Origin of the sequence: Alteromonas sp. RKMC-009 (assembly GCF_003584565.2) — a bacterium.
GTDB lineage: Bacteria > Pseudomonadota > Gammaproteobacteria > Enterobacterales > Alteromonadaceae > Alteromonas.
Genome location: NZ_CP031010.1, coordinates 4,208,876 through 4,670,248 on the forward strand (window position 1 = coordinate 4,208,876; position 461,373 = coordinate 4,670,248).

A 461,373-nucleotide genomic window follows, 5' to 3' on the forward strand; every position below is an offset into this window, starting at 1 on the left:
AGGAGCTAACCCGCTCCATGGACTACACCGCACGGCAGCTCGACAGCTTTTTTGCTCTGGAAGGCAGTGACGCTTACCGTGATGCCAGGGCCGAAGGCCGGGTGAGTCTGGGCTGGGAACCCAGAACGCGGGACCTCAGTGAAATGGATTTACGTTTCCGGATCCGGGTAAAACTACCGGCGCTGGAAGACCGTGTAGACCTGGTGCTCAGCGATAACGAAGATAACGACAATCAAAATACCATTAAAGCGGCAAGAGACCCGGTAGCCCGGAACCGTGATAACACAACCATCGCCCTGCGTTACCGTGCCAGTGACAATGCCAGAATGTCGTACCGTATCGGTACCGGCCGGCGGGGGCAAATTTATGCGAAAGCCCGTTTTCAGGATATGGCCCCGCTCTCCGATACAATCGCCCTGTTTTACGACGCTGAAACTTATTATTACAACCGCGACGGACTGGGTGCTGAAGTAGGAGCAACGTTTCAATACCTCAGCCACGATGACCACGTATTCCGCTTCAACAACCGTTATTACTACCGCGATGAACACGAAGACTGGTTGTGGCGGCACGAACTGCAATATCTGCAACCGCTGACTTCACATTCCGCTGCTATCTATACCCTGTTTACAGAAGGACTGACAAAACCGTCAAACGAGCTGAGTGAGGTGTACACCAGCTTCCGCTACCGGATGAATCCCACCCGTGACTGGCTGTTTTACGAAATTGAGCCGTTTGTTTTATGGCTGAAGGAAGAAGATTTTAAACCCTCGTACGGGCTGGCTTTACGGGTAGAAGTGTATTACGGCAAAGGGGCATAAAAAAACCGGTATCACAGGGCGATACCGGTTTTGTCGTTCATTTTACTACCGCTGATTTATGGTCTCAGCGCACGTTCACCGCGGGCTAATCCGCATACGCCGGTGCGGGATGATTCGATAATTTCTGCACATTCACCCATTGCAGATGCGAATGCATCCAGCTTGTCTGATGTACCTGTGATTTCAATGGTGTAATTGCTGCCGTTTACATCAACAATACTGCCACGGAAGATATCACTGGTGCGCTTCACTTCAGCGCGGATCTCTTCAGTCCGTGTAGCCACTTTAATCAACATCAGTTCACGTTCTACGTGGGTGCCGTCGGTTAAATCGACCACTTTAAGCACATCGATGAGTTTGTTCACCTGTTTGGTGATTTGCTCAATCACTTTATCATCACCGTGAGTGGTAATGGTCAGGCGAGACAAACTGGGGTCGTCTGTTGCGGCAACACACAGTGAATCAACGTTATATCCACGTTGTGAAAATACGCCCACGATACGTGACAGTGCGCCCGGCGCGTTTTCCATTAATACTGAAATAATTCTTCTCATCAGGTTCGCTCCGTTTTGCTCAGGCGCATGTCATCCATTGCACCGAATTTCACTTGCATTGGATAAACGTGTTCGTTCTGGTCTACAGCAATGTCCATGAATACCAGTCTGTCGGTATAGCTGAAACATTTTTCCATCGCGGCGTCGAGCTCATCGAGACGATCCACTTTGATACCTACATGGCCATAGGCCTCTGCCAGCTTCACAAAGTCAGGCATGGAGTCCATGTAAGAATGAGAGTGACGACCTTTATAAATCATATCCTGCCACTGACGTACCATGCCCAGCGCACGGTTGTTCAGAGAAATAATCTTCACCGGTAAGTTGTACTGCAAACAGGTAGACAGTTCCTGAATATTCATCTGAATACTGCCGTCACCGGTTACAACCACCGAGGTCGCTTCAGGGTGTGCGAACTGTACGCCCATCGCTGCCGGTAAACCAAAGCCCATGGTGCCCAGACCACCGGAATTGATCCACTGACGGGGCTTTTTATATGGATAGTACAAAGCAGCAAACATCTGGTGCTGCCCCACGTCAGAACTGACGTACGCATCACCGTTGGTGTGCTTGTACAAGGCTTCGATGACACGCTGAGGCTTAATTACCGTATCGCCCTGTTCGTACTTCAGACACTCACGGCCGCGCCACTGGGTGATTTGTTGCCACCAGTCGCTGAGCTTTTCTTTCTGGCCGGAGAAATCCACATCAGCCAGTTGCTCAAGGATCTGATCAAGCACTTTATCCACACTGCCAACAACCGGAATGTGCGCATTAATGGTTTTTGAAATCGATGCAGGGTCAATATCCACATGAATGATTTCAGCATGAGGACAAAACTTTGATACGTTGTTGGTAACGCGGTCATCAAAACGGGCACCCAGTGCAATAATGCAGTCTGAATTGTGCATGGTTTTGTTGGCTTCCAGCGTACCGTGCATACCCAGCATACCGACGAACTGTTCATGGGTACCCGGCATAGCGCCCAGCCCCATCAGCGTACAGGTTACCGGCGCATTCAGCTTCTCAGCCAGCTCAATAACTTTACCGGATGCCTCACAGGCAACGGCACCACCGCCCACGTACATCACCGGACGTTCTGCTTTAAGCATAGAAGCAACGGCTTTTTTGATTTGCTTCATATGACCCTTTTCAGTGGGGTTATACGAGCGCATAGCCACTGACTCAGGGAATACGTACGGATGGGAATCCTGAACGTTTACAATATCTTTTGGCAAATCAACCACTACCGGGCCCGGACGGCCGGAGTTGGCAATATAAAAGGCTTTGGCAATGGCTTCAGGAATATCAACAGCCCGTTTTACCAGAAAGCTGTGCTTAACAATGGGGCGGGAACAACCCACCATATCCGTTTCCTGGAATGCATCCTCACCAATGAGTGATGACATTACCTGACCGGACAATACCACCATAGGAATAGAGTCCATGTACGCAGTAGCAATACCGGTAATGGTATTGGTTGCGCCCGGACCAGAGGTGACGAGGACTGTGCCGGTTTTGCCAGTTGAACGTGCATAACCATCCGCCATATGGGCGGCCGCCTGTTCGTGACGTACGAGGACATGTTTGACATCATCCTGCGCAAACAGCGCATCGTAAATGTCTAAAACGGCACCACCGGGGTAACCGAACACATGTGTGACTCCCACATCTTTTAGCGCTTCAACCACCATGGCAGCGCCTGACATCATTTTCACAGTCAAATCTCCTGTATTATGGATTTGTTTCTCGTAACCTTATTAAAAATATATGCGGAATATACCGTAGCGCGGACTATAACGAAGGCATTAGAAAGATAAAACAAAAAAATGGCTAAAAGTGAGACATGTATCCCAATATATAGAATAAATAGGATGAATATCCCCATTTAGCTTATTTTACAGCCAAATATAGGATGGCAGTTACAACTGATTTACAAGTTAATCGTCATCTAACACGATATCGGTGTCGTCCGCAGTGTCACCGTCGTCGTCAGATTCTGTCAGTGCAACTTTTTTGGAGCCATAGATTGAGGCGGCTTTAGGTCGGTTAATACGTTTCTGGTACTTTAGCCACACTTTTTCTTCTGGTGAAGCCGGTTCGGTCTCACCATGAGCAACAGCAATGAAGCGCATATCCTGATCCGTTTCAGGTGTCAGCTTTCCATCTACCAGTGCTGCAATCACACTACCATTTTCTGCGAGAATTTTCGCTTCTTTTATCGAAAAATCGCCGGAACGTGCAAATCCGTAGGGATAATGCTTTTTATCCATAAACGGGCGCTTTATCAGACTATCACGAGTACTATTCGTCATACTAAAACCTGTTTGCTGCAATACTATTTGAGAACGGTTTCAGGCCATGCCACTCAGGCAACAGAGCCACTAACAAAACTTGTGCTTTTCGCAACACAACAAATAGTTTTTATGACGTTGGATGTCAAACAAAAAAAGCGGCACCAGCCGCTTTTTACACAGATCTTAATATTACTGTCATTTTTTCTTTGGCACCCAGGCCCAGCACATTTCACAAATCACCGGTTCGATGTGGTTTGCATCAGTCACTTTAACCTGAACAAGCACCTCACCTTTTTCTTCCGTCTGCATAAGAGCTATTTGTTCCGTTGTCAGCACCGCTTCCGCTTTCATATCGCCTTCAGCCCGCTTTACGTACTTCAGGTTCATGTATTTGATCAGCGGAAGTTTGTCTCCCGGCAGATTTACCCCGACGATAAAACCCGTGGCAGATTCCGCCAGCAAGCCCATGGCTGCAGCATGCACACTGCCAATGTGATTCTGAACCCGCTTACGGTTTTTAATCTGAAACGTGACCGATGTGAGATCTGAAGCAAGAATATCCAGTTTAGCCGTGCCCGCGAGTTTAACCGTATGGCGGAACATAGCAGTCATCAACCGGCGGCTGATAAAGGAGGGGTATTTATTTGCTTTTAAAGCAAACTGTCTCAGTGGATTCGGTTTTGCCATCTTGCTTCTCTTATTCTGGTTAGACCAGTGAGAGTAGCCGCTGGTCAGATGAAAATCAAGTCATCCGACCAGCCTATGTGGCATGTACCAGCGCTCTCAGACTTCAGTAAGGTACACCGTTTTTCTCAAACTGAGCGGCGAGGTCTGCAAGATACGCTTCGTATCTGCGCCAGTTTCCTACAGACTTTGCATTGATGGCTTCTCTTACCTGTACTTTACTGGCCGTAGATACCGGTTTGTCGTTTTGCTCCACGTGCAAACACTTTTCCTCCCAGGGCAAACCGCAAAACCCGAGCAGCTTTTTAATTTCTCCCGCAGGGTCTGTGACCAGCGCTTCATAGGATTGCAGGTATATCTGGTCAGGTGCCTGTTTTGCCCACCGCTGCATCAGATGGTAAAACCGGGTATACACCCGCCCGATCGTATCAATGTCATAGGCATAGCTATAGTAAGGGCTGTTTATTGAAAACAACTGACGAAAGTTGCCGGTACAGGTATCCATGGGATGACGGAGCATACACACAATGCGTGCCTGCGGCAGTGCTTTGCGGATAAGCGGTATATAAAAGAAATTAAATGGCAGTTTATCAACCAGATATGGCTTGCCGCCGGTAAGATGAGCGGTACGCTCAAGGTAACGCTTCCCCATGGCCGGGCTGTCTGCCTGCATCCCTTTTGTCAGCGTTTCAGCATCAAGGACCACTTGTGAGGGCGTGCGCACGATTTCCTTCACACTGACACCGAAGTCCTGTAACTCACCGCCTGAAGCCACTCGGGTATGGTTCGACAAAATACGCTCTGCCAGCGTAGTGCCCGAACGGGGCATGCCGGTGACGAATAACGGGGTGTGCCGGCCTGTGACCGGTTGCGTGTTTACCGGCGGCTCAAGGTCAATGCGCTCCAGCATATCGAATACCGCTGAAAAGTCGCTGTCATGACGCGGCAGTGTTGCCAGTTTTTCTGATTTCGCCCGTTTAAGAAGCGTAAACGCCTCGCCGTATTCCTTTTTCGCTTCCCATTCTTTCGCCAATGCGTGGGCCACATGCAATCTGCCATCAATATCAGGGGGTTGACGCTCAGCCAGCCTGGCATCCAGTGCTTCCAGTGCGGCTATCCTGCGAGGATTATCCGGGCTGGTTTCTAAGTCTGATAAAGCGAAATGTGCCTGACTGTATGCGGGCGCAAGGCGGATTGCCGTTTCAAATGCTTCCTTAGCCCGGCCAAAATCACCGGCGAACTTGGCAGAAACACCGGTATTGTAATAAAAAGCAGGATTATCCGGTGCCAGCTGAAGCGCTTTTTCAAAATAGTTAAGCGCAGTATGGTGATCACCCGCACGGCTTAATGCCACACCGGCTGTGTCCAGAGATAAAGCATCGTCAAGTGCAGAAACCGGCGCGTTTGCCGCAGCGGCTTTCGCCTCTGTCATATTGCCCTGAAGGGCATAGCACTTCGCCAGATAAACATAAGTTTTTGCCGTTCCGCCAAGGCTCACGGCTTTTTCCAGCAGGGCTGCTGCCTTACTGATTTGCATCATTTCAATGTGAATAATACCCAGCAGGAAATAGGCTTCTTCAAAGTCACCGGTTTGCCTGATGGCCTGCACAAGCGCCTGGTGTGCCTGCGGGTATTGTTTGTTGTTAATTGCCTGCTTCGCAGTCAGTAAACAGTGTTCTCTTATTTCCATCATAAAAAATAAAGGCACCTTAGCGGTGCCTTTAGCCTAACATAAACCATCCGTTACAGTTCGAACTGATAGTTGAATTTCAACCCGACGGTGCGTGGTGTTAACACGTAGTGGCCGTAGTTACGTAATAGTTCGGTACCGTTAGGTGTCATGGAGGCAAACGTCGCCAGTCCCATATCACCGCGGTCACGACGTACGGAAGTATAGGCATACTTGTCGAACAGGTTATCAATGTAGAAAGTGACACTCCATACTTCGTCAGACAACTTCGCGTTAAAGTTACTGACTGCATAACCCGGCAGTGCCTCACCATTCTGGCGCAGGCCAACCGTCGAGAATACATCATCCTGAGCGGTTAAGCCGTAGTTAAGATCCAGCATCTTGCCGTCCAGGACTTCAGTGGCGTAGTTCACACCGAATGAGAACTGTTGTTCAGGAGAACCCGGCAGGCGGTCGCCATCTTTACCGTCGTAGTAATCCTGCAATGCACTGCCCTGCTCTCCGAATACACCGAACAGGAACGGCACATCAGCAGTCAGCTTGGCAATGGTTTTTGAATAGGTGGCGTAAAGGGTGATGTTATCGGTTGCCAGTGCACGCACTGAGATTTCAGCACCCCTGGAGTTAGCCCCTTCGGCATTCGTGGTAATGGGTTGCTGACCGTTAATGGTCGCACCGCCTACCTGTGCATCATCCCAGTCCACGTTAAACAGGGCAAGATTCAGCTGCAAACGGTTCTTAAAGTAGCTGCTCTTCAGGCCGAGTTCGTAGTTGGTAGTGGTATCCGGCTCGTAATTTTGCTCATCAGGCAAAGCACAAACAATCTGCGTGGCGATATCATCAATATCAGACGGGCAGGCACCAACACCGTTAGCACCACCAATACGGAAACCTTCACTTATGGTCACATAACCCATTGTGTTGTCATCGAACTGATAGCTGGCATTGAATTTAAACAATGTACCTGAATCATCCGCCGGTGCAGAACTGTAATCCAGTTCAATGGAGTCTTCACCGCGACCTTCAAACACTGAGTAGTACAACGGTAAGTCAATAGCAGAGGCTGACTCGATGTCGTACTGATATGCACGCATACCCAGTGTCACATTGAGCTTTTCATTCACTTCGTAGCTGACTTCACCGTAAAACGCTGACTCGGTAGTTTCTGTGTTGCTGACTGAGTAGTATTCCAGCGAATCAGGACGGTAGTTTCCGCCAACTTCCCAGACATCAATGGCATATTCATCAAAGCCCGGGGTAAATTCTTTACTGTAGCCGTCGTATTCCGTTTTATTGTAGTAGAAGCCTGCAATCCAGCTTAACGGACCTTCCGCCTGTGAAACCAGACGCAATTCCTGAGTCAGAATTTTACGCTCGTCCACTTCTTCGGTGTAGGCAGAAAACGCAGGAAACTCTTCATAACTGTAGTCCAGACGGATGAGCAGATCGGTTTGATCCCGCTGACCAATTGCATCGAATTGTGAATAGCCGGTAGCAGATACCAGCTCAGCAAAGCCCAGATCCGCTTTCAACTCAAGGCTGAGTAATTCATCTTCTTTCTCACGGGGCTCTTCGTAGCGGTAAGCCGACTCATAGGGACCAATCACATCGCTCAGCGGATTATTAGCGGCCAGCGCATCAAATTGCGTGATTGAGCGTCCTTCAACTTCCTGCTTCTGATAGAAGTAGCTTAATGTACCGTCCAGCCAGTCGTTCGGTACCCAGCGCAGCGCTATGCGGGCAGTTAACGTGTCTTCTCCGTTGGCATCTTCAACGCGGCGTAGATTTTCTGATACTGCCGCATCGTCGTTCCAATCCGGATCAGGCAGAGATACACCGCCTTCCCGCACTACGTAGTTGTAATCCAGAAAGCCCGGATTATTGAAATAGTTAAGCGACATGCGCACACCCATTTCACCGTCGATCAGCGGCGCGTTGAAAATAAAGCCGCCTTCACCGCCTAAAGAATCACTTTCGCTGACACTGTATGCATCACCGAATACCTCTCCTGAGGTGAAATCCAGATCCACCGCTTTAGGAATATAACGGATAGCCCCGCCCAGTGTACCGGCCCCGTATAAGGTTCCCTGCGGACCAATCAGTACTTCAACACGGTCAACGTCAATAAGACGCATGTTCAGAAATAAAGGAATTTCACCGAAATAGGTAGCAACCGTGCCACCATCAGAACTTGGACCGGAAGAATTGGTGTTCAAACCACGCACAATAACAGGAGAGTCAGAGCGACCGCCCTGATCGGTTACTGTCAGGCCGGGCACCCAGCGGGCAACGTCATCGAGATCCTCAATATCCTGCTGAGCCATAACGTCTGAAGTCAGTGCAGAGATATTAATCGGCACTTCCTGCAATGAACCGCTGCGGCGGGTTGCAGTAACTTCAACCTTCTCGATTTGCTTTTCTGTGGCCTGAGCTTCCTGTGCCAGAACCTGCGGCGATGCCAGTGCGCCGGCAATAGCACCGGCTATAGCGGAATATACAAATCCGCTACGGGGAAATGATTTCATGTTTGTGTGTTCTCCTGAAACCGGATACGTCGTCCGGCCTGATGAATCTTGCGCTTGCAGACTTCACTTTGTTCACTCCGGACAGTGCGGAGTGAAACATCAAAAGTGTCGCCGGACGTGGCAACCGTATTGGCATACCGTTGCATATCACCCGGAGCGCACGTTTTGTGCCGTCTGGTTGTTTAATTTTACTGGAAAAGCTACGCCACAAACACTTAAAAATGAATAAAAATGCATATAAATGGAAAGATAATCTTCCAACACTATCTGTTCCGGCTGACCGCACCACACCGGCACGCCGTATAAGACATAGTAAGCAAGACTTTCGTGCAACTTCAGCGGTTATTGCACCAGCATCGCGCGCCAAAAATTGAATAGAAATTCATTAATAAAATGTTAACGTGAATAAATCCCCGAATGTTTAATTTGTTTACCTGCCTTTTTACGTTGAGTGACAGCGACAAGCAGAGTCCGCCAGTGTGTTTACTGCTTTCCCGGTAGTGCCAGAAATTCCGGACTCATTTAAATCATGACTTCCTGCTAAGTCTGACCCGGTCAGGCTCAGTTTTTGCTGAGTTTTTGCTGACTATAAAACAGAACAGTTTTTTCCTGTTCATTATCAGACGGCGGTATTTATGGAATTAAGACCCTTTTTAGAGAAGTTGCCCAAGGCAGAACTTCACGTGCATATTGAAGGCACACTGGAGCCGGAATTAAGTTTCGCTCTGGCGCAGAAAAATAATGTGTCGTTACAGGCTAAGACACCGCAGGAAATGATTGCAGCTTATAACTTCCATGACCTGCCCTCTTTTCTGGATATCTATTATGCAGGCATGAGTGTACTGAAAGATGAATCTGACTTTTATCAGCTCACCATGCATTACCTGCGCAAAGCCGCCACACAAAACATTGTATATGTTGAGCTGTTTTTCGACCCGCAGGCACATACCAGCCGTGGTGTGAGTTTTGATACTGTGATAAACGGTATTCACCGCGCTCGCAGTGATGCCGCTGCTGAACTGGGTGTGCAGACCAATCTCATTTTATGTTTCCTGCGGGACATGTCTGCTGAATCCGCTATGGAACACCTGATGATGGTGCAACCCCACCTGGATAAAATCATTGGCGTGGGGCTGGATTCTGACGAAAAAAATAACCCGCCGGCTAAATTCAGCGCTGTTTTTGAAAAAGCCCGTAGTATGGGCCTGAAACTCACCATGCACTGCGATGTAAACCAGGATAATACCGTAGAGCACATCCGCCAGGTGATAGAAGATATTGGCGTTGACCGCATAGACCATGGCGTCAACATTCTGGAATCTGAGGAATTATGTAACCTTGCCAGAGAGAAAAAACTGGGCCTGACCGTATGTCCGGTGTCCAATCGCTTTGTAGTGCAGTCACTGACCTCTGCTGAAATCAAAAAGATGCTGCAATACGGACTGATGCCGTGCATCAATTCTGACGATCCGTCTTACTTTCGTGCTTATTTGAATGAGAATTTTATTGCCCTTCAGGAAGAAGGTGACTTTACCGTTAAAGAGCTGGTGACACTGGCAGAAAACAGTTTCAAAGCGAGCTGGTTACCGGATGCACAGAAACAGGCATACCTTGCAGATTTGCAGGATTATGTGTCGGAAAATCAAGAAATATAGATGAAGAATTGGAGCGGGAAACGAGATTCGAACTCGCGACCCCGACCTTGGCAAGGTCGTGCTCTACCAACTGAGCTATTCCCGCAACAAAAGACTTGGTGATGACTGAAGAATTGGAGCGGGAAACGAGATTCGAACTCGCGACCCCGACCTTGGCAAGGTCGTGCTCTACCAACTGAGCTATTCCCGCATACCGGTTCAGTCGTTTTGCGAAAGTGGCCCTTCGCAAAAGTGGAGCGCATTTTACAAAAATCCCGGCGATGCGCAACACTTAATTTGAATTTTTTTCGAAATACCGGTTCGTTCGCTTAAATCGTAAACACTTTTTCCCGGTAATACTGCAATTCCGCTATAGACTCGCGAATATCGTCCAGTGCCAGATGCACACCTTTCTTCGTGAAACCGTCGAGAATTTCCGGCTGCCAGCGCTTAACCAGTTCCTTAATCGTGCTCACATCTATACTGCGGTAGTGAAAATACGCTTCCAGTTCCGGCATATACTTCACCATAAAACGGCGATCCTGTCCGATAGTATTGCCACACAGGGGCGATTTTCCGGCATCTACGTAATCACTCAAAAATGCGATGGTTTGTTTAGCAGCTTCGGCTTCATCAATTTGACTCTCGCGGCATCTGGCAGTGAGCCCGCTGTTACCGTGCACACGGGTGCACCACTCATCCATACCATCTAAAATCGCATCCGGCTGGTGTACAGCTATGACCGGCCCTTCTGCCAGTACATTGAGCTGCGGGTCAGTGACGATAGTGGCAATTTCCAGCACCTTACAGGTTTCAGGGTCCAGCCCTGTCATTTCCATATCAATCCAGACTAAATTGCCATCGTGTTTTGTCATTCTAGTTTCCTCGTCTTTAACATGGCACACGGGCCTGACAAACGGTATCATTGGTCAAGTATACGTTAACTTTGCAGGAAATCGTGGCAAAAAAACCAAAACTGACACACCGCCAGAAGCGCCAGGTTGCAGCAAACCGGGCCCGCCGGCTGAAAGATAAAGCATCTGATCCTGAAAAGCAGATTGATGCCGCCAACCTGATCCCCGGCCGGGTTGTCGGTCGTTTCGGCAAGCACGCAGACGTTGAAGATCAGCAGGGTACGGTGTACCGCTGTCACATCCGCCGGACTATCGAATCGGTGGTTTGCGGTGATGATGTCCTGTTCGACACTGGTAATGAAAACGAGTCCGGTGTCAGTGGCGTGATTGAAATCGTCCGCGATCGCCGTTCCGTGCTTACCCGGCCGGACTATTACGACGGCGTGAAACCCATCGCCGCGAATATCGACCAGATCATTGTTGTCAGTGCGGTAAAGCCCGATTTATCTCTGAATATCATCGACCGCTATCTGGTTGCCTGCGAAGATACCGGCATTGCCCCCGTTCTCATCCTCAACAAAACCGAGTTACTGAGCAACGAAGAATTCGACACGGTAAAACAGCAACTGGCGGTGTATGAATCTCTGGGTTACAGATTAATTTATACCAGTTGCAAGCGCGGTGACGGCCTGGACGAACTGAAAACCTGTCTGAATGACAAAGTCAGTGTTTTTGTAGGCCAGTCCGGTGTGGGCAAATCCAGTATCATTAATCAGGTGCTGCCGGATGCCGATGAACTGGTCGGTGAAATATCAGATAACTCCGGTCTTGGTCAGCACACCACCACCGCAGCAAAATTACTTCATTTCCCTGATGGTGGCGATCTTATCGATTCCCCGGGCGTAAGGGAATTCAGCTTATGGCATATGCCGGTAGAGCAAATCACCCGCGGCTTCATCGAGTTTCGTGATTATCTGGGCGGTTGTAAATTCCGCGACTGCAAACACATGAACGATCCCGGCTGTCTCATCCGTGAAGCAGTAGAAGAAGGAAAAATCAGCAGCGCCCGCTTCGACAGCTACCACCGCATTCTGGCGACCATGGACGAACAGCGCCCGAGCTATACCAATCCGTTTTAAAAAAGCTGATACATGCACAGCGCTGAAGAGCCGGATTTGGATAACAGAACCGTAAGCCCTTCCCGCCACGGAGACGGAATTGCCTGCGTGAACTATCTGGCGCAAAGATTGTAAAAGAATGGATGCCCGAAACGAGAAGCCCACAGGGATGTGTTTACGGCGTGTTCACGAAGACAGCGCCGCTCCCTGACAGAAGGGCTAACCGCTTTTAATCCTTTTTCCCCTTCCGCTTATATCAAACACTGATGGCCCATAACGGTAAAGTGCATCCGTTTGTTTACAACTTGTTGTACAATCATCCGCGACAGAAACTAGATAACTATTATTTTTCGGAGTGCCCGTGCTGGACTGGTTCAAGGTTAACCTTCAATATATTTTGCCCAAGCATCTTTTATCCCGCCTGGTTGGTAAGTTTGCGGCTGCTGAAGCCGGCGGCGTGACCACAGCGTTTATCAAATTTTTCATCAAGAAATACAATGTGGATATGAGCGAAGCGCTGTATCCCCATCCGGAGCACTACAAAACCTTCAATGAATTCTTCACCCGTCAGCTGAAACCTGAAGTCCGTCAAATTGCAGAAGGTGATGATGTGCTGATCCAGGCAGTTGACGGTGCAGTCAGCCAGTTTGGTGACATTCATCAGGACAGTATTTTTCAGGCGAAAGGCCACAATTACAGCCTTACCACCTTACTGGGTGGCAAACCTGAACTGGCAAAGCCTTTCAAAAACGGTAAGTTCGCGACCATTTATCTGTCGCCGAAAGACTATCACCGCATTCACATGCCCGTTGAAGGCACACTGACGGACATGGTGTATGTGCCCGGTGAGCTGTTCTCCGTTAACCCGCTGACTGCTGAAAATGTGCCGGGATTATTTGCCCGCAATGAGCGGGTAATCGCATTTTTCGACACCCCGGTTGGAAAAATGGCTATGGTACTGGTTGGTGCAACCATTGTAGCCAGTATCGAAACCGTCTGGTCTGGCACAGTGACACCGCCTGCTGGTAAAAACGTGCAACACTGGCAATACGAAAGCGATGATGAAGCAGCCGTTAAGCTGGAAAAAGGCGATGAAATGGGCCGCTTTAAACTTGGCTCTACCATTGTGGTTTGCTTTGAAAAAGACCAGATTGAGTTTGAGGATATGGAAGCAGGCATGACTACCCGCCTCGGGGAAGTGTTTGCCCTTGCGAAGGCAAATAAAACTGCCTGATTGTGGATCCTGTTAAACGAAGCCTGATAACACTTCATATCACCGTTATCTTACTGGGCGGCACAGGCCTTTTTTCAAATATTATTCCCTTGAGCGCAACGGATATTACTTTCGGGCGCTCGGTATTTGCCTGTCTGTGCCTTGCCGTATTCATGCGTCTGGCCGGTGAAACCTTCAGACTGAACAACAAACGTGATTACGGTATTGCACTGTTGCTGGGTGGTCTGATGGCCGTGCATTGGGTAACTTACTTCGCGGCGATGCAATACGCCGGTGTTGCCGTGGGTATGATTGCCCTGTTTACCTTCCCGGTCATAACCGTTCTTATTGAACCCTTCTTCGAGAAAATCCGGCTTGTCTGGCAGGACTTCTTCAGTGCATTAATTGTTTTTGTGGGCGTGGCGCTGCTGGTGCCGGAAATATCGCTGGAAAACGAGGTGACATTGGGTGTGCTGACCGGTATTTTTTCTGCCGTGCTTTATGCCCTGAGAAACCTGCTTCACCGCCAGCACTTTTCTCACTATTCAGGTGCGAAGGCCATGGCCTGGCAAATCCTGGTGGTGATAGCCTGCCTGCTGCCTTTTGCCAGTGAACACCTCAGTGATGCCACCTTTGATACATGGTTGCTGCTGGCCGTTCTCGGCTCCATGTTTACCGCAGTACCCCACGCGCTTATAGCAACCGCGCTCATCCACTTGCGGGCAAAAACTTTTTCTCTGATTGCCTGCATGCAGCCACTGTACGGCGTAATCCTGGCTATGCTAATTTTACATGAGTCTCCGGGCTGGAAAGCGTTAATAGGTGGCATACTGGTGACATCAGCCTCCATTTACGAAACCATGAACGCGCAAAAGCTCCATAACCAGGACAAGTAAATGATAGTACTCGCTCATCGCGGAGCAAGTAAGGCGGCACCGGAGAACACGTTGCTGGCCTTCAGGCTCGGATTCGCCATGGGAGCACACGGTGTTGAGTTCGATACTTATCAGATCGGCGATGACATCATGGTGTTTCATGACCGCTGGTTACACAGAACCACGAATGGCCGGGGGCGGGTTGCCGATCAAACAACAGACTATCTGCGCTCACTGGATGCCGGTCAGGGTGAGCGTATTCCGTTTCTTGCAGAAACCCTGGCTACCCTGCCTGAAGATGCGTTATGCAATGTTGAAATCAAAGGGCTGACAGACACCGCCCGCTGGCTCAGCGCCTTTGACCGCGCATGTGAAGAAAGCGGCGCCAGCACAGACTCAATGGTGATATCGTCTTTTAATCATCAATGGCTTGCAGAGATCAGCCTCGCCAGACCGGACCTTAAAACCGGTGCACTTACCGCCAGTATTCATACCGGTTTACTGCAGTTCGCAGACTCACTAAAGCCCTGGTCATTACACATTGCACTGGATATTGTTGAAGAACGTTATGTCAGCCGGGCAAAGGCTGAGGGCTATAAGGTGTTCGTTTACACTGTGGATAACCCTGAGGATATGCTGTTACTTCAGCAATGGGGTGTGGACGGGATTTTCAGCAATGTGCCGGACGTAGCATGCGAAACGCTGAATGCTACGCGACGGATGTGTTAACCGTGTTACTTTGCGAGATGCTGGGATAGTACCGTATTGCGGCAACAGCGGCACTGGCGGCACAAACGCATGTTTATCCAGTGGCCGGCAACAATAAGCAGCGCGCCGGTGGCAATGGTGAAGGGTTCGTAGTCGTGCCCGAATATATCTTTGAACCAGTAAATAACCCCGCCTGAAAATAACAGAACCAGCGGATAATATTGCCCGTGATAACGCACCGCGCCGTTAATCAGTGCTACAGCACCTATCAGCATGGAAATAGTAAGAATGGTGCGCTCAAACCAAAGTTGCGCGAAGAACGTTGAGCCGATAAGCGGGATCAGCGGCAGCAACAAAGGCAAAGCAAGACAATGCAACGCACACAAGCTGGATATCCATATACCCAGCCTGTCTAATTTAGTCGGATTGTCAGCATCCTGAATTCGGGACATTTCTCGCCTCGCCAGCAAAAGGGACGTTATAATATAACAGTCTTGGCGAAATTCAAAATTACAATCCCAAAAAAAGGATTAATTCGGCGCGACCATCTGTGGCCTCATCGTGTCCTCTGACTTTTGCTGTGCCATCATCGCCGGTTCAGGCTCGAATAAATCGCTGACCGTCGACAGTCTGATCCCCATTTCTTCCAGCTCAGGCAAACGCTTTTGCAGGATTTTCATGGTCAGCCTGTGCGGATGAGCAATGGCAACAGCGGTCCCCGTTTCACGGGCAAGCAGCAACATACGATCGAACTCTTTCTCAATGGCCGCTTCGTCGATGACATGGTCGAGAAACACATGCCTTCGTGCTACCGGGATCCCGGCGTGCAATGCGGCTTCCTCCGCCACAGTTTTCACGGATGTACGGCTGTCAACGAAGAATAAATTTCGTTGCTTCAGCAAATCCATAAAAGAGCGCATCGGATTGAACATGCTGGTCAGCCTGCTTCCCATGTGATTGTTCACGCCAATCGCATAAGGCACACTTTCCATTGCACGGGCAAATTGAAGTTCCATCTGAGTTTCAAACATACCTACACTCAATCCGTCAGGCCCCATTTCCTGGCCATCAAAGGATTCCATCGGCATGTGTAACATTATATCCCGCCCCTGGGCATGAGCCAGTTCGGACATTTCAGTAGTCATGGGAGCATCAGGAAGAATCGAGAACGTCACTTCTCTTGGCAGGTCAAGCGCCCTGCGGTCAGAGAAACGATGTCCGATATCGTCGATAATAACGACGACTTTTGGTTGGACACTTGCAGCCGCGACTGGTAGACAGAAGAGTGCAAACAACACACCCCAAAACAACGCAAACCAATCAACCAACTGACGGTCAGTTCTTTTGAGTAAACAAATTTTTAGCAAGCGCACGCCTATTATTTTAATAGTGTAATTATAAGGTTCTTATGACCTTTGTTACCCTGCGTCCATACGGGTTATTTATTTAGTATTGCATTCCATACATATTGAGCATAACAGTGATCTTCGAAATATGAAATTTCAAATGCGCTTTTTTTGACATTTTTTGAACAATTTTTCAGGTGGCCGCTCAGTTCGCCGGAATATCAGAGATCCAGCCAGCTTGAGGGATTAAGAGCCTTGCCCTTGTGCCGGATTTCAAAGTATAGATTAGGATAGTTCTGTCCGCCACTTTGTCCGACCAAAGCAATCGTTTCACCGTCGCCCACCGTATCTCCGGCTTGCTTCAGCAATGCCTGATTGTGACCATACACACTCATATAGCCCTGCCCGTGATCAACAATAGTTACCAGCCCGAAACCACGCAGCCAGTCAGAATAAAGGACACGGCCATGAGACACTACTCTCACCGGTGTACCTTCTGCACCTTCAATGATAATGCCTTTCCAGCGCACCTGCCCCTGACGACGGGTTCCGAACAGCTTGCGTACTCGTCCGGAAGCCGGTTTCAACAACTTCCCTTTGTAGCCGGATAAGCCCGCCAGTTCTGATTTCGCCGATTCCGCACGACGGCGCGCCTCATCAATGGCACGCACAAGCGCTTCTTCGTTCTGCTTGAGTTCATTCACTCTGGCGGCATCACTCTCGATTTTCTGATTTAGTTTTTTCAGCGTTTCAGAACGATCTGCCTGACGGGCCAGTAACACTGCTTGCTGAGACTTCTGATCCGCCAGCAGGCTGTTCAGCGCTCTGGCTTTCTCCGAAAGTGCCTCATTAACCTGAACCAGCTGTTCCACATTGGAGCGGAAAGTGGTGATCTCCTTTGAGCGGGCTTTACTCAGATACTGATAATAAGTCAGCACACGTTCAAAGGTACTGGCTTCGTCCTGATAAAACAGCATCTTTGCATAGTCATAGTTGCCGGCCATGAAAGCACTGCGTAACTGATTCGCAAGCATGGTTTGTTGCTGCAGAATGGCCTTTCTCAGCGCTTCCTGTTCTGCTTCCAGCTTTTTTTGCTGTTCACGGTTATCAGCCAGTTGTGTAGAGGTATCATTGAGAGATTTGGCCGTGGAGGCGATTTCAAGTTCAGATTGCTTCAGCGCTGCCTGCAATTCACCGGCATTCGCCTTATTGGCTGCCAGTGTCGCTTGTCTGGCTTTAAGTTCAGCTTGTAACTCAGCGAGTTTTGCCTGTTGTTGTTCCTGAGCGTAAGCCTGAGGTAGCAGCACGGTGAACAGGCATAGCCAGCAAAAGACACTGAGAAGAGGCCCGCGAACGGACTTTCCGGACGGACCGGCCTGATTGAAATTTTGTACACTCACCCGTTGCTTTGCCTCTGACAGCACCTGACTCTGATTCAAAGTCCATACTATATCAACGGGATAGAGGATTCATCTGCAATCGACTAATTCAATGATGCGCTGTCAGGCTGGTTTCTGTGCGGTTTTTCTATATACTTTGCAATCGATTTTTAGTCTTCCATGTAAAGTAAGGGTTTTAGGAATGGAACAGCTCGTAGAGTTTGCCGGTAATAATATGCTGTTAGCCGGTGCGTGGGTCGCCTTAGTTGCAATGCTTATTTTCAGCTATGTCACAGGTTTCACTTCATCAGTAAAAGAAGTAAACACCCACGAAATGACCATGCTGGTAAATAAAGAAGACGCCGTTGTTTTTGATACCCGCGCGCCTAACGAGTTTAAAACCGGTCACATTCTCGGTGCCCGCCAGCTGAAACCTGAGGAAGTCAGAGCAAAAGATTTCAAAAAGCTTGAAAACGTAAAAGACAAACCCATTATTGTTGTATGTGCAATGGGTAACAGCGCACGCGGTATTGCAGCGGCCATGAACAAAGCCGGCTTCGCAAACGTGAAAGTGCTGAAAGGCGGCATGAACGCGTGGAACTCTGCCGGACTTCCGGTTGCCAAATAACGGGCCGGAACACAGGAGCAGATTGTGAGTAAAGTAGAAATTTATACCAAGGGGCATTGCCCTTACTGTCATCGTGCTAAAGCATTATTAGCGCAAAAAGGCGTAGCATTCGAGGAAATCGCAATTGATGTGAACCCTGAACTTCGCGATGTGATGATAGAAAGAGCTAACGGCGGTTGGACAGTACCGCAGATATTTATCAACGATACCCATGTGGGCGGATGTGATGATTTATTTGCTCTTGAATCACAACAAAAACTCGATGCGCTGTTAGCGCAATAATTTTAAGTTAAGAACGTATTTACTAATTCAGGAATTATCATGGCTGAAGAAAATCAGAACACCAATGGCGCAGAGGCAGGCCAGCAAGCCCAGGGTCCTCAATTCAATATTCAACGCATCTACACAAAAGACATTTCTTTTGAATCTCCGAATGCACCGGCAATCTTCCAGAAAGAATGGAAGCCGGAAATCAAATTAGACATTGATACGTCTACAAATAAAATGGCTGAAAATGCATTTGAAGTTGTTTTATCTGTAACCGTTACTGCGACCGTTGGTGAAGAAACCGCGTTCCTGTGCGAAGTAGAACAGGCGGGTATTTTTGCGATTGCACCGGAAATGCCGGACCAGGCTAAAGCTCCTCTGTTAGGTTCTTACTGCCCTAACCTGTTATTCCCTTATGCCCGTGAAGCTATTTCAAATCTGGTTAACCGTGGCACATTCCCGGCTCTGAACCTGGCTCCGGTTAACTTCGACGCTATCTTCGCCGCTTACATGCAGAAACGTGCACAGCAAGCGCAGGAAGGTGGCCAGAAGCTAGACGCTTAAGTCACTCTTTTATGAATACCGGTTCAGTAACCGTATTGGGGGCGGGGTCTTATGGCACCGCCCTTGCTTTTTGTCTGGCCAGAAATAGCAACCCCACGTTGTTATGGGGCCGCGACGAAGCTCACATGCAGGCACTGGCAGACAGCAGGGAAAACGCCCGTTATCTGCCCGGCGCCAAATTCCCCGATGCTTTGACAGTAGAAGCCGATCTTTCCAAAGCGGTAGCTGCCAGCCGCGACATTCTGATTGTCGTTCCCAGCCATGCCTTTAAAGATTTACTGAATACGATCAAGCCGATGCTAAAAGTCGATCACCGGTTAATCTGGGCAACTAAAGGCCTGGAACCGGGTACCGGCAGACTGTTGCGTGACGTGGCACTGGATGTATTGGGTGATACCTATCCGCTGGCTGTACTTTCCGGCCCTACGTTCGCAAAAGAAATGGCTGCAGGTCTGCCAACTGCCATTTCACTGTCGTCCACCTGTGAATCGCTGGTCGATGATTTTGCCCGCAAGCTGCATTGCAGCCGTTCATTCAGGGTTTACAAAAATCCTGATTTCATCGGCGTGCAACTCGGCGGCGCAGTGAAAAACGTTATCGCCATCGGTGCAGGTCTGGCTGATGGCCTTGGCTTTGGTGCCAATGCCCGTACGGCGTTAATCACCCGTGGACTGGCTGAACTGACCCGTCTTGGTGTTAAAGTAGGTGCTCAACCGGAAACCTTCATGGGAATGGCCGGTCTGGGTGACCTGGTATTAACCTGTACTGACAATCAGTCCAGAAACCGCCGTTTTGGTCTTGCACTGGGGCAAGGGAAAGACGTGGACACCGCCATGCGTGACATCGGCCAGGTTGTCGAGGGTTACCGCAATACCGAAGAGGTGCATGCACTGGCGAAGCAATATGGCGTGGAAATGCCTATTTGTGAGCAAATATATGCAGTGCTTTATCACGGTAAGCCACCGAAAGAAGCCGCTCTGGCATTACTGGCAAGAGATTTAAAAAGCGAGTAGCACCAGCTACCCGCTTTTCTTACCTTTTCATAAAACGACTACAAGGTAACCAGTTCAGGCTTACCACCCGCTTCCTGATAAATCGTCGCGGCAGCCGATAAGGTCTGCTGATAACTGGTTATAACCGACAATTGTGCCGAGAACCAGCTTCGTTGTGCACTCAGCAAATTCAGAAAATCGATATCACCGGCTTTGTAGCGAATTTCAGCTAACCGGTATAACCGTGCGTTGTTTTCCATTGAAGCGACATCAAGTTCATAAGCTGCTTTCAGGTACGCATAGTTGTCCAGCGAATCCAGCAGCGATTGAGACGCGCTTAACGTGGTGGCGCGGTAGTTATTCCATGCCAGAGCCAAATCCACATCGGCAATCTTCTTACCGGCATCGATACGGCCACCGTCGAACAGTGTAGCGGCGCTGCTTATTGCGGCACTCACACTCCAGCCGGAAGCCAGATCCAGCAAATCACTGACAGATAAGCTCCCGCTCAGGCTTAATCCCGGCAGCCCCTGAATACCTGCCAGATACACATCGATATCAGCCTGCTTCAAAGCAATATCCGCAATCTGCACGTCAGGGCGTTGCTTTAACACCGCAGCCGGTTGATACAATTCAATATCGGGCAGAACAAATGACAGCAGCTTTTCTTCACCACTGATGGCGGTTAAGGTTTCATCCCCCAACAGAACCGCAATGGCGCGGCGGCTCAAGGTAGCCTGATAATTCAGCCGTAACAGTTCGCCACGGGCACTGATCATGGTGTTCTGTTGCTGGCTCACCTCAATACCCGACGCATCCCCTTCCTGAAAGCGAATGTCCACCAGCTTATACAGTTGATCAGCCGCTTCGTAGTTTTGTTTTGCGATGACAAGGCGTTGCTCAAGTGACAATAAAGTAAAATACTCACTGGTCAGCAAACCCTGCACCTGCAATGCTGCACTACGGCGGGAAAACTGCTGACTGTCGATACTCAGCTTATTGCCAAGCTGAGTGGCTTCACGACTGCCCCATACATCAAAGGTGTAACTCACGCCCACACTGCCGGAAGTGCTGTTTGATTCCGTGCCGGTATCAAAGGTCTTTCCGCTGCGGCCGCTTGCACTGGCAGTAATATCCGGAATATTGTCAGCCTGACTCTGACGTAAAATCAGCTCAGCCCGTTGCAGCCGCAGTGCAGCTTCTTCCAGTGTCAGGTTGCTGTCCGCCAGGCGGACCATAAGTGCATTTAGCCCCTCAGAATTAAACACGCTCCACCAGTTTTCCGCAATGTCCACGCCGGCGCCGTCCTGTGTATAAATATCAAAAACATCCGGCTGTGTTTTTGACTTTTGTCCGTCCAGGTCTGACGGGGTATAAGCACAACCTGTCATTAATGCTGCTATCAGCAAACATCCTGATTTTTTCAAAACTCAATCCTCTGATAACGCATCAATGGGGCTAAGGCGGGACGCCTTGAGTGCAGGAGCATAACCGAACAGTACGCCCACCAGCAGCGATGTAATAAATGCCAGTACAGGCGGTAGCAGTGTATAAGCCACTGAAATGGAAAACTGAGACACGATCAGGATCACCAGATATCCGAGCAGAATGCCCACACAGCCGCCGAGAATACACACTACCCAGGCTTCAATATTGAACTGCTTGAGAATATCGGCCGGCTTTGCACCGGTGGCCATCCGCAGACCAATTTCCCGTTTACGTTCAGACACATTCACCAGCATGATATTCATCACGCCAATACCGCCAACAAACAGGGAAATAGCAGCAACAGATGCCAGTAGCCAGGTCAAAGTATTTTGTGTCTCGGTAACCGCCTCAACAAGTGAGTCGGTAGTAAATACCATCACATCTTCTGTACCATGACGTTCGGTGAGTACAGCAAGGACTGCATCCTTCACATCTGATGCGACTTCTGAACTGGCAGCTTTAATTGTGATGCCGCTCAGGTATTCACGGCCAAATACCTTTAGCCGTCCGGTTGTAATGGGGATAAGCACTTCGTCATCCTGATCACTGCCACCGGCAGTCGCCCCCTTAGATTTTAATACACCAATCACTTGGTACAGGCTGTTTGACATAAGTATGTACTTACCAACTGCCTGCATCTTATCGGTAAATAAGGTTTCAGCAACCGTATCACCTATCACCACAACCGGTGCATAATTGTTCACGTCTTCGGTGGTGAAAAATACGCCCTGCGCCATTTCCCAGTCTTTCACATGAAGGTAATCCGGCGTGGAGCCTTTAATCCGGCCGGAGAAGTCATTCTCGCCATAGCGCATGGTATTGCGGGAAGAACGTTCCGGCGCAACGTAAGTCACGCCGGGAATATCGCGTAATGCGTCAGCATCTGCCAGAGTCAGCGTCGCTACATCACCGGAATTGCGCATATTCCTGCCGCCCGGCCGCACTGAAATCAGATTGGTACCGATAGCTTCAATACGCTTCAGTACGTCCTGTTTTCCTCCTTCCCCGATAGCCATCATGGTGACCACCGCTGCTACACCAATGATGATCCCCAGCAGGGTAAGTAAGGTGCGGAACCAGTTAAGCCGCAGTGATGAAAAAGCCATGCCCAGTGCCGCAACGCCGGAAATACTCTTAAACGGTTTTATCGACGATGTCTGTGCAGCAGATGTCGTCACCGGCTGAGCCACTTCCCCCGAATCAGACACGATTTTTCCGTCCAGCAGATGCACCTGACGCTGAGCATGTTCTGCCACAGCCGGATCGTGAGTAATAAGAATGATGGTAACCCCTTCCCCGTGCAGTTCTTTCAGCAGATTAAGCAGTTGCTCTCCGCTGGCAGAGTCCAGTGCGCCGGTGGGTTCATCAGCCAGAATAACCTCAGCACCGTTTATTAGTGCACGGGCAACAGATACCCGCTGTTGCTGACCACCGGACAACTCACCGGGGCGGTGATCCTGCCGGTCGCCCAGCCCGAGCTTGGTCAGTAACGCTGATGCCCGCTCCTCACGGACGCTCTTATCGGTGTTACTGTATATTGCCGGCAGCGCAACGTTTTCCGTCGCGGTGAGGCTGGCGAGTAACTGATAACGCTGAAAGACGAAGCCGAAGGTTTTCAGGCGCAGCGCTGACAACTGTTCCTGTGACAGCTTGTTCACATCGTGGCCGTGAATGGTATAACTGCCCGACGTGGGCGTGTCCAGACAGCCGAGGATATTCATCAGGGTCGATTTTCCGGACCCGGACTGCCCCATGATGGCAACAAACTCACCTTTTTGGATCCGCAGTGAGACACCGTCCAGCGCCCTGACTTCTGTACCTTCAGTTTGATAACTGCGGGTTACATTCGCCAGTTCAATTAAAGGTACGTCAGCCACGTGGCCCCCTCATAGGCGGACCCCCCATGGGACCGCCGAAACCACGGTCGTTGTTATCTTTAGTGCCTGCAGCCGCAGATGCCTGGCCGGTAACAATTTCGTCGCCTTCATTCAGACCGGATAAAATCTGAATTTCAGTGCGGGTGCTGACCCCGGTCTTTACCGGCTTTCGTACCAGTTCGCCGTGCTCACGGACCATGACAAATTTATCACGGGGAGGTCCTTTAACCGCTGCCAGCGGGACTACCAGGGTATTTTCTTCCTTCTCTTCAACAAAGAAAACCTGGGTGGTCATAGAATCCATCAGCGTACCTTCGGTGTTCTCCACATCCACCAGCACCTGATACAGTACTACGTCGTTAATGATTGTGGGTGTTGGTAATACCTGACGTACTACAGAGTGATATTTCTTACGGGTATTACCAATAGTAGAGAAGTACACCGGCATACCACGTTTAATACTTTCCACATCCGCTTCTGAGACTTCTGCCCGTAATGTCATGGTAGTAAGGTCAGAGATCTGCAGCAGCTCCGGTGCGTTCTGGTTTGCATTTAATGTTTGTCCTTCACGCACAGCAATAGACGCTACCGTGCCGCTGATAGGGGCATAAATTTTGGCAAAACCCAGTGTCGCTTTATCACCGGCGAGAGATGCTTCGTCAGCTTTAATTTGCGCGATACTGGCTTTAATTTTTGAATCCAGTACTTTAACGTCGATACGGCTGCTGATAGCGGTATCAGCGCTCACTGCATCCTGATCAAACAGATTGTTGTTCCGTTTCTCACGCAGCAAAGCCAGTTCCCGCTCAGCTTTAAGCTGGGCAAGGTTCGCGTTCTTCACATCCAGCGCAAATTCTGCGTTCTGTACCTGTGTTTCAAAGACTGTTGCATCAATTTCCACCAGCAAATCGCCGGCTTCCACCACATCACCTTCTTCCACATGGATTCTCTCAACCTGACCGGACACCTGTGCACCAACGACAACATAACGTTTGGGTTCAAGCTGGCCCGTTGCAATGATGTTCTTTTCGATGGTACCGCGGCCAACCTGCGAAAATAAAAATGCGCTGGTGTCACGGGCGGGTGCTGCGAACATGTTCCATGCAGCGTAGGCGGGTACAGTAATGACTACCAGTAACAGCAGCCATTTTACCCATCGGTGGGATCCTGGTGATAACACAGTCTTTCCTTAAGTGAAAATACCTAAAATACAAAAGCCCGCATCTTTACACTACGGGCTTTACACAACTTAACATTACTTCACAGTGGTCCACAGACAAGGCTGGACGGGGGCATGACAGTCAGATTAGTTTTATCTTGCGCCTTCATATCCCGTTTGCCGCCAACTTTCGTAAACGAAAACTGACACGGCATTGGACAGATTCATGCTGCGGCTGTCTGGCAACATGGGGATGCGTACACGTTGCTCCGGAGGCAGGGACTGAATAAACTCGTCGGGCAGACCACGGGTTTCAGGGCCGAAGATTAACGCATCACCTTTCTGGTATTTCACATCACTGTGAAACGCTTTACCTTTCGTGGTACAGGCAAAAATGCGCGCCGGTTGTTCACTTTCGAGATAAGCATCCAGACTGGCGTGGCGCTTTACGTCGGCAAATTCATGGTAGTCGAGACCAGCACGTCTGACACGCTTATCGTCCCAGTCGAAGCCCAGAGGCTCTATCAGATGCAGGGAAAAGCCTGTGTTTGCACACAAACGGATAATGTTGCCGGTATTGGGCGGAATTTCCGGCTGGTATAAAACGATATCAAACATGGTCACATCACGAATTTTGCTGTGGAGCAAGGATACGGTGTGACAGGACATGAGACAAGCCCACAGCGGAGGAATGGCGGTTGCTGTGGGCAGTTTTGGTGCAATGGACCGTTACAGTGCGTTAAGCACCCTGTTAGTTTGCGCCTGAGCAGCCCAGCGACGTGCACGACGTTGCGCTACGGAATTTCCGACAAACTCAACCACTTTATCTGACAAAGGGGTGAAAGTGCTGATTGCATGCCCGTAAACAGAAGATAAATCTGTATTTTTGGGCGCTTGTAAACGCATTGTTCTTAATGAAGTATATTTTTGCATGATTTTCTGGCCTCGCATTGCTTTATAGGGCAACTTTTCTGTCGTTAAGTTTTATTTTGTTACGGTTCACTCTGATGAGTCTTCCCGTGTCTTATACGAAAGTATTGCATTAGCCATACCGCAATTTTCAGTGTCATTAAAATTTAATAAAAAACGGTGTCAGGTCAGTTATTTACAGAAGCTCGACCGGTCGGCAGAATACATTGCCGGCGACTCTGTCCCCCGTCAGTGTGTGTAAAATAGAGACACTTTTGTAAATCAGGCGAGAAAATCGAGGATCTTGTTCATAGCAGGTTCACGGATCCGGTCTGCTTCAATGAGAATTTCGTGATACGCCCCCTCGCAGGAATGCAGAACGGCATCCGGCATGAGTCCGGCCACCCTTCGCTGCCTGCGGTTATCCACCACCGTATCGTCGCCGGCACTGAGAATTAACACAGGTTGCTTAATATCACCGGCATTATTCTCAATAAAATCCATGGCTTTCATGGCCGCTCTCAGCCAGTGAACGGTTACACCGCCAAGCTGGACCTCTGGCGTGTTTGCGTAAGTATCACGGAACAAACGGTATCGCAGTTCGCTGTGTGTGAGATGATTGGCATCGAAGGTAACCGGCGAGTAGTCTTTTTGCCCGATAAAATAGCCTTCCTGTTGCCCGGCTTTCTGATACCGGCGCTCCACCATATTGAGCAACGAATTGGCAATCCAGCCCGGTAACGCGGGACGTATACCGAACATGGGAGAACAAAAAACAAGTTTCTGAAACAATGACGGATGGGCCAGAGTCGTGAGTGCTCCAATCGCACACCCCATGCTGTGGGCAAGCAGGTAACGTTCTCCGTCAGGTTGTCTGGCCGATACCACCTCTGTAATGAAGAGGTGAAGGTCACTGACATAATCTGCAAAATCCCGGACGAAGCCCTGATGCGGATTAGCGGTCATTCTGTCCGACAGCCCCTGCCCCCGGTGATCCATAGTGAAAACAGCAAAGCCCTGATTGTACAGATCAAACATCACTTCCTGATACTTCAGGTACGCTTCAATACGGCCGCTGCTGATAACAATGGTAGCGGCAGGCTGTGCAGGGATACAAAGCGCATAAGCCAGCTTCACACCATCTCTGGCAGTCAGCACACCTGAGGTGACATGCTGCTGCCAGAATGCAGGAATGGCATCGCTGTTATGAATTAATGAGTGTTCTGTGGAGATTGTCCGGACCATGTATCACGCCCGTCCAGTGGCAGAGAAATGGTGACAGCCAGTCCACCGGACGCATTTCGGGTTGCTTTAATGTCGCCATGATGCATTTCCACTGCGGCTTTTGCAATGGCAAGTCCCAAACCAACCCCGCCGGACTCACGATCTCTGGCGAGACTTGCACGGTAGAACGGTGCAAATACAGAGCTGCATTCCTCTTCAGATAACCCCGGGCCGTCATCCTTAACTACAACAAACCACTGCGACTCTTTCACAGAAACGGTTACCGATACGGAAGACTCCGCGTAGCGAATGGCATTTCTCACTACGTTTTCAACGGCGCTGCATAACAGCATACTGTTCACGTTAACGGTTTGCTGTGGCAATGCTGCAACCTCAAACCGGATGTTCCGGTTAGACGCCTCAAATCTGGCGTCGGCAAAGGTACGGTCAAACAGCACACTGATCATCACCGGAGAGATTTCCGGTTTGCCGGACTCTGCCCGTGTTAATGTGAGCAACTGTCCGATCATCGAGTCCATCCGTTCGGCTTCCCGCTCTATCCGGGCAAGGGCCGCCGGATCTACGTTCTGCTGATGCGCCAGACCTACGGCCATTTGCAAACGGGCAAGGGGAGAACGTAATTCGTGGGAGATATCCGCCAGTAGCCGCTGCTGTCCTAACCACATTTGTTCGAGCTGCGATGCCATGGCGTTAAAATCGCGGGATAAACTTCCTAATTCATCACGGCGGCCATCGGCTTCCTTCACCCTGGCTTTCCAGTTCCCCCCCGCCAGTTCACGACTGGTTTCCTGCAAAATAGTGATCGGACGTACCAGAGACCGGGCAAACAGATAGGATAAGACAATGGTAATCACCAGCGCGATACAAAGAAAATACATGAGAGGCTGCTGACTGTCGGGAGGCCCGTTCATCAGCGAAACATAAATGGCAAAATCTTTACCGTTAATAGCGACTCTGGCAGGCCCGATTGTCTCAAAATTTTCCCGAACCAGTGACAACGGTGAGGCCTGCTTAGCCAGCCTGACCAGATCATCCTCTTCACTGCGCCTGACTGGTGGCCCTCCTCCCTGCACCATCGCCCCGTCATCAATGCCTACAGCGATAAGTCTGTGCCGGTTTATCCGGTCAGCTTCTTCCAGAATGCGGCGGGCAGGTTTAGCGCCGTCTTCCTGACTTACGCGGTCAATAACTGCAACAGCCCGGTTCAGGGCTTCCAGCTCACGCGCATCCGGTGCCCGGATTTCTGCGTGTTCATTGAAAAAACCAACCGCATAAAAAGTCACAACTGCGGTAAAAATAAAGGTTACCCAGAACCATAAAAACAAACGCCCGACTAAACGCCGGGCCGGATTGAAACGTGCAAGTGAATTCATGAAGCCAGTCTTAGTAAATATCCCGACCCGCGAATGGTTTTTATCTTTTCATCATTCGTGGTTTCAGCAATCTTCTTTCGCAGATTACTGACATGCATATCAATACTGCGGTCAAAGGCCTGTAACTTCTTACCCAGTACTTTCTGGCTGATGTCATCTTTCGTGACCAGCTGACCGGCATTGATCATTAGTAAATGCAGTATAGCAAATTCGGTGTTGGTGAGTGTCAGCGCCACATTATGGCTTGCCACTGTCTGCCGGCTCATGCTCAATGATATATGGTTTACTGACAAATCCTGTTGCTGCCTGGACTGGGTAGACATTTCCAGACGGCGGAAAATGGCCTTCACCCGCGCCACCAGTTCACGGTGATTAAATGGCTTGGGTAAATAATCATCAGCCCCGAGCTCAAGTCCAAGGATGCGATCATAATCATCGCCCCGGGCGGTTAGCATCAGTACCGGGGTTAAATGGCTGATACGCAATTTTTTCAACACTTCAAAGCCATCCAGTTGGGGCATCATGACGTCCAGCAGGATCAGGTCAACAGACTCACCGGAAGTTGCCGCCGCCAGACCACTGTATCCGTCATTGGCCACGGTGACACTGTAACCGGTTGCCTCAAGATAAGTTTTCAGCATGTCCGTCAGTTCACGGTCATCATCAATGATCAAAATAGACTGCTTTGTCGCTGTGGCGACCATCTCATTGCCTCCAAAATTCTGCGGCTTAAAAAAACGTTGGGTGTGCGTTGATGACATTGAACGTAATACTGACATGGAGAAAACGGTCTGTGTCATGGCATGGCTCCTGTCCTGCTGATAGTAAGTTTACCTGACTCCGACCACCGTAAAGACGCGATGTCACCAACTTTACAGAAGCTTTACAGTACCACTGAACAACTTTGCAGAAATCCCGCCTACACTGACTTAACAATAAGCACGAGTCCACCGACGTTGGCACACACTTCAATGCCAACCGCCGGACCGGCGTAAACCGGTCCGGCTTTTTTCTTAATACTGCGGTTTCAGCGGCAAGTAATCTTCAGCGAAAAATAACGGCGATGTGATAATAAGGTCAGCAGTCGCCGAAGAACACGCCACCGGCACATTCCATACCGAACACAGGCGCAGCAGCGCTTTTACATCAGGATCATGAGGGGCCGGATTAAGTGGATCCCAGAAGAAAATCAGTGCATCCAGTTTTCCTTCGGCAATGAGCGCTCCAATTTGCTGGTCGCCCCCGAGCGGGCCACTCTTAAAACGTTTGATACTCAGTCCGGTATCGTCTGCAATCAGACCACCGGTGGTACCCGTTGCCACCAGTTCGCATTTTTGCATACTGTCTAAATGTTTATTCACCCACGCAAGGAGTTCTGCTTTTTTATGGTCATGGGCAACCAGTGCGACGGCTTTTTTGTTCATTCTTGTGTCCTTTCTTTCTTACCACAGGCAGTAAATATGTGCGTATCGTGACAAAACGGTGGGCCACCGGACTGTCAAATAATCTTCATAGATACCGTTTATATTACGAAATTCACCGCGCCCGGCACAGAGAAATATTTATACATATTTATTGCATATTTATTCGCAATGAGTATCATAGGCGACGGTTTAGTAATCTCTGCAGCATTCGATAGGCGCTCAAAGTCAGCCATGGCAACGTTTTATCGTGAAGACAGAGAAAATGACAGGACAATCTCATGATTCAACCAACCAGCAGGCCCGACCAGCAGGTTGACAAGGTAAAACAGTTTAGCTCTCCCCTGGCTGGCTACACATTGCATTATGTACACCGACGATCCGGTGTGAATTTGCTTTTGCGGTAGCGCACTTTTTACCTTTGTACGCGGGCGAATGAAAACAGTATCCCTTTCATTCGCGTACAAAGGTAGAAAGTGATTTTTTATCCCTCTACAGAATTAATTAAACCTATTATGTTAAAAGTATCAGTTATCGGAGCCAGTGGTTACACTGGCGCACAACTCGTTGATTTAGTTCATCGTCACCCTGCTATGGATTTACTGGGCACCTATGTTTCTGAAAACAGTGCCGACGGCAATAAATCCATTGCTGCGATCCACGGTCAGTATGCACACCTGAGCCAGTACATGCTTACGCCGATGAATGACAGCACATTAGACACACTCGCAGATACCATGGATCTGGTATTTCTGGCCACACCTCATGAAGCCAGTCACGACTGGATGGCTGCACTGAGTAAAGGCAAAGCCAAAGTGCTGGATTTATCCGGCGCATTCCGCATTAAGAATACAGAAGTATTTGAACAGTTCTACGGTTTTAAACACACCTCGGAGGCGTGTCTGGATAAAGCGGTGTATGGCCTGGCTGAATGGTATGCCAAGGATATTGCGGCAGCGAAAATCGTTGCCGTGCCGGGGTGTTATCCCACAGCTTCACTGACAGCGTTAAAACCTCTGCTGGAGAATGGCCTGTTAGACAGTGCCGTGCGCCCGGTCATAAACGCGGTGTCAGGCGTCAGTGGTGCAGGCCGTAAAGCCGCATTAAACAACAGCTTCTGCGAAGTAAGCCTGCAGGCATACGGCGTGCTGGGTCACAGACACACCCCGGAAATCGAGGCATGGCTTGGCACCGGAGTGATTTTCACCCCGCATCTGGGTAACTTTAAGCGGGGCATTCTGGCCACGATTACTGTGAAATTGAAGCCGGGCGTCAGCGCTGAGCAACTGTCATCTGCCTATCACACCGCTTATGAGGGCAAACCTGTTGTCCGCATTCGCGATACCTTCCCGAAAATTGATGATGTAGTGAATACGCCGTTTGTTGATTTGCACTGGAAACTGGATGCCCAGTCAGGCTACGCCGTTATTACCAGCGCCATCGACAATACAATGAAAGGTGCAGCCTCGCAGGCAATGCAATGTGCAAACCTGGTCAGTGGCCTGCCCGACGCTCAGGGACTGATTGCATAATGAAGTTGTCTCCTATTGTTATTAAGGTGGGCGGTGCGCTGCTTGAAGATGAAAATGCGGCGTTGTCATTACTGACTTCTGTCGGTGAAGCCATGAAGACCCGTCCTGTGGTCATCGTACATGGTGGCGGTCCGCTGGTTGAAACACTGATGGCCGCACTGAATTTGCCCAGCCAGAAAATTGATGGTCTGCGGGTAACACCGGACGAACATATGCCGTACATCTGCGGCACACTGGCCGGTAGTGCGAACAAAGCACTGTGTGCTCTGGCAATTCGTAGCGGATTAACACCTGTCGGTTTGTCTTTGTTAGACGGCAACATGGTAAGCTGCGAGCCGCTGGATGAAAAATACGGTGCCGTTGGCGTGCCTTCGGCAAACAGCCCGGAACTGCTTAAAGCATTAACCGGCAAAGATCTGTTACCGGTAGTCAGCTCCATCGGCGCCAGTGCGCAGGGCCGTTTGCTGAACATTAATGCCGACCAGGCAGCCACCGTAATCGCCCAGTTGCTTGACGGCGAGTTACTGCTATTGTCTAACGTCAAAGGCGTGCTTGATGCCGATAAAGCGCTGTTAAGCTCATTAAACCAACAACAAATAGACAGCCTGGTTGCCGGCGGTGTGATCACTGACGGCATGAAGGTAAAAACAGATGCGGCTCTGCTGGCAGCTTCGTCCCTGGGACGTCCGGTCACCATCGCCAGTTGGGATGCCAGCATCAGTGACATTTTAAATAAGGATACCGGTACGCGCATCGCGCCATAGCCGTATTGAGGATATTGACCATGAAACAGGATTTATTGTCCTTTGCTAACTGGACACCCGAAGACACGAAGGCGCTGTTAGATTTAGCCGTAACCATCAAACAAAACCCGGCGAAGTACAGCCAGGTGCTGGCAGGTAAATCTGTTGCAGCACTGTTTGAAAAGCCTTCTCTGCGTACCCGCGTAAGTTTCGATATCGGCATTAATAAACTGGGTGGCCATATGGTTTACCTGGACGTACAGGGCGGCAAACTGGCCGGCCGTGAAGATAATGTGGATACCGCTGCCAATCTGGCGTGCTGGGCAGACGCCATTGTTGCCCGTGTGTTCTCTCACAGCACTCTGGAAGACTACGCGAAAGCGGCAAAAGTACCGGTGATTAATGCGCTTTGCGATAAGTATCACCCGTGTCAGGGTCTGGCTGATTACCTCACCATGTTTGAAGCGTTCGGAAAAACCGAAGGCCTGACTATGGCTTATATCGGTGACGGCAACAACGTAACCCATTCATTGTTAATTGTTGGCGCACTGCTGGGCTGCAACCAGGTAGTGGTTACACCGCCAGGACACGAAGCCGATCCGGAAATTGTTGCGCAAGCACAAGACATTGCCGCTAAAACCGGCGTTAAAATAGTACAAAGCAACGATATTGATGCCGCTATCGGCGCAGATGTGCTTTATGCTGATACCTGGTTATCAATGGGCGATGATACGCCGCTTGAAGCCATTAAAGATAAATTTATGCCTTATCAGGTCAACGAAGCCCTGATGGAAAAAACCGGTGCACAATATGTCATGCATTGTCAGCCTGCTCACCGCGACCTGGAAATTACCGGTTCGCTTATCGACAGTGACAAATCACTGCTGATGCAGGAAGCAGAAAACAGAATGCATGCCCAAAACGCAATACTGACCAAACTACTAGGTTCCTGAGAGGACAGGTTTAATGAAAAAGAACGTGAATAAAGTCGTACTCGCATATTCCGGCGGGTTAGATACCTCAGCCATCATTCCATGGCTGAAAGAAAACTATGACTGTGAAGTTGTGGCATTTGCCGCTGATGTCGGTCAGGGTGATGAAGAACTGGTTGGCCTGAAAGAAAAAGCTATCGCTTCAGGTGCCAGTGAATGTCATATCGTTGATCTGAAAGAAGAGTTCGTCAGCGAATACATTTATCCGACTATCACTACCGGTGCTATTTACGAAGGTGAATACCTGCTGGGTACTTCTATGGCCCGCCCTGTAATTGCAAAAGCACAGGTAGAAATTGCCCGTAAAGTTGGCGCAGATGCGCTGTGTCACGGTTGTACCGGTAAAGGTAACGACCAGGTGCGTTTCGAAGGCACCTTTGCTTCTCTGGCACCTGATCTGCACGTTATCGCGCCATGGCGTGAGTGGGACATGGTTTCCCGTGAAGATCTGCTGGCATACCTGGCAGAGCGTAATATCAAAACGACAGCGTCTGCGACTAAAATCTACAGCCGTGATGCAAACGCATGGCACATCTCCCACGAAGGCGGTGAGCTGGAAGATCCATGGCAGGAGCCTACCAAACAAATCTGGACAATGACGGTTGATCCGGAAGATGCACCTGATGAAGCAGAGCGCGTTATGCTGTCTTTCGAAGAAGGTCGTCTGACTAAAGTTAACGATGAAGCCCTGTCGCCTTACCAGGCACTGGTTAAGCTGAACACCATTGCTGCTGCACATGGCGTTGGCCGCATCGACATCGTAGAGAACCGTCTGGTAGGTATGAAATCCCGCGGTTGTTATGAAACGCCGGGAGGCACAGTAATGGTAGCGGCATATAAAGCGCTGGAAACCATGGTGCTGGATAAAGCCTCGCTTAAATACCGTGAACAGATTGGTCTGGAATACTCCCACGTGATGTATGACGGCCGCTGGTTCACTCCGCTGAATGATGCCCTTCTGGCCGGCGCTGCGTCTTTCGCTAAGCGCGTAACCGGTGACATCGTTGTGAAGCTTTACAAAGGTCAGGCAACCGTGACGCAACGTCGCTCACCAAACAGCCTGTACTCTGAAGATTTCGCAACCTTCGGTGCTGATGACGTATACGACCAGAGTCATGCTGAAGGCTTTATCCGCCTGTTCAGCCTGTCCAGCCGTATCGAAGCACTGAAAAAGCAGCAGTAACAGGAGAATATCATGGCATTGTGGGGCGGCCGTTTTGCGGCAGGCAGTAGCAACATGTTCCGGCAGGTGAATGATTCCCTGCCGTTCGACAGAGTGATGGCAGCACAGGATATCCAGGGCTCCATTATCTGGTCACGCGGTCTTAAGAAAGCCGGTGTACTGACTGAAGACGAACAGGCGCAGTTAGAGTCTGCCCTGTCTGAACTGAAAGTACTGGCGGAAAAAGGCGAGTTGGATTTCGACGCCAGTCCGGAAGAAGACATTCACAGCTTCGTGGAAGCGGCACTTATCGATAAGCTGGGTGACATTGGTCGTAAACTGCACACAGGTCGCAGCCGTAACGATCAGGTCGCGACAGATTTTCGTTTGTGGGTCCGTGAACACGTCGACTCGTTGAAAGCTGACTTAAAAACGCTGATCCGCTCATTGCTGAATACCGCGAGCCGCCACCAGCAGGCCATTATTCCGGGTTACACCCACTTACAACGTGCCCAGCCGATTCATTTTGCCCACTGGTGTTTAGCCTATGTGGAAATGTTCAAGCGTGACCTGGCCCGGATGAAAGATCTGAAAAAGCGCATGAATCAGTGCCCGCTGGGCTCCGGTGCGCTTGCAGGTACCACCTACCCGGTTGACCGTTATGAACTGGCGGAAGAACTGGGCTTTGATTCACCCTGCCTGAACAGCCTGGATGCAGTATCAGACCGTGACTTCGTACTGGAACTGCTGTTCTGTGCGTCCACCAGCATGATGCATATTTCCCGTATGGCTGAAGATCTGATTTTCTACAATTCAGGTGAAGCAGGCTTCCTGCAACTGGGTGATGCGGTAACTTCCGGCTCGTCACTGATGCCGCAGAAGAAAAACCCTGATGCGCTGGAACTGATGCGTGGCAAATGCGGACGTGTTTTCGGCAGCCTGCAAGGCCTGCTGGTTACCATGAAAGGTTTGCCACTGGCATACAATAAAGACATGCAGGAAGACAAAGAAGGTGCCATTGATACCGTAAACCAGTGGCATATTTGTCTGTGTATTGCTGTTGAAGTACTCGACTCACTGTCGCTGAATGAAGAGCGTTGCCGTGAAGCCGCCCAGCAGGGCTATGCTAACGCCACCGAACTGGCCGATTATCTGGTAGGTAAGGGCATTCCGTTCCGTACCGGCCATGATATTGCAGGTAAAGTGGTGCTGGCTGCCATCGACAAAGGCTGTGCAATCGAAGATTTGCCGCTGGCTGATTTGCAGGCCATCTGCGATAAAATCGAAGACGATGTCTATCCGGAACTGCAACTGGAATACGGCGTTAACCAACGCAATATTCTGGGCGGCACCAGCCAGGAAACAGTGACCAAAGCACTGTATCAGGAGCTGGAAAATCTGGATAAGCTGGGGTAACACGAAAAATGGTGTTAGCTCATCATGATGGCATAAAACTCTTTCGCAGCTCGCTGCCGTACATCAACGCGCACAGAGGAAAAACCTTTGTGCTGATGTTCGGTGGTGAGGCCATCGAACAGAGTAACTTTGCCAACATTATTCACGATATCGCCCTGCTCGCCAGTCTAGGTGTACGTCTGGTGCTGGTGCATGGTGCCCGTCCGCAAATAGACGAGCGGGTTAACATGCGGGGCATCGAGGGGCGTTTTCTTGACGGTGTCCGCATTACCGACAAGCAAACCCTGGAATGTGTCAAAGATGCCGCCGGTTCAGTGCGTAGTCACGTAGAAGCATTGCTGACCATGGGACTGCCCAACTCGCCTATGCACGGCGCGCAAATTCGCGTGTGTACCGGTAATCTTGTCGTCGCTAAACCTATGGGTGTACGTGGTGGTGTTGATTACGAAAATACCGGCCTTGTGCGCCGGATTGATACCACAGGTATTAACGATCATCTGAATGACGGCTCGATTGTTCTGCTTTCTCCCATGGGGTATTCCACCACCGGTGAAGTATTCAATCTGTCTCACGAAGACGTGGCGACGCAGGCTGCAATTGCGCTGAAGGCCGATAAAATTATCGTTTTCTCCAAAGACGACGGTATTCGTCATAACGACGGCAAATTACTGCGCACCATTGAACGTCCGCAACTGGAAGAGCTCATTTTTGAAGAGCAAATTCAGACTGAGCAAACGGTGTTAAGTGCACTGACCACCAGTGTGGCAGCCGGCATCCCCCGTGCTCACTGTATCAGCTATGAGACTGACGGTGCATTGTTGCAGGAATTGTTCACCCGTGACGGTGCCGGTTCGCTGGTGATGGAGCACCATTACGAGCAGTTACGTGGTGCCACCATTGAAGATGTGGGCGGCATCATTAACCTCATCAAACCGCTGGAAGAAAGTGGCGCGCTGGTGAAACGTTCCCGTGAACGCCTTGAGAATGAAATCAATCAGTTCATTATCATTGTGCGTGACGGCATGATCATCGCCTGTGCGGCGCTGTATCTTTATCCGGAAGAAGGCAAAGCGGAGCTGGCTTGTGTGGCAACACACCCGGACTACCGTGGCAAAAACCGGGCAGAGCGCATTCTGGAAGAGGTGAAACGTCGTGCACTGGATTCAGGCATTCACACCTTGTTTGTTCTGACTACGCTGACAGCACACTGGTTTCTGGAGCACGGTTTCCGTCCTTCAGATCTCAGCGAGTTGCCACAGGCGAAAAAGGAACTGTATAACTTCCAACGTAACTCGAAGATTTTCACCCTCGGGCTGTAACTTACCGTATATCACAACCTGCCATCCGGCAGGTTGTTTTTCATGACACTGCCCTCTTCCTCTGAACACACCAAATAGCAAAAGATAATCATTCGCATTAATGGTAAAGTAGGTCGTTGCATTTACCTGATTCGTTTTCAGGCATCAATTTGCAGTCGCATTCACGTTTTCCGTTATTCAGGCTATCAATATGTTTATCAGAGTTTTGATTTTTTCACTTTTCAGTTTGTCTCTTAGTCACGTTTCACCAGCAAACGCTCAACCGGATCTCACCATAACAACCGGTAAAACCGTGGCTGATACCGGCGCCCCGGGCTACCGCTTCACCCGTTTACAATTCACCAGACACGACGCAAAACACGATACGCAGAAGGCGTACCGGGTGAACCTGGCGATACCGGAAGCACCGGCGCCGGAGGAGGGCTATCCTTTACTCATCATGCTCGATGGTAATGCTGCACTTATGGAAGTGTCTGCAGACTTACTAAGTGAGCTGTCGCAAAGCGCAGCCCCGCCGGTACTGGCATTCCTCGCTCATGACAACGATCTGCGCATAGACGGCGATGCCCGCGCCTATGACTACACTCCGGCCGTCAATGAATCTGCATTTAGTGCTAAAGAACAACGCCCCGGCAGAGAGTATGGTGGCGCAGACGGATACTTGTCTTTTATCACCGGTAAGGTCATTCCTGCCATTTCAGACAATACCCCGGTTAACCCTGAGAAGACGGGATTATGGGGTCATTCCTATGGCGGTATCTTCGTTTTACACGCCCTGTTTACCCGGCCAGACAGCTTCGCGTTCTATGCCCCTGTCGATCCGTCACTGTGGTGGGGAGAAGGTTATATTTTATCTGAGGAGCATGACCTGCTAACAGAAAGCCCCGCTGACATTAAAGACAAAAGCCTGTTAGTACTCACGGGTTTTGGCGGTGAGGCAAAACGCCGCCCGCGGGGAGATCGGGATGCCGCAACACTGGCTGCCGTGTACAAAGCCAGAGAATCGGTTCCTGCCGGTGAAACCGCCAGAATGGTTGAACGTTTAAAAGCAGCCGGTGTTGATGCTGAAATGACTACGCTTCAGGGCCTCTCTCACGGAGAAACGCTGGGAGCGTCGCTACCCTACGTGTTCAGACAGTTCGCCAGATAAACACTGCCCCCTGACAGATATGTAATCTGCCGCTGTCCGGCTTCAGGAACAGCGGCATCAGCGGATGCGCTTAATCTCAGCTTCATCCAGCTTGATGACATAGGCATTCCCACCAATACCATTGAACTCCTCATCGGTCAGTACAATGGTATTGCTGTTATAAAACGCCACCGCTTCCTTTTGGGTCACGATACCTAAATCAATCCGTGAGACATCGCCGGAAAAGAAATTATCTCCTTCAAAGTTCTCGAACAACCATAAGCTGGTGGAGTCCAGCAGAACCAGCATATCCCTTTCAGGGTTTAAGGCCGCCGACGTGATCCAACAGAGTTTTTCAAGCGTGGTACAGGTTTGGAATGAGCCCAGCAATTCAGCTTCGAAGTTCGCGGCATAATCGCCGATGCGGTACAGGTTGGTCAGACCGTCGAAAGGAATAGTACGGTTTTTGGTAAACAGATACAGATTGTGGTCAAATTCCACGAATGCTTCCAAATCAAAATTACGGTGTTCCGGCGGGATTGGAGAACCGTCCATTTCCGGATAAGTAAATTTGATGATTTCAGCTTCCGTCGTATCGGTTTTAATATCGATTGGATTTTCTATTTTGTATACCGTCAGCCATTTTCTGGACTGATCGTTATTGCCGAAATCCCCTAAGAAAAAATGCCCGAAGGCATCCTGCGTCATATCTTCCCAATCGATATTTTTGGCGTTGGTCACATGTATTTTGCGAACAATACTGCCGTCGTCATCCAGTTGATAGAGCACCGGGTCATCGCCACCATCATTAATCGCCCATAACCGGTCTTTCTTGTCGAACTCGATACCGGAAATCTCCCGCAGATGAGGATCAAGATTAACGCGCTTTTTACTGTAAAGATCGTGCACAGCAGTGAGCGTAATAATGCCTGCCACGGACGCAGCAAGGCCAATAAAAGCAAACAGGATTTTTACCATGATGGATTATGGGGGAATTTTGTTACGCCAGAGATGGAAATGGATAATAACAGATTAAAGTCAGGGGCCGGAAATTATTCCCCGGTCCCCAATTGCCGTGATTTCATGTAGTTCGCCAGCGCCTGTGCGTCTGTATCTTGTGATTGCTGCAAAGCCCGGTAAACGCCTTGCTGATCAGCCTGTGACTTGTGCTGATTCAGTTTCTCTTTGCCTTCCAGCGTGTCCACCTGAATACGAAATCCGGTGGTTGCACCGGATAACTTATTTACATAGTCGTCAGACATAATACTTTTATCCCCGGTGAGTCCCGGATCGTAGGTTTCAACCAGTGCCATCATAGCGGCAAGGTTTGCCTCATCTTCAACAAGTTCCAGCGTCCCGTAAGCGTGTACAGCAGCATAGTTCCATGTGGGGACGTTTGGCTTACTGGCATACCAGCGGGGAGAAATATAGCTGTGAGGGCCGGAAAAAATTACCAGCACCCGCTGACCATCTGCATCCCGCCACTGAGGATTTGCTTTCGCCATATGACCCAGCAGTTGCCCTTCCTGTTCACGAACCACAAAAGGTAAATGTGTGGCGGTGAGATCAGGTGTAATCATCACACCGAAGCTGTGCGCTTTAATGAACGACCAGGTTTGTCCGCCCGCAGGCATGCGCATATTTTTAGGAATAAACATCAGGTTCCTGCCTCATGGACATCTTCATTAAGTTTTTTATGCAGCCAGAGCCGGCGGATGGTATTTAAATTCACCGCAATCAGGGTAAGTTCCAGCAGCGTGGTGCCTATAGACCCCACCAGTATATTATTAGTCAGCCAGCACAATGCACCAATTATGAAGCCAATGCGCATAGAAATGCCGGTGAGACAAAAAACCGCATAAGTGCCTACGCAACTGCCGAGAATGGGGAACAAGTCTTTCCAGCTGTCTGCCAGCCAGATCCCCCACCCCATCGTAAAAGCAATGAACCAGAAAGCCACCACCGGCGAACTGGTTTTCAGCGATAATCCGGTTCGCAAAACGGCCAGCAGTGCGCTTACGGCTGCCGTAATGGCATTCAGAAGGAAAAAGTGGAAGGCATGATTAAGGTTCATCACTACCATCATCAATTTCAGATGCCGGTCGTCTTTTTGGTAAAAGCACAGTATGCCAAGCACAAAGCTAAGCAGCCCCACTGCCTGGGCAAAGTCTATCTCAGGGAGAGTCATGTAAGATGAAGGTAAACGCGTTGATACCGTTAAAGTATCAACTAAGCAGCCACCACGCAATGATTGTCCGGAGTCGGCTGGCTGGCCGGCTCAAATGTAAACCTCTGGTGTGAAATCTCAGATAACTCTGAGATGCTTTCACACCAGACAAGAATAAAAGAGCGGACAGTCCATTGCCCGCAAACAGGCTCAATTGTCAAAGTTGGCTATTGTTACTTCGTTAGCAGCAACCGTGACTTCTTTGACAGTTAAAAAAGAAAATTCGTTATCATCGTCGGTTTCAGGCTCGTCCAGATGACCCAGACAGGTCAGTGCCAGCGTGTAATCGCCGGCTTCCAGATAGCCCAGTCCGTAAGATGATTGATCGAAACTGGTCTCGGTATTAACCGTTGCAATAGCGACCGGACGAAACTCAGTATCCGTGGCACTGGTGTCTGCATCATCCCCTAAGGAGGCCACATCCAGACCCGTGCCTTCAAATACGTAAACAGCATTACCGTAGGTAAAGTCAGACTTCACAGAACAAGCTGCCTGAGTCAGCAAAGACTCCCCGACACGGCCTTCAATGCCGCCGGCTTCGCTGTTATCGACCAGGCGTATTCCCCGGGGTTTCAGGAACACCTCATCCTGACCTTGCGGATCCACCAGGCTTTTACGTAAATCAAATTCGACGGTAAATGTCTGCTCCTCTCCGGCCAGCGCAGTAAAACCGTCTAACTTCACTTCACCGGAAGGTACGGACAAAGGCCAGGTGCCATCACCCATGACCACGTAAGACGCTTCAGACACCGGAATGCGAATTTGCGTGTATTCACCGGCGGGCAATTCAAAATCTTCTATCAACGATGCAAATGCATTTCCCTGAAGGGTAAGCAAATCTATCTCGCGGGGATCGCCGTTACTGTCTGTGACATCGATAGTGATGGCATCACCATTCCCGCGTAACTCAACGGTGCTGAAAAATACGACCACTTCACTGGCGTTATCCACCGGCGCATCTGAGATATTGAATGTGAAATTAGAGAAAAACGTTTCTGTATCTTCGGCCTGAGTCACTTCACTACCACTGCCACCACCACAGGCAGTCAGTACCGAAACAGAAGAAATAATGAGAGCCGCAGGACCTGCCTGCTTCAGAACACGACTAATTTTCTTTGCATAGCGCTTCATTACTGCACCAGCTCCCGTTTTCATTATTATTCTCCGTTTTTTCTGCATTGCTGTTTAAATATCACTAAAATTCTATATAGGCGTTAACCAGAATTTGTTTCTGTGCCATGGTCATATCAAGCAATGTGCCAAAGAATACAAAACCATATAAAACAAAAGCTTAACCAACAATGGAGTGAGTAACGTAGTCATTTGTGAAGTGAAAACGTAGCGATGTACCGACACTTTAAGGCCCGTGCAGGCGGTTTTTTAGTTTACGTATGCGTTCGTTTACTTTTTACCCGCAGAGCGTACAGTTTTTCTTCAACGTGGGGGTTAAGCCATTCACGCACAACTACAGATCAATGAGTTAGGAGCATGTGCCGTAACATAAATTCCTGTTCATCCTGTCAGGTATTGTTGCTTATCCCATACGGCGATCATTTTTTGATCAATTATCTTGTCCCATCTGGCCTGCAGTGCTATTTTGAATTTGTTGAGTCGTCAAAAGGGAAGTGCGACCATCCCCGAAGCTTATGGATAAGTTCGCGCAGTCAACTCCGCCATCTTTTGTTCAACACCGGAATCGGGTGTTGTTTCTATTATCGTCATAAATCCAGCCTGATCCGGTTTACTTATTACACCTATCAGAGGAATTGATTGTGAAAAGGAATAATCCAGGCTCAGGTTGTGCATCCCAGGTACAATCCCTCGCCAAACCCGTTATAACCGTTATCAGCGCTTTGTTTTTTGCGACCGCCTGTATGTCTACCAGTCCTAAAATGGGCGGCAGTGATTCTGGCGCTGTAAGTGGTGGAGCCGGCGGGGCATCTGCAGCTAATAACAATACCCAGTTGGAAAACTGCGACGAAACCCTCGGTACACTCAGTGTATTTGAAGACACCTCTTTACCCTGGTGGTCCGAATACCGCAGGACCTATCCCAAATTAGGCAGCACGATTCCGGTGATCCGCCTGATGATTCAGCAATCCAACTGTTTTGTTATTGTTGAGCGGGGCCGCGCAATGAATGCCATGAATACTGAGCGGCAGTTGATGCAATCCGGTCAGTTGCGTTCAGGCTCAAACATTGGTGGCGGTCAGATGGTTGCCGCAGACTATACTCTCAGCCCTTCCGTGTTGTTTGCAGAAAAAACACAGGGCGGTAAAGCCATAGGCGGTGCATTATTTGGCGCGCTGGGCTCTATCGTGGGCGGCGGCTTCAGTAAAAACGAAGCGGCAACCTCGTTACTGCTCATTGATAATAGCTCCGGTGTTCAGGTTTCATCATCCACAGGCAGCGCAGCGAATCACGACTTCAGCCTGTTTGGGGGCATGTTTGCCGGGGCGGCAGCCGGTGGCGCCGGGGGTTTCTCGAAAACACCGGAAGGTAAAATGCTGGTAACTGCATTTGCCGATTCATATAACCAAATGGTAATGGCCCTGCGCACATATAAGGCTCAGGAAGTAAAAGGCGGCTTAGGTAAAGGCGGATTGTTAACGGTAGGCGGCGCAGATGACCCGATGCCTGAAGCGACGGATGCAGGCCCTATCGTCACCACGGCTACAACCACCACTGCCGTTTATGTAGACCCTACACCTACACGGGTGACCGTATCTGAACGTGAGTCGTACAACTTTGCTGTTGATGAGTATGATGAGCAGGCTTTCAACAAATATTACGACTGGTTAAAAACCTATGGACCGATGATGACTACTTTCGTGTCCATAGATCCTGACAAAACAGATTCAAGCATATTCGGAGGTATGACTATTGCTTCTGTTGCATCCATGTTGCTAACACAACTGGATTCACAACGCATCGAGTTGGAAGCCTGGCCTTATCAGGCAAGGGCTCAGGCCTGGAGTAAAATGGGTAAACGCATTGAACAACATACAGAGCTATTTGAACGTAACCGGATGCTCGCCCTTAAAAATGAAAAATTAGATCCGGATGTCCGCAGTATCATCGAAAGCATTCAGGTAGTAACCAAAGAATCGCTCTTCCCTGAAGGGATTTAAGCGGAAGGATAACCGAAGGAACTCATCTCAAAAGGATTGAGTCTGCATAAACGAAAAGACCGTACAACTTGCGTTGCACGGTCTTTTTTTATTCGCAGTCAATGCGGCCGGCGCTGAATAATACCGGTATGCTTTATACCGGTATTAGCGGCTCCGGCTTTACTGTACTTAAATACTTACCCGCTTATACGGGCGGTATTCAGCCTGCCAGAAGTTTTTCTCGATACTCGCTTTCAGGGCCTCGTCTGTCATTTCCAGCGCCAGATCCTGCTCCATAGCCACTTTCGCCACGGCAAAGGCGATGTCTTTGCTCAGAGTTGCAATTTCAGTAAGTGGCGGCAATAAGCAGCCTTCACCGGTATTTGCCATGGGTGAGGCCGAGGCCAGCGCATTACTGGCTGCCATCAACATTTCATCACTGATGAGTTTTGCCTTACCCGCAATAACACCCAGGCCAATCCCCGGGAAGATATAACTGTTGTTACACTGGGCAACAGGATACACCTTACCGTTGTACTCAACAGGCTTGAACGGGCTGCCGGTAGCAATGACAACTTCACCGTCTGTCCACTCAATAACCTGCTCAGGCCGGGCTTCAACCTGACGTGACGGATTACTCAACGGGAAGATAATAGGCAGTTCGCAATGACTCTTCATTGCGCGGATAACCTGCTCAGTGAACAGACCCGGCTGACCGGATACGCCTATCAGCACATCAGGCTGAGCGCAATGCATCACATCCAGCAACGACGGGAATTTACCGGAGAACGTCCAGTCTGCAATGTCTTCCTGACTGTGCTGCAGTTTCGCCTGGAAGTCTCGTAAGCCTTCCATACCTTCAGTCAGCAAGCCAAAACGGTCAATCATAAAGACCTGCTTGCGCGCCTGCGCATCACTCAGTCCTTCTGACACCATTTGCTGGATCAGCATCTCTGCAATACCGCAACCTGCTGAGCCGGCACCGACAAAGACCACTTTCATCTCAGACAATTTGCGCTGAGTGGTCCGGCAGGCTGCCAGAATGGTACCCAGAGTCACCGCTGCGGTGCCCTGAATGTCATCATTGAAACAGCAGATTTCGTTGCGGTAACGCTGCAACAAAGGCATCGCATTAGGCTGAGCAAAATCTTCGAACTGAATCATTACTTCCGGCCAGCGGCGTTTAACCGCTTTAATGAACATGTCGACAAATTCGTCATATTCTTCCTGACCGATACGCGGATGGCGCGCGCCCATGTACATTGGGTCATTCAACAGTTTTTCGTTGTTGGTACCCACATCCAGCATAACAGGTAACGTGTATGCCGGGCTGATACCACCACAAGCGGTATACAGCGACAGTTTACCGATTGGAATACCCATGCCGCCGATCCCCTGGTCACCCAGACCCAGGATCCGCTCACCGTCGGTCACAACAATCACTTTTACTTTACGTTTTGTTGCGTTCCTGACGATGTCATCCAGTTGATGACGCTCTTCCCAGGAAACAAAAAGTCCGCGGGAACTGCGATAGATGTCAGAAAACTGCTCACAGGCATCACCTACTGTAGGGGTGTAGATGATGGGCATCATTTCTTCAATATGTGACTGGATAAGGCGATAGAACAGGGTTTCGTTATTATCCTGAATGGCCCGCAGATAGATGTGCTTATTCAGAGCATCATCAAAAGAACTGTATTGCATGAACGCACGTTCAACCTGTTCTTCAATTGACTCATACCTTGGCGGAAGTAATCCGGTCAGGTTGAATGAGGCCCGTTCACGGGCCGTAAAAGCACTGCCCTTGTTCAACAAGGGCGTTTCTAACAGTGAGGGTCCAGCGTGGGGTATATATAAATATCGGTTTGACTCGTCTGACATTGTTTATCCGATTTATTGTTGGGAATGTAGCCCGGCCAAAACCTTCTCGCCTAAAAGATTTCCTCTGGCTCGGGCGCTGCGTTTTCGTCACCTTGTGCAGGATCGACGATTTCATCGTCAAGCACGAACACCTTCGGTTCGGTGCCTTGCGCAAAGTATTCAAATAGTGTCGTATGGTCTGTTCGTCTGGTCAACTTTCCTGTGCCCCTGTCAATACGAACTCGTACCACTCCTTCAGGAATGGCCATCGGTTCTTCCGGCACCCCATCGAGTATTTTCTGCATAAACCGGATCCAGGCAGGTTGTGCCGCTTTCGCGCCATCTTCACCACCAATCATGGCATTACCCAGCCAGTTAAACTTCTCAGGATTACGGTTAATCAGATTCTGATTACGGGTGGAGCGGCCAAGATTACGGTTCATATCGTCAAATCCAACCCAGGCTGTTGCGATAATATCCCGATGAAATCCGCTGAACCACGTATCCCGCGCATCATTGGTTGTACCCGTTTTGCCCGACAGGTCATCCCGCTGGAGAATATTTCTCGCCCGCCAGCCGGTGCCCATCCAGTAGGTTTTCTTGCTCCAGCTACCATTGGCACGTACACCGGTTCGCATCATATCAGCTACCAGGAAGGCATTTTGTGCACTGATCACTCTTGGCGCTGAGCGCTTTTCTGTTGAATCATCAGTTGTAACCGGCAAGCCTTTGCCCAGGCCGCCCTCAGCGTTCAGTTGGGCTTCCAGCATAGCCTCTACATTGTCTTCACTGTAGTCCTGAGCAGTCGCGCCCGCTATTTGCTCACCGCTTTCAGAGCACGGGTTGCACGCCCACGCCGGAGAGGCTTGCCACAATTGCTCTCCCTGCTCGTTGAGCACACGGTCTATAAAGTATGGTGTAATCAGGTAACCGCCGTTGGCGATAACAGACATGGCCCTTACGACTTCCAGCGGCGTGTGCGCGCCGGAACCCAGTGACACTGTTTCATCGTTAGGCACTTCGTCTTTATCGAAGCCGAATTTTGCCAGATGCTCTCTGGCTTTTTGTAATCCCACACCCCGCAGCAAACGCACTGAGACCACGTTCTTCGATTTACCTAGTGCCACCCGCATACGGATTGGTCCGTCGTATTCCGGAGGTGAGTTCTGCGGACGCCAGGCCACACCGGTGGTAGCATCCCACTGATTGATCGGCGCATCATTAATGACGGATGCCAGGGTATAACCATTTTCCAGCGCAGCGGAATAGATAAAGGGTTTAATATTTGAACCTACCTGACGCTTGGCCTGGGTAGCACGGTTAAACTGGCTCTGATAGAAGCTGTAGCCGCCAACCACAGCCTCAGCCGCACCGTTATGAGGATTCAGTGCAATGAGAGCACCGCTGACCGCCGGAATTTGTGCCAGCCGCCACTGCTCGTCCTGCATGCGGATATAAATCACAGCACCGGGAGAAACAATATCCGATGCGGTTTCAGGTTCATCCCCCTGGCGGGAATCGGTAATGTAAGGGCGGGCCCAGTCGAGACCTTCCCAGTTAATCACACGCTCCACGCCATTCAGGTCGGTCACTGTTATCGACGGCTCTTCTTCCGGCGTGGCAGGATCAAAGACCTGCGTGACCACCGCTGGCACCAGCGGGTGGAAATGCGGCACCGCATCCAGCGCAGCCCGCACTTCATCCGGCGTCCATTGTTTGTTTTGATCGGTCAGGGCCAGAGAATTTTCTTCCGGCTCATCATCTTCATCTTTCGCAGGCTTGTTCCACAACCAGGTCACCGGGCCTCTGTAACCATGACGTTCATCATAGTCGTGCAAGTTACGTACTACTGCGTCCTGTGCTGCTTGCTGAATATCAGACGGCGCAGTGGCGTATACCTGATATCCCCCGGTTTCAGCCTCTTCCTTCCCGTAGATTTCAACCATCTCGTTATAGATCAAATCAGCAAGGTACGGGGCGTCGAGATCTATTTCAGCGCCGTGTTTACGTGCCGTTACCGGCGCACCGGCGGCTTCATTAAACTCAGCCTTCGTGATAAAGCCCTCATCCAGCATACGTAATAACACAATACGCCGGCGCTCAACCGAACGTTCCGGCCGGCTTACAGGATTCAGCACCGATGGCGCCTGTGGTAAACCGGCAATCGTAGCGAGTTGGGCAAGGTTCAGTTCTTTTAAATTCTTCCCGTAATACACCTGGGCAGCGGCACCGAAGCCAAATGCACGGTGACCAAGTTCAACCTTGTTCAGGTATAGCTCGAGGATTTCCTGCTTACTCAGCACCTGCTCCATGTGAATAGCAATGAAAATTTCTTTGATCTTACGGATGAAGGTTTTGTCCCGGGTCAGGAAGAATCCGCGGGCGAGCTGCATGGTGAGCGTACTGGCGCCCTGCTGCTTTTCACCGGTGATAATTAAATTGAAAGCCGCCCGTGCCACACCGATAGGATCGATACCATAGTGTTCATAAAAACGGCTGTCTTCGGTAGCAATTACCGCCTGAATCAATTTTTCAGGTACGTCCTCAAGTTTTACCGGGATCCGCCGTTTAACTCCATATTGAGAAATTAATTTTCCATCATAGGTATAAATTCTCATGGGTGTTTGTAAGCGTACATCCTTCAGGACAGTAACACTCGGCAGGTCTGGTTTGATATAAAAATAAATACCGGCAAGTGCCGCTACGCCTAGCGTGCCGCCAATAATTGCAATCAGAAAAAGGGATTTTATGTACTTCACGAAGTTTTCATTACCAAGAGTGTTACGCCGGTTAGTGTCAGAAATTTATACCTATGTACCTGTATCATAACCATACAGTTTAAATATTTTGCGTTACATTCTACCTTAGAGTATTAATTCTGAAATTCCGGACGCCAGCAAATGAAATCGCTGTTTAAGAAAAAGCTGCCACCTATTGTGGGCCTTGACATAGGCACTCGTCAAATAAAAGCAGTGTTGATTGAACGCAATGCCAAAGGCTTTGTGCTGCAGGCGTTCGCATGCGAGCCTATCTCGAAACGGGCGTTTTCCGAACGTGAAATCAAAGATTTCGACGCCATCAGTATTACGCTGAAGAAAATTAAGAAAGTACTGAAAACCAAGGTTAAAGCGGTCAATATTGCCGTAGCGGGCTCGTCTGTGATCAGTAAAGTGGTACACATGGACCCGGAACAGTCTGATTTCGAGCTGGAAGGTCAGATTGAAATCGAAGCAGACAGCCTGATCCCCTATCCTCTCGAGGAAGTGTATCTGGACTTCGAAGTACTCGGTCCCAGTAAAACCTACCCCGGCAAAGACAATGTGCTCCTTTCTGCTGCCCACAAAGACCTGGTCGACAGCCGTATCACCCTGGTAAGAGAAGTTCCCTTCGAACCTAAAGTGGTTGATATGGAAGGTTATGCGCTGGGTAATGCCCTGTTTTACTTCCATCCTCTGGAAAACGAGGACGAGAAAATTTGCTGTATCAACCTGGGTGCTTCACTGCTGCAAATCTGTGTATGGCAAAACGGTGAAGTGATTTACACCAAAGAGCATGCTTTTGGCATGAACATGCTGATTCAGGATCTTGCGGCCATCAATATGATGGAGCCCGACGAGGTAGAAAAACAAATTCTGCTGGGCACGCTGCCGGGTAACTGGCAACAGGACACCCTGCCCATTTTTGCTGCCAACCTGCAGCAACAGATCCAGCGGGCCATACAAATGTACGTGTCTACACTGCACGGCGATCGCCCGGAGAAAATTGTCTTCGCCGGCGGCGGTGCCACCATACCGGAACTTGTCGAGTCGTTGAGACAGGACCTGGGTATGGAAATAGAAGTATTTAATCCTTTTGAAGGTATGACCGTTAATCCCAAACTCGATCAGGAAAAACTGGCGGCGCTGGCCCCCCAGCTTGCCCTTGCCGCGGGTCTGGCCAGCCGGAGCTTTAGCGAATGGCACATGTAAACCTGCTTCCGTGGCGGGAAAAGCAACGCCAGCAACAAAAACAACAGTATCTGATCCTTATTCTCGGCATCGCCATTTTTGTCGGTGCAATTTTCTGGGCAGTGGGTCAGGTCATCGATGCACAAATCCGTAATCAGAATTCCCGCAATAATTACCTCAAACAAGAAATTGCTGTTCTGAATAAGCAAATCGCGGAAATCCAGAAAATTAAAGAAGCGAAGAAAGCGATTGAACAGCGCATGGCACTGATTGAACAGCTTCAGGTCAGCCGGAACGTTGCTCCCTCGGTGTTTGATGAGCTGGCCAGGATCCTGCCAGCCGGTGTGTCTTTTACTTCTATGAGAAGATTGGGTAACAGTATTGAAATACAGGGGCTGAGTGACTCCAACAACCGCCTGTCAGATTTTATGCGCCGGCTTGATAACTCTCCGGTATTTTCGGGCGGTGAATTGTCATCGATTAAAGCAGACACATCGGCCAGTGACGCAGTAAGCGACTTCACACTTAAATTTAATATCAGCCCGGAAGTTGCACCACGCATTGAACAACCTTCTGCGGGAGGTAATAAAAAATGAGTTTTGATTTTAGTAAGCTGAAAGAACTCAACGAACTGGATTTTGAACAGGTTGCCATCTGGTCGAAGGAAGTCAAACTGGTGGTAATGCTGTTCGTGATTATCGTGGTCGGTGCATTGAGCTACTGGTTCATTGTAAAACCTAAGCTCCCGGTGCTTGAACAGGCAGAAATTGAAGAACAGGAACTGAAAATGCAGTTCCAGGCCAAATACCGTATAGCGGTGAACCTCAATGCTTACATGGAACAGTTAAAGCAAATTGAGGCCGATTTCTCTACCATGCTACGTTCACTGCCCACCAGTAACGAAACGCCGGGACTTCTGGACGACATTACCTACGTAGGTACCACGTCTGGTCTGACTTTTAAGTTACTGAACTGGCAGCAGGAAGTGCCGAAAGAATTCTATACTGAATTACCTATCGAAATTGAGGTATCAGGCGGCTATCACAACTTTGGTGAATTTGTGTCTGAAATAGCTGATTTACCAAGGATCGTTACTCTGCACGATTTTGAGATTGTGCACGAAGCGGACCGTCTGAATCTGCAGATGCAAGCGAAAACCTACCGTACTTCCATGAATTCTCAACAGGGAGCAAAACAGCCATGATGTTAAAATCGTCACGTTTTGTTCTGCTAGCAGCACTGGTTTCTGTACTTTCCGCCTGTGGCGCACGGGTCGACGACCTGGTGTCGTACATCCAGCAGGTGAAAGCTACAACGCAGGTACAGGTTGACCCGTACCCTGAGTTCAAATCCCAACCGGCTTTTGAATATGAAGCCTCTTCTTTCAGAAGCCCTTTCGCCCGTCCGGTGGATCGCACCTCTCCGGTGGTCGTCGCCACAAACAACAATTGTTTACAGCCTGATTTTGACCGCAGAAAAGAAGAACTTGAGAAGTATGGTCTTGATTCTCTGACGTTATCTGGCACATTTAGCACGCAGGGTGTACGCTGGGTATTGTTCAAGACCAACGAGGGCAGCCTGTTAAAAGCCCGTGAAGGAAGTCATGTCGGTTTGTTTTACGGAAAAATTAAGTCAATTGGCACCGAATCCATTATTATTGAACAATTGCTACCCGACGGAGCGGGATGCTGGCAACGGGAACAAACCACGCTGTCGATGAATGCAGCGGCAGGAGATAATAACAATGTCTGAGCGATACCTTTTCAATAAAAAGCTGCACAACCGGAGCCGCAGATGGCTTTGGGTGGGTGGCTCTGTGGCTGCGCTGGTGATTTTTAATGTCCTGGCTGCGCCGGCTATTGCCCAGGAACAGGAAACCGTACTGCTGGATCCTTACGCTGAAGTCGATAAGATCTTCAACTCAACCCTGACCAATATCGATTTTTCCCGTGAAGCCGACAATATGGCTGTCACCGTTATCGAATTTGATAACGACAACTTTTCACCGCAACTCATTGAGGCACAGGGAAAACTCACCATCACTCTGCCAAAAACTGAACTCGGAGATGACCAGCTGGTTGAACTCGATGTGGTTCAGTTCGGCACAGAGGTGCAGTCTATTGAGACTTTCCAGGACGAAGAAAGTGCCAGCCTTGTTATTAATTACAAAGGCACTGTGCTGGCCCGCCACCGCAAGCAGGGCAATACGCTGCGTATTGAAATACAGCCAATGAGTAAAGAAGAACTGGCTGAACTTGATAAAGATCCGGAATACTCAGGCAAGCCTATTTCACTGGACTTCCAGGACGTACCGGTTCGTCAGGTGCTGCAGATCATTGCTCAAACCAATGGCTTCAACCTGGTGACCACAGACACGGTTACCGGCAACGTAACTATTCGCCTTGAAGGGGTGCCCTGGGATCAGGCACTGGCGATGATTCTTAAAATCAAAGGGCTGGATAAGCGTATGGAAGGCAATATTCTGCTGGTTGCTCCTGCAGAAGAGCTGACCGCGCGGGAAACTGCCCAGTTACAATCGAAAAAGCAGGTGTCAGATCTGGCACCGCTGACTACATCGAATATCACGGTGAATTACGCAAAGGCGGATGCCATTGCGCAAATTTTGAAATCGCAGGATGGCGGCATTTTATCCGACCGTGGTTCAGTTACAGTTGATGAACGTACCAACACGCTGTTGCTGAAAGATACTCAGGAGTCTATCGATGAAGCCCGCGCTGTTATTAATGCGCTGGATATTCCGGTCAAGCAGGTACTTATAGAATCCCGTATGGTCACAGTACGTGACAATGTTGATGAAGAACTCGGCGTACGCTGGGGTATCACAGATACCCAAAGCAACGGTGCGATTTCAGGTTCACTGGAAGGTGCTGATTCTGCCTCATCTGGCAGCGTACCGGACATTTCTGACAGGCTGAATGTGAACCTGCCGGTAACCACCACAGGTGTCGCCCGCATTGGTTTTCAGATTGCCGATTTAATAGACGGTAACATCCTGGATTTGGAGTTGTCAGCACTGGAGTCGGAGAATAAAGGAGAAATCATTGCCAGTCCCCGTATTACAGTCGCCAACCAGCATGAAGCTTATATTGAGCAGGGTACAGAAATTCCTTATGTACAGGCGACGTCCAGCGGCGCTACGTCAGTAGAGTTTAAGAAAGCGGTACTGAGCCTGAAAGTGACACCACACATTACCCCTGATAACCGGATCATTCTTGATTTGGTAGTTACTCAGGATACCCGTGGTGAAACGGTTGATACATCTACCGGCCCTGCGGTTGCCATTGATACGCAGGAGATCCAGACACAAGTGCTGGTAGACAACGGCGAAACTGTGGTTCTGGGTGGTATTTTCCAGCAAACCAGTACCTCAGATGTATCCAAAGTGCCGTTATTCGGCGATTTACCTGTAGTTGGAAATTTATTTAAAAGAAACGCCTCTGTGTATCAGAAACGGGAGCTGCTCATTTTCGTCACACCGAAGATCGTAGCAGAATCTTTGTAAGACTTTTCACAACGTAACGTAAAAATAACCCTGAACGGCAGACCAGTTAACCGGTCTGTCGTTGTTATTTATAGCGCTAACGTGCTGATTTCAAAGTCTATCGATTAAAAGTACAACAAAACTTGCATCGCTGCCCGTGAAACTGAGATAATCCCGCTCTCGAAAATAAAGCGAGGTTTTAAGCGTTGTGCCTGTTGTTGAAGTGAACGGGCGCAAGTGAATGGGTAGTCCCGAAGGCAAGACCACTACCCCTAACAGAATAAAAGTTGTGATATAAGCAAATATGGCTGAAAAACGTAATATCTTTTTAATTGGCCCCATGGGTGCTGGCAAAAGCACCATCGGCAGACACCTTGCAGACGAACTTCACCTAGATTTTTTTGATTCCGACCAGGAAATTGAGCGCCGTACCGGTGCTGATATTACATGGATTTTTGACCTGGAAGGTGAAGAAGGTTTCCGCAAGCGCGAAGAAAACGTCATAAACGATCTTACGGACAAGCAAGGTATCGTGTTGGCGACAGGTGGCGGTTCAGTAACCAATAAAGCTGTGCGTAACCGTTTATCTGCCCGGGGTATCGTTGTATACCTGCAAACTACTATCGACAAGCAAGTCGCCCGTACTCAACGTGACAAGCGTCGTCCTCTGCTGCAAAAAGGTGAACCGGAGCAAATCCTGCGTAACCTTGCTGAGGAACGTAACCCGCTTTACGAAGAAGTGGCGGATTACATTGTTGATACTGATGATCAGTCTGCCCGTGCGGTAGCTAACCAAATCATCAGCAAAATCGGATTATAAGTAACATTCAGGAATAGGGGCGCTGCGTGATGTCGATGTTAACTGTAGAACTCGGAGATCGTAGCTACCCGATTCACATAGAAGCGGGCTTACTCTCAAAGCCTGCGGTTCTCTCTCCTTATATCAAAGGCCCGCTGGCTGTCATTATTACTAATGATGTAGTGGCACCGCTTTATCTCGAAAAAGCGAAAGCTGCCTGTGGCGATGTGCATATTGAAACCATCATTATCCCCGATGGTGAGCAACATAAATCTCTGGAACAATTCGGTGTTATCATGACACGTCTGCTGGAGATGAATGCTGCCAGAGATACCACCCTCATTGCGTTGGGCGGTGGAGTAATCGGTGATTTATGCGGATTTGCTGCCGCCTCTTACCAGCGTGGCGTTCCGTTTATACAGGTTCCCACCACCCTGCTCTCTCAGGTTGATTCATCCGTTGGCGGTAAAACCGCGGTTAATCATCCCCTTGGGAAAAACATGATTGGCGCGTTCTACCAGCCGGTTTTTGTCGCCATCGATACAGATACCCAATCCACCCTTCCGGCCAGAGAATTTGCGGCCGGCATGGCAGAAGTTATTAAGTACGGCATAATTTATGACAAAAATTTCTTCAAGTGGTTGGAAGATCATGCCGATAAGCTTAAAACACTGGAAACTAAAACACTGGCAGACGCCATCTACCGTTGCTGTGAGATAAAAGCAGACGTGGTAGCCAAGGATGAGCGGGAAGGCGGATTACGTGCCATACTTAACCTCGGTCACACATTTGGTCATGCTATCGAAGCAGAACAGGGATATGGAAATTGGTTACACGGTGAAGCCGTAGCAGCTGGTACAGTAATTGCGTGTCAGGCTGCAGAAGCACTGAATTGGATGGATGCGTCAGAAAGTCGTCGGGTTATTGCCCTGATGGCAGCGTTCGACCTTCCGGTAGCGGGTCCCGACAGCATGAACAAAGATGCCTATATGAAGCATATGCGCCGGGATAAAAAAGTCGAAGCGGGTAATATCCGTTTTGTTATTCCGCAAGGTATCGGACATGCGGTTGTGACTAAAGACGTCAGTGACGAAATTTTAACGCAACTTCTTCGCTGACCGGCAACCTGCGCATCAGTATCGCCAGACATTCAATGGTAAGTGCGTAACACCAGTAATCAGCTGAGGGTAATCAGGTGCAATCTGAATTGCATGAAAGACTGGAATATCTGGTCAACTATTCTTCACAACTAATTTTTGTAAGCGGGGATTCCGCTGCTCAGCAAAAAAAGACGCTGGAATCGTTTGTGTTCCAGCAACACGACGAGACAGAAATCGCCTACGTGACAGCCGATCCTACTATGGAGCTGTCAGATTATCGTCGTCAACTTTGCAGACAATTACTGGGTACACTGGTTGGCAGCTATATACGGCCGCTGAATGAGTTGCTTGCAGGGCTTAACGAGCATGTTGGTCCCATTCTCATAACCATTACCCAGGCGGAGCATGTACCGGACGAACTGCTTCAGGAGCTGTGGGATCTGGTACTGCAAAGCCGTTTTGCAGGCAATAAGCAACATTTGAATGTATTACTGTTCGGTGAGTCAACCTGGGCGGAGAGAGCCCGGAAATGGCTACCGGCGAAAAACACCGATACGCCTCTGCTTATAAGCAGTCAGTCAGTGGCGACTCAACAACCTGGCTCAGAGTTAGATACTATGATTGAGAACCGACGTAAGGCTTTTCACGAGCACCTGGCTAAACGCAATGGCCAGGAGGAACATCTGCAAACAAGAAGTACCAGTGTACTGGCTTCCCCTCTCTTCATTTCACTCGTCGCAGTGATGTTTGTTGCCGTTTTCGGTGGCCTGATTTACATGCAGTATGGCGATGATATCAAGGCCCTGTTTGGCCCTATTGATGACCAGTTCCCGCCAGTATCCTCCGTTGAACCGGGCTCGGCCTTTGATGAACTGAAAGATCCTGCACAAAAAGCCGTGCAGGAAGATAAACCCGTGGTTTCCTGGGACAGGGCTGTTGCCGCTATCGATGAAAAAGACCAGTATCAACCAACTGCTGAAGACAATGCCCAGCCGGAAGACTTACTCAGCTTTATCGAAGATGTGACGGCTGAGAAAGTGGAAGTACCGGTATCGCAGGATCCCCCGGCAGAACCGGAGACTGATACTGGATCTGAAGCCTCATCATTCAGTACCGAAAGCGATTTCTCCGATACAACCGCTGAAAATGCATCCGCAGACGAATTAATCGCATCTATTACTGATACCAGTGAAGAGATTGAAGAAGCGCCGGCACAAGTGCAGGAAGTGACACCAGTCAGAACAAGCATTCCCCGTGAGCCTATGGCATCAGCAGGTTTTGATGAATTTGTATCTGGCCGCAAGGTGCAGCCAGTTCAGCCAGAACCTCAAAGACGTTCTGAACCGGAGAAGCCGCTGATCACCGAGGCTAAAGTGGGTCGCAAACCTATGGTGCTGGAGAGCCGTCCTAAAGGACAAATCCGTGATATTCCGGAAGAACCGGCTCAGGTATCACCGCCCACGGCTGACGAACCAGCCCGCATTGCTACCCGTACGCAAGTACCTGCAACTGAAACGGCACAGCCTCTCCGCGAGGTCGCAAGAGTGACACCTCCTGCCACACCTTCTGTAAGCCCCCGTGCGGCTGAGGTCACCGAATCCCGTACCAGTCCGGCGCCGTCTGTACCTGAGACACCGGCCAGAGCAGAACCGGTATTCAGTGGCAGTGGCAACTATGACAATGAACAACTGTTTAACAGTATTCAGGCAGACGATTACATCGTTCAGCTTGCCGGTCTCAAAGATGAAACCCTGATGAAAGAGTTCATCAAAGACAACAACATGGAAAGCTTCATCTGGATTTACCGCACTCAGCGTTACGGCGGTGACTGGTTTGTTATTTTATACAATGACAAATTCGACGCTTTTTCGGAAGCTAATAATGCTGTGGCCACCATCCCGCCCTTTCAGGGCCGTGAAAAAATCTTCATCAAGCGGGGCCGCAATGTTCTGGAAGAAATTGAAAAGGTAAGCCAATAATGGCTGTGAGCATCTGGGTAGACGCCGATGCCTGCCCGGTTGCCATTAAAGAAATCCTGTTCAAAGCCGGGCCGCGCACTAAAACCATGGTGACCTTCGTGGCAAACCATGGGATCAGGGTTCCGCCTTCCCCGTGGCTTACACGCCTGCAGGTGGAGAAAGGATTCGATATTGCCGATAACGAAATCGTACAGCGGGTATCAGCGGGCGACCTGGTCGTTACTTCAGACATCCCCCTGGCAGACGAAGTCATCAGTAAACAGGCTTGTGTCGTCACACCAAGGGGTGAAGAACTTACCCGCGAGAATATCCGCTCACGACTGAATATCCGTGATTTTATGGACACCATGCGGGCAAGTGGCGTGCAAACCTCCGGCCCACCGCCATTGTCTCAGCGGGAAAGGCAGGCCTTTGCTAATGTGCTCGACCGCTTTTTAGCATCTGCCCGCTAACCTTCAACGTATTTGTCGTTATCACCTGCAACTTTGCTGCAAATCTGATCGTTCCCGCTTTAATTCGCCGTTAAATGCACCGGTTATTCGATTGCAGGTTGTGGGGATCACCGATGACAGATACAATCGATTATGGCTTTGATAGTCACTGAATATCCGGCTGGCCCGGGACAAATAGCAAATAACATCCTATAACACGTTAAAAACGTGATGTGCGCGTGGGTAACATTCAAAAAGCATGATGCAGAAGAAGAACCGGGCCTTCCTGAAGTGGGCTGGCGGTAAGTACAGCCTGGTAGAAAACATCAATGCCAAACTTCCTTCGGGCAATCGGTTGATTGAGCCTTTTGTTGGTGCTGGCTCTGTATTTTTAAATACTGACTTCAAGCGTTATTTGCTAAACGACATTAACCCCGATCTCATTAATCTGTACAACTTTCTGAAAGCCCAACCGGATGCCGTTGTACATGATGCGTCCCGCTTTTTCTCAGACAAACATAACGTTGAAGCCACTTACTACGCGCTGCGGGAAGAGTTTAATCACACAGCAGATGAATATTACCGCGCTATCCTGTTTCTGTACCTGAACCGTCATGGCTACAATGGCCTTTGCCGCTACAGCCTTGCCGGCAAATTTAACGTTCCTTTCGGCCGTTACAAAAAGCCTTACTTCCCTGAAGAAGAAATGATGGTATTTGCCGAGCGCTCCCAAAAGGCAGTGTTCACCTGCTTACCGTTTGAGAAGGTGTTCAGTCGTGCCAGACGGGGCAATGTAATTTATTGTGATCCTCCTTATGCTCCCCTGAGCAAAACAGCGGCTTTCACCAGTTATGCATCCAAAAGTTTTGGCCTGGATTCACAGCACAAGCTGGCAGAGCTGGCAATTCGCGCCTCAAAGAAACGGGGCATACCGGTATTGATATCCAATCATGATCTTCCGCTGACCAGGAAGCTGTATGCCGGCGCGGAAATTTCGGAATTGTCGGTAAAGCGCTCTATCAGTCAGAAGGGTGAAAACCGCAAACCTGCGGCTGAGTTGCTGGCATATTTTGCTCCGGCGACAGATTTACCGCCCCCTAAACCCCGCAAACGCAGAAAGAGGCCGTTAAAACCGGTGCTGAAGCACACAGGTTTAAAGTAATACTCAGTTAATGATGGCGTTTACCAGACTCGCCAGCCCCAACACCAGTAATGCAACGAATATCACACCGGTTACAATGTATCCGGCCAGCTTACCCTGATTAAAATCCCGCTCGTAATTTTGCTGGCTCTGCACACCAAATGCACTGGCGAGTACGCTCAGAATCATGGCGAAAAAGCCGGGAGATTTAGGTTTACCGCTGATAAGCATTATTTACCTGCGGGTTGGAAATCTCTGTCTGAATTGCCATAGAGCAGTTCTAACAGGTCGAAGAAATGAAACTGATACGATGTAGACTTACCGGACGCCCATTCCAGCCAGCTGACTTCAGTCATCATCAGCGCTGAACACTCACGGGGCAAGGCTGCTGCCTGAGTTACCGTTTGCGCTTCATCCTGAAAGTCGCATACAGCTTTTGTAACGGTAGCCGGATCGCAAAATGCAGCAGACAGCATGACTGCTATCGCAACGAGAGCACCTGCTGGTTTTTTCACGCAAAAGCGTGATTTACGAAAGAAACTTATCTTTTCCATGATTGTCTTCGCCGGCTAAAAAGTAACCTTATTATAGCGACAATAAGAATTCTAACAAGCTGAAGTTAGTACAGGAAAAGTGGCATTTTTTTCATCTTCGGATAACCGCGGGAGGCGAAGTTACCTTATGGCTGTATTTAAAATAAAAAACCCGGAGACAGATGCTCCGGGCTTTTACTCTCAACGTTATAAAAGAGGTATGTAGATCTTACAGTTCGAAATCTACACCGTAAGAAATAACATACTTGATTGAATCGTTATCCAGAGCGTCTCCCGGATATTCATCATCTAAATCTGTACCGGTAATGGCGAAAGTAAAACCGTCTTTCGCGATAGATACTGCCCAGTCTGCATAACCTTCAACACCGTTGAAAGCTTCTGCAAAGTCACCCTGATGATAACCAACGTGCAGACCCAGCTCTGCACCGGAAGCTACCGGCATGCCGTAGTCCAGAGACACGTAAGAAGCCTGAGCAAAACCGAAGTCCTGGCCTTCGCCTTCATCAGCTTCAGTGTTAGCCAGTAAGTAAAGGGTTGCACTGAAACCGCCGTAACCTACAGTACCGTAGATTTCACCGAAATCGAATTCAGCTTCTTCATCGTAGTTGTAGTACAGGTAACCGACATCATAAGTGAAGTCACCAGACTCACCTGAGAAACCGAAGTACAGATCATGCTCGTATGAGTACACGTCATCTGACGCATACTGAACATTAGATACCCATGTACCGGCATAGAAACCGCTTTCGTCAGCGTAGTCGATACCACCCTGAACAGCAGGTTCGTTAGTAGTCTGAGTCAGACCACGCCAGATGTAGTTGTTTGTGACACTTACGTTCGCACTCAATTCTGCAAAAGAAGGCGCAGAAGTCAGTAAAGCTGCAGATGATACGGCAACAGCCAGCAACGTTTTTTGAATGGAAGTTTTCATGTGTTCTCCGTTGGATTTTATTTATGTACGTATTGAACGATTTCTGTCTTATTGTTTTTATTCAGCTTTCTCGTATAAGGCAAAACTAATGCCCATCTGATTAAAATCATAAAATGATGAATAACCAACTGATTACAATGAATTTTTATTCACAAATTTTAAATCTATCATTAAATAAAACCGAACAGCACCATTATGGTTCGCACTAAATATGAACAACATCACCATTTTGGTGCAGTTATTCATCCTATTTCATGACATTTAGTGAGAAATATCATTGCGACACTATAATTCGCACTTATTTGCGGTATCCGGCCCTGCTTATGCTGGCCGCAAACAAGACAAACGCGGTCTGCCGCGCTATTATCCGGTGCGTTCTTAAGAACATATAAGGTATGAAGCTATGAAAGAGTTTTTAATCGCCCCTTCTATATTGTCTGCCGATTTCGCCAGGTTAGGGGAAGACGTGGAGGCAGTGCTGGCAGCAGGAGCTGATGTGGTTCACTTTGATGTGATGGACAACCACTATGTCCCCAACCTTTCATTTGGTCCGATGATTTGCGAAGCATTGCGGAAATATGGCATTACCGCTCCCATCGACGTGCATCTGATGGTGTCACCGGTGGACGACCTTATCGAACAATTTGCCAAAGCCGGCGCCAGCTATATCAGTTTTCATCCTGAGGCGAGTCAGCACGTCGACCGTTCGCTGCAATTGATCATTGATAACGGCTGCCAGCCCGGACTGGTTTTTAATCCGGCCACCCCGCTTCATTACCTTGACCATGTCATCGACAAACTGCATCACATATTGATCATGTCGGTGAACCCGGGTTTCGGAGGCCAGTCATTTATCCCTTCAACCCTTGATAAACTCCGTGCAGTTAACCAGCGGGTAGAAGAAAGTGGTAAAAATATCCGTATTGAAATTGACGGAGGGGTAAAAACCGATAACATTCGTGCCATCGCAGAAGCCGGCGCAGATATGTTCGTTGCCGGCTCGGCAATTTTTAATGCCCCCGACTATAAAAATGTAATTGACGACATGCGACGGGAATTAGCCGCCGCAAACAACGTCTGAATTCAGCAGGTACAGGTAATCAGGAAATGAGTAACAAACCCATTGTATTAAGTGGCTGTCAGCCCTCAGGACAACTTACTATCGGTAATTACATGGGAGCCCTCAAACAGTGGGTTGCCATGCAGGATGATCACGATTGCCTGTATATGCTGGTAGATTTACATGCCATTACGGTGCGCCAAGAGCCCGCGGCGTTACGTGAAGCCTGCCTTGACGGTCTGGCCTTATACCTGGCCTGCGGCATTGACCCCGAAAAGAGCACCTTGTTCGTGCAGTCCCATGTACCCGAACATGCCCAGCTGGCTTGGATCCTGAACTGCTATACCCAGATGGGTGAGCTGAACCGCATGACTCAGTTTAAAGATAAGTCTGCGAAGAATGTAACCAATATCAATGCCGGCCTTTTCACTTATCCGGCACTGATGGCCGCAGATATTCTGTTATATCAGGCAAATCAGGTACCGGTAGGTGACGACCAGAAACAACACCTGGAACTGGCCCGTGATGTTGCCACACGTATGAACAACATCTACGGCGATATGTTTGCCATCCCGGACCCGTTCATTCCTGAATTCGGCGCACGCATTATGAGCCTGCAGGATCCCGGCAAGAAGATGTCTAAATCTGACGACAATCCGAAAAACTTCATCGGCTTGCTCGAAGATCCGAAAAAGCTCACTAAGAAAATCAAAAGCGCGGTAACTGATTCTGACGAGCAGGCACGCATTTATTTCGACACTGAAGAAAAGCCGGGTGTATCTAACCTGCTGACATTATTGTCTCTGTCTACAGGCCGTTCCATTGATGAACTGGTTCCTGAATACGAGGATAAAATGTATGGTCACCTTAAAGGCGATGTGGCTGCTGCTGTCGTAGCACTGCTTGAGCCAGTACAAACACGCTTCAAAGCGTTACGGGAAGATCGTGCCTATCTTGATGAAGTCATGAAAAAAGGGGCAGAAAAAGCCTCTGCCCGTGCGGCTAACACACTGGATAAGGTTTACGACACTCTGGGCTTCATTCCCCGTCCACGCTAAGCCGGCACAATTTACGGAGTCAGTTTGTGTTGTTATTAATTGATAACTTCGATTCCTTTACCCATAACCTGGCCCGCTACTTCACTGAGCTGGGCCAGCAGGTAAAAGTGGTGCGCAACGACGAAATCTCCCTTGAGCAAATCGCCGCGTTGGCACCGCAATACCTGGTGTTATCACCGGGTCCCTGCACGCCGGATGAAGCCGGTATTACGCTCAGCGCCATTGAACACTTTGCCGGAAAAATTCCCATGCTGGGAGTTTGCCTGGGGCATCAGTCTATTGGTCAGGTGTTCGGCGGTAAAGTCACGCGTGCAGATAAAGTCAGGCACGGCAAAACCTCTGTCCTCTACCACAATAATACGGGAATGTTCAGCGACTTGCCCGACGGATACACCGTTACCCGGTATCACTCACTGGTACTTGAACCTGAAACCTTGCCGGACAGTTTGTCAGTGGAAGCCTGGTGTATTAACGAAAGTGGTCAGCGGGAAATTATGGCGATAGCCCACAGAACGCTGCCTCTGTGGGGGGTCCAATTTCATCCGGAGTCACTGCTGACAGAGCATGGCCATGCTATTTTGCAGCGGTTTATTACGCTGGCAGATGCATAATATTCAGAAAGTATTCAAAAAAAGTCATACTCCGGCCGATAACAGGTTACTATGATTTTTCCGGTAGCCCGATATGCTTTCGTTTTCTGTATCCGACAGCACCCCGAATAAAAATGACGTACGCAGGAGCCGCCCGGTAGTGGAGCATACCCCTGACAAATTACCCCCAATCAATGAGAGGTTTGATAACCTGCTCATTGCGCCTGCGCGGGTGTCTCAGATGATGGGACGCCGCAGTCCGGGGGAAGTGGCGTTTGCCCAGTCGGAACAGGGCGATGCTCGTCGCCGTTTGCTGCATGTTGAAAAAGTCGCCATTAAAAACAAACAGCTTCAGGCACAGTCAGAAGCCAGTCTGTTAGACCGTGTTAACGCCGAACTTCATCAGTATGTTTTTGAGTTGCTGAAAGATGAAATAGACAATACAGAGGTGGTCCTTACCTCTGTACTTAACCTGAGTCATGACGTTGCACCGCTGCTGGATATTCTGTCAGTCAGGGCCACATCTATTTCCCGCATTGAACCTCATGCTGCGGCACTACCATGGCTCTACGATGACCTCATGACCGTGGTAAATGCACCTAAGTTTCGTCGTAAGGACTCTAAGGGAAAAGTGATTCCGGTGGAAACCTTACGCACGGCGCTGAGCTTTATCGGTATTGAAAACCTCCGTTTATTGCTGCCGGCCATGATTCTGCGCCGGGCTCTGCCGAAAATTACCGATCCCTATCCGGACATTAAAAATCGTATCTTGCAGTTCGCTCAGTCAACGGGTCTGACTATGCGCGCACTGGCTGATGATTATGATTTACCGCCCCATGAAGCCTTCACCGCAGGGATCCTGTCCCAGCTGGGGCGGTGTGCGGTGTCACGGTTATATTTTAAAGCCTTTGAGCAGGCGCAGATTGCGTTGTTAAGAGAAGCGGAAATTGCAAAGGACACTGAACAGCACGGAGCGATGGCGAAAGTACAACCATCGGCAAATTACCTCATTGCTATGCAGCAGGAATTTTCTGAGCCGCTCACAGCAAGGCTGTTGGAGATACTGCAATTTAAACGTCTGCGCCTGGCGCTGCCGTTTATTGAAATCACAGAGAATGATCAACACCCTCACGATCTCACAGAGCTTTACAAGAAAGCCAAAGCTTATGCCGCTGTACGTATGTTGCACCAGGGTAAATTTCTGAACAAAGACGAAATCCCGCTGGCACTGCATAAAACGGGCTTTGTCAGAAGCGAACGTGACATTTTGAAATCCACCGACATCTTTCAGCTCCCTCTGATTGAGAATCCGCCTCTGGATTAACGTCTTTTGTGCACGAAATCGTCGTTTTTCGTGCACTTCCACAAAATTTAATCAAAAATTTTTACTGGATAATCATTCATACTGCTAAAAATCACGGTACGTCCTTCGCCCCGCCGCCACTTGCCCTGACTGAACTTATTAACAAATTGCATAAGCTTAGACAAATAAGCTGAATGCTTATGCACTTTTTATGCAAAACAAGCTAAAACCCTCTAAAAACAAGGCCTGCAGCGGGATTGCCAAGGTTACAATGTGGCGATTAACTGGCATACTGTATAGCTAATTCGTACTTTTCGCATCCAACATCATCTGCACAATTTCACATTTGCACAGCGGATGCCCGATAAAAGAGGTAACTATAATGAACGTAACTCGCGCAACCTTTGATGAGGTCATGGTCCCTAACTACAATCCGGCCAATATGGTACCGGTACGTGGTGAAGGTTCCCGCGTTTGGGATCAGGATGGTGCTGAATACATCGATTTCGCAGGTGGTATTGCCGTAAACGTACTGGGTCACAGCCACCCTGCACTGGTTAAAGCATTAACCGAACAGGGCAGTAAGTTGTGGCACTTAAGTAACGTTTTCACCAACGAACCTGCACTGCGTCTGGCAAAGAAGCTGACTGAAGCCACATTTGCCGAGCGCGTTTACTTTGCTAACTCAGGTGCTGAATCTAATGAAGCGGCACTGAAACTGGCACGTCGCTATGCACTGGAAAAATTCGGTGAAGAGAAAAATGAAATCATCGCCTTTAACAAAGGTTTCCACGGTCGTACTTTCTTTACTGTAACCGTAGGCGGACAAGCCGCGTATTCTGATGGTTTTGGCCCTAAGCCGGGCGCTGTTGTTCACTGTGACTACAACGATCTTGCAGCATTTGAAAAGCTGATTTCAGACAAAACCTGTGCGGTTATGATGGAGCCTCTGCAAGGTGAAGGCGGCATTATCTCTCCTGATCCTGACTTCGTAAAAGGCGTGCGTGAACTGTGTGATAAGCACAATGCACTGCTGATCTTTGATGAAGTGCAATCGGGTGTTGGCCGTACCGGCAAACTGTACGCATACATGGGTCTGGGCGTGACGCCGGATATTCTGACCACAGCGAAATCATTAGGCGGCGGCTTCCCGATTGGTGCCATGCTGACTACCGCTGAAATTGCCGCTCACCTGAAAGCCGGTACTCACGGCAGCACTTACGGCGGTAACCCGCTGGCATGCGCAGTAGCTGAGGCCGCCCTTGACGTAGTGAATACGCCGGAAGTGTTAAACGGCGTAATCGAAAAAGAAAACCTGTTCCGTGAACTGCTGGGTGAGATCAACGCCAAGTACAATGTGTTCGAAGAAATCCGTGGACAGGGTCTGTTGCTGGGCGCTGCCCTGAACAAAGATTACGAAGGCCGCGCCCGTGACTTCCTGGTTGCTTCAGCTAACGAAAAACTGATGTGTCTGGTGGCCGGTGCCAATGTAGTGCGCTTCGCTCCTTCTCTGATCATTTCAGAAGAAGAAATCCGCGATGGTATGGCACGCTTTGAACGCGCTGTAGCCAGCGTAGTTAACGCCTGATAAACAACGGCTCCGGAAACGCGGTTATGTATATTATTCGCCCAATTAACACTGGTGACTACGACGCGCTGAACAACATCGCAGTGGAGTCCGGTATTGGCTTTACGTCATTACCGGTAAATGAAACGCTGCTGCGCAAAAAAATCAGTCGTGCAGAAAGCGCTTTTTCCGAACAGGTGGTTCAACCGGGCAATCAGTCTTACCTTTTTGTTATGGAAGATACCACCACAGGCACTGTGGTGGGCACCACTGGTATTGAGGCCGCTGTAGGTCTGGATGATGCGTTTTACCATTATCACATGGGTAAAGTTGTTCATGCCTCCCGTGAGCTGAATATTCACAATACTGTGGATATTCTCTCTGTGTGTAACGACTACACCGGTGTCACCGAAATCTGCACGCTGTTTCTGCGTGAACAGGCTAGAGGCGGTGTTAACGGCCGCTTCCTGTCTAAAGTGCGATTTTTGTTTATGATGGAGCATCGTGAACGGTTCTCGGAAACCATCATTGCCGAAATGCGCGGTGTCAGTGACGAAGAAGGTAAATCACCGTTCTGGGCCTGGCTGGAAGAGCATTTCTTTTCGCTGGACTTCCCCACTGCGGACTACCTTACCGGGATTGGCAATAAACGCTTTATCGCGGAATTGATGCCCAAATACCCCATTTACGTCAATTTATTGAGTAAAGAAGCACAAGCGGTGATTGGTCAGGTTCATGATAAAACCCGCCCCGCCCTGCTTCTGCTTCAGGAAGAAGGCTTCAGCTGCCGTGGCTACGTAGATATTTTCGACGCAGGCCCGACAGTAGAAGCGAATCTGAGCCATATCCGCACAGCACAGGCAAGCCGCAAGCTTCCGGTGGTCATTGACGATCAGACGGCAGCGCAAGGCGGACAGACCTGTTACATCATTAATACTTCTGTAGCGGATTTTCGCGCCGTTGCCACTGATTTGGCGGTCAGCGAAGAAAACAATGTTGCTGCCATTTCCCGCCAGGCTGCAACGGCACTAAATATAAACGAAGGCGACATGGTACGTTTTGCACCAGTCAGCTTTCGGGACTAACGACAGGATTGATTCATGCAAACTACACACTTTATCAATGGTGAGTGGGTCGCTGGACAAGGACACACTATTCAGTCGGTTGATCCGGCAAAAGACCAGGTTATCTGGGAAGGACAAGCTGCCACCGCAGCACAGGTTGGCGAGGCCATCGCTGCCGCGCGTAATGCGTTAACAGACTGGTCATTCAAAAGCTTTGACGAGCGCCTGACTGTCATCAAAAAATACGGTGAACTGCTGGCAGACAGCAAGCCTGAACTGGCTAAAATCATTGCCCGTGAAACGGGTAAACCTGAATGGGAAACGGCAACAGAAGTAGGCGCCATGACGGGTAAAATCGGTATTTCCGAAAAAGCCTATCATGAACGTACCGGTACCGTTGAAAACCCTATGCCCACGGGCCAGGCGTTCATCCGCCATAAGCCCCATGGTGTGGTAGCCGTATTTGGTCCGTATAATTTCCCGGGCCACTTACCAAATGGCCACATTGTCCCTGCGCTGATGGCGGGCAACACCATTGTGTTTAAACCCAGCGATTTAACCCCGGCTGTGGCTGAGTTCATGGTGAAGCTGTGGGAAAAAGCCGGTCTGCCGGCTGGTGTACTCAATCTGGTACAGGGCGAAGTAGAAACAGGCAAAGCACTGGCAACGCATGCTGGTATTGACGGCCTTTTCTTCACTGGTAGTTCCCGTACCGGTAAAATTCTCCACGAGCAGTTTGCAGGGCATCCCGGCAAAATTCTGGCTCTGGAAATGGGTGGAAACAACCCGCTGATCGTAAAAGACGTTGCCGACACTGATGCCGCCGTTCATGACATCGTGCAATCAGCCTTTGTGACCTCTGGTCAACGTTGTACCTGCTCCCGCCGTTTATTCCTGCCATCAGGTGCAGCAGGAGATGCCATCCTGAACCGCCTGGTAGAAGTCACCAAAAACATTAAAGTTGGCGACTACGACGCGCAGGAGCAGCCGTTCATGGGTGCGATGATTTCTGCCAAAGCGGCCAGAATGATGGTCGATGCTCAGGCAGAGCTGGTCTCTCTTGGCGGCAAAGTGATTGTGGAACTGACCCAGCCGGAAGCAAACAAGGGCTTTGCGACACCCGGCATTATTGACGTGACAGACATGCTTGATGCCTTGCCGGACGAAGAACACTTCGGACCGTTACTGAAAGTCATCCGTTACACCGATTTTGATGCAGCAATCAAAGAAGCAAACAATACCCGTTACGGTTTATCTGCAGGTTTCCTGGGCGACAGCGAAGAAGACTACCGTTATTTCTTCCAGCGTATCCGTGCCGGTATTGTTAACTGGAACCGCCCGATCACCGGAGCCAGCAGTGCAGCCCCCTTTGGTGGCGTAGGCGAAAGTGGTAACCACCGCGCCAGCGCGTACTACGCAGCCGACTATTGTGCATACCCTGTTGCATCTGTTGAGCTGGAAAAAGTCACCCTGCCGGGTACATTAAGCCCGGGTTTAACGCTGTAGCAAAAGGACGCAGTTAACATGCATACAAATGTAGATACCTTATTTGACCGCCTGTGGGACAAATATGTGGCTATCACACCTTCAGCCCATAAAATTCATGCGCTGCTGGTGGGTGAGGAAAACAGTGACAGTATCGTGAACGATCATGTGGCGTTCCGCACTTTTAATCTCGACAAATGCCGGTTAGATAAACTCGCTGCGCACTTTCTGGCGCTGGGCTATGAGGCGAAAGGCGATTACGACTTTGAAGCCAAAAAGCTGACCGCAAAGCATTTCGAACACGCCGACCTGACAAAACCTAAAGTGTTTATCAGTGAGCTCCGTGTAGAAGAGCTGTCAGAAGCCTCTCAGGCGATCATCCATAAGCTGGTAGAGCAAATGGATGAAAGCATCACCACCAGCGAAACGTTTCTTTATTCAGGGCCTCAGTGGTCACTGTCTAAAGAAGACTACGATACGCTGCTGAATGAATCTGAATATGCAGCCTGGATGGCGGCATGGGGCTTTCAGGCTAACCACTTCACCGTGAGTGTTAACCATCTCAGCCAGACACAGTCTCTGGTTGACGTGAACAAGCTGCTTAAGGAAGCAGGTTTTGTTCTTAACACCTCAGGTGGCGAAATCAAAGGTGGCGAAGACGTATTTTTAGCTCAGTCATCGACAATGGCCGACAAAGCCGGTGTTGAAATGAACGAAGAAACGGTTCAGATCCCATCCTGCTTTTATGAGTTCGCACAACGTTACGAACTGCCTGACGGCAAACTGTACCAGGGCTTTGTTGCGGCGTCTGCTGACAAGATTTTCGAAAGCACAAACGCTAAGTAATTACACAGCAGATATCTGCCGTACTTTCATTGGCAAAAGGCTGCTTCACCAAAGGTGAAGCAGCCTTTTTTATTTACGCCAGCCATCTTTGCAAAGGTCAGCCTGTTACCGCACTCTGTTCCGGTAATCTTGCAAGGAATTCACTGAACCGGGATGGCTTATCAAAATAGAAGCCCTGCAATAAATCCACCTGGGCTTCACGAAGTAACGGCAGGTATTCAGACAACTCCACCCCTTCCACTACAGTATGAATTTCTAACCGTTGCAACATAACAATAATGCCCTGAAACAACGCCAGTGCTTTCGCGTCATGATGGATGTCTTTTAACAGGCTGCGATCAAGCTTTACCGTACTGAACTCAAACATTCTGAGATAACTTAACGCAGAGAATCCGCTGCCGAAATCATCCAGCGCCAGGTCAAAGCCGGCGTCCCTTAACGCCTGAAGTGCACCAATTGCCCGCTGCTCATCCTGCATAAAAATAGACTCGGTCAGTTCTATTTCAATTAATGACTCCGATACCTTTTTTTCCGCACAAATGGCTTTCGCCTGAGCGGGAAAGTGAGGATCTAATAACTGGTTTGCACTGATATTTACGGCAAGAGGGACAACCTGATGCTGCTGTGCCATAACGGTGAGGTAGTCACAGGCGCGGGACAAAGCCTGCAAGCCGATTTGTAAATCCAGCTGATTCGCCTCAGCCAGCGGAATGAAAATGCCCGGAGAGACGTTACCGTGCATAGCAGACTGCCACCGGCACAATACCTCGCCGGATTTCAGCACACCCTCAACATCGTATTTACCCTGAATGTAGAAATCCAGGCTATCCTGCTCGATGGTTTTACGTAAATCAGACAGCATGCTGACCTGCGCCTTCATACTCTCCCATAACCCCTGCTGGTAAACACTCACCCGCCCTTTACCGCCAATCTTCGCCTGATACATGGCTGCGTCGGCATTCTGAATTAAGCGTTCAACGCTGCCGCCATCAAACGGATGACAGGCAATGCCGATACTTGCGGACAGATGTAACTCGGTACTCTGCGCCTCAATTTTGAGGTTTTCTATTCCCTTAATGACAGATTCACCGATAGCGCTGGCACGATCTTCATCACAATCCGGCAATACCACCACAAACTCATCGCCCCCCCAGCGGGTGACAGTTTTACTGTTGTGATGTATGCGGGAAAGGACGCGGGCCACTTCCTGTAAACAGCGGTCACCGGTTTCATGACCGGCACCGTCATTGATTTGTTTAAACCCGTCCAGGTCGATAAACAAGAGCTTAAAGTTCTGACCGGATTCCAGTGCGTTTTCCAAAGCTTCATTCAGCCCGTTGCGGTTACTCAAACCGGTCAGATCATCATGCATGGCCATCTGACGTAAGCGGGTTTCATTAAATTTGCGCTCTGAAATGTCCCGGACAGTGGCAATCAGATAGGGCTTTTTCTGATACTGGCTTTCAAACCGCGCCAGCGATATATCTACCGGCAATTCCCGCTCATCAAGTGTTACCAGCACCGTTTCAAACCGTATTTGCTGATGTCCGTGCTTTGACAAATGTTTGTCTGCATCAACGATCAAATCCTTTAACGACCAGCCGAGGGTCATGTTTTTATCCTGCACTTTGATAAGAGAAACGAATGCCTCGTTACACTCAGTGATGGAATAGTCGTCTGACAACACCAGCATTGCTTCGCGGGAGCTTGCGAAGGCGGATGCCATCAGATGAAAGGTCTGCTCTGCTTCACGTTCGTAAGTGATGTCGCGGGTGGTGCCCACAATCCGCACTGCAGAACCAAATTCATCCCGTTCCAGCACTCTGCCCCGTAAACGCATCCAGAGAAACATTTCGCGGAAACGGTAACGGAATGAAACCTCCAGCCGGTCTTCGCCGCCATGCAGTACGATGGACCACTGAAACTCCAGATTGGAAATGTCTTCTTCGTGTATGTTTCGCAGCAAATCAATCGGACTACTTTCCCGCAGAGACTCTTTAGCGGAATGGAGTGAAAATGAACGGATGGTAATTCTGTCGTCACTGGCACGCCATTCCCAGTAAGACTCCTGAGCAGCCCACATGGCAAGGCGCAACCGGGTTTCCGTTGCCTGACTCTGTTGCAGAGCCTCATACAAGGCCACGCTGCGTTCAGTCAGCAAAGCTTCCGCCTGCACCCGGGCACGCTTTTCCCTGGCTAAACGGCGCTCAAGCGCTGCAATCGCCTTGCTGTCTTTGTCCATGTCCGCATCAGCTTTCAACGGTGATATTGAATTCATAGGTATGGGGCTTGTCTGATCTGACTGTTGTACGTTGAATAGTTTGCCCGAAGTGATCGGCAGCTGCGTCCATCAGACCTTCAGCCAGAGAATGCAGTTCGCGGGTTGAGTAATATTCTAACAGCATGGTGTTATCCGTTTTGGACAACACTTTAAAAGTCGGTAAATCAGCATCAGGATAGAGTTTGCGCACCTGAACGTGAATATCGTTGTCCAGCACACTGAGGGCATCCAGAATGCCGCTACGCCCTGCCATCACCTGGCCATGGGCGGAAGCAAGACGACCAAACAAATAGTAGCCAAAGTCGTGCAGCAGTTCCTCTGCAGGCTTGCCGGTCTTTTCCACCAGCACACCAACCAGTTTCTGCATTTCAGAGAAGGGGTAGTAACCTACTGATGTGTAGGCACCATCATTTTCAAGGTTCGCCGCGACAATCACCTCATCAGCAAATTCCGGTGAGACCTTTTCTTCCAGCATTTCAACCAGCGTTGTGAACACAATCCCCAACATACGGACATTCCTGTTTTATCCAATCTTATTAAGTGTAGCCCGGTAATACCGGGCCACAACTCAATAATTGGTCTAAACCGCAGCAGGTAAGCTGATTGCAGTCAGAGACTTAGGCGTCGTCGTTGCCTTCGCTGTCTGTTTCAGGCGCAGCAGCTTTGGGGAGTTCAACAATGAGGTCGTCTACCCGCTGAAGACCACGGGGAAGTTTGTTGCCCCGGCGTCCCCGCTCACCCTGGTAATGTTCAAGGTCTGCCGGTGACAGTGTCATGCTGCGCTTGCCAGCAACCACTTTCACCGATGCGCCGTCAGGTACTACGGCTAAACAGCACACAAACTCTTCACGGGTTTGTGCTTTCGCTGACGGGATATTAATGATTTTATTGCCTTTTCCTTTCGCAAGGCTGGGTAAATCCCGTAACGGGAACAGCAACATACGCCCTTCATTAGAAATGGCTAAACACCAGTCAGATTCAATATCATTTACCCGTTGCGGCGTAATCACTTTGGCTGCGGAGGGTAAACTTAAGAAAGCCTTACCGGCTTTATTTTTACTGATCATATCTGCAAATTTACCGACGAACCCGTAACCGGCATCAGATGCAATGAGATATCGCTGCTCATCATCACCCATGAGTACATCAGTAAACTGTTCGCCTCCCACTACACTGAAGCGCCCGGTCAGCGGTTCCCCTTGACTTCGGGCAGAAGGCAGACCATGGGCGTCACAGGAGAACGCGCGGCCGGAGGTATCTAAAAACACCGCAGGCTGATTGCTCCGGCCTTTCGCGCTCGCGAGGAAACCGTCACCGGCTTTGTAGCTTAATCCTTCTGCGTCTACGTCATGGCCTTTGGCGCATCGTGCCCAGCCTTTTTCCGACAGTACCACGGTTACCGCTTCGGACGGGATAAGCTCTTTTTCAGACAGGGCTTTGGCTTCGCCACGCTCTACCAGCGGCGAACGGCGATCATCACCGTACTTCTCAGCATCAGCCAGAATTTCCTTCTTAATCAGCGTCTTTAAGCGGCGATCAGAGCCCAGTAAGGTTTCCAGTTTCTTGCGCTCCTCTTCCAGCTCATCCTGCTCACCTTTAATTTTCATCTCTTCTAACTTCGCAAGGTGACGTAATTTCAGTTCCAGAATGGCTTCTGCCTGCTTATCAGACAGTGAGAACCGGCGCATAAGCTCTGCTTTCGGCTCATCAAAAGTGCGGATGATCTCAATCACTTCATCGATATTTAAGAAGGCAATCATTAAACCTTCTAAAATATGCAAACGCGCCAGCACTTTATCCAGGCGGTACTGAAGACGGCGGGTTACGGTGTCTTTACGGTAAACCAGCCATTCCGCCAGAATAGTGCGCAAATCTTTCACCTGAGGACGGCCATCAAGACCAATCATATTCAGGTTTACGCGGTAACTTTTCTCTAAATCTGTAGTCGCGAACAAATGCTGCATAAGTTGTTCACTGTCCACACGGTTAGAACGCGGCGTGATAACAAGACGGGTTGGATTTTCGTGATCAGATTCGTCACGTAAATCACTTACCATAGGCAGCTTTTTCGCCTGCATTTGCGCAGCAATTTGCTCTAACACTTTGCCGCCGGAGGCCTGATGAGGCAGTGCGGTAATAACGATGTCGCCACTTTCTTCAGTGTACACAGCGCGCATTTTTATTGAACCACGTCCGGTTTCGTAAATTTTCCGGATGTCAGCCCGCGGGGTAATAATTTCTGCATCGGTCGGGAAATCCGGTCCCTGTACATGCTCCAGTACGTCAGCTAATTCGGCTTTGCTGTCATCCAGCAGCATGGCACAGGCATTGGCGACTTCACGCACGTTGTGAGGAGGAATGTCTGTGGCCATCCCTACCGCAATTCCTGTCACGCCATTTAGCAAAATATGCGGCAAACGGGCGGGTAAAACTTTAGGCTCTTTCAGCGTACCGTCAAAGTTAGGCATCCAGTCTACGGTGCCCTGCCCCAGCTCGTTCAGCAGCACTTCACTGAAACGGGATAAACGGGCTTCTGTATAACGCATGGCAGCAAAGGATTTAGGGTCATCCGGCGCCCCCCAGTTTCCTTGTCCGTCTACCAGTGGATAGCGGTATGAAAACGGCTGGGCCATCAATACCATGGCTTCGTAACAGGCAGAATCACCGTGAGGGTGGAATTTACCTAATACGTCACCCACGGTTCTGGCCGACTTCTTATATTTTGCCGTTGCACTTAAACCAAGATCAGACATCGCATATATGATGCGGCGTTGAACGGGCTTTAAGCCATCTGCGATATGAGGTAATGCCCGGTCCATGATTACGTACATGGAGTAATTTAAATAGGCATCTTCGGTAAACCGGCGTAGAGGAAGTTGCTCAACCCCATCCCGGTTGATAATGATTTCGTCGCTCATGCGTTATTTTCGTTATGATGTGGTTCACTGCTTTTTAGCCATTGTGAGCCAATCCCCGCCGATACGCAATAAGCTGGCAAACCGGGCGGTAATTTCATTATTGGAACAAAATGTTAAACCCGCCTGTTCAGCCTTGCCTGCGGAACACCGCCCGCTCTACACTCCCTTCACTCAGTGACGACTTATTAACGTGGACAGGGATGAAGCCTGAAGCAATTATTCTATGCCTTGCTGTTTCTTTGATGACAGCTTGTGCCGGTGTCAGAAGCGTATCAGAAACACAGTCTGTGCATGGTAAGGCAGCCCCGAAACCACTTTACCGTGACCCCGTTTATGACGGCGCCGCCGATCCCACAGTTATGTGGAATCCTCAAACTTCCAGCTGGTTCATGTTCTACACAAACCGGCGCGCCAATATGCCAGACCCCGAAGGTGTTGAATGGGTTCATGGAACGCCCATCAGTATCGCAGAATCAACGGATGGTGGTGTGACATGGCGCTATAAGCGCAATGCTGTTATCAACTATCCCCACTCCGGTGATAACAGTATTACCTACTGGGCACCGGATGTGTTTTTTCATGAAGAAACCTGGCACATGTATCTCACCATTGTGCCCGGCGTATTTACAGACTGGGCTCATCCCCGCACCATCGCGCATTTCACCAGTACTGACATGCTGTCATGGCATTATGAGTCAACATTGAAGCTGGCCAATGAGAAAGTCATTGATGCCGATGTCATCGCCCTGCCGGATGGTGGCTGGCGCATGTTTTACAACAATGAGCCTGACGGGAAGTCTGTATACTATGCTGACAGCGACGATTTGTATCACTGGCAGGACAAAGGCAAAGCTCAGCTGGCCAGTCGCGGGGAAGGTCCGGTTGCTTTTAAGTGGCAAGGTTACTGGTGGCTGATTGTTGACGCATGGCGAGGGCTGGCGGTTTACCGCTCGAATGATTTAACCCGCTGGGAACAACAAACCGGCTATTTACTGGCGGACCCCGGAACAGGAAAAGACGACGGTATTAACGGCGGCCATCCCGACGTAGTGGTTGAAAATGACCGCGCCTGGCTTTTCTATTTCACCCATGGCGGCAGAGTGGGAGAGAATGCAGGGAAAGAAAATGCAGAGTCCAGACGCAGTGTCATTCAGGTCACTGAGTTGCAGTTTGAAGGTAACTGGCTGACTACTGACAGGAATGCGCCTGCGCTTATATCCTTACCGGCAAAATAATTTTTGAACCCGCCGGTTCAAATGTGAAATTATTTTTACATACCTGTTTACGCATTGTGAATCCTTGTGATTGAATTTGACTGTACTTTTCAGGATGAATCACAGTGAAACTAACCAATCCATTTACAGGAATGCTTGCCGGCCGCACCGCTCTTTTTGCAAGCATCATTACCTTCACGGCCTTTTTCCTGGCAAGCTGTGCCAAATCCCCTCTTCTCCAATCCGAACCTGACTATACCGCTTACCTGTTTGCGTCGTTCAGAGGCAACGGCGAAGACGGCTTGCATCTGGCATACAGCAGAGACGGTTTAAACTGGAGAGCGTTGAATAAGGACAAGGCCGTGTTGACGCCAAACATCGGCACGAAACTGATGCGGGATCCCACCTTAATAAGAGGACCGGAATCTTTTCACATGGTGTGGACTACCGGCTGGGAAGACAAAGGTATTGGTATAGCTCACAGTGATGATTTGGTCACCTGGAGCGAACAGCAGTTTGTCCCTGTGATGTCATCCTATCCAGCCGCTAAAAATGCCTGGGCGCCGGAAATTTATTATGACGAAACTGAGCAGGAGTTTGTCATCTTCTGGGCATCTACCCTGGCCGGAAAATATCCTCAAACAGAGGCTCAGGCAGACAAAGGCTGGGATCATCGCATCTATGCAACACGCACGAAAGATTTCACCGGATTTACCCCGACCAAGCTTTTCTATCAGCCCGACTTCAATGTCATTGATGCCAACATTACGGCGCTGGATTCAGGATACGTGATGCTGGTAAAAGACGAGACCCGTTATCCTGCCGCCAAACGCTTACATACAGCATTCAGTGACAATATCAATGGGCCATGGAGGTTAACTGAATCGTCTTTTTCTCCGGATAAGTTATGGGTAGAAGGCCCGACGACGCTTAAGGTAAAAGACGGCTTTCTGGTGTATTACGATGCCTACATGACACACCGGTTTGGTGCTATGTTCACCAAAGACTTTATTCACTTTGAAGACAGAACACCTCTGCTGAATCTGCCCGCCGGCACCCGTCATGGCAGTGCTATTCCCATTACTGAAGAAGAACTGCAGACACTGCTTAACGCCTATGGTGATGACACAACGCACTGGTCAGCAGATCCACTGAAATCAGTGTGCAGTGGTGTACCGTTAACCTGCAAACTGGGGGGCGGCACAGGCAATTACCAGGTCGCAGTTACCGGCACCCTGTCGTCAGATATCTACGCAGAGAGCCGCAGAAAAATGTTCACTCCGGCGGTCGCCAGCGATATGTCTGCTAACCCCGGGTCCTCCACTGCTTACTTCGCGGTTAATGTGCGCGACCCGGAAGGCCAGCCCATTCAGGATGTCAGCGAGCCGTCAACGGATGGACTGAACCTTACCTTTATGCAGCCCCTTCATACCATCAGCAGTATTGAAGTTACACCAATGAGGAACGGTCGCTCTTTGTTTATCATCGGTGATTCAACGGTGTGCGATCAAACGCCGCAATGGTCAAAGGCCAGCGAAGATCGCTATACCGGTTGGGGGCAGTTGCTGCCAGCCTGGTTTGCGCCGTCAATGACTGTCATTAACTATGCAGACAGCGGAGAAGGCACAGAAGCATTCGCAGTGCCCGATGGTGTGCTCTGGCAGAAAATGGCGGGACAAATCCAGCCTGATGACTGGGTATTAATCCAACTCGGGCACAACGATAAGAAAACCCCAAAGTCCGTTTACGTGTCACGATTGACTGGGTTACTTGAAACCATTCAGGGTAAGGGAGCACATCCTGTTGTGATTTCCCCCATGATCCGCAATCACAATATTCCTCTCACGCAACAGCACATATACGGCGATCTGGTTTTGCGGGACGTGCTGCCTGAAATCACCGCCTCCGCAAATGTCCCCTACATTGATTTAATGTCGATCTCCCATGACTGGGCCACCCGGTTGGGACAGGCTGAAGTACAAACCTATTTTGTGGATGACGATCAGACTCATTCAAACGAGCACGGCGCAGGGATATTCGCGCAATTTATAGTGGATGAAATCAGCCGTCAGCAATCAGACCTGGCCAGTTACCTACGTGTATCGCAACATGACAAAGCAGAGAAATAATATGCCTTATCTACCACGCTTCTTACGCCCCGTTTTCGCGTTCTTCGTTACCAGTGTTTGTGCGGTGTTTTCCCTTACCGCACTGGCAGATGATGAAAAGCATCTGGCACCAGCCACCATTTTTATCGCCGGCGATTCCACTGCGGCCACTTATAACAATGCTGATCACCAGGGCTGGGGAGCGGTTTTTCAACAATACTTCGACGACAAACAAGTCACCGTTGATAACCGTGCCAAAGGAGGCCGCAGCACGCGAACCTTTATTGCTGAAGGCTGGTGGGACAAATTACTTAACGATGTGAAGCCGGGTGATATCGTGCTTATCCAGTTCGGTCACAATGATGCCAGCCCCGTCAATGACGACTCCCGGGCCAGAGGGACATTAAAGTCTCTGACTGAAGAATATCGCGACATACACAATTTACTGACCGGCAAAGACGAGCGGGTATTTTCTTTCGGCCACTATATTCGCCAGATGGTGGCAGATGTCCGCCAGAAAAAGGCCACCCCTGTTTTACTGTCGCTGACCGCCAGAAACATCTGGCATGGCGATCGTATCGAACGGGGCTCCGGTGAGTATGGTGGCTGGATGCACAGTCTGGCCATGGAACTGCATACACCATTTATTGATGTAACCAATGCCGCGGCTGATCAATTAGAAGCACTGGGCAAGGAAGAAACCGCTGCGCTATATCCTAAGGATCATACTCACTTTCATACGCAGGGGGCAAAGCTTCACGCTGAAGTCGTTGTCGCTGCCCTAAAAGGCATGCGCCCGTCTCTTTCACCGGCACTGTATTCAGAAGCCGGTAATGCGGTTACTGCGAACAACTGGACATTCGTTAATTTACCCGTGGTGCAAAATCAGGGACTGCGCAGTGTGTTTATGGTGGGCGATTCTACTGTCAGAAACGGTCGTGGGGATGGTGCCGGCGGTCAGTGGGGTTGGGGGGATTTTATTGCCGCCGCGTTACCTGATGCCAATGTGAACTTTGTTAACCGCGCCGTGGGTGGCCTGAGCAGCCGGACATTTGTCACCGGCGGACACTGGCAACGGGCGCTGAATATGATGAAGCGCGGCGATATTGTGTTGTTACAGTTTGGCCACAATGATGCCGGCGCGCTTAACGATGACTCCAGAGCCCGCGGTACCATTAAGGGCACAGGCATGGAGCAAAAGCGTATTGAGAACATGCTTACCGGCGAACCTGAAGTCGTTCACACCTATGGCTGGTATTTGCGTAAGATGATTGGAGAGGCTAAAGCTCAGGGCATCATCCCGGTGATCTGCTCTCCGGTCCCCCGTAAAAAATGGGAAGACAACGACTTTCGTATTGCCCGCGCCCGTGACAGTTATCCCCAATGGGCAGAGGCGGTGGCCCGCGCCGGCAACACGCCTTTTATCGATTTACACGAATTGGTTGCAAGCGCTTACGATGGTAAACCCCATGAGTTAATAGATAGCTATTTTGGTGATGCTCATACCCACACCAGCAAAGAAGGCGCAGAAATAACCGCAGCAATAGTCGCTGAGCGCTTAAAACCTATGCTGGGTCTGTAAACATGAATGCATTGAATATCGGCGTACGCGCCCATGATTTTGGTCAGGGCAGCATTGAGGAAGTCAGCAACCGCATTGGCCAGTATGATGTGTCCTGCGTGCAACTGGCTTTGCCCAAGTCATTTCCTTTTATGGGACCGGACGCCGGGCGTATCACGCCGGGCTTTGCCAGCAAAGTGAAAAACGCCTTCGCTGCACACAATATCGATATTGCTGTGCTGGGTTGCTACATCAACCCCGTGCATCCTGATAAGCAAATCCGTGAAGTATCGCTGCAATGGTTTGAAGAACATTTGCAGTTTGCCAGCGACTTCGGTTGCAAAATCGTGGGAACGGAAACCGGCAGTATTAATGCAGATTGCCTCTGGCATCCCGATAATCATTCAGAGAAGGCGTTTGATGAACTGGTTACCTCTGTGAAAAGGCTTGCCCTGACCGCAGAGAAGTTCGGGGTAATCATCGGTATCGAGGGTGTGGCCCATCACCACATTATTAATACACCGGAACGTTTGTGTCAGTTGCTGGAGGCGGTGGACTCCTCCAATGTAAAAGTGATCTATGACCCGGTGAATTTCTTTCCGGTAAACATGCCTGTCTCTCAGGAGGCTGCCATGGGTGAGATGTTTGCGAAGCTTGGACAGCAAATCGTCGCAGTGCATTGCAAAGACTTCATCACAAAAGACCACAAAAAATTCGGGGATTTACCTTCCGGCACAGGAGAGATGAATCACCGCTATCTTTTTGCCTGGCTGGCCAGATTTAAACCGGATATTCAGATCATTCTTGAAAATACATCTGCCGGCAACATCGACAAGGTACTTACCTTTCTGGATAATCAATTGTAGTTCAACCCTTTTCAAGCGTGTTTGCTCAATCCTCTGTACCCAACCCTCCGGGCAAACACGCAATTTATCCTGTTATTTTTACACCGGCAATTCCCGCGAAACAATTGTAAACCAGCCGTCAAAACAGATTTAAAAACCTGTTAGTTTCATATATTGAATTTTTTGTACTTTTCCGAAAATAGTTTTGGCCACTATTGACCGGTAATTTTGCCCCCGAAAAGCACGATGACTGACCTGACACACCGGTAAACGGCATCAAATCTGCTTATTTTATTACCTTAAAAACCATTATTAATCATAACCTTAAACAAACACCAACAGCTCTCATTTCAATTATGGAACTTTATAGTTAAAAGCTTATTTATCCCTTGACGGCTGATTGTGGATGAAAACGCTTGATTGGAAATGATTGGGCTGTGTTGACGGCTTTTTGGGCCGGGATTACCATCATTTTCGATGTAAACAAAATATTAAAAACATGTACGGAAGACTTACATCGAACTTGGCCGATAACAGCAAATCGAGGTTAAAATGAAAAACTTCAAGGACAACAGAAGAAACACAGGGCAAAACCCTACCCTTGCCCGCAAGCCACTTGCCACACTTATTTCAAACATACTGATTGCAGGATCCTGTGCGTCTCTTTCACTGGCAGCAGTGCCGGCATTAGCACAGCAGAATACCGCTACGCAGCAGGAAGACGCCATTAAAGTGTCCGCTACTGCTAATGCTAATAACGCTGAAACTGCAGAAGCAGAAAATGCAGATGACGAAACAGAAGTTATTGAAGTCAAAGGTATCCGTTTCAGTCAGCGTGGCGCTATCGACCGTAAGAAGATGGCAGGCACCATTATGGACTCCCTTGTAGCTGAAGATGTCGGCCAGTTCCCTGACAAAAACGTGGGTGAAGCCCTGCAACGTATTCCCGGCGTTCAACTTGACCGTGATTTTGGTGAAGGTGCGTCAATCAGTATACGGGGTGTTGAGCCCAGTCTACTCAGGGTCGAAGTCAACAATGTATCAGCCCAGGGCTTCGGCGGCGACCGTGGTGTCGACTTCCGCGCCATGGCGTCAGAACTCATCCGCTCACTGGATGTGATTAAAGGCTCAGAAGCCCGGCTAACTGAAGGGGGTATCGGTGGTACCGTGCAGGTTAACACCCGTAAGCCCAATGAGTTCGATGACAACTTTTTATCGGTCAATGCCGAAGGCCAGTACAACGACCTCACCGGCGAGCCCAATAATCGTTTTAATTTTGTTGGCGTATATAAATTTAATGAAGACTTCGGTGTACTGGCAAACGTAACCAGTGAAAAAAAGAACACCATGATCCACGCTATCCGGAATACGGGATGGCGCAGACTCGCCGATTACGACGACAGCCCGGAAAAGACATTTATAGATGAAGATTTTGCAGATATAACGAACCAGGCAGACTGCGCAACTTCCAGCGACCCGGATTTATGTGAAGCACAATGGTATGACTTTTCGCCACAGCTTCCACGTTACGGTATCTGGGGTCGGGAAGAAGATCGAATCAGCGCAAATATCATGGCGCAATATCGTATAAATGAACGCTTCCAAGCTCATGTGGGCTATACATACAATGACCGCGATAAGACCGCAACTGACCTGAACCTGCACCTGGAATCAGGTTCCGCCGCCCGTGTCGATCCGGCATCTGTAGTGGTTGATGACCAGCACAATGTGACCTATTTTGAGACCATTGCCGCCGGTGTAACCAACCGTACGCTGAATTTCGCCTGGGATCAGACAACGTCTATCTTCGAAACAGGTTTTGAATATGATGCTGATGTATGGAGTTTAGAGGGCTTAGTATCTCGATCTGACTCGAAACAAGACATAGACTCTCGTGATACACATATCACTGCTGAAGGCTTGGCAGGTATTGCTGTAACATTAAACAATGAAGGTATGCCCTCCTGGGATTTCAACGAGGGCTACTTCTATAATGTAGATGACCCAAATGACACGTCTGATACTTTTGATGTCAATGATCCGGCCAGCTATCGCTCCCGCTCACGCTATAAGTACGCCCCAAGCACCGATGAATCTGAAGAAACAATGGCAAAACTGGATTTTACCTACATTCCTGATTCCAACTTCGTCACGAAAATTCGCTCAGGTGTGCAGTACTCGAAACAAGAGCAAATTAATGCAAACTATGAGTACAACATCATCCGTGACGTAGGCCAGACATATAATGGTGAGGAATGGACAGTTGATGATCAAATAGCCCTCATAACTGGCAACACATTTCTTTCCGATGAATTATTCGATGGTTATGACCTACCGGTAAGCACAGTGGGCTCGTACCAAGCTGTAAACACCCAACCATTTATAGATGCCATTCAGGCTATTTCAAACGACAACACCACTCGCCAAGACCTGGATGTAAAGACTGGTAATTATGATGTATCAGTCGAAACACGCGCAATTTACCTACAGGGTGACTTTGAAACATACCTTGGCGAGATGCGCGTTTGGGGTAATCTGGGTGTGCGTTACGTGGAAACAGAAACGGACGCAAACGGTGATGTACGCGAAATTATTATCGTGGACCAGGTGGATGAAAATGGTGACGTATTAACGGATCCGGTAACAGGTGAAGACTTAGCTGGCGTGGAAGATCCAGATGATCCGGATTGGTTTGAAGGTCGCAAGACGGTCAGTGGTGAATACAGCGACACACTGCCGAGCATTAACGTCAACTTTGGCATTATCCCCAATGAGTTGGTGTTGTATGTGGGTGCAGCAAAGGTAATGTCTCGCCCTAAAACTGCAGATCTCAACGTTAATGCAACTTGTACTATCTATAAAACACGTCGTTCTGTAGAAGACGATATTAATGATGTATGCTCCGCGGGTAACCCGGCGCTGAACCCCTATCGGGCCAACCAGTTTGATATTTCGCTTAACTGGTATCCTGATGAGAACACAGTACTATCTGGTGCATACTTCATCAAAGATATTACCAGTTGGATCCTAGACGCGGAAACCAGATATGACGTGGACTTTTTTAGTGACGGTCGCTCGTTTGATGTACGCCAGAAAATTAACGGCTCAGGTGTCACAACAAAAGGTATCGAGCTACAAGCTTCCACCGTGTTCACCTGGTTGCCAGCGCCATTTGATGGCTTCGGCGGTAGCGTGAACTACACCCGCATGTCTGCTGATGATGTAGGCCTATACAACCAGCTTACTGGCGCAGAACTGCCCTTTCCGTCACAATCTGAAGATAGCTACAACATCACGGCGTTCTATGAAACAGACATCTGGAGTATTCGTTTAGCCTACAACTACCGTGATGAATACCTGGCATCGCCGGCAGATCTTTCAGGCAATCCGGTCTTCGTAGAAGACTCAGGATACTTAGATGCCAAAATTGTGTATAACATCACAGAGAACCTGCGTGTCTATGCAGATGGTCGTAACTTAACCGGAGAAGTTAAGTCCTACACGGCTGGTCCACATCGCTTATCAGATTTACAATGGTCTGGCCGCGAGTACGCTGTAGGTGTGACTTACCAATTCTGATACCGACATAGTTAACTTTGCTATATAAGGCTTCCTGACAGGAAGCCTTTCTTTGTTTACTTACCAGGAGCAACCTGTGGAAACCATCGCATTTGTTATGCAATTACGCCCCGGTTTTGAAGCGGAATATGAAAAACGCCATGATGAAATATGGCCGGAGTTGGTGACGCTGTTGAAAGAGGCCGGAATAGAAGACTATTCCATTTTCCTGCATCCGCAGACGCTGCAACTCTTCGCCACACTTAAGCGCCCGGAAAATCACAAAATGGATACCCTGCCGGAGCAGGCAATAATGCAAAAATGGTGGGCATATATGGGCGACATCATGGACCACAATCCCGATAACAGCCCCGTCAGCGCGCCACTGAAGCCGGTTTTTTATCTCAAATAGAGCAACACTTGAGATTTCGGTTAGCCTCACACCATTTTATTTAAAAATTATTCTTTACGCGGACTCATTTACAGAGTAAAAATGCGCCAAATTCGGGTAAGCCGGATCCTACTCTGCCAGCCTGTCTTGCAGCTTACTTTTTTGTCATTGCCGGAGAACTCAATGGCATTTCAATATCCGCCTGTGAAGAGCTATTTCGACGCTGCATCATGCGATGCTGAGGTTAAGTTTGCCTTCGAAAAAGGGCTGCGTTATGCAGGCCACACTCTTATGGTACCCGAAAAGTTCAGCTACTTTACCCTGCCTCACCTGCATGAGCGCTATGTGCTTTTTAATCAGGGTGATGGTTACGACATCGTGTCGAATGTTTGTCTGCACAGACAGGCAAAACTGCTTGAAGGCGCAGGGCGCACACGAAACATCATCTGTAAGTTGCATTGTTGGGGATATGACAACCAGGGCACGCTGCGTGGCACACCGCAATTTGGCGAAAAGCAAACCGGTGCACTGAAAAAAGAGTCACTGGTGAACTGGCACGGCTTACTCTTCCGCGACCGCGCGCCGGACATGGACTTAGAAGCATTGGGTCTTAGCAGCTACATTAACTTCGATGATTATTTTTTCGCTGATCTGGAAACGGCCCGCTATAACTTTAACTGGAAGACATTCATCGAGATTTACCTGGAAAATTACCACGTATTCTCCATGCACCCGGGTTTAAAACAGTACGTGAAAGCCGATGACCTGGAATGGGAATTTGGCAATGACTTCTCAGTTCAGAAAGTGGGACTGGGCCAGGATTTACTGAAAGCGACAACACCTCACTACCGCCATTTCCAGGATGCGCTGGCTGAGCGCTTCGCCGGCAACCTCCCCCGGTACGGTGCGATTTGGTGTTTTATCTATCCCAACATCATGATTGAGTGGTATCCCGAAGTACTGGTTGTCAGCACTGTATATCCGGACGGCCCTCGACACTGTACCAACCACGTAGAGTTTTATTATCCGAAAGCATTCCACGCAAAATCGCCGGAATACTTCACGGCAGAGAAAAACGCCTACATGGAAACCGCTGAAGAAGATGAAGTGGCCTGCACACTGCTGGAAAAAGGCCGTGAAGCGCTTTACCTTTCAGGCGAAGAAGAATTCGGCCCGGTAGACAGTTTTCTTGAAGCCGGTGTTGCCGGTTTTTATGAGTTTTTGACGCCGGCTGAGTAGACAGGGTGGCAGTAGTTATCCTGCCACCATTGCTGATAATTTATGCGTTATACCACTCAAAACCACCAACATTAACGTTCTGAACCGCCTCTTCGCGGGTGTTTTCTGCAACCACATTGCTGAGTGTGACGTTGCTGACCGGCATTTCTGCCTGGCCTTCTATCTTACACAGATACCCGGCTTTGCCCACCCGGACGTTCTGCAAATGAATGCCGGAGATAGTCGTCAGTTTGCGCTCGTAAGTGGGTACAAGATCCTTCCATTGATACAGTACATCTGTTGCTATGGTCAGAGCGCCGCCGTTGATGGCAGGTGCGGTGATATTCTGTAACACTATATTTCGTACATAACCGCCTCTGCGCTCATTGGTTTTGATCAGCATCAGATTGCCCGTGCCTTCATACTCAAACGCTGCGCCGCCTTCAAAATGGCAATCATCAACATACACATTTTCAATGCCACCGGATAATTCACTGCCTATGGCGATTAGCTGATGAGCCCGCTTTATCCGGCAATGCCGGATGACCACATTTTTGCACGGCATGTTTAAGCGCCAGGCGTCCTGATTTCTGCCAGCCTTAATGGCTATTGCATCATCCCCCTGGTCAAACTCACAATGTTCAATCAGCAGACTCTGTGTCATTTCAGGGTCAACGCCGTCATTATTGTGCCCGTACGCTTTTACTGAAACGCCGCGGATAACAACATGCTCACACATGTAAGGATGCAGTACCCAGAACGGGCTGTTTTCGATATCAATATCTTCTATCAGCACGTGTTTACAGCGATTGAAATGCACGAAGTGGGGACGCAGGTTGGCACCTTCATAATCCATTTTACGGGCTTCCACCGGATCGCCTTTCGCTGCCATATGATAAAGATTCGCCAGCGCCTGCATATGTTCAGGCGGACGCTTATACCAAATTTTCCAGGTATCCAGGTTGGCAAAAAGCTTGCCTTCACCGCTGAGCGCAATGTACTCGCATCCGTAAGCGTAAATAAGCGGCGAGTAGTTATAACACTCCATGCCTTCCCAGGATGTTTTTACAGCGGGTAAGTAATCTTTCGGATCCCCTGAAAAAGTAAGCTTAGCACCTTTCCGGACGTGCAAATTCACAAAGCTTTTTAAATGGATTTTACCGCACACCCACTCACCCTGAGGAATAATCACCCGCCCGCGATGGCACCAAAGGCGCGGATATCAAACTCCGGCGTATGAGCAAAGTCGGGAACAATGATATCCGGCATAGCAAAAGGCGTATTGGTCTTAAACGACTGCGTATTCATACCGGCCTGTGATGAGGTGATAACTGAAGATTGCTGACATGCAGCCAGCAAGGCTGCGGACGATGATGCGAGCAGGAAATCCCGCCGGGAAAGACATTGTCTATTGTTATTCCCCATGGCCAGCTCCTTTAAGCGCCCAAATTTTCAAATCGCGGTACTGAAACTTTGTCCACTGCATTTGCCGGAAGCCGAGTTTCCCGTCCTGTAACGGCGGGCCGGTGTCGATGCCGTCTACCACGGGCATATCATCGGTGTAATCGATAACGGTGCGCCCGTTGATTGAAAGTTGAATATGATTCTTATGTTTCACTAAGCGAATATGATTGATGCGGGTATCTGTTGCCGCGATGCCGGGCTCACCTTGTTGCAGTAACGAGAATGTGTTGTTTTTGCGCAGATTAGCGTGTCCCCTTGCCGGATTGTGCGCAGCGTTCGCGTAATATGAAATATGGTAACTGCGAATATCCCCGTTGGTATATTGGGTGAATGTGCCATCCCTTGGAGCAAGGCTTGCATCAAAAATGTCTTCACCATGTATACCTTTTGCGGCAAAAAACACGATAACCAGTCCCGCATCGGTCTTCAGCGCCTGCGCATCCCACTCTGCAATGAAACTGTCAGGCAACGTCTCAGGCATCCAGAACACATGGTGACCCGCTTCGTCGGGCGACCACATTTGCATCCAACCATTCTGAAAGGCTGTCTGGCCCGGGCCTTCCATACGCCAGCCCGCCATATCCGTCTCTGGGGATAAGGGGTTTTGATAAATAATGTCGCCTTTTGTCCATTTTTCTTCAACCACCTGCGCACTGGCAGTCATCCCCGGTGATGCATTACCACTGCAGCCACAGGCCAGTAAAAATAAAGCACCTGCAGCAAAATACGTTCTGACTGAAACCATACTCCCTCCTTGTGCCATAACACTATTTTTCAAATGTGAAACTCTTTGACGATTCACTGGCAATCACAACCGGTCAAATAGTGTTATTTTCGTTCTCGTATGATAGAAGTTAAACAAAGATTAACAAGCGGTTAATATTTTTAGTTTCAGATTTGGTATTAAAGGAATCTCATGGACAGACGGCAATTCATCGTTAACAGCAGTATGGCGGCGTCCGTACCGTTTGCATTGTCAGCAACAGGTTGTGCTTCATCGGTAGCGGGGCAGGCAGCAGGGCAACAGGCAATAAAGCCGGTAACTCGACTGCCCGGTGCACTGAGCTGGCTGGAGGGTGAGCAACCCGCTTATCAACCGGGCACAACGTTCGGCTATCCCTGGCCCCGCGGCGAATTACAAGCTGAAACGCCATTGTCTCTGGTTCATGAATCAGGCACGCAGATCCCATTGCAATCATGGCCCACCGCTTACTGGCCCGATGGCTCGGTTAAGTGGACTGCCCATGCTATTCCGGCAGACGCCCGATGCGGTGATGCGTGTAAAATAGTGAAAGGTAAACCCGCCACGCCAGCTAAGGCGGTATCTGTTGATGAATCAAATCAGCACATCAATGTAGATACCGGTGTCATACAGTTTTCTGTCCCCAAAAAAGGCTCTTCGTTAATCAGCACGCTCACCCGCGATGGCAAGGTAACGGGGAAAGACGCCAAACTGGTGGGAATGCGAAAAGCTTCGCCTGATAGCGACGCCACCAATGAGCATTTTGAATCTCAAATTCAACAGGTCGTTGTGGAACAAAGCGGTCCGGTGCGGGCGGTAATTAAAGTAACCGGCATAAACCGCACCGCATCTCAGCGTGACTGGCTACCTTTCACGTTACGCATGTACGCTTATGCAGGCGGTGAAACCGTACAACTCACCCATTCATTTATCTTCGACGGAGATGCAGAATCCGACTTTATCAGTGGTTTAGGTCTCAGGTTTAACGTGGTGCAAAGAGACGAGCTCTACAACCGCCACGTTCGCTTAGTGGGCGCAGACAACGGTTTATGGGGCGAAGCGGTAAGAGGTATCACCGGGCTGCGCCGTGACCCGGGTGAAGCGGTCCGGAAAGCACAAATTGAGGGTATAGCTCTGCCACCTGAGTCAGAGTGGGATGAACGGGTAACCAGTCGTTTGCATTACATTCCCGTGTGGAACGATGTCACCCTCACCCAGACAACGGCAAACGGTTTCGAAATCCGCAAACGTACGAAAGCCGGTCATGGCTGGATTGGTTCAGATCAGGGACATCGCGCCAGCGGCGCTGGCTACCTCGGAGGCGTGTCCGGCGGGATCCTGTTTGGTATGCGGGATTTCTGGCAATTACACCCGGTGCAAATTGATTTGCGGGACACCGGTCAGGATGAATCCTCTGCCACTATCTGGTTCTACTCTCCTGAAGCCCCCGCGATGGATTTACGTTTTTACCATGACGGCATGGGTCAGGATACCTACGACAAACAACTCGATGCACTGAATATTATTTATGAAGACTACGAGCCCGGATTCGGCGACGCTCATGGTATTGCGCGCACCACAGAATTTACTCTGGCCGTAACCGGCAGTACACCATCCCGCCAGCAAACTATTGATATGGCAGCGGCAATCCGCGAACCGGCCAGACTGATTGCCGCACCGCAGGACTACCTGGCAGCCAACGTATTCGGCGGCTGCTGGAGCTTACCGGACTCATCAACCCCTGCCATGAAGAAGATTGAAGATCGCCTGGCCTGGCAAGTGGAATATTATGCCGGGCAAGTGGAGCAACGTCACTGGTACGGATTCTGGAACTATGGCGACATTATGCATACCTACGACAGCGACCGGCATGTGTGGCGCTATGACATAGGCGGATATGCCTGGGATAATTCTGAGCTCTCGCCGGACCTGTGGCTCTGGTACTCCTTCCTGCGTACCGGCGATCCCACCACCTTCCATCTGGCTGAACGAATGACCCGCCACAACCGCGATGTGGACATTTATCACGCTGGCCGGTTTAAAGGATTAGGTACCCGTCACAATGTGCAGCACTGGGGATGCAGTGCCAAGCAAATGCGGATAAGCACCGCGTCCTATCGCCGTTTTCATTATTTCATTACCGGCGATGACCGCACAGGTGATGTGCTGAGCGAAGTGACAGATGCGGATAAAGCGCTGGCCGTGCTCAACCCTACCCGCAAGGTAGAAAGAGCCAATCCGATCCCCGGCCTGGCGAAAATGGGAGCCGGCACAGACTGGGGCTCTGCCGCCGCAAACTGGCTGACCGCCTGGGAACGTACCGGCGATGATAAGTACAGAGCACGTCTTGCGGATGCCATGACAGTCATCGGCAATCACCCTCAGGGCTTTTTCGCCGGTGCATTTGGGTATGATCCTGAGAAACAGGCGTTAGTACCTTACCCTGAAGCTGACCCAACCCTGTCTCATTTAAGTTCAGTGTTCGGCCTCATCGAAATGTCCACAGAACTAAATCAGCTCATCGATATTCCGGCTTACCGGGAAGCCTGGCTTAAATACGGCCGGCTTTACAGCGCACCAGATGAAGAGCAGGAAGCAGCGCTGGGGAAAGTGATGCGCGGCAACAGTCTTACCGTGGCCCACTCGCGGTTAACCGCCTATGTGGCTGCGCAGGAAAATGATCCTGAACTGGCCAGACGCGCCTGGAAAGAATTCAGGCAGGAATGGGGTGGAGAGAAATCCATTGGCACAACCCGGGTAGCGGGTCCTGATGTGCTAAACCCCGTTGATGAAGCCGCCTGGGTATCGACAAATGATGCCGCCCAGTGGGGCCTGGCCGCTATTCAGAATCTGGCGCTGGTGAAGTCAGCGCTTTTATAGAATGACGCGCTTTCACCGGTAAAGCGCAACAGTGTGTGGAAAAGGTTTGTGTCAGTCAAACCTACCCTTCGGGCGGCAGTTTTGCCGCCCTTTTTTCAACGTCCTTCCTTTTCTGATTTCACTTCGCTGAACCCTCTGTTTCAAATGTGAAATTAATGTCACATATTTTAACATTTCGATGTTAAGCCAATGTAAATCGAGGTAACGTGATTGAAATTGATTATTTCGGTAACGCCGTTACCCGTTTTGGTTTTAAAGAAGGACTTATCATGCCTGCATCAGTTAACGACATCGCGTATTCCACCGTCCGGCAGAACATAGACAAACTCATCGACAACTTGGTGAACATCACCGATGAAACCGGAGAATTCTTACTAAAGCTGGAAGACGGCAGAGTGATAGACACCAAAGGCTGGAATGACTGGGAATGGACCCACGGCATTGGTTTATATGGATTGCTGAAATATTGGGATATCACCGGGGACGATAAGGCCCGTGAAATTATAGAAGACTGGTTTGCTAACCGCTTTGCAGAAGGCACTCCCACGAAAAACGTTAACACCATGTCGCCGTTCCTGACACTGGCATACATGCAGGAACGTACAGGCAACCGCAGCTACCTGCCGTATCTGGATGTGTGGGCCGAATGGATCATGGATGGTATTCCACGCACTGAAGAAAACGGTATTCAGCATATTGTTTTCAACTCGGTAAACTACCAGCAAATGTGGGATGACACGCTGATGATGAGTGTTATGCCGCTGGCAAAAATCGGCTTGCTACTCGACCGTCCTCACTATGTTGAAGAAGCTAAGCGCCAGTTTATGGTACACACCAAATATCTGGCTGATCGTAAGACAGGATTATGGTTCCACGGCTGGACATTCGACGGCCGTCACAACTTTGCTGACGCACTGTGGGCCCGTGGTAATTGCTGGGTCACCATTGCCATTCCTGAGTTTATAGAGCTGCTGGATCTCCCTGAAACCGACGCACTGCGATTGTTTTTGATTGAAACCCTGGAGGCTCAGGTTAAAGCACTGGTCGAAACACAGCATGAAAGCGGTTTGTGGCACACACTGCTGGATGACCCTACTTCTTACCTTGAAGCATCTGCCGCAGCCGGTTTCGCATACGGCATCTTAAAAGCGGTACGCAAAGGCTACATCAGCGATGAATACCGTCCCTGTGCAGAAAAAGCCATTAAAGCTGTGCTTGAAAACATCGATGAAACCGGCGAATTACAGCAGGTCTCGTTTGGTACGCCGGTGTTTGACACCTTACAGGGCTACAAGGATATTCCGCTGACGTCGATGCCTTACGGCCAGTCCATGGCGATTCTGGCACTCGTTGAGTACATGAACGCATACATCTGATTGATTTAATCAAGGAGGAGCGCACCATGGCACGACGCGAACTCAAACCGGTAAACTACGTAGCATACGGCCTCAATGATATTCTCGGGGCCGGCTCCATGGCCGTGATCAGTGGCTGGATATTATTTTTCTATACCACATTCTGCGGCTTGTCAGCCGTTCAGGCCGCCAGTATTTTCGCCATCGCCCGTATACTTGATGCAGTGGCGAGCCCGCTTATTGGTCATATTTCTGATGGATTAGGCAATACCAGACTAGGGCGTCGTTTCGGACGACGCCGGGTATTTCTTATCTTCTCTATTCCTCTGTTACCCAGCTTTGCATTGATGTGGGTGAGCGGTCAGCATTATCTGTATTACCTCGTGACGTATGTCTTTTTCGAGCTGGTCTACGCGGCGGTTATCATTCCTTATGAAACCCTTGCAGCAGAAATGACAGATGACTATAAGAAAAAGGCTAAACTGGCCGGGGCACGCATTCTGACGGGTCAGGTGTCAGCCATCCTGGCCGGCATTTTGCCAAGCTGGATAGTCAGCGCAGTGGGTGGCAAAGAGTCAGCCTCCACCTTCTTAATCATGGGTATCATTTTCTCCGTGCTGTTTATGGTGGTTGTGTTCACCGTATGGCTTTTCACCTGGGAACGGGACGTCAAGGAAGTCGGGGAACAGGAGCTGACCAAAGGCAAAGGCTGGACGGTTTCCGGCACGCTCAAAGCGCTGTATACCAACCTGACCTCTACCATGAAAATCCGTGCCTTCAGGCTGCACCTCGGCATGTATCTGGGTGGTTACATCAGTCAGGACGTATTTAATGCCGTGTTCACGTATTTCGTGGTGTTTGCTATAGGCGGCTCTGTGGTCATTGCATCAGAAATGATGGCCGTAACCTATGTTGCACAGCTCTTTGCCGTCGCAGTCGCAATCCCCATGGTGATGAAATTTGGTCCCGCCCCCAGTTACCGGGTTGCCATTTTGCTTTACATCATTGCCATTGTGTCTCTGGTTGCCATGTATATCACCACCGATAACTTCAACTTCATGTGGCTGATGCTGGGCGTCATTGTTGCAGGATTAGGCCGGGGAGCACTGAACTACATTCCCTGGAACACATACAATTACATGGCTGATGTAGACCAGATTGTGACCGCTCGACGCCGTGAAGGCAGCTTTGCCGGCGTGATGACCTTTATCCGTAAAGCAACCCAGGCCATTGCAGTCATGTCTGTGGGTATTATTCTGGAAGCCGGCGGCTTTATTTCCGGTGCTGAAACCCAAAGCAGCCAGGCCATTTCCACCATCGTCCTGATGCTCGCCATTGGCCCGGTGTTGGTACTCATTTTCGGCTTTTGGGTCTCGACTAAATTTAAGTTATCCAAAGAAACCCACGAAGTGCTGATGAACGAAATTGAGCACTTAAAGCGCGGAGCAACCACACCGACAAGCGAAGAAAATAAAGCCATTGTCGAAGACTTATCAGGCTTCGCTTACCGCGACTTGTGGGGTAATAACACGGTTGGTATTGCACAGGACAACGGTTCATCAGCGGGGAGTCGTCATGAAAATGCCAATGTGTAAAGTATTGCTCACCGCAGCGGTTGCCCTGATGGCCGGGGCTTTGTCTCCGGCAGTCAATGCTGAAGATATTCCCAAATCATGGATTGATAAAGACACCGGCCACCGGGTAATACGCCTGTCAGAAGAACCCGGCTCCCGCTCGCTGTACTTTCATCAAAATGCCTACAGCGCAGATGGCAACAGCATGGTTATTTCGGTGGATAACCCCAGAGGAATCGCCGTGGTTAATCTGAAAGACGGGACTGTTAAGCGGCTGTTTGAAGACCCTGACGCGGGCATATTGTTCATGGGCCCTGCCAGCCGTGATGTATATGTGACCCGTATAGAAGGTGCCGGAAGTGGTGAAGTCGTTGCCAAAAATGAGCTGCAACAGCCCACAGAAGTTCTGGCTATCAATATAGACAATGGCCGGGTCCGGCATGTTGCCACCGTACCGCGGGGAAAAATTCATTCCATCAACAAGGATGAAAGCCTGCTTATTGGTGCATTTGCAGAGCGCGAATACAGCATTGAATCCGGTCCCCGCCACGCCCGTTTCGAAGCACGCTATGAAGCGACCGGTAAAGATGGGAAACCGCTGACCTTTGCAGAAGCCAAAGAAGTGCGCATTAACGAGCGGCTGGAAGCACGTATTCCCATGGAAATGTTTGTAGTGGATACCCAAACCGGCGAACAACGAACCATACATAAAGCCACTGACTGGCTGAATCACATTCAGTTCTCCCCCGCTGACCCGGACAAAATCATGTTTTGCCATGAAGGCCCCTGGCACAAAGTGGATCGCATCTGGACGATGAATGTGGATGGCAGCCATATTCAAAAAATGCACACCCGCAGTATGAACATGGAAATTGCCGGTCATGAGTTCTTTGACCACAGCGGCAGCCGTATTTTCTACGACTTACAAACGCCCCGCGGGGAAGTGTTCTGGTTAGCCAGTGTCGATCTTTCCTCAGGAGAGCGTATCTGGCGGCATATGCCCAGGGACTACTGGTCAGTGCATTTCAACATTTCCCCCGACGGCAAGCTGTTTGCCGGTGACGGTGGCGATGAAGAAATGGTTGCCAGAGCCAAAGACGGCAAATGGATTTATCTGTTCAGAGATGAACCAATAAACGATGTGGCCGGGATCAGTGCCCCTGATGCAGCGTCATTGATTAAACCGGCAACCTTGCAGGCAGAGCGTCTGGTCAATATGGCTGACCACGACTACCGCCTTGAACCTAACGTTACCTTTACCCCTGATAACAAGTGGGTGGTCTTCCGTTCTAATATGCATGGCCCGGTGCACGTTTACGCCGTAGAAGTGGCCAGAGCACAACAACCTTAAGGAAACCGGTTATGTCTGTTTCATTTGATCTAACGAACAAAACAGCCCTGGTGACAGGCGCGAGCCGTGGAATAGGCCAGGCCCTCGCCACCGGACTTGCCAGTGCAGGCGCCAGAGTGATCTGTGCCAGCAGCCGCGCCGGCGGATGTGACGATACTGTTGCCCAAATCCGCGATAACGGTGGCGAAGCCACCGCATTGTCAGCCAATTTAAGTGACGCTGATGCAACACTGGCCCTCGCTGAAGAAGCGTTATCTGTGTATGGCGGCGTGGATATTCTGCTCAATAACGGCGGAACGATTTTCCGGGCACCGGCGACAGATTTTCCGCTGGATAAGTGGCAGGAAGTGATGCGGGTGAATATTGATTCTGCATTTATTTTGTCGCAAGCCATCGGCAAAACCATGGTAGAGCGCCAGTCGGGGAAAATTATCAATATAGCATCGATGCTGAGCTACAGCGGAGGTATAACGGTTCCTGCCTATACCGCCAGCAAGCATGCGATTGCCGGTTTAACCAAAGCGCTGGCCAATGAATGGGGCGCGCATAATGTGCAGGTTAATGCCATCGCACCGGGCTACATCCGTACCGACAATACTCAGGCCCTGCAGGATGATGAAAACCGCAGCACTGAAATTCTCAAGCGTATTCCTGCTAACCGCTGGGGCGAGGCGCAGGACTTACAGGGGGCAGCCGTTTTTCTTGCCAGCGCAGCAAGCAATTACATCAACGGACACATTCTGGCCGTGGATGGCGGATTTTTAGCCCGGTAACCCGTACCGGGCGGGATTGGCAGTTCCCTTCCGGCAGCGGATAAAGGTTAGCTACATAGCAAAAAAGGACACAGTTATGACAGAACGATATTTGATACCCAGTGTGGTGCATGCCTGCGAAGTTTTCCGCTTGCTGGCCAGCAGAGATCGCGGCATGACCATGCAGGAACTGGAAGCTGCACTGGATCTGCCGCGAACCACGGTTTTCCGTTTACTTCGTACGCTGGTCGCCGAAGAGATGCTGGAAAAGCGCGGCAAAATTTACTTCTGTGGTGCCAATCTGATGCAGTTGGGTCTGCAAATCATTCACTCAGATCGCATGCAGCAAATGGCCATACCCCATATTCAGCGTCTGGCTCTGCGTACCGGTCATACTGCGCATCTGGCTGTACCGAATCACGGTAAAGCGCTGATCGTCGAAGTGTTCGACAGCCCGAATCCGTTAATGGTATCCAAACGACCTGGTGTAGAAGCCCAAATGCACTGCTCTTCAACAGGGAAGGTGTTTCTGGCGTTTTTGTATTACGACAATCTGGAACTGTTGCTGGCCGAACATCCTATGGAACAGCATACGCCGTTTACCATCACTAACATCGCCGATTTACGCAAAGAGCTTAACCGGGTACGGGCATTAGGTTATGCCGTTGACGAAAGAGAATATAACAAGGACGTACGGTGTGTTGCCGTTCCTGTGCGCAATAGCCTCGGCACCGTAGTGGCATCGGTAGGTATCACCGCACCGGCCGCTGTATTCCCTAAAACAGCCGTGCCTAAAGTGGCTGAAATGGTTAAAGAAGCAGCCAGAGGCATCTATAAAGATGCCTATCAGCTTGAACGGGTAAGTAATTAGGTCGGTGCCTGTGACAGCAGATTCGCTTTTGAATACAACCATGCCACGCTGCCTGCTTGCCGGCGAAGTGATGGTGGAATTATCCCGCGCGGAACCCGGATTGTTCAGGCAGAGTTTTGCCGGCGATGTTTACAATACGGCGGTATATCTCAAGCGCTGCCTGCCCGCCTGCGAGGTGAGCATGCTAACCGCTGTGGGACGGGATCCCTTTAGTGTAGCTATGAAACAAGCCATGGTTGAGGAGGGTATCAACACCGGCTTCATACTCACCCATCCCGGAAAGGGGCCGGGACTCTACGCCATTCATACCGACGCCAGCGGAGAAAGAAGCTTTCAGTACTGGCGCAATGACGCGGCAGCAAGGGAGTGGGTAACGCTGTGGCAGCAAACCCTCACCGGCTCAGAACCATCACCTTTACCGCAGGCAGATTTAATTTATCTGAGCGGAATTACACTGGCGGTGCTGGATGAAACCCAACGGGCTTTATTGTTCGACTGGCTGCATCAGGCAAGAGAAAGCGGCACCAGAGTAGCATTCGATCCTAACTACCGGCCGCAACTGTGGGCATCTGTTGATGAAGCCGCAGTATGGACCCGACGGGCTTACCGTATTGCTGATATCGCCTTTCCCGGCATGGATGAACACAAACTGCTTTTCGGTCACAAAGACTGTTTTGATGTGATGGATATTGTAGCTGGCTGGGGCGTGAAAGAAGTTGTTGCGAAGAACGGAACCGACCAGATACGCGTGCTGTTTAATGAAACTATGGTGACCATTCCCGTGACACCGGTAGCCCATGTTGTCGATACCACCTCGGCGGGTGACGGATTTACCGGCGGCTATCTGGCAGCACGCCTCGACGGAAAAAGCGTACGTCAGGCCGCGCAGCAGGGGGCTGACGTGGCGGCCACCATTATCCGGTTTCCGGGAGCCATAGTGCCGGAACCCGCTTTCACAGAGGCTTTAAACCGGCTCCGCGACACAGAAACTACTGCCCGTCCGGAAACGGCAGGATAAACCGGGGTTCGTAGCCCCTTCGTTATTTACGGAAAAATAAGAAGACCGCACATGCTTGAAAAACAACGGCATCAACTGATCATCAGTGCCCTGGATGAAACCGAATTTCTCAGTGTGAAAGATCTCTGCTCACAGTTAAAATCGTCAGAAGCCACCATCCGCAGGGATTTAGTCAAGCTGGCGGCACTGGATAAAATTCGCAAAATTCGTGGCGGTGCGCAGGTAAAAGAGAATGCGGTACGGGATAGCAAACCCGGGCTATCTGCCAGCATTTTTGCGCAGGACAGAAGCCGTAATGCGAACACTAAGCGTATGATTGCCAAAGCGGCCACCCAGCTCGTTCAGGACGGTGAGGCTATCATTATAAACGGTGGTACATCGACGTTCATGATGGCAGAGTTCCTTGCAGACAGAAAACTGAACATCCTGACTAACTCATTCATTCTTGCCCACGAACTGCTGGAAAGCAGCCAGAATCAGGTTGCCCTGCCCGGCGGACAGGTTTACCGCCACCAGAGCATTATTCTCAGCTCGTTTGAAAACGATACGACGCAAAAATACCGGGGCAGCATGATGTTCATGGGGTCACCGGGCGTCAGCGAATTTGGCATCATGGAAACCGACCCGCTGCTTATTCTCGCAGAACAGAAGCTTCGCAAACGGGCTGACAAACTGGTGGTACTGGCTGACAGCACCAAAATCGGTGTGAAAGGCAACCTGCTTTTCTGTGGTCTGGAGGAAGTAGACATTGTAATCACCGACAGCCAGGCCAACCCTGAAGCTGTGCAACGTATCAGGCAGCATGGCGTGGATGTCATGATTGTTGAGGCGTGTGGTTAGTACCGCGCCTCCGTGTTTCCCGCCGCAAGCCCCTCCGCCCAACATTAGTGCAATTTGCACTCTCCACGCTCAACATTCAGCTAAATAGCATATTTATTCACCAGAAATTATCTTGTATATATCTATAAAAACTGAAAACCTCGCTGCACTTTAACTGAAATATTAGTAAAGCCATCCTCATAAATACGAAATTCAACGCGATAAATAGGATACTCACACTATACAAAAGTATCAAAGGCAGACTTATTGCACCCGCAATCCTTAAATGTATATACCTATTAAAATACTACCTGCATAAGGATGCGATAATGAAAGCCACACACACTGCTTCTCTTTCTCCGCTTTTCAAACGTTCCGCACTGTGCTTTTTCGTCACTGCGGCGATGTCTTCCGGTGCTGCTTTTGCTCAGGAACCGGCAAATGCCACAACACCGGCCAGTCAGTCAGATTCTGACCTGCTGGAGCGTATAGAAGTTACCGCCACCCGCCGCACCACCACACTGCAGGAAACGCCGGTGGCGATATCCGCATTGTCAGGCAAAACGTTGAAGCGAACGGGGATCACCAGTGTGAGCGAGTTCACGAAGATGGTGCCGGGAATGCGTATTGAGGAAAGCAGCCCCGGGAATCAGCGGATTAGTTTACGTGGCGTGACAGCACCGGGCGAAGGAACGGTGGGTATTTACTATGATGAAACGCCGCTGAGTGGCTCAGTGGGGGTTAGCAGCAATGCCGGAGGCCGCCCTCCGATGGCGTCATTATTCGACGTAAACCGTGTTGAAGTGGTTCGCGGACCACAAGGCACATTGTACGGCGCAGGCTCAATGGGTGGTGCTATCCGTACTATCTTTAACAAGCCCATTGATGATTTCGAAGGCGCGGTAGAGTTATCAACCGGTACCATTGAGCATGGTGGCACAACGTCATCAGTTGATGCCATGGTAAACGTTCCGCTGATTGAAGGTGTACTGGATGCCCGTGTGGTCGGTTTCAAAAAATCCAGTGACGGTTATGTTGATAACACGTTTCTTGGCATCGAAGACACCAACGATTACGACAAAGAAGGGGGGCGCATTATGCTGCGGTACACCCCAAGTGAAGATATCACGCTGGACGCCATGTACCTGATGGACTCCACAGAAGCCGGTAACGGCCAGTGGCATCCCACAGTTGGCGAATTGGAGTCGGTATCACAAATCAACCAGCCCTTTGAAGATACAACCAAGTTATACAGCGCAACGCTGAACTGGGAGATGGATTTTGCCACGCTTACTGCCACTACCGGCTATTTTAAGCGCTGGACCGAGTTCAACATGGATGACAGTTATTACATCGACACCTACCTCACAGAAGACCGTTGTCAGTCGCGCTGGAACGACGGTACGGCCTGTGATGAAGCGACCCTGACGGAATACTACGATTACGTCAACGGGCTGACGCCGGCAGTGTTGCAGCATAAAGGTTATATGACCAACAAGACCCACGAAATCCGGCTGACTTCAAATATGGAAACCGCCATTGACTGGACCGTCGGTGCCTTCTATCAGAAACGGAATGACTACGTACAATCTCAGGATGGCGCAGCTGACGCTGCAACCGGCGAGCTGATCGAGCCGATGGAGCTATTCTACCGCCGGTATATTCTGGATGATCTTGAGCAAAAAGCGGTGTTTGGCGAAGTTACCTGGCATACGACAGACAAGCTGGCACTGACCGTGGGTACCCGCTGGTTTGATTACGACAAAGTCGTCACCGGTGAAACCACTGATGCATGGGAACTGATCAACGCGTTTAAGAAGCCCCGCACGTCGCAGGAATTTTCCGAAAGTGACTTTATGTTCAAATTTAACGCGGCGTGGGAAGTTGATGCTGACATGATGGTCTATGCCACTGCAGCAGAAGGGTTTCGTCCCGGCGGTGCGAATAACGTAATCGGACTGGAAGAAATGCTTACCGGCTATCAGTCAGATTCTTTGTGGAACTATGAAGCCGGTTTCAAAAGCTCCTGGCTAGACCGCGATGTGCAATTTAATGCTGCGGCTTACCTGATTGACTGGGAAAACATGCAGGTGCGCGGGCGGACGACAGACGGCGCATTCTCCTTCTTATCCAATGCCGGGACAGCACAAATCACCGGCCTCGAGCTGGAAAGTGGCTGGCGCGTAACAGATGACTTCCTGCTTACCGGAAATATGAATTTCCTGAATGCTGAGTTAACCGCCGATCAGGTCAGTGATGTGATTTTAGCGCCTGGTCAGGATGGTGACCGCATTCCTTACATACCTGAAGTAACCGCCATGATTGCGGCCACCTGGACACTGCCGGCCCTGATTGACGGCTTCGACGGTTCGGTCCGTGCCGATGCCAATTATGTGGGCTCTTCCTACTCTGAACTGCGACCCGACGACACCTATTATCTGAAGCTCGACAGCTACACCTTGGCAAATGTCCGCTTCAATCTGGATAACTACGACAACGGCTGGGGTTTATCGCTGTACGTGAACAACCTGTTCGACAAGAACGCCATAACCTATATCAGCGGCAGTTCATCATATCCCAATGTGTTTGCCAGTAGCGCTCAACCCAGAACAGTTGGTATAACCGTACGTAAAGACTTCTTCTGACGGACACTCAGGCAATGGCACTACAGTGCGGTTGCCGGATAACAACATTAAAAAAGGAACAAATATGACTATTTCCAACGGGGCGTTTTTAACAGCAAAGCCCGTTAAATCCTTTAGAAAGCTGGCTCTGGGTTTGATGATCAGTGGCTTGCTTGGCACCTCTGCGCCGGTACTGGCACAAAACGATGCCATACCTGCTCCGGTTGATGTACTGGGGCACGCCCCGGGTGATGATTTTTATCTGGCGAATTACGAAGATTCACTGAAGTATTTTCATGCGCTGGCAGACAGCACGGATAAAATGCAGATGTTCACGGCGGGTAAAACCACGCAAGGTAAAACCTTCGAATACGCCATCATCTCCACACCGGAAAACCTGGCGAAGTGGGAAGAGTATAAAGCCATTTCCCGCAGGCTGGCTGACTCCAGAGATTTGACGGATGAGGAAGCCCGGAAACTGGCTGCCACCTCAAAAATTATCGTTCATATTGATGGCGGTATGCACGCCTCTGAAGTGGCTGACCATCAGCTCCCTATCAAACTGGCTCATACCATGGTGACCTCAGACGACCCGAAAATCAGCCGCATCCTTGACGATGTGATTCTGGTTTTATGGCCAACCCTGAACCCGGACGGACAGGACATGGTGGTTGACTGGTATCGTCAGAACACCGGAACAGAGCACGAAACCAGCCCCATGCCGTGGCTGTATCAGGAGTACGTCGGCCACGACAACAACCGTGACGGCTACATGCTGAATATGACAGAAAGCCGCTCTGTCACCGCTCAGGTTCAGGAGAATGCGCCTGCGATTTTCTATTCCCAGCACCAGAAAGCGCCTTTCCCTGCCCGGATTTGGGTACCGCCGTTTTCAGATCCTATTTCAGAAAATATCGACCCGCTGGTACGACACTGGACCAGCCTGATTGGCATGCACATGATTGGCGAGTTCGAGCACCAGCAGTTACCGGGAGCTATCGCGCAGGCCCGGTTTGACAACTGGTTCCCGGGCTTTCTGGATTACACCCACGCCTTCCGCCACACTATTTCCTATTTCACGGAAACGGCTCTTCACCTTTACGCCACGCCCTGGGAATACGATGCCAAAGACTTTCCGGATAACCGCAAAGATCTGAAGCCTCAGGTGATGTATCCGTCTCCGTGGAAAGGCGGCAAATGGACGCTGGGTGATGCCGTACACTATATGGAAGTGGCTTCGATCTCTACGCTGGATACTGCATCACGCTACCGCGAGCAAATCTTGTATGACCGCTATCAGTCAGGTCGCGATACCGTCGCCCGTTTTAAAGAAGAAGGGCCTTTTGCCTGGATAATTCCGGCTCAGCAACACGATTTATCAGAGGCCGGTGAACTGGTTGAAGTCATGCTGCGCCAGCAGATTGAAGTGTATCAGGTAAGTAAATCCGCTACATTTGGCGACACCAAAGTCGCTGCAGGCAGCTGGGTTATCCCCATGGATCAGCCGTTCGCCGGACTGGTACAGGAGTTGTTTGAACGTCAAACGTATCCTGCTACCTTTGTTGATAAAGACGGCCTTCCGGAAAATCTGCCCTACGATGCCACAGGCTGGACTTTACCCCTGCAAATGGGTGTGGATACAGTAGCGCTGACATCCAAATTGTCTGAGCGCGACAAGAAGAAACTGAAAGCTGTTACAACAGTAGATCTGCCCTCCGGTATTGAAGGCCGCGGTAATGTATTTGTTGCTCCTCAGAATCAGAATGCCAGCTTCGCCCTGATTAATGCAGCCCTTGCAAAGGGTGCTTCGGTAAACCGCGGAATGCATGACGAGCAACCCGCATTCTTTATTTCAGGGATAGACAAAGACAGCGCTGAAGCGCTGGCCACAGCCCACGATGTTACTCTGCAAGGCACTTCCCGCGCACCTGAAAATGCGCAGGCAGTAGAAACAGCGAGAGTTGGACTCTACCGTCCGTGGAAACCGTCTATGGATGAAGGCTGGACCCGCTGGATATTTGAGCAGTACGGTTACAACCCGGTTACCCTGTACAACGACGATATGAAAGCCGGAGATTTACTGTCGAAAATTGATGTCCTGGTACTGCCGGACATCGATTTAAGCTGGATCACCGAAGGCTTCAGTGCACCTAAGAGCGACAGCTGGTATAACCGTACAGGTGGTGCCACAGAAGATCCTGTACCGGCAAAATATGCCGGAGGCATTGGTTCAGAAGGTGCACAGGCATTACGGGATTTTGTTGCCCGTGGCGGTAAACTCATTGCCTTCAACCAGGCGTCTGATGCCGCTATCAGCTTACTGGGACTGCCGGTAAAAAATGTCCTCGCCGGTGTGGGCAGTGACGTTTTCTACTGTGCCGGTGCGCTGGTACAAACCGAACTGAATAAAGAAGCTGACAGTGCCGCCACACAGGGCCTGCCGGACGACCCGGTAGTGATGTTCTCTCACGGTCCTGCCTTTGATACATTACCCGGCTTTGACGGCACCATATTGTCTTCCTATCCTGAAGAAGGTGACGTATTGCTGAGCGGTGTGTTGCTGCATCCCGAAGCTATCAATGGCAAAGCGGCTGCTATGGAAGTGAATTACGGTGACGGCGAGGTGTACCTGCTGGGCTTCCAGCCTCAATGGCGCGCCCAGTCACACGGCACGTACAAGTTTATCTTCAACAACCTGTACAAGTAACGCCACAACGCATAACTATGCAACCGGCTCTGTCAACGACTGAGCCGGTATTTTTGTTCCCTTTCTCAAATTATGTCTATACAATAAATTTATCATCCCCCGAATGGTAGCTACCATGACATCACACACTGCATCGCTTTCTGACTATACCCTTTTCGCCCGTCATGTTTTGCTCCCTGACGGCTGGCATCAGGATCAGCGCATCAGTATTGCCGGCGGGAAAATAAGTCATATCACACCGGCAAGCCCTGAACCTTCAGATCTTGTGATTGATGTGCTGCTTCCCGGCATGCCAAATCTGCACAGTCACGCGTTTCAAAGAGGGATGGCCGGGCTTGCAGAAGTGAAAGGACCGGGCGCAGATTCGTTCTGGACCTGGCGGCAGGTCATGTACCGCTTTTTAGAAAAACTCACACCGGACGATCTTACTGCGATTGCCACCCTTGCATACATCGAAATGCTGGAGAGCGGGTTTACCCGTGTAGGCGAATTTCATTACCTTCACCATGCGCCTGATGGTAAACCTTACAGCCAGCCCGCAGCTATGAGTGATGCCATCATCGATGCTGCCATCAGTACCGGCATCAACCTCACAATGCTTCCGGTTTTCTATGCACACAGTGGTTTCGGCGGTCAGGCGCCTGAAGCCGCACAGCAACGCTTCATTCACAGCACTGACGACTTCGGTAAACTCTATGAACATATTGAACGTCGGCTGCTGACTACAGACGGTGCCGTAACCGGCGTAGCCCCTCACAGTTTACGGGCGGTGACTGCAGAAGAGCTGCAGTTTTTAACATCGCTGGGGAACGGACCGGTTCACATTCACATTGCTGAGCAAATGAAAGAGGTGAACAGTTGTCTGGCCCATTACGGCGCCCGTCCCGTTCAGTGGTTGCTGGACAATCAGCCCGTGAATGCGCGCTGGTGTCTGGTGCATGCTACTCACCTGGATGAGGCCGAAATTTCTGCCCTTGCCCGTTCACAAGCTGTCGCCGGGTTGTGCCCTGTTACCGAAGCCAATCTGGGTGACGGCCTGTTTCCGCTTACCCCGTTCCTGGAGGCCGGCGGCCGCATTGGTGTGGGTTCAGACTCCAACGTGAAAATTGATGCGCCGGAAGAGTTGCGCCTGCTTGAATATGGTCAGCGTCTGCAACTGCAAAACAGGAATGTGAGCCAGCGTCATACAGGCGAACGCTGTGGTCAGTCTTTGTGGCAACAAAGCGTTGCCGGCGGCGCTCAGGCACTGGGCACGGCTCCCGGATTGCAACCCGGCGCCTGTGCCGATATGGTTTCTTTGAAAATCAGCGGGTTACCCGATATGCTAAGGTCTCACGATAATATTATCGAGCAACTGGTTTTCTGTCACAATAAAGACCTGATTGACTGTGTGTGGGTAAATGGCCTGCTTACAGTAAAAGAAGGCCGTCATGCCGGCAGAGAACACGCGCAACGCGCCTTCATTAAGACCATTAACAGAGTATTTCAGTAATGCCGCCAGAACCGCAGGAAAAAGGGGTCAAAGATACGCTGCACCAGACAATCTGCAACGATATTCGTCAGCAGATCTTGTCGGGCACCTGGCCTCCGGGTTACAAAATCCCTTTTGAGCATGAGCTTGTTGAGAACTACGGGTGCTCCCGTATGACGGTAAACAAAGCCATTACCTCTCTGGTAGATGAAGGATTGATTCACCGCCGCCGTCGCGCCGGCTCTTTTGTGGCGCGTCCGAAAATTCAGTCTGTCATTGTGGATATTCCTGATATACAAACTGAAATCGCTAACCGGGGGCAGCCATACGGCTTCTCTCTGTTATCACGGCGCAAACGCACCGCGCAGAAGCGGAAAACGGAAGAACTGGAACTGGGTGCTGACAATCCGTTATTGGAATTACGCTGTCTGCACCTGGCAAGTAACCGGCCCTTTGCACTGGAAATGCGTCTCATCAACCTGAATGCCGTTCCGGAGGCTGAAGGCATCACGTTTGAGGATGTGTCGCCGGGTCACTGGCTGCTTGAACATGTAGCCTGGAGTAAAGCCCAGCACCGTATCTCTGCCATTTCAGCCAATGCAGAACAGGCTGAAGCGCTGGGTATTGAAGAAGGTACAGCATGCCTGTTGCTGGAGCGTCAGACATGGCGTGGCGGCGAAGGGATCACCTACGTAAGGCAATTGTTTCCGGGCGATGCCTATAATCTTCTCGCCCGTTTCTCACCCGCTTTCGGTTAACCGCAGCCACCCTTTTTTAATGGTTGCGGCTTCCTGCTATAACAACATGGCAGCAACCCAACCGCCTGCCAATAAGGGTAAATTGTAGTGTAAGAAGGTAGGTACAACCGTGTCCCAGATATGGTTGTGCTGACCGTCTGCATTGAGTCCGGCAGTGGGCCCCAAAGTGGAATCTGAAGCCGGAGATCCCGCATCGCCCAGTGCACCTGCCGTACCCACCAGCGTGACAATAGCCAGCGGACTAAAACCCAGTTGCAATGCCAGCGGCACAAAAATCGCGGCGATAATCGGGACAGTGGAAAAAGAAGAGCCTACGCCAAGGGTGATCACCAGACCCACCAGTAACATCATCAGCGCGCCTAAGGCCTTGCTGTTATCAATCAACGTCGCACTGGTATCGACCAGAGACTGAATATCTCCGGTTGCACGCATCACTGCCGCGAATCCTGATGCTGTGATCATGATAAAGCCCACGTTGGCCATCATCTTCATGCCTTCAACAAAAACATCGTCGGCCTGCTTCCAGCGGATAACCCCGCTGATACTGAAGATCACAAAGCCCACCAGCGCACCCAGCACCATAGAGTCAAACATCAGTTGCACCACAAATGCAGTAATCACAGCAACGCCTGACACCGCCAGTGAACGGCCACTGTATTTCACCTCTGTATGCTCAGCCCGTTTCAGCTTTTTGTCACTGTATTCCCGCGGTTTGCGGTAGCTGATAAACACAGCAATCAGTAAACCGGCCAGCATGCCAAGGGCAGGCAAAGCCATGGCACGGATGACAGATACACCGGACACATCAGCGCCGCTTTCCTGTAGATTTACCAGCAGAATGTCATTCAGATAAATGGAACCGAACCCCACCGGCAGAAACATGTACGGGGTGATCAAACCAAACGTCAGCACGCAGGCAATGGCCCGGCGGTCCAGCTTCAGCTTTTGCGTGACCAGCAGCAGAGGCGGTACCAGCAAAGGAATAAAGGCAATATGAATAGGAATGAGGTTTTGCGAGCATACCGCCATCACTAACAAAGCAGCCATTACGCCATAACAGATAGTCCGTGCCAGCGCGGGATTTTCACCCTGCTTCTTATCAAGTTTTTTCAGTACCTGCCCGGCCAGCAGATCAGGAATACCAGAGCGGGAAATTGCCACCGCAAAGGCCCCCAGAAAGGCATACGACAGTGCCACCGTTGCGCCTGCACCCAGTCCGCTGTTGAAGTTATTCAGCGTGCCTAAGGTACCCAGACCACTGAGCAAGCCACCTGCAAACGTCGCGATAATAAGCGCTATAACTACGTGCACCCGCGCCAGACTTAGCGCCAGCATTATGCACACCGCAATCAACACTGAATTCATGCTTACCTCTTATGTCTATACTTATACTAATGGTGACAGGCAATTTTATTTTTATTGTTCTGTTATATCGGGGGCTGGCAATAAATACAAGACGCAACATAGATATTGCGATGAAATGGATAAATATTTGGATTTATATGACTATACATATTAAAAATTGTTGGCTATATTAAATTGAAATAGCGTCCACAGAGACAAGCGCATGAAGCAACAAGCTGAAAAGATTTGGGTGAATGCAAGGCTGGTAACCATGGCCGATCCCGCCGCCCCTCTGGCGATAACAGAAGACGGCGCCGTCGCGATGGCTGATGGCAAAATTCTGGCCGCCGGTCCTGCTGCCGCCGTCACTGCGCAGTATCAGTCTGACCAGGTTATTGACTTACAGGGCCTGCTGGTAACACCCGGCCTCATCGACTGTCATACCCATCTGGTGTATGCAGGCAGCCGTGCCAATGAATTTGAAGCCAGGCTGGAAGGGACCAGTTACGCTGAAATCGCCGCACAAGGTGGCGGCATTATGTCTACGCTCACCTCAACCCGCGCCGCATCAGAACAAACCCTGCTGGATGAAACCCTGCCCCGGCTCGACAGTCTGCTTGCACAGGGTGTGACGACGGTAGAAATAAAATCCGGTTACGGACAGGATATTGCGTCTGAACTTAAGCAGTTACGGGTTGCACGGTCACTGGCGCAGCACCGGGCAGTGTCAGTCTCCCCCACACTGCTGGCCGCGCATGTGGTACCGCCGGAATTTAAAGGCCGCGCTGACGACTATGTATCGTATGTGTGTGAACAGTTGATCCCGGCTGCACTGGCAGATGGCAACATTGATGCAGTAGACGCATTTTGTGAGCACATTGCCTTTACGCCACAGCAAACCAGCCGGATTTTCGACACTGCCAGACAAGCCGGACTTAAGGTAAAACTTCATGCCGGACAACTGTCAGATAATGGCAGCGTGTCGCTGGCAGCAAACTATCAGGCACTGTCTGCCGATCACATTGAATTTGCCACTGCGAAAGACGTGGAAGCCATGGCCGCTTCCGGCACCGTAGCAGTACTGCTGCCGGGCGCCTTTTACTGTTTGAGAGAAACGCAGAAGCCACCGGTTGAATTACTCAGACAACATAATGTCCCGATGGCTGTTGCTACAGATGCTAATCCCGGAACATCGCCGGTAACGTCACCACTACTTATCATGAACATGGCCTGTACCCTTTTCGGACTTACCGTTGCTGAAGCGTTCAGTGGTATGACAGTTCATGCCGCCGCTGCGTTGGGTCAGCAATCTCACACCGGCAGTCTGGAAGCCGGAAAGTACTGCGACCTTGCCTGCTGGGACGCACCGTCACCGGCACACCTTATTTATCAAATCGGACTTAATCCCTTACGTCGCCGAATCTTCAGAGGACTGGAAAAATGACAACAATAATAATGCAACCTGGTCAGGTATCACTTAAAGACTGGCGTACGATTTACGAAGGTGCACCTGCTGTTCTGCACGAAGATGCTTTACCCCGGGTGATTGCTTCAGAGCAGGCAGTACAGCGCATTATCGCCCGCAACAAACCGGTATACGGTATTAATACCGGCTTCGGAAAACTGGCGAATGTGCGTATTCCTGATGATCAGCTGGCACAACTGCAGCACAACATCGTCATTTCTCATGCTGCCGGTGTGGGTGAGCCGGCTCCGGTTAACGTTATCCGTTTGATGATGGCGCTTAAACTGGCCAGCCTGGGACACGGCGCATCCGGTGTGAAGCTGGAAACGGTTAAACTGCTGGAAGCTTTCCTGAATAAGGGCATCACGCCGGTTGTGCCGGAAAAAGGCTCAGTCGGGGCATCCGGCGATCTTGCGCCTTTATCTCATATGACTATGGCGCTCATCGGACTGGGCGATGTGCTGGTTGACGGCAAACAAATGCCTGCCGCTGACGCCATGGCTAAAGCTTCACTCACTCCGCTCAACCTCGGGCCGAAAGAAGGCCTGGCGCTACTTAACGGTACTCAATATTCTACAGCTCAGGCCCTGGCCGGGCTGTTTGCAGCACAACATGGCTTCGCCAGCGCACTCATTACCGGTGCCATGTCTACCGATGCAGCCAAAGGCTCAACTGCCCCGATGGATCCACGCATTCACGCCTTGCGCGGTCATCAGGGTCAAATCACCGTAGCCGCAGCACTGCGTGAGCTGCTGGAAGGCAGTACAATCCGCGACTCGCATCTGCAATGCGAGAAAGTGCAGGACCCTTACTGCCTGCGCTGTCAGCCACAGGTCATGGGTGCCGCTTTTGACTTACTTAATCAGGCCGCCACCACCCTGCTTACTGAAGCTAATGGTGTGTCAGATAATCCCCTTATTTTCAGTGATACGGATGAAGCCCTGTCAGGAGGAAATTTTCACGCCGAACCGGTTGCCTTTGCAGCCGATATGATTGCCATGGCCGTGTGCGAAATCGGTTCACTGAGCGAGCGGCGCATTGCCATGCTGGTTGATCCTGCGTTATCAGGCTTGCCGGCATTTTTGACGCCCCGTCCGGGCCTGAATTCCGGCTTTATGATCCCGCAGGTTACGGCAGCAGCCCTGGTATCTGAAAACAAACAACAGGCATTCCCGGCCAGTGTAGACTCCATCCCCACCAGCGCGAATCAGGAAGACCACGTTTCAATGGCCGCACACGGTGCACGCAGACTGGCTGGTATGAACACCAATCTGCAGCATATTCTGGCCATAGAATTGTTGATCGCCGTGCAGGGCATCGATTTGCATGGTGACATGAAAACCAGTCCTCATCTGGAAACCGTCAGACAAACCCTGCGCAGTGAAGTCCCTATGTTGCAGGATGACCGCTACATGGCAAAAGACATGGCTGCCGCCTTTGCGCTTATATCAGGTCCAGGCCTTACGGGACCGGTCGCAGAGATTTTTAACCCGGCGCAGTCCGGCGGAGCGTCAGCATGAGTACTGACTGGCTGGAGATCAGCGAGGGCAATACGCCCCTTGTGCTGAGTATCCCTCATACCGGGCTGACCATACCGGATGAAATAGCACAACAGCTGCAATGCGATAAAGAAACGGCACTGGCTGATACCGACTGGTGGGTAGACAAGCTATACAGTTTCGCGCCTGAACTCGGTATTACCGTGGTGCGCAGCCATATTTCCCGCACGGTCATCGATTTAAACCGGGACCCGTCCGGCGTATCGCTTTATCCGGGCCAGACCACCACACAACTTTGCCCGCAGGAACGTTTTGACGGCGTACCGTTTTATACCGCTCCGCTTTCTGAAGAAGAAACGGAATACCGTAAAGCCACGTGGTTTATGCCCTATCACAACGCACTGTCCCACCAGCTGAACCGGCTTAAGCGTCAGCACGGGCAGGTCGTCCTGTTTGATGCCCATTCCATCCGCTCGCTGTGCCCCCGTTTATTTGAAGGCGAATTACCGGGCCTGAATCTGGGGACAAACACAGATAAAAGTTGCCACAGCGACTACGCCACCATTGCATTTTCTGCGCTGCAAAGCAGCGTTCATTCTGCGGTAAGCAATGGTCGCTTCAAAGGCGGCTGGATCACACGTCACTATGGTAATCCGGGGCAAGGTATTCATGCATTGCAACTGGAAATTGCCCAGCGCTGCTACCTGCGTGAGCCGGCAGAACCCGGCCGGCCGGAATACGATGCGGCTTATGCTGCTCCGCTTCAAAACGAATTAAAACAGTTACTCTCCCGGCTGATTGACCGGGCAAAATCCTGAGGAAAGATCATGACAACATCCCGAGTAATCCGTGCCCCGAGAGGCAGTGAACTGAACGCTAAAAGCTGGCTGACCGAAGCGCCCCTGCGTATGTTGATGAACAACCTGGACCCGGAAGTGGCAGAGCGTCCCGAAGATCTGGTGGTTTACGGCGGTATCGGTAAAGCAGCCAGAAACTGGGAATGCTTCGACAAGATTGTCGATACGCTTAAAAACCTGAATGACGATGAAACCCTGCTGGTGCAGTCAGGGAAGCCGGTGGGAGTGTTCCCCACCCACGAAAATGCGCCGCGGGTACTGATTGCTAATTCCAATCTTGTTCCTCACTGGGCGAACTGGGACACGTTTAACGAGCTCGATAAAAAAGGCCTCATGATGTACGGCCAGATGACTGCCGGCTCATGGATTTACATCGGCTCTCAGGGCATTGTTCAGGGCACCTATGAAACCTTCGTCGAAGCCGGCCGCCAGCATTTCAACGGTAACCTGGCAGGACGCTGGATCCTGACTGCCGGACTGGGCGGTATGGGCGGAGCACAGCCTTTAGCGGCCACCATGGCCGGCGCCTCCATGCTTGCTATTGAGTGCGATGCTACCCGCATTGATATGCGCCTGCGCACCCGCTATCTGGACGAAAAGGCAGAGACACTGGATGAAGCTCTGGCCATCCTTGAGCGGGCAAAAGAAAACGGAAAACCGGTATCAGTGGGCCTGTTGGGAAATGCAGCGGAAATACTGCCGGAAATGGTTAAGCGTGGCATTAAGCCGGATATGGTTACCGACCAGACATCAGCCCACGACCCGGTTAACGGCTACCTGCCTGCGGGATGGACGCTGGAAGAATGGCGTGAGAAACGGGTAAGCGACCCGGCAGCAGTGACTGCAGCAGCGAAAGTGTCTATGGCGGAACATGTAAAAGCGATGCTGGCTTTTGCTGAGATGGGCATCCCCACCTTTGATTATGGGAATAACATTCGTCAGGTGGCTTTGCAGGAAGGTGTAACCAATGCCTTTAACTTCCCGGGGTTTGTACCCGCTTATATTCGTCCGCGCTTTTGTGAAGGTGTAGGACCATTCCGCTGGGTTGCCCTGTCAGGCGACCCGGAAGATATTTACAAAACCGATGCCAAAGTAAAGGAGTTGCTGCCTGATGACGCTTCATTGCACAACTGGCTGGACATGGCGCAGGAGCGGATCAGCTTCCAGGGGTTACCTGCACGCATTTGCTGGGTGGGTCTTGGCGACCGTCACCGTCTCGGACTGGCGTTCAACGAAATGTACCGTAACGGCGAACTGAAAGCGCCGGTGGTTATTGGCCGTGATCACCTGGACAGCGGATCTGTGTCGAGCCCGAACCGTGAAACCGAAGCCATGATGGACGGTTCGGATGCGGTTTCCGACTGGCCGCTGCTCAATGCCATGCTGAATACAGCGGGCGGTGCCACCTGGGTATCACTGCACCATGGTGGTGGTGTGGGCATGGGCTTCAGCCAGCATTCAGGTGTTGTGATTGTGTGTGACGGTACTGAAGAAGCTGACAAGCGCATTGGCCGTGTACTCTGGAATGACCCGGCTACCGGCGTGATGCGTCATGCTGATGCAGGTTACGAACTGGCACAGAAATGTGCGCAGAAACACGACCTGAATCTGCCCATGCTTAAATAACCGGCAAGCCTTCCGTAGTGCGGAAGGCTAATTTTACAGATAGCAGCAATTTACACCCTGTTTTTTGTACAAACGCGCCTGTTGGTGGTTTAATAGGCGCACGTTTTTCTAACCAGCTTATCAAAAATGCGCGCAGTACTGTGGTCCTGGTTCAGCATCTTGATGTTTTTTGGGGTGTGCGCTGCGCCGGCTCAGGCTCAGACTACCCATCAGCTCATCAATGAAAATATTGAAACCAGCCTGACGGACAATTTTGAATTTTACTTCGAGACAGACACGCAGCTGACTATCAGTGAAGCAATCAAGCGTCGTCCAGATTTCCGTTTTTATACCGACCCGAATCCTAACTTCGGTTTTCAGTCCCGCGCATTGTGGCTGGTTACTAAATTCAACAACACCAGTAATACCCGTGACTGGGTATTCAATATCGATTTCAGCCAGTTAGATAAAGTCGATTTTTATCTGGTCAGAGGCGATGAAGTCTTAAAGCAAAGTCATCAGGGTAAGCTGCAAACCGAGCAGATATTCCGCGTACCGACCATGCGGGCTGAGCTGCCGGTGGACGCCCCGCTGGAGTTATACCTGCGGGTTGAAAGTTCCTCTTCCAGCCTGATTGTACCGTTATCTGTGGAGCCGGAAACCCGCCATAGTTTCGGCGTACAACTGGACAGTCTGTTGTGGGGATTGTTCTACGGCGGTCTGATCATTCTGGCAATATACAACTTCGCGCTGTTCTTCGGTTCCAGAGAGCCAAGCCTGGTCGCCTACGTGGGCTACATTGTGGCGGTATTGCTATGGCAATTTGTCTGGGGCGGCCATCTTCACCTGATATTCCGCGACGGCTTTGATCCTTGGTTTGCTGCACATACGGAGATGATTTTCGTCATCATCGGTATTAGCTCCGGCCTGTTCGCGGTTACCTTTCTGGAAACCAGAAAACATGCCCCGAATGCCCATCCGGTGATCATGTCCCTGCTGGTTTTGCAGGGCGTTATCGGCGCAGGCTGCCTCATCGATTTGCTGCCTCACATCTGGAAGAATAACCTGGTGTATGGCGTGGGTATGATTGCGATTTGCAGCTATATCTATGCCGGTTTTGAGGCTTACCTTAATAAGTTCAAACCCGCCCTCTATTTCATCTTCGCCTGGGGCATGCTGGCCAGCGGTGCAATCGTGGGCATTCTGAGCTTACTGAATATTTTACCTTCCAATGACTACACCACGTACTGCTTTCAGGTGGGCGTGTTCATCGAAGCCGGGTTGTTCTCTTTCGCCCTCATGGAAAAGAGTCGCAACCAGCTGGCCTCTGAGGTCAGTCAGGCAACCAATGAGCTTCGCAATAATATGGAACTCATTGAAGAGCAGAATGCCCGTCTGGACATTGCCCGCAAAGACGCTATTAAAGCCAGTAACGTAAAATCTCAGTTCCTGGCCAATATGAGCCATGAAATCCGTACACCTCTCAATGCCATTCTCGGATTCAGTAAAGAGCTCACCCATGTTGCCCTGCCGGTGGAACAACAGGAGCAGGTGCGTATCATCAACACGGCGGCGGATAACCTGCTGGGTATCGTCAATGACGTACTCGACTTCTCTAAAATTGAGGCCGGTAAGCTGCAAATTAACAATCAGCCATTCTCACCGAACCAGTTGCTGGAAGACATGGTGACGCTGATGTCTAAGTCTGCCCACTCTAAACGACTGGAATTTGTTTTTGATACCGGCCCGTTACCGGAAAAACTCATCGGCGACGTATTCAGAATCAAGCAGGTACTGAACAACCTTCTCAGTAACGCACTGAAGTTCACCTCTTCCGGCACCATCACCCTCACAGTGAGAGGCACATCCCTGCCCCACGGCATCCATGAATTACACTTCCGGATTGAAGATACCGGCATTGGTATCAGCCGTCAGGATAAGAAAAAACTGTTTAATGCTTTCTCCCAGATTGATGATGCGTTGAACCGTAGTTATCAGGGCACAGGGCTTGGCCTGGTTATCTGCCGGGAGCTGATAAAACTGATGCGCGGCACACTGGATTTAAACAGTGTTCCCGGGCTTGGCAGTGTCTTTGACATCCGTCTGCGGGCGAATCAGCTTAGTCAGAAATACAGTCTGACACCGAACGCCGAATGGATTGGAAAACGGGTTGTGGTATTCGACCCTGTGCCGGACACCCGCAGAGCCACAGCCTCCATGCTCACCGCGCTGGGAGCCAGGGTGACATCAGCAGATTCCGTAGCCTTTCTGAACATGCTGGATATACATCCTGATTTGCTGTTTGCTACTGTACCGGTTTCCCATCTGGAGAAGCGGAACACGTACCTCAGTGAACTGGTGGAGTTTCCGGCGAAGAAACGCATCCTGTGGTATTCCGGCCCGGAACCGTTCAACCAGTACCCCAGCCTGACCCAGCACTTCCATGAACAGGTAAGAATGCCTGTCACACTCACCAAACTGGAAAGCCTGCTGCATCAGAAAACAGCCCGTCGCCGCAATCCGATGCAGGATAAGATGAATAACCTGCCTAAGGCACGTATTCTGGCTGTTGATGACATGGAAATGAACCTTAAGCTGCTGCATACCTGGCTGGATCACTCGCCGGTCAGTCTGACCACGTCCATGAGCGGGCAGGATGCCGTTAACCGTTGTCAGAGCACGGAATACGATCTCATCCTGATGGATGTTCAGATGCCGGGCATGGACGGTTTGCAGGCATCAAGACTGATCCGCAAAACGGCTCTGAATATGGGTACCCCCATCATTGCAGTCACCGCCCATGCTTTCAAAGAGGAACAGGAAAGGTTGCTGGCATCAGGTATGGACGATTATCTGCCCAAGCCTATCGAAATGGGCGCGCTTCTCGATTTGATTAAGCGCTGGTGTCAGAACGCCACCCCGACAGCCATGGCTTTACCTACTCTGGACTGGCAACTGGCGGTTAAACGCACCCACCAGAACCCGGAAGCTGCACGCTCGTTACTGGGGGATTTTGTGGTGTTGCTGCCGCCCACCATTTCCACATTAAAATCGATGTGGAAAGAAAAAGACTTCGACGGTCTGAAAGCGGAAGTGCACAAACTCCACGGAGCCTGCTGTTACACCGGTGTACCGAAGTTACAGGAACTGGCTTCAGAACTGGAAATCGCGCTGAAGCTTGAGCAAAACTTCCTGATTGCAGAGCATCTGCCTGCTCTGCTGAATGAGTGCGAAATATTAATGACAGAAGCCAGACGCTTCCTGGAAGAAATGAATTACACCTTCCCCTGAGCCGGAGATTGAGGGGAAGGTGCAGGCGTCAACCTGCCTGAGTATCCATCAGCCTGTCCTGACGGGCTTGCTGGCACTGGCGCATAAAGCGGGCAAAGTCAGCGGGCTCACGGTCAATATCAGAAGCGGCAATAAACACGTCATACCCCAGCGACTGACGAAGCTGAGACATTCTGTTCGCCAGCATGGCTTTAACGCCGGTAAAGGTTTGATTGTCTGCCGTGGTGTAATGTTTATCATCAAACATTTCCTGCTCAAAACAGGCACCGGTTTTACAGTTTTGTTCATCTCTGTGAAGCAGCAACGGACGTTGCTCCATCAGTAAATGGGTGGCCAGCCGGGGCGAAACATGATTTAAGAACGCACCGTAGTCTTTAATCCGGAAACCTACCGCTTCAAGCTCCACCTGTTCTAAACCCTGCTGCACCCGCGGGCAGTCTATACGCTGCACGTTATCCCACTGTAACAGCCAGTTGCCCAACCGGTGATGATAACGGATTTCCTGCGGAGAAATTTCGATACTGAACTGAGGCTCTCTTACTTTGAACCAGCCGATGAGCAGCGATACAATCGACGCACTGGTCAGGAAAATAGCAGCCAGAAACAGCCAGTCCGGCAGAAACTTCATCCATATTGCCGACATTATCAGTCCGGCCACACCCAGCACCAATGCAGTGATGCCGTTACCCTTTGACGTTGCCCTGACATAAATAGGGTCAGAATCAGTTCCAGACATAAAAATACACCACAAATACGATAACCGCCCAGATGAATATCATACGCAGACGCCGGCATTGCGGACAGTCAGTCCGCCACCATGAACGGGATGGTTTGTTTGCCTGCGGTCGCTTTGTCACATTCATCCGGTGATTATCTGAAGAAAGTTTGATTTTACCCCGGTCTGCGCAGAAAAACTCATAAACCTATTTAAGGTTCTTATCTCTACACATCGCCGGCTTTTTGATAAACTGTTCAGGTTTATTTTGTTTGTTGAGAGCACTATGTCACAGTTTACCGGCAACCATATCCTTTCGGTCAATCAATTCGATCGTGATGCCATCGAGAAAGTCTTTTCTGTGGCCCATTCCATGGAGCCTTATGCAAAGCGTCAAAAGCGCACTACGGTGCTGGACGGCGCCATCCTGGGCAACTTATTTTTCGAACCCAGCACACGTACACGGGTAAGTTTCGGGACTGCCTTTAATCTGCTTGGCGGGGAAGTGCGGGAAACCACCGGCATGAGTAACTCTGCGCTGGCGAAAGGTGAATCGCTTTACGACACGGCCCGTGTATTAAGTGGCTATTCCGATATTATTGCCATGCGTCATCCGCAGGCGGGTTCAGTAAGCGAATTTGCTGATGGCAGCCGTGTACCGGTTATCAACGGCGGTGACGGCGCAAACGAACACCCGACTCAGGCATTACTGGACTTATTCACCATTAAGCGTGAGCTGGAATACAACGGTAAAGGCATTGACGGACTCCACATCGCCATGATTGGTGATCTCCGTTATGGCCGTACCGTACACTCCTTGTCGAAACTTCTGTGTTTGTATAAGGATATCCACTTTACACTTATCGCACCTGCAGAGCTGGCCATGCCGGACTACATTGTCTCTGCCATTGAAGATGCCGGTCACAAACTGACTGTCTCTGAGCATATCGACGGCACGGTAGATGCGGACATCTGTTATCAGACACGCATTCAGGAAGAACGCTTCCCTTCTCAGGAAGAAGCCAATAAATACCGTGGCCGCTTCCGCCTCAACCAGTCTATTTACACTAAACATTTCCAGTCAAAAACGGTGATCATGCATCCACTTCCGCGGGATTCCCGTATGGAAGCTAATGAGCTGGATAACGATTTGAATACCAACCCGAACCTGGCCATCTTCCGGCAGACCGATAACGGCGTGCTGGTAAGAATGGCACTCTTCGCGCTGACACTGGGCGTTGAAGATCTGGTCGCGAAATATGAACGCGACGTGGTTTGGTACACTAACAAGAGCCAATAAGCATTATGTCAAAATCTGAAGTCCTCTTTGCCCGCGCGCAAAAAACGATTCCCGGTGGCGTAAACTCCCCGGTCCGTGCCTTTAAAGCGGTAGGCGGCACACCCCGTTTCATCACTAAAGCTGACGGCGCTTACATCTGGGATGCTGACGACAATCAGTACATTGATTACGTGCAGTCCTGGGGCCCCATGGTACTGGGTCATAACAACGATAAAATCCGTGAAGCCGTTATCAGCGCTGCACAAAACGGATTAAGTTTTGGTGCGCCTACAGAATCAGAAATTATCATGGCCGAGATGGTCAGCAGCATGGTGCCGTCAATGGAAATGGTACGCATGGTAAATTCAGGGACCGAAGCAACCATGTCGGCAATCCGGCTGGCCCGTGGCTATACCGGCCGCAACAAGCTGGTTAAATTTGAAGGCTGTTACCACGGTCATGCTGATTCACTGCTGGTTAAAGCCGGTTCCGGCGCACTGACACTGGGTGTACCGAGTTCACCGGGTGTGCCTGCGGATGTGGCGCAGCATACGCTGACGGTGGAATACAACAACCTTGAAAGCGTTGAAGAAGTCTTCCGTGAACACGGCGATGACATCGCCTGCATCATCGTTGAACCGGTTGCCGGCAACATGAACTGTATTCCGCCTGTAGAAGGATTCCTTGAAGGCTTACGTAAGATCTGTGATGACCACGGCAGTGTACTGATTTTCGATGAAGTGATGACTGGCTTCCGTGTCGCCAAAGGCGGTGCACAGGCAAGATACAACATCAAGCCGGACCTTACATGTCTGGGTAAAGTGATTGGTGGCGGTATGCCGGTGGGCGCATTCGGTGGCCGCCGGGACATAATTGAACATATCGCCCCTACCGGCCCGGTTTACCAGGCAGGGACTTTATCAGGTAATCCGGTAGCCATGGCAGCTGGCCTTGCTGCACTGGCTCAACTTGATGATGACGCCATGTATGAAGGGATTTTCGCACAAACTCAGGCACTGGCAGACGGTTTTCAGGCTCTGGCGGATAAACACGGCATCCCTATGACCACCAACGTTGCCGGCAGCATGTTCGGCTTGTTCTTCACCGGTATAGACCGCGTGACGAACTACCAGCAGGCCATCAACTGCAACCAGGAACAATTCCGGGTGTTCTATCACGGCATGCTGGACAACGGTGTTTACCTGGCACCGGCATCTTATGAAGCAGGGTTTGTGTCAAAAATGCATACTGCAGACGTAGTTGATAAAACACTCAGCATTGCTGATAAAGTGTTAGGCTCTCTGTAGTGTTGGATATGTGGTGACACCATGACGTTAAGCTGGCTACTCATTTATGGTCTTATCGCTGTGGGCGGTGTTGCTGCATATTTCCTGTTCAGACAGTCTGCACAAATCCGCGAACTGAAGGCTGAACTCGACAGAACACACCCGAAGAAAACGCCGGTTTCTGATACCCCTGACGGCCGCGAAGCCAGTTACATCGAAAAAGCCAATGAAGCGATGCAACTGAGTAAAACCTTCCAGAAATTCGTCCCCCGTCAGTTCGTTGAACACTTTGCCAAACATGGCAGCGGAGCCACACTGGAACTGGGACATGCAGACGAGGATGAAGTGGCTATCCTGTTTTGTGATATCCGCGGCTTCACCGGCTTGTCAGAGCATCTCAGCCCGCAGGAACTCATGGGCTTCCTGAATTCCTATTTCCTGCGCATGAATGATCCTATTCACCAGAATCGTGGATTTATCGACAAGTTTATTGGCGACGCCATTATGGCGCTGTTCGACCACCCGGGCGGCACCGCCAAAGATAAAGCCCGCGACGCCCTTCAGGCTGCTATCGATTTACGTAAAGCACTGGTGATGTACAACTCTCACAGGGATAACTGTGAATATCTGCCCATTAATATCGGGATCGGTATTCATTTCGGGCCGGTGATCATTGGTACTATCGGTTCAGATGACCGTATGGACACCACGGTACTCGGCGACAGTGTGAATATTGCTTACAGACTTGAGTCTCTGACCAAAAAATACAATGCAGACATTATTGTCAGCGCACAAACCCTGGAAACGGTAGGCGCGGGCTATCCGGTTAAAACCCGTTTACTTGACTGGGTTAAAGTGAAAGGCCGGCAAAGTGCCATTGAAGTGTATGAAGTGCTCGACCATCTGAGTGAGGAAGAACAGAAAGCCAGGCTCTCTGTACAAACACAAATCACCGCCGGACTGGCCTGTCGTATGCGCAGGGAGTGGGACGACGCCATTGCTCACTTCATGAAAGCCAGAGATATCAATCCACAGGACCAACTGCCTCAGCATCACATTGATGTGTGCCTGCAATACCGCAATCTAACGCTCAGTGAAGACTGGGACGGTGCGTTGAAGCTGCACCACTAGCTGTTATTTTTTTGCGTGCTCGCGGATAAAGTTAACCGGCGGCGCAAAGAAAGATGCCCCGGTTTCCGCACTGGTGTAATCCAGCCAGCGGTCATAATCACCGTCTCCGGTTCCGAAAACCTGGCTGTGCAACATAGACTTGAAAGGCCGTGCACTGGCTGAACAGCTTACAAAGAAAAGTCCCTGAGTTGTCAGATCTCCGTAAGGCATTCCCTGTTTGATTAACCCCGGTAAATCATCATCAGGCCCTTTCGCCGACGCGCGGATACAATGAGACATGGGGTTTTGCTCCTGACTCACCAGGTTGTGTTCCCGGGTCAGACCGATAATTTGTTCCTGCTGACGGGCAGTAAGACTTTCCCAGCGTCGCAAATCGTGACGGTAACGTTGCACATGCACGTAACTGCCGCCGTTAAAAGCCAGTTCGTCGTTATCGATAATACCGGTTTTGCGTCGCTGCATTCCCCGCGGATTATCCGGCGCATAGATAAAACCATTCAGATCACGGCCATCGAGATAACGGAAGCCTCTTACCTGTTCCACCAGCTCAACATGCAGTCTGAGCAATTCCATCACTTCCATACCTACCGCATGACAGATATCAGCACGGTCAGCACGTATTTGAATAAACAGGTCGCAGGGCGTGGAAGGGGCAGTGCGATCTTCACACTGCATATCCGGAAACGGAGCCAGTTCAGTAGGAATAAAGCCCGGATACAATTCAGACCAGAAACCGGCACCGATGGCAATCATGCCGGTGAGCATGGCTTCATAGTGCTCGTTTTCGTAAAAATCGAATATATCCAACACGCGGGCAAGCTTTCCCCTCACCGTTTCTGCATCGTCATCCACGACATTCAGCAATAAATATTGCGCATGCAGATTCGGTTCGGCGCACACCCCTTTTTGAGGTTGACTCATGACATCCTTCCGTTTGCCCGCTGATTATTGATTTATGGGCATTTTCCCGGGCCAGTAACTAATAGTGTGGCTCAATACCCCGCGGCTTGTCCATCTTTTCGGCTTTCAGAGGCACCGAAATACACACCCCGCTGACTATCCAGCATAATTGCCTGATAACCGCCGTAGATCCCGACGGCTGGTTGCAGAGTGTGACCTCTCTCCATCAGTTCACGTTTAACCGTTTCACTGAAGCCTGATTCAAGATGTACCTGACCGCCATCCAGCATGAGATGTCCGGTAGGGCTGCTGGAACCGGAATGTAATATACGGGGCGCGTCACCGGCTTCCTGTAAGTTCATGCCAAAATCAATCAGGTCGACAATGATTTGTGCATGCATTTGTGGCTGGGTGGCACCGCCCATTACACCAAAGCTTAACCACGGCTTACCATTGCGGGTAACGAAGGCAGGAATAATCGTGTGGAAAGGACGCTTGCCCAGTGCATACTCATTCGCGTGTCCTTCCTGCATGGTGAACAGCTCCCCCCGGTTCTGCAGCACAAAGCCCAGTTCCGGCGGCGTCATGCCTGAGCCCATACCACGGTAGTTACTCTGGATCAGAGACACCATGTTGCCGTCTTTATCGGCGACAGTCAGATACACGGTATCACCTTCGTACACACCGGCATCATAGCGTTTGGCCGCTTTTTCCGGATTGATAAGTTGCTGCCGCTCTGCGGCGTAGTCTTTAGACACCAGCCAGTCTACGGGCACTGAAGTAAATGCCATATCTGCATAGAATTTTGCGCGGTCTTCAAATGCCAGCTTTTTCGCTTCAACAAAAGTGTGAATGTAGTCTGCTGAGCCGAATCCCATCCCTTCAATATCGTAACGCTCAAGAATATTCAGGATTTGCAGAGCAGCAATGCCCTGTCCGTTAGGGGGTAATTCCCATACATCGTAACCCCGGTAATTCGCGGATACCGGTTCGACCCACTCTGACGTATGGCTGGCCAGATCATCTAAGGTAAGGTAACCGCCCTGCTCTTTCATGTAGGCAGCGATTGTCCGCGCAATATCGCCTTTATAAAAGGCATCTCTGCCGCCGGTGGCGATTTTTTCGTAGGTGGCAGCCAGTCCGGGATTTTTAAACACATCCCCTTTTTTCGGTACTTTACCGCCTGGCATAAAGGTTTCAGCAAATCCGTCATATTGACCAATCCGGTCGGCATTCATTTGCAGGTAATACGCAATGAGTTCAGAAACCGGAAAACCATTACGGGCATATTCAATAGACGGGGTTAAAATGGCAGTAACAGGCAGAGAGCCGAACTTGCTGTGCAGCTCAAACCAGCCATCCACAGCACCGGGAACCGATACCGGCAACGGCCCAAATGAGGGCACTTTATTGAGCCCTTTTTCTGCAAACACGGCTTTGGTCAGGGTACGGGGTGAGCGGCCGGACGCATTCAGACCATACAGTTTCTTCTCTTCTGCACTCCACACGATAGCAAACAGATCACCGCCGATACCGCTTCCGGTGGGCTCAACCAGACCGAGCATAGCATTTGCTGCAATCGCTGCGTCGATGGCATTGCCACCCTGCTTAAGAATATCCAGCCCCACCTGGGTCGCCAGAGGCTGACTGGTGGCTACCATCCCGTGCTGTGCAATGACCTCGGAACGGCTGGCAAACATTTCACCGGTGATCCGGTCGTAAGAAGAAACATTTGTACTGAAAACTATCACTGCAATCAGAACATATTTTACCAACACTTTTTTCATACGTGATTCCCTATTGCCTGTTTCTCCTGAATCTGAATGTAAATATTACTTACACCGTGTAATGCTAATCGTCGATAAATGCACCGCCACCATTAACTATATGTAATTTATGTAAAAATTAAAAGGAACTAATCTTGCTGTGAATGATTTCAATCTTAAAAACGTGTATGTGAAATTTTGCGGTTTTCACCATACCCCCAACAGGGATTAATTATGGCTGAGTCATTTAAATATTCTGGAAATAAAGGTCGTGGTGGAGAGTTACACCAAAAAGCAGATGGTAAATATCCCGCTATGACTACCGCTCAAGGTTGTCCGGTGCATGATGATCAGAACTCTTTACGTGCAGGTGCGAGAGGTCCGACCCTCATGGAAGACCACATCATGAGAGAGAAAATTTTTCATTTTGATCATGAGAGAATTCCTGAACGTGTAGTACATGCTCGCGGATACGGAGCACATGGGTATTTCGAAACTTATGATGCTATTCCTGAACTTACATGTGCGGATCTGTTCCAGCGCAAGGGTGAAAAAACACCATTGTTCGCCAGATTTTCTACGGTTGCCGGCAATAAAGGGTCACCAGATTTAGCGAGGGATGTGAGAGGGTTTGCTGTAAAGTTTTACACTCAGGAAGGCAATTGGGATTTAGTCGGAAATAATATTCCGGTCTTTTTCATTCAGGATGCGATTAAATTTCCTGATCTGGTCCACTCAGCTAAGCAGGAGCCTGACAGAGGCTTCCCTCAGGCCCAGACTGCTCATGATAATTTTTGGGATTTTGCAAGCTTAACTCCTGAAGCCACGCACATGTTGATGTGGGCCATGTCCGACCGTGCCATCCCCCGATCACTGCGTTTTATGGAAGGTTTTGGCGTCCATACCTTCAAATTCATAAACGATAAAGGTGAGATGAAATTTGTTAAATTTCACTGGAAACCGTTGGCGGGTATGCAATCAGTAGTTTGGAATGAAGCATTGAAAATCAATGGCGCAGACCCAGATTTCCACCGTCGCGATCTGTGGAATGCTATTCAAAACGGTGACTATCCGGAATGGGAATTAGGTGTCCAGGTCTTTGACGAGGAATTCGCTGAAAAGTTTGAATTCGACGTGCTCGATGCCACTAAGCTGATTCCTGAAGAACAGGTGCCTGTAAAAATTATAGGTAAGATGGTTCTAGACAGGGTTGTAGATAATTTTTTTGCAGAAACTGAACAAGTAGCATTTTGTACTCAAAATATTGTTCCGGGCATTGATTTTACGAACGATCCACTGTTGCAGGGCCGCAACTTTTCCTATCTTGACACTCAGTTGAAGCGTCTGGGCTCAACCAACTTCACGCATTTACCCATCAACGCCCCCAAATGCCCTTTCAGACATTTCCAACAAGATGGTCACATGGCCATGCATAACCCGAAAGGGAGGGTTAATTACGAACCAAATTCGTGGGAGGCGAGTGATTCTAATCCGAGGGAGTGTCCCGCTCATGGATTTAAATCTCACAGCGAACCTGTTAGCGGCGAAAAGCTGCGCTATCGCTCTGAAACTTTTGCTGACCATTACAGTCAGGCAAGGCAGTTTTTTATCAGCCAGTCCGAAACAGAACAAGAGCATATGCGCGATGCTTTTGTATTTGAACTTTCAAAAGTAGAACACTTACCTATCAGAGAAAGGGTCGTCAGTCATCTCCTGAATGTAGATAAGGATTTTGCTCGACAAGTCGCTGACGGCTTAGGATTCCATGAAATGCCTGCTCCGGCAGAGGCTGCCATGCCAACCAGGGAAGATTTACCAGCCTCCGATGCCCTTAGTATCCTGAAAAATGCTCCGGGCACATTCAAGGGCAGAAAACTAGGCATCCTTGTGACTGACGGCTTTGATGAAGATATTTTGAAAGGCATTTCGAAAGCACTGAAAAAAGAGGGTGCTATGCACGAAATAATAGCAATGAAAGTCGGTGGTGCAAAAAGTAGTGCGGGAAACTGGATAGAAGCCCAACAAAAAATAGATGGCGGCCCATCGGTGATTTACGATGCCGTTGCAATTCTTACATCAAAAGATTCGGTTGAGATGCTGGTGAATAAGCCTGAAGCCCGCGATTTCCTTTCCGACGCCCATGCACACATGAAATTTATTGCATATACAGGCGCTGCTGATCCTTTAATTGAAGCTTGTGGTCTGAAAAATGCAACGGATGACGGGTGGATCGATCTTGGTAAGGAAAAGCCTGCTAATTTTGTTAAGACGCTGGGTGCGTTGAGATTCTGGGAAAGGTAAGGCGATGGCGGTAACGTTCGCATTCAGGAACGTTACCTCAATTTTTATTTCGATTAACAGTAAGAGACAGCGATATGAAAACTCCATTTAGTGTTGTGACTATTGTTAAAGGCCGCAAGGAACAGTTAAGTAACTTAATTAAAAGTATTGAAAGAGCTTCATATTTACCTCAGGAAATGGTAATCGTCTGGATGGCCCCTCCCAGCGATGACTCTCTCATCTGCAGTGACTTTTTTCCAATAATTCACCGGTTTGCAGCCAGCGAACCTTTGCCTATACCGAAAGCCCGTAATCGCGGTTTTGAAAGTTGTAAGACAGACAAATTTATTTATCTCGACGTAGATTGTATATGTCCTGAGACGTTACTGGAAGAAATGACCGGAATGCTCTCCACAGGCAAAGTTGTTACTGCAAATGTAACTCATTTATCTGAGCAGGTAAGTGATATTGAAGAGGTTTACCTACAGCAACAGGTAACACCCAAAATTACTGCGCCGGAGAGAGTCCCTTTCGTCAGTTTTGATACTACCATCTTCGGCATTACCCGCCGCGATTTTGAACGCGTTGGTGGTTTTGATCTTGATTATAACGGCTTTGGAATTGGTGACATGGACTTCGCTACCCGTTGCAGCCAGGCGGGCCTCTACCTGTTAAACACTGGTCGGCACGTTTATAAGCAATTTCATGTTCACTACAATCCGCCAGTCAATCACTTATGTGACATCGTCGCGAATGCCGAAGTATTTCGCCAAAAGTGGGGGGCATATCCCTCCAGTGAGATTTTCACTCAGTTTGTGAAGCTAGGGCTTATTAACGAGGATTTCGAAAAAGTCGGCATGCGGGTAATTAAACTTCTGTCGGACGAAGAATTGTCAACTTATCTGGTGAACGAACCAAAGAGTCCTGAACACGCAAATACTTACCGACAATCAGCTTAGATAAGTAATTATATTCAACAGGGAGCCAACATACTGTTGCCTCCCTATTGATGAAAAAACCTCAATGATTTATGGAATATTCAACTACGGAATAGAATAAATTATTCATCCGTCAGAGGAGTATCTTCTGTAATCGGTACAGCGTTGACGTCGGTATCCAGCGCTTCCACTGCTTTTCGGACACCTGCAGCATAGTCAGGATGTACTTTTTCAAGAACAGCGTACCAGCGCTCTTTTACGCCGTTTGAACATGGCCCTATCGCGGCAGCATAGTTCTTGTACAACCTTTCTTTCTGCTCGTCAGAGAACATGTTATAAAGGGCTCGTGGCTGCACGTAATCAATGTCCGATTCTTCCTGATAGTAGCGGTCAGCATCGCCATCGATGCGCAGCGGTGGTTCCGGGTTCTTAATTTGAGCCACCGGACCGTTGTGCTGGTTTGGCTCGTAATAGGCGTCAGGATTACCAAAATCATTGGTAAAGAAGCGCATCGCACCGTCTTTATGATAATGGTTCAACTCCGCTTTCTTCGGCGCATTAGCCGGTAAGGCTTCATAGTGAGTTCCCAAACGATAACGGTGAGCATCTGCATATGAGAACACCCGGGCCTGCAGCATCTTGTCAGGACTGAAGCCGATACCGGGCACCACGTTTGACGGGCTGTAGGCTGCATTCTCAATCATCTGGAAGTAGTTTTCAGGCACGGTGTGCATTTCCAGTTCGCCCACTTCAATCAGAGGGAAATCACCATGAGGCCACACTTTGGTGAGGTCGAAAGGATTATAAGCCTGCTTCCCTGCCTCTTCTTCAGGCATGACCTGAATGTACAGAGTCCATTTAGGATATTTGCCGTCTTCGATGGCATTGATTAAGTCTTCCTGATAAGACTCGCGGGTTTTACCTATGATCTCTTCAGCCTCATCATTGGTGTAATGTTCATGCCCCTGCTGTGTTTTAAAGTGGAATTTCACCCAGAAACGCTCGCCTTTGGCATTCCACATACTGAAAGTGTGTGAGCCGTAGCCGTTCATGTACATAGGGTTCTTAGGAATACCACGATCAGACATCAGAATGGTGACCTGATGCACAGACTCAGGTTGTCCGGCCCAGAAATCAAACATCGCTTCCGGGCTGCGAAGATTTGTTTTCGGATGGCGCTTTTGAGTACGGATAAAATCCGGAAACTTAAACGCGTCGCGGATAAAGAAGATAGGGGTATTGTTACCCACCATATCCCAGTTACCTTCTTCGGTGTAAAATTTAAGACTGAAACCGCGTACATCACGCTCGGTGTCAGCAGCGCCTGATTCCCCCGCAACGGTAGACCAGCGACTCAGCACGTCGGTCTTTTTGCCAATCTCAGAGAACAGGTCGGCACAGGTATACCGGGTAATGTCGTGGGTCACTGTAAATGTACCCTGCAAACCCCAGCCTTTGGCATGCACCGTACGCTCAGGAATACGCTCCCTGTTCTGGTGTGCCAGCTTTTCAACAAGCTGATAATCTGTCAGCAGAACCGGACCTCTTGCGCCCGCTGTTTTGCTGGTTTCGTTAGATTCGACGGGCGCGCCCGCGCTGGTGGTGAGAGTTGTTTTTTTGCTCATAACGGTCTCCTTAGCTTTACTGAGTATCCACTATAACTACACCCGTCATGTAAAAAGTGCTTAATCTATTTTTTAAAAGATGTTAATTATTTATTTCTATCAAACAGAAAAAACCCCGCAGATGCGGGGTTCAAATTTTGGTGAGTTGAGCATTATGCTTTTGTTATAGGTTGCCCAATCAAGTCTCCGTGTTGAAGATTAACGACCTGAAGTAAAGTCAGGATATGCTTCCAGACCACATTCAGCAACGTCAACACCTTCAAATTCTTCTTCTTCAGAAACCCGGATGCCCATTACAGCTTTCAGGATTACCCAAACAATCAGACTGGTTACGAATACCCATACAAAGATTGTAGCAGCACCTAACAGCTGACCACCGAAAGTAGAACCTTCGTTAGTTACCGGCACCAGTAACAGACCTAACAGACCGACTACACCGTGAACAGAGATAGCACCTACAGGATCATCGATTTTCAGTTTGTCCAGGAACACGATGCTCAGAACAACCAGCAGACCACCTAAAGCACCGAACAGTGTTGCCATCAGAGGCGTTGGCGTTGAAGGTTCAGCAGTAATAGCTACCAGACCAGCCAGTGCACCGTTAAGAACCATAGTCAGGTCAGCTTTACCGAACATTACGCGAGCCAGCAGCAGAGCAGCAATTGCACCACCGGCAGCGGCGGCATTGGTGTTCATGAATACAACCGCAACAGAGTTAGCACTTTCTACAGTCGCTGTTGCCAGAACAGAACCACCGTTGAAGCCGAACCAACCCATCCACAGAATGAATGTACCTAAAGTCGCCAGAGGCAGGTTAGCACCAGGGATAGCATTTACTTTGCCATCTGCAGTGTATTTACCTTTACGGGCACCAAGTACCAGCACACCGGCTAACGCAGCAGCAGCACCTGCCATGTGAACAATACCGGAACCTGCAAAGTCAGAGAAACCGTTGTCGCCCAGTACGTACATACCGAATACAGACTCACCGCCCCATGTCCATGCACCTTCCATTGGATAGATGAAACCAGTCATCACAACTGCGAATGCCAGGAAGGCCCACAGTTTCATACGCTCAGCAACCGCACCGGATACGATAGACATTGCAGTGGCAACGAATACGACCTGGAAGAAGAAATCAGCTGAAGGCGCGTAGGTAGCCGGTTCTTCTGCAACACCTGTTGCACCGTCACCAACAATACCGGAAAGGAATAATGTGAAGTCACCACCGCCGTACATGATGCTGTAACCGCAGATCATATACATGGTACAGGCAATGGCATACAGCGCCACGTTCTTGGTCAGAATTTCAGTGGTGTTTTTAGCACGAACCAGACCCGCCTCAAGCATGGCAAAGCCGGCAGCCATCCACATGACTAACGCACCGCAAATAAGGAAATAGAAGGTATCTAATGCATACCCGAGTTCAAATGTGATTTCCATTGTTTTCTCCGCAATTTCTTATTGTGTTGTTTTACAGCGCGTCTGCGTCAGCTTCGCCGGTACGAATACGAACAGCATGTTCAAGGTCGTAGACGAACACTTTACCGTCACCGATCTTGCCAGTTTTTGCTGCGCCAACGATGGCTTCTACCAGACGATCAACCTGGTCTGCCTGAACAGCAACTTCCAGTTTTACTTTTGGTAAGAAATCCACCTGATATTCGGCGCCGCGATATAATTCAGTGTGTCCTTTTTGACGTCCAAACCCTTTCACTTCGGTAACGGTAAGACCGTCAATACCGATCTCTGAAATGGCTTCACGAACATCATCCAGCTTGAATGGCTTGATGATAGCTGTGACTAGTTTCATGTGTTGCTCCCAAATAATGGTTGTTTGTTTTCGCTTTTAGCGGGGGTTGCTGAAGTAAACCAAGTCCTATGCCACAAATTTTAATCTATAAAAAACAGATATTTATGCATTAAAACGAATGAAGAGCTCAAAAATTACGCACCATGATCGTGCGAAGGTGAAATAACGCACCACAATTGGGCAACCAAAATCGTGCTTGTGTAAAGACCGGGAACTTCATCTTATTTCAGCGGTCTTCTGTCGCGTATGGAAACCACGGACACCGCTTTCTTTGCCCCTCAAAGGCCAACATTTGATCCACCCCGCCCGGGAAAAAAAAGCGGGGTCTTTGTCGTGTCTGTTATTATTCACCTTATATTGCTTGCCGCGCTGGCGCTGATGGAAAGTAAGCGCAATATTCCGGAGCCCGTGGTCAGTAAGCCCATCACGGCGACGTTAATCCGTCTGCCACAACCTCAGGCCGTCCGGCAACCGGACACACTACCGGAAACCATTCCGGAAGCATCAGTGCCCGACAAGACTGAACCTGAACCGGCCGCACCGGAGTCCAAACCAACTGCGGAACAGGCAGCCCCGCCTGACATCAAAACACCGCCGGCAGTAAAAGAACCGCTGCCGCAACAAACTGTGCAGCCTGAAGCGTCAGAGCCGGTTCAACCGCCTGTCTCTTCTGTTATTGCGCAGCCGGCTGCGCCAACAGATTCAGGCACGGTTTCAACCAGACCGTCATTAACATCGCGCCGTGCTCTGGATGCTTTTTTCAGCCGGCAACAGGCTGCCAGTACACAGCAGGATGCTGAGCAGGTAGCCAAAGAACTCAGGCGGGCAAAAACGTCACCGGATATCAGCGATCCCCGCAAAGGCGCAGAAAAAGAAGATCCTCTTGCCCCGCCCCCTGCCGTTGAAGTGGATTGCAGTAGTAAAACCACCCAAACCCTGGCATTTATTTCACGTTTTACCGGTGGACGGGCGACCTGTTCAGACAGGGGCAAAGGGTTTGAGAAATTCATTGATGCGCGGATAAATAAAGGGGTCAAAGAAGAAGAGAATCAAAATTAGTCTGTATTGCGTATAAGGGCTTCTACAGATAATCTATGCCCCGATTCTTATTGAGGAAAACCTATGGCAGCCGCTAACCTACTCGCCCTGATTGATGATATCGCTACTTTGCTGGATGACATTTCCGCCATGTCTAAAGTGGCTGCGCAGAAAACTGCCGGGGTACTGGGTGATGATCTTGCATTAAATGCCAACCAGGTTCAGGGAGTGCGTGCCGAAAGAGAACTGCCTGTGGTCTGGGCTGTGGCAAAAGGCTCGCTGCTCAACAAAGTGTTCCTGGTACCTGCAGCGCTGCTTATTTCTGCTTTTATTCCGGTTCTGATCACCGTCATGCTGGTCATTGGTGGTCTGTACCTATGTTTCGAAGGGGCTGAAAAAGTATTGCACCGGCTTTTCCATAAAGAAGATGAAGCAGAGCGTGAAGCCAGAATTGAAAAACTCTCGCAGGAAAATATTGATCTTGTGGCGCTTGAGAAAGACAAGATTAAAGGCGCCATCCGGACTGACTTTATTTTGTCCGCAGAGATTATCGTCATTGCACTGGGTAGCGTGCAGCAGGCTGATTTTGTTACTCAGGTAGGTGTGTTGTGCGCCTTGAGTGTTGGGATCACTGCCGGTGTGTATGGTCTGGTTGCCGGCATTGTGAAAATGGACGACGTCGGTCTGTATCTGCTCAGAAAGTCACTCACCGGCGGCTACAACGGTTTTCAGCGTGTCACTGGCCGTGCCCTGCTCGTTGCTGCGCCTCTGTTGATGAAAACCCTCGCTTTTGTCGGCACCATTGCTATGTTCCTCGTTGGCGGCGGCATCCTTACTCACAATATTCCGTTTATGCACCATTTCGCTGAATCCATTAATCACAGTGTGGAGCAACTCAGCTTTGTCATCTCCCTTATCACTGATGGTGTGGCTGGTTTGATTGCCGGTTCGGTAATTGTGGGTATTGTTTCACTGTTTTCTAAAAAGAAAGACGCCCATTGAGCTGTTCTGATGTTGTCTGGGCGGCAAACTACGCCCCGGCCATAACCAAAATCATCGCGGGCTGACTCACCTGTCAGCCCCTTACATCATACCTGGTCAAATTCGCCAAATAGAGTTTTCAAAATTGCTAATTCTTAGTGTTTATACTATTTACACTTATCTAAGCTTTTCTACACCCAAACAATAAATCATTCAAAATCAACGCGTTAAAATTTTTATTCGTGTTGGCACAACTATCGCTAAAGTTAATGCGACTTAACAATTAACTGCCGGGAAGTCAGTAAGAGTGCAGTTTATTAACCTTAACTTTGGAGAAATTATGTTTACTTTACGTCGTCAATTCACTGCACTTGCACTTGTTGCTACTTCTGTTCTGTCTGTACCGGCAATGGCTGAAACATCATTGCAAAGCCAGCTTCAGGGCTATTTATCTGAGATGGTTGAGCAACAAATCGATAACGTGCGCACAGAAATCCTGTCTGAAGTGACTCAGCTAGTGGCCAACACCACGTATCAGGCCGAACCTGAAGAAGCTGAAGAAACACTGGTTGCTGACATCAAGATCCGTGATCTTAAACAGGAAGATGCGATGTCTTCTGAAGACATCAAAGGAGAGTAATGATGATGACATCAGGTGCGTTGTTGTTGCTTGCGCTGGGACCGGTTGTCGCGTATCTCGCCAGCGCAGTGTTATTCAGCGGTGTGCAACACATTGCAGACCGCTTTCACTAATCCCAACGAGCTCCCGTAGGGCCTTCCCTGAGTCAGAACTGGTAGCGGGACAGATTTTTACTGAGCCGTATGTCGCTGCCAGTTCTGACTACAGGGCTTTTTCGCTAAGAAAAAGCCTTAATTTCCAAACAAACGTTCCCACCAGCTTTTCTTTTCTTTGTCCGGAGGCGCTACAGGCTTACCGTAGCAATCCTGCGCCGGCGGCGGCAGTACATCAAGAATAGCCGGCACACTCATTGAGTCAGGACACCCGGCAATGGTTAGTGCACCCGTCTGACTGTCGAAATGTGCAATACCTAACCCTTCCGGAAAACGTCGTGACAGTGACTTGGGCGACTGACTTTTCTGATAGTTTACAAACACAGGTAAGGCCCCGCCGGCACCGGTTAACAGCACTGGCTGGTTATCATCATTCCCTACCCATACAGTTGCCACATTATTCCGGTCAAAGCCGGTAAACCAGCTGTCGCGGTAATCATCTGTGGTGCCGGTTTTACCGCCCATATTGATATTCGGGAAATTACTGCCCACACGTTTAGCTGTACCTTCAGTGGTCACTTTATACAACGCGTAGTTCAGCAGGTATGTCGCGGCCTCATCTACCCGCTGGGAATAGTAATCGGCATTCTGCCATACCAGCCGGTTATTCGAAGAAACAACCGATGTCACAGTATGCAGCGGAATATAACGGCCATTGTTCGAAATGGTCTGATACATCTGGTTAGTTTCCAACGGCGATAACGACATGGCCCCGAGTGTCATAGCCGGCACCTCGCGGAAGTCACTCTCTACTCCCAGCCGGTGAATGGTTTCTGCCACATTGTCGAGCCCCACTTGCATACCGAGATTCACTGTAGGCACATTTAACGATTCTGTCAGACCTTCAATCAGAGGCACTTGTCCACGGAATTTCTTATCCGCGTTCAGGGGTGACCAGGTTTGTCCGTTGCCATTTTCAAGGGTAATGGGTTCGTCCTGTAAAGGAGTCGCCAGATTAAACATTACCGGGTCTTCCAGAGCAGTGAGATATACTGCCGGCTTAATGAGTGAGCCCACCTGACGTTTGGCATCCAACGCACGGTTAAACCCTTTGAAGCTGGTATCTTTACTGCCCACAATGGCACGAATTTCTCCACTGGCGATATCAGTCACAATCATCGCGGCCTGTAACTCAGCTTTGCGATCTGACTGCAGGCCCTTCAGTGTGTTTTCAACCGCTTTTTCAGCCCTGCGCTGGGCATATATATCCAGCGTGGTAAATACCTTCACCCCGGAGTCACGCAGGGAAGGATCGGCAAGAATGGTGTTCAGTTCACGGCGCACTTTATCCATAAAAGCAGGATGTTTCCCGCTGGCTAAGCTCGCGCCGGACGCCAGACCTACAGGAGAGTTAACAGCAAATTCGTATTGCTTACGGTCGAGTTCATTGGCTTCAAATAAAATGCGCAATACCAGATTACGCCGCTCAATAACCCGTTCTTCGTAGCGTCTCGGATTGTAATAGGATGGCCCTTTTATCATGGCCACCAGCGTGGCGATTTCAGGTACGCTGAGTTCATTGGCCGGCCGGTCGAAATAGAAATAACTGGCAAGGCCAAACCCGTGCACAGCCATGTCTCCGTTCTGACCCAGAAAAACTTCGTTCAGATAGGCCTGTAAAATTTCATCTTTGCTGTAACGGGCATCGATGATGAGTGCCATCAATGCTTCTTTTATTTTCCTCGTCAGCGCTTTTTCTCTGGTGAGGTACAGGTTTTTCACCAGCTGCTGCGTTAAAGTACTGCCACCCTGCACGGTTCTCCCTGCCTGAATGTTAGCAACCAGCGCGCGGAGAATAGAAAGTGGTGCGACCCCGTGGTGCTTGTAGAAATCTTTATCCTCGACAAGGATCAGGGCTTTCGGTAATAAAGGCGGAATTTCATTCAGCTTCACCAGCATACGGTCTTCGCGGCTGCCACTTACCATTCTTGTGACAAGCCAGGGCTCCAGACGAATTTTCGGCAGTGAAATACCGGCACTGTCATCCCGGATACTGCTGATACGACTGCCCTGCCAGGTAATGGTGATCTGGCGTAAAGGCTCATCGCCATCAGGAAAACTGAAAGCCCGTCGCTGAACCACCAGCTTATTGCCGGTATAACGATATTCTCCGCTACTATCGGGATTGGTGACCTTCCGGTAACCAAGCAGTTTCAGTTCATCAAGCACTTCTTTTGGCGTGATTTCCAGCGCTTCAGATAAAACCAGCGGCCGGGCAAATATTTGCGCCGGGACTTCCCATTTATTGCCTGTAAAGGTGTGCTTAATCTGGGCATCCAGATACACCATGTACCCTGTCAGCACCACGAACCCGACAATACATAACTTGAACAACAGCCCGGGCCAGCGACGGCGGGGTTTGCTGCCAATTTTCTTTGGTTTATTAACTTTCGTCTGTTTTTTAGCCACTTATCATGCCAATATAGAAAACGTCAAAGGGGATTTTGCGGTTTTCGCGGCTGAATTTCCAGCCTGAAACTAACCGTGCAAATCATTGTCATCTTGCAGTAATCTTATGATTACGCCAGAACAATCAATCCGGATGGCCCGGAAGGCGCCAGAAAGGAGTGAAACATGAAAATTTCCATCGATATCGACCTTTCACCCAAGGAAGCAAGAGAACTCATGGGATGGCCGGATATGAGCAAACTCCATGAGGCCACCATCTCACAACTCAGCGAGCAAATCAAAAGCGGAAATCAGGAAGCCATGATGTCCATGCTGAAGCCCTACCTGGACGGCAGTCAGCAAGCATTCTCATTCTATCAAAAGATGCTGGAAAGCATGGCAACCACAGGAACCAGCAAAAAATAAGCACGGAGGTTTTTTGTGCACGAGCAGGACAAAGATCATATTCTGGACACATTGAATCAATACGCACAGCAGTTTAACGCCATGGTTCATAACATTCTGACGAAGAAAAATAGCAGTGAGGAGACATCCGCTATGTTCGACCCGGAAAAGTTAGGTTCGCTGCTGTCAAACGACACGGTAGAGGTAGATTCGGCAAAGCTTATCCAGACGCAAATGGATTTCATGCGTCAACAAACTGAATTGTGGCAGCAGGCGACTAAGGCCATGTTGGGAGAGAATGCCCATCCTGTTATGCAGGAAGAGAAAGGCGACCGTCGTTTTTCTCATACAGACTGGCAGGACAATCCCATATTCAGTTACATGAAGCAGGCTTACCTGATTAATTCCAAGATGTTGCAGGGCATGATTTCATCCATGCATTTCAAAGATCCCAAGTCGGAAGAACAGGTAAAATTCTACACCCGTCAATATATCAACTCGGTATCACCGACCAATTACTTACTGTCAAACCCGGAAGTGTGCGAAGAAATTCTGAAAACCAAAGGCCAGAACATGGTGAAAGGCATTGAGAATTTCATGCGGGATCTGGAAAAGAGTCCTCTTGAAGCGTTCAAAATCACACAGACCGATATGGATGCCTTCGAGTTAGGTGTCAACCTGGCTACCACCGAAGGCCAGATCGTTTATCAGAACGATTTGATGCAGTTAATTCATTACACGCCGAAGCATGAGAAAACCTTTTCGACGCCAATACTGTTTGTGCCTCCTTTCATAAATAAATACTACATTCTTGATCTCGACGAACGAAAGTCCGTGGTAAAAGGCCTGCTTGATGCCGGTTTTTCGGTGTTTATGATTTCCTGGGTCAACCCGGATGCAAAACTGGCGGACCAGGATTTCTTCGATTACATGAAGAAAGGTCCGGTGGAAGCCCTTGATGTGGTTTGTGATATCACCGGTAAGAAGAAAGTGAATATGGTGGGCTTTTGTGTGGGCGGCACTTTGCTTAGCACAGCAACGGCTTATCTGCGTGCGAAAAAAGACACCCGCATTGAGTCACTCACTTTACTGACCACCTTACTGGACTTCAGTGAACCCGGCGAAATTGGTAATTACCTTACCGAAGATGCATTACCTGTGATGGAGCAGAACGCAGACATCAAAGGTATTTACGACGGCCGCATTCTGGGCCTGAGCTTTAGTTTGCTGCGGGAAAACAACCTTTTCTGGTCGTATTTTATTAATAACTACCTCAAGGGCAAAGACCCTGCCGCCTTTGATATTTTATTCTGGAACAGCGACGCCACCAACATCACTGCGGCCTGTTTTAAGCAATACATCCGCACCATGTACTGGGAAGATAAACTGAAAGTGCCGGGGGCAGTAGAAATTGACGGCATTCCCATCGACCTTGGAAATATTGATGTGCCGGTGTATTTCCTGACTACTCTGGCAGACCACATTGTGCTATGGCAGGGCGCCTACAAAGGGACACAGCTGGTATCAGGCGATACACGCTTTGTACTCGCCGGGTCGGGGCACCTTGCAGGGGTAATTAACCCGCCAGATCCCGGGAAATATCCGCACTGGATTAACGACAATCTGCCGGCAAGTGCCAGCGAATGGTTTGATGGTGCTGTGAAGCAGGAAGGCTCATGGTGGCCAGACTGGCATGCATGGTTGCAGAGTCACCGAAAAACAAAAGTGAATGCCCCGCAGCCCGGTGAAAGTGAAAAATATCCGGCCATCGAAGCAGCCCCGGGCAGTTACGTGAAAAAACAGCTGGGATAAACCGGCAGACAAAAAAAGGGGGCGTTCAACGCCCCGCTTTGCTTCTGTCTACATGAGGATTCAGTATTACGATTCGCTGTTTTGTGTTTTAGCGATGTCCAGTACGCGGGATCTTAGTTTTTCATCCGTTTGTACCAGTTGTGCAATGGTCGTGTAGGTTTGCACCTCAAGACCGGTTTTTTCAATTTCTGTTACCATTTCAGTTTGTGCAGCCTGCTGAATTTGCTGCATCTTCTCAGGTGTTTCATCACCTTTCAGTTCAGACTGATATTTATCTGCAACATCACTGACCGCATTCATCGCGACAGTAAATTTCTCAAGAGTTGCATCATCGAAATCCTTCGACTGTGTCATCGGCGCACTTGACGGGGCAGCCTCTTTGGTTTCCTGAGCTGCCTGTGCAGCGAAATTTAACGTGCAAGCAACAGCGAGGCTCATCACAAGTGATTTGACAAGTTTAGTCATAATAATCTCCGGTTTCATTTGAATTGCCTGAAATGCGTTATCTTCAAATGAATGTGATTAAAAGAAAGATAATCCGGCTATTCAGGCTCTCAACAGTGATACAGCGATAACTATGCCAATCACGATTTAACCAGTAATTTCAGCAGGTTAACAAAATTCAGATTTTACTATCAGTGAAAAAGGTGGTCAGAGTGTCGCTTATTTTCACACCTTTTAGGTTGCCGCAGCGGCATTTTGTGCGTTACTCTCAATTCAGCACCGCCGGAGGTAACATTATGATCATCATTAAAAAATATCCTAATCGCAGATTGTACGACACATCTCAGAGTCAGTACGTTAACCTCGATTATATAAAGGCGTTAATCAATGAACGTCAGGAATTTAAGGTGATTGACTCCAAAAGCGAAGATGACATTACCAAGTCATTATTGCTACAAATCATCAGTGAATCCGAAGCCAACGAAAACCAGTCTTTGTTAACGAATTCGTTACTCAAACAACTAATCCGTTATTACGACACTGACATGCAGGACTTTCTGCGACAGTACCTTGAACAATCTCTTGTTACCTTCATAGAGCAACAGGATCAGGTACAGGGTATGATGAAAAATATGATGGATAACACGCCGTTCGGTATGTTTAACAAAATCATCGAACAAAATATGGATGCCTGGAAGAAGAACCAGAAGTAAGTATCACATACTGGCAGGAGAGCAATACACCTGCCCCGAAACAGACAGACCTGCCACATTTCCTCTTCAATGCTGCAGAGCAGCATAAAAAGCTATTTGCTTATTAAATAATCGTCTAAACATTCTTGCTGCACCGCAACATTTTTGTTGATCTCTTCAAATGCCCTGGTTAATATCTAATCAAATCTTGCTGCAACGCAGCAGAAGGACTTCATCAACTGGTCGGGAGAAGAGTATGTTTGGCAAGTTTTCAGAACAGCTGAAAAGTACCACTAAACCGGTACATACGCTGTTTGCTGTGAATACAAAAACGCTGGAAAGTCTGTCTCAACACCAAACCACGTTATTTACGGGTTTGCTGAGCGACAGTGTTCGTTACATTGAAGCGGTAACGAAACAAACAGAGTTTAGAGGTGTAATGACAGCGAATTCTGAACTGGCTGAGTCAGTGCGTGAACGCATGACCAGTGCGTCGAAAGACACCTACTCCACCCTTAACGCCATGCGTGAAGAAATGACCGAAGTGATGGCGGCTAGTCTGGCCACCGCCACAGAAGAAACCAAAGAAACCGTTGAAAAAGCGACAGCAGCCGTGAAGAAAACCACGAAAGCTGCCGCACCGAAAAAAGCTGCGCCTGAAGCCGCGAAAGCGCCGGTAAAGGCAGCAGAAAAAGTGGCTGAAGCAACAAAGGAAACTGTTGAGAAGGCCGCTGAAGAGACAAAAGCCGTTGCTGAAGAAGCAAAGGAAGCGACTGCTGAGGCAAAACCTGCCGCAGCAGCAAAGAAACCAGCAACACGTACCCGTCGCACGACTGCTAAGAAGACTGCGACAACGACTAAATCAACTAGCTAACTTACCCCGGAAACTGGAGACAAGTAATGTTTGAGCAAATGAACGAGCAAATGAAAAGCGCAATGAAGCCGATGACTGACCTTGCGACATTGAACATGAGTACAATGCAGGATCTGGCAGAAAAACAGAACGCCCTGTATTCATCTCTGTTATCTGAAAATATGTCTTATTTTGAAAAAGCTTCTCAGCAGAAAGATCTGTCTGGTCTGGCTGAAATGAACAAGGCATATGTTGAAACTATTCAGGAAACTGTTACTGATGCAGCGAAAAGCTCATATGCAGTAATTTCTGATGCACAACAGAAAGCTGGCGAGATGTTCAAAGGTTTAAGCGACGAAATGACTGCGAAATTCCAAAGCGCAGCAAAAGCATAAGTCCCTCCTGAGCGGCCTTCAGAGGCCGCTCAGGTTACCCCACATCAAGTGAACCTTTTCATCCCCCAAAAGGTCTTAGCCCCAGCCAGTATTTGAGGAGAGACGTAATGAATTATCAGGCTTACGATTATTTGACGCGCGGCGCATACATTATGCACGAGGGTTTCAGTCTGCTTAATGATATTGCGAACCATCCTTCCAATCTTTTCGCACATACCTTACCCGGCCGCATAACCCGCGCTTCGCTGGAAACTGCCATGCGGCTGACACAACGCTACGAGAAGCTGGGGTTTAATATCGACGAAATCAAAATCGACGATAAACGCCACAAGGTGAAAGAAGAAATCGTAATGAGCAAGCCGTTTTGTGATCTCATTCATTTCAACCGGATCGGTGTGAAAGATGATCATAAGGTCTTGCTTGTTGCGCCTTTATCCGGCCATTTTGCTACCTTGTTGAAAGGCACGGTGGAAGCGCTGCTTCCGGATCACGAGATTTATGTGACTGACTGGGCTGATGCCAGAGAAGTACCGCTGGAAGACGGTCCGTTCAGTTTTGATTGCTATGTGGGTTACCTTATCGAGTTTCTTGAGTTCTTAGGGCCGGGCACGCACTTAATGGCGATATGTCAGCCTACTGTTCAGGCTTTAATCGCCACAGCAGTGATGGCCGGACAGAAAAATGCCTGTGTGCCCAAGTCGCTCACTCTCATGGCGGGCCCCATTGATTGCTCTAAGAATCCTACACGGGTGAACGAGTTCGCTCAGGAACATCCGATGAACTGGTTCCGTAATGTGGCGATTATGTCGGTACCTTATGGTTATCCGGGCGAAGGTCGTCAGGTGTATCCCGGTTTCATGCAGCTGGGCGGTTTTATCAGTATGAACCAGCAAACTCACATGAAAAAATATCAGAGCTTCTTCCAAAATCTGGTATTTGGTGAAGAAGAAGATGCTGATCGTTTCCGCGCCTTTTACGATGAATATCTGGCGGTACTGGATATGCCCGCCGAGTTTTATCTTGAAACCATTGAACGGGTATTCAAGAATAACGAGATTGCCCGCGGTGCGATTACTTATCAGGGTAACCCTGTAGATTTTGAAACCATCGACAATACTGCCCTGCTTACTGTAGAGGGTGCAGATGACGATATTTGCGGCTTAGGACAAACAGAAGCTGCACAGGATATTTGTAAAAATATTCCGAAAAATATGCGTAAACATCACGTACAACAGGGAGCCGGTCATTACGGTATCTTCAGTGGATCTAAGTTCCGTAAATCGGTACGCCCGGTTATCACTGATTTCATCCACAAGTACGCATAAGCCCTCCCGGACAAATAACTCTTTCCTGCAGCGCTCCTGATCTCACCGGCGGAGCGCGCCGTATTTTCCCCCATGTTTCCCTCGCCCCCGGGGGCTCAGATAAGGTAGCATGAACGCCTCATCAACAAAGGTAATATGCAATGTCTAAATGGATGCCGCGTAAGCTTGGTTTTTCAATACTGTCACTGCTGACAGCGACTTCTTCAGCTTATGCCAATACAGATTTTGAACAGTGTAAAACACAGTTATCTCAGCAAGCCGTAGAACAAGGCGTGAAAGAAGAAACGGCAAAGGCCGTGTTCGCCAACATTCAGTATCAGCCCCGCGTGATCTCGCTGGACCGCAGCCAGCCTGAATTTGTACAAACCTTTCCGGGCTACTACAGCAAACGCGTTACGGCATGGCGCATCGGCAAAGGCCGGGAAATGTACGCTAAACATAAAGAACTGTTAAATAGCTTAAGCCATAAATACGGTGTGCCTGCCCATTATCTGGTGGCATTTTGGGGGCTGGAAACCAATTTTGGTGGTTACAAAGGTAAGATGAATGTACTGAATTCACTGGCGACTCTTGCCTGTGATGAAAGACGTAGCAGCTATTTTTCCAAAGAATTAGTCACTGCGGTTAAGCTTCTTGAAAGAGAATCTTTAGATCAGACCAAAATGGTAGGTTCCTGGGCAGGCGCTATGGGCCATACGCAATTTATGCCCTCAGCGTATATGAACTATGCGATTGACGGCGACGGCGATGGCCAGATCAATCTGTGGGACAGTGAAGAAGATGCCCTCGCTTCAGCGGCTAACTTTTTGTCTCAATTAGGCTGGCAACCCGGATTCCGTTGGGGAAGGGAAATTCAGTTACCGGATAATTTCGATTATCGCGAAACGGGATATAAAAACCGGCGCAGTATTACTGAGTGGAACGAAAGCGGGATTAAAAAAGCAGACGGCAGTGCGCTGGGTAACAGTGATGAAAAAGGCTATGTCGTAGTACCAGCCGGTCATAACGGTCCGGCGTTCATTGCCTACCATAACTTCCGTATTATCATGCGCTGGAACAATTCCGAATTCTACGCCATCGCCGTAGGTAAGCTGGCTGACCAGATTTCCGGTGAAGCCGGTATTGATAAAGCGTTACCGGAATTACCGGCTTATACCAGGGATGACATTTTGAGACTGCAAACAGCGCTGAATGCTTCCGGTTACGATGTAGGTAAACCCGACGGTATTATCGGGCCGGCAACCCGCGCAGGGATCCGCGAATATCAGCTGGCCAGCAATCTGATTGCTGATGGTTTTCCGGGACTGGATGTGATGAAAGCGATTGGTGTGTTGCCGGATGAACCCAAAGAGAGCGACGGCAATAAAGAAAGCGAGTAGCTGGATCCGGATACGGTCAGTTCACAGAGCACGGGCGTGCTCTGTGAACATTGTAACCGAACAGCTTAGTACATGTGCTGTCCGCCGTTAATGGACAATGTAGAACCGGTAATAAATCCGGCTTCATCGCCTATTAAGAACATAACACTACGGGCGATGTCTTCAGGTTTCCCCAAACGGCCCACCGGAATCGTTGCAATGATCTTCTTCAATACTTCTTCCGGTACAGCACGTACCATGTCAGTATCGACATAACCCGGCGCAATAGCGTTTACGGTTACACCTTTACCTGCACCTTCAAGTGCCAGCGCTTTAGTAAAACCATGAATACCGGACTTAGCTGCCGCATAGTTAACCTGGCCATACTGACCAGCCTGACCGTTAACCGAACCGATATTAACAATGCGACCAAAACCACGGGTGCGCATTGAATCAATCACTGAGCGACACGTGTTAAAACAGGAAGCGAGGTTAGTTTGAATAACGGCATCCCATTGCTCAAAATTCATTCTGTGCATGGTGCCGTCCCGGGTGATCCCGGCATTGTTGATTAGAATATCCACCGGACCATAATCTGTCGCGATTTGGTCAATTGCTTCTTTCGTTTTCTCAAAATTCGAGACATCGAACTTAAATGAAGGTATGCCAGTGCGTTCAGTAAACGCCTTAGCCGCTTCATCGTTACCACCATAATTTGCCACAACAGTGTAACCCGCATCTTTCAACGCTACACAAATTGCTTCACCTATTCCCCGGGTGCCACCTGTGACCAGTGCAACTTTGCTCATTTCGTCTCCCTCAAATGTTGACTCATATTTGTACAACAATTCTATATAAGCATGCTTGATGAGACGTTGACAACGGAAACCTGAAGACTTTTTGCGCCGGGTCAATGCCCGTGTCTAGATGAATGACTATAGTGAATAAGAAACTTCTTACTTATCATGCAGTTGAAAAAATGAACAAGTATTTAGCGATCAACTGGTCAGAGGATCTCTTTTAATAACAGATACTTGCATAATATTTGCAGAACGTAAATTAGTTGTATACACCATTCAAACATGATTAAAGTTGTAAGACGGGTACAATAGTTCAGGAGCAACCACCCGTTTATTTTCGTGGCTTCATTGAACGTCCGGCTTCAGCTTCCATGGGATTATCAGGCCACCGGTGTTTCGGATATCGTCCTTTCATTTCTTTCTGCACAGCAAGATAACTACCCTGCCAGAAGCCGGCCAAATCCGATGTCGTTTGTACTGGTCTGCCCGCCGGAGAAAGCAACTCCAGCGTGATGACCTTTGCGCCGTCTGCAACAGTGAACGTATCCGCACAGCCGAACATTTCCTGCAGTCTGACCGGAAGCACGACTTCGCCGTTTGACCGGTAGACCAGTTTCCTTTTTTCACCGGAAGGCACGGTGATGTTCAGTGGCAAAGCATTGTCCATGGCGTGTTGCTGGCTCCAGGGGAGTGACTGATGTAGCAGCGTCGCCCAGGACAGGCCGGCAAGTTGCTCCCAACTTTTAAACGAAGATAATCGTGCGGAGATATCACTACGGTCAAGAAGCGACAATGGTGACTCAGGGTTTTTCCATACCGGCGGGCTGTCGAAAGCTTGCGGTTGGTGTAAGTCACACCCGCAGGCCATTTGATACCGGTACCACCATTGCCAGTCTTTCTCACTGAAAGGCCACGCGGATAAAGGCAATCCTTCCAGCAACGATACCCAGGCCTCACCGCGAATGCGGGCCGGCACGTTAGCTGCCGGTTCACTGCTTAACACTATCTCATGGAAACCTTCAGTTTTGCGCGCTTCCATTTGCTTCTTCTGACTGTTATACGTCACCGTGTCTTTAAGTTTGAAAGCCTGCGGATATAACTGTCTCAATAAGAATTCATTAACAGGTTCGGCCTGACGAATGATCACGTCAGAGCCGTTAACCTGCCCTTCCTTAACTACCAGCCAGTCAGACTTTTCAATCATGCCTTCAGGCAAAGCAGCACCCCGGCCACTGGCCAGCTTATAATCACTGCCCTGCTTACGTCTCGCAACCCGCTCAGGAAAAGCCAGCGCAAGACACACTGCAACAGCTTCACCGTTTAACTTTCGAATCTCTGCTTTCAGTGAGATGCCAAGTGCAGATGCAAACCGCGAGGCCCTGGCTTTCAAACCGGACAACTGAGGTTCTGCCAGTTGTTCAAGCCAGGCTGATACATGAAATTGGCGTTCTGATGCCGTATGTTCTTCACAGGCAGCCGCCACATAGCAGGCAACGTCCTCCAGTTCAGGCAGATGCGTCTGCGCTCCGGCTTCTTTTGCCTTCACTAACATATTTGCCAGAGCCGGATGCACCGATAATTTGTTAAGTCCGCGACCATGCGCTGTTAATGTACCATCGCGATCTACGGCACCGGCTTGTTGCAGGCGGTGTAATGCTGCAGCAGACTGCGCCTGAGAAGGAGGCGTCAACATGCGCATATTATGTAATTCAGTTCCCCAGGCCAGTGCATCCAGAGTGAGCGGGGAGATATCTTCACGTAAAATTTGTGGCAGCGGGTATTTCGCCAGTCTGTCATGCTGCTCTTTCGGCCACATGCGATACACTTTCCCGGGCCCCAGACGCCCTGCCCGTCCCTTACGCTGAATAGCCGATGCCTGTGAAATCATCTGTGTATTCAGGCGGGTAAACCCGGTGGGAGGATGGTAATTAGCGACATTTTCAAGACCGGCATCTATGACCACTTTAATGCCTTCAATCGTCAGGCTGGTTTCGGCAATATTAGTAGCAAGAATGATTTTTCTCATTCCCCGGCTATCCGGTAAAATAGCAGCAGTTTGCCGTTGTTTACTTAACGCGCCATACAGAGGATGCACCACATATTCAGATGCATTCAGCCGCTGTTCCAGCAAGGTGGCAACTTTGTTAATCGCGCCGGCGCCCGGTAAGAAAACAAGAATATCGCCGTCATCCTGTGCAAGGCTGAATTGAATATGCCTGGTAACCTGCTCATGCAAAGTATGGCTTTGTACCTGACCGGTATAGACTTCCTCTACTTCAAACTGCCTGCCGGCAGATTTCAGCACAGTGGCACCGGGCATCAGCGTCAGTAATTCATCCACATCGAGGGTGGCAGACATCACCACCAGAGATAAATCTTCCCGCAACCCTTCCTGTACTTCCAGCGCCAGCGCAAGACCAAAATCACTGTGAATACTGCGTTCGTGAAATTCGTCAAAGATGATTAAGTCAACACCTGCTAATTCCGGGTCCCTCTGGATACGGGCAGACAACACACCTTCTGTGACAATCTCCAGACGTGTTTGCTTACTGACCTTACTTTCACCGCGGATACGGTAACCCACAGTTTGTCCGGTTTCCTCTCCGAGCAATGAAGCAAGGTAGGCTGCCAGATTGCGTACCACAACCCGCCGCGGTTGCAACATGACAATGCGCCCCGGAACATGCTCCAGCAGTGCCAGTGGCAGTACGGTAGATTTCCCCGCCCCGGGCGGTGCACCGACAATGACATTGCCGGCGGCAACAGCAGTTATCAGTTCGGGGATCAGGCCTGCGGCAGGTAATTTACTTTGCATAACAAGAAAACAGGTTCAACAGATAATCTGGCAAGTATATACCTGTGCCCCGGAAGAAATACATAAAGTCATTGATAAGTCAGCCACTTCCGTTTAGATTTTAGACTGTAAGCGAACTATTTTTATTTTCCGCATACAGTTTTGCTTTTATATATTCAAATTACGTATCAGATAAATGAAGTGAGTAAATGGATTTACAGACCATCATTATTTGTACGGCCATTGCCAGTATGACATTGTGTTTTACTATGGGCATGGCCTGGCAAAGTCACAAGGCATCAAACTATATCTTCCACTGGATGTGTGCCGGCGCCTGCTTTCTCGTCTCCAACCTTACCGCTTTTGTCTGCATTAAATTCGACGTACAAGGCCTGCTGCACCCGGGAATAGCGAATGTGTTATACATGGCAGGCCATGCTTTTATCACCTCTGGTATTGCCCTGTACATATACGGTAAAGCACCGCCTTATCTGGCAACCGGTGTGGCGCTTTTCACCCTTCTGCTCCATCTGAGTCCGGATTTCAGAGGGTCGGTTGATGCCAGATTTATTATCCTGACTCCCGTTGTAGTGATGCTCAGTGGCGCATCCATTACCATGTTGTGGCACACCGCCATGCGTAAAAAGGGGAGATTCCTGTGGCCACTGCTTATCACAATTACCATTTTCGCCCTGCAGATGTTAATACGCACGGTGGCGTTACTTACTTCTCACGACGCACTGGCATTTACCGGTAACGACATATTTCAGATTGCAGGATCGCTGGCCGTTATTACTTTTATTTCAATGCTGGCAGTAACATTAAATTATGTCATCAACGGCGAACATCAGCAGATGCTGAAAAAACTCTCGGACACGGATTTCCTCACCGGCTGGCTGAACAGAAAAGCACTTGAACCCTGCGCACTTTCATGCCGGGAAACAGCGCAGCGGACAGGACACACTTTCGGCATCATCATATTTGACGTTGATCACTTTAAAGCGATTAACGATAAATGGGGTCACCATGCCGGTGATGTTGCTCTGCAGCAAATTACATCGCGGGCAAAAGACATTGTCAGAGATGAAGACAACTGCTTCAGGATCGGCGGCGAAGAATTTCTGATTATTCTGACACGTTGTGATGCAGAACAATTGCAGCGGGTGAGTGAACGTTTGCGGCAGTCTGTGGCAAGCCGGCCGGTGATGATGAACGATAAGCCAATGAATATCACAATCAGCATAGGTAGTGCGTTAAGTCGTCACGACGATTCAGGCTGGCAAGCGCTGTTTGACCGTGCTGACAAAGCACTTTACCAGTCAAAAGCAGAAGGCAGGAATACGGTCAGCATTTCCGAACCGGAGCATGCGGCTGAAGTATGGCAGTAAATTAACCCGGTTTACTTTGAATCCCCTGTAAGCCTGGTTTACTGTACGCTCTTCACAGAAAAACACGGGTTACTGCGATGCGTTCATTTATCGGTCTTGATCTTTCTTTGCAGGAGAAGCTCGCGCTTTCCGGCTGGCGGGAACGGGCACTTCCGGCTGTAGCGCTCAGGAAAACCAGTGCCATTGTCGCTCCCGGCCAGAAAGCACCGCCTGCTGCGGTGCCACCGGAGAACTATCATCTCACACTGGCATTTCTTGGCGACATCAACCAGAGACAGCATGAAGCACTGTTACACGCACTGGACGACATCACTGCAGAACCTTTTTCTGTGACCCTCAACACCACCGGCGTGTGGGACGGACCTAAAATTTTATATGCGGGCCCTGATGAGCCGTGCCCGCCATTGATGCAGTTAGCTAAGTGTGTGCGTAAGGCCGCCCGTGAAGCGGGAATACCGCTGGAAAACCGTGAATACAAACCTCATGTCACGGTTGTCAGGAAGGCCGGCAGCGACCAGCCTCCTCCTCTGTTGTCTCCGGATATCAAACTGCAATTCCGTGACTTTCACTTTTTTGAGTCTGTCTCTACGCCATCAGGTGTCCGCTACCCCGTGCGGCACTCCTGGTCTCTGGAGCCTGATATCTCCGTTCGCGAGCGATTGCGGCGGGGTCTGGTATGAGATATATCAATTGAGGCTTTACAGATGCCAATTGCATGGGTAAAACAACACACTGAATTCAACAACCTATTTGTCAGAGCCTTTACATCTCATGCAACAAACTTTTCGTCTTGTAATCGATTGTCCGGACCAGATTGGCCTTGTCGCCAGAGTTTCCCAGTTCCTTGCCGGTCACGGGGCCACTATCGTCGAGGCTAATCACCATACCGACCTGCAAACCGGCCGCTTTTTTATGCGCCATGAAATCGGGGCTGACTCAATCAAACTGGACTATGACGGGTTTGTAAAAGCGTTTACACCGGTTGCAGATGAATTCCGGATGAACTGGAAACTGACCGACTCCCGCGTAAAACAGCGTGTTGCTCTGCTGGCCAGCCTTGAATCCCACTGCCTGGTAGATTTGCTGCACCGCTGGCACACCGGCGAACTGCACTGCGACATTCCGGTGATCATCGGTAATCACCCGCAGATGAAACAGTTTGCTGACTGGTACAAAGTACCGTTCCATTGGGTGGATTTTAAAGCTCTGGGTAAAGAACAGGCGTTCTCGCAGATAGAAACGCTGATCAGCGAATACAAAATTGACCTCACAGTACTTGCCCGATTCATGCAAATTCTGCCGGATACGTTGTGCACGAAGTTACAAGGTAAAGCGATTAATATTCATCACAGCTTCCTGCCGTCTTTTGCCGGTGCAAGACCTTATCAACAGGCCTATGATCGCGGTGTTAAGCTGATTGGAGCCACGTGTCACTACGTGACGAAGGATCTCGATGAAGGCCCTATCATCGAGCAGAGCGTAAAGCGCATCAGTCACAGCGACTCAGCCGCAGACATGGTCCGCAAAGGAAAAGATTGCGAAGTGACAGCGCTGGCCCACGGTGTGCGTTATCACCTGGAAGACCGGGTCATTATTCACCGCAACAAAACTGTGGTCTTCGCGTAAAGACCACAGTCCACCGTACCTGTCCCGGAACCCGTCGTCGTTATATGGCCCTCAGCGCCGCATTCTTATACACTGAACCGCTGATAATAACGACGATGGAACTCTATAATGAAAAAATTTACCACCTCGCTGACAGCGCTGGCTGTTGCGCTTACCCTCGGCGCATGTTCTGACCAGGCAGCCAACCAGGCTGCAACGACCTCACCGGATGCAAGTGCACAAACGCAGCAACAGTCTCCGGAATTTGACAATGTGTTACTGCAACCCTTCCCCGGGCCTTACGGCGGCGTTCCCCAGTTCGACAAAATGAAGGTTGAAGATGTTAAGCCAGCCCTGAGAAAAGGAATGGCACTTAACCTGGAAGAAATAGACGCCATTGCAAATAACCCTGAACCGCCTACGTTCGACAATACGATTGTCGCCATGGAACGTGCCGGCAGTGCACTGGACCGTGTATTCCGTTACTACGGTATTTTCAGCTCGAACAAATCCAGCCCTGAATTTCGGGATGTGCGGGCAGAAATGTCTCCGGAACTTTCCGCATTCTCAACAAAAATTACCCAAAATGAAGCGCTGTTTAAGCGCATTAAAGCGGTTTACGAAAGTGAAGAACTGAAATCGCTGACGCCCGAAGAACAACGTATTACATGGATCGCCTACAACAGCTTCGCCCGTAACGGCGCTACCCTGGATGGTGACGCAAAAGCACGCTATGCCGAAATCAACAAAGAGCTGGCTACGCTGTACAATCAGTTTTCAACGAATGTGCTGGCCGACGAAGAAAACTACGTGACTTACATCACCGCAGAGCAGCTGGGCGGTCTGCCGGATTCATTTGTAAAAGGTGCAGCCGCTGCTGCAAAAGAACACGGGCAGGAAGGTAAGTATGCAATTACTAACAGCCGTTCATCTATGGATCCTTTCCTCACCTACAGCACAGACCGGGCGCTTCGTGAACAGGTGTGGAACACCTACTACAACCGTGGTGATAACGGCGATGAATATGATAACAATGACATCATCAAACAAATCCTGACGTTACGTGATGAACGGGTCGAATTGTTGGGGTATGACAACTACGCCCAGTGGCGTTTAGAAGATCGTATGGCAAAAACACCTGAGAATGCCATGGATCTGATGATGAAAGTCTGGCCGGCAGCCATTGCCAGAGTAGACGAAGAAGTGGCTGACATGCAGGCTATTGCTGATGAAGAAGGCGCAGACATTACTATCAAGCCCTGGGATTACCGTTTTTATGCCGAAAAAGTACGTAAAGCTAAATACGACCTGGACTCAAACGAAGTAAAACAATATCTGCAACTGGATAAACTCCGTGAAGCGATGTTCTATGTCGCCGGCCGTCTGTTTAACTTTGACTTCACACCGGTTCCTGAAGGTTCGGTACCAGTTTTCCACCCTGATGTGAAGGTATGGGAAGTAAAAGACAAGGATAGCGGTAAGCTGATTGGCCTCTGGTATCTCGACCCATTCGCACGCCAGGGCAAACGCTCAGGAGCATGGGCGACCACATACCGCAGTTACACCACCTTTGACGGTGAAACCACTGTGCTGGCTTCTAACAACTCTAACTTCGTTAAAGGTCCTGAGGGCGAACCCACGCTAATTTCCTGGGATGACGCCAATACCTATTTCCACGAATTTGGTCATGCCCTGCATTTCCTGTCTTCAGATGTGGAATATCCTACTTCCCACTCCGGTGTACGTGACTATACCGAGTTCCAGTCACAATTGCTGGAGCGCTGGCTTACCACTGATGAAGTCATCAATAACTACCTGGTGCATTACAAAACCGGCGAGCCGATTCCCGCTGAACTGGTAGAAAAAATTAAGAATGCATCCACCTTCAATTCCGGTTTCGGTACAACTGAATACATGGCTTCTGCAATCATGGATTTGCTGTATCACACCACCGATCCTGAGAAGATTGAGCCTGATGCCTTTGAACGGGATCAACTGAAGGCGCTGGATATGCCTGAAGAGATTGTGATGCGTCACCGCAGCACACAGTTCGGCCATGTATTCTCCGGTGAAGGTTATGCTGCAGCATACTATGGCTACATGTGGGCTGACGTTCTCTCTGCGGATGCAGCGGAAGCATTCGCAGAAGCGCCGGGCGGCTTTTACGATAAAGAATTATCGGCAAAGCTGGTGAAATATCTTTTTGCTGTCCGCAATGCAATGGATCCGGCAGAAGCTTACCGTCTGTTCCGTGGCCGCGATGCGCAAACAGATGCCCTGATGCGTGCCCGTGGTTTCCCGGTACCTGAGTAAACCGCTTAATAACGAAAAAGGGGCGATGATGATAATCGCCCCTTTTTTATCAGCCTCTCAACACTGAATTAAAAGCTTACGCGGTAACCCAACTGCACCTGATTATCGTAACTCTTGTCCTGAGACAAAGTGATATCTGATGTATCGCCGTGCCAGGTTTCTCTTCGAACAGCAAACGACATGGTGTGGTTTTCTTCGGCACCTTCCGTTTCCAGATACACTGATACGGTGTTGCTGTCAGGCAGGGCAAAAGAGCCGCTTACCGGTAAATCAATATCATGAGCAGGACGCACGCCGGACGCTACCCCAACCCGGTAAGCTGGTTGCTCCCACCAGGTAATCAGTTCATACGCTCTCGATGTCACCCGTTGACCGAACACACCAAAGTCCATTACAGCGCGACCGTAAGACGCTACCGCTTCAAGATTAACTGTATCGCTGATTCTGGTTGCCAGACTCAGTTTGTAATCTTTCTGGCGGCAGCCATTGAATCTGATTTTATTTTTCGACAGGGAAACGGAGATATCACCGGAGTAATCAAGTTTTTCTTCCAGCCAGGCTTCAGCCTGATCACCAATAGAAGAACTGGCCAGACATACCTGAGGTGTCAGCAGGGCACAAAGTGCTAATGTGGTTACCTGTTTCAACATGGTTCTGCTCCGCTTTATTATCATTCTGCAAAGGGCATACCTCAGCGAGTGATTAAAGTATAAGCAAACGGGCAGCTTTTTGGGTATATAAAACCATCCTCAATTAGTCTAACTATACCCAAAAAATATCAGTGTGTTGATTTTATAGCCATTAATGAAATTTAAGCTTTGCGAGTTTTGCAGAGGTATAAGGCGTGCTTTCTTGTGAGATCCATACGTTACCGTCGGGACCGTAGCAAACACCTTCGACCTGGGCGAATTGTGAGAGAAAGTCGACAGTTTTCAGCTGATAGTCACCACTGACAGTGGCGATGAAAGGTTTAAACATGCCCAGGGCATTGCTTCGGTAACCGACCAGAACAAATTCCTGTGTATCACTGTTCCAGTCTGCGCCAGTGACAACGCCGGGAAGCCCGTCTACTGACGTGAATGGAGTAAGTACTTGCTTAGCTTTTATATCCTGTAAAACGTATACGTGTGACTGCTCCGTAGCCCAGCTTTTTGAAAACAGGATCAGTTTTCCATCCCGCATTGTCATGGCTTCACCATCATAATCGTGAGCATAGGGAGCATTTTCCTGCGGCGTATTACCTGCGTAGGTAAAACGGCGCTTTACTGCTTCCTGCACGGGGTCTGCACGGTTAATCTTATAGACGGTGAGTGATTTATGCTTACCGGCATTATTTCCGATGTCACCAATATAGAAATAGTCATCGTCACCGGTAATGGCTTCCCAGTCACGGTTTTTTGCATCCAGCGTCACCCTTGCGGTCAGCGATCCGTCCTGTCCAAGGGTAAACAATTCCGGCTCATTGCCAGAGTCATTGATGGTGTAAATACTGTTGCTGTCGCAAAACAGACCCGATGTTTCCTTCAGCGCGTTATCCAGCGTATAGGTGGACAGCACCTCAACACCATGTTGTGGATCTGCTGACACACTGCAACCTGCCAGTAACAATAACGGGCTTAAAATGAAAACAATACGGTTCACTGATATTCTCTTTCTGCTGTAAATAAGGTTAATCTAAATAAAACAATGTGATATGCACAAGTTCAGACTACTATACCATTGTGACGATTATTTTTTGCAATGGCTAACGATAAATCCGCTTTGACCTGAGGTCAGTATAAAAGCCGGAAAATAATAAATATGCCGGGCATCAGCGGCATAGCTTCAACTTTAAGAAGGAACACCACGTGTCAGACCCGTTATTAAGCCTGGTCAGTGTCGGCCTGCTGTCTATATTCTGTCAGTTTCTGGCTTATAAAATACGCCTGCCAGCCATTTTACCTTTGCTGATAACCGGTATTATCGTTGGTCCGGTATTTGGCGTGCTCGACGCAGACGCACTGTTCGGGGATCTTCTGTTTCCAGTTGTATCCCTGTCGGTGGCCATCATCCTGTTTGAAGGTTCACTGACACTAAAATTCAGTGATATTGCGGGTCACGGCAATATGGTGAGAAACCTGTGCAGCGTTGGCGTGCTGGTCACCTGGGTGGTGGCAACCATCGCTGCCCACCTGAGCCTGGATTTATCCTGGCAGCTTGCAGCCCTGTTTGGTGCCATCGTAACCGTAACAGGCCCGACGGTCATTGTGCCGATGATCAGAACTGTAAGACCGAAAAGTAACATCGCTAACATTCTGCGCTGGGAAGGCATTGTCATTGACCCTATCGGTGCGCTTTTGGCGGTGCTGGTTTACGAGTACATTGTGGCCTCTCAGGACACGGCACTGGTACATACTCTGGTGGCGTTTGGTAAGACGGTAGGTATGGGCACCGCCCTGGGTCTGGCCGCCGGCTACCTGCTTGGTCTGTCGCTACGTAAAGAACTGATCCCCCACTATCTGCAAAACACCGCCGTTCTCACCCTGATACTGGGTGTTTTTGCCATCTCTAATCATGTAGCCCATGAGTCAGGCCTGCTGGCGGTGACTATTGCCGGTATGGTACTGGCAAATATGAAAAATGTGGACGTGGAAGACATCCTGGAGTTTAAAGAAACCTTAAGTGTTCTTCTGATTTCCGGCCTGTTTATTATTCTTGCGTCACGGTTAAATCTCGACTCTGTGTTCGAGGTCGGTTCCGGCGTCATTGTGGTTCTGGTGGCCATTATGTTTATCGCCAGACCCCTTTCCGTACTGGCTTCCTCTGTGGGCACAGGACTAAACTGGCGTGAACTGGCACTGATCAGCTGGATAGCGCCCAGAGGTATTGTAGCAGCAGCCGTATCTGCACTGTTTTCTCTGAAGTTGGAGGAAATTGGCTATGAGGGTGCAGGGGTTATCGTTCCCATCGTCTTTGTGGTCATTATTACCACCGTCGTTGTACAGAGTCTGTCATCCAAATCTGTGGCCAAACTTCTGAAAGTTCGCTCCCCTGCGCCAAACGGCTTTTTAATTTTCGGCGGCAGTAAGTTCAGCCGGATGCTGGCAAAAGAACTGAAAGCACATGATTTGCCGGTTTGTATTGCCGATACCAACTGGGATGCCATTAAAGAAACCAGAATGATGGATATTCCGGCCTATTTCGGTAACCCCATGTCGGATCACGCAGCGCGAAGCCTGGATTTAGGTTTATTCGGTACTGTACTGATCATGTCTCCCTACAAACAACTTAACCCTATGATTGCTTATCATTTTGAGTACACCATGGGCAAAGATAAAGTGTGGGGCTTAACCAACAATGAACAAAGTGCACGGCCATCGCATCAGGTCAGCACCCAGTATGCGCAGAAACTGACACTGTTTGCTGAGGGAGTCACATACGGATACCTGGCCTCTGCTGTCTCTCATGATGCATCCGTGAAAACCACACGCCTGAGCGAAGAATTTACTTTCGAAGATTATTCAGCAAGATACGGCGACAGAGCCATTCCGCTTATTGCACTGGACGAGAACGGACGTTCTCATGCATTTTTGAATGGTAAAGATATTGCACCAAAAGCAGGATGGAAATTAATCAGCTTGATTATACCGGAGAGTGAGCCGGTGTGAGGCCAGAACGGCACCCTACCCTTGGGGCAGGGTGCCTCTCCCTGGAAATAACGTGTATTCAAGCGCTCCCCTCTATTATTATTATTGGATGCGTTGTTGTTTATTTTTTACTTGAGCTACACCGTCGGCGCTTAAGAAAGCAATAGACAGACCAAATTTTAAAAAGCCATAATTATCAGTTATTTATGCTTTTTACAGGGCATTTACCAACCATTACCTACTGTTGACGCACCAACAGAACGCACCAATTCAACTCACATGCACCAAAAAGGCTCAAATGGATGAACGAATGACTTCCAGTGTCTTCCCGGTCGCGCCCCGGTTTGCACTGATCACAGCAAATCCGGCCTCGCCCGCCACACGGGCAGCATCGGGAGAATCAAACAACGTTTTACAACAGGCGGCGAGTTGCGTCGCATCTTCCACTATGCTGAGCGCACCACATTCTTGCAGGTACTGGCAAATAAGCGGATTGTTATAAACGTTGGGCCCCATGATCACCGGTAACTTCTGTGCAGCCGGCTCCAGGGCGTTGTGACCACCTTTATCCGCAAGACTGCCACCGACAAAGGCAATGGTGCCGAATGTATAGACGGTATTAAGCTTGCCCATTTCATCTACCAGCATGACGTCAGTCTCACTGCTCACCTGTGCGCCCGGCGAAGCTGTACGCAGGTAGTGCAACCCTGTTTGTTCCAGCAGATCCGCTACGCGGGCAAACCGCTCCGGATGCCTGGGCACAAGAATGAGTAATAAATCCGGAAAGCCGGGCTTCAGGCTCTGATAAGCATCAAGTAAGGCACTTTCCTCACCTTCATGAGTACTACCACCAACCAGTACCCGGCGGGCCTTTTTGTCAAGACCGTAAAATGAATCACCGGCATCCGGTGCAGACATTGCCTGGTCGAACTTTATATTGTTAGTAAGTGTTAACTTTTCTTGTTTGATACCGAGAAACTGATAATTTTTAAAGTCTCTCAAACCCTGGGCGCATACATGGGAAAGCTTGTGAAGCATGGGCTCAAACAGTATTTTCAGTTTCTTATATCGTCTGGCGGAGCGATCTGTCATGCGGGCGTTAATCACTACAACCGGAATGTCACGACGCCAGCAGCTGTGGATCAGGTTAGGCCACAGCTCCACCTCAGTGATCAGTACCATTTTGGGCTTCACCCGCCGCAGCATACCCGCCATAGCCATGTGTAAATCGTAGGGTAAATAGAAGTGGTGAACAGTATCTTTGAATATGGATCTGACCCGCGCCGAACCGGTGGGCGTGGTGGTGGTTATCGTCACCGGTGTTTCCGGTTCTTCTTTCATTAACTGCTTTATCAGCACAGACGCCGCGACCACCTCACCTACTGAGACACAGTGAAAAAGATACCCCCCCGGCGCGGCTGGCGGACGAACAAAGCCAAATCGCTCAAAACGGCGGTGGTTATATTCTTTATTTCTTCTCTGCCCGCGAATGATGAGATTCAGAAAAGCGAACGGAACGATAAGCGCCAGCAATAATGAATAAAACCAGCGAAACAATGTCTCACTGAGGCCGGGCCGGTATTGGTTTTTGCGGGCAGTCATACGTACTCTGCGTCCTTTCGTCATTAAACTGTCGTGAAGCTTTGTTTAACTAAAAATCAGTTTTCAATTATTGTGTTTGTTATGCCGGACAAGAGTCACAAGCCTGCTGTACTTCTGGTTAAACTAAGCGCCATCGGTGACATTGTAATGGCCTCCGGTTTGCCATCCAACATAAAATCCTCACTAAATGCTTCACGCCTTGTGTGGCTTACCGAAGCGCCCTATGCCAGTTTCATTGAGGCTCATCCTGATGTTGACGAGGTTATTCCATGGCCGAAGAAAGAATGGTCAGCACTGGTCAAAAAAAGGCGCTGGCTGAGCCTCTGTCGCGCTGTGAGAGCATTTAAGGCAGAGCTGTTATCACATCACTTCGATATCGCTATAGATGCACAGGGACTGCTTAAAAGCGCATTTCTTTGCTGGTTATCCGGCGCAGGCCACCGCATAGGGTTTAAAAGCAAAGAGTACAGTCACTGGCTACTGACAGAATCACTGAAAAAACCGGACTCTGATGACATCAGTTCGGAGTACAAAGCACTGGGGCGCTATCTTGGTGCAAATGACTTCACCATGACACTGCCTGCCTCTGGGCCGGCTGTGCGCCAGGCGAAGGATGCCCTTGCTGCCAGCGGTATCAGTGACGACTACATCGTTCTGTGTCCCTTTACCACCCGTCCTCAGAAACACTGGCCATTGCAGCACTGGAAAGATGTCATAGCGTGGTTAAATATTCATGACAGTCTTCCGGTGATTATTGCCGGGGGGCCTGGCGATGCGGATACAGCATCAGAACTGGCTTCAGGCAAAGAACATATATTCTCTTTCGCAGGAAAACTGTCTCTTGCAGCCAGCGGTGCCATACTGGCAAATGCACGTGCTGTAGTTGGTGTGGATACGGGTTTGACTCACCTGGCGATTTGTCATCAGCGACCTGTTCTGGCCCTGTTCGGTTCCACCTGTCCGTATACGAAAACAGATAATCCGGATGCCACAGTATTGTACGAAAACTTACCCTGCGCCCCCTGTAAGCGTAAGCCGGTTTGTAACGGAGCCCACGACTGCATGCGGGCTATCACGCCACAAAAAGTCACCGCGTGGCTGGAGAAGTGGCTATGACGATAAAGGTGATGCATGTGGAACTTGGCAGACAGTTGTATGGCGGTGCCAAACAGGTTGAATATCTTATCAATGCATTGCCCGAAGACACCATTACCAGCCACCTGGTGTGCGCATCAGACAGTGCGATTTCTCACATCCCGGCCCCCGGCTGTATCAAGCATCCGGTACCTTACTCCGGCGATACGGATCTAAGGTTCCCTTTCCGCCTCTACCGGCTTGTTAAAAGGCTTAAACCGGATATTCTGCACATTCACAGCCGCCGGGGTGCTGATGTGTGGGGCGGCCTGGTGAGTTCACTGTGCGGTATTCCGGCTGTATGTACCCGCAGGGTAGATAATAAAGAGTCTGCACTGGCTGCAGTGAAGTACCGGCACTACAAAGCTGTCGTCAGTATTTCACGGGGTGTACATGATGTGGTGTCACGGCATTGCAAACTGATCCCACAGCCTGTGATCCACTCGGCAGTCGATCTCAATGACTTCTGCTACGGCAGAGACGCTGAGTGGTTTCGGGAAAAGTATGACATCCCTGCTAACCATAAGGTCATCGCAAACTTCGCCCAGCTTATTCCGAGGAAAGGTCAGAAAGATCTCATCATGGCCATGCAGGCAATAATGGCCCGCAGGCAGGATGTGACCTGCTTACTGTTCGGTAAAGGTAAACAACAGGCTGCGTATCAGCAACTGGCAGATGACTCCGGAGCCGGTAAAAATATCAGGCTGTGCGGGTTCACATCAGATGTGCCGCGTATTTTGCCAAATATTGATGTGATGGTTCACCCTGCTTATGCAGAGGGCCTTGGCATAATCCTGCTTCAGGCCGGGGCCTGTAAAGTCCCCATGATAAGCTGCCCTGTTGGCGGCATTCCGGAAATTATTCACAACGAAAAAACCGGCTTACTGGTCGAGCCGGGAGACCCGGCCGCACTGGCGAGGGAAATTCTTCGTCTGCTGGATGACCCGGCAGAAGCCCGCGCTCTGGGTGAAAACGCGCTTCATCATGTGCATCAGCATTTCAGTATCGCCGCCATGGCAGATGCTTACACGCGCCTTTATAAAAGTCTCCTATAGAGGACTCTCTTACAAACTACATCATTTCCCCTTGTCACATTACCCGTTGAGATCTAATATACGTAACTAGTTACGTATATTGTGGAGTTTGGGAAATGGGTGATGTTTTACAACTGGCAGGTGCAGCTGCACTGGGCAGCCGGTTCAGAAGATTGTCTGAAAAGCTGGTTGCACAGGCCAGTGAAGTCTATAAAGCGTATAACGTTCCCATGGAACCAAGCTGGTTTCCTGTTATGTATAGTCTGATGCAGGAGTCGCCATTAAGTGTGAGTACCATTGCAGAAATTACCGGCCAGTCTCACCCGTTTGTCAGTAAAACCACCGCTCAGATGAAAAGCGCAGGATTACTTGTTACCCGCCCCTCTGAGCAGGATAAGCGGGTGCAATTGCTTTCACTGTCAGATAAAGCACTGACGATGCAGCCGGTGCTTGAAAAGCAAATAGCCGACATCGGCAGTGCCCTTAATTCAGCACTGAACGACGTGGCGCCGGACTTCCTTGAAAAGCTGGGTGCCGTAGAAACCCTGCTGTCACAAACGTCTTTGCTGGGCCTGATAAAACAAAAGGCAACACGGGGATTCCGCGTAATTGACTATTCCCCTGAGCATCGTGATGCGTTTTACCAGCTCAATAAGCACTGGATAGAACGCTATTTCACCATGGAAAGCTCAGATCATGCCTCGCTGGGGGACCCCGAAAATTACATTCTGAAAAAAGGGGGCCATGTTTTGTTGGTGCAAAATCCTGCCGGTGATATTTGCGGAACGGTAGCACTGATAGCCATGGATGATGACTGCTATGAACTGGCTAAAATGGCTGTGGCAGACAGCGAACAGGGCAAAGGTTTGGGAGCACTCCTCGGGGAAGCTGCCATACAAAAGGCCCGTGATGCCGGAGCGAAGAAGCTTTACCTGGAAAGTAACAGGAAACTGGCACCGGCCATCAGCCTTTACCGCAAACTGGGGTTCAAAGAAGTGGATAAACCCACACCTTCACCCTACGCGCGGTGCGATATACAAATGCAGCTAATGCTGTAAGTTGATACGGGAAACATTTTAACGGGCATAAAAAAACCGCTGCAAGTGCAGCGGTTTTCAGTATTACTTAATCAACTGGCAATTAAGCTTCTGCAACAATAACAACCTTAACAGATGTCATTACTTCAGAGTGTAACTGCAGGTCGATGTCGTATTCGCCAGTTTCACGCAGTGTACCGGTAGGCAGTTTAACTTCTGCTTTAGATACTTCAACGCCGGCAGCAGTGATTGCTTCAGCGATGTCACGTGTACCGATTGAACCGAACAGTTTGCCTTCGTCACCAGCAGGAGCAGCGATAGTCACTTCACCCAGTTCAGCAACTTTAGCAGCACGAGCTTCAGCAGCAGACAACTGGTCAGCGATTTTCGCTTCCAGCTCTGCGCGGCGAGCTTCAAACTTCTCAACGTTAGCTTTAGTTGCAGGAACTGCTTTACCCTGTGGGAACAGGAAGTTACGCGCAAAACCAGCTTTAACGTTAACTGTATCGCCCAGACCACCAAGGTTAGCGATTTTGTCTAATAAGATGATTTCCATCTAAGTTACTCCTTCGCCAATTACTTGTTGTGTGAATCTGTGTACGGCAGCAGTGCTAAGAAACGCGCACGTTTAATAGCAGTAGACAGCTGACGCTGATACTTTGCACTGGTACCAGTGATACGGCTAGGAACGATTTTACCGCTCTCAGTGATGTAGTTTTTCAGTGTAGCAATATCTTTATAATCGATTTGCTCAACACCTTCTGCAGAAAAACGGCAGAACTTACGACGTCTGAAAAAACGAGCCATGATAGATCTCCTTACGCGTTGTCTTCAGTGGTTTCAGTTTTCTTTTCCGCGCGCTCACCGCGTGGAGCAGAATCGTCACGACGCTCACGACGTTCTTCCTTCATCATTGGAGAAGGTTCAGTCACAGCGTTCTTCGTGCGCATAACCAGGTTACGCAGGATCACATCGTTAAAGCGGAAAGCATTTTCCAGCTCGTCAACAGCTTCTGCAGTTGCTTCAGCGTTGATCAAAACGTAGTGTGCTTTGTGAAGCTTTTCGATTGGGTAAGCCAGTTGACGACGGCCCCAGTCTTCCAGACGATGGATTTGACCACCTTCTTGCTTCAGGATAGTGGTATAACGCTCGATCATACCAGGTACTTGTTCACTCTGATCAGGGTGAACCATAAATACGATTTCGTAATGACGCATTACACGCTCCTTACGGTTGTAGCCTCGACAGTACAGCCAAACTGTATAGAGACAAGGAACTAGATAGGTTTGATGGCTGTAAGGGCGCGCATTATATAGATCAATTGTTCACCAGACAAGCAAATTAACCATATGCCGTGTATTGTCTCAGAACACGGCACATGCCGCCTGTGCGTTAACACAAACTGTGCAATCCGGTAAGCACGGCTTTACAGGGCGATATCTGCCACTTCAGACTTTTCAACCACTGGTACACCCGCTTCCGGTACTGGTGCTTTCCCGGTTGCAGCAACCGGCTTTTTCAGATGCAGGGTCTCGCTGGTCGCATTGAGCTCATCCAGTGTTGCGTTCACATTGCCATTCAGTTTAGTGCCGTAGGACGGGATAATCGCTTTCAGTTGCGGCAGCCATTCACCGGACACTTTGTCAGGAAATGCCTGCTCCATCAGATTAAGCATAATCGGCGCAGCGGTAGACGCGCCGGGCGATGCCCCCAGCAGTGCTGTCAGAGACTTATCCTTCGACACAACCACTTCGGTACCAAACTGAAGACGACCACCGGTTTGCGGATCTTTCTTGATGATCTGTACACGCTGACCGGCGGTAATCAATTTCCAGTCTTCTGCTTTCGCTTCAGGGTAATACTTCCGTAACTCTTCCAGTCTGTCTTCGTCATCCAGCATTACCTGACTTATCAGATACTGCACCAGATTGAAGTTGTCCAGACCCACTTCTGTCATGGGGATAAGATTAGACGTCGTGGTTGAATGAATCAGATCCCACAGCGAACCATTCTTCAGGAATTTGGTTGAGAATGTGGCAAAGGGGCCGAACAACACGATCTCTTTGCCATCGATGCGGCGGGCGTCCAGATGGGGAACCGACATAGGCGGAGCACCTACTTCAGCCTGACCATAAGCTTTCACTTTATGATTTGCGACAATTTCCGGGTTATCGGTATACAGGAACTGTCCACCCACCGGGAAGCCGCCATAACTTTCAGCTTCCGGAATACCCGAAGCCTGTAAAAGCGGTAAAGCGGCGCCACCGGCACCAATAAAGACGAAATTTGCATCAACGGTATATTCTTTATCTGCCACTAAGTCGGCAATCAGCACATGCCAGGAGCCGTCTTCGTTCTGGCTCAGCCCGCGCACTTCAGAGCGCAGGCGCAGCTCAAAGTTATCCTGAGATTTTAGCCCGTTCACCAGCTGACGAGTGATCTCTCCGTAATTGACATCGGTACCGATGACGGAACGGGTGGCTGCAATTTTTTGCTGCGGATCACGCCCGGCAATTAAAAGAGGCGCCCATTTGCCAATCTGAACCGGATCTTCGCTGTAATCCATGCTGTTGAATAAACTGTGCTTCTGCAACTCAGCATAGCGGGCGCGGAGGAAGTTCACGTTAGTATCGCCCCAGACGAAACTCATGTGGTCGACGCTGCGGATAAACGACTCAGGATCATGCATGTGACCATTTTCAACCTGAGACGCCCAGAACTGCCGGCTTATCTGAAAAGCTTCATTGACCTTCACAGCTTTATCGATATTAACCGAACCGTCTTCCTGTTGCGGTGTGTAGTTAAGTTCCATCAAAGCAGAGTGGCCGGTTCCGGCGTTATTCCAGCCGTTTGAACTTTCCTCGCCGGGACCATCCAGACGCTCGGCCATCAACATGGACCACGACGGCTCAAGTTCCTGCAGATAAGTCCCCAGGGTTGCACTCATAATACCGCCACCGATTAGCAGTACATCAACTTTGGTACTGGCTTTAATGTCTCTGCCAGAATCATCTTTTACCGATGAATAGATGAACGAAGCGGCAACCACCGCCACTAATGAGCAACCGGTAATTGCTCTTTTTGAAAATCGCATAGGAACTCCTGGTACACGAAAGGGAGAATGCTGGAAACACGCAGGCTGCGGCACTCAGATCAATGCCAGCTTGAATAGCATAATTTGGTAAACAGGAGCGGTTTTATCGCCGACTGGCACAAATGAAAAGTTAATATACGGGCCGGAAAAACTCACTTTCCTTTTATTAACAAGCCATTTATCTGCCCATCACTTTTTTCACTTTTACGATCAGGGCTTATAAAAGTCTCGTTACGGGGCTGGCAACTACGCATAAAAAAGCCGCGATAATTCGCGGCTTTGAAGGTTTATCACTGTAAAGCTTAACGGAAGTCCGTCAGAGTATTCTGGCCGATTTCACGTACCCAGATATTACGGAAGCTCACAGGGTTACTGTGGTCCTGTAACTGGATAGGTGCACAACCATGCGCTTCATAAGAAGGTCCGCCAATCCATTCGGTCTTACCTAAGATTTCAGTGTGGTTTTGTACCAGCACACCGTTAATTAAAACGGTCAGGTAACCCGGTTTCACCAGTTCATCACCATCAAACTCAGGCGCATTAAAAATGATGTCGTAACTCTGCCACTCACCCGGCGGATTCACCGGGTTAACCAACGGGATAGCCTGCTTGTAGATACTGCCTGCCTGACCATTGGGGTAAGTTTTATTGTTATAAGAGTCCAGAACCTGAACTTCATAACGCTGCTGCAGGAAAATACCTGAGTTGTTGCGCTGCTGGCTTTCCAGCCCTTCAACATCCTCAGGCGTTTTCCACTCAGCATGCAGTTGTACGCTGCAGAAAGACTGCTTGCTGACAATATCACCGGTACCCGGTTTTACAGTTAGCGTGCCGTCTTCTACCGTCCACTTCGCTTCACCACCTTTCAGTGATTCAAAAGCGGATAGGTCAGTACCGTCAAACAGTACCACCGCATCAGAAGGTGCTTTGCCCGGCGCGGTTTCAACCATAGCAGGAACAGGTTCCCACACTTCGGATTTAGCAGCCTGCTCTTCCGGACTCAGTTCCTTCGCCATTGACGCTGTTGACGCCAGTGACAGTGCTAAGCCGGATAGCAATGTTGTTTTTGTCATCTTTTTCATTATGTGCCCTTAATATTGAAATGATGGTGTTGGTGAAAAGGCTACCTCAGGTAGCCCAGGCTCTGTCACCTTTCTTATAAGGGATATCTTCGTATTTAGTCGGAATGGCAACGTAACGCAGTACTTTCGTCGAGCCAACTTCTGACGTGAAGAACGAGAACAACACCAGTTGCTTAATCAGCGAGAAGTAGTGAGGAGCAACCAGCTCTTCATCCCATGGCGCTCCCGCATTAGGATTGCTCATGGCTACATCACCCCAAATGCCTTTCTTAGCATTATAGGCTTTAGCTTCTTCGTCGAGCGCAGACAGCAATTCCATCTTCTGCTCAGCAGAAAGTAACAGGAAGTCTTTGCCATACTCTTTTTCAGCACGCTTCTTCAGGGTTACCAGGCCTTCTTTGAAGGTTTTCTGCATAGTCGGGTGATAGCAGTCTGCTACCAGTACGGCCATACAGCTACCTACGTCGGCGTCTTTTGCTCCCGGTGTGTCGGTACGGGGAAGGATGACTTCGCCCAGTTCGTTGAAGAAGGCTACGTCTTCCTTGCTGAAACCGGTGTCGGACAGCGGCACCACTGGCAGATTTTCATAAGCCAGCGCTTTGCCACCTACAAATGCAACACCTGTGGCAGCGGTGATGAATTTCAATAAATCACGACGATTCATGGCTACAGGTTTCCTTTTTTCAGTTCGTCTACTGCAAAGTCTGCTGCACGGGCAGTCATTGCCATGTAGGTCAGAGACGGGTTAACACACGATGCTGAAGTCATTGCCGCACCATCGGTCACGAACACGTTTGGTGCATCCCAAACCTGATTGTGCTTGTTAAGTACTGAACTCTTCGGATCGCGGCCCATACGCGCCGTACCCATTTCGTGAATACCCATACCCGGTGCGTAATCAGCATCATAACCCTGAACATTCTTAAGGCCAGCAGCCTCAAACATGTCAATGGCGTCCTGCTTCATATCTTTACGCATTTTGTATTCGTTTTCACGGATCTTAACGTCCATGGCAAGTACCGGCAGACCCCATTTATCTTTCTTCTTGCTATCAAGATAGATACGGTTGTCATGATGCGGCAGCATTTCACCGAACGCTGTCATACCAATAGTCCAGTCACCCGGCTCAGACATCGCATCTTTCAGGTTAGACCCCAGACCAAGTTCGGCGATGTCTTTACGCCAGCCACCACGGCTTGCAGAACCCTGATAACCGAAGCCACGTACGTAATCACGCTTGTCGCCATCCCAGTTACGGAAACGGGGCACATAGAAACCAGCCGGACGACGGCCGAAGTAATAGCTGTCTTCGTACCCTTCAACACTGGCGCTTGCGCCTACGCGGAAGTGGTGGTCCATGACGTTATGACCCAGCTCGCCAGAACTGCTGCCCAGACCGCCTTCCCAGACATCAGTTGCCGAGTTCATCAGCAGCCATGCAGAGTTAAAGGCAGAGGCGTTTACGAATACAATTTTACTGTTGAACTCGTAAGTCTCGTTAGTTTCAGCATCAATGATTTCAACACCGGTTGCACGCTTCTTATCTTTATCGTATTTGATTTCTTTTACGATGGAGAAAGGACGCACTGTCAGGTTGCCGGTTGCCATTGCTGCCGGCAGCGTAGAAGACTGAGTTGAGAAATAGCCGCCAAACGGACAGCCTAACCAGCACTTGTTACGGAACTGACAACCCACACGGATATCATTAATCCCCTGGGTAATGTTTGCTGAACGTGAGTGGATGAAATGACGTGAACCACCAAACGCTTTCTTAACGCGGGCAGCAACGTCTTTTTCAACCGCATTCAGCGGAATAGGAGGCATGAAGTGACCGTCAGGCAGAACGCTCAAGCCTTCACGGGTACCACTGATACCAGCATATTTTTCAACGTAGTCATACCATGGCGACAGGTCTTCATAACGAATTGGCCAGTCAACGGCGATACCTTCTTTGCCGTTAGCCATGAAATCTTCCGGATTCAGACGGTAGCTCTGACGTCCCCATAACAGTGAACGTCCGCCCATTTGGTAGGCGCGGTACCAGTCAAAACGTTCTTTTTCAATGTATGGCGCTTCCTGCTCATTAGCCCACATGCCAAGCGTCATTTCATTCAGCGGGTAATCGCGGGAAAGTGCAGGATAAACTTCTTTCATGTCCTGCGTAGCCAGGCCCCGGTGAGGATAGTCCCAGCTTTCTTTATGCGCATTAATATAATCTTTAACGTGCTCAATATTTCGGCCACGTTCCAGCATGAGTACTTTCAGGCCTTTCTCGGTCAGTTCTTTGGCAGCCCAGCCGCCACTGATCCCCGATCCGACAACGATCGCATCATAGTTATTACTTGCCATGTTTTGTCCCCTTAAACACGTCCGGCAAAAGCGTTTCTACTGATCAGACATCACAAATGCGGATCGCCTGGTTAAGCGACTTCAGTTTGCCTGCCTTACTGTCTGGAGTTGGAATAAATTCCTGGGCCAGATACCCGTCAAACGGTAAATCCTTAATCGCTTTCGCAATGGCCGGATAATACAGTTCCTGAGAGTCATCAATCTCGTGACGCCCCGGCACACCCGCTGTGTGGTAATGCCCGAAATACTGATGGTTGTCACGTATGGTGCGAATGATGTCACCCTCGCTTATCTGCATATGGTAGATATCGTACAGCAATTTAAAATGCGCTGATCCCAGCCGGCGACACAGCTCGATACCCCAGGCTGAATTGTCGGCCATGTAATCAGGATGATTGACCTTGCTGTTAAACAGTTCCATTTGCAGCACTACCCCGTGCTTTTCAGCATGAGGCAGAATTTGTGATAGCCCTTTAACGGCATTTTTCAGTCCGGTTTCGTTGTCCATACCCCGTTTGTTACCACTAAAACAAATGAGGTTGGTGTAACCGGCTGCTGCCACTTTCTCTATATGCGGAATGTAACGTTCGATGAGCGCTTCATGAAAACGGTCGTCACACCAACCGTCTTCAAGGTTCAGTTCAGCACCATTACACATAGAGCAATGCACGCCATGTTTCTTAAGGATATGCCACTCATCAGGACCCACTAAGTCGATCGCTGAAAAGCCCATATCTTTAATGGCAAGGCAAAGCTCCTCTAAAGAAAGATCCGGAAATGTCCAACGCGCCACTGCGTGTTTGATATTTCCTTTGAGGGCGGCATGCTGGCTTGTGCCAGCATGCGCGTGAAGAGATAAAGCACTGGTCGCTGTCAGCCCAACCCCTGACAGCGCCAGCCCTTTAAGCACCGCTCTACGCGAATTACGCATCGGTGGAAACCTTCTCGTCTTTGAACAGGATGAAGAAAAGTACCAGTACTACAGCCGCGAACCCTGCAGGGAACAACCAGATGCTGCTCCAGTCCGCTCCGGCTTCTGATGTGTAAGTGTCGGTGATCTTACCTGCAACCCAGAAACCAATCAGCATACCCACACCATAGGTGGCTAATGTGATAAGGCCCTGCGCCGCACTTTTGATTTTTTCACCGGCTTTAGCATCGGTATAAATCTGTCCGGATACGAAGAAGAAATCGTAACAAATACCGTGCAGTGCAATACCGATTAATAATAAGAACATACCGCCGTCAGCATCACCGTAGGCGAACATCACATAACGCAGTACCCACGCCAGCATACCCAGCAATAACGTTGCCTTGATGCCGAAACGGTTCAGGAATACCGGCAGTGCCAGAATGAACAATGCTTCTGAAACCTGACCCAGCGCCATTTTACCCGTCGGATTTTCCACGCCGATGCCGGCCAGGAACGGGTTCGCATTCTGATAATAGAACGCCAGCGGAATACAAATCAGTACCGAAGACAGGAAGAACACCAGGAAGCTGCGGCTTTTAAGCAGTGTCAGTGCATCCAGACCCAGCATTTCACCCAGACTTGCCGAAGCTGTACCTTTCGCTTTAGGTGGTGTTGCAGGTAACGTGAAGCTGAAGATACCCAGAATTAATGAGCCAATGGCAGAAAGTGCAAAGGTGTTACGCAGTGCGCCTTCAGAAATGCCGCTGGCAGAATCCCATGAGAACACATAGCTGATCACCAGACCGGCTAAAATCCAACCTATGGTTCCCCAAACACGTACTTTACCGAATTGTTTTGACGGGTCAGTCATCTGGCCGAATGATACCGAGTTAACCAGCGCCAGTGTCGGCATGTAAGCAATCATGTAACCCAGTACATAGGGATAAAATGATGCAAAGTCAGTCGAGACGTACATCATGTACATCAGTGCTGCGCCAATCAGGTGAAGTACACCCAGAATACGTTCTGCATTGAAGAAACGGTCAGCGATTAAGCCAACGATGAAAGGCGCAATAATCGCACCCCAGGACTGGGTAGAAAACGCCATACCGATTTCACTACCGGAAGCGCCCAGTGTTTGCCCCATGAAGGTACCTAAGGTCACAAACCAGCCACCCCAGATAAAAAACTGGAGAAACATCATAATGCTCAGGCGGGTCATTATCATTGTTATATCCTCTTACTACTTCGGGGCCTTTTGGCCCCGGGCATTATTATTATTTGTCCAGACCCAGGATCCGGCGGTTTCTTTCTGTGCTGCTGCCAGCACCGGCAAAGTCATCGAACGCAACTTTAGTTGGCTCAATAATATGAGATGCGATAAACGGTGCACCTTCAGCAGCACCCTGCGCAGAATCTTTCAGACAGCATTCCCACTCAAGCACTGCCCAGCCTTCAAAACCGTACTGGGTAAGCTTAGTAAAGATGCTCTTGAAATCTACCTGACCATCGCCCAGTGAACGGAAGCGTCCCGGACGGTCTACCCAACCCTGATAACCACCGTATACGCCGCTTCTGCCATTTGGCAGGAACTCAGCATCTTTCACATGGAACATTTTGATGCGGTCGTGGTAACGGTCGATAAAGTCCAGGTAATCCAGTTGTTGCAGCACGAAGTGGCTGGGATCGAACAGAATGTTTGCGCGGGGGTGATCGTCAACTTCCTGCAGGAAACGCTCAAATGTTGCACCGTCGTGTAAGTCTTCACCCGGGTGGATTTCGTAGCACAAATCAACACCGGCTTCTTCGAATGCATCCAGAATAGGTCTCCAGCGGTTACCCAGTTCTTTGAAGCCTTCGTCAACAAGACCGGCAGGACGTTGCGGCCACGGATAAACAAGATGCCACATCAATGCACCGGAGAAAGTCACGTGTGCTTTCAGGCCAAGACGTTTACTGGCTTTTGCCGCCAGCATCAGCTGATTGATTGCCCATTCAGTACGCTCTTTCGGCTTACCGTGTAAATGCTCAGGCGCGAAGTTATCAAATAACTCATCGTAAGCAGGGTGAACAGCCACCAGCTGTCCCTGCAAATGTGTAGACAGCTCGGTAATTTCAACACCGGCTTCAGCACACATGGCTTTTACTTTGTCGCAGTATTCCTGACTTTCCGCGGCAATTTCTAAATCAAATAATTTGGGGTCTGTAGGCACCTGAATGCCCTTGTAACCCAGTGAAGCTGCCCACTTTGCCATCCCTTCCAGGGTATCGAACGGCGCTTTGTCACCTGCAAATTGTGCTAAAAAAATCGCAGGGCCTTTAATTGCTGCCATGGTAATCTCCTAAATTCTGTAAACGGGTCTGTTACTCGGTATCCGGGATTGGATGCCACTTCACGTCGCTGGCGCCGGAGGCAACCATTGCTTCAATAAATGCCATTCCGCGTAAACCGGACTTCAGACCGGGCACGCCTTCAGCTTTACCTGTCTGACCTTCGCGTACAGCGATGGCAAAGTAACGGTAGAGGTTAGCAAAAGCTTCAAGATAGCCTTCAGGGTGACCTGACGGAGTACGGCAGCGATCGGACGCTTCAGGGTACAAACCCGGCTGGCCGGAACCGGCACGGTATACACAGTAAGGTGCATCCAGTGTGCGGAAAATAACGGAGTTAGGCTCCATCTGATGCCATTCCAGTCCGCCTTTATCACCGTACAATTTAATTTTCAGCGCGTTCTCTTCACCGGCACACACCTGGCTGGCGATAAGCACGCCCTTAGCGCCTTCAGCAGTGCGGAAGAATGCTGCACCGTCATCGTCTAAACGGCGGTTCGGTACAATGATATTCATGTCTGCACACAGTTCAGTTACCGTGTGGCCGCTGATAAATTCGGCCAGACCAAAGGCATGGGTACCGATATCGCCCATACAGCCTGCACCGCCGGACAATGCCGGATCTGTGCGCCATGCAGCCTGCTTGTTATCGGGGTCGTCTTCGCCGCTTAACCAGCCCTGCGGGTACTCAACGAGAATTTTACGGATGTTGCCCAGCTTGCCATCTTCAACCATGGCTTTAGCCTGCCACACCATGGGATACCCCAGGTAGGTGTGCGCCAGACCATACAGACGGTCAGAACTGTTAACGACTTTCGCCAGTTCTTTGGTTTCTGCCAGATTCAGACCGGCAGGCTTTTCGCAGAATACATGATAGCCAGCTTCCAGCGCGGCTATGGTGACCGGCACGTGAAGATGGTTTGGCGTAACAACCACAACCACTTCCATACGCTCGTCAGCAGGTAATTTATTTTCTGCTTCCAGCATTTCCTGCCACGAGGCATAAACGCGGTCGCTGCTTAAACCCAAACTGTCACCGGTACGTTGATTATTACCAGTATCGCGGCTGAATGCCCCGCAAACTAAATCGTACTGACCGTCCAGGCCTGCTGCGTGACGATGTACGGCGCCGATAAAAGCACCTTCACCACCACCGACCATACCCATGCGAACCCGCTGCAACTTCGCCATGTATTCCCCCAATTGTGCGCATCGTTGTTACAAATATGTAATTACTGTAAAAATGTAACGGATTACATAAATTGATGTCAACGAATTTTCTACCATCGTCGTAGTCCGGACGACCAAATGTAATCAACACACGGAAATTTTGTATATTTTTTGTTTATACTTCACATTTAAAACTGGATTTATGCTTACATTTGGGTAATCCTGTCGCGACAAAATGTAATCCGTTACATATGCACAGAAGTGAATACCTCACTTAGCACTGCAAAGAATAAAAAAGTGGTTTGAGAAAAAGGTAATGCCAAATATCCGAGATGTCGCTGATTTAGCCGGAGTTTCCGTGGCAACTGTGTCGCGTGCTTTGCAACAGCCTGAACGTGTTTCTCCGAAAACACGGGCGAAGGTCATGTCAGCAGTGAGTGAAGTAGGGTATAAGCCAAATCTGATGGCGGTAAAATTCCGCTCCGGTAAAACCCACAGTCTGGTAGTACTGGTTCCTACGGTGGCAAACGTATTTTTTGCCAGGGTGATTAGTGGCATGCAGGAAGCCGCAGCCGAATCCGGCTATTCACTGTTACTGGGCAATACGCTTGGCAATGCAGACATCGAGGCGAATTACGCCAAGATGGTACAAACATCTCAAGCTGACGGACTTATTCAGCTTCGCGCACACAACCCGTTTTCTGAAGATACCGGCAAGAACGACAGCATGCTGCCCATGGTGAATGCCTGTGAGGTGCTGAGTTCGAATATTTGCCCGACCGTGACACTGGATAACCGCGCCGCGGCCAGAGCCATGACCGAGCATCTGCTCTCTCTCGGTCACAAACGTATTGCGCTTTTTAAGGGCCCTGCAGACAGTCCACTCACACAGCAGCGGCTTGCCGGTTACCGTGACGCATTGCAAGCCGCCGATATTCCTTACGATCAGTCTTTACTTTTCGCCGGCGATTTTACGTTGCAGGCGGGATATGAAGCTGCCGGCCGGATGCTGGCACTGGATAACCGCCCTACTGCGGTATTCTGTGAGAACGATGAAACCGCTCTGGGTGCACTTCAGGGCTTTAAAAACGCAGGTTTGCGGGTACCTCAGGATATCTCGGTTGCCGGCTTTGATAATATCGACTTTGCCGCCTATTGCGATCCCCCTCTGACCACCATTGCACAGCCGGCAGAAGCCTTCGGCCGCACTGCTGTAAACTTGTTAGTGGACGTACTGGAAGGCAAACTGACAACGGCACCTAAAGTAATTATGCCGTTCGAACTCATTTTACGGGGCAGCACCGGGAAGGCTCCGGATTAAACAGAACGATGACTTTTACTTGCTGCGTACGCTGTAACTTCGTGAGCAAGTGCAAATGACGAAGGAGAATAACATGTCAGGCAGAAACATTAAGGCAAGTCATATTGCCAGCAAGATCGGCCAGTCCTCACTGGACCGTCGTCAATTCGTAAAACTGGGCGCAGCCGGAGCAGGCCTGCTGATGGCACCGGGATTTGCATTTGGTCAGGCTAAAGCGGAAACCCGCGTAGGATTACAGCTGTATACACTGCGCGATATGATGGCCGTCAGTGTACCCGCCGTGCTGAAACTGGTTTCAGCGGTTGGCTACAAAGAACTGGAATTCGCCGGTTATTTTGGTCACAGCCCGAAAGAAATCCGCAAAATTGTTGATGGTGAAGGCCTGTCAGCACCTTCTGCACATATTCCTCTGGATATGTTCCGCAAAGAAGGCATTAATAAAGTTATCGAAACCGCCCTCGAAGTAGGCCACAAATATGTGGTTATCCCTTATCTGACTGAAGAACAGCGCGGTACAACCATCGATGTGTACAAAAAGCTGGCAGAAGAATGCAATAAGTGGGGCGATGCCTGTAACCGTCAGGGACTGAAACTGGCCTACCACAATCATGACTTCGAATTCCACGTTACTGACGGTGTCGAGCCGTACGATGTGTTACTGAACGAAGTGGACGCTGACAAAATGGCGATGGAAATGGATTTGTTCTGGATGTTCAAAGCCAATAAAGATCCGCTGGCTTACTTTGCCAAACATCCCGGCCGCTTCAAGCTGTGGCACGTCAAAGACATGGACAAGCAGGGCCAGTTCGCTGACGTAGGTACCGGTACAATTAACTTTGCCAAAATCTTTGCCGCATCGAAGCAGGCGGGCGTAGAGCACCGTTTCGTTGAACGCGACCAGACACCGGATAAACTGCAAACTATTCAGCAAGGTTACAAAGCCGTATCCAAATTGCTGGCCGGCTAATACCTGAGTGGTCAGGTACATACGCTGAACTTTAATTCAGACGTAGGTTTTCTTTGCCGCAAAACGTAAAATGCCCGCTTTCAGAGCGGGCATTTTTGCAGTGAATATATGACAGAACTATTTGGCCAGTTAAGCCAGTGGCTATCTCCCTATTACACCCAACTGAGTATCATGCTGATGGCCACCATTCTGGTGGTGTACGGCGACATCATCAATAAACATATCAAACGGATGCTGGCGCCATATCATTTTCTTATCCGCACCACACTGTTCGTGTTGCTGTGTGCTTTCGGATACGGGCTGCTCACTATTCACGGTGCGCCGTTCCTGCTCTACCTGATAAAATACCTGCCCTGGTATTTACAGGGCGCGGGCTTTATCAGTGCATTCATCATTCTGGGCGTACTTGCCGAAAGACGGCGCTATATTTAAGCGCCTTTCTTCAGATACTCCCGGATAACATAGTGGAGGATGCCGCCGTTCTCGAAGTAGGTAAACTCATTGGCGGTATCAATCCGTACGTCCATCATAAATTGACGGGCCTCACCATCGTCAGACGTGACAGTTACCTGCACTTCCTTCTGGCCACGTTCAACAGGCGCAATGCTGTAGGTTTCGTCACCACGCAATGACAGTGATGACGCGCTGTCGCCCTCCTTAAACTGCAACGGCAGAATACCCATACCGATGAGGTTAGAACGGTGAATACGCTCATAACTCTCTACCATTACGGCTTTGACACCTAATAATGACGGCCCTTTGGCTGCCCAGTCCCGGCTTGAGCCTGTACCGTACTCTTTGCCTCCGATAACCACAGCCGGCACACCGTCTTCACGGTAGCGCATGGCCGCATGGAAAATAGACATGGCATCACCGCTGGGATAATGGGTGGTTGCGCTGCCGGTGGTGCCGGGTGCTAACTGATTTTTCAGTCTCACATTGGCAAACGTACCCCGCATCATCACCTCGTGGTTACCACGGCGAGATCCCAGAGAGTTAAAGTCTTCCGGCTTCATACCCTGCTCCTGCAGATATTGTCCTGCGGGGCTGTCCGGGGCAATGGCGCCGGCAGGAGAAATATGGTCGGTGGTAATGGAATCACCCACCTTCACCAGACAACGTGCACCTTCGATGGCACTCAGTGCCGCAGGTTCACTGCCCATGTCAGCAAAGAAAGGCGGATGTTTGATGTAAGAGGAGTCCGGCCAGTCATACACAGAGCTTGAAGACACATCCAGTTTGTTCCAGATGTCATTGCCTTTAAATACATCCGCGTATTTCTGCTTAAACAGATCGCCCGATACATAGTCGTTAATTTTCGCCTGAATTTCCTGTTCTGATGGCCACAGATCTTTCAGATAAACCGGTTTTCCGTTCTTATCTGTACCGATTGGCTCACGGGTAATATCCACTTTCATATTACCAGCCAGCGCGTATGCCACCACAAGCGGTGGAGAAGCCAGGTAGTTAGCCGCTACATCCGGATGGATGCGACCTTCAAAGTTACGGTTACCGGACAATACTGAGGTAACGGTGATTTTCGCATCGTTAATTGCACGGGAAATTTCCTCGGGCAACGGACCTGAGTTTCCGATACAGGTAGTACAGCCGTATCCCACAAGGTTAAACCCAAGTTGCTCAAGGGGCTCCATGAGTCCTGCATCTTCCAGATACTGTGTGACCACCTGTGAACCAGGCGCCAGTGAAGTTTTCACCCAGGGCTTACGGGTCAGACCCAGTTCCACCGCTTTCTTCGCCAGCAGGCCGGCACCGATAAGCACTGACGGGTTAGACGTATTCGTACAACTGGTGATGGCGGCAATAACTATTGCACCGTCTTCCAGATTAAATTTCTCACCGTTGAAGTTGACGAAAGAATCCTGCTCTTCATCCACTTCTGCCATATCGCCGCCTTCAGCAACAAATTTAGCTTCTTCACCTTCGACTTTTATATCAATCTGAGACTGATACCAGTCAGTGAAGGCACTGGCGGCAGTATCAAGAGCAATACGGTCCTGCGGACGTTTGGGTCCTGCAATAGAAGGCACCACATCGGCCAGGTCCAATTCCAGCGTTTCGTGATAAATGGCATCTTTGGTGTGATCGTCGTGCCACAGACCGGCTGATTTTGCGTAGGCTTCGACCAGTTCAATCTGTTCGTCAGGACGACCGGTCAGCTTCAGGTAATCCAGTGCCACGCTGTCTACCGGGAAGATACCGCAGGTGGCTCCGTATTCAGGCGCCATGTTTGCAATGGTCGCGCGGTCTGCAGTGGTAAGGTATTTAATGCCAGGCCCGTAGAATTCAACGAACTTGCCCACCACACCATGCTCTCGCAGTTGCTCAGTGATCGTCAGAACCATGTCAGTAGCAGTTACGCCGGGATTCAACTTTCCGGTTAAACGGAAGCCCACCACGTCCGGGCGCAGCATGGTAACGGGTTGTCCCAGCATGGCCGCTTCGGCTTCAATACCACCTACGCCCCAGCCAAGCACACCAAGACCGTTAATCATCGTGGTATGAGAATCTGTGCCTACCAGCGTATCCGGATACACCAGTGTGTCGTCTCCTTCCTGTTTGGTAAATGCACAACGTGCGAGATATTCCAGGTTCACCTGGTGCACGATACCCCGGCCCGGCGGCACCACTTTGAAGTTGTCAAAAGAAGACTGTCCCCATTTCAGAAACTGATAGCGCTCACGGTTTCGCTGAACTTCCACACCGGTGTTTTTCTCGAAGGCATCCTCTGAGGCAAAATAATCCACCATAACAGAGTGGTCGATAACCAGTTCTACAGGGTTCAGAGGGTTAATGGTTTGTGCATCTCCCCCTAAATTATTTACCGCATCACGCATGGCGGCGAGGTCAACAATGGCGGGCACGCCGGTAAAGTCCTGCAGGATTACCCTGGCCGGTACGAAGGAAATTTCATGCTGACTGTCATCTTTAATATCCCACTTCGCCACTTTCTCAATATCTTCGCTGCTTACGAATTCCTTGTCTTCGTGGCGGATTAAGTTTTCCAGCAGGATCTTTATGCAGAAAGGCAGACGGTCGAGGTCGAATTGCTGCCCAATGGAATCGAAACTGATTGCTTTGAATGCATTATCGCCAACATTAACGGTCGTAAACTTCTGATATTTCACGTTTTCACCTTTCAAATTGAATGAGTGCGCGGTTCTGTATGGCCTGAACAGACAAAAAAGCGCCGGAGAATTTCTCATTCATACGGTAATGTTGTGAAAAAAAGTTCACCCGTTCACCACATCGGATTTGTTTAGAATTGGTTAATAAAGATGGTGTTTTCGATTAACGGGCACGGTATGCTATTTGTACAGGGTAAACTCACAAAAGAAGAATTATAAAAACATGGGCAAAACGCGACATCACGAATTAATCGATCAACTGCAACTGGAACCACACCCGGAAGGCGGATTTTACAGGCAGATATTCAAGTCTGATAAACAGGTTAATTCACCTGCACACGGTCTGGGCCGCCCCGCCATGACGCATATCTACTTTTTGTTGCTTGAAGGCCAGGTAAGCCGCTTCCACCGCGTTTTACACGATGAAGTCTGGAACCATTACGAGGGAGCGCCGTTGCGTCTGTACCACATTCATCAGCAACAGCTGAGAGAACAGCGGATTGGTGGCAGGGAACATGGCTATGCAGCTGTCATTCCGGCCGGCAACTTTCAGGCCGCTGAAACCACCGGAGAATACACTCTCGTGGGCTGCAGCGTAGCGCCGGGCTTTGACTTCGCAGACTTCAGTTTCATTGAGGAACCGTCACTGAAACAATGGATTGAGATCGCCCACCCGGATATGTCACGTTTTATCTGAATCAACAGACCGGCGTGACATCACGCCCGTCTTCACTATGCCTGTGCAGTCCGCAATCTTAAAACCGGGCGCTCATCAATGAAAATGTGGATCAGCGCAGTGATACCGGCAATCACACAGGCACTCCACCAGACTACATCGTAAGAACCGGTGGTATCGTACAGATAACCACCCAGCCAGACTCCGCTGAATGAACCCAGCTGATGGCTTAAAAACACAATGCCATACAGCAGCCCCATGTGCGGCAAACCGAATAACTGCGCCACCAGCCCGGATGTAGGCGGCACCGTGGCCAGCCACAACAAACCAGTCACAATAGAGAATATGTAAACCGATGTTGATGACATAGGAAAATACATGAAGCCGGCAATGGCGACAGCCCGCAATGCGTAAATGAGGGTGAGCAGATTTTTCTTGGAATATTTACCCGCCCATGAGCCGGACAACAGGCAGCCAAAGATGTTAAACAACCCGATAAGTGCCAGGCTCATGACCGCGATGTCAGCAGTAAAGCCCCTGTCAGCAAGAAATGCAGGCATATGCACGGTAATGAATGCCAGCTGGAAACCGCACACATAAAACCCCACCACAATCAGCCAGTAATGGGGGTAAGTACAAGCCTCTTTCAGCGCTTCTTTCACGGTCTGACGCACCTGTGTGTTGCCCTGCGCCGCCTGTTGCCCGCCGCTGCCGGTTAATGAACCGGCCATCAGGCTCATCATCAGCGCACTTCCCGCCATCAGTAACAACGCATTGCTCCAGCCATAAGCGGCAATAAAATGCTGTGCAACGGGTACTACCAGCAACTGTCCGGCGGAGCCGGCAGCACTGCCAAGACCTAAGGCAAATGAGCGTTTTTCCGGAGACACCATTCTCGCCATCGCAGGCAATACCACACCCAAACCGGAGGCGGCGATGCCCATCCCCATCAGCAAGCCGGCTCCCACATTCAGGCTGCCGGCGCTGTCACTGAAGGCAGTAACCGCTAAACCACCGGCATACAGGAAGGCGCCCAGAATAACGGTTTTTACGGTACCGAAACGGTCTGCCATCGCCCCGGCAACAGGCTGAAAGAGTCCCCACCATAAATTTTGCATCGCCAGCGCAAAAGCAAACACCTCCCGGCCGTAGCCAAACTCTGAGGAAACAGGCTCCATGAAGAAACCCATGGAAGAACGCAATCCAAAATTGAGCGATAACAATATGCAGGCAAAAGCGATGGAGAAACTGAGGAGTCTGACCGGCTGTGACATGAGGCATCCTTGTGATGCAGCCCTTTCCACTCCGGTATCTGCTTGCGGTAAAAGGCTGAAACGTAAAAAGGCATACTACCGCTTTTCGTATGCCTTTAATACTCAGTGGATGTAAGGTTTTTCCCGCCGGCTCAGCCTTTCATATCTTCCAGTTCACGACCGCGGGTTTCATACACGTACTTGCTGACAAAAATCACTGACAGCACAGCACATAATGCATAGAAGCCGTATGCGCCTGCCAGACCAATACCGGCCAGCATCATCGGGAAAGTCCATGTGATAGCGAAGTTTGTCAGCCACTGGATCAATCCGCTCACCGCCAGACCGGAGCCACGGATTTGATTGGGGAACATTTCTCCCAGCATCACCCACATGACCGGTCCCCATGAGAAGTTGAAGCAGAACACATACAGATTGGCAGCAATCAGTGCAACAGGTCCCCAGGCACCCATTATCAGTTTTCCGTCCATCCCCTGCTCTGCGTTGCCAAACGCGACAACCAGCGCGATAAGCGTGACAGACATACCGGCAGAACCCCACTTCAACAGCGGTTTACGGCCCACTTTATCGATGATTGCCAGGGTAACCAGACAGGCAGCAATACTGATGGCTCCGCTTATCACGTTGATCAGAAGGGCGTCACTTTCTGAGAAGCCGACGGCCTGCCATAACACCGCGCCGTAATAGAACACCACGTTAATACCCACCAGTTGCTGCAAGGTGGCAAGGCCCAGACCAATCCACACGATGGGTCTGACCTTTCCGGTATCCGGTTGTTTCAGGTCGCTCAGGCGAGGCTGATGATCATTTGCCAGTGTGGATTCAATTTCAGTCAGCTTGCCCGCTCCTGCATCACCGTAAAGCTTGCCCAAAACCTGCTGCGCCTTGACTTTATCTCCTTTAACGACAAGGAAACGGGGACTTTCAGGTATAAATAGCAGCATCAGTAAGAACAACGACGCCGGGATAAGCTCCATCCAGAACATCCAGCGCCAGGCTGCATAATCCATCCACAGAGCCTGCGTAGAACCCGAGGCGAAATCAGCAAGAATATAGTTACTGAGAAAAGCGGCAAATAACCCGCTGATAATCGCGATTTGCTGAATCGACGTGAGCATGCCACGGTATCTGGCAGGCGAAACTTCGACAATATAAGCCGGTGCCATGACAGAGGCAGCGCCTACCGCAAGCCCACCCAGGATACGATAGAAAACAAACTCACCACCACTGGTTGAAACGCCGGAGCCCCAGGCACTGATAATAAAGAACACTGCCGCCACCAGCAGCAATGCCCTTCTGCCGTACTTATCTGCCAGCCGCCCGGCAAAAAAAGCACCGACGGCACACCCTAAAAGCATACTGGAAACATTAAATCCCGTACCCACACTTTCTGACTGAAAGGCGGCCTGCAAACCGTCAACAGTGCCGTTAATAACGCCACTGTCGAACCCGAATAAGAAACCACCAATGGTGGCAACAACACTGATGAAGAGTATAAAACTCCTGTTTTCAGAGGGCTTGTCTGTACTTGCTGATAACACGGTTTCCATAGGGTACTGATTCTCCGTTATTAATAATTCTGCGTCATTTAAGTTTCATTGCTCTCTAGATGGCGGCAAACTTTGATAAACCTTCCACGGGCAAGTCATCCAGACTTTGGGGCCGGTGTGCCTGACGGTACTCCACCGGAGTCTGGTTAAAATGCTTGCGGAATATGGCATACATGTATTGAATCGACGGGTAGCCACAAATTTCTGCGATTTCAACTGCGGCTTCATCAGTTTCCTTCAGCATTTTGCAGGCACGGCTGAGTTTTTCGTTATGAATTTCGGTGTGAATACTGTGTCCCCGCTCCTCTTTGAAACGGCCCTCCAGGTTTGAGCGGGATATACCTACGTAGTCCAGCACCTGGTCAACCTTAATACCCCGACATGCGTTATGCCGTATGAAATGCATAGCCTGCATTACCAGCGGGTCTTTAATCGCTTTGTAATCGGTAGACTGCCGTTCAGCTACACGCTCGGGTGGTACGAGTACCGGCGCTTTGCTGACTGGTAAACCCTGCAATTGCCGGTGCAGCATTCTTGCAGCCTGAAACCCCATGTCAAAACAGCCCTGCTTCACTGATGTCAGACTGACACGACTCAGGTACCGGGCCAGCTCGTCATCATCTATACCTATCACTGAATACCTTTCAGGAATGAGTAAGCCAAGATGATCACAGGCTTGCAGCAGGTGACGGGCCCGCGCATCGGTAACTGCCACGATTCCGGTCGGTTCCGGTAAACTATTCAGCCAGTCGGTGAGTCGTTTTAAAGAATACTGCCAGGTTTCCGGGCGTACGGCATGACCACGATAAACGAAACACTCATAGCCTTCCCGCCGAGTCAATTCCAGCATGGCGCGTTCACGCTCATGTGCCCACCGGTTCTGAGAGTCAAGAGGCGCACCGTAAAAGGCGAATTGTTCTATGCCTTTTTGTTTTAAATGTTCAAATGCAGCTTCAACCAATGCAAAGTTATCGGTAGCGACGTAGGGCACTTGGGGATAATCAGCCTTATTTTGATAAGAACCGCCTACTGCCACTACCGGCACTCTGGCTTTAGTCAGCGCTTTTTCAATAGCAGGATTATCAAAATCCGCAATAATTCCGTTTCCGCTCCACTCGTCCAGATGCTCCAGCCGGGTCATAAAGTCCTCTTCAAGATACAAGTCCCAGTCGGCTTTCGACGTTTGCAAATATCGGCCTATACCTTCGATAATCTGACGGTCATAAACCTTACTGGCATTAAACAGCAGCGTGATACTGTGTGACTTTTCGAACATAGCTGGCCCCGACTAATAAGATTCCGTAAAGCAATTTATGAATATTGTTTTTACGCATCCTAAACCACTGCAAAGCAATTAACAAAAAGATTACAAAATTTCATAATTGCTCTGATCGCTTTTGATAATCAACATAGAGGAATAGCGGATTACCAGAAGTGAAAACAACATGTACATAGGCATTGATTTAGGCACCTCAGGGGTAAAAGTGGTGTTAACAGACGAACAGGGCGCGGTGTTAAGAACCACCCATGCGTCTCTGGATGTGTCGATGCCAAGGGCTTTATGGTCAGAGCAGGATCCGGCAGACTGGTGGGAAGCGACCTGTCAGTGTCTGGATGCGCTGAAAGCATCGCAGGACTTAAGTACCGTGAAGGCTATCGGACTGAGCGGACAAATGCACGGGGCAACCTTGCTGGATGAAAACGGTGACGTGTTGCGCCCTGCCATTTTGTGGAACGACGGCCGGTGCGACGATGAATGTCATGAAATAGAAGCGGCCGTGAGCGACGCACGTCAGCGCAGCGGTAATATCGTGATGGCAGGCTTCACCGCGCCTAAAATCCTGTGGATTAAGCACCATGAACCTGATGTCTACAGACGCATTCACAAAGTATTGTTGCCCAAAGATTACCTGCGTTACAAACTGACCGGTGAATTTGCCAGCGAAATGTCAGATGCAGCCGGCACTATCTGGCTGAATACGGAATCCCGTAAATGGGACAGCACATTGCTGGCTGCCACAGGGCTGAATGAATCTCATATGCCGGCACTTTTCGAAGGGAATGCGGTTACCGGAGAGCTGACGGCCAGCCTTGCCGAACGCTGGGGCATGAAATCCGTCCCTGTTGCCGGCGGCGGTGGCGATAACGCTGCCGGCGCTATTGGCTGCGGTATTGTTGATCCGGGTCAGGCCATGCTGTCACTGGGCACATCCGGGGTTTACTTTGCCGTCACCGATACCTTTCGCATTAACACAGAGCAGGCTGTACACAGCTTCTGTCATGCTCTGCCTTCCCGCTGGCATATGATGTCGGTAATGCTGAGTGCTGCGAGCTGTTTACAATGGTACGCAGCTCAAAGTGGTTACGAGGATGTAGGGGCGATGCTTGATGATGTTGAGCAGTCAGTCTCTTATTCTGATGAAGCTACGCCGTTGTTTTTGCCTTACCTGACCGGTGAGCGGACACCGCATAATAATCCTTATGCGAAAGCAGCCTTTTTCGGGGTCACAGCCAGCACTACCCGCGCACACTTGGCCAGAGCTGTTATTGAAGGTGTTTCCATGGCGCTGGCAGACGGCATGGACGCAGTGCATCAAAGTGGCGTCAGTGTATCGTCAATCAGTCTGATAGGCGGCGGAGCGAAAAGTCCTTTCTGGCGACAATTGCTCAGCGATATCAGCGGTCAGACCTTAACTTACCGCAAAGGCGGCGATGTTGGCCCTGCGCTCGGAGCGGCAAGGCTTGCGCAACTGGCGGTGAATCCCGACAAATCCTTATCTGATATTTGTTTCCAGCCCGAAGCAGAAGCGGAATATAAACCAGACCCCAAAGTTAACGAAGCCTATTTAGCAAAACGTCAGCAGTTCCGTGAGCTTTACTACGCCATAGAACCTTTCTGGTCGTCACCGAAAAAACAGAAAACTTTCACGAATTAACATAATTGTTGAACTGCGCAGGGTCTTTCACACTGTCTTCACCATAACCCTGCCTGAACAGGAAAAAGAATATGAGCAACTATTTCGACGCAATTCCAAAGATCAAATACGAAGGCGCGGACTCGACCAATCCGCTGGCATTTAAACACTACAACCCGGAAGAAGTGATCATGGGTAAAACCATGGAAGCGCACCTTCGATTTGCTGCCTGCTATTGGCACAACTTCTGCTGGGACGGAGCTGATGTATTCGGTGGCGGCACATTTAATCGTCCCTGGCTGACTCAGGGTGATGCCATGACGCAAGCTAAAGCGAAGGCGGATGCGGCTTTCTCATTTCTGGAAAAGCTCGGCGCGCCTTACTACTGCTTTCACGATGTTGATGTGGCACCGGAAGGTCAGTTTCTGAAAGAATACGTGCACAACTTTTCCACCATGACTGAAGTGCTGGCGCACAAGCAGGAAGAAACCGGCATGAAACTGCTCTGGGGCACGGCGAATGTATTCAGCCACCCCCGTTACATGTCAGGCGCAGCAACCAACCCGGATCCGGCCGTGTTTGCCCGCGCAGCCACTCAGGTATTTCATGCGATGAACGCCACCAAACAACTGGGCGGTGAAAACTACGTGTTGTGGGGCGGCCGTGAAGGTTACGAAACCCTGCTGAACACCGATTTAAAACGTGAACGTCAGCAACTGGGGCGCTTCATGAATATGGTGGTAGAACACAAACACAAAATCGGCTTTGACGGCCTGCTGCTGATAGAACCTAAGCCACAGGAACCGACGAAACATCAGTACGACTACGACACAGCAACCGTACACGGCTTCCTGTCTGAATTTGGTTTAGAGAAAGAGTTTGCCGTAAACATTGAAGCCAACCACGCCACCTTGTCCGGCCACTCTTTCCATCACGAAATTGCCACTGCATTTGCACTGGGTATCTTTGGCTCTATTGATGCCAACCGCGGCGACCCGCAATTAGGCTGGGATACTGACCAGTTCCCTAATTCAGTAGAAGAAATGACACTGATTTGTTACGAAATTCTGAAAAATGGTGGCTACACCTCAGGCGGCTTTAACTTTGACACCAAATTACGCCGTCAAAGCACCGAACCGGAGGACTTATTCCTGGGCCACATTGGGGGCATGGATACCTGTGCGCTGGGCCTGAAGAAAGCCGCTGCACTGCTGGAGTCAGAAGCACTGGGTAACGCCGTTGAGAAACGCTATGCTGGCTGGTCAGAAGATTTCGGCCAGCAGGTATTAAACGGTAAAATGTCGCTGGAAGACGTAGCTAAGTTCGCCAGCGATAACGCACTGGATCCCAAGCCGGTATCCGGCAAACAGGAAGGCCTGGAAAACATCGTAAACCAGGTGATCTACAAGTAAGCTGGCTGGCGCTGACCGGTTTGCTGTATCATGGCTCCTCGTTTTTACGGGGAGCCTGTTTTGTTGAAGTTTTCAGATCGTGCCAACGCCATTACACCCTTCTATGCCATGGCTTTTTCAGAGAAAGCCAGTGCCCTTGAAGCAAAAGGGCATCATGTCGTCAGACTCAATATTGGCGAACCGGATTTCGGTGCTCCGGGTCCGGTCGTGCAGGCCATGCAGGACGTCATGGAAAAGGCAGAACTGCCCTACACGTCAGCCTTAGGTTTACCGGCCCTGCGGGAAGCCATTGCCGGTTTCTATCTTCAGCGACATGGTGTTGCTGTCAATCCAAACAATGTTGTGGTGACTGCAGGAGCATCCGCCGCGCTGCTTCTGGTGAGTGCCGCACTGGTTAACCACGGCGACAAAGTGATGCTGGCCGACCCGGCCTACCCGTGCAACCGTCAGTTTATCCGAAGCTTTGGCGGGCAGTTGCAAAGCATTCCCGCAGGCGCTGAACAGCGCTTTCAGCTGACACCACAAAGCGTGCAGGCAAACTGGCAGAGCGATACCAAAGGTGTGATGCTGGCATCACCGTCTAATCCCACGGGCACATCAGTGCCTGAAAGTGATCTGGCGGCAGTATGCGATTTTGTAAAATCCCGTGATGGCTGGCGCATTGTTGACGAAATTTACCTGAATCTCAGCCATCATGGTCACGCTCAGACCGTACTGGCTTTTGACCCCGACGCCATTGTGATCAACAGCTTTTCAAAGTACTTCGGTATGACCGGCTGGCGTTTAGGCTGGTGTGTAGTGCCGGATGACATGGTGCCGGTGATGGAGCGTCTGGCGCAGAACTTATACATTTGCCCGTCGACCCCCGCGCAATATGCGGCGCTGGCCTGTTTCACCCCGGAAACCCTGAACGTTTGCGAAGGACGCAGAGATATTCTGCTGCACCGGCGTCAGCGGGTTCTTGATGGCTTAAAGCAGGCTGGATTGTCCGTGGATGTGGAGCCGGACGGCGCGTTTTATGTATATATCAACGTCACCTCTACCGGTCTGAACGCCATGACATTCTGTGAGCGGTTACTGGAAGAACAGCACGTTGCCCTGACACCGGGTAATGATTTTGGCGAGGCCACCGGTGATGACTATGTGCGTTTGTCCTTCGCAGCTTCAGAAACTGCACTGGATGAAGGTATAAAGCGTATCGGTACTTTCCTGGCGTCACTGTGATTTATCAGGACTGGTTGCGGCTTAAATATAGAAAAGCCGGTCAGCGGCTCCTGAAAGCAGCGGAACCGGCTTTGTGAGTACATTTATTTAAAACTGATATTTCACACTGGCAGTGTAATTCACCGGCGAGCCCGGCATTACCCAAAGCTTGTGGTATGAGTTTTCAAAGTACACTTCATCAAACAGGTTATTGACGTCGAACTTCACACTCAGCTTCTCATTTAATGCCAGCGAAGCCGACAGGTTCACCAGCGTATAGGACGGCAGTATAAATCCGGCGTCAGTGGTTTCCCCCAGGCGGTCGCCCACATAACGCACCGTTGCACCGAAGAACGCCTCTTTTTCCATCAGTTTCGTGTAGTGATTCAGCGAGATATAACCTGCATGTTTTGCCACATTGATCAGGCGGGAACCTTTCGGAATGGTCACGCCCCAATCGAGGTTGTTCACTTCATTGGCGGTTTGCGCATCCGTGTAAGCATACGAGAAATCCAGACGGGTATTGGCTGTTAAGTCTGTGGTCAACTGAAACTCAATGCCCTGACTCTCCACTGTACCTAATGTCGCCGACAACCCGGTGTTGGGCTCTGCTGTCAGCATATTGGTTTTTTCAGCGTCAAAGATAGCAATGCTACCGGAGAACCGCTCAGCCAGATTTTCCCACTTAGCACCCACTTCAAACGAGGTTGTTTCTTCCGGGTCAAACGCGTTGCGGTCGGAATCAAGCCCGGGGTTGGGTCTGAATCCTTCGGCATAGCTGGTATACAGGCTGACCTTTTCGTTTACAGCATAAGTCAGGCCGAGACGGGGCGTGACCACTGTTTGATCCTGGCTCTGACCGGCACCTGCCAGATGGTCATAAATTTCCTGCTCAAATTTGTCTACACGGAAACCCAGCAGAAGTTTAGTGGCTTCATTCAACTCGATGAGATCCTGCGCATAAAAACCCAGACCCTGTTGCTTTTCTGCAGTAAGGGTAACAGGCGATACATCAGGACGGGCTATGGTGTAATCAGGATTGGCCGGATCGATACTGTAAGTGGTGTCACCGGCACCCCAGGCTGTACGCCAGCGACGATAGTCTGTATCGATATGATAATTATAGTAATCAAGACCAATCAGCAGGTTATTGGTTAAACCGGCAACCTCTGCTTCGCCGCTCAATTCTGCACGTAAGGATAAATCCTGCGCTTCATAATCACGGGTTCTTCGCTGGCGCGACAGAATATCCGGATCAGTCAGTAATAACTGACGACCAGCCGACAATTCTGTATCTGAAGATTGTCCTTTCATGGATGAATCGCGGTACGCCATACCTGTAAGCAGGTGCCAGCTGTGAGTCAGTTCGTGGTTCAGCACCAGTTGATGACCGAAGGTTTTCACTTCATGTGCACCGTCCCGGATATCACCGTAAAAGTCTTCAGGGTTCACCGCATCAAAATCGTTGTCCAGCACATAGACACCACGGTCCAGCGGTTTCTCCTGATCAAGGATTTCCATCTGATAACTCAAACTGGTTACGTCGGACAGGTTCCAGATAAACGAAGGATTGATATTGAGGTTTTTAAAGAAAACGGTATCCCTGTATGTGTCAGAGTCTTCATATGAACCATTGAGCCGGTAAGCCATGTCTTCATTCAGACCATTCGTGTAATCGAATTCAACCTCTTTCTTACTGTAATTACCCAGTGTGCCCTGAACGTAGCCCTGTTCATCAAACTGTGGCTTTTTAGTAACGATATTGATGGTACCGCCGGGTTCTCCCTGACCATACAAGGCCGAGCCGGGGCCCTTCATCACTTCAACTGACTGAATATTTACGGTGCCGCGGTTCCCGCTGTAACCGCGAACATTGAAGCCGTTAATGAGATAGCCGGTGGCGTTGTTTTCATCGCCTGAGAAACCACGAATAGCAAAGCTGTCGAACATGCCTCCGGAGTTATTCTGTCTGACTACAGCAGGAGAAAAGTCCAGCGCATCGATAAACCGGGTAATGCCTTCATTGGCTAACTGATCTGCACTGATACGATCAACTGCCTGAGGCGTTTGAATTAACGGAACATTGCCACGGTAAGGCTGGAAGTGTCGCTTCACTTCAATGTGTTCCACGTCATCCTTCTTTTCCTGCGCGGCAATAACACTCTCTTGTGCTGCTGCGCTGGTGGATAGTGCGAGTAATGAATATAAAAACTGCTTTTTCATAAAATCTTCTGTGCCGGGAATTTACCGGCACAAAATGTTATAACATCACAAAAGCTACCGCAAACAGATTTTTAAAAAACTTTCATGACACACGGAATACGTTTCAGGAATCGATTTTAATGACTTACAGTCCTTTTCCGGCTTAATTTCCAAACATATCAATGGAACCGGTCGCTTTTGTTTCCTCGTTAACACGCATGGCGAGTTCCGCCTCACGGTCATGAATAGTGTTGTTGTTCATGTCGTAAATGCGCTTCATCAGCACCGAACCGGTAGATGGCGTGAAGTAAATTTTGCGGGCGTAATTAGCCATCAAATCGCTGGCCAGGATGGGAATATTCTCGGTTCTTAAGAAGTCGATGGCAAATTCAGAATTGGTTGCGCCGATATCATTTTGCACATAACCGGGCAACACTCTGGCACCGCCGAATACCTTAGCAACCAGACGTTTCTTTTCTCCGCCCAGATGCAGGCAATCATTTAACAGCACTTCCATGGCATGCACACCGTAGCGGTTTGCTTCAAAAGACATTTTGTCGATTTGCTTATTATTTGGCAGCATGAAATGGTTCATGCCGCCAACTTCAGTGATGGGATCATACAAGCAGACTGCCACGCAGGAGCCGAGTACCGTCACAATGAGTTTGTCTTCCGCAGTGACATAGTATTGGCCGGGTAAAATTTTTACCGCATCACGGCCAAAACGACTGTCGTAATAGGTGGGAGGCTGACTAAAATCATGGGCGGTCACGTTATGTGTAACTACCTGACTGGCGCGTAAATTGTTTTACCGACCGGTCTGAGAATATCCGACGCATCAGCAAAATGCTCAGAGTGTCCGGCGATGTACAAGCTGTCATGCTTGAGATGCCCAACCAGCCTGTTCAGGATCTGATATTGAGTTGGTTTATCAAAATAAATCATTACGTTACGGCAAAAAATGACGTCCATTTTCTCTTTGAAGCCATAATCTTTATGTAACAGATTGATTTGCCTGAATTCCACCATCTCCCGCACTTCATCGACCACCCGCACCATGCCGGATTTCGAGCCTTTGCCACGGTAGAAAAACTGCTTTTGTCTTTCCGGTGACATTTTCTCGATGGACGACGCTTTGTATACACCATTTTTTGCGGTTGCCAGCACCTTGCTGTCAATGTCCGATGCGTAGATTTTGATACCCGGCCGGAATGAGCCAAAGGTTTCAGCAACAGTCATAGCAATAGAGTAAGGTTCTTCTCCTGTACTGCTCGCCGCGCACCAAATCGCGGTCACATTGGAATGATTACGAAGGTACTTTTCCAACGCGGTGAAATGATGAGGCTCACGGAAAAATGACGTTAAGTTAGTAGTCAGCGCATTAACAAATTCCTGTTGCTCAATGTCACTGCGCTCTACCACTTTTAAATAGTCACTAAAGGTTTTCAGCCCCAGCGCCCTGAGGCGCCGGGATAACCGGCTGTACACCATGGTAACTTTAGAGTCTGCCAGACGAATGCCTGCAATTTTAAACACAGTGGCGCGCACCCGTTCGAAGTCGTCCTGACTATAAGCATATTCTCTGTCGACTTGTTCAGCGGTTGCGGCGGTCATTTAGAATGTCTCCCACTCACTCTCGCTTGGCGAGCCTGGCTTCAGAGCTTTAGGCGCACTCACGGCTGTCATACGTGCGGCCGGCTTTGCAGAGCCGTTCATTCTTTTAGCTGGCGGTGGCGCAAGCAAACTGCCGCCATCCAGTTTGAACATCGCAACCCGTTCTGTCAGGCCAATGGCTTGTTGTTGCAAGCTGTCAGCCGCAGCAGCAGCCTCTTCAACCAGTGCCGCGTTTTGTTGCGTCATTTCGTCCATGCTGTTCACGGCTTTGCCCACTTCTTCGATGCTGGTAGCCTGCTCAGAAGACGCTGCAGAGATTTCAGACATGATGTCGTTCACGCGTTGAATCGCATTAACCACTTCAGCCATGGTATCGCCGGATTTGTTAACCAACTGGTTACCGCCGTTGATTTTGCCCACAGAGTCAGAAATTAACTCTTTAATTTCCTTCGCGGCTTCCGCTGAACGTTGTGCCAGCGTACGCACTTCCGATGCTACCACGGCAAAGCCGCGGCCCTGCTCACCGGCTCTGGCTGCCTCTACAGCCGCATTCAGTGCAAGGATGTTAGTCTGGAAGGCAATACCGTCAATGACGCCGATGATGTCTGAGATTTCCTGAGCTGATGCATTGATATCGCCCATGGTATTTACCACCTGACGAATAAGATCCCCGCCTTCATTAGCAACTTTTGAAGCCTGAGAAGCCAGCATGTTTGCCTGCTCTGCGTTCTCGGCATTCAGACGCACGGTACCTGTCAGTTCTTCCATCGCGGAGGCCGTTTCTTCCAAGCTGGACGCCTGCTGCTCAGTCCGGCTGGATAAGTCAGCGTTACCTGTGGCAATTTCCGACGAAGCCGTATTAATGGTGTCTACCGCTTCGTTAATCGAACGGATAGTCCCTGAGATTTCTTCGGCAAACGAGTTGATGGCGTTGGCCAGCACCTGGAATTCACCCTGAAAGTCATCATCGACCCGCTGTGTTAAGTCACCGGCTGACATTGAAGACATAACATCGCTGATAGTACCGATGATGCGTTTATTATCCTGAACGAACCGGTTAATTGAGTTACCCAGTTCAGCGAAGTCACCATCAAGTTGTAACGGGTCGGTATCCAGATCGCCCACCACCAAACGTTGCATAGTGGCACGGATAGCCTGAACTGCCTTAACCCGCGCGGTAATATCTACAGCGTATTTAACCACGCGGTAGGGTTTACCATTCTGGTCGAAAATCGGGTTGTAGGAAGCCTGGATCCACACATCGTCACCGGCTTTATTGATGCGTTTAAACTCATCGGCGAAGTAGATACCTTTACCCAGTTGCTCCCAAAAAGACCGGTATTCCGGGCTTTTCTTATATTCCGCATCCACAAACATGCTGTGATGTTTGCCCTGAATTTCTTCCAGAGAATAGCCCATGGCACCAAGGAAGTTCTCATTGGCGTTGATAATTGTACCGTCCAGGTTAAATTCGATAACCGCCTGAGCACGGTTCAATGCCTCAATCTGACCTCCGTAATAAGCATTTTTGATTTTCTCGTCAGTGATGTCTGTTGCAAATTTAACAACCCGGATCACTTTACCGTTTTCATCGTATACCGGGTTGTAAGATGCATTGATCCAAATCTCACTGCCGTCTTTGCGAATCCGGCAGAACTCACCTGAGGACACCTGACCACGGGCCAGATTGCGCCAAAAGTCTTTATATTCCTGGCTTGACGTATAATCGCTTTTGCAAAAGATACGGTGGTGTTGACCCTGAATTTCTTCCAGGTCATAACCCACTGCACCGCAAAAATTTTCATTAGCGGTAATAATCGTGCCGTCCGGATAGAACTGAATAACCGCCTGAACGCGATTCAGTGCGTCAGTAATAGCATTGGTTAAAATGGCATCCTGATTATCAATCAGTTCAACGCTGTAGGCGGTTGTCTCGCCACGCACGTTTTTCAGCCCGGCCACCGTGACCTTAATATTCCGGTCCTTCAGTTCCAGTAATACTTCGCCACCGCCCGGCGACTGGGCCGCGGCCTGCTGAAGACTGCTGGCCTGTAAGCCCAGGGCACTGATATTACTGCCAATAAGGGTCATGACTGAAAAGCCGCCATTGCGGGCTTTAATACTACTTTCCAGTTGCCCCAGCAGCGCTTTTGCCGCTTTGTTTGCGACCACTATGTTGCACTGGCCATCCAGAATCAGCAGACATGCAGACGATGCTTCAAGGGCCTGGATGCTTTCCAGCGATCCTACTACGGCATTGTCCTCACCACTTAACCATTTAAAAACACCCATCGATTACTCTCCTACACTCGCCTGACCGACTTCCACCAGCCCAAGTTCATTGCTGTTAATTAAACTTTCAATATTGACAAGAATGACCATGGTTTCGTCCACATCCGCCAAGCCATGTAAATACCGACTATCAAACGCCACGCCAAACTCCGGAGGTGGCAACATTTCTTCTTCAGTTAAACGGATAACATCAGATACACCGTCAACCACAATACCCACTATGCGCTCATCCACATTCAACATAATGACAATGGTGAATTCGTTGTAAGTGGCTTCGCCCACATTGAACTTAATGCGCAGGTCAACCACAGGCACAATATCGCCCCGCAGGTTCATGACCCCTTTTATAAAGTCAGGAGCATTGGCGATTTTCGTTACCTGCTCGTAACCTCTGATTTCCTTCACGGTGGTGATGTCCAGCGCGTAGTGCTCCTCACCTAAAACAAAACTGAGAAATTCACGATCATCTCCGGCCATCACCGACTGTTGTACGGCGGCTTCGCTCATACACATAACTCCTCTTCTGCGGGCAGTTGACAGTGTTCTGCCACGGCGTCTGCATCCAGTATCATAGCCACGGTGCCATCACCCATAATTGTTGCTCCTGCCAGACCGGGGATTTTCCGGTAATGGCGCTCCAGACTCTTAATCACCACCTGCTGCTGACCTAAAATGGAGTCAACCTGAATGCCGTAGCGTTTTTTGCTACTTTCCACCAGTACAACGATGCCTTGAGTAGCCGACGTGACGGCATCATCGATATCCATCATTTGGTGCAGTGCCACCATCGGCCAGTACTGTTCTCTGATCCACAGCAGTTTTTCATTCCGGATATTTTTCAGTTCGTTAGGTTTTGGTTGGAATGACTCAATTATATTTAGTAGAGGAATCACAAAAATGCGACTTCCAACTTTCACACACATGCCATCAAGAATGGCTAAAGTGAGAGGCAACTGGATGTAAAACCCTGATCCTTCTCCAGTTTTTGAAACTATCTCAATTCTTCCGCCAATCGACTCAATATTTCGTCTGACCACGTCCATGCCAACTCCCCTGCCACTGACGTCAGTCACTTCCGCAGCAGTGGAAAAGCCGGGTTCGAAAATCAGATTCCACACATCACTGTCTGGCATGTCGTCACTGAAAGACAGACCATTTTGTCGTGCTTTATCCAGAATGCGCTCACGGTTAAGACCGGCACCGTCATCTGTAATACCGATGACGATATTGCCGCCTTTTTGCTCCGCACTCAGTGTCACCGTACCCGCCTCTGGTTTACCGGCAGCCTTGCGGACTTCAGGGGATTCCACACCGTGATCAATACTGTTGCGCACCAGGTGGGTAAGTGGATCCACCAGCTTTTCAATCAAACTCTTGTCAATTTCGGTGTGCTCACCTTCCATCACCAGATTGACCTGCTTACCTAACTTTTTAGACAAGTCACGGACAACCCGGGGGAAACGGCTGAAGGTCATATTTACAGGCAACATCCGCATGGACATCACCGATTCCTGAATTTCCCGTGTATTGCGTTGCAACTCGGTGATTGCATGTTGCAACCGGTCGCTTGCCTGTCCGTCTACTTCACTGCCCACCATTGAGAGCATTGACTGGGTGATCACAAGCTCTCCCACCAGATTCACCAACCCGTCGATCTTGGTAGTATCTACGCGGATAGAGGCGTTCTCTTTGGACGGTGAGGCTTTCGCCGGTACTTTTGGTTTTACGGTAACGGCCGCAGGAGCAGGCTCAGGCTGTCCGGCCGCTTTGGCATCTGCCGCAACGTCTGTGGTGTTAGCAGAAGAGGTTTCATCTGCGCTTTCTGCGACAACAGGTAATGCTTCTTCATCATCAAAAAAGCCGAAATCGAACCCTTCACCGTTATCACCGGATTCAGAGGATGCCGCCGGCTGGCTGGCCTGACTGCTATTTTCTCCCTGACTCCCGCTCCCAAGGACGGTTTCCAGTTCAGCAATACGGGCAGAAATATTGTCGTCGGGAGTATCAGTTCCCGCTTTGTAAGCTTCGAGGGTTTCCTTCAGCACATCTGTGGAGGAAAGCAGTAAGTCCACGGATTCCGTGGTGAGTGGCATAAGGTGTTTGCGGGCCTGGTCGAGCAGGTTTTCCATGACATGGGTCAGACGGGTAAGTGCGTCGAAACCAAAAATACCGCTGCCGCCTTTAATGGAGTGGGCGGCGCGAAATATGCTGTTTAGTTCCTCATCATCAGGGGCAGACACATCAATTTCCAATAAGATGCGTTCCATTTCCTGCAAATGTTCGTCGCTTTCGTCGAAAAAGACAGTATGAAACTGCCCAACATCAATGGACATTTTACGCTCCCGTGAAGCATAGAATCAGCTGGCCAACTTATTGATAACTGTCACAAGTTTATTGGGGTCAAAAGGCTTAACCATCCAGCCGGTGGCACCGGCCGCACGCCCTTTTGCTTTCATGTCATCACCTGCTTCGGTAGTTAACATGACGATAGGAACGCGTTGGAATGCCGGTTTGCCTCTGAGCGCTTTAATCAGTGTCAGTCCGTCCATGCGTGGCATGTTCTGGTCTGTAAGCACAACATCAAATGCTGAACCGGAACACATATCCAGTGCATGCTGACCGTCTTCGGCTAATGTCACTTCGAAGTTAGCCGCACGCAATGTCATTTCCACCATTTGTCTGATTGAAACGGAATCATCTACAACTAAAACCCGTGTACTCACCTGATTACTCCTCACTATTCGGTGTTGGCATTAAACCGGACAGAAAGTGATCGGTGATGCCAATAAACGTAGTACACAGTATGAACAAGATCCAAATTCGCGAAATTATACTTTTGGTTATTTGGCGACAATAGTGAATTTTAACGACATTTGCGACACAGATAGTGTAAGCATTAAATTTTGACTATAAATTAGTCGCTTAACATTGGAATAAGAATGAGTCGCATGAAAGAAGATGCTGAAATTGTCAGTGAAATCAGCGACAAACATACATGGTTATACATTTATATAACTGAAAGTAAGTAGATGCCACTGAATATTGAAGGCGTATACAACCAGCTGATGTCTCGCTCGTATATTCAACTGCGTCCTGAGTAGAGGACGCAGCGCGTTGTACGGGCGTAGGTACGTTAAAAAATACGCATTTCCATGCTGTACACCTGCTCTTTGCCGTTTATTTCTGACATATAGACTTTATACAGATAATCAGGCGCTTCTACTTCGATAACATCATACATAACGAAGCTGTTTTCACCGGCGGCGGACAGAGCGTCAGCTTTCGGTTGCCCTTTGTAAAATTGTGCGAAATGCCAGTTGTGAGAGTCTGTATATTCACTTTGAATGAAATCAGGGCTGACGTTGACCTTGCTGACATTCCGTCCTACAACTTCCACCAGCGTCCACGGGTTTATCAGCACATATCCTTTTCCGGATTGCCGGCTCGTCCAGCCAATCTTCTCGCCGGGCAGTGCAGAAATATCTAAACTCCCGGTTTCTCTGTCCTGCGCTATGTATTCATTCAGATATTCAACGGCCTCATTACTTTTCTGCCAGGTAAACTCAGGTAACGATGCCATCAGTTCTTCATCGCTCAATACAAAACCGGTAGCTTCCTGCTCTTCATCCTGTTGATTGTTCACCAGATAAGTTTCGCCGGTGAGCGTAAGCGTTATACTTCCCTGCCTGAAAATCTGTTGTTTTTTGCCGGTATAAATGTCTCCTTTCCCGATGCCATTAATTGACCACTTACGGTAGTCGAAGCGATCATCAAAGAAGAAAAAGTTGGTTAATTCATTGCCAAAGAATGGTGAGCCGAAACGGGCTTCTGCCACGATGCCGTCTTTCAGGGTAATCCAGTGTGAGCGGCCATAGGCAAGCATTGTCCAGTGCTCATCCTGTCTGAACGTAAAAGAAGGGGTACCAAAAATGTCTTCCACCTTTTCTGACGAGTCACCGGGCTTTATGCCGTACATGCCCTCAGCAATACTCACGACGGTATTTTCTGGCAGTGCAGGCGTTATTACTTCGCCGGCACCGAACGCATCGAGGGTAATGGTTCGTTCAGAGCGTATAACATTCATGCTGAACTGTTTATGTCCGTTCGGTGTGAGTGGAGTCACATCACCTTCATCATAATCGCTGCCGTCCTTGCATCCGGATAACAGCTCTGCGGTCACCCTCATTTTGCCACGATTATTATTGATTTGATTAAATTTGGCTTTTAGTAACACGATCCCCCGGGCATCGACCTCCAGCGCCTTGTTAAACAAATCATCACGGGCATCCGCCATCATGTCGTTGTGCGCAGCCTCGCTGACCACATTACCATGCACAAATGACATAACAACAGCCACACCGGTATCAATAATTTCGTAATCACACGTCGGGTAATACTTGAGGAATTCCGGCTCCTGGCCGGTAGCATTGACAGACAAACTCCCTGTCAGTAAGGCCAGAAATGTTGCTACGAAAGTCTTTATTTTCATGACACACTCCATGTTTTTACGACAGATATAACAACACTAACTGGCCAAAAAGCAAACTAAAATATGAACCTGACGTGGCTCCGTTACGGCCTGATATCATGCGCCGGCGTGCGGACATCCGGCAGTGTCTCCCCTTCCAGCGGGTTTACCGGATTCAGTTTTATCTGCTCTTTTAAATAGCGGATTGCAGCTTCGAGCTGGGCGTCTTTTCCATTGAATGTTGCATAAGGAAGATTATCGACTTCCCTGTCCGGACTGATCCCCCGCCCTTCAGTTATCCAGCGTCCGTCTGCAGCAAATACAGGAAACTCAGCCACCCGCGCCATACCATTATCGGCAACGCGGTTGCGTCCGGTAAGCCACACACCGGCACCTGCGGTCTGCTTGCCGATAACCGGAGCCAGGCGCATTGCTTTTACTCCGGCAGTGAACGTTTCGCCATCTGAATAGGTAAACTGATCGGCCAGTACCACAAGGTGACCACGGAAGGTTTGCTGCATGTTTGTGCCCACGCTACCGGTAGGATACTGCCAGAACATCCATACCCGCCGGAGCAGTTTCTCCAGGATCATGCTGTCTACGTTGCCACCGCGATTACGCCTGACATCAATGATTAAGCCATCCTTTTTATACTGGGCATAGAACTCCCGCGCAAACGACGCCACATCATTACCCCCCATTGCATAGAGGTGCAGATAGCCGATGTCAGCATCTTCCTGATTCACTTTTTCGCTGTTCGCCATTACCCAGTCACGGTAGCGCTGTGCAAAATCTGTATTCACATCTGTCGGGGTAACAACGGTTTTCACTACTTTCTCACCCCGTTTCAGTGTCAGCAACACCTGCTTGCCGGCGGTGTTCATGAGCGCCCGTACTACGTCTGCGCGGGTTTGTGTTTCACGGCCATTTACCGCAAGGACTATATCGCCTTCTTTCGCATCGGTACCCGGCTTTGCCAGAGGTGGAGCTTCTGCCGGAATTTCACTGTCGTAACGGTAAATGTGGGAAAGCAGTACACCATCAGCGGTGTCTTCAATAATTCCGCCCAGCATGGCCGCTTTGGCTGCATTTTTATCAGCCGGCATTTCACCGCCCCGCACCTGACTGTGTAACGCATTGAGCTCTCCCATCATCTGGGCAAAAACGTCATTCAGTTCACTCCGGTGTGTTACACGTGCAAGCAGCGGAGCGTATTTCTTTTCTACCTGTTTCCAGTCGAGCCCCCGCATCGCCGGATCGAACAGTGACTCCCTGTGCATCAGCCAGGCATCATGGAACATCTGCGCCCATTCCTGTTGCGGCGTAATGCGCATTTGCCAGCCTGCTGTATCGAGTTGCTTACCTGACAAGTCTTTCGGAAAACTGGTACTGGCAGGCACGATATACATGTGCTTATTGCCCTTACCCTGTTTGTGTACAAACAGGGACTTTCCGTCTGCGGATAAGGCATAACCGGCCACACCGGAGGTCACCGCCTTCAGCTTACCGTCGTGCTTAATTGCCATCCCTTTCAGCACGGCTGCACTGCCACTTTGTTCCGTTACAAATAAGGTTGAGTCAGTCATAGTCAGATGACCGTAGTTAGCCGGACTGACTGGCACCTGCCAGAGTCTCGAAGTCAGGCCATCCCATGTCACAACGGAACCTTCCTGCTCACCTTCCTGCTCTGACCCCGTTTCATCTTTTTCTGAGCCTTTAATTTTACGGTTCAGCTCGGTTGGCGCGGCAAAACTGAAATCACCGTTACCGGTAAGATCAAGAGCAAAAATTTGTGTCGGTTTGTCAAAGGCGGTCCCCATGGCACGGTCGCCCCAGGGATTCGACGGTGAAGCAACAAAATGCCGGTCAGACAGAAAATAAAGCCACTGACTGTCTGCACTGAACGCCGGAGAGTAAGACTGGTATTTATCCGATGTGACTTCCATCCCCCGCTGTTCAGCCATGGCATACAGATAAATACTATTGCGCTCGTTGCCTAAAATATTACGGCTTACAGCCAGCAGTTTGCTGTCCGCAGACCACACCAGGTCCGGGGTGGCAAACAATCCGTCACTGTCGTCCAGTACCGTGGACACCGTGCTATCGGAAGTATTGAGAACCTGAACCTTTCCCTCATTGTCGTCGAAGGCAAGCCACTTACCGTCAGGTGAAAGGGATAACTGCCAGCGGAAGGCATCGCCATTTTTTGTGAGTTGCTCAGCCTGGTCAGAACCATCTGCTGCAAAACGCCAGATCTCCGTTTCACCGCTGGCGTCATTTAATGCATAAACCCACTTCCCGTCATGACTGAGCAGGGCTTTCCGGCTGCGTGAATCTTCCGGCGTATCCACTTCAACCAGTCTTGAACCATCTGTTCTGGCAATAGCAATGCGGCCCCTGGCGGTCAACACAACGGCATCACCGGATTGCGCGAAGGCCGTATTGGTAAGAAACTCAAGAGGCGCATTGTCCCAGTGTTCCCGCAGGTAGGGGAAATCTGAAATTAGCTGAACCGGCACAATATCGCTGCTGCCTGATGACAAGTCTTTCAACACTAAATCCGCACCCTGCTGGTACACAATCCGGTTGCTGTCTGCACTGGCACCGCGTACCGTCCAGTCTGCCGTTGCGGATTCTTTTCGCAGAGATTTTCCGTCGGGAGTCATCGACCAGAGGCTGTCCGGGCCATCCTGGTTACTGATAAAATAAACACGGTTGTCTGCCAGCATTGGGGTGCGTACAGAACCGTTATGGTCTGCTGTTAATCGCTCAGCCTCCTGCCCGGAATGCAGTTTCCAGCGCCAGAGTTCGCCTTTTGCGCCCCCCTGGTAATAGTTTGCATTGTCGCCGGATACCTGTAAGCCAAAGCGAACAAAGTAGAGCCACTCACCTTTGTCATCAATGACCCCCTCGACTGCATCAGCGAGAGGTAAAGTAGTGACCTTGCCTGAATCCGGCTCCAGCAGTTTAAGAACATAACTATTGGCAGGTCCCGTATGGCTGTTCGTGCTGTAAAGAAGTGCGCCGGATGTCGTCCACTGGTGAAGTTTAACTGCCGCATTTTCGAAGGTGGCACGCTTTGCCACACCACCACTCACAGGTTTCATGTAAACTTCTGTCGTGCCTCCATAGTTAGCAACAAATGCCAGTTGTGTACCATCAGGAGAAATAACCGGCTGCGTTTCTTCTGCCCGTTGGGTAGTTAACCGTGTCGCTCCGAACTGACCGCCATTCTTAGTGTTCAAATCTACAGACCAGAGATCGCCTTCAGCGTTGAATATCAGCTGGTCATTATGCAAAACCGGTTCACGGTAATACCCCGGAGCCGCCATGGCCTGCGATACAGAGAGGGCAAGCAGCACTGCTATGCTGCGCGCGAGTCGTTTGCTCTTCATTCGTTTCATGGTTTGTTCCCTGTTGTAAGTGCTTTATAATTTATTTTTTCATCCCCGCCTCAACGCTGACGCTTTTTTATTCTTCGTCAGAGAAGTCAATCTGAGGAGCTTCTTTTTGTTTATCGAACAACTTTCATTTACAGACATCAGTATCGTGCTGGCAATTGGCTTTATGGTCGGTCTGGCCAAGGCCGGCATCCATGGTACATCTCTGCTGTCAGTTCCCTTACTTGCCATACTGTTCGGCGGAAAAGGTTCTTCCGGCATCATGCTGCCAATGCTGATTGCCGCTGATGTTTTTGCAGTCTATCACTATCACAGACACGCAAACTGGCAGTTTCTGATGAAACTGTTTCCTCCTGCGATTGCCGGAGTATTGCTTGGCACGTGGCTGGGCGACCACATCGACGACGGTATGTTCATGCGGGTCATGGCGGTGATTATTTTCGCCAGTGTGGCGTTAATGCTATGGCTGGAAAAGCGAAAAGCCGACGTACCTGATAATACGACGTTTGCTCTGCTGACCGGTGTCATGGGGGGATTCACCACTATGGTGGGCAATCTGGCCGGCTCTGTGATGGCTGTTTACCTGCTGAGTATGCGGTTACCTAAAAATGTATTTATTGGTACTGCTGCCTGGTTTTTCCTTGTCATCAACCTGTTTAAAGTCCCTTTTCATGTTTTTGTGTGGGAGACCATCAGTTGGGAAAGCCTGAAATTGAATTTGCTCGCACTGCCACTCATCATTGCAGGGGTATATTGCGGGATCTGGCTGGTAAAACGTATCAGTGAAGCTCACTACCGCTGGCTGGTTATCATCATGACCTTACTCGCAGCACTGGCGTTACTGCCGGGTTAACCCTTCACCTCTGCGCAGCCACCTCTGTTGCCACAAGGCGCATAACGATGCGCTTGACTACCGGCGACACCACCATAATCACAGGAAAAGCGATGGCAAACGTCAGTGGCCAGGAATTCAGCCAGCTAACAATCAGCACGTCTGTAAAACCGATATTAATTGTTGTTACTACCAGCGACATAATGCCGGACATAAAGAAAGCCATGAATAATGCAAAAACCACCGGTGCATAACGGGGATGAATCATAGAAGAACCTTTGAAATAAAAAATGAAGAGATGCGTGATGCGATGCACACTATAGCACAGAGGCTGTCGCGATATTACTTTGTGATTAAAAAGTATGCTAACTTAAAAGTAATGACACCACCGGAGACGGAAATGAAAACCTGGGAAGAGCATAAAAAGCAAATGGCAGCTGATGAAAGACGGGAGTGGATTCTGGCTCTGGCAGTCACAGCAGTTATTTTTCCGTTCATTGCCGTGCTTTTCATTTTTTAGGTAAGGCGCCGGAACGGATAGTATTTTCAGGTTCCGGAATCAAAAAAGCCCCGCTTACGCGAGGCTTCTAAGAATGGTGCCCAGAGGCGGGATCGAACCACCGACACGCGGATTTTCAATCCGCTGCTCTACCAACTGAGCTATCTGGGCGAAACTTAGTAGCGAGGAGACTTTTTAAAGCCTGTCTTGCTGTGGGTGCGTATTAAACGGATTTCCGTGCTTCAAGTCAACCGTTTTTCTGCATATTTTTTTCAACTGCGCATTAGTTGCGCAATTCAGAGAAAAAAACAGCAACCCGTGCATTTTTCAGCCGTTTAACACTACTTCTTCGGGGGGACGTAGCCTTCGATGGTCGGCTCAATCCCTTCGAACAAAAAGGCCTCCATTTTTTCTTCCAGGAACTTTCTGTCTGTGGGTTCCATCATATTCAGCTTTTGCTCGTTGATCAGCATGGTTTGCTTTTTCTGCCATGCGGCAAAGGCTTCTTTAGAAATATTGTCAAAAATGCGCTTTCCCAGTTCGCCGGGATAAAGCTGAAAATCCAGTCCGTCTGCGTCTTTATTCAGATGCTGGCAAAATACTTGTCTGCTCATGGTGTCTCCTTAAGCCGGGCTGACAAACCCGCGATTGTGGGCATAGTCTAAAGGAATTGTTTTATTTGCGAGATAATTTTTTGCGTGGGTGCTGCCGTACCCACGCCCAGAGGCTCATCAAGATTAAACCAGCGCTGATTATTTTCCTCAACCCGCTGCTGCTCAATGCCGTCAGCCAGAATCAACCAGGGCTGAATATCCAGATGAAAATGACTGAAGGTATGCCTGAAAGGCTCAAGCGCTTTCATTTCGCCCACACTCACCGGTAACTCATCTGTCATTTCTGTGACCGGCTTATCTGTTTCTATAAATCCGTACAATCCGCCCCAAAGACCGGCCGGAGGACGCTGCGCCATTAACACACTGCCGTGATAAAGCACTGCCACCATAGACGTGGTACGCACAGGCAAGACTTTCTTTGGCTTTTTACCGGGAAACTCCCCTTGCCGTCCCTGCGCATAGGCCAGGCAATCTGTTTGCAACGGACATGCATCGCAGCGGGGCTTTGAACGGGTACATATCATGGCTCCTAAGTCCATCATGGCCTGAGTGTAGTGATTACAACGTTGCTCAGGGGTATTCGCAGCGGCATATTCCCATAGCTGATTCTCCACCGGCTTTTGTCCCGGCCAACCTTCCACGGCATTGAACCGGGCCAGTACCCGTTTAACATTGCCATCAAGGATTGGATGGTTCTGACCACAGGCGATAGACAGTACAGCGCCGGCAGTAGAACGGCCGATGCCGGGTAAAGCGACAACCTCATCAAGGGTAGCCGGAAACTGGCCATGATATTGCCCGGCGATAATGCCTGCCGCTTTATGAAGATTGCGGGCTCTGGCGTAATAACCCAATCCCGTCCAGTGATCCAGTACGGCATCCTGCGATGCATCTGCCAGGTCATTTACCGTAGGAAAACTGTTCATAAAGCGCTGGTAATAAGGGATGACTGTTGAAACCTGCGTTTGCTGAAGCATGATTTCCGACACCCAAACCCCGTAGGGCGTGATATTCTGCTGCCAGGGAAGATGTTTACGGCCATGCACATCGAACCAGTCCAGTACACGTTCTGAGAATTGCTTTGTCATTTAGGCTATTTATTCACTCTTTCTGCTACCCCGCTATGATAACATGCCGCGCTGAATACCAAAGTTAAGCAGGTGTAAGCGTGTCACTTCCTACATTATTCCTTCCGGGCACATTGTGTGATGAAAGAGTGTGGTTGCCGGTATGGCAGAAACTGCAGGTTCATCAGCGTCGCTACGTACCTTTGCAGTGGGCTTCTTCCATGGATGAGATGCTGGCTTTGACCACCGACCGTGTTCTGGCAGGTGAAAAAGTACACCTTGCCGGCTTTTCCATGGGCGGTTATATCGCTGCACGCTGGGCGATTGATAATCCTGACAGCGTTGCATCACTGACGATGATCGCCAGCTCTCCTTACGGTTTAACTGCAGAAGAAGAAAAACGCCGTGCCCAACTGCTCACTATGTTAAAAAAAGGCAGTTTCAAACCTGACAGCCCGGCCTACATTACCCGCTTTGTTCACCCTGACCACCAGAACAACCCCGATGTAGCCGGTGTTGTGCAGGACATGGGGAAAGATCTCGGTGCCGCCACCTTACTGGCTCACACACAAGCGACCACGCCAAGACCAGCGCTGACAGACAAACTGAAAGCCTGCTCCTTCCCTGTTCATATCATTGCTGCCGCTGACGACCAGGTAGTCACAGCCGGTGTACTTAAAGACGCCGCAGAAACCATTCCTTCAGACTCATATACGTCGGTTCCGTGCGCCGGCCACATGTGTCTTTTAGAGCAACCGGACACTGTGAGCCGTATTTTACAGTCGATTGTGGACTAATCCGGCGGATTTCACAGCAGTACCACAGTAATTGCAGTAAAATTAACCACTCTATATTGCAATCACCCGGGCAGCGGGCATAATGCCGCCCCTGTTTAACCGGTAATAGTGCGGACACGAAAAAATGGGTCAATACAAAAATCAGGAAGAGGCGGAAGCCGCCGGCGTTTACATCAGCAAGGTACGCAGCTTTGTTAAACGTGAAGGCAGATTAACCAAAGGACAGGCTAAAGCGCTGGAATCTTTCTGGCCAACCATGGGCATTGAGTTTAAAGATGAAATGCTGTCTTTACAGGATCTTTACGGTCGCGATGCGCCGGTGGTGCTGGAAATAGGTTTCGGAATGGGCAAATCTCTGGTAGAAATGGCAGAGAACGACCCGCAATCAAACTTTTTTGGTATTGAAGTACATCGTCCCGGAGTAGGCGCATGTTTATCGGAAGCCGGTGAACGGGGCCTGACGAACTTACGTGTCATGGAATACGACGCGGTAGAAGTGTTTAAGAAAATGATCCCTGACGGCAGCCTTGCCCGGGTTCAACTCTACTTTCCTGATCCATGGCATAAAAAGCGTCACCATAAACGTCGTATCGTACAACCTGAATTTGTACAAATGGTGCGTGAGAAGCTTGCTGTCGGCGGTAAATTCCACATGGCGACAGACTGGGAACCTTACGCTGAGTATATGGCGGAAGTGATGAATGCGGCTCCCGGCTATGAGAATACTGCGACAGACGGAGACTATGTGCCCCGTCCGGACTACCGGCCAATAACGAAGTTTGAAGTCCGCGGACAAAAGCTTGGCCACGGTGTGTGGGATCTCATATACCAACGTACAGAATAATAAAATAACCGGAAAACACACATGCTCAGCCCGCAAAGCCAGTTAATGGAAAGAAACCTGGCACTTTTTGAAGAAGGTAACTGGTTGATTATCAACCCTGCCGACGCGTATTTTGCCGATCAGATAGATCACCGACCTGTGACCTTTCTTCACCAGTACTTCGACATTTTCAGTGAAAGTGTGCGGGTGATCCCCTGCTGTGAGTTCGACAGCCGCGATGTCAGTCATTCTGAGGCCGGCTTTTGCATTGAACAAAAGACCGGCGCTCACCGCCATCTGTTCGCCCCGTTCATTCCGGCGGAAACCTGTTTTTCTGACATTCTGATTTATATGCCTAAATCAAAAGCGCATATGCAGATGTTGCTGGCCATGGCTGTCTCTGCGTTGCAGGAAGGCGGCCGCATTCACATTGTGGGTGAAAATAAAGGTGGCATTAAGAGTATCGGCAAGCTGATTGAAAAGACCGGTCCGTCACAGAAAGTAGACTCTGCAAGGCATTGTAGTCTGGTTACGGTGATGCCTGAGAAAGCGGGAACAGCGTTTAAGCCGGGGGACTGGATTGACGAATCGGAATACGAGGTTCAGGGGATCCAGTGGGAAGTAGTTTCCATGCCCGGCGTGTTCAGTCACGGTGAACTGGATGACGGTACCCGTATGCTGCTGGACAAAGGATCTGACCGTTTACGGGGTAAAGTACTGGATTTTGCCTGTGGTGCCGGTGTTATCGGTGCACATTTGCTCCGTCGCTTTCCCCATCTGGATATGACATTGCTGGATGTCAGTGCCCTTGCCATTTATTGCAGTGCCAGAACGCTGGCCGCAAATCAGCAGTCAGCAACACTGGTTGCATCAGACGGCTTGCACGGCGTGAACAAATCCTTCTCTCACATTGTCACCAACCCGCCGTTTCATACCGGAGTAAAAACAGATTACACAGTGACCCGCCGGTTTATTGAAGACAGCCGCCGCTGCCTGAACTCAAAAGGCACATTACAAATGGTTGCCAACCGGTTCTTACCCTACCCCGGACTGCTTGGTGATATTTTTCCGCAAACCCACACGGTGGCGCAGGATTCCCGCTTTTCATTGTATTTGAGTATTTGCGGATAGGCAGATTTTGAACTGTGTGGTAACGTTTACCATCACATAACCGGTGTTGATTTAACTGTTTGGTAAACAAAGCAGCGCCATTGCTTTGAGGTTGTCGGGAGTCTTGTTGTGAATATTGTTTTCGCCATTTCAGAAGTGGAAGATTTAGTCAAAACAGGAGGACTTGCCGACGTAGGAAAGGCATTGCCTCTGGCTTTACTGGATGCCGGTGAACAAATCAGCATCATCATGCCCTATTACAAGGCGATTGCGGACGAATATAAACTCGCCGATGCCTGTGCACAACAGACATTATTTGCCGAAGGTAAGGTATACCACTACAACATCAAACAGTTGTCCTGGCAGGGACTCAATATCTACTTTATTGACTATCCTGAATATTTCGCCCGCGACGGTTTGTACAGCAGCACCTATGAAGCCTACCAGGACAATGCTGAACGCTTCAGCTTCTTTTGCGGAGCAGCGTTGAATGCATTGCAGGCTCTGAGTATTCAGCCTGATATTATCCACTGCCACGACTGGCACACGGCCATGCTGCCATTTCTGTTGCGCTTTGATCAGTCCGGCTACTTCAATCAGACGAAGACGGTTTTTACTATTCACAATGCAGCCTTTCAGGGCGTGCACAAACTGGACGACATTCCTTATCTTCGCCATCACCCTGCGATTTTGTCTCAGATCCATGGTGGCTACATCAATATGTTGCAGTCGGGCATCGAATTCGCCACCAAGGTAACAACAGTCAGTCCGAATTACGCAAAAGAGCTGCTTACAGACTTAGGATCACACGGCCTGCACGACCGCCTGGTCATGCGCCAGCAAGATTTGTCGGGTATTCTGAACGGTTGTGATTACGGGCAATGGAATCCGCAGGACGACGCCTATCTGCCGCAAAATTATTCCGTCGACACCTTACACGATAAGAAAACCTGCAAACTCGCGTTACAGGAACTCAGCCATTTACCTCAGAATCCCGATGTGCCGCTGTTGGGCATGGTGTGCCGTTTAACAGAACAGAAAGGCTTCGGTTACCTTGTCCCTATTTTGCAGGATTTGATGAACCATAACGTGCAGATGGTCATTGTTGGCACCGGTGATCCCACAGTTTGTATGGATTTGGATGAGTTTGCCCAGAACCATCCTCAACAGTTTGCCTTCATTAACGGTTTCAGTACCCACCACGCCCACCTTGTGGAAGCCGGCGCGGATTTCTTTCTTATGCCGTCGCAATTTGAGCCTTGCGGCCTGAATCAGATGTACAGCCTTGCCTACGGAACATTACCCATCGTGCGTTCAGTGGGTGGCCTGAAAGACACTGTCATTGATCAGTGTCAGGATAAAGAAAACGCAACAGGCTTTGTTTTTGATGCCCCGACACCGGAGGCGCTGCTGGCGTGTATCCGCCGTGCCCTGCTTTTCTATTATGAACACCCGGTGCAGTTCAGAGAAATGCAAATCCGTGGCATGCAAACCCGTTTCACCTGGGAAGCGTCAGCAGAATCTTACCTCGCACTCTACAGAACGATGATTTAAAGGAATAAATCACGGATGTTGCTTTATTTTTACGCAACTATAAGCCACTATTGAGTGAAGGGACGCGCTTAGAATAAGACACTGTTTAATGAGTCAGCACGCTGTGCAGCTATCAATACGTAGTTTGTTTTTGTGGATGGTTATGGCCATCGCCACAGCGTCTTTGCTTGTATCTGCGGGTCTGTCCGGCTACAACCAGGTGAATCATTACCGCGAAGCACAGCGCGAAGATGTCACTATCTTTATTGACTTACTCGCCGCCCTGTTTAAAGACGACCTTCTTAAAGTACAATCAGACAGAGATAAACGGTTACTGGGTAATAAACTTAAAAACCTGGCGGTTTCTCCTGATTTGCTCAACGTGCATATTTACCAGCAGGATATATCCGGTCAGCTCAGAATGGTGGCAAACTACACCAAAGAAGGCGAAACCCGTACCAGTTCGAAAGAGTCCTCTGTCAGTAATTATTTTCGTCCGGTTTACTCAAACGAAATCGTTGAAATTGCACGTGCCATCGAGAATGAAGATGCCTCAACGGCGGGGTACATCTATATTCAGGTGTCCACACATCGTCTGAATGAAAAAATCCAGCAGTCCATTTTGACGTCTGTCACCGTCATTATTCTGATGCTGGTGATCTGCTTTATTGTTTCTCTCAAAATGCAAAAGCTCATTACTGCGCCCATCCAGCGTCTGGGAGATTTTCTCAGTAAAACGTCCCGGCAAAGGGATTACTCCGCCCGTGCTGAACCCGGCAATATCAGAGAGCTGGCGTATTTATCTGAATCGATTAACGTAATGCTGAGCCGCATTCAGGAATACATGCAGAAACAGAAAATGGCGGAAGAGCAGCACCGTAAACTGAATGCCAGCCTGGAAGATATGGTGAGTCAGCGCACGAACGCGCTGAAAGATGCCAACCAGGAGTTAATCCAGACACTGGAGAAGTTACACCAGTTTCAACGACAAATCGTTCAGAACGAAAAAATGGCGTCACTTGGAGATATGGTTGCCGGTGTTGCCCACGAAGTTAACACGCCAATCGGTCTTGGAGTCACGGCTTCCACTATGATGCTGGACAGATTGCACATCATTCAAAAAGAATTCGAGAGTAAAACACTAAAAGCCAGTACAATGGCGAGGTTCTTAAATGAGAGTCAGGAAAACCTGAATATCATCTACCGGAACCTTAACCGTGCAGCAGAGCTGATTTCCAGCTTTAAACAGGTTGCGGTAGACCAGTCTTCAGAAAGTAACCGCAGATTTTGCTTTGCACAGCTGGTTAATGAGATACTGTTATCCTTACGTCCCAGATTAAAAAAGCTCCATCATGATATTCGCGTAGACTGCGATCCGACGTTATCAGTGGAGACCAAAGCCGGCCCTATCAATCAGATAATAATAAATCTGATCATGAATTCTGTCATACACGGCTTTGAGCATATAGAACACGGTGAAATAGACATCATTGCGGAGATGATGACACCAACAAAAATGAAATTAATTTACAAAGATAACGGAAAAGGCATATCGAATGATATCCGCAAACGTATCTTTGACCCGTTTGTTACAACTAAGCGGGGGCAAGGTGGCTCCGGACTGGGTATGCATCTGGTCTACAACCTGGTAACACAGGCACTGAACGGCACCATCTCAATTACCAGTGAAGAAGGAAACGGCGTGGAATTTATTATCATTTTCCCTGTCGAAAGCTCTGAAACCGGAAATTTACCGTTAAAAGGTGAATAAGCCCTTGTAAATTTTGTACAAATCCTTATACCGTTGACAAGTTATCCGATAAACGCTTTTAAAATAGTCACCCGGATATTAGAATTGTCAGAAGCTAGCTTAATCGATTGTAGAAGAGTGTAAAACACCATGCAGACGCCAAATATATTAATTGTTGAAGACGAAGTGGTAACGCGTACCACACTAAAGAGCTTATTCGAAGCTGAAGGCTACAATGTGTTTGAGGCCGAGAATGGCGATCAGATGCATGATTTCTTCGAAAATCACTCTATTAACCTGGTTATCATGGATATTAACCTGCCGGGCAAAAATGGTCTGATTCTGGCGCGTGAAGTACGCGACCGTAAGAATGTAGGTCTGATTTTCCTGACTGGCCGTGACAACGATGTAGACCGCATTCTGGGTCTGGAAATCGGTGCAGATGATTATCTGACTAAACCTTTCAATCCACGTGAACTGACTATCCGTGCCCGCAACCTGCTTGCACGTACTACCAGTTCTGCTGAAGACGACGATTTACCAAGCCGTGTCAGCTTCAACGGCTGGATTCTGGATGGCGACAGCCGCTCACTGATTTCACCAAGCAGCACGGAATTCCGTCTGCCACGCTCTGAATTCCGTGCACTGCACCTGTTCCTGAGCAACCCTGGTAAAATCCTTACCCGCGAACAGTTAATTATGGAAATGACAGGCCGTGAACTGCGCCCGAATGACCGTACTGTTGACGTAACCATCCGCCGGATCCGTAAGCACTTCGAATCCGAGCCGAGCGATGAAGAATTGATTGTAACCATCCACGGTGAAGGTTACCGTTTCTGCGGTTCTGTAGACAGCTGATAGCCCGCCGGACATTAGCTTTCACATTCCACAGATGAAAAAAATGCAGCCTCTGGCTGCATTTTTTGTGTCTGATGTTTCTGATACGGCTATTTGATTGAAGCCGGCATCAGCTGCCGGCTATACGCATTTCACCAATCAACACTGAACCGGTTTGAACACCGCCGCGAAGCTCGCGTTCAGCGCCGATGGCAGCAATGTTCATAAACATATCTTTCAGATTACCGGCAATGGTCACTTCGTGAACCGGATACTGGATTACACCGTTTTCAACCCAGAAGCCGGCAGCACCACGGGAATAATCGCCTGTTACGGTGTTTACGCCCTGCCCCATTAACTCTGTAACCAGCAGACCGGTGCCCATTTCTTTAAACATCTCAGCATCTGACTGCCCGGTGTCTCCCACAATCCAGTTGTGGATACCGCCAGCGTGACCGTTTGAAATAACACCCAGTTTGCGTGCTGAATAGGTCGTGTAGAGATAGTGAGATAAACAACCGTTCTCTACAATCGTCATATCGTGTGTTGCCACCCCTTCAGCATCAAAGCTGGAACTGGCCAGCCCTGATTTCAAATGAGGCTTCTCTTCAATGTTCAGCCATTGAGGGAAAACCTGTTCGCCCAGCTTATCCAGCAGGAAGGAAGAACGGCGGTACAGGCTACCACCGCTGATAGCACTGACATAATGGCCGAACAATGAACTGGCAACGTCCTTATGCAACATAACCGGTACTTTGCCTGTGGCAATCTTGCGGGCTCCCAGACGGGCGACTGTTGCCTCGGCGGCTTCACGGCCCACTTCTGCAGCAGGTTTAAGCAAATGCGCCTGACGGTTCACCGTATAGGCATAATCCCGCTGCATATCACCATTTTCAGAGCCAATCATCATGCAGCTCACGCTGTAACGACTGCTCGGATAGCCGGCGTTGATACCATGGGTGTTACCATACACCCGCATCCCCAGGTTTGCGTTATAAGATGCACCGTCTGAGTTGGTAATGCGTTTATCGTATGCCATGGCGGCCCGCTCAGCTTCAATGGCAATCTCAATGCCTTTTTGCGGGTCCAGCTCAATGGGGTGATACAATTCTAAATCAGGAAATTCTGTGGCAATCAGTTCTTTGTCTGCCAGGCCGGTGCACGGGTCTTCACTGGTATAACGGGCGATATCCACCGCTTTTTCTACCGTCAGTGCCAGCGCTTCCTTACTCAGATCCGCTGTAGACGCACTGCCCTTATGCTTACCGACATAAACGCTGATCCCCAGACCACCGTCGTTATTAAATTCCACATTTTCTACATCGCACATGCGGGATGACACTGCAATCCCCTGCACTTTCGACATACTGGCCTCGGCCTGCGTCGCGCCTTTTTTCAGCGCCATTTTAAGAACGTCGTCTACGACATTCTGAATTTCCGCAATTTGCTTTTCAATTTGCATAGTGAGTTTCGCTATTTCCGTCTGTATGTCACAATAACCGAATACTGCAGTGTAACATTTATGAGTGCCAAATGAGCGATAACAACCACCATTCTGATGAAGAAAACTTATTTAATGAAATTGATCAGGATGATGAGAGTGAATTAATCAGTAAATCCGAACTGAAGCGTCTGTCTGCTGAACGTCAGAAGCTCGGAGAAGACCTGGTTAACTTAACGCCGGCCCACCTTGCCACCATTCCTATGGACGAAGAGCTGGAAGACGCAGTGATGCTGGCGCGGAATATTAACCGCAAAAAAGATGGTTTCAGACGTCAGCTCCAGTTTATCGGTAAATTAATGCGCAGCCGGGATACCAGCGATATTGAAGCCGCGCTGGCAAAATTGACGCACGCTCACCAGGCCAGCAATGCGGCGTTTCACGCGCTGGAAAAAGCCAGAGAAGCGGTAATTAATGAGGGTGATGACGCCATACAACGCCTGATGGAAGAGCATCCAGCCCTGGATCGCCAGAAACTGCGGCAGTTCCACCGTCAAATCAGGAAAGAGCGGGAGAACAACGCACCGCCAAAAGCATTCCGCGAGTTATTTCAGTACTTAAAAGAAGTGATTCACGAAGGGTAACAGTCATGCTGTTACGGCACCGTTTAGGGCCTGTAACAGCACTCAATTTATTGAGCGGAAGTGTTGTGAGACGGGATCAGCAACAGATTCACCAGCGTTTGCTGATCAGGAAAACCGGATTGGGTTAGCCCCTTGCTTTTCTGATATGACAAAATAGCCTTAACCAGTTTTTCATCAAAATTTGTTTCGCCCACATCCACATCATACCCCTGACCGTGCAAAGCCTCCCGCACTGCTAACAGTGTTTCAGCGTAGAAATAACTCTTGCTGTTCTTCAGGTTAACTTCAACTAAGTCTGACTCTTTGGTTAATCGTGTTGCGGCGAATGAACTTAGCATCGTATTCACAGCGGTCAATATGCGGGTTTCCGGCTGTTTTTCACAATGTTTTGAAATAAAAAACATCATCAGCTCGGTAGTTTGCCAGGGCGTAATATCGTAAGTTTCTTTCTGGAAACTGTTGAAAGCCGACACGTATCCTTCAATCCAACCACCGTAAAGATAGTATTCGTTATTCTTTGCCTGATATGCCTGATTAAAAGCTTCGCATGATTTTCTGCCTGCGCCTTTGGCAGCAAATTTTCCTTCACCATCGGCTGCTGATACACCGAAAGACAATAAAACTGCCGGCAAGATGGCGGGTACAAATCGAATTCCCATGATAATTCCGTTTACTGAAAATTAAACGGGCGGTAAAACCGCCCGTGAACTTTAAAACAATATCAGATTTTCAGATTACTTTCTTCTGAACTGGCGGAAACCGAACAGGCTCATCGCCAGCATGGCCAGAGTCGCTGGTTCTGGTACGTTTATACCACCGCCGACAGTGGTTGTAACAGGGGTTTGAACCACACCGTAACTCCCTCCGGCACTGAAGGAAACACCCGTTACGAATGCAGTAGGATCTGTGGGGTCCAGCATCAGGTTTTCATCGATTCCCTGAATTGTGAAGCTGCTTACCGGAAAGTCGAATGTGAATGTTTGTCCGGCAAGCAATGCCACCGTTTCTTCAAGGCCGAACTCATTGATGAACACGACTTCGTAACCGTCACCATCATTAACGCTGAGTAAGGTAGGTGCAGTTACACTGGCAAACAAACCGCCGCCTGTTGCCGTGTAGGTGTAGCCGGTTGATACATCAGGATCGATCCAGATTGTTTCGTTCGCTTCAACTTCTGGCAGCACAAAAACAAATCCGCCATTAGCGTCTGTAGGGTTGCTGGGATCAGGCATTAACGGAGTGAATTCAGAGCTGCCACTTTCACTTTCAAAATTACCGAAGCTACTCAGGTAAATTGTTGTATCGTAAGCACTGTCACTGGCATCTGCCAGCAGCATCGTAAAGGTATTTCCAGTACTCCCCGGTGTTACCGGGATATCGAAGCGAAGTAAAGGGATACCATTTGGCGCCAGCATACCATCCAGCTCAGTACCGCTGATGTTCGCAAAATCAGGGTGGTTGATAGTGATAGGATAGAGCGGGTCACCGGCAACCGCGCCGGAAAGCTGTGCACCGGCTACGTTTTCATCGTTCAGTAACAATGCAAAACCGTCAACGAATGATGAGCTCACATACTCAGGATATTCTTCAGAACCAAAAGCAGCAACAAAGGAAATGGTATCAACATTACTGTCTACATCGAACGTGATATTCAATTCTACAGGATCACGATGCACCGACTGCCCTGTGATTTCACTTAAAATCGCGTTTTGTGCGCTGCTGGCACTCGTTCCCCATCCGGTGGAAAAGTTATTTCTGGTATTCGGACCGGATTCATAATCAGCTACGTTACCGGTACTGAACACCAGGCCACCCTCACCGGCCAGTCCGTATGTCCCATCTGAGTTGGTAAATGTACCTGACTGACCAGATACGCCGGTTAAGCTGGAGCTGGTTACTGTCAAACCTGAATTTGGAATGATAAGCGCGTCTGTAAGTACAGATGCATCGTTTTCTACAGAGATTGCAATTGCATTAGCCGCAGAAGATAAGAGTGCAGTGCTAACTGCTAAAGCAAGTACGCTTGTTTTGATGAATTTTGAAGAGTCCATAATCTGGCCTTAAGTTGTTCCATAACACACTGAATCGTCAGCAATTCGAAAATCAATTCAGTTTTAGCAAAATAAATACCATTTCATAACCCTATGAAATTACTGAGCTTAATGAATTAAGTGAAAATTAATGTAAAGAATACAAACAGTAAAAAAGTACTAGTTATCACTGTAGTCAATCCGTTACTTAAAATCTTGCTCGTATGAAATGCAGGCTATTGCAGAGAGGCCGTATATCAGAACAGTTAGTCAGCTAACATGGAAGAGTTGGGGAAAAGAGGAAAACGGGCAAAGCTCACGGCTTTACCCGCATCAATGTGGATTCTGAGGTTATGCAGTACCACCTACGGTGAGTTCATCCACCTTCAGCGTTGGCTGACCAACGCCAACCGGCACGGACTGGCCGTCTTTACCGCACACACCGACACCGCGATCCAGCGCCACATCATTGCCGATCATGGAAATTTTCTGCATGACTTCCGGGCCATTGCCAATAAGGGTAGCGCCTTTTACCGGCGCAGTAATTTTTCCGTTCTCGATCAGATAAGCCTCTGCGCTGGAAAACACAAACTTACCGGATGTAATATCTACCTGACCACCGGCGAAGTTCGGTGCGTAAATACCTTTGTCGATTGACGCGATAATCTCCTGCGGATCGTGCTCACCGGCCATCATGTACGTATTGGTCATACGTGGCATGGGCAGGTGCGCGAAGGACTCACGGCGTCCGTTTCCGGTTGGGCTCACACCCATCAGACGGGCATTCATTTTATCCTGCATGTAACCTTTCAGGATGCCGTCTTCAATCAGTACATTATGTGCTGACGGCGTGCCCTCATCATCTACAGACAGAGAGCCACGGCGGTCAGCCATTGTGCCGTCATCTACCACTGTGACCCCTTTAGCAGCTACACGCTCGCCTATACGGCCGCTGAAAGTAGATGCACCTTTACGGTTGAAGTCACCTTCCAGACCATGGCCTACCGCTTCATGAAGCAGCACACCCGGCCAGCCGTTACCTAACACCACCGGCATGGTCCCGGCAGGGCTGGCGATCGCCTCCATATTCACCCGCGCCATGTGCAGTGCTTCATCGGCCAGAGTCTCGTAATAAGGCCGGCCGTCTTTATCTGTGGTGAAGAAGTCATATGAGTGGCGTCCACCGGCGCCGGCACTGCCACGCTCCCTGCGGTCGCCTTTTTCCATCAGTACCGAGCAGTTCAGACGCACCAGGGGACGAATATCTGCCGCCAGGGTGCCATCAGTCGCAGCCACCAGTACTTCTTCATACACGCCGCTTAAGCTCACTACCACCTGATTAATACCGGGCTCTTTTTGACGGATGTAAGCGTCCACCGATTTTAACAGCGCAATTTTTTCAGCGTCCTGCATGGCAAGCAACGGATTGTTGTCTTTGTAACGGCTGATATAGCTGCCGGTTTCCAGTGACTGAACATGATGTTTACCACCGGAAGGTGCAATCGTACGCGCTGCGCGGCAGGCGTCCAGCAGAGCCGTTTCATTGATGTCGTCAGAATATGCAAAACCTGTTTTTTCACCACTGACTGCACGCACACCCACACCACGCTCGATGTTGTAACTGCCGTCTTTGATGATGCCGTCTTCCAGCACCCAGCTTTCATGCTGGCTGGACTGAAAATACAGGTCAGCATAGTCATTGTCATGGTGATAAATTTCACCCAGCGCTTTTTCCAGCGATGACAAATCAAGGCCTGAATCTGTAAGCAGATGCGTTTTTACGTTATTAAACAAGTTGGCTCCTGAACCGGTTATGTTGGCTGACAGGCATATTCGCCTTCAACTTCACCCGATCGTTAATGTCTATTTTAGCACTTACCAGCCCGGTCTGTTCAGGCTCGCAGTCCAGAACATCACCCCAGGGAGAAATCACCATACTGTGACCGTAGGTTTCGCGCTGGTTGGCATGAATGCCGGTTTGATTTGCGCCAGCCACAAAACACTGTTTTTCAATTGCCCGGCTACGCAAAAGCACTTCCCAGTGAGCTTCGCCGGTACGCTGCGTAAAAGCAGCAGGCAACACCAGAATATCGATGTCTCCCATTGCCGTAAATAAGCCGGGAAAGCGCACATCATAGCATACTGCCAGGCCAATACGCCCGACCTCAGTATCTGCCACCACCACCCGGCCGCCGGGTTTCGTGTATTTAGATTCCAGATAGGTACCGGTGCGGTCATTTACCGCCACATCGAAAAGGTGAATCTTCTGGTATTCGGTTATCAGTTCGCCATCCGGCGAATAAAACAGGCAGGAAGCTGTAAACAGGCTTTCCTCAGAGGTTTTGAGCGGAATAGTGCCACCAGCCAGATAGCACCGGTATTTTGCCGCCATAGCACTGAGTGCCTGTTGAATTGTGCCTTCACCTTTCGCTTCTGCGATAGTCAGTAATGTACCGTCACGGGTGCCGAAACAGGCGAAACACTCAGGCAGTACAACCAGACTGGTCACTTCGTCCGGGTCTGGCAGTAACGCAAGCTGAGATTCAACAAACTGTAAGTTCGCTTCGACATCCGGTCCGGATGTCATCTGTATTGCGACTACATTAACCATTGTTTACCTCCAGTTTGATGCGCTCCATGTCCTGGTCTGTGATGGGATCATCCGGTGATGTTGCCGGCCGGGTTTTCGCCGGCAGTGCAACTTCTTTGCTGTCCCTGCCCACCTCTTCAAATACCGGTTCACTTAAGCTGCCGGTAACATGGTAGTTCACATTTGATATGACTTTCGCTGATGTTAACACCTGGTCCAGTGCCAGTGCAGCCAGTGCGGTTGGCGGTGTGGCAAGGAAGTACACCAGGATAGGCAGGTTGCCGGTGACGTTAGGCGAAAACACCACGTTGTAATTCAGCTGGTTTTCCACCAGATCCGTATAACCTTTGATGTTGATCTCACCGGCACCGCCATCAATTACGGTATCGCCGGTATACGCCTTGCCGTCAGCGATGGACAAGGTACCGCTCATATCATCATAAAAGAAGCCCTTCGCGAACACATCACGGAAATCCAGGCTCAGTTTACGCACCAGTGAATTCAGGCTGAATAGGGTAAAAATACGGGAGCCTTTATCACTGACTTCGCTGAGGTAACCGTCCGACAGAGACCACTCTACATCGCCTGTCAGGCTCTCCGCACTAAAATCCATGGGGGATTTTGCCCAGCTTAAATCAAAGTTCATTCTGGCGCCTGAGTCTTTAATGCCGCTGTCGACGCCCCAGTTTTTCAGCATCAAGCCCACATCATCACTTTCCAGCGAACCACCCAGCAATGTGTTGTTGTCGTCGCCGTCAAAGACCCATTTTCCTTTTGCCGAAAACTTGCCATGCTTACTCACTGCACTGAGTTGCCGGATATCCAGACCAGACGTCGCTTTCGCCACATCCAGTGTTACCTCGCCTAAATCTTTGTCGAGGAATATGCATTGTTTACAATGGAAGTAGACCGGCGGTAACGTATTCGCATCCCAGTTATGGGCCACGCCTTCATCTTCTGATTCCCAACTTTCAAAACGGATATAGTCAGCTTCAACGGCAACGCCCCGCGACAGCCAGTCATCATACAAATTCACCGTCGCTCTGGCTTCCGTGGCGTTAATATCCAGCATCCAGTTATTGTTTTGCTGCTTGGTGGTAATTTTAGCGTTGTGCAGATTCTGACCGGCAATTACCAGGTTACCGGCATTAACAAAAATACGTTCCGGCACAGAAAATAACGCGTTTTTCTGCGTACCGGATTCGCCGCCACTGCCCATGCCGCTTACCAGTAACTCGATGGTTTTGTACCAGTCCGTCACATTCACGACATCCATGGCGGCAGAAATACTGAAACCTATGCCCATGCCTACAAAGTCGCTGTCACCCAAAGCCAGGTGGGCGCGGGAAAACTGCATTTCCTGATGAGGCAGTACACCTTCAAAGCGCACATCATCCCCCAAGCTGGCTTTCACCGTTGAGGCTTGCTCATTCCCTTCACTGATCACATTGAACAGTAAATCACTGTCTGCGGTTTTAGCAAAAGGAGCTGGTAACTTTGAACTAAGGCCGGTTAATGGCGTAGTGATATTCGCACGGTAGCTGAATCCTTCCGGCGGAATACGCAGTGCCACAACGGCCTGCCAGTGGGCATCACCGGATAAATAAGTGTCGAAGTCCGGGTTGAACTCAGCCAGCAGAGGATTAATATTCCAGGTACCATCCAGCGACAGGTCCACCAGATAATCTTCATCTTCCTGCTTGCCGTCAAAAGATAACCTCACCGGCTGCCCGAGCAATGATGCCTCTAAATCAGTGAACTGCACCTTTTCGTTTTCAAAGCTGACTTTACCGGTAGCGCCGGCAAAATCCATTTTTACGCTGCTCACGTGAACATCGTTCCCGGGCAGGGTCACTTCTCCCCGGGCAATAACCTGGTTACTGTCGAAAGGAATTTCAAGATGTAAGCCGGCAGACAGGTCTCCCTTTATCTGCACATCTTTTTCCAGTAATCGTCCCAGCGAACCGGATAAACTGCTCTGCAGCATAAGTGAAGTGACATCCGCCCCTGTTGCTTTACCTGTGGCATCGATAATCACTTTTGAGTCGCCCCGTAAGGCAGGGATCACAGCAGTCATATCACTTACAGCAACACCACCAAGTGTGCCGCCCGGACTGTGCATAGTCAGGCTGTCGTTCTCGAACAATAAAGTAAGGTCCAGCCCTTCCAGTGGCAGCCAGTCATCAGAGAAGCGGAAGGTGCTGCCGTTTACCTGTACTTTTGCCTGAAAAACCCCTTCATTGCCGCTGAAAGGAAACTCTGCCGGCTTACCCTGCCAGAGTATAGTGGCCCCTTCTATTTGCCCCGGCCCGACGAAAGCGCGGTTGAGAAAAGCCGTTGTGTTCTTGCCAATTACCGGACCGGGCAACAGGTGCTGTATATCTTTTACCGGACGGGACGCGATGTCAGCACTTACCGACAACTCCCGTGATGTGGTATCAAAGCGGAATGCCGGTTGAAACGATAGTTTATCCGACTGCACATCCAGTTTGTGGCTCTGGACAACCCAGTGATTGCCGTCATCAAGGGACTGCCGGTAAACAAACACTTTCCCTCTCAGCTTGCTTACCTTCACTGATTCCGGTAGCAAATTATCGATGTCCAGGGTGCTGTCATCTGCAGATAACAACACCACACCTTGTTTCTTATGCCAGAAAATATCCATGTCGAGGTGAGAAAGCCCGGGTACATAGCCATCCTGATCCCAACTCACGTCAATGAGTTTTGCTGCCAGGTCGAACCCTTTCGGCTGCAGTTTTACCTGTAGTGTAGCCAATTGCCCACCCGGGTTGATATCGCGGATATTGTCATCGGCGGTATCGTCTGTGAACAGGGGTAATAACACCAGAAAAGGGTTCACCGGTGCCGGCTTCACCGTATTCACCAGTAATTCATTATCCGATACGGTCCCTACCAGATCTGTGACCAGGCTCTGATCGTTGGCATCAAAAATGAGCTGATCAACACGGAAATGCCATTTGTCTTTAACCGGTTGCGCCTGAATGCTGCCGCCGCGGATCCCCGAGTTAAACACCAGCGCATCGTCGCCACCCCACGCCAGCTTACTTTCGTGGAATTCGGTATAAAACGCACTGAAGTGACTTTCTTTTACTTCCGCCCAGACTTCAAAATTCGCCCGGCTTTCACGCAACGGACGACGTGTTGCCAGCAAGCCGCTAACCCAGGGAGAAATATCCAAATCTTCTGCACGGGCATACATCACGCCATCCAGTGAATCAGGGGTACCGGTGAGATCGAGAATAAAAGAAGCCGAGTTATTTGCCAGTTCTTGTACCCGCACAGCGCCGGTGCCCTGGTGACGCCGGTCTTTGTTGATCCAGCTCAGTGATTCCAGTTGCAGTACTTCCCGCTCATTATTGCGGGTAATCGCAACCTCACCGTCAGTAAGTGAGAAGCGCTGTAATTGCTCAAGGAAAAGGCTTTTGAGGGCATCGACGACAGGAAAATCACTCTCGCCGGCACCGTCAAGACGGTCGGCATCGATTTCGAGTGTCAGTGCGTCCAGAGTAAAGGCATTGGAAGACAACATCCGTAAGCGCAGGCTTTCCCAGAAGTCGATTTCCATGTGGACTTGTTTAATGCCCAGCGCCACCGGAGAAGAGTCGCCGTTGGCGAGCACCACATCATTCAATACGATGCTGGGGCCTGATTTTTCCCAGTCAGCCTGAACGCTGCCGATTTTTAGTTCGACACCGTATTTTTCACTGACATAGTCTTCGAGCAGGTATTTTTTATGGTCGATATGAGGCAATGCGTAGCGCATAACGCTCAGCATGACAGCAAACAACACTAAAAAGACTGCCAGCAGCATCCACAGCTTTTTTACCAGCCAGATGGCTACCTTACCTGCTTTACTCACTTAACGGGCACCGCCTTACATCATGACTACGTCGTATTTATCCTGGTTGTAAAGCGGCTCTGTCTGCACTTTAATCTGCTTAGACACAAACACTTCCAGCTCAGCCAGAACATGGGATTCTTCACCCAGCAGCGCATCGGCCACATTTGGCGAAGCATAAATAACAAATAATTCTGCGTCATAGGCACGGTTAACACGCACCACTTCACGCATAATTTCAAAGCAAATCGTCTCGATAGTTTTTACTGAGCCCCGGCCTTTACATACCGGGCACAGTCCGCACAGGGTATGCTCAAGACTTTCGCGGGTGCGCTTACGGGTCATTTCAATCAGGCCCAGCGAGGTAAACCCGTGAATATTAATCTTCGCCCGGTCTTTCACCGTTGCCGCTTCCAGACTATTTAAGACACGCCGTTTATGATCCGGTTCCGACATATCAATAAAGTCGATGAGGATCATACCACCCAGATTGCGCAGCCTGAGTTGCCTTGCGATAGCCAGCGTGGCTTCAATGTTAGTATTGAAGATGGTCTCTTCCAGATTGCGGTGACCGACAAACGCACCGGTATTAATATCGATGGTGGTCATTGCTTCTGTCTGATCGATAATGAGATAACCGCCGGATTTAAGATCGACCCTGCGATCTAACGCCCGCTGTATTTCATTTTCAACATCATACAGGTCAAAAATGGGCCGGTCGCCACGGTAGTACTCCAGTTTGCTTTGCAGTTCGGGAACATATTCGGCGGTAAATTCCCCTAATTCCCTGAAAGATAAATTGGAGTCAATACGGATACGGTCCAGCTCAGTGCCAACAAAGTCCCGCAGCACCCGGCGGGCCAGGGGTAAATCCTCATACATGATGTGCTGCTTCTTGCGGCCCATCCGTTGTTTGATTTTATTCCACAACCGGCGCAGAAAAGCCGCGTCGGAAGAGAGTTCCTGCTGTGACACACCCTCTGCGGCGGTTCGCAAGATAAAGCCGCCTTCATCGTCACAGTATTCTTGCACGAGGTTCTTCAGTCGCTCACGCTCAGCTTCGTCTTCAATGCGCTGGCTCACGCCAACATGGGTGACGCTGGGCATGAAGACCAGATAGCGTGACGGGATTGTGATGTCGGTAGTCAGCCGCGCGCCTTTCGTACCGATGGGATCTTTCACCACCTGCACAATAATGTCCTGACCGTCACGCACCAGCTCGCGGATATCCCGCTTTTGCAGCTGACTGCTGGATACCTCATCAACAATTTCATTGTGGACAACGATGTCTGATGCATGCAAAAAAGCGGCTTTATCCAGACCGATATCCACAAACGCTGCCTGCATGCCAGGTAGCACACGGCTCACTTTCCCGCGGTAAATATTCCCCACCAGCCCTTTCTTGGTGTGCCGCTCTACGTGCACTTCCTGAAGGATACCGTTTTCGATTAATGCGACCCTGGATTCAGAGGGCGTTACGTTGATTAGCAGTTCTGCACTCACGATGAAATTCCAAATTCTTTCAACAAACAACGGGTCTCGTACAATGGCAGACCAATCACTGAACTCACACTGCCGGATACCGATCTGACAAACTGACCGCCAATGCCCTGAATGGCATAACTTCCGGCTTTATCTGCAGGTTCTCCTGTCTCCCAGTATGCGGCAATATCGTCGTCGGTGACAGGGGCGAAAAGTACCTTTGTGCATACGCACAGTGTTTTTGATTTACCACCGCAATAAATACTCACGGCAGTCAGCACTTCGTGTTCCTTGTCAGACAAAGCTCTGAGTGTAGCAAAACAATCATCACGGTCTGCCGGCTTACCTAACGGCCGGCCCTGAAAAGCAATGAGCGTATCTGAAGCCAGCACCACATAAGACGAATCCGCATCTGCGTTCAGGCGCTCACTGGCAACCCTTGCCTTCTCAGCCGCCAACCGCGTCACCATGGTTTCGGGAGATTCTCCGTCGAGGGGAGACTCATCGATATCGACGGGAAACTGGCGATGGGCAAACCCCATCTGGTCAAGTAATGCAGTGCGGCGGGGAGAAGCTGATGCCAGAATAAGTTGCGCTGACATAACGCCTCCTAATTAATGTTAAGTTGTCTGCGTGCTTTACGGAGCAGCCAGAATATCCATGGCCATAAAATCATCGTACTGAGGACTGGCCATAAATAGCTGAGCTGAAAAGGAATGCCGGTGAGAAGGTGCTGAAGCCAGAATAAAACGGTGTGATAGAGCGCACTGATAAGGCCAATGATAATAGCCTGTTGCCACACCGAGTAGTTGCGTAAACGCTGATAATTAGCCGCCAGTGTAAATACTGATAAACTCAGGGAAAAACTGTGAATCCCCAGCGAGGTCCCCAGCAGAATATCCATGGCAATTCCTGCCATGAAGGCCACACCTACATTCACGCGGTGAGGCAATGCCATGGTCCAGTAAGCCAGCACAATGAGCACCCAGTCCGGCCGGTAAATATCGACCTGGATAGGCAGAGGCACAATTTGTAAAACCAGTGCAATGAGTAAAGTGGCAATAATGGCAGAGTGGCGGGTCTTAATCATTCTCAACCTCCGGACTTTCATCACCGGCGGTACTGACACCATCAAATTCCGCTTCCCCGTCATGACGTTCCGGCCACAACAACAGTAAATACTTCAGCCTGTCGAGCCGTGCAAGAGGCGTAGCGGCGACAATGGCAAACGGGCGGCTTTCGTCACGGGTCACCCGGCTGACCTGTGCCACCGGATAACCCTCCGGAAAGACCTGTCCTAAACCTGATGTCACCAGAATATCCCCGACTTCCACGTCCACACTATGGGGGACATGCTCCAGCAGCAGCTCATCGAGAGAGCCGGTGCCGCTGGCAATAAAGCGGATATTATTGCGTACTGAGCGTACCGGCACAGCATGAGTCACATCAGTGATCAGCACCACCCGGCTGTTCGTCGTACCCACTTCCATCACCTGGCCCACTACGCCACGGTCATCCAGCACCGATTGCGACAGGAAAACATCGTCCAGAGCTCCTTTATTAATCACAATTTGCTGGCTGAAAGGACTGTTTTCAACGGCCATCAGCTCTGCCACCTTTTTACGCACGTCCGGTTTTGCCGGCGTATCCAGTAAGGCACGGAGTTGATCGTTTTCTGACTGTAAAACATCAAATCGTTGTAAGCGTTCGCTCATCAACAAAACCTGATTGGTCAACCGCTGGTTTTCTTCAACGAGGTCTTCATGGGAAGTGAGACGTTGCGCGCTGGCGCTGAGCAGTACGCTGGGGAGGTTCGCAAGATATTGCAATGGACTCATCAGTGAGTTCATGTACACGCGCGAAGACTGAAACGCATCAAATTTCGAATCTGCGATTATCAGCGCCACCGACATTACCAGCGCAAGAATGAGGCGGCTAATCAGTGAAGGTCCGCGTGTGAAAATCGTATCCATATTACCCGTGATACGCAGTAAGGCTACCTTGCGGTAGCCTTTCTGGTTTGATTATTCGTAGCTGAACAGGTCGCCGCCATGTATATCAATCATGTCGAACGCTTTACCGCCACCGCGGGCTACACAGGTAAGCGGATCATCTGCCACCACTACCGGAATTCCGGTTTCTTCCATCAGTAAGCGGTCCAGATCTTTCAGTAACGCACCACCACCGGTAAGTACCATTCCGCGTTCAGAAATGTCTGAAGCCAGTTCCGGCGGAGACTGCTCGAGGGCAACCATGACCGCAGACACGATACCGGTTAACGGTTCCTGTAAGGCTTCTAAAATTTCATTGGAATTCAGTACGAAGCCACGAGGCACACCTTCAGCCAGATTACGGCCGCGCACTTCAATTTCACGTACTTCATCACCCGGGTAAGCAGCACCGATTTCGTGCTTAATACGCTCTGCAGTAGCTTCACCGATGAGTGAACCGAAGTTACGACGCACATAGTTAATGATAGCTTCGTCAAACTTATCACCACCAATGCGAACAGAAGAGGAATACACCACACCGTTCAGTGAAATAATTGCGACTTCTGTGGTACCACCACCGATATCCACCACCATGGAACCGGTAGCTTCTGATACCGGTAAACCCGCACCAATAGCAGCCGCCATCGGCTCGTCAATCAGATACACTTCGCGGGCACCTGCACCCAGTGCAGATTCTTTAATGGCACGGCGTTCTACCTGAGTAGAACCACAAGGTACGCATACCAGCACTCGCGGGCTGGGACGCAGGAAATTATTATCGTGAACCTGTTTAATAAAATGCTGCAGCATTTTTTCAGTCACGTAGAAGTCAGCGATAACGCCGTCTTTCATTGGACGGATAGCACGGATATTACCCGGCGTACGGCCAAGCATACGCTTAGCTTCAGAACCCACAGCTGCGACACTTTTTGGTCCTGATGCCCGTTCCTGACGGATTGCTACCACTGATGGTTCGTTAAGTACGATGCCCTGATCTTTTACATAGATGAGCGTGTTAGCCGTTCCGAGGTCGATGGACAAATCGTTGGAAAACATGCCTCGAAGCTTTTTAAACATGAAATGCCAGTTCCTGTTATTGCGCCTGCATACCTTTCTTCGGGCATGGCTTGCGGCGTGACTGCGAAATGAAGATATATATCCGCACACTTTAACAACGGGTACTACTTTGGGCAAGCAAATAGCCCCCTAAGGCGCACAAAATACCGCTTCGCTGGTCAGCTTAAATGATTGAGCAGAATTTTAGTTCAAAAATCAGCCAGCAGGGGAATTGTTTCGTCATGTAAAAGTGTGCAAAAAGAGTGACAATCACCACTCTGAACAGTCGTTAGACTGAGAAGACGGCATTCCGTTCAGGAAAAGTTCAGGAAAATCCGGAGGCAAAGATAAACATACCAGGCAAGACTAATAGTTGAAGGGTTTAGTCATGTTGTATGTGTTGGATTTCGTCGCCACCATATCACCGGCAGCGCAGGTGCCGGTGGATTTAATTTCATAATGGTACTCTGTCTGGTTTCCGCTGACAGGGATTGAACGGGTGGTACACCGCACCACGATTGTACAGCCTTCAAACCCTTGAGTATTCACCACCAGACTGTCCAGATTGAAAGACGTCTCGCAAATATGCAGACCGCCGTTAACCGGTTTAATCGCGTGCGCCAGTATTTCGATCCCCACCAGCGATGCCTGCTCAGCCCGCTCTCCCATCACTTCATACACAATGGTTTTCTCTGATGACTGCACCATTGAAGCCATTGAAATACCAATGAGTGACAGCACAACGATAGCAAACATCGCCAGTACCAGCATGCTGCCGCGTTGTGATGCGGGTAAAGCGCAAGTAGTTTCAGGGTTTGAACGCAACGTGCACCTCCTGAAAATGATTAACCTGCTCACCATTATCATTAAACTGAAGGTTTATCCTGACGAAATTGCTTTTTCCGGCAGGGCCGGCAAATACCATTAACGGATCGTTAGCGGCATAGGAAGACGCCGGATTACCTGACAACTGGTTTGTAACATGCTCAGCCACAATTACGGCACCAGACAACGACAAAGATTGCGAAGTATTCATATTTTCTTCTTTGCGATATACGTTGCCATTCGCCACACAGTAGCTGATTGTCCGGTTAACAAAATAGGCATAGTGATGGGGTGATGCCTGCTGAAAGGCGCGATCTACCTGCACCTGAATGACATCATCACTGTCATCTCGGGTGAGGCAATGCCCGTCTCCGTCATCTGAGCATCCCGTTACCCGCGCTTTTCTGTTACGAGACTGATCGTACACGTCAGCAGGTTGCAGGGGATAAATGACGATGTGCTGATCATTAGCGACAATATGATAATTACCATCCGGGTCGTGTGGCCAGAACATATTAATCGTGCGGTTGGACGTTGAACCAAAAGGTGCGGTGGCATAGCTGGCAGGCCAGACGACCGGGGTAAATTCAACGCAGTGCACACCACTGTTTCCGGCTATGCGAAAACTGTTTGGCACAGCACGGGCCATTTCCCGCTGCATCCGCGTTACGGCGAAGCGGCCCTCGTTCATCAGTTGCTCTCTCTCAACACTGCCGGCAAACAGCAAAATGGTATTCCCCATAAAGCTGCTTATTCCCAACCCCACAATACCCAGAATTACAATCACTGTAACAAGTTCAATCAGGGTGAAGCCTTTCTGTACACTGAACTTCGCCATCAGATATTCCACTTATAAGCAGAGAACACAACCGTATCGCCACCCGGTGTGGTAATAAAGACGACAATGCGTTTTATATTCCCGGTATAGGTACCGGTATCGTATACGCCATCCTGATTGGTATCGTCATCGTCTATGCCATCGGTATTATCATCGTAGTGCACCCGGACAAACAGCGAAAACCCCTGATAAAGTGGTGAGCCGTCAGGCGCGATAAGTGCAACGCCACGGCTGTCAGTAATACCGGCCCCGGATTGGCTTAGCAGGTGATAATCATCCACATCATCCCAGTTTGCTCTGACTTCACCGCTACCCGGTCCGAATTCACTGGTATAAGAACAGCGATTACCCTCATTACACCGGGGGTCGTCGGGATTGGAACTTGAACGCACATCAAATTTTTTACTGTTAATTTCCGATAACAATGCCCGCCCGAGTTCCGCTGCACGGGTTTGCCAGATGGGTTCAAGGCTTTTCTTTGATTGTTCAGCAATGAGCTGCACAGACGTGGCCAGCACAATGGCAAATATCACCATCCCTATAACCGTTTCCAGTAATGTAAACCCCCGGTTAGCATTCATAGATGAAGCCCTGGCTGTTTACGCACACACTGGCGGTTGATTTGCCGGCAAATGAAATACGGCAACCGGAACCTGAAGCGCACAGAGCGCCGGGGGTCAATGGTTTACCTACATTGTTAAAACCGATATAGACCGGCGCGGAAGCATTGCCATCGTAACCCGACATAGTAACTTCCATGGCACTTATTTCACCGTTATCCGTACGGAGGTGGCTGGCTGCGCTGAAATCAATGCCGCTCTGACAGGACGCGGATGCACTGGCAGATGCCAGAGTGGCCACTGGCGGGCCGAAATTGAGCGATGACGGGGAATAATTGAAGTTCAGCCGGTGACAATATCCGTCACGGGTGTCCTGCATGGCCTGCATCTGAACATGCCTTAGTGCGCTAAGCAGGCGCTTTTGCAGCAGGAACTCGTTGTACCCCTTGCCATCATCGAAGCGTGAAATCGCTACCACCGATAACACACCCAGTAAAACTATGATGATGACAAGTTCAACAAGGGTAAAGCCCGACTGAACTCTCAAGGTTGCAGGACACAGATGCCCTACGCGCTTTCTCATTGATACTTCCGGTTAGCAGCCCTGATCCTGTACGACAATAACAGGTGCCGTATTGGCATTCGCTGCCTCAGTGTAAATAATCTGACAAGCATCAGCTTCTGTCGCGTTATATGCTGTACCTTCCGGCGTAATTGTAAACTGGCCGGCTGCCGGAGAACCCACAGTGATTGTCCAGTCAGCGTCGCTGAATTCTACCCAGTAGTTCAGGTTAGTGATGGAAGCCACTTCGGCATCCGGATAGCCAAAATCCGTATCTACTGTATTGCCGTTGATAGTTATCTGAGTGGTTGCATCACCGGCATAGGCCGTGCGCTGTTCACCGGCAATGGCAGATTTTGCATAAACCAGTTGCATACCGCTGGTCAGTGCCGCTTTAGCACCTTGCAGGGTAGATGCACGGGCATCGCCTTGTAAATCAATGAAACGGGGCGCTGCCGTCACGGCAAGAATACCTAAAATCACGATCACAATGACCAGTTCGATAAGTGTAAAACCACGTTGTTGCATGTTCAGTACCTCTAAATAGGAAATTAACTATATATATTATGGCTCAAAATCTTGCTCAGTTAGTTATGGATTGATCGCTATTGTTAGTGAACACAATAACCTGACCTATCCTTGAGTCGTATATGAATCCATTTCCCTGTGTGTTATCGACTGGCGCAGTATTTAAGTTCTTGATGGTTTGACTTAAATAATAGTAGCACTGGTCATTTCCGCCAGATCCCGTACCACTGCTTACAGCGGTATAGTAACGAAATCGTTCTGTGGGAATATTTTGCCAGTTAGCAGTAATGGTCGGTGCACTCTGCATGATAAGACTGAAAATGCTCTGGCAATCTGCATTACTCATACTGGTATCTTCCGAGCTGCCATCATTCGCCAGTTGCCCGGTAGGGTAGCCGGTGTCACTGTCGACCCCTACACGCACGCCATCCAATGTGACAAAGGTTTGATTCGTGCTGTCGTTGTCCTGCGGACGGGCCTCAAGTTCCCATTGCGCCCGTACCAGCCCGACGCCGGTGGCAAAGCCGCCTGCCACACCTTCAACGGTGGCATTTTCTGCATCTTCGGTCACGTCCAGAAACCGGGGAATGGCCACTGCAGCCAGCAGACCAAGCAATACCACAACAATGGTCAGTTCAATCAGCGTAAAGCCGGCCTGACTCTGTGTTGCCCGATAACGCTGTATATCCATGTTTCTGTTCTCCCGTTGTTCTGCATGCTGGCGATGTACCGGATCACTCATCTTCATAGGTCACATCTCCGCGATAAATTGCATAATCAAAATAGTCACCGCTGCTCAGTCCGAACCGGCAATAAGCATTAACCGGCTCACCCGACTCTGTATCTGTATCACCTTCGTAAAAATCCCCGCGGACTCTGAAACCATCCACTTCCATAGGCTGATTCAGTAACATCTGCCACAGCTTCCGGCAGCCGTCATCTGTATGTTTAACGCCGGGCCAGCCCGTTACTCCCATCACCACCGGACGGCGATCAGTCTCTTTACCTTCACTATTATAGTGCACCAGCAAAATACGCTCCGGACGGCCCTCAGCCTGCCACTGCCAGTGTGCGCTGACAGCACTGTCTTCGAGTTTATCGCCGAAGCGGAACAGGATCTGGCCTTTCAAATTCGGCTCCGATTCGTAGAAGTAGACGATAAAACTGCCCATTAAAATAGCAAACACCAGGGTTGAAATGATGCCAAGGAACATCTTGCGCTGTTCATTCACTGCGGCGGCGTTACTTTTCCTCACCGGCCCCCCTTTATCGCACTCATCATGTCCCACATCGGGGAGAAAATACCCAGAGCTAAAATCAGCACCATGCCGGCTACAATCACAATCAGGAACGGTTCAATTTTCGCAGTCAGGCTTTTCAGGTCGTAGTCCACTTCACGCTCATAGAAACCGGCAACCTCGGCAAGCAGCTCATCTACACGCCCCGTTTCTTCCCCCACGTTAATCATTTGCATGATCATCGGGGTGAAGAGTCCGCTGGCACGGCTGACCCGGGTTAAATTCTCACCCTTTTCGATGCGCTGGCGCATTTCAATAACAGAAGCTGACACATAAGCGTTATCGACCGCATCCGCCACAAGGTTAAGGGCATTGGTAAGGGGCACACCGGAATGGAGCATCATAGAAAAACTGCGGCTGAAACGGGCCAGCAGTGAACGGCGGATGATGTCTCCCACCACGGGAAGACGAAGCTTGAGACGATCCCATTTGTAACGGCCGCTTTCGGTACTTACATAGCGGTAAATGCCATAGCTGATTAACGCGATAATGCCGATAAGAATATAACTGCGGTTAAGCATGAAATCAGAAATGGCCAGCAGCACTTTGGTCATGGTGGGCAGTTCTGCACCGAATTTGGCAAACATGGTGGCAAATTTAGGGATAACGAATACGTTGAGCACCACAAAGGCCACTGCCAGAGCGATCAGCACGAAAACAGGATACCGTGTGGCGGCTTTAATTTGCTTACGGGTTTCCTGCTCCCGTTCAAGGTACTCAGCCAGCTGTAAAAACGCATCATCCAGACGACCGGTATTCTCGCCTACGTGAATAATGCTCACAAAAAGCTGGTTGAAAATGTCGCTGTGTAAATGCAGCGCCGAGGACAAACTGCGCCCCCTTTCTAACTGAGCGATAACATCAAGCAGAGCAACACGCATTCGCACAGAATTACTGGACTCAGCCAAACCGCTGACGGCCCGCAATATAGGAATACCGGCACGGGTCAGTGAAAACATCTGACGACAAAAGATAACCAGCTCGTCCAGCGACACATTGGGCGTGTACCAGTGCACGTCCATGGATTTTTCAGCACCGGAAGCCGGCTCATCTTTGCTCGCAACAATTTTGATAGGGATGACATTGCGGGCCAGCAGCAGCTTTGCCACGGCGCTCTCGTCAGTAGCTTCCATAGTTCCTTCGGTTAACTCACCCGTTCTTTCACGGGCAGTATAACTAAACCTGGCCATCACCCGTGTCCTCTGCTTTTTCCACGTCTGTATCTGAGGTATCGGCGACCATTTCAGACAACTTGAGCACTTCCTCAACGGTGGTCATGCCCATTTTCGCGTAGGTTAATGCGGCGTAAGCCAGCGGCCGGTAACGGTTGCTTTCTCTGGCATGTTGCGCGAAGCCCACGGTATCCCCAACCTTCAGCGCATCCATCATGGCGTCATTCAGTTCCAGCAGTTCGAACACACCAATCCGGCCTTTGTAGCCGGTCTGATTACATTTCTGGCAACCGCGACCTTTTTTAAATACCACCTCTCCCAAAGATTCATCCACGTGTTTGAGCCAGAACACCTCTTCCGGGGTGGGGGTGTAAACACTTTCGCAACTGTCACAAATTTTACGGACCAGACGCTGGGCAACAACGCCACGTAACGCACTGGCGGCCAGGTAGCCCGGCGCTCCCATATCAAGCAGGCGGATAGCACTGGAAACAGCGTCGTTGGTGTGTAACGTTGACAATACCAGGTGACCGGTTAATGCTCCCCGCAGACCAATTTCCACTGTTTCCTGGTCCCGCATTTCCCCCACCATGATAATGTCCGGATCCTGACGCAATGTGGTACGCAGTACACTGGAGAAAGTCAGGTCGATTTTGCTGTTCACCTGCACCTGGTTTACCCTGGGCAAACGGTATTCCACAGGATCTTCAACAGTGATGATTTTTCTTTCCGGTTTATTCAGTTCACTCAGCGCGCCGTAAAGTGTCGTTGTCTTTCCTGAGCCGGTAGGACCGGTAACCAGAATCATGCCGTGCGGCCGTTGTAACAGCGTGCGGAAACGTTTCAACAGCGGCGCGGGCATTCCGGTCTGTTCCAGTGTTAATACTCCGGCTGACTGATCCAGCAAACGCATTACCACCGCTTCGCCGGACTGAACCGGCATGGTTGATAAACGCACGTCAATGCGGTGTCCCCGTACTTTTACCTGGGTACGGCCATCCTGAGGTAACCGCTTTTCAGAGATATCCAGACCGGCCATCAGCTTCAGGCGTAATACCAGTGCTGCAGCAATGTTTCCCTGCGGAATAACAGTTTCCTGCAACACACCGTCGACACGCTGACGGATGCGCAGCTTGCTTTCATCCGGCTCAATGTGAATATCTGAGGCTTTGGCAATGACCGCATCATCGAAGATTGACTGAAGTAACCGGGAAACAGCGGTGTCCTGCTCTTCTTCCACACCGGCACTTAACGAAAAGTCATCTGTTTCCTGATACTCCTCTGCCAGCTCATGGGCGAAAGAGGCAATTTCATCGGTTTTACGATAATGGGTATCGTAGGCGTTATACAGTTGCGCTTCGCTGACCACAGCCATATCGAATGGTTTGGGCAGCAGATCTGACAGGTTATCCTGAGCGTTGAGATCAGCCGGGTCGCTCATCGCCACCAGCAACCGGTCACCTTTGTCTTCAATAACCAGCGCTCTGTACCGGCGGGCCTGAATTTCCGGTAATAGCTTTACGGCACTGGCATTAACCTGATACTGGTCGAGGTCGATAAGTGCGACCTTAAGGTGGCGGGAGAGTAACGTTAATAACTCCTGCTCTGTCACCAGCCCCATGGAAATAAGTGTGGCACCCAGCTTACGGCCAGTTTTACGCTGTTCCCCCAGCGCCTGTACCAGCTGCTCATCGGTAATTAAACCATCCTGTACCAGCAGATCTCCTAAACGGATTTTCGTCTGACTCATAATTACTCCGAGAGATCCTTAATCCGTTTCCGGACGAATATTTCAACATCGTCTTCCAGCCCTTGTCTGTTAAGAGCCTTCTGGTATGCCTGCACCGCCAGATGTCGTTGATCAAGCTTGTCTGCAGCAATACCTAAACCTAACCACCAGCGCGCTGTGGCAGGCTGCAGTTCTGTCAGCGCCCGGTAATCATTGATCGCTGTGTCGTATTTTTGCTGCTGATTGGCGTAACCTGCGCGAAATCCCAAAAAGTCCGTGTCGGTAGTGACGACCGGCTGACTGATCACTTCCCAGGCCAGTTCGCCCATGTTCTGCTGAGTGTAAAGACGCCCCAGCATCAACCGGATACTGGTATTCGCCGGTGCTTTCACGAGTGCCTGTTCCAGTATTTGCTGCGCCTGCTCTACTTGTCCTTCTGCGAAATACACTGATGCCAGTTTCTTGCGGACATCAAGGTTATCCGGCTCCCGTTGCGATAAAAGTATCAGCAGACGGGTGGCTTCACGCATATTGCCTTTTTTCATCTCACCGGCAATCTGATCGCGCAGTGTTGCTTCCACAGCGGCAGGCTGCGACTTAGTGACTTTCATCACCCCTGTATCAGCGGTTTTACTATGTGCTTTTTCCGGTTTTGTTACCGGCACACGGTTGCCTGCAGATTCCGGAGCCGTTATTTGTACAGCCTCTTCCTGCCGGGATTGTGGCTCTGTTTGAACTTGATTAAAAACAATGACCGGACCATTATCACCGGCTTGTGACGCTGTCCGGCCTCCGGCCTGCGGTATATTCTCCGGCGTTACCGGTGCTGGCTCTGAGCTATTTGTAACAGCAAATGATGTATTATCAGGCGGTGCAATTGCAGTAAGGCTGCTATCTCCTGATGCGGTAAGGCGCGGCTCCGGCTCAGATTCATCAGAGACCGGAGATGACGAGGAATTCAACGATAACGGCGCAGGTCCGGCTTGGTTATCCGGTGAAGTTACGACTTTGACCGGTGGGGCGGTTCTGTCTCCGCTGTCTTTGGCATCTACCAGAAAAGTAAACGCACTCCATGCAATTGCGGCAAGCAGCAACACGCCGAGAATAATCAACCGGCTCTTTCTGCCATCGTCTTCCGATGAGGACGGTTTATAGTTTTTTGTGTTGCCGCCCTGATTATTCTGTCCTTCAAGGTCGCGGAGCATTTTATTAATGACACTCATGCCGCGCCTCCGCTGAACCACATACCAGCGATGACAGTAACCGCGATAACTACTCCCGCCGCAGCGAGGCCAACAGCTTGAAGAGACATACCGGCTATCCGCCGTTGTGTGGCTTCGGTATCTTTCACGGCATATTTAATATGCTCCAGTGTCACTTCATGTTTTCCTTCACCATAGGCCAGCATTAATGCCTTATGAGAGACCACATTAATCAGCCTTGCGGTTCCGCGGCAGGCAGACACCATCATCTGACAGGCGCGGTGGCCGAACACCGGCGCTCCTTTGTATCCGGCGACCTGCAATCGATGCTGCACATACTGCTCAACCTGATCCACATTCATCAATGCCAGCCGGTAGCTGAAAGTAATGCGCTGCTTCAGCTGCCGCAATCTGGGTGTAGCCAGCTTCTGATCCAGCTCCGGCTGACCAAACAGCACCACCTGAAGTAACTTTTTGGATTCTGTTTCCAGATTGGTCATAAGTCTGAGCGCTTCCAGCGTTTCCTCAGGCATGGCCTGGGCTTCATCGACGATCAGCACCACCGACAACCCTTCTTTAGCCTTTTCAATCAGTTTGGCTTCAATCTGACGGGTAAATTGCTGCTGATCGCCTCCCACATCCAGCACCACACCAATTTCAGCGGCTACCGCACGACGAAACTCTTCCGGCGACAACATGGGGTTAGGAATATAGGCGGAGGGAAAGTTATCCGGCAATTCGTTGAGCAATTTCCGGCACAGCAGGGTTTTGCCCGTGCCCACCTCGCCGGTCACTTTGATAAAGCCTTCACCTGCGTCCAGCGCCGTTTTCAGTACTTCCATTGCCTCATTATGGCTGGGCAATCCGAAGTAGAACTGGGTATTTGGCGTCAACGTGAAGGGCGGCTCCTGAAGGCCAAAGTGACTCAGATACATGACTTATTCCACGTACAGCCAGTCAGCCATTTGCGAACGGCTCATTTCGATTTGCTTACTCCACGTGCCGGGCTCAACCACGGTGGGCTTAAGCAGTATGATCAGTTCTTTTTTGGTTTCCTGCTGACGTTTATTTCTGAACAGGTTCCCCACCACCGGAATATCCCCCAGCAACGGCGTTTTACTTTCATTATCGGTAATGGTGGTTTGCATCAGGCCGCCAATAACAACAATTTCTCCCGAAGACGCGCGGATGACCGTGTCAGATTCCCGGATAGTGCTTTGTGCAAGCGGCAGCACAATTTCTTCTTCGTTGAGGGTAACAACTTTAGTCTGCTCTTCGGTTTCAATAACAGAAGGATGCACATGCAACAGCACACTGCCTTTATCGTCAATCTGGGGCGTAACGTCGAGCGCAATACCTGAGAAGAATGGCGTCAGTTCAATATCCGGGACCACTGAAGTTGATGTGGCTGTAATCGTATTCTGGCTGGATACGTCGGTAACAAAATACTCATCGTCACCCACTTTAATCACCGCCTTCTGATTATTTGTTGCAGTAACACGGGGGCTGGACAGCACCTGAACATTCCCCTGCGTGGACAACAGATTTAACACTCCTGAGAAATCCTGATTCAGGAAAGACAAACTGGTGATGCCGCCCAAATCCGGGGTCAGTGCGTTGCCAAACGTACCGGCGGTGGTAGCGAATGAGAAATTCGTGCTGCCCACATTGGCAATAATTTCATTCCAGTTGATCCCTTGCTGATAGCCGTCACTCAGCACCACTTCAAGAATACGGGCTTCCAGCACCACCTGACGTTGCAGATGGGTTTCAGATACCTGCAAAAAGCGTTTTATGGCACGGATTTCAGACGGTAAAGCACGGACGGTAACCAGACCGGCCTGAGGCGTAACAAACACCGCACGCCCCCCTTCTGTGCCAAGCATAGACGCCAGGCTGGTTTGCAAATCTTCCCAGAAGTTAGTTTCTGTGCGGGTGCTGATCATTGTGCCATTATTGTTACCGGACATACTGCTGTACTGGCCATTGCCGCCCATTTCACTACCGGTAAAATTACTGAAGTTACCGCTGCCGGACTGACTGCCGTTTCCGCCATTGGCATTTTGCGATACCCCGCCGGAAATGATACTGGTTTGAGTCGCCCCGTTACGCTTCATCAGCAGGTAGTTCACGGCGAAAGTTTCGGTACGCATACCCGCGGGTAACACGCGAAATACGTTGCCCTGTCTCTGGATATCGAATCCGTATAAATCAGAGAGTAATGACATGACCCCGTCCAGTGACACCTGCTTCAAATCGAGGGTAACCGAACCGGTCACATCCGGGTGCACGGCTACACTGTATGGCGTGTCATAAACCAGCCCGGACAAAAACTGGCGCACATCCACGCTTTGGGCATTAATGTCGTATTTTTCAGGGCCAAGCAGTGCCGCCGGCGTAGCCGCAGGACCTGGCGCGGTCATCAGTGCAGAATTCACGGCATCCGGTACTTCATCCAATTTTTCAGAAGTGGCCTTATTCGCCTTTTCAGCATCCAGCTGTGCCTGCAACTCGTCTTTCAACGAGCGCTCAACAACAGATTCTTTTGGCGCTGACTGACAGGCGCTCAAAACGAAAGCTGCAAGTAAGGTGATGGTGGCTTTACGCATTGCCTGATCCCTAATATGAGTCCGCAGTGCGGATACTAAACTTATCTGATGATGCCGGATTCACTGACAGCGTCACCGGTTGCCAGCGGCCGTCGCGCTGCTGACTGATAATCACTTTATCTTTTAAAATTGTTTTCACGGTTGCGTCACTGAACTGATATCCCTCAGCCACCAGCTTGCCGTTAATGATGGCCTGAGGACGCATGCCATGATTAAAAATCGCTGTTACCTGATAACCGGTCTGCGTTTTTACCGCAGAAGACTGACCTTTGTAGCCCCGTCCCGGTCTGGTCGGGTCGCCGGCATGCACAAGCTGGCTCATCATGAGCAGAATGCCGGTAAACACCAAATATTTGCCGTATCTGTTAAACACCGATGAACGCCTTATCTGTACTGAGGGTATACACTTCCACGGTGACATCTGCCGCCGGCCATGCCGTCACCTCATAATCAATTGACCGCCAGTAGAGCTGCCTTGAGCGGGTTTCCAGCACTTCGATGAAATTCTTAACGTCGAAATAATTGCCCCTGAATGTCATTGTCACGCCATGCTGATAAAGCTCTACATCCTGCATGGATTCGTTATCTGCAAAAACAGAGACGGGCTCCGCCGACGACATTTCAGTCAACGTCAGTGCGTGGGTATGGGAAAACACTTCTTCCACCAGCAACACCATTTCATCCGGCGAAACCAGCTCGTCGAGTTGTGTTGAAAAGCTGACGGACAAATCATTCTTTTTAGCCACCAGCTCATCATATTCAGCATGCTTTTCTGCATCAGGGTCTACCGACAGCGCTTCCACGAACAGGGCCTGTTGCGCCTGTAACGTCTGCTTTTTCATTTCTTCGGCAGCCAGTTCTTTTCTGTACTCGCTTAAGTCATTCATGGCAGGCTCAATAAAGAAGGTGAAGCCTGTAAGCAGCACCAGTGCGATACCGGATACCAGTGTCATCACCTTTTCCCGCCGGGATAACGCTTCAAATCTAACGTGTAATGAAGGCTTACTCATTGAGCACCTCCCGGCAGCGTTAAACCCGGCGCACTTTGCTGTGCCGGCGCAGCAGCCGTTGCTGATGCCGTTCTGCGGGTGGACAGCTCGAATTTCAGGGCGTCATCTTCGTCCATATACACCCGCGCAGCGGCAAAACTGCGTCCTCTGAAACTGCTTGTTTCACTCAACCGCTGTAACCAGCGGGGGAAAGCCTGGGGTGAAGACACCTGCCCGTTAAAGGTCATGTTCGTTTCAGACACCGCCATAGACTCGATCCAAAGATCAGACTCATGTTTGTCAGCCAGGTCGTCCAGCAGAATACTGAAACCTTTGAACCGCAGCGGGGCGCGGGCAGCGAGCTCTTCCAGTACACGACGTTGCTTACTGAGATCCAGTTTGATGTCTTCTACCTTTTTGATCAGCGCAGGGTCTGCTTTCCAGTTTGTTACCTCGGCCTGTAATTCATCAATCTGGCTCTGATGGGTCCGGTTACGTTCCAGCAGCTTCACATATTCAGCTTCTGCACTACTGGCCAGATAATGATAAATACTGCCTGTTATCAGTACGATGAGAGCAACTACTCCAATGGCAAGACTGACGCTGGCCAATGACAGATAATCAATGCGTGGTTCAAAGCGGGACTGATAGAGGTTGATATTACTTTTCATCAGCCACCACCGGTTTTGCAGACAGCGTTTTATTCCGTGCCGGCGTCAGCGCCATGCCCAGACTGCTCAGATTAGAGATAACTTCCGACGGGTCGTTGACCACCCCGCCAAGATCCAGCTCAGTCACCTCAGCAGAAACTGCCTGTGATATCTGTTCTAAAATAATTGCGGTTTGTGCTGCGTTGATGCGAATCATCACCTTACGTACCGGAGCCTGACGCAGCTGGCTTTCGAAAAAGTCCATGGAACGCTGAATTTGAATACATAATGAATCCAGCACGCCCATTCTCAGTTCTTCTGCGGAAAAACTCCCCAGGTTCTCGAAGCCTTTCAGTCTGCGGCTGAGATACAAGTGACCGTCTTTGACGACGTTCAGAATAATTTCTTCTCCGGCTTCCTGCGTCAGCGTGATAACCGGTTCCTGCAGAACCGGCAACAACGCGCAGTGTGCCAGCTCTTCAACAGAAATACTTTCCAGCCGTACATTCGCTTCAATACAACCGGCGACAATCTCTTTTATGGTGTCTTCAGGCATAGCAACGACATTGACTTTTTTATTGCCGGCCAGTGGCACAGGCAGGTCGAAATAGTCCAGCACCATGGGTTTGTCGAACCCCATAAGTTCTTTCACCGGCCACACCAGAGAATCATTGATTTCGTCATCTTTAACGTCGGGCCGGTCAATCTGCAGTAATTGATACCAATTTTGCGCCAGCGCAACATGGCACTCTGCACCGGACAGCTTTTGCTTTGCTACCCATTTACTGAGTTGCGCCTGCCACTGGGAATAAAGCACAGACACTTCAGAGACAACAAAGGATTCACCGCCTTTACTACGCAAAGCCGTGAAGGTAGCAGTTTCGGCAGACAACGACACACCGACAGCCATGCCGGCACGCTTCGACTGAAAACGTTGTTTGAGATAAGTTGTCCAACCAATGTACATAGTGATTAATTCGCTTAGTTATTATTCAGCGCCGGCAGAAAAAAGTGTCAGCGTACTGTCAGCCGTTTAAGTGTAGACGATTAACGCCCCAATAGCCGTTATCCTTCTCTGCAACTGTCCAGCCCCGCTGTTGCAACCTTTTGCGAATTTCCCTGTTCATCATTCCATGGCCAAACATGACTATTTTTTTATGGGTCTTTGCCCGCACTTCCAATAAGTTAACGGCCATTTCTGCCCGGGCTTTAGCGTCTTTATAGCTTTCAAACCTGCCACCCGCCCCGGCCATCCACAGGGCGCGACTAAAATAAACCCAGGTCCACGCTCTGAGCCGGAACGGAAACCGGTAATAAGGGATATCCATCTCTCTGAATAAACTGCTGTATTCACAGGCACCATGGCCGCAGTAATATCGGGCCGTTAAACGGGCCCGGTGCAAATCGCTGCTCATGACAAAGTAGTTGTTAAGACTCAGTAATTTAGCGGGTTTACTTCGGGGGTCAAGGTCGGCAGCATTATACTTTCGAATCCAGTTCGCGTAACCTGACGCTGTACAACGGATATTATCTGCTGAGCGGGGTCTGCCATGCCGGATCAATATAATTTCAGTCTTCACACCTGTGCTCGTACGTGCAATTTAAATCCGGAATCCGATAATAAACAAACCCTTATGAAAGAGAAAGTACTTTGACCCCGTTACCGTTTTCAGACCGGAGCCTGCCTTCGTTACGCGCGGCACTTCCCCGCTGCGATGTAAAAGGGCCTTACGTCGATGCACTGAACAAAGCAGACGCGCCGGCTAAAAGCAAAAAACAGGCAATGAAAGCCCTCTTTACATGCCACGGTCCCTGCTGGATTGAGCCGGTATTTTGTTTGTCAGGTAATGCCTTCGTGGAACTGGGCCGGTTCGTTTTTCTCAATCACAACGTGACATTTATTACTGAACAAAATATCCGTCTTGGCGAAGGGGTATTTGTCGGGCCGGGCGCCATCATCAGTACCGTGCCATTAGACACAGGAGAAATTCATTCCCCCCTCAATATGAATAATGCGCCGGTGACAATTGGCGACAATGTGTGGATTGGTGCTAATGCGGTTATTCAACCCGGCGTCAATATTGGCAATCAGGCCATTGTCGGTGCGGGGGCAGTGGTGTTTGAAGATGTTCCGGCGAACACCACAGTCGCGGGTTCGCCGGCCACCATCCGGAAAAAATGATAATGCCTCATCATCTTTTCAGACGGGCTAGACCCGTCTTAAAATGACCAGGTCACGCCCAGGGTTGCTGTCGTACCCAGACCTTTAATATTGTAGCCACCGTAGGTGTATGACTGAGCCCGCGCCGGGTAATAATCACTGTTAAACAGGTTCTCGATTCCCATAAACGCATTCCAGTTGTCTGCAAACTGATATTTCCCGCTCACATTGAAAATGTTGTAGCTGGAGACCGGACCCTGATCGCCCACATATTCCCCGTCCGCATTGGGCGCAAAGCGCTTACGGTCGCCAACGTGCAAATAGCTTACTGTCAATGACATACTATCAAGGGGACGCCAGTTTACATTTACCGTGGCCTTCGGCGGACTGATTTGGCGCGAGCCTAAATAGATATCGGCTTCAGTATTCTTACCTTCAACGTAACTGTATGTCGCAACGACACCCAGAGTTTCAGAAATACGGTAGTCAACCAATCCTTCATATCCCCAGATTTCCTGCGGTGCACGCACCGGCTCATACACACCGGTAACGGCATTAAACTGGTTTGTGGTGCCCAGTTCAGAAGTGCTGCGGTAAGCAGCCACTTCAATACGAACATTATCAAACAGGGAGGTGAAACCCGCTTCATAGTTATCGATAATGGACGCTTCTGTCTGAATCAGACCGATATCGTCTACCGTTGCAGCACGGAGTAAACGGCCAATATCGGCTATATCTGAACCCTGGGAATAGTTAATAAACGGACTGAATACATCCTTCCAGTTGTACTTGATAGCTATGTTGTACGTCGTGGCATCATAATCAATGGTATCTCCCTTTACCTGTAACGGTACAGAGCATTGTGTTGCAGTACGGCAAAGCTTGAGCGTTTCATAATCATCGACAGTTAAGTCAATGCTTTCTCTTCTGACGCCCGCTTTCACAATAATATCGTCCTGAATTACCCACTTGGTCTGCAGGAAGCCGGCAATGCTGTCCATGTCCATTTCAGGTACCCACACCCGGCCATCCACCAGAGGCTGTGAAGTGGTGTCCTGCAAGGCATCAACACCATAAATAAACGTTGCTTCCACGCCATCGAAGTCGGCAATGGTGTTGAATGTGGCTCTGGCACCACGTTTCTCAGAACGGATAATCGACTGGCCCCCGTCGTAACCTTCGTCAGGATTTGCAAGGTTCGGCGAAAAGAAGAACACATTTTCTATGTCCTGCGAATACACATCGAGGGTCATTTCGGTGTTGGTGAAGAGATTGCTGTCGGTGTATTTAGCGGTAATATTTTCATTTCCGTCAGGCCCCTGGGGCTTACCCTGTTTCTGAAGGGCTTCCGGAACGTGAATAGCGTAGGTTTTCTCACCCTGATTAATATCGCCGGCCACATCCCCTAAATCTGTTTTTTGCTGAGAGCTGAAATAGTTGTAACTGAATTGCAGACGCTTTTCGTCATCAAATTCATAACCCAGTTTAGTGAAGTAGTTCTGCGTTTCGGCGTCTGAAAGCCCGTACTGCAAGCCAAGAATATCGCCCTCAGCATCCCGCTGCACGCCGTTTTCTTCGTAACTGGCAGTCAGCAGGTAATCAAAGTTACCGGCTTTTCCGTTAACCGCTGCGGATACCCTGGCGCCGGCGGACTCTTCTGTTTTTACCGCACTGAACCGTGATGACAGACTGATCTGCCCTTTATGGCTGTCCTGAGTTGTGGCTTGCTTCGTAATGTAGTTAATGATACCGCCTGATGCGCCGTTTCCGTATACTGACGTGGCACCTTTAATCACCTCGATACGTGCAAGAGCACTGGGATCGATAGTTTTAATCCCCAGTGAACCATTCCTCAGCGGCGTTGACTGCGGCACACCGTCAATCATGACCAGAGGCGCCCGGCCCCGCAACGACTGACCGGTATTGCTTGAGCTGCCTGTATCAGGAGCAAGTCCCGGCACCATTTGCGCCAGCAAGCTCTGAAGCTCGGGATTAACCTTCAGATGTTCTTCAATCTGGCGCTGAGAGATGACGGTAATGGACGCCGGCACTTCATCAATACTTTCGATAACACGGCTTCCGGAAACAATAATACGTTCAATATCGTCTGTTTGCGTTTCGACAGCCATTGAAGAGGTGCTGACAGCCAACGCCACGAGAGAAAGGGAAAATTTATACATGAAAACTCTTTTAAGAAATATAACAAGAAGAAAGGCGCGTTATACTAAAGGTGTAGGGAGGCAATGTAAAGATAATGAAAACTATTCTCATTATCTTGTCAAAGTATGACTTATTTGTAGTGTCGCTTGTACCAGAACCAGATCCCTGAACCGGTAAAAAAAGCAGGCAACAGAGCAACAAAGAACCATAAGAACTGAACCACAGGGCCGGCAAAATCGCCGGTATGGAACTTATATTTGAAATTCCAGACCTGCGTGGCGACGTTTGCCGAAGAAGCATCGTAGCGTCCGGTTTCCTGCCCCGTCACGGGATGAGCCCATACCCAGCTGTAAGCATGGGACTCGCCGGGATTTTGCATTCTGAAACCAATATGTTCACCGGCTTTCAGAGGGAAATAGATGCGGAATAACCGGGCATCAGGGAATATTGTTGTTGCACGGTCATAAGCGATATCGATGGCGGCAGGCAATAACGATTCAGACGCCGTAAGCCGCGCGGGTACGGGCCGGGTTTCCACCTCTGAAAAAGTGATGGTTTCGACGACCTGCTGCGTTGGCTTTTTCCAGTTGAAGGCCATGCCGGTAAACGCAATTAAGAGCAGTGGTACTAATAAGTAGACACCCAGCACCGTATGAAGCTGATACATCAGGATACGTAATTTTGCGCGGCGTTTGATAACCAGCCGCTTTAACCTGTTTTTCGGTTTCACCCACAGGTAAAAACCCAGTAATAGCTCGAAGATAAGTACCAGTGCGCTTATCGAGACCCAGTTACGTAACGGCTTGCCCTTCTCTCCGTCCTCATACAATAGCCAGCGATGCAAAGCCATCGTGAAGCCGTAGATAGTGGTGTTGTAGTCATACCGGTACACAACGTCACCGGTATAAGGATTGACACTGACATGCTCATCGTTCGCCAGCTTTCCCTGCCAGGCAAGCTGTGGATCCGTTTCCGGCATCAACATGGCAAAGGGCTGCCCGGTTTCCCTTTCAACGGCAGACATCAGGCGTGAAAGAGGAAGTACTTCATCCTGTGATGACACCTGCCATTTATCAGGTTGTGAAAGAATCTGGATATCTTTGGCGTAAACCAGCAGCGCTCCGGTCACACTCAGACAGGTAATAAACAGTCCTGAAATCAGCGCCAGCACAAGGTGTAGTCTTCTAAGCCAAAGTTTCAAATGAGCAATCCCGGGTGTCCGTTCAACGGTGAAGTTCCGGTGCCGGCTATTTCTTCCGGCACGGTAAGCCGGCAATACTAACAGGAAAAACCCTTCCCGGAACACTCTCTTTCAGGCTACAACCTGAAAGCTTCCCGGATCCATCCGTGCACGGGGCTGTGGTGGGTGCGCCCGTGCCATACAAGATACTTGGCAAAACCGGGCACATCCACTGGTAGCGGCAGCACTTTGAGATCCGGTACCTGACGGGCAATTCTGGCAGGAACCACGGCAAAAAGATCGCTGGTCCTGACCATATCCAGAAGTACAAAGAAGCCGGGAACCGACAGTACAACGTTGCGGGAAAGTCCAAGTTCACGCAGTTTTTCATCCGTGATACCGGAAAACGCACCACCGTTGTACGACACGATGGCATGACCGGCCTGACAAAAGGTCGTCACGTCCGGTGCTGCTTCTGCAAGCGGATGTGCTTGTCTCATCACCCACACGTAGTGTTCTTCAAAAAGCAGGCGGGATTTCAAATCCAGCGGCGTGGTTTCAGGTGTCACCAGGGCTAAATCTAATTCTCCGCGCTCCATCTTTTCTGCCAGCGTGGATTCATTTAACCAGTGACAGGCAATTTTCAGTTCAGGCGCCAGCTCTCTGAAGCGCGGTAGCAAAGGCGTTATCACGGTGTTCAACGAGTAATCCGTCACCGCTACGTTCAATGTCATTGACACCTTTTGGGGATCAAAATCATCCGGTTGCAGTGCGGTATCCAGTTCGTCCAGGATACGTCGTACAGGACCGGCTAACGCCTGCGCCCTGACCGTGGGAACGATGCCTCTCTGGCTGCGGACAAAAAGCGGGTCATTCAGGTTCTGACGCAAACGGTTCAGCATGCCACTGACTGCCGGCTGACTCACCGACAAGGCCTCTGCGGCCCGCGACACGTTCTGTTCTTCCATCAGGGTGAGAAACACCTTGAGCAGATTCAAATCGATATTTTTAAGCCCTGACATGCAGAATCCGTTTATCTGTAGTTAACATTACTGGCGGGCAGCAGACACCAGCCCGTCCAGCCATTCCTGATGACCATTGATCATAGGATTAGGTTTGGCAACCGCCAGCGCTTTGGCGGGCTCACCAACCTGAGTTTCCTGCGTCAGAATGCGCAGTCTGTCACCGGGTAATTCTTCAATTAGCCAGGCATGATGTACATCCAGCCTGTCTTCACCTTCTCCGCTCCAGCCGTGCCATGCTATACGACCGGGCTGTTCATTCTCCGGAGCCTGATATTCCACCACTTCACATTCAACGGGAAAACCGAAGGTTTCGAAGTAAAAGGTATCGCCGGCTTTGAGCGTCTCACTGTTGCTGTTATGAATTACCGGATTGGCAGAATTGGCATAGTACTGTGGCCAGTATGAAGGCTGCGCCAGCAGGGACCACACTTTGTGAATATCCAGTGCCTTAACGATTACCTCATTGGAACAAAAATTATCGGTATACCCCGGCAGATATTGCTGTGGCCATTTGATTGCGTGCATAAAAACTCCTGAAATAGTAAGTCGTCAGTTGACGTACTACATCATTGAGCTTAGCCAGATATAAATCCAATCGCCATTTACCATTACAGCTATCAGATATAATTATAACTGGAATTTTCCGGTGAACAAAAACAACAAACCCTGCAAAAAGCAGGGTTCGTGAGTATGAAGAGTTTTGCGTTCTTTATCAGAACGATGACTTTCCTAGAACGGAATATCGTCATCAAAGTCAAAATCAGGCTCGGCCATAGGCGGCTTGTTACCACCTTGCTGGTTTCCACCCTGATTGCCGCCGCCGTAGCCGCCACCCTGATTGTTACCCTGTGGACGTTGCTGATAACCGCCGCCCTGGTTGTTGCTGTAACCACCCTGGTTGCCGCCCTGATTTCCACCTTGTGGACGTTGCTGGTAGCCACCGCCACCTTGTCCGCCCTGACCACCACCTTCGCGGCCGCCCAGCATTTGCATCTGGTCGACAATGATTTCTGTGGTGTAGCGATCCTGGCCTTGTTGATCCTGCCATTTACGGGTTTGCAGTTTACCTTCCACGTAAATTTGTGAGCCTTTCTTCAGGTACTCACCAGCAATTTCTGCCAGTCGACGGTACATGGTTAACCGATGCCACTCTGTACGCTCCTGCATCTGACCTTGCTGATCCTTCCAGCTTTCACTGGTCGCCAGACTCAGGTTTGCCACGGCGTTTCCATTTGGCATGTAACGTACTTCAGGATCGTTCCCGAGGTTTCCTACCAAAATGACTTTGTTGACGCCTCTCGTTGCCATCGATGTCTCCTGTTAACTCTGTCTTTGTCTGTGACTTATGAATTCACAGCCACCCGCCCCGCACGCTTTTTGCGGATTTCTGGCGGATTTAACGTTGCTGCTCAACGTTGTTCCCTGCCCGTGCAGTCGCTGTAAATTTTGTGATAGTGGGCCAGTATACCTGATTTTTTTCTCTGGCTAAGGGAATATTTTCGTTAAATAAAAGCTGAGGCAGTCAGTTAATTGTCGCACAAGGTTTTTTCCGGATTTATACACCCGCAGCCCCAACCTGTTTCTATGCTGAGTCAAAATTTATCACACGCGGAGATGCTGTCGAGCTGTACTGACGGTCCGTTTTGTTTACCTGACCGGACAGATGTCCGCGAATTAAGTTATTAACATCTAAAGTTAATAATTTTCGCTTTAATGTAATCGTTTTCTCTCCAATAACGGGTATTTTACAGGCAAAAATGGCTTTTTTAGAAAAATTTCACAAGATCTATGGTAAACGTTTACCCATTCATGTTATAAAGTTGTTATTGTGAAATGACAGCAGTCTGTGCCCTACAGTGTCTCGCCTGATTTATCACAGTACCTACGTGCTCCAACGCATTATTAGGACACGATGAGTAAACGTTTACCCTGAGAGTTACGTATGAATAATAAATTTAAATTAAGCCTGACTGCAGCGGCACTCGCACAATGCCTTACGCTGACTACTGCTGTTGCACAGGAAAACACTGACACAAATACAGCCGTTCCTGCAGACGAAACCGAAGTTATTACGGTTCGTGGTTTCGGAAGCACGCTGACAAAATCCCTTCAGCACAAAAAACTTGCTGATTCGACGGTAGAAATTATTTCTACTGACGATCTGGGACAACTTCCTGACGTTACTATTACCGATGCACTGGCCCGTTTACCCGGGATCGCCGCTGATCGTGACCGCGGTAATGCCAGCATCATCTCTATTCGTGGTTTGGGCCCGCGCCTGAACCTGGCAACCATGAACGGTCGTGAAATCGTTAGCGGCGAGCCAAGCCGCAGCGTGCGTTACGAGCAGTTCCCTGCCGAATTAATCAGCTCTGTAGAAGTATTCAAAAGCCCGATGGCGAACCAGACAGAAGGGGGTATCTCGGGTCTGGTGAACATGAACTTCGTTGAGCCACTGTCGAAAGACGAGCGTCAACTGACCATCTCAGGCCATCTGATGGACTACCCGCTAGCCGACGACATTCCTACTGCAGATGCACAGGGCAAGCGCGGCAGTTTCAGCATTGTTGAACCTGTGTCTGACACCCTGGGTTTCGCTTTTGGTATTGCCTATCAGGATCAGCCTTCCGTTCAACGTGAAACCACCTCTTATTCCTACAACAAAGTTGCCGCAGAACAAGGCGACGTGAATGACAATGGTATTACTGAAGCCGCTCCCTGGGGTGGTAAGTCAGGCACTAAAGGCGGAAACACTGAGCGTGTAGGCACCATGGGTGTTGTACAGTGGATCCCCACTGACTCTCTGGAAGTGAAATATAACCTGTTCTATTCAAAATTTGATATTGAAGAGCGTGAAGACCAGTTATGGTTTGATGGTTGGGGTAACTGGGCAAACGGCAGCGTATGGAACTACCAGAACTCTGCTACCACACCGGAAGTCATCACTAAAGCAGACGGTACCGAGCAACTGGTTGCCGGTGGCATGCTGTGGGGCGCACATTCGGTCAATAACGCTACATGGTTCCAGGAAAATGAGCTTATCAGTACAGGTCTGAATCTGGACTGGCAAGGTGACGTGTGGACAGTGAATGCCGATATCGGTTTCTCAACAGCATCAATTACTTCACGTTGGGTAAACCTGACGTCTGACTATACAGGCCCCACGCCTGTTGATATTGGCTGGGATGTTACCGGCGACAGTCTGGCCATCACCTCCGATGTAGATATCAGCAACCCTGACTACTACACCTTAAATGGTATGACGGTAGATAAAGATCGTGAGCTTGAAGATGACATGCTGACGATCAAACTGGACTTCTCCCGTTATATTGACTGGGGCCATGCGACGAAGTTCAGCTACGGCGTACGCTGGTCAGATCGGGAAAAAGACAACAGTGTAATCAGCTGGTGGCAAGGTGTCACCGGAACGGCTGACTCAGGCTACGCCAGCAGCTATGCATTAGGTGGCGGTCTGGTCTCCCCTGACATTTATACTATCAACGACTGGCAAGGCACAGTCGATCAGGCCTTCGGTGGCATTGACGACCGTAGTAATCACGAGCCCACAAACGACGATTTATTTGCCAGCTGGAACCTGCAGGAAACCAATAAAGCCGCTTACTTCATGTTTAACCTCGAAGGCGAAATGTTTGGTGTGCCTTATACGGGTAACGCAGGTGTACGCTACGTACATACGAGTTCTACATCGGCGGGTGTTCAGCAAAATGAAGAAGGCTTTGCTCCGGTATCGGTAGATCACAGTTATACTGAAATCCTGCCATCTCTGAACCTGCGGGTGAGTATCACCGAAGATTCGCAAATCCGTGTGGGCCTTGCCCGTACCATGTCCCGTCCGCCATTGATTGAAATGCGTACCGGCTTCCAGTTAAACACGCAGTCTGAAGTGAAAACAGCTTCAGGCGGTAATCCTTCACTGGACCCCTTCGTGGCTGACCAGATTGACTTAGGCTACGAGCATTTCTTCTCTGAAGATACGGCTTTCACATTCTCAGTGTTCTTCAAAGATCTGAAGACCCATGTGGGCACATCGACTGATGTACTGACACTGGATGGCGTGGACTATCAGTTCAGCGGCCCGGTAAATGGCGACGGTGGTCAAATCCGCGGTTTCGAAGTGATGTATCAGCAGGCATTCTCAATGCTGCCGTCTCCTTTCGATGGCCTGGGTATTTATACCAACTACAGCTTCACCGACAGCAACGTGACAGAATTTACCCCTGCGGAAAATCCGTTACCAATGGGCGGTTTATCTGAACACGTGGGCAGCCTGACATTGTGGTATTACAAAGCCGGTGTTGATGCGAAAGTATCGTACAACTACCGCAGTGAATATACCCGTGTAGGCAGCTGGGAACCCACTGAAATCTACACCATTGACGACGAAGCGACCGTTGATGCCAGCATTTCCTATGAAGTGACAGAAAACTTCAAGCTGATGCTGCAAGGTCAGAACCTGACAAATCAGGTTTCACACACATACTTCGATAACGATCCAAGTCGTGTGGGTAGCTATGTCGAGTGGGGCCGTCGCTACTTAGTCGGCTTCCAGTACTCAATGTAAGGTAAAAACTCGCCGGACCGTCTCAAAGGGGTCCGGCGACATTTCCTTTTCCATCTTTCACACAAATCCGTATACCTAACCACCCGTCAGAGGCTAATTAACGTGATCAACGCTATTCGTCTTACCTGTATTTTAGGGGGGTTGTGGACGCTCACAGCCTGCCAACCTGCTGAACAACCTGAGTCATCATCTTCAACGGCTGTGCTGCCGATTACTGAAAAGCAGCAACCTGTAAGCCAGACTATTGGTTTTAACAAAGCCTGGCAGTTTAAAAAATCAAAAGATGACGTATTACCCGAAGACATTAAAGGTGACTGGGAAAATGTGAGTCTGCCTCACACACCTCAACTTGAACCTGAGGTGGTCAACGATCAATGGCAGGGCACGGCGTGGTACCAGAAGTCTTTCACCATGCCGGAGGACTGGACTGACAAAGAAGTCCTCATTCGCTTTGAAGCAGCCATGAACAGTGCACAAATTTGGCTGAACAACGAAAAAGTGGGAGAACATCTTGGTGGCTATTTGCCTTTTACCCTTGATTTGACCCCATTTTTAACACGCGGTGAAAACCTGCTCCGGGTAAAACTGGATAACCGCGATAACCCGGTTACCGGTCCTAAACCGCTTAACCTGCTGGACTTCAATACATACGGCGGCCTTTACCGCGATGTTAACCTGCTGGTGAAAGACAAGTTGATGATTACCGATGAAATGCTGGCACAGGAAGTGGCTGGCGGCGGCGTATTTGTCACCTATCCAAAGGTAAGCGAAGGCGAAGCACTGGTAAACGTTAAGACACAAATTGCGAATCACTATAATGAAGCAAAGTCTTTCCGGCTCACTCAGTCTTTATCTTTCAATGGTAAAACACTGGCTACAGAAACAGAGAGTTACCAGTTATCCGCCGGCAGTGATAAGCACTTTGAGCAGACGCTCAGCGTTAACGCGCCTGCACTGTGGTCACCGGACTCGCCAAGCTTATATACCTTAACGACAACCCTTTCCCGTGAAGGGCAAGTAACAGAAACCCAAACCCGTAAAATCGGCATCAGGGAATTTGCCTTTAACGATAAGCATGAGTTACTGATTAACGGCAAAAAAACTTTCCTCCGTGGCGTTAACCGGCACCAGGAATACCCGTTTACGGGCTACGCAACTTCTGCACAGGCTGACTACCGCGATGCGGTGAAAATTAAGTCAGCCGGTTTCGACTATGTCAGGTTATCCCATTACCCTCACTCACAGGCCTTCATGGAAGCAGCCGACGAGCTTGGACTGGTACTTTTAGACGCGGTGCTGGGCTGGCAGTACTACAACAGCGATCCTGCGTTTGAGGCGCACATTGTGCAGTCTTGCGAAGATTTAATCCGCCGGGACCGTAATTACGCCAGTGTTATCGCCTGGGAATGTTCGCTGAATGAATCGGACATGCCGGACGCATTCATTGCCACCTTGTCAGACACTGTGCATCAGCACTTTCCCGGGGCTTTCTCCGCAGGCTGGGAATATGGTTATGATATTTTTGTTCAGGCCCGCCAGCACCGGTTACAGCATTATGAAACACCCAGGCAACCGTATATCGTGTCGGAATACGGCGACTGGGAATACTATGCGCAAAACGCCGGGTTAAACCAGGACTCCTGGCAGAACCTGAAAGAAGACGAACGGACCAGCCGGCAGTTACTGAACAGCGGAGAACAACGTTTGCTGCAGCAAGCATTAAACCTGCAGGAAGCCCATAACGACAACTTTACTGTGCCCGCGTTTGCCGACGGATACTGGGTCATGTTCGACTACAACCGGGGTTACTCTGACGACATAGAATCCTCGGGCATCATGAGTATCTACCGCCAGCCTAAGTACAGCTATTACTTTTACCGTAGCCAGCGGGACGCCGACCAGCTGGACGCCCGGTACGACAGTGGCCCGATGGTTTATATCGCCAGTGACTGGCAACCTGACTCAAGTACACAGGTACGCGTATTTTCTAACGCTCAGGAAGTCGCGTTGTACCTGAACGACGAGTTAGTAGCAAAACAACAGCCGGACAATAATCCGCTCACAGCGCACCTGGCTCACCCGCCATTCACTTTTGATGTTAGTCAGTTTGAAGCCGGCACCCTGCGCGCAGAAGCCATCATCGATAATGCCGTCGTTGCGGATCACAGTGTCACAACCGCATTAAACGCGACTGGCATCAGGTTAAACATCGACGAGTCAGGCGTTGCGCCGGCAACCGGAGTGAATGACAAGGTGTTTATTTATGCGCAACTCGTGGACGATAAGGGTAATCCCGTATTTGCAAATAACATCACCCTGTCAGCAACGGTTGAAGGCGACATCAGACTGCTCAACCAAAGCCCTGTTGTTACAGCAAGGGGCGAAGGTGCGTTATTACTGGAAATCCGAGATACGCTTAAAGGCGCTACAGTCACGGTTTCAGGTAAAAATCTGAAGCCGGCAACGCTGACTTTCTAACAGAACAGGACTCTACAGAATGCATATTCTTGTTACAGGCGGCGCAGGTTATATTGGTACACATACCTGCATCGCACTTATTGAAGCGGGCCACTCTGTGGTGGTGTTAGACAATTTCTCAAACAGTCACCCTGAAGCGCTGAAGCGTGTTGAACAAATTTGCCAGCGTCCCGTCCCTTTCTATGAAGGTGATGCGGGTGACGCAGACACGTTGAAGCACATTTTCAGCCAGCACCACATTGACGGCGTTATTCATTTCGCGGGCTCAAAAGCAGTGGGCGAGTCGGTAGAAAAGCCCATGCTGTATTATCGCAACAACGTGACAGCCAGCCAGACCCTCATTGAAACGATGAACGATGCGGGCATACACACGCTGGTATTCAGTTCATCTGCCACGGTTTACGGCGATCCGCACTCAGTGCCGATTTTTGAAGATTTTCCATTAGGGCCAACAAATCCTTATGGCAGAAGTAAGCTGATGGTGGAACAAATCATTCAGGACTTCTGTCAGGCCAGCGGCGCATTCAGTGGCATTATCCTGCGCTACTTTAATCCTGTCGGCGCCCACGATAGCGGCAAAATTGGCGAAGATCCTAACGGGATCCCCAATAATCTCATGCCTTTTATCGCCCAGGTCGCCGTTGGAAAGCGTGAGACTCTGTCAGTATTTGGCAGCGATTACCCCACTGCTGACGGTACCGGTGTCCGCGACTATATTCATGTATGTGATTTAGCTGACGGTCACGTGAAAGCCCTTGAAACCCTGCACGGCCAGCCCGGTAGTCACATATTCAATTTGGGGACGGGCAACGGTATTTCAGTGCTGGAAATGGTGAATGCTTATGCCAGCGCCAGTGAACAGCCTGTCCCTTACCAGCTTGTTGCCCGCCGTCCCGGGGATATTGCCTGCTGCTACGCCAACTCAGACCATGCTAAGAAGGTGCTGGGATGGGAAGCAAAACACGATTTGCACAGCATGGTATCAAGCAGCTGGCACTGGCAGTCCGGCAACCCTGACGGATACCAGAACGGAAAATAAAACAGACTGTTATGTCTGTTGAACCGTCGACTATTTGTAACAAATTCAGAGAAAGAGTGATGATGTTTTCACGATTGATATCTAAACAGCGATTTTCTACCACGTTTCTGGCTACCACGCTGTTAGCCGCTATGGTTTCTCAACCTGCTGCCGCTTCAGAGGAGGTGAAACACCCTACCCCGGTTACTGTATCAGACGGCAAACTGCTCTGGGCCAGTGGTGAGCCTGTGTATCTGTTCGGCGTTAACTACAGCGCGCCGTTTGCCTACGGCTATCGCGCCATTTCCCGCCGTGGCATTGACCATAAAGCGGCTATCGATATGGATGTGGACCATATTGCCCGTCTGAAACTGGATGCATACCGGATCCACGTCTGGGACAAACTTATCACAGATAAACAGGGCAACATGCTTGATAACGAATATGTGGAACTGTTCGATTATCTGATGATGCGCTTGCAGGAAAGGGGTATCAAAGCCATTTTGACGCCAATCGCCTGGTGGGGAGCCGGTTATCCGGAACCCGATCCTTCCGAGCCGGGATTTGCGGTGGGTTTCAGCAAAAACGATATGAACGAAAAGCCTGAGCTGATAGAAGCCCAGCAACGCTACCTGACTCAGTTTATGGCTCACAAAAACCGTTTTACCGGTAAAGTAATTGGCAGTGACCCTGATATCATCGCTTTTGAGCTTTTCAATGAGCCGAAGCACCGCCAGGCCCCTGAAAAAAGCGCTGCTTACGTTAATACCCTGTTGGCGACTGTCAGAGATACCGGTGTCACCAAGCCACTTTTCTATAACCTGTCAGAACAGGGAAATCAGCCGGATTTTGCTGAAGCGATTTGTAACAGCAATGTGGATGGTGTTGCATTTCAGTGGTATCCCACAGGCCTGCTGAAATACAGTGCACTGAATACCAATGTACTGCCTTCAGTGGCGACTTACACCAATCCTTTTGTAGATATTGATGCCTGTGCATCCAAAGCGAAAATGATTTACGAGTTTGATGCCGCTGATGTGACCCGCAGTGTCATGTACCCGGCAATGGCCCGTAGCTTCCGTGATGGCGGATTCCAGTGGGCGACCCAGTTTGCTTACGACCCTGCTGCAATAGCCGATACAAACTCCGACTACAACACCCACTTTTTGAACTTGCTGTACACGCCCTCCAAGGCCATCAGTCTGATGATAGCCGGTGAAGCATTCCGTTCATTGCCGGACGATTATCAGGCGCCTGCCTATCCTGAAAGCAACCAGTTTGGTGATGTCACACTGTCATACGACCAGGACCTGAGTCAGTACGACGACGGACAGCAATATTATTATTCTAACTCTACCACGCAGGCTCCTGAAGACGCTGAACGTCTTACTCATGTTGCCGGTGTGGGCAGCTCGCCGGTGGTGAGCTACAACGGTTCGGGGGCGTATTTCCTCGATAAACTGAGCAACGACCAGTGGCGACTGGAGGTGTATCCTGATGTCCTCACATTGCAAGATCCCCATCAAAATTCAAGCTTACAACGTGAAGTAGCCCGACTTTACTCCCATTCGCGTGAGTTTGATGTGTCCCTGGAGGGCCTTGGGAGCACCTTCTTCGTCCACGGTCAAAACAAAGATAATACTGTCAGTATTCAGGCTGAAGATGGCAAATTCGCCGTTTCACCCGGCATCTATTTGCTGTCGGCAAACAAAGATGCGCAACCGGTTAAAGATACGCAGTTCCTGTTACCCGCGCTCACCACGAAGACAGCTATGGTTGTGCACCAACCTCAACGTAAGCGCAACGTAAACGAACCACTGATCATTACCGCCAGCGTAGAGGCTATCAGTGCATCACCATCGGTTACCCTTCAGCTTCGCTACGAGGGCTATAACGCCTGGGAATCTATCCCGATGACATCAACGGACGGCGTTACCTGGCAAGCCAGTTTGCCTGATGACAAAGCATGGCAAAAACCCGGTAAACTTGAATACGCCATTACTGTGGAAGACAGCGGCGAAGTGTGGACATTCCCCGGCAAGCAAAAAGGCAAACCGCAGAACTGGGATTTTCTGAATACCGCGTTTTATCACACCTTACTGCAACCGGAGAATACGCCGGTCACACTGTTAGACCCGGCCAGAGACCGCTCAACATTTATCGCACCTCAGGACACCGTCAGCTGGCCTGCCAGTTCGGCAACACAAGAGGGCGCTACGGTGGTCCTCAACGTGTTTGATGAAATGATTCAGCAGGGCGGTCCGCTACTGCGTACCGATCTGGCTGTGGGCAACCGGCTGACTGACAGGAAGCTGGATGACTACGATGCCGTTGCACTTCGCGTACGTGCTTCAGGCGGAAGTGACCGCTTGCAACTTGGCTTTATCGCCAACGATGGTCTGGCTTACGGCACAGACTTCCCGGTCAGCAAAGAATGGAAAACACTGGTGATACCGCTGTCTGCCTTTAAACCGGTTCCGCTGTTATTCACCCGTGCCTATCCCACGTTTATGCCTGTCACAACTGGCCCGTTCGACCAGGCACCGCTGTCCCTGAATGCCATAACCGGTCTGCAGTTCTCGTTGCCGCCTTTAAAGCGGGCGCCAAAATCCGGTTACCGTGGTATTGAGTTGGGAGAGGTTGCCCTGATTAACACGAACAACTAACAGGACATGACCCGGCAGTCGCCGGGTCATATTTCATCCCCGCCCTGTATCAGCGCTATGTGTCTGAAGTGGATTTTACCGGCTTGCGGCGTGGCGTCATTATCGAGAATAAATGTCAGGTATTGATAATTACCTGCTTTGAGATACTCACCTACCGGTATAACCAACCGTTGCCAGCCGTCCTGTTCGCTCAGATCATCAACAAGATGACCGTATGATTGCGAACCACCGAAGCTTAATATCACGCCGGGTCCCTGCTTTAAATTGGTATCCAGGCCTAACGCGGCAATTTCCGCCGGACCTTCAATTTTAATTGTCGCGACCAGCCGGCTGCCAGCGTCGACAATGAACTGCCCTGCGATTTGTTTCCATGCGTTACCGGATAACGTTAATGTTGAACCATCATCGCTTATAGTCATTCCGCCATTGACGGTGTCATCCTGTTTCGCATCGTAGCTTGCCGGTGCAAACTTATTAAAATTGAGCATTTCCTCAAGTAACACATGGCTGAAAGACAGGTAAGGAGCCGCGCCGGTCACCGGGCCGGTTTTTCCGGTGATCAGTCCGCCTGCGAACTTCGAAAAATTAGCAACGGTGAGACCATCAGCTATGTTCAGGGTTTTCGGCGCTGCCTGTTCAGCCAGTGACCGGGCAAAGGCGGTGTTTAGCTTAGTTGAGTCGGCAAAAGGCACAGTTATGTCAGCCTGAAACCGCTCGCTGGCGGTATCCAGATTAAACAGGTAATTACCTGTGAAGACACTGCGGACATCGAACTTTTTATCAAGAATGCTGAAGCCGGATACGTCTGTCGCCGGACCGGTGATAATCACATTGTTCACCGCGTTTACCCAGAACCCGTCATCACCCTGGACATAAGATGCGGTGATACCGTTTCCTGAAGAATAAACGTAGTTGTTGAACAGGTTAACCTGTCCTTCAGGATTAGATGACACGCCGCCGGCCTTGATAGCTGCCCACATCATACCGCGCTCGTCGCCCATGCTGTGAACGGTGTTATGAAAAATATAAGACGGTCCGCGACGCACCGGCGCAATACTTATTCCGCCATAACCGTGGGAAAAATCATTGTTGTAAACCAGTACGTTGTGCTGACCACCATCCAGTTCGATAATGTCGTCGTTGGCGTAAGCAAACGTGTTGTTATATATCGCCGAGTCCCGGATGAAACCGCCATCGCTGTTGAGATTAAACCGGCTTTCCACCACATCATTAAAGCGCACCTCATCAGTACCGGTGAAGGTATTGTTGCGTATTATGATTTGCCCCTGAAAGGCTTCCTCCGGATGGTTGGCGAAAGCAAGGAAAGCATTGGTGCCCTTGGGATGGCCGTTACCCCAGTGGTTTGCGCCAAATACCGGGTCATGCACATAGCAGTTTTCTACGGTGATCACGCCACTGCGACGCATGAAGAAGGCGGAATCGTAGTTAATCTGCCGGCCCCGGTCGTCATAAGCGATGCCTTTGCGGTACTCTGCCGGGCGTCTTCCCCACTGAGAAATGTCGCATCCGTTGACCCAGATATGATGTGCTTCTTCTGCAAAGAAACCGAGCTGACCGCCCTGCGCAATGGTGATGTCTTCGAAATACACATAACTTTGCGCACCGATGCGGATGGCCGAAAGAGCATCCTCCGGGGCTACGATGGGTGTATTAAGATCGCCTTTAATCATGGCCCATGCACCGGGCGCACCTTCGATACCCAGCGCTTCTACATCCAGCGTACCGCCCTGATAAATATCTTTCAGATGATATATCTTCTGAGGGTCCACCGGCGGCTTGTCAGCCCGGGTATAGAAGGAATCTGTATACAAACGGGTTCCGGTATCATCTGTCACACTCAGCTCAATGTCATAGTGTGAAGACGGCTTCAGGTACACTACGGCACCGGATAACGAGCCATTAACAGGGTCAAAGTAAAGCGGGTTAGCATCCTGCCACTGCGTAGTACCAGCTTCACGGAAACGAAGTGTATTGTCAGCACCTGCGGACTGTCCGGGCAATTCTATCCCTGCAGATTCTATTAATGGCGTAATTGTGAGTTGTTCAGGCAGTGGCTCATCAGCACCGGCGCGGGCACTCAGTACAAAGCCGGTCAGAAAACATAACGTCAGGATACGACACATAATTGCCTCGCAAGTAAGAATAGTCAGGGGAAAACAGAACGTACGAACAGTACCGGTGACTATGCTACCAGCGGAAAGAGTTATTTACACATTAAATTGTTTGATAAATACACAATAAAGAGAAGAAGAGGCTGGCTAAAGCCAGCCTCTCTGCCTGATTGACCGGATATCAGAAACTGGTTCTGACACCGAGAGTGTAGCGGGCTCCATCATCGATTAACTGTACAAACTGCTCTTCATAGCGGCCATGACGGGACAAGGTCTCCCCGGTCACGTTGATGCCTTCAAAGAACACCGTGAACGACTCGTTGATGTCGTAGCTGGCTGACACGTCAACCTGTCCGTAGGTTTTAGTGAACCGGGGCTCGGTTCCACCCAGCGGGCTTACCAGATCCTGCATGAACGCTTCACGGTTGTTATACGCCACACGCGCCTGCAACGGCCCCTGCTCATAAAACAGGATCAGGTTCTGGGAGTCGCCCAGACCTTCAAGGGCAAATACCTGGGTGGTGTCGCTGGCATCCAGAGATGCATCGCTGTTTACAACCGTGGCATTCGCCTGAATACCAAACCCGTTTTCAAACGTATGGAGCCACGCCAGTTCCAGCCCGTTTACGTCAGCAGTTTCGCCGTTTCCGGGTAAGCGCACGTTGAAGTCATACTGACCGCTTTGCAGGTTCAGCGTTTGTGTTTCCACTGTCGCAACAATGAAATCTTCCACTTCCTTAGTGAATGCTGCCACTGCCAGATAGCTGGTATCGGCGTAGTACCACTCCAGAGAGAGATCCATGTTGGTGGATAAAAAGGGCTTAAGACGGGCATTTCCTGATTCTGCCTGAAGGTTACCCGGACGGGTTACGGTGACATTAAACGCCGGCACCATGTCGCTCATGGTGGGCCGTGTAAGGGTTTCAGAAAAGCCGACCCGCAACATCAGGTCGTCTGTCAGCTCCATGCGCGCATTGATATTCGGCAGAATGTTCGAGTAGCTGTTCGACTCGCTGATGGGGACACCTTCGTCAGTCGCGTATACATCGCTGTAGTCTGACGGATCATTAGGAATGGGCAATACATCCAGTAATTCACGGCCATAACCGCCCACCGACGTATCTGTCTGACTGAACCGTAAACCGAAGTTGATATCCACCGGCATATCTGAAATCAACATGCTGAAATAGAGCTGGGAATACACACTCAGTACTTCTTCCTGCACACTGAAGGAGTTACTGCCTATGGCAGGATTATTGATACTCTCGGCATCAATGAGTGCCCGCACTTCTTCCGGCGTTTGTCCCGACGCTTCCGATATCTGCTGTACCGCTTCGTCAGAAATAGCGTACTCGAAATAGGCCTCCGGATCGTAAGTTATCCACTGCTGACTGGCCTGCGGGAAAAAATTCTCTGCGGTAAAAATGCTCAGCAAAGAATCCGGAATATCATACTGGTAGCCGCAATAGATGCTGCACAAACTGGATGAAACACTGTTATTTTGCTTCTGCCGGTCCTGGTAGTACACGCCAAATTCCATTTTTGCGAATGCATTGTTGGAGTCCGGCAGCCAGGTAAAATCAGCCCGCATTTCATCAATGGTATCTTCTACGTCAAAACCTTCGCGGTTGGCAACGTGCAGACGTCCCGCAGCGAAGTCCTGCAAAGCGGCATCGCCGCCGTCAATAGTGATCACAGGTACGCTGCCGGAGTAGTCAATGCTGTAAGCGTTGTTGTAACCCACCACGTTAAAGTTATTGGCACCACCGCTGGCATTTTCGGCTTTTGACGTCGAAATGTCGAAATTTGCCGTAAGGTAATCGGTTACATTCCAGTCCAGATTAATGCCGTATGCTTTGATTTCAACATTTCTCGAGAAGCTGCTGCTGATAAAATCTGTGGCACCACCAACACCGTCAACCAGGGTGCTGTCGAGAGAAACCACACTGCCATTTTCATTAAATACCAGGTTGTCCAGGTTACTGTCAGACAACCAGTGCCCTACACTCGTGGCGCTGGAATCCACTTCAAATTTGGAATACAGGCCGTCAACTTTCAGGATCATATTGTCCTGCAGCGCGTACTGCATCACCAGGTTTCCGCTGGTACGCTGACGGTGAGCAAAGTCCACCCGCTGATCATAATTCTGCGGAATATAGACACCATTAAATTGTGCTGAATCTGCATAGGCCGGATTATCCCGTTCCGAACGGTTGGTCAGACTCACATTGGGACGCCAGTAATTAGACTGCAATGTATTGTTCTGTGCTTTACGTTCCTGATAAGAAGCAGCAAATAAAAGTCCGAGGCGGTCATCGAGGAAACGGTTAGTCAACAGTCCGGATACCTGCGGCGTGATCTCCTCAGACAATTCTTCATACATACCCTTGGCGCTGGCGGCACCGGCAAAGCCTTCGAAGTCAAACGGCTTCGCGGTTGTTACATTCACAGTAGCTCCAATACCGCCTTCCTGCATGGAAGCGACAGGGCTTTTATACACATCAGCTCCGCTGATCAATTCGGCAGGCAGGGTGTCAAAGCTGAATTCCCTGCCCTGATTTTCTGTCGCGATCTGACGGCCATTCACCAGGACGGTATTAAATTGCGGACCAAAACCCCGGACCGTGATGAACTGGCCTTCACCGCCGCTACGGTCAATAGCCACACCGGTAATACGTTGCAAAGATTCCGCCACGTTCTGGTCAGGAAACTTACCCAGGTCTTCTGCTGAAATACCATCAGAAACCACATCTGCGGCTTTCTTATTCAGCATGGATTCTTTCAGTGAGTTTTTAAAACCTCTCACTTCAATCACCTCAACCCCTTCTGCCTCTTGAGCGAATGATGGTGTGAGGTGCAGAGCAGCAAAGACCGCGAGCCCGGTTCTAGATAACTGTCGTAAAGGATTTAAATAAAATGTGTGTGAATTCGATGGTGAAGATGTGCGCGTCAAAATTCGCTCTCCTTATAGTATTACCCTCGTAAAACCGAATCACGAATACAAAAAGCAACAGGAGAAGCCTGAACATCTATGCGAAACCACTTTTGAAACATCGCAACATCCATACTGCGGACGACCAGCCTTTCCTCCCCTCTTCGTGATACTACGTACAATTTCAGCGGGCGGAATCTGTCACATCGGGTGCCCGGTAATTGCCGCACCGCGCTGTGACTTTCTGAATCAATTTTCAAAAAGCAAAAAAAGGTAAAACGTTAACCAGAAAGCCGTGTTCTCTGCACCTCAGCATGGTTTACCTGTTGATATACCAACCGGAATACAGGAATAACGTTCACCCTGTCTCGCTGGGATCCACTTATACGGGAAAGCAAGTTCAGTGTAAATAAATTGTAAAACTTAATTATTTAAGTTTCACTTATGAAACTTAAATTAACTTTAAATAAACATTAAATTTAAGTGGCTTTTGGCCCTAATAATTTCTGATAGCACAAAAATGTATGGTCCGCCTCGTTATTGCAACAGTAAATGTCGATAACGGGGTTGGTTATGCGCTAATGTATTCGGAGTCTGATTAGGCGCTTTCGCAACCCGCTCCACGATGAGATCCGCGCTGGATTATCCTCAAAAAACCGAAAGCTTCTGTGAGCTGTTTTTTGTGTCAGGTTTTAATCCAGTGGTTCTACCGTTTTCGTCATCATATTTATCATTGCAAACCTGGTGCTAACGCTTTGCTATTGAATGCTTGTTTAGTTTTCATTACTGCCCATGCTATTCGTACCAGCTTGTTGGCCAGAGCGACGGTTACAACATTGAATGGCTTTGTGGCGCGTAAATTAATTAGCCACTCGCCATAAATTTTACCGGTCTTATCTGGTCGGGACATGACCGCCCTGGCTGCATGGATAAACAAGGTCCGGAGCTCTTTGTTACCCCGTTTGCTTATCCCCAGTAATTTGGGTTTACCGCCAGTCGAATACTGCGCCGGAACCAGTCCTAACCATGCCGCCATGTTTCTCCCACTTTTAAAGTCAGTGGCGCTACTGATGTTGGCAATACAAAGACTCGCTGTCATGTCTCCAATACCTGGAATGGTTTTAAGAAGCTGGCCTATCGCGTTTGTTTCAACCAGTTGCTTTAGCTTTTTGTCTTGTTTCTCAATGCTCTCATTGAGAAACAGATAGTAATCGTGAAGCTCCGCAAGCTCTTGCATGAGCAGGCCCGGCAATTCCTGTCGTTGCTGAGCAAGCCAGTTAAATAACTGCTTCATCACGCTATGGCCTGTTGGCAGCGCAATGCCAAATTCGAGAAGCAATGCGCCTATGCGGGACATACATGCTGTCCGGTCTTTAATATAACCGTGCCTGGCTTTATGAATAGCGGAAATGACCTGTGCTTCTTCCGACTTTACGCTGACAAAGCGCATATTGGGTCTTGTCGATGCTTCGCATATTGCTTCTGCATCTATGAAATCATTTTTATTGCTTTTAACGAAGGGATTTACATATTGCGGAGGGATCAGTCTGACTTTGTGCCCCATCGACTCACACTGCCTGCCGAGCCAGTGCGCACCGCCACAAGCCTCGAAAGCAATTGTGCATGGCGTTAACTGATGAAGAAAATGAATGAGTGCAGTGCGGGAAAACTTTTTGCGGATGATTTGGTTATCTGAATAATCACGGCCTATCACATGAAAGGATGATTTGCCTAAATCGATACCAAGAACTTTAATAGTAGACATGATGGTTCGCCTCTTTGATTGCCTAACTCTAAGACTAGCTTAGAGGTGAGGCGGACCATCTAATTAAACCGCCCGGAGGCGGTTTTCAATTCATACTCACCGGCGATTTATTACCACCAGGTAATGTAGAACGCTGCAGTCACCAGTGTGATTGCAATGGCTGCGATATTGAAGCCGGAGGACGTAGCAAAGCTGACTTCACCCAGTTCAATAGCATTGTCGTGATTGCCCTTTTTCTCAGACAGAGAAATCAGCACGGCCAGACCCACACACATCAAAAATACAATACCTACACGGTCAATGAAGGGAACGTCAGGAAAGAACATACGACCCGCAAGGCTGAAGAAGAACGACCCCAGCGCAGCAACCAGACCCCCATTTGCTGTGGTTTTCTTCCAGAACATACCCAGTGCAAACAGGGCAACTATGCCCGGCGTGAAGAAGCCGGTGAATTCCTGAATATACTGGAATGCCTGATCAAAGTTACCCAGTAGCGGTTTAGCCACCAGCATAGCAATGATTAACGACACCAGACTGACAATACGGCCCACTTTCACATAGTGATTTTGTGGTTTATCCGGATTTTTAGGCTTGTAGAAATCCATGGTGAAGATGGTAGAAACACTGTTGGTCATTGATGCCAGTGAAGACACGATAGCCGCTACCAGTGCGGCGAAGATCAAACCTTTCAGACCAACCGGCATTAATGTCATCAGAGACGGGTAAGCCTCATCAGCACGATTCAGATCCGGCACCAGTATGACCGCAGCAATACCCGGTAACACCACAATCAAAGGCATCAGCAGTTTAAGGAATGCCGCAAACGCGATCCCTTTCTGCGCTTCTTTAACGCTTTTAGCAGCCAGAGTACGCTGAATGATGTACTGGTTAAAGCCCCAGTAAGACAGGTTCATGATCCACATACCGCCAATCAGTACAGAGATACCCGGCAAGCTCTTATAGTGCGGATTATCTTCAGAAAGAATCATATCGAATTTTTCCGGCAGACGGTTTGTGATATCAACAAATCCCTGAATCACACCGTTACCGTCACTGATCAGGTTCAGCGCCGTGTATGACAGGAACAGACCGCCCAGCACTAACAACACTACCTGGATGATATCGGTCATGGCCACAGCCTTCAGGCCGCCGTACAGTGAATAGGCCAGTGAAAACACGCCAAGGAACAACATACCGTACATCATGTCTACGCCGGCGATGGTATTAATAGCCAGCGCACCCAGCCACAATACAGCCGTGAGGTTCACGAATACGTATACTGCCAGCCAGAATACCGCCATAACGACACGCACACGGTGGTCATAGCGCTGTTCCAGGAACTGGGGCATGGTGTAAATTTTATGCTTCAGGAAGATTGGCAGGAAGAACTTACCTACAATCAGCAACGTTATGGCTGCCATCCACTCATAAGAAGCTATGGCTAAACCGATGGTATAACCAGAGCCGGACATTCCGATGATTTGTTCAGCGGAAATGTTAGCAGCGATCAATGATGCCCCAATCGCCCACCAGGGCAGGCTTGAGCCAGCAAGGAAGTAATCATTGGTATCCTTCTCATGGCCTTTCTCCTCGCGGGAGACCCACCATGCGATCCCAATAAGCGCGATGACATATATCACAAAGACTGTGATATCCAACGTCTCAATGTTCATATTATTTCCCAACAGAATGTTATTTTTATCAGAATGTCTTATGACAGTCAGGCAAACGCCCCCTGTTCAGCCGAGCAAATGTAAATGTTTTGTTTATACCCGGTCCGCGCATAATAATGTTTATTAACGGCTTCTTCTACCTGACTCAGCAGATTTTTTGGCACCAGTGCCACAACACAACCACCGAAGCCGCCGCCGGTCATCCGCACACCACCCTGCTGTCCGATAACGTCACTGACAATTTCTACCAGTGTGTCGATAGGTTTTACCGTGATCTCAAAGTCATCCCGCATGGAGGCATGTGAGGCAGCCATCAACTCACTGACGTCAGCAGTGCGATCTTCATTGAGCGCATCAAACATAGCCAGAGTACGGATATTTTCTGTGATGATATGCCGTGCACGGCGGTATACCACGTCTGTCATTTTATCTTTCGCGGCGTCCAGCATGGCCATACCGGCTTCCCGCAGGCTTTTCACACCCAGTGCTTCTGCAGCCGCTTCACACTGCTGACGACGCACATTGTATTCGCTGTCTACCAGCCCGCGTTTCACATTAGAGTTAATGATGACAATGCTGTATTTGTCGGGGATAGGCGTATGTTGAATAGCCAGAGAACGGCAATCCAGCAACATGGCAGAATCTTTCTTGCCCATGGCTGAAATTAACTGGTCCATGATGCCGCATGAGCAACCGACAAAGGTATTTTCCGCCTTCTGGCCGAGTAACGCAGCTTCGACCCCGTTTACGTCGAGGTTGTAAAGTGCCTTGAACATTTTCACAATCGCGACTTCAAATGACGCCGACGAACTTAATCCGGCGCCTTGTGGCACGTTGCCTGTCACCACCACATCAGCCCCTTTTAAATCAGGATAACGGGTCAGCAGCACCTTACATACACCGCGAATATAGTTCGACCAGGTCGCCTCTTTGACATGCTCAATGTTATCCAGAGAGAAAGTATTACGCTGACCGTCATAATCCAGCGCTACCACATCAATAACACGGTCATTTCTGGGCGACGCCGTGATCCAGGTACCAAAGTTAATTGCTGCCGGAAATACAAAGCCTTCATTGTAGTCAGTATGTTCGCCTATCAGGTTTACCCGGCCGGGAGCCTGTACAGTGACCGCAGGGGTGCTGCCGAAAGCCGCTTCAAAAGCGGAAATAAGTTGTGCGTTATCAGTCATGGCTTCGTGCCTTTTTATAGTGAACTTCCGGTAAATCTTTTAATCGTTGCGCTGCCTGCTCCGGGGTCAGATCCCGTTGGGCTTCAGCCATCATTTCATAACCCACCATGAATTTGCGTACCGATGCAGAACGCAGTAGCGGCGGGAAGAAATGCGCATGCAGTCCCCATTCGCCATGGGCTTTATTATCGAATGGCGCACTGTGCCAGCCCATAGAGTAAGGAAAAGAAGTCTCGAACAGGTTGTCGTAACGGGTGGTAATGTTGCCAATGATTTCAGCCAGGCTCTGTTGCTGGCCGGCGGTTAAAGCAAGCAGTGAATTGGCTTCAAAACGGGGTAACAGCAGTGTTTCAAACGGCCACGCTGCCCAGTACGGTACTACAACAGCCCAGTCATCATTTTTACAGACAACCCGTTCATCAGCCTCTGTTTCACGCTTCACGTAATCAAGCAATAAACTGGTGCCGTATTTTTCGGTATACGCCGTAAAGCGGGCTTGTTTCTTTTCCGCCAGCGTAGGTAAATGATGCTGTGCCCACACCTGACCATGGGGATGGGGGTTTGAACAACCCATCAGGGCACCTTTGTTTTCAAACACCTGGACCCAGGTGTAATCTGCACCCAGTTCTTCAGTTTGTTTAACCCAGCATTTCACCACGTCAAGACGCTCTGCGTCGCTGAGCTCAGGCAGGGTTTTACTGTGGTCGGGTGAGAAACAAATAACCCGGCTGCAGCCCTGTTCAGCCTGAAAAGTGAAAAGGGGATCATCGGATGACGCATCCGGCGTATCCTGTTGCAGGGCAGCAAAATCGTTCGTGAATACATAAGTACCGGTATACGCCGGGTTCAATTCACCGTTCACGCGGGTATTGCCGGGACACAGATAGCAGGTTTCGTCGTATTGCGGACGCTCTTCATTTGAAGGCGGTTCATTCTGGCCCTGCCACGGACGCTTTGCACGGTGGGGAGACACTAACACCCACTCTCCTGTCAGCGGATTAAACCGGCGGTGAGGATGGTCGGTCGGGTCAAATGCTGTTGTCATTGCTTCTCTCATTACTCTGCTACCTTCTTGTGCCTTAAGACCGCACAAATCAGGTAAACGTTTAACCTTTTAAAATAAATCTTTCCTGTGTAATCACAGGAAAGTGGGTAATTATTGCGTTGAAAAACCGTATTTTATGCGCGTTACATGGGCTTCCCCCGGCTCAACCCAGCCCAGAGGAAACGACGGCTGATTAGGCGTATCAGGAAATGCCTGCGGTTCCAGACACAGTGCACCGTCATCGGTAAACGTTGCAGTATCACCGGATGCGCCACTCAATCCGTTGGCGCTGTAAAACTGAATGCCCGGCGTGTTAGTCCATACCGTCATCACACGGCCGCTGGTTTCATCGACAACCTGCGCTGCAGGCTCATCTTCATCCGCAGGAAAAGTATCGAGCACAAAATTATGGTCGTACCCGCTGCCCGCACGTATTTGCGCATCATCTGCGCCGATATCCTGACCAACAGGTTTTAATTTCCTGAAATCAAAAGGTGTACCGCTGACTTCCTGTAATTCTCCGGTTGGCACAAATTCAGGTCCCACCGGGGTAAATCTGCCGGCATTAATCATCACTTTATGGGCAAGCACATCACCGCTTCCGGCCAGATTGAAGTAGCTGTGACTGGTAAGACTTAACGGCGATTTCGCCGTACTGTTAACTGTCATCGTCAGCAGCACTTCGTTGTCGTTATTCAGCGCATAGACAGCTTCAATGTGCCGTGTGCCCGGAAAACCACCTTCCCCGTCAGCGCAATCCAGCGACAGGGTTAACGTAGCAACCGTATCATTACTGTCAGTGACCACCTGCCAGCACTTTTTGTTAATACCGGCGCTGGCGCTGTGTAAATTATTTGTGCCTGAATTCTGCTCCAGTTCGTACACCGTGTCGCCAATAGCAAAACGTCCGTTTGCAATGCGGTTAGCGTAAGGCCCGACGAGTGCCCCTAAAAAAGCGCCATCTTTAACGTAGTCGTCAATGCTTTCAAAACCGGCGACAACATTTGCGAAGTTACCGTCTCTGTCTGGCGCCAGAATAGCCGTGACAATGCCGCCATAGTTGGTGATCTTCACGGTCATTCCGTTGTCATTTGTCAGGGTAAACAAGCTGACGGGTTTGTCATTTACTTGTCCGAACGGGGCTTGAGTTATCTTTGGCAAAATCACATTCTCTGAAAATTGTTTCTGTAAGCCCTACTGTGCCTGAAATCCGGTCATTCACACAACGCTTACGTTAAACATTAACACATACGCAACAAATAGGGTATACGTTTTCCCTCTTTTTGAAAAGGCTCTGTTAAAGGATTTTTGCCTTTGTGAAAGCATTCGTCAGGATTTTTTTAATGCAATCGGTTGAAATATTCATAAGATAGACGGCAAATAAATGAAAACATTTACCCTTAATCCGGTGAGCTAAGCGTGATTTGGTAGAACAATTCCGCTGAGCAAACCTGTACAAGGGCCGCACTGGCTACACAATGGCAACTATAAAAGATATCGCTACCGCCGCGGGCGTGTCGCTGGCAACTGTGTCACGGGTTATCAATAACGGCCCCAAAGTAGGCGACGCCACACGGGAACGTGTGAAAAAAATCATGGAAGAAATGGGCTACCGGCCGAATGCCAATGCCCGCGCACTGGTAACAAAGCGCAGTGCATCTTTGGGCGTTGTGATCCCCGAATTTCATGATCCCTTCTTCGCCACCCTGGCTCATGGTATTGAAACCGTTACCCGTAAACAGGAAGTCCAGATCCTGCTCAGTGCCGGTTCCATTGAGCAGTCGACAGAACGCAGGGCAATTGAAACTTTGCTGGAACACCGGGTTGAAGCCATGGTGGTGCACAGCAAAGCGTTACCGGACGAAGAGATTATTCAGTTTGCGTCTCAGATCCCGGGGTTCATGCTGATAAACCGGTATATTCCTGAAATCGCCAACCGCTGCGTCTGGCTGGATAACGAAGCCGGCGGGCAGATCATGGCTGAACACATGATAAAACAGGGTCATAGCAAACTGGCAGTAATTTCAAGCCGTTATCAAATTGCTGATCCCGCCATGCGCTTACAGGGAATACGCAATGCGATGGCAGAATTCGGCCTTTCTGTTCCCGACAGTCATATTGAATATGGTACGCCGGATCAGGAAGGAGGCGAGCAGGCTGTGCAGAATTTGCTGGCAAGGGGGATCGAGTTTACCGGCATAATGGCCTACAACGACGCCATGGCTTCCGGCGCGATGTCTATGTTGCAGGATCACAACCTGGAGATTCCCGGGCAGGTGTCTGTGATCGGATATGATGACGTTCTGCTGGCAAAATACTGTCGCCCGAAACTTACCACTCTGCGCTACCCGATAGAAATGATGGCAGCCCGCGCCGCCGAACTGGCTTTGAGCTATGCCAGCGGGAATACAAAAACATCAGAAGACACTTATAAGTACACCCCGACTATTGTTAAACGGGAATCAGTGGGACGCCCGCCTTCAAGGTAAAGATCAGTCAAGATAGGTAAAGTCGCTCGAAAGCTGCCGAAAAGGGTGAAATGATAACTCCGACAGTCACCGGATTGTGGCTGTCAGGGAAAACCTGAAGCCCTGTAACCCCATTACCAGCGTTTTCATGGTTTCCTGCTCTCTTTTGCGAGAATACCTCGGGCGCTTCATGCGCCCTTTTTTGTGGGCTTTTTGTTTTTTCTCCGATTCCCTGACATTATGTGCTCCTGGCATCACGCGGGAAAACATCAGGAGCATTCATGGCAGAATTTGAGGAAGTCACACAGGCAGCAACAGAAGAACGTCTGGCATCACGGGGAGAAAGGTTTGCTGCGGCTGTCATTGATATAGTGATTTCGATACTCGCATCCCTTCCGTTTTTCTTCTACACAGGCCTTGAAGCCCTCGAAAACCCCGATATGACATTAGTGGTCACCGGCCTTGTTTACAGCATTCTGATTTATATCGTGATTAACGGATATCTGTTGTTTCATTTCGGTCAAACGGTAGGAAAGCGTTTTTTGAATATCCGGATAGAAGATTTACAGGACCGTCAGGCTGGTTTAGGCCGTATTCTGCTGATGCGGTTCCTGCCGGTTCAGGTTGTCACCAACATACCTTTTATTGGCGGCATACTTGGCCTTATCAACATTGCATTTATCTTCAGGAAAGACCATCGCTGTGTTCATGATCATATTGCCGGCACCCGTGTATGCCGTGTACCGGATGAACTCAGGGTTTAATTGATCCTGCGCATATCAGGGTCTGTTCAGACAGGCACAGGCAGAGTAAGCTGAGAATTCTTTCATTCTCACACGGAATAAGCCTGTGTTTGCACTGGACGCATCCCTTCATGCCTGGTTTGTATTCGGACTGATAGCCCTGGCTGCAGCAGCCATGCTCAGCAATAAAGTGCGCTACGATTTTATTGCCATCGGAGTCATTTCAGCCCTTACCCTCAGTGGCATCATGTCTGCCCGCGAGGCGGTATCCGGCTTTGGCAACAGCGTGGTTGTACTGATTGCCGGTCTGCTGGTCATCGGTGAAATGCTGGATAAAACCGGCGTAGCCAGTATCACTGGCGACATCATTCAGTCTGCCGGCAAGAAGAGCAAACACGGCCTGCTGGCCATTATTATGCTTGCCAGCGCCTTTCTGAGTGCCATCATGAGCTCTACTGCGGTGGTGGCGATTTTCATCCCTGTCATTCTCGGTATCGCAAAACGCAATCAGCTGCCTGCGTCGTCACTGTTGCTTCCCATGTCATTCGCCGCACTGGTGTCTGGAATGCTCACACTGATTGCCACGCCGCCAAATCTGGTGATCAGCGCGAGACTCAGTGAGTCCGGCTACGCGCCCTTAGGTTTCTTTTCATTCTCGTTACCCGGCCTGCTCATTCTTGCTGCCACCATTTTTTTTGTTGTCTTTGCAGGCCGTAAATTACTGCCACAGAACGATGCTGCGCAGGTTCCGGATATCTATCACCGGAAACTGGCGCATCTGATGGAAGATTACTGCAGCGACCGCGAGATCACTGATGTGATGATAAGCGCCAAAAGCGCACTGAACGGCGTGACTGTCGGGATGAGCGGACTCTATACCGGTTACGGCATCCGCATTATCGGCATTGCCCGCCATCAAAACGGACAACATCAGTATTTCACAGCGCCCCACGCCGGTTTTGTGCTATCGGAAAAAGATATTCTTCATCTTTCAGGCGCTCCTGAGCAACTTCACATGGCCTGTACTTCACTTCAGCTACAACCGGTAACACTGTCGGCAACGCAGAAACAACAGGAAAACTGGGAGCTTGGTGCAACAGCAGTGCTTATTCACCCGAATTCCCGGCTGGCAGGGAAAACAATTAAGGATGTGCGGTTCCGCGACCGCTATCATCTGGATGTCATTGGCCTTCGCCGCAATCAGCAAGCCATACCTGCTGCAGAAGATGTGCGGCTGGTCCCGTCTGACAGCCTGCTGGTGACCGGCGCCTGGAAAAACATTAAAGCGTTGGAAGATCAGAACCACGACTTCGTTGTCCTTGAACGGGCATCAGAAGGAGATGACGTTGCACCCGCTTATAAAAAAATGCCGCTGGCACTCACTATTGTTGCCGCGATGGTGTTGATTTCGCTGTTCGATGTCATGCCACTGGTCATCGCCGTTCTGATGCTGGTAGCGGTGGCAGTAACAGGGCGGTGCTTATCTGCTGAAGAGGCTTACAGGGCGATACACTGGCAGTCTCTGGTGCTGATTGCCGGCATGCTTCCCCTTGCCACAGCCCTGGATACCAGCGGCGGAACGAAAATGATTGTCGATATGTTGATGACACTGGCGGGAGGAAAAGATCCGCAAGTACTGCTGGTGATGCTATTTTTTATCACCGTGGTACTTACCAACTTTCTTTCTAATACCGCATCAGCGGTACTGATGGCCCCGATTGCCATTACTGCTGCAGAACAGGCAGGAGTATCTCCCTATCCGCTGGCAGTGACGGTATTGTTTGCTGCCTCTGCGGCATTTCTAACCCCTGTGGCCTCCCCGGTGGTCACGCTTGTGGTTGAGCCGGGCCGTTACCGTTTTATCGATTTCATTAAGCTGGGCACACCGCTTCTTCTGATAGTTTTCGCAGTCACATACTGGTTTGTCCCTCTGGTGTTTCCCTGGCAGGGTAACTGAGCCCTTTAATCCTTTGCATTGCCGTAACGGTCGTAAATGCCGTGAATTGCGAACACAACAGGCGTTAAAGTAGGGTTCTCAACCCGCTTCCGCTAAACAGGAACAACAATGAAAAATAAAACCCTGCTGGCACTGCTAACCGGTGCCTGTTTCGCGCTTCCTCTGCAAAGTCAGGCAGTCACTGACGATCAGAAAGTCATTCTGGATTTATTACAAACCAATGCAAGACAGGACAATCTGTCTTATCAGATCATCGAATCTCTGACCACAGAAGTCGGCCCCAGACTGGCCGGGACACCCGGTTCTGAAAAGGCTGTCGTGTGGGCTCAGGACACCATGAAGCGCCTGGGTTTCGATAAAGTATGGATTGAAGAAAGCAAGGTTCCCCTGTGGACCCGCGGCGATTTAACCGCGTCAATTTCAGCCCCCTACCCCCATAAAGTCACAGCGCTGGCACTTGGCGGCAGTGTGGGAACAGACGGTAAACCCCTTGAAGCTGAAGTTGTCCGGTTTGCTACGCTGGACGCACTGAAAGCCGCCAAGCCCGGTTCTCTTGACGGCAAAATAGCCTATGTAGCTTACCGCATGGAACGCCACAAAGACGGACACGGCTACGGTAAAGCCGTTGGTGCCAGAGTAGCCGGTGCATCTATTGCAGCTGAAAAAGGCGCTGTAGCATTTCTGTTACGCTCGGTGGGCACCGATGACAACCGACTGGCTCACACCGGGGTGATGCAATACGAAGAAAACATTAAACGCATTCCTGCTGTGGCGATTTCAAATCCCGACGCAGATTTACTGGATAATATGCTGACCCGTGATGAGCCGGTCATGTTTTCCCTCAATACGTCTGCCAGCGGGCCTACGGGCCGCGTAGCGACCATCGCCAATGTTATCGGCGATGTGACCGGCAGTGAACACCCTGAAGAAGTTGTCACGCTGGGTGCGCACCTGGACAGCTGGGATGTGGGCACCGGCGCCATTGATGACGGTATCGGCATTGGCATTACGCTGGCGACAGGCCATTACATTGCTGAATTACCACAGCGTCCGGCCCGCACTGTACGGGTAATTCTGTTTGCTGCTGAAGAAATCGGACTCTACGGAGCTAAAGATTATGTTGTGCAGCATAAGAATGATATGGATAAGCACGTCATTGGCGCAGAGTGGGATTTTGGTAACGGCGCTATTTACGAACTGACTCCGGGCGTGGGCACACAGGCACTGTCTGAAGTGCGTGACTTTGCTGAATACCTTGCACCTTACGGTGTGGGAATGTCAGACAAAAACGACGCTAAGGGCCAGTCGGACATGAGCGCACTGGGCGAAGCCGGTCAGCCGGCGATTAACTTCTCTCCGGACGGCAGTGATTATTTCGACTACCACCACACTGAGAACGATACGCTGGATAAAGTTGAGCCGGAAGCACTGAAGGTAAATACCGGGATCTTCAGCGCCTTCGCATTCTGGGCTGCAACCTCAGAAACCAACTTCAGAAAATAGCCTGAAACGAAAAAGAGCGGCCATGCCGCTCTTTTGCCTGTTGCGCCGCGTAGTCTTTATCTGCCGGACTTCAGCGAGCGCACGAACATCCGGTACTGCCCTTTCACATCGGGATATGTCATAGACTTGTTGTGCTTACCGCCCGGTACAACGTAAATCCACTTATCCATGCTGGGTGACACTTCATACAACTCCCGGCTGAACGTGATCGGCGTAGTACGGTCTTTGTCTCCTACCACCAGGAAAAGCGGCTTATCAAACTGACGGATAAAATCATCGTTTTCGATAATCGCCAGTTCCGGAGACACTTTCAGAAAGGTGAATGTTTTAGTCCAGTCCGGCACCATGTTCTGCACAACATCATTCACTTTGTTAATTGCACTATCGAGCACCAGACCGTCGATGTCCCGCTTCACCGCTACATAGCTGGCGAAAATGGTCCCCATGGAAATGCCGTGTACCACCGTGGGTAAATCATTGGCGAACACTTCTTTAGCGTAATCGTAAACCAGCAGAGAATCCCGTTTGAGATTGTACATTCTTGCTCTTTTGGCCTTATCGCTGGCCCCCGTGCCCTGATAATCTACCCACAACACATTCGCCGGCAGCTTTCCAAACTCGTGCAACAGCGCTGAATTTTTACTGATGGTCATGCCATTGTCAGCAAACAATACAACGTTGACGATAGGGTCCGGATACGCCACAGCCACACCTTTAAGTGTCAACTCTTCACCATTCACGATTTCTACCGTAGTAATGGTCATCGCCGCTTCATCTTTATTCACAGCCTGACTCAGTGCAGTGGTATCAAGGCCGGACGCGGACGCATCCTGATGCAGGAAACTGGAGGAACTGACATCAATAGCACAGCCCGAAAGCTGAAAAACACATGCCAGCAAAAGAAAATTACGAACCAATCTGAACACTTAACTCTACGCTCATTTAACTATCAGGGACATTACAGCAGAATACATTACAGTAATCCGTTGCCGCCGCATAGTAATCAGGATACGGCAGCAACGGAAATCAGGATGAATACCGGAACACCTGAAACATCAGGCGTATTTTGCCAGCAGCGCCCGCGCGGCCGACGTATCAAATGCTTTGGTGATTTTCAGATAAACTGCACTTTCCTCACGGGAAGCCACCACTTCATGGACACCTTCCAGTTTATGCAGTTCAGTTTCCAGTACCGCAGGATCAACTTTATCGAATGATACCTGCATGGAAAGCCGCTTCAGCTTCATCACTTCTTTCAGGCCAAACAATATGACCATCCAGACACATGCACCAATAGCGCCTGCGAGGTAGGCGGTTTTAGGTGTCCAGATGTCAGTCACAACGCCGGACAAGACACCGCCCAGAAACGCCCCGAAGAACTGAAAGCTGGCATAAATGCCCATTGCACTGCCCTTTTGACCGGCCGGAGCAATAGTAGAGACCAGTGCCGGCAGGCTGGCTTCCAGATAATTAAACCCGGTAAAAAACAGGATGACTGCGGCAAACACGACCCACATGTGGTGGTCCTGCATATTCAGCATCAGAAAAGCGGTCATCATCAACGCTGCAGCGGTAATCACCACGGATTTCGGCGTTTGTCCCCGGCTGATCCCCATCAGCACTATCAGACCGATAATCGACACGGCTAATACCGGTAAATAAATCGTCCAGTGGCTCTCCAGTGTCATATCAAACTGAGTCAGAGTAATGGGCAATTGAACAAACAACAGGGTTATCATCATATGTAACGCCATCACGCTGATATTCAGTCGCCAGAGCTGGGGTGAAACAAACAGAGATTTGATTTCAGACACATGCGGAAGGGTATCTCCGCTGGCGCTGATACTGACATCAGGCACCACCCATTTGACCAGCGGCATACAACAAATAGCAAGCACACCGGTGACACCAAATACGCCGGACAGTCCCCAGTTCTGGGCAATTAAGGGACCGACCAGTACCGCGAGATAGAATGAGAAGCCAATGGCAATGCCAATGACAGCCATGACTTTGGCACGCTGGGTTTCCCGGCTCACGTCAGTGGCCAGCGCCATAATTGCACCGGCAATAGCACCCGCCCCCTGCAAGATGCGTCCTGCAATCATCATCACCATGCTGTCGGCTGATGCGGCAATAAAAGAGCCGGCAGCAAAAATACACAGTCCGAGCAGAATAACCGGTTTGCGGCCCCAACGGTCTGACATCATGCCCATGGGAATTTGCAGCGCTGCCTGAGTCAGTCCGTAACCACCTATCGCCAGACCCACCAGCAAAGGTGAATAATCAGGGTAATCCATCGCCGCCACGGCCAGCACGGGCATGACCATAAACAGCCCCATCATGCGCAATACATATACCAGCGCCAGTGCTAATGCGGCGCGAACTTCAAGTGCGTTCAAGTGTGTTCCCGTGCTTCTCTTTCTCAGGCCGCGAAGTGTAACACAAATCCAACATTCGCCCAGTGTCTGATAATGCTCCGGGTGTGATCCCACTAATAACTTAAACGTAGTTAATGATTAATTTTCGTGCCCGTTGTGGCATACTTTCTCTTTTGGCAATTCTCAGGCTTCAATGGATAAAATCGAAATTCGCGGTGCCCGCACCCACAACCTTAAAAACATCGATTTAACCCTTCCCAGAGACAAACTTGTTGTGATTACGGGTCTGTCTGGCTCCGGTAAATCCTCATTAGCATTCGACACACTGTACGCTGAAGGTCAGCGACGTTATGTTGAATCATTGTCGGCGTATGCCCGTCAATTTTTATCAATGATGGAAAAACCGGACGTGGATCATATCGAAGGGTTGTCACCGGCCATTTCCATTGAACAGAAGTCGACATCGCATAACCCCCGCTCAACCGTTGGTACCATTACAGAAATTTATGATTACTTACGTTTAATGTTTGCGCGGGTCGGTACACCACGTTGTCCTGATCACGATGTACCGCTGGACGCCCAGACTATCAGTCAGATGGTAGATAAAGTGCTGTCTATGCCTGAAGGTACCAAGCTGATGCTGCTGGCACCGGTGATTCAGGAACGGAAAGGTGAGCACGTCAAAACATTGCAGAATCTTGCTGCGCAAGGCTTTATCCGGGCCCGCATCGACGGCGAAGTGTGTGATTTATCCGATCCACCCGAACTGGATTTGCGCAAGAAGCACACCATTGAAGTGGTGGTCGACCGGTTTAAAGTGCGGGACGATCTGCAACTTCGTCTGGCAGAGTCCTTTGAGACAGCACTGGAACTGGCTGGCGGAAATGCCAAAGTCGCTTATATGGATGAACCGGACGCGGACGAAATCATGTTCTCCGCAAATTTTGCCTGTCCCCACTGTGGTTACAGTTTAAGTGAACTGGAGCCACGGTTGTTCTCATTTAACAATCCTGCCGGTGCGTGCCCCACTTGTGACGGACTGGGAACAAGACAGTTCTTCGATCCGGTTCTGGTGGTCTCGAATGACGAGCTGAGTTTGTCCGGCGGCGCAATCCGTGGCTGGGATAAACGAAGCTACTACTACTTTCAGATGCTGCAAGCTGTAGCCGATGCCTACAAATTCAGCCTTACAGCGCCTTTCAGCGAGCTCTCTGATGAGGCCCGCGATGTGGTGCTGTACGGTTCAAAGGGTAAGTCTCTGAACTTCAAGTACATCAACGAGCGCGGCGATGTGATGGAGCGCAAGCATCCGTTCGAAGGCATCATTCCGAATATGGAACGTCGCTACCGCGAAACTGAGTCCAATGCAGTCAGGGAAGAACTGGCTAAAAACCTGAGTCAGCAACCCTGTAACAGCTGCGGCGGAACACGACTGCGAACGGAAGCGCGAAACGTATTTATTGAAGGCACCAATCTGCCGAAAATCGCAGATATGTCTATCGCCGACGCCTTTAATTTCTTCGAAACACTGAGCCTGAGCGGTCAGAAAGCGCAGATTGCCGAGAAGATTTTAAAAGAAATTCTCGACCGCCTGGGGTTCCTGGTAAACGTAGGTCTGAATTATCTGTCTATGTCCCGCAGTGCCGACACCCTTTCAGGCGGTGAAGCGCAACGTATCCGTCTGGCCAGCCAGATTGGTGCCGGACTTGTCGGCGTTATGTATGTCCTCGATGAACCTTCTATCGGTCTGCACCAACGTGATAACGAACGCCTGCTGAAGACGCTCACGCACCTGCGGGATTTAGGTAACACCGTATTAGTGGTCGAGCACGATGAAGATGCTATCCGCGAGGCGGATTACATTGTTGATATCGGCCCCGGTGCCGGTGTTCATGGCGGTCAGGTCATTGCTGCCGGCACCATGCAAGACATTCTTGACAGTGAAGACTCACTTACCGGCAAATATCTGTCTGGTCGTGAGAAAATTGAAGTACCGGAAAAGCGCAACAGTGCGAAAGATGATAAATGGTTAACACTGACAGGTGCCTCAGGCAACAACCTGAAAGATGTAACCCTGAAGATCCCGGTTGGCGTAATGACCTGTGTTACCGGCGTATCGGGCTCAGGCAAATCGACGCTGATTAACGATACCTTCTTTAAAATTGCGCACCGCGAACTGAATAAAGCCACCACATCTGAGCCGGCTCCTTACAAAACCATGGAAGGGCTGGAAATGATGGATAAAGTGGTCGACATCGATCAGAGCCCGATTGGCCGTACGCCCCGTTCGAATCCGGCCACTTACGCAGGCATTTTTACGTCCATCCGTGAATTGTTTGCCGGCACACAGGAAGCCCGTTCACGGGGTTACAAAGTGGGCCGCTTCAGCTTTAACGTAAAAGGTGGCCGCTGTGAAGCCTGTCAGGGCGACGGTGTCATTAAGGTAGAAATGCACTTCCTGCCAGACGTATATGTGCCATGTGATGTGTGTAAAGGTAAACGGTACAACCGTGAAACGCTGGAAATTCAGTACAAAGCAAAGAACATCCACGAAGTGCTGGAAATGACGGTGGAAGAGGCCAGAGAGTTCTTTGACGCCATTCCTGCCATTGCCCGTAAGCTGCAAACACTGATTGATGTAGGCTTGTCATACGTGCGTTTAGGCCAGGCTGCAACAACGCTGTCCGGTGGTGAAGCGCAACGGGTTAAGCTGGCAAAAGAATTGTCGAAGCGGGACACCGGCCAGACACTTTACATTCTGGATGAACCGACTACCGGTCTGCATTTCCATGATATTAAACAGTTGCTGGCTGTACTGCACCGCCTGAGAGATCATGGCAACACTGTCGTGGTCATTGAGCACAATCTGGATGTTATCAAAACCGCTGACTGGCTTGTCGATCTTGGCCCCGAAGGCGGTTCAGGGGGCGGTCAGATCATCGCCGAAGGTACACCGGAAGACATTGCTAAAGCGAAGCAGTCTCATACCGGCCGGTTCCTGAAGCCGATGCTGTAAAAAACAGCTTCTCTGAAAAGCGGCGTGATCCGTTAAGGACACGCCGCTTTTTAGTATCTTTCGTCTATCAGGCATCAGCCATCGCTGAACGGCACTTTCCCCTTGAGGGATCCATGCGATAATAGTATCTGTATCCTGAAATGCTGCCTCCGGCGACACAGTAATAACGACAAGAGTGAACTATGGCTTTATCACACAAAATCACCACAATGCTAACCCTGATCATCTCAGTCATGGCAATGCCAGCACTGGCAAACGAACCTGAAGAGGTTTACTGGGAAGATTTGGTCCCGCCGGGCTTTAACGAACTCGCTCCGCCGCCGGTTGCCAGCCACGAAAGTACCATGGCGCAATTGCAGCCCGATGCCCCTGTGGTTGAAAAGTACAATGACAAGCTGGTAAAAATACCGGGGTTTGTGGTGCCGCTGGAAGGTACTGACGAACTGACCACAGAATTTTTACTGGTTCCCTATTTCGGCGCATGTATTCACGTTCCACCACCGGCATCCAACCAAATCGTGCATGTGACCTTTGAAAAAGGCGTCGCCATCGAAGATTTATACGACGCCATCTGGGTAACCGGCACGTTATCTACTGAAGGCTGGAAAGGCGATATCGCCTCAGTGGGCTACCGTATAACCGGTGTTTCTGTCGCCGCGTACTGATCTGCCAGCACAATACGCAGAAATCACTGTGTATAAATTTGTTCAGCGCGGTTGAACAGCATCCATGAAGTGAGGATGTATTTATCATTACTCACCGGAATATTGCCCCGGTGAGTATGGGTAAAGTGAGCGGGTGCAATCACCATTCTTCCCGCTTTCGGCTTGATACTTTTTCCCTGATAGTAAAAATCCGTTTCCCCGCCTTCTTCTACATCATTTAAGTAAAACATAAACAGCATAACGCGGTGCAAGGCATCATTGTGTTGAAGTTGCGGATAGACTTCTGAATGCCAGTACGGGTAACCCCCTTCTGCGGCTTTATAACGCTGGGTATTGATATCTCCGATCCTGAACAAATAATTCACCATATTAGCCAGATTCGGGCGCCCCACTTCCGCATAGTTGTCGCCGGTAAGCTTCACCGGTTGCCCGGTTTGCGGATGTCTCACTGTCAGGCCAATGGGCCCTACCAGCGCAAAGAAATACTCATCAATATACTTTAACAGTTCATTTCCCGTCTTCGTCATCACCTCTTTGTGAAAGGGTTGGAATACAGGATCCTGAGTAAAGGAAACATCTGTGCTGCGCTTTTTGTCAGTATCAATTCCTCCGCCGGTTTTGCCGGGAGCAAGGTTAGCGCTGCCATCAAATGCGGCGATGATATCTTTACATAGCTCCGGTGACAGGACGTCGTCTGTTACCGTAATAAAATCTGTGTCTTTTCCGTACATCGACTAGTCCTTCAACCAATTCTGCATCTTTTCCCTTACTGCATCAGGAACAGGTTCGGCTTTTTGCGTGTTGTAATTGAAATGCACCATAGTGGTCGTTCCCGTTGCGCAGTGCTCACCCTCCTGCCAGATCTCCTGATACACATCAAAAGAACTGCTCCCCAGGCGCCCTACCCATGTTTTCACGGTGACGGATTTTCCGTAATAAATTTGCTTCAGAAAGTCGACCTTGTAGCTGGCCAGAATCAGTGGCCAGGCGGTTAAGTCCAGGTCTGGTACAAACAGCCGGAATAGAGGATCTCTTGCGGCTTCCAGCCATCCCACATGCACGGTGTTACCCACGTGACCAAGCCCGTCTGTTTCATAAAAGCGCACGTCAAACGTCGTTTCCATAGGTTCGGTTTTTGTCATCGTTATTCGTCCTGTCGTTGTATTGAGGAAACATACTCAGCATACCTGTTCGTCACTGCCGGCTAAAGAGCACACTGAAAACTAATATCAGCAAGCTATCCGTTTCTGTACATCACAGCAGACACAAGCACCGTTAGTTTCTGTAAATGAAAAGCACCCAAATTGCGGATTTATCACGCGGATAAAGATCAATGAATCATTAAACTTTCGCCTATTAGTTCTCTTCATCAATCGCTAACAAATTGATTTTAATAAACTAAAATAATGAGAGCAGGTCTATCCCGTCCTTTCCATCCGCACGGGTTGATCTCAGCCATACACCGTCCCCGTAGGCATGTGGACCGTTACAGTGAAAGTTTATGCATCAGTTCACCATTCCACACTGAGTTTTTCTTGTGAATTTCACTGGCATTTATGCACCACCCTCACCACAGACCGAACAGGAGTGATCCATGGCACAAGATAAGTTGAAGCCATATCAGAAAAACGGAGAAGTTTTTAAAAGCAGCACGGCGTCCCGCTCACGCCGGAACTTTCTTAAGGGCGTTGGCATATCCGGCGTTGCCGTAGCGGCCAGTGGTTGCGCTGCAAGAAGTGCCTCAGCACCGGAATCAGCTATTGAAGAAAATGACCCGGAGGCGCTGTCGAAAGTAGCCATCACCCTCAAGGTCAATGGTGAAGCCAGGAAAATGAAAGTCCAACCCAATGCAGTGTTGCTTGATGTACTTCGTGACGACCTGCAACTGACCGGTACCAAGAAAGGCTGTGACCACGGTCAGTGCGGTGCCTGCAACCTGCATGTGAACGGCAAAGTCATTAACAGCTGTTTGAGTCTGGCGGTGATGCACGATGGCGATGACATCACAACCATCGAAGGATTATCAGAAAATGGTGAGATGAGTGCGGTGCAAAAAGCCTTTCACGAAAATGATGCCTTTCAGTGCGGCTACTGTACTTCCGGACAGATGATGACCGCAGATTATGTGATTCGCAGTGATGATATTCCGGCCAGTCCTGAAGCCTGGCGGGAAGCCATGAGTGGCAACATCTGCCGGTGTGGTGCGTACAAGAATATTCTTTCTGCTATGCAGCAAGCCAGCAAACACGTGTAAGGAGGCATCATGCGACAATTTTCCTACGTAAGAGCAGAAAATGCCACACAGGCAGTGAAGGCAAAGGCGACACAAGCCAATGCGTTTCTGGCCGGCGGCTCGACCCTTATTGATCTGGTGAAGCTGGATGTAATGCAGCCTGATACCCTGGTGGATATCAACAGCCTGCCCCTGTACGACATTGAAAAATTAAAAGACGGGCGGCTTAAAATTGGCGCGCTGGTCACCAATAACGACCTTGCCTGGCATCCTGAAGTGAAGGCCCGTTACGCTGTTTTATCAGAAGCCTTGCTCTCCGGTGCTTCAACTTCTTTACGGAACAAAGCCACTACCGGCGGCAATGTTATGCAGAAAGTACGCTGCCCGTACTACCGCGACGGCGTATCGCCCTGTAACAAACGGGCACCGGGTAGCGGTTGCTCTGCCATAGAAGGCAATAACCGTTCTGTTCACGCAGTGCTGGGCACCAGCGAACACTGCATTGCCAGCCATCCGTCAGACATGTGTGTGGCGATGGCTGCCATTGGTGCCACGATTTTAGTATCCGGCCCTGAAGGAGAGAGGGAAATTCCTTTTACCGACTTTCATTTGCTGCCGGGCAGCAGTCCGGACAAAGAGCACAATCTGGCCCCGGGCGAACTCATCACCCACGTAATTTTAGACAAGCCCTTGCCCGGCAACCGGTCACACTACCTGAAACTCAGAGACAGAGCGTCTTATCAGTTTGCGCTGGCATCCAGTGCCGTAATTGTGTCCCTCTCGGGCTCAACCATCAGCGACGCCCGCATTGCGATGGGCGGAGTAGGTACAAAGCCCTGGCGTGCCTTTGAGGCAGAGCAATCGTTGAAGGGTAAAACACCGTCTCAGGCAGCATTTGAAAAGGCAGCAGCTATCGCCTTTGCGGCAGCCAAGCCCCAGTCTCAGAACGGGTTTAAAATTCCACTGGGACAACAAGCGATTGTCCGCAGCCTAAAAACCATCACCGCGTAGGAGGACACCATGACTATTGACTTAAATGCCAGCGACATCATGGGCGCCGCCCTTCCCCGCGTTGACGGACCGGATAAGCTGACCGGAAGGGCAAAATATTCTGCCGATAACCATCTGACCGGCATGCTTTACGGCTACGGTGTGTACAGTACTATCGCTAAGGGAAAAATCACATCCCTCGATACCTCGGCGGCCAGACAAATGCCGGGAGTCGTAGATGTGTTTCACCACAACCACTTTACAGACAAGCTTTACCATGTGCCTGCGAACATGGCCAAGGGGCTTAAAGTCGATGAGAGCCGTCTGCCCTTTGAAGACGACACCATCTATTATGCCGGTCAGCTTGTCGCTTATGTTGTGGCGAACAGCTTTGCGAAAGCCCGCGAAGCCGCATTGAAGGTGAAAGTCACCTATTCAGAAGCTCAATCTGTGACCTCTATAAAACAGGCCAGAGCGGCAGGTGTGTCTCCCATAGAGCAGAAACCTTCAGAGAAAAGCCGTGGAGACGCAGAGGCAGCCTACACCCAATCAGCGTACAAGCATGAAGCGGTTTACACCACACCTTTTGAAACCCACAACCCTATGGAAATGCATGCCACAGCGGCGCAGTGGGAAGACGGCAAGCTGGTGGTTTATGAAGCCACACAAGGCGTGACATTCAGCCGTAACACCCTCGCAAGGGTATTTGGTCTGGTTCCTGAGAATGTCGTGGTGCGTACGCCGTTTTTAGGTTCAGGATTCGGTGGTAAGTTGTTCACCTGGCCCCATTGTATTGCCACGGCGGCGATTTCACGGGAAGTGGGTAAGCCGGTGCATTTCATGGTCCCCAGAGCGCAGATGTTTACCACCACAGGCCACCGTTCGGCCACAGAGCAAACCTTTAAAATCAGTGCTGATGCTGAGGGTAATCTGACGTCTATGACACAGCATACGCTTAACAGCACATCAGAAATTGATATACGGGTGGAAACCGCCGGCCGTACCGCGCCGATTTTTTATAAGTGTCCCAATGTGGATATTGCCAACAGCGTAATTCAGATGAACACCGGTAGCCCTGCCGCCATGAGGGCGCCGGGTGCCGCGCCGGGTATCTTTGCGCTGGAATCAGCCATGGATGAACTGGCTGTGGCGATGAATATGGATCCGCTGGCCTTACGCCGGAAAAACTTCACTGACCGTAATCAGGTAGAAGATTTACCCTGGTCTGATACCAACATCTTAGAAGCCTACGACAAAGGCGCGGCTAAATTTGGCTGGGATAAACGCAATCCGGAACCGGGTTCTATGCGCGATGGTAAAGACATCCTTGGCTGGGGTGTAGCAGCATGTGCCTGGGATGCGATGAAGTCATCCAGCAAAGCCAGGGTTTCCTTTTTAGCTAATGGTAAGGTACGTGTGTCATGTGCGGTGCAGGACATTGGTACCGGCACGTACAATGTCATGGCTCAAACCGTATCTGCCGCCACAGGCATACCGGTGGAAAAAGTAGAGGTTAAAATCGGTGATTCTGACTTAGTGGCCGGCCCGCTTTCCGGTGGCTCATGGGCAACAGCCAGTTTGCTTCCTGCAGTGAAGCAAGCCTGTGAGAATGCCATATCCGAACTGAAAACCTATGCGGTGATGGACAAGTCTCCTTTTGCCGGTGAAAGTGAAGAAGACCTTACATTTAAAAACGGGCAACTTTCTTCGCAATCAGGCACCGCGCGGGCGTTCAGCGACATCCTCAAGGCCATTAAGGCAGGAAGCGCGGAAGGCGAAGGCAGTACCGATGGCGCGATGAAAGAAGGGTATTCCAGCCGCGTATTTGGCGCTCACTTTGTGGAAATTCGCTGGGATCCTGAAATCGCCGACTTACGGGTATCCCGTGTGGTCAGTGCCATTGACGTGGGCAAAATTGTTAACCACAAAACAGCAGCTAACCAGGTTGAAGGTGCCATTGTGATGGGTATCGGCATGGCGATGTTTGAACACACCGAATATGACGAGCGGACCGGCCGCCCAATTAATAACAATATCGCGGAGTACCTGATGCCTGTTCACGGTGATATGCCTGATGAGCTGGAGGTAATATTTCTCGATAAGCCCGACTATAACTTCAGTGAAGTGGGTGCAAAGGGTCTTGGAGAAATAGGCATCACCGGCCTCGCTGCCGCAATAGCCAACGCGGTTTATCATGCAACAGGTAAACGGGTCAGGGAATTGCCCATCACCCTTGAGAAGCTGATGTAATTACAGAACCAACAAAGGCGCTAACCAGCGCCTTTTCTTTGTTTAAATTCCGGTTATAGCGAAATCTATAGCACTTGTCAGTGCGTATCGGGCGGATTCCAGAGTACCAACGGGATCCCGCAGTAATTTAGAAGATACGGATGCCATTAACGGGGTCATAAAGAGATATGATGTCCCTTCAATAACAATTTCAGGTGTCACTCTTTTCATGTGCATACCAGGCTTAGTGTTCAGCGCAGTTAAAGGAACCACAAGCCGGGTAGCGATGTCTGAGAGCACACTATGCTGAACGTCAACGAGGAAGGGATAAGCCTGTCTGGTAGCGTGATTCCGGTTCACGTACACATCAAACTGAGCCACTAAAACACTCTGAATTCGTCGCTAAAGTTACCGTTTTCATCAACAAATTCATTATAGCTCTCCATAGCCATTTTATTTTCCTGCTTCCATTTTTCAGACTCATCCTGCGACAGCTTTTCAGCCAGTGCCGTTTCCAGTGTTGCAGACAGATTGATATTCATTCCCCTGGCCTTTCTCAATAAATCGCTGTTAATACTCAGATTCGTCGCTTTTTTGGGTGCGCTTTGATTGTACAGCGTAGCCATCGTTCGTCTCCCGTCTACAAGATCAGAAAAATACTATACGCATAATTATGCGCATTGGATACCAGCTTTTTCTTTGCTTTATTTCCGCAAATCAACCTTTATGGTCATGGTCATGGTCATGGTCATGGTCATGGTCATGGTCATGGTCATGGTCATGGTCATGGTCATGGTCATCAGTATCGCGGCAGACCTCGCCGGGCATTTCAAGTTCGATGGTGGTATGTGCCAGATTAAATCCGGAGAGCTTGTTGTCTATTTGCTTTTTAAGGGCCCGGGCTGTGGCGGCATCCACGTCGCAGGCCAGCTCAATGTGAGCAGTCAGCACATGCTGTTCGCCGTCAAGAGACCAAAAATGGACATGGTGAAGGTTGCTGACGTGTTCAACAGATAACAATGCGGAGTGAATTTCCTGCTGTTGTTTCGCATCCGGACTGCCCTGTAAAAATAAGCGTACCGTCTGATAAACGTAGCGGCCTACATTGAATAAAATAAACAGAGTAAATAGCACCGAGAGCAGAGGGTCGAGCACCGGCCAATTTACGAATTGAAGCACAATTCCCACAATCAGTACGGCGACCCACCCGAGTACATCTTCCAGTAAGTGCCAGTTCAGTACCTTTTCATTAAGCGTGTTTCCGCCAGACAGCTTGTAAGCGGCTACGCCATTGACCACGATCCCTAAAATCGCCAGCGCAATCATGCCTTCAGTCACGGGCATTTCAGGTGCCCACAAACGGGGAATGGCTTCCGATAACACCCAAACGGAACCCACAATCAAAATCAGCCCATTGATCATCGCGCCCAGCAAACTCAGGCGCTTGTAACCATAAGTGTATTGTTTGTTGGCTTTTTTGTGCCCTACTTTGCTGAGATACCAGGCCAGGCCTATGGATAGCGAATCCCCTAAGTCGTGAACGGCATCAGCCATAATTGCCACGGAGTTAGTGAGCCAGCCGCCGATAAATTCGATGATCGTGAAGATAAAGTTAAGCCAGAACGCCCAGCCGATGCGCTGCCCGTCGCTGACATGATGATGCCCGTGGTGGTGTCCGTGATGATGATCGTGGGAATGCAAAAGCGTCTCCGGCAGTTTTATTAAAAGCTGCCCCCAGTTTGCTGGCAAACCTGTTACATTTCAATCCATTGGTCTGCAGAACGCCGGATATCTTCCGGTGTGACATGGGTAGCGATAATCACCAGCGCATTTTCTGCCGCCGCAGTCAGCCCGGCGGCGACATATTGCTGATTGCCGGTATCCAGCCCTTCAAACGGCTCATCAACCAGCCAGACCTTTGGCGAAGCGAGCAAAGTCCGGCTTAACGATACACGTCTTGCCTCGCCACCGGAGAGTACTCTGCCTCCCTGTCCCAGCCACTCGTCCAGTTGTGAGAAGTGCCCCAGACCGAATTGAGAAAGCGCATTATTCAGTGCCCGGTCGCTTTGCACAGACTCATCCGGCACCAGGTTCATTCTTAATGTGGCCTCCAGCAATACCGGCGACTGCTCAGCATACACCCAACCCTTGCGTCTGCCGGCCGGCACAATATCACCATCAAAACGCAAATCACCTTTCGCCTGTACCAGACCGGCCAGTGCTTTAAGTAACGATGACTTACCGCAGCCGGAGGGCCCGGATAACACAACCAGACCGTTAACAGGCAAAGTTGCATCGATACCTGACAAGACATTTACAGCCTGAAAGCTTTCCAGTTGAATTTGCCCCATGGGTTGGGTGTCGTGAATGGCCGGCAAGGCTATGGCTCCTGATTGAGCCAACGCACTTTTCGCCTGGCGGTAGCGCCCTAGGTGTGCGGCAGTCGTCACTGACCGTCCGAGCCAGTCGGTAATACTCAGTAGCAACATGGGAACCATCAGTGATGCCGGGTCGCCAAACCCCTTATCCTGATTGAAAGCAAACAAAGCCACCAACGCCAGGATAGCACAGCCATGCAGCAACCATAATGCCCATTGTCCGGCTACGTCCGTGGCAAACTGATGACGCCACACTTTGTCCAGCCCGGGAGCAGAGGCAAAATGAGGGTTGCGACGACTAACAGACAAATGCCACAAACTGCTGCTGTTAAAGAAATGCTCTGAACCGAACCGGAAACGCTTTTCTTCAGCGGTTTGTTTCGCTGACTGATTAAGTCCGTACACTACAAGCCACAATGTTAGCACGAGCCAGAGGCCCGCCATGACCCACATTGCCAACGTGCCGGGCAGCGCCAGTTGCGTAACAATACCCGTTGCCAGAATAACCAGCACAACCGCACTTGCCTGATGGGCAACCCATCCTACCCAAACCGACGATAACAGTTCGGTTTGCGCGGCAAGCTTTTCCACATCGCCTGCTTTTTCATGTAAAACATGGTCTTTCAGCTTGCTGAACAGTTCACTGCGGAGCACCGTGGTACGTCCCAGCAAATCGTGATGTGCCAGCCACATGTGTCCGTAGCCTGCACCAATTCGTACCAGCGCCAGAGCGCGGATGATGACTGCCGGCAGCATGTAATTGAAGTTAACCGGCATCAGTGCGCAGGCCGCAATGAACCAGCTTGAGAATATAAGAATAAGCAGTCCGGCACTGGTGTGAGCAATGGCAAGCAATAAGCTGACTACAGGGACTTGCTTCATTCGTCTGCTCCTGTTGTTTTACCCTCTGTTCCGGATAATTCTGCGCTTGCGGTATCGCAGACATGGCCATCTTTTATCAGCCAGTGCGCGCTGAACCAGTCAGACGGCAGTGGCTTGTGCGATGCCCAGACGACAGTTGCATGCTGACAGTTACGATGGATAATCTGACAAATCGCTTCATGCTGAGACTGGGGCAGATGGGCGGTAGGTTCATCCAGAAACCACACCGGTGCTTGCCGGAGTAACAACCGGGCAATGGCCAGCCGCTGCGCCTGACCACCGGATAAAGGCGGATGCTCCCCCATTGGCGTATCCAGTCCCGCAGGTAACATAGAAAGCCAGGCCCCCAGTTCCACACTGTCCAGTACCGCAACTAACTGCGTGTCGGAACAGGTCATAGCCAGACACAGGTTCTCTCTTACCGTGCCCGGCAGAATAACCGGCGTTTGCGTAAGCAGAACGTAATCAGATACGGGCTTTGCTAATCCCGGGCGCTGACCGCTCAGTAACTCCATCAGTACGGTTTTTCCTGCACCGGATGCACCATTTAACCGGACCCAGTCACCCGGGTTAATGGTAAGCGTACCTGTGCTTAACGCAGGTGACCGTGTGAGCTCTCCGGTTAGTGTGATTGGTGCCACTTCGTCCCTCGTTGCCGGCACTTCGCCATGGCGTGCGGGCGCTTCGTCCGGCGGGGAATCCTGTAATAAATTTTGAATCGCCTCCATGGCAGACTCAGCCTGCGCTTTTTGATGATAAAACTGGCCCAGCTTCTTCATCTCAGAAAGCAGTAAGGGGGCCGTTAATAAGAGCCACAAACCTTGTTGAAGGTCTATTGTCTCTCCTAAATTAAACTCACCAAGCAAGGTAAACCCGATATACACAGCAATTAACGCTACGGCGAGGGTGGAAAAAAAATCCAGTACGGTACCAGACAAAAACGCCACCGACACCACTTTCATGGTGCGTTCTCTTAAGCTCTGGCCCGCAGTGTCTAAACGTCTGGCCTGTGCGTCATGGGCGTTAAACATGGCTAACAGCGGCAACGCGGATATCCGGTCTGTAAAAAGGCGCCCAAGCCGCTCAAGAGCAATAAAATGCTTGCGGTGCAATGCCGCGGCACCCTTACCAACCAGGATCATAAACAGCGGCACAATGGGTAAAGTGATTAACAAACTCCCGCCCACAACTATGCTGACACTAAAAATGACCGCAAGAGCAAAAAGCGGCACTAATACGGCCACCAGTTGCTGAACACGGTAATCAAAATGCCAGTTCACTACAGCAGGGATGTGCATTTGCCACAAGGTTTGCCAGTGAAAGGTTGAATGCTGTCGCACTAAAGCATGTTGCTGATGGCCAAATGTGCGCAATAGCTGTTGCTGTAAGCGAAAGAGCAGTTTTAGCCTGCCATGATGATTCAACCAGATGCTGCAACCCTGACTCAGCCACACGCCGGTAAGACAAATTGCAGTAAACCATAACAGTGAGGACGAAGCGGCAACGCCGTCAATGATCCACTGCGATACCATGGCAGCAAAACCCCAGTATGCCGCAATGAGCGCAGCATCACGTAAAACGTGAAGGACGGTAAGCGCCACCAGAGCCCTGCGGGGAGCAGGGTTTCCGGTGGCGACAGATTGCTGAAACCAGCGGGTAAGTGAGAGGGAACGACTCAAATTATCCCTTATTCTTCAGTATCAGGGCGGTCCATGTTCTCGGTAGACTCCAGCCACATGGCGTTGATAATGCCAAATGAACAAGCCAGTAAAATGCCAAGGATCCAGGTGAAATACCACATAATGCCTCCTAGTAAATCGCGTGAGATTTATCTAAATCAGATTGTTTAACTCTTCCACGCATCACGTAGAACCCGTAGATGGTGTAAGACAGTACAATGGGTACAAATACACAGGCTACGAAGAACATCACACGTAATGTCATTTCACTGGATGTAGCATCCCACATTGTCAGACTTGCATCCGGCATTGTGCTGCTTGGCATCAGGAACGGGAACATTGAGAACCCCGCCGTTAAAATAACGCCGGCTATCATGGCAGAACTGGACACAAATGCCCATCCCGCACGGCCTGCTTTTGAAAAGGCTGCGCAAGCCAGGCCACCAGCAATACCCAGTGCAGGTGCAATGATCATCCAGGGGTAAGTCCCATAGTTGTTCATCCACGCGCCGGTTTCAGTGACAACGGTTTTGTGCAACGGATTTGAGACGGCATAAGTGTCTGCTACAGAGCTCATCACATAACCATCTATGCCGAAGGCTACAACCACGCCGGCCAGAATAAATAACGCCACAGTCACCAAAGACAGGATCACTGAGGTGGCACGGGCACGCACTTCAACAAAACCGTCTGTTTTCATTTGCAACCAGGTGGCACCGTGATTAAGCAGTAATGCAACGGATACCAGACCGGTCAGGATGGCAAAGGGATTCAATAACCCGAAGAAAGAACCGGTGTAGGTGGATTTCAACGTGTTATCAAATTCATAGGGTACGCCCTGCAACAGGTTTCCGAACGCAACACCAAAGATAAGTGCCGGAACAAATCCGCCGGCAAACAACGCCCAGTCCCAACGCTGACGCCACTTTGCTCCGGGCAGTTTACTACGGTAATCGAAGCCGATGGGGCGCATCCATAACGCAGCAAGCGTAAGAAATAACGCGATGTAAAAGCCGGAAAACGCAGTAGCATAAATCATTGGCCAGGCAGCAAAAATAGCGCCACCGGCCGTGATGAACCACACCTGGTTGCCGTCCCAGTGCGGGCCGATGGTATTAATCATCACCCGTCGCTCTTCGTCGGTACGCCCGATAATAGTAAGCAGCGAACCTACACCTAAATCAAAGCCGTCGGTAATGGCAAAGCCAATCAGTAACACACCGACAAGCACCCACCAGATCACCCGCAACACTTCATAATCGATCATGCGTTTGCTCCTTTTTCAGTTAAACCAATTACGCTTGCTCCATCCTGTTCGTCGCCGGGAGGAACCGGTCCTTTTTTGGCGAATTTCTTCATCAGGTAGAAGCTGATAATGAACATCACGGTGTAGAACAAGGTGTAGCCCACCATGGTGAATACCACATCACCCACACTCAGATTGGAAACAGACACGTGGACCGGCAGTACTTCTGCAATAGACCATGGCTGACGACCAAACTCGGCGACGAACCAGCCTGCTTCACAGGCAATCCAGGGCAGAGGTAAGCCGTAGAGGGCTGATTTCAGTAGCCAGCGGGGCTGAGTAATGCGATGTTTAGTGCTGTACCAGAACGCTGCCGCGAACAGAGCCAGCATTAAAAAGCCTGCCAGTACCATTAAGCGGAAGGAATAAAACAGCGGTGCAACAGGCGGAATACTGTAATCCACGGCACGCTCAAGCGCTTCAGGTGTAGGCCGTGTAATGTCCTGCGTAAAGGGTTGCAGCAGCATGGCGTAACCCAAATTTTCTTTATTCGCATCAAACAGCGCCTGCTCTGCCGGCGTGGCTGAACCGTCACGCACTGCATCCATGTGCTTGTATGCCTGCACACCGGATAAAATGCGAACACGGTGCTGCTCTTTCAAATCTTTAATGCCGGTAACTTCCTCATCAAAGCTGCGGGTGGCGATGATACCCATGGCGTAGGGGATTTGAATGGCGTAGTCCATACGCTCTTCTTCGTCATTCGGAATACCAAAGATGGTGAATGGCGCAGGCGCAGGATGGGTTTCGTACTCTGCTTCTACAGCGGCGAGTTTCACTTTCTGCACATCACCGATTTCATATCCGCTTTCATCGCCCAGAATAATCACTGATAACACAGACGCCAGACCGAAGCTTGCAGCGATGGCAAAAGAGCGGCGGGCAAACGCAACATGCTTGTGTTTCAGTAAGTAATAACTGGAGATAGCCAGCACGAACATTGCGCCTGTGGTATAGCCTGCAGAGACAGTGTGTACAAACTTCACTTGTGCCACCGGATTAAAAATAACGTCAGCGAAGCTGGTCATTTCCATCCGCATAGATTCAACATTGAAGTCGGCGCCCACAGGGTTTTGCATCCAGCCATTGGCGATAAGGATCCAAAGCGCCGAAAAGTTAGAACCGATAGCCACCAGCCAGGTAGCCATAAGGTGCTTCACTTTTGACATGCGGTCCCAGCCAAAGAAGAACAGTCCGACGAAGGTTGATTCAAGGAAAAACGCCATCAGGCCTTCAATAGCCAATGGTGCGCCAAAAATGTCACCCACGTAATGTGAATAATAAGACCAGTTCATACCGAACTGGAACTCCATGGTGAGGCCGGTAGCCACACCAATCGCAAAGTTTATCCCGAACAACTTACCCCAGAATTTGGTCATCTGTTTGTAGATTTCCTTGCCGGTCATCACGTAAACCGATTCCATGATGGCAAGCAGGAAAGTCATACCTAAGGTAAGGGGTACAAAGATAAAGTGGAACATAGCAGTCAATGCAAACTGCCAGCGCGATAACTCCAGTAATGTATCGCTCATTAGGAACATCTCCCGATTAATTAGTAATTTGGCGAAATGTCGACGATGTAGCCGAATTTAATATCACTGGCAGAGCAGAAGTCGTGCCACAGAGTAACGTTGGCAATCACAGAAGCGTGAGATAAATCAAAAACCGCAATTATTGTGCGCAGAAAGCGTGAATAACGAACACAACAGGGATGTTTGAGCCACCGGACGACTTCGGATACATCGCAAATTTCATAGCCGCTACCTTACACCCTTCGAACAGGCCGCTATTTGATCCAACGCAAGCTTTCTCACCGGAAAAATAAAGTCATTTTTGACATACCTTGTGACATAATTGTCACAATTCACCAGGGGGGATGAACGTGAACATTTCTATTATTCAGTCGATGATCAATGCGATTGATAAACCGGCGATTTTTATCACGCCGGATTATGTGGTGCATGCGGTTAATCAGCTCTACCGCGACACCTACGAAGAGCACATCATCACCGGTAAAAGCACCTGCTTCAGCGTGTCTCACAACAATGCTGTACCCTGTGATCAAGCCGGAGAAGACTGCCCCCTTGCTGAATGCAAAAGCACACAAAGACCAAGCTCAGTGGTACACAATCACAAAACCCGCACAGGCGATTCTCATTGCCAGATCACAATGAAGCCGGTGGAGGACGAAGATGGCATGGTGCTTGGCTACCTGGAGGTGCTGGAGCAGATCACCTTTGCTTCTCCCGGGGCCGGTAATGCGAAACTCATTGGCAGTGCGCCGTCTTTCAGGAATATGCTGCATCAAATCAGCCGCGCTGCACCGGCAGACATTGCCGTGTTATTGCAGGGAGAAACAGGCACCGGAAAAGAACTTGTCGCCCACGCTATTCACGAAAGCAGCTCACGGAAAGACAAACCGTTTGTGGTCATTGAATGCACCGGACTGACTGAGTCATTATTTGAATCAGAGCTGTTCGGTCACGAGAAAGGAGCATTTACCGGCGCATCATCGTCAAAAAAAGGGCTCATTGATGTGGCCAGTGGCGGTACGGTGTTTTTCGATGAAATTGGCGATGTGCCAATGAGTATGCAGGTCAAGCTGCTGCGATTGCTGGAGTCAGGAACTTACCGTCCTGTCGGCAGCCTGAAGCTGAAGCATTCTGATTTCAGGCTGGTCTGCGCCACGCACAAAAACCTTAAACAGCTGGTTGAGAAGGGCGAATTCAGACAAGATCTCTATTACCGGATTGCCGGCTTTCCCATCGCCCTGCCTTCTCTACGCCAGCGCAGGGAAGACATTCCTGCGCTATGCGGGCAATTCCTTACGCAAGCCGGGCACACGAAGAAGACCTTTAACAAAGATGCCCTGTCCGTACTCAGCCGTTATGCATTTCCCGGCAATATCAGAGAATTGCGCAACGTCACCGAACAAGCCGCCCTCTTATCGGTAGATGAACACATTACGCCGGCGGACTTACCGTCACATCTGACTGTACCGGAAAGCGAACAGGAGTCCGGCCCGCTCAGATTAAAAACACTGGAAGAAGCAGAGGAAGCGTACCTGTCTGAAATCATCTCTGCCTTCGACGGTACGCCGGAAGCGCTGGCAGACGTGCTTGGCATAAGCACCAGAACACTTTACAGAAAACTCCGGCGATACGGCCTGACGCTCAGCAGGCGTTAGAGCGACATCACTGCCTGCCAGATAAGGCGCAGGGCCAGTATGGTAACGATAACTTTAAACAGCAGGGCAAAGCGCTCGTCAGACACTTTTTTCAGCACTTTCAACCCCAGCCAGGTGCCGGTAAAGCCGCTGACTACCATAGCAACTACCAGTGGCAACCACTGAAAAAAAGCAAATCCGGCAAAGCTGAAAACAAAGGCTTTAAGCAGATGCTGAAATGTCATACAGGTTGCGAACGTACTGGTGAGGGTCATCTTGTTGTCGGTATTCCGGTGCACAAACCCGGCGACCAGCGGCCCTGTCGCGCCCACAAACATAGTCGCAACCGTCGTCAGCGCACCGGCAATGCAACGGCCGGTTTTGCTCAGCTCCCTTTTCGCCGGTTTTGGTCCCCACACTAAAAATAAGATAAAACCCGCTACAGTAAACTGAATGGTGATTAGCGGCAGTTGCACCACAATGAAAGACGCAGCAACAGCCCCGGCCAGCGCACCGCCACTAAACCACTTCACCATGGCCCAGTCGATGTGCGAACGGGTCAGCCACGAACGGCTCCCGTTAGAACCCAGCTGTACAAGTCCGTGCACAGGGATCAACGCGGCTACCGGCACAACCGTTGCCATGGTCGCCAGCAACATAACACCGCCCCCGACACCGAATGAAGCTGTTATCATTGACGTAAGGCCTGCAAGAATAATCAGTCCCAGCGCTACAGCAGCTGACACTGCCCCGCCTCCGGTGAATAAATCTGTAAAGCTTACTACTTCCAAGGTTGCTGCTTTCCTTCAATAAATTATCACTGCATCATACATTTCGCGTAATCGCGAATCGATTTAAAAAACCATCCAGCAGCCATGCCAGGCTCATAAGAAGTGACAGTGCGACGACGACAGAGGAAAAGCGGTACATACTGCTGTACAGCATGTCTGAATTGGGCTGAAGATACTGCCCGAACAAAATGCCGATAGTGGTTAAGGCACCAAAGCCCATACCTGAACCGGTGCGTTCAATCAAATGCAGCCGGGCCGTGAGCATGACGGTGATAAACATCGCAATCACGACCAGGGGAAGATAGCGGATCAGATCGTACATCAATAATTGCACTGTAATACCCAGCGCGCATCCTAGGGCAACGCCTTTTGCCCGCTTCATGGAGTTTTCCAGCGAGCCGCGGAAGGTCATAGGAAACAGCACGAGTACGGTTGCTACCTGTGCAGACAGGGAATCTTTCAAATCGAAAATTTGAAAGACAACGAATGACAGCGTAGCCAGAATCGCACCCATCAGCGTGCGGTGATTAATCTGTGCAAACGTCACGTTATGCTGTGGTGGCGGTGCGATAGGATCAGTCTCCGGAATCAGCCAGTAAAGCACCGCTGCGGAAATAACGGATATCAGCGTGGCGAGGAATGCCGCCATAGTCATATCGGTTAGTGATGCATCCGGATAGCTTGAAAAATGGAGCAACACTGAGAGAGTGACTATCCCGGAGGCCCATAGCAGGAAGTGCGAACCTTTGGCCATCAACCTGAAATGAACAAAAAATACCGCAAACACACCCATAATCATTAAAGCCGGATGATGTTTGAAAAACACATTCAGCAGATAGATTTCCACCACATTCACCGCCACACCTACCATAAACTGCCAGGCAATCAGGCGGTCGAACTTAGGCAACATACCCAGCAATAACATGGGATAGACAGCGAAAAAGACGCCGTAAGGCCAGTTCATGTATTTACTGATGAGAAATCCGGCACAGCTGCCAAGGGCTATGCGCAACACCCGACGCTGATCCTGCGGGGAATAATCCCCGGCCGAATTAATAAAGTGATGGTCACGCTGCTTTTTCAGTATAAGACCGGACAACTTACTGATACCCATCTTAATAAATATAGTGCAACAGACTGACAACCTTCATCTGCGCTGCGCCCATCCAGTTAAAGATGCCGTCCTCATGACGTTGCAGCAACACCGTCGCCCGTGCGCCGCTCACCATATCTGCGGGCAGAGCCTGGTCGGTTAATGCAACATAAACACGGACACGCTGGGCATCACGTACCCAACGGTCGGATACGTCCGGTTCGGCCAGCTTCCCGTCCGGTAAAAGTTGTCCTGTAGCCACACCCAAATCTTTACTGACTACTGAAGCGTGAAAGACTTCCCCCGGAAGGGCATCAAATACCACCAGAGCATCTGCGCTATTACCAATTTTACTCAGGCTCTTTTCGCGAAAATCGGCAACGACACGTTCTTCACCGGTAACCACCAGCGAGAGCAAAGATTGATTTGCCTGAGCCTGAATGCCCGGCGAAAGTTGCAGATTCGAAATGACACCATCTTCAGGTGCTACGACAGTTGTTCGCGCCAGATCCAGTTCAGCCTGTTTAAGCGTATTTGAAGCAATACGAAGGCGCAGGTTATCTTCTCCTTCCTCACCAAGCTCAACCTCTAGCGCTTTTTTGCGCTCCTGTGCAGCCTGCAGTCTCGCCCCGGCGGCTTCAACTTCAGCCATTTTTTGATCAACAAGTTGGGTACTGACCAGATTCTTAGCAGCTAATGAGGCTAAACGCTTATGTTCACGTTTGTCTTCAGCAAGGGTAACTTGTGTTTCGATAATACTTGCCTGTGCTTCGGCCAGCTGGGCGTGCAAATTGTCGTTAGTCTGCTGCGCTTCCCGCAGTGCCAGGCGGGCTTTTTCCACCGCCAGTTCGTAGTCAGTGCCGTCAATTTTAAACAGTACGTCGCCTTTACGGACCTGCTGGTTATTTTGCACGGCAACGCTGATCACTTCACCCGACACTCTGGGTGCCACAGTCACAACAGGACGCTGCACCATGGAATGAGGTGTCATGGGAATATTGAAATCGGCAATAAAAATGTAAGCACAAATGGCAATGAACAGCACTAATGCGCCGCGCATCCATCGGTTAAATTGTGCATCTGCGGTCATGAATTCTCCGGAGTAGAAATATGGTTTGCGTTATCGATGACTTTACTCAGCAGAACGTAAAAGACTGACCGTTCTTCATCAGACAGGCCACGCAGCATCTGCTGGCGGCCCTCAAATGCTCTGGCCTCAACGGCCTGCATGAGTTCTCTGCCCTTTTCGGTAAACCAGAGGGTTTTTCGTCTGGCGTCATCGGGACAAGGCTTTCTTAGTATCAGCCCGGCCTCTTCTAACAAATTCAGCGTGCGTAGCAGCGAAGGTTGTTCAATGCCTATATCACCGGCCAGCTCCTTCTGGCTGCATCCTTCACCGGTGCGGTCGAGATGGAGCATGGCGATCCAGCGGGACTGAGTCAGGCCAAGATCCGCCATGTAGTGGTCTACGGCGTGCCGCCAGGCAAACGCCGCACGACTCAGTAACCATCCGATATTGTTTTCCATTTGCACTGCACACCCAATTAGTTAGCATGCTAATCATTTAAACATATAGTTAGCATGCTAAGCAATATCACGATGGGTAATTTTCGTCAGACAGGGGATTAACAGAGACAGGAGGGCGGATAATTCAAAAAACACCATGCAAAGGCATGGTGCTTTAAAGCTGCGGGAAATCAGTGCCGGCTATTTGCTATGACCGCAAGAAAATGCGAGCTCTTTCTCCGTTTTGAAACCGAAGAATTTTCTTAACACAATAGTTGCAGGGCAAAAGCCGGTGAAGCTCTGCTGAAACAGGTTTGCACCGATAAAAACCGTAAACCACACAAAATAGCTGCTGACGAAGTACGTGAGTGCAACACTTAACAACACCATAAAGCCTGCGAAAGCCGTAATAGCACGTTCTGCTGACATAATTATTCTCCGAAATAGTAGCGAAATGAGACATAGACGTTAGAGGCATCTCTGAACTGACTGTAAAACGTATGTGGTTCGTCACCATAAAACAGGTTCAGCCCGCCGCCCAGTTGCCAGGTATCTACCGGTGACCAGGTTGCTTTCAGACGCAGGTAGCCATCTCCATCAGTGGGTGAATAGAAGTTGAAAGCCTGCAACGATAAAGTTTGCCGCCAGGCCTGATAGCGTAATTGGGTGGTGAACACATGACGCCTTTGTGACGGTTCATATTGTGGCCAGAGCGAATTGGTCATCAGTGCTTCATGGTCATGAGTCAGCTCTGTGTACCACTGAATCCCCCCGGTCAGATTCGCTATCAGCTCCTGCTCATACCCCACCAGAAAGCGGCTTTGATCATTGGGCAAACGGGGATCATTACCCGATGTATCTTCACCATCGTGAAAAGCGTATTCCAGTTTACCCAGCCCCGGTCCGACGGCACGTACTGCACTGAAACCGGTCACTGACAGTTCGCTGTAACGGGGCATGCCATTCACATCAGCAGCTTGCGGCAATTTACTGAAACCTTTGTATCCGTATACCGCAAGTTCAGTACCGGCGAGGGTCCGGTAAAGGCGCAGTGCATATTCCGGCTTATCCGGTGTATTTTCATTACTGACTGAAAGTCTGTCTGATGTGTTTCCACCGGTTTGCGGATTAAAGTAAGAAAAAATATCACCGTTGATGCCATTGTCAGGTTTAAACTCAGGCGTTATCACCACATCTACATTCAGAATATTGAAGTAACCACTCACTTTCATCGAGAGCGACGGATACTTCAAATAGTCGTCGTCACGCCCGGAAAAGAAGGACTGGTAATCTTTCGGGAATAAATCATTGAGAAATAAATAGTCGCCGGTTCCCCAGGTAAGGATCTGCTGACCAGCTTTTACGTCGACAGATTTGCCGGCTTCTCCCAAAAATCCTAAGTTACCCTGCCAGTACAATTCCCTGATTTGAGACTGCCAGATATCTTCCGCACCGTTGTACAACGCATCGCCGCGAAAACTGATTTTTGATTCAGAAAACGTGTACGCCCCCTGCAACTGCATTCTCACATCGGCCAGCGTTGTATTGTCCGGATGGTAAGGATCGCTCTGCAACCGGGTACCGCCGGCAACATCGAGAAAGCCGGACCAGTTGAATGGCGATACTGTTTCATCCCAATCCCCCATGTCTTCCCACAGATCATCCTGACCGTTTTGCTCTTCCACGAACTGCCGGGCGTAACCCGTTGTGGTTAACCCGGACATCAGGCACAGTGCCAGTGCTACGGTAGCTTGCCTGTTCATACTATTTCAGCCACTGAACAGGAGGTGTACGAAGACTCCGTTCACTGAAAATATTATCATCCAGTCCCAGGTCATAACTCACATTTCTGAATTCCATCAGGGTGTAACCGCCTGATGCCAGATCCGTTACCTTAGAGCGGGTAACGGTGGGCTTTCCCTGTATTGTCTCCACAGACACAGCTTCAACGCGGCGATAATTCTCACCGTTTTCACGATAAAAATTAATCAACACAGGTAACGTGGTTTGTTTATCAATTTCAACGACGTAATAGCTGAATTCCACAGAATCAGGTGTTTTCGGACTTGCCTTTAAGATATAACGCTCAGTGGTTTCGCTTTGCAGTGTGAAGTTATCTTCACTGACTGCCCGTCCGGATACATCTTCATAGAAGAAATGGGAACCAGTGAAAGAGGTTCGCTTGTCTCCGGCGGAAATCCGCTTGACCAGATCCAGGGCCGGCAGATATAACCACCGGTCATCTTCCTGCTGCAGGCTGGCATGTTTCTCAACACGAAAAACCGTGTCTTTGACATCTGCCGGGCGACTGAAGAACACCATCATTTTCTGATCGCCATTGTCGGCAACATCTTTTCGCAAAATAGTGAACTGACGCATTTGCTTCCGTCCCTGCCCGTCCACAATCAGCATTCTGGCGTCTGACCGTCCGTCATCTCCCGCATAATAGGCTGCTTTTTCCGATGCCGTTATTAAGGCGGTGACATCCACAGACTCAGCGGTGGCAAAAGCAGCCGGCAAGGTGAACATAATAGCGAACGATAACACCCTGACGTGTTTAAAATACTGTTGACCAATAAACATAATATCTCTCCGTTATCCGGGGAACACAAAACGACGCAGCAGGCTCATGGCGGACGGCAGCACCAGTAAAGTGACCAGTGCTGAAATTGCCATAATAGCCGCCAGGAAAATACCTACCGTGATGTAGGGCACAAGTGGTGCAAACAGAAGCGGGGTAAATCCAAGTGCAATTACCAGCGCATTGCGGGTGATTGCGCTGGCGGGTTCGCCAAACATTGCCTGTAAGGTGGTATCGACGTTCCCGGTTTCGTCATAAATTGCCCGGGCACGTTCCAGAAAGTGAATAGCGAAATCAACAGACAACCCCAGTGTCAGCGCTGATAAAACAGCGATTGGCATATCGTAGTCTTTTCCAATAAAGCCAATCATGCCGTAAATCAATGAAATGGTGATGGTAAGCGGCAGCATGGCAAGCATGCCGAATACCAGAGAGCGGAACAATACCACCATCATAATGAACACCATTACAAACGCACCGGTCAGGCTTTCTGTCATGCCTTTTACCATATTGTCCTGCCAGACTACATTCAGATAAGCTTTGCCCGCCCAGTGGTATTCAATGCCCTCAGGCAACGGGTTGTCTGCAAACCAGGCTGCAACTTTCTCTGTTACTGCTGTCATTGCCTGATTATCACCACTGGTGAGTTGCAACCAAAGCAGGGATTGCCTGAAATCAGGGGTCACAAAATGCCAGAGATCACCGGGCCGGTGTGACGACTGATATTGCAACAATGTTTGCGCCACAGCCTGTTCAGAATCAGGCAGAGTGTAGTCTGTGTCTTCACCGCTTCTCAGTTCACGGTTCACCACTTTCACCACATCAGCGAGTGAATTTGATTTACCGGTCAAACCGGTTTGACTCAGGTACCCTTGCAGTTCACTGATTTGATTTAATAAGTCAGGAGACTGAAACGTCTTGCTGGCAGACAGAGCCAGTTCAGTTTTACTCATTGCCCCCTCAAGCCATTCAATGGCCTCATCGTCTTCTGCGGCAAACAACGCATCATCAATGGCAAAGACCAGCGCTTCAAGAGCAGCGGCGCTATCAGAAGAAGCGACCTTTTTCAGCGTGTCTTCGCGCCAGGTGCTCAATGACACCGGTACAGGAGTACTCAGCAGGGAATCGGCGTCCGGTACCGGACGGTTATCTGTCAATACAAGGTAAGCATTATAGGTACCGGCAAACTGTTCGTTCAGTACGCGATCTGCCACACGAATTTCATGATCTTCTTTAAACCAGCGTACCGGATTATCGTTTATCTGAATGGTTGTCATTCCCCAAACAGAAAAAACGAACAGAACTGCAAATAAGAGAATCCAGCCACGACGCCATGCCATAGCCGCCCGTCCGATATTTGCAGCAAACCGGGCGACTCCGGTCTGAGACTGACCATCACCGTGGAGAGCCTGCTGAAGCCTGGCTAAAGATGATTCACTCATCCGCGACACGTAAGCCGGCATAAAAATAAGTGTCAGCAGAAACGCCAGCAGGATACCGCTGCCTACAAAGGCGCCAAAAATCTGTACCGGCGGGATTGGCGTTAACATCAGCGAAAAGAAGCCGGCAGATGAGGTCACAGAGGTATATAGCATCGGCGTAAACAAATGGGACACAACCCGGCTAATGACATCGCCTGCATCCTCGCCGGGCTTATAACGGTCAGAAAACTCCGACAAAATATGAACTGAATCCACCACAGCAATGGGCATGAGAAAAATAGCAATCATTGACGACATGATATGAACAGTAAATCCCATACCAATCATCACGCCCATGGTCACAATGACCGTGACCATGGCAACAATCATTGGCGCAATGATTAGTGGCAGGTTGCGGAAGAAAAGGAATAGCAGGAAGAATATTGTGGCGCCTGCCAGCGGCGCAGAAATCCCCATCTGCACAAACATTTCGACACCGAACTGGTCCTCAGCAACAGGTAAGCCGGTGATATACCATGACTGCTCCGACCCCGTTTTATCAATTTCAGTACGGATAGCCGTTGCGATGCGGTAGCTTTCATTTTTATCTGCGATGGGTACGTAAATCGCCGCAGCCTTGCCAGTTTCAGCCACCAGCGTGTCGTAAAGTAACGGCAACCTTTCGATATGTTCCTTAATTCGCTCAGCACCGGCTGTATCTTCAGGTGCCTTATCCATCAACCATTCAAACCGGATTGTCCCGGGCCCGGCCTGAGTGATGTTATCCACGGTGGATAAGGACATAAGATCCGCATCAATGACCCCGTCAATAGCCAGTATTGCACCGGTAACCTGTTTAATTTCTGCCAGTGTTTTCGGTGTGTAAATACTCTCTCCATTTTGCGGAACTACGCCCACCACGATGGCATCATGCATTGCGAAATCTTGCTTTACCTGATTGTGAAAAGCTCTTTGAGGATGACTGGCAGGCAGCATATTTTCAGGATCGGTATCGACCTGAAGGTACGGGATCATGGCAGCAGCCGCTAATGTGATCAGCCCGACAAGCGCATAAACCCACAGAGCATGGTTGACAGAAAAATTAAGAAAACGTGCTGACAGCTTTTTCACAGGATCACCAAAACAAACATAAGAATTTCATTATATAAATATTTTCTTATATTGCAACTATTGCTTGCGCGGGGAAGTGGCCACTCAGATATGAAAGCTGGCTGAAGGGTGCACCGGACGTCCGGAACAGGACGGGATAAAACGGGACAAGACAGGAGAATGAGGCAGCGGATTTACAACGCTGCCGGTTATGCAGGGACAAAAAAACGCAGCCGGCTAAAGTGCGGGCTGCGCTCTTAGTAAAACAAACAGATATGAGATTATTTTGTCAAGTGATTGGCAAACTGACCGACGGCATCAACAACGGCACGGGCACCTTCCTGTATCTCGTCAATGACCGCACCGGCCTCTTCTGCGAAAGCCAGTCCGGTTTGTGCCCGTTCATCACCTTTATTCACCAGTTCTACGGCGTCTGCGGCCAGTGTCTGGTTGTGTTTCACCACGTTCACAATTTCTTCTGTGGCTTCAGACGTACGGGAAGCCAACTGACGCACTTCATCAGCAACAACGGCGAAGCCACGTCCCTGATCACCCGCACGGGCCGCCTCAATAGCAGCGTTCAGTGCCAGCAGGTTAGTTTGATCCGCAATAGCACTGATACTGCTGATAATAGTCGCGATTTGCTGGGACTGAGAGTCCAGTGCGTGGATCCCCTCTTTCGCCTTGTCCATTTGCTCTGACAGTGTAGACATTTCTTCCAGCACTTTATTGATCACATCTTTACCTTTGCGGGCAACAGCATCGGTATTGTTAGAGGTGTGATAGGCAATATCAGCAGCATTCGCTACTGCTTGTTCCTGCTGGACCTGAGCGGTTATTTCTGTGGCAAACTTCACCACTTTATACAAACGGCCGTGGGTATCGTGAATGGGGTTATACGTTGCTTCCAACCACAACGCATTCCCTTGAGCATCTACACGTTGGAAACGTCCGGCCACGAACTCGCCGCGATCTAGCTTGCTCCAGAATTGTTTGTATTTCTCTGAACTTGCTTCTTCATCAGTACAAAACATGCGGTGATGCTTACCCTTGATATCTTTAAGACTGTATTTTACTGCCCCAAGAAAAGCGGCATTTGCATCCAAAATATGACCATTCAGGTCAAATTCGATTACCGCCGTGGATTTATGTAATGCCTCGACTAAGTCTTCATGCTCTTTCGACATGGTAATCGTTCTGGTGAGATCGTTCAGGTTAACGGAGAAGTGATGCACTCTGCCGTTATTATCTAAAATGGGCTGCATCACGCCGCGAAGCCAGGCTTCCTCACCATTTTTACGGGTAAACTCAATGGCCCCGCTGTAATGATGATTACTTTCCATCGCCTGATGCAGTTTCTTGTAATAATCTGTGCCTTTCGCAATAGACGGAACAAAATCGAGAAAATGTTTACCTTCCACTTCTGACCCGCGGTAGCCTAACTCTTCCTCGAACAGGCGGTTCACTTTTTCAATGCGACCTGCGTGATCAAGTTTCACGAAAATCATCTCATCACGAAGACTTTCACGAACCTGTTTAAGCATGTTCAGTTCTTCCCGAAGCGCTTCGTTTTCTTTGACGAGGTGACGATTAAACATAAAATTTATTTCCAGTCGTTAATGAGTTTATGACTGCCGCACGTGTCTTTGATCCCGTGGTTAGCAGTAAATATAAATTTACGTGATCTTTATCGGCAGAGTGGTCTAATTTCTTGATTTATAAAATTAACCATTTTTATATGTCAGTTTCAGGACATTGAAAAAGCACCTAATAATAGCTAGGCTAAAAACGGGCAAAAATCAAACAACAGGGCAATTATGTCTACACTTCACCGACGCCAGTTCGTCAAGCTCGCCAGTTCCGGTTTGCTCATCGCATCAGCAGTACCGGTTTCTTCTGCGCTTGCTCTTCCCCGCCCTTCGAAAGACAAAGTGGGTGTAGCCCTGCTGGGATTGGGTAACTACAGCACACGTCTGCTTGCCCCGGCGCTGCAGGCCACCCGCCACTGTGAACTACGGGGTATTATTACCGGCAGTCCGGAGAAAATACCAGAGTGGCAGTCAAAGTATGGTATCCCTGATAAAAATACGTACACCTACGGGACAATGAACGACATTGCCAATAACGATAACATCGACGTGATTTATGTGGTCACCCCCACGGGTACGCATAAAGATTTCTCCGTTATGGCTGCCAACACTGGCAAGCATGTGTGGTGTGAAAAGCCTTTTGCTATGGATGAGGCCGAATGTCAGGCTGTGATTGATGCCTGCAGCCGCAACAAAGTGATGCTTTCTATCGGTTATCGCATGCAGCATGAGCCGAATACCCGTCATTTTGCGGAGTATCATTTACGACAGCCCTTTGGTGCTTTCACCGGTTTTGAAAGTTATGCAGGCTATGCCGGTTCCGGCCGTGAAGCAAGCAACTGGCGAATGCAGAAAGCGATGGGTGGTGGTGCGTTATACGATATGGGAGTGTATGCCATTAATGGCACCCGCTTCATCAGCGGCAAAGAACCTGTAGCTGTGAGCGGGTATCACGAAAAGTCTCATCCTGACATATTCAAAGAAGTGGACGAAACCACCATTTTCACTATGGAATTTGCCGATGGTAGCCGTGCTGACTGTGGTGCCAGTGTTGTGCGGGGCTTCAATTATTTCAAAGCTAACTGCAAGGAGGGCTGGTATCAGCTTAAACCTATGCAAAGTTACTCAGGCGTTACGGGTACGGCCAGTAACGGCGAAACCTTACCTGCGATCAGTGCCATGCAACAAACGCTGCAAATGGACAATGATGCCAAAGCAATTCTGGGCACCGGCCCCGCACTGGTTACGGCCGGGGATGCATTGCGTGACGTGAAGATCATCAACGCCATCTTTAAGTCCGCTGAGACCGGGGAGCAAGTGCTTCTGGACTAATGTTTGCGCAGAGCGTCTATAAGTTCTGCTTTACTCATCCGGGAGCGGCCACTGATTCCAATTTTTTTAGCCTGCCCGTACAGGTCTTTCTTCGTCCGGTCTTCATATTTTTTACTTGTGCCACCTTTCTCAGACGGATGCAGGCTGTCATTGGCCTGTGCATTAGAAATTCTTGCAGCCTTTTCTTTGCTGAAGCCTTTATCCCTAAGCGCTTCGTACTGTTCGTCGTCTTTAATCTGGCTACCGTGATTTTTTGTCATCGATTTATCCTCAACATATAAGTTTCCGGCACACATACCTCATTTGCGTACATCACTCGTTGATACCCGAAGACTTGCTCACTGGTTTAATCCCGGACTGACAAGACCTGTCACGCATCTTTACGGATCAAAATACGGTGATGCTGCGTAGCAATACTGAATCCTGACCGGATCGCCTATTGAAAACTGCTTATTGAACAAGGGAGGAAACATGGCAAAAGTTGCACAGCTCTATCGCATGGTTACAGATGAACATATTTGTCCCTTCGGCCTGCGCTCAAAAGATTTACTTGAGCGGGAAGGGTTTCACATTGAAGACCACAAACTGACCTCGCGGGAAGAAACCGATAAATTTAAGCAGAAGCATGATGTAAAAACCACGCCGCAAACCTTCATCGATGGTCAGCGTATTGGCGGCTATGATGATTTGCAGGCATACTTCGGCAAAGGCGACACACCGCAATCCGGTACAACCTACACACCGGTTCTGGTGATTTTTGCTGTTGCATTATTACTGGCTTTCGCCGTACAGAGCCTGCTGATGACACACTTTTTCAGCGTTCGTACACTTATGCTGTTTATTGCCTTTTCCATGACCTTACTGGCGGTACAGAAGTTACGGGACCTCTTCAGCTTTACTAACTCATTTATCACCTATGATTTACTGGCGATGAAGCACTTACGCTACGCCTACCTCTACCCCTTTCTGGAAGCTTTCGCCGGCATAGGCATGATTGCGATGTTGCCCGTGTGGCTGATTGCCCCCATCTCACTTTTCATAGGGTCGGTTGGCGCGGTTTCAGTTTATAAAGCCGTTTACGTGGACAAGCGTGAATTGAAATGCGCTTGTGTTGGCGGTGACAGCAATGTGCCCTTAGGCTTTGTATCCTTGTCTGAAAATCTGTTCATGATTTTCGGTGCACTGTTGATGATTTTACTCTGACGCAGAGGGCGGGTCTGACTCTGTGCGACAAGGTTGATACGAGGGGTCAGCAGATTTATCGGCGGCCTCTTTTATCAGGGCAGAAATAGCGTCTTCTTCACTGGATTGCTGCAATGCATTAAGCCAGGTGTAGAAAAGTGCATGGTCATGCATCATCAAATCCAGAGCATCCGCAAGACGAGGATGCTCCGGTGTTACATCAGCTTCCATTTCTTCTCTGACAGCATCAACCATCGCCATGTTGCCCTGCTTCGTATGAATATCGAGCTCTATATCATGACCAATTAATTTTTCTAACTCTAGTGGCGCTCTTGCCACCATATCTTTTGCAGCCGCAATGCATGCACTGGCGACAGCAGGCTCGTCAGCCCTGCGCCCGCACCATGTTTTGAGCAGATTATATTTGTACGTACCGGCGGCCCATTTACCCATCGCATAAATCACAGCACCTTCAAGAGAAGCCACCTGCTCAGCTACCACGGAATCCAGCGCCAGGGAAACAAACCGGGCATAATGATTAGAATAGTTCTTAGCCTGCACCATATTTTCAAGAGAGGCCAGTACGGCCTCATGATCATTCTGCTCTATATGAAATAACACCAGGTTCAGCCAGGTTTCACCATCATCACGGGCAGCCTCTTCTGCCTGACGCACCAGTTGATGGTTACACACGGAGTGGGAACCGTTCACACTGCAAAGTCGTAATGTTTCCCGGACAGCATCTGTATTACGGGGATATTCAGACAAAAATGATTGCCACGCATTCATCGCTGCTTCACCCTCAGAACTGGTCATCATGAGTGCGGTCAGGCGTGATTGCTCATTCTCTGAACTGAGGTTTTCTGCATAAAAGGCTTTTATTTTCTTTTCAATCAGCGTGTAGTCGTCGGGACTCAACCGCGGACAGGAAGGAAAACGATCAAATACAGGTTCAGGCTTTTCAGTGCTTTCATTTTGTTCAGCGGTGACCGGAGGTTGCGGCTCTTCCGCAGGCATGTTTACAACTTTTGTTTGTGGAAGCCGGGCCGTGCTATTAGCCGGTTTATCAGTTTTTTGAAAGAAGACAACACCGGCAAGAATGGCTAAAGCAAGTGTCAGTATTAATATTCCGTATTTTTTCACCAACCGGTTCCGTGGCAGCAAACTGTTTAACACAGCTTACTGAATGACAGGAAAGGGATAAAGCAAAAACAGTAACAGCAAGACGGGCGGGCCGTTTTTGACCCGCCACCTTTTATTCACCTTCAGGTTTATACATTTCCAGTACGGTCAGCAGCTCTTCTGCATCCACAGGTTTAGAGACATAATTTGAAAATCCGGCTTTCAGCGCTTTAACTCTGTCTGCGGTGTAAGCATAAGCGGTAAGCGCAACGGCGTTGAACTCTCTGATTTCCTTATGCTCACTGCCCCGGATTTTGGTGATATAACCAATACCATCCAGCTCCGGCATGCCAATATCTGACAACAGCAAATTAAACGCCCGTGGTGTTTCGTTGAGAATGCGCCAGGCAACCAGACCATTTTTGGCCAGCGTGATTTGTGCACCATGACTTTCGAGGAACAGACGCAGGAATTTTCTGGCGTCTTCTTCATCCTCAGCCACCAGAATTCGCAGTCCGCTGAGCCTGTCACTGTGCGCCGCACTGCCTTCTACTACATCAGTTGATTGGGTTTTCGGCAGCGGACTGGCAACCGGCGCGATTGGAATAGTGACATAAAACGTAGTCCCCATACCTTCGCCGTCGCTACTGACCCATATATCACCACCGTGCATTTCTACGATGCTTTTCACTATGGACAAACCGAGGCCCAGGCCTTGCTTATTGTGAGATGCTCTGCCCTGGTAGAACCGCTCGAAAACGTGCGCTTGCTGTTCCTCAGACAATCCTTTCCCCGTATCGCGGACGAAAAGCTTGTAATTGGAATGCTCTCTGGCACCGCTGATAGTGACACATCCCCCCTTGGGCGTGAATTTCAGGGCATTAGATAACAGATTATGCACCACCTGCTTTATGCGCACTTTATCCGCCAGAATGGTAGTGTGTTCGTCCTGATAATAACCGCTCAGCTTAATATTCTTGGCTGCAAAACCGGCTTCGAACTGTTTCGCCACGTCCTGTACCGCTTCACTCACTGAAACGGACTGCACACTCAGCTTCATCGTGCCGGATATAATCCGCGACATATCCAGAATATCGTTGATCAAGTCTGCCTGTGTACTGGATGCCCGCTTTACAACATTAAGTGCTTCCACCAGCCTTTCATGATTGGATGTGTCCATCAGGGCTAAATCTGTCCAGCCCATTATCGAATTAAGCGGCGTACGCAGTTCATGGGAAATACTGGCCAGGAACTGGTCTTTGGCTTTATCCAGTTCTTCCAGTTTTGCTACCTGGCTGTCGAGTGAACTTTTCATGCCCAGTGCATAAGGGATAAAGAGTTGCTCAAAGCTCTCAATGAGTAATGTGTCATCCGTCGACCAGTCTTTAGATTGGTCCACGACTGACTCAATATAGGTATCGAATGAGTCCCTCGGAGTGAGTGACTTGTTCACATCAGACTCGCTGGCAGCTTTGCCCGCCCAGCGGATTGTGGTATCCACCGGTTCCCTGAACCACATGGTGTAATACCCGTGACGACTGGACACGGGAGAAATGAACAGGCCTCTGACCCCGTTTAATTTAAAGTTGGCAATGATGTCATCGCTGATACGGGTCAGTGCAGTGGTTTTGGACTCACCGTTGCTGTCTTTGGCATAATTGTGAAACAGGTGAGACACCGTTTCAAAGCTTGGTGTTCTGCCAATCAGATAGTGTGAATTGGGCGTTACAACGGCAACACCACATACCCGCATGGTATTTAGCAGTGCCGTCTGCACCTCTTTTATGCCATCCAGAGGGTTACTCTTATTTGTCAGCGTATTGATGATACGGTTAAGGTGCTGCTGGCGGGTCTGATAAGAGTTTCGTTTCACCTCAATACTCTTGCCGTGCATTTGATAGGTAAATACCTGACTTAAGCTTTCACAAATTAACCGCCGGCGTTGCTCAACATACTTGGGTTCACGATGGTGGCAGGCAATCATGCCCCATAATTTGTTTTCGTAGATAAGGGACACTGAGAACGAAGCGCGGATCCCCATATTGCGCATATACTGCAAGTGCACCGTCGACACACCCCGAATCATGGATAGCGATAAATCCAAAGGGCTGCGTTCACTTTCACTCAGTGACGGGATCAGCTTAACGGGCGTCTCATCGGTATCATAGACGCAGCGCACCATGTTTTTTACGTAAAGGGCGCGAGCCTGAGAAGGAATATCTGATGCGGGAAACTTCAGCCCCTTGAACGGCACTAAATCTTCATGGCAGTCCTCACCGATAACTTCACCGGCATAGTCTTTATCGAACTTGTACACCACCACCCGATCGAAGCCGATGAATTCTCTCATCGCCGATGCGATCTTGTCTGCCACCGCTTCAACCGTTGGCAAATCAAATAAGCTGGGCAATAACGGCCGGATATCCGTATCTGTAGGCGTCCACTTAGATGATACACTGCCTGCCAGAACCGGTGACGGCTCTAACTCCACGACCAGCAGTTCACCGCTTGCGTAGATGACACTGTTTACCAGTTGATGCCATTCCCCGTCTTTGTAGATTTTATTTTTAAAGGTCCACTCATAACTGTGACGCCGGTCTGTGCTTCTGGCCTGCTCATACAGGGAAGACAAGATTTCCTGACCGTTGTCCGGCATTTCTACTATTTCTGTGAAGCATGACTGACCCGGCAAAACCGGAGTCGCGAGAATGTCAGATAAATTCTCACTGGTCACTTTCACCTGACAGGAGACAGGGTCAACTGCTAGCAGGTATCCAAAGGATTGAACAGATTCAATAAGGTGAATCTTTTCATCTTCACATTTATTAATATTCATGGCGGTATCAGAGACTGGTGGTCGACTTGCCCATTATGCATACATTTAAGACGACTGGTCGACCACGGAAAGTAAATTTCAACTAAAGTATAAATCCGGTATAGAGTAATGACTCGTTTCCCCCTCTATCCATAGTCAGTTATCTAAGTTTGTGTATGAAAATATAGACACACTGGCAGGTAAAATTTTCCCACACGGATTCTCCTCTTTTTTATCACACCGGATTAAACATCATAAAAAAATCTTTAAAAACAGCGTAATAACATCATATTTAGTACAAAAGTATAATCTGGCACGCCACTGGCATTATTGTTTGCAACAGACAACGAACAGGAGAACAGAGTATGAAACGGATAATTCCCGCTTTGACAATGACAGTCATGACTGTGTTCTCAACGCCACTTCTTGCTGAAGGGATTTCAGCCTCGCCAACGCAATCTGCGACGGATGATGCAATTGCAGGCAAGGTAGAAGCGGCACTCTTGTTTAGTGGTCAATTCGATACGATGGATATTCGCACGGATGTGAGCAAGGGACAGGTTATTTTAACCGGCAAAGTTAACAGTGAAGTTAACAGGGAACTCGCACAGGAAGTTGCGGCGTCACTGGATGGCGTAGTATCAGTTGAAAACAAGTTGGATGTTGTAAAGCCTGCATTACTGGAGGGAGACCTTGTCACCTTGCTCCATGGAGTCAGGGATGCGCAAATGGTGTCGTTGATACGCACACAACTTTTGCTGGAATCCGGACTGTCAGGCGACGACATTGATGTCCATGCTTTACGAGGGATTGTAACCCTTACCGGCAAGGTTGAATCGCTCACAGAGCGCGATTTGATCATAGCCATTGCAAAGAACACTGATGACGTTGTTGACGTTAAAAGTGAACTGTCTGTTGACAGTTAATCTCCCCTCCAGGCCTTTCCCGGCCTAACCAAAACCTCTGATTTTCTCCCGCCAAATGGCGGGAGCTTTTTTTTGGTATCGGGAATACTACGCAGATATAGTTTTTCATGTCGAATAAAGCAGCAGTCAGTCCTATATTTAAAATCACAAAACAACAGAGTGCTTTCATTGTTTTGTTTCCATGTGTATTCCTAAATGTCTTTTGCCGGAACCTTTGTGTTCCGGCTTTTTTTTCATTCTATTTTATCGGTTATACAGATACCCACCATTCGTAACAATGCGTTGTCTTTAAGAATTATTCTCATTTAAAATGGTGGTGAATTAATAGAAGAGAAAATAAGTATGGAAAAAAGACAGCCAAGACAACCCGCCTGTCTCACAGTAAAAGACAATATTGCAGTTACTCCTCATATGCGCCGTATCACCGTGACCGGCGATGCCCTGAAAGCTTATCCCGATATCGATACAACGGCATACGTTAAGTTACTTTTTGATTTTGATGGTAATCCTTTGTCAGTGCCACCGGCATCCTTACAAGATGCGCAGCTTCGCACGTATACCATCCGTCAATTGGATCGCAGCAACGGCACCATGGATATCGACATGGCGCTGCATGGTGAAGGTGTGGCAAGTGGTCCGGCTTCACACTGGGCCAAAAGCGCAGCACCCGGTGATCAAATTTGTGTGGGCGGGCCGGGCAGTTCCAAAGGTCTGGCAGACAGCTTCGACTGGGTATTGTTCGCCGGCGATATGACATCCCTCCCGGCCATTTCTACCTATCTGGAAAAACTGGGGCCGCAAACACAGGGCTATGCCGTCATCAAGGTTACCACCGCAGATGATATCCAGCCTCTGGAGAAACCTGCCGGCGTAAACGTGATTTGGGTAACCGGTGCTAACAGTCTTGCAGATGAAGTGGCATCACTGAGCTGGCTTCCGGGTACACCGGCAGCATGGGTAGCCTGTGAGTTCTCAGATATGCGGGGGCTGCGCCAGTTGCTGGCAAAAGAAAGGCGTATCCCCCACGACCAGCTGTATATCAGCAGTTACTGGCGTGAAGGCCGGTCTGAAGACCAGCATAAGGTGGATAAGCGTAAAGATATGGAAGAATACGAAGCCGGCGCCTAGCCAACCTCCGGGCTAACGATGATACTGTTCTTCCTCTGTATCGTTAGCCGCATGAATATGCCCTTTGATATCCACGAAGGGCATTGCATCTCCTGCACGCATATCCTCAAGATAATCGGTGAGATATAAAATCCCCGCCAGGTTGTGACACACTGTTACCGGTACGGCATTCAAATGAAAGTTGAAGCGGTTCAGCCACTCAGAAATCAACCGGCTGTCGCCATCTGACAACGCAAACAGTAAATGGTACAGGCGTATTAAAGCGACCTGAACTTCACACTCCTGCGACGTTTCCTCGAATCCCACATATAAACTCTGATCCAGAGCCACTTCTGAAATACCCAGTAAATTCGCGGCTTCCAGACGTGTCATACCCATAGATTCGTAAGCCATAACATACGCTTTCATCACTACTGCCGGCGACGTTCCCATTGCATGCATACCCGACACTCCTCATTTTTCACTGATATTAAACAGTGACTTGCGAGAAACGTTCCAGTTTATGAGTTTTTTACTGTAAAGGGGGCTTTTAAAATAGAGTAGAGAAGATTACAGTACAGAAGCGGGAAGATGAGCACAGAATGCCTGTTCTGATTGCGCAGACGTTGAAAAGCCCGCTTCTTCGAGCCAGGCCTTTGCTTCAGAATACGTTGTGAAAAAATCGTACTCAACGTCCAGGCTGTCATACATTCTGGTAAGCTGCATGCGCGCAGTAACGCTCACTGAGGATTCAGCGGTTACGATAGCCACTTTTTTCAAACCTAACGGCACAACCGCTGCTATCCGCACACCAAGCACACGCTCAGCATCGGGAATAAGCAGGCTTTCGCCACGCAGTATCACAATATCAGACCATGTGTCTGCTTTTAAAAGCTGACGTTCAATCCGGTAGGCTTCACCAAATGCCACCACGCATTCAGCATTCCAGGGCCCGTATGCCTGAGTCAGCATGATGTTGCCTGATAATGCTATATCGAATTCGCCGTGAACAAACTTCATAATCTTTACTGAGGGTAATGAAAACGGCGGAATTATACCAGAAAACCGGTGGCACAGTAATCTGTGCCAGCCGGTTTATCCGGTCCGTGTCAGGCTGCAATGACGCTGGAAAGCGCCGAAAATGACGGTTGTGCTTGTATATCAAGGGGAAGGCGTAATTCTCTGGCAATATCACTCACACTTATAATGCCACGAATCACGTGTTCCTTGCGGTCAATTACCAGACAATGCTGCTGGCCGTTGTCTTTCAGTGTTTCAATAATATCTTCCACTGTCGCCTGCTGGATCTGTTCGTAATCGAATGACTGCAAGGCTGACTTCGGCTGCATAAAGTCCGCCGCGATAAGATCGCTGCGGGACGTGCCCAGGGCAACTTTCTGCATGATACGCTGCTCGGTAAGGTCAGCCAGTGTCACGATACCCGCGAACTGGTCGTTCTTATCCAGCACAATTTTCATTTTCACATGAGACTGTTTCATCAGATGCTCCAGTTCCGTCGCTTTAGCATCGTAATCGATTACCAGCGGAACGTGCTCTTTGAAATCAGTAAAAACAGCACTCGCAGGCGACTGCAGGGTCAAACGGTTTTGCGCTGCTGGCCAGGCGAGTTTATCGACATTTTCGGTTTTGAATAAGGGTAATACGTGCATGATAATTTCCTTTGTTTATTTGATCATGGATGGCCCGCAATAGCGGGAACATAAACATCAGGAAAATACCGGTGGCCCTCTGATACTGTAGGCCTGAATGAGGCCCCGCAAAGGGATCAACCGGATATCTGCATATTCGCTGAACGGCTGTATGACGATGGCGTTATGAACAGCACTTAAAATACCGTTGCCACTGTCTGATTCGGCATCGGTGACGGTATTCTCAGTAACTTCAGGCACCTGCCCGTCACTGGCTGACATGACTGCGGCTGATTTTGCGCCCATAGCAACATCACTGCTATCACCCAAAACGGGTAGCAGAGTCAGCAACCATAGTGCAACAGCCCAGAAACGCATCGTGTTCTCCATTGATGTGAGTCAAAAAACTTACCGGCTCACACTATAAACATACGACGATTTTCAAAAATTCAAACTACACTTCAGCGCAATAATCGGATACTCATCGCGTTTAGGGAAAACATAACGCCGGTGAATAACCCTGATTTTTAGTCGGGTATTCGCTACCAAAGTACCATTCCGGTTACCACCATAAGTTAATTTTCTGTAAACAACGTCTGTTCTAACCTGTGAGAAAGTACAAAAAACCGGATGCATACCGTGACTGAAAGAGCCTTTAAACGAAGCCTCATCGCACTGACCGTAAGCTCAGTTCTGCCCCTGACAGCACACGCGGCGGTAAACTGGGACGAGCAGGAATTGATCGAGGTAACGGGACAAACCCCGTTGTCCGCGTACAGCGACGATAACTCTCAGGTGAATGCTACCCTGGGGTCAAAAGATATTAATCTTGCCAACGGTGGATCACTGGCCAGGTTACTGGACAGCGAATTGCTGTCGGTATCGATTAATGATGTGACGAACAATCCTTTTCAGCCTGATGTTCAATATCGTGGTTTTACCGCTTCGCCTTTACTGGGGCTACCTCAGGGCCTGTCGGTGTATCTGAATGGTACCCGCTTTAACGAGCCTTTTGGTGATACGGTAAACTGGGATCTGGTCCCCATGACTGCGCTGGACAACGTGAGTATTGTGAGCGGTGCTAACCCGCTGTTCGGCCAGAACACGCTGGGGGGCGCATTGTCCCTGCGAAGTAAAACCGGCTTCAGCTTTACAGACAACAAACTCACCTTACAGGGCGGTAATTTCGGCCAGAAAGGCGCTACCGTTGAAAGTGGCGGCAATAATGGTGAGTGGGGCTATTACGTCAATGCCAGCTTCTATGAAGAAGATGGCTGGCGTGATTTCTCCCCCAGCGAAGTAAAGCAATTATTTGGTACGCTGAGCCGTCAGACCAAAGACAGCCGGACACTATTAACATTGTCTCTTGCCGACAACGACCTGATTGGTAACGGAGCGATCCCGGTAGATCTCATTCCTCATGAAGGCCGCGACGCCATTTACACCCGCCCTGACCAGACAATGACTAACCTGACCTTTGTCAGTCTGAATCACGAATGGGATCTCAGCGATTCCGTTGAGCTTGCCGTTAACGTTTATTACCGTGAAAACGAAATTGAAACCTACAACGGTGATGACAGTGATTATGAAGAGTGTGAAACCGAATTTGGCGAAACGCTCTGCGAGGAAGGTGACGAAGACGACGATGATGATGACGAGGCAGAAGAGGACGCCGTCGACGACGATGACGATGATGAAGAAGGTGATACGCCGGTTCAGTTCGTTGGTTATCTGCCGGAAGTGCCTCTGGAAGACATCAGCGATACAGACCCTGATGAACTGGACGGCACAGCCAATACATCTCTCACTCAAAATCGCAGTTACGGTGCCAGTTTTGAGCTGAGTGGCACCAAAGCCGGCGATAAGATTCACAACTGGGTGTTCGGTGGGGGTATCGACAGAGCAAACATTGATTTTAACAGCCGTACTGAGTTTGCCATTCTGGCCAATGACACCGCAGAGGATACCCGTGGCGTAGCAGGTATCGGTGTTTATGATGCCGGTTCTGAGGTTTTCCTGAGAACTGATGTCACCCACTATCATCTGCTGTTAAGCGATACCATTACCCTGTCTGATGAATGGCAAGTTTGGTTTTCCGGTCGCTTCAACCGCTCTGAAATAAAGATGATGGATCAAATTGAAACCGGCGAAGGCTCACTGAACGGCGACCATACGTTTAACCGGTTTAATCCTTCCGTTGGCGTGCAGTACCACCGGGATGCCCTCACACTGACAGCCAGCTACAGTCAGTCATCACGTACGCCAAGCCCGGCAGAACTGTCCTGCGCGGACGAAGACGATCCCTGTAAACTGCCTAACGGCTTTGTGGCCGATCCACCACTGGAACAGGTTGTCACAGATACTCTGGAACTGCGCCTGGCATGGGCTGAAGACAACCTGGAACTGGCCGGTGCGGTTTACCACAGCGACTCTGAAGACGATATTATTTTCCAGCAAGCCGGTGACCGCCCTTCCGTGGGTTACTTTGTGAATGTGGACAATACCCGTCGTCAGGGTGCCGAAGTGGCAGGCCGCTATCACTTTGACACGCTTTCTATGGGCGCCAGCGCAAGCTACCTGAAAGCCACTTTCGAGTCTGAGTTTACTTCTTTCAGTCCGCAAAACCCGCTGGGCGGCAATCGTCAGGTTCAGGCCGGTGACCGTATCCCGGGCCAGCCAGCTTTCCAGACAGGATTTGATGCAGACTGGCAGGCAATGGAAAACCTTACCCTGAGCGCTACCGTTAACTACACCGGCGGACAATACTTCCGCGGCGATGAAGCTAACGAAAACCGTAAACTGGGCGGATACACGCTGGTTGATGTATCAGCTTCCTGGCAATTGTCAGAGGCGCTGGAACTGGGCCTCCGCGTAGACAACGTGTTCGATAAAGAGTTTGAAACCTTCGGGACCTATGGCGAAGCCGATGAAGTGCTTGAAGGCATTTATGACGATGTGGAATCCACAGAATTCGTTGGCGTCGGACAACCCCGTACATTCTCAGCTTTCGCCAGTTGGGTATTCTGACCTCACCTGTCACTAAGCTATACACAGACAGCCCCGGTAAATTTGTTTTACCGGGGCTTTTCACTCCTGAAGACAACCTGATAGAGTAATGGGCTTTGCCATTTTAAATTGTTATTTTTCATGTTGAAGCAACGGATTTACTCATCATTAATACCACTGATCGTGGCGGCAACCTTATCAGCCTGCAGTGCCACACCACCGCCCCCGGTAACCGGCTCCGCGACCATTACGGAAACAGCACATTTCGCTGAAGTGAACCTGGCTGTAGAAACCCTGAATGCCCGTTACGGTGCAGCGAATGTACTGATTGTGTCGGATATTGATAATACCCTGCTGACCAGCGCCTCCGACCTGGGTGGCGATATCTGGTATCAGTGGCAACGGGGAAAGCTGGATGTAAAACCCACCCTGGCTCAGAAAGTATCGTGTTTGTTTGAAGATACCATCGGCATGTTATATGAACTCAACCCGATGACAGTCACCGACCCGCTGGTACCCGAAATTGTGGCCAGCTGGCAGCTTGCGGGCAATACGGTGATGGCACTGACATCGCGGGATCCCCGCTACCGCTCAGCGACCGAACGGGAACTCAAAAGTAACGGCATCGAACTTGGTCAGTCTGCCCTGACGCTGGAAAACGGCGTCATGCCGGAATACCGCCACCAGATGGACCGGGAGCTGACTTACAGTCAGGGCGTAATGATGACCACCGGCATGGATAAAGGCAAAATGCTGCACTGGATCCTGGATAAAACCGGCAGACATTTCGATGCCGTGATTTTCATTGACGATTCACGCAAGAATATCGACAACATGTATACCGCCTGGAAAGACGGCAACACAGACATGGATATTTTTTATTACACCAGCGTTGAAGATGCCAGAATTGCCCGTCACGGTACCGTACTCACACAAGCGCAGGCGGATAAAATGGCTGCAGACTACGACAAGCTGAATAAAACCCTGCTGGACGTGTTCCCGGGCCGTTCAGATGGTCTGTGTCTCACGGTGAACTGATGGCAATGCTGGAAATCACACCGTCCCTGCGTATTGATGAAGCCGAAATGGATATGACGGCTATCCGCGCGCAGGGCGCCGGAGGACAGAACGTCAATAAGGTGAGCAGTGCCATCCATTTACGTTTCGATGTGAATGCCTCCTCGCTGCCGGACAATATAAAGTCCCGTTTGTTGTCGGTGGCCGACACCCGGCTGACATCTGACGGCGTGTTTGTGATTAAGGCACAAAACTTCCGCACTCAGGAGCAAAACCGGCAGGATGCACAGGCACGTCTGATTGAGTGGATTGCTCAGGCGACGAAAGTACAGAAGAAGCGCAGACCGACACGCATCGGTAAAGGCGTTAAACAGCGCCGTGAAAACTCTAAGAAACAACAAAGTGAGCGTAAACAGATGCGCAAAAAAGTGGACTTCTGATCTCCTGCTCCGCTGCACAACTGTAATTAGCCGCACCCACAGGTAAAGATAAAGATTCCCCCTGTACGCCCGTTTCCGGCTGTGATTATCTTATTGTTTTGTGCCGGTATGGCACGGGTTCAACAACCGGAATATAACAATGAAAACACTTTTCCTCGCCGGAATGCTGGCTGCAAGCCTGTGTTCTCCTGTCTTCGCCGCAAACAAACCTGCTGAGGACACAAAGACGGAAGTCCCTGAGCTGACGTCCTTTGTCACCAAACACAAAGGTAAGTTTAACGGCAAAACTGTCTCATACACTGCGACGGTGAGTAATATGCACCTGACCAACAAAGAGGGTGACGTGACCGGCGATGCGGTAACAACGGCCTATGTGGCAGAATCAGATGAAAACCGGCCGGTAACTTTTGTTTTTAACGGTGGTCCGGGCTCATCTTCAGTATGGCTGCACATGGGTATTTTCGGCCCTAAATATGTGGAAGTACCCAGCGATGCGCAGGATGCAGGTAATGCGCCTTACAAAATTCTTCACAACCCGTTAAGCCCGCTGGATAAAACCGATTTAGTGTTTATTGATCCCATCGGCACAGGCTTCAGCCAACTTGCCGGAGAAGGCACAGCCAAAGATTTCTGGAGCATTGCTGCCGATGCTGAAAGCGTCAGTGCAGTGGTAAAGCAGTGGATAGCGAAAAACAACCGCTGGAATTCCCCTAAGTTTATCGCCGGTGAGAGTTACGGTACCACCCGTGCCGCCGCCATGCTGCCGTATCTTAACGACAGAAAAAGCCCCCTGCGCATCAACGGCCTGATTCTTATCAGCCAGGCACTGGATTACGCCGGCAGCACCCCTGAAGCCGATAACATGATTTCTTTTGTGACCTACCTGCCAACGATGGCAGCGACCGCCTGGTATCACGGGAAAATCGACAAGAACAGTATTTCACTGGATAAGCTGGTGAAAGATGCAAAAGCGTTTGCCACTGACGAATACCTGCCGGCTCTGTTTAAAGGCTCAGCTCTGCCTGCTGCAGAGTTCGATAAAATCGCAGCAAAACTTGCCTATTTTACCGGATTGAATGAGACGCTGATCAAGCGGGGTAACCTGCGTGTGGATGCGACCCGTCAGCGCAAATTGTTACTGGCAGACCAGGGCATTGCACTGGGCCGCAGTGACTCCCGCTACACCATTGATGAAATTGACGATCTGGACATCACGCCCAAGTATGACGCCTCAAGCACTGGTGTTTCCGGTGCCTACAATGCTGCACTCAGACACTATCTGATGAATGATTTAAAAGTGACCTGGGACAGAGACTACCTGGTCAGCAACCGTGATGTAGGGCGCAACTGGGTGTACTACCGCGATTCAGGCAGAGAACCTCATACAGTCAATACCTCTGCAGATCTGGCTGAGGGAATGCGGGTTAATCCGTCTATGAAAGTGATGCTGGCCAGTGGCTACTATGACTACGCTACGCCACTGTTTGACGGCGATTACACTTTCGGCCGTTACGGTATTGATAACAGTCGCGTTATCAAACACAACTACGAAGCGGGCCATATGATGTATCTGCACAAGCCGGACATGGAAAAACTGGCGAAGGATATCAGCGCTTTTTACGATGACATGAAAGGCAATCGCTAATCAAAGACGGGACTGCCTGTGTTTGGTGATTCAGATGCCCGGCGGATAACCGGCGGGCATCCCTGTCCAGTGTCACTGGCAGTGTTTACAAGCTCAGTTTTTCCAGTTAGCGGGAAGGTCCAGCTTACCCTCACCTATCATCACGTTAACCTTCTGCTCAAAGCGGTTGAGATATTGTTTCGTCACCGGCTTTGTGGCCAGCGCAGTGGCATACTGCCTGTAGTAACGCACCACATCCCCGGCTGAGGCCTGCCTTAAAGAAGGCACATCAAGGGTTTCGCATTTAAGGCGTTCAGCAAGAAAATCTGCCAGCGCATCCGCATCAAGAAATGACAACGCACTGCCGTGAGCGGCACTGTTTTGCTTTGGCGGCACATACAAAGACTGCAATTCAACCAGATCACCAAAAAAGGCCACATCCTGACAGCGTGCAGTTAATAACGGCCGGAACAGCACATCAGTCTGATTGCGCCGTTGCAGAACAGTAATTTTTGCCTGGATTTCGCCCATCAGCTCGAGCACATGCAAAGCCGCCCCTTCGGCAAATACGATTTCTTCTGCGCTTTTGTAGTATTTCAGCTGAGTCACGATATCTGCGCTCTCAGGCTTAAAAACGGTGAAGCCCTGCCGCGCCATGAACGCAGCAAGATAACCTTCTCCGGCAAATGCCCCTCTCATGAGGAATGATTCACGGCTGACGTATAGACGCTTTGGAAGAGAAGGATCCGCCGCCACCCCCGATGCTTTTTCACGAGCAGTTAAAAAAGACAAATATTCCGCTGAAACCGGCTCCCTTGCGCGGAAAAAACTCTGCTGAGGTGAGACCCACAGTGATTCCGTACGAATATTCTTACCGGGTAAGACGATATTTTTTTTACTTACTCCAAGATATTCGAGAATTTCGTAAAAACGGGGAGGCAACACCGCTTTTTTAATAAATGACTTTTGTCTGAACCTTTGCGGCAGGAAGATAACCGGCATGTCACCGTAGCTTTGTCTTATCTGCTGTAGCGGTGCCAGACGATGAACCGACTCTGCCAGAAAATGCCCGAAGTTACTGAAAACCGGACCGCCGTAGAAGAACTCTCCCTTCTTAACCGCGTGTGTTTCAGGCTGAGCAGCTAAAAACTCCCCGTCAGTTACGTTTTGAGGAACAGGATCCTCAGAGCGGGCATTGGAACACCGGAACTGGGCGGCGAATTGAGGAACTTCCTGCGCAGAGCGGATACCGCCTTTGACAATACCCGGATTAGATCCCGGGCCTTGTCTGATAATCTCTGCCCGTTTTACGCAGGCCAGCTTCCCTTTAACCGGTTTGATTCCGGCCAGGGCACTGCGTCCCGACAGTGCGTCTTTCAGGCGCTTAACCGTTCCGGCTGCAAGCATCTTTCCTGCTCCCAGCACATAATGAATACCTTTAAGGCGAAACTGTGCCCTTAGCTGGGCGTCTCCTTCAACAGATTCCGCCGAAGAAATAACAGATGCGAGAGACCGGAACAAACCGGGCTTGTCGTGCTTCAGTTGTTGCAGCATATCACTGACAACAGAACCGTTCTCCTGCTGATCCCGCACTGGTAAAGCTTCAATTTTTTCATGCGCCCCGGCTAACCATTCCCACTCATGTTCGCTAAGCAGCGAACTGAAACCGGAGGCAGTCGAAGACAACTGGCTTTTGTAGTCTGCCAGCAGGTTGTCATCAATGAGCCGGTAACGTGATTTGCCATCACTGACTGACTGCAAATAAGCATCCAGTTCAGCCTGCACAGCAGAGATTGGAAACTGATTTAACCAGCGTTTTAATTCCAGTGCCGGATATGAGTATGAAGTGTTGATTGCGCCCCTGCCTGTGTCTGCCGGCATATCAATATCCAGCACACCAAGTAAGTCCTGAATGATACTTCCGTTGTCTTCAGGCAATTTAAATGCGAAACAGTGAAAACAGGACGGACTGACCCGCTTCTGAAGACTCTGCAATCGCTGCCACTGGCCGAGATTCAATCTCCTGCCGGCGCTGAAGGGCTTCGTATTGCCGTGTCTTTTCACCGACTGATTATAAATTGAGAGCTGATACTCGATGGGATTGCGAATAAAGCAAAGGATCTCAACATCGGGAAGCGCATCGACAATGTCTGTGGCAATTCTGAAAAAGGACTCTGAACTGAACAGTAATATTTGATGTTCAGGCGAAGCATGAAATCTGTTGATAACAGCTTTCAGTTTTTGCACATCGAGCGCCAGTTTTTCGTGCTCATCAACTTTACAAACAACTCTGGCATTCCCTGAACTGATACCATTTCCGTCTATGTCGTGTTTCGGATAATCCACCCCGAGACGGGAAAGAATATCGCGACGGGAATGAAGAAAATGTTGGATCGCCGAACTTCCTGTTTTCGGAGGACCAATATGAAAAATAATGCGCTTACTCAATACTTCTGCTCTATCCGGTTTGAACGGCGCAATCTTAGCACATCCCTGTTTGAGGTGGATGCTCTGACTTCAAACATAATAAAAAAATGCCGGGTGGTTCACCCGGCATATCTCACTATCAATGCAGCTTCAACTTCGGCCCTACAAAGTTACTCACTTTGCGGCCCAGTAAGGTCATTGTGCCTTTGAACCACCCGTGCACTGAATACTGATGCATGTTGTACAACGAGATATACACAAGCCTTGCCAGACGTCCTTCAATGAACATGCTGGAGTTAACCAGTGCGCCCATCAAACTGCCCACAGTACTGTATTTACTGAGGTGTACCAGTGAACCATAGTCACGGTATTCGTAGCTTTTAAGGGGCGCACCTTTAAAGATATTAATAATATTAGCCGCCGCCACACTGGCCATCTGATGGGCTGACTGGGCACGTGCCGGCACCCAGGAACCATCTTTCTGTTTAAAGCCACAGCAGTCGCCTATCACAAAAATATCGTTATCGACGGTGCTTTGCAGATGTTCATTGACCAGAATCTGGTTAGCACGGTTAGTTTCGAAGATATCCATCTCAACCAGGAAGTCCGGTGCTTTTACCCCTGCTGACCACACCAGCAAATCGGCATCGATTTCTTTACCGTCTTTGGTTTTAAAGCCATTTTCTGTGGCTTCAGACACCATGGCACCTTCCAGCACGTCGATCCCTAAGTCTGTCAGCGCTTTTTTCGCTGAGCCGGCGATACGCTCGGGCAACGCAGGTAAAATACGGGGGCCGGCTTCTAAAATAGACACTTTTAAACGTTCAGCAGACATCTCCGGCATGCCGTAAGCACGGGCAAGATTGGCTACGTGATGAAGTTGTGCTGCCAGTTCTGTGCCTGTGGCACCGCCACCGACAATGGCCACGTGAATAACTTCCTGATCAGTACAGGATTGATTCACTCTGAGCAGTTGATTGAGCAGTGCCTTATGAAAGCGCTCGGCCTGCGACAGGGAGTCGAGGAAATAACAGTGGTCTGCCACACCCGGCGTGCCAAAATCGTTACATACACTGCCCATGGAAAGTACGAGGTAATCATATTCGATGGTACGTTCCGGCAGAATTTGATGCCCGTCTTCGTCATAGAGGGGGTCTAACACAATGCATTTGTTCTCTTTGTCGAGACGTTGCATGTTACCAAGCTGGAATTGATACTTGTTGCGCACCGCATGCATACGGTAATCAACACCGTCTGAGTTTTTATCGATAACGCCCGCAGCCACTTCGTGAAGTAATGGTTTCCACACGTGAGTTTTACTGCGATCGACCAGAATCACCTCAGCTAACCCTTTCCGGCCCAGTTTTTTACTCAACCGGGTAACCAGCTCCAGGCCTCCTGCACCACCGCCTACAACGACGATCTTTTTCATAATGTTTCCTTAAAGCAATTTTTCCAGCTATTGAATGTCTTGAGGACGGTGTCATCCAATAGCTCGAAAAACTGCACGTGGCCGTGCTGCGGAAACTTATGGCGCTTCTGGCTGAGGGGAGCGTTGATTTTCAGAACACGGCGTAAACCCATCCATGGGGCCTCGGCAGCCGCTTCCCTGCGGCTGACGGTTCTGAGAAATCAACGCTCCCCCCATCCGCGCGCCAAACGTACTTCGAATCAACGCCCTCCCCGGCCAGAAGCGCCGGATACCATCTTACATACGGCTGGAAATATTATTCCCAACGATAAACGAGACTAACCATATAGTTTCTCGGACGACCGGGAAAATATCGGTCGCCGCTGAACGACGTATAGTCTGCCCGCTCTGCATATGCTTCATCAAACAGGTTATTAATGCGGCCGTAAACCGTCAGTGCCGGATTAATGTCCCAGCTTGACCGTAAATCCACCACATCATGGCCGTCATATTTATGTGCATTTTCGGGGTCAGTGTAGTAGCTGCCCATGTGTTGCCATGCTAATTCCGCCGTAATGGTTTCTGTGGGTGTGTACCGCAATTGGGTATTCGCAACGTGGCGGGGAGCGGTATCCATATCATTGCCGCGAATATCAATATCACCGGAAAGCTCTGAATGGCGGTAAGTGTGTTTGGCGACGGTTCCGGCGACAATCAACGCCCACTCGGGGTTCATTTGCCATTCCAGTTCAACCTCTGCGCCCACGTGACGGCTTTTACCATTGTTTACGTAATAGTAATCACTGTCGCGATAGATAAAGTTGTCTTTATCCATGTGATATACAGCAATATTGTAGCGCAGCGACCCGCCCTTTCCTTTCAGACCTAGCTCAATATTGTCAGCCTCTTCAGGCTTTAACTCTGCAACGGTTTGAGCACGCTGAAGGCGATACAACTCAGTCGCCTGGGGGGCGCGGTAACCTCGTGAAATGTTGGCATAAACCAGCGTATTATCATCTATCGAATAGGCTGCACCGAGTTTCGGTGAGAAATTGCTGAACGTGTCTTCACGGCTTTCAGGGCGGGTATAACGACAGCCGCCCATCCCGCATGCTGAGCCGTCTTCACGCACCCTGCCGCTGTTCATGTTGTTGGTATAATCGTAGCGCATGTGCTCGTAACGGGCACCGGCCGACCATGCCCACCGGCCATATTCCCAGTTCATCATAGCGAAAGGTGCAACTACTGTAGCATCAACGCTGTAATCATAGTGCTTACCCGACGGGATGGTTTCTATCAGAAACGCGGAGCCGGTTGTAGCGCCGTCCTGATACTGCAGTAAGTCACCTTCGGTGAATTCACCGTCAATACCGGTGCGCAGGGTTATATTGTCAGAAATACCGTGCCGCCAGAGGGACTGTATTCCGGCGCCGCGCTGGCTATTTTGTTCAACCGGCTGCCCCGGCAGGAAGTGCATGAGAAAGTCCATGTCCTGGTCTCTCACAAACGGGGTCACAATGATGTCGTCACCATTGGCCAGTGACAAAGACACTTTCGACCACAGTCTTAACGATCGCGCATTGCGGTAAGCTTCGGGGTTTTCATTCCCCTGTGCCAGCGCCTTGTCTTTATAGCTGTCTGTACCGCTGATATAGCCGGCGGTGTCCTGCTCCAGATTAGTATAGGTGAGACCGGAATTGACCGAAAAAGCGTTACCGTCATAGCGATGTCGTAAGTTTACTTTTTCCTGATCGACGCCTTCATCAACCCGGTATCCCGTATCACGGGTCACGCTGGCGTTGATGCCTGCCCCGGTGTTTCCGGCATCATAGCCGGAACGTAATTTATAACGGCTGTATCCGTAAGAGCCATAATCAACACCCGCCATACCACCGCCACGGGTAGTATCAGGCGTGATCACGTTAATCACGCCATGTACGGCGTTAGAGCCGTACAATACAGAGCCCGGCCCTTTGAGTACTTCGATGCGCTGCGCCATTTCGCTGTGAGCTTCAAACAGCTCGTTAATGTTACAAAAGCCTGCTGCTCTTAACGGAATACCATCTTCAGCGGTAAGTAGTCCGCCACAGGCGCCCGCGCCTGAAAATACCGGTGAACGTAATGCCGGCAGATATTCCTGTCCGTTACCCCGTTGTAATTGCGCGCCGGCAATCTGGTTCAGGGCCTCTTCAATGTGGGTGGCTGAAAGAAGTGTCAGAGCGTCCTCATCCACCGCACTGACGGAAAAAGGCTGTCTGAAGGCTGAGGTCTCTGTGCGGGTTGCCGTGGTGGTAATGCGTTCAATGGAAGTATCACTCCCCGCCGCCATTGCCGGCGAGGCCGTTGCGGCAAACAGTACGGCCTGAGCGAGCACGGTAAGCCGTGATGTGAAGGGATATCTTGCGGTCATAACTCTCTCATACATGGTGTTCTGACACTATGAATCAGTCTCATAGTAGGTGGAAAAATTCAGCCGGAGAAGCCCGTCTCACGGGCACTTTATGGCATTTTGTCCTGCTACTTTGCAGTCCCCCCGGAAGCCACTGACATAACTACTACTTTGGGACTACTCCTTCGGATGCATTTCACTGGCGGACTAAAGTGTAACGGATTCCCCCCTATCGACGAGTTTCCAATTTTGCCCCTGACAACAATACTCGAAACATCAAAAAAAAGTTCGCTGGCAACGAATCAGCGGACAATGGGCATGAGTAACCCGGGATCGATGTGAATTGTTGCTCCGCCTATACGAAAACTAAACAATCAGAAGATAGGTGAAACACATGAACAACAAGAACGTAAGCCTCAAGCCTCTTGCCTTAGCCGTATCCGCACTGGTTTGCTCAAGCGCAAACGCTGCCGTTACTTTGTACGACGACAAAGAAGTCGCCACCGTATCAGTAGACGCGTCTTTCAACACATTTTACGTAAACAGCAGCTCTGAAAGCGATGCTGCCGGTACTTCACGTGATCAGTCACGGGTCAAAATGGGCTTTTTGCCAAACTGGCTGGGCATGAACTTCAGCAAAGAAGTTAACGGTCTTAAAATCGGTGGCCGCTCATCTTTCTGGGTCACAATCAACGACAGTAACACAGGTGTTACCTCTACCGGTATCGATGTGCGTCAGTTCTACGCCACTTTAGGTTCAGACTGGGGTGAAGTGTTGCTGGGTAAAGATTTTACATTGTTTAACCGTAACAACATCTTCCTCGACGAAATCCTGCTTGGTTACGGCAACGTGAATGACACACTGGGCCTGATTGACGGACAGGGCGTGTCTTTCGGCAACATCGGCAGCGGTTATACCTATCCGATGCCGGCATCTCAAATTCGTTATACCTCACCTACTTTCGCAGGTGGCCTGCAAGTCGCCATCGCTGCAATCGATCCTTCACCGGTTAATGCCGCTGACGACCGTCAGGAATCGGCTCCTCGCATTGAAGCTCAGGCAACTTACAGCACTGACTTTGACGGCGGTAACGTGACAGCCTGGGTGGGCTTCCTGAATCAAACTTCAGAGTCAGACACTATGGGTGACATCGACTCTACAGGTACTTCTTACGGCGTCAAAGTAGGTCTGGGTGACTTTACTCTGCACGCATCAGGTTACACAGGGGAAGGCATCGGCATCCTGCTTGGCCCAACCGAAGCAGCGCTTGGCCTTGGCCCTGTGACCATGTACGACATGAATATGAATGAGCTGGACAGTTCGGGTTACCTCGTTCAGGGCTCTTACAAAATGGACGCGCACCGCTTTGTTGTGTCTTACGGCGAAAACGAAATCGAAAATGCCGACTATATTGGACATGAGGGGATGCAGGTTGCGTGGTTCTACAACTACAACAGCAACGTGACATTTGCCGTTGAATACGCCACCAGCGAGTTTACCGGCATCTTAGGTGATGAAGAAGCCGACACTATCGCAATCGGCGGTATCGTGAATTTCTAAGCCCTTAGTTTCAATGCCAGAGAAACAAAGGACACGTATTTCCGGTCACCGGGACCGGAGCCGCGACAGCGCATTTACTGTCTGCAGGCTGAATCCCGGTATCTGGCAACGCTTTTAAAATTGAAAACCGGAGTAATAACTATGATTTACGCAGCACCTGGACAACAAGACTCGGTTGTAACGTTTAAAGAACAGTATGGCAACTACATCGGCGGCGACTGGGTCGCGCCTGTAAAAGGCCAGTATTTCGATAACGTTTCACCGGTAAACAACGAAGTATTCTGTTCTATCCCGCGCTCTACCGCTGAAGATATCGAACTGGCGCTGGACGCCGCTCATAAAGCAAAAGCTGCCTGGGGTTCAACCTCAACGACTGAGCGCTCTAACCTGCTCCTGAAAATTGCAGACCGTATCGAAGCGAATCTGGAAAAGCTCGCAGTAGCTGAAACCTGGGACAACGGTAAAGCAGTTCGCGAAACCCTGAATGCCGATATTCCTCTTTCTGCTGATCACTTCCGTTATTTTGCCGGCTGTGTACGTGCACAGGAAGGTTCAATCGGTGAAATCGACAACAATACTGTAGCTTATCACTTCCATGAACCTCTTGGCGTCGTAGGCCAGATCATTCCGTGGAACTTTCCGTTGCTGATGGCAGCATGGAAAATTGCACCGGCACTGGCTGCAGGTAACTGTATCGTTCTGAAACCTGCTGAGCAGACACCTGCTTCAATTCTGGTACTGATGGAAGTTATCGGTGACCTTCTGCCTCCCGGTGTACTGAACGTGGTAAACGGTTACGGTGCTGAAGCGGGTCAGGCACTGGCTACCAGCAAGCGGATCGCAAAAATTGCTTTCACCGGATCCACCCCGGTTGGTTCTCACATCCTGAAGTGTGCGGCGGAGAACATCATTCCTTCAACCGTAGAACTGGGTGGAAAGTCACCTAACATCTATTTCAGCGATGTTATGAAGCACGAAGACGAATTCCTGAGCAAGTGTGTGGAAGGTATGGTCCTCGCCTTCTTCAACCAGGGTGAAGTATGTACCTGTCCTTCACGTGCCCTTATCCAGGAAGATATGTACGATGACTTTATCTCTCTGGTTATCGCCCGTACGCAGCAAATCAAGCGTGGCAACCCGCTGGATACTGAAACACAGGTGGGTGCACAGGCATCTGCTGAGCAGTACGACAAAATCCTGGGTTACCTGGAAATTGGTAAGAAAGAAGGCGCAGAAGTGCTTATCGGTGGTGGCCCTGCCAGCATTGAAGGCTTCAACAAAGGCTTCTATATCGAGCCTACGTTGTTGAAAGGTCATAATAAAATGCGCGTGTTCCAGGAAGAAATCTTCGGCCCTGTGGTTGGCGTAACAACCTTTAAAGATGAAGCCGAAGCTCTGGCCATTGCCAATGATACTGAGTTTGGTCTGGGTGCCGGTTTGTGGACCCGTGATATGAACCGTGCATATCGCATGGGTCGTGGTATTGAAGCTGGCCGGGTCTGGACCAACTGTTACCACCACTATCCTGCACATGCTGCATTCGGTGGCTACAAAAAATCTGGTGTAGGTCGTGAGAATCATAAAATGATGCTGGATCACTACCAACAGACTAAGAACTTACTGGTTAGCTACGACGTTAACCCGCTGGGCTTTTTCTAAAAGCGTTGCCTGAAAAGGCGTAAGTCCGGTACCCGTCGCTCTGGCGGGTACCTTTTTCAAAATCTGGTCTACGCTTTGTAAGGTATTCCAACCATTTACGACACGTAACCTATTCTATGACGTCACTGTTCAGAATCCTTATCACCGCCTGCTTTCTGCTGTTTTCCGGCCTCACTTTGGCCAAAGAGACGGTGCGCGTGGGGGTACTGCAATACGGAACGGTGAACTGGGAAATGCAGGCCATCAGAAACACTGGTTTGCAGAACAATTATGATATTCAGGTAGAGGTTGTTCCTCTGGCATCCACTCAGGCATTACTGGTTGCCCTTCAGGGTGGCAAAGTCGACGTTATCCTCAATGACTGGCTATGGGTCGCCCGTCAAAAAGCCCTCTCCCGCGACTACCGTTTCGCGCCCTGGTCAACTAACGGCGGACAACTGGTGGTGCGTAACGATCGTAATATTCATACCCTGAAAGACTTAAAAGGGAAAACCTTAGGCATCGCGGGTGGCAAAACCAACAAGAACTGGGTGCTGTACAAGGCATACATTCAGCAGGCCGCCGGCCTCGAGCTGGGTAAGGATATTCAGGTAAAATTTGCAGCGCCCCCCATGTTAAACGCGCTGGTTCAGCAAGGTGAACTGGACGGTGTTATTAACTTCTGGCATTTCGCAGCGCAACTTAACGCACAGGGCATGCATACCCTGCTCACCATGCAAACCCTGCTGAACAACAGTGGTATAAAAGCGCCAGTACCGCTACTTGGCTGGGTATTTTCTGCAGCATGGGCCTCACAGCACAGCAAGGCAATTAATGACTTTCTCGCCATGTCGGCAGAGATCAGGCAACGCATGCAAACCGATGACAGTCTCTGGGCGACACTGCCGGCTTTTACGAAATATCCGGCTCCGGCGCAGCCCTGGCTGATGGACGGATTCCGCACCGGTGCGATGACAACAACGTCACCGGAAACACAGGCATCGCTGAATGCGGTGTTCGAAACGCTTTCCCGCAATCAGGAAGAGAATGATGTCACCGGTCCCCTCGACACATTGCCAGCAGACATTCTCTGGCAGCGACACTGACGTGCATTGTCTTCCTGAAGGCACCGTGCGCTGGTATCAACTGCCGTTTTTCAAGCGGCTCACATCCGTTGTGCTTTTGCTTATCAGCTGGCAACTCGCCGTTGCCGTTTTTACTCCCGCTTTGCTTCCGGCTCCCTCTGAGGTATTTATAAGACTGGCAGAAGAGTGGCAGGGAACCATGCCTCTGCATCTTTCACAAACCCTGATCAGGGTCGCCATCGCTTTCTCTGCCGCCATGATACTTGGCACTGCACTGGGTCTGGCGATGGGCCACAACCGCAAAGTGGACGCATGGACTGACAGCCTGCTCACGCTGATGCTGAACGTACCCGCTCTGGTTACTATTATATTGTGCTTTATCTGGTTCGGTCTGAACGAAACAGCCGCCATCATCGCGGTCATACTCAATAAAGCGCCCAATGTCGCTGTCACGCTGCGTGAAGGTGCCCGGGCCATCGATCCAAAACTCATGGATGTTGCACGGGTTTACCGTCTGGGGCGGGTGCGCACTTTCAGAAAAGTGTATCTGCCGCAAATTACGCCATATCTGATTGCCGCTGCACGGGGCGGACTGGCGCTGGTGTGGAAAATTGTGCTGGTGGTTGAACTGATTGGCTGCAGTGATGGCGTTGGCTTTCAGTTATCCAGCTATTTTCAGTTATTCGATATCACAGCCATTCTGGCCTACACCCTGGCCTTCGTTACTGTGGTGTACGGTATTGAAGCGCTTGTTCTGCGCCCGCTGGAAAACCGGCTGTCGGGGTGGCGTAAATCATGAAGATTCATATCCGCCACAAGGCATTTGCAGCAACAACACTGATTTCAGACCTGACTATTCATACCGGCGAGAATGAAATTGTTGCCCTGGTGGGGCCATCCGGAGCGGGGAAAAGCACCCTGTTAAACATTATTGCAGGTCTTGATAAGGACTTCAGCGGCGACATCACTTTTGATGATCAACGCCCGCCCGGACTTATGTTTCAGGAAGCCCGCCTGATGCCCTGGCTCACCGTACTGGAAAACGTCACTCTGGTTGCGCCGCCGGACCACCCTGATCCCACCGGCGAAGCCTTGTCTTTACTTACCCTCACCGGCCTTGAGTTACAGGCTGGAAAGTATCCGTCACAGCTCTCCGGCGGTATGAGCAAAAGACTGGCGCTGGCACGGGCGATGATGTTCAAACCCGGCGTCCTTTTGATGGATGAACCCTTTTCGTCTCTTGACGCACCGGCTGCAGAAAGTTTGCGCCAGTGCGTGCTATCGCTGAAAGCGACTTCGCCCTTCAGCATTATTTATGTTACCCACGATTTGAAGGAGGCCGTTGCTATTGCCGATCGCGTACTGATTTTAGACGCGAATCCTATGACACTGAAACATCAGGAAATTATCACTTTGCCCCGCCCCAGGTATTTACATGACAAAGCCGTCAGCGATGTTTGTGAGCCTTTGTATCGTGCCTGGCCGGAACTGTTGTACGGGAATGCTGATGAACGCAAAACCATGTAAACCAACACATCATTGTTGTTAAGCAATTGTGAAACAGATATTATTCCTCCATACCTCTGGAGGACACATGAGTCGTCAACAAGCACAACTGGCTGTCGCGCAGGACATCGTCAGCGGTGTAGCCCGCGCCGGGAGTGAACAACAAGACCCGGTGAGAGCTGCCGCGGAGATCTACCGTGCACTTGCTCCCTGTGAGCCAACCTGTGTAGTTTTTTACTGCTGCACCCGCTATCCGCTGGAATTATTAGCGCGGGAGTTATCCCGTTATTTTCCGGACATTACGGTGATAGGCTGTACTTCTGCAGGTGAAATTACCCCGCTGGGTTACAAAAAACACAGCATCAGTGCATTCGGGCTGAGTCAGTCCCTGTTTGCTGTGGAATCTGTGCTGATTGAAAATCTCGCTGCGTTTACCAAAAGCGATGCGGATACGCTGGTTGACGGTATGCTGAATAACCTGCGCAAAAAGGCTGTCACGTCTTCACCTATTGATAAACAATGTTTTGCACTGTCGCTGCTCGACGGTTTATCTGTGCGTGAGGAACTGGTGATTAATGCATTGAGCGAGAGCCTGCATGAAATTCCGCTGGTCGGCGGTTCTGCCGGTGACGATCAGCATTTTGTTGATACTCAGGTATTTCATAATGGCAAGTTTTACAGCGATGCTGCGGTGTTTATGCTGGTGAATACGGCCTGCAATTTTGAAGTCTTCAGTCAGCATCACCTTGCTCCTATGCAGGAAAAGCTGGTTGTGACTCAGGTTTCGCCGGATTTACGGGTTGTGCAGGAATTTAATGCCGAACCCGCTGCACTGGAATACTGCCGTATTAACAATCTGAAGCTGGAAGATTTGAATTCCCGCACCTTTGCAATGTATCCGCTGGCAGTTCAGATTGGTGATCATCTGTATATCCGCAGCATTCAACAGGTAAATGATGATTTAAGCCTTACCTTCTTCTGCGCCATCGATGCCGGTGTTGTGCTTACCCAGATGACATCGCCGGGCTTGTTGTCGCATACATCAATGATTTTCAATTTGCTGGAAGAATCAGTCGGTGAAATTCAGTTACTCATCGGTTTTGACTGTATTCACCGCCGGGCGGAAATCGACGAGTATCAGCTTGAAGAAGATATGTCTGAACTGTACATGGAACACAATGTCATTGGCTTTAGCACTTACGGTGAACAAATTAACGGGTTACATCTGAACCATACCTTTACCGGTGTTGCTATAGGATATCCACGTGACCAGGCCAACCCAGACCTTACCCTCACATAGCCCTTATCCGGCAGTCAATAACGACGTCGCTTCAGACGAGCTGGAGCGCCTGCGTTACGAAAATGAAAAGCTGACCAAAATAAACGCGGTGCTGATGCGCCGTGTTGAAATGGGATGGGGCAACCACAGCGATGCCTATCAGTCATTCGAAGATGCCGCTCTGCTTGCTGACAAAGTCAAAGAACGAACATTTAAGTTACAGCAAACGCTGCACCGTCTGGAAGAATCGAACCAGCAATTAGACCAGGCCCGTCTTGACGCCGAACTAAGCCGGATTTCTTCAGACCAGGACCGCCAGCGCCTTACGGATGCCATAGAAAGTATCTCCGAATCCTTTGTTCTGTTTGATGCCGACCGCAAAATGGTACTGGTGAACAACCGCTGCCGTGAATTCTGGACCCGTTTTGGCATTGCTTTTGAGATTGGCGTTACCACCTTTCAGCAAATTACCGCTGCGTCACTGCCTCTGGTTGATCACAGCTGTAAAGTACAGAGAAAAGTCAGTGCGTTTCCTGAGTCCATCACCCAGACCATTTTCAAACTGAAAGACGGCACATGGATCCAGATGTCTGAGCGTAAAACCGCTGAGAACGGCCTGGTGGTGGTATACACCGATATCACCAACATCAAAAAGACAGAAGAGTTGCGTTATCAGACGGCCATGGCAGAGCAGGCCCAATTGCTGAAGTCGACGCTGGAAAACATGACAGAAGCGGTGGCCCTGATCAACGAAAACAACGAGCTGGAAACCTGGAATCAGCAGTTCCTGGAGTTCGCCGGTCTGAAAGAAGCCGACGTAAAACGGGGTGTAAAATACAACCAGTTGCTTGCGAACAGCGCCCTGCGTGAAGTACCGGCCTTACCCATGGACGAATGCCTGAACGATGATGGTTTCGGTGAAACAGAAGTGGTGCTGGAAAACGGCATCGTATTGCTGTTCAAAAGCCACCTTATTCCTTCCGGCGGCATGCTGAACACCTTTACCGACATCACTGAACGCAGCCATCATCAACGCGCGCTGCAGGAAAGTGAGCAACGCATCCGTCTGATTACCGATGCTATGCCGGCACTGATTTCTTACGTTAACAAAGACATGTGCTATGAATTCGTGAACCGGGAGTTTGAAAAGTGGTATCACCGCTCCCGTTCAGAAATCATCAGCCACCATCTGCGTAATGTACTGGGTGAACAAACGTTCAGTAACCTGCAAATATATATTGAACGGGCAATGCTCGGGCAGTCAGTCAATTTTGAGGTTGAAACCACACTGGATAACGGCAACAGCCGGATTTCCAACAAGACCTACATTCCTCACTTCGATCAGGAGCGCAATGTAGTCGGCTTCTTCGCGCTGGAGCAGGACGTCACCGAGCAGCGGCGCACCGCCAAGGCGCTTAAGCATGCTTACGACTACATGGAGCAGCGTGTAAACCAGCGTACCAAGAAGATTTCTGAGATAAATGCCCAGTTGCGCAAAGAAATTGAAGACCGTCAACTGGCACAAATCCACTTGCTGGAAGCCAAGCGGGAAGCAGAGCACGCTAACGAATCAAAAAGTAAATTCCTCGCTGCAACCAGCCACGACCTGTTGCAGCCAATGAACTCAGCCCGTTTATTTGTCAGTGCACTGGCAGAGCAGACGTTGCAACCGGAAGCTCAGAAACTGACCAGTTCACTGAGCTATTCGCTGGAGAATCTGGAGTCGCTGATCACGGCACTTGTGGATATTTCCAAGCTGGAGGCCGGTTTGATAGAGCCGGTGCTGGACGACTTTGCTGTTGAAGATCTCATGAGTAACCTTGAGAATGAATTCCGTCAGCAGGCTGAAGCCAGAGGCCTGAAATTCCGTTTCCGCAACTCCTCCCGCGTAGTAAACTCGGATGGTTATCTGCTCGCCCGTATTCTTCGCAACCTGCTCAGTAACGCTATCCGGTATACCAATGAAGGCGCAATTCTTTTAGGTGCCCGCAGACGGGCACATGGCCTGGAAATTCAGGTGTGCGACACCGGGATCGGTATTCCCGAAGATAAACTGAGTGATATCTTCCAGGAATTTAACCGCGTTGAAGCGAAGAAACGGCGTCATGACCAGGGACTGGGCTTAGGTCTGGCTATTGTGGATAAACTTTCCACCGTGATGAACCATAAAATCCATGTGACGTCCGTTGAAGGGAAAGGCTCCTGCTTTACCGTTACCTTACCCTACGGCACACAACGATTAACGTCTGACTTGCCCCGTAAATCCGCTGTACAGGACAGATTCAACAGTCATCTTGAAGGCGCAAACCTGCTTATTATTGATAACGATGAAGCCATTTGCGCCGGCATGGAAGAGTTGCTGGGCGGCTGGGGAATTCAGGTGACCAGCGTGCAGACACTGGAAGATTTGGGTAAAGAGGGCTGGCTGAAAGAATTGCAACCCGACATCATAGTGGCTGACTACCACCTTGATGACGGCGACACCGGTTTCGACGCCCTCGAAATCGTCGAGCGGGAGCTGGGAACCGGCACACCGGTCATCATGATCACGGCAAACTACACCAATGAATTACGCCAGTCTGTGCGGGCAAAAGGCTACTCACTGCTTAATAAGCCAGTGAAACCCCATAAAATGAAACTGGCCTTGAGCAACCTGATGTCGAAGAAGGCCGGGGAATAACTTCAGGCGCCATGACGTGAACTAAGCCAACCGCTTTGCAGATTCGCGCAGAGCAAACTCCCGAAGTGTTTTAAGTTGCGGGCTTTCTGTTTGCCAGTAATGCCAGTACAAAGGCGTATCCACGTGATAACCCGGCATCAGGTCGACTAACTCTCCGTTTTCCAGTTCTTTATTCAGTTGCAGCACGGGTAACAAGCCGTATCCTATGCCGGCCAGCATGGCTTGCTTAAACCCTTCAGAGGACGGACAGAGATGCACCAGAGAGGGTGTGCTGCCGTTTACTTCCTGTAAAAAATCGTGCTGGAGCCTGTCGTGTTCATTAAACACCAGACAAGGGGCATCGCTGAGCTGTTCAGGCCCGGTAATATTGTACCGGCGAATAAACGCAGGGCTCGCAATCACTTTATACCGGAGCGCGCCCAGTGAACTCACTTTGCCCCCGTTTACCGCTTCCGCTGATGAGCATATGCAAACCATGACCTCTCCTGCTTTCATGCGCTGCAGGGCAATGGACTGATCTTCCGTAATGATTTCGAACTGAAACTGACATCCCGCCTCTTCTTCCGTTATCGCCAGTGCCGCCGGTAACCAGGTGGCCAGTGAATCCACGTTAGCCACAAGCTTTACTGTTAACGGACCGGATTGAACATCGTGACCGGCAATACCCTGAACGTTCAGAGCCACTTCAAGTTGCCGGACTTGCTGCAAATGATTCAGCAGTCTTTTGCCCAGTGCCGTTGCAGAAGGTGGCTGTGTCCGCACCAGTACCGGCTGTCCTAACAGTGCTTCTAACTGATGAATGCGTTTACTCACCGCTGACTGGGTCAGAAACATTTTCTTCGCCGCTCTCTCAAAGCCTTTTTCCGCAATCACATAGGACAGCGCATCAAGTAACTGGTAATCAATCATGAATATCAGGAATGTATAGATAGATATAGTCATTAGATTAATAGTAAAAATGCCATTAATCTAGCGCCTGTGTGTTGTCATCAACTGTTGAATTACTGAGCGGGAGCCCGTTGTGCAATCATTTTTATCCGGAATGGGATTAGGTATGAGCCTGATCATTGCTATTGGTGCACAAAATATCTGGGTGCTCAGTCAAAGCATGGCCGGTGCTAACCGGCTGGCAATTGCCCTGACCTGCATACTCTGTGATGCCGTACTGATTTTTCTCGGCGTTTTTACCGCCAGTGAAATCAAAACCTGGATCCCGGGACTCATTCCCTGGCTGACCTGGGCAGGTGTGGCATTTCTGCTCTATCTTGCTTTTGGTGCGGCCAAACGGGCTTACGAAGGGTCGTCGGGCCTGACTCTTCATGCAGAAAAAGCTGCCAAAGCATGGTGGAAAACCAGTCTTGCCGCGCTGGCAATCAGCTTACTGAACCCCCACGTATATCTGGATACTGTTGTCCTGCTGGGCAGTATCGGCGCCCTGCAACCTGAACCACTGGTATTTGCTTTGGGTGCAACAACCGGTTCAGTGTTGTGGTTCGGCAGTCTGGTGCTGTTTTCTCCGGCACTGAAAAAGCTGCTGAAATCCCCGCTTCGCTGGCGTATTTTCGACAGTATTATTGCTGTAGCACTCTGCGCCATCGCCTGGCAGCTATACAACACACCTGCTGGCTGAACCCGGCCAGCCGCTTCCGGTAAATTCCGTTACGTTTTATTCAACGCATCAGATAGTGATTGAAATCGATACTCGCCGCGCACAGTGCAGCCTGAATGCGGTTATGTACGTTCAGTTTATTCAAGATGGCCGAAACATGAGCCTTGACGGTGGTTTCCGCAATATTCAGCTCGTAGGCGATTTGCTTGTTCGATTTGCCTTTCGCAATACACTCAAACACCAGCAGTTGTCTGCGAGTCAGTGCTGCAATTAATTTAGGGTCAATTTGCTGTGCGCTGTTCTCGTCTTTCGGCTTGCCGGTACCACTTTTACGGATAATATCCGGTGGCAGATAAACCTGGCCGGAAAGCACCTGCTCTAACGCAGCGACAATCTGTTCACAACTGGATGACTTGGTGATAAAACCCACTGCTCCATATGTAAATGCTTGCAGCACCACATTCTTATCTTCTTCCGCTGAGACTATCACAATAGGGATTTCGGGAAATTGATTACGAAACCGCACAATGCCGTTCAGACCATCCATACCCGGCATGTTCAGATCTAACAGCACCAAATCAATATCAGGATTCTCTTCAGCCACTTCAATTGCAGCATCAAGGTCTGTACAGGTAATGGTTTTTGTTTCTGCTATATTCCGCTCGACAAAGTCGGTAATGGCATAGCGAAACAGTGGATGATCATCTGCAACCAGGATTTCTACCATAATTGTAAACCTTTTGTTAATTCATGACTGATAGTAGTAAATTCCGCACAGGCCTGTCGAGCACTATGCACGGGTTATTTACCCGGCTTCTTCTTTTGTTGCATTCCACGTTTAGGATCGTAGCCCCAAATTGCAATACCGCAAAATACGACGGTAGTTGCAAAGGTGACCCAACCTGCGGTGGGATTCCAGCTCTCATATAACGCAAAACGAATCAGTTCTACTGCGTGAGTAAAAGGATTATATTGCGAAATCCAGTATAACCACTCGTTCGACTCTTTCAGTTTCCACAACGGATACAGCGCAGATGAAAGAAAAAACATGGGAAACACCACGAAATTCATTACACCGGCAAAGTTCTCCAGTTGTTTGATGAAAGATGACAGTAAAAGCCCGAGAGCGCCAAGCATTAATGCACCAACCAGCAATGCCGGTGCTGCGTATATGTAGCCCATAACCGGTACTTCGATACCCAGCAGATACGCCAGCAAAAAGAAGGCATAGGCCTGCAGTAACGAAATAATAGCGCCGGCAATGAGCTTACTTATCAGTAAAAACGGGCGGGGAAGCGGGCTGGTGAGCAGCACTTTCATACTTCCCATTTCACGGTCATACACCATGGACAGTGAGCTTTGCATACCGTTGAACAGCAAAATAATGCCCGCCAGACCCGGCATAATATATACATCATAAGTGATGTAGGTGTCGTAAGGCGGAATAATAGCGATACCCAGTGCAGCTCTGAAACCTGCGGCAAAAACAATCAGCCACAATAACGGCCTCACAAGGGCACTGACCAGCCGCGCCTTCTGATGCCAGAAACGCCACATTTCACGCACCACAATACCTTTAAATGCCATCCAGTACTTCATGCTGCTTCATCCTGTGTGGTCAGTTGCCGGTACAGGGCTTTTACGTCACCGGCCTGATATTCAGTGAGAGCAGTCTGACAGGGCATATCCAGCAAAATGTTCCCCTGATGTAACAGGATAAGGTTATCTTCCGGCAAGACTTCATCCACCAGATGGGTGGATGACAACACCGTAATGCCCTTCTCAGAGCACAGGTCGCGAATATGGCGGTTTATGCTGTCTCTGGTGGGCATATCCAACCCCACACTGGCCTCGTCGAGCAATAAAATGGCGGGTTCATGCAGCAACGCGCGGGCAATTTCTACTCTGCGGCGGTGACCACCGTTCAGTGAGCGCACTTTCTCATGCTGTCGCCCGGTCAAATCAAATCTGGCCAGTTCCCGCGCTATGGCGTCTTTCGTTGCAGAGGCAGACATGCCGTGCAAGCCGGCATGATAATTCAGGTTCTGATAAACAGTTAAATCTAAGTCCAGCGTGCTTTGCTGAAACACGATACCCAATGCGGCTAACGCCTTGCGCGGGGCTTTGGCTGTATCATGACCGCCCACAAAAATGTCACCTTCCGCACTTTGCAGCAACTGACAAAGCAGGTTGAACAGCGTACTTTTACCCGCGCCATTCGGGCCAAGTAACGCGTAGAAACGGCCCTGTTCCAGGTTCAGGTTCACATTGTGCAGTACTGTCTTTTGCTGATAACCGAACTGCAAGCCTGCGACAGATAATGCCAGGCTCATGGCTTCACCGCCACGCCCCAGGGATAACGTCCCACTTTCAGGGTTTTGATTACTTTTAATTTATCTGTATCGATGACTGATACATCGCCACTCACACCATTGGTGGTGAACAGCAAAGACTGATCGTTGGCGAAGGCGAGTTGCCATACACGACGTCCCACCAGCAGATAATCCAGCACTTCATAAGTTTTCGCATCGACCACCGCTACATGATTCGCAGGACCCAGTGCTACAAACGCATATTTACCGTTATCAGTCAGTTTCACGCCCACAGGCTGAATTTTATCCCTGTGTACTCCCGGAATTTTGAAATTAATCACCTGCGTAATCGCTTTGCTGTCCACATCAACGATGGAAACGGTTCCGCCAATTTCTGACGAAGCCCAGACGGTTTTACCGTCCTTGGTAAACTCCACGTGACGAGGACGCTGATCGACCAGTGTGTTGTCTACCAGTTGCTGATTTGAGGCGTCAATCCAGTGCAGCATATTAGTGGTTTCAGAGGTATTGATAACCCATCTACCATCAGGACTGGCAGCCATACCTTCAGGCTCCACACCCACGTCAATCTGTGCAATCACATCCCGTTTTTCCGTATCGACAACGGTGACTACGGCGTCGTCTTCGTTGGCGATATACAGGTGATGGTTATTGGGATGCAGCGCGAACTGCTCGGGATCTTCACCGGAAGGCAGGTTATGGATGATCCTGTTGGTACTTACCTCCAGGACCTGCACTGCGTCTGAATCGCTGGCGCAGATATACAGGTATTTATAGTCATTGCTGAAAATAATCCCCCTTGGCCGCATACCCACTTCGATGGTTTCAATTACTTCCAGTGAACCGGTATCAATGAGGGTCAATGTGTCATCTTTTTCGTTCGACACATATGCAACACCCGCCAAAGCAGGGCTGGCGAACAGCATCATTGCGGGGAGAACCAACGACTTCATACTTACTCCTTGACCATGGAACAACGGACTTCCGGCTTGTCATACCCCAGCGTATCTAAATCAGTCACGGGATGAAGAAAACCTTCCTGAGGAGACTGGGAAACCAGAGATTCCGGCTGCACTAACGGGATGGGCTGACGCAGTTGTCCGTTCCACTGGCGGAAGGTCAGTTTGCGTCCTTTGAACGCTGCCAGCTCAAATTTATCGCTCATAAGGTATTGATAAAGCGTAGCAGAGTTATTCGATTTTGTTCGGGTGACCGCTTCAGCAACGGCTCTGACAGCAAGCCAGGCGTTAAAGTCGTCATCATTCATAGGACGCTGATTTGCTTCAAAAAAACGGTTTTGCAGTTGGATAGCGCCCCACTGTTCAATACTGCGATGCCAGGAAGCAGCTTTGAGTCCGTGGGTACCGGCTACTGGACGGGGCAACCAGGTGTTGTACGGTAAATAAAAGCCAAACAGGTTTTGAGTATCTGCCACCAGCACCACGTCATAATCTTCCCCCTGCGTCAGGGCGGGTACTTCCTGCTGGGAAGTACGGCGTAAATCCGTGTCGAAGGTCCAGGTTTTATGCCCGGTAATTTTGGTGCCAAAGCGTTTTGATGCCCGTTCAAACGCCTGCGCCATGGCTTTATCGCCTTCACCACTGCCAGAAACTAAAAACCATTCCCGCCAGCGTTTTGCCATCAGAAACTGACCCAGTGCATCGCCCAGCATGGCGTAACTCGGGGAAGTGTGCAGTAAACCGGCCCGGCATTGATTTTGCCGCCAGCTGTCAGATTTGTTTGTTGCATTGAGCATCAGCCCGGCGTCGGCACCGGGCAGGGCCAGAATTGCCTGCAAGGTACTGTCGGGCACATCCAGGATCAGCGGCCCGCTATTGGCTTTAAGCCACGCCTGTACTTTGCCGGTGAGAGCCTCTCCGTTGGCATCTTCGAGTACCGTCAGCGCATAGCGATGTTTAAGAAAGCGACCGGTGGTATTGGAATCATCCGTCCCCAGCAAAGCGCCGGCAACACCATTGTTTTCAGGAGTTTTAAACAGCGCCAGTGAAGCAGAAGACGTCAGTCCGGTTTGTTTTACATAGGCGATATTTACCGGTAAGTCTTCAGCAAAGGATTGTGAGACGGGCACCAACAGGCTTAGCAGACACGGCAGAGCCAGAAACCGCATTACATAACGTGATGCAGCTTTCAGCGGTATTGCCAGGCCAGGTGTCGCCATTGTCGTTATTAGTGGGGCGAACATACCGGTACTCCTTTTGCGAAGGTGAACTAAATACTAGTTGATGACCCGTCCATTATGAATGAGCACAAAGGATGAAAGGTTTACTACCTTAGTACAATTGGACGAATCCGGCATATCACCTACCTTTTAAAACGTGTCTGGTTATGTCGCAAACACAACAAAACCTACTCAAGTTGTCCGCCAACTCTAACCAGCATTGACACTATCTGACAACTTTTGGAGATGTATAAATGAAAAATTTCTCAACCATATTGCGTAGTACGCTGGCAGCAGTTATCGCTGTGTCTTCAGCGCAGGCGCTTGCTCATGGCGATGTTACACCACAGGCAGTGGACACCAGCGCGTTACCTCAACTGGGCGAGGAATGGAAAGCCACGAACCCTTACACTGGTAATGAGCTGGCAATCAAAATTGGTGACTCTGCCTATAACCAGAACTGCGCCCGTTGCCACGGCCTGGAAGTTATTTCTGGCGGTATTACTCCGGATCTGCGTAAACTGAATGACGAAAACGAATTCTTCAGTCAGGAAGAAGCTGACGACTGGTTCATGATGCGTATCCGTAACGGTGCAGTTATCGACGGCCGTGTTTACATGCCGCCATTCGAAGGCATCCTTAGTCAGGAAGCAATGTGGGCAATCAAATCTTACATCGAAACTCGCGGCACCCCCGAGTAACAGCTATGGCTCGCTTATTACGTTGCTGGATAACGGGCCTTGCGCTGGCTGCCTTTATGGCAGGCAGCGCTTTTTCAGTTCAGGCCCGAAGCTATGACGATATTATTGAGTCAGGCTATATCACCATTGCGGTCTACAATAATTTCCCCCCTTATTCTTTTCTGGACGATGAATCTCCTGCCGGTGTCGACATTGAAGTAGGGAAAGCCATCGCTGCAGGATTAGGTGTTGAGCCACGCTGGATGTGGATTAATGCCGATGAAAATCTGGAAGATGATTTACGACAGGCAGTATGGAAAGGCCATATCATTACCCGCCAGAAAGCGGATTTGATGTTGCGTGTTCCTTACGACCGTAAATTCAGTTACGGCATTGACGGATACGGTCTGCCCCGCAATGAAATGGTGGTGATGTTCGGCCCTTATCACCGTGAAAAATGGGCGCTGCTGAAGAACACTGAAAAAACCAATGGCATCGACACACTGGCGATTTTCCAGTACGAGAAAATTGCCGTGGAAATCGACTCACTTCCGGACACCTTTTTAGGTTCAACCATTGGCGGCAGATTAAGGAAAAACATGGTGCATACTACCACCACCTTTGACGGCATAGACCTGTTCAAAAAAGGGGAAGTCGCTGCTGTTGCCGGCATGCAGTCACAACTGGAATGGGCACAACCTGCCTCCGAACAATACACCATCAATGCTACCGGTCTTGCTGCAATGAGCATTAAAGCCTGGGATATTGGTATGGCGGTGAAAACGGATTACCGGCAGTTGGCTTATGCCATTGAAGACATCACTGTTCCCATGATCGAAGACGGTCGCATGAAAGCCATTTTTGATGACTACAAGATTACCTACACGGTACCCGGGTTATACGCCGAAGAATAACCGGGCATACGGGGAGCGTGGTCCCGACATAAACACGCTTCCCATTTTAATTAAATCTTCCCCGTCCGTTTCAGTGCTGATACATCCCCAGACACACTGTTCCGCGTTCATCACGATTTGTTATGCAGACTACATAACCTATTGACCTGGCGTTATTTCCCTGTGCTTCTCACCCTCCCTTTTTGACCCGTTTTTCGGGGTATTACTACCAAGGGAGTAAAAATGATAATCCAAGGTTTAATGGTTGTTAAAAAAACATTAGCTAATACTGACCATGTCGTCGTCCGAAGATGTTCCATGCTTAGGGTCCGGAGGACGGATTAACAATAATGCAAGGCCGTAAGAAGAACGTTCCCAACTAATACAACTGTTTTTCAGACGAGCCGCTTGTGTAAAAAGGTGGAAAGACCACCGAAGCACCTGTTGAACTACTGGAGAAACCTGATGAAAAGTCGAACAGTTTCACGTCACCTGATTAGCTCTGCTGTCGGTCTGGCCTTGTCTCTTAGCACCTTAGGCGGTGTTCAGGCGGCAGGCGTTACCGATAAGGACATACTTAACGACGCTAATACCACCGGCGATGTTTTAAGTTATGGCATGGGCCCGCGCGGACAGCGCTTCAGCCCGCTGGACACACTGAATACAAAAAACGTTAAGAAAATGCACCCTGTGTGGGCGTTCTCGCTGGGTGGTGAGAAACAGCGCGGTCAGGAATCACAGCCTCTGGTACACGATGGCGTGATGTTCGTAACAGGTTCTTATTCACGTATTTATGCCATTGACGTTAAAACCGGTGATGAGCTGTGGCAATACGAAGCCCGTCTGCCAGACGGCATCATGCCTTGCTGTGACGTTATCAACCGTGGTGCCGCACTGTATGACGACCTGGTTATCTTCGGTACGCTGGATGCGATTCTGGTCGCCCTTGACCAGAAAACCGGTAAAGTGAAATGGCGTAAGAAAATGGGTGACTATAAAGCAGGTTACTCATTCACTGCTGCGCCTATGATTGTAAAAGGTAAAGTTATCACCGGTATTTCTGGTGGTGAATTCGGTATCGTAGGTAAAGTTGAAGCCCGCGATGCGAAAACCGGTGAACTGGTATGGACCCGTCCTACTGTTGAAGGTCACATGGGTTACCTGAACGGTGAAGAAAACGGCATCACCGGTGGTGAAGCAAACAAAACCTGGACTGGCGACCTGTGGAAAACAGGTGGTGCAGCAACATGGCTTGGCGGTACTTACGACCCTGATCAAGACCTGATCTTCATGGGTACAGGTAACCCTGCACCGTGGAACTCTCACTTACGTCCTGGTGACAACCTGTACTCTTCTTCACGTCTGGCTATCGATCCTGACACAGGCAAAATCGTTTGGCACTTCCAGACCACACCACATGATGGCTGGGATTTCGACGGCGTAAACGAACTGATTGCGTTTGACTATAAAGAAAAAGGTAAAACCGTTAAAGCGGCCGCAACGGCTGACCGTAACGGTTTCTTCTATGTCCTTAACCGTGAAAACGGCGAATTCCTCCGTGGCTTCCCGTTCGTCAGCGGTATCACGTGGGCTGAAGGCCTGAATGATGATGGTACGCCAATTTACAAAGAGGGCGGTCGCCCGGGTAACCCTGCTGAAAGCGAGAACGGTGAGAAAGGCGAAACTGTATTCTCAGTACCTTCATTCCTGGGTGGTAAGAACTGGATGCCTATGGCGTACAGCCAGGACACAGGTCTGTTCTATGTACCTTCTAACGAATGGGGCATGGACATCTGGAACGAGCCGGTAAGCTATAAGAAAGGTGCGGCTTACCTGGGTTCTGGTTTCACTATCAAATCTGTTTACGAAGATCACATCGGTTCACTGAAAGCCATCGATCCTAAGACCGGTAAAACTGTCTGGGAATATAAAAACAACGCACCTCTGTGGGGCGGTGTTCTGGCCACTGCGGGTAATCTGGTCTTTACCGGTACACCTGAAGGCTACCTGATGGGCTTCGATGCCAAAACAGGTGAAGAAGTTTACCGGTTCAATACAGGTTCAGGCATCGTCGGCTCTCCGGTTACATGGGAAATGGACGGTGAGCAGTACCTGAGTATCTTGTCTGGCTGGGGCGGCGCAGTACCTCTTTGGGGTGGTGAAGTTGCCAAACGCGTAAAAGACATCAACCAGGGCGGCACAGTCTGGACCTTCAAGTTGCCTCGCTCGTAACGCGGGCATCGTAGCAGGGCTTTGGTCCCACAACCCTGTTACGAGTTTTTCTTCAAAGAGCTGGTATGGACCTGACGCCGGCTCTTTTTTTAAGGACCCGCCTCATGACAGGATTCATCCATACTGCCTTTTTAAGAACCTTCTTCTTTATTTCACTCTGCTTTAGCGCATGTGCCACTCTGGCCGAAGAAGTCAATATCGATGATTCCCTTATCCAATCCATCTTTCCTAAAGCCACGCTCATTGGCGACAAGCAAAGTGATGTCCCCGTGCAACCGGTTTATCAGTTACAGGAATTGCTGGGCTATGTATTCGCCAGTAATGATCTGGTGAATTTACCCGGCTTCTCAGGTACCCGTATCAACCTGCTTATCGGCATCGACACCGCCGGCAATGTGAAAGGCATCCGGATAATCAATCACCACGAGCCCATTTTCCTGCACGGGCTCGGCCCGGAACCCATGCTCAATTTCATAAACCAGTATGAAGGTCTGAATGTGGGACAGCGGGTAATTGTAGATTCTGCCGCAAAGAATAATCCGGACGATCCTTCTACGGTGCATGTGGATGGCGTGACTAAAGCCACGGTGTCGGTGATCATCATTAACGACACCATTTTGCTGTCTTCGCTTAAAGTCGCACGTCAGTTATTGTCCGGGTTCGCCAGCTCCCCGCTGGCCACACCGAAAGAGGTATATGAAGAAAAAAGCTGGCAGCAGTTGCTGGAAGAAGGTCTGGTTCGTCAATGGCGTATCAGCCAGCAGGACATGGCTGACGGCTTCAACATTGAGCTCGATACCTTCCCCGGCGATACCTTTGACCTTTCTTACGACAACTTCGACGTGTATTACGCCTACCTGAACGCCCCGACTATCGGGCGTAATTTGTTGGGTGACAGCGAGTATCAACGCTTAATGGGTATTCTCAAACCCAATGAACAGGCATTCCTGGTGATGTCAGAAGGTTTCTTCAGCTATCTGGAAGACGACTTCAAACCCGGCACGGTAGCCAATCGCATTTCGCTGACGCAGAATGATTTGCCCTTCCCCATGCGGGATTTAAACTTCTACAGTTATGCCGACCAGCAATTGGGCGCAGGCATGCCTGAGAGCGACGATGTGCAGGTATTCGTGGTAAACACCCAGTCCGGATTCAACCCCGGTGATACCATGTCGCTGAACCTGAATATTGATATTGCCCGCAACCACCTCATCCGCAATCAACTGCACCTGCACGACGACTACAGCTTGCCTGAATCCCTGTTTGATTTTGCTGAAGCCGTTGTAGAAGAAGCGCCGAAAGCGCCCTGGGTTCGGATTTGGGAAAACCGCATCGTGGATATTTCCGTTCTGGTGGTAAGCCTTATTCTGGTCACGTTGATTTTTATCTTCCAGCATCGTTTGTCGGCTAACGAGAAGCTATTCCGCTGGGTTCGCTGGAGTTTCCTGACCTACACACTGATTTTCATTGGCTGGCTGTGGCAGGGACAGCTTTCCATCGTCAATATTTATCCAATCTTGCAAAGTGTGATTAATGGTTTCGACATCAATATGTATTTGATGGACCCCATTCTTTTCATTCTCTGGAGCTACGTATTCGTAAGTCTGTTTATTGTTGGTCGCGGTATCTTCTGCGGCTGGCTGTGCCCGTTTGGCGCACTGCAAGAAATGGTGGGCTGGATAGCGAAAAAGCTGCGTATCCGTCAGAAGAAGGTGCCTTTCGACACTCACAGTAAACTCTGGTGGGTTAAGTACGCCATTCTGATTGGCCTGGTAATCACCTCTTTCGCCTCAGTGAGAGTGGCTGAAATCGCCTCAGAAGTGGAACCGTTCAAAACCGCTATCACATTGCAGTTTGTACGTACCTGGCCGTTTGTTTTGTATGCCGTAGCCTTGCTGGTTGCCGGCCTGTGGATCAATAAATTCTACTGCCGCTATGTCTGCCCGCTGGGCGCTGGTTTAGCGGTGCTCGGTTACTTCCACGCCGGTGAATGGCTTACCCGTCGCAAGGCTTGTGGCAACCCCTGTACCCTGTGTCATCACAAATGCGACATCAAAGCCATCACGCCCACAGGTGATATCAATTACAACGAGTGCGTGCAGTGTCTGGAATGTATTGTTTATTACAACAACGATGATTTATGCCCGCCGCTTAAGAAAGCAAAGCGGCAGGACAAGGCCGGGCGTAATGGAAAGCAGCGCAAAGGCGATGTAGAAATTTATACACCGGCCTGATTTCTGCCGGCGCCCTTTTTGTTATTCAGGCTCAGCAGCTTGAGGATCTTTCCTGTCCAACCAGCTTTTCAACAATGCAAACGTAATGCGTGGCCGGTCGTTATAGAAACCGTGTGCACCACCGGGTACCACAGCCAATTCTGCCCCCGGCGTCAGTGCCAGATAGTCCTGCACCGTATCAATCCGGGCTGAGTCATATTGACCAATCATAAACAGGGTTTTCATCGGGTCGATGTCTGCCAGTAAATGGGTGGCATCGTAGCTCTTTAGCACGCCGGTAGATGAAAACTCACTCGGTCCCCACATTTTGTTGTAGATAAGCGGATTAAAGCCGTTGCCGCCGACGTTCTCGTAGTAGGCTCTGGCCGCTTCAGTACCAATACCACGGGTGTAATAAACAGAATAAAGTTTGGTGTAAGCCTTGCGACAAACGTCGCCTTCCGGTGGCTTCGCTGATTCACACTGTTTCAGCGTTGCCTGTACGTCTTGCGGGGCGGCTTTTACCAGCAGGTTTGCATCCATGATCCAATGTGGCGTTGAAATAAACGTGCCTCCTAAAACCGTAGACACGGTGTGCTGCGGATATTTAGCCGAGTATTCCAGTGCCAGCGCCGAGCCCCAGCTATGGCCCACAACATGCCACTGTTCGATTTCGAGTGTCTTGCGAATGGTCTCCAGAGAATCAACGAAGCGTTCTACCCGCCAGTTGGCCGGGTCGTTTGGCTGCTCTGATTTACCGCTGTCGAGTTGATCGTACATGATCACCATACGATCGTTGGCCAGCTCCGTCATACCGGCGAAGCCATTGTGAGTGCCACCCGGACCACCGTGAATAAATATCACCGGTGTGGCGTTTTTATGTTCAAGGCCGTTTAAGCGCACATAAATCTTGCCGCCTTCTACCGGTACCATCAGTTCCTTCTCAGGCTGAGCCCAGGCTGCGGTTTCTGCCACCGAATTGAAAGACGTTACACAAAAAGAGAGAACAGTGAGTAATGATAAAGCCACAGCTTTGGCTGATGACGGGAGTTTGAAGCGCATGAACTAATCCGGTTTGTAGTCGTTATTCTGGGAACAAAAAAAGGCGCTTAGAGTAGCAGAATATCCATTACCGGCACAAAGCGGTCAGCTGCACGTTTCAGACTGTCGGCAGTCAGCGCTTCAACACCGTACACCTCCACTTCACATTGGTGCTTTTCACGGGCACGCTGAACCAGCAAATCAAAATCACCGTCGCCGGACACCAGAACAAGTACGTCGCAATATTCCGCTGCTTCCATCATGTCCAGCGTTAAGCCCACGTCCCAATCACCTTTGGCACTGCCGTCGGCACGTTGAATAAAAGGTTTCAGTTTCACCTCAAAGCCAATAGCCCTGAGAATATTCTGAAACTGCTTCTGCTTTTCGTCATTGCGATTGATGGCATAAGCATTGGCGGTCATCACTTCCCTGTCGTGAGTTACCTCAGCCCAGAAACGGTTGTAGTCAAAGTTGCGTTTAAACGCACTGCGGGTGGTGTAATAGACGTTTTGCACGTCAACGAAAATACCGACTTTTTTCACAACAGACCTTAAATACTTAAATAGCGTTGAACATCAGCAAACCCGGAGCAACCTGAGTAGCGCATTCTGACAATAAAGGTTGTAATTCTAACAAAACCGCTCTCTGCCCGTTGCAAAAGAAAACCTTATTTGCAGTTCATGTGAACACAGGCAGAGTGATATAAGCGATAAATGATCCTTAGGAATCAGAAGCCATTTTCTCAACCAGATAATCCACAAACACCCTCACTCTGGCGGGCATGTGTCGCCCGCCGATAAACACAGCATGGATGACTTCTTTGTCTTGTGGATTGAAGTCTTCTAGCAGTGGAACAAGTTGTCCCGATGCGAGCGCCTGTTCGATATGAAAGTTGCCGACCCGGGTAATGCCAATATCAGCCATGGTAAGTTCAACCAGCGTTTCACCATTGTTCGACGTCATATTCCCTTCTATGGGCAGAATGTAGTCTTCACCATTTTCACGAAAAGGCCATCCCGGCTCTATGCGCTGGAAGCTAAAATCCAGGCAATTAAAGTGCTTTAAGTCGGCGGGGGTTTCAGGAATGCCCGCCTGCGCTAAATAATTGGGTGATGCGACCACAGTTCTGCCGGTTTCTCCTAAGCGCCTGGCGGTTAAATTGCTGTCAGGTAAAGGACCAAAGCGTATTGCGACATCGATGTGTCCGTCGGCCACATTGCTGATTTTATCGCTCACTTCGACTTCTATTTTGATGTTGGGATAGCGCTCTAAAAACTCTTTGTACAAGGGAATCATGGTCAAACGACTGTAGGCTGTTGCGGTACTTACTTTAATTAAACCGCTTGGACTCGCGCGGTCGGCAATGGCGCGCTCGGTCTCTTCGACATCTTTTAAGATTCGCCTGGCAGCCAGGGCATAAGATTCCCCTTCGCTGGTTAAATAAAGCTTGCGGGTAGAACGAACAAGTAACCGCACACCTAAACGCTTTTCTATTCGGGTCATCATCCTGCTTACTGCCGACGGTGTCAGGCCGAGTTCTCTGGCTGCACCACTCAAACTGCCGAGTGTCGCCACCTTTAAAAAGGTTTCCATTTCAGTCGTTTTATCAGCTTTAACTTGCTTCATTTGTGAACCCAATGCAAAACAGATTAGCTTTCCACCCCACTACTCGGGGGTTCTCTATATCGTTATATTCCCTAACATCATAAATAAACTTGAGTTCAACATGAAGATTAACTTCCCGCTAATGGCGCTGGCCATTGGTGCTTTTGGAATTGGTGTAACGGAATTCTCTCCTATGGGAATGCTGCCCGTGATAGCAGATGACTTAGGCATCTCTATTCCAACGGCAGGTATATTGATCAGTGCATATGCCTTTGGGGTACTGGTGGGTGCGCCGGTCATGACTTTACTGTTTGCCAATATGCCGCGCCGTCGCCTGCTGGTTTTGTCCATGGGCATTTTTACCCTGGGTAATTTAATGAGCGCGCTGGCCGACAGTTACAGCGCATTGATGATTAGCCGCATTATCACCTCGTTCAATCACGGCGTATTTTTTGGCGTTGGTGCTGTCGTCGCAACCCAATTAGTGCCGCCGAATCAACGTGCCGGTGCGGTTGCGGCAATGTTTTCAGGGCTTACCATAGCAACCGTTGGCGGTGTGCCGCTGGCAAGCTTCGTGGGCACAACGCTGGGCTGGCGAAATGCGTTTCTGGGCATTGCGGCTATCGGCTTAGTGGCAATGATAGCCTTGCGCTTTAGTTTGCCTCCTTTGGTGAATCAGGAAAAAGCGAACATTCGCAATGAATTAGCCGTGTTAAGCAAAGGTTCTGTGTTGGCAGCGCTCCTGTTAACAGTGGTAGGTGCCAGTTCTATGTTCACAGTATTTACTTACATTGTGCCAATTCTGCAGCAAGAAACCCATGCTTCAACCACCTTTGTAACGGCTATGCTGGTGCTTTATGGCGTGGGGCTTGCGGTAGGTAATGTGCTCGGAGGACGCTATGCCGACCGCACTTTGTACGGCACGTTAATCGTATCGTTAATTGCGGTTATTCTGCTGCTGGTGATCTTTACCGTTACCATGTCTTCTTCCATTGTCGTTGTGCCACTGATTTTCCTTTGGGGCATTGCCAGCTTCGCTGTGGTTCCACCGCTTCAATCATTGGTGGTTCAGGAGGCCAGCGAAGCGCCGAATCTGGCATCGGCCATGAACATTGGTGCGTTCAATCTTGGTAATGGGGTTGGCGCAGCTTTAGGTGGCGGCGTTATAAGTGCAGGTCTTGGATTACCAGCGGTAGCCTTAGCTGGCGCAGGCACCGCCTTACTTGGGCTACTCATGGTGTTAGTTGCCAGCAGAAAGAAAACAAGCTTTGCACTTGGCACCTAGCTGATATTAAACTTCAGAGCACCGGCTACCCGATGTTCGTGCCGGAACCAGCAAGGGGCTGACAAGCCCCTTCTCTCTCACCTTTTCCCCAATCCATATTTTCGGCAAGCCATACCTTCGGCTAAATTTTCCGCACATCCGTCTCAAAACCGGGACTTTTACATTTCAGGGTTATAGCGTAGAAATTGCAACAATATAACATCATCAAAAATAATAAGGTTCGGGGAACACATGTCATCCAGAAGACAGTTTTTGAAATATTCAGCGGCATTTGCCGCATCATTTACTGCTTTATCTTTATCTGCTCAGCAATTTGAAAGTCCGGTCGGTTCAGTTGAAACTGTTACGAAGGACGAAGCATTCTGGCAAAAGATCAGAGAACAGTACGATATTCAGAAAGAGATTATAAATCTCGAGCAGGGTTACTGGGGCAAGATGGCCAATCCGGTTCAACAGGCATTTTTTGACCACACCCGGCGGGTAAACCGCGAGATGTCGTGGTACGCCCGTAAGCACTTCAGTCAGGATTTACATGCTGCACGGGAAGCAGTAGCTGATGCCCTCAAAGTGAAAAAAGAAGAAGTCATGCTTACCCGCAATGCCACCGAATCATTTGTTGACCTGATTACTCAGTTTGATGATTTCTCATCTGGCGATGAGATCTTGTGGGCTGATACCGATTATCCTGCTTATCAGGACATGATGGCCTGGCTTAGCGCCGACCGTAAGGTAAAAGGTACCAAAATAAACCTTCCTGCCTATGGCGATGAACAGGACTATCTTGAGGCGTACCAACAGGCGTTCGAGCAACATCCGGACATAAAACTGATGTTGCTCACTCATGTCAGTAATCAACATGGCCTGGTGATGCCAGTAAGAAAAATTGCAGAAATGGCAAAGGAACGGGGCATCTATGTGATCTGTGACTGTGCGCAATCCTGGGGGCTGATTGACTTCACCATTGACGATCTTGGCGTAGACTGGGCCATTTTTAATCTTCACAAGTGGATTGGCTCGCCGGTAGGTGTCGGAGCACTTTATATGCGTCAGGGAACACTCTCTGCGGTGCGCCCGTTCCCGGGCGAAGATGCCGGCGACAGTGATGTATCGAACCGCATCCATCTGGCCACCTCCAATTTTGCCAGTTTCATGACCGTGCCCGATGCCCTCAATTTTCATAACAAAATAGGCGGCAAGAATAAGGAAGCCAGATTGCGCTATCTGTGGGAAAGCTGGACGCGGCCTCTGCGTGACAATACAGCGATTGAAATTTTTGGGGCCACATCTTCGACGAACGCATCGGGGATGGGAGGATTCAGACTTGCAGGGAAAACCAGCTATGAAGAAAACGCGGCCCTTCAGCTACAACTGGAAAAAGAGTTTGGCATTTTCACTGTGGTCAGAAAAGGTCTGTCCGCTGGCAGCAATATCCGCGTGACACCGCAAATTTTCACGCCGGTTGCCCACATGCAGAAGCTGGCAGAAGCGATCAATAAGATAACAGGCTGATAACAGGGCGCACCAGCGCCCTTGTTAAACGCCCTTCACCGTAATTGACGTAACATCACGTGATACCGCCACATCGCTGAGCAATTCGACAAAGTGCCTCACCTGTTGCGATTGCACAGGGGCGGCTTCTGGCAACTCACAATGTAACGAGGCATCACTGAGGCGCTCGTACACGACTTCCCGTCCACCAAGGTCAGCAAACTGACCGGCGTTCCTGATACGGTAATAATCATTAGCCAGTGTGATGGCGGGCATCGTAAGCAGTCCTTCATCAGTAACGCGTCTGACATTGCCACATACCAACATTTCCAGTGCGTCACCAACCGTTTGGCTTTGAATAAACGTAGCCAGTGGCTTAGGCCATTCGCGGCCCACATAGCGCTGTCGCACCACTTCTTTTAAATGGGCGTCGGTAAAACGCAAATAGTCCGGTGCATCCAGAATGGTGTTATCCCAGTTTATCAGTCCCGCCTGCTTGCGGTATTGCCACTCTTTAGCATACACAGGGAACAAAGTATCGAAACGGGCAACTTGCTGCTGAATGATGGTATCTACCTGAGCGCTGCCATCATTGTTCAGGGTAACCACGCTGTAGCCGGGCTGATAGGCAGCCAGCGACGGCACCTGCACATTCACCAGCCCGCCGGTGTCTTCAGGTTGTGCAATGTCGTACAGGTGCATGTGCCCTGCCATGTGCAACCGCAATCCTAGATCAGACAGGATCTGCGTTGTCGGTGCTGACGGCATACGTTTTAGTTGCATGCCGTTGTCTCCGAACAGCTCAGCCAGCTGCTTTCGTGTGTTGTCGTAGAAGTCCGCCATAGGAAAATGGCTGAACGCAATCAGGCGCTTATTTTGCTCTTCTGCCCGCTTTACCACGCCGGCAATCCAGTCAATGAGCTCAGGTTTATAGTCCACCAGCGCGTTGTAACCTGCATTCCCTGAACCATTAAATTCCAGCGACGATACTTTTCCTTTTGGTGTATACACATTGGCGTCGATAGCCAGTAGCCAAAGACCCTCTACCGGTTCAACCAGATAGCTGGCATCCGGCATGAAAATACAAGATTCCCCGTTCTCTTCATTCGGGTTGCTCTTCTCGCCCGTATTGCTTTCCTCACTCCCGCTTCCGGTGTCGCACCAGCGCCATCCACGCTTACTGACATCGGCTGTACCAAAGGGTGTTTCATACAACACATCCTGCGATGACGGGCTGAAGCCCTGTGATTTCAGGGATTCCATGATGTCAGCATAGCCCCATTCCCGCAGGGCATTGCTGCATTGCCATGCAGATTTATTCAGGCAATCAGGGTGGTCAGGACTCATCACCGCCACTTCTTTACCACTGCAATGCAGGAAGTCTTTCTTTCCTCCGGCGCGGGAGAAGGGTCGCACGGGGTCGTGGTTGCCGGTAATTGCAAAAAAGCGCATACCGTATTTGCCGGTGTATTCTGAGAGAATGTCAGCCAGCGCCCTCACATTGGCGGGCTGGCCGTCATCTGAAAAATCGCCGGGTAACGCCACCAGCTTAATGCCTTTGGCAGCAATCTCATCCAGTGCTGCGCGAAAAACAAAGTAGTTTTCATTAAACAGCCGCGTACTGTTGAGCTGTGCCTGCATGCTGCGCATCAACACCGGCGTTTGTGCTCCCTGCGAGCTGTCACCTGAGATCGGAGTATCTGCTATCAGTGGCAGTTCAGATGCATCCAAATCTTTAGCTGCAGCGAAGAAATCATGCAAGTGAATGTCTGCAAGAAAGGCAATTTGAACCGGTGCAGGCGTGTTCCCTGCAGTCTTGTTTTGTTCAGAGGGAGACTTGTCTGTTCCGCACCCGGCGAGACTAATGAGTAAAAGGAAAATAACCGGAAATTTCATAAAAGAACCTGTTTATGGATGGCTGACAGTCCGCAAGCACCTGGCGACTACTAATTTACAGACGATAAAGACAAACGAACGGGGACAAATTTTGTCACCTTATGTGACTGCCGGCTAATTGACTTAACTGTTAAGTACAATACTCACTTCACAGCCATCAGCAGTAAAGCGATGCTGATAGGTCCAGCCAAGCTTGGCTGTGACCCTTTTTACCAGTTCCAGGCCGAGACCGTAACCTGATTCGTCGTTTCCTACCGGGTCATTATACTGTTCTGCATTGTCTTCACGGTTGACGATCGTCAGGGTATGACCAGACTGGCTTATGGTAACCATACCACTTTGGGTATGCTGAAATGCGTTACGGATAAGGTTACCGCATACAATGCGAAGGGCTGTCGGCGGGATAGAGCAAACGACATTGTCCGTGGCGAGTTCCACGTTCACCTGTTTTCCGGTCAGCAAATACTGTAAATCCTGCACCAGCGCAGACAACATACCTCCCGGCTGAATGTCAGATACGGCCAGTTCATCGTGATCCTGACGGCTAAGCCAAAGCAGGGTTTCAGTAAGATCGGTCATAGTATGGGAAGCATGGTCAATGCGACGGATGGCGTTTGCGCCTTTTGACGGCCCTTTTTCTTCCAGTTTATGCAACAACTCCACACTGGAACGGATAACCGCAATAGGCGTGCGAAGTTCATGGCTGGCGTGGGAAACAAACTCCCGCTCTCTCACCAGTCCTTCCCGCACATGTTGCAGGCTGGAATGGACAATACCCGCCAGTTCATTAAGCTCCTGATATTTGAATTCCGGCACAGGTTGTTCCAGCGTTTGTTCATTAAGCCCCTGTGCCCATAACCGCAGTCTTTCCACGGGCCTGGATACGCTGCGCAGCAGGATCATCAGCACCCCGGCGAACAACACCAGCACGCCCAGCCCCAGGAGCATGGACCAGCCTTCATGGGAAATCATGAATTCAGGTTCGTCATCGAGTTTAAGAGAGTCAAACACCTGAGCTACGTACCGGTCGGGATATCTGCCGTGACGATCGGCAATTTTTACCACAAATACGGCACTGGACGGCCTGAAGAAGATAAACGATCGCTCAACGGCTTTATGTAAATGAAATGGCCGGAGTTTGTCCGGGTTGAATTTTGTTTTAACGCTGTCCGGAAAATCCTTCCAGTCGGCGGCAATAATAAAACTTAACACTTCCTGCGGCTTTCCGGGTTCAACCTGTGACACTCTGGCGGCAGCTATCATGTTGCCACGCATGACGCCGTCCATGCCGGCAAAAAAGTTCATCATTGCGAGCACACTAAAACCGGAGATGACGACTGTTCCCATTACCAGCAGGGCAATGAGAATATAGCGTCTTAAACTCAGACTGAAGCCACGAACCATGCTATTGCGCTCCGGACACTAATCTAAACCCTACACCGGTAGCAGACTGCACATCCAAACCGCTTTCTTTCCCCAGTGCCTTTCTCAAATGATGAATATGTACTTTCAGGCTATTGGAGTCCGGCCGGTTTTCGCCCCACACGGCCTGGGACAGCATTTCACGGGAGACCGGCGCAGGGTATGCCCGCACCAGTTGTTCGAGTACGATAAACGCTGTAGGACTCATTTTCACCGGCTCACCTGCCAGCGTGGCAGTTTTCCCGTTCACATCCACACACAGTTCACCGCATCGCAATTGCTTTACCTGCCCGCTTCGTCGTAGCGACAGCGCCTGCAAACGCGCCACCAGCTCGGCCATGGCGAAGGGTTTTACCAGATAATCATCAGCACCTTTAGCAAACCCTGCCAGCTTGTCATCTAACTGATCCCGTGCGGTGAGCATGATAACCGGTGTGTCGTCGCCCTTTTCACGTAACCGTTCACACACAGACAGGCCATCCAGTCTCGGCAGATTAATGTCCAGGATCACCACGGCATATTCGTTTTCAGCAAGAAAATTCAGTGCCGCCACACCGTTACTGGCATGATCGCAGTCGAAATCTTCCAGTGCCAGATAATCAACAATGTTTCCGGCTAAATCTAAATCGTCTTCAACCAGCAGTAATGTGGTCATCGCGGTCTCCGAAACGTTTTTTTAAATGCTCACGGCCACTCACCATCAGGCTTCGCACATCTTCATTAATTAACACCAGTGCAGGAATTAACAACAGGGTGATGACAGTAGCAAACAGAATACCATAGCCCAGCGATGCTGCAGCAGGGATCAGAAACTGTGCTTGTTTGGAGGTTTCCCCGAGAATAGGATACAGCCCGGCAAACGTCGTCACGGATGTCAGCAATACTGCCCGCAGGCGGCTGCTACACGACTCGATAATGGCGTCCTGCACATCGGCACCAAAACGGCGTAACTCGTTATAACGGGAAACCAGCAGCAACGAATCGTTCACCACCACGCCGCTGAGGGCAAGAATACCGTTCAGAGACAACAGACTCATCATCAAACCGTTACTCCAGTGACCGAGGATAGCGCCTACCACACCAAAGGGGATTGCCATCATAATGATCACTGGCTGAACATAAGATTTAAGCGGAATGGCAAGCAGAGCGTAGATGGCCACCAGTGCCAGGATAAACACCGTTTCCATAGAACTTTGTGTTTCTTCCTGCTGCTCTGCTTCACCGGCAAAATGCACTGACAAATCCGGATACTGGCGGGTAAGCACCGGCACCAGTTCACTGTTCAGTTTTTCCACCAGCTCAGTGGAGGTGATTTTGTCACTGACAACGGATGCAGAGACAGTAAGCGCCCGCAAACCATCAATCCGGGTGATTTGCTTTTGCTGGCTGTCAGGGATAATACGGGCAACCACGTCCAGCGGCACCACAGTGCCGTCGTTCAAACGCACACGGGCGTTCAGGATATCGGCAGGGTTCGCCCGGTCTGCTTCAGGGTAACGTACCCGCACTTTTACTTCGTTTTTATCGCGCAAATAGCGCTGCACAATTTCACCACCAAATGCCCGCAGCAACTGCTGTGACAAGCTCTTTGTGTCCATGCCCAGTGCGCGGCCCTGCGGCGTCAATTCGAAACGCAACATAGCTTCACCCGGTGTCAGTGAGCTTTCTACACTGTGCACACCATCGATGTTAGCCAGCGCCTCGCGGAATGAAGCTTCTGCTGCCGTCAGCGTACTGTCACTTATGCTCTTCAGCTCCACCTGGAAGGCGTTTACCATTTCCCTGCGGGACTGAATTTTTAATTGCTTCACCCCTTCAGGTTCACCGGCAAGCTCACGCCATTTCGACGCCAGTTCATCCAGCGAGTAAGGTTGACCCTCTGCCAGTGAAACAATGATGCTGCCACTCTGATCACCGGACGCCGTCACCTGCAAATTGGCGATGCCTGAACCTTCAAGGCCCAGATTGTTCATCAGAAAATCATCCGCTTGATTAAGCGTGTTTTCGAGCCGAGTCAGGTTTTTCTCGTTCTGACCGAAGCTGGCATCACTCTGCAACGTCATTGACGCTTCCACTGTGTCACCGGGCATACTGGGGAAAAAGCCTACCCGCACCACACCGTTCATTGGCATACCAATCACCAGAATAAACAGAGCGACAAACAGCATGACGGCGGCATAGCGATATTGAATGGCTTTGCGCAGTGCCGGCTGATACATCCGTTCGTTGAAGAAACTTAAACCGCGATCAGCACCGCGCTGCACTTTGCCCCACAGATCAGCAATGCCCTTACGGGGTTTTCTGTGCGTAGGTAAATGGGCCAGGTGAGAAGGTAAAATGAGTTTAGATTCCACCACCGACAGCAGAAGACAGATAGTGACAATCATGCCGAACTGGGAATACAGTTTACCCAGTCCGCCTTCCACGTTAGACAATGCAAAGAACGTCGCAACAGTCGTCAGTACCCCGAACAATGTGGGTACGGCAACCCGCATGGTGCCTTTGATGGTGTTTTGCAGCGTATCTCCGTATTTCTGCCTGGTAGCGTATACACTTTCCCCCACCACCACGGCATCGTCCACCACGATACCCAGCGCCATAATAAACCCGAAGGTAGTCATTTCGTTGATGGTCATATCAACGAAGCTGTCAGTCATGAAAAACAGGGTACCAAAGAAGATAAACGGCAGACCGGCGGCCACCCAGAATGCCACGCGAAGATTCAGAAACACTGCCAGCGTGATAAATACAAGCACGATGCCGGACAGCGCATTTTTTGTCAGCAGGGCGAGACGGTCGGTAATCATGGTGCTGCGGTCATACCAGGTTTCCAGCTCTACGCCTTCCGGTAACAGACCCCGCTCATGCCACTCTTCTACCACACTTTTCGCCTGTGCCACCATGTTCACCACATCGCCGTTTTCATCCATCACGATCTGGATACCATAGCCGTTCACGCCATTGTACCGGGCCAGCGTGTAGGCATCGTCGGCAAAAATGTCGGTCACGTCAGCCACATCACCGATTGTCAGGAATGTGCCGCTGTCATCGGCCAGTAGCGGAATATTGGCAAAGTCTTCTGCGTAATAAGCCTGCTCAGAGGCTTTAAGACGGATCACCTTCTCTTTGTTTCGCAGGCTGGTTGTGAGGGCGGTAGCCGACTCCTGATTAATGGCATCAGCGATATCAGACATGGTCAGCCCGTATGCCTGTAACTTAGCCTCGTCGATTTCGATGGACATCATGGGGTCAATAAAGTTAGGCGTACTGACCTCACGGATACCGTCTTTGGCAAGTAAATCCCGCTCCAACTGATCGCCCAGTTGTTGCAATGTTGCGTGGTCAGTATCACCGTAGAGCTGCACCCAAATCACGTGATCCTGACGCCGTCCTTTGGATATCACCGGCTTTTCTGCATCAGACGGAAAGTTGAAGATACTGTCTACCTTGGTTTTCACATCCGTAAGCAGCGTATCGAGATCGTAATCACTTTCCTTTTCAATCTGTACGTTACTGCCACTGGCCGTAGACGTCGAGGTAATGCGCTTAATACCCGGCACACCTTCCAGCGCATTTTCGATGTTAATCGCAATGCCCTCTTCGGCCTGTACTGCGTCACCGCTGTCGTAGGTCATGGAGACATTGATAAAGCGGGGATCCATGCTGGGGAAAGCTTCTTTACGGATATCACCCAAAGACGCAAGACCAACAATGATCATTCCCAGCATTAACAGATTTGCCGCCACCGGGTTGCGGGCAAACCAGCCGATGATACTGCTGTTATTCGCCGCCATTGCCGACCTCCGCTACCGGATTTACTTTCATATTAACGAGGTAACTGTTCAGCGGCCGCACAACCACTTTCGCGCTCTCCATACCGGCAACTGGCGTAATGTAGGCGTGACCGTTTTCCATAAACAACACCTGCGGGGTAAATTTATCCAGCGTGTTGCTTTGCGTGACGTACCAGACTTCCTGTTTCTGCGAAATTGCAGAAGACGGAATTTGCCACACATCCTGCCACTCACGGCCGGCAATTTCTGCCACCACATACGTACCAAAATACAGCGGAGATGCCTGAGCAAGCGGGTCGTTGACCACCACGATCGCGCTTCGCTGTCGGGATGTGGTGTCCAGATGCTGCTCTACCCGCTCAACCACACCTTCCCAATGGGTTAAACCGTCCATGTCGGTCAGTGTGACCGGCCAGGGCGTTTGTTTCAGTGTCGCCGGTGACGGCAGGTTGTTCCATTGTGTCGCTGACAGCGGTATGGCGATTTCTGCTACATTCGTGGCATACAATGCGGCTACTTCAGCGCCGGATTGCACAAAGCTGCCAGGCTGAATGCTGCGGGTTACCACCACACTGTTAAACGGTGAAGTAATTTGAGTAAAGGCCAGGTCACGCTGCGCCTGCGCCAGCGCTTTTTCTGCCTGGGCAACTGTGGCTTCTGCCGCAGCCAATTGCGGTCCGCGCAGAACCAGAGAAGATGATGGCTCACCTTCCAGTCCGGAGCGTTGCCATTCAGACAGTGCCTGTTGACCCTGTAAGCGTTCTTCTTCCAGCGCCACTTTTGCGTCTTCCAGCGTAGCCTGTGCTGCCGCTACAGCCTGCTCATAATCGGTATTGTCGATGGTGGCCAGCACATCCCCTTTATTAAACTGTGCGCCGGTTTCAAACCGTTTGCTCAGCGACTGTACCTGTCCGGATACCTGCGCAGATAACGTCAGATTAAAACGGGGGTTTACCTGACCGTAACCTTCTACATTGGCCTTATGAGACTTTGCAGCCACACTGACCACACCCACTTCAGGAATGGTAGTGGTTTGCTGTTGCCCTGCGCCCGGCATCCTGCCTGCCGGTGCAGCCTGTTGCGTCTTCTCGTTACCATTTTCTGTGCCGGCAGAATCAGGCTTTGCCGCAGAAGCAGAAGACGGCGCGCCCGGCGGTCCCGGTGGTGCACCATTTCCCCCAATTAACATAACAGCAAGAATGACCACGCAGACAGCGCCCAGAGTGATGAAAAGTGTTTTACGTTGCTGACTCATGACGATACTCCAAGGCCGAGTGCCAGCCCTAAATCGATACGGTTTGAAAGTTGATTGCGCTGAAGCTGAACCAGTTGCGCTTCAAGAGAATAGGTAGTCTGGGTAACTGACAATAAATCGAGAATATCACTCAGCCCCTGACGGTACTGACTGGTGTAGTTATCCTGACTGCGCCGCGAATTACTGTAAGCCTGACTGATATACAGTTGCCGGCGCTGATAGCTGTTTTCCAGATCCAGTGTTGCCTGCACTTCCTGCACAGCGGTAAGCAGGGTGTCCTGATAGTTCCACCAGCTGTTCAATGTATCCAGCTCTGCCAGCGCGATATTGGCCCGCAGCTCACCCCCCTGAAACAGCGGTGCCGTAATACTGCTCAGTAAGCTCCACACGGGGTCTTTAAATAACGAAAGCGCGGGTGTTGCGCCTGAGTCACTCAGGGCCGCGGTAATATTCAGTGACGGCAGTAATTGTTTGTACGCCACTTTTTCGGAGGATTCGTTAGCTTTAATCTGATAATACGCCGCCATCAGATCAGGACGCCGCGCCAGGTCCTGTTCCGGCAACGCAGCCAGCGGCAACACCACATCGGGGAACGATTCGCTGATGGCAACATCAGCCAGTGACATATCGCTGCGCCCCAGCAAGACCGCCAGTGCACGTTTTGAACTGGCCAGATTATTTTCATATTCAGCAATATTGGCCCGTGACGTTGCACTGCTGGTACGGGCTGTATCTAAATCGGCCAGCGTGCCCAGACCGGTACGGTAACGGTTTAAAATGATGCTCTCGCTGTTCTCAAGCGCGGCCAGCTTCTTCTTTTCAATATCCAGAATTTTCTGCTGGCTGATGATATCGAGGTAGCCCTGCATCACACTGGCCGCCAGCGTGGCCCTTGCCGACTGCAACGCCGCCGCATTACTGCGGGTAGTAAAAGCCGCGGCATCCACACTGTCACCGATGCGGTTCCAGATATCAATTTCCCAGCTGACATTCACCGAAGCACTGTAGGAGGTGTCAGTATTTTCACTGTTATTACCGGACAAGCTGGCCGATGCCTGTGGCAGGCGGGACGCATTGGCAGACGTCTCCCGTATTTTCGATTGCTTCAGTGTAATGAGTGTTTGCTGCAAACCGGGGTTATGCGCTATCGCCTCGTCCACCAGCGCCTGCACGGCTTCTACCGGCAACAACTGATCAAGACTGGCTGTTCTCACAGCAGAGTCTGACTGAGGCAACCAGGATACCGTGTTCCCCATTTCCTCAGTCACCCGTTCACTTAATGCTTTATCAGTGGTGTCTCCGGTGCTGGCACACCCAGACAGTATTAATGCGATGCTCACTGTGAGCACCGGCAAATTCATCTTCATTACTACACCCGGTTTACTCGTATGCTGCAACATTACATCAGTCAGGGTTAAGGCCGGGTTAACGCCCTGATTACACCGTTCAATATGGGCCAGTCAGAACCCGGGCGGGTGAAATTGCACGGGGCATAGGATAAACTTGCGCGGTTGTTGAATTAGCAGGTTTTATTCATTGGATACTTTAATCACCCCCCTTTCTGAACTCATTAAAATTGCCGTTGCGCCGGTATTTTTGCTTGCCGGTATCGCCGGCTTTCTGAACGTGATGTCTGGCCGTCTGGGTCGTATTTCCGACCGCGTACGGGTAGCTGAACGGAATATCCAAACCTTTGCTGATGCTGAGCGGATCCAGAAAAACAAACGTGAAATTATTATGCTGTGGCGCAGAGTGGGTGTGATTAACTGGGCGATCGGCCTGTGTGTGACCGCAGGTTTGCTGGTGTGCTCGGTGATTGTTACTTTGTTTTCCGGTGAATTATGGCGCATCAATCTCGATACGCTGGTCATCACACTGTTTATCCTGGCAATGGCATCACTGATATCAGCCTTACTGGTATTTCTGGTAGAGGTACGGCTTGCTACCAAAACCATCGAATATACCCGTAACGTACACTGAGAGTGCGGGCTGGCTGACAGCATCGCGCTGTCAGCCATTACTGTTTATGTCCAGGAAACGATACCGGCCGCACTAAAATACGCAAGATAAGCGACAACCATCAGTTGCAGCACAATGAATATCAGCACAAAGCCCTTCAGCCAGCGGGATGCACCTGAACGGCTGTAAATGACCGTCTGAATGCCTGCCCATACTGTCACCAGAGGCAGAACAACAGAGCTGATGAACAAGACAACCGACATTAAACCGGGTGCCGCCAGATAAACAAAAGGGTTGCTCATGCCAACGCCCAGCGTGAGCAGAAAAACAAATGCACTGACCGCTGACAGTGACATCCACTTACGTAGTTGTTTTCCGTGTACCGTGGTAATTTTCCCCCTGGCGTTATTTATCAGCCAGACCGGTGTATACAACAGCGCAATAAGTAAGAAGATTAGCCAGGCAAATAACACGACCTTATCGGCAACAGCGTTGAAGGCTGAGACTTTCACCAGTACCCGATCGCCGTAATGAACAACCTCACCGGCAAGGGGATCCGTGGCCGCTGCCATCACAATCTCACCCTTTTCGTTTTGCCAGCGATTGTCACCGGCGTAGGTTAATTCCCGGTTCCAACCCGGCGGAAACACGCTGGACAGCTTCGCTCCGTCATCCTCCACATTAATCATAACGGGCGCTACCAGACGCTCGATAAAATACTGCTTTTCTATACGGGTATTAATAAACCGGTAGTAGCCGGACTTTTGCTTCCATTCATCCGGTGCCGGCTGACTTATCACTGAAGGGGTATCTGTCTGCGAAACCAGGAAGTCACTGATTTTTCTTCCCACCTTATACAGCACACTGGCATCATCGCTGTTCTGCAAAATCACAAACCCGTATCCACCCTTTGGAGAATACGCCAGCTCTGATGTCCAGCCGGTTAACGCCCCGTCATGCCCCCGGTAGGCATATCCGCCGTAGTAGCGGGCAAAATTATAGATGCCGTAACCACCATCGAAGTGATGCACATTCGTGGTATCACTCACCTCCATGCGGTTAACACTGTCTATGCTGAGCAGTGGCGAACCGCGTCCGGTAAAGAATGCCAGCAACTTAGCCTGATCATTGATACTGGATGAGACGCCGCCTGACGGATACATCAACAGGTGTTGATGAGGCACAACCTGACCACCGCTGACGCCGGATGCAGCATCGCTGTTCTGCTCAGGCTCTGCGTAAAACGTATTTTCAAATCCAAGGGGAATAAAGAGGGTATCGCGGATATAGTCTGTAAAAGGCTGACCGGTTACCTGTTCTATCAGCATAGCGGTGGCCACCGCCGCAGAATTAGAATACGCATGACGGGTGCCGGGCGCCCAGCGGGATACCCTGCTGTCAGGATTTATCCCGAAAGCTTCACTGAAGGGCATCACATCAGCGTTGTCATACACGTGTTCCTTCAGCGACAAATCATCCCAGCCGGTGGTACTTTCAAGTAAATGCTTAACCTTCAGCGGATGAGTCGCTTGCCAGGGGTTTTCAAATTGAAGATCAGGCAAAACGTCCCTGACATTGTCTTCAGGATTGATGCGTCCCTGTTCAATAAGTCGCATAGCAGCGATACCTACGAACATTTTACTGATGGAAGCGATACGGTAAGTCGTGGAAGGCGTTACCGCCTGAGATGAGCCGGGCGCTTTTACCCCGAAGGTATTAATATGGGCGGCCTGACCGGGTCGAATGACAGCCCAGGCCATTGAGGGAATGTGGCTGTCTTCTAAGATTTCTTCAATAGCAGCGTCGAGTTCATCCACAGAGGCCGGCACACTGTCACCGGCAGCACTGAGAGCAGGGAAAAGCATAACAAAAGCGAGCCAGCACATCGCCGGCAGACGGGAGACACGGGTCATACAAATATCCTTTTGCAAATTGTAATTCTTTTACTGGTCAGTCCCGGACCAAAGACACCGCTATCTTTGCTGCTCAGAGAACAGCATCAATCCATATCGACAATCTGATCCTTGCCTGAATATTTAGCACGGTATAACCGGGCATCAGCTTTCTCTACCAGTTGTTCCAGATTCTGCATCTCTTCCGCACACACGCCTATGCTGCAGGTAAGATTGAGACGATGCTCGGTGAACTCATGCTCGCGGACTTTTGTCAGAAAGATATTCAAATCGTCCAGCAAAGCAGCGTAATCACGGGTTGAAATTACAGTGAATTCCTCACCACCATAGCGGGCATAGAGATCTTTACCGAAACAATCTCCCATCAGGCTGGCAAATTCCTGTAACAGATGGTCGCCGGCTTTGTGTCCGTAGGTATCATTAACCTGTTTAAAGTCATCAACGTCAATCATGGCTACAGTAAGTCCGCCCAGACGCCCTTCATTTTTGAACAATGCCTCGCCCTGTTCAAACAGGTAACGCCGGTTGTATGTTTTTGTCAGCGGGTCCAGATTCGCGGAATCGCGGATGGTGACCAGCATCTCCTGGGCTTCGAGGTTTTGAAGCACCCGGCAGAAAAACTCTTCGTGATAAAACGGCTTACTCAGGAAGTCATTAGCGCCGCTTTTAATGAACTTGGCAGATAACACACTGTTACCGTTGGCAGATAAACCAATAAACACCAGGTCCTGGAAGTTACGATCCTGACGCACGGCTTTAACCAGTTCAAAGCCGTCCATATTCGGCATCATGTAGTCAGAGATAACCAGTTTAATATCCGGATTTTCAGCCAGTACCTGCAACGCTTCCACTCCGTCAAATGCTGACAACACCTGAAAACGGAATTTGCGCAGAAAAGCACACAGGTAAGAGTTACTGGTAGTGGAATCATCAACCACCAGTACTTTGGTGGTCAGATTTTTACGCAGGCGGTCAATCAGCTTGATAACCTGCATGTAGGAATAGCGGGATTCTTTGGTGATGTAGTCAAGTACGCCTTTGTCGATGAGGGAGGTACGTAATGTCTCATCAAAGTTACCGGTCAGTACGGCCGTAGGTACGTCATGAGAGAGCATCAGCTCTACGATTTCACCACGCGGAGCGTCGGGCAGGTTCAGGTCGACTATCGCTGCCAGAAATTCTTCGCCGCTATCCAGCTTCTGCTTTGCTTCAGCATAATCCGAACACAGCACACTGTGAAAGTGGGGGTTATCTTCCACCAGCTTATTTAAAATTTTACGGACTATCTGACTGTCTTCGACAACGAGAATTTTAAACATAACTACAACCTGAACAACTTGTCATACCAGCATAACCAATAAAAAAGAATAATGCGTTAACAAAATACGAAAGTTATACTGATGTATAACCTTCGCAGCCATTAATCTTCCCTGGCTAATGCGTCGAGTACAGCAAACAATACGTTTGCACCCACCCGCGACACTTCCTGATCGTAGATATGTTCTACATTTACGCCTTCCTGCCCGCCGGCAAGATCGCTGATTGCACGAATTATAACCCAATCTACATCATTTATCGTGCAAACCTGACCGACTGCAGCAGATTCCATTTCTGTCACTTCGGCCTTGAATACATCACGTGTCCACTGGCGGTATTCGCGGTTATCCAGAAATACCGAACCTGTCACGCCGTTACCGCCTACCGTTAATTTTGCTTTGCGTTCGCCAAGAATCATCTGGTCCGGCAAGGCCAGCATGGCACTTCTTGCTGCATCCAGCAAACGGGGGGTAGCAGAGAAATAAGCCGTATCGACCGGCTCATCCAGGCCGTCTTTAATGATCAGCACTTCGTCAGGCTGGATGAAGTGAAAGTTCTTGTATGCCGGCAGATGCGGGTCCGCTTGTCTGCGCTCCGGCTGTTCCTGCAAAAATCTGGCGTAATATTCCGGCAACACGTAATTGCCCGGGTTTTGTTTATCCGGATTGGTGTACACGCTTTCATCATGATAGTACCAGCGCTCAGGCACAATCACGTCACCCGGCTGCCAGTCAGGATTCACCGCGCCGGCAATCCCCATGTACACCACCTGTTTTACAGGAAAATAATCGAAAGCCATCTGCATGGTCAGTGCAGCATTGGCGATACTCATGCCCGTCGCAAATACAAGAATGGGTTCATCATGGTATTTACCTATACGATAAGTCACACCTTTGTACTTCACAACCTGCGTGATCTGAGCACCGGGATCCGCCTCGATACGGCCCAGAATCCCCTTCATTTCAGGCCCGTATGCCACCACCACGGCAGTAAAACCTTCCTGTTGAAACTGCTTTGGTCCGAAAGCCTCCGTTGAAAGCGTGTTATCAGCGGGGGTTACTACGGAGGGCGTTGCACAGCCACCCAGCATCAGCAACGAAAATAATGCAAAAACCAGTGAGCGGGCACCGGTGATGGAAAGGGTCATAGATAAAATCCGGATGTGTAAAAAGAATTAAGGATTTTAAGCGGAAATACTGGAGAAACACAATGCGCAGTTACCTCGTAAGTAAGCGGTAACTGCGCTGCCAATTAGCAAAAAATAAATGGTTTACAGAGGTAATACTTCCATTACCAGAACGAACATACCACGGCGTTTCTGCGCCGGTGCTTTTGCGTTGTCGTCTTCAAACTCAGCTTCCAGCCAGTACATGCCCGGCTCCTCAAAGGTAACTGCAATCTGGCCGTCAGCGTCGGTTGTAAGGTTCATCGCATCGTCAGTATCACGATACTTTTCACCGTCTTTTACAATAGTCACTTTCGTGCCGGTGGCAGCACCGCCATCCATCAGAAAACCAAGGCTGATTTCTTCACCGGTATACAGGTCATTCGGATGCGTTTTACCATCCAGCTCCAGGCCTTTACCTGAAGGTTTAATGGCATCTTCTGAAGGTTCACCCAGAGTAGCAAATACATTAATACGGCGTGATGATTCGACCACTTCCAGACCGTCTGCTTTTTTCGGTACTGCTTTGTTGAATTCTTCCAGCGTGCCGGTTTTACCGCGACCGGGCCACATCTGACGCTTACCGTCTGCGTCTTTCCAGAATGCCATCAGCGACTGGGATGCCGTTTCAACACGGTACGTGCCTTCTTCCTTCACATTGATGTCGAAAACACTGCGGTAGCGCAGTTTCTGTTCGTGCTGCTTCGCCACTTCTTTACCGGAAGGCGAAGTCACCGTAATACCTTCTGTGCCCAGTGCGAAGTGATCAGGGGTAAAAATGCCATTTGCCACGGCAGCATCGAAGCTGATCCACTCGTCATCGCCTGACACAACAGTGGTTGTCGGCTTAATCCATGCACGGTGAGCCAGTGCCGGTGTTGCGATTAAAGACAAGGCAACAACGCCGGTACCGATCAGATGTTTAATTTTCATTTATGGCTCCAAAGTTAATTCAATTTCAGACAGTTCCTGCTCACCTTCTGCAACCTGATGTTGCGATGCAGAAACAGGCAATGTGACAGGCACGCTTAATACTTCACGGCCACCCAGTTCCCGGGCAGCTTCAACGTACAGGGTGTATTCTCCGGCAGGAATATCATCGAACTGTCCTGACAAGTCGATGGTGTGCTCACCGGGACGACGGGTAGCACCACTTACACCGTCCATAGGTAAATCGGCACTGCGGCCACTGCGACGCCACCACAGGCGCAAATCTTTCAGCCATTTTTCGCCTTTACCGTTTTCCATTTCCACGTCATACCATACGGCGACGTCTTTTACCCGTTTCTGCTTCGCATCAGCCAGCCAGACGGCAACATAAGGTGCATGGTATTCGGCCACAGATAAACGGGGCAAGGTAACCTTTACTTCACTGGCATGAGACAAAACAGGAAAAACAGCGAGAGATAAAGACAGAACGGCACCAGCTAACCCACGGCGTTTTGCTGATGACAATTGGCGTACCACGGTACATCCCATTAACAGACACTCCTTAAATGAACAATTTTAATGTCAGCGCACATTCATATTCCCGGTATATTCCGGGTCGGAATCTTCCCCTTTCTCCTGATAAGCCCGCCGGAACAAGCTGTTTATCCCGTTGTCCTACAGATTGAACGTGATGGAATCGACTCTTTCAGCCTGCACCCTTATTCTGGCTGAGTAAGGATTATCAAGAAATGAGAATTATTTCCATTTAGACTAAACTGACTCGCATGAATTCTCAACTCATTTCTTCTGAGATTTCACAGGAATCATTCGCTATATGAACACCAAGCTTCTCCGTTCGCTGCAAATTTTCGTTGAAGTTGCTAATACCAGCAACATGAGTATCGCAGCCAAAAAACTTCACATGACCGTGTCTGCCATCAGCCAGCAGTTGCGCAAACTGGAACAGGAAATCGGACTCAGTCTGTTTAACCGTAACACCAGACACATCAGCCTGACAGAGGCCGGTCACATTTATTATAAAACCAGCATGGAACTTATCCGTGTGGCAGAAGAGGCTCAGCACCAGATTGAGCAACTTCAGGAAACACCCTCAGGCCGCTTACGTATTGTCGCGCCGGAAGGGTTCGGTGGTGGTCTGCTGAGTAAACCTTTGCAGGCATTACTGTCTGAATTTCCGAAAATTAAAGTGGCACTGGAATTAACCAGCCAGACTACTGATGTCATTGCCAGCGGTGCGGATCTTGCGATTTCATTGCAGGAAGTAAACGACGTCAATCTGCATTGCCGTCATCTGGCCACCTGGGATCTGATTGTCTGCGTAGCAGCAAACCATCCGCTGGCAGATCTGGATACCGTTAACAGTACTGATTTAGCACCCCATGCGTATATTTCTCATCCGGGAATGCGGGATTATGTGGAATCACAGGAAGGAAAAGATAAAACTCTCCCTAATCCGCCCCGTCTGATGGTGGACTCGGTACAAGCTTTGATCCGCCTGACTCTGGATGGCCTTGGTTACGCCGTGCTGCCTGAGCCGGAAGTCAGAGAGTACATAGAAACTGGCAAACTGGTAAACATTCTGCCTGAATGGAAAGCGCCGAAATATGATGTCTACGCGGTTGCACCGAAGCATGATGCAACACCAGTAAAAACACTGGCTGCGGTTAAGTGTTTGCAGGAATCTTTTTCACTGATATAGAACGCTTTGTTCTAAATGAAAAAAGGCCGGTTAAACCGGCCTTTTCTCTTCAATTGGCGTAAACGGGGTGAGATACCGCTTTGTTCACTAGTTGTGAAGTTCGTGTGCCCCGTGCCTTATAGCGATATTGCTTACCGGTACGGGTTTCATTTTCAGCCCGGCTATCGCCTGTTTTAATGGCTTTACCACGTTTACGTTGAATTTTGATCGTATCAAGACACATAGTTATCACTCCTGACTAACTTAGACATGCCTGAGCTATTCGCCCGCGGTCGTTAAACCGCGCATATTGTATAGCCCGGGATAATAATCCTTACTGCCGGTTTGTCGCTCAGTTTATGCTGACTGGCGCATCCGAAAATTCATACTCACCGTTGATAAAGCACATTTCAGACCAGACTGATTTTTGACACATGCCTCATTCTCCCGAAACGCCCGTATGGTCAAGCTTTGAGCAAAATCATCTGGTATAACATCTTTCCTCAAACTGGATTTTTAACCGCGAATAAAGGATGATAGCGGCACTTTTGAATGTAAAATTGGCATAGCAGTGTGTATGCCTTTACCATTTTTCTATTACCAGGACTTAGGGAACTTCTATGTATAAATTGGTACTTATCCGTCACGGCGAAAGTCAGTGGAATCTGGAAAACCGCTTCACTGGCTGGCACGATGTGGATTTGACTGAAACCGGCGTTGCGCAAGCACAGAACGCGGGTAAACTGATGAAAGATGCAGGCTTTGAGTTTGACATCGCTTATACCTCTGTACTGCTGCGCGCAATCAAAACACTGAACATCGCGCTGGAAGAAATGGGACAGCATTACCTGCCTGTACAACGCCACTGGCGTCTGAACGAACGTCACTACGGCGGCCTGACAGGTCTGGATAAAGCAGAAACTGCAGCAAAACACGGTGAAGACCAGGTGAAAATCTGGCGTCGCAGCTTCGACGTACCACCTCCGGCTGTTGAAGAAAGCAGCGAACACTTCCCCGGCCATGACCGTCGTTACAGCCATGTTGATCCAAGCATTCTGCCCCGCGCAGAGAGTCTGGCGCTGACTATCGACCGCGTACTGCCTTACTGGCACGACGTAATCCGTCCTACCATTCAGGATGGCAAACGCGTTGTTATTGCCGCTCACGGTAACAGCTTACGTGCACTGGTTAAGTATCTGGACGGTATGTCAGAAGAAGAAGTGCTGGAACTGAACATTCCTACCGGTGTACCTCTGGTATACGAACTGGATGCCGATCTGAAACCAATTTCTAAAGAATACCTGGGCGACCCTGAAGCGATCAAAGCGATGATGGATGCCGTTGCCAAACAAGGTAAAGCGAAGTAATTCGTATCTATTAGGCACACGCTGAAAAACAGCGTGTGCCTTATCTTCATTCTTAAGCTTTTCTTAAGTTTCTATCTGTATGATTCCATCTGATTCGCAGTACAACGTTATGTTGAAAAGGAACTCAGTTGGATCTTTCTGTCATTATTCCTGCCAAAAATGAGCAGGACAATATTGCCCCTCTCGTTGAAGAAATTATTCAGACTCCCGGTCTGCAATGCCTTTACGAAATTATTTATGTTGATGATGGCAGTACTGATGACACCGCCGGCAGGATACTGGCTGTGAGCAAAACCGCTTCTGTGCCTGTACGACTCATCCGGCACAAACGCTCTGTGGGACAAAGCACCGCCATATTTACCGGGGTAGCCCATGCAAGTGGAAAACTGATTGTCACCCTTGACGCTGACGGCCAGAACAATCCTGCTGATATACCCGCCATGCTGAAAGCCGCTGCTGCATTTTCTGATTCAGAACATTTCTGTATCGCCGGTTACCGCAAAGCCCGTAAAGATACAGCCTGGAAGCGATTTCAATCAAAAGTCGCCAACAAGATTCGCAGCTCACTGCTTGGTGATGACACACCAGATACCGGATGCGGGCTGAAAGTTTTTCCCGCAGAAACATTCAGACGCCTGCCGTATTTTGATCACATGCACCGGTTCTTACCTGCCCTCATCCGCCGGATGGGCGGTAAAATTGTTGTCATTGAAGTCTCACACCGCGACCGTCAAACCGGTACATCCAAATACAATATGCTGGGCCGTCTGGGTGTAGGGATAGTGGATTTATTTGGTGTGCTCTGGCTGCAAAAACGCTGCAAACATGCGGACATCATCAATGAATAAGCCAGCCGGGAAATTCACTGTGTCGCAGATCAGGCCAGTCTTACTTAAGCTCTTTTTTGTTGTGCTGATAATCTGTGGTGTGAGCTATGCCATCGATGTTCTGCCTGCATTTTCCGAATTTAATCAGCAGTGGATTGATGCGCACACCCGGAATAATGGTCTTAAGGGTGCTTTGCTGTTTTTAGTCGTTGCTGTCTGCTTACTCTCTGTCGGCGTGCCGAGGCAAGGTGTTGCCTTTCTCGGCGGCTATGCATTCGGGTTCACTGAGGGCTTTGTGTATTCCACTATTGCTGCAACAGTGAGCTGTTCCCTTTGCTTTCTTGTCTCGCGCCTGTTTGCCCGGAAACTTGTACAGCGATTGTTCCCGGTAAAAATTGTCAGGATCAGCAGCTTCCTGTCCGGCCAGACCTTTTTGAAAGCATTTGTGATTCGCTTGCTGCCGCTGGGTAACAACTTGATTACCAATATCATTGCCGGAGTAACCACGGTTAACCCCCTCCCTTTCATCACAGGATCTGCTTTGGGCTATATGCCGCAAATGGCAATCTTCGCGTTGATGGGTAAAGGGATCGTCGTTCAGTCGGGTTGGAAACTCGCTTTCAGTGTGTGTATGCTGGGTGTCTCTATGCTGCTCAGCATCTATCTGTACCGCCGCTATAAGGCAGACAAAATGTTGAGTGATTCTCTGCCTTCCTGTCCGGCAAAGGCAGCTCACAGCAGTACGTCATACAAGGCAGAGGTAAAGTAAATCATGTGCAGCACAAAAGCGGTGTCACAGCCATCGACAGCATGGCTGGCGCATCCCTACTTACCCTGGTTTTTCTTTTTGTTCGCAGCAGTGCTTATACTGGCCGGTACCGGTTTACGCTCGCCGTGGCCCGCAGATGAGCCCAGGTTTGCCCTTATCGCAAAAGAAATGGTGGAGTCGGGACAGTGGCTCTTTCCACTGCGTGGCGGTGAGTATTATCCGGATAAGCCTCCTGTTTTTATGTGGTCTATCGCGGTGTTCTATGCACTTACCGGATCACTGAAACTGGCATTTCTGCTTCCGTCCGCCCTCTGCAGCTTACTGACTTTATTTTTGGTGTATGACCTGGGAAGCCGGTTATGGAACAGGCAAACCGGTCTACTTGCGGCAGCATCATTGTTGTTCAGTTTTCAGTTCGTCTTGCAGGCAAAGTCTGCACAAATTGATGCGATGGTAACATGCTGGATTACCCTCGGTTGCTACGGTATGTTGCGCTTCATGCTGACAGAGCGACGGTGGCGCTGGTACTTCACGGCCTTCTTTTTCATGGGCGTGGGAGTGATAACCAAAGGGGTCGGATTTCTGCCTGTATTCATGCTGATCCCTTATGCGTTATATGTTTTCAGGTTTAAGCAAAGCAGAAGGACTTCTTTTGGTGATATTGGCAAATGGCTCGCCGGCCCGGCGATTATGCTTGTCACTATCGGCTTGTGGTTAGTTCCCATGTTACTGGTTGTCGACACCAGTCATGACCCGTTGCTGCAACAGTACCGTGACAACATCCTGTTCCGCCAGACAGTCACCCGTTATGCAGACTCCTGGCACCATATCAAACCATTCTGGTATTACGTGCTCAATGTGATACCCGCATTCTGGCTGCCCTTAAGTGTTGCATTACCCTGGTTAATCCCGAACTGGATAAAAGCACTCCGTGCCGGTGACGGCAGAATACTTATTCCGCTGGGCTGGGTATTGCTGGTTTTGATTTTCTTCAGCATCAGTCCGGGCAAACGGGGAGTGTATATATTGCCGGCACTCCCTATGCTGGCACTGATTGCCAGTCCATACGTTACAGAGATTATAAAACGTAACGGGTTCAGCAGGTTAATCACCGTTATCATCAGCGCACTTTCTCTGGTGTTGCTAACGGCAGGTGTTGCCGGACTTGCCGGTGTCGAAAAGTTACTCACATTACAGGAAAAATTTGAGGTTACGCCCTGGTGGTGGTTTATCTTCACCGGCAGTTGCGGACTGGCGACCCTGCTTTTTGTACGCGAAAAGAACACCCCGTTGTGCTGGCCGGTTTTTATTTCCTTATTGTGGGTATCATGGAGCACATGGGGATATGTGCTGCTGGAAAATGTGAAAACACCGGTTAATGTTTACGACAATATACGGGCGCACCATGGCGATAACATCGAAGTCGGCCTGGTAGATTTTGCTGAGCAATTTATATTATTTTCGCCCTATCCGGTTACCCATTTTGGCTTTCACACACCGACTGAAAACCAACTTGCCAAAGCGTACGAATGGCTGGAAGACAACCCCTCACGGTTTGTGCTTACTAGCAAAAATAATTTGAAGGGGCTGTGTTTTGACTCTGAGAAAGCAGAGCCTGCCGGTTATGCGCACCGGAACGAGTGGGTTTTATTGTCGTCTGACAGCAAGCTGGGGCAGTGTACAATTTCCGCAGAAGGGATCCCTGAATACCATTACCGGCCGGCAGCCAGGTAATGCCGGTTACCAGAAACTGTCAACCACACTCAGAATTGCCTGCCAGGCAGGTTTTACAGACGGATAGGTACCGTCCTGCCGTAAACCGTTGTGCTGGCGGTTTGTCAGCATAATGACAATCAGACCATCATCAGGCCGGAACATCAGTTGAGTACCGGTAAAGCCTGCATGACCGAAGCTTTCCCGTCCCTCCCCGTCTTCGTAACGCCAGAAGCCCAGCGCCTGACTAGTATCGTAAGGCGTATTAAGAAACGCTGCCAGCGTCTCAGGCCCGGTCAGCATGGCGTTACCATAACCGCCACCATTGAGCAGCGTCTGGCAATAGATTGCCAGATCCGGCAGAGCAGAAAACAGACCGGCATGACCTGCCACACCTTCAAGTGCGTACCAGGCGTTGCCGTCGTTCGCCTCACCGGTTAACGTGTAATCGCGGTAGCCATCAAAATTGCGCTCAAACGGCGGGTTTTCTACTACCGGGTATGGCGTGGAAGAATTTACCATGTGTTGCTCGTAGGGATTGCCCTGCGACGTGGCGGCGATATTATCCAGCCAGCTTTCCGGTGGTAAATAGCGGGTTGTGTTCATGCCCAGAGGCTGATGAACAAATGTGTATACGTAGTCGTTAAGCGGCATTTTACTGATCTGTTCAACGATTTTACCCAGTAACATAAAACCGATATCAGAATATGCCCGTTTTTCCGCAATCCCATAACGTCGTGGCAGTGACGCCAGCCAGGCGAAGACAGAATCACGGCTTTGCCTTTTGTGCAGCCAGAGTGGTTGCCACTCCCATAAGCCGCTGCGGTGGGTCAGCAGTTGCTGCACAGTGATGCCGGCTTTATCTGTTTGACTGAAGCCGGGCAGCAAGTCGCCCAGCGTGTCGTCCAACGACAACCGGTGTTCACTGACCAGATGCATCACTGCTGCCGTGGTGGAGACCACCTTCGTCACGGACGCCAAATCAAAAACCGTGTCTGCCGTGACCTTGCGGGGAGATGCCAGCGAATGCAGACGGCCGGAGTTCATTAACTGATACTGCGCCATACCCTGTCCCGAGGAATACAGTACCTTACCCTGTCTGGCGACAAGCAAAGCGACCCCCGGAAACAGGTGTTTATCGGGGTCAGTGCCAATAAACGGCTGCAATGTTTGCTGCAATGCCTTTCTTTGCGTGGCAGTTAATCCTTCTTCCGGACTTGCAAATTCCAGTTCGGGATAGTCTACAGACACCGCTACATCGCCGGTTCTCACCTGTACTGACAGAGCATTTTCACCGGTTTTCACCGCATCTTTACTGGTCAGTATGTATTGCGTATTTTCAGCCGGATCCAGTGTGCCGTCGAAGACTACCCGGTCATTCACTTCAATGCGCGCCTCGCTGACAACAGCCGGCATAATACGCAATCTGACGTGGTCACCGGGCACTGAAAATACTCCGGTGAGAGGTGTTGGCGTTGCTTCAGACTGCAAAACCAGTTGCCCCTGCAACTGTGCGGCATGGGCTGACACACTGGTCGCCATGCCGATAACTGCGGCTTTCAGAAACGTCCGGAATGGTTTAGTCATGAGCCACAGGTGTGCTTACCTCGTCCAGAGATACCGGGATCCCGCCCTGCGGCTTCAACATGCCGGTAAGTACTCTCACCAGGCTGTCCATCGTGCCGCCGGTATAGGGCGCGTCAGGTTCATCAGACAAGGCATACACATTGGCGTTATAAGTGGCCAGCACCGCATCGCTGAAGGTATTCAGTTGCATGGCGTCGTAAGGCATCCGCAAATACACCAGGATACTGCGTTTTCCTGTTTCTTTGACTTGTTCGAGTAATGAAGGCAATAAAGCCTGCGCCTCATCAAACCCCATGATCTGCTTTGTATTAACATCCATATCTTCCATACCGCCCAGTTCTACCAGACTAGGCGCCGGTGTCATGCTGCCAACCACAACTGTATCTGCCTGCGCCATGGCACTGTCCAGCGAAGGCCTGTTCAGTTGCTGCAAGCTCATGCAGGTAACCTGCTGCTGCGGACGGTACAGTGACATGTGATAAGACACCGCACGGCATACGGTTTCCTCCGGCATGAGAACCAGTACGTTGCCGGTTTCCGGAATGATAAAGTCAGCCGGTTTGCCTTTAACAACCGCAATGGCCGCATCAGCAAGTAACTGAGCTCGCCGCTTGTTGTCTGCCAGAGAAGCCGCCAGTTTTTCCGGTGAAGGGGTAAAATGTGCAGCCAGCCCGAAGTCAGCTTTTGTTTTCCGGATCCTTGCGGCAGATTCTACAATTAACTCTCTGTCGAGCTCACCCTGTAATACCTTTTGGGTAAGGGCATCGAGTAATTCATTGAAGGCGCGGATACCACTGTCACTGTGGACCGGCAGTGGCATCACGACGATATCCGTACCGGCAGAAAACGAAGCCGCTACGGCATCAGTCTGGTCAAAGAATTTTGCGATGCCGGCCATGTTCATGGCATCAGACACGATGAGCCCTTTAAAACCCAGCTCATCACGCAGGATCCCGGAGAGGATTTTTTTCGACAATGTCGCCGGCTTAATTTGTGGCTGACCGGACTTGTCGTTGAGCTTACTGTCATCTAATTGCGGATACTGAATATGCGCCGTCATTACCATGGCCGGCGATGCCTCACGGATAATCGTGTTAAACGGGTACAAGTCCACCGCATCAATCATTTCGCGGCTGTGATCGACCACCGGCAAAGCCAGATGGCTGTCTGTGTGAGTGTCACCATGTCCGGGAAAATGCTTCAGTGTGGCCAGGATCCCCTGCGACTGCATGGCTTCAACCTGCGCTTCGCCGGCCTGCGCCACCACTTTCGGATCCTGCCCGAAAGAACGCACGTTAATGACCGGATTCGCCAGATTGGCGTTTACATCCACATTGGGAGCGAAGTTGGTATTAATACCTAACAGCTTAAGCTCCTGCGCCATGATTTCAGCGCTTTCACGGGCAAAGCGGGTACCATGTTTTCCGATGGTTGCGCCAATCGCCATATTGCCGGCAAAGTCGGTTGTAAAGACCCGCGGAGTTCTGAATACACGCCCCCCTTCCTGATCGACGGCAATAAAAAGCGGCTCTCCGTCACCTTCCCCCGTCGCAGCCTGCTGCAAATCGCTGGTCAGCGAGGCAATCTGGCCTGGCCAGGATAAGTTTTCACTGAACAAAATGACGCCGCCCACGCCGGACTCAGCGACGAAGTCTTTTAACTCCTGCGGTAAAACTGTTACCGGCTCGCGGCATTTTTCTTCGTCGCCGGCACAAAAATAGCGGAAGTCAGGCATGAGTTTTTGCGCAATATCGCGCCGTATACTTTGCGTATCAGAGTCAGCAGTCATAGCATTAGCAGGAGTCAGGTTAAGGCAGCTTAAGCATACCGCTATTTGAAAATATCGTCTGCTCAAGTGGCGGATTAGTGGCATAGAATATCTGTACCCCGATAGTCAGTAATCGTAATTCAGGAATTGACTGAGGGATTTTTTATCTCATGTTACATTTTTGATCAAGAATATTTTATTTTTATATGCTAGGTTTGTCAGGTTTATTTCGCCTGAAACCCGCTTCCGGAAAAGTATTATGAAACGGTTTCCGGCACCCTGTACCGGCACAAATACCTAACCGGCAAAAGATGATTATGAATAAATTTATTGAACGCCTGTACCATATTGGTAGCAAACCTCAGCGAAAAATTCTCGGACTGATGAGCGGTACATCGCTGGACGGCCTGGATATCGCGTTGTGTAACATCACAGGCTCAGGAAAAGAGACTGAAGCCCGTATCGAGCGGTTTATGACAGTCGATTATGACGTCAAATTCCGTCAGGCAATTCAACGTGTATTTGCAAAACGGGATGTAGACTTGCAGGAAGTCACATTACTGAATGCGTGGGTAGGCGAATATCATGCGTCTTTAATCAATAGAGCACTGAATCAGTGGCAAGTGGATAAAGAAGATATCGACTGTATTGCCAGTCACGGCCAGACCATTTATCACTGCCCGAGGGAACAGCACGGTTTGCCTGAATACGGCAACGGCACATTACAAATCGGCGATGGTGACCGGATTGCTACAGGCACCGGCATTATTACGCTCTCTGATTTTCGTCAGAAACACATCGCCGCAGGTGGTGAAGGCGCGCCACTGGCGGTTTACGGAGATTTCCTCGTGTTCAGCCACAACCAGGAAAACCGTGTTTTACTGAACATCGGCGGCATCGCCAATTTCACCTGGCTGCCCGCCGGTAATCATCCCGCTGAAGTATTCAGCACCGATATCGGCCCGGGCAATACCATCATTGATGCCTTTGTATCCCGGCACTATGCACGGCAGCGCTTCGATAAAGACGGCGCCATCGCATTGTCAGGAAACGTGAATGAAAATCTGCTGAATGAGTTGCTACGCCATGATTTCTTTTCCTGTCCGGTACCAAAAACCACCGGACCTGAGGTATTCAACCTGGATTATCTGAATCAGGCACGATTACGCAGTCAAACCCTGTACATTCCTAACGAAGACGTTGTAGCAACACTGACAGCATTTACCGCTAAAGCGATTGCTCACGGCATTATCATGACTGCCACCAGCACGTCAGCGATAACGATGTACGTGAGCGGGGGCGGCGCGCGAAATAAAGCACTCATGGCAGCTATCGCGGATGAACTGCCGGACTTTATCAGCCTTAAAAATTTGTCTGAACTGGGCATAGATGCCGATGCGAAAGAAGCCCTGCTATTTGCCATTCTCGCCAATGAAACGCTGGCCGGCAGCCCTTGCTTTGAAGGCAACCTGTTCGGTATTCCCAATACCAATATGGGGAAAATAAGCCTGCCGTAGACGATTGTTCAGCACAGATATATGCCAGCGCGGGTTTAAGGGTAACAGTGTGACAGGAAAGAGAGCGTGCCCGGTGAAGGGCACTGAGCATTTGCTGTTCCTTTATCCGATATTTTTTCCGCGCATACGCTGCAACGTACCGTCTTTATCTATGATGTGATGTTTAAGTGCCCCCGCCACATGAAGAATGATGGCTGCGATGAGCAGATAGCCAACTATCTCGTGTACTTCCCCTGCCGCCTCTGAAAGGCCTTCGTTTCTTGGCAGAACATCCTGAGGATTAACGGGGTCATGGTTAGCGGGAATTAAATCAAACCCGAAAAACGGAACGTTATGCCCGCCCATCGATGACATGATGATGCCAGACACTGGCAGGATAAGCGTACCGAGGATCAGTACCCAGTGAATCACACCGGCCAGCATATGCTCCCACGCTTTATAGTCTCCCGCCGGCACCGGCCAGCCATTTTTCACCCGCCACACAGCACGGGCAAAAGCAAATACCAGAACGACCACGCCAAAAGACTTATGTAACGGATACAGGCTATAGTCATGATTCTCTGTCATGTAAATACCGACAGCTAATAAAGCGATCATCAATATCGCCACTATCCAGTGAAGAGACACGGTGATTTTACTGAACTGAAATTTTGAATCTGCGCTCATGGGCTTTCCCATCCTTAAATTTTAGGGTCTGAGTTAAACCGGACCGGGCGGTCAAACACGCGACTAAAGTATGATATTTAATGCATATTTATACTTATAATAACCACTTTAAAAGCATGGGAATAGATAAATTTCATTTTATTTCAGTTAATTAAGTAAAACTAAACTTTTGACTAACTCACATGACTGGCGAATAAAAGTACCATAAATATAAATACTAATAACAATGCGCGAGAAATGAGATGTTAGCTCTTAAGTCTACATACGAAAAAGAAATCGCCGGATTAACACAGGCGATTAACGAACATAAAGCCTTTTCTGACGCAGTAAAACGTCACAATGCCTACGTTATTTTCACGCCGGATGGCAACGTGATTGAATGCAATCAGATCTTTGCGTCTATTTTCGGTTTTCAAAGCAGTGATTTGATTGGTCAGCACCACAGTGCACTGTGTTTCAGTGAGCTAACAAACAGTACCGCTTATGCAGCATTATGGCGTGACTTGCGCGACGGCCATGCCCAAACCGGTCAGTTTCACCGTAAACACCGCAGTGGTGAAGGTGTGTGGCTGGAGGCTTCTTATGAACCCATTCTGGATGAAAACGGAAGAGTAACTGCAGTACTAAAAATTTGCTGCGACATCACTGAGCAAAAAGAAACAGCAGAAGCCAACAAAGCGATTTCTGATGCCCTGGACCGTTCAATGGCAGTGATTGAATTTACCCCGGACGGCACAATCCTTAACGCAAACGGAAATTTTCTGGCCACCGTGGGCTACAGCCTGAACCAGATTCAGGGTCAGCATCACCGTATGTTCTGTTACGATGATTTCTACATCGACAATCCTAATTTCTGGGACATTCTCGCAGCAGGCAATTTCCAGTCCGGCCAGTTTAAACGCAAGAATGCAGCAGGCGAAGTGCTGTGGCTGGAAGCCACTTACAACCCCATTTACTCTGCTGACGGCAGAGTCTATAAAATTATCAAGTTTGCCTCAGACATCACGCAAAAAGTGATTGAACAAAGTAACATCGCCAGTGCATCGGAGCACGCGGTGTCGATTTCAGAAGAAACGTCACAAATTGCATTACGGGGAACAGAATCACTGACCAATTCCGTGGATGTATTTAACGCCACTTTGAAAGAAGTAGATCAGGCAAACGTACTGATTGAGCAACTGACTGCCCAGTCAGCCAACATTGAATCCATCGTTTCTACTATCCGCAGCATTGCTGATCAAACCAACCTGCTTGCGCTGAATGCGGCTATCGAGGCAGCCCGTGCCGGCGATCAGGGTCGTGGCTTTGCCGTGGTAGCAGACGAAGTACGCCAGTTGGCAAAACGAACCAGTGACTCAACGGTAGAGATTGAATCGGTAGTAGGCGAAAACAAAGGTCTGGCACAACAAGCCAGTGAGAAAATGACCGAAGTGAAATCCAAAGTTGACCTGAATGCTGAGCAAATCGGCAGTGTGCAGGCTGTGATGGATGAAATATATCAGGGTGCGGTAAGCGTAACTGAGAACGTTTCCCGTATCATGAACCAGTAAGTCCAACCGACTAGGGGCAAGGACGCCCCGAACTTCGGGACGCCATACCATATGGTTACGATGAATTATGGTGCCATGTGGATCACAGAACGGATGCTCTTCCCTTCGTGCATCAAATCAAACGCTTCGTTGATTTCTTCCAGTGGCATAGTATGGGTGATGAAGTCATTCAGAGCGAATTTGCCCGCCAGATAATCTTCAACAATACCGGGCAGTTGCGAACGACCTTTCACGCCGCCGAATGCAGTACCACGCCATACACGACCGGTCACTAACTGGAACGGACGGGTTGAAATTTCCTGGCCGGCACCGGCTACACCGATGATCACCGATTCACCCCAGCCTTTGTGACAGCATTCCAGTGCAGAACGCATCACATTCACGTTGCCGATACATTCAAAAGAATAGTCAACGCCGCCATCGGTTAATTCAACAATCACTTCCTGAATCGGCTTATCATAGTCTTTAGGGTTGATGCAGTCAGTCGCCCCTAATTTCTTAGCCAGTTCAAACTTGGATTCATTCAAATCGATACCGATAATGCGGCCAGCTCCCGCCATGGTTGCACCGATGATGGCAGATAAGCCAATACCGCCAAGTCCAAAGATAGCAACGGTGTCACCTTCCTGAACTTTCGCCGTATTGAGTACCGCGCCCATACCCGTAGTCACACCGCAACCAAGCAGGCACACTTCTTCCAGTGGCGCATCAGGATTAACTTTAGCCAGCGAAATTTCAGGCAGAACCGTGTACTCGGAGAACGTGGAGCAACCCATATAATGATAAATTGGCTTACCATTACAGGTGAAACGGGTTGTACCGTCAGGCATCAGACCTTTACCCTGAGTTTCACGTACCGCGCTGCATAAATTGGTTTTACCTGATGTACAGAATTTACATTCTCCGCACTCTGCGGTGTAGAGCGGGATAACATGGTCGCCCACTTTCAGAGAGGTTACCCCTTCGCCAACTGACTCAACAATACCACCGCCTTCGTGGCCCATGATGGCAGGAAATACGCCTTCAGGATCCTCACCAGACAGGGTAAATGCGTCGGTATGACACACGCCTGTGGCAAGAATTTTTACCCGCACTTCACCCGCTTTCGGCGGTGCAACCTGAATTTCTTCAATAGACAGCGGCGCTTTCGCTTCCCACGCTACCGCGGCTTTACAAGTAATTACGTCAGCCATGTTGTTTTATCCTATATTCGATGTGTGTCGGACTATTCTAAACAGTCGCAGTTATGTAACAATACACGCAATATGAAAATCACTTTTTCATAAATGCAATAATAGACCCATTTACCAGTAGGGCTTTATGAACAGAGACGGTATTGTTGAATTTGTGGCGGTAGTTGAGCAGCGCAGCTTTACGCTGGCAGCGAAAAAACTGCGTATCTCTACTGCAAAAGTAAGCCGCCAGGTCAGTGCACTGGAAACCCGTCTGTCATCGAGGCTGTTAAACCGCACCACCCGTGTGGTGACGCCAACCGAACTTGGTCAGCAGTTCTATCATCAATGCCGTCACATTCTCGACCAGCTTGATGACGCAGAACGTTTCGTCTCCGAACAACAGCTCACGCCTTCAGGCAAACTCATGCTTACTGCCCCCGTAACTTACGGTGAGCGGATCATCGCACCGGTCGTTAATGACTTTCTTACGCTGCATCCCCGCATTGAGGTCAGCCTGAATCTGACAAATCAGGTTGTGGACTTAGTACAGGAAAACTACGATCTGGCTATCCGTCTTGGTCATCTTGAGAGCTCATCGCTGATTGCCCGCCGGTTAGGCTCGCGAACGTTATTCACCTGTGCCTCACCGGAATACTTTGAGCAGCATGGCCTGCCTCAGTCGGTAGCCGACCTTGCCCGGCATCAGTGCATTGCCGGCACATCAGCCCACTGGCAATTTAATGTAAATGGCAGAGTCGTCACCTACCGGCTTTCAAACGCACGACTGCGTTGCAACAGTGGTGTGGGGATCCGTGATGCTGCCCGTAAGCACCTGGGCATCATTCAACTGCCTGATTATTATGTCGCTGATGATATCGAAGCTGGCCGTCTGAAAGTGATATTGCCGGCACAACAAATCGATGATGACGGGATATGGGCGATATACCCGCAAACCCGTCATGTATCAACCAAAGTCCGGTTATTACTGGACTATCTGGTTACCCGCCTGAGTCCCGGCGCGTAAACCAGTTCGCCACTGGGCCGGCTCTGCCGGTACACACCTTATGCCGGAATTGCTGGTTCAGGGCTTTCAGGCTCTGCTTCAGGGGGCTTTCCTGTAATGCTGGCAATAAGCTCTGCCGCATTTTTCTGTCGGAATGCCCGATACTCTTCCCAGTCAAATGACTTCAGAAACGCCACAGCCGCATCACAGCCATTTACAATCAGCTTTTCTTTGTCTTCCGGAGACATATCAAAGTCAAGCCAGCCAATGTCTGTTGTATCAATTTCCTTCACCACCCGGTTGTAGTCTTCAAAATGCTCATGGCGGTATTCTTTATCAGTGTTGCCTTTGGCAATATCCACCACATTGGAGATAAAGTTCAGCAGTGATGAATTATCGAAACGGTCTACATCAAAGCCCAGCTTGGCACCAAACGTGGGCATTGAAGGGACTTTGCTGGGTTTCGCGTGAAATTCGTCAAAGGGAAAATTTGATAACAGGCCGCCGTCAACGAAGGACACCGACTCGCCATACTTCTGAGGGTCTTTCAGCGTCACCGAAAAATCCCGTTGAAGCCGGTCTTTCACATCACTGTAAGGGGGGATGTCAGTCAGCGTGAAGGGATCAAAAAAGATGGGAATAGACATGCTGGCACGGGCAAAATCTGCAACGGGCGCATCGTTTTCCGGGCGGTAGAATAAATCGGCGTCTTTAGGAAAGGTCACCTCAACACCCACGGCCATACAACTGGCTTTTACTGCCAGTCCGCCGAACGGGGCGGATTTATCATATGTGAACCGTGGCGGATGGTTCAGGGTAACCGTTTCCGGCAGCGTCCATTTTGATGCCAGACCGGTGAGATGTGCCGCACCGAAGGGCTTCAACACTTTTCGTTCCATCCAGTCGTAAAAGGTTTGACCGGGGTTTAACCCCCGCTTTGCTTTCAATCGTTTGTAACCGGAAATCACACCCTTCATCCATCGCCAGCCTTTGCTGAACATGTTACCGCCACCGGGATTCTGCACCACATCCCTGACGGCTTTAGGTCCGTCGACAAAACTGAAAAATGCCACTTCATCCAGCACATCTGCAATCGCCATGGTTTTAGGCTGATCCGGTGTACCGGCTGCACTCAGCCCTATCGCATTGATTGCACCGGCAGACGTGCCGGCTATTTTACGAAAACGGATATTGCACTGTTCAAGCACGTAGGTATAACCCACGAGACCAAGCCCGAGCATGCCGCCGCCTTCCATCACAAGGTCGACGAAATAGTACTTTTCACCGTCTTTTTCGAAATATACATCTGACCAGACTTTGCTTTTCAACTCAGCCGGGATTGAATAGGCCGACAATATGTCCTTCACAGACTTAGCCGGTGTAGTTTGCGCGTTCATTACAGCCTCCCTGTCCATAATTTGTTCAACATGCTAACGCAGGGTAGGATTAATGCAATGGTCATTCTGTACTAAGCCAATACCATTTATGAATAAAACCGTCTCTGAGATTGAATTAAGACACAGAACCCTGCGTTTACCTCACGGTGAAGATGCGCCACTGATTGGTTCAAAGCAGCACTACCGGGAAGAACTGAAAAAGTGGCAGAAAAAACTGCTGCATGTTCAGCAGGCCATTTATCACCAGAAAAAACGGGCAATTGTGGTTTTCGAGGGCTGGGATGCATCCGGTAAAGGCGGCGCCATCAGGCGTCTGACCGGCCATCTGGACCCCAGAGGGTTTGCCGTGCACCCCATTGCAGCGCCCACCGCTGAAGAACAGGGAAGGCACTATTTATACCGGTTTCAGACAAGGTTACCCAAGCCCGGCCGTATCGCCATTTTCGACCGTTCCTGGTATGGCCGGGTACTGGTGGAAAGAGTGGAACAACTGACACCGGATGATGCCTGGCAACGTGCCTACCGGGAAATCAATGAGTTTGAACGGATGTTGTCTGATGATGGCGTCCGCATCATTAAGCTGTTTTTACACATCTCGCCCGACGAGCAGCTACGCCGGTTCGAAGAGCGGCTGCACAATCCCTACAAACGCTGGAAGCTTACAGAAGAAGATATCCGCAACCGCAGTAAGTGGTCTGATTACGCATCAGCTACCGAAGACATGTTTGATGAGACGGATACCCGCCCGGCTCCCTGGCATCTGATACAGGCAGAACACAAATGGTATGCACGGGTGGAAGTCTTAAAGAAAGTTGTGAAGGCATTGCGAAAAGGCACCGACATCACGCCACCGCCACCGGATGAGAAGCTCATCCGTCTGGCAGAGCAAAAATTGGGGATAAGCGTGCCGGATACAGACACGCCGGAGCCGCAACAGTCAGAGCAGGAAAACTAAAACGTCAGCTTATATTTCTCAAGTTGGTAGTAGTAAGGAAGTGCTTGCTCACAAACTTCCTGTAATGCCTCTGAAAGTACCGGCACGGGTTTCCGTGCCGTGGCTTTAAGCCCGGTACTTGCCCACACCGCATTGTACCAGTGCTCTGCCCAGACGCCGTCAGCTTTGTTGCCACCAGCCGGCCAGCTGAGCATGCCCGCATCGTAAGGTATACCAATGGCTTCACACAGCGCCTGCAGCCCCGTTGCGGGGTTGGTCAGCAAATCGTCACTGTCAATTACCACCGGCGGCTCGCCGTTCAGCGTCATCTGGCGGTTAAATAACTCAGCTTGCTGACGGATGCCGATATCATCCAGTACCGGTTTCTCCCGCTTTTCATTGTAACTGGCAATCACCCTGGCCGGATGACGCAACAGAAACACGTTAATCACATCGTCTGTCCAGGCCAGCGGAAATGCGGGTAACATGTGATGTGACATGTGCTTCTGATAGAAAATATCTTTACCGTCAGGGATCGGACCCAGGCATTGCGCAATAACCTCAGAAGCACGCTGTGGTTGCGATGCCAGTATCGCTTCCTGCATCGGGTGCACTTCCCCGCTTTCCTTCAGATACGCCGCGTAAAAGGGCTCGTCAATTACCGCGCAGTCACTGCGGGCGGAAAACGCATACATCATTGCTGTCGATAAGTTTCTGGGGCCGGACCACATAGCAATACGCATCAGTGAGACTCCTTAACCAGTTGATAATATGCCTCTCTTATCTGCTGCGTGACCGGTCCCGGGTGCACGTCGCCAATTGCTCTGCCATCAATGTGGGATACCGGCGTCTGCGCACCAAACGTGCCGGTAAGGAAGGCCTCGTCAGCACCATAGGTTTCAACCAGCGAATAATTGCGCTGATGCACCTTCAGGCCAATCCGCTCACACACGTCTATCACTTTCTGCCGGGTGATACCGTTCATGCAGTAATCACCTGTTGAGGTCCAGACCTCGCCTTTTCGTACAATAAAGAAATTACAGGCGTTGGTGGTGTTTACAAACCCGTTTACATCCAGCATCAGTGCTTCATCGGCACCGGCCTTTTCTGCGGCAATACAGGCCAGTATGCAATTGAGCTTGGAATGCGAGTTGAGTTTGGGATCCTGCGTCATAGGCAGGCCACGCATATGCGGCACAGTAGCCAGCTTGATAGGCCGCGCAATGGACGCTTTGGAGTGCTCACATATAATAACCAGCGTAGGACCGTGCACAGAAAGCGCCGGATGCTGAAACGGCTTTTTCTTTTTGCCCCGGGTGAACATCAGCCGTGCATGTACATCGGTATGCATGTTGTTGGCTTTACGGGTGGCTTCCAGCGCCTCTGTAACCTGCGCCCTGGTCATGCCTAAATCCATATCGACCACTTTTGCAGCTTCAAAAAGCCGGTCCATATGCTCATCCAGAAAAGCCCATTTGCCGTCGTATAACCGCAAGCCTTCCCAGATGCCGTCACCTAACATAAAGCCACTGTCGTATACCGACACTTTGGCTTCGTCGCGGTGAACAATGTCACCGTTTACATAAATGAGAATATCATCATTACGCGCATCTTCCGCTGCGGTATGGGTAGAGACATCCGCCATACTCATTGATTGTTTTTCCTTTTTTGTACAGCCAGAAAAACAAAAATACCGGCTGACGACCCGTAAAGTAAAGTCGTACCGCCGGTATTTGCGATGATATTCAGCGATGATTAGTTAAACAGATCTTTCAGCTTGTCTTTGCCTTTCTCCATTAACTTCTCTTTTTCTTCATCGATTTTTTCCTGCACTTTCTCTTTGGCTTTTTCTGCCAGCACTTTTTTCGCTTCGGCTTTTGCCTGCTTGATGGCGTTATCCAGCATCTGATTTACGATAGCCGCACCGACCTGATCAGCAGGTAAACCGTCAGGCTGACCAATGGCACCGGCACTGAACGTTGGCAGAGTGACTTCATACGCTTTCTTATCAATTTTGAAATCACCGGTTTCAAGGTTTTCAAAATTCAGTTTCAGCTTCGCGTTACTCACCGTTACCGCATCCACAATCAGTTTTGGCGCCGGAGCGGAGGATGGCTCTGCAGGCTGGCTGTCGCCCTGAGGCAAGTTAGCCATCAAATTCTCTTTGATAACCATCAGGTTGCCCTGACCTGATGCATCTACTTCGTACAGGATTTCCGGACCGTCTACAGTCACTTCCTGGATGCGGTAAGGCTCTTCGGTAGCACCGGCGAGATCTAATGTCACACCGTCAAGGCTGAATGCATCTTCTTCACTGAATCCGTCAGGATTTTCTACATCAATGTCAGTGATAGTCAGGCGTCCGTCACTGAAAGACAAATCCACAGCTGACACGGTAACCGGCGTAGCCAGATATTTTGTGCCCTGTGTTTCAATTTGTTCGCGGATAAAGTCATTGGCCCCACTGGCCAGATAAACCACACCGCCGGCAATCACCACAATAACCAGCAATAAAATAACCAGAACTTTCTTCATTACTTCTCCCTGCATAAATGAGATTAAATACCGCACGGTTCACGGCATTTGCGCGTATTCCCTGTATCAGTGTTTGAACGACTGCTTTACACGGTTTACGGCGTTTAGGTTTTCCATACGACCACTGCCTGTTATTGTGATCACAACACTGCATCAGACAACGTCTTTTTGCAGTCACAAGACTAATTTGAAGAGTAAAGGAAAGCAATGAATAAACTCTCATGGGTGCTGGCATCAGCACCGCTGTTATTTGCTTGCTCCCAGCCGGCAGACAACACGACAACGACAGAATCAAAACCAGCCAGTGCACAACATACTGAGCAGAAATCCACGATGGCATCAGGTACGGATTATCATTCATTTTCCAACCCTGACGCAGTGCGGGTAACACATTTGGATCTGGATTTAACCGCAGACTTCGACAACCGTGAGCTTACCGGTACAGTGACGCTGGACTTCGACCGTATTCAACCGGATGCGGACACGTTAATCGTTGATACCCGCGCACTGGATATCAAACAGGTAACCGCAAATGGTAAAGCCGTTGAGTTTACCCTGGGTGAAGAGGACGAAAATCTGGGCTCTCCCCTGTCGATAGCCTTACCTGAATCGGCCAGTGCTGTCACCATCGACTATGTGACTTCACCGGATGCATCCGGCGTGCAGTGGCTTACTCCGGCACAGACTCAGGGTAAAGAACATCCGTTCCTGTTTACCCAGGCTCAGGCCATTCATGCGCGTAGTTTCATTCCACTTCAGGATTCACCTCAGGTCAGAGTCACTTACGACGCCCGTATTCATACTCCGGCAGATTTACTGGCAGTCATGAGCGCGTCGAATGACCCTGATACGCCCCGTGACGGCGATTACAGCTTCACCATGCCTCAGCCTGTACCTTCTTACCTGATTGCCCTGGCCATAGGCCACCTTGAGTTCAAACCTATGGGTGAACGTACCGGCGTGTACGCCGAGCCTGAAATTCTCGATGCAGCCGCCGCCGAGTTTGAAGACACGGAAAGCATGCTGGAGCTGACAGAAAAAACCTACGGCCCCTACAGCTGGGACCGTTATGACCTGCTGATCCTGCCACCCTCCTTTCCTTTTGGTGGTATGGAAAACCCCCGTCTGTCATTCATCACCCCTACGGTGATTGCCGGCGACAAAAGTCTGGTTTCCCTGATTGCCCATGAGCTGGCGCACAGCTGGTCGGGTAATACTGTGACCAACGCTACCTGGCGGGATTTGTGGCTGAATGAAGGTTTTACCACCTATCTGACTTACCGCATTATGGAAATGTTGTACGGCACAGACCGCTTTAACATGGAAGCGGTACTGGGCTATCAGAGCCTTGAAGCAGATATCGCTGCGCTGCCGGCCAATGATGAAATACTTGCCGTAGATTTACGCGGACGCAACCCTGACGATGTATTTTCAGATATCCCTTACGAAAAAGGTGCGCTGTTTCTCCGTGAACTGGAGCAAAAGGTAGGGCGCGACAACTTCGACGCTTTCCTGATGCAATACTTTAAGCATTTTGCTTTCCAAAGTATCACCACCGACACCTTCATGGCGTATCTGGAAGACACGCTGCTGAAACAATATCCGGACAGGCTCGACAAGCAACGTATTGAAGAATGGGTGTTGAAGCCGGGCATTCCTGATGGTGCACCTGTACCGGCGTCTGATGCCTTCGATAAGGTGGACAGTCAGCGCACTGCCTGGTTAAATGGCGATAAGCCTGCTGCAGACATCAAAACAGTAAACTGGACAACCCACGAATGGCTGTATTTCCTGAATAACATGCCTTCTTCACTGTCTGCTGCGCAGTTAAAAGATCTGGATTCTGCCTTTGATCTTACTAACAGCCACAACAACGAAATTGCGCACAGCTGGCTGATGATTGCCGTACAGAATGAATATAAGCCGGCCTGGCCCCGTTTGCATGATTACCTGGTTGAAATAGGCCGGAATAAGCTGGTGAAACCGCTCTACCGGGCGCTGTCGCAAACACCGGAAGGGAAAGCGTTTGCGAAAAAGGCATTTGAAGAAGCCAAACCCGGTTATCACCCGCTGACAGTGCATGCGAATGAAGGCTTCGTAGAGGACTGACATCCTTATTTAGCATTAAATAAATGTCAGAAGGCCGTATCAGCGTAAGGTGATACGGCTTTTTTTATCACTTTTGTTCTGAAAACGCCGCCCGTCAGCCTTCTTTATAACCAAAGCGAACAAAAACCTTCTCCGATAAAATGTTAAAAACTATAGCCATATGTTTATTTTATGTTAATACTAAGAGTGTACGTTCTTTGACCAGCAGGAGTGTTGACTATGAGCAATCACATATGGGGACTGATCCATCATCCCGATAAAGAATGGCGTTCCATTAATGAAGAACATGAAACGGTCAGCCATTTATATACCCACCATGTACTTTGGTACGCGCTTATCCCCGTGGTTTGTTCCTTCATCGGCACCACACAGTTTGGCTGGACTTTTGGCGGTGAGGAAGTCTTTCAGGTTTCTGTCGCCAGCGGACTGGTGCTGGGCGCCGCATTCTATGCATTAATTTTATTAGCCGTAGCTGCGGTTGGCACTATTATTCACTGGATGGCAAGACGATTCCCTGAACGCCCGTCACGGGCAGAATGCATCGTATTTGCCGGCTACACAGCAACCCCGTTATTCATGAGCGGCGTATTTGCTATTTACCCTGTGTTCTGGCTTTGCGTAACAGCAGTGGCGGCGGGCCTGGTGTACACGGCTTATCTGCTTTATGCGGGTACGCCAAGCTTCCTGGGTATCAGCCATAAAGAAGGCTTCATCCTTTCCACGTCGACGCTCTGCATGGGTGTGCTGGTGCTGGAAGCCTTAATGATAGTGGCCGTTGCTCTGTGGAGCATGGGCTCGGAGCACAGCATTATGTGGTACTTCTTCCACTAGCATTAAGTGCATTATTCATCACGGATTGAACAATAGTTTCATTCCTCTGTTACTGCGGGCCCCGGGCCCGCTTTTTTTGTTTTCGGCTCGGGGGGGAGTTACGCCTTTTGCGGCAACTATTTTCTACCCGCCGAACACTTGGTCAGTCAGTGCCAGCGCGGCTTCTACGGTATCATCCATATCGTAGTATCTGTAGTCTGCCAGCCGCCCGCCGAAGAGGTACTTAGCTGCATTTTCAGGCTTTGCCGCCAGCACTTTGTATTCTGCCAGCATGGCGTTATTTCTGGCATCGTTGATGGGGTAATAAGGTTCGTTATCTTTGCTGAATTCATGAGGAAACTCCCGCGTTATCACGGTTTTTTCCTGTTTACCGAATTCAAAATGTTTGTGCTCAATAATGCGCGTCCAGGGCACTTCTGCTTCGGTGTAGTTTATTACCGCGTTACCCTGATAATTCTCGCAGTCCAGTACTTCGGTTTCAAAATGCAGGCTGCGGTATTCCAGCTCCCCTAAGCACTTACCAAAGAACTCATCAATTTTACCGGTGTAGAGCACTTTACCGGCCAGCGCTTCCCACGCCTCACGATTTTCAAAGAAGTTCACACCGGTTCTCACTTCTATGCCTTCGAGCAGCCCGTCAATCAGCGCGTTGTAGCCGCCGTGAGGGATCCCCTGATAAAGATCGTCAAAGTAGTTATTGTCGAAAGTAAACCGGAATGGCAAACGTTTAATGATAAAGGACGGGATCTGCGTCGCCGGTCGCCCCCATTGCTTTTCCGTATAGCCTTTAATGAGTGTTTCGTACAAATCTTTGCCACCGAGATATAACGCCTGCTCTTCCAGATTTTGGGGCTCAGTTTGACGGTAAGGGGCACGTTGCTCTTCAATTTTTGCCTTTGCCTCTGCAGGGGTAGTGACCCCCCACAACTGGTAAAAGGTATTCATATTAAATGGCAGGTTATAAAGCTTGTTTCGGTAATTGGCGACAGGAGAATTTACATAGCGGTTGAAACTGACAAACTGATTCACATAATCCCATACCCGCTGATTACTGGTGTGAAAGATATGTGCGCCGTACTTGTGCACATTGATGCCTGCCACGTTTTCACAATAAATATTACCGCCTTTATGATCACGCTTATCAATGATCAGAACGGACTTTCCGGCAATGCGCGCTTCTCTGGCAAACACGGCACCGAACAGGCCCGCACCGACGATCAGATAATCATATTGTTGTTTTGTCATCAGACAATCCGCTGTTTTGTATATCCGGTAACAGTATATACCCAAAGTTGTTGAAAAGGCTGCGCTATCAGGCAAACAGCCCTTTCATAAAATCATAAAAGGCTTCGGTTTTGCGTGTGGTTAAGCTGTTCTGCGGCTTGAGAAACCATACCGGCGCGTCGTTATCTGCCAGTGCTTCCGGTAATACTTCCACCAGCTGCCCGCGGGCTAATTCATCTTTAACCGCGATATATGACTTGATCCCCAAACCGTGGCCGGCCAGCACAGCCTGCGTCATGTTGTCGGAGTTCGACACAGTAAACCGCGCGTTCACATTCAGCGTCCGGCTGTGTTCGCCTTCCTGTATTTTCAACTGGCGCTGCCAGGGAAGTACGACCCAGCGATGCGCTGCCAAATCATCAATACTGCGGGGATGGCCGGCCCGGGCCAGATATTCAGGTGCAGCGCACAACAAACGGGAATTATTTGCCAGTTTCCTCGCTAATAAGCCCGAGTCAGCCAGTTTGCCTACCCTGATGGCAACATCCTGCTTATCTTCAACCACATTGACGAACTGGTCGTTGATCAGAAAATCCAGCTTAAGATCCGGATACGACTGCTCAAATTCCATAAGTTTTGGCATCACAAATTTTGAAAATACCCAGGGCGGCATGGTAACCCGCAGAATGCCACTGACAGACGAGCCCCTGGCACCAATCTGATATTCCGCATCCCGCAATGCTTCCAGAATGTCTCCCACCCGTTGGTAAAACACCTCACCTGCCGGCGACAAACCAAACTTTCTGCTGTCCCGAAAGACCAGCACCGTGGACAGTGCCTTTTCAAGTTTACTTAACCGCAGGCTCACCGTGGCAGGTGACACTTGCTGTACAGACGCAGCAGCGTGAATCCCCTTGTTTTCCACAATGGCGATGAAGGTTTCAAGTTCATTCAGGCTATACATACTTTAAATATCTTAAACACAGGTTTCGATTTACAGGGCTTCTTTTAAGAAATTAAAACAATAAAATCATTATGTACACCACCATCGTAGGAACAACTTACATTGAGACATATTCTTTTTATTGCCGTCACCTTACTGGTAACGGTTATGAACAATGCGGAGGCTGACACCATGCCATCACAACCCAAAGTGATCATTTTTGACGTTAACGAAACCCTTCTGGATATGGAAGCAATGCGTGAATCAGTAGGCGAAGCCCTCAATGGTCAGCAATCATTGCTTCCCCTGTGGTTCTCAACCATGTTGCACCACTCACTGGTATCAACCGTGTCAGGGGAATATCAGGACTTTGGGAAAATTGGCGTAGCAGCATTAATGATGGTAGCAGAAACCAATGGCATAGACATCACGGAAGGAGAAGCCAAAACAAGCATTGTGACGCCACTGCTCAGTTTGCCGCCGCACCCGGACGTAAAATCAGGGCTGACGGATTTAAAAGCACGGGGCTATAAGATTGTCAGTTTAACCAACTCGTCCAACTACGGTGTGAAAACCCAGTTTGAAAATGCCGGCCTGACAGACTTTTTTGATGCCCGTTACAGCATTGAAGATATTCAGATTTACAAGCCTGACCTCCGCGCCTATGCCTGGGCACTGAAGCAACTGGGTGTTAAACCGGAAGATACCCTGATGGTAGCGGCTCACGGATGGGATATTGCCGGAGCGAAAGCTGCAGGTATGCAGGCCGCCTTTGTAACCCGTCCGGGTAAAGCCATGTATCCTCTGGCTCAGAAGCCCGATTATGTGGTTAACGATCTGCGCGAATTAACAGATATTCTCGACAAGCAGTACGGCCGGTAATCAGAAACATCACGCCTAAAACATCAGGCCCAGGCTCACCACGAACCTGCGGCCTGATTCTCCGATCTTCATCAACGCCGATGCCTCTCCGGTATCAACAGTCCGCTTTACCGTTTCGTTGGTGGCATTGTAAATGTCCATACGCAATGTCGCATTTGCAGAAAATAACCAGTTCAGACTGAGATCCACGCCGGTATAATCTTCCACATAAACATCTGCATTATTGGTTAAATCCCGCTGCTCGGCGAAGCGGCTGCGGTAGTTAATGTTGATTGCAGCCTGCCAGGCTTGCCAGCCGGATAACAGTCGTATGTTCCCCGTCCAGTCAGAGACACCTTCTGCACGCCAGTGCGCGGTGGGATCTCCCTCAGATTGTGATGATATTTGCGCTTTGGTGACACGGGTTATCGTGGCAGACAAACGGTGACGGAGATGCTGAATGCCCGGTTGTCCGAAAGCAATTTCAGCCCCCGCCTGTACACCGGTTATCCGCCCTTCACTGTTATTGGTTCGCTGCAGAGTTTCATATTCTGTGCCCCGGTAATCAAGAGTAAGCGCTTGCTCCGATATGTAATCAGTGAGGTGGTGGGAGAATGCCAGTAACTCAGCATCGATGCTTTCACTGTTTACGTTCACAGATGTGGTTAACGTATCAGCCATAACAGGTTTAAGCAGAGGGTTTCCTGCTTCGGCATAAGGCAGCCCGCCTGAGTTTACATGGATTTTCGGGTTTAAATCTGAATAGTTCGGTCTGTTGAGTGAGCGGGTGTATCCTGCACGCCATTGCCAGAAAGGCGTAAATTGCCACTTCACGGCAACAGAGGGCAACCAGGCGCTGTCGGTACGGGCAAAATGCTGTGCGATAACACTTCCCCCGCTGTTGAACCCGGACCCGGTCGTCTCACTTTCAGTGTGCGTGTAACGCATGCCGCTTTCAATCATGAGATCCGGCCCGTTATTTTTGGCCCCGAACGGCTGCCAGACAGCCGATACATACACTTCCATGGCGTTAAACGTAACGGCATAGCTGTTCAGCAAATCATTCACTGATGCCTGACCATCAGCAGGAAAAGACAACGCGATATCGTACAACTGAAATAAATCGCTTTTTGGGATCAGCCACCCGGCCTGCCCGTAAGTAAAAAAGTCCGCTTCAAATCCGTTGGGGAGTGGCATCAGCCATCTGCCATCTAAATCCGGCAATGCTGCCAGCGCGGACTCACTTAACTGAATGTCCCGGCGTGTGTAATGATGTGCCTGTGTGGCATGCAGCCACCCGGCTTCTATATTTGACAAAGGGCCCTCACCCGGCGGCGTAAACGCTACGTCGCCGCCCCACTCTGTCGCAGAATTCTCAACACTGATCCGCCGCTTACTCATTTGAGTGATATGGGAATAGCTGCTGACAAGGCCGGTATTTCCATCAACAACAAATTGATTGAGTTGATGATCTGACACGTCCACATCCACCCCGGCAGGTTGCATTGCCACATGCACCCGTGAAATGGGGTCCCGGGTCACACTGTCCGCTCTGCTCCGGCTGTAAAATGGCGTAACGGTAAGGGGCAGCCTGTCACTTTTCCATTCTGCCGACGCCTGAAAGGTATCTGTGGCATAGTCGAGTGTTGACTCCTCGCGGGTAGATTTCATCTTTGCGCGACCGAAATGAAGAGCAGAAATGCTGTTGTTCTGTCCTGTCACGGCAGTTGCCTGCTCATTCACCGGGCTCACCGACAGCCGGTGTTCATCGAAAGAAAAACCGGTATCGGAGCGCAGCCATAAAAGTGATGTACGCAATGCGTCCACAGGCTGCCAGACCACGTTAGCGTAGTAAGTTGCCCGGGTACGGTCTTCGTTTTCGATAGTCAGTGCCAGGCCGTCTGTGGGGACCAATGTATTGTCTGCCAGCCCCTGCCACTGAAACTGTTCCGGTGCGCCACCGTTTTCGCCCCAGTGCCAGGTTTCAAATTGATACTGGCGCTGCAAACGGTTCTCGTAATTCATCCGGAATACCGCACCCAGCGTGCCGCTGTGGTTACGCAGGTTACCGATTGCGGCAAAGCCAGGCTGATAATTAATACCGGCCTCCGGTGATGCCGCGGTAAGGCGGACCTGCGCACTGTTGAATTCATAAGCCAGGGGATCATCACTCAATAAATCCACCGTTGCACCAGCCGCACCGGCGGGCTGAGCGGTAGCGGCAGTTTTAAACATGGTCACCTGATTAAATAATCCGGCGCTCAACGTATCAAAACGATATTGCTGACCGTATTGGTTGGAATTGCGGATATTTTCTGTATTCGCCAGACGGTGCCCGTTAAGCAGTGTCATCTGATATTCCGCACTTAAGCCCATCGCATTGATGTTAAGTGCTTCACCGCGATCACGGGTGATACTCAGTCCGGGCAAGGCCTGCAGCGCCTCGGCTAAATTTCCTGCTGGCAGGCGGTTTAGCATAGCCCCGACCAGTACCGCCTTCTCGCCTACCGCCTCAGACTTGATTTGTCTGGCATACCGGGTGGCATTGTCATAATGCTGATTGTAAGCCTCAGGCGAGGTCGTCGACATGTGCCCGGTCACCATCACCTCTTCCAGGGCAATACTGTCTTCACCTGACTGCGCATTGCGGTTTGCAGGTGTCTCAGCGGGCTTGATGATGATGCCTGACTCAGTATGTTGCCATACGAGGCCCAGCGGATGCAGGCAGGCAGAAAGCTGTATCTGTAAAGGCTGCGACGTGTCGTAACAGCGCTGAAACTCGCTGTCTGAAAGCGCATTGAAAGCGCTGTTACTTACGGTATGAGCAGAGTAAATGACAGGAACAGAAAACTGCTCAGACAGTGCGGTAAGTCTGGCTGGCAGACTGACCGGGCTAGTGATGGTTGGTGACGGAGCGGGAAATTCAGTAACGGAACCGGCGGCAAACAATAAACGGGGCAGCAAGGCCATCGATATTGCTGTCAGTCCTGCCCTTACCCACATGAATCCGAATCACTCTTAATGCTTAGCTTATTAATCCAAAACAGTGTGAAGTGATTAAATGAAAGATTTATGACAACAGCCGGAGCTGCTGCCATCAACCGCACTGAATACGCTAAATTGCGGCTATTTGCCGTTTTCCTGCTTCGCCAGCACAATACTGTCCTCGTATTCATGCATCGCCAGACCGTTCATTTGTGCTAACAACCTGGCGGAACCGGCAATGTCAGCGGCTTTAAAGCGGCCACTGATATGTGCGGCATTATCATCAACGTGCTGCAAAACAACGGGTTTGTTGCTATAGCGGTTCAGTTGATAAAGCGCATCATTTAACGACACATTGTTCAGATCAATCCAGCCTGCCTGCCAGTCAGGTTCTGTTGCCGTAAAGGCTGACACGGTAATGCCCCGGGCCGTCACACTGGCACGCTGTCCTTTAATCAGTTCCACACGGTCACTGCCGTCGGGCATAGACACAGCGACTTTACCGTGAAAAACGTCAATTTGAGTTTGCGAGAGTGATTTATCCACATTAAACGCCGTACCTAACACCTGAATATTGGCGTTACCTGTTTCTATAGTAAATGGTCTGGCTTCGTCTCTGGCTACTTCAAAGTACGCTTCACCTTTGGTTAACTTTGCCTGCCGGTTTCTGGCCGACTCCGAAAAGTGCAAGCTGGCCCCGCGGTTCATGGCCACTTCAGAGCCGTCAGACAGTTTTACATCTTGTGCATCAACGCTGCTGAATGTCTGCGGTGACGCATAAGCCACTTTCACCGGCATCTCATCAGGGAATGATTGTTCCTGAATAACGTACCAGCCAATAACGCCCGCACAAAAGCATGCTGCCATTCCGCCCAACCACGCCCATCTTGATGCATTGCGCGACGTCGTGTGAGACTCATGTTCAGCCAGCGCCTCCAGTAAGGCGGGATCGTCCCAGATAGCCTGTTTAATCTCATCGTTTCCGGCGTCATGGTTTTTATTTATTTCTGTCATAGTAATTTAACCTGCTGTCGTACTGTAACGACGACTCAAATGCCGGAACGGGGACGGGGCTTATCAGAAAAACGCGCCTCTATGGCAATTTTCAATGCATCCATTGCACGGGTAATGTGTTTCTTCACCGTTTCTTCATTGAGTCCCAGGGTGGTTGCGATATCTTGTCTGCTTTCATTATGCAGTCTGCGACGGATAAAAATATCCCGGCGCAGCGGCGACATTTCACTTAATACCTGCTTGTATAACGCTACACGCTGCTGATTATCCAGCATGGTTTCCAGTGACACTGCTTCGCATTGCGGCTCATGCTCAAGCTCTGCCGGAGCACGTTGTTGCTCCCGGTGATGATCGATAACCAGATGCTGCGCCATGCGATAGCCATAGGCCAGCGGATTATCCAGATGTTCATGAAAGCTTGTATTCATAGCCTTCACCAGTAATTTCTGAAACAGATCTTCTGCGTCAGCACGTTGCCCTACCGCTTTTATCAGATAGTTTTTCACAGCGTCCTGATTTGCCATCAGGCATTGCAGCAGAACACGATTCTGCTTTGCACAATGCTCAGGCATGTTCATATTCGCAGCCTGCAGATGCGCAGGTTCAGTGCTGTCAGTGGTTTTGGCCAGTGCCATAGTTACTCGGTTCTCAGTAAAGTTCAGATAAAACGGGTCACGTTAAAGACGGGCATATTACGTGATCGGGGACAGTTTTTTATATGACATTTCAATGACATATTTATGAATCCCTTGTCTTTAAACTGACATAAAAACTTCACCATAAAATTCGTCCCCGAGGCGTTTTTCCTGTCGTCATGGTTGGCGAATTTCAAAAATTAGTCGCAAAGACATTTACAGGAAAACACACTCATGAAAAACCGCTTATTCCCGTTGTCGCCACTTGCTCTGGCACTGAGCACCCTGATCACCGGCACCGTTGTTGCGCAGGAAGCCCCGCAGGAAAAGGACGATAGTGTTGAGAAAATCGAGGTTACAGGCAGCTACGTGAAGAGCCTTGAAAAGGCGATTGATATCAAACGTACCACGGTTGGCTTTTCTGACTCGATTGTGGCTTCGGATATTGCTGACTTCCCCGAGCAAAACCTGGCTGAAGCACTACAACGTATGCCCGGTGTTACCATTGAGCGAAACAAGGGTCTGGGCCAGCGCGTTAATGTACGCAGCCTGCCGACTGAATTTACTTTTGTGTCTATTAACAACCTTGCTACTGCGTCAGGCAGCGGCGGCCGTGATGTTGAATTCGACAGTTTTGCTTCTGAAATTATTCAAAGTGTTACCGTTAAGAAATCGCCGACGGCTGCAGATGAAGAAGGTGGTATTGCCGGTTCAGTCGCTATCAGTACAGCCCGCCCGTTTGACTATGACGGCCGCCAGATTGTTGCGTCCGTTGAAGGCGCCTACAACGATATTTCGGAAGAAACAGATCCTAAATTCTCATTCCTGGCCAGCGACACCATGGGCGACTGGGGCGCGTTAGTGTCGTTTGCCTATTCAGAACGTACCAACCGCACAGACAGCAACTCAGGCATTAATTTCCGTCCGCTTTCGCGCTTTTTAGAAAAATCAGGCTCATCACAGTGGCAATCAGACCAGGCTGCTGATGTACTGGCCCGCGATACCGGCATCACGATTGACGACCGCTTCGACAGTGACGAAACCAGCCGCGTTGTATTTATTGATAAAGTGGGTGACCGCTCTTACCTGAGCGAGCAGGAAAAATGGGGCGCCACGGCATCTGTTCAGTATAAGCCTTCACGGGATTTCAGCTTAACCTTCGACAGCATGTGGAGCACCTTCGATAACCACGAAGACGAATATGATGCGGCAGCGTATTCCGCCTCAAGTATCAGTTCGTTAGAGCGTATCAATGCTTACGACAGCACGACATTAGCAGATTACGGAATGACGGTGCTGACTGATGTAGATTATGCTGCCACACAGCACGAATTTTTGAGTAAAGAGTACAGCCGTACTACGGATTATCAGCAATACAGCCTGACTATGGACTGGCAGTTTGGTGATTGGGATGTTTACGGCGTTGTGGGTTACAGCGGTGCTGAGAAGACCGAGGAATCCACCAACCTGAAGCATACGGCTTATCGCCCTACCCGTACCCGTTACACCAGCACAGGCGGTGAAACCATTGCCAGCGATAATCCTGAATCCTTCGATATGTACAACTCGCCGGAAGCGTACACCTTCGATTACTACGAAGTGAATCTTGAGGGCATTTCAGACGACAAGTACGCCGCCCAGCTGGATTTCACCCGTAATATGGATTTAAGTTTCTTCCCTGCGCTGGCAAAAGTGCAGTTTGGCGGACGCTATACGGATAAATCGAAAACCCGTGATTACGGTACTAACCGCGTAACCGGACCGGCTGAGGGGGACTCGTCATGGGTAGGCACCCGCACACTGGCTGACAGCGACTTAACCACCATTTCTGACTTAGTGTCGGGCGGTGAGTATTTACCGGAAGTGGCCTCAAAATCAGACTGGGCACAAATTTCAAATGCCTACGCCCGCAGCGAAATGCGCTACGACGGCTTTGCAGTGGATTTTGAACCGGATCAATTCTACGAAGTAGAAGAGAAGGCAACGGCGTTGTACGTGATGGCGGACTTCGAGTTTGATATTGGCAACATGCCGGCTTCACTGAACACGGGTTTGCGTTATATTGATACTGACGTAAATTCATCAGGTTACCACCAGGTACAGAATGACGATGGCTCAACCGGCTATACCTCTGCGCCAGTCTCCAAATCCGGTAATTACAAAGAAACCCTGCCAAGTGTGAACTTCACGCTGGATATTACCGACGAGTTATTGTTCCGTGCTGCTGCGTCAGAAACCTTCATCCGCCCGGCACTGACTGACATCGCTTACAAACGTACCGTGAGCTTAAATGAGTTTAAATACCGCGACGGTAACCCGGATCTGAAACCTACCTATGCTGACCAGTGGGAAGTGGGACTGGAATATTATCTGGAAGAAGGTGGTTTGCTGGCCGTATCTTACTTTGAAAAAGAAATCGAAGGCGTTGTGCGTGAATCACTCACCGGCGTGGTAACAGGTGTGACCAAGTACAACGACAACGGCACTATTGACGGTGTTTACGACTTCGACGTTTACCAGAAAGTTAACGCTGAAGGTTCCTATGATGTCAGTGGCCTGGAATTTATCGTTCAGGTGCCTTTCGCCCGTTTCCATGACGTGCTCGACGGGTTTGGTGTGAATGCCAACTACACAACGCTGGATAACTCTTTAACAGGCGCTTCTGATTTAGGTATTCCTACGCCGCCGGAAGGACTGGCTGACGAAACCTATAACGTGACGTTCTACTATGAAGACGACGTATTTGATGCCCGCGTGTCTTACAACTACAAAGACAAGTACGTGGAATATATCGAGCGTGACATGTATCCGGTATACCGCGATGCCTACGGCCAGTACGATGTGTCTTTAGGCTACCGTATCAACGAAACCTTCAAAGTGACGCTGGAAGGCATCAACATTACTGACGAAGCCACCAAAGGTTACACCATGGACCCGGCCTTCCCGACCATGTATGAGTTCTCCGGTCGCCGCGTCTCTCTCGGCCTGCGGGGTAACTTCTAAGTTTACTGCGTGTTTCTTCCCTGAAACTGTTAGCCGGGCATTGCCCGGCTTTTTTATTCTTACTCAGCAATTTATTCTTAGCCCGCAACTCAAAGAATAAAAAATTCCAAACAAATCACGCCACTGTAATAAAAATATCTCACTAACGTCATTCAATCCTGTAACGCTGGTTTGCGCAGTACTCCATTTATTTTTTCTCTCTATTCGTTCAAAAGGAATGTATCCATGTTGTGGAAGTTACGCGTTGCGGGCACCCTCGGGCTCCTGCTTACTCTTACCGCTTGTGATGACGATGAAACGGTTGAAGTTGAAGTGCCCGTTGAAGTAGAAGTGCCGGTTATCGTGAACCCTGAGCATAAAATGCTCACAGACCCGTTTTTACAATTACCCACTGCTTCCAGCGTTAATGTGGTGTGGTTTACCAATTTCGAAGGCAGTGAACATGCATTAACCTATGCTGACCAGACCATCACGGATGTTACCACCACGAAGCTGGAACGCATGATGGAAGACTCTGGCTCTGCTATCGACAATCAGACCTTCGAAACAGTGACGTATCGTGACGTTTATCGCCATGAAGCCACTGCAACAGGACTGACGCAGGGAGAACGGGTAGATTACTCGGTGTCCAGTACTGACGAGGACGGCTTTGCATTTACCAGTGACACCTTTACCCTTGCCCCTACACCAGCTGCGGGTCAGCCGTTAATGATTCTGCTGACCTCTGATTTGCAGTCGAAAAAGAACGTTGTCGCAAACTATCAAAAGGTAGTGGAAACCGTTGGCACGCCTGACGCTGTCTTCTTTGCCGGTGACTTTGTGAATGTACCCGACCGCGCTTCAGAATGGTTCGATCAGGCCAAAGACAATGCGCCGGCATTCTTTCCTGCCCTGCAGGGACACTACCAGCAATACATGCCGGGCTTTCCCTACAATGGCGGTGAAATTCTCCAGCATGCACCGGTGTTCGGTACTATCGGTAACCATGAGGTCATGGGCCGTTATACGCCAGATGAAGAAAGTTATTCTCTGAACGGCGGCTTTGGTGATCCCCAACCGGCATGGTTTGCAGAAGTCGCCTATGAACAGGTTAAAGCCGACGTTAACCCGTCTGACGATGAAACAGTTAAAGCACAGTGGATTGCCGATCACTCTCATAACCAGATGAGCTTTCTGGATATCTTTTCCTTCCCGGATGATGGGCCCCGCGGCGAAGAATACTTCGCGGTATCGTTTGGTGACGTGTTCCTGATTTCTATGAATGTGTCCCGGATCTGGCGTTCGTGGAGTGTTACCCCGAACAACAAAACCAAATTTGTTGAAAACGCAGAAAACTACACCGACCCGACACAGTGGGGATTTGGTGAGTTTTTGTTTGAGCGTTTCGATGCTGAGTCAGAGCAATACGCCTGGCTGACAGATGTTATGCAGACTGATGCATTTCAAAATGCCAAGTACAAGGTGGTAATGGCCCACCAGGGCGTTTTCGGCCTGGGTGACAACACCGTTCCGGTGCTTGCACAGCCGGTGCTGCAGGTTGTACAGGACAATGGCAGTGGTGGTGAATCTGTCGCTGAATACACCTTCCCCATTGAGCCGGCCACATGGACTGACACCATCGCGCCGTCACTGGAGAGCGCGACGGAGATTCGTTACCAGTATCCGCTTACCGGTGATGTGTGGCTGAACGATATCGAACCCCTGCTCATTGAAAACGGCGTAGACCTGGTACACATCGGCCATTCTCATTTGTGGAACCGCGCGCAGGTGGAAGATCTGCACTACCTGGAAAGCTCTAATGTGGGTAACAGTTACGGTGCATATTACGATGATACCACCGGCACTTACACGGCCAACCGGCGTCCGGCTACAGCTGATTTCTGGGAAGATGTTTATTCAGCCAATCCGCGCTGGTCAGAAACGAATTATCCGCCTAACGGTGATCCACAGGGGCGTGTAATGAGCTTCCCTACGCAGTTCAGTCCTATGAGCATGGAAAATGACAGCTACCCGAATTTGCCTTTTGTTGCCAGCAATGTACTGTCGGTATTCTCTGTCCTTGATACCAGCACAGGCACAGTGAAAAGCTATGTGTTTGACCCAAGTGATTTGGATTCTGAAGTGACGTTATTTGATGAGTTTTCGATTGAGTAAGTAGTTACTTTCGACAAAAGACATATTTGTAAAGAATAAGCCCCGACAGTACTCCCGCTGCCGGGGCTTATTTCAGTGCAGTTTAACCCGGCGATCAGAAATCGAAACGGGCACCTGCCCTTTTTGCCGCAAGGATTATTGTAAGCAAAGAGAAAATAGCTGTTCAGCTACTTTGAAATTACACCCCGACGAGTTTTGCAAACTCATGCAAACCGGTAACGTGATAGTCTGCCGAAGCATGCCTCTCAACACCGGCACGCAGAATCTGTACGGTCTTCATCCCCAAAGCATTTCCTGCTGCGATTTCAGACTCTGCATTGTCTCCGATCACCCAAACATCTTGAGGCTCGACCCCGTACTTATCGCAGGCTAGCGCAAAGTAATGCCCTTTTCCTTTACGTGGAGGCTCACCCGGGTCGTCGAAATACATATCGCTGAAAGCCGCTTCCACGCCCAACCCTTTGATTTTAGAGCGCTGAAATTTTTCAAAGCCAGATGTCACCAGAATTTTTGTGCCGCCCATCTCATTAACGAACAACGTATCTTCATATCCCGACATTGACCCCGTTAATTCCAGTTGCCTGAAGAAGTCGACACTGCGCTGCTCAGCCTCCTCAGAAAAAGAATAGGCAGAAGCAATCTTATCCAGCGGCTTGCGCCAGAAATCGAATTTCATCGCGGAAAATTGTTCACCGGATAAATGATGCTTTTCCAGTCTTTCCAGCTCGTCAAACAGAGGAGCGAGCAAGTTTTCCCCCACCGCATTACCGGGAGCGAGACAGTTGTCGAAGTCAAAAATGATAAATGGGCGGGATGTCGTCATAAAACCTCATTAAATCTGTGTAACTGCGGTAAGCCGGGCTTATGTTTCCGGCACGCAGGCCGTTATAAGAATGAAGTACTTAGCTGCAAAACTTAGTCTCAGCGGCTTAAAGGCAACGTGCATAGGTATATTTACAGATAACCCTATACGCCGGATTCTGCTCTACCATAAACAAGTAGTATTACGGTGTATTTAAATTATCGACTGACAGAGTAAGAAATCGGGCAGGCCAATGCGTTATCAGGTATCCAGACAATCCGGATTCACGCTTATTGAACTGATCATCGTCATCATTATGCTTGGCGTATTATCGGTCACGGCATTGCCGCGCTTTGTGAACCTGTCATCTGAAGCCAATGCTGCTGTTATTAATACCCTTGCCGGCGCACTGAAATCCACTGCGAACATTGCTCACACTAAAGCCATCATCGCCAAACGGAACGGCGGATTTAATAATGGTTTTGATTTTGATGGTGTCTATTTCGACAAAGGCTATCCGCTGGCGCTTTCGTTCGGTGATAGTGACGGCATTCCGGAAATAATGGAACTGATGAGTTTTGGTGCCAATGACTTCACCTGGGCCGATAATTTCAACGGCCAGTCTGCCAGCGGCGATCTTACCCGTGAAATTTACATCACTGTTCGAAGTAAAATTAACCAGGGTGTGGGGCATAACGAAGTGGTTGCCACGGCCTGCTATGTTTCCTACGAAACCTTTGTGGACGTGTATAAGCCTCCTGAAATTATTGTTGATGTTTCAGGGTGTTAACCTCCCACTACCTTCTTTTAAAATAGTCAGGCCTCCCTGCTGACATATTACTTCTAAGCCAGAATCGTTAATCCGAACGTTCGTTTAAAGGAAAGAACTTGTAACGGCATGAAAAGTCGTTTGTTATTTCTTCCGTGTGAAAAGAAAAGGCAAGCAAACTGAAATAAGCGAGATAAGAATTAAAAGCGGGAAATCGTGCAGAAGAACGTTCGGCTAAGCGCTGACTGGCAATTTTATCCATTGATTTAGTCAAACTGACTGGTTACTATCCCTCTGACTTATTAACAATATTATTACAAGAGTCGTGTCAGAGAATCATGGATAAAACCCTCTTCAACTTACATGATTTGGTTCTCCTTCTTATCGCTTTTGAATGTCTGGTAGTAGCTATTTACATTGGCTTTAACCGGTCCGGAAGAAGTTTTCCAACCAGCTTACTTATCGCATTTTTTGTGGTGCACGCGTGTATTGCAGTGCATGAGCTGGTGTTATGGGGAAGCACTTTCCGCTACTGGGTACTGGAGTCATCGCCCAACTATTTTTTCACGTTGAATTTTGCCTACTGGCTGGATGGTCCGCTGCTGTTTTTGTTTGCCTGCGCGGTGACACAGCAGGACTTTGCACTGAAGCGGTGGCACGCTTTCTTTTTACTGCCCTTGCTGGTGTTTGGCGTTTTCATTTACCAGCATTTTTATGCGCTACCCTACGATGTCAGGGTGACATTGATTAAAAACTACAGCTTCGCCGACTTTGACTATGTCTTTATGGATTTGTTGGCAAAGCTTATCCGGGTAGCCTTCGCTGTCTATGCGGTGCTGCTGATTTTAAAGAGCGACAGCCAGATAAAAGAAAAATACAACGTACCGGCCTGGCTGCCGAAAGTATTGATGGTGCTGACAGGGATCCTGGCGTGGGAAACCATGCTGAGCGCCATCAAAGTGTACCATTCACTGTACGGCTTCCCGTATTACGAAGTCGTTGAATTGATAGGACTGGCGTCCTATTACATGCAATTCGGGCTGCTGAATGTTGTTATTTTTATGGCTGCATCCCACTTTTTGCGGGCTCAACCGGTGAAAGCCAAAACTGTTCAGCGGGAGCCGGTCAGCGAAGCACTTATCGGCCGGCTTGAAAGTACCATGGAAAGCGAGAGACCTTATTTAAACCAGAATTTATCGTTCGAACGGCTGGCTGAGAAACTGGACATCCCGGTCAAAGAATTATCAAACGCCATTAACCGGCATTATGAAGTGAACTTTTACGAGTTTATTAATAATTACCGGATACAGGAAGCCAGGCAAATGCTGGAAGACCCGGCACACAATGATAAGAGCATCACCAACATATTTTACGATGCCGGATTCAATAGCAAGTCTGTGTATAACACGCTGTTTAAGAAAAAATTTAATAAAACGCCCAGCCAGTACCGTAACGATTTTAAAAATAAACAGGCCAGGCAAAGCGCGTAGTTAAGCGTTATGTAGTGAGCCAGTCATTTCATGTCGCTTCTTCATGCGCATCAGTGCAAAGGGAGTAACATGAAGGACACGCAACAACTTACCTCGGTGGTCATTGCAGGCGGTGGCACAGCAGGCTGGCTCACAGCCTGTATCCTGGCCGCTAAGCACCGGCCGGGTAACTTATCAATCACTGTGATTGAGTCACCGGGCATCCCTACCCTTGGGGTTGGAGAAGGCACCTGGCCTACCATGCGTGGCACGCTGCAAAAAATCGGCATTGATGAAGCGACATTTCTCACCGCTTGTCACGGTTCGTTTAAACAGGGCACATCCTTTCACCACTGGCGTAAGCCGGAGGCATCGCCTCATCAGTATTACCACCCTTTTTCCTTGCCATTTAATTACTTTGACACCGATTGTGCGGCATGGTGGCAGCGGCATCAGCCTCAAATGGATTTTGCCAGTGTAGCCACATCGCAGGGAGCCATTTGCGATCGTAACCTTGCCCCTAAGCAAGCAGAAACGCCACCGTTCGCCGGAGTAGTGAATTATGGCTACCACCTCGATGCGGTTAAATTTGCCGGTCTGTTAAAGAACCACGCTACGTCAGAATCGGGTGTTACCCATATTACCGGTCACATCAGCTCAGTCATCCCGTCCGAAGACGGCGGTATTCACAGTGTGGTGCTGGATAAGACCGGCAGGGAGATAGAAGGTGACATATTTATTGATTGCACCGGGTTTTCTGCCCGTCTCATCGGAGAACACTGCGGTGAGCCACTCATTTCCTGTAAACATATACTCGCTAATGACAGTGCTGTAGCCGTGCAGTGCCAATACGCTGCAGATGATTCAACTGTGGCATCAGTTACCCGCTCTGTTGCGCAGTCAAAAGGCTGGATATGGGATATTGCCCTGCCGGAGCGAAAGGGAGCGGGCTACGTGTACAGTTCACAGCACTGCACTGCTGAAGAAGCGATCCGGACGCTTCATCGTTATGCCGGCAGCGACACATCACTGCGGGATATTTCTTTCGGTGAGTTTTCTGGCAAAGCAAAATATTTTAACTTTGAGCCAGGCTACCGGCGTTCGCCGTGGCAGAAAAATTGCGTAGCCATAGGCACTTCGGCAGGCTTTCTGGAACCACTCGAAGCATCTGCGCTGGTTATGATCGAACTGGCAGCTACTTTGTTATCTGAACAACTCCCGCGGTATACAAATCAGATAGCGCCGGTAGCCAGACAATTTAACCAGCAGCTTACAGGCAAATGGTCGCGGATTGTCGATTTTCTCAAGCTGCACTATGTGCTCAGCGACAGGGATGATTCTGCCTACTGGCAGGAAATGCGTAAATTGTCTTCCTGTTCTGAGCAACTTCAGGACTGGTTAAGTATGTGGTCGACCCGCAGCCCCAACGCCTCAGACTTTAATTTACGCGATGAGATATTCCCCGCTGCCAGTTATTTGTATGTGTTGTATGGCATGGGTTTCAACACTGCCTTTCTGCCCGGTTCCGCTGATCATGATTCTTCAGGACATCAGCATGCCTGGCACAAACAACAGCAATTAACCCGTCAGCATCTTGCCGGTCTTCCCGCGAACCGCGCACTCTTAAATCAGCTTACCGGCGCCCGTCAATATCAGGTGAACAGATGAACAATAAAAAACAACGCGTTGTCATTGCAGGTGGCGGCACCGCAGGCTGGATGGCTGCCGCTGCACTAACCCGTTTATTGCATAACCGCGTAGACGTAACCCTGGTCGAAAGCAGTGATATCGGCACTGTCGGTGTGGGAGAAGCGACTATACCGACACTGGTGTTCTTCCATCAATTACTGAAAATTGATGAGAAGGCATTTATGGCGGCAACAAATGCGACCTTCAAACTGGGCATTAACTTTGAAAACTGGCGGACCACACGGGACAGCTACCTTCACGCGTTCGGCGCTACCGGACAGGATTGTTGGGCTGCGGGCTTTCAGCACTTCTGGACCAGAGGAAGACAACTGGGCCTGAGCGGAGATTTTGGTCAGTATTGCCTCGAACGGGTAGCCGCTGAAGCGCACAAGTTTGCTCATCTTCCCAAAAATGGATTGAATTATGCGTTCCATATCGACGCAGGCCGTTACGCCGGGTTCCTGCGTCAACTCGCTGAAGAGGCTGGCCTGAAACGTATTGATGCCAGAATAGAAAAGGTGGTTACCCGTCCCGCTGACGGCTTTATCACTCAGCTTCAACTGGATAATGGTGACCGGATAGATGGTGATTTGTTTATCGACTGCACCGGATTTCGCGGCGTATTAATTGAAGAGACCCTGCATACCGGCTACACAGACTGGTCGCACTGGCTGTTGTGCGACAGCGCGGTAGCCGTTCAGACAGAGAGTCATGCACCACCTCTGCCGTATACCCGGTGTATTGCCCATGAGGAAGGCTGGCAATGGCGGATCCCTCTGCAAAACCGCACAGGCAATGGTCTTGTATTCTGCAGCAAATATTTGTCTGATGATGCAGCGACTCAACGGCTAACCGGCAATATTGACGGCGCTGCGCTGAACGACCCGAAGGTCATTAAATTTCGCCCCGGCCGCAGGGTAAAACAGTGGAACCGGAACTGCGTATCATTAGGGCTGGCAAGCGGTTTCATTGAGCCACTTGAATCCACCAGCATCCATTTAATTCAGCAGGGCATTGTCAGACTACTGCGCATGTTCCCCCACGGAGAAGTGCAGCAGTCCGTCGTTGACGAATTTAACCGCCAGAGTGTGGATGAGATTGAACATATCCGTGATTTTATTATTTTGCACTATCACGTGACTGAGCGCACCGACTCAGCCTTCTGGCGTCACTGTAAGCAAATGGACGTGCCTGATTCACTGGCGCGGCGTTTAACCATTTTCAGAGAGTCGGGTCAGATCCACCGCAAAAATAACGAACTGTTTGATGATTCCTGGCAGCAGGTGATGATAGGTCAGGGACTTTTGCCTGAGGCCTACCACCCTATCGCCGATATGATGAGTGAACAGGAATTACAGAATTTGCTTACTCATATCAAAAGCAATATCGACCGCACAGTTGCCGGCTTACCCACTCACAGACAATACCTGAATTCATTGTTTAACCGGGCATGAATACCGCTCAGAAGTATTAACATCAAGGCAGACGCTGAGGACTTTGCCCCGAGCAGACAGCTCAGCGCCCCCTGATTTCTTGTGTTTCCCAGCATAAATCCAAGGTTTTAATCACTTCACCACACCCAATCAAACTATTGATTTTTAAAGAATCTCATTTAAAAGAACGTTCGTTTCGTGAATCAGAACGTTCGAATTCACGGTTTTAGCGCCATTAAAACGACTTATTTTTTGTGCAGGCGTAATCTCCCCATGCTTTTCAAAATTGTTAATGAAAAGTTTAAAAATGCGTGCAAAACGGGCACAACTCAAAAGCTATCGCAGGGAGAAAATAATGAAAACTCGCCCCTTTAATAAGAACAGGATTGCCTTATCGGTTTCTCTTGTTTTGGGTTCGGCGATGATCACCAGCACACAGGCTCAGGAAGCAGCGACTGACGATAATGTAGAAGTTATCGAAGTTAGCGGTATCCGTGGCAGTATGATTCGCGCCATGGATTTAAAGCGCTCGGGTGAGGGTATCGTCGAAGCTATTTCTGCAGAAGATATCGGTAAATTCCCGGACACCAATCTGGCTGAGTCACTTCAACGGATCACTGGTGTATCAATTGACCGCTCAGACGGCGAAGGCAGTCGTGTCACTATCCGTGGCTTTGGCGCTGACCGGAACCTGGTACTGTTAAATGGCCGGCAGATGCCAACGCCGACCCGCTCTTTTGACTTCGCTGATCTGGCTTCAGAAGGGGTGAGTACAGTGGAAGTTTACAAAACCGGGCGGGCTTCCATCGCCACCGGTGGTCTGGGTGGTACAGTAAACATTATCACTCCCCGTCCGCTGGCGAACCCGGGTCGTCAGGCCACTTTTGGCTTTAAAGCAGTGAATGACGATTCAACACAAAAAGGTGATAAGTGGACGCCTGAATTCTCGGGTCTGTACTCAGAAACCTTTATGGATGACAAATTCGGTATTGCGCTGACAGGCAGTTACCAGAAACGTGACAGCGGTAACAGCAACGCTTCCGTAGCATCCGGATGGCGCTCGTTTATTTCCGGTCAGGATGAAGGTGGCTGGGGTAATTTGCCGGCAGAAGATCCTGACAACTCATACCTGAATAAACCAGCTGATGGTATCACCTATGCTGTCCCTCAAAACCTGGTGTATCAATTTAATGAAGCTTACCGTACCCGTATTAATGGCCAGCTAACGCTGGAATATCAGGCTACGGATAAACTGAAAACCAGGCTGGATTATACCTACTCTGAACGCAGTATTGACCGGGAACTGACCGATATGTCGACCTGGTTCTCGTTCAACTACAATAACGCCACAATGGTCTGGTCTGAGCCCAATGAAGAAGGGATTTCTTACCCCATCCAATATCAGGATACAGACAACTACAGCGCTGACGCAGCCAGAGGTACAGGTACCGGCATCAATTCCGGACGGGGATTTTCAGCAACCAAAAATACCAATAACTCTATTGGCTTAAATTTAGAGTATCAGGTCAACGACAACCTGGTGGTGGAGCTGGATTATCACGACGCCTCTGCTAAGCACGAACCCAACAGCCCTTACGGCAGCTGGGGCTCACTGGCAATGATTTCAAATAACCGTATCCGCACCACGGTAGATTTTTCTCAGGTACTGCCTGTACTGAGCATTGAATACCCTGAAGGTGTTGACGGTTTCGAGCCGGAAGACATGATTGGTGCAGGCAGTAACTTTGGTAATAACCACGAGCGTACTGATCTGGAGCAAATTCAGGCCGGCGGTAAATATTATTTTGATGCCGGCATCATCGAAAGTATTGATTTTGGTATCGCCCAGACAGAAACCAATAACCACTCAAAATATGCCAGTGCTACCCGCGGTACATGGAGTGGCGTAGGTGAGCCGGAAGACTGGGAAGACAGCTGGTTTACCCAGCGTTCTTTAGGCGACATGTTCGACAACATTGCAGGCCATGCCGACCCGGATCTGGAACCCTACTATATCGACTGGGATTTTGAGCAGATTGCCGAATATACCGCGGCCACGTTCTACAACGAGAATGACACGGAGTGGCCTTGTGGTCCGCGTTTCTGCGGTGGCACGAATTACACAACGGATCGCTATACCGATGAAAAAATGCAGGCGGTTTATGTGCAGGCAAATATGGTATTCGACATAGGCGATATGCCGGCAGAAATTATCACCGGTGTGCGCTACGAGAAAACAGAAACCCGCGCGTCTGCGCTGGTACCAAGCTACGACGGTATCTCCTGGAGCAGTACCAACGAGCTGGTATTGCAACCCACCGGCGAATCCGTCTTTACTGATGAGTCAGGGGAATACGATAACTGGCTGCCCAGCATCGATTTTAAAGTCGATCTGACCGACGATGTGGTCGCCCGCGCGTCTTTCAGTAAGACGATTTCAAGGCCTGGTTACGGTGACATGCAGGGAGGTAAAACCCTTGGTGGCCAGATCACCACCATTCAGGGTTCAGGTTCCCGCGGTAACCCGGCACTGCTGCCTCTGGAATCCACTAACTACGACTTGTCGCTGGAGTGGTATTACGATGAGGCCAGCTATGCTGCAGTTGGCTGGTTCAATAAAGACGTAACCAACTTTGTGGGCAGACGCACTATTACAGAAACTGCGTTTGATTTACGTAACCCCGCCCAGGGCCCGCGGGCAGATGCCGCAAGAGCAGCCGGTTTCACCGGTAACGCTGAAATTCGTCAGTACATACTGGAAAACTATTTAGACAGCGATCCGAATGTGTATCTGAACGAGCACGGAGATGTGGTTATTGATGCCAGCCCTGAAGATGACCTGGCACAATTTGAAATTAACATCCCCTTCAACCAGCGCGATAACAATGTAAATGGCTGGGAAGTCGCCATACAGCATATGTTCTGGGACAGCGGCTTCGGCGTAAACGTGAACGGTACGATGGTAGACGGCGATCTCTACTACGACAACGCGTCTATGGAGCCGCAATATGCCCTGACCGGCTTAAGCGATTCAGCAAACTTTATCGCATTTTATGAAAACGATAAGTTGTCTGTACGTGTTGCTTATAACTGGCGGGACAAGTTCCTTGCGTGGATTGGCGACGGCTCCGGTGATAACCCGGTTTACACTGAAGCCTACGGCCAGTGGGACGTTAACATGAGCTACGACGTAACCGGAAACCTCACCGTATTCGTGGAAGGCATCAACCTGACTAACGAATATCAGCGTCAGCACGGTCGTCATGAACAAATGTTGATCAACCTGAGACAGTCGTCACCGCGTTATAACTTAGGTATGCGGTATACCTTTTAAATAATAATAACAGCGCCCTGCGCTGCATGAAGAGCATCCCCCCAACCACATTGCTCTTCGTGCAGCTTTTTGCGTTTAACAGCAAAGTAAAAGGAGGCACAATGGCCACGCCCGTTGCTTTAAACAATGTCACCCACAAACACTTACGTGTTATCCCTTCCCATTCAACACAAACCAATGAATCCACCATGATTGCCCGTGTGCAGCCTTTCGAATTCAGAAGTTTGCAGCATGAATATCCTATTGTTTTTTACAAAGACGAACAGCAAGGCTTTCATGCGGTTGTCCTTTTGGGTCTGGAGCAAAATGAAAACTTATATCTCAGCGATACCGGCTGGGACGCTAAAACCGTTCCCCTGATGATAGAACGGCAACCGTTTTTAATCGGGCAGCGCCCTGCCGGTGAAAACGCAGAGCGACAAACAGTTCTGCTGGTCGATCCAGGCAGCCCTAAACTCAGTGAAATTGAAGGAGAACCCTTATTCTTAGATCACGGAGGGCACAGCGAATATTTGCAACGCATGACTGACATTCTTTGTGCGATTCAGGAGAAAGAGGAGGAAACGCAGTATTTTATCAACACGCTTGAGCGACACGAATTACTCGAAAGCTTCTTCCTTGATGTGTCACTCGCGAACGGTGAAAAACACCGGCTGACAGGTTACTACACCATCAATGAAGATAAATTGCGGGAACTGGCAGATGATGTGGTCGTAGATTTACACAAAGCAGGAATACTTCAGCTGATTCATTTCGTGATTGCCAGTCAGGCGAACTTTGCTGATCTCATCGACAGAAAGCAGGCCCGTGAGCGTGAATAGTTCACCGGCGTTACCTCACTGCGAGACTGTCACACTGCCTCCCGGCAGTCCGCTTCCGGACTGGCTATTGAACCACAGCGTACCGGTTAAATTAAATAATTACGTTGAACACTGGCCGGCTGTTGAACATAGCCGGAACAGTGACCGGTCGCTGTGCGGGCATCTTTTACAGTTTTACACCGGCGAACCCATGGGGTTTTTCTTCGCCGACCCCAGCGCCCGGGGACGTTTCTTTTACAATGAAGACATGACGGGATTTAACTTTGAAAAGGTGGCAGCTGATCTGGGCCTGTTTTTAAAGAAATTGCTTGAATCAACTGAACTGAATGCGCCTCCCGGCATGTATATCGGTGGCACGCATTTACAGCACTATTTGCCGGGCTTTAGCGCGCAAAACCCGCCGGTTCCCGTTCCATCCGGCAATGTCAGAAACGGACTTTGGGTCGGAAACCGTACTCGTGTTGCTATTCATCAGGACTTACCGCTGAATATTGCCTGTTGCGTGGCCGGGCGGCGTAAATTTACATTATTTCCGCCGTCACAAACGCCACATTTATACATTGGCCCCCTCGATTTCACACCTTCCGGACAGCCGGTAAGTCTGGTTGACCTGCATAACATCGATCATGACCGCTATCCGCTATTTAAACAGGCATTACAACATGGGCTTGTCGCAGAACTCAGCCCGGGTGATGCACTGTTTGTTCCGTCAATGTGGTGGCATGAAGTGGAAGCTCTGGCTCCGTTTAATGTGCTGGTAAACTACTGGTGGCGCACCACACCTGCATATGCTGACGCCCCCGTTCACGCTCTCCATCATGCGCTGCTCAGCATTGCCGGTTTACCTGCCAGTGAAAAGCAAATCTGGCAGGACATATTTAACCACTATGTTTTCAATGATGACGCCAACGCCTCCGATCACATCCCGCCTTCAGCCAGAGGCATACTGGGTGAAATGGATGAAGATCGCGCCCGCCAGTTAAGAAGTTTATTGCTGCAATCACTACAGCGTTAAAACTGAATTCCCCTGATCTACACCGCCTCAGAGAAAATGCACAGGTTTGCGTATTTTCACGCCTGTACGGGCGTTCTGACCTTAATCCGAACGTTCTGATTGGCATTTTCGCGCCCATGCGGAATCTTCTTAAAGCGGATTTTGGTTAACTCCTTGTTGCAAACTTGTTGAATCAAGCGCATCGACAAACCCAATGGAGCAACTCGGAGAGAACCGGTGAAAACAACAAATAAACAGAATAAGTTTACGCTTACCAAACTTGCACAGCTTATTGCCTTAAGCGGACTGGCACTGAACATGGCAGGCTGTGGTGGTCTGGATGAAGCCAGCGACGCTGATGACCATAATGGTGAAACCGTTTATGACTTTGCCCCACCTCAACCGTCAACAGGTGATGAGCAGTACAGTCTGTTGAAACAAGATCGCGAACGGTGGATGAATGCACAGGGCGAAATTGTCTCTCTCCGGGGTGTTAACCTGGGCAACTGGTTAATGATGGAAATGTGGATGCTCGACAGTGGCGAGAATCCTGTGGGTGAAGGTATTGAAGATCAGTGTACATTTGAAGCTACCCTGGATGCCCGCTTCGGGCAGGAAGAAAAAGCCCGTCTTATGGATGTATACCGCGATAATTACATCACAGATCGGGACTGGGACATCATGCAGGAAGCGGGATTCAATTTAATTCGTTTACCCTTCCCCTATCAACTTATCGAAGACGACGCGAACCCTATGACACTGCGGGATGACGCCTGGCAATATCTTGATTATGCCATCGCTGAAGCAAAGTCGCGGAATATGTGGGTTGTCCTGGATTTACACGGCGCGGCAGGCGCACAGGGATGGGAGCACCACAGTGGCTGCGCCGGTAAAAATGAGTACTGGGAAGGCGACAACGTTGAGGAAAATCAGGCCCGTACCCGCTGGCTCTGGCAACAAATCGCTACCCGTTATAAAGATGAACCGGCTGTTGCGGGTTACGGCGTATTAAATGAACCATGGGGAACTGACGCAGAAACCCTGGCTACCAATGTGACAGAGCTTTACAACGCCATCCGTGAAGTCGACCAGACCCATGTTGTCATTCTACCGGGTCACAACAGCGGCATTGATGCCTATGGCGACCCGGAAGCAGCCGGAATGACGAACGTCGCTTTTGAAATGCATTTTTATCCCGGCATCTTTGGCTGGGGAGAAATTGGCTACGACGTGCACCGCGACTGGCTTACATGCGGACAAAACGGCACGACCGGCGTGTGCGAGTGGGATGAAAAAATCCGCCAGCTCGATACCCCGTTTCTGATTGGTGAAATGCAGCCCTGGGCCGGCCTTGGCGAACTGGGTGGTCCGGTAACCCGGGCCACATTCGACCGGTATAACTCTCTCAGCTGGGCGGCGACGGCCTGGTCTTACAAAGTACTCAGCACAAATGGCGGTCAGGGCAACGGTACCTGGGGCTATGTGACCAATAAAGGCGAACGCCTGCTTGCCAAAGCGACCACCTGGACGTGCGACGACTGGAATTCCACGCTGGCTGAAGCATGCGAGACACCGGCGAAAATAGTAACGCCCACAGATACCGACCAGACGTTCTATCTGATCGTTAAATCCGGAGCGCTGGGCGGGCAACATGATGTGCAGTTCGATAATCTGCAATTGATTGCTCAGTCCGATGGTGAAGATGTACTTTCAAACGGTGCCTTTGACACTGCTGCAGACTGGATAGAATGGAGCGGCACCAATACAAGCCCTCAGGATGATAACCTCAGCGTTGAAGTGGGATATGCCAGTGGTGATGAAAACGTTCTGCGCCTTTCAGCCACAGAGGGTTTCTCAAATGGCGGTGTCTACCAGGCCGTTGAATTAAAAGGTGGCGAATCGTACCTGCTAAGCGGAACCTTTGCCGATGTGAATTCTGCTGATATGTGGGCTGAGATTTACCTGTTACCCGCACCGCCTGAAAATGGCCAGGATATCAGCGCCGCCGCCATGACTAAAATCGATCTGAATAACGATTCAAAAGAAGCCATTGAAGCTTATTTTGAAGAAATGTCCACAATCGAATACGAGATTAACCAGAGCGTATACGATGCACTCACGGCCAGTGAACCGGCCAGTATTTTCAATTTTCCTGATGCCCCGCAGTCACTGACTCTGGAGAAAACGGAAGCAGGAATGAGTCTGGTCTGGATGAATGTGAGTGATGCAACTTACAACGTTTACCGCACAACCTCCTCTGGCAGCAATTATCAATTGATTGCTGAAAATTTGGATACAGAAATGTATCTGGATGACACCACCGCAGAAGGAGTGACTTACTACTACATCGTTACCGCCAGTAACGGCGAAGAAAGTTACCCGTCAAACGAAGTCGCCACTGAAATTTTCTATGCTGATATCCCCGGCCGTATTGAAGCCGAGCACTTCAGCGGACAATCAGGCTTCCAGGTTGAAGATACGCAGGATGAAGGTGGCGGCCAGAATCTGGGCTACACCGACGCCGGTGATACCCTGACTTACAATGTTAATGTGACACAGGCTGGCGAGTACACACTTACTTTGCGGGTAGCAAGTTCAGGAGGCTCTGAAGGCATTGCATTCACAATGAACGGAAACAGCGTTGGCAGCATAGCCGTTTCAGACACCGGAGACTGGCAGAACTGGGCGACTATATCGACCACCGTCACACTGGAAGCCGGTGAACAGGAACTTCAGCTTACCGCACTTGGCGGTGCCTGGAACCTGAACTGGATGGAGTTTACAGCAAACTAAGCCCTTAGTTTGACCCTGTTGCCGGTAAGCTCCGCGCGCTTACCGGCTTTTTTATTTAACCGGGATTTTTTATTACTATGCATCGATTGCTTCTCTTCATTGCCGTAGCAGGACTTTTAGTCAGCTGCGGAAATACTTCAAACCATTCAGCACCTCAGGCCGTTGTTTCCACTGAGTGGCATCCTAACGACAAGCAGTGGTACAGCGAGCCCTGGCCGGAAGAGGCGGTGCCCCGCCGTCTTGATAATTTACCGGTGCAGGCTGTAAGCCGCACGGATGCCGAAGACCTGATCGTACTGGACCCTGAACAGCAATATCAGCGCATTTTGGGCATTGGCGCATCGCTGGAGCATTCCACCGTGTATGCAATCCGCAAAAATAAGACACAGGCAGAGCAGAAGGCACTGCTTGCTGCACTCATCGACCCGGTGAATGGCATTGGTCTGAATCTCTTCAGGATCAGCATAGGGACATCAGACTTCTCAGACGGCACTTATGCTGAAACCTCACCGGACAATGAGAAAGGCTGGTACAGTTTTCAGGATACACCGGAGAGTACGTTCTCTATTCAGCGCAATATTGAGCTTGGCATTACAGACACGCTTCAGATGGCCATAGAAACCGGGAATGAAACGCATAATCCGGTGAAACTGGTGGCCAGCCCGTGGAGCCCGCCCCGCTGGATGCGGGAGCGCAATGATATGGTACAGGGCGGTACGCTGAAACCTGAGTTTTACGAAGCTTACGCACAATATCTGCGTGAGTTCATCGAAGCTTATGCGGCTGAAGGGATCCCCATTCATGCCCTGACCTTGCAGAACGAACGGCAATTTGAACCACCCGCCTATCCGGGCATGGTACTGTCCTGGCAGCAGGAACAGGACTTGTTAATTGCTGTGTATCACAACTTCCACAATGTAAATCAGCACCATGGAGATGAACTGAACGTGAAACTGTGGACGCTTGATCATAATTTTGACTACTGGCAGCAAGCGGTTACCCAGCTTGATGACTTCCTTGAAAAAGGGCTCTATCACTACATCGACGGCACGGCATTTCACCATTACGCCGGAGACTCGTCGGCCATGGCCAGTGTTCATCAGGCGCATCCGCAAAAAGATGTTATTTTCACGGAAGGCAGTGTATGGGGTGTGGGTGATGACAATCTGAACAGGGGCTTTCAGTCAGTTATCAGGCATTTCCGGCACTGGTCTACAGCGTACATTTCCTGGGTAACTATGCTGCCGCAGAAGGTGGATGAAGCTAATCAGGGTCCCTACAACAAGCTGGGGGTCGTTGGTCCCACCATGCTCATCCAGGAAAAAGGTGACAGCAATAACTGGTACAAAACGCCTGAATACTGGCTCACCGGACAGTTTTCTAAGTTCATCCGGCGGGGGGCCGTCCGCATAGGCTCATCACCGGAGACCATCAACCATATGGAAAACGTCGCGTTTCAGAATCCCGACGGCTCTGTGGTGGCCATTGCTACCAATCCCAATGACACAGAGCAAACTTTGTCCTTCGCATTACATGACAAGGTATGGCAAATCATTGTGCCGGCGAACAGCATAGCGACAGTGAAGTGGTAGGTTTACCTGTGCAAAATCATCGTCTGCAGCTTAATCATAAGGCTAAATGTCATATCCTGAAAATTGGTCACGAGAAAACCCGTGTTGTGCTGATAGACGATGCTTTCTCAGAGCTTGCTGCCGTGCAGGACATGGCAGCAGAATTAACCTACGAACAGGAAAGCGCCACCTGGTATCCCGGCGTCCGGGCGCGTTGCCCTGATGTGTTGAGGGAAGCGTTACTGCAAATGACCACAGGGGTGATTAAGCAGGCATATCACCTTGCTGATCATGAAAAGCTGGCTGACCAGGGTTCCTGGATAAGCATTGCCAGCACGCCTGCTAAGGAACTGCATCCTTTGCAATGTGTGCCTCACTTCGACTCACAACATAAAACCGACTTCGCCATTATGCTGTATGCAGGCCGGCGCAGCTTTCAGGGAACAGGATTTTACCGGCATAATCCAACCGGTTTTGAAAATATTACGCCGGACAGATGGCCGGACTTTGAAGCAGCACGGACATCTTATACGCCAGAAACCGGTCACCGGAAACAGGACTATTTTCACCATTCAAACGATGAGTATACGTTGATGGGAAAAATAGACTACCGCCCGAACCGTTTACTCATTTATCCCGGTACATTGCTGCACTCAGGATTGATCGACGCCGGCACTGACCTGGACACTTCCCCGCTTTCCGGACGCTTAACCGTTAATATTTTCGCCGGAGTAAACTGAGCACTTATCAGGGCCCGCGTATTGTCCGGCAGGCCCTGATAATCATCCTGCTATTGTACCGGAGAGAACCACCAGGACTGACTGTCTCCGCCCGTTGCAGCGGCAGTTCTTACATTTGCGCCATTACCTGTTCCCTGAGCCTCCAGTGCTGACTGACCGGCAACAGAACATACCCTGAACGAACCGTTTGGTAGCGGTTGCAGCGCCCAGCGCTGATTATCACTTCCGAAACACGACCACTGATGTACGTTATCCGAGCCGTTATCTGCATCTAAGCAAGAACCACTGTTCTGACTGATAAATTCATACACGTTACTGCCAACTTCTACGGCCTGCCAACGCTGGTTCGCAGCGTTGAAGTTATCCCACACCTGAATATTAGCGCCGTCTGCAACAGAGACATTTGCCACATCCATGGCACGGCCACTGGCTACATTGCTGATAATGTACGTTCCGTTTGCCAGAGCGCCGCTGCCACTGCTGTTACAACTTGCCGTGGTCACATCAGGTTTTACTCCGTCGTAAAAATCCTGATGCCACGTGTGACTGGCATGCCCGTTACGCACATTGTTTTGTGCAAAGGCGATCATTGCGTCATACAGATGGACAGGTGGCGTGCCACCGTTGTTGATGTAGGCTTTCACCTGCTCATAAGCATTGTTCGTGGGGATGGTCCACAAAGTGCGGTCGTGGGACATTTTCTTAAATGACCAGGGGAAATAACCCGCCAGATTTTGCTTTGCCCAGTTGGTGATGGCCAGCAAGTTACCGTTATCTGTTTCCCCGTATTCTCCGATAATAAGAGGAATATTCAGATTATTTGTGATGTTCTCACGTCCCTGTGTATCAGCGACCGGGCCGTAATGGTGGATCTGGTAAACCAGCTTATCGTCCCATTTGTAGTTAATGCCGGTACGCGCCTGCGTATCACCGTTACTCCAGTCAATTTTTGACAGATCAGACCCCCACCAGCTGCCCTCAGCAACAATGATATGGTTGTTGTCCACTTCTCTTATGGCGTTTCGCATTGCGATAAACGAAGGGAGCAGTTCGTACTCCCGACCATCCTGCGGCACCGGCTCGTTAATCAGATCATACCCCCACACCACAGGTTCATCTTTATACCTGTTCGCAATATGACGCCAGATGGTGGCTGCAATCTGCACGTTATTGCCATCCCAGAACGTTACAGAATCGCGGGGCTGACTGGCATTGGAGTTAACATTGTCAGCATGATCACCCGGATTCTGATAGCCGGGAGCGCCGTGCATGTCGAGCAACACATACATGTCGTATTTTCTGCACCATTCAATTAACCGGTCAAAATACTCAAAGCCATTGTCACGGAGCTGATTATTCCACCAGAACAGGTTGTAATTAAACGGAACCCGTACTGAATTAAACCCCAGGCCTTTCAAATCGGCTATTGCCTGTTCATCCACGTAATTCAGGCGCCATTGATACTCAAACTCTGCAGCTTTATCAGAACTGCCCAGCGCGCCGGCAAGTTCATTGAAAAACTGTGTATGAGTACGGTAATTGAAGTCGCCCATCATCAGATAGCCTTCCCAAACCAGCCAGTTCCCCAGGTTGATACCACTCAGAAACAGTTCGTTACCCTGCTCATCAACGATTTTATTACCCTGAGTGCTGACAAAATTCGCATGGGCCATATGCGTGCTACTCAACGCGATAACCGCACCGCAGGTGGCGTGCTGTATAAATTTCTTCAGTTTGCGGGGGAAAGCCGCTGTCAGTAATGACGGACCGGATTCATGTAAAGTTGTTATTTTCATTGGATATCCTGCTTTTTATTTTATCGGGAATAACCTGCGCCAGTGCAGGCATCATGAAATTAACAACTTAGTTACAAGCATGCGTTCGACAGAGCAGCAAAATGTACAATCCGAACGTTCTGATTGCGGTTTGCTTTCAGGCAAACGTTTAATCGCAGACACAAAAAAAGGGCGCTGAGCGCCCTTTTGAATTTACCGAAAGCCGCGTTTAGTTGCGACCTTGACGGCGTGTCCAGCACAATCCTGCCAGCATCATCAGTGCAACAACAAACGTGGACGGCTCTGAAACAGTGGTGGTCACTGCGTCTGCATTCAGCGTGTAACTGAATGAACCAAAGCTGAAACCTTCATTCCCACCTACAGCCAGCGTGTACCAGCCACTTGTAAGTAATCCCGCATCCAGGTCATTAGTTCCTGCCGCAGGGACAAAAGCGTCGGTACCAGTGATATACGTTAAGCTGCTACCCCAGAAATCAGAGAAGTCACCTGCATTATCAAACAGGAAACCGGGATCTGTCGCCAGTTCGCCTGAATACAGGCTCATGCCCATTGATGTAATAAGTGTATCCAGTGAGAAGCTCAGTTCAGTGTCAGCAGATAATTCGAACGTGTAAAAATCAATTGCTGAAGTATCACCGTTTAACCAACCGCTTTCGTCACTCAGAGAGCCGCTTGCCGTACCCGGAATACTCAGGTTCATAATGGCTGCATTCGCCTGAACAGCGAGTAACATTGATGCTAAAAATACCAGTGCTTTCATGTTTATTCCTTAAAGTCTGAAAAGGGGCAGCAACGTGCCCCCGTATTGTTTTATTAAATTTTTATGCTTATTCCGGCTTACAGTGCGCCGTTTTCCCACGGGCCGGTAATCGCGAACGTGACACCCGGAGACTGGATATTCACGAATAACCAGCGGCCATAGAAACATGCACCACACCACTCACGACTGGTAAAGCTGCGGCGGGCAGAACCATCTGTGCTGGTGCCCACGCTATCGGTAAAGTTGGCTGAAACGCCGGGGTAAATGTTGTCGATAACAGCAAGATCACCCTGATCCAGCTCCATGCGATTTTCACAGAACGTGAAGGTTTCGCCGCTTTGCGTTAAGCCCACCAGACGCTTGGGATCAGAGCCACCGTCTTCACACATCAGGATGCTGCCACGGGGACTGACAGCAATATTGTCAGGACCATCGACTTCTGACGTGCTGGTAGATTCAAATACAACCGTGAGTTGCTGACGACGGGGGTCGAAACAGAAAATTTGTCCCAGACCGGCTGCGCCACCTGAAGTAGAAACGAAGTAGATTTTACCGTCGTCATACCAGCAACCCTCACCGCGAAGAATGATGGCAGCGTCGCTGGCCTGACTGAAACAGGATTCACTGAACGCGTCCGGATCAGGGATTTCCTGCCAGCTTACGTTGTAGGTTGAGCCTTCAACCAGTCCGCCACGCAGGTCAACACGTGGTGTGTTATCCAGCACCATTGCGTAAAGCGTACCGCCTGATTTCAGATCACCCCACTGGCCTGCAGGTTCGAATTTATAAAATGCCGAAGTGCCCGTGTCTTCTGTCATGTAGACAAAGCTTGTTGCCGGGTCCACTGCCACAGCTTCGTGGGTAAAGCGACCCATCTCACGGATTGGCTGACCGTCTGATACACCAAAACCCGGAACTTCGAAGATATAGCCGTGATAAATGCCCTGAGCAACCTGGAAGGTCTCTTCACAGGATAACCACGAACCCCATGGTGTGGAGCCACCAGCACAGTTACGGATTGTGCCGCCAAGGCTGTTGTAGGAAGACAGGAACTTACCATTTACTACATCAAACATCAGGTTGGTAGTACCGCCATATTGCGCCGGATTATAGATACCACGGCCGCCCACAGGGTCACATTTATGGCCTTCGCCCTCGCTTAACTCATGGTTACGAACCAGACATACAATATTTTGCTTTGCAGCAACCACTGCCATACCGTCATGGTCGGTTGGTGTCGGGTTACGGTCAGACTGGATCTGACCTGTCCAGCCGTAAGAGGTATATTCAAAGCCGTCCGGTAAAGCCAGCAACTCCAGACCTGTCGCTTTACAGGCTTTCATGCTCAGGGGGCCGTAAGAAGAAGAAAATGGCAGAGTCGCAGCCTTGGCAGAAAGCGATGCCAGTGCTGTACTGGCAGCAACAACAGAACCGCCTTTTACAAAATCACGACGGTTAACCGTCGCTTCGGACAGAATCATCCCAGTTGTTTCTTTAGACATTTTTTTGCACCTGTTCGATTGGTTTTAGAAGTAGGAACCCCGACCTCTGAAAGGGGACAACATCCGGTCTTGCGGGGAACCAATCTACTGAGCAAAAATGACACTCAGACGCCATTTTCTTGACGAGCAGGCTACATGTTCGTGACAGATTTTTTTAACTTATATTTCAGCAGCTTCCTGCGCCGCCTGTGCCCGCCGCTCTGTCATAGCAACAAGGTAAACAGATACTTCATAAAGCAACACTATGGGCGTACCCAGTGCTATCTGGGAAATTAAATCAGGTGGTGTAATAAAAGCAGCGACAAGGAATATCAGCACAATAGCGTGGCGCCGGTAGTGTCTTAAGGTTTCTGCCGTTACCATGCCGGTTTTAGCCAGGATCAACAGAAATACCGGTAACTCAAAACTCAATCCGAATGCCAGAATGAGCTTAATCACCAGCGACAGGTATTCACTGACTTTTGCTTCCAGTTCGACTCTGATGGCCTCATTACCACCTGCGGTTTCGAAACTCATAAAAAACTGCCATGCCATCGGCATCACCACGTAAAACGCAAGAGCAGCGCCGGCGATAAACAAAACCGGGGTCATAATAAACAGCGGCAAAAAACCTTTTCTTTCGTGCTGATACATACCCGGAGCAAGAAATCGCCAGACCTGGATCAGAATTAGCGGCACCGAGAAAAACAGAGCAGTAAAAAATGCCAGCTTCAGGTAAGTAAAGAATGCCTCCTGCAAGCCGGTATAAATCATTCTCCGCTCACTGCCTTCACCGAATTGCTGAAGCAATGGCTGTTGAAGGAAATGGTATATGTCAGCAGAGAAATAGTAGCCTGCGCCGAACATCACCATAAAAAACGCCAGACAGTAAAGCAGTCGGGTACGAAGCTCGATGAGGTGAGTAAGTAAAGGCGCGGTGGACTTATTGATCTGTTCGTCATTCATTGCGCTGCTCCTTCGCCTTACGCGCTACATCAGCCTGTTTGCGCGCCTCGTCAATTTTGCTCCGGCGCTTAGCATGTTGCTCTGCAGACATTGAGCCCGGCGTAAAATCTGCCGGCAGATTTCTGATATCTTCAGGCAAAAACGCTTTCCAGCTTTCGTCACCCGGTTGCGCTTTGCCGTTCACAATATTCACTTCTTTCGTAAGCTGATTCATGCTGCCCTGCATGCCGGCATACATGCGCTTCAGCTTTGCGGTAAAGCGTCCGAAAATTTGAAACAGCTCAGGTAAATCTTTGGGGCCGATGATAATAAGTGCCAGCACACCCACGAAAAAGAGCTCAGTCCAGCTAAGATCAAGCATGGGGTTGACCGGCCTTCAGCGGTTGCTCTGATCCACGATTGGACTGTGTGGATTCTGACTCTGTCTGACCGGCAGATGCTGCTGCATCCAGCTTTTGTTCTTCCTCCTGCAACCCCTGTTTGAAACTGCGGATACCAGAGGCAATATCGCCCATCAAGGCAGGAATACGGCCACGACCGAACAGTAGTACTACGATTAGCAGTACCAGTAAAATCTGCCACATATTCAATCCCATTACCCGTCTCCTTTATCAGTATGAATGTCCATGCTGTCCGGGAACTGTGACTGCCACGTGACGAAATGATGAAGATATGATGAGACCGCCGGTTGATCTCCGGGCCCTGTCCCCCGTTTAAGTATCAACGTGCTAAAAATCTGACAGCGGAGCAAATTACCAGTGAAACATTACGCGATTAACACCGAAGTGGAATGGAAGTGGGGTAACGGCAAGGCCTCAGGCAATATCCGAAAAAAATATACCGGCGAGGTTGAGTTGACCCTGAAAGGCTCAGAGGTAAAACGTGATGCATCTGAAAGTGACCCGGCTTACCTTATTGAGCAGGATGATGGCAGCGAAGTGCTTAAATCTCATAGTGAATTAAGTAAAACGACTGACTAGTTGAGATTATTTATTGAATTAATTCACCAAGTAAATTAACTTATTTGTCACAATTCCAGTGTTGTGATGAATAAGGATCCTGTCATTGAAACGGTTTATTTCTGTTGTATCGAAAAGCAGTCTGGCGCTGCTGGTTTTTGCGAGCTCTCATGCACTCAGTAACACACCGCCGCCGGTGGATGAATTTGCCGGCAAGCCCAGAGTGTTTGTTTTCACTGATATGGGCAACGAGCCGGACGATCAGATGTCCATGGTGCGCCTGCTGACCTATTCCAATGAACTGGACCTTGAAGGCCTGATTGCAACTACGTCGACCTGGCAGAAAGAAAAGCGGGAAACAGACACCATAGCCAGTATAATTTCCGCTTACGGCGAAGTACGCAGCAACCTGATGAAACATGCTGACGGTTGGCCGGAAGCAGCGTATCTGCAAAGTCTGGTGAATGTGGGTCAGCCAGGCTACGGCATGGCCAGTACAGGCAAAGGGCAATCGTCCCCGGGTTCTGAAGCGCTGATTGCCGCCGTCGATAAAAACGATCCGCGACCGGTTTGGGTAACAGTGTGGGGTGGCGCAAACACGCTGGCGCAGGCACTGATGGATGTGAAAGCGAACCGCTCAGAGTCAGAACTTAAAGCGTTTGAAAAGAAGCTTCGCGTTTACTCTATTTCTGATCAGGATGATGCTGGCCCGTGGATCCGTAAGCACTTTCCTGATGTCAGCTATATCGTAAAGCCTTCGTCTCCCGACGGCGGTGAATATGCTTACGCTACCTGGACAGGTATCGCCGGCGATGAATATTATCAAAACGGCAAAGGTGCTGACTTCACCACCGTATCGAATGAGTGGCTGGAAGAAAACATCCGTAAAAAAGGCCCGCTGGGCAAGCATTACCTGAGATATGCATTCATTATGGAAGGTGACACTCCGGCCTTTCTGGGATTAACCGCTAACGGACTGAACAGTTTCCGCAGTCCGTCCTGGGGCGGCTGGGGAGGACGCTATGTCTACCGTCAACCCTATGGAGAAACGCATTCAATCTGGACTCAGGGCGGTGACTGGTTCCCCCGTGTCACGTCTGCCGATACGGTCACAGGCAAAGACGGTGAAACTATAGTCTCTGATCATGCGACCATCTGGCGCTGGCGTGAGCAGTTTCAGCATGATTTTGCAGCCCGCATGGACTGGACTATCAAGCCCTATGAGGAAGCAAACCACCATCCTGTCGTATCGGTTAACGGGAACACAGGCACAGAGGTGATTTACGCTGATGTTAAACAGGGGGAGACGCTGGTTCTGGACGCTTCTGCCACAGAAGATCCTGACGGAAATAAACTGTCCTGGCACTGGTTCCATTATGAAGAAGCAGGCTACAGCGGCATGCCGGGCACCCCGGCTCTGGCGGCACTTTCACTGAAAAATGCCGGCAGCAAAAGCGAAGTCACCGTGACTAAAGCATGCAGAGAGATGTGGCACGATACGCCGGTACCCTGTGATAATGGCGGTGAAGCTCACGTTATTCTCGCAGTAACAGATAACGGCACACCGGCACTGACCAGCTACCGGCGAATCATCATCAAAACCAGAGAATAATAATTCTGCAACGTGGCCGCAGCTAAACTGAAAAGCTGCGGTTCGTTAATTCCAGTAAGCCCCGCGTTGCAACGTCAGTATCCGGCTCATAAGTGATAGCAAGGCGGGATGCAATGGCCTGGGTACTGCCATGACGCTCAAGCGCTTCTTTGATGGTGGCCCCCAGGTACTCGTGCAGAATGGCCGTTTCACCGTTTAAGTAGATGTGCCGCACATCAAGCATGGCCATTAGCTGCACGGCAATGTACCCGAGGACATCCCCTGCCTGGTTAATGATGGCCTGCATGGCCGGATTGCCTACATTGAGCAATTCACTGATATGGTGCAGCTTTTCAACAGGCGTTGCGCCTTTCAGCGTAATACCGGCCTGTTCAGCCTGCTCGAAAATCGCGTTATAGGTGACGTACTGCTCAGCACAACCGAGGGCGCCGCAATAGCACACAGGACCATGTTTATCGTAGGTCAAGTGGCTCACTTCCGGAGCAAGGCCATCCGGTCCGGCAATTAATCTGCCATCAACGCAAATGCCGGTGCCCAGACCATAACCCAGAAGTAATGCTATATAGCTGTCTTCAAACTGATTAAAGGCGTTGAAGTAGAATGTCGAGCACCAGGCAATGTTATACAAATGCACAGGCACACCCAGCGCTTCTTCTAACATAGATGCCAGCGGCACGTTTTGTTCATCCAGTAATTGCGACTGATAAATAATGCCGGTGTGCTGCGCTATTTTTCCCTGAGTAGCAATACATAACGATTTAAGTACATTTACTTCAATACCATGGCCGGCGCATAGTGATCCAACCAGCGCCTGCAGCTTTGCGGAGAATACAGACGGGGAAAACAGGTTTCCTTCTTTAAATGATACCTGCCATGGCTGACTCAAAGAACGGTGCACTTTTCCTGAAACATCCTGCAAGTAAGCACTTACACCTTCAATCGAAACGTACATTGCAACACTGAAGTAATGTCCCTCATTCAGTGCCAACTCTGTTGCCGGCCTGCCTGTACGATCTGAGGAGTCAGTGTCAGCCCCCGGGTTCTCACGAATAAGACCCTCTTCAGCAAGCATTCTGGTCACTTTAGTCAACGCCGGTTTACCCAAACCGGTAGCCTGCGCCAGCGCTACCCGCGAGTACGGTTGTTGACGAAGTAATGCGACGACTTTATTTTTTCCGTTCAAAAGCTGATATTTCGCTAGTGTCTATAGTTAAAACAAGGCCGTTTTCACAAGCCACGCAACAGGCGAAAAACCTGCGTAAGCCTAGAATACCTTATCCGCCGCTTTTCAAAACCGGAAATTCATATTCAGTTCATCTGATCTACGATGGCGCTGAGCATCTGTGCCTGTTTTCCCGAGAAACGGCGTACTATGATTCATATCACATAAACCGGCAATCTCTCTGTTCAACACCGTAAAGGAATTCCATGAAAAAGCGTATATCGGCTTTGCAAATTGGCACTAAACCACAGGGCACTCAGGCGACATTAGAGGCCATTCTCAGTTTTGAAAACGCTATTAAAGAAGCACAAACCGATTTAGTGGTGATGCCCGAGGCTTTGCTTGGCGGCTATCCGAAAGGAGAAATCTTCGGAACCCGTCTTGGCTACCGTTTACCGGAAGGCAGAGAATCCTTTAAGCAATATTTTGATGAAGCCATTACCGTACCGGGACCGGAAACCCATGAACTGGCAGATTTGGCGGCGCGCCTGAATACGAATCTGGTCATTGGCGTTATCGAAAAGCAGGGTTCGACGCTTTACTGTTCCTCCCTGTATTTCACGCCGGAAGATGGCCTGGCGGCAAAGCACCGCAAACTCATGCCCACCGGTACTGAACGCCTGATTTGGGGACAGGGAGACGGCTCCACCCTGCCCGCCATCAATACCTCAGCCGGGCGGATATCCGGTGCAATCTGCTGGGAAAATCACATGCCTCTGCTTCGTATGGCGCTTTATGGCAAGGGTGTCGATATCTGGTGTGCGCCCACCGTGGACGAGCGGGAGATCTGGCAATGTTCCATGCGCCATATCGCTCACGAAGGCAGAATGTTTCTGGTCAGTGCCTGTCAGGTGCAACCGTCTCCGGACGCATTAGGCATCAAGGTAGAAAACTGGGACGCACAACGCCCGTTAATTGCCGGCGGCAGTGTTATTGTGAGCCCTATGGGCGACATTCTGGCAGGGCCGCTTAAAAACGAAGAAGGTCTCATCACCGCAGACATTGACCTTGAAGATTTAAAACGCGCCCGCTACGACTTCGACGTAAACGGCCATTACGCCAGACCAGACGTGTTCAGCCTGCAGGTTGATGAATCTGAGAAAAAATCGGTGGTTTATTCAAAGTCATAAGAACAAGGCTCCGGAAAGGAGCCTTGTATATTGTATTACTAAAAAACGTTGTTTCCTGATCCTCTACTCCACTGTCACCGACTTCGCCAGGTTACGGGGCTGGTCCACGTCAGTACCTTTGATCAGCGCTACATAGTAAGAAAGCAGCTGCAAAGGCAGAGTGTACACGATGGGTGCGATGGGGGCTTCGCAGTGGGGAACGTTGATTACCCGCATGGTTTCGTCGCTGGCAAAGTGTGCATCCTTATCAGCGAATACATACATGATGCCGCCGCGCGCACGTACTTCTTCTACGTTGGATTTCAGTTTTTCCAGCAGCTCGTTGTTGGGCGCTACTACGATGACAGGCATTTCCTCGTCAATCAGTGCCAGCGGGCCGTGTTTCAGTTCACCTGAGGCGTAAGCTTCTGCGTGAATGTATGAAATCTCTTTCAGCTTCAACGCGCCTTCCATAGCAATGGGATACTGGTCGCCACGACCTAAGAACAGTGAGTGGTTCTTGTCGGCAAACTCTTCCGCTAAATCTTCAATACCTTTGGTGATCGCCAGGGTTTCTTCCAGCTTGGCTGGCAAACTGTGAAGGGCGCTGACGATGCTGCCATGATCTTTGTCTGACATGCCGCTGTGCTTACCCAGTGCCAGCGTGAGCATGAGGAAAGCGGTAAGCTGAGTCGTGAAAGCCTTGGTCGAGGCAACGCCAATTTCTGCGCCTGCGCGAGTCATAAAGGCAAGATCTGATTCCCTTACCAGCGATGAACCGGGTACGTTACAAATGGTCAGGCTGGCCATATAGCCCAGATCTTTGGCCAGACGCAGAGCGGCCAGCGTGTCGGCTGTTTCACCGGACTGAGAAATAGTCACCAGCAGGCTGTTTTCATGTACTACCGATTTGCGGTAACGGAATTCAGAAGCGATTTCGATACCACAGGATACATTCGCGTACTGTTCCAGCCAGTAGCGGGCAGTCATACCGGCATGGTAACTGGTACCACAGGCGATGATCTGCACGTGTTTAACCTTTGAGAAAATCTCATCGGCACCGTTGCCGAAAATGTCCGGTAACAGTCCTTTTTCGTCCACCCGCTGTTGCAGCGTGTTACGCACAACCGTTGGCTGCTCATGGATCTCTTTGAGCATGTAATGGCGGTAACCCGCTTTATCACCTGCATCGTGTTCGATGTTAGATTCAATGACTTCACGCTCAACCGGGTTGCCGTTAACGTCAAAAATGCTGACTTCCCGACGGGTAATTTCAGCGACATCACCTTCCTCAAGGAAGATAAAGCGGCGAGTCACAGGCAGCAGAGCCATCTGGTCTGAGGCAATAAAGTTCTCGCCCAAGCCAAGACCAATCACCAGCGGGCTGCCGGAGCGTGCCACAACTACCCGTGACGGGTCTTCACTGTCCATGATGACCGTACCGTAAGCACCGTGGAACTGCTTCACACTGTTTTGTACTGCTTCAAGCAGGCTCACGCCTTTTTGCATTTCGGCATGTACCGTGTGTGCAATGGTTTCCGTGTCGGTGTCACTGGTGAAGGTATAGCCTTGAGCTTTCAGTGATTCACGCAAGGCTTCGTAGTTTTCAATGATGCCGTTGTGTACAACGGAGATACGCTCACCGGAGCAATGGGGGTGCGCGTTACGTTCAGTTACGCCGCCATGGGTTGCCCAGCGGGTATGCGCGATACCGGTAGAACCCAACGCTTCACCGTTCGCCACAGCATCTGCCAGTTCCTGTACCTTGCCGGTACGACGGATGCGGGTAAGTTCACCGCCTGATTGTAATAACGCCACACCGGCGGAATCATAACCACGGTACTCAAGGCGCTTTAAGCCTTCCAGTAAGATTTCGACTACATTACGCTCTGCTACAGCGCCGACTATTCCACACATGGTTATTCTCCGTTTGCCGGGGCAATCATTACGGTGACGCCCTGCTGTTCAATTTGTTGTTTGATTGGTTCGCTGATGTGCTCATCGGTTATGAGTACATCAATGTCTTCCCACGCCAGTTCAAGGTTAGGCATGCGGAAGGTAAATTTCTCTGACTCAGCCAGTACCACGACTTTTGCCGCAACACCGGCCATGGCTTTGGAAAGCCCGGTCAGTTCGTTAAACGTGGTACTGCCTCTTTCGACATCCAGCCCGGACGCACCGATGAAGGCCAAATCAAAGCTGTAGGCACTGATCATTTTCTCCGCCATATTGCCCTGAAACGCCTGCGAATGTGCATCCCACGTTCCGCCGGTCATGAGTACGGTGGGTTCGTTATCTGCGATCGTTAATGCGTTGGCAGCACGCAAAGAATTGGTCATGACAACCAGCTTTTTGTGGTTAAGAAAAGGCACGACAGAAGCGGTCGTGTTACCGCTGTCGAGGATCACTTTCGCGCCGTCTGTCACCAGCGACGCAGCTTTAAGACCAATGGCTGTTTTCGCTGAAGCCGGCGTGGCTGAGGTTTCGCTGTCAGATCCTGTATCTGCCCCGGAAGACGGAAAAGGCGCAGCACCGCCAAATTCACGCAGCACTCGCTTCCCGCCGGCAAGCACGGCAAGATCTTTACGGATAGTCACCTGTGAGGTATTGAATCTGGCGGCCATCTCATCCACATGAACATGGCCGGCCTGATTCACCCATTCAACGATTTCATCGCGTCGTTGGCGGGTATTTCGCTTTTGCATTTCGAAACTTATAAATTACGACTTGAAACTAATAAAGCAGTTAAGGTTTCGATTTGCAAGATATTTTAGTTATTTCCTTTCATATTTACGTATACAGGCATGACTTTGCCCGTTTCCGCACTTTCGATGGCCAGTTCGATAAGTTTGATCACCGGTATGACCGTCTCCCCGTCTGCGGGCAATGAGGCACCGTTACTGACAGCTTCACCCAGCTGGCGGTAGAAGGTGACATATTCACCGGCAAGTGTAGGAACAGTATTCACTCCCTGCGCCGTAGCCAGTTCACCGAATGCCTCTTCCGGCTCACGGGCCCATTGCCCGCTGTCGAAAGTGAGCCCTTGCTTTAACTGATCTTCCTGAGGATCCAGCCCGAATTTCCGGAAACTTCCTTCCGTACCCTGTAATTCAAAGCGCAAAGTACGGTTAGCCTGAAACGGCGAACTGCCCAACTGTACAGTCAGGTTGTTGTAAAACAGAGTGAGGTCGAAGCTGTCGTCACTTTGTCCGCCTTCACGGGCAATCTGAACAACACCGTGGATCTGTTCCGGCACACCGAACAGTTGCAGCGCCTGGTCGATAAGATGCGGGCCTAAGTCCCAGAAGATGCCTGCACCCGGGCCGGCGTTTTCCCGCCAGCGGTCGCGGGGTTGAGGGCGGAACCGGTCAAAGCGGGAAACCAGACGCTTTACGTCGCCCACACTGCCGTCGCTGATCAGTTTTTTCAGCGTAAGAAAGTCTCCGTCAAAACGACGGTTATGAAATACGCAGAGTTTTTTCTGTTTCTGCGCTGCCAGTGCAACCAGCGCTTCCGCCTCATCACCGGATAGGGTAAAGGGCTTTTCCACCAGTACATGGCAGTCGTTCATCAGCGCCTGCCGGCTTTGCACTTCGTGATAGGTATTCGGTGTGGTGATGACAGCCAGGTCAAAGCGCTGATCAGCGAACGCCTTTCCCATTGAGGCATACACCGGCACGCCCGGTAACACGGCAGCAACGTCGTCCGGACGGGATGACACCACGCCGCTTACGGTAAATTCAGATAACTGATTTAAAAAAGGGAGATGAAATGTAGTGGCGGAAAAACCGAAGCCCACCAGAAGAGTGCGGATCATGAAAAGTCCTGTGAATCTGTCAGTGGAAGCACCTTACCTTAATCAGCCCGAAGCCACAAAGCACAATGCCCGCTGGCGGTAACAGTAAACAGCGTTTCATCGATAAACACCGTAGTTACGTAACAAAAAATGATGACAAGCGTTGTAAAACAAGGCAATAGTAAAAAGCTAATAAATAGAAGAGAACAGGCAGACGGATTGATACCGTCCTGAGGAGAAGTAGATGGCAAGCAGCAGAGAAGTAACTTTGCGTTTTCTGGCAGAACCGGGTGATCAGAATTTTGGCGGAAAAGTACACGGTGGCGCAGTTATGCGCTGGATTGACCTTGCGGCCTACGCCTGCGCAGCAGGCTGGAGTGGAAAATACTGTATTACTGCTTATGTCGGCGGGATCCGGTTTGTAAAACCTATCCTTGTAGGCAGCCTGGTAGAAGTCACAGCGAAGATTATCTATACCGGTACCACATCAATGCATCTTTCAATTGATGTCAGTGCCAGAGATCCCAAAGAACAGGATAATGCGAAGACGACACACTGTATTGTAATTATGGTGGCCGTTGATGAAAACGGAAAGCCGGCTCCGGTCCCGGAATGGAAACCGGAAACGGAACGGGATATTTATCTGCGGGATTACGCTATCCGTCTTGCCAAAATGCGTACTGACATTCACGAGGAAATGTCGAATACGCTGGCTACATTGGAATGATTACGGCGATGTAATGACCTGGCAGGCGTGAGATACTATAAATATCAGCCTGCCAGTTCAGTAAGCACTTACTTTTTTACTGGTCTGGGCCAGTTGGCAATCACACGTTGCTTGCTGCGTGCAATTGCCAGCGCTTTGTCTTCTACGTTTGACGTGATGGTTGAACCGGCACCTACCGTTGCTCCCTCGCCAATCGTAACCGGCGCCACGAGCGCTGAATTAGACCCGATAAATGCATTTTCACCGATGATCGTTTTAGATTTATTTACCCCATCGTAGTTACAGGTAATCGTACCTGCACCGATATTCGCTCCGGCCCCCACTTCAGCATCGCCAAGGTAAGTCAGGTGATTAGCTTTAGCACCTTCTCCTAACACGGCTTTCTTCATTTCCACAAAGTTACCTACTTTGGCGTTAGCTTTCATCACTGCGCCAGGGCGTAAACGGCCGAAAGGCCCTACAGTACAATTCTCGCCTACTTCCGCTTCTTCAATGATTGAATTGGCTTCAATTACCGCACCGTCAGCGACCGAACAATTCCGTAAAATACAATTCGCACCGATTTTTACGTTGCTGCCAAGCGTTACCTTGCCTTCGAAAATTACGTTAACATCTACCGCCACATCATTGCCGGTAATCACTTCGCCGCGAATATCGACACGGGCAGGATCCGCCAGCGTCACACCATCCATCATCAGCGCATGTGCCTGACGGGCCTGTAAGGCTCTTTCCAGAGCTGCCAGTTGTGCACGGTTATTTACGCCTTCCACTTCCTCAACGGCATCCGGTTGGGCAGACTGAATTTGTTTGCCTTCCGCTGCCGCCATGGCAATGACGTCTGTAAGATAATATTCGCCCTGAGCATTATTGTTGCTCAGATTACCCAGCCAGCGTTTTAAATCACTGCCCGCCATCATCATCATGCCGGTATTGATTTCTTTAATTTCACGCTGGGCATCAGTGGCATCTTTGTGCTCAACTATCGCAGTGATGTTGTTGTTCTCGCGAACAATACGCCCCATACCTGTAGGGTCGTCGAGTTCAACGGTCAGCAAAGCAAGATCGCATTCTGCTTTCACCGCAGCCAGCCGCTCCAGCGTCGCTTTCTGAATTAACGGCGCATCACCTACCAGCACCAGCACATCTTCGTTGTCTTTGATGTGAGGCACAGCCTGCTGAACCGCATGACCTGTACCCAGCTGTTCTGCCTGCAAACACCAGTTCAGATTGTTACCCGTTACCGCTGCCTGAAGCTGATCGCCGCCATGTCCGTAAACCAGATGCACAGCACTGGCATTAAGCGCCTCAACCGTATTGATTATACGCTGAACCATCGGGATCCCACCGACAGGATGGAGGACTTTAGGTAATGAGGACTTCATACGGGTGCCTTTACCGGCGGCGAGGACGACTACAGAAAAAGCCATGGATTATCCTTAAAACAATGCTGCACATAAAAATTGACGGCCTAGTGTAACCACATGCTGGTGACAAGTCAGCGACATCGTCAGTTATTTTCGCAGGGGAAGCGTTATTCTTTAGTATCGGGCGGCCCGGAATCGACGAATCCGGGTAGTAGTTTCATTGGTGAAAAGGTATACTGCGCGCTCATATCTTAGTCATCTATCTATACAGAAACAGGCCAGGGAGAGCAGGTAGTCTGTGAAAACGTTCAGGACACTTCACCGCAGTATTTTACTGTTATTTGCAGTGGTGGTGATAGCCATCGTGACGCTCGTTCACTTCAGTGTAAATAAAATTGTGGCGGAACAAAGCCGTGCGCAACAGCAATCGTTGTCGCCCGCAATTTCTCTTATCGTTAATCAGTTACTTAAACCCCTTCATGTGTCAGAGGCTCTGGGCCATTCACGTGAACTGGTAGAACTGATGGATAAAGATCAGGTGAACGAAGAAGACATTTTCACAGCACTCTCCCGCCTGGAGGAAGAGTTCGGCCTGTATTTCTTTATCGCCAGCGAAAAAGCCCGCATGCAGTACAACTCGGACGGCTCCACCATTCCTCTGGTGAAAGGTGAAGTAAGCTGGTATTTCAAATACAAAGAGCGTCCGGAAGACCGTGTGGCGGATATCGGTAAGTGGGAAGACACCCATTTTTATATCGATATTAAAATTTATAACGAGAAGAAAGAGTTTCTCGGCTTCTTCGGTGTAGGGAAAAGCCTGAAAAGCTTTATCAGCATCTTCGATTCCTACAAACAGCAGTATGGCTACGACTTTCTGTTTGTGGATGAAAAAGGCGATATTATGTTGTCGTCAGATGCCAACCTGATGGCTGAATATTCCGATTTTACCAACCTGAATGAACTGACCTGGTACGCCAGTCTGCCTGTTGATGTAAAAGATCAGCGTGCATTGAATAACCGGCTGGTGACAATTAATCAGCAGGAGTATCTGATTGCAGAGGTTAAACTCAACCAGTTCAACTGGACCGTGTTCCTGCTGAGCCCGCTGAATAAACGCCAGGCGGATATTTCACAAGCGTTTGTCATCAGCGTAGTGACCCTGCTGGTTGTGGTGTTCTCACTGTTTTTGATGATTTATCACCTGCTGTATTATTTCCGCAAAGACATGCAGCCGGATATGGTAATTCGTAATACCCAGCGCCTGCCGGACCGCCAGAAAATGGAGGCGGAGTACCGTACCCTCCTCGACAATCACTCGTCTGTAAGCGTCATTATAGTGGGCGTGGATAACTTTCCGACAATCAACGATACCTACGGCCGTAATACCGGTGATGAGGTGCTGGACAAAGTGTCAGGCCATCTGCTGACCAGTATCCGCACAAAAGACATTCTGGGCCGCTGGAGCAGCGAAGAGTTTATAATACTGCTACCGGAAACCGGCCCCCACGAAGCCATGGATATTGCTGAATCCTTACGTTCGGGCATTGCCAGTATGGACACCAGCGACATGCAACCGCAAATCCAGCTGACCGGTTCATTTGGCGTGTCCTTCTCGGCATCCAGTAAGCCGCTGAACGAATTAACGGCCAATGCAGAAGATGCCTTATATCAGGCCCGGCGCGACGGCAGTAACCGCGTGTGTAAGCAGTTAATCAGTTAATGATGTAAGGCTCAGAAATGCCTGTCACCGGGACGGAGTAAATAAATAGATTTCCGCTCCCGGGCCAGTTGTTTAAGTCATCAGATGACAACCCCTTGCGGGCGCTCGTTACGGCAATATGCTTCATATCCGGTCCCGCAAATGCCACCGACGTGACTTTAGGTACGTCCATGCTCAGTTTTTCCAGAAGCCTGCCCTGCTGACTAAATTTAAAAACACCAAATCCATCCCAGCCCGCAACCCAGATATTATTCTCCGCGTCCACAGTAATGCCGTCAGGAAAGCCATTTTCTTCGGTAAACCTGATAAATACTTCAGCCTCACTGTAATTTCCCGAAGCATTGAGCTTCAGACGGTAAATTGTTCTTGCTGCAGAAGAAACGGAGTACATAAATTGTCCGCAGGGGCTGAAAGCGGGACCATTCGATACAACAAAATCCTGTTGCACAGTTTTCACCCCGCCGTCACTGCCAAGAGCAAACAACTGCCCGACCGGTGAAACTTCCAGATCGTCCATTGTGCCAAAGAACAATCGACCGGTGCGGTCCACTTTAGCGTCATTTAGCCTGATATTTTTTGCATTCGCGGGCAGTGTCCAGAGCACAGTTTTTGTTAAGAATGCCGGGGTCAGCAGGCAGATCTTGTCTTCAAAGCCGGCTATAAAGTTGCCATTCTCACACTCTTTCAACCAACATATTCTGGAACCGGTGTTGTACGTTTGATGTTTGCGGGTTTGCCAGTGAAGCGTGTGAATGTTGCAGCCCTGAATATCTACCCAGATTATCTCCTGGCGGCCAGCGGAATAAAAAGCACCTTCGCCCAATATACACCGGCAATCGACGACATCAACCAGCTGTGCTCCCTGCATGTTTAATTTACCTGTAGAAGATTTGCGGAACTAACTGTCAAAAACGATAAGAAGGAGGGCTGAAAGCGTTGCTATCATTAATATCAACAAACGAATGACTTTCTCATTGAGCTTCTTGCTTATAAAAAAAGATAAAGCCCATCCTGCAATCAAAGCAGGCGCGCACTTCAGAAACAATTCCAGATCGTCATGCCCTGCCTTACCGTTCCACCATAACACGCTTATGCCGAAAAAATTGATATAAACGAAAAAGATACTCAGATTGGCTTTAATGGTTTCAGGATCTTTAGACTGATAAAGCAAGCCCATTGGCGCTCCGCCGGCCGACGTAGTGGTGCCCATAAAGCCAGAGAACATGGCTGCGATAAGATTCGAAAACATAGACACTTTCGGCATGATTCCAATAGCCGACAGCGCAACAGCGATGAGAATAGATATACCAAAGAGGAGTTGGTATTCATGAGCATCGATAAGGGTAAGAACACTGCCTGCGATTAATACACCAGCTGTTCCACCGGCGATAGAATAACCGGTCATACGCAAATCGATTTCTCCCCGGTGCTTGACCGAAAGCAGGGATGTCAGCAGCAGCGCATTTAAAATCATAGGCCCGGGAACCAGTTCGGGCATGAGGAAATAAACCAGCGGCGCTGACAATAAACCGAGCCCAAAACCTATAACGCTTTGCAAACAGGAGCCAACGATTAATATCAGGTAGACAAGGAAAAACTCGGTCAAAGCAACTAAAAACCTATAATTATTAACGACAAAATAAACTGATATTTACTTTTTAATATTATATTACTTTTTATGGGAATTGCAGTTTACCGTCAACAACCTTTTTTAAATAATTAAGATTGAATTATTTAAATCAGGTCCAACCAGCGTCAACAGTAAGAGTTTGCGCCGTCATCATCCGGCTTTGATCTGACGCGAGGAACAACGCGGCGTCAGCAATGTGAGAGGGGCGTAGCGTTTCGTGCAGGCACTGCTCTTTTTTAACTTCTTCTACAATATCAGGGTCGGCCCAGTGACTCATCTGACGTTCAGTCATAACCCAACCGGGAATGAGGGTGTTTACACGAATATTATCACCACCCAGTGCACCGGCCAGACTGCGCGTTAAACCTTCAATAGCAGCCTTGGCTGTGGTGTAAGCGGGCATGCAGCTTTGCTTCATGCGCCAGCTTGCCGAACCCATATTTATAATGGCTCCACCACCCAGTTGCTTCATTTGCGGTGCCACGCTTTGAGCGGCAAAAAATGACGGACGAAGATTTACAGCAAAGCGGTCATCCCAGTATTCAACCGATAATTCTTCTACAGAATGGCGGGTATCGTCAGCTGCATTATTGATAAGTACAGAGATATAACCAATTTCATCACCCGTTCTGGTAATAATCGCTTTCAGCTGTGCAATATCACGAATATCACAATAAAAGAAAGTCACATCATGCTGATACTGACCCGCGAGTTCGCTCACCAGAGCTTCACTCTTTTCCTTTGCCATATCCACGAATACAACTTTTGCATTCTGCGCTGCAAATTGTCTGACAATAACTTCGCCGATCCCTGTACCGCCGCCGGTAATGAATACGACTTTATCCGCTAAACCGGGATAAATGGCTTGTTGCTCGCGTGAATGATTCATAGCCAACCTGACAGGTTAATTTCGATACATCAATGAAATACAACATTCGCTTTCAAGCGTGTTGCCTACGCGCTTTTCGACTGGGCAATCTCAGTTTCAATAAAGGTCATGGCTTCATCAATAAGATAGGCCATCATATTTTTTGCACGCTCCGGTTCACCTGCAACGATGGCAGCGTAAACTTTTTCATGCTCTTCTACGATGGTTTGTTTATTACCTTTTGCCGGTGTAGTGTGCTGAATACTGACGTTCAGAGCCGTGGTTATGAATTCACGGAGCTGATAAAAGAAGCGGTTGCCGGAAGCGAACAGTATAGCAGTATGAAAAGCAAGATCGCCTTCATGCAAACTGCCTTCCTGCTCATTCACTGCTTTTCTCATTGTGTTTAACGCATCATTGATTTTAGCGATGGCGTCTTTGTCACCCTGACGGGCTGCAAGTGCTGCCGCCTGAGGTTCAATTGCCATGCGCATTTGAAGAAATTCTTTCAAAACCAGCAATGAAGGACTACTTTCCAGCATCCAGCGCAAGACACTGGTATCATAAAGATTCCAGTTTGACGCTGACTCGACCCGAATCCCCTGACGGGGCCGCGAAGAAATCAAACCTTTGGCCGCCAGCATTTTAACCGCCTCACGCACAGCAGTACGACTGATGCCATACTCTTCACACAGCTGTGCTTCAGTTGGCAGGCCGGTACTGGCATTGTATGAACCACCAATAATAGCCTTGCCCAACTCATTAGTAACACGTTGAGACAAATTAAGATTTTCAATGCGTGCCATGCGGATTCCTTCTAAATCTGAAGCCCTATAATACTACGATAATACCTGGTCGTCATTGTTCTCAGACCAGTCATCTGTTTTTACTTATCAGTAGCTCCTCTGCGGCCAAAAATTCCATATATCACATTTACTTGCTGCCAACCTTAACCTTTATTTTACAAGCTCTTCCCATTCAATTAATTATCATATAATATTTCTATATCTCAATTTGCACCTGTCCGTCAGGGATGTCATATGGATATAAAATGGTAGAACTTAGTACTCTCGACTGGTTAGTCCTCGCTGGATTTTTCGTTCTTCTGCTCGGCGTGGTTATCATGTCTATGCGCCAGAAAGAAGAAGATACCGCCGACTATTTCCTCGCAGGAAGAAACGCAAGCTGGATAGTGATCGGCGCGTCTATTTTTGCCTCCAACATTGGTTCAGAACATCTGGTAGGTTTGTCAGGTTCCGGCGCGCAATCAGGCATGGCTCTGGCGCACTGGGAATTACAATCGTGGATCATCATTTTATTGGGCTGGATTTTTGTGCCGTTCTACTGGAGCAGTAAGGTATACACCATGCCTGAATTCCTCGAACGCCGGTTCAACGCTTCCTCACGCACATTTTTATCTGTTATTTCGCTGGTAAGTTACGTGCTGACCAAAGTGGCAGTAACAGTCTATGCAGGCGGTATCGCGTTCAAAACTATTCTGGGTATAGAAAGTATCTGGGGTATAGATTTCTTTTGGATTTCAGCACTGGGCCTGGTCATCATCACCGGTATCTACACCGTTCTGGGCGGTATGAAAGCTATTATGTGGACCTCGGTATTACAAACACCGGTACTGATTATCGGGTCGGTTGTGATTCTGTGGGTGGGTCTTGATAAAGTCGGAGGCTGGGCTGAAGTTGAGCGCCTGAATGCCGAGCAGATGCACCTGATCCGTTCCGCTTCAGATCCTGATTTCCCATGGCCGGGCATCATATTTGGTTCGTTTATTATCGGTTTCTGGTACTGGTGTACAGATCAGTACATTGTACAACGTGTGTTGTCAGCTAAAGGAATTAAAGAAGCCCGTCGCGGTACTATGTTCGCTGGCTATCTGAAATTGCTGCCAGTCTTCATCTTTCTGGTTCCCGGCATGATTGCATACGCACTGAATGCAAAAGGCATCATCACTTACGAAAGCGCAGACCAGGCGTTTCCGACTCTTGTGTCGGAACTGTTACCGGCGGGCGTAAAAGGTATCGTTATCGGTGGTCTGGTAGCGGCCTTGATGAGTTCGCTGGCGTCACTGTTCAACTCGTCTGCAACGCTGTTTACCATTGATTTTTACAAGAAATTTAAACCCGAGTCGAGTGAAAAGCACTTGCTCCGTGTAGGACGTCTGGCCACCATCGTAATCGTTTTCCTGGGCATTCTTTGGATCCCCGTAATGAGCCTGATTGCCGATGTCCTTTATGAGTATCTCCAAAGCGTACAATCGTTAATAGCACCGGGCATCGCGGCGGTATTCCTGCTGGGATTAATCAGTACCCGTGTTACACCTACCGCCGGATTTGTCGGATTAGTATCGGGCTTTGTACTGGGTATGATACGGCTTGTCATGCTGCCATTCCGTGACAGCCTGGCGGGCACATCCGTAGAATGGGTAGTTACGATGAACTGGCTGTACTACTGCATACTGCTGTTCGTTGTAGTGGTGGGCATTATCATTGTTACCAGCATATTTACCAAGCCGGCAGATAAAGAAAAGTTGGCAGGTCTGACATTCTCAACGCTTGGAAAAGGTACCTACAAAGAAGTTATCGACAGCATCGATAAGTGGGACTACATCCATACCGCGGGTATCATCGGTATTACCGCCTTTATCTATATTCGTTTCTGGTAAGACATTTATCGTAAGACGTTTACCGTAAGACATATAAGCCCCGGGAACTTCGGGGCTTATTCGTTTCCCATCGCACACTTCATATCACCGCGCCGTGAAACCCCAGCGGCATGTAACTGTCCAGTTTGGCAGTGGCTACCGGGCCGTCCTGAATATGTTGGGCATTAAATACCGTGCAGTAAGTCGCGCCTTCGGCAAAGTTTAATGCCGTATTTACCAGATAGCCTTCACCATTATTTGTCCCTGAAGGTATAAAGAATGGCTCTTCGACAATAACATTGTTGCCGAAGCTGTAACGATCCAGCGCGCCTGTTTCGGTGTTCATACTGGCAATACAGTTGTATTCGCCGTGGGGCAAACCTGCCGTCGCATGCACACCGTATTGTATTGCAGTCTTTTGCCCGGTAAACCGGCTGTCGAACTGCACAAATTCCATATCGGTTGACGTATTGTTCAGCGTGGCATTTTTGCTGTTCAAATCAATGACAATTTGCGCAGCGGTGCTGCGACGATGCCGGGTTTCTGCATCAGCGATAACTTCAATAACACCGTTTAACATGACATCGGCATTATCGTACCAGCAGGCATTCACAACAAGAGTATTACCCTGCTGCCAGGCGTTGCCAAAATGGAAAACGAAGCCTGCATCGAAGGGGAGTTGCAGCGTTGGCGTCAGCGTATTTTTATCTACCACCAGCAGTTGCCCGTGTTGATCGTCCTGCCATTGCATACTATCAATCAGTGTTACACCGGCGCCTTTTTTAACGGGAGGGAAATAGAAGATAAGATGATTGTCGGTTACAGCAAAATCATGCACATAGCTTTGTGGCGCAGGAACCATTTTGTACTGCAGTAATTTACCCCGCGGGCTCAACTGATAAATAATAATGGCAGACTGGCCGAAGAAAGACAGATCACCGAAATTCCAGATATTGCCAAACCTGTCGGTATGGGGATGAGCAGAGAACGGTATGCCATCTAATGCCGCATCAAAGGAAACCTGACCGTTTGTTTCTAACGATGACGGGTCAAGTTTGTACGGCATGGCCGCTTCCCACAGCGCCCATAGTTCATTATTAACAGGTAAAAGAGCGATGTTCGCGGTATTCACGGATTCCGCATTTTTCGATGGCCGGCTGTTTTCGATAACAGAGCCTGCGCCATTGTAGAGAAACCGCCCGGCCTCACTCTCGGCCTTAAATTTCTGCGTTCTCACAAACCGTCCGGAATGAGTAAGCCCTTTATTATCGAAGGCATAGCGATGAACAAAACCATCACCATCAAACCAATGGGTGTAGCGCTGCTCTCCTAATACTGCGCGCGCCGGACCATTGCGGTAAAACTGTTTACCCGTCAGCATGTCCGGTAACTGTCCCTGCCAGGTAAAATGTCGTGGGGCGATGTCTTCACTTAAGCCCTCCCATCCGCGCAACAACGGATGACGCGCCAGTTCCCGTTTAAATTGCTGATAAAATGACTCAACTTCACTGCCAAAAACATTAACACTAAAGCCACTTGCCAGTGAACTACAGCCAAGCAATCCCAATCCTTTGATAAAGTCACGGCGATTCATAGCGTTTACTCCATTGTGATGGTCAGGCTGACATTGGCTTCTGTTACCGCAAAAGCAATATCGTCAAAAGAAGGCGGCCCCATGACGTGAGGATTTGTGCTGAATCCATAAGGTTCCGTAGGAATACCGAGCAGGTTGCTGTTTAAGGTGTTATTACCATCGAGATCCTGAAACACCATCACGCCATATTGCCCTTCAGGTACGTCGGCAAACACTGTTTTTTGGCTTCCTTTGTACACGGTTATAATCTGGCTCTGGAAATGTTGCCGGTTTTTCATTGCGGACGATGAGTTATAAAGCGCCACATATAACTGACCAGATTGATGACTAAGATCAGAAAACGTTATGTCTATATTTGCTGCTCCGGCATTAAAGCCAGTGAGTGATGCTAACAGGGTGAATGTAGAGACTAATACTTTCATGATGGTGTCCTTTTGGTTAAGTTAACCTCACTGTAGCCAACTGGTTTACAACTAACAGGTGCCAAAAGTCATGACTTTCAGCACCTGATAAAAAAACACCATTCACTTACTGTTTCATTACGCCAGCAAGGACTACTGCACCAATGAAGCAAACTGAAAGAAACACCACACTGCTTATTGCCGGGTTACTGGGATGGCTGTCCGTCATGCTCATCACCCGGGTACGGGCCACTTTTGAATTGGCTGAACTGGTCTACTATGCCGGTTTTGGCCTTTTCTTACTTGGCTTTGTGCTAATCAATACGTTGACCTATGTGTTGGACAATAAACGACTGGCGACAGGCTACATGGCCGTACAGGTGTCAGGTTTTTTCCTGGTATTTATCACTTGCCAGACAACCGACGGGCTTATTTTACTGGTCATCTTTGCCGGACAACTCCCTTTTTTTGCAACCCAACGCCAGGCAATGGCAACACTACTTGCTATAAACGGTGTTTGCTTTCTTCTCTATCATTTACTCTGGCAGAAAGGGCTATCGCCCTCATTGATTGCCATAGCGCTGAATCTGGCTTTTCAGTGCTTTGCGCTCGCGGTGGCACACATTGCTGTTAAAGAGAGTAAAGCACGACTAGCCTTAGAGCAGGCAAATGCCGAATTGATGTCTACCCGCTCGTTACTGGAACAGACATCACGCCAGTCAGAACGATTACAGCTAAGTCGTGACCTGCACGATATATGTGGTCATCAGTTAACAGCTTTATTACTAAATTTAGAATTTCTGAGTCAAACCGTACCGCCGGATAAACAACAGCAAGTGCAGGAAACCAAAGCCATTGCCCGGGATTTACTGCAACAAATCAGAAGTGTGGTGAAAGAAAACAAACAGACCGCATCGTTGAATTTAAACGCCGCTATAGATTCGCTTTTTGAACATTTGCCACAGGTTAAAGCCAACTTTGAGAGCCGCCTGGCGAAGCCGCTCCACTCGAATCATCACGCAGAAGTATTACTACGTATCTGCCAGGAAGCGGTGAGTAATGCATTACGTTATGGAAGTGAAAAAACGATAACCATTGCCCTGCAGCAGCAAGACCAGCAACTCACTATGCGTATTGCTAATCCTTATTCAGGGACAACACAAGTTAGCCCGGGCGGTTCGGGTCTGGCTAATATGCAGGAACGCGCGGCCCAGTTACATGGTCACGTGACAATTTCAACCAGGGATAAAATCTGGACTGTCACAGTGACATTACCCTATCAGGAGAAGCACTATGATTAACGTTGCCATAGCCGATGACCAAATTCTTGTGCGCCAGGGTATTGCCAGCTTACTTTCGTTGCGCGATGACATCACCATAACGTGGCAGGCTGATAATGGTGAAGAGGCGTTAACTAAACTCGATGAGCGTCCCGTGGATATTTTACTCATCGATATTCGTATGCCGGTGAAAAACGGTATTGAAACAGTAAAAGCATTGCGACAGGCACAAAACAATACACCTGTTATTGTCCTTACCACGTTCGATGACCCTGCGCTTTTTACACAGGCTATGCACGCCGGCGCCAATGGCTTTTTGCTGAAAGATGTGGACACCGCAAAGCTTCACGACGCCATCGACATTGTGCATCAGGGTGGCATGCTGGCCGAGCCTGTGCTGCTAAATCAACTGAGCGATGAACAACTTTCCACGTTTGCCGATCCAAACATTGAGCCGCTGAGTGAAAGAGAACTGGATATTCTTAAACTCATTGCAGGCGGCTATTCAAATAAGGAAATTGCAGATACCGTTTTTCTGGCAGAAGGCACCGTAAAGAATCACGTATCCAATATATTAGCTAAGCTGCACACCCGGGACCGGACCCGCGCAGTGCTAAAGGCATTGAGTGCGCAGCTCATTTAGCGCAGTTAATCTGAAGCAGCCTCAGCGAAAACAGGAAACCCCTTCTCATCCCAGGTTAGCACACGGGCACGGGCATGTCGGTTGGGATCGGTTAACGGTGTACCTTTCAGCGCCTCATAATCGCGGCTGTGATATATCATCAAATCCGTTTCCCCGTCTTCACCTTTCACAAAGCTGTTGTGTCCGGGACCATAACGACCTGCTTTGGCGTTAGTGGTAAAAACCGGCTCGCTTTTCTTTTGCCAGCTTTCGGGGTCAAGTAAGTCAGCGTCGTTATTTGCCCACAACAACCCCATTGCATAACGATGGTCAGTAGCACTGGCAGAGTAAGTAATAAACAGATGCTCGCCGTGACTGATGACAGCCGCGCCCTCATTAACTTTGTATCCCTGTACTTCCCAATCAAGTGTTGGCTCTGACAGCAACGTTGCAGGTAACTTAAGCGTAGTTGGCGACGTCATTTCAGCAATCCACAACGCAGAATTATAAGTGCGCGCTTTATTTTGTTGTGCCCACACATAATAACGTTTTCCATTATGTGTAAACGTTGTGCCATCCAGCGCGAAGGTGTCCCAACCTGACTCAATGCGCCCGGCTTCCTGCCATTCCCCCTGCATAGGGTCAGCACTGGTATTCTTTAACGCATACATGCGGATACTGAACGGCTTATCAATGTCACCGGCAGCAAAGTAAATGTACCAGGCGTCATCGACTTTATGCAGCTCCGGCGCCCAGATATTCACACTCATTTCTCCGCGCTCATGCTTACGCCAGATCACTTTTGGTTCAGCAAGCTTGAGGTCGTTTAACCGGCAAGCCTGACGCAATTCAATTTCATCAAACTTTGGCGACGTACCAATGAAGGTGTAGCATCCTGTGTCATCGTGTCTGACTAACATAGGATCTGCGCGCTGCAGTACAATGGGGTTATCAACGGGTGGTGAAGTATTCTGGGTAATTTGTTCTGCGACCGCGTATGACGCTGCAACCGACAGTAGGGTAGCGAAGGCAAACGATTTAAGTCCCGGCATGGTATGTCCTTTCCAATTTGAAAACCAATTATTAATATTGTATTACATATTTAACATGAACCCTGATAAACTGCACACACTAAATTGCGTAATTCGAGAGTCGTTATGATAAATGGATTGAAACAAATCGCGTGGTCTTCTGCGTTGGTTTTGCTGGCCGGATGCAACACTGTTGGCGCAAAGCAGGTAGAAGTGCATGACCCTGTGATGACAAAAGAGGGTGACACCTATTATGTATTCAGTACCGGTCCGGGGATTACTTATTATTCGTCGAAGGATATGGAAAACTGGACGCTCACCGGCCGGGTTTTTGCTGACGAACCCAGTTGGGCTGACCGCATAGCTCCCGGCTTTAACGGCCACCTCTGGGCACCGGACATCTATCAAAAAGACGGTAAGTTCTATCTGTATTACTCCGTCTCCGCCTTCGGTAAAAACACGTCGGGAATTGGTGTCACAGTAAATAAAACCTTAGATCCCGCCTCTCCTGATTATCAATGGGTAGACCAGGGCATTGTAGTGGAATCGGTCCCTAACCGTGATTTCTGGAACGCGATAGACCCGGCCATCGTAGAAGATGATGAGGGCGTACCGTGGATGAGCTTCGGGTCGTTCTGGGGAGGCCTGAAACTGGTTAAACTCGATGACGACATGGTGCGACTGGCAGAGCCACAAGAATGGCATACCATTGCCAAACGTCCGGGACGGGACACTAACAATGACGCCGATCCCGGCGAAGGCGCTATCGAAGCTCCCTACATCTTTAAGAAAAACGGCTATTACTACCTGTTCGTTTCCTTTGATAAGTGCTGCCGCGGGATGGACAGCACCTACAATATCCGCGTAGGCCGCAGTAAAAACGTTGAAGGGCCATACGTAGATAAAGACGGTAAATCACTCAATGACGGCGGTGGCACGCTGGTGCTGGGTGGAAATGATGATTGGGTAGCGTTAGGTCATAATGCGGCTTACACCTTTGATGGCAAGGACTACTTGGTATTTCACGCTTACGAAACCGCAGACAACGCATTGCAAAAATTACGCATTCTTCCCATCCACTGGCAGGACAACTGGCCTGAAGTGTATGCTGAAGATTTAAATAACCGGACAACCACTTTAATCAAGAAGTAGTATCCGCACCGCCCTCGTCTTTTCTGCTGATGAGGGCGCTTACTCAGTATCAAAATCAATTAACCGTACATCGACGATCATCACGGCATTAGGGCCAATTTTTCCGCTGTTCCCTTTCTTTCCCCACGCCAGTTCAGGGGGGATAACAAACTCATATCGCGCACCCTTCGGTAACAATTGAAACGCTTCTTTCAATCCTTCAATGGCTTCAAACAGGTGGAAATTCTCAGGTGGCCCTTTCTTGTATGTATCATCCACGACACTGCCGTCCGCCAGCAGAATGCGCTGATGTACTTTTACCACGTGGATCAGATCAGGGCATGCCTCGTTTGTGTCGTCGATAACGCGGTACATTAATCCTGACCCCGTTTCAATAACGTCATCTCTGGCTGCATAACGCTCAAGGAATGCTGCTGTCAGATTTCTGTTTTGCCCTGCCGAGCCCTTTGATTGTTTCTTTTGCTTATGTTTTGCCATAGCTTCTGTCTGTAAAATAAAAAACGCCGCACCTGATGCATTCAGGTACGGCGTTGTAGCGTAGTGCAAATCACTCTGAAATTAAACGGATACCGTAAAGGCCACCGGCTACTGAGTCTTGCTCAGCTTCAAATTTCAGGGTGAGCACTTCTGCGTTCTGCAAAGACTCGGGCAATGGATAGTCAACCTGATACAAATCTTCCTCTGAAGCATGCACAGGTAAATTGACTGTTGCCAGCGTCTCACCGTTGATCAAAATGCGAAAACGCCGGTTCTGATCCCCTTTGAAGTAAGTCAGCCTTAAGGTCTTCGCTCTCTTTTCCGGATTTTTTAGTTCATAGCTAAACCAGCCTGTAGCATCCCGCCAGTGATTGCCGTTGTTTACGCCGGCACGGGTTTGCTCACCGCGGAAGTTATGCTCAACCTCCGGCTGCTGTTCTCCGGGGTTGATAGTATCAACCGTCATCTCCCTTAGCGCTTCTTTCTCAGCAGCCTGTGCTTTGGCATTTTCCACGAAGGCGGAGAATCCCGCCTCACTCAACTGAGGCATATACACTTCGTAGCGACTGTCATGCAAACGGAAAAATGGAATCAGGGTGACACTGTCTAAATCGGGTTTATTAGCGACAGCGATATTTTCTGAGGCTACGAATGATAACGGTGCATCCTGCACACGTTTCAAGCCGGCCAAAAACGTATCGGGATCACCCAACATTACCGGTAGTGCTTCAGGAGGACACACCTGGCCAGACGCGATATGCCCCATGCGGCTGTCGTCAGCAACAAAATTAAGCTTCTCGTTGGCAAATGCCTGCACCTTTGTGGCTAAGACAACAGGGCCATACAAGATTGAATAATAATCCTGTCCGTCCGGCAACTGTTCAACGTAAGGTTCCGCCGGTAGTGAAAAGCTGATGACATCGCCATCTTTCCAGGGGCCGGTAAGGGTAATAAACCCTGCATTCTCAGCCACATCAACGGCTTCGCCATTCACTTTTACCGCCATGTTGTCTGTTAACCAGCCGGGCTTGCGTATATTTAACGTGAAGGGCTTTGCATCGCTGCCGGCATTCAGTGTCACGGTAACGTTGTTGTCATCGGGAAACTGCGTTTGTTGAGTGATGGTCCAGCCTTGTTCCTGCCAGTTCAATTGTGAAGGCAGGAATAAGTTAATCCACAATGCGTCGTTTTTATGGGTATAGGCTAACTCGCCATACTTGCTGTGATTTTCGATACCCGATCCTACACAGCACCACATAGAATCCTGAACGGATGAATACATCCGGTAGTGTCCGGGGCGCATAGGCGTGAAATATACTAATCCGCCATGATCAGGGTGCTGTGAAGACAGAATATGGTTGTACATCGCCCGTTCATAAAATGCCAGATACCGGGTTTCACCCGTACGCAAATACAGCATTTTACTTAGCTTCATCATGTTGTAAGTGTTACAGGTTTCAGGCCCCTCAACATCTTCGACCATGGGGGTGAAATCTTCTTTATCGTGAAAATGCTCACGAACACTGTTGCCGCCAATTGTGACGCTGCGCTCTTTTGAAACGGTTGCCCAAAAGAAATCAGCGGCATCTTCCCATGCTTTATTGTCTGAAACTTCAGCCACCTTTAAAAAACCAATCACTTTGGGGATTTGCGTATTGGCGTGCAGACCGGTCAGTTGATCGGTTTTCTGCTCAAGCGGAGTGAGGATACGTTGGTGCGAAAACTGTTTAGCTAATTTTAAGTAGCGCGGATCCTGGCTTATCAGCGCCATATCGGCGAACACTTCGTTCAGTCCGCCGTGTTCTGAATACAACATTTGTTGGATCTGTTCATCAGATAACGAGTCTGTCACAGACAACATCCATTCGCCTAACGCCAGCAGCATGTTTTTGGCTTGCTCACTGCCTCCAACCTGATAAGCATCGCGCAAGCCATGAAAAATTTTATCAATGTTGTACAGAGGCACCCAGCGGTCATTCAGGCTAAAAAGATCGGCTTTAATCTCACCGTTGCGGATTTCATCCCACATGGCTTTGCCATCTGGTATTCCGCCTAAGTAACCACCCGTGGCTTTCTGCGCCCGGGCCAGCTCATTTAACATATAATCAAGGCGATCTTTAATCTCAGACGAGCCGGTTGCTGCCCACGCCAGACTCAGCGCAGACAGATAGTGCCCGCCAATGTGACCATCCAGCCCGGTATTTTCCCAGTTACCATAATTCTCAGCTTTTGGCTTTAGGCCAGCTTCTTTCAGGTACGGTGCCAACAGCCGGTCAGGGTCCATTGCCATGATGTATTTAACATTAGTTTGCTGGGCATGGAGGAATGGCCCGTCAGTCACCTGAACCTGTGCTAACGGGAAGTCGAGCTGCTGCTTACTAACCTCATGAATGACGGTGGCGGGCGCCGTTTCAGTCGCTTCTTTTTGCGCAGACGTTGTCTGTGACGGCTTACCACAACCGCTCAGCAGGGCTGCAGAAATTGCGGCGCACAGCAAGGTGCGCCAAAAGACAGGAGTTGTTTTTGCCATAGTGTCACTTTACGGCTGACCTGGTTTACCAAAATCAGGCATGCCGTTATCATCCCATTTGACGAGCTTAACAAAGGTATGACGATCCGGATTCCATAACGGGTCGCCTTCGATTTCCGTGTACTGCCGGCAGTGATAAACCAACACATCGTCACCGTCTTCAGACCGGGTAAAACTGTTGTGGCCGGGCCCGAACATGGTCACGGATTCATCGGTCTGAAATACCGGCTCCTGCAACTTTGTCCAGCTCTCCGGATTCATCAGATCGGCGTTCTCGTCTGCGTAAATCAAACCCATACAATAGTTTTCATCGGTAGCGCTGGCAGAATAAGTCACAAAAATTTTGCCATTCTTCTTCAACACAGCAGGCCCTTCGTTTACCCAAAACCCTCTGATTTCCCAATCCAGCTCAGGTTTAGTCAGCATAACGGGCTCGCCACTGATAGTGGTCGGTGAAGACATGGGAGCAATGTATAGGTTCGAGTTACCTTTAATTCCCGGACCTTTTTGTGCCCAGAGGTAATACAACTGATCGTTGTGATAAAACGTCGTCGCATCTAAACAAAACGTGTCGATACCGGTATCGATTTGCCCGCAGAATGACCACTCGCCTTCTACCGCATTGGCGTCTGCGCACGTTATTGCATACATACGGTGCTGAAAGAGATCGTCTTTGATTTCACGGCTTGGTGCAGCGGCAAAATAAACGTACCAGGCGCCATCGTTGAAATGAATTTCCGGTGCCCAGATTAAATCAGAATAAGGGCCGGTATCCGGCTTTGTCCACACCATGCGCGTTTCTGCAGTGGCAAGCTCATCCAGCGTTTTAGCGCGACGAAGCTCAATACCTTCATAAGATGGCACTGATGCAGTGAAGTAATAATAGCCGTCGGTGTGCTTATAAATAAAAGGGTCTGCACGCTGAGGAATGAGCGGCGTGTTAGAATTCATCATGACTGTACTCCTCTGGTCATGTTTTGACTGGATAACGTGGTTTCTTCCGTGGTGTGATTTTCTCCCGGCGCTTTCACTTCTGCATCGAGGGTAGCGGCCAGGCGCTGATATTCAGCATCAGTAATACGGTAGCGGTTCATCAACCAGCCCACGAGAAAATGAAAGACGCCAGGGATCACAGTAAGCATCAGTGCCAGACCGGTTAGCGTGAAGTCACTTTGTACTTGTTCAGGTGCATAATCGAAATACGCTAATAACCAGCCCACCATGGCGCCAGCGAAACCCATTCCGGCTTTCTGACAAAACGAAATACCACCAAAAGACAAGCCTGCGACACGCTTTCCGGACTTGCTTTGTCCGTAATCCACGGCCTCTGCGATAGCTGACCAGAAAATAGGTGCGTGAAGATCAACCACAAATGAAATTAAGAAATAAAGAATGAATGCCGCCAGTACATCGCCCTGACCTACGGTAAAAAACATAATGGCACTGAGTACACCTACCGCCATCTGGCTGAAACGGAACAGTTTTACCTTACAGTAACGCTTGGTGATCCAGGTTGAAGCCACCATCGCGAGGATAGCCGCTACCACACCCGTTGCCATAAAGTTCGCCTGCATATCCGCGCCACCGCCCAGATAGTATTTGGCGTAGAAAATAGCAACCGACCCGCGCACAACATACCCGATAGTGCCTAATACACACACGCCACAAAGGATGAGCCACTGATCGTTCTTCATCAGCAACCCGAACTGTTCTTTAAAGGGCTTTTCGTCTACCCGGTGTTCGAGACGTTCGTTAGTGGTGAAGAAGCAGAATAGAAACATAAACACAGCGAGAACCGCCATGAGCCCCATGGCAACACGATAGCCCTCTGCAAGGTTACCGTCCCAGTAGTCCGCACCAGCCAGCTTCGGTACAATAATCGTGACCATGAACGCCGCTATTTTCGCAAAGAACAACCGGTAGCCATTGGCTGACAGTTTTTCCTTCGGATCCGCCGTCATTACACCAATTAATGAGATATACGGGATGGTGACAGCAGTAAACATCAAGGTGACGAAGATATAGGTTGAATACGCCCACACAAGCTTGGCGTTGTAGTCTACATCCGGCGTACTGAAGGTTAGAAAAACGGATATTCCAAACGGCACGGACAGGAACAAAAAGTAAGGGCGGTAACGGCCCCACCGGCTGGTGTATTTATCGGTGATAGTGCCCATGAGCGGGTCACTGACTGCATCGAGAAAACGCACGAGCAGGAACATCAGCGCCATATCTGAAGGCTTTAAGCCATAAATATCGGTGTAGAAAAAGGTGATGATGAGCATCATGGAGGAAATGACCACATTCACGGCCATGTCCCCGGCACCGAAACCGATTTTTTCGATTTTAGATAATTTCTGAGAAGTCATTGGGGTTTCCGGTTTGCAAACCAAATGTTAACGCAACAAATATACTATTATCATACCAATTAAACTACAACCTTTATTCGACATAGATTCAGATGATTTAAAAAGGGATCGTAATAAAAAGAAGGGATGATTGAGTCTCAATTCATCCCTTCCTGAAGATACAGTTAACTTTTGTGGATTAACAGTTCAATTACATTCTGTAGCGGATACCTGAATCCCTGGTGATTTAAAAGCGACCTTTTCGGCCGCTTCATTAAACCGGGAAAGCTGCACTAGATCTTAAAGCGTGCACCAAGAGCGAATGTACGACTGTACAGAGAACTTTCGAAATTGTGTGTATCAGGATACTGGTAGTAACTCTGGTAAATCTCTTCGGTTAAATTCGTCGCATCAAACGTCAGCGTCAGGTTCTCTGTGACGTTATATGTCAGCTGAAAATCCATGGAACGTTCAGGTTTGCGATACACTCCCAGAGGGTTGGCAAACAAACGGGCTTCGTAATTATTCAGGAAGTCATCGCGCCATACGTATGACAGTCTCATGCTTAACTCATTATTGTCGTAGACAAGCACACCTGAATATGAACTGTCCGATACGCCAAAGATTGGTTGGTTGCTGTACCCGTTAAGCTCACCGGTTTCACGATCAAAAATGGGAATATCCTGGCTGGAATCAAGCAAGGTATAGCTCGCCTGAATACCCAGACCGTCTAACAGTCCCGGCAAATAATCAGGGAAGTATATTGCGCCGAATTCCCAACCATCCAGTTTACCATTTGACGTATTATCCGGCAGGCTGACGATATAGGTGTAAGGTTCATCATCTGTTGGTCCCTGATAGTCCTGCGCAACGACAGAATCGTAAACAAAACCTTCGATGTCACGTGTGAAGTATGTCGCATACAGAGAGCTTTCCGGTGCAAAATACCACTCTAGTGAAAAGTCGATATTAGTAGATTCGACAGGCTTAAGATTCGGGTTGCCACCTGTCGCTGTACCGTAACCAATGTCAGTTACATCCGGAAAGTATCTGACATAAGAATTAAGCTGCGACATTTCCGGCCGGCGTATTGTTTCGGTGTACGCTGCGCGTAACATCAAATCCTCAGCCAGCTCATAACGCAGTACCAAGCTGGGCAAGAGTGTATTATCACTTCGCTCTGCGAAGCTCTGAGGAGGAAGACTGGCATCTTCAGTAAAGAAGGTCATGTCTGCATCGTTCATTTCATAACGGAGACCAAATTGTCCGTCTAAAACACGTCCGGCAACTTCAGTATTGAAATCCATCTGCCCGTAAAGAGAAATGGTTGTTTCCTCAATATCGAAGTTATAGAAAATTTCGGGGTTTGCCGGCAGTCCGGCTAATTCACGGTATTGCTCACGGTTATTGAATGCATAATAACCATTTGCAGCAACCCATGATGAAGGAAAGTTGGCATTGCCATCAAAGAAGTTACTGTTTGTGTACTGCAGGTTCTCATCATAATCAGTGAGCAAGCCGCCTACAGCAGACCCCACATAATCATAAGCCCCTTCTTTAGCAGTCCTGCGATCTATAAAGCTTCCGAAACTCACTTTCGTGAATATGTCATTCTCAAGGAAATATTCACCGTCTACTGTCCAGGTTATCGCATCACCCTCTGAAGCCGATGCATTGTCATAAGCCTCACCTACAGAATAAAGAGATGCATCTGCAGGGTCTGTTTCAGGGTATTCAAGTGAAGGGATGCCACTGCCGTCATTCACATTCATGAACACGCGGGGCTGCGTCGTTGTCCCCCGAAGCGCAAAGAATTCCGTTGTATACTCGGATGTCTGATAGTAGATCTCGGATTTAAGGCTAAGAAAATCGGTAATTTGCCAATCCCCGCCCAAAGCGAACAGATAAGTGTCTGTCTTCGCTTTTGACACGTCGCCAGAGGTAAAGTTATACGCTTCATTCACATATCTGGACTGGATGATGTTCGTGCCATCGATGAGTGTAACAGGATCATTCGGATCTACGTTACCCCACCAGTCTACAAACTGGAAAAATAGCGAGTTAAAGGATTCCTGTTCATAACCGTTGTAAAACGCTTCAAACGTGTAGGTGGAATCACTGTCAGGCGCCCACTGCAGGGAGAGATTAACGGCCGGACGTTCACGCTTTCCGGTAAAATCCGAAGCAAATATCGCATCTCTGCTCAAGTAATATTCAGCGTCAGTACCGTTCAGATTCAGTGTTGAACCAGGTGCAAAAGACAGACCGGCATCCAGTCCGGGAGACCAGCATTCAGGTGAACATTCCGCCGGAAAAATACGTTGTAGCGGACCATACTCAGCGCCGCCTAACATCGCGCCAGAAGGTGAAGAGGATGTAAAAGGCACCATGGCGCCGGCTGTAATGCTTTGATCCCTGAAATTAGTGCGGGTGTAGGCTACATTTAACAACGCACCAAACTCGCCATTGTCACCCAGGTCCCAGCGATCAGATGCCAACATGCTGATTTGCGGGTCAGTTTTATCGGCTTGCTCCTGATGAACAGCGCGTCCGGCAAATACAAATGTTTTATCGTCAAAATTAAACGGTCTTTGTGTTTCTACATCAATCTGGCCGGCAATGCCGCTACCGATTTGTGATGCTGAACGTGTTTTATAAACACTGACATTGCGTAGTAAAGCGGCCGGAATATCAGCAAGAGCAACCATCCTGCCTGAAGCTGTAAAGACGTTCCGGCCATTTACAGTCGTTGTGACATCGTTCAGGCCACGTATCGTAACCGTATTAACTTCACCGGCGCCACGGTCGGTAACCTGAACACCCGTTACACGCTGTAATGCTTCAACTACGTTGTTATCCGGAAACTTACCAATATCTTCAGCTACAATGGCATCGACGATTTGAACATTATTTCTTTTAATATTAATCGCTTTACTTAAACTGGCCCGAACACCCGACACTTCAATTACTTCAATGTCATCAGATTGGTTACCAGCGTCATTTGATGTATCGGACGGTGCTGTCTGCGCAATTGCAGCATTGCATGACAGTGCAAATAAAACAGCACTGGCAAGGTGTGTTCGGTTAAACATTTAGATAAGTACTCCGGTTGAGATGTCGCTAAAATGGTCTGCAATACCCGAAAAAAACAGGCACATTGCTGAGGCAATCAGCACGTCGGGTAGCAGTTCTGCCAGACCATTTTCCCTGTTAAAGATTTGTTACCCTGCTTTGATAATATTGTATGACATATTCTCTGTCAACAGGATTAATTTAACGAATTATAAACAAGCAGGTAAAGGCGGGGTCAATTCAGTTTCCCTGGCGGTATTCTGGTTGGATTATGAAGAATTTTTGCCTTAATTCAGCCGGATAGAGATGATCTTTCTCAAGAAACCGTAGAATATAAAGCTTGACTTGTAGCTTAGTTTCAAAAATTAAGCAGCTCTCAAGTCCGGGCCTTTAGCGTATTTCTGCATTAAAATCACAAATAAATACTACAATAGTATATTAATTGATTAAAACGCGTTCTTTTCAAGGGCATCTATCCATATTGTGGTTGCCACAATATGCACAGGGAAAAAATCCCCGCACTCAAACCGTAATAAAGTTACACAATAAAAAAGCCCGGTCTGACCGGGCTAAAATAAAACGTGAATTAAATCCGGTGTTACAGTTGATACCTCACACCCAGCGCATAAGTGCGGCTGTAGATCCCGCTGGAGAAATTATAAATATCAGGATATTGATAATATGCCTGAAAAACTTCGTCAGTAAGATTGGTGGCATCAAACGTCAGCACCAGGTTGTCATTCACATTGTACGAAAGTTGGAAATCTAAGCTTTGTTCCGGAGCACGGTACCGCGCCAACGGGTTTGCAAAGATGGCCGCTTCGTTGTCGTAACGGAAGGCATCGCGCCATACGTAAGACAAACGAGTACTGAATTTTTCCCTTTCATAAGCCAGAACAACACTCAATGATTCATCAGAGACGCCAAACATTTCTACTGTTTCGTAGCCGACAGGGTCAGGGTTAGTCGGATCTTCAGGATCGAAAACCGGCAAATCCTGAGACGAATCTAATGTTGTGTAGCTAGCCTGAACACCGGCCCCCTGAAGCCATGCGGGCAGATCATCGGGGAAATAGACCAGACCAAGTTCAATACCCTCCAGGCTGCCGTTCGCTGAGTTAGCCGGTTGGGTAAGTATATGCAGCAACTCACCAATATCTTCACCATTTTCATCAGTGTCGTCCGGATAGTCGTAATACACTTCAGAGCGGGAATTTACTACAAGGCCGTCGATATCCCGTTTAAACCAGGTGGCATAAATTGCGTTACCCTCGCCGAAGTAGTATTCCAGAGAGATATCCAGGTTTGTTGAGATTACCGGCGCAAGTGCCGGGTTGCCTGATGAAGCTGTTCCCGTTCCGACAGACGTCACGCCTTTGGTGTACGTGGTATAAGGGTTAAGTGAACCGAAGTCCGGACGACGCATGGTTTCTGTGTAAGAGAAACGCAGCATGTAGTCATCCCAAAAATTATAGCGGGCAAGGAACGTGGGAAGCACTTCACTGCTTTCGTTTTCGCCGCTGTCCTGCTCCACAATCTGGTTAACCGTGTCTACGCGAACAAAGCTGTATGGTGTGCTGGCATCGGTATAGCGCACACCGACTGCACCATCCAGAAAACCGCCGGGCACATCGTATTCATACTTTGCCTGTACGTATAAATCTAATGTGGTTTCGTCAGCTTCAAATGTAGGCCGTAAGATCAGTGACGCGCCGCCGGTAAGGTAATCATCCACCGGCTGGCCGCTTTCGTCAGTAAAACCGTAAAGTTGTCTGAAGTAACCAAGGTTATCAACCATGTAGTCGACATTTCCGATTAACCAGCCGTCAGGAAATTCAGCCCGGCCATCAAAGAAATTTTCAGTTCTGTCGAGGAATTCATCAGGCATGTCTGTCATCGGAATATCGTATTGATTCACGACCACATTCGCTGCGCGACTTTCGTTACTTAATTCCCGTTTTTCGTACAGCAAGCCAAAATCAACCTCCATGACGCCGGCAAAATCTGTCAGCCAGTTTGCATCGAGATACAACGCATTTGACGTACCTTCATCACGGGAGCCGTTGTCCCATGCTGGTCCCATCGAATATAAACGCGGGTCGTACAAATTGGATTCGTCAATATCGCCGGTCGCAGGATTATCATGGAACGTTAAGCCGGCAATGCCTTCTCCGGTATTAAAGTCGGCAGTCATTGCATAGTAGTCGTGCAGCAGGCGAACCGCGAAGAAGTCGGAAGTGAACACACTCTTTTGCGACACAATCTCTGCCGATAAAGTAAAGTCGTCAGTAAGAGACCATTCGCCACCTAAAGCAAACATCAGGGTGTCTGTCTGGCGCTCATCAACGTCTGTACTGTTGAAATCGGTCTCCCATACACCATAGCGGGGATCGCCATCATAGACAGTGCGCTCTTTCACGATGTTTGTACCTTCATAAAATACAATATCGTCATTGAAGTCTATGTTGTAAGCAGAGTCGGGGTAGGCAAAAAACAGACTGTTTCTTACCCGTTCACGGTAGCCGTTGTAAAACACCTCAAACACGTAACTGGAGTAATCGTCCGGTGCCCACTGAAACGATAAATTCAGCGCAGGCCGTTCCCGCTTACCGGATAGATCGGACGCAAAAATAGCATCTCTGGACAAGATATAGTCATTTTCATAGCCGTTGGTATTCAGGGTAGAACCACTGGCAAACGGTAAGCCGTTTTCAAGGCCCGGATCCCAATAGGCCGAATTGATCCGCTCGTAGGCAGGGAACTCACCACTATTGCCAAACCGGTCAAGCCCCTCGCCTTCCGGACTTGCAGTAAAATACGGAAACACAGCACCAGCGGTAATCCCCTGGTCACGCCAGTTTGTGCGCGCATAAGCTATATTCACCAGCGCACCGAACTTACCGTAATCTGTATCCCAGTTGTTGCTGAGCATCACACTCAGATTAGGGTCAACGGTGCCTTCCTGATCAGAGTATATTCCGCGGCCGGCAAAGGCGAACTTACTTCCTTCGAAATTGAAGGGACGGTTGGTAATCACATCAACCTGACCGGCAATACCGCTCGGCACTTTGTCAGCCGAGCGTGCTTTGTACACATCAACCCGGTTAATCAGCGATGCCGGTGTATCGGCCATGGTATAAAAACGGCCGGTGGAGATGTACATTTGCCGCCCGTTTACGGTGGTAGTGATATCGGTTAAGCCGCGAATTGACAACGTCCCTACTTCACCCCGGTCGCGGTTAGTTACCTGTACACCGGGCACACGCTGTAACGCCTCTATCACGTTGTTGTCAGGAAACTTACCGATATCTTCGGCAACGATTGAATCGACGACTTCAATTTTTTCCCGCTTAATATCCAGACTTTTTGCCAGTGATCCGCGAATGCCGGAGACCTGAATGACTTCTACAATATCCTCTTCACTGTTTTCTGTTTGTTCATTTTGTTGTGCAATGGCAGCGTGGGTGAGCGTCATTAAAGACGCAGCCACGGCCGTGCTTAATATTGTGGGTTTAAACATGGTTTTCTCCCGGATTCTCTGTGACCCTATTTCTCGGGTCTTATTTTGTTGTCCTTTGACCGGGAGACATCCTCCCGGCCTCACCCGTTTCTTAGTTGCTGCCTTCTGCAAACAGCGCCTGTACATCGTCAGCAGACAGCGGGTCGTCGTAGATCACCAGCTCGTCCATTAAGCCCGAAAAGTTTGCATCCCAGGGGAAGAGATTCGTAGCCAGCGAGAAGCCCGAATTTGCTCCGGATGCAGTAAATACATCAGGGAAGTTTTCCAACGTGCTGACCAGTTCACCGTTGATGTATCCGTAGAAGGTGCCTTCATTGACTACAAAAACGATATGCGTCCAGCTACCGGTAGGTATTTGCGCATTTAAAGTGCCGTCAAACCATTGCTCGCCTGACCACACCATGGTGTCGCCGGAGCCCGGACCAAACGGGACCAAACTGATCCAGCTGTTCGACGCGGCATAGCCAAAGAACGTAGTCGTAAACTGATTCAACGAGGCAGGGTTCAGCCACATTGATACTGCATAGCTGTAATCTGAAATAAGGCCATCCGGTAACTTGACGCCCGGTCCCTGATCACCTTTGAACTCCGCTGCCATACCGGCTACACCAGCCTGATAAGTCAGCGACGTATCTGCCGGAACGATAAGGGGCGTGTCAGCAGTTTTAGTGGCTTCTTCGCCGGCAGCAAAGTTACCTTGCGCGTCTTCGAGGTTTTCCTCGAAACTAAAGCGTGCAATGGCCTCAGGCGGGGTGTTTGAAATAACATTGGCAACAAAAGACTTCGACACCGACTGGCCAGCCAGAGAAATTGTGGCAGTCAGGGTCACTTCTGCATCCGCTTCACCACGGGCCGGACGGGTAACTTTTCCGGTAGCAGGATCGATAACCGCAGAGTTACTTGATTCCCAATTCAACGCCGAAGCAAACGGTCCGGTATGTGGCAGTGCAATATCGGTAATAACGAAGTCCAGATTGCCAAGATCCAAATCTGCCTGAGCAATATTTACCAGTGCTTCTGCTGGTAACTGCTCAACATCCAGCGC

The 461,373-nt window shown here is 49.7% G+C and carries 373 protein-coding genes, 3 tRNA genes and 2 pseudogenes (2 of these 378 only partly in view); 169 read left to right on the forward strand and 209 right to left on the reverse strand.

Annotation, left to right across the window (positions count from 1 at the left end):
- Positions 1-821, forward strand: the 3' portion of a protein-coding gene (locus DS731_RS18445; RefSeq protein WP_119502701.1) for a hypothetical protein. It extends 136 nt beyond the left edge of the window; only the last 821 of its 957 coding nucleotides appear in the window; its start codon lies off the left edge, out of view; the stop codon is at positions 819-821.
- Positions 822-877: 56 nt separating this feature from the next.
- Here the strand turns inward: DS731_RS18445 and ilvN are convergent, their stop codons facing one another.
- The 6 genes from ilvN to DS731_RS18475 form a co-directional block, all read right to left on the reverse strand.
- On the reverse strand, positions 878-1,375 hold the full coding sequence (ilvN, locus tag DS731_RS18450) for an acetolactate synthase small subunit (RefSeq protein WP_119502702.1): 498 nt from the start codon (positions 1,373-1,375) through the stop codon (positions 878-880).
- A complete protein-coding gene (locus tag DS731_RS18455) occupies positions 1,375-3,093 on the reverse strand; it encodes an acetolactate synthase 3 large subunit (protein ID WP_119502703.1) in 1,719 nt (572 codons plus the stop codon). Before DS731_RS18455 ends, ilvN begins: the two co-directional genes overlap by 1 nt.
- A 222-nt stretch (positions 3,094-3,315) precedes the next feature.
- The gene (gene maoP / locus DS731_RS18460; RefSeq protein WP_119502704.1) at positions 3,316-3,690 is read right to left on the reverse strand and encodes a DUF413 domain-containing protein; all 375 of its coding nucleotides are present in this window, start codon (positions 3,688-3,690) and stop codon (positions 3,316-3,318) included.
- 177 nt (positions 3,691-3,867) lie between these two features.
- Entirely contained in the window at positions 3,868-4,359 is a 492-nt protein-coding gene (locus DS731_RS18465) for a DUF4442 domain-containing protein (RefSeq protein WP_119502705.1), read from the reverse strand.
- A 103-nt stretch (positions 4,360-4,462) separates the two neighbouring features.
- Positions 4,463-6,049, reverse strand: a complete 1,587-nt coding sequence (locus DS731_RS18470; protein ID WP_232373406.1) for a tetratricopeptide repeat-containing sulfotransferase family protein — start codon at positions 6,047-6,049, stop codon at positions 4,463-4,465.
- A 50-nt stretch (positions 6,050-6,099) separates the two neighbouring features.
- Positions 6,100-8,571, reverse strand: coding sequence for a TonB-dependent receptor (locus DS731_RS18475; protein ID WP_119502706.1), 2,472 nt, complete (start codon positions 8,569-8,571; stop codon positions 6,100-6,102).
- A 635-nt stretch (positions 8,572-9,206) separates the two neighbouring features.
- On the opposite strand from DS731_RS18475, the gene add reads away from it, so the two are divergent.
- Positions 9,207-10,226: an adenosine deaminase gene (gene add / locus DS731_RS18480; RefSeq protein ID WP_119502707.1), complete on the forward strand. Its 1,020-nt coding sequence runs from the start codon at positions 9,207-9,209 to the stop codon at positions 10,224-10,226.
- A gap of 9 nt (positions 10,227-10,235) precedes the next feature.
- Here add and DS731_RS18485 read toward each other — a convergent pair.
- The 3 genes from DS731_RS18485 to orn form a co-directional block, all read right to left on the reverse strand.
- Positions 10,236-10,311, reverse strand: a tRNA-Gly gene (locus tag DS731_RS18485).
- A gap of 29 nt (positions 10,312-10,340) precedes the next feature.
- Positions 10,341-10,416, reverse strand: a tRNA-Gly gene (locus DS731_RS18490).
- A gap of 118 nt (positions 10,417-10,534) precedes the next feature.
- Positions 10,535-11,080 carry an oligoribonuclease gene (gene orn, locus DS731_RS18495; protein ID WP_119502708.1) on the reverse strand — a complete coding sequence of 182 codons (546 nt, stop codon included), beginning with the start codon at positions 11,078-11,080 and terminating at the stop codon, positions 10,535-10,537.
- Positions 11,081-11,163: 83 nt separating this feature from the next.
- Here orn and rsgA point away from each other — a divergent pair, with 83 nt between their 5' ends.
- The 4 genes from rsgA to DS731_RS18515 all read left to right on the forward strand — a co-directional run bounded on the left by rsgA (position 11,164) and on the right by DS731_RS18515 (position 14,994).
- Positions 11,164-12,198 carry a small ribosomal subunit biogenesis GTPase RsgA gene (gene rsgA / locus DS731_RS18500; RefSeq protein WP_119502709.1) on the forward strand — a complete coding sequence of 345 codons (1,035 nt, stop codon included), beginning with the start codon at positions 11,164-11,166 and terminating at the stop codon, positions 12,196-12,198.
- A gap of 340 nt (positions 12,199-12,538) precedes the next feature.
- Entirely contained in the window at positions 12,539-13,411 is an 873-nt protein-coding gene (asd, locus tag DS731_RS18505) for an archaetidylserine decarboxylase (protein ID WP_119502710.1), read from the forward strand.
- A 2-nt stretch (positions 13,412-13,413) separates the two neighbouring features.
- Positions 13,414-14,286, forward strand: coding sequence for a DMT family transporter (locus DS731_RS18510; protein WP_119502711.1), 873 nt, complete (start codon positions 13,414-13,416; stop codon positions 14,284-14,286).
- Positions 14,287-14,994 carry a glycerophosphodiester phosphodiesterase gene (locus DS731_RS18515; protein ID WP_119502712.1) on the forward strand — a complete coding sequence of 236 codons (708 nt, stop codon included), beginning with the start codon at positions 14,287-14,289 and terminating at the stop codon, positions 14,992-14,994.
- Between the two features lie 5 nt (positions 14,995-14,999).
- Here DS731_RS18515 and DS731_RS18520 read toward each other — a convergent pair whose 3' ends face one another.
- The 3 genes from DS731_RS18520 to DS731_RS18530 all read right to left on the reverse strand — a co-directional run bounded on the left by DS731_RS18520 (position 15,000) and on the right by DS731_RS18530 (position 17,635).
- The gene (locus DS731_RS18520) at positions 15,000-15,425 is read right to left on the reverse strand and encodes a MerC domain-containing protein (RefSeq protein WP_119502713.1); all 426 of its coding nucleotides are present in this window, start codon (positions 15,423-15,425) and stop codon (positions 15,000-15,002) included.
- 78 nt (positions 15,426-15,503) lie between these two features.
- Complete coding sequence (locus tag DS731_RS18525; protein WP_161599180.1) at positions 15,504-16,301, reverse strand: divergent polysaccharide deacetylase family protein; 798 nt, start codon at positions 16,299-16,301, stop codon at positions 15,504-15,506.
- 239 nt (positions 16,302-16,540) lie between these two features.
- Positions 16,541-17,635: a murein hydrolase activator EnvC family protein gene (locus DS731_RS18530; protein ID WP_119503498.1), complete on the reverse strand. Its 1,095-nt coding sequence runs from the start codon at positions 17,633-17,635 to the stop codon at positions 16,541-16,543.
- Positions 17,636-17,900: 265 nt separating this feature from the next.
- Between DS731_RS18530 and DS731_RS18535 the strand changes: the two genes are divergently transcribed.
- From DS731_RS18535 to gpsA, 4 genes are read left to right on the forward strand one after another with little or no spacing between them, the layout of a single operon-like run.
- Positions 17,901-18,326 (forward strand): rhodanese-like domain-containing protein, encoded by a 426-nt coding sequence (locus DS731_RS18535; protein ID WP_119502715.1) that lies wholly within the window; start codon positions 17,901-17,903, stop codon positions 18,324-18,326.
- A 24-nt stretch (positions 18,327-18,350) separates the two neighbouring features.
- A complete protein-coding gene (grxC, locus tag DS731_RS18540) occupies positions 18,351-18,608 on the forward strand; it encodes a glutaredoxin 3 (protein ID WP_119502716.1) in 258 nt (85 codons plus the stop codon).
- A 39-nt stretch (positions 18,609-18,647) separates the two neighbouring features.
- Complete coding sequence (secB, locus tag DS731_RS18545) at positions 18,648-19,157, forward strand: protein-export chaperone SecB (RefSeq protein ID WP_119502717.1); 510 nt, start codon at positions 18,648-18,650, stop codon at positions 19,155-19,157.
- An 11-nt stretch (positions 19,158-19,168) separates the two neighbouring features.
- On the forward strand, positions 19,169-20,170 hold the full coding sequence (gpsA, locus tag DS731_RS18550) for an NAD(P)H-dependent glycerol-3-phosphate dehydrogenase (RefSeq protein WP_119502718.1): 1,002 nt from the start codon (positions 19,169-19,171) through the stop codon (positions 20,168-20,170).
- A gap of 38 nt (positions 20,171-20,208) precedes the next feature.
- On the opposite strand, the gene DS731_RS18555 is transcribed toward gpsA, so the two are convergent.
- The 9 genes from DS731_RS18555 to DS731_RS18595 all read right to left on the reverse strand — a co-directional run bounded on the left by DS731_RS18555 (position 20,209) and on the right by DS731_RS18595 (position 29,624).
- On the reverse strand, positions 20,209-21,576 hold the full coding sequence (locus tag DS731_RS18555; RefSeq protein ID WP_232373407.1) for a TolC family protein: 1,368 nt from the start codon (positions 21,574-21,576) through the stop codon (positions 20,209-20,211).
- A 3-nt stretch (positions 21,577-21,579) separates the two neighbouring features.
- Positions 21,580-23,514, reverse strand: coding sequence for a MacB family efflux pump subunit (locus DS731_RS18560; RefSeq protein ID WP_119502720.1), 1,935 nt, complete (start codon positions 23,512-23,514; stop codon positions 21,580-21,582).
- Positions 23,507-24,694, reverse strand: coding sequence for an efflux RND transporter periplasmic adaptor subunit (locus DS731_RS18565; RefSeq protein ID WP_232373408.1), 1,188 nt, complete (start codon positions 24,692-24,694; stop codon positions 23,507-23,509). Before DS731_RS18565 ends, DS731_RS18560 begins: the two co-directional genes overlap by 8 nt.
- Positions 24,695-24,826: 132 nt before the next feature.
- Positions 24,827-25,291 (reverse strand): tRNA (uridine(34)/cytosine(34)/5-carboxymethylaminomethyluridine(34)-2'-O)-methyltransferase TrmL, encoded by a 465-nt coding sequence (trmL, locus tag DS731_RS18570; RefSeq protein WP_119503500.1) that lies wholly within the window; start codon positions 25,289-25,291, stop codon positions 24,827-24,829.
- A 111-nt stretch (positions 25,292-25,402) separates the two neighbouring features.
- Complete coding sequence (locus tag DS731_RS18575) at positions 25,403-25,606, reverse strand: hypothetical protein (protein WP_150154321.1); 204 nt, start codon at positions 25,604-25,606, stop codon at positions 25,403-25,405.
- 258 nt (positions 25,607-25,864) lie between these two features.
- A complete protein-coding gene (locus DS731_RS18580) occupies positions 25,865-26,827 on the reverse strand; it encodes an alpha/beta fold hydrolase (protein WP_119502721.1) in 963 nt (320 codons plus the stop codon).
- The gene (locus DS731_RS18585; protein WP_119502722.1) at positions 26,794-28,200 is read right to left on the reverse strand and encodes an ATP-binding protein; all 1,407 of its coding nucleotides are present in this window, start codon (positions 28,198-28,200) and stop codon (positions 26,794-26,796) included. Before DS731_RS18585 ends, DS731_RS18580 begins: the two co-directional genes overlap by 34 nt.
- The gene (locus DS731_RS18590) at positions 28,197-28,904 is read right to left on the reverse strand and encodes a response regulator (RefSeq protein WP_119503501.1); all 708 of its coding nucleotides are present in this window, start codon (positions 28,902-28,904) and stop codon (positions 28,197-28,199) included. The genes DS731_RS18585 and DS731_RS18590 overlap by 4 nt, the downstream gene beginning before the upstream one ends.
- 309 nt (positions 28,905-29,213) lie before the next feature.
- Positions 29,214-29,624, reverse strand: a complete 411-nt coding sequence (locus tag DS731_RS18595) for a methylglyoxal synthase (protein WP_119502723.1) — start codon at positions 29,622-29,624, stop codon at positions 29,214-29,216.
- Positions 29,625-30,136: 512 nt separating this feature from the next.
- Between DS731_RS18595 and argC the strand changes: the two genes are divergently transcribed.
- The 7 genes from argC to DS731_RS18630 all read left to right on the forward strand — a co-directional run bounded on the left by argC (position 30,137) and on the right by DS731_RS18630 (position 37,935).
- The gene (gene argC / locus DS731_RS18600) at positions 30,137-31,153 is read left to right on the forward strand and encodes an N-acetyl-gamma-glutamyl-phosphate reductase (RefSeq protein WP_119503502.1); all 1,017 of its coding nucleotides are present in this window, start codon (positions 30,137-30,139) and stop codon (positions 31,151-31,153) included.
- Positions 31,153-31,917, forward strand: coding sequence for an acetylglutamate kinase (gene argB, locus DS731_RS18605; protein WP_119502724.1), 765 nt, complete (start codon positions 31,153-31,155; stop codon positions 31,915-31,917). Before argC ends, argB begins: the two co-directional genes overlap by 1 nt.
- A gap of 20 nt (positions 31,918-31,937) precedes the next feature.
- Positions 31,938-32,849 carry an ornithine carbamoyltransferase gene (locus tag DS731_RS18610; protein ID WP_119502725.1) on the forward strand — a complete coding sequence of 304 codons (912 nt, stop codon included), beginning with the start codon at positions 31,938-31,940 and terminating at the stop codon, positions 32,847-32,849.
- A 13-nt stretch (positions 32,850-32,862) separates the two neighbouring features.
- A complete protein-coding gene (locus DS731_RS18615; protein ID WP_119502726.1) occupies positions 32,863-34,071 on the forward strand; it encodes an argininosuccinate synthase in 1,209 nt (402 codons plus the stop codon).
- A gap of 12 nt (positions 34,072-34,083) precedes the next feature.
- Positions 34,084-35,466: an argininosuccinate lyase gene (argH, locus tag DS731_RS18620; RefSeq protein WP_119502727.1), complete on the forward strand. Its 1,383-nt coding sequence runs from the start codon at positions 34,084-34,086 to the stop codon at positions 35,464-35,466.
- Positions 35,467-35,474: 8 nt separating this feature from the next.
- Positions 35,475-36,785, forward strand: coding sequence for an amino-acid N-acetyltransferase (argA, locus tag DS731_RS18625; protein WP_119502728.1), 1,311 nt, complete (start codon positions 35,475-35,477; stop codon positions 36,783-36,785).
- Between the two features lie 190 nt (positions 36,786-36,975).
- Complete coding sequence (locus DS731_RS18630; protein ID WP_119502729.1) at positions 36,976-37,935, forward strand: alpha/beta hydrolase; 960 nt, start codon at positions 36,976-36,978, stop codon at positions 37,933-37,935.
- A 57-nt stretch (positions 37,936-37,992) separates the two neighbouring features.
- Here the strand turns inward: DS731_RS18630 and DS731_RS18635 are convergent, their stop codons facing one another.
- From DS731_RS18635 to DS731_RS18650, 4 genes are all read right to left on the reverse strand, one after another.
- The gene (locus DS731_RS18635) at positions 37,993-38,892 is read right to left on the reverse strand and encodes a hypothetical protein (RefSeq protein WP_119502730.1); all 900 of its coding nucleotides are present in this window, start codon (positions 38,890-38,892) and stop codon (positions 37,993-37,995) included.
- A gap of 74 nt (positions 38,893-38,966) precedes the next feature.
- Positions 38,967-39,572, reverse strand: coding sequence for an FMN-binding negative transcriptional regulator (locus tag DS731_RS18640; protein ID WP_119502731.1), 606 nt, complete (start codon positions 39,570-39,572; stop codon positions 38,967-38,969).
- Positions 39,572-40,063 (reverse strand): YgjV family protein, encoded by a 492-nt coding sequence (locus DS731_RS18645; RefSeq protein ID WP_232373572.1) that lies wholly within the window; start codon positions 40,061-40,063, stop codon positions 39,572-39,574. Before DS731_RS18645 ends, DS731_RS18640 begins: the two co-directional genes overlap by 1 nt.
- Positions 40,064-40,291: 228 nt before the next feature.
- Entirely contained in the window at positions 40,292-41,296 is a 1,005-nt protein-coding gene (locus DS731_RS18650; protein ID WP_161599181.1) for a DUF4382 domain-containing protein, read from the reverse strand.
- 617 nt (positions 41,297-41,913) lie between these two features.
- Between DS731_RS18650 and DS731_RS22060 the strand changes: the two genes are divergently transcribed.
- Entirely contained in the window at positions 41,914-43,272 is a 1,359-nt protein-coding gene (locus DS731_RS22060; protein WP_181013637.1) for a CsgG/HfaB family protein, read from the forward strand.
- 168 nt (positions 43,273-43,440) lie between these two features.
- Here DS731_RS22060 and DS731_RS18660 read toward each other — a convergent pair whose 3' ends face one another.
- Together DS731_RS18660 and DS731_RS18665 are read right to left on the reverse strand one after the other, a co-directional pair.
- On the reverse strand, positions 43,441-45,132 hold the full coding sequence (locus DS731_RS18660) for an NAD-dependent malic enzyme (RefSeq protein WP_119502733.1): 1,692 nt from the start codon (positions 45,130-45,132) through the stop codon (positions 43,441-43,443).
- 50 nt (positions 45,133-45,182) lie between these two features.
- Complete coding sequence (locus tag DS731_RS18665) at positions 45,183-47,870, reverse strand: penicillin-binding protein 1A (RefSeq protein WP_119502734.1); 2,688 nt, start codon at positions 47,868-47,870, stop codon at positions 45,183-45,185.
- Between the two features lie 141 nt (positions 47,871-48,011).
- Between DS731_RS18665 and pilM the strand changes: the two genes are divergently transcribed.
- The 10 genes from pilM to DS731_RS18715 all read left to right on the forward strand — a co-directional run bounded on the left by pilM (position 48,012) and on the right by DS731_RS18715 (position 58,031).
- Positions 48,012-49,079, forward strand: coding sequence for a type IV pilus assembly protein PilM (pilM, locus tag DS731_RS18670; protein WP_119502735.1), 1,068 nt, complete (start codon positions 48,012-48,014; stop codon positions 49,077-49,079).
- A complete protein-coding gene (locus DS731_RS18675; protein WP_119502736.1) occupies positions 49,067-49,654 on the forward strand; it encodes a PilN domain-containing protein in 588 nt (195 codons plus the stop codon). Before pilM ends, DS731_RS18675 begins: the two co-directional genes overlap by 13 nt.
- Complete coding sequence (locus DS731_RS18680; protein WP_119502737.1) at positions 49,651-50,262, forward strand: type 4a pilus biogenesis protein PilO; 612 nt, start codon at positions 49,651-49,653, stop codon at positions 50,260-50,262. Before DS731_RS18675 ends, DS731_RS18680 begins: the two co-directional genes overlap by 4 nt.
- Positions 50,259-50,810 carry a pilus assembly protein PilP gene (locus DS731_RS18685; RefSeq protein ID WP_232373409.1) on the forward strand — a complete coding sequence of 184 codons (552 nt, stop codon included), beginning with the start codon at positions 50,259-50,261 and terminating at the stop codon, positions 50,808-50,810. Before DS731_RS18680 ends, DS731_RS18685 begins: the two co-directional genes overlap by 4 nt.
- On the forward strand, positions 50,803-52,581 hold the full coding sequence (locus DS731_RS18690; RefSeq protein ID WP_119502738.1) for a type IV pilus secretin PilQ: 1,779 nt from the start codon (positions 50,803-50,805) through the stop codon (positions 52,579-52,581). Before DS731_RS18685 ends, DS731_RS18690 begins: the two co-directional genes overlap by 8 nt.
- A 283-nt stretch (positions 52,582-52,864) precedes the next feature.
- Complete coding sequence (aroK, locus tag DS731_RS18695) at positions 52,865-53,380, forward strand: shikimate kinase AroK (RefSeq protein ID WP_119502739.1); 516 nt, start codon at positions 52,865-52,867, stop codon at positions 53,378-53,380.
- Positions 53,381-53,409: 29 nt separating this feature from the next.
- Positions 53,410-54,477: a 3-dehydroquinate synthase gene (gene aroB / locus DS731_RS18700; protein WP_119502740.1), complete on the forward strand. Its 1,068-nt coding sequence runs from the start codon at positions 53,410-53,412 to the stop codon at positions 54,475-54,477.
- A 77-nt stretch (positions 54,478-54,554) separates the two neighbouring features.
- Positions 54,555-56,438, forward strand: a complete 1,884-nt coding sequence (locus DS731_RS18705; RefSeq protein ID WP_119502741.1) for an SPOR domain-containing protein — start codon at positions 54,555-54,557, stop codon at positions 56,436-56,438.
- 5 nt (positions 56,439-56,443) lie between these two features.
- The gene (locus tag DS731_RS18710) at positions 56,444-56,890 is read left to right on the forward strand and encodes a YaiI/YqxD family protein (RefSeq protein ID WP_202980730.1); all 447 of its coding nucleotides are present in this window, start codon (positions 56,444-56,446) and stop codon (positions 56,888-56,890) included.
- Positions 56,891-57,128: 238 nt separating this feature from the next.
- A complete protein-coding gene (locus DS731_RS18715; protein ID WP_119502743.1) occupies positions 57,129-58,031 on the forward strand; it encodes a Dam family site-specific DNA-(adenine-N6)-methyltransferase in 903 nt (300 codons plus the stop codon).
- Between the two features lie 3 nt (positions 58,032-58,034).
- On the opposite strand, the gene DS731_RS18720 is transcribed toward DS731_RS18715, so the two are convergent.
- The 3 genes from DS731_RS18720 to DS731_RS18730 all read right to left on the reverse strand — a co-directional run bounded on the left by DS731_RS18720 (position 58,035) and on the right by DS731_RS18730 (position 59,495).
- Positions 58,035-58,241, reverse strand: coding sequence for a DUF2970 domain-containing protein (locus DS731_RS18720; protein WP_119502744.1), 207 nt, complete (start codon positions 58,239-58,241; stop codon positions 58,035-58,037).
- The gene (locus DS731_RS18725; protein ID WP_232373410.1) at positions 58,241-58,564 is read right to left on the reverse strand and encodes a hypothetical protein; all 324 of its coding nucleotides are present in this window, start codon (positions 58,562-58,564) and stop codon (positions 58,241-58,243) included. The genes DS731_RS18720 and DS731_RS18725 overlap by 1 nt, the downstream gene beginning before the upstream one ends.
- Before the next feature lie 208 nt (positions 58,565-58,772).
- Entirely contained in the window at positions 58,773-59,495 is a 723-nt protein-coding gene (locus DS731_RS18730; protein WP_119502746.1) for a TorF family putative porin, read from the reverse strand.
- 403 nt (positions 59,496-59,898) lie between these two features.
- Here DS731_RS18730 and rpe point away from each other — a divergent pair, with 403 nt between their 5' ends.
- From rpe to DS731_RS18770, 8 genes and pseudogenes are all read left to right on the forward strand, one after another.
- Positions 59,899-60,576 carry a ribulose-phosphate 3-epimerase gene (gene rpe / locus DS731_RS18735; protein WP_119502747.1) on the forward strand — a complete coding sequence of 226 codons (678 nt, stop codon included), beginning with the start codon at positions 59,899-59,901 and terminating at the stop codon, positions 60,574-60,576.
- A gap of 26 nt (positions 60,577-60,602) precedes the next feature.
- The gene (gene trpS, locus DS731_RS18740) at positions 60,603-61,613 is read left to right on the forward strand and encodes a tryptophan--tRNA ligase (RefSeq protein WP_119502748.1); all 1,011 of its coding nucleotides are present in this window, start codon (positions 60,603-60,605) and stop codon (positions 61,611-61,613) included.
- A gap of 26 nt (positions 61,614-61,639) precedes the next feature.
- Complete coding sequence (locus tag DS731_RS18745; RefSeq protein WP_119502749.1) at positions 61,640-62,224, forward strand: anthranilate synthase component II; 585 nt, start codon at positions 61,640-61,642, stop codon at positions 62,222-62,224.
- Positions 62,225-62,297: 73 nt separating this feature from the next.
- Positions 62,298-63,527 carry an HDOD domain-containing protein gene (locus DS731_RS18750; RefSeq protein ID WP_119502750.1) on the forward strand — a complete coding sequence of 410 codons (1,230 nt, stop codon included), beginning with the start codon at positions 62,298-62,300 and terminating at the stop codon, positions 63,525-63,527.
- Positions 63,528-63,888: 361 nt separating this feature from the next.
- Positions 63,889-65,094 (forward strand): aspartate aminotransferase family protein, encoded by a 1,206-nt coding sequence (locus DS731_RS18755; protein WP_119502751.1) that lies wholly within the window; start codon positions 63,889-63,891, stop codon positions 65,092-65,094.
- Between the two features lie 26 nt (positions 65,095-65,120).
- Positions 65,121-66,158, forward strand: coding sequence for an arginine N-succinyltransferase (gene astA / locus DS731_RS18760; RefSeq protein ID WP_119502752.1), 1,038 nt, complete (start codon positions 65,121-65,123; stop codon positions 66,156-66,158).
- A 69-nt stretch (positions 66,159-66,227) separates the two neighbouring features.
- Positions 66,228-67,643 (forward strand): annotated as a pseudogene (astD, locus tag DS731_RS18765) (succinylglutamate-semialdehyde dehydrogenase); the annotation flags it as partial.
- Between the two features lie 18 nt (positions 67,644-67,661).
- Positions 67,662-68,468: a DUF1338 domain-containing protein gene (locus DS731_RS18770; RefSeq protein WP_119502754.1), complete on the forward strand. Its 807-nt coding sequence runs from the start codon at positions 67,662-67,664 to the stop codon at positions 68,466-68,468.
- Positions 68,469-68,565: 97 nt separating this feature from the next.
- Here DS731_RS18770 and DS731_RS18775 read toward each other — a convergent pair whose 3' ends face one another.
- The 3 genes from DS731_RS18775 to parC all read right to left on the reverse strand — a co-directional run bounded on the left by DS731_RS18775 (position 68,566) and on the right by parC (position 73,667).
- Positions 68,566-70,746, reverse strand: coding sequence for a putative bifunctional diguanylate cyclase/phosphodiesterase (locus DS731_RS18775; protein WP_232373411.1), 2,181 nt, complete (start codon positions 70,744-70,746; stop codon positions 68,566-68,568).
- Entirely contained in the window at positions 70,718-71,257 is a 540-nt protein-coding gene (locus DS731_RS18780) for a heme NO-binding domain-containing protein (RefSeq protein WP_119502755.1), read from the reverse strand. Before DS731_RS18780 ends, DS731_RS18775 begins: the two co-directional genes overlap by 29 nt.
- A 109-nt stretch (positions 71,258-71,366) precedes the next feature.
- Complete coding sequence (parC, locus tag DS731_RS18785; RefSeq protein WP_119502756.1) at positions 71,367-73,667, reverse strand: DNA topoisomerase IV subunit A; 2,301 nt, start codon at positions 73,665-73,667, stop codon at positions 71,367-71,369.
- Between the two features lie 200 nt (positions 73,668-73,867).
- Between parC and DS731_RS18790 the strand changes: the two genes are divergently transcribed.
- From DS731_RS18790 to DS731_RS18820, 7 genes are all read left to right on the forward strand, one after another.
- Complete coding sequence (locus tag DS731_RS18790) at positions 73,868-74,902, forward strand: family 43 glycosylhydrolase (RefSeq protein WP_119503506.1); 1,035 nt, start codon at positions 73,868-73,870, stop codon at positions 74,900-74,902.
- 104 nt (positions 74,903-75,006) lie between these two features.
- On the forward strand, positions 75,007-77,010 hold the full coding sequence (locus DS731_RS18795) for a GDSL-type esterase/lipase family protein (protein WP_119502757.1): 2,004 nt from the start codon (positions 75,007-75,009) through the stop codon (positions 77,008-77,010).
- Position 77,011: 1 nt separating this feature from the next.
- Positions 77,012-78,571, forward strand: a complete 1,560-nt coding sequence (locus DS731_RS18800; RefSeq protein ID WP_161599182.1) for a rhamnogalacturonan acetylesterase — start codon at positions 77,012-77,014, stop codon at positions 78,569-78,571.
- Between the two features lie 2 nt (positions 78,572-78,573).
- Complete coding sequence (locus DS731_RS18805; protein WP_119502759.1) at positions 78,574-79,416, forward strand: sugar phosphate isomerase/epimerase family protein; 843 nt, start codon at positions 78,574-78,576, stop codon at positions 79,414-79,416.
- Positions 79,417-79,947: 531 nt separating this feature from the next.
- Entirely contained in the window at positions 79,948-82,974 is a 3,027-nt protein-coding gene (locus DS731_RS18810) for a TonB-dependent receptor (RefSeq protein ID WP_119502760.1), read from the forward strand.
- Between the two features lie 76 nt (positions 82,975-83,050).
- On the forward strand, positions 83,051-83,365 hold the full coding sequence (rhaM, locus tag DS731_RS18815; protein WP_119503507.1) for an L-rhamnose mutarotase: 315 nt from the start codon (positions 83,051-83,053) through the stop codon (positions 83,363-83,365).
- A 162-nt stretch (positions 83,366-83,527) separates the two neighbouring features.
- The gene (locus DS731_RS18820) at positions 83,528-84,583 is read left to right on the forward strand and encodes an aromatic ring-hydroxylating oxygenase subunit alpha (protein ID WP_119502761.1); all 1,056 of its coding nucleotides are present in this window, start codon (positions 83,528-83,530) and stop codon (positions 84,581-84,583) included.
- A gap of 40 nt (positions 84,584-84,623) precedes the next feature.
- On the opposite strand, the gene DS731_RS18825 is transcribed toward DS731_RS18820, so the two are convergent.
- Genes DS731_RS18825 through DS731_RS18830 form a run of 3 tightly spaced genes read right to left on the reverse strand, consistent with a single transcriptional unit; the run spans position 84,624 to position 86,771 of the window.
- Positions 84,624-85,700 carry a glycoside hydrolase family 28 protein gene (locus tag DS731_RS18825; RefSeq protein ID WP_202980674.1) on the reverse strand — a complete coding sequence of 359 codons (1,077 nt, stop codon included), beginning with the start codon at positions 85,698-85,700 and terminating at the stop codon, positions 84,624-84,626.
- Positions 85,701-85,750: 50 nt separating this feature from the next.
- Positions 85,751-85,987 (reverse strand): hypothetical protein, encoded by a 237-nt coding sequence (locus DS731_RS22160; RefSeq protein WP_202980675.1) that lies wholly within the window; start codon positions 85,985-85,987, stop codon positions 85,751-85,753.
- Positions 85,977-86,771, reverse strand: coding sequence for a DUF1961 family protein (locus DS731_RS18830; RefSeq protein ID WP_202980676.1), 795 nt, complete (start codon positions 86,769-86,771; stop codon positions 85,977-85,979). Before DS731_RS18830 ends, DS731_RS22160 begins: the two co-directional genes overlap by 11 nt.
- Positions 86,772-86,942: 171 nt before the next feature.
- Between DS731_RS18830 and DS731_RS18835 the strand changes: the two genes are divergently transcribed.
- The 12 genes from DS731_RS18835 to hutC all read left to right on the forward strand — a co-directional run bounded on the left by DS731_RS18835 (position 86,943) and on the right by hutC (position 104,948).
- A complete protein-coding gene (locus tag DS731_RS18835; protein ID WP_119502763.1) occupies positions 86,943-89,648 on the forward strand; it encodes an exo-rhamnogalacturonan lyase family protein in 2,706 nt (901 codons plus the stop codon).
- Positions 89,649-89,854: 206 nt separating this feature from the next.
- Positions 89,855-91,024, forward strand: a complete 1,170-nt coding sequence (bglB, locus tag DS731_RS18840) for a beta-galactosidase BglB (RefSeq protein WP_202980677.1) — start codon at positions 89,855-89,857, stop codon at positions 91,022-91,024.
- 26 nt (positions 91,025-91,050) lie between these two features.
- The gene (locus tag DS731_RS18845) at positions 91,051-92,598 is read left to right on the forward strand and encodes an MFS transporter (protein ID WP_119502764.1); all 1,548 of its coding nucleotides are present in this window, start codon (positions 91,051-91,053) and stop codon (positions 92,596-92,598) included.
- Complete coding sequence (locus DS731_RS18850; protein ID WP_202980678.1) at positions 92,579-93,928, forward strand: oligogalacturonate lyase family protein; 1,350 nt, start codon at positions 92,579-92,581, stop codon at positions 93,926-93,928. Before DS731_RS18845 ends, DS731_RS18850 begins: the two co-directional genes overlap by 20 nt.
- Before the next feature lie 11 nt (positions 93,929-93,939).
- A complete protein-coding gene (locus DS731_RS18855; protein WP_119502765.1) occupies positions 93,940-94,701 on the forward strand; it encodes a glucose 1-dehydrogenase in 762 nt (253 codons plus the stop codon).
- Positions 94,702-94,777: 76 nt separating this feature from the next.
- On the forward strand, positions 94,778-95,551 hold the full coding sequence (locus DS731_RS18860) for an IclR family transcriptional regulator (RefSeq protein WP_119502766.1): 774 nt from the start codon (positions 94,778-94,780) through the stop codon (positions 95,549-95,551).
- A gap of 10 nt (positions 95,552-95,561) precedes the next feature.
- A complete protein-coding gene (locus DS731_RS18865) occupies positions 95,562-96,569 on the forward strand; it encodes a sugar kinase (protein ID WP_150154325.1) in 1,008 nt (335 codons plus the stop codon).
- A gap of 51 nt (positions 96,570-96,620) precedes the next feature.
- On the forward strand, positions 96,621-97,409 hold the full coding sequence (locus DS731_RS18870; protein ID WP_119502768.1) for a DeoR/GlpR family DNA-binding transcription regulator: 789 nt from the start codon (positions 96,621-96,623) through the stop codon (positions 97,407-97,409).
- Positions 97,410-97,717: 308 nt separating this feature from the next.
- Positions 97,718-100,033, forward strand: a complete 2,316-nt coding sequence (locus DS731_RS18875) for a TonB-dependent receptor (protein ID WP_119502769.1) — start codon at positions 97,718-97,720, stop codon at positions 100,031-100,033.
- 64 nt (positions 100,034-100,097) lie between these two features.
- Positions 100,098-102,719 carry a M14 family metallopeptidase gene (locus tag DS731_RS18880; protein WP_119502770.1) on the forward strand — a complete coding sequence of 874 codons (2,622 nt, stop codon included), beginning with the start codon at positions 100,098-100,100 and terminating at the stop codon, positions 102,717-102,719.
- Between the two features lie 115 nt (positions 102,720-102,834).
- The gene (locus DS731_RS18885) at positions 102,835-104,211 is read left to right on the forward strand and encodes a formimidoylglutamate deiminase (RefSeq protein WP_119502771.1); all 1,377 of its coding nucleotides are present in this window, start codon (positions 102,835-102,837) and stop codon (positions 104,209-104,211) included.
- Positions 104,211-104,948 carry a histidine utilization repressor gene (hutC, locus tag DS731_RS18890; protein ID WP_119502772.1) on the forward strand — a complete coding sequence of 246 codons (738 nt, stop codon included), beginning with the start codon at positions 104,211-104,213 and terminating at the stop codon, positions 104,946-104,948. Before DS731_RS18885 ends, hutC begins: the two co-directional genes overlap by 1 nt.
- Before the next feature lie 36 nt (positions 104,949-104,984).
- Here hutC and DS731_RS18895 read toward each other — a convergent pair whose 3' ends face one another.
- Positions 104,985-106,313 carry a Na+/H+ antiporter family protein gene (locus tag DS731_RS18895; RefSeq protein ID WP_119502773.1) on the reverse strand — a complete coding sequence of 443 codons (1,329 nt, stop codon included), beginning with the start codon at positions 106,311-106,313 and terminating at the stop codon, positions 104,985-104,987.
- Positions 106,314-106,515: 202 nt separating this feature from the next.
- Here DS731_RS18895 and hutI point away from each other — a divergent pair, with 202 nt between their 5' ends.
- From hutI to DS731_RS18920, 5 genes are all read left to right on the forward strand, one after another.
- Positions 106,516-107,736 (forward strand): imidazolonepropionase, encoded by a 1,221-nt coding sequence (hutI, locus tag DS731_RS18900; RefSeq protein ID WP_119502774.1) that lies wholly within the window; start codon positions 106,516-106,518, stop codon positions 107,734-107,736.
- A complete protein-coding gene (gene hutH, locus DS731_RS18905; protein WP_119502775.1) occupies positions 107,733-109,277 on the forward strand; it encodes a histidine ammonia-lyase in 1,545 nt (514 codons plus the stop codon). The genes hutI and hutH overlap by 4 nt, the downstream gene beginning before the upstream one ends.
- Positions 109,274-110,074: an N-formylglutamate deformylase gene (gene hutG / locus DS731_RS18910; RefSeq protein ID WP_119502776.1), complete on the forward strand. Its 801-nt coding sequence runs from the start codon at positions 109,274-109,276 to the stop codon at positions 110,072-110,074. Before hutH ends, hutG begins: the two co-directional genes overlap by 4 nt.
- 9 nt (positions 110,075-110,083) lie before the next feature.
- On the forward strand, positions 110,084-111,739 hold the full coding sequence (gene hutU, locus DS731_RS18915) for a urocanate hydratase (RefSeq protein ID WP_119502777.1): 1,656 nt from the start codon (positions 110,084-110,086) through the stop codon (positions 111,737-111,739).
- 162 nt (positions 111,740-111,901) lie between these two features.
- Positions 111,902-115,009, forward strand: a complete 3,108-nt coding sequence (locus DS731_RS18920; RefSeq protein ID WP_442858469.1) for a 7TM diverse intracellular signaling domain-containing protein — start codon at positions 111,902-111,904, stop codon at positions 115,007-115,009.
- A 28-nt stretch (positions 115,010-115,037) separates the two neighbouring features.
- Here the strand turns inward: DS731_RS18920 and DS731_RS18925 are convergent, their stop codons facing one another.
- Positions 115,038-115,745, reverse strand: coding sequence for a DUF2982 domain-containing protein (locus tag DS731_RS18925; RefSeq protein WP_119502779.1), 708 nt, complete (start codon positions 115,743-115,745; stop codon positions 115,038-115,040).
- Positions 115,746-116,010: 265 nt separating this feature from the next.
- Between DS731_RS18925 and DS731_RS18930 the strand changes: the two genes are divergently transcribed.
- The 3 genes from DS731_RS18930 to DS731_RS18940 are packed head-to-tail and all read left to right on the forward strand — an operon-like array spanning position 116,011 to position 119,420.
- Complete coding sequence (locus DS731_RS18930) at positions 116,011-117,024, forward strand: aspartate carbamoyltransferase (protein WP_119502780.1); 1,014 nt, start codon at positions 116,011-116,013, stop codon at positions 117,022-117,024.
- A gap of 5 nt (positions 117,025-117,029) precedes the next feature.
- Positions 117,030-118,310 carry a glutamate-1-semialdehyde 2,1-aminomutase gene (gene hemL / locus DS731_RS18935; protein ID WP_119502781.1) on the forward strand — a complete coding sequence of 427 codons (1,281 nt, stop codon included), beginning with the start codon at positions 117,030-117,032 and terminating at the stop codon, positions 118,308-118,310.
- Between the two features lie 21 nt (positions 118,311-118,331).
- Positions 118,332-119,420: an adenylate/guanylate cyclase domain-containing protein gene (locus DS731_RS18940; protein ID WP_119502782.1), complete on the forward strand. Its 1,089-nt coding sequence runs from the start codon at positions 118,332-118,334 to the stop codon at positions 119,418-119,420.
- 3 nt (positions 119,421-119,423) lie between these two features.
- Here DS731_RS18940 and DS731_RS18945 read toward each other — a convergent pair whose 3' ends face one another.
- Together DS731_RS18945 and ggt are read right to left on the reverse strand one after the other, a co-directional pair.
- The gene (locus DS731_RS18945) at positions 119,424-120,341 is read right to left on the reverse strand and encodes a Dyp-type peroxidase (RefSeq protein WP_119502783.1); all 918 of its coding nucleotides are present in this window, start codon (positions 120,339-120,341) and stop codon (positions 119,424-119,426) included.
- Positions 120,342-120,412: 71 nt separating this feature from the next.
- Positions 120,413-122,107, reverse strand: coding sequence for a gamma-glutamyltransferase (gene ggt / locus DS731_RS18950; protein ID WP_119502784.1), 1,695 nt, complete (start codon positions 122,105-122,107; stop codon positions 120,413-120,415).
- A gap of 213 nt (positions 122,108-122,320) precedes the next feature.
- On the opposite strand from ggt, the gene DS731_RS18955 reads away from it, so the two are divergent.
- Together DS731_RS18955 and DS731_RS18960 are read left to right on the forward strand one after the other, a co-directional pair.
- Entirely contained in the window at positions 122,321-124,387 is a 2,067-nt protein-coding gene (locus DS731_RS18955; RefSeq protein ID WP_119502785.1) for a catalase, read from the forward strand.
- A 74-nt stretch (positions 124,388-124,461) separates the two neighbouring features.
- A complete protein-coding gene (locus DS731_RS18960; RefSeq protein WP_119502786.1) occupies positions 124,462-125,325 on the forward strand; it encodes a glycosyltransferase family 2 protein in 864 nt (287 codons plus the stop codon).
- 101 nt (positions 125,326-125,426) lie between these two features.
- Here the strand turns inward: DS731_RS18960 and DS731_RS18965 are convergent, their stop codons facing one another.
- The 3 genes from DS731_RS18965 to glnK form a co-directional block, all read right to left on the reverse strand.
- Positions 125,427-126,929 (reverse strand): catalase, encoded by a 1,503-nt coding sequence (locus tag DS731_RS18965; protein ID WP_119502787.1) that lies wholly within the window; start codon positions 126,927-126,929, stop codon positions 125,427-125,429.
- A 198-nt stretch (positions 126,930-127,127) separates the two neighbouring features.
- Positions 127,128-128,372 (reverse strand): ammonium transporter, encoded by a 1,245-nt coding sequence (locus DS731_RS18970; RefSeq protein WP_119502788.1) that lies wholly within the window; start codon positions 128,370-128,372, stop codon positions 127,128-127,130.
- A gap of 31 nt (positions 128,373-128,403) precedes the next feature.
- The gene (glnK, locus tag DS731_RS18975) at positions 128,404-128,742 is read right to left on the reverse strand and encodes a P-II family nitrogen regulator (protein WP_119502789.1); all 339 of its coding nucleotides are present in this window, start codon (positions 128,740-128,742) and stop codon (positions 128,404-128,406) included.
- A gap of 333 nt (positions 128,743-129,075) precedes the next feature.
- Here glnK and DS731_RS18980 point away from each other — a divergent pair, with 333 nt between their 5' ends.
- From DS731_RS18980 to DS731_RS18990, 3 genes are all read left to right on the forward strand, one after another.
- Positions 129,076-129,801, forward strand: a complete 726-nt coding sequence (locus DS731_RS18980) for a hypothetical protein (RefSeq protein ID WP_150154327.1) — start codon at positions 129,076-129,078, stop codon at positions 129,799-129,801.
- Between the two features lie 63 nt (positions 129,802-129,864).
- Positions 129,865-130,782, forward strand: a complete 918-nt coding sequence (locus DS731_RS18985; RefSeq protein WP_119502791.1) for a DUF808 domain-containing protein — start codon at positions 129,865-129,867, stop codon at positions 130,780-130,782.
- 319 nt (positions 130,783-131,101) lie between these two features.
- Complete coding sequence (locus tag DS731_RS18990) at positions 131,102-131,401, forward strand: hypothetical protein (protein WP_150154329.1); 300 nt, start codon at positions 131,102-131,104, stop codon at positions 131,399-131,401.
- Between the two features lie 230 nt (positions 131,402-131,631).
- Here the strand turns inward: DS731_RS18990 and mrcB are convergent, their stop codons facing one another.
- Positions 131,632-133,962, reverse strand: a complete 2,331-nt coding sequence (gene mrcB, locus DS731_RS18995; RefSeq protein ID WP_119502793.1) for a penicillin-binding protein 1B — start codon at positions 133,960-133,962, stop codon at positions 131,632-131,634.
- A gap of 165 nt (positions 133,963-134,127) precedes the next feature.
- On the opposite strand from mrcB, the gene DS731_RS19000 reads away from it, so the two are divergent.
- Both DS731_RS19000 and DS731_RS19005 read left to right on the forward strand, forming a co-directional pair.
- Complete coding sequence (locus DS731_RS19000) at positions 134,128-134,367, forward strand: DUF6489 family protein (RefSeq protein WP_119502794.1); 240 nt, start codon at positions 134,128-134,130, stop codon at positions 134,365-134,367.
- Between the two features lie 15 nt (positions 134,368-134,382).
- The gene (locus DS731_RS19005) at positions 134,383-136,158 is read left to right on the forward strand and encodes a PHA/PHB synthase family protein (RefSeq protein WP_119502795.1); all 1,776 of its coding nucleotides are present in this window, start codon (positions 134,383-134,385) and stop codon (positions 136,156-136,158) included.
- 66 nt (positions 136,159-136,224) lie between these two features.
- Here DS731_RS19005 and DS731_RS19010 read toward each other — a convergent pair whose 3' ends face one another.
- Positions 136,225-136,623: a DUF4168 domain-containing protein gene (locus tag DS731_RS19010; RefSeq protein ID WP_161599183.1), complete on the reverse strand. Its 399-nt coding sequence runs from the start codon at positions 136,621-136,623 to the stop codon at positions 136,225-136,227.
- Positions 136,624-136,898: 275 nt separating this feature from the next.
- Between DS731_RS19010 and phaR the strand changes: the two genes are divergently transcribed.
- The 5 genes from phaR to DS731_RS19035 all read left to right on the forward strand — a co-directional run bounded on the left by phaR (position 136,899) and on the right by DS731_RS19035 (position 141,246).
- Positions 136,899-137,315 carry a polyhydroxyalkanoate synthesis repressor PhaR gene (gene phaR / locus DS731_RS19015; RefSeq protein WP_119502797.1) on the forward strand — a complete coding sequence of 139 codons (417 nt, stop codon included), beginning with the start codon at positions 136,899-136,901 and terminating at the stop codon, positions 137,313-137,315.
- Positions 137,316-137,550: 235 nt separating this feature from the next.
- Positions 137,551-138,168, forward strand: a complete 618-nt coding sequence (locus tag DS731_RS19020) for a phasin family protein (RefSeq protein WP_161599184.1) — start codon at positions 137,551-137,553, stop codon at positions 138,166-138,168.
- A gap of 26 nt (positions 138,169-138,194) precedes the next feature.
- The gene (locus tag DS731_RS19025) at positions 138,195-138,542 is read left to right on the forward strand and encodes a phasin family protein (protein ID WP_119502799.1); all 348 of its coding nucleotides are present in this window, start codon (positions 138,195-138,197) and stop codon (positions 138,540-138,542) included.
- Positions 138,543-138,649: 107 nt separating this feature from the next.
- The gene (locus DS731_RS19030; RefSeq protein WP_119502800.1) at positions 138,650-139,867 is read left to right on the forward strand and encodes a polyhydroxyalkanoate depolymerase; all 1,218 of its coding nucleotides are present in this window, start codon (positions 138,650-138,652) and stop codon (positions 139,865-139,867) included.
- Positions 139,868-140,007: 140 nt separating this feature from the next.
- Complete coding sequence (locus DS731_RS19035) at positions 140,008-141,246, forward strand: lytic murein transglycosylase (protein ID WP_232373412.1); 1,239 nt, start codon at positions 140,008-140,010, stop codon at positions 141,244-141,246.
- A gap of 65 nt (positions 141,247-141,311) precedes the next feature.
- On the opposite strand, the gene phbB is transcribed toward DS731_RS19035, so the two are convergent.
- Positions 141,312-142,034 carry an acetoacetyl-CoA reductase gene (phbB, locus tag DS731_RS19040; protein WP_119502801.1) on the reverse strand — a complete coding sequence of 241 codons (723 nt, stop codon included), beginning with the start codon at positions 142,032-142,034 and terminating at the stop codon, positions 141,312-141,314.
- A 322-nt stretch (positions 142,035-142,356) separates the two neighbouring features.
- Positions 142,357-144,840: an ATP-dependent helicase HrpB gene (hrpB, locus tag DS731_RS19045; RefSeq protein WP_119502802.1), complete on the reverse strand. Its 2,484-nt coding sequence runs from the start codon at positions 144,838-144,840 to the stop codon at positions 142,357-142,359.
- A gap of 188 nt (positions 144,841-145,028) precedes the next feature.
- On the opposite strand from hrpB, the gene DS731_RS19050 reads away from it, so the two are divergent.
- From DS731_RS19050 to DS731_RS19065, 4 genes are all read left to right on the forward strand, one after another.
- Positions 145,029-146,207, forward strand: coding sequence for a GGDEF domain-containing protein (locus DS731_RS19050; protein ID WP_119502803.1), 1,179 nt, complete (start codon positions 145,029-145,031; stop codon positions 146,205-146,207).
- A gap of 77 nt (positions 146,208-146,284) precedes the next feature.
- Positions 146,285-146,887 (forward strand): RNA 2',3'-cyclic phosphodiesterase, encoded by a 603-nt coding sequence (gene thpR / locus DS731_RS19055; protein WP_119502804.1) that lies wholly within the window; start codon positions 146,285-146,287, stop codon positions 146,885-146,887.
- A gap of 91 nt (positions 146,888-146,978) precedes the next feature.
- Positions 146,979-147,833 (forward strand): formyltetrahydrofolate deformylase, encoded by an 855-nt coding sequence (purU, locus tag DS731_RS19060; protein ID WP_119502805.1) that lies wholly within the window; start codon positions 146,979-146,981, stop codon positions 147,831-147,833.
- 108 nt (positions 147,834-147,941) lie between these two features.
- Positions 147,942-150,125, forward strand: coding sequence for a M3 family metallopeptidase (locus DS731_RS19065; protein WP_119502806.1), 2,184 nt, complete (start codon positions 147,942-147,944; stop codon positions 150,123-150,125).
- A 68-nt stretch (positions 150,126-150,193) separates the two neighbouring features.
- Here the strand turns inward: DS731_RS19065 and DS731_RS19070 are convergent, their stop codons facing one another.
- Both DS731_RS19070 and DS731_RS19075 read right to left on the reverse strand, forming a co-directional pair.
- Entirely contained in the window at positions 150,194-150,775 is a 582-nt protein-coding gene (locus DS731_RS19070) for a hypothetical protein (RefSeq protein ID WP_119502807.1), read from the reverse strand.
- 151 nt (positions 150,776-150,926) lie between these two features.
- Entirely contained in the window at positions 150,927-151,766 is an 840-nt protein-coding gene (locus DS731_RS19075) for a hypothetical protein (protein WP_119502808.1), read from the reverse strand.
- Between the two features lie 206 nt (positions 151,767-151,972).
- On the opposite strand from DS731_RS19075, the gene DS731_RS19080 reads away from it, so the two are divergent.
- Complete coding sequence (locus tag DS731_RS19080) at positions 151,973-153,772, forward strand: cation:proton antiporter (RefSeq protein WP_119502809.1); 1,800 nt, start codon at positions 151,973-151,975, stop codon at positions 153,770-153,772.
- A 273-nt stretch (positions 153,773-154,045) separates the two neighbouring features.
- Here the strand turns inward: DS731_RS19080 and waaA are convergent, their stop codons facing one another.
- Positions 154,046-155,353: a lipid IV(A) 3-deoxy-D-manno-octulosonic acid transferase gene (gene waaA / locus DS731_RS19085; RefSeq protein WP_119502810.1), complete on the reverse strand. Its 1,308-nt coding sequence runs from the start codon at positions 155,351-155,353 to the stop codon at positions 154,046-154,048.
- 81 nt (positions 155,354-155,434) lie between these two features.
- Here waaA and DS731_RS19090 point away from each other — a divergent pair, with 81 nt between their 5' ends.
- The 3 genes from DS731_RS19090 (at position 155,435) to DS731_RS19100 (ending at position 158,579) form a co-directional block, all read left to right on the forward strand.
- On the forward strand, positions 155,435-156,469 hold the full coding sequence (locus DS731_RS19090; protein WP_119503511.1) for a glycosyltransferase family 9 protein: 1,035 nt from the start codon (positions 155,435-155,437) through the stop codon (positions 156,467-156,469).
- The gene (locus DS731_RS19095) at positions 156,466-157,542 is read left to right on the forward strand and encodes a glycosyltransferase family 4 protein (protein ID WP_119502811.1); all 1,077 of its coding nucleotides are present in this window, start codon (positions 156,466-156,468) and stop codon (positions 157,540-157,542) included. Before DS731_RS19090 ends, DS731_RS19095 begins: the two co-directional genes overlap by 4 nt.
- A 95-nt stretch (positions 157,543-157,637) precedes the next feature.
- Positions 157,638-158,579, forward strand: coding sequence for a bifunctional helix-turn-helix transcriptional regulator/GNAT family N-acetyltransferase (locus DS731_RS19100; RefSeq protein ID WP_119502812.1), 942 nt, complete (start codon positions 157,638-157,640; stop codon positions 158,577-158,579).
- An 82-nt stretch (positions 158,580-158,661) separates the two neighbouring features.
- Here DS731_RS19100 and rplI read toward each other — a convergent pair whose 3' ends face one another.
- The 11 genes from rplI to DS731_RS19155 all read right to left on the reverse strand — a co-directional run bounded on the left by rplI (position 158,662) and on the right by DS731_RS19155 (position 169,518).
- The gene (gene rplI / locus DS731_RS19105; protein WP_119502813.1) at positions 158,662-159,114 is read right to left on the reverse strand and encodes a 50S ribosomal protein L9; all 453 of its coding nucleotides are present in this window, start codon (positions 159,112-159,114) and stop codon (positions 158,662-158,664) included.
- A 20-nt stretch (positions 159,115-159,134) separates the two neighbouring features.
- On the reverse strand, positions 159,135-159,365 hold the full coding sequence (gene rpsR / locus DS731_RS19110; RefSeq protein WP_070126454.1) for a 30S ribosomal protein S18: 231 nt from the start codon (positions 159,363-159,365) through the stop codon (positions 159,135-159,137).
- Positions 159,366-159,376: 11 nt separating this feature from the next.
- Positions 159,377-159,775 (reverse strand): 30S ribosomal protein S6, encoded by a 399-nt coding sequence (gene rpsF, locus DS731_RS19115; protein WP_119502814.1) that lies wholly within the window; start codon positions 159,773-159,775, stop codon positions 159,377-159,379.
- A gap of 209 nt (positions 159,776-159,984) precedes the next feature.
- A complete protein-coding gene (gene mqo / locus DS731_RS19120) occupies positions 159,985-161,652 on the reverse strand; it encodes a malate dehydrogenase (quinone) (protein ID WP_119502815.1) in 1,668 nt (555 codons plus the stop codon).
- A gap of 302 nt (positions 161,653-161,954) precedes the next feature.
- Positions 161,955-162,725 carry a 3-keto-disaccharide hydrolase gene (locus DS731_RS19125; RefSeq protein ID WP_119503512.1) on the reverse strand — a complete coding sequence of 257 codons (771 nt, stop codon included), beginning with the start codon at positions 162,723-162,725 and terminating at the stop codon, positions 161,955-161,957.
- A gap of 55 nt (positions 162,726-162,780) precedes the next feature.
- Positions 162,781-163,398, reverse strand: a complete 618-nt coding sequence (locus tag DS731_RS19130; RefSeq protein WP_119502816.1) for a gluconate 2-dehydrogenase subunit 3 family protein — start codon at positions 163,396-163,398, stop codon at positions 162,781-162,783.
- A 2-nt stretch (positions 163,399-163,400) separates the two neighbouring features.
- Positions 163,401-165,083, reverse strand: a complete 1,683-nt coding sequence (locus DS731_RS19135) for a GMC oxidoreductase (protein ID WP_119502817.1) — start codon at positions 165,081-165,083, stop codon at positions 163,401-163,403.
- Between the two features lie 43 nt (positions 165,084-165,126).
- Positions 165,127-166,014, reverse strand: coding sequence for a hydroxypyruvate isomerase family protein (locus tag DS731_RS19140; protein ID WP_119502818.1), 888 nt, complete (start codon positions 166,012-166,014; stop codon positions 165,127-165,129).
- Positions 166,007-167,224: a nucleoside permease gene (locus DS731_RS19145; protein ID WP_181013638.1), complete on the reverse strand. Its 1,218-nt coding sequence runs from the start codon at positions 167,222-167,224 to the stop codon at positions 166,007-166,009. The genes DS731_RS19140 and DS731_RS19145 overlap by 8 nt, the downstream gene beginning before the upstream one ends.
- A gap of 49 nt (positions 167,225-167,273) precedes the next feature.
- Positions 167,274-168,329 (reverse strand): sugar phosphate isomerase/epimerase family protein, encoded by a 1,056-nt coding sequence (locus DS731_RS19150; protein ID WP_119502820.1) that lies wholly within the window; start codon positions 168,327-168,329, stop codon positions 167,274-167,276.
- 31 nt (positions 168,330-168,360) lie between these two features.
- Entirely contained in the window at positions 168,361-169,518 is a 1,158-nt protein-coding gene (locus DS731_RS19155) for a Gfo/Idh/MocA family protein (RefSeq protein ID WP_119502821.1), read from the reverse strand.
- A gap of 295 nt (positions 169,519-169,813) precedes the next feature.
- Here DS731_RS19155 and DS731_RS19160 point away from each other — a divergent pair, with 295 nt between their 5' ends.
- The 3 genes from DS731_RS19160 (at position 169,814) to DS731_RS19170 (ending at position 172,217) form a co-directional block, all read left to right on the forward strand.
- Positions 169,814-170,818: a LacI family DNA-binding transcriptional regulator gene (locus DS731_RS19160; RefSeq protein ID WP_119502822.1), complete on the forward strand. Its 1,005-nt coding sequence runs from the start codon at positions 169,814-169,816 to the stop codon at positions 170,816-170,818.
- A gap of 73 nt (positions 170,819-170,891) precedes the next feature.
- Positions 170,892-171,785: a sugar phosphate isomerase/epimerase family protein gene (locus DS731_RS19165; protein WP_119502823.1), complete on the forward strand. Its 894-nt coding sequence runs from the start codon at positions 170,892-170,894 to the stop codon at positions 171,783-171,785.
- A 108-nt stretch (positions 171,786-171,893) separates the two neighbouring features.
- Positions 171,894-172,217 carry a DUF3392 family protein gene (locus tag DS731_RS19170; protein WP_119502824.1) on the forward strand — a complete coding sequence of 108 codons (324 nt, stop codon included), beginning with the start codon at positions 171,894-171,896 and terminating at the stop codon, positions 172,215-172,217.
- On the opposite strand, the gene acnA is transcribed toward DS731_RS19170, so the two are convergent.
- Positions 172,214-175,009: an aconitate hydratase AcnA gene (gene acnA / locus DS731_RS19175; RefSeq protein ID WP_119502825.1), complete on the reverse strand. Its 2,796-nt coding sequence runs from the start codon at positions 175,007-175,009 to the stop codon at positions 172,214-172,216. The two genes, DS731_RS19170 and acnA, sit on opposite strands and share 4 nt — an antisense overlap.
- A gap of 145 nt (positions 175,010-175,154) precedes the next feature.
- Here acnA and DS731_RS19180 point away from each other — a divergent pair, with 145 nt between their 5' ends.
- Positions 175,155-175,628 (forward strand): cupin domain-containing protein, encoded by a 474-nt coding sequence (locus DS731_RS19180; RefSeq protein WP_119502826.1) that lies wholly within the window; start codon positions 175,155-175,157, stop codon positions 175,626-175,628.
- Positions 175,629-175,663: 35 nt separating this feature from the next.
- Here DS731_RS19180 and DS731_RS19185 read toward each other — a convergent pair whose 3' ends face one another.
- The 3 genes from DS731_RS19185 to DS731_RS19195 all read right to left on the reverse strand — a co-directional run bounded on the left by DS731_RS19185 (position 175,664) and on the right by DS731_RS19195 (position 179,707).
- Entirely contained in the window at positions 175,664-176,881 is a 1,218-nt protein-coding gene (locus tag DS731_RS19185) for an MFS transporter (protein WP_119502827.1), read from the reverse strand.
- Positions 176,882-177,012: 131 nt separating this feature from the next.
- Positions 177,013-178,431 carry a sugar porter family MFS transporter gene (locus tag DS731_RS19190; protein WP_119502828.1) on the reverse strand — a complete coding sequence of 473 codons (1,419 nt, stop codon included), beginning with the start codon at positions 178,429-178,431 and terminating at the stop codon, positions 177,013-177,015.
- 55 nt (positions 178,432-178,486) lie between these two features.
- Positions 178,487-179,707, reverse strand: coding sequence for a XylR family transcriptional regulator (locus tag DS731_RS19195; protein WP_119502829.1), 1,221 nt, complete (start codon positions 179,705-179,707; stop codon positions 178,487-178,489).
- A gap of 169 nt (positions 179,708-179,876) precedes the next feature.
- Between DS731_RS19195 and xylB the strand changes: the two genes are divergently transcribed.
- The 3 genes from xylB (at position 179,877) to DS731_RS19210 (ending at position 183,982) form a co-directional block, all read left to right on the forward strand.
- The gene (xylB, locus tag DS731_RS19200) at positions 179,877-181,367 is read left to right on the forward strand and encodes a xylulokinase (protein WP_119502830.1); all 1,491 of its coding nucleotides are present in this window, start codon (positions 179,877-179,879) and stop codon (positions 181,365-181,367) included.
- A gap of 71 nt (positions 181,368-181,438) precedes the next feature.
- Positions 181,439-182,758, forward strand: coding sequence for a xylose isomerase (gene xylA / locus DS731_RS19205; protein WP_119502831.1), 1,320 nt, complete (start codon positions 181,439-181,441; stop codon positions 182,756-182,758).
- Positions 182,759-182,821: 63 nt separating this feature from the next.
- Positions 182,822-183,982 (forward strand): pyridoxal phosphate-dependent aminotransferase, encoded by a 1,161-nt coding sequence (locus DS731_RS19210; protein WP_181013677.1) that lies wholly within the window; start codon positions 182,822-182,824, stop codon positions 183,980-183,982.
- An 87-nt stretch (positions 183,983-184,069) separates the two neighbouring features.
- Here the strand turns inward: DS731_RS19210 and DS731_RS19215 are convergent, their stop codons facing one another.
- The 9 genes from DS731_RS19215 to DS731_RS19255 form a co-directional block, all read right to left on the reverse strand.
- A complete protein-coding gene (locus tag DS731_RS19215; RefSeq protein ID WP_119502833.1) occupies positions 184,070-186,184 on the reverse strand; it encodes a TonB-dependent siderophore receptor in 2,115 nt (704 codons plus the stop codon).
- A 142-nt stretch (positions 186,185-186,326) separates the two neighbouring features.
- Positions 186,327-186,935: a chemoreceptor glutamine deamidase CheD gene (cheD, locus tag DS731_RS19220; RefSeq protein WP_119502834.1), complete on the reverse strand. Its 609-nt coding sequence runs from the start codon at positions 186,933-186,935 to the stop codon at positions 186,327-186,329.
- Positions 186,936-186,946: 11 nt separating this feature from the next.
- Positions 186,947-187,777 carry a CheR family methyltransferase gene (locus DS731_RS19225; RefSeq protein ID WP_119502835.1) on the reverse strand — a complete coding sequence of 277 codons (831 nt, stop codon included), beginning with the start codon at positions 187,775-187,777 and terminating at the stop codon, positions 186,947-186,949.
- Complete coding sequence (locus DS731_RS19230; RefSeq protein ID WP_119502836.1) at positions 187,778-190,069, reverse strand: methyl-accepting chemotaxis protein; 2,292 nt, start codon at positions 190,067-190,069, stop codon at positions 187,778-187,780.
- A 3-nt stretch (positions 190,070-190,072) separates the two neighbouring features.
- The gene (locus tag DS731_RS19235; RefSeq protein ID WP_119502837.1) at positions 190,073-190,576 is read right to left on the reverse strand and encodes a chemotaxis protein CheW; all 504 of its coding nucleotides are present in this window, start codon (positions 190,574-190,576) and stop codon (positions 190,073-190,075) included.
- Entirely contained in the window at positions 190,573-192,402 is a 1,830-nt protein-coding gene (locus DS731_RS19240) for a chemotaxis protein CheA (protein ID WP_119502838.1), read from the reverse strand. The genes DS731_RS19235 and DS731_RS19240 overlap by 4 nt, the downstream gene beginning before the upstream one ends.
- A gap of 24 nt (positions 192,403-192,426) precedes the next feature.
- Entirely contained in the window at positions 192,427-192,744 is a 318-nt protein-coding gene (locus DS731_RS19245; protein WP_442858470.1) for a response regulator, read from the reverse strand.
- A 458-nt stretch (positions 192,745-193,202) separates the two neighbouring features.
- The gene (locus tag DS731_RS19250) at positions 193,203-194,558 is read right to left on the reverse strand and encodes a hypothetical protein (protein ID WP_119502840.1); all 1,356 of its coding nucleotides are present in this window, start codon (positions 194,556-194,558) and stop codon (positions 193,203-193,205) included.
- A gap of 83 nt (positions 194,559-194,641) precedes the next feature.
- Positions 194,642-197,941, reverse strand: a complete 3,300-nt coding sequence (locus DS731_RS19255; RefSeq protein WP_232373414.1) for a S41 family peptidase — start codon at positions 197,939-197,941, stop codon at positions 194,642-194,644.
- A gap of 106 nt (positions 197,942-198,047) precedes the next feature.
- Here DS731_RS19255 and DS731_RS19260 point away from each other — a divergent pair, with 106 nt between their 5' ends.
- A complete protein-coding gene (locus DS731_RS19260) occupies positions 198,048-198,791 on the forward strand; it encodes a sulfite exporter TauE/SafE family protein (RefSeq protein ID WP_332311119.1) in 744 nt (247 codons plus the stop codon).
- 4 nt (positions 198,792-198,795) lie between these two features.
- On the opposite strand, the gene DS731_RS19265 is transcribed toward DS731_RS19260, so the two are convergent.
- The 4 genes from DS731_RS19265 to mutY form a co-directional block, all read right to left on the reverse strand.
- Positions 198,796-199,038, reverse strand: coding sequence for a DUF2798 domain-containing protein (locus DS731_RS19265; protein WP_119502841.1), 243 nt, complete (start codon positions 199,036-199,038; stop codon positions 198,796-198,798).
- Positions 199,039-199,364: 326 nt separating this feature from the next.
- Positions 199,365-199,440 (reverse strand) — tRNA-Phe (locus DS731_RS19270).
- 170 nt (positions 199,441-199,610) lie between these two features.
- Complete coding sequence (locus DS731_RS19275) at positions 199,611-199,883, reverse strand: oxidative damage protection protein (RefSeq protein ID WP_119502842.1); 273 nt, start codon at positions 199,881-199,883, stop codon at positions 199,611-199,613.
- Positions 199,884-199,930: 47 nt separating this feature from the next.
- On the reverse strand, positions 199,931-200,971 hold the full coding sequence (gene mutY, locus DS731_RS19280; RefSeq protein ID WP_119502843.1) for an A/G-specific adenine glycosylase: 1,041 nt from the start codon (positions 200,969-200,971) through the stop codon (positions 199,931-199,933).
- A gap of 80 nt (positions 200,972-201,051) precedes the next feature.
- On the opposite strand from mutY, the gene DS731_RS19285 reads away from it, so the two are divergent.
- The 6 genes from DS731_RS19285 (at position 201,052) to arcA (ending at position 207,821) form a co-directional block, all read left to right on the forward strand.
- The gene (locus tag DS731_RS19285) at positions 201,052-201,747 is read left to right on the forward strand and encodes an alpha/beta fold hydrolase (protein WP_119502844.1); all 696 of its coding nucleotides are present in this window, start codon (positions 201,052-201,054) and stop codon (positions 201,745-201,747) included.
- A 124-nt stretch (positions 201,748-201,871) separates the two neighbouring features.
- A complete protein-coding gene (trmB, locus tag DS731_RS19290) occupies positions 201,872-202,591 on the forward strand; it encodes a tRNA (guanosine(46)-N7)-methyltransferase TrmB (RefSeq protein WP_119502845.1) in 720 nt (239 codons plus the stop codon).
- A gap of 21 nt (positions 202,592-202,612) precedes the next feature.
- Positions 202,613-203,701, forward strand: a complete 1,089-nt coding sequence (locus DS731_RS19295) for a class I SAM-dependent methyltransferase (RefSeq protein WP_119502846.1) — start codon at positions 202,613-202,615, stop codon at positions 203,699-203,701.
- A 108-nt stretch (positions 203,702-203,809) separates the two neighbouring features.
- Positions 203,810-205,234, forward strand: coding sequence for a glycogen synthase GlgA (gene glgA / locus DS731_RS19300; RefSeq protein ID WP_119502847.1), 1,425 nt, complete (start codon positions 203,810-203,812; stop codon positions 205,232-205,234).
- 88 nt (positions 205,235-205,322) lie between these two features.
- Positions 205,323-206,984, forward strand: coding sequence for a sensor histidine kinase (locus DS731_RS19305; protein WP_119502848.1), 1,662 nt, complete (start codon positions 205,323-205,325; stop codon positions 206,982-206,984).
- A 129-nt stretch (positions 206,985-207,113) separates the two neighbouring features.
- Entirely contained in the window at positions 207,114-207,821 is a 708-nt protein-coding gene (gene arcA, locus DS731_RS19310; protein ID WP_119502849.1) for a two-component system response regulator ArcA, read from the forward strand.
- Between the two features lie 109 nt (positions 207,822-207,930).
- Here arcA and pmbA read toward each other — a convergent pair whose 3' ends face one another.
- The gene (pmbA, locus tag DS731_RS19315) at positions 207,931-209,262 is read right to left on the reverse strand and encodes a metalloprotease PmbA (RefSeq protein ID WP_119502850.1); all 1,332 of its coding nucleotides are present in this window, start codon (positions 209,260-209,262) and stop codon (positions 207,931-207,933) included.
- A 71-nt stretch (positions 209,263-209,333) separates the two neighbouring features.
- Here pmbA and yjgA point away from each other — a divergent pair, with 71 nt between their 5' ends.
- Complete coding sequence (gene yjgA / locus DS731_RS19320) at positions 209,334-209,885, forward strand: ribosome biogenesis factor YjgA (protein ID WP_119502851.1); 552 nt, start codon at positions 209,334-209,336, stop codon at positions 209,883-209,885.
- Between the two features lie 47 nt (positions 209,886-209,932).
- On the opposite strand, the gene DS731_RS19325 is transcribed toward yjgA, so the two are convergent.
- From DS731_RS19325 to DS731_RS19455, 27 genes and pseudogenes are all read right to left on the reverse strand, one after another.
- Positions 209,933-210,544 carry a peptidoglycan-binding domain-containing protein gene (locus tag DS731_RS19325; protein ID WP_119502852.1) on the reverse strand — a complete coding sequence of 204 codons (612 nt, stop codon included), beginning with the start codon at positions 210,542-210,544 and terminating at the stop codon, positions 209,933-209,935.
- Positions 210,545-210,619: 75 nt separating this feature from the next.
- Positions 210,620-211,936, reverse strand: coding sequence for a choice-of-anchor L domain-containing protein (locus tag DS731_RS19330; protein ID WP_119502853.1), 1,317 nt, complete (start codon positions 211,934-211,936; stop codon positions 210,620-210,622).
- Between the two features lie 330 nt (positions 211,937-212,266).
- On the reverse strand, positions 212,267-213,709 hold the full coding sequence (gene tldD, locus DS731_RS19335) for a metalloprotease TldD (RefSeq protein WP_119502854.1): 1,443 nt from the start codon (positions 213,707-213,709) through the stop codon (positions 212,267-212,269).
- The gene (locus DS731_RS19340) at positions 213,702-214,526 is read right to left on the reverse strand and encodes a carbon-nitrogen hydrolase family protein (RefSeq protein ID WP_119502855.1); all 825 of its coding nucleotides are present in this window, start codon (positions 214,524-214,526) and stop codon (positions 213,702-213,704) included. Before DS731_RS19340 ends, tldD begins: the two co-directional genes overlap by 8 nt.
- On the reverse strand, positions 214,519-218,385 hold the full coding sequence (locus tag DS731_RS19345) for a YhdP family protein (protein ID WP_232373415.1): 3,867 nt from the start codon (positions 218,383-218,385) through the stop codon (positions 214,519-214,521). Before DS731_RS19345 ends, DS731_RS19340 begins: the two co-directional genes overlap by 8 nt.
- Before the next feature lie 15 nt (positions 218,386-218,400).
- Entirely contained in the window at positions 218,401-219,867 is a 1,467-nt protein-coding gene (rng, locus tag DS731_RS19350; RefSeq protein ID WP_119502856.1) for a ribonuclease G, read from the reverse strand.
- Positions 219,864-220,448 (reverse strand): Maf family protein, encoded by a 585-nt coding sequence (locus tag DS731_RS19355; RefSeq protein WP_119502857.1) that lies wholly within the window; start codon positions 220,446-220,448, stop codon positions 219,864-219,866. Before DS731_RS19355 ends, rng begins: the two co-directional genes overlap by 4 nt.
- Positions 220,449-220,456: 8 nt before the next feature.
- Positions 220,457-220,936, reverse strand: coding sequence for a rod shape-determining protein MreD (gene mreD / locus DS731_RS19360; RefSeq protein ID WP_442858433.1), 480 nt, complete (start codon positions 220,934-220,936; stop codon positions 220,457-220,459).
- Positions 220,929-221,819 carry a rod shape-determining protein MreC gene (gene mreC / locus DS731_RS19365; RefSeq protein WP_119502858.1) on the reverse strand — a complete coding sequence of 297 codons (891 nt, stop codon included), beginning with the start codon at positions 221,817-221,819 and terminating at the stop codon, positions 220,929-220,931. Before mreC ends, mreD begins: the two co-directional genes overlap by 8 nt.
- A 51-nt stretch (positions 221,820-221,870) precedes the next feature.
- The gene (locus tag DS731_RS19370; RefSeq protein ID WP_119502859.1) at positions 221,871-222,914 is read right to left on the reverse strand and encodes a rod shape-determining protein; all 1,044 of its coding nucleotides are present in this window, start codon (positions 222,912-222,914) and stop codon (positions 221,871-221,873) included.
- A 345-nt stretch (positions 222,915-223,259) separates the two neighbouring features.
- Positions 223,260-223,718, reverse strand: coding sequence for a hypothetical protein (locus DS731_RS19375; RefSeq protein ID WP_119502860.1), 459 nt, complete (start codon positions 223,716-223,718; stop codon positions 223,260-223,262).
- A complete protein-coding gene (locus tag DS731_RS19380; RefSeq protein ID WP_119502861.1) occupies positions 223,702-224,556 on the reverse strand; it encodes a PulJ/GspJ family protein in 855 nt (284 codons plus the stop codon). Before DS731_RS19380 ends, DS731_RS19375 begins: the two co-directional genes overlap by 17 nt.
- The gene (locus tag DS731_RS19385) at positions 224,556-225,137 is read right to left on the reverse strand and encodes a type IV pilus modification PilV family protein (RefSeq protein WP_119502862.1); all 582 of its coding nucleotides are present in this window, start codon (positions 225,135-225,137) and stop codon (positions 224,556-224,558) included. Before DS731_RS19385 ends, DS731_RS19380 begins: the two co-directional genes overlap by 1 nt.
- On the reverse strand, positions 225,127-225,699 hold the full coding sequence (locus DS731_RS19390; RefSeq protein WP_119502863.1) for a pilus assembly FimT family protein: 573 nt from the start codon (positions 225,697-225,699) through the stop codon (positions 225,127-225,129). Before DS731_RS19390 ends, DS731_RS19385 begins: the two co-directional genes overlap by 11 nt.
- 413 nt (positions 225,700-226,112) lie before the next feature.
- Positions 226,113-226,206: pseudogene (locus DS731_RS22440) on the reverse strand (type IV pilin protein); the annotation flags it as partial.
- Between the two features lie 55 nt (positions 226,207-226,261).
- On the reverse strand, positions 226,262-226,897 hold the full coding sequence (locus DS731_RS19400; RefSeq protein ID WP_119503517.1) for a pilus assembly FimT family protein: 636 nt from the start codon (positions 226,895-226,897) through the stop codon (positions 226,262-226,264).
- A 43-nt stretch (positions 226,898-226,940) separates the two neighbouring features.
- Positions 226,941-227,462, reverse strand: coding sequence for a hypothetical protein (locus DS731_RS19405; RefSeq protein WP_119502865.1), 522 nt, complete (start codon positions 227,460-227,462; stop codon positions 226,941-226,943).
- On the reverse strand, positions 227,459-228,694 hold the full coding sequence (locus DS731_RS19410) for a type II secretion system F family protein (RefSeq protein ID WP_119502866.1): 1,236 nt from the start codon (positions 228,692-228,694) through the stop codon (positions 227,459-227,461). Before DS731_RS19410 ends, DS731_RS19405 begins: the two co-directional genes overlap by 4 nt.
- Entirely contained in the window at positions 228,681-230,429 is a 1,749-nt protein-coding gene (locus tag DS731_RS19415) for a GspE/PulE family protein (protein ID WP_119502867.1), read from the reverse strand. Before DS731_RS19415 ends, DS731_RS19410 begins: the two co-directional genes overlap by 14 nt.
- Positions 230,429-231,628 (reverse strand): tetratricopeptide repeat protein, encoded by a 1,200-nt coding sequence (locus DS731_RS19420; protein WP_119502868.1) that lies wholly within the window; start codon positions 231,626-231,628, stop codon positions 230,429-230,431. The genes DS731_RS19415 and DS731_RS19420 overlap by 1 nt, the downstream gene beginning before the upstream one ends.
- Positions 231,625-232,542, reverse strand: a complete 918-nt coding sequence (locus DS731_RS19425) for an ExeA family protein (RefSeq protein ID WP_119502869.1) — start codon at positions 232,540-232,542, stop codon at positions 231,625-231,627. Before DS731_RS19425 ends, DS731_RS19420 begins: the two co-directional genes overlap by 4 nt.
- 3 nt (positions 232,543-232,545) lie before the next feature.
- Entirely contained in the window at positions 232,546-234,216 is a 1,671-nt protein-coding gene (gene mshL / locus DS731_RS19430) for a pilus (MSHA type) biogenesis protein MshL (RefSeq protein ID WP_119502870.1), read from the reverse strand.
- Between the two features lie 10 nt (positions 234,217-234,226).
- A complete protein-coding gene (locus DS731_RS19435) occupies positions 234,227-234,589 on the reverse strand; it encodes a hypothetical protein (RefSeq protein WP_119502871.1) in 363 nt (120 codons plus the stop codon).
- Positions 234,582-235,226, reverse strand: coding sequence for a type II secretion system protein M (locus DS731_RS19440; RefSeq protein ID WP_119502872.1), 645 nt, complete (start codon positions 235,224-235,226; stop codon positions 234,582-234,584). The genes DS731_RS19435 and DS731_RS19440 overlap by 8 nt, the downstream gene beginning before the upstream one ends.
- On the reverse strand, positions 235,223-235,876 hold the full coding sequence (locus tag DS731_RS19445; RefSeq protein WP_119502873.1) for a hypothetical protein: 654 nt from the start codon (positions 235,874-235,876) through the stop codon (positions 235,223-235,225). The genes DS731_RS19440 and DS731_RS19445 overlap by 4 nt, the downstream gene beginning before the upstream one ends.
- The gene (locus DS731_RS19450) at positions 235,866-236,822 is read right to left on the reverse strand and encodes a biogenesis protein MshI (RefSeq protein WP_119502874.1); all 957 of its coding nucleotides are present in this window, start codon (positions 236,820-236,822) and stop codon (positions 235,866-235,868) included. The genes DS731_RS19445 and DS731_RS19450 overlap by 11 nt, the downstream gene beginning before the upstream one ends.
- Before the next feature lie 58 nt (positions 236,823-236,880).
- Positions 236,881-237,435 (reverse strand): histidine phosphatase family protein, encoded by a 555-nt coding sequence (locus DS731_RS19455; RefSeq protein ID WP_119502875.1) that lies wholly within the window; start codon positions 237,433-237,435, stop codon positions 236,881-236,883.
- Between the two features lie 71 nt (positions 237,436-237,506).
- Here DS731_RS19455 and DS731_RS22390 point away from each other — a divergent pair, with 71 nt between their 5' ends.
- Entirely contained in the window at positions 237,507-238,037 is a 531-nt protein-coding gene (locus tag DS731_RS22390; RefSeq protein ID WP_119502876.1) for a DapH/DapD/GlmU-related protein, read from the forward strand.
- 38 nt (positions 238,038-238,075) lie between these two features.
- On the opposite strand, the gene DS731_RS19465 is transcribed toward DS731_RS22390, so the two are convergent.
- The 5 genes from DS731_RS19465 to DS731_RS19485 all read right to left on the reverse strand — a co-directional run bounded on the left by DS731_RS19465 (position 238,076) and on the right by DS731_RS19485 (position 243,689).
- The gene (locus tag DS731_RS19465; RefSeq protein ID WP_119502877.1) at positions 238,076-240,196 is read right to left on the reverse strand and encodes a TonB-dependent receptor; all 2,121 of its coding nucleotides are present in this window, start codon (positions 240,194-240,196) and stop codon (positions 238,076-238,078) included.
- A 110-nt stretch (positions 240,197-240,306) separates the two neighbouring features.
- Positions 240,307-241,377, reverse strand: a complete 1,071-nt coding sequence (locus DS731_RS19470; protein ID WP_119503518.1) for a PepSY-associated TM helix domain-containing protein — start codon at positions 241,375-241,377, stop codon at positions 240,307-240,309.
- 116 nt (positions 241,378-241,493) lie between these two features.
- Positions 241,494-242,378: a LysR family transcriptional regulator gene (locus DS731_RS19475; protein ID WP_119502878.1), complete on the reverse strand. Its 885-nt coding sequence runs from the start codon at positions 242,376-242,378 to the stop codon at positions 241,494-241,496.
- Positions 242,379-242,405: 27 nt separating this feature from the next.
- On the reverse strand, positions 242,406-242,906 hold the full coding sequence (locus DS731_RS19480) for an SRPBCC domain-containing protein (protein WP_119502879.1): 501 nt from the start codon (positions 242,904-242,906) through the stop codon (positions 242,406-242,408).
- A gap of 204 nt (positions 242,907-243,110) precedes the next feature.
- Positions 243,111-243,689: a single-stranded DNA-binding protein gene (locus DS731_RS19485; protein ID WP_119502880.1), complete on the reverse strand. Its 579-nt coding sequence runs from the start codon at positions 243,687-243,689 to the stop codon at positions 243,111-243,113.
- Positions 243,690-244,323: 634 nt separating this feature from the next.
- Here DS731_RS19485 and DS731_RS19490 point away from each other — a divergent pair.
- The 4 genes from DS731_RS19490 to DS731_RS19505 all read left to right on the forward strand — a co-directional run bounded on the left by DS731_RS19490 (position 244,324) and on the right by DS731_RS19505 (position 253,125).
- The gene (locus DS731_RS19490) at positions 244,324-246,963 is read left to right on the forward strand and encodes a TonB-dependent receptor (RefSeq protein WP_119502881.1); all 2,640 of its coding nucleotides are present in this window, start codon (positions 244,324-244,326) and stop codon (positions 246,961-246,963) included.
- A 102-nt stretch (positions 246,964-247,065) separates the two neighbouring features.
- Complete coding sequence (locus DS731_RS19495; RefSeq protein WP_232373416.1) at positions 247,066-249,441, forward strand: glycoside hydrolase family 2 protein; 2,376 nt, start codon at positions 247,066-247,068, stop codon at positions 249,439-249,441.
- Between the two features lie 19 nt (positions 249,442-249,460).
- Positions 249,461-250,480 carry a UDP-glucose 4-epimerase GalE gene (gene galE / locus DS731_RS19500; RefSeq protein WP_119502882.1) on the forward strand — a complete coding sequence of 340 codons (1,020 nt, stop codon included), beginning with the start codon at positions 249,461-249,463 and terminating at the stop codon, positions 250,478-250,480.
- Between the two features lie 59 nt (positions 250,481-250,539).
- On the forward strand, positions 250,540-253,125 hold the full coding sequence (locus DS731_RS19505) for a CIA30 family protein (RefSeq protein ID WP_232373417.1): 2,586 nt from the start codon (positions 250,540-250,542) through the stop codon (positions 253,123-253,125).
- A 26-nt stretch (positions 253,126-253,151) separates the two neighbouring features.
- Here DS731_RS19505 and DS731_RS19510 read toward each other — a convergent pair whose 3' ends face one another.
- From DS731_RS19510 to DS731_RS19540, 7 genes are all read right to left on the reverse strand, one after another.
- Entirely contained in the window at positions 253,152-255,269 is a 2,118-nt protein-coding gene (locus DS731_RS19510) for a right-handed parallel beta-helix repeat-containing protein (protein ID WP_119502883.1), read from the reverse strand.
- Positions 255,270-255,438: 169 nt separating this feature from the next.
- Entirely contained in the window at positions 255,439-258,072 is a 2,634-nt protein-coding gene (locus DS731_RS19515) for a TonB-dependent receptor (RefSeq protein ID WP_232373418.1), read from the reverse strand.
- A gap of 847 nt (positions 258,073-258,919) precedes the next feature.
- On the reverse strand, positions 258,920-259,954 hold the full coding sequence (locus tag DS731_RS19520; RefSeq protein ID WP_119502885.1) for an IS110 family transposase: 1,035 nt from the start codon (positions 259,952-259,954) through the stop codon (positions 258,920-258,922).
- 110 nt (positions 259,955-260,064) lie between these two features.
- A complete protein-coding gene (locus tag DS731_RS19525) occupies positions 260,065-261,627 on the reverse strand; it encodes a sodium/sugar symporter (protein ID WP_119502886.1) in 1,563 nt (520 codons plus the stop codon).
- A 47-nt stretch (positions 261,628-261,674) separates the two neighbouring features.
- Positions 261,675-262,817 (reverse strand): galactokinase, encoded by a 1,143-nt coding sequence (gene galK / locus DS731_RS19530; protein ID WP_119502887.1) that lies wholly within the window; start codon positions 262,815-262,817, stop codon positions 261,675-261,677.
- Positions 262,810-263,862, reverse strand: coding sequence for a UDP-glucose--hexose-1-phosphate uridylyltransferase (locus tag DS731_RS19535; protein WP_119503521.1), 1,053 nt, complete (start codon positions 263,860-263,862; stop codon positions 262,810-262,812). Before DS731_RS19535 ends, galK begins: the two co-directional genes overlap by 8 nt.
- Before the next feature lie 111 nt (positions 263,863-263,973).
- Positions 263,974-264,936, reverse strand: coding sequence for an aldose epimerase family protein (locus tag DS731_RS19540; protein WP_232373419.1), 963 nt, complete (start codon positions 264,934-264,936; stop codon positions 263,974-263,976).
- 404 nt (positions 264,937-265,340) lie between these two features.
- Here DS731_RS19540 and DS731_RS19545 point away from each other — a divergent pair, with 404 nt between their 5' ends.
- The 4 genes from DS731_RS19545 (at position 265,341) to DS731_RS19560 (ending at position 270,533) form a co-directional block, all read left to right on the forward strand.
- Entirely contained in the window at positions 265,341-266,351 is a 1,011-nt protein-coding gene (locus tag DS731_RS19545) for a LacI family DNA-binding transcriptional regulator (protein ID WP_119502889.1), read from the forward strand.
- A 260-nt stretch (positions 266,352-266,611) separates the two neighbouring features.
- On the forward strand, positions 266,612-267,094 hold the full coding sequence (locus DS731_RS19550) for an RDD family protein (RefSeq protein ID WP_119502891.1): 483 nt from the start codon (positions 266,612-266,614) through the stop codon (positions 267,092-267,094).
- Between the two features lie 85 nt (positions 267,095-267,179).
- Complete coding sequence (locus DS731_RS19555) at positions 267,180-269,030, forward strand: SLC13 family permease (protein ID WP_119502892.1); 1,851 nt, start codon at positions 267,180-267,182, stop codon at positions 269,028-269,030.
- A 108-nt stretch (positions 269,031-269,138) separates the two neighbouring features.
- Positions 269,139-270,533 (forward strand): M28 family peptidase, encoded by a 1,395-nt coding sequence (locus DS731_RS19560; protein ID WP_119502893.1) that lies wholly within the window; start codon positions 269,139-269,141, stop codon positions 270,531-270,533.
- Between the two features lie 56 nt (positions 270,534-270,589).
- On the opposite strand, the gene DS731_RS19565 is transcribed toward DS731_RS19560, so the two are convergent.
- Positions 270,590-271,459: an alpha/beta hydrolase gene (locus DS731_RS19565; RefSeq protein ID WP_119502894.1), complete on the reverse strand. Its 870-nt coding sequence runs from the start codon at positions 271,457-271,459 to the stop codon at positions 270,590-270,592.
- A gap of 129 nt (positions 271,460-271,588) precedes the next feature.
- Positions 271,589-272,932: an MFS transporter gene (locus DS731_RS19570; protein ID WP_119502895.1), complete on the reverse strand. Its 1,344-nt coding sequence runs from the start codon at positions 272,930-272,932 to the stop codon at positions 271,589-271,591.
- Between the two features lie 172 nt (positions 272,933-273,104).
- On the opposite strand from DS731_RS19570, the gene uvrA reads away from it, so the two are divergent.
- Both uvrA and DS731_RS19580 read left to right on the forward strand, forming a co-directional pair.
- A complete protein-coding gene (gene uvrA / locus DS731_RS19575) occupies positions 273,105-275,927 on the forward strand; it encodes an excinuclease ABC subunit UvrA (RefSeq protein ID WP_119502896.1) in 2,823 nt (940 codons plus the stop codon).
- A 209-nt stretch (positions 275,928-276,136) separates the two neighbouring features.
- The gene (locus DS731_RS19580; protein ID WP_442858471.1) at positions 276,137-276,592 is read left to right on the forward strand and encodes a DUF3299 domain-containing protein; all 456 of its coding nucleotides are present in this window, start codon (positions 276,137-276,139) and stop codon (positions 276,590-276,592) included.
- Between the two features lie 23 nt (positions 276,593-276,615).
- On the opposite strand, the gene DS731_RS19585 is transcribed toward DS731_RS19580, so the two are convergent.
- Positions 276,616-277,323, reverse strand: a complete 708-nt coding sequence (locus DS731_RS19585) for a 2OG-Fe(II) oxygenase (protein WP_119502898.1) — start codon at positions 277,321-277,323, stop codon at positions 276,616-276,618.
- A 3-nt stretch (positions 277,324-277,326) separates the two neighbouring features.
- Positions 277,327-277,734: an acyl-CoA thioesterase gene (locus tag DS731_RS19590; RefSeq protein ID WP_119502899.1), complete on the reverse strand. Its 408-nt coding sequence runs from the start codon at positions 277,732-277,734 to the stop codon at positions 277,327-277,329.
- A gap of 452 nt (positions 277,735-278,186) precedes the next feature.
- Here DS731_RS19590 and DS731_RS19595 point away from each other — a divergent pair, with 452 nt between their 5' ends.
- The 3 genes from DS731_RS19595 to DS731_RS19605 are packed head-to-tail and all read left to right on the forward strand — an operon-like array spanning position 278,187 to position 282,065.
- Positions 278,187-278,846 carry a 2Fe-2S iron-sulfur cluster-binding protein gene (locus DS731_RS19595; protein ID WP_119502900.1) on the forward strand — a complete coding sequence of 220 codons (660 nt, stop codon included), beginning with the start codon at positions 278,187-278,189 and terminating at the stop codon, positions 278,844-278,846.
- Between the two features lie 9 nt (positions 278,847-278,855).
- On the forward strand, positions 278,856-279,836 hold the full coding sequence (locus tag DS731_RS19600) for an FAD binding domain-containing protein (protein ID WP_119502901.1): 981 nt from the start codon (positions 278,856-278,858) through the stop codon (positions 279,834-279,836).
- 9 nt (positions 279,837-279,845) lie between these two features.
- Positions 279,846-282,065 (forward strand): xanthine dehydrogenase family protein molybdopterin-binding subunit, encoded by a 2,220-nt coding sequence (locus DS731_RS19605; RefSeq protein ID WP_119502902.1) that lies wholly within the window; start codon positions 279,846-279,848, stop codon positions 282,063-282,065.
- A 42-nt stretch (positions 282,066-282,107) separates the two neighbouring features.
- On the opposite strand, the gene DS731_RS19610 is transcribed toward DS731_RS19605, so the two are convergent.
- From DS731_RS19610 to DS731_RS19645, 8 genes are all read right to left on the reverse strand, one after another.
- A complete protein-coding gene (locus DS731_RS19610; RefSeq protein ID WP_119502903.1) occupies positions 282,108-282,425 on the reverse strand; it encodes a CcdB family protein in 318 nt (105 codons plus the stop codon).
- Positions 282,425-282,670, reverse strand: a complete 246-nt coding sequence (locus DS731_RS19615; RefSeq protein WP_119502904.1) for a type II toxin-antitoxin system CcdA family antitoxin — start codon at positions 282,668-282,670, stop codon at positions 282,425-282,427. Before DS731_RS19615 ends, DS731_RS19610 begins: the two co-directional genes overlap by 1 nt.
- Before the next feature lie 91 nt (positions 282,671-282,761).
- Positions 282,762-283,745, reverse strand: a complete 984-nt coding sequence (locus DS731_RS19620) for a cation diffusion facilitator family transporter (RefSeq protein WP_119502905.1) — start codon at positions 283,743-283,745, stop codon at positions 282,762-282,764.
- A gap of 53 nt (positions 283,746-283,798) precedes the next feature.
- Positions 283,799-285,304 carry an ATP-binding cassette domain-containing protein gene (locus tag DS731_RS19625; RefSeq protein WP_119502906.1) on the reverse strand — a complete coding sequence of 502 codons (1,506 nt, stop codon included), beginning with the start codon at positions 285,302-285,304 and terminating at the stop codon, positions 283,799-283,801.
- The gene (locus DS731_RS19630) at positions 285,301-286,983 is read right to left on the reverse strand and encodes an ABC transporter ATP-binding protein/permease (protein ID WP_119502907.1); all 1,683 of its coding nucleotides are present in this window, start codon (positions 286,981-286,983) and stop codon (positions 285,301-285,303) included. The genes DS731_RS19625 and DS731_RS19630 overlap by 4 nt, the downstream gene beginning before the upstream one ends.
- An 8-nt stretch (positions 286,984-286,991) precedes the next feature.
- Positions 286,992-287,105, reverse strand: coding sequence for a cytochrome bd-I oxidase subunit CydX (cydX, locus tag DS731_RS19635; RefSeq protein WP_119502908.1), 114 nt, complete (start codon positions 287,103-287,105; stop codon positions 286,992-286,994).
- An 8-nt stretch (positions 287,106-287,113) separates the two neighbouring features.
- Positions 287,114-288,250 carry a cytochrome d ubiquinol oxidase subunit II gene (gene cydB, locus DS731_RS19640; protein ID WP_119502909.1) on the reverse strand — a complete coding sequence of 379 codons (1,137 nt, stop codon included), beginning with the start codon at positions 288,248-288,250 and terminating at the stop codon, positions 287,114-287,116.
- Positions 288,247-289,821 carry a cytochrome ubiquinol oxidase subunit I gene (locus tag DS731_RS19645; protein WP_119502910.1) on the reverse strand — a complete coding sequence of 525 codons (1,575 nt, stop codon included), beginning with the start codon at positions 289,819-289,821 and terminating at the stop codon, positions 288,247-288,249. The genes cydB and DS731_RS19645 overlap by 4 nt, the downstream gene beginning before the upstream one ends.
- Positions 289,822-290,165: 344 nt before the next feature.
- Here DS731_RS19645 and DS731_RS19650 point away from each other — a divergent pair, with 344 nt between their 5' ends.
- Positions 290,166-291,476 (forward strand): sigma-54 interaction domain-containing protein, encoded by a 1,311-nt coding sequence (locus tag DS731_RS19650; RefSeq protein WP_232373420.1) that lies wholly within the window; start codon positions 290,166-290,168, stop codon positions 291,474-291,476.
- Here the strand turns inward: DS731_RS19650 and DS731_RS19655 are convergent.
- The 9 genes from DS731_RS19655 to DS731_RS19695 form a co-directional block, all read right to left on the reverse strand.
- On the reverse strand, positions 291,473-292,201 hold the full coding sequence (locus DS731_RS19655; protein WP_442858434.1) for a sulfite exporter TauE/SafE family protein: 729 nt from the start codon (positions 292,199-292,201) through the stop codon (positions 291,473-291,475). The genes DS731_RS19650 and DS731_RS19655 overlap by 4 nt on opposite strands.
- Before the next feature lie 79 nt (positions 292,202-292,280).
- Positions 292,281-293,261, reverse strand: coding sequence for a DUF2955 domain-containing protein (locus DS731_RS19660; protein ID WP_161599186.1), 981 nt, complete (start codon positions 293,259-293,261; stop codon positions 292,281-292,283).
- A gap of 100 nt (positions 293,262-293,361) precedes the next feature.
- The gene (locus DS731_RS19665) at positions 293,362-294,429 is read right to left on the reverse strand and encodes an HlyD family secretion protein (protein ID WP_119502913.1); all 1,068 of its coding nucleotides are present in this window, start codon (positions 294,427-294,429) and stop codon (positions 293,362-293,364) included.
- Entirely contained in the window at positions 294,426-294,866 is a 441-nt protein-coding gene (locus DS731_RS19670) for a MarR family transcriptional regulator (RefSeq protein WP_119502914.1), read from the reverse strand. Before DS731_RS19670 ends, DS731_RS19665 begins: the two co-directional genes overlap by 4 nt.
- 180 nt (positions 294,867-295,046) lie before the next feature.
- Positions 295,047-295,274: a YgaP family membrane protein gene (locus DS731_RS19675; protein WP_119502915.1), complete on the reverse strand. Its 228-nt coding sequence runs from the start codon at positions 295,272-295,274 to the stop codon at positions 295,047-295,049.
- Between the two features lie 2 nt (positions 295,275-295,276).
- Positions 295,277-296,608, reverse strand: a complete 1,332-nt coding sequence (locus tag DS731_RS19680; protein ID WP_232373421.1) for a hypothetical protein — start codon at positions 296,606-296,608, stop codon at positions 295,277-295,279.
- 1 nt (position 296,609) lies between these two features.
- A complete protein-coding gene (locus DS731_RS19685) occupies positions 296,610-297,428 on the reverse strand; it encodes an outer membrane lipoprotein-sorting protein (RefSeq protein WP_181013641.1) in 819 nt (272 codons plus the stop codon).
- Between the two features lie 12 nt (positions 297,429-297,440).
- A complete protein-coding gene (locus DS731_RS19690) occupies positions 297,441-299,978 on the reverse strand; it encodes an efflux RND transporter permease subunit (protein WP_232373422.1) in 2,538 nt (845 codons plus the stop codon).
- A gap of 260 nt (positions 299,979-300,238) precedes the next feature.
- A complete protein-coding gene (locus DS731_RS19695; protein ID WP_119502916.1) occupies positions 300,239-301,555 on the reverse strand; it encodes a methyl-accepting chemotaxis protein in 1,317 nt (438 codons plus the stop codon).
- Positions 301,556-301,774: 219 nt separating this feature from the next.
- Here DS731_RS19695 and DS731_RS19700 point away from each other — a divergent pair, with 219 nt between their 5' ends.
- Complete coding sequence (locus tag DS731_RS19700) at positions 301,775-302,878, forward strand: Gfo/Idh/MocA family protein (RefSeq protein WP_119502917.1); 1,104 nt, start codon at positions 301,775-301,777, stop codon at positions 302,876-302,878.
- Here DS731_RS19700 and DS731_RS19705 read toward each other — a convergent pair.
- The gene (locus tag DS731_RS19705) at positions 302,875-303,138 is read right to left on the reverse strand and encodes a DUF7218 family protein (RefSeq protein WP_119502918.1); all 264 of its coding nucleotides are present in this window, start codon (positions 303,136-303,138) and stop codon (positions 302,875-302,877) included. The two genes, DS731_RS19700 and DS731_RS19705, sit on opposite strands and share 4 nt — an antisense overlap.
- Positions 303,139-303,349: 211 nt before the next feature.
- On the opposite strand from DS731_RS19705, the gene DS731_RS19710 reads away from it, so the two are divergent.
- Positions 303,350-304,081: a MauE/DoxX family redox-associated membrane protein gene (locus DS731_RS19710; protein ID WP_119502919.1), complete on the forward strand. Its 732-nt coding sequence runs from the start codon at positions 303,350-303,352 to the stop codon at positions 304,079-304,081.
- Here DS731_RS19710 and DS731_RS19715 read toward each other — a convergent pair.
- Positions 304,073-305,077 carry a hypothetical protein gene (locus tag DS731_RS19715; RefSeq protein ID WP_150154333.1) on the reverse strand — a complete coding sequence of 335 codons (1,005 nt, stop codon included), beginning with the start codon at positions 305,075-305,077 and terminating at the stop codon, positions 304,073-304,075. The two genes, DS731_RS19710 and DS731_RS19715, sit on opposite strands and share 9 nt — an antisense overlap.
- Positions 305,078-305,315: 238 nt before the next feature.
- Positions 305,316-308,018 (reverse strand): ATP-binding protein, encoded by a 2,703-nt coding sequence (locus DS731_RS19720; protein WP_119502921.1) that lies wholly within the window; start codon positions 308,016-308,018, stop codon positions 305,316-305,318.
- A 344-nt stretch (positions 308,019-308,362) separates the two neighbouring features.
- Here DS731_RS19720 and DS731_RS19725 point away from each other — a divergent pair, with 344 nt between their 5' ends.
- On the forward strand, positions 308,363-308,923 hold the full coding sequence (locus DS731_RS19725; protein ID WP_119502922.1) for a BON domain-containing protein: 561 nt from the start codon (positions 308,363-308,365) through the stop codon (positions 308,921-308,923).
- Positions 308,924-309,265: 342 nt separating this feature from the next.
- Positions 309,266-310,051, forward strand: a complete 786-nt coding sequence (locus tag DS731_RS19730) for a siderophore-interacting protein (RefSeq protein ID WP_119502923.1) — start codon at positions 309,266-309,268, stop codon at positions 310,049-310,051.
- A gap of 12 nt (positions 310,052-310,063) precedes the next feature.
- Here DS731_RS19730 and DS731_RS19735 read toward each other — a convergent pair whose 3' ends face one another.
- From DS731_RS19735 to DS731_RS19750, 4 genes are all read right to left on the reverse strand, one after another.
- Positions 310,064-310,492, reverse strand: a complete 429-nt coding sequence (locus DS731_RS19735; protein WP_119502924.1) for a hypothetical protein — start codon at positions 310,490-310,492, stop codon at positions 310,064-310,066.
- Between the two features lie 108 nt (positions 310,493-310,600).
- Positions 310,601-311,050 carry a hypothetical protein gene (locus DS731_RS19740; RefSeq protein ID WP_119502925.1) on the reverse strand — a complete coding sequence of 150 codons (450 nt, stop codon included), beginning with the start codon at positions 311,048-311,050 and terminating at the stop codon, positions 310,601-310,603.
- An 89-nt stretch (positions 311,051-311,139) separates the two neighbouring features.
- On the reverse strand, positions 311,140-311,700 hold the full coding sequence (locus DS731_RS19745; RefSeq protein ID WP_119502926.1) for a CBS domain-containing protein: 561 nt from the start codon (positions 311,698-311,700) through the stop codon (positions 311,140-311,142).
- Positions 311,701-311,757: 57 nt separating this feature from the next.
- Entirely contained in the window at positions 311,758-312,057 is a 300-nt protein-coding gene (locus DS731_RS19750) for a hypothetical protein (RefSeq protein WP_119502927.1), read from the reverse strand.
- Between the two features lie 252 nt (positions 312,058-312,309).
- Here DS731_RS19750 and DS731_RS19755 point away from each other — a divergent pair, with 252 nt between their 5' ends.
- The 4 genes from DS731_RS19755 (at position 312,310) to DS731_RS19770 (ending at position 317,787) form a co-directional block, all read left to right on the forward strand.
- Positions 312,310-314,706, forward strand: coding sequence for a TonB-dependent receptor (locus DS731_RS19755; protein WP_119502928.1), 2,397 nt, complete (start codon positions 312,310-312,312; stop codon positions 314,704-314,706).
- Positions 314,707-314,826: 120 nt separating this feature from the next.
- A complete protein-coding gene (locus DS731_RS19760) occupies positions 314,827-315,723 on the forward strand; it encodes a DUF2608 domain-containing protein (protein WP_119502929.1) in 897 nt (298 codons plus the stop codon).
- A gap of 5 nt (positions 315,724-315,728) precedes the next feature.
- Positions 315,729-316,142: an alternative ribosome rescue aminoacyl-tRNA hydrolase ArfB gene (gene arfB / locus DS731_RS19765; RefSeq protein ID WP_119503526.1), complete on the forward strand. Its 414-nt coding sequence runs from the start codon at positions 315,729-315,731 to the stop codon at positions 316,140-316,142.
- 139 nt (positions 316,143-316,281) lie between these two features.
- On the forward strand, positions 316,282-317,787 hold the full coding sequence (locus DS731_RS19770) for a S10 family peptidase (protein WP_119502930.1): 1,506 nt from the start codon (positions 316,282-316,284) through the stop codon (positions 317,785-317,787).
- 93 nt (positions 317,788-317,880) lie between these two features.
- On the opposite strand, the gene DS731_RS19775 is transcribed toward DS731_RS19770, so the two are convergent.
- From DS731_RS19775 to DS731_RS19785, 3 genes are all read right to left on the reverse strand, one after another.
- Positions 317,881-320,214 (reverse strand): glycosyltransferase family 61 protein, encoded by a 2,334-nt coding sequence (locus DS731_RS19775; protein ID WP_119502931.1) that lies wholly within the window; start codon positions 320,212-320,214, stop codon positions 317,881-317,883.
- Between the two features lie 118 nt (positions 320,215-320,332).
- Positions 320,333-321,625, reverse strand: a complete 1,293-nt coding sequence (locus tag DS731_RS19780) for an NAD(P)/FAD-dependent oxidoreductase (protein ID WP_119502932.1) — start codon at positions 321,623-321,625, stop codon at positions 320,333-320,335.
- A 295-nt stretch (positions 321,626-321,920) separates the two neighbouring features.
- Positions 321,921-323,933, reverse strand: coding sequence for a TonB-dependent receptor (locus DS731_RS19785; RefSeq protein WP_119503527.1), 2,013 nt, complete (start codon positions 323,931-323,933; stop codon positions 321,921-321,923).
- 454 nt (positions 323,934-324,387) lie between these two features.
- Here DS731_RS19785 and DS731_RS19790 point away from each other — a divergent pair, with 454 nt between their 5' ends.
- The 7 genes from DS731_RS19790 to DS731_RS19820 all read left to right on the forward strand — a co-directional run bounded on the left by DS731_RS19790 (position 324,388) and on the right by DS731_RS19820 (position 333,742).
- Positions 324,388-325,554, forward strand: coding sequence for a porin (locus DS731_RS19790; protein WP_119502933.1), 1,167 nt, complete (start codon positions 324,388-324,390; stop codon positions 325,552-325,554).
- A 141-nt stretch (positions 325,555-325,695) separates the two neighbouring features.
- The gene (gene exaC, locus DS731_RS19795) at positions 325,696-327,213 is read left to right on the forward strand and encodes an acetaldehyde dehydrogenase ExaC (protein WP_119502934.1); all 1,518 of its coding nucleotides are present in this window, start codon (positions 325,696-325,698) and stop codon (positions 327,211-327,213) included.
- 116 nt (positions 327,214-327,329) lie between these two features.
- Entirely contained in the window at positions 327,330-328,298 is a 969-nt protein-coding gene (locus DS731_RS19800; protein WP_119502935.1) for an ABC transporter substrate-binding protein, read from the forward strand.
- Complete coding sequence (locus DS731_RS19805) at positions 328,240-329,076, forward strand: ABC transporter permease (RefSeq protein ID WP_232373424.1); 837 nt, start codon at positions 328,240-328,242, stop codon at positions 329,074-329,076. The genes DS731_RS19800 and DS731_RS19805 overlap by 59 nt, the downstream gene beginning before the upstream one ends.
- Positions 329,073-329,804: an ABC transporter ATP-binding protein gene (locus DS731_RS19810; RefSeq protein ID WP_119502937.1), complete on the forward strand. Its 732-nt coding sequence runs from the start codon at positions 329,073-329,075 to the stop codon at positions 329,802-329,804. Before DS731_RS19805 ends, DS731_RS19810 begins: the two co-directional genes overlap by 4 nt.
- A 67-nt stretch (positions 329,805-329,871) precedes the next feature.
- Positions 329,872-331,083: a nitric oxide-sensing protein NosP gene (gene nosP, locus DS731_RS19815; protein WP_119502938.1), complete on the forward strand. Its 1,212-nt coding sequence runs from the start codon at positions 329,872-329,874 to the stop codon at positions 331,081-331,083.
- Complete coding sequence (locus tag DS731_RS19820) at positions 331,049-333,742, forward strand: hybrid sensor histidine kinase/response regulator (protein ID WP_119502939.1); 2,694 nt, start codon at positions 331,049-331,051, stop codon at positions 333,740-333,742. Before nosP ends, DS731_RS19820 begins: the two co-directional genes overlap by 35 nt.
- A 21-nt stretch (positions 333,743-333,763) precedes the next feature.
- Here DS731_RS19820 and DS731_RS19825 read toward each other — a convergent pair whose 3' ends face one another.
- Positions 333,764-334,684, reverse strand: coding sequence for a LysR family transcriptional regulator ArgP (locus DS731_RS19825; RefSeq protein WP_232373425.1), 921 nt, complete (start codon positions 334,682-334,684; stop codon positions 333,764-333,766).
- Between the two features lie 79 nt (positions 334,685-334,763).
- Here DS731_RS19825 and DS731_RS19830 point away from each other — a divergent pair, with 79 nt between their 5' ends.
- Positions 334,764-335,372: a LysE/ArgO family amino acid transporter gene (locus DS731_RS19830; RefSeq protein WP_232373426.1), complete on the forward strand. Its 609-nt coding sequence runs from the start codon at positions 334,764-334,766 to the stop codon at positions 335,370-335,372.
- Positions 335,373-335,412: 40 nt separating this feature from the next.
- On the opposite strand, the gene DS731_RS19835 is transcribed toward DS731_RS19830, so the two are convergent.
- The 5 genes from DS731_RS19835 to DS731_RS19855 form a co-directional block, all read right to left on the reverse strand.
- On the reverse strand, positions 335,413-336,078 hold the full coding sequence (locus DS731_RS19835; RefSeq protein ID WP_119502941.1) for a response regulator: 666 nt from the start codon (positions 336,076-336,078) through the stop codon (positions 335,413-335,415).
- Between the two features lie 74 nt (positions 336,079-336,152).
- Positions 336,153-336,950, reverse strand: a complete 798-nt coding sequence (locus DS731_RS19840) for an ABC transporter permease (protein ID WP_119502942.1) — start codon at positions 336,948-336,950, stop codon at positions 336,153-336,155.
- Entirely contained in the window at positions 336,947-337,684 is a 738-nt protein-coding gene (locus DS731_RS19845; RefSeq protein WP_119502943.1) for an ATP-binding cassette domain-containing protein, read from the reverse strand. Before DS731_RS19845 ends, DS731_RS19840 begins: the two co-directional genes overlap by 4 nt.
- Positions 337,681-338,637 (reverse strand): YVTN family beta-propeller repeat protein, encoded by a 957-nt coding sequence (locus DS731_RS19850; protein WP_119502944.1) that lies wholly within the window; start codon positions 338,635-338,637, stop codon positions 337,681-337,683. The genes DS731_RS19845 and DS731_RS19850 overlap by 4 nt, the downstream gene beginning before the upstream one ends.
- Positions 338,638-338,639: 2 nt before the next feature.
- Positions 338,640-339,887, reverse strand: coding sequence for an ABC transporter substrate-binding protein (locus tag DS731_RS19855; RefSeq protein ID WP_119502945.1), 1,248 nt, complete (start codon positions 339,885-339,887; stop codon positions 338,640-338,642).
- Positions 339,888-340,117: 230 nt separating this feature from the next.
- On the opposite strand from DS731_RS19855, the gene pedF reads away from it, so the two are divergent.
- The 4 genes from pedF (at position 340,118) to DS731_RS19875 (ending at position 345,902) form a co-directional block, all read left to right on the forward strand.
- Positions 340,118-340,564 carry a cytochrome c-550 PedF gene (gene pedF, locus DS731_RS19860; RefSeq protein ID WP_119502946.1) on the forward strand — a complete coding sequence of 149 codons (447 nt, stop codon included), beginning with the start codon at positions 340,118-340,120 and terminating at the stop codon, positions 340,562-340,564.
- Positions 340,565-340,569: 5 nt separating this feature from the next.
- Positions 340,570-341,457, forward strand: coding sequence for a substrate-binding periplasmic protein (locus tag DS731_RS19865; RefSeq protein ID WP_119502947.1), 888 nt, complete (start codon positions 340,570-340,572; stop codon positions 341,455-341,457).
- Between the two features lie 444 nt (positions 341,458-341,901).
- A complete protein-coding gene (locus tag DS731_RS19870; RefSeq protein ID WP_119502948.1) occupies positions 341,902-343,668 on the forward strand; it encodes a PQQ-dependent methanol/ethanol family dehydrogenase in 1,767 nt (588 codons plus the stop codon).
- A gap of 104 nt (positions 343,669-343,772) precedes the next feature.
- The gene (locus DS731_RS19875; RefSeq protein ID WP_161599187.1) at positions 343,773-345,902 is read left to right on the forward strand and encodes a NosR/NirI family protein; all 2,130 of its coding nucleotides are present in this window, start codon (positions 343,773-343,775) and stop codon (positions 345,900-345,902) included.
- 21 nt (positions 345,903-345,923) lie between these two features.
- On the opposite strand, the gene DS731_RS19880 is transcribed toward DS731_RS19875, so the two are convergent.
- From DS731_RS19880 to DS731_RS19890, 3 genes are all read right to left on the reverse strand, one after another.
- Positions 345,924-346,943 (reverse strand): proline iminopeptidase-family hydrolase, encoded by a 1,020-nt coding sequence (locus DS731_RS19880; RefSeq protein WP_119502950.1) that lies wholly within the window; start codon positions 346,941-346,943, stop codon positions 345,924-345,926.
- Positions 346,944-346,990: 47 nt separating this feature from the next.
- Complete coding sequence (locus DS731_RS19885) at positions 346,991-347,464, reverse strand: NYN domain-containing protein (protein WP_119502951.1); 474 nt, start codon at positions 347,462-347,464, stop codon at positions 346,991-346,993.
- 178 nt (positions 347,465-347,642) lie between these two features.
- Positions 347,643-348,548 carry a LysR family transcriptional regulator gene (locus tag DS731_RS19890; RefSeq protein ID WP_119502952.1) on the reverse strand — a complete coding sequence of 302 codons (906 nt, stop codon included), beginning with the start codon at positions 348,546-348,548 and terminating at the stop codon, positions 347,643-347,645.
- A 100-nt stretch (positions 348,549-348,648) separates the two neighbouring features.
- Here DS731_RS19890 and DS731_RS19895 point away from each other — a divergent pair, with 100 nt between their 5' ends.
- On the forward strand, positions 348,649-349,812 hold the full coding sequence (locus tag DS731_RS19895; protein ID WP_119502953.1) for an MFS transporter: 1,164 nt from the start codon (positions 348,649-348,651) through the stop codon (positions 349,810-349,812).
- A 252-nt stretch (positions 349,813-350,064) separates the two neighbouring features.
- Complete coding sequence (locus DS731_RS19900; RefSeq protein WP_232373427.1) at positions 350,065-351,321, forward strand: aminotransferase class V-fold PLP-dependent enzyme; 1,257 nt, start codon at positions 350,065-350,067, stop codon at positions 351,319-351,321.
- A gap of 24 nt (positions 351,322-351,345) precedes the next feature.
- Here DS731_RS19900 and DS731_RS19905 read toward each other — a convergent pair whose 3' ends face one another.
- The 6 genes from DS731_RS19905 to DS731_RS19930 form a co-directional block, all read right to left on the reverse strand.
- Positions 351,346-353,196: a metallophosphoesterase family protein gene (locus tag DS731_RS19905; RefSeq protein WP_119502955.1), complete on the reverse strand. Its 1,851-nt coding sequence runs from the start codon at positions 353,194-353,196 to the stop codon at positions 351,346-351,348.
- Between the two features lie 123 nt (positions 353,197-353,319).
- Positions 353,320-354,600 carry a sensor histidine kinase gene (locus DS731_RS19910; protein WP_119502956.1) on the reverse strand — a complete coding sequence of 427 codons (1,281 nt, stop codon included), beginning with the start codon at positions 354,598-354,600 and terminating at the stop codon, positions 353,320-353,322.
- Position 354,601: 1 nt separating this feature from the next.
- A complete protein-coding gene (locus DS731_RS19915) occupies positions 354,602-355,273 on the reverse strand; it encodes a response regulator transcription factor (RefSeq protein WP_119502957.1) in 672 nt (223 codons plus the stop codon).
- Complete coding sequence (locus DS731_RS19920) at positions 355,251-358,412, reverse strand: efflux RND transporter permease subunit (protein ID WP_119502958.1); 3,162 nt, start codon at positions 358,410-358,412, stop codon at positions 355,251-355,253. Before DS731_RS19920 ends, DS731_RS19915 begins: the two co-directional genes overlap by 23 nt.
- Complete coding sequence (locus tag DS731_RS19925) at positions 358,399-359,667, reverse strand: efflux RND transporter periplasmic adaptor subunit (RefSeq protein WP_119502959.1); 1,269 nt, start codon at positions 359,665-359,667, stop codon at positions 358,399-358,401. Before DS731_RS19925 ends, DS731_RS19920 begins: the two co-directional genes overlap by 14 nt.
- Positions 359,664-361,034 carry a TolC family protein gene (locus tag DS731_RS19930; RefSeq protein ID WP_232373428.1) on the reverse strand — a complete coding sequence of 457 codons (1,371 nt, stop codon included), beginning with the start codon at positions 361,032-361,034 and terminating at the stop codon, positions 359,664-359,666. The genes DS731_RS19925 and DS731_RS19930 overlap by 4 nt, the downstream gene beginning before the upstream one ends.
- 169 nt (positions 361,035-361,203) lie before the next feature.
- Here DS731_RS19930 and DS731_RS19935 point away from each other — a divergent pair, with 169 nt between their 5' ends.
- Positions 361,204-361,647, forward strand: coding sequence for a DUF2721 domain-containing protein (locus DS731_RS19935; protein WP_119502960.1), 444 nt, complete (start codon positions 361,204-361,206; stop codon positions 361,645-361,647).
- Positions 361,648-361,691: 44 nt separating this feature from the next.
- Here the strand turns inward: DS731_RS19935 and DS731_RS19940 are convergent, their stop codons facing one another.
- The 5 genes from DS731_RS19940 to DS731_RS19960 form a co-directional block, all read right to left on the reverse strand.
- Positions 361,692-363,539, reverse strand: coding sequence for a serine hydrolase domain-containing protein (locus tag DS731_RS19940; RefSeq protein WP_119502961.1), 1,848 nt, complete (start codon positions 363,537-363,539; stop codon positions 361,692-361,694).
- 86 nt (positions 363,540-363,625) lie between these two features.
- The gene (locus tag DS731_RS19945) at positions 363,626-364,858 is read right to left on the reverse strand and encodes a diguanylate cyclase (protein ID WP_119502962.1); all 1,233 of its coding nucleotides are present in this window, start codon (positions 364,856-364,858) and stop codon (positions 363,626-363,628) included.
- A 101-nt stretch (positions 364,859-364,959) separates the two neighbouring features.
- Positions 364,960-366,003, reverse strand: a complete 1,044-nt coding sequence (locus tag DS731_RS19950; RefSeq protein WP_232373429.1) for a 5'-methylthioadenosine/S-adenosylhomocysteine nucleosidase family protein — start codon at positions 366,001-366,003, stop codon at positions 364,960-364,962.
- A 123-nt stretch (positions 366,004-366,126) separates the two neighbouring features.
- Positions 366,127-366,954, reverse strand: coding sequence for a DUF4198 domain-containing protein (locus DS731_RS19955; protein ID WP_119502963.1), 828 nt, complete (start codon positions 366,952-366,954; stop codon positions 366,127-366,129).
- The gene (locus DS731_RS19960; protein ID WP_119502964.1) at positions 366,955-367,500 is read right to left on the reverse strand and encodes a DUF2271 domain-containing protein; all 546 of its coding nucleotides are present in this window, start codon (positions 367,498-367,500) and stop codon (positions 366,955-366,957) included.
- A gap of 286 nt (positions 367,501-367,786) precedes the next feature.
- Here DS731_RS19960 and DS731_RS19965 point away from each other — a divergent pair, with 286 nt between their 5' ends.
- Positions 367,787-368,671, forward strand: a complete 885-nt coding sequence (locus tag DS731_RS19965) for a LysR family transcriptional regulator (protein WP_119502965.1) — start codon at positions 367,787-367,789, stop codon at positions 368,669-368,671.
- 49 nt (positions 368,672-368,720) lie between these two features.
- Here DS731_RS19965 and DS731_RS21985 read toward each other — a convergent pair whose 3' ends face one another.
- Positions 368,721-368,894 (reverse strand): hypothetical protein, encoded by a 174-nt coding sequence (locus DS731_RS21985; RefSeq protein ID WP_161599188.1) that lies wholly within the window; start codon positions 368,892-368,894, stop codon positions 368,721-368,723.
- A gap of 376 nt (positions 368,895-369,270) precedes the next feature.
- Between DS731_RS21985 and gpmA the strand changes: the two genes are divergently transcribed.
- The 4 genes from gpmA to DS731_RS19985 all read left to right on the forward strand — a co-directional run bounded on the left by gpmA (position 369,271) and on the right by DS731_RS19985 (position 373,347).
- Complete coding sequence (gpmA, locus tag DS731_RS19970; protein ID WP_119502966.1) at positions 369,271-370,017, forward strand: 2,3-diphosphoglycerate-dependent phosphoglycerate mutase; 747 nt, start codon at positions 369,271-369,273, stop codon at positions 370,015-370,017.
- A 128-nt stretch (positions 370,018-370,145) separates the two neighbouring features.
- Complete coding sequence (locus DS731_RS19975; RefSeq protein WP_119502967.1) at positions 370,146-370,865, forward strand: glycosyltransferase family 2 protein; 720 nt, start codon at positions 370,146-370,148, stop codon at positions 370,863-370,865.
- A complete protein-coding gene (locus DS731_RS19980) occupies positions 370,858-371,613 on the forward strand; it encodes a TVP38/TMEM64 family protein (RefSeq protein ID WP_119502968.1) in 756 nt (251 codons plus the stop codon). The genes DS731_RS19975 and DS731_RS19980 overlap by 8 nt, the downstream gene beginning before the upstream one ends.
- Positions 371,614-371,616: 3 nt before the next feature.
- Positions 371,617-373,347, forward strand: coding sequence for an ArnT family glycosyltransferase (locus DS731_RS19985; protein ID WP_119502969.1), 1,731 nt, complete (start codon positions 371,617-371,619; stop codon positions 373,345-373,347).
- Between the two features lie 6 nt (positions 373,348-373,353).
- Here the strand turns inward: DS731_RS19985 and DS731_RS19990 are convergent, their stop codons facing one another.
- Complete coding sequence (locus tag DS731_RS19990; RefSeq protein ID WP_202980680.1) at positions 373,354-374,913, reverse strand: serine hydrolase domain-containing protein; 1,560 nt, start codon at positions 374,911-374,913, stop codon at positions 373,354-373,356.
- Positions 374,906-376,702: a glycoside hydrolase family 3 protein gene (locus tag DS731_RS19995; RefSeq protein ID WP_161599189.1), complete on the reverse strand. Its 1,797-nt coding sequence runs from the start codon at positions 376,700-376,702 to the stop codon at positions 374,906-374,908. Before DS731_RS19995 ends, DS731_RS19990 begins: the two co-directional genes overlap by 8 nt.
- Before the next feature lie 296 nt (positions 376,703-376,998).
- Here DS731_RS19995 and DS731_RS20000 point away from each other — a divergent pair, with 296 nt between their 5' ends.
- Positions 376,999-378,198: an anhydro-N-acetylmuramic acid kinase gene (locus tag DS731_RS20000; protein ID WP_119503532.1), complete on the forward strand. Its 1,200-nt coding sequence runs from the start codon at positions 376,999-377,001 to the stop codon at positions 378,196-378,198.
- A gap of 102 nt (positions 378,199-378,300) precedes the next feature.
- Here the strand turns inward: DS731_RS20000 and DS731_RS20005 are convergent, their stop codons facing one another.
- The gene (locus DS731_RS20005; RefSeq protein ID WP_119502971.1) at positions 378,301-378,864 is read right to left on the reverse strand and encodes a cytochrome b; all 564 of its coding nucleotides are present in this window, start codon (positions 378,862-378,864) and stop codon (positions 378,301-378,303) included.
- A 242-nt stretch (positions 378,865-379,106) separates the two neighbouring features.
- Here DS731_RS20005 and DS731_RS22395 point away from each other — a divergent pair, with 242 nt between their 5' ends.
- Positions 379,107-380,414, forward strand: a complete 1,308-nt coding sequence (locus tag DS731_RS22395; RefSeq protein ID WP_119502972.1) for a methyl-accepting chemotaxis protein — start codon at positions 379,107-379,109, stop codon at positions 380,412-380,414.
- A 65-nt stretch (positions 380,415-380,479) separates the two neighbouring features.
- Here DS731_RS22395 and DS731_RS20015 read toward each other — a convergent pair whose 3' ends face one another.
- Positions 380,480-381,607: an S-(hydroxymethyl)glutathione dehydrogenase/class III alcohol dehydrogenase gene (locus DS731_RS20015; RefSeq protein WP_119502973.1), complete on the reverse strand. Its 1,128-nt coding sequence runs from the start codon at positions 381,605-381,607 to the stop codon at positions 380,480-380,482.
- Positions 381,608-381,734: 127 nt separating this feature from the next.
- Between DS731_RS20015 and DS731_RS20020 the strand changes: the two genes are divergently transcribed.
- Positions 381,735-382,613 (forward strand): LysR family transcriptional regulator, encoded by an 879-nt coding sequence (locus DS731_RS20020; RefSeq protein WP_119502974.1) that lies wholly within the window; start codon positions 381,735-381,737, stop codon positions 382,611-382,613.
- A 38-nt stretch (positions 382,614-382,651) separates the two neighbouring features.
- Here the strand turns inward: DS731_RS20020 and DS731_RS20025 are convergent, their stop codons facing one another.
- Positions 382,652-383,989 carry a patatin-like phospholipase family protein gene (locus DS731_RS20025; RefSeq protein ID WP_161599190.1) on the reverse strand — a complete coding sequence of 446 codons (1,338 nt, stop codon included), beginning with the start codon at positions 383,987-383,989 and terminating at the stop codon, positions 382,652-382,654.
- 88 nt (positions 383,990-384,077) lie between these two features.
- Here DS731_RS20025 and DS731_RS20030 point away from each other — a divergent pair, with 88 nt between their 5' ends.
- Positions 384,078-384,944, forward strand: a complete 867-nt coding sequence (locus DS731_RS20030; RefSeq protein WP_119502976.1) for a polyphosphate kinase 2 family protein — start codon at positions 384,078-384,080, stop codon at positions 384,942-384,944.
- On the opposite strand, the gene DS731_RS20035 is transcribed toward DS731_RS20030, so the two are convergent.
- From DS731_RS20035 to DS731_RS20045, 3 genes are all read right to left on the reverse strand, one after another.
- Entirely contained in the window at positions 384,941-385,666 is a 726-nt protein-coding gene (locus DS731_RS20035) for an HAD family hydrolase (RefSeq protein ID WP_119502977.1), read from the reverse strand. The two genes, DS731_RS20030 and DS731_RS20035, sit on opposite strands and share 4 nt — an antisense overlap.
- On the reverse strand, positions 385,666-386,574 hold the full coding sequence (locus tag DS731_RS20040; RefSeq protein ID WP_232373430.1) for a D-amino acid aminotransferase: 909 nt from the start codon (positions 386,572-386,574) through the stop codon (positions 385,666-385,668). The genes DS731_RS20035 and DS731_RS20040 overlap by 1 nt, the downstream gene beginning before the upstream one ends.
- Positions 386,575-386,678: 104 nt before the next feature.
- Positions 386,679-387,458, reverse strand: a complete 780-nt coding sequence (locus DS731_RS20045; RefSeq protein ID WP_119502978.1) for an AsmA family protein — start codon at positions 387,456-387,458, stop codon at positions 386,679-386,681.
- Between the two features lie 207 nt (positions 387,459-387,665).
- Between DS731_RS20045 and DS731_RS20050 the strand changes: the two genes are divergently transcribed.
- Positions 387,666-389,567 carry a M1 family metallopeptidase gene (locus DS731_RS20050; RefSeq protein ID WP_119502979.1) on the forward strand — a complete coding sequence of 634 codons (1,902 nt, stop codon included), beginning with the start codon at positions 387,666-387,668 and terminating at the stop codon, positions 389,565-389,567.
- A 219-nt stretch (positions 389,568-389,786) separates the two neighbouring features.
- The gene (locus DS731_RS20055) at positions 389,787-390,398 is read left to right on the forward strand and encodes a Yip1 family protein (protein ID WP_119502980.1); all 612 of its coding nucleotides are present in this window, start codon (positions 389,787-389,789) and stop codon (positions 390,396-390,398) included.
- Positions 390,399-390,521: 123 nt separating this feature from the next.
- On the opposite strand, the gene glf is transcribed toward DS731_RS20055, so the two are convergent.
- A complete protein-coding gene (gene glf / locus DS731_RS20060) occupies positions 390,522-391,643 on the reverse strand; it encodes a UDP-galactopyranose mutase (protein ID WP_119502981.1) in 1,122 nt (373 codons plus the stop codon).
- 67 nt (positions 391,644-391,710) lie between these two features.
- Positions 391,711-392,586: a LysR family transcriptional regulator gene (locus DS731_RS20065; protein ID WP_119502982.1), complete on the reverse strand. Its 876-nt coding sequence runs from the start codon at positions 392,584-392,586 to the stop codon at positions 391,711-391,713.
- Between the two features lie 147 nt (positions 392,587-392,733).
- Between DS731_RS20065 and DS731_RS20070 the strand changes: the two genes are divergently transcribed.
- A complete protein-coding gene (locus DS731_RS20070; RefSeq protein WP_181013679.1) occupies positions 392,734-393,447 on the forward strand; it encodes a haloacid dehalogenase type II in 714 nt (237 codons plus the stop codon).
- A gap of 15 nt (positions 393,448-393,462) precedes the next feature.
- Here the strand turns inward: DS731_RS20070 and DS731_RS20075 are convergent, their stop codons facing one another.
- The 3 genes from DS731_RS20075 to DS731_RS20085 all read right to left on the reverse strand — a co-directional run bounded on the left by DS731_RS20075 (position 393,463) and on the right by DS731_RS20085 (position 398,060).
- Positions 393,463-396,429 carry a TonB-dependent receptor domain-containing protein gene (locus DS731_RS20075; protein ID WP_119502983.1) on the reverse strand — a complete coding sequence of 989 codons (2,967 nt, stop codon included), beginning with the start codon at positions 396,427-396,429 and terminating at the stop codon, positions 393,463-393,465.
- A gap of 123 nt (positions 396,430-396,552) precedes the next feature.
- Positions 396,553-397,425 carry a FecR family protein gene (locus DS731_RS20080; RefSeq protein ID WP_119502984.1) on the reverse strand — a complete coding sequence of 291 codons (873 nt, stop codon included), beginning with the start codon at positions 397,423-397,425 and terminating at the stop codon, positions 396,553-396,555.
- A gap of 35 nt (positions 397,426-397,460) precedes the next feature.
- Positions 397,461-398,060, reverse strand: coding sequence for an RNA polymerase sigma factor (locus DS731_RS20085; RefSeq protein ID WP_119502985.1), 600 nt, complete (start codon positions 398,058-398,060; stop codon positions 397,461-397,463).
- Between the two features lie 234 nt (positions 398,061-398,294).
- On the opposite strand from DS731_RS20085, the gene DS731_RS20090 reads away from it, so the two are divergent.
- Positions 398,295-401,063: a TonB-dependent receptor gene (locus tag DS731_RS20090; protein WP_119502986.1), complete on the forward strand. Its 2,769-nt coding sequence runs from the start codon at positions 398,295-398,297 to the stop codon at positions 401,061-401,063.
- 225 nt (positions 401,064-401,288) lie between these two features.
- The gene (locus DS731_RS20095; RefSeq protein WP_119502987.1) at positions 401,289-403,217 is read left to right on the forward strand and encodes a metallophosphoesterase; all 1,929 of its coding nucleotides are present in this window, start codon (positions 401,289-401,291) and stop codon (positions 403,215-403,217) included.
- 178 nt (positions 403,218-403,395) lie between these two features.
- Here the strand turns inward: DS731_RS20095 and DS731_RS20100 are convergent, their stop codons facing one another.
- Positions 403,396-404,040, reverse strand: a complete 645-nt coding sequence (locus tag DS731_RS20100) for an HAD family hydrolase (protein WP_119502988.1) — start codon at positions 404,038-404,040, stop codon at positions 403,396-403,398.
- 232 nt (positions 404,041-404,272) lie between these two features.
- On the opposite strand from DS731_RS20100, the gene DS731_RS22400 reads away from it, so the two are divergent.
- From DS731_RS22400 to DS731_RS20150, 10 genes are all read left to right on the forward strand, one after another.
- Positions 404,273-404,809, forward strand: coding sequence for a pilus assembly FimT family protein (locus DS731_RS22400; protein ID WP_119502989.1), 537 nt, complete (start codon positions 404,273-404,275; stop codon positions 404,807-404,809).
- 317 nt (positions 404,810-405,126) lie between these two features.
- Positions 405,127-406,278: a helix-turn-helix domain-containing protein gene (locus DS731_RS20110; protein WP_119502990.1), complete on the forward strand. Its 1,152-nt coding sequence runs from the start codon at positions 405,127-405,129 to the stop codon at positions 406,276-406,278.
- Between the two features lie 69 nt (positions 406,279-406,347).
- Positions 406,348-407,925 carry a tryptophan halogenase family protein gene (locus DS731_RS20115; protein ID WP_119502991.1) on the forward strand — a complete coding sequence of 526 codons (1,578 nt, stop codon included), beginning with the start codon at positions 406,348-406,350 and terminating at the stop codon, positions 407,923-407,925.
- On the forward strand, positions 407,922-409,400 hold the full coding sequence (locus tag DS731_RS20120; RefSeq protein WP_119502992.1) for a tryptophan halogenase family protein: 1,479 nt from the start codon (positions 407,922-407,924) through the stop codon (positions 409,398-409,400). The genes DS731_RS20115 and DS731_RS20120 overlap by 4 nt, the downstream gene beginning before the upstream one ends.
- A 334-nt stretch (positions 409,401-409,734) precedes the next feature.
- Positions 409,735-412,713, forward strand: coding sequence for a TonB-dependent receptor (locus DS731_RS20125; protein WP_232373431.1), 2,979 nt, complete (start codon positions 409,735-409,737; stop codon positions 412,711-412,713).
- A gap of 101 nt (positions 412,714-412,814) precedes the next feature.
- Positions 412,815-413,534, forward strand: coding sequence for a SapC family protein (locus DS731_RS20130; RefSeq protein WP_161599191.1), 720 nt, complete (start codon positions 412,815-412,817; stop codon positions 413,532-413,534).
- A complete protein-coding gene (locus tag DS731_RS20135; RefSeq protein ID WP_161599192.1) occupies positions 413,527-414,549 on the forward strand; it encodes a cupin-like domain-containing protein in 1,023 nt (340 codons plus the stop codon). The genes DS731_RS20130 and DS731_RS20135 overlap by 8 nt, the downstream gene beginning before the upstream one ends.
- A 216-nt stretch (positions 414,550-414,765) precedes the next feature.
- Entirely contained in the window at positions 414,766-417,321 is a 2,556-nt protein-coding gene (locus DS731_RS20140; RefSeq protein WP_119502995.1) for a carbohydrate-binding protein, read from the forward strand.
- A 77-nt stretch (positions 417,322-417,398) separates the two neighbouring features.
- Positions 417,399-418,913: a glycoside hydrolase family 30 protein gene (locus DS731_RS20145; RefSeq protein WP_119502996.1), complete on the forward strand. Its 1,515-nt coding sequence runs from the start codon at positions 417,399-417,401 to the stop codon at positions 418,911-418,913.
- Positions 418,865-419,632 carry a DUF6445 family protein gene (locus DS731_RS20150; protein WP_150154335.1) on the forward strand — a complete coding sequence of 256 codons (768 nt, stop codon included), beginning with the start codon at positions 418,865-418,867 and terminating at the stop codon, positions 419,630-419,632. Before DS731_RS20145 ends, DS731_RS20150 begins: the two co-directional genes overlap by 49 nt.
- Positions 419,633-419,682: 50 nt before the next feature.
- Here the strand turns inward: DS731_RS20150 and DS731_RS20155 are convergent, their stop codons facing one another.
- The 6 genes from DS731_RS20155 to tatA all read right to left on the reverse strand — a co-directional run bounded on the left by DS731_RS20155 (position 419,683) and on the right by tatA (position 425,231).
- On the reverse strand, positions 419,683-421,428 hold the full coding sequence (locus DS731_RS20155; protein ID WP_202980681.1) for a cellulase family glycosylhydrolase: 1,746 nt from the start codon (positions 421,426-421,428) through the stop codon (positions 419,683-419,685).
- Between the two features lie 208 nt (positions 421,429-421,636).
- The gene (locus tag DS731_RS20160; RefSeq protein WP_119502998.1) at positions 421,637-422,188 is read right to left on the reverse strand and encodes a hypothetical protein; all 552 of its coding nucleotides are present in this window, start codon (positions 422,186-422,188) and stop codon (positions 421,637-421,639) included.
- Between the two features lie 77 nt (positions 422,189-422,265).
- Positions 422,266-423,690 carry an alkaline phosphatase PhoX gene (locus DS731_RS20165; RefSeq protein WP_119502999.1) on the reverse strand — a complete coding sequence of 475 codons (1,425 nt, stop codon included), beginning with the start codon at positions 423,688-423,690 and terminating at the stop codon, positions 422,266-422,268.
- 159 nt (positions 423,691-423,849) lie between these two features.
- Positions 423,850-424,635, reverse strand: a complete 786-nt coding sequence (gene tatC, locus DS731_RS20170; RefSeq protein WP_119503000.1) for a twin-arginine translocase subunit TatC — start codon at positions 424,633-424,635, stop codon at positions 423,850-423,852.
- Positions 424,628-424,996, reverse strand: coding sequence for a Sec-independent protein translocase subunit TatA/TatB (locus tag DS731_RS20175; RefSeq protein WP_119503001.1), 369 nt, complete (start codon positions 424,994-424,996; stop codon positions 424,628-424,630). Before DS731_RS20175 ends, tatC begins: the two co-directional genes overlap by 8 nt.
- Positions 424,989-425,231 carry a twin-arginine translocase TatA/TatE family subunit gene (tatA, locus tag DS731_RS20180; protein WP_119503002.1) on the reverse strand — a complete coding sequence of 81 codons (243 nt, stop codon included), beginning with the start codon at positions 425,229-425,231 and terminating at the stop codon, positions 424,989-424,991. The genes DS731_RS20175 and tatA overlap by 8 nt, the downstream gene beginning before the upstream one ends.
- Positions 425,232-425,393: 162 nt before the next feature.
- On the opposite strand from tatA, the gene DS731_RS20185 reads away from it, so the two are divergent.
- Together DS731_RS20185 and DS731_RS20190 are read left to right on the forward strand one after the other, a co-directional pair.
- Positions 425,394-425,615, forward strand: a complete 222-nt coding sequence (locus tag DS731_RS20185) for a DUF2945 domain-containing protein (protein WP_119503003.1) — start codon at positions 425,394-425,396, stop codon at positions 425,613-425,615.
- Positions 425,616-425,700: 85 nt separating this feature from the next.
- A complete protein-coding gene (locus DS731_RS20190) occupies positions 425,701-427,206 on the forward strand; it encodes a DUF1593 domain-containing protein (protein ID WP_202980682.1) in 1,506 nt (501 codons plus the stop codon).
- Between the two features lie 22 nt (positions 427,207-427,228).
- Here the strand turns inward: DS731_RS20190 and DS731_RS20195 are convergent, their stop codons facing one another.
- Complete coding sequence (locus DS731_RS20195) at positions 427,229-428,389, reverse strand: ROK family protein (protein WP_150154337.1); 1,161 nt, start codon at positions 428,387-428,389, stop codon at positions 427,229-427,231.
- Positions 428,390-428,634: 245 nt separating this feature from the next.
- Between DS731_RS20195 and DS731_RS20200 the strand changes: the two genes are divergently transcribed.
- On the forward strand, positions 428,635-429,558 hold the full coding sequence (locus DS731_RS20200; protein WP_119503005.1) for a carbon-nitrogen hydrolase family protein: 924 nt from the start codon (positions 428,635-428,637) through the stop codon (positions 429,556-429,558).
- A gap of 63 nt (positions 429,559-429,621) precedes the next feature.
- Here DS731_RS20200 and glmS read toward each other — a convergent pair whose 3' ends face one another.
- The 3 genes from glmS to DS731_RS20215 form a co-directional block, all read right to left on the reverse strand.
- Entirely contained in the window at positions 429,622-431,454 is a 1,833-nt protein-coding gene (gene glmS, locus DS731_RS20205; RefSeq protein ID WP_119503006.1) for a glutamine--fructose-6-phosphate transaminase (isomerizing), read from the reverse strand.
- A 2-nt stretch (positions 431,455-431,456) separates the two neighbouring features.
- Positions 431,457-432,242 carry a DeoR/GlpR family DNA-binding transcription regulator gene (locus tag DS731_RS20210; RefSeq protein WP_119503007.1) on the reverse strand — a complete coding sequence of 262 codons (786 nt, stop codon included), beginning with the start codon at positions 432,240-432,242 and terminating at the stop codon, positions 431,457-431,459.
- 65 nt (positions 432,243-432,307) lie between these two features.
- Positions 432,308-433,354, reverse strand: coding sequence for a Gfo/Idh/MocA family oxidoreductase (locus DS731_RS20215; protein ID WP_119503008.1), 1,047 nt, complete (start codon positions 433,352-433,354; stop codon positions 432,308-432,310).
- Between the two features lie 223 nt (positions 433,355-433,577).
- Here DS731_RS20215 and DS731_RS20220 point away from each other — a divergent pair, with 223 nt between their 5' ends.
- Positions 433,578-434,060 (forward strand): acyl-CoA thioesterase, encoded by a 483-nt coding sequence (locus DS731_RS20220; protein WP_119503009.1) that lies wholly within the window; start codon positions 433,578-433,580, stop codon positions 434,058-434,060.
- 68 nt (positions 434,061-434,128) lie between these two features.
- On the opposite strand, the gene glmU is transcribed toward DS731_RS20220, so the two are convergent.
- Positions 434,129-435,487 (reverse strand): bifunctional UDP-N-acetylglucosamine diphosphorylase/glucosamine-1-phosphate N-acetyltransferase GlmU, encoded by a 1,359-nt coding sequence (glmU, locus tag DS731_RS20225; RefSeq protein WP_119503010.1) that lies wholly within the window; start codon positions 435,485-435,487, stop codon positions 434,129-434,131.
- Positions 435,488-435,722: 235 nt separating this feature from the next.
- Between glmU and DS731_RS20230 the strand changes: the two genes are divergently transcribed.
- Positions 435,723-437,144, forward strand: coding sequence for a sensor domain-containing diguanylate cyclase (locus tag DS731_RS20230; RefSeq protein ID WP_119503011.1), 1,422 nt, complete (start codon positions 435,723-435,725; stop codon positions 437,142-437,144).
- On the opposite strand, the gene DS731_RS20235 is transcribed toward DS731_RS20230, so the two are convergent.
- The 4 genes from DS731_RS20235 to DS731_RS20250 all read right to left on the reverse strand — a co-directional run bounded on the left by DS731_RS20235 (position 437,137) and on the right by DS731_RS20250 (position 440,448).
- A complete protein-coding gene (locus DS731_RS20235; RefSeq protein WP_119503012.1) occupies positions 437,137-438,012 on the reverse strand; it encodes an SMP-30/gluconolactonase/LRE family protein in 876 nt (291 codons plus the stop codon). The two genes, DS731_RS20230 and DS731_RS20235, sit on opposite strands and share 8 nt — an antisense overlap.
- 30 nt (positions 438,013-438,042) lie before the next feature.
- Complete coding sequence (locus DS731_RS20240) at positions 438,043-438,750, reverse strand: sulfite exporter TauE/SafE family protein (RefSeq protein ID WP_119503013.1); 708 nt, start codon at positions 438,748-438,750, stop codon at positions 438,043-438,045.
- Between the two features lie 133 nt (positions 438,751-438,883).
- Positions 438,884-439,663, reverse strand: a complete 780-nt coding sequence (locus tag DS731_RS20245) for an SDR family NAD(P)-dependent oxidoreductase (RefSeq protein WP_119503014.1) — start codon at positions 439,661-439,663, stop codon at positions 438,884-438,886.
- Between the two features lie 65 nt (positions 439,664-439,728).
- On the reverse strand, positions 439,729-440,448 hold the full coding sequence (locus tag DS731_RS20250) for a FadR/GntR family transcriptional regulator (protein WP_119503015.1): 720 nt from the start codon (positions 440,446-440,448) through the stop codon (positions 439,729-439,731).
- A gap of 245 nt (positions 440,449-440,693) precedes the next feature.
- Here DS731_RS20250 and DS731_RS20255 point away from each other — a divergent pair, with 245 nt between their 5' ends.
- Positions 440,694-442,322 carry a sodium:solute symporter gene (locus DS731_RS20255; protein ID WP_119503016.1) on the forward strand — a complete coding sequence of 543 codons (1,629 nt, stop codon included), beginning with the start codon at positions 440,694-440,696 and terminating at the stop codon, positions 442,320-442,322.
- 79 nt (positions 442,323-442,401) lie between these two features.
- Here the strand turns inward: DS731_RS20255 and DS731_RS20260 are convergent, their stop codons facing one another.
- Both DS731_RS20260 and DS731_RS20265 read right to left on the reverse strand, forming a co-directional pair.
- Positions 442,402-443,895 (reverse strand): carotenoid oxygenase family protein, encoded by a 1,494-nt coding sequence (locus DS731_RS20260; protein ID WP_119503017.1) that lies wholly within the window; start codon positions 443,893-443,895, stop codon positions 442,402-442,404.
- Between the two features lie 5 nt (positions 443,896-443,900).
- The gene (locus DS731_RS20265; RefSeq protein ID WP_119503018.1) at positions 443,901-444,317 is read right to left on the reverse strand and encodes a DUF2141 domain-containing protein; all 417 of its coding nucleotides are present in this window, start codon (positions 444,315-444,317) and stop codon (positions 443,901-443,903) included.
- Between the two features lie 143 nt (positions 444,318-444,460).
- Here DS731_RS20265 and DS731_RS20270 point away from each other — a divergent pair, with 143 nt between their 5' ends.
- A complete protein-coding gene (locus tag DS731_RS20270; protein WP_119503019.1) occupies positions 444,461-445,597 on the forward strand; it encodes a sensor histidine kinase in 1,137 nt (378 codons plus the stop codon).
- Entirely contained in the window at positions 445,590-446,219 is a 630-nt protein-coding gene (locus DS731_RS20275; protein ID WP_119503020.1) for a response regulator, read from the forward strand. The genes DS731_RS20270 and DS731_RS20275 overlap by 8 nt, the downstream gene beginning before the upstream one ends.
- Before the next feature lie 5 nt (positions 446,220-446,224).
- Here DS731_RS20275 and DS731_RS20280 read toward each other — a convergent pair whose 3' ends face one another.
- On the reverse strand, positions 446,225-447,250 hold the full coding sequence (locus DS731_RS20280; protein WP_119503021.1) for a glycoside hydrolase family 43 protein: 1,026 nt from the start codon (positions 447,248-447,250) through the stop codon (positions 446,225-446,227).
- Between the two features lie 105 nt (positions 447,251-447,355).
- On the opposite strand from DS731_RS20280, the gene DS731_RS20285 reads away from it, so the two are divergent.
- The gene (locus DS731_RS20285) at positions 447,356-448,381 is read left to right on the forward strand and encodes an arabinan endo-1,5-alpha-L-arabinosidase (RefSeq protein ID WP_119503022.1); all 1,026 of its coding nucleotides are present in this window, start codon (positions 447,356-447,358) and stop codon (positions 448,379-448,381) included.
- Between the two features lie 39 nt (positions 448,382-448,420).
- Here DS731_RS20285 and DS731_RS20290 read toward each other — a convergent pair whose 3' ends face one another.
- From DS731_RS20290 to DS731_RS20320, 7 genes are all read right to left on the reverse strand, one after another.
- A complete protein-coding gene (locus DS731_RS20290; protein ID WP_119503538.1) occupies positions 448,421-448,858 on the reverse strand; it encodes an FKBP-type peptidyl-prolyl cis-trans isomerase in 438 nt (145 codons plus the stop codon).
- Positions 448,859-448,928: 70 nt separating this feature from the next.
- Complete coding sequence (locus tag DS731_RS20295) at positions 448,929-451,388, reverse strand: glycoside hydrolase family 127 protein (RefSeq protein ID WP_119503023.1); 2,460 nt, start codon at positions 451,386-451,388, stop codon at positions 448,929-448,931.
- A 9-nt stretch (positions 451,389-451,397) separates the two neighbouring features.
- Positions 451,398-452,339, reverse strand: coding sequence for a glycoside hydrolase family 43 protein (locus DS731_RS20300; protein ID WP_119503539.1), 942 nt, complete (start codon positions 452,337-452,339; stop codon positions 451,398-451,400).
- Positions 452,339-453,757 (reverse strand): MFS transporter, encoded by a 1,419-nt coding sequence (locus DS731_RS20305; RefSeq protein ID WP_119503024.1) that lies wholly within the window; start codon positions 453,755-453,757, stop codon positions 452,339-452,341. The genes DS731_RS20300 and DS731_RS20305 overlap by 1 nt, the downstream gene beginning before the upstream one ends.
- Before the next feature lie 272 nt (positions 453,758-454,029).
- Positions 454,030-456,828: a TonB-dependent receptor gene (locus DS731_RS20310; RefSeq protein ID WP_119503025.1), complete on the reverse strand. Its 2,799-nt coding sequence runs from the start codon at positions 456,826-456,828 to the stop codon at positions 454,030-454,032.
- 578 nt (positions 456,829-457,406) lie between these two features.
- The gene (locus tag DS731_RS20315) at positions 457,407-460,328 is read right to left on the reverse strand and encodes a TonB-dependent receptor (RefSeq protein WP_119503026.1); all 2,922 of its coding nucleotides are present in this window, start codon (positions 460,326-460,328) and stop codon (positions 457,407-457,409) included.
- Positions 460,329-460,419: 91 nt separating this feature from the next.
- Positions 460,420-461,373, reverse strand: partial view of a LamG-like jellyroll fold domain-containing protein gene (locus DS731_RS20320; RefSeq protein WP_119503027.1) — the final stretch only. It continues 2,481 nt past the right edge of the window; 954 of the gene's 3,435 nt are visible here — the last part of the coding sequence; its start codon lies off the right edge, out of view — the gene reads right to left on this strand; its stop codon occupies positions 460,420-460,422.

Coding starts and splice junctions, on each gene's coding strand:
- DS731_RS19130 (WP_119502816.1), bottom strand. CDS start 163,398: ATGAATCGTCGTGATTTATTGAAATTCATCACCGCTGCCACAGGTGTT.
- DS731_RS19245 (WP_442858470.1), bottom strand. CDS start 192,744: ATGGTGGAAATGACATTGCGTGCGGCTAACTTCGAAGTGACATTAGCC.
- DS731_RS19740 (WP_119502925.1), bottom strand. CDS start 311,050: ATGAAGTTTGTTCACGGCGAATTCGATATAGCATTATCAGGCAACATC.
- DS731_RS19840 (WP_119502942.1), bottom strand. CDS start 336,950: ATGAAGTACTGGATGGCATTTAAAGGTATTGTGGTGCGTGAAATGTGG.
- DS731_RS20055 (WP_119502980.1), top strand. CDS start 389,787: ATGAGCAATCACATATGGGGACTGATCCATCATCCCGATAAAGAATGG.
- DS731_RS19585 (WP_119502898.1), bottom strand. CDS start 277,323: ATGTACGGAAAAGACACAGATTTTATTACGGTAACAGACGACGTCCTG.
- DS731_RS18650 (WP_161599181.1), bottom strand. CDS start 41,296: ATGAAAACGGGAGCTGGTGCAGTAATGAAGCGCTATGCAAAGAAAATT.
- DS731_RS19010 (WP_161599183.1), bottom strand. CDS start 136,623: ATGACTAAACTTGTCAAATCACTTGTGATGAGCCTCGCTGTTGCTTGC.
- nosP (WP_119502938.1), top strand. CDS start 329,872: ATGAGTCGTCAACAAGCACAACTGGCTGTCGCGCAGGACATCGTCAGC.
- DS731_RS19535 (WP_119503521.1), bottom strand. CDS start 263,862: ATGACAACAGCATTTGACCCGACCGACCATCCTCACCGCCGGTTTAAT.
- acnA (WP_119502825.1), bottom strand. CDS start 175,009: ATGAGAAATTCTCCGGCGCTTTTTTGTCTGTTCAGGCCATACAGAACC.
- DS731_RS20085 (WP_119502985.1), bottom strand. CDS start 398,060: ATGGCACTGGCCAAAACCACTGACAGCACTGAACCTGCGCATCTGCAG.
- DS731_RS19230 (WP_119502836.1), bottom strand. CDS start 190,069: ATGGGTGTTTTTAAATGGTTAAGTGGTGAGGACAATGCCGTAGTAGGA.
- DS731_RS18820 (WP_119502761.1), top strand. CDS start 83,528: ATGGCATTTCAATATCCGCCTGTGAAGAGCTATTTCGACGCTGCATCA.
- uvrA (WP_119502896.1), top strand. CDS start 273,105: ATGGATAAAATCGAAATTCGCGGTGCCCGCACCCACAACCTTAAAAAC.
- pmbA (WP_119502850.1), bottom strand. CDS start 209,262: ATGCAAATTGAAAAGCAAATTGCGGAAATTCAGAATGTCGTAGACGAC.
- DS731_RS18855 (WP_119502765.1), top strand. CDS start 93,940: ATGTCTGTTTCATTTGATCTAACGAACAAAACAGCCCTGGTGACAGGC.
- DS731_RS19420 (WP_119502868.1), bottom strand. CDS start 231,628: ATGAGTGTCATTAATAAAATGCTCCGCGACCTTGAAGGACAGAATAAT.
- DS731_RS19600 (WP_119502901.1), top strand. CDS start 278,856: ATGCGACAATTTTCCTACGTAAGAGCAGAAAATGCCACACAGGCAGTG.
- DS731_RS19965 (WP_119502965.1), top strand. CDS start 367,787: ATGAACACCAAGCTTCTCCGTTCGCTGCAAATTTTCGTTGAAGTTGCT.
- trmL (WP_119503500.1), bottom strand. CDS start 25,291: ATGTTTGATATCGTTTTATACCAGCCGGAAATTCCGCCCAATACCGGC.
- DS731_RS18860 (WP_119502766.1), top strand. CDS start 94,778: ATGACAGAACGATATTTGATACCCAGTGTGGTGCATGCCTGCGAAGTT.
- rplI (WP_119502813.1), bottom strand. CDS start 159,114: ATGGAAATCATCTTATTAGACAAAATCGCTAACCTTGGTGGTCTGGGC.
- DS731_RS18920 (WP_442858469.1), top strand. CDS start 111,902: ATGTTTTTTGGGGTGTGCGCTGCGCCGGCTCAGGCTCAGACTACCCAT.
- DS731_RS18535 (WP_119502715.1), top strand. CDS start 17,901: ATGGAACAGCTCGTAGAGTTTGCCGGTAATAATATGCTGTTAGCCGGT.
- DS731_RS19160 (WP_119502822.1), top strand. CDS start 169,814: ATGCCAAATATCCGAGATGTCGCTGATTTAGCCGGAGTTTCCGTGGCA.
- DS731_RS20015 (WP_119502973.1), bottom strand. CDS start 381,607: ATGGCTGACGTAATTACTTGTAAAGCCGCGGTAGCGTGGGAAGCGAAA.
- DS731_RS18930 (WP_119502780.1), top strand. CDS start 116,011: ATGTCACAGTTTACCGGCAACCATATCCTTTCGGTCAATCAATTCGAT.
- DS731_RS19170 (WP_119502824.1), top strand. CDS start 171,894: ATGACAGAACTATTTGGCCAGTTAAGCCAGTGGCTATCTCCCTATTAC.
- DS731_RS19940 (WP_119502961.1), bottom strand. CDS start 363,539: ATGACCCGTGTCTCCCGTCTGCCGGCGATGTGCTGGCTCGCTTTTGTT.
- DS731_RS19915 (WP_119502957.1), bottom strand. CDS start 355,273: ATGACCACATTACTGCTGGTTGAAGACGATTTAGATTTAGCCGGAAAC.
- DS731_RS18780 (WP_119502755.1), bottom strand. CDS start 71,257: ATGTTGGGGATTGTGTTCACAACGCTGGTTGAAATGCTGGAAGAAAAG.
- DS731_RS18720 (WP_119502744.1), bottom strand. CDS start 58,241: ATGCTTATCAGCGGTAAACCTAAATCTCCCGGCTTTTTCGCCATGATT.
- DS731_RS19100 (WP_119502812.1), top strand. CDS start 157,638: ATGGGTGATGTTTTACAACTGGCAGGTGCAGCTGCACTGGGCAGCCGG.
- DS731_RS19155 (WP_119502821.1), bottom strand. CDS start 169,518: ATGGCGAAGTTGCAGCGGGTTCGCATGGGTATGGTCGGTGGTGGTGAA.
- DS731_RS19670 (WP_119502914.1), bottom strand. CDS start 294,866: ATGGAAAACAATATCGGATGGTTACTGAGTCGTGCGGCGTTTGCCTGG.
- DS731_RS18660 (WP_119502733.1), bottom strand. CDS start 45,132: ATGTCAGACGAGTCAAACCGATATTTATATATACCCCACGCTGGACCC.
- DS731_RS22160 (WP_202980675.1), bottom strand. CDS start 85,987: ATGGGGAATAACAATAGACAATGTCTTTCCCGGCGGGATTTCCTGCTC.
- DS731_RS18925 (WP_119502779.1), bottom strand. CDS start 115,745: ATGTCTGGAACTGATTCTGACCCTATTTATGTCAGGGCAACGTCAAAG.
- tatC (WP_119503000.1), bottom strand. CDS start 424,635: ATGAATGACGAACAGATCAATAAGTCCACCGCGCCTTTACTTACTCAC.
- DS731_RS19625 (WP_119502906.1), bottom strand. CDS start 285,304: ATGAAGCAAGTCCCTGTAGTCAGCTTATTGCTTGCCATTGCTCACACC.
- DS731_RS19410 (WP_119502866.1), bottom strand. CDS start 228,694: ATGGCCAGGTTTAGTTATACTGCCCGTGAAAGAACGGGTGAGTTAACC.
- DS731_RS18725 (WP_232373410.1), bottom strand. CDS start 58,564: ATGGAAAAGATAAGTTTCTTTCGTAAATCACGCTTTTGCGTGAAAAAA.
- DS731_RS18640 (WP_119502731.1), bottom strand. CDS start 39,572: ATGTTTATTCCTAAAAATATGCGCATGCCTGCGGGCGGACAAACCTGG.
- DS731_RS18895 (WP_119502773.1), bottom strand. CDS start 106,313: ATGAATTCAGTGTTGATTGCGGTGTGCATAATGCTGGCGCTAAGTCTG.
- DS731_RS19720 (WP_119502921.1), bottom strand. CDS start 308,018: ATGAATATTAATAAATGTGAAGATGAAAAGATTCACCTTATTGAATCT.
- DS731_RS18675 (WP_119502736.1), top strand. CDS start 49,067: ATGGCACATGTAAACCTGCTTCCGTGGCGGGAAAAGCAACGCCAGCAA.
- DS731_RS19615 (WP_119502904.1), bottom strand. CDS start 282,670: ATGGCTACGCTGTACAATCAAAGCGCACCCAAAAAAGCGACGAATCTG.
- hrpB (WP_119502802.1), bottom strand. CDS start 144,840: ATGCAAAGTAAATTACCTGCCGCAGGCCTGATCCCCGAACTGATAACT.
- DS731_RS18880 (WP_119502770.1), top strand. CDS start 100,098: ATGACTATTTCCAACGGGGCGTTTTTAACAGCAAAGCCCGTTAAATCC.
- DS731_RS18715 (WP_119502743.1), top strand. CDS start 57,129: ATGATGCAGAAGAAGAACCGGGCCTTCCTGAAGTGGGCTGGCGGTAAG.
- phaR (WP_119502797.1), top strand. CDS start 136,899: ATGATCATCATTAAAAAATATCCTAATCGCAGATTGTACGACACATCT.
- DS731_RS19135 (WP_119502817.1), bottom strand. CDS start 165,083: ATGGCAAGTAATAACTATGATGCGATCGTTGTCGGATCGGGGATCAGT.
- DS731_RS19925 (WP_119502959.1), bottom strand. CDS start 359,667: ATGAGTCAGCAACGTAAAACACTTTTCATCACTCTGGGCGCTGTCTGC.
- galK (WP_119502887.1), bottom strand. CDS start 262,817: ATGACTGATAACGCACAACTTATTTCCGCTTTTGAAGCGGCTTTCGGC.
- DS731_RS19580 (WP_442858471.1), top strand. CDS start 276,137: ATGCTAACCCTGATCATCTCAGTCATGGCAATGCCAGCACTGGCAAAC.
- DS731_RS18515 (WP_119502712.1), top strand. CDS start 14,287: ATGATAGTACTCGCTCATCGCGGAGCAAGTAAGGCGGCACCGGAGAAC.
- DS731_RS19665 (WP_119502913.1), bottom strand. CDS start 294,429: ATGACCGCAGATGCACAATTTAACCGATGGATGCGCGGCGCATTAGTG.
- DS731_RS19340 (WP_119502855.1), bottom strand. CDS start 214,526: ATGGTTAATGTAGTCGCAATACAGATGACATCCGGACCGGATGTCGAA.
- DS731_RS19050 (WP_119502803.1), top strand. CDS start 145,029: ATGGATTTACAGACCATCATTATTTGTACGGCCATTGCCAGTATGACA.
- DS731_RS18590 (WP_119503501.1), bottom strand. CDS start 28,904: ATGGTCGCCACAGCGACAAAGCAGTCTATTTTGATCATTGATGATGAC.
- DS731_RS19680 (WP_232373421.1), bottom strand. CDS start 296,608: ATGAACAGGCAAGCTACCGTAGCACTGGCACTGTGCCTGATGTCCGGG.
- DS731_RS20295 (WP_119503023.1), bottom strand. CDS start 451,388: ATGGCAAAAACAACTCCTGTCTTTTGGCGCACCTTGCTGTGCGCCGCA.
- DS731_RS20250 (WP_119503015.1), bottom strand. CDS start 440,448: ATGGCACGCATTGAAAATCTTAATTTGTCTCAACGTGTTACTAATGAG.
- DS731_RS19355 (WP_119502857.1), bottom strand. CDS start 220,448: ATGTCAGCGCAACTTATTCTGGCATCAGCTTCTCCCCGCCGCACTGCA.
- DS731_RS20280 (WP_119503021.1), bottom strand. CDS start 447,250: ATGCCGGGACTTAAATCGTTTGCCTTCGCTACCCTACTGTCGGTTGCA.
- DS731_RS19465 (WP_119502877.1), bottom strand. CDS start 240,196: ATGTATAAATTTTCCCTTTCTCTCGTGGCGTTGGCTGTCAGCACCTCT.
- DS731_RS19425 (WP_119502869.1), bottom strand. CDS start 232,542: ATGTATCTGAGTCACTTTGGCCTTCAGGAGCCGCCCTTCACGTTGACG.
- DS731_RS19475 (WP_119502878.1), bottom strand. CDS start 242,378: ATGTCAGGGCTTAAAAATATCGATTTGAATCTGCTCAAGGTGTTTCTC.
- DS731_RS19250 (WP_119502840.1), bottom strand. CDS start 194,558: ATGAAAATAAAGACTTTCGTAGCAACATTTCTGGCCTTACTGACAGGG.
- DS731_RS18690 (WP_119502738.1), top strand. CDS start 50,803: ATGTCTGAGCGATACCTTTTCAATAAAAAGCTGCACAACCGGAGCCGC.
- DS731_RS20115 (WP_119502991.1), top strand. CDS start 406,348: ATGAAGGACACGCAACAACTTACCTCGGTGGTCATTGCAGGCGGTGGC.
- DS731_RS19590 (WP_119502899.1), bottom strand. CDS start 277,734: ATGACAAAAACCGAACCTATGGAAACGACGTTTGACGTGCGCTTTTAT.
- DS731_RS19955 (WP_119502963.1), bottom strand. CDS start 366,954: ATGAAAATTAAACATCTGATCGGTACCGGCGTTGTTGCCTTGTCTTTA.
- glnK (WP_119502789.1), bottom strand. CDS start 128,742: ATGAAACTAGTCACAGCTATCATCAAGCCATTCAAGCTGGATGATGTT.
- DS731_RS20070 (WP_181013679.1), top strand. CDS start 392,734: ATGAACAATGCGGAGGCTGACACCATGCCATCACAACCCAAAGTGATC.
- DS731_RS18835 (WP_119502763.1), top strand. CDS start 86,943: ATGGACAGACGGCAATTCATCGTTAACAGCAGTATGGCGGCGTCCGTA.
- DS731_RS18580 (WP_119502721.1), bottom strand. CDS start 26,827: ATGGTCCGGACAATCTCCACAGAACACTCATTAATTCATAACAGCGAT.
- DS731_RS19930 (WP_232373428.1), bottom strand. CDS start 361,034: ATGAAGATGAATTTGCCGGTGCTCACAGTGAGCATCGCATTAATACTG.
- DS731_RS18755 (WP_119502751.1), top strand. CDS start 63,889: ATGAACGTAACTCGCGCAACCTTTGATGAGGTCATGGTCCCTAACTAC.
- DS731_RS20270 (WP_119503019.1), top strand. CDS start 444,461: ATGAAGCAAACTGAAAGAAACACCACACTGCTTATTGCCGGGTTACTG.
- DS731_RS18830 (WP_202980676.1), bottom strand. CDS start 86,771: ATGGTTTCAGTCAGAACGTATTTTGCTGCAGGTGCTTTATTTTTACTG.
- cydX (WP_119502908.1), bottom strand. CDS start 287,105: ATGTGGTATTTCACCTGGATCCTTGGCATTTTACTGGCTTGTTCATTT.
- DS731_RS20165 (WP_119502999.1), bottom strand. CDS start 423,690: ATGTCTAAAGAAACAACTGGGATGATTCTGTCCGAAGCGACGGTTAAC.
- DS731_RS19920 (WP_119502958.1), bottom strand. CDS start 358,412: ATGGCGGCGAATAACAGCAGTATCATCGGCTGGTTTGCCCGCAACCCG.
- DS731_RS19145 (WP_181013638.1), bottom strand. CDS start 167,224: ATGATAATGACCCGCCTGAGCATTATGATGTTTCTCCAGTTTTTTATC.
- DS731_RS19025 (WP_119502799.1), top strand. CDS start 138,195: ATGTTTGAGCAAATGAACGAGCAAATGAAAAGCGCAATGAAGCCGATG.
- DS731_RS18970 (WP_119502788.1), bottom strand. CDS start 128,372: ATGGAAATCACATTTGAACTCGGGTATGCATTAGATACCTTCTATTTC.
- DS731_RS19980 (WP_119502968.1), top strand. CDS start 370,858: ATGAATAAGCCAGCCGGGAAATTCACTGTGTCGCAGATCAGGCCAGTC.
- DS731_RS18845 (WP_119502764.1), top strand. CDS start 91,051: ATGGCACGACGCGAACTCAAACCGGTAAACTACGTAGCATACGGCCTC.
- argB (WP_119502724.1), top strand. CDS start 31,153: ATGAAGTTGTCTCCTATTGTTATTAAGGTGGGCGGTGCGCTGCTTGAA.
- argA (WP_119502728.1), top strand. CDS start 35,475: ATGGTGTTAGCTCATCATGATGGCATAAAACTCTTTCGCAGCTCGCTG.
- DS731_RS19700 (WP_119502917.1), top strand. CDS start 301,775: ATGTCTACACTTCACCGACGCCAGTTCGTCAAGCTCGCCAGTTCCGGT.
- DS731_RS18775 (WP_232373411.1), bottom strand. CDS start 70,746: ATGAATTCAATATCACCGTTGAAAGCTGATGCGGACATGGACAAAGAC.
- DS731_RS20220 (WP_119503009.1), top strand. CDS start 433,578: ATGGCAAGCAGCAGAGAAGTAACTTTGCGTTTTCTGGCAGAACCGGGT.
- DS731_RS19875 (WP_161599187.1), top strand. CDS start 343,773: ATGACAGGATTCATCCATACTGCCTTTTTAAGAACCTTCTTCTTTATT.
- hutU (WP_119502777.1), top strand. CDS start 110,084: ATGACAACATCCCGAGTAATCCGTGCCCCGAGAGGCAGTGAACTGAAC.
- DS731_RS19910 (WP_119502956.1), bottom strand. CDS start 354,600: ATGGTTCGTGGCTTCAGTCTGAGTTTAAGACGCTATATTCTCATTGCC.
- DS731_RS19330 (WP_119502853.1), bottom strand. CDS start 211,936: ATGGACTCTTCAAAATTCATCAAAACAAGCGTACTTGCTTTAGCAGTT.
- DS731_RS20260 (WP_119503017.1), bottom strand. CDS start 443,895: ATGAATCGCCGTGACTTTATCAAAGGATTGGGATTGCTTGGCTGTAGT.
- DS731_RS20235 (WP_119503012.1), bottom strand. CDS start 438,012: ATGCAGGGAGCACAGCTGGTTGATGTCGTCGATTGCCGGTGTATATTG.
- DS731_RS19950 (WP_232373429.1), bottom strand. CDS start 366,003: ATGACCCTTTCCATCACCGGTGCCCGCTCACTGGTTTTTGCATTATTT.
- DS731_RS20285 (WP_119503022.1), top strand. CDS start 447,356: ATGATAAATGGATTGAAACAAATCGCGTGGTCTTCTGCGTTGGTTTTG.
- DS731_RS20100 (WP_119502988.1), bottom strand. CDS start 404,040: ATGACGACATCCCGCCCATTTATCATTTTTGACTTCGACAACTGTCTC.
- DS731_RS19905 (WP_119502955.1), bottom strand. CDS start 353,196: ATGAAATTTCCGGTTATTTTCCTTTTACTCATTAGTCTCGCCGGGTGC.
- DS731_RS19125 (WP_119503512.1), bottom strand. CDS start 162,725: ATGACAAAAACAACATTGCTATCCGGCTTAGCACTGTCACTGGCGTCA.
- DS731_RS19380 (WP_119502861.1), bottom strand. CDS start 224,556: ATGGCGAAGTTCAGTGTACAGAAAGGCTTCACCCTGATTGAACTTGTT.
- DS731_RS18800 (WP_161599182.1), top strand. CDS start 77,012: ATGCCTTATCTACCACGCTTCTTACGCCCCGTTTTCGCGTTCTTCGTT.
- argH (WP_119502727.1), top strand. CDS start 34,084: ATGGCATTGTGGGGCGGCCGTTTTGCGGCAGGCAGTAGCAACATGTTC.
- DS731_RS19710 (WP_119502919.1), top strand. CDS start 303,350: ATGGCAAAAGTTGCACAGCTCTATCGCATGGTTACAGATGAACATATT.
- DS731_RS20020 (WP_119502974.1), top strand. CDS start 381,735: ATGAACAGAGACGGTATTGTTGAATTTGTGGCGGTAGTTGAGCAGCGC.
- cydB (WP_119502909.1), bottom strand. CDS start 288,250: ATGATCGATTATGAAGTGTTGCGGGTGATCTGGTGGGTGCTTGTCGGT.
- DS731_RS20305 (WP_119503024.1), bottom strand. CDS start 453,757: ATGACTTCTCAGAAATTATCTAAAATCGAAAAAATCGGTTTCGGTGCC.
- DS731_RS21985 (WP_161599188.1), bottom strand. CDS start 368,894: ATGTGTCTTGATACGATCAAAATTCAACGTAAACGTGGTAAAGCCATT.
- glf (WP_119502981.1), bottom strand. CDS start 391,643: ATGACAAAACAACAATATGATTATCTGATCGTCGGTGCGGGCCTGTTC.
- DS731_RS18850 (WP_202980678.1), top strand. CDS start 92,579: ATGAAAATGCCAATGTGTAAAGTATTGCTCACCGCAGCGGTTGCCCTG.
- DS731_RS18750 (WP_119502750.1), top strand. CDS start 62,298: ATGCTTTCGTTTTCTGTATCCGACAGCACCCCGAATAAAAATGACGTA.
- DS731_RS19140 (WP_119502818.1), bottom strand. CDS start 166,014: ATGCGTAATTCGCGTAGAGCGGTGCTTAAAGGGCTGGCGCTGTCAGGG.
- DS731_RS19445 (WP_119502873.1), bottom strand. CDS start 235,876: ATGAAAAGTAATATCAACCTCTATCAGTCCCGCTTTGAACCACGCATT.
- DS731_RS19735 (WP_119502924.1), bottom strand. CDS start 310,492: ATGCATGCAATGGGAACGTCGCCGGCAGTAGTGATGAAAGCGTATGTT.
- hemL (WP_119502781.1), top strand. CDS start 117,030: ATGTCAAAATCTGAAGTCCTCTTTGCCCGCGCGCAAAAAACGATTCCC.
- thpR (WP_119502804.1), top strand. CDS start 146,285: ATGCGTTCATTTATCGGTCTTGATCTTTCTTTGCAGGAGAAGCTCGCG.
- DS731_RS18955 (WP_119502785.1), top strand. CDS start 122,321: ATGGCTGAGTCATTTAAATATTCTGGAAATAAAGGTCGTGGTGGAGAG.
- DS731_RS19695 (WP_119502916.1), bottom strand. CDS start 301,555: ATGTTTAATCGTCACCTCGTCAAAGAAAACGAAGCGCTTCGGGAAGAA.
- DS731_RS18615 (WP_119502726.1), top strand. CDS start 32,863: ATGAAAAAGAACGTGAATAAAGTCGTACTCGCATATTCCGGCGGGTTA.
- DS731_RS18940 (WP_119502782.1), top strand. CDS start 118,332: ATGACGTTAAGCTGGCTACTCATTTATGGTCTTATCGCTGTGGGCGGT.
- mreD (WP_442858433.1), bottom strand. CDS start 220,936: ATGATTAAGACCCGCCACTCTGCCATTATTGCCACTTTACTCATTGCA.
- DS731_RS20005 (WP_119502971.1), bottom strand. CDS start 378,864: ATGAGCGCAGATTCAAAATTTCAGTTCAGTAAAATCACCGTGTCTCTT.
- DS731_RS22400 (WP_119502989.1), top strand. CDS start 404,273: ATGCGTTATCAGGTATCCAGACAATCCGGATTCACGCTTATTGAACTG.
- DS731_RS19890 (WP_119502952.1), bottom strand. CDS start 348,548: ATGAAGCAAGTTAAAGCTGATAAAACGACTGAAATGGAAACCTTTTTA.
- rpsF (WP_119502814.1), bottom strand. CDS start 159,775: ATGCGTCATTACGAAATCGTATTTATGGTTCACCCTGATCAGAGTGAA.
- DS731_RS18960 (WP_119502786.1), top strand. CDS start 124,462: ATGAAAACTCCATTTAGTGTTGTGACTATTGTTAAAGGCCGCAAGGAA.
- DS731_RS20000 (WP_119503532.1), top strand. CDS start 376,999: ATGAATAAATTTATTGAACGCCTGTACCATATTGGTAGCAAACCTCAG.
- DS731_RS19780 (WP_119502932.1), bottom strand. CDS start 321,625: ATGAAAAAGATCGTCGTTGTAGGCGGTGGTGCAGGAGGCCTGGAGCTG.
- mutY (WP_119502843.1), bottom strand. CDS start 200,971: ATGACAAAGCAATTCTCAGAACGTGTACTGGACTGGTTCGATGTGCAT.
- DS731_RS19895 (WP_119502953.1), top strand. CDS start 348,649: ATGAAGATTAACTTCCCGCTAATGGCGCTGGCCATTGGTGCTTTTGGA.
- DS731_RS20130 (WP_161599191.1), top strand. CDS start 412,815: ATGGCCACGCCCGTTGCTTTAAACAATGTCACCCACAAACACTTACGT.
- DS731_RS18945 (WP_119502783.1), bottom strand. CDS start 120,341: ATGAGTCAACCTCAAAAAGGGGTGTGCGCCGAACCGAATCTGCATGCG.
- mqo (WP_119502815.1), bottom strand. CDS start 161,652: ATGCGATTTTCAAAAAGAGCAATTACCGGTTGCTCATTAGTGGCGGTG.
- DS731_RS19325 (WP_119502852.1), bottom strand. CDS start 210,544: ATGGGAATTCGATTTGTACCCGCCATCTTGCCGGCAGTTTTATTGTCT.
- DS731_RS19165 (WP_119502823.1), top strand. CDS start 170,892: ATGTCAGGCAGAAACATTAAGGCAAGTCATATTGCCAGCAAGATCGGC.
- DS731_RS19385 (WP_119502862.1), bottom strand. CDS start 225,137: ATGAATGCTAACCGGGGGTTTACATTACTGGAAACGGTTATAGGGATG.
- DS731_RS19785 (WP_119503527.1), bottom strand. CDS start 323,933: ATGGCGGCGGGGAGTGATACTTCCATTGAACGCATTACCACCACGGCA.
- DS731_RS19855 (WP_119502945.1), bottom strand. CDS start 339,887: ATGTTCGCCCCACTAATAACGACAATGGCGACACCTGGCCTGGCAATA.
- DS731_RS18790 (WP_119503506.1), top strand. CDS start 73,868: ATGAAGCCTGAAGCAATTATTCTATGCCTTGCTGTTTCTTTGATGACA.
- DS731_RS20155 (WP_202980681.1), bottom strand. CDS start 421,428: ATGAAAATAACAACTTTACATGAATCCGGTCCGTCATTACTGACAGCG.
- DS731_RS19090 (WP_119503511.1), top strand. CDS start 155,435: ATGCCGGACAAGAGTCACAAGCCTGCTGTACTTCTGGTTAAACTAAGC.
- xylA (WP_119502831.1), top strand. CDS start 181,439: ATGAGCAACTATTTCGACGCAATTCCAAAGATCAAATACGAAGGCGCG.
- DS731_RS19745 (WP_119502926.1), bottom strand. CDS start 311,700: ATGCACGTATTACCCTTATTCAAAACCGAAAATGTCGATAAACTCGCC.
- DS731_RS20030 (WP_119502976.1), top strand. CDS start 384,078: ATGAATAAAACCGTCTCTGAGATTGAATTAAGACACAGAACCCTGCGT.
- DS731_RS20255 (WP_119503016.1), top strand. CDS start 440,694: ATGGTAGAACTTAGTACTCTCGACTGGTTAGTCCTCGCTGGATTTTTC.
- DS731_RS19845 (WP_119502943.1), bottom strand. CDS start 337,684: ATGAGCCTGGCATTATCTGTCGCAGGCTTGCAGTTCGGTTATCAGCAA.
- DS731_RS19835 (WP_119502941.1), bottom strand. CDS start 336,078: ATGGTAGAAATCCTGGTTGCAGATGATCATCCACTGTTTCGCTATGCC.
- DS731_RS19525 (WP_119502886.1), bottom strand. CDS start 261,627: ATGAACATTGAGACGTTGGATATCACAGTCTTTGTGATATATGTCATC.
- DS731_RS18685 (WP_232373409.1), top strand. CDS start 50,259: ATGATGTTAAAATCGTCACGTTTTGTTCTGCTAGCAGCACTGGTTTCT.
- yjgA (WP_119502851.1), top strand. CDS start 209,334: ATGAGCGATAACAACCACCATTCTGATGAAGAAAACTTATTTAATGAA.
- DS731_RS20125 (WP_232373431.1), top strand. CDS start 409,735: ATGAAAACTCGCCCCTTTAATAAGAACAGGATTGCCTTATCGGTTTCT.
- DS731_RS18965 (WP_119502787.1), bottom strand. CDS start 126,929: ATGAGCAAAAAAACAACTCTCACCACCAGCGCGGGCGCGCCCGTCGAA.
- DS731_RS18585 (WP_119502722.1), bottom strand. CDS start 28,200: ATGAATTCACTTGCACGTTTCAATCCGGCCCGGCGTTTAGTCGGGCGT.
- ggt (WP_119502784.1), bottom strand. CDS start 122,107: ATGAAAAAAGTGTTGGTAAAATATGTTCTGATTGCAGTGATAGTTTTC.
- DS731_RS20300 (WP_119503539.1), bottom strand. CDS start 452,339: ATGAATTCTAACACGCCGCTCATTCCTCAGCGTGCAGACCCTTTTATT.
- DS731_RS19730 (WP_119502923.1), top strand. CDS start 309,266: ATGGAAAAAAGACAGCCAAGACAACCCGCCTGTCTCACAGTAAAAGAC.
- xylB (WP_119502830.1), top strand. CDS start 179,877: ATGTACATAGGCATTGATTTAGGCACCTCAGGGGTAAAAGTGGTGTTA.
- mreC (WP_119502858.1), bottom strand. CDS start 221,819: ATGGATACGATTTTCACACGCGGACCTTCACTGATTAGCCGCCTCATT.
- DS731_RS19505 (WP_232373417.1), top strand. CDS start 250,540: ATGATGTTTTCACGATTGATATCTAAACAGCGATTTTCTACCACGTTT.
- hutI (WP_119502774.1), top strand. CDS start 106,516: ATGAAGCAACAAGCTGAAAAGATTTGGGTGAATGCAAGGCTGGTAACC.
- DS731_RS19265 (WP_119502841.1), bottom strand. CDS start 199,038: ATGATTCATCCCCGTTATGCACCGGTGGTTTTTGCATTATTCATGGCT.
- DS731_RS19675 (WP_119502915.1), bottom strand. CDS start 295,274: ATGTCAGCAGAACGTGCTATTACGGCTTTCGCAGGCTTTATGGTGTTG.
- DS731_RS19370 (WP_119502859.1), bottom strand. CDS start 222,914: ATGTTTAAAAAGCTTCGAGGCATGTTTTCCAACGATTTGTCCATCGAC.
- DS731_RS19595 (WP_119502900.1), top strand. CDS start 278,187: ATGGCACAAGATAAGTTGAAGCCATATCAGAAAAACGGAGAAGTTTTT.
- pedF (WP_119502946.1), top strand. CDS start 340,118: ATGAAAAATTTCTCAACCATATTGCGTAGTACGCTGGCAGCAGTTATC.
- DS731_RS19945 (WP_119502962.1), bottom strand. CDS start 364,858: ATGTTTAAAATTCTCGTTGTCGAAGACAGTCAGATAGTCCGTAAAATT.
- DS731_RS19035 (WP_232373412.1), top strand. CDS start 140,008: ATGTCTAAATGGATGCCGCGTAAGCTTGGTTTTTCAATACTGTCACTG.
- DS731_RS20310 (WP_119503025.1), bottom strand. CDS start 456,828: ATGTTTAACCGAACACACCTTGCCAGTGCTGTTTTATTTGCACTGTCA.
- DS731_RS18475 (WP_119502706.1), bottom strand. CDS start 8,571: ATGAAATCATTTCCCCGTAGCGGATTTGTATATTCCGCTATAGCCGGT.
- DS731_RS20175 (WP_119503001.1), bottom strand. CDS start 424,996: ATGCTTGATCTTAGCTGGACTGAGCTCTTTTTCGTGGGTGTGCTGGCA.
- DS731_RS19480 (WP_119502879.1), bottom strand. CDS start 242,906: ATGCACGCAATCAAATGGCCACAGCAATATCTGCCGGGGTATACCGAT.
- DS731_RS20120 (WP_119502992.1), top strand. CDS start 407,922: ATGAACAATAAAAAACAACGCGTTGTCATTGCAGGTGGCGGCACCGCA.
- DS731_RS18630 (WP_119502729.1), top strand. CDS start 36,976: ATGTTTATCAGAGTTTTGATTTTTTCACTTTTCAGTTTGTCTCTTAGT.
- hutC (WP_119502772.1), top strand. CDS start 104,211: ATGCCGCCAGAACCGCAGGAAAAAGGGGTCAAAGATACGCTGCACCAG.
- DS731_RS19605 (WP_119502902.1), top strand. CDS start 279,846: ATGACTATTGACTTAAATGCCAGCGACATCATGGGCGCCGCCCTTCCC.
- galE (WP_119502882.1), top strand. CDS start 249,461: ATGCATATTCTTGTTACAGGCGGCGCAGGTTATATTGGTACACATACC.
- DS731_RS19255 (WP_232373414.1), bottom strand. CDS start 197,941: ATGAAACGAATGAAGAGCAAACGACTCGCGCGCAGCATAGCAGTGCTG.
- gpsA (WP_119502718.1), top strand. CDS start 19,169: ATGAATACCGGTTCAGTAACCGTATTGGGGGCGGGGTCTTATGGCACC.
- argC (WP_119503502.1), top strand. CDS start 30,137: ATGTTAAAAGTATCAGTTATCGGAGCCAGTGGTTACACTGGCGCACAA.
- DS731_RS19225 (WP_119502835.1), bottom strand. CDS start 187,777: ATGACCGCCGCAACCGCTGAACAAGTCGACAGAGAATATGCTTATAGT.
- DS731_RS19650 (WP_232373420.1), top strand. CDS start 290,166: ATGAACGTGAACATTTCTATTATTCAGTCGATGATCAATGCGATTGAT.
- DS731_RS19440 (WP_119502872.1), bottom strand. CDS start 235,226: ATGAGTAAGCCTTCATTACACGTTAGATTTGAAGCGTTATCCCGGCGG.
- DS731_RS19275 (WP_119502842.1), bottom strand. CDS start 199,883: ATGAGCAGACAAGTATTTTGCCAGCATCTGAATAAAGACGCAGACGGA.
- DS731_RS19520 (WP_119502885.1), bottom strand. CDS start 259,954: ATGTCTACTATTAAAGTTCTTGGTATCGATTTAGGCAAATCATCCTTT.
- DS731_RS19810 (WP_119502937.1), top strand. CDS start 329,073: ATGAAGATTCATATCCGCCACAAGGCATTTGCAGCAACAACACTGATT.
- DS731_RS19390 (WP_119502863.1), bottom strand. CDS start 225,699: ATGAGAAAGCGCGTAGGGCATCTGTGTCCTGCAACCTTGAGAGTTCAG.
- DS731_RS20245 (WP_119503014.1), bottom strand. CDS start 439,663: ATGAATCATTCACGCGAGCAACAAGCCATTTATCCCGGTTTAGCGGAT.
- DS731_RS18885 (WP_119502771.1), top strand. CDS start 102,835: ATGACATCACACACTGCATCGCTTTCTGACTATACCCTTTTCGCCCGT.
- glmS (WP_119503006.1), bottom strand. CDS start 431,454: ATGTGTGGAATAGTCGGCGCTGTAGCAGAGCGTAATGTAGTCGAAATC.
- DS731_RS18635 (WP_119502730.1), bottom strand. CDS start 38,892: ATGGTAAAAATCCTGTTTGCTTTTATTGGCCTTGCTGCGTCCGTGGCA.
- DS731_RS19190 (WP_119502828.1), bottom strand. CDS start 178,431: ATGGAAACCGTGTTATCAGCAAGTACAGACAAGCCCTCTGAAAACAGG.
- DS731_RS19215 (WP_119502833.1), bottom strand. CDS start 186,184: ATGAAAAAGCAGTTTTTATATTCATTACTCGCACTATCCACCAGCGCA.
- DS731_RS19180 (WP_119502826.1), top strand. CDS start 175,155: ATGGGCAAAACGCGACATCACGAATTAATCGATCAACTGCAACTGGAA.
- pilM (WP_119502735.1), top strand. CDS start 48,012: ATGAAATCGCTGTTTAAGAAAAAGCTGCCACCTATTGTGGGCCTTGAC.
- DS731_RS18595 (WP_119502723.1), bottom strand. CDS start 29,624: ATGAACAAAAAAGCCGTCGCACTGGTTGCCCATGACCATAAAAAAGCA.
- DS731_RS20210 (WP_119503007.1), bottom strand. CDS start 432,242: ATGCAAAAGCGAAATACCCGCCAACGACGCGATGAAATCGTTGAATGG.
- DS731_RS18985 (WP_119502791.1), top strand. CDS start 129,865: ATGGCAGCCGCTAACCTACTCGCCCTGATTGATGATATCGCTACTTTG.
- trpS (WP_119502748.1), top strand. CDS start 60,603: ATGAGTAACAAACCCATTGTATTAAGTGGCTGTCAGCCCTCAGGACAA.
- DS731_RS19750 (WP_119502927.1), bottom strand. CDS start 312,057: ATGCGTTTCTGGGCTGTTGCACTATGGTTGCTGACTCTGCTACCCGTT.
- rpsR (WP_070126454.1), bottom strand. CDS start 159,365: ATGGCTCGTTTTTTCAGACGTCGTAAGTTCTGCCGTTTTTCTGCAGAA.
- DS731_RS20150 (WP_150154335.1), top strand. CDS start 418,865: ATGGCAAATCATTGTGCCGGCGAACAGCATAGCGACAGTGAAGTGGTA.
- DS731_RS20065 (WP_119502982.1), bottom strand. CDS start 392,586: ATGTATAGCCTGAATGAACTTGAAACCTTCATCGCCATTGTGGAAAAC.
- DS731_RS20215 (WP_119503008.1), bottom strand. CDS start 433,354: ATGATCCGCACTCTTCTGGTGGGCTTCGGTTTTTCCGCCACTACATTT.
- orn (WP_119502708.1), bottom strand. CDS start 11,080: ATGACAAAACACGATGGCAATTTAGTCTGGATTGATATGGAAATGACA.
- DS731_RS19485 (WP_119502880.1), bottom strand. CDS start 243,689: ATGGCAACGAGAGGCGTCAACAAAGTCATTTTGGTAGGAAACCTCGGG.
- DS731_RS18875 (WP_119502769.1), top strand. CDS start 97,718: ATGAAAGCCACACACACTGCTTCTCTTTCTCCGCTTTTCAAACGTTCC.
- DS731_RS19755 (WP_119502928.1), top strand. CDS start 312,310: ATGCATACCGTGACTGAAAGAGCCTTTAAACGAAGCCTCATCGCACTG.
- DS731_RS20145 (WP_119502996.1), top strand. CDS start 417,399: ATGCATCGATTGCTTCTCTTCATTGCCGTAGCAGGACTTTTAGTCAGC.
- maoP (WP_119502704.1), bottom strand. CDS start 3,690: ATGACGAATAGTACTCGTGATAGTCTGATAAAGCGCCCGTTTATGGAT.
- DS731_RS19725 (WP_119502922.1), top strand. CDS start 308,363: ATGAAACGGATAATTCCCGCTTTGACAATGACAGTCATGACTGTGTTC.
- DS731_RS18990 (WP_150154329.1), top strand. CDS start 131,102: ATGTTTACTTTACGTCGTCAATTCACTGCACTTGCACTTGTTGCTACT.
- DS731_RS19450 (WP_119502874.1), bottom strand. CDS start 236,822: ATGTACATTGGTTGGACAACTTATCTCAAACAACGTTTTCAGTCGAAG.
- DS731_RS20265 (WP_119503018.1), bottom strand. CDS start 444,317: ATGAAAGTATTAGTCTCTACATTCACCCTGTTAGCATCACTCACTGGC.
- DS731_RS20050 (WP_119502979.1), top strand. CDS start 387,666: ATGAATAAACTCTCATGGGTGCTGGCATCAGCACCGCTGTTATTTGCT.
- DS731_RS19715 (WP_150154333.1), bottom strand. CDS start 305,077: ATGCCTGCGGAAGAGCCGCAACCTCCGGTCACCGCTGAACAAAATGAA.
- trmB (WP_119502845.1), top strand. CDS start 201,872: ATGGGTCAATACAAAAATCAGGAAGAGGCGGAAGCCGCCGGCGTTTAC.
- hutG (WP_119502776.1), top strand. CDS start 109,274: ATGAGTACTGACTGGCTGGAGATCAGCGAGGGCAATACGCCCCTTGTG.
- DS731_RS19095 (WP_119502811.1), top strand. CDS start 156,466: ATGACGATAAAGGTGATGCATGTGGAACTTGGCAGACAGTTGTATGGC.
- DS731_RS20095 (WP_119502987.1), top strand. CDS start 401,289: ATGTTGTGGAAGTTACGCGTTGCGGGCACCCTCGGGCTCCTGCTTACT.
- DS731_RS18770 (WP_119502754.1), top strand. CDS start 67,662: ATGCATACAAATGTAGATACCTTATTTGACCGCCTGTGGGACAAATAT.
- purU (WP_119502805.1), top strand. CDS start 146,979: ATGCAACAAACTTTTCGTCTTGTAATCGATTGTCCGGACCAGATTGGC.
- rpe (WP_119502747.1), top strand. CDS start 59,899: ATGAAAGAGTTTTTAATCGCCCCTTCTATATTGTCTGCCGATTTCGCC.
- DS731_RS19400 (WP_119503517.1), bottom strand. CDS start 226,897: ATGGATATACAGCGTTATCGGGCAACACAGAGTCAGGCCGGCTTTACG.
- DS731_RS19880 (WP_119502950.1), bottom strand. CDS start 346,943: ATGCGCTTCAAACTCCCGTCATCAGCCAAAGCTGTGGCTTTATCATTA.
- DS731_RS19185 (WP_119502827.1), bottom strand. CDS start 176,881: ATGTCACAGCCGGTCAGACTCCTCAGTTTCTCCATCGCTTTTGCCTGC.
- DS731_RS18470 (WP_232373406.1), bottom strand. CDS start 6,049: ATGATGGAAATAAGAGAACACTGTTTACTGACTGCGAAGCAGGCAATT.
- DS731_RS19195 (WP_119502829.1), bottom strand. CDS start 179,707: ATGTTCGAAAAGTCACACAGTATCACGCTGCTGTTTAATGCCAGTAAG.
- DS731_RS19990 (WP_202980680.1), bottom strand. CDS start 374,913: ATGACTAAACCATTCCGGACGTTTCTGAAAGCCGCAGTTATCGGCATG.
- DS731_RS19645 (WP_119502910.1), bottom strand. CDS start 289,821: ATGAGCGATACATTACTGGAGTTATCGCGCTGGCAGTTTGCATTGACT.
- DS731_RS19865 (WP_119502947.1), top strand. CDS start 340,570: ATGGCTCGCTTATTACGTTGCTGGATAACGGGCCTTGCGCTGGCTGCC.
- DS731_RS19070 (WP_119502807.1), bottom strand. CDS start 150,775: ATGTTGAAACAGGTAACCACATTAGCACTTTGTGCCCTGCTGACACCT.
- DS731_RS19995 (WP_161599189.1), bottom strand. CDS start 376,702: ATGACTGCTGACTCTGATACGCAAAGTATACGGCGCGATATTGCGCAA.
- DS731_RS20275 (WP_119503020.1), top strand. CDS start 445,590: ATGATTAACGTTGCCATAGCCGATGACCAAATTCTTGTGCGCCAGGGT.
- arcA (WP_119502849.1), top strand. CDS start 207,114: ATGCAGACGCCAAATATATTAATTGTTGAAGACGAAGTGGTAACGCGT.
- DS731_RS18520 (WP_119502713.1), bottom strand. CDS start 15,425: ATGTCCCGAATTCAGGATGCTGACAATCCGACTAAATTAGACAGGCTG.
- DS731_RS19550 (WP_119502891.1), top strand. CDS start 266,612: ATGGCAGAATTTGAGGAAGTCACACAGGCAGCAACAGAAGAACGTCTG.
- DS731_RS20080 (WP_119502984.1), bottom strand. CDS start 397,425: ATGACAGAAATAAATAAAAACCATGACGCCGGAAACGATGAGATTAAA.
- DS731_RS20090 (WP_119502986.1), top strand. CDS start 398,295: ATGAAAAACCGCTTATTCCCGTTGTCGCCACTTGCTCTGGCACTGAGC.
- DS731_RS19510 (WP_119502883.1), bottom strand. CDS start 255,269: ATGTGTCGTATCCTGACGTTATGTTTTCTGACCGGCTTTGTACTGAGT.
- DS731_RS18610 (WP_119502725.1), top strand. CDS start 31,938: ATGAAACAGGATTTATTGTCCTTTGCTAACTGGACACCCGAAGACACG.
- DS731_RS19305 (WP_119502848.1), top strand. CDS start 205,323: ATGAGTCAGCACGCTGTGCAGCTATCAATACGTAGTTTGTTTTTGTGG.
- DS731_RS18575 (WP_150154321.1), bottom strand. CDS start 25,606: ATGCAAAAATATACTTCATTAAGAACAATGCGTTTACAAGCGCCCAAA.
- secB (WP_119502717.1), top strand. CDS start 18,648: ATGGCTGAAGAAAATCAGAACACCAATGGCGCAGAGGCAGGCCAGCAA.
- DS731_RS19790 (WP_119502933.1), top strand. CDS start 324,388: ATGAACAACAAGAACGTAAGCCTCAAGCCTCTTGCCTTAGCCGTATCC.
- DS731_RS18730 (WP_119502746.1), bottom strand. CDS start 59,495: ATGAAAACTTCCATTCAAAAAACGTTGCTGGCTGTTGCCGTATCATCT.
- DS731_RS19825 (WP_232373425.1), bottom strand. CDS start 334,684: ATGACTATATCTATCTATACATTCCTGATATTCATGATTGATTACCAG.
- DS731_RS20045 (WP_119502978.1), bottom strand. CDS start 387,458: ATGAAGAAAGTTCTGGTTATTTTATTGCTGGTTATTGTGGTGATTGCC.
- DS731_RS20040 (WP_232373430.1), bottom strand. CDS start 386,574: ATGAGTATGGCGGATGTCTCTACCCATACCGCAGCGGAAGATGCGCGT.
- DS731_RS19800 (WP_119502935.1), top strand. CDS start 327,330: ATGACGTCACTGTTCAGAATCCTTATCACCGCCTGCTTTCTGCTGTTT.
- DS731_RS19560 (WP_119502893.1), top strand. CDS start 269,139: ATGAAAAATAAAACCCTGCTGGCACTGCTAACCGGTGCCTGTTTCGCG.
- DS731_RS19685 (WP_181013641.1), bottom strand. CDS start 297,428: ATGTTTATTGGTCAACAGTATTTTAAACACGTCAGGGTGTTATCGTTC.
- DS731_RS18680 (WP_119502737.1), top strand. CDS start 49,651: ATGAGTTTTGATTTTAGTAAGCTGAAAGAACTCAACGAACTGGATTTT.
- aroB (WP_119502740.1), top strand. CDS start 53,410: ATGTCGATGTTAACTGTAGAACTCGGAGATCGTAGCTACCCGATTCAC.
- add (WP_119502707.1), top strand. CDS start 9,207: ATGGAATTAAGACCCTTTTTAGAGAAGTTGCCCAAGGCAGAACTTCAC.
- DS731_RS19760 (WP_119502929.1), top strand. CDS start 314,827: ATGTTGAAGCAACGGATTTACTCATCATTAATACCACTGATCGTGGCG.
- DS731_RS19000 (WP_119502794.1), top strand. CDS start 134,128: ATGAAAATTTCCATCGATATCGACCTTTCACCCAAGGAAGCAAGAGAA.
- waaA (WP_119502810.1), bottom strand. CDS start 155,353: ATGACTGCCCGCAAAAACCAATACCGGCCCGGCCTCAGTGAGACATTG.
- DS731_RS19705 (WP_119502918.1), bottom strand. CDS start 303,138: ATGACAAAAAATCACGGTAGCCAGATTAAAGACGACGAACAGTACGAA.
- DS731_RS19030 (WP_119502800.1), top strand. CDS start 138,650: ATGAATTATCAGGCTTACGATTATTTGACGCGCGGCGCATACATTATG.
- DS731_RS19770 (WP_119502930.1), top strand. CDS start 316,282: ATGAAAACACTTTTCCTCGCCGGAATGCTGGCTGCAAGCCTGTGTTCT.
- DS731_RS19985 (WP_119502969.1), top strand. CDS start 371,617: ATGTGCAGCACAAAAGCGGTGTCACAGCCATCGACAGCATGGCTGGCG.
- glmU (WP_119503010.1), bottom strand. CDS start 435,487: ATGGCTTTTTCTGTAGTCGTCCTCGCCGCCGGTAAAGGCACCCGTATG.
- DS731_RS20200 (WP_119503005.1), top strand. CDS start 428,635: ATGAAAAAGCGTATATCGGCTTTGCAAATTGGCACTAAACCACAGGGC.
- DS731_RS19240 (WP_119502838.1), bottom strand. CDS start 192,402: ATGTCCATTGATGTTGGGCAGTTTCATACTGTCTTTTTCGACGAAAGC.
- mshL (WP_119502870.1), bottom strand. CDS start 234,216: ATGCGTAAAGCCACCATCACCTTACTTGCAGCTTTCGTTTTGAGCGCC.
- DS731_RS19065 (WP_119502806.1), top strand. CDS start 147,942: ATGAAAAAATTTACCACCTCGCTGACAGCGCTGGCTGTTGCGCTTACC.
- DS731_RS18465 (WP_119502705.1), bottom strand. CDS start 4,359: ATGGCAAAACCGAATCCACTGAGACAGTTTGCTTTAAAAGCAAATAAA.
- exaC (WP_119502934.1), top strand. CDS start 325,696: ATGATTTACGCAGCACCTGGACAACAAGACTCGGTTGTAACGTTTAAA.
- DS731_RS19295 (WP_119502846.1), top strand. CDS start 202,613: ATGCTCAGCCCGCAAAGCCAGTTAATGGAAAGAAACCTGGCACTTTTT.
- DS731_RS19020 (WP_161599184.1), top strand. CDS start 137,551: ATGTTTGGCAAGTTTTCAGAACAGCTGAAAAGTACCACTAAACCGGTA.
- DS731_RS18810 (WP_119502760.1), top strand. CDS start 79,948: ATGAAAAACTTCAAGGACAACAGAAGAAACACAGGGCAAAACCCTACC.
- DS731_RS19805 (WP_232373424.1), top strand. CDS start 328,240: ATGATGTCACCGGTCCCCTCGACACATTGCCAGCAGACATTCTCTGGC.
- astA (WP_119502752.1), top strand. CDS start 65,121: ATGTATATTATTCGCCCAATTAACACTGGTGACTACGACGCGCTGAAC.
- DS731_RS20075 (WP_119502983.1), bottom strand. CDS start 396,429: ATGTGGGTAAGGGCAGGACTGACAGCAATATCGATGGCCTTGCTGCCC.
- DS731_RS20160 (WP_119502998.1), bottom strand. CDS start 422,188: ATGAAAGCACTGGTATTTTTAGCATCAATGTTACTCGCTGTTCAGGCG.
- DS731_RS20025 (WP_161599190.1), bottom strand. CDS start 383,989: ATGAACGCGCAAACTACACCGGCTAAGTCTGTGAAGGACATATTGTCG.
- DS731_RS20110 (WP_119502990.1), top strand. CDS start 405,127: ATGGATAAAACCCTCTTCAACTTACATGATTTGGTTCTCCTTCTTATC.
- DS731_RS19150 (WP_119502820.1), bottom strand. CDS start 168,329: ATGGCAGCAATTAAAGGCCCTGCGATTTTTTTAGCACAATTTGCAGGT.
- DS731_RS20290 (WP_119503538.1), bottom strand. CDS start 448,858: ATGGCAAAACATAAGCAAAAGAAACAATCAAAGGGCTCGGCAGGGCAA.
- DS731_RS19960 (WP_119502964.1), bottom strand. CDS start 367,500: ATGGGATGTACCGTGGTACGCCAATTGTCATCAGCAAAACGCCGTGGG.
- DS731_RS20035 (WP_119502977.1), bottom strand. CDS start 385,666: ATGCGTATTGCTATGTGGTCCGGCCCCAGAAACTTATCGACAGCAATG.
- arfB (WP_119503526.1), top strand. CDS start 315,729: ATGCTGGAAATCACACCGTCCCTGCGTATTGATGAAGCCGAAATGGAT.
- DS731_RS19850 (WP_119502944.1), bottom strand. CDS start 338,637: ATGAAGTCGTTGGTTCTCCCCGCAATGATGCTGTTCGCCAGCCCTGCT.
- DS731_RS19490 (WP_119502881.1), top strand. CDS start 244,324: ATGAATAATAAATTTAAATTAAGCCTGACTGCAGCGGCACTCGCACAA.
- DS731_RS19545 (WP_119502889.1), top strand. CDS start 265,341: ATGGCAACTATAAAAGATATCGCTACCGCCGCGGGCGTGTCGCTGGCA.
- DS731_RS19235 (WP_119502837.1), bottom strand. CDS start 190,576: ATGAGCGAAGCCGCCGTACAACAGTCGGTGATGGCCGGAGATGATCGT.
- parC (WP_119502756.1), bottom strand. CDS start 73,667: ATGAGCGACGAAATCATTATCAACCGGGATGGGGTTGAGCAACTTCCT.
- DS731_RS18870 (WP_119502768.1), top strand. CDS start 96,621: ATGCTTGAAAAACAACGGCATCAACTGATCATCAGTGCCCTGGATGAA.
- tatA (WP_119503002.1), bottom strand. CDS start 425,231: ATGGGATTGAATATGTGGCAGATTTTACTGGTACTGCTAATCGTAGTA.
- DS731_RS20315 (WP_119503026.1), bottom strand. CDS start 460,328: ATGTTTAAACCCACAATATTAAGCACGGCCGTGGCTGCGTCTTTAATG.
- DS731_RS19870 (WP_119502948.1), top strand. CDS start 341,902: ATGAAAAGTCGAACAGTTTCACGTCACCTGATTAGCTCTGCTGTCGGT.
- aroK (WP_119502739.1), top strand. CDS start 52,865: ATGGCTGAAAAACGTAATATCTTTTTAATTGGCCCCATGGGTGCTGGC.
- gpmA (WP_119502966.1), top strand. CDS start 369,271: ATGTATAAATTGGTACTTATCCGTCACGGCGAAAGTCAGTGGAATCTG.
- DS731_RS18805 (WP_119502759.1), top strand. CDS start 78,574: ATGAATGCATTGAATATCGGCGTACGCGCCCATGATTTTGGTCAGGGC.
- phbB (WP_119502801.1), bottom strand. CDS start 142,034: ATGAGCAAAGTTGCACTGGTCACAGGTGGCACCCGGGGAATAGGTGAA.
- DS731_RS22395 (WP_119502972.1), top strand. CDS start 379,107: ATGTTAGCTCTTAAGTCTACATACGAAAAAGAAATCGCCGGATTAACA.
- hutH (WP_119502775.1), top strand. CDS start 107,733: ATGACAACAATAATAATGCAACCTGGTCAGGTATCACTTAAAGACTGG.
- ilvN (WP_119502702.1), bottom strand. CDS start 1,375: ATGAGAAGAATTATTTCAGTATTAATGGAAAACGCGCCGGGCGCACTG.